Raw genomic sequence first — 456177 nt, forward strand, 5'->3', positions numbered from 1 at the left:
AGAACAGTCATGATCCACAAGAGCCACGGGTTTCGCATGTCCGGGTCCGACGTCCCCATCAACCGTCACATACGGTGACCTTCGAGCGCGAGTCGGCCGGCCGTTTCCCGATCAAGATCGGAGACCCGTCATGGGCGTTGCGGACGCATTCGCGTGACACCGAGACGTCATGCGGCCACGTGGTGCTGCCACGCATCGCCCGCATCCTGGTTCCCGACCGCGTCGACCCGGCGACCGGCCAACTGATCCCCGGCGCGCGCGCACGCCTCTGTCGTCAGGAGATCTCGTACGGGATGATCTCCGCCAGGGCGGAGGCCCCGCCCATGCCGTAGTCCACCCGCAGCCGCACGAACCTGGCCGCAGTACCCTTCAGGTCCACGTCGTTCGGCGCCGTCATGCGGGGCCACTCGACCCGTTCGACGTCCCTGAACGTCGTGCCGTCGTCACTCACCTGCACCACGCCCTTCATGACGGTGCCGTTCATGTCGTAGCGCAGCTTGGGCTGGAACCGGACCGCGGACAGGTTCCTGACCCGCCCGAGGTCGACCGTGATGAAGTGTGGCTGGGGCACGATCTCGGGATAGTCGGAGTGGTAGTCGGTCGTGAGGTCGCCGTCGACCGCCCGTGCGGGGTCGCCGGCGCCGGGCTTGAAGGTGGTCGCCGTCGCGCTGAGCTCGGCAGGCGGGACCGGGGTGCCGGCCGGGGTGGCGGGCCAGACGCCGGGGGCGTTCTCGGGCTCGTCGGTGACGATCGGCCGGTCGGGGCCCGTTCCCCTGCCGCGGATCACCACGTCGGTGATGACCGCGCTGTGGTCGGAGTAGAACGGGTATGTCTGGTCGAGGGCGCTGCCCTGGTGGCTGGGCAGGCGGCGGTCGTCCGTGCGCGAGCCGAGGACGCCGACGTCCCTGCCCCGCGTGAACACGTAGTCGATGCGGGCCGGCGCGGAGCGGTAGCCGCTCATCGGGCTCCAGGTACGGCCAGGGTAGCGCCCGGCGTCGGCGTTGGCGTGCCGGAAGGTGTCGACGAAGCCGGCATCGGCGAACATCTTGGTCAAGGGCCACGGCAGCACCAGGCCCGCGTGCCCGCGCGCGTTCTTGAACTGCTCGGTCCAATCCAGGTACGGCCAGGCGTTGAGGTCTCCGCCCATGAGGACGGGGGCGTCGTCGTCGCCGATGAAAGACGGCAGCGCCTTCTCCAGGATGGCCCGGCCCATGGCGACGCGACGGAAGCGGTCGTCGTCGAGGAGTTGCTCGTCGGTCTTCGTCCGGGGCTGTCCGTAGAGGTTCTGCACGGCCGCCTCGTGGACGTCCCAGTTGGCGGAGATCTCGTGCCAGGTCCACATGCTGAAGGCGTGGACGTGCTTGCCGTTCGGCAGGCCGAGCCGGGCTCCGCCGAGGTTGAAGGAGGTGATGTCCGCGTCGGCGTAGCGCGGATAGACCTTCTCGACCTTGAGCTTCGTGTACAGCCACAGGTTGTCGCCGTTGACGCTGTAGTCCTCCGGATGGGTGAGCCGCACGCCGGAGAACCGCTTGCCCGCCGGTCGCCCGGCGTTCAGCCCGTCGAGGATCTTATGGCCCGACCCGTATCCCTCGACCACGAACAGGACGTCGGGATCGACCTCGTTGAGGTACTCGATCATCTGCCTGAGGTTCTCACCCGTTTTCTCCTGGCCATTGATCGTGCCGCCGACGTAGAGGTTCCACGACATCAGCCGCAGCGGTGTGCCCGCGAATCCGTCCGCCAGCGAGGTCACCTGGGCCTTGACCGTGACCTTCTGCTCGGGCAGCGCGAAGGGACGGCTGCGAGCGTGCCCGTCACGGCTGCGGATGGTGTCCCGCGCCCATACCTGCTCCCCGCTTCGCACGGTGATGGCGAACTCCTGCACGTGGCGCGCGCGCGGCTTGGCGGTCGCGACCACCGTGCAGGTGCTGCCCGGGCGGTCGCCGTCGCAGTCCAGCCGGTACGCGGCAGGTCTGGGGACGGGATAGGCGATGGGATTGGGGGCGGGATCGGCGGCGGCGGGAACCGGGGCGAGCAACCCGGCCACGGCCAGGGTGGCGGCGGCCAAAGGAGGAACTGATCGGCGCATGGGCGTGTCCTTCGGAGGAGGGGTGTGCGTGCGTCCCGGAACAGCGTCAGGCGTGTCGCCGGGGCGCGGCGGGCCGGGAGATCGAGCCGTCGGGTGAGAAGAACTGCTCGTCCACGTGGTCCAGGGCCAGGCAGGCCGCGCCGAGGGCGACGCATTCCTCGCCGAGCGCGGAGGGCCGGATGTCGGGGACGCGCAGGCAGTGGGGTTCGAGGGCGCGGTGCAGGGCGGGCAGCAGGACGTCGGCGGAGCGGGAGAACCCGCCGCCCAGGACGACCAGTTCGGGGTCCAGGGTCAGGACCATGGCGGCGGTGCCGAGAGCGAGATGGTGGGCGTAGGTGTCGATGGCGGCCAGGGCGCCGGGGTCGCCGGCGCGGGCGGCCGCGAAGACGAGCCCGGCGGCTTCCTGGGGCGGGGTGCCTCGGGCGGCGGGGGAGTCCTCCAGACGGGCGGCCATGGTGCGCCAGCCGGTCATCTCCATGAGGCCGACCTCGCCGGTGGCTCCGCTGAAGCCGTGGTGCAGGCGGCCGTTGAGGATGAGTGCCGCACCGGGCCGGCGGCCGGCGTGCAGGTAGACGAGGTCTCGGACGCCAGCCGCGACGCCCAGCCGCTGTTCGGCGAGGGCGGCGAGCTTACTGTCGTTCTCGACGGTGATCGGGCAGGACAGCCGCTGCCCGAGATGGCCGATGAGATCGACCCCGGGCCAGTCGGGCAGGTCGTTGACCCGGGTGACCAGGCCCTCCCGGTTGACGACGCCGATGCTGCCGATGGCGACGCCCCACAGGTCGGGCGCGCTCAAGCCGGAGGCGACGAGCGCGGCCTCGACAGCCCGCCAAACGGCCTCCAGCCGCTCGGGCCGGGCCGTGTGCCGGTCCACGGCGACCCTGCCGCTGGAAAGGGTACGCCCGGCCAAGTCGGTGATCACCGCGAGGACTTTGTGGACCCCTATGTCGATGCCGAGCACGTGCCCGGCGTCGGCGCGGAAGCGGTAGCGCTTGGCGGGCCGGCCCATGCCGCCCATCGTCGGCTCGACCTCGGCGATCCAGCCGCGTTCCTGCAGATCGGTGACCACGTCGATGACGGAGTTGCGCGACAGCCCGGTCCGGGCGGCCAGTTCGGTCAGCGTCAGCGGATCGGTTGCCTCACGCAGGGCGCGCAGGCTGCTGAGCGAGTTCAGCTGGCGCAGCCGCTGAAGGTCTCCACCGCTGACCTGCACAGGCTCTTCCTCCCATATTGACGCTCTCTGGAATATGTCCGCCTCGGGCGGCTACTGCTAGCTGGATCATGCGGCAAAAGAGGTATTGACGGCAAGACCTAGTTCGTGACTATCTATGGACTCCACAATAAATGGGAGAGTCGGGTATTGACAGTGACCATCGCGGTCGTCGGGGCGGGAGCCCGCGGCCAGATCTACGCCAGAGCAGCCGCCGCCGATGGCCGGGGGCGGATCGTCGCCGTGGCGGAGCCCGACCGGGCCCGGCGGGACAGGCTGGCCGCCGAGCACGGCGTACCGGTACAGGCGCGCTTCGCGGGATGGGCCGAACTGGCCGCCGTGCCGAGGCTGGCCGACGCCGTGGTCATCGCCACCCAGGACCGCCTGCACGTCGAGCCGGCCGTGGCCTTCGCCGGGCTCGGCTACGCCATCCTGCTGGAGAAGCCCATGGCGCCCGTCGAGCCTGAGGCGCGCAGGATCGCCGAGGCCGTCGAGCGCGCCGGGGTGATCTTCGCCGTGGGGCACGTCCTGCGCTACACCGCCTACACCAGGGCGTTCAAGCAGCTCGTTGACAGTGGCCGGCTGGGGGCGATCTCCAGCGTCCAGCACCTGGAGCCGGTGGGCTGGTGGCACATGGCCCACTCCTTCGTCCGCGGCCACTGGCGCAACGCGAGCGAGTCCGGGCCGATGTTGCTGACCAAGTCCTGCCATGACATCGACTGGCTGCTCCATCTCGTCGGAGACCGGCCGGTCGGCGTGGCCTCCTTCGGCTCGCTGACCCACTTCCGGCCGGAGAACCGGCCGCCGGGTGCGGGCAGCCGTTGCACGAGCTGCGCGGTCGAGCCCGCCTGCCCGTACTCCGCCCGGCGCCTCTACCTGGACTGTCTCGGCGATCCGGACCGTGAGTTCTGGCCGCTTGGCGCGGTGACCTCCGACGCCACGACGGACGGTGTCATTTGCGCCCTGGAAAGCGGCCCGTACGGCCGCTGCGTGTACGACTGCGACAACGACGTGGTGGATCAGCAGGTGGTGATGCTGGAGTTCGCGGGCGGCGCGACCGCGTCGTTCACGATGACCGCCTTCACCCCGCTGGAGCACCGCAAGACCCGGGTCTTCGGCACCCATGGCTTCGCCGAGGGCGACGGCCGGGTCATCAGGGTCGTCGACTTCGTGAGCGCCGCCGAGGAGCGGATCGACACTGGGACCCGCGCCGGCGCGTCGCTGGCCGACGGCCACGGCGGCGGCGACACGGGCCTCATCGCCGCCTTCATCGACGCCGTGGCCGCGGGGGACCAGGCGCCGCTCGGAGCCGGCGCGGCCGACGCGCTGGCCGGGCACCTGGTGGTGTGGGCCGCCGAGCGCGCCCGCGAGACCCGGACGGTGCAGGCCCTGTGACGACGATCCCGGCGCCCGCCCGCCTCGACCCGGCGCAAGGGTGCTTCACCTTCACCGACGCGACTCCGCTGACCGCCGAGCCCGCACTGGCCAGGGCCGCGGCGTGGCTGCGTGAGAGTATCGTTCCGGCGACCGGCCTGCCGTTGCCCGAGGGCCCCGGCGGGGTCGAACTCCGGGTGGCCGAAGGGCTCGGGCCGGAGGAGTACCGGCTCACGACCACCGGGGAGTCGGTGCTGATCGAGGCCGCGACCCCGGCCGGCGCCTTCTACGGGGCCCAGACGCTGCGGCAACTCCTCGACCCGGCCGCGTTCCGCGCAGGTCGTACCGGGAACAGGACGTGGAGCGTCCCCGCGGTCACGATCTCCGACGCGCCCCGGTACGCCTGGCGCGGCTGTCTCATCGACGTGGCCCGCCACTTCCTGCCCAAGCACGACCTGCTGCGTTACATCGACCTGCTCGCCGCCCACAAGCTCAACGTCCTGCACCTGCACCTGACCGACGACCAGGGCTGGCGGCTGGAGATCAGGAAGTACCCGAAGCTGACCGAGGTCGGCTCGTGGCGTCGCGAGTCGCCGCTGGGCGCCAGGCGGCACCGCCGCTTCGACGGCCGCCCGCACGGCGGCCATTACAGCCAGGACGACATCAGGGAGATCGTCTCCTACGCCGCCGACCGGTTCGTCACCATCGTCCCGGAGATCGACCTGCCCGGCCACACGCAGGCCGCCATCGCCGCCTATCCGGAGCTCGGCAACCTCGGCACCCCGCTGGACGTGCGTACCGAATGGGGCATCAGCGAGAACGTGCTCAACGTCGCCGACGCGACGATCGCCTTCTTCACCGACGTCCTGGAGGAGGTGCTGGAGCTCTTTCCCGGCCGGTACGTCTGCGTCGGCGGCGACGAGGTCCCCAAGACGCAGTGGAACGAGAGCGTCCCCGCCAAGGAACGCATCCGTGAGCTCGGCCTGCGTGACGCCGACGAACTGCAGACCTGGTTCATGCGGCACTTCACCGACTTCCTGCTCGCCCGCGGGCGCAGGCCGCTCGGCTGGGACGAGCTCTTGGAAGGCGGCCTGCCGCCGGGGATCACCGTGGCCTCCTGGCGCGGGACCACGTGCACGGCGCTGGCCGCCCGGTCCGGTCACGACGTGATCGTCTCGCCGTTCGCCGAGACCTATCTGGACTTCCGCCAGGCCGTGAGCGAGCAGGAGCCGGTGCCCATCGGCAGCGTGACCTCCCTGAGCGCGGTGCACGCCTTCGACCCGATCCCCGCCGGGCTCACCGAAGCGGAGCGGAGCCGGATCCTCGGCGCCCAGGCGGCACTGTGGACCGAGCACATCGACTCGCCCCGGCTGCTCGACTACATGGCCTTCCCACGCCTGGCCGCCTTCGCCGAGGCGGTGTGGAGCGGCGAGGGCGACTTCGAGGACTTCCTCGCCCGGCTCGCCGTACACGAGAAGCGGCTCGACGCGCTGGGCGTGGAGTATCGCCCGGCCGCCGGCCCGCACCCCTGGCAGCAACGCCCCGACGCCCCCGGCCACCCCCGGACCAGGGCTGAGATCGACGGCCAGCTCGCCACCTGGACCGCGAACCTGCGGTTCTAATCACCCCCACCTGGAGAAACCCGTGCGTTTTCGCCTTCCCCTGGCCGGGCTGCTCGGCCTCGCCGTCCTCGCGGCGGGCTGCGGCTCGTCCGGCGAGCCCGCCGCCGACGGCAAGGTCACCATCAGCTACGCCATCTGGGACAAGAACGACCAGGCCGCCAGCGAGAAGATCATCGCAGCCTTCCAGCAGGCCAACCCCAAGGTCACGGTCAAGCTGGAGATCACCCCGTGGGAGCAGTACTGGACCAAGCTCCAGACCGCCGCGTCAGGCGGCGCCGCCCCCGACGTCTTCTGGATGAACAGCCTCAACGTCCGCATGTACGCCAAGGGCGGCGTCATCGCACCGATCGACGACTCGCAGGCGCAGGGCCTGCCGGAGGCGGTCGTCGAGGGATACCGCCATGACGGCAAGCTGTACGGGCTGCCGCACAACGTGAGCATCCCGGCGCTCTGGTACGACAAGAAGATCTTCGACGCGGCCGGCGTCAAGTACCCCACCGCCGACTGGACCTGGGACGACGTCAAGGCCGCCGCCAAGGAACTGACCGACCCGGCCAAGAAGCAGTTCGGCATCCTGGCCCCGATGTGGGATCAGGGCGGCTTCTACAACACGATGATCCAGGCCGGCGGCCATGTGCTCTCGCCCGACGGCAAGAAGAGCGGCTTCGACGACCCTGCCTCCATCCAGGGCCTGGAGTTCTGGACCGGCCTGATCAAGGACCAGGTCGCGCCCGTCGCGGAGGTCTACACCGACACCGACCCCATCCAGTTGTTCCAGTCCGGCAAGTACGGCATGTACTACGGCGGCGTCTGGTTCGCCTCCACCTACTGGGCCAACCCGGAGATCCGCGAGCGGATCGACGTGGCCCCGCTGCCCAAGGGCCCCGCGCGGGAGGCCGTCATCCTGCTCGGCCTGGCCAATGCGGTCTCGGCCAAGAGCGAGCACCCGCGCGAGTCGGCCGCCTTCGCCGCGTTCGTCTCCTCCGAGCAGGCGCAGAAGATCCTCAGCGACAGCGGTGGCGGCGCGCTCTCGGTCCGCCCCGGCACGCAGGACGGCTGGTTCAAGGCATTTCCCTCCTGGCAACTGAAGGAGACCTACGACGCCTCGATGCCGCACGGCGTGCCGTACCCGGCGACGCTGAACACCGCGCAGTGGCAGGACGTACAGCAGAAACTGCTCGCCGACGCCTGGGCGGGCAGGCGGCCGGTGGCCGAGGTCGCCAGGGAGATCGCCGCGCAGATGAACGAGATCCTGGCCAAGGAGTAACGGATGCACTCCAAGCGCGAGTGGGCGTGGGGTTACCTGCTCATCGCCCCGATGGCGCTGGGGCTGGCCGTCTTCTACCTGTGGCCCATCGCCCAGACTCTCTACCTCAGCTTCACCGAGTCGGGCATCTTCGGCGGCTACACCTGGGTGGGGACGGCCAACTTCACCGAACTGCTCGGCGACGAGGAGGTGCTCGGCGCGCTGGGCAACACCCTGCTCTACGCGGTGCTGGTGCTGGTGGGCGTGCCGCTGTCGATCGTCGTCGCGGCCCTGCTGAACGTGCCGGGGCTGCGCGGCCTGAGCGTCTACCGGACCCTGTACTTCCTGCCGGTCGTCACCATGCCCGCCGCGGTGGGCCTGACGTGGCGCTATCTGTTCAACGGCGACTTCGGCGCGATCAACCACCTGCTGGGCAAGATCGGGATCGACGGGCCGTACTGGGTGGGCGATCCCGATTTCGCCATCTACGCGATCGCGATCGTCGGCATCTGGAGCACGATCGGCTACAACGCCGTGCTGTTCCTGGCGGGGCTTCAGGGCATTCCGCGCCCCTACTACGAGGCGGCCTCGATCGACGGCGCGGGCCGGGTGCGGCAGTTCTTCCGCGTCACGCTGCCGCTGCTCACGCCGACCACGTTCTTCGTCATCGTGATCACGATGATCAACGCGTTGCAGGTCTTCGACCTGGTCTTCCTCATGATCGATCTGAAGAGCCCGGCGCTGAGCGGCAGCCGTACGATCGTCTACCTCTTCTACGAGAAGGGCTTCGTGCAGAACCAGCGCGGGCTCGCGGCGGCGATCGCGGTCCTGCTGCTCGGGCTGATCCTCGTGCTGACCGCGATCCAGTTCAGGCTGCAGAAGAAGTGGGTGCACTATGAATAGGCCCAGAACCTGGCCGGCCCACGTGCTGCTGGCCGCGGGCGCGCTGGTGATGCTCGCGCCCTTCGCCTGGCAGGTGGTGGTCTCGCTGCAGACCCTGCCCGACTCGCTGCGGGTGCCACCGAAGTTCACACCCTCCTGGCAGTGGTCGAACTTCGCCGACGTCTTCCAGTCCGTGCCGCTGGCCAGGCAGTTCCTCAACACCATCGTGGTCACCGCCGCCGTCACCGCCGGGCAACTGCTGCTGTGCTCGCTGGCCGCCTACGCCTTCGCCCGGCTGCGTTTCCCCGGCCGGGGCGCCATCTTCCTGCTGTTCCTGGCCGTGCTCATGGTTCCGGGCGAGCTGTTCATCATTCCGCGTTACGAGATCATGCAGGGGCTCGGCTGGCTCAACACGCTGCAGGCGCTGATCGCGCCGGGTGTCTTCGGGGCTTTCGGCACGTTCCTGCTCCGGCAGTTCTTCCTCACCCTGCCCAAGGAGCTCGACGAGGCCGCGCGCCTGGACGGTGCCAACCCGCTGCAGGTCTACTGGCACATCATGCTGCCGCTGGTCAGGCCCGGCCTGCTGGCGCTGGGGCTGCTGACCGTCATGTGGTCGTGGAGCAGCCTGCTGTGGCCGCTGGTGGTCAACACCGATCCCGAAATGATGACGCTGTCGGCCGGGCTCGCCTCGCTCCGCGGGCAGTTCCAGACCAACTTCCCGATCCTGTTCGCCGGGTCGGTCGTGGCCTCACTGCCCGTGATCGCCCTCTTCACCGTCTTGCAACGGCACCTCATCGCCGGCATCGCCTTCACCGGCTCCAAGGGCTGACCTCTCTATGCTGCTTCCTCAGATCCGCAGCAGGGCGATGCCGTAGACGACGATCCAGGAGGCCCAGCCGAGCAGGCCCGTGACCGCGATCCGGTTGGTGCCGTCCGAACGCCCACAGTCCGGCCGCCGAGCCGGGGTGATGCCGGGCCGCCGCGACCATCCCGAACCGCAGCGATTCGACCACCATGAAGGTGGCGTTCTGCATGAGGACGCGGGCGAAACCGGCCAGGGCACATCGAAAGCAGTTCCTGAGAGCTTTACCATCTGGCCGGTGAGGAGCGTGGTCACGCAGTTGGTCACCTCAAGAGATGGAAGAGGCCGCCTCCGGTCTTCGGAAGCGCCTTCTACCTGCGGCGATACTGTCGGGGTGGCGGGCGGGATTTGAATCCAGGGCCCACGGATATGAGTCAGGGACCTCGTTCCCGGCCGAGGAAGCACGACAGGAGTCGCCTGAAGTCGTGCGGGTGTTCGAGCGCCGGCACGTGCCCGCATCGGCCGAGCACGTACAGACGGACATCGGCCAGGTGTTCGAGCAGGGGCGGCACGGCTGCCGTCCCGAGCGGGGTGACGCGGTCCTCGGCGCCGTGGACGAGCAGCACGGGCGCGCGGACCCCTGCCAGCGTTCGCGCCGAGAGGGTGAGGTCGTCGGCCCAACGTGCCCTGGGTGGAGGGAACAACGACGCGAATGCGGCTGCCCCCGCTCGCATCGCAGCCGCACGGGCAGCGACGGCCGACTCGGTCACGAGCGCTTGGTCGAGGACGAGACGACTCAACATGTCTCGTGCCCCGATCGGGCCGGCGGGGGCGGCCCAGACCGCGTCGAGTTCGGCGGACAGCGGCGCCCCGGGGGCGCCCATCGTCAAGACCGCCACGACACGGGTGACCTGCTGGGGACGCGCGGCCGCGACGCCAGCGCCACGGCACCGCCCATGGAGTGGCCCACCACGGCGTAGTGCTCGACACCGAGAGCATCCATCAGGCCCGCGGCCTGCTCCGTCCACAGCCGGAGCCCACCCCTGGAGCCGGCCGGGATCGGTGTACGGCCGAACCCCGCCCAGCAGCACCGCATCGACCTGTTCGCGACCACTGCCGTCGGCCCCTTCCACCTGCCGGCACTCCAGCCGGGCGGACATCGGCCGGCGCCGCAGGCGGCCCTCGCGTAGCGCCGCCGGTAGCGACCGCCATCCAGCGCCGGCGTGGCGGACGAAGCCGCCACGCCGGCAAAGGCGCAGCAACCGGGAAGTGAGGTGCTTGTCCGCTGAGCAACCTGCCCGCTCGGAGCACTGCGAGCAGAGGCAGGGACAAGCTTCACGTCACTCTCACCGATGACCATCGAAGGGGCTTCTGCGCACTCGGGCCTTGAAGCCCGCGAAGTGCGCACATGGATGGCGATGCAGCTTGTGATGCCCGCTCTCCGCCTTGGGTCGAACATGTCCATGGGGCGCTCGCGACCCTTATGAGACTTCGCATGCGCTTGAGATCATCAGCACGAGCCAGCTCGTCATCTGGCAAGAGAGCACGTACGAGCGGCTGATCGGCTCTGCTGCGATACGCCTGGGCGTTCGCGCACAGGTCAAGCCGATGATCGGACATCGTTACCGGACGCGACCGCCACGATCCGGCCGAGATCGAACGGCTTCGTACCTTACCGCTCTCACGTCGCGATCAGCAGGCTCGCCGGCCGGGCTCGCCGTGTCGAGGTTTTGGGTGGTTGTCGGCGGCGGGTCCGGAATCGGGCTGATGCCAGCCTTGGACCATCGGGGTGACGTCGACGCGGGTCCTTCTCTCAGTTCTGCGGGAGTACGGTCGCCGCGATGACGACGTTGTTGACGATGGTTGCGGTGACGGTGCGCGCAACCGCTTCGGCGGCGGCTCCGGCTCCCCAGTTGCCGTGCTCGAGCTCCTTGGCGCGGTTGATCACGGGGGTGGTCCAGGGAATCTCGGGGTGGAACTGGGGAAGCGTCCCGCTTCCCGAGAGCAGTGCGGCGAGCGCGGCGACACGGGGCTGCGGTTCCGCGCCCTCGACGAGCACGTCGCGGACGTCTTCAAGGAGCCGGGACCGGCGCCCGCTTCCACCGTCCTGGAGGACCGTCGTGGTGAACAGGCCGAGCGCCTTGCGGCTTTCGCGGCGGATGTCGCCGCGTTCGACGAGCCTGTCCAGCAGCGGGCTGCGCAATGTCGGCCCGATCGCCGCGAGCATCGTCTGGACGCCTCGGGGCTTCTCAGAGAGGTAGTCCCATGCGGAGCGGAGGATGTCGTCCGACGGCGGGCGGCCCTCGATGGCTTGCACCCGTGTCGTCCCGCCCGAGCCGGTGTCGGTTCGGACATGATCGCCGAGGGCGAGATCTGCGAGCACCGCGCCCGCGAGGGTGTAGAAGAGCGTGTTCTCGCCCGCGATGGTCCCGGTGCCCGCCTGAAGGCCCGAGTCCGGCTGGAACAGGAGGAGCAGGAGATCCTCCGCCAGGGTCGGGACGGCGAGCCGTTCCGCCTCGCCGGGTGTCTCGGTACCGCCGCCGGCGAAGGGCTCGTCAGGTTGCTGATCCATCGGTCATTCCTTTCTGTCGTGGACCGGTTCCGTCGTCGATCGGGATGGTGCTGAGGTCACGGGGTGAGCCCGTCGTGGTGTGTTCGGGGCCGTGAGCGTGCCCCAGGACAGGTGCGTGGTCAGGGTCGACTCAGCCCCAGTAGAGACCGTGTGCTGGGAACATGGGCAAATCGCGTGGGAGGCGACGGTCAGCCGCCGCCATTCGCCCCGCGCGCGATGCGCAGTTGCTCATGCGCGAGGATGCTGGCGCGGTGCAGCACATCGAGCTGGGCGGTGTTGTACAGCTCGGTCACGGCGTCGATGAACGTCCGCCGCGTGACGTGCTCGCTCTTCGACAGATGCGCCACCGGATCGCTCAGCCAGGGGTAGTCGACGAGGTTCTGGGCGAGGATCGGCGCGAGCCTCTCGGCCAGGCGCTGCCGGGTCGCCTCGTCCGCGTCGGGAGCCAAAACGTCGATGTCGCAGCCGATGGAGCCGACGTCGGCCTCCACCATGCGCCGCAGGTCCGCCATCGCATCCTCGTCATAGAGCTGCGTGTAGATGTGGATGATCGCGCTGTCGGCCTCGGACAGGCGTGACGCGACGGACTCGAACCCCGCCGGCACGTCGGCCGGCGCGTTGTCGCGCAGAATGGCCGCGATGTCGAACCGAGCTTTCTGCAGGCGCTCGATGTGTGCCGCGAGTTCGGCGTCGAGCTGTCGCAGTGCGTCCGGGGTGCTGTCGCCGCCCGCGCCGACTTCTCCGATCTGTGCGAGGGGCACGCCGAGCTCCGCGAGCCGTCGGATGCGCAGAAGGCGCACGAGATCCCGCACCCCGTACTGTTTGTATCCGTTGTATCTGCGCTCGGGCTCGTCGAGCAGGCCGAGCCGGTGGTAGTGCCGAATGGTGTTCACCGTCGTGCCGGCGAGTTCCGCGAGTTCGCGTGTACTCCAGGCCACGTCGTGTCCTTCCCGCGCTCACAGAGCAGTCGTCATCTCACAGCGCTCCAGCGTGGCACACACGGTCACCGCGCTGGTGTCACAGAGCGCGCTATTCCGATCGGTACATAAGTCGGGGCGCACTCGCGCCGGCGGATCTCGTCACGTCCCGGGCAAGCGCGACGAGGAGCGGGACGAGCAACGCGGCGCACAGCGACGGCAGAGGCCGCGAGCCCCGTCGTGCCCGGTACGACAAGCCCGGCGACGGCAGCCGCGCGCCTGCTACGGCTGCCAGTTGCGCAGGGCCATGCCGGCGATGTCCTGGAGGTCGTCGTGACCGAGGCCGCCGGCGGCCTGGACGGCGATGCCGAACGCCACCGTCATGATGTAGCGGGCGAGCCGGCCTGCGTCGGCGTCGCGGGGAAGGTCGCCCTCGTCCACGGCGCGGCGGAAGCGCTCCTCAAGGCGTCGGCCCGCGTCGTTGCGCCTGTACTCTTCGGTACCGATCGCTACCGAGCGGCCGGTCATGCTGGGTGCTCTCTGGCGGTAGCGCAGGCGACGACGGGACCGGGCGTCCTACCAGCGGTGGTGCACCTGGGGCCGGATCAGGTCGTCGTAGACGGCGCGGACGGCCTCCAGGGTCGCGGCGTCCAGCGGGGGCAGGTCCGCGGCGGCGGCGTTCGCGGTGGTTTGGGCCGGGTTGCGGGCGCCGGGGATGACCACCGAGACGCCCTCCTGGTCGAGGATCCAGCGCAGTGCGAACTGGGCCATGCTCGCACCCGGCGGCACCAGCGGAGCCAGGAGGCGGACCGCCTCCAGGCCGGTGGCGAAGTCGACGCCCGAGAAGGTCTCGCCGACGTCGAACGCCTCCCCGTGCCGGTTGAACGCGCGGTGGTCGTCGGGGGAGAAGGTGGTGTGCTCGTCGTAGCGGCCCGACAGCAGGCCGCTGGCCAGCGGGACACGGGCGATGATGCCCACCCCGGCGGCGCGGGCGGCGGGCAGGACCCGCTCCAGCGGCTTGAGCCGGAAGGCGTTGAGGATGACCTGCACCGTCGCCACGCCCGGCCTGGCGATCGCGGTCAGCGCCTCCTCGCACGTCTCCACGCTCACGCCGTACGCGGCGATCTTCTTCTCGGCCACCAGGGTGTCGAGGGCGTCGAACACGGCGTCCGCCGAGTAGACCGGCGTCGGCGGGCAGTGCAGCTGCACCAGGTCGAGCGTGTCGACGCCGAGGTTGCGGCGGGAGCGGTCGTTCCAGGCGCGGAAGTTGGACATCACGTAGTTGGCGGGGATCTGCTCCACCCGCCGCCCCATCTTGGTGGCCACGGTCAGCCCGGGACGATCCTTGATGAAACGGCCGACGATCTGCTCGCTGCGCCCGTCTCCGTAGACGTCGGCGGTGTCGATGAACGTGACACCGCCGTCCACGGCCGCTTCGAGGGTCGCGCGGGCCTCCCCCTCGCTGACCTCGCCCCAGTCGGCGCCGAGCTGCCATGCGCCCAGGCCGACCACGCCGACCTGCCGACCGGTACGTCCCAACACGCGGTGTTCCATGGACCGTCCTCCGTTACGGGTGCCTGGGGATCCAGTGTCCCGTATGGCGGCCGCCCGGCGGGACGGGTTGCCCCCGCCCCCCCGCTACGCTGAAAGCCATGATTCGCCCCGCCACACCCGCCGACGTGCCCGTCATCGCCATGCTGATCCGCGAACTCGCCACGTACGAGAAGGCCGAGCACGAGGTGCGGGTGACCGAGGAGCAGTTGCGTACGGCGCTGTTCGGCGACGCGCCCGCCGTGTTCGCCCACATCGCCGAGCACGACGGCGAGGTGGCCGGGTTCGCCCTGTGGTTCCTGACCTTCTCGACGTGGAAGGGCGTGCACGGCATCTACATGGAGGACCTGTACGTACGCCCCGAGCACCGCGGCGGCGGCTACGGCCGGGCGCTGATGGGCGAGCTGGCCGGGATCTGCGCGGAACGCGGATACGAGCGGCTCGAATGGGCGGTGCTCGACTGGAACGAGCCGGCCATCGGCTTCTACGAGAACCTCGGCGCGGTGCGCCAGGAGGAGTGGCCGCACTACCGCCTGAGCGACGCTCCGCTGCGACGCCTGGCTGACCGGCCCTGCTGATCGGCTCCGGCGGCTCCGCCGGCCGGGGCGCGCGGTCACGCAGGTCACGGAGCGTGATGTGACCTGCGTGACCTCCGCGTCACACGCCGGCGTGGGTCTTGGTACGGGTCTCCGCCTGCTCGTACATCTCGGACTCCGGCCCTTCGAGCTCGCGGTGGGTCTCCTCGATGCGGAGCGCCACCCCCAGCGCGAAGAACGACGGCGCCCACTCGCCGATGAAGATGCCCCAGCGGTCGGCCCTGTCGATGCCCGCCGCCTCCATCTTCTTCGACATGAACCAGGCCGTGAAGGAGATGGCGATCGACGCCATCCCCGCGGTGTACATGTGGCCCGACTTGAACCCCATATGGTGAAGCTTCTTGATCATGTTTCTCCCCCCTTGCTGGAGTGCTGTTACCCGGAGGGGACCGTGATAAGCGATCATTTCCAGCTCGTTTCCGCCGTGACACATGTGCGTGGCTTGTTACCGAGGTGAATCACCCGTAACGAATGCACGGCTGCGGAGCGTCAACGTGCGTAACGCGCCCTTCCTAGCTTGGGGATCCCGGACGCCGAGCGTAGGAGAGGTCGATGGCGCGCTGGATCGCCGACTGGCACCCCGATGACCCAGCCTTCTGGGCGAGATCAGGCAGGCGGGTCGCGCGGCGCAACCTGATCTTCTCGATCGTCGCCGAGCATCTCGGCTTCACCGTGTGGACGTTGTGGAGCATCGTGGCCACGCGGATGGGGGCGTACGAGTTCTCCACCGACCAGCTGTTCTGGCTGGTGGCGCTGCCCAACCTGATCGGCTCGGTGTTGCGCGTCCCCTACACGTTCGGCCCCGCGAAGTTCGGCGGGCGCACCTTCACCGTGGTCAGCGCCCTGCTGCTGCTCATCCCCGCCGCGCTGCTCGGCGTGGCGGTCAACGACCCGGGCACGCCGTACTGGCTCTTCCTGGTGATCGCGGCCCTGGCCGGGTTCGGCGGCGGGAACTTCGCCTCCAGCATGGCCAACATCACCTACTTCTACCCCCGCGACAGGCAGGGCGTCGCGCTCGGGCTGAACGCGGCGGGGGGCAACATCGGCGTCAGCTCGGTCCAGCTCGTCATGCCGCTGGTGATCGGCTCGCTCGGGCTGGCCGCCGCCGGGTGGTTCTGGATCCCGCTCATCGTCGTGTCGGCCGCCTGCGCCTGGTTCTTCATGGACAACCTCAGCAGCGCCAGGGCCGAGCCGCGCGAGCAGCTCGCCGTCGCCGGCAGGGCCCAGACCTGGATCATGTCGTTCCTGTACATCGGCACCTTCGGCTCGTTCATCGGCTACGCCACGGCCTTCCCCCTGCTGAGCGCGAACCTGTTCGCCGGCGCCCCGTACGCCGCGGTGGCCTTCATCGGGCCGCTGATCGGCTCGCTGGTCAGGCCGGTCGGCGGCTGGCTGGCCGACCGGTTCGGCGGCGCGCCCGTCACGCTGTGGAACTTCGCCGCGATGGGCGGCGGCGTGCTGCTGGTGTGGCTGGCCGGCACGTCCGGCGACTTCTGGCTGTTCTTCCTGGCCTTCCAGACGTTGTTCCTCACCTCCGGCCTCGGCAACGGCTCCACCTACCGCATGATCCCGGCCATCTTCCAGGCCAAGGCCGTGGCCGAGCGCGGCGAGAGCGAGCAGGCCCTGCTGTACGGCAAACGCCAGGCCTCCGCCGCCATCGGCATCATCTCGGCCGTCGGAGCGCTCGGCGGGTTCCTGATCAACCGGGCGTTCGGGATGTCGTTCGCCGCGGCCGGCACCCCCGCTCCCGCGTTCCTCGCCTTCGGCGTCTTCTACGTGTCCTGCGCCGCGCTGACCTGGTGGTGCTACACGCGCAAGGTCGGCGTCTCCGTGATCGGGAGCCTCGCCCATGCCCGGGTCTGACGTGACGAGGACGCACTGCCCGTACTGCGCGTTGCAGTGCGGCATGGCAATCGGCCCAGGAACGGGCAGAGACCTTGCCATCACCCCCAGGACCGACATCCCGGCCAACGCCTCGGGAGCGCTGTGCCAGAAGGGGTGGACGGCGGGCGAACTGCTCACCAACGGCGAGCGCCTGACCGCCCCGCTCCTGTACGGCGAGCCCGTCGCATGGGAGACCGCGCTCGACTACGTGGCCGCGCGGCTGTCCGCCCTGCGTGCCGAGTACGGCCCCGACGCCGTGGCCGTGTTCGGGGGCGGCGGCCTGACCAACGAGAAGGCCTACTCGCTGGGCAAGTTCGCCAGGGTCGCGCTCGGCACCAGCCAGATCGACTACAACGGCCGCTTCTGCATGTCCTCGGCGGCGGCCGCCTCGACGAGGGCGTTCGGCATGGACCGGGGGATGCCGTTCCCGATCACCGACCTGGCCGGGGCCGACGTGGTGCTGCTGGCCGGGTTGAACGTGGCCGAGACCATGCCGCCGTTCCTGCGGCACCTGTCGGGGCCGCGGCTGATCGTCATCGACCCGCGGCGGACCAGGACCGCCAAGGAGGCCTGGCTGCACCTGCAGCCCGCGCCCGGCACCGACCTGGCGCTCGCCCTGGGGATGTCGCACCTGGCCGTCGCCGACGGTCTCGTGGACGAGACGTACGTCGCCGCGCGGACCGCGGGGTTCGAGGAGGTGCGCACGTCGCTGGCCGGCTGGTGGCCCGAGCGGGTCGAGCGGATCACCGGGGTGCCGGTCCACCAGATGCGGCAGGCGGTCAGGGCGCTGGCGGCCGCCGGCAACGCCTACGTCCTGACCGGGCGCGGCGCCGAGCAACACGCCAAGGGCACCGACACGGTGAGCGCGTTCATCAACCTGGCGCTGGCGCTGGGCCTGCCCGGCACGTACGGCTCCGGGTACGGGTGCGTGACCGGGCAGGGCAACGGGCAGGGCGGGCGGGAGCACGGGCAGAAGGCCGACCAGCTTCCCGGTTACCGCAGGATCGACGACCCGGCCGCCCGCGAGCACGTCGCCGCCGTGTGGGGGGTGCGCCCCGGCGACCTTCCCGGGCCGGGACGGCCGGCGTACGAGCTGCTGGACGCGCTCGGCACTCCGGAAGGGCCGCGGGCGCTGCTGCTGTTCGGCTCCAACCCGGTCATCTCGGCGCCCGCGGCCGAGCACGTGGCCGAGCGCATCGGCGCGCTCGACCTGCTCGTGGCCTGCGACGTCGTCATGTCCGAGACGGCGGTGCTGGCGGACGTGGTGTTCCCGGTCACGCAGTGGGCCGAGGAGAGCGGCACCATGACGAACCTCGAAGGCCGCGTGCTGCTGCGCCGCCGCGCCGTCGACCCGCCCGCGGGCGTCCGGAGCGACCTGGACGTCATCGCCGGGCTCGCCGCGCGGCTGGGCCACCGCTTCGACAGCGAGCCGGCCGCCGTGTTCGACGAGCTGCGCCGGGCCAGCGCGGGCGGGCTCGCCGACTACTCCGGCATCACCTACGAGCGCATCGCCGCCGGGACGGGCGTGTTCTGGCCGTGCCCGTCGGAGGGGCATCCGGGCACGCCGAGGCCGTTCCTCGACTCCTTCGCCACGCCGGACGGCCGGGCCAGGTTCGTGCCCGTCCAGCACCGGCCGCCGGCCGAGGAGACCGACGAGGACCATCCCGTCTACCTGACCACCGGCCGGGTGCTGGCCCAGTACCAGAGCGGCGCGCAGACGCGCAGGATCGCGCCGCTCGTCCAGGCCGCTCCCGAGCCGTTCGCCGAGCTCCATCCCGACCTGGCCGAGCAGCTCGGCATCGCGCCGGGGGATGTCGTGCGGATCAGCAGCCGCCGGGGCGAGACCAAGGCCGTGGCCAGGATCAGCGAGGCCATCAGGAGGGACACCGTGTTCATGCCCTTCCACTGGGAGGGCGCCAACCGGCTGACCAACCCGGCCCTCGATCCGGTGTCCGGGATGCCGGAGTTCAAGGTCTGCGCGGTCAGAGTGGAGAGGGACTCATGAGACTCGTCGTCGTGGGCAACGGGATGGCCGGGTCGCGGCTGGTCAGCGAGGTGCGCGCCCGGGACCCCCACATGAGGATCACCGTTTTCGGCGCGGAGTCGTGCCGGCCGTACAACCGGGTGCTGCTGTCCAACGTGCTGGCCGGCAGCTCGCGCCCGGAACAGGTACGGCTGGTGGACTCCTCCTGGTACGACGCGCACGACGTGGAGGCGGTCTTCGGCAGCACGGTCACCCGCATCGACCGGCAGGCCGGGCACGTCGTGACCGACGGCGGGCGGCGCGAGCCGTACGACGTGTTGGTCCTCGCCACCGGCAGCGACGCCATCGTGCCGCCCGTCCCCGGCGTGGAGCGGGCCATCCCGTTCCGCACGCTCGGCGACTGCGAGCGCATCATGGCCGCCGCCGGGCACGCCCGCAGGGCCGTGGTGGTCGGCGGCGGCCTGCTCGGCGTCGAGGCCGCCCGCGGCCTGGCCGGGAGGGGCCTGCCGGTCACGCTGCTGCACCTGGCCGGGCACCTCATGGAGCGCCAGCTCGACGTGGAGGCCGGTGAGGTGCTCGGCGAGACGCTGGCCGGGCTGGGCGTGGAGACCCGCACCGGGGTCAGCGCCGAGGCGGTGCGCGAGGACGGCGTCCTGCTGGCCGGCGGCGAGCTGGTCGCGGCCGACCTGGTCGTGCTGGCCTGCGGCGTGCGCCCGGTGACCGGGCCGGCCGCGCAGGCGGGCCTGCGGGTGCGGCGCGGTGTGGTGGTGGACGACGAGCTGCGCACCGACGACCCGTCGATCTTCGCCATCGGGGAGTGCGCCGAGCATGACGGCACCGTCTACGGCCTGGTCGCGCCCGCGTGGGAGCAGGCCACCGTGGCCGCGGACGTCATCACCGGCGGCAAGGCCCGCTACCGCGGCTCCCGGCTGGTCACCCGCCTCAAGGCGAGGAGCGTCGAGCTGGCCGCGATGGGCGAGACCCAGCTCGGCGAGGAGCACGCCGAGGTGGTGCGGTTCAGCCACCGGGCCCGCGGCACCTACCGCAAGCTCGTCATCCGCGACGGCCGGTTGGTCGGCGCGATCCTGCTGGGCGAGAGCGACGTCGTCGGCACGCTCACCCAGCTCTTCGATCGCGGCGGGCCGCTGCCCGGCGACCGGGCCGGACTGCTGTTCCCGGGGGCGGCGGCGACGCCGGTCGCCGACAGCCCGACGCTGATGCCGGACGCGGCCAAGGTCTGCCAGTGCAACAACGTGACGAAGGGCGAGATCAGGGCGTGCTGGGAGGCGGGAGCGCGGGACGTGGCCGCGGTGGCGGTCGCGACCCGGGCCACGACCGGATGCGGCACCTGCCGCGACGCCGTGGAGGGCATCGTCGGCTGGTTGTGCGAGCAGGAAGGGGTTTCGGTATGAACAGGATCGTCGTCGTGGGGTACGGGCCGGCCGCGCACCGGTTCGTGGAAACGCTCGCGGCCAAGGGCTTCGGCGGCCGGATCACCGTGATCGGGGAGGAGCCGCGCCCGGCCTACGACCGGGTGGCGCTGACCTCCTACCTGTCGGGCACCACCGCGGAAGATCTCACCTATCCCGTCCCCGGCGGGGTCGTGACCAGGCTGAACACCCGCGTCACCGCGATCGACCGGCAGGCCGGGCACGTCGTCACCGAGGACGGCGGCGCCGAGCCGTACGACGTGCTCGTGCTGGCCACGGGATCGGCGCCGTTCGTGCCGCCGGTGCCGGGAGCCGGGCACGCCTTCGTCTACCGCACCATCGAGGACCTCGACGCCATCAGGGTGGCCGCCAAGGACGCCGCGGAGGGCGTCGTGGTCGGCGGCGGCCTGCTCGGGCTGGAGGCCGCCGACGCGCTGCGGGCGCTCGGGCTGAAGGCGCACATCGTCGAGATGAGCCCCTGGCTGATGCCCCGGCAGGTGGACGAGGGCGGCGGCTCGGTGCTGAAGTCCCACATCGAGCAGCTCGGCCTGAGCGTGCACGCCGGCGCGGGCGTCCAGGAGATCGTCACCGACGGCGAGGGCCGGGTCACCGGGCTGCGCAAGCCCGACGGAACGCTGCTGGACGCGCAGATCGTGGTGTTCTCCGCGGGCATCAGGCCGCGCGACGAGCTGGCCAGGTCGGCCGGGCTGGCGGTGGGCGAGCGCGGCGGCATCGTGGTCGACTCCGCGATGCGCACCTCCGACCCGTCCATCTACGCCGTCGGCGAATGCGCGCTGGCCGGGGGCATGATCTACGGGCTCGTCGGGCCGTGCAACACGATGGCCGAGGTGGCGGCCGAGCAGATCATGGGGGGCCGGGCGGCGTTCGAGGGCGCCGACCTGTCGACCAGGCTCAAGCTGCTGGGCGTCGAGGTGGCGCAGTTCGGGGCGATGGACGGCGCGCTCGACGTCACCTACATGGACCCGGTGGCCGGCGTCTACAAGAAGTTGTTCATCAGCGACGACGCCCGGACGCTGCTCGGCGGCATCTGCGTGGGCGACGCCTCGCCGTACACGACGCTGCGGCCGTTCGTCGGCAAGCCGCTGCCCGCCTCGCCGTCCGACCTGCTGTTCACCGGGTCGGGGGCGGCGAACCTGGACCTGCCCGACGACGCGCAGGTGTGCTCGTGCAACAACGTGTGCGCGGGCGACGTCCGCACCGCCATTGCCGAGGGCGGCGCCGCCGACGTGGCCGGCATCAAGGCGTGCACCCGGGCCGGCACGACCTGCGGCAGCTGCGTGCCGATGCTCAAGCAGCTGCTGGAGAAGTCGGGCGTCGAGGTCAGCAGGAGCCTGTGCGAGCACTTCACGTACTCGCGGGCCGAGCTGTTCGACATCGTACGGGTGCGCAAGGTCAGCACGTTCTCCCAGCTCATCACCGAGCACGGGCAGGGCAGGGGCTGCGACATCTGCAAGCCGGCCGTGGCCTCGATCCTCGCCTCGCTGCACAACGGGCACGTCCTGGAGGGCGAGCGGGCCGCCCTGCAGGACACCAACGACGCCTTCCTCGCCAACATCCAGAAGAACGGCACGTACTCGGTCGTGCCGCGCATCCCGGGCGGTGAGATCACGCCGGACAAGCTGATCGTCATCGGCGAGGTGGCCCGGGACTTCGACCTCTACACCAAGATCACCGGCGGGCAGCGCATCGACCTGTTCGGGGCCAGGGTCGAGCAGCTGCCGGAGATCTGGCGGCGGCTGGTCGACGCCGGGTTCGAGTCGGGCCACGCGTACGGCAAGGCGCTGCGCACCGTGAAGTCGTGCGTGGGCTCGACCTGGTGCCGCTACGGCGTGCAGGACTCCGTCGGCATGGCCATCGCCCTGGAGCTGCGCTACCGCGGGCTGCGCTCCCCGCACAAGATCAAGTCGGCCGTCTCCGGCTGTGCCCGCGAATGCGCCGAGGCCAGGTCGAAGGACTTCGGCATCATCGCCACCGAGCAGGGCTGGAACCTCTATGTCGGCGGCAACGGCGGCTTCCGGCCCCGCCACGCCGACCTGCTCGCCAAGGACCTGAGCACCGACGAGCTGATCAGGACCATCGACCGTTTCCTCATGTTCTACATCCGCACCGCCGACCGGCTGCAACGCACCGCCGCCTGGATCGAGTCGCTGGACGGCGGTCTCGACTACCTCCGCGAGGTGATCATGGAAGACTCGCTCGGCCTCTGCGCCGACCTCGACGCGCAGATGGAGCACCACATCGCCACGTACGCCGACGAATGGCAGGCCACGCTCGACGACCCGGACAAGCTCAGCAGGTTCGTCAGCTTCGTCAACGCGCCCGGCGTCCCCGACCCGTCGATCGTGTTCGGCAGCGAGCGCGGCCAGATCAGGCCGGTGATGGCGCGATGAGCTGGACGCCGGTCTGCGACTTCGAAGCCCTGCTGCCGGAACGCGGCGTCTGCGCCCTGGTCGGTGACGTGCAGGTGGCCGTCTTCCGCACCTACGACGGCGCCCTGCACGCACTGGCCAACCGCGACCCGTTCAGCGGGGCGTACGTGCTCTCCCGCGGCATCGTCGGCACCAGGAAGGGTGAGCCGACCGTCGCCTCGCCGCTGCACAAGCAGGTCTTCAGCCTCGTGTCGGGACGCTGCCTGGACGAGGACGCGGTGACGGTGCCGGTCTATCCCGTACGGGTGGCCGGCGGGTGCGTGGAGGTCAGCGTTTAGGGGTCCCGGCCACGGGCAGCCACCTGCTTGAACCGCGGGAGTACGGGGGATGCGGGGGTGCCGGTGACTGCTGACGACTCCTTGTCCTGCGAGTGTTGTGCCGGGGGTGCCTGATGCGGCTGCCACCTTCGCGTGGGCTGATCACGTCGCTGCTGTTCGACCGGCTCGCCGGCTCGCCCGGGGCGCCGTTCCCTGACGCCCGCGTGACCGGCGGGCTGGACGACGACGATCTCCAGCTCGCCCTGTTCGCCTGCTACGAACTCCACTACCAGGGATTCGACGAGGTCGACGACCGATGGGAGTGGGACCCCGGGCTGCTGGGGTTCAGGGCAGGGCTGGAGCGGCGGTTCGAGGAGGCACTGAGAGCCGCCGTGCCGGGCCCCGAGCCGGTGCCGCCGCGCGAGGTGCGCCAGGCGCTGACCGCGCTGACCTCCGCTGACGGCGGGCCGTCCGTGGCCGCGTTCCTGCAGCGCGACGCGGACCTCCCGACCTTCCGCGAGTTCGTCGTGCACCGGTCGATCTACCACCTGAAGGAGGCCGACCCGCACACCTGGGGCATCCCACGGCTCAGCGGCGGGCCCAAGGCGGCCCTGGTGGAGATCCAGGCCGACGAGTACGGCGGCGGCAGGCCTGAGCGCATGCACGCCGAACTGTTCCGCGCCACCCTGCGGGGTTTCGGCCTCGACGACTCCTACGGCGCCTACCTGCACCGCGTCCCCGGCATCACGCTGGCCCTGTCCAACGTGATGTCGCTGTTCGGGCTGCACAGGAGGTGGCGCGGTGCGCTGCTCGGCCACCTGGCGGCGATCGAGATGACCTCGTCGCCGGCCAGCCGCCGCTGCTCCACGGGCCTGCGCAGGCTCGGCGCCGGCCAGGAGACCGCCCGCTTCTACGACGAGCACGTGCAGGCCGACGCCGTGCACGAGCAGATCGCGGCCCACGACATGTGCGGCGGCTTCGCGGCCGCCCACCCCGAGCTGACGGGCGACATCCTGTACGGGGCCGCGTGCGCGCTGGAGCTCGAACGGCGGTGGGCCGGGTACGTCATGGGCTGCTGGCGGCGCGGGGCGGGCTCGCTGCTCGACGAGCGGGTCCCGGCGTGAGCACCGCGCTCGACCTGGACACCGCGCTCGACCTGGACACCGCGCTCGACCTGGACACCGCGCTGGACCTCGACTACGTGCTCCCGCTGCGCTGGGACGACGACCAAGGGCTCGGCGAGCTGACCGGCTACCTGGCCCGGCTCTCCCGGCACGCGCGGGTGATCGTCGTGGACGGCAGCCGCGACGACCTCTTCGCCCGCCACGCCGCCCGGTGGCGCGGCCTGGTCCGGCACGCGCGGCCGGCGGCCGGGCTGCGCTTCGCCAACGGCAAGGTCGCGGGCGTCACGACCGGGCTGCTGCTGGCCACGGGCGACCGCGTGGTGATCGCCGACGACGACGTGCGCTACGACCTGCCCGCCCTGACCGGGGTGCACGACCTGCTGGCCCGCGCCGACCTGGTGAGACCGCAGAACTACTTCGACCCGCTGCCCTGGCACGCCCGCTGGGACACCGCCCGCACGCTGCTCAACCGCGCCTTCGGCGCCGACTACCCGGGCACCTTCGGCGTGCGGCGAGGCTTCTTCGTGCGCATGGGCGGTTACGACGGCGACGTCCTGTTCGAGAACCTGGAGCTGATCCGCACCGTGCGCGCCCACGGCGGCCGCGAGCTGCACGCGCCCGGCCTGTACGTCCGCCGCCTCCCATGCGACGCGCGCCGGTTCTGGTCGCAGCGCGTCCGGCAGGCCTACGACGACCTGGCGCAGCCGGTGCGGATGGCCGCGTTCCTGTCGATGCTGCCCGCGCTGGCGGTCCTGGCCTTCCGGCGGCCTCGTGAGCTGCCGGCGCCGACCGGGCTGACTGTGCTGGCCGCGCTGGCCGCGCTGGCCGCCCTGCCCGTGGGCCTGGCCGAGGCGGGACGGCGGCGGGCGGGCGGGCAGAGGGTGTTTCCCGCGTCTGCGGCACTGCCGGCACCCGTCTGGGTGCTGGAGCGGGCCGTGTGCAGCTGGCTGGCGCTCGGGGCGGCGCTGACCGGCGGCGTGCCGTACGCGGGCGGCCGGATCCGGCGCTCCGCCCACTCGGTGCGCGCGCTACGGCGGCGGGTCCGGCTCGCTCGTGGCACGGAAACCGCCGGCCTTGTGCGAGCCGTCGCAGAACGGCTTGACCGAGGACAGGCCGCAACGGCACAGAGCGACGGTCGCCCGGCCGGCGTCGATGGGTTCGCCGTCCTGGGTGAGCAGCTCGAAGTCGCCCCTGATGAGCAGGGGACCGTCGGCGCAGGTGGTCACGGTGACCGGGTCTCGCATGCCCGTCACCTGCCCCAGGGCTGAGCGCTCTCACCCGCGAGCACGATGCCCAGCTCGTAGGCGCGGACGACGGCCTGCGTGCGGTCCCGGGCGCCGAGTTTGTCCAGGACGTTGCCGACGTGCGTCTTGACCGTCTCCCTGGTGACGTACAGGGTGGCGGCGATCTCGGCGTTGTTCAGCCCTCTGGCCAGCAGGCGTACGACGTCGAGCTCTCTCGGGGTGAGGCCGGGCACGCGCGGCGCGTCCCGGCGCGGGGCGGCCAGCCGCCGCAGGGCGTCGGGGAACAGCACGGCGTCCCGGCCGTGGACCACCCGGATGGCGGTGACGAGGTCGGACGCGGGAGAACGCTTGAGCACGTAGCCGGCCGCCCCCGCGCGCAGGGCGGCCCAGACCAGCTGGTCGTTCTCGAAGGTCGTGACCACGATGACCCGCGTGCCGGGCGCGTTGCGGGCCAGCTCGCCGGTGGCGCGCAGGCCGTCCATGCCGGGCATGCGGATGTCCATGAGCACCACGTCGGCCGTGCGCCCGTGCTCGACGGCGGCGTGGCCGTCGGCCGCCTCGGCGACCACCTCGATGTCGTCGTGCACGGAGAGCACGGTGGCCCAGCCCGAGCGGATGAGCGGCTCGTCGTCGGCCAGCACGACCCTGATCGCGGGCCTGATCACGGGCCTGATCACGGGCCTGATCTCCTGGGGCCTGCTCACCGGGGAAGCGTCGCCGTGATCCGCCACGTGCCGTCCACCTCCTCCTGCTCGAACGTCCCGCCGGCCAGGCGCGCCCGCATCCGCATCCCCACCAGCCCGCGCCCGGCCTGCGACGGGGGGCGCCCGGCGACCTCGTTCTCCACGGTGAGGACGACGTCCGCACCGACGGCCAGGTCCAGCCTGACCGGCCCGCGCCCGTGCCTGAGCGCGTTGGTGACGGCCTCCCTGGCGATCGCGTACGCCGTCCGCGACGTCGCCTCCGGCACCCGGTCCACGGGGTCGGCCCGGCACTCGACGGCCAGCCCGTCGACGAGAGCGTCCAGGGAGTCCAGCGTGGGCGTGCGGGCCTCGCTGCCCTCGTCGAGCACGCGAAGCAGCACGTCGAGCTCCTGCTGGGCGTCGCGGGCCGCGCCCATCAGGTGGCCGAGCGACTGCTCCGCCACCAGGACCGTGTCCTGCCGCCGCAGCGCCGCCTGGGCCGCCATGGCCTGCACCAGGACGACGCTCAGCGCGTGCCCCACCGAGTCGTGCAGCTCCAGGGCCAGACTCTGGCGGCGGCCGAGCTCCTCGATCACCCGCGACGGGTCCGCCCGCAGCAGCCTGCGGGCCGCCCGCTGCTGCGCGATCCCCGCGCCCGCCATCACCACCAGCACCACGACGATCAGGAGCAGGACCTGCGCGACCTCGCCGGGGTCCGCCCGCCAGCGCGCGGGCGAGAGCGCCGCGGGGACACCAGGCGACAATGCCAGCGCGCCCGCGCTCAGCGTGGCACCCACGAACAGGTGCAGGGCCGTCAGAACGCCCAGGTAGACACGGTCCGGATGCTCGGGCACCGCCACGCCGAGCAACTCCCGCAGCGCGACGACCTCCAGCCTGCCCACCAGCGGCACGCAGGCCACCAGACCCGACGCGGGCAGGCAGAGCGCCCACAGCAGCAGCACCCGCGACAGCGAGATCTCCGTCACCACGAGCAGCGCCAGGACCGCCGCCACCGGTGTCAGCAGCGCCGCCCCCAGCAGCTGGTAGAGCACCGCCCTCCAGTGAATGGTCACAACTCCAGAAGCTAGCCGACGGGCCGCGCGGGCACCTCCCTCACGTGGGGGAGGCGGCGGCCGGCCCGGCTTCCTAGCGTGAGCTGCCATGAAACCACTCGGAGTACTGCTGTCACTGACCGTGACGGCCGTCGGCGCGCTGTGGTGGACGACTCCGGCGTCGTACCCCTTCGGTGCTCGCGACCGCGTCACGGTCTCGCTCTCGCACCTGTTCGAGCACGACGTGGGCGGCGCGATGACGGTCGCCGCCGGTCTCGCGGGACTGGTCGTCGCGCTGCTTTCCGGCCGGCCGAACCCGCTGGTCAAGGCGGGCGCGATCGTTCAGGTGCTGTTCTTCGGCGGCGTGATGTCCGACGCGGGCGTCATGTCGGTCCTGGGCTACGTGATGGGGCTGTCCCTGCCGGTGGCCCTCGCCGCGGCCGTCGTCGTGCCCGTCGTCAGGGCCTGCGCCCGCGGCAGGATCTGGGGCTACGTCGCGCTCGCCGCCCTGGTCGTGGCCGGCGCCGCCGTGGCCGCGTTCCTCGGTGGCGCCTTGTGGGCGTACGCGGGCAACGTCACGGCCGGGTTGCGCTCGTACGCGGGCCGCATAGCCTGGACGCTCGCCGACATGGCGGCGTTCGCCGCCTGGGTGTGGATCACCTTCCGCCTGTTCGGCGGAGCACTGCCCCGCTGGGCCGGGCCCGTGCAGGCGCGGCGGTGGGGCAGGGTCGCCACCGTCGGGGCGGCTCTGTGCCCGCTGCCCTACGCCCTCTACCGGTTGACCTGGCTGACGCCGTGGCCGACCGACATCTCCGGGCCGATCGACCTGCCGCTCAGGCTGCAGGGACTGATGCTCGCCTTCGCGGCCGTGACCGCAGCCGTGCTCACGCTGGGCCTGATCAGCAGGTGGGGAGAGGTGTTCCCGCGCTGGATCCCCCTGCTGCGCGGGCGTCCCGTGCCCGTGCCGCTCCCCGTCGCCCTCGGGGGAGCGGTGGCGGGCGCCTGCTGCCTGGCATCGCCGGGGCTGGCGGTCAACGCCGTCGAACGCGGGGAACTCTGGACGCTGCTGCTGTGGCCGTATCCGCTGTGGGGGGTGCTGCTCGGCGCGGCCGTGCTCGCGTACTGGCTGCGGCGCAGGCCTGGCGGCGGCTACCCGGCGGCGTCCACCGGCGCGTAGACGTGCGGGCTCCGGTGCATGACCGGGAGCACGCAACGCCGTCCTGACTCCGCGTGGTCGCAGCGCTCGGCGTCCTCGCGCTGCGGAAGGGGCCCGGGGTTCACCTCTGATAACGGCACTGAAGGGACGCTATAGGCGCCGCCCCGGGCGCTGGTCTCGAGGTGGCAACGATCGCGGCTCTGAACGGTCTCATGAGTATCAGTGGCGCGTTACGGTGAGTGAGTCGGATGTGGCGGCGGCGTCCATCAATCGATTTCTCGCCTGGTGGCGTCTGTGCTGGTCGTGAACCCGCCACCGGCCCCCGCGCGAGTGCGGCGAGCCCTGGGTGGCGGGCCACTGGCCGATACGGAGAGTGTTCGCTCGTCCAGGACGCGTCAGCGGCGCGTCCTGGACCTAGCGTGGGAGTCATGGGGGATCTGTCGAAGTTCCAGCGTCCGCGGTTCGCGCGCGCGTACGAACGGATGATCGCCGAGTCGGAGCGGTCGGGCACGGCCGAGCACCGGCAGCGGCTGCTGGCCGGGCTGGCCGGGCGGGTGGTGGAGATCGGCGCGGGCAACGGGATGAACTTCCGCCACTACCCTCCCGAGGTGCGCGAGGTGGTCGCGGTCGAGCCGGAGGACCTGCTGCGGTCGGCGGCCGAGCGGGCCGCGGGTGGGGCGCCGGTGCCCGTGCGCGTGGTGGCCGGGCACGGCGGGGCGCTGCCCGTCGAAGACGGCGGGTTCGACGCGGCCGTGGTGTCGCTGGTGTTGTGCTCGGTGCCCGACCAGGCGGCCGCGCTGGCCGAGGTGTGCAGGGTGCTCAGGCCGGGCGGGGAGTTGCGCTTCTACGAGCACGTGCGCTCGCGCGGCCCGGCGCTGGGCGTGCTGCAGGACCTCGTCACGCCGCTGTGGCGGGTGGTGGCCGGCGGGTGCCGCCCCAACCGCGACACCGCGCGGGCCATCAGGGAGAGCGGGCTGGTGATCGAGGAGCACACGCGCTTCTCGCACAAGCCGGTGCCCTCCACTCCGGCGCTGCCGCACATTCTCGGGCGCGCACGCAAGCCGGACGCGTGACGCCTGCCGCCGGAGGGTGCTAGAGGCCGCGTTCCTGCCGGTCGAGGATGGCGACGCAGACCGCGACCGCGCGCGCCGCGTCGCCGTCGGCGATCGCCTGCAGCAGGTCGGCATGGGAGCTGTCGGGGTCGAGCGCCGCCTGCTCCTGGTCTCTGACGCTGTCGCGCAGCGCGTCGCCCATGCTGCGGTAGAGGTCGCCGAGCAGTGCGTTGTGCGCGGCGTCGGCCACCCGCAGGTGGAAGTCGACGTCGGCGTCGGCGAACCTGTCGAGGTCGCCCTCCTTGCCGGCCGCGTCTCTGCGGGCCAGCGCCTCGCGCATCGCGGCGAGGTCCTGCTCGGTGCGCCGGCCGGCCGCCAGCCTGGCGGCCACGAGGTCGAGCCCGCGGCGCACGTCGATGATGTCCATGGCGGCGGCGGTGTCGAGCCGGCGGCGCAGGGCGATCTTGGACTCGTCGGTGGCGGTGACGTAGGTGCCGTCACCCTGCCGGGTGTGCAGCAGCCCCGCGTGCGCCAGCACGCGCACCGCCTCGCGTACGGACAGTCTGCTCATGCCCAGGCTCTGCGCGAGCTGGCTCTCGGACGGGATCTTGGTGCCGACCGGCCACACCCCGCTGGCGATCTCGCGGCGCAACTCGTCGATGGCGGAGTCCACGAGCGAGGTCCGAGCGACGTTTCGCATGCACCTTCTCCTCACCGGCTGTTGACCATCCACCCTAGACGTTGCGCGGGCCGGGCCTGGTGACGTGGCGTCGCGCGGGCGGGTAACGATGTGATCGCTATCAGGCGGCGGGTCCGTCCTACGGCGGGCCGCTCGATCGCGCCGCCCGGCAGGCTGCCCTCATACTCCGCTCTCGAACCCGGCCTCGAACGTGGTCCTCGGCATCCAGATCCGAAATCTTGTCAGGTTCCCAGTCATCTGCGAGATTGCAGGGTATTTGGGTCAATTATCCCGGAGGTCACGCGTGTCACAATTACGCCCGGCCCTCGTCGCCGTCGCCCTCACCCTGGCGATCGCGACCCCGGCCCAGGCGGCCGCAGCCCCTGCGATCACCGTCGAGAACGGCCGCACGCAACCGGTCTTCTCCTATGCGGACGCCGTCCGCGAGCACGTGTACGTCGAATCCACCGTCGACAGCGACCAGGACGGCGCCCTCGACAAGGTCCGGGTGGACATCATCAGGCCCAGGGAGTCCGGCCCCGGACTCAAGGTGCCGGTGATCATCGACGAGAGCCCCTACTACGACAATTCCGGCCGTGGCAACGAGGGAGAGCGCAAGGAATACGACGAAGCCGGAAACGTCGTCAAATTTCCGCTCTTCTACGACAACTACTTCGTCCCCCGCGGCTACGCCGTCCTCAACGTCGACATGCTGGGCACCACCCGGTCCGAGGGTTGCCCCGACATCGGCGGCAGAGCCGACGTGCTCGGCGGCAAGGCCGTCATCGACTGGCTGAACGGCCGCGCAAAGGCGTTCAGGGCCGACGGAACCCCGGCCGTGGCCGACTGGACGACGGGCAAGTCCGCCATGATCGGCAAGTCGTACGACGGCACCCTCGCCAACGCCGTCGCGGCCACCGGTGTGAAGGGCCTGGAGACGATCGTGCCCATCTCGGCGATCAGCTCCTGGTACAAGTACCAGCGCTCCAACGGCGTCATCTACAACTACGACTACGCCTCCTGGCTGGCCGGCTACATCGACACCGACCCCGCCGCCAAGTGCCAGGCCGTCCGCGACCGGATGGACGCCGAGGACGGCGACGACACCGGAAACCACAACCGGTTCTGGGCCGAGCGCGACTACATCGACGGCCTGCTCGGCGACGTCTCCAAGGTCAGGGCCAGCGTCTTCGTCGTCCACACGGTCAACGACCTCAACGTCAAACCCGACAACTTCTCCGCCTGGTGGAAGGCGCTGGCCGACAGGAACGTGCCGCGCAAGATCTGGGTCGGCCAGACCCAGCACGTGGACCCGTTCGACTTCGAGGGCCGCAGGACCCTGTGGGTGGAGACGCTGCACCGCTGGTTCGACCACTGGCTGCACGGCGTCCGCAACGGCATCACCCGCGAGCCCCGAGCCGACGTCGAGATCGGCCCGGCGCGGTGGATCACCCAGCGCGACTGGCCGGCGCCGTTCGCGGTCAAGGCGTCGCTGCGGCCCGCGCCCGACGGCACGCTCGGGCTCAAGCCCGCCCCCAGGAAGAGCACCGCCTCCTTCACCGACGTCGCCATGAGCGAGAACGACATGGTGGCCGGGATCGGCACGGCGAACCCGGGGCGGGTGGCGTTCACCACCGGCCCGCTCCCGCTCGACCTGCGCCTGTCCGGCACGCCCACCGCCGACCTGCGGGTCAAGCTGGACAAGCCCACCTCGAACCTGACCGCCCTGCTCGTCGACTTCGGCCAGGCGACCCGCGTCGACTGGATGCGCGGCCAGGGCATCACCACGCTCACCGAGGAGGACTGCCACGGCGAGAGCACCGACGCCGACGACGCCTGCTACCGCAAGACCGTCACGAACGTGGCCACCCGGCCGCTCGAGATCGTCGCCCGCGGCTGGATCGACGTGCAGAACCGCCACTCGCTCAGCCACGCCGAGCCGCTGCCCGCCGGCGAGTACGGCACGGTGAAATGGCTGACGCTGCCGCAGGACTACACGTTCAGGAAGGGCCACAGGATCGGCCTCGTGATCGCCGGCACCGACGCGACCTTCAGCGGGGAGACCGGCACCGGCGCCAACGTCACCGTCGACCTGGCGGGCAGCCGCGTCGTCGTGCCGTTCGTGCTCGGCACGCCGCTGACCGACGTGCCGAAGGACACCGCCAGGTTCCGCGGCCCTGAGCGGGTGGACCTGCCGGAGCCCGAGCCCGGGTTCCACTTCTTCTAGACACCCGACCGGCCTTGGGCTCCGCCGGGAGCCCAAGGCCCCCTATGTCCCAGGGCCGTGGGGCTCCGCGAGCCGTACGTCCGGCTGCGCGGCGGCCTTGGTGATCATCGCCTGCTGCCCGCCCGCGTTCATGAGCGCCCAGACCAGCCCGGCCGCCAGCAGGCCGACGCCGAAAAGCAGCGCGAGCCTGACCACGGTCCTGACCGGCGCGCCCGCATCGGGGTCGTCGTCCTCGGGCCGGTCCCGCCAGAACTCCTGGGCGCCGTCCCTGCCAGGTCCGCCGCCGGAGCCGTTCGCATGACCGTTGACGTGACTCTTCGGGGAGCCGTTCACGTGACCGTTCGCCCGGCCGTTCACGTGACCGTTCGCGCGGCCGTTCGCGCGGCCGTTCAGGGGGCCGTGCACGGCGCCGTTCAGGGGGATCCCGCCGTACCTGACGATCGTGCCGTCGCCGTGCGCCGACCCGTTGCTGTCGCCCTTGATGACGGCGCTGTAGACGAGCTTGTCGTTGCCCGCGCCGCCGCGGAAGGCCCGCGTGCGGCTCGGCGGCGTGAACGGGTGCCGCCCGCGCACGGCGGGAGCGGCGGGAGGCTCCTGGTCGGCGGCGGCCGCGCCCGCCGCCGACCAGGGCTTTCCCGAAGTCGCCGTCGTGGGGTCGGCGACTGGGACGGATGGCGTGGCGTCGGCGACCGGGGGAGGCGGCGCGGAGCCGGACTCCACCAGTGTGCGGGCCTGCACAGGAAAGCCGTCCGCCCGCCAGATAGGCCCCTCGCCGGGCAGCGGCTGCGCCGACGCCAGCCGGCTGGGAAGTGTGCCGGGCAGTGCCGCGATCGGCAGGCGGCGCAGCAGCGCCGCCGCCGTCACGGTCCTGGGCGCGGCCCGGCAGGTCGCACAGGACTGGATGTGGCGGCCGATCCTGGCCCTGGCGCGGCGGCCGGGCGCGCTGACCCAGTCCGCCACCCGTGACGTCAGATCGGGGCAACCGTCGGGGGCCCGCGCGGCGATGATCGCGGCGAACCACTCCTCCAGGCCGGCCGCGGCCTCGGTGACGGTGGCGCGCACCTCGCTCTGGCCCATCTCGAAGAGCACGGCCAGCTCGGTGTCCGACAGGCCGTGCCGTACGGACAGGTCCAGCAGCTCGCGCTGCGGCCGTTCCAGGGAGAGCAGCGCCTCGGGCAGCAGCTCGGACATGCGGCCGGGACGCGACCACGAGCCGATGCTGGCCGGCTTGGCGACCACCGCGCGGTGCGCGCGGGCCACCGCGTACAACCAGGGGCGGCGCAGGCCGGGATCGCCCACGCGGTCCGCGTACAGGTGCGCCGTCAGCGCCGCGCCCGCGACCGCCTGCTCGGCGTCGCCCGCGGCGAGCTCGGTGCGGCAGTAGTCGTAGAGACGGGCTCCGTGCTTGTCGCACAGGTCGCGAACGGCCTGGCGCGCGTCGTCAGACAGGGTTCGCCACATCCGGTGTCACACCTCCTCGGTCGGTACGCGGGAGCACGAGGTCACAGGGGCCTGCTCATGTCCTCCCGGCGGAGTTGGGGACCGTGTCCAGCAGCGAGGCCTGCGCCAGGTAGGCGCGGGTCGCCTCCGGGTCGCCGGCGATGGCCCGAAGCCCCGCCATGGCCGCCTCAAGCCTGGCGCTGTCGTGCTCCCGCACGCCCGCCGGCCGGGTCTGACCGCGGGGGACCACCCGCTGCAGCAGCACCGACCGCCGCCGCCACGCCCACGCCTCCAGCGCGGCGGGCTGGGCGAAGCCGCCGATCACCGCCGCGATCACCTGGCCGAGCTCGACGGCGTCGTGGATGCCCGCGTTCATGTTGAGCCCGCCGACCGTCGAGGTCAGGTGCGCGGAGTCGCCCACGAACAACACCCGCCCGCACCGGTACGAGGTCAGCACCCCCCGCGACAGGGCGAACCGGTCGGCGCCCGTCACGCGGATGGGCTCGCCGGCGCCCGGCAGCGCCCGCCGGATCAGCAGGCCCAGGTTGGCCTGCGACAGCGGCTCGTGCGTGTCACAGGGGATCTTGAAGATGATCCGCCAGTGGTCGGGCAGCCCGAGCAGGGTGCACGACTGTTGCACATCGCGCACGTACGTCAGCGGCGCCAGGCTCGGCAACAGCCGGTCGAGCGGCGAGTCGGTGAACACCCGCAGCGCCTGCGTCGGATACGCGGACCTGGGGAACGGCAGCCCCAGCGAGCTGCGCACCGTGCTGTGCGCGCCGTCGGCGGCGATCATGTACCGGGCCCGCGTCCAGGTGTGGCCGACGCGGACCCGGATCCCTGTTCCGCCCTCCGCCACACCGTCCACATGGGTGCCGAACCTCACGTCCACGTCCGGGTGGGCGCTGAGGGCGGAGAGCAGCAACCGGGTCAGTGAAGCCTGGTCGGCGTGGATCCTGAACGGGTGCCTGGTCAGGCCGTCCAGCCGGTTCATGCCCATCTCGGCCAGCACGATCCCGGACCGGTCGCGCCACTGCACGCGGTCGACGACGCGGCCCTCGGCGACCAGCCGGGAGGCCACGCCGAGGCCGTCGAGCAGGTCGAGCGTGGCCGGGTGGAAGGTGCACGCCCGCGGTTGCCTGCTGAGCTCGTTCTGGCCCTCCAGCACGGTGACCGGGATGCCCGCCCGGGCCAGCGACAGGGCCGCGGTCAGCCCCGCGGGGCCCGCGCCGACGACGATGACGCCGTTCATGCCATGCCTCCCACGCGCGCCCCGTTCGAGGCGGCCATGTGGCGGCGGTAGGGCACGCGGCTGAGCGTCACCGGCCGGCCGATGGCCCGCGACAGCGCCCACCAGGCCGTGCAGAGGTTGGAGGTCAGCAGGACGCGGTCGTTGCCGGTGCTGAGCGGCCCCAGCACGGGCAGCGTGGCCGTTCCCGAGCCGGTGAACAGCAGCGCGGCGTCACCGGGCAGATCCGCCAGCTCGACCTGCCTGATCAGCTCGGCCGGTGTCACGGTGTACGGCGAGTAGCCGCCCGCCGCGCGGACCTGCACCACCCGGGTGACGGTGAGCCCGGCCTTCTTCCAGAACCGCTCGGCCAGCTCCGTCAGCCACGGCTGGTACGGCGAGACCAGGACGATGTCGCTCACGATGAGGTGCTCCATCGCCTCCCGCGCCGCCAGCGTGGCGGAGGCGAACGGCACTCCCGTCCTGGCCGTCAGCTCGGCGCACTGCTCGCGGTCCCGGTCGGGGTCGAGCAGGTAGCGCGGCTCGCTGCAGGCCATGACCATCGCGCTCAGCGGCAGGCCGTCGAAGGCGTGCACCATGGCGGGCAGGGCCTCGTTGTAGCTCTCCAGCCGCTCGGCCAGGGCGGGCCCCGGGCGCCCCGCGGAAAGCGGGTGCCGGGCCGCCGGGATCGGGTGGTGTACGGGAAAGCGGGTGACGTGCATGTCGGCACGCGACCCGAGCAGGCGGGTCAGCTCGGGCTCCGCGGAGGGGTTCGCGGGCGCCACGATCACCCCGACCCTGCCGCGGCTCACTGCACCCCCCCGCGACGTGCGGGTCCGGGGGCGAGGACGGTGCGCATGGGGTTCCTCCTGCGAGGGGAAGGCGGGAAGGTCACTGGGCGCGGTGCCTCAGCGCCTGGTCGATCTCGGTGATGGCCTGGACGGACACCTGCCGGATGCGGCGCAGCCGGTGCACGCTGCGCGCCGGTTCCGCCGGCGGCGGAACGTCGTCCTGGTCCTCGCCCCAGGACGGCGGCGGCGCGCCGGGCCGTACGCCCCGGGCGTGCACTTCGTGCGGCTGCGGCCTGCGCAGTTCATCGGTGAGCATGATCGTTCCTGTCGGTCGCGGGTCGATGACCCTGTGAAGGGACATGCCGGGAAACTCGGCGGCGGTCCGGCCGCCGGCCGGCGCTCCGTACTCGCTCGGCACGCGACCGGGTGAGGAGCCGGCGGCTGATCGCCGGCCCCTCTTCCGCCGCGTGTGGAGATCGAGGTTCGGTCTCACGGCCCGAAGCCACGGCGACCCGCACCAGCGCCGTGGCGGCGAGCAGGACGGCGGCCGGTGAAACGGCCACCCGCACGGAGGCGTGCCTGGGCGCCGGCCTCAGAAACGGCCGGTCGATCAGTACCGTGGCGCCCGTCACGCCGATCTCCCCACCCCGCACCGCCTCCGTGCCGGTGGCGGCGAGCGCGGAGGCTCGCCGGCGGGGCTCGGCGACCGGGGTCGCCGCCTTCGCCGGCAGGCCTGCCGCGTTCGCGCGGCCCCGGCGCGGGGTCGTGGGCGACCCCGCGCGCGGCACCGCGAACGCGCCCGCCTGGTCCGGCGGGTGCGACGTATACCGACCCCAGGCGCAACCCCTCGATTTGACCAGCACGCCAGCCGCTACCGCGCTGGTCAACAGCACCGCGCCGACTAGGTCGGGCACGTGCCACACGATGCCGGAGGGGCGAGGAAGCGCCGGGGCCGGCGCACATGTGCCTCTGACCGGCCGCCCACCGGTCGAGGCCTGCCGGGACGCGGTCGTGACGACCATCGCCGCGTCCTGGCAGTGACGTGGCGTGCCGAGCGCTGCCGCGCCCGGCTCGCCGGAAGGGACGGCCCGCCTCATCGGGCCGTTCCCGCGCTCAGGGCCCCATCAGGGACGCTGTTGGGGACGCTGACGCCGACCATGCGCTCCGTCAGGCCCGCCGTGGAGGAGCCGGAGTCACCTGCTTCCCGTACGTGTGACCTGGCCGGCGCCGCACCGCCGGCCACCGTACGCGCGACCTTCGAGGCGAGCGCGAGATGCTCGCCGCAGCGCCGGGCCACCTTGGCCTCCAGCCCGGCCACCTGGGCCAGCCTGAGCCGCAGCGGTTCCAGCGACGAGCCGCGTTCGAGACCGTCGAGATCGGCCAGCCGGGCGGGCCAGCGCAGCGCGTCACCGCAACGGGCCTCCACCTCGCCGGGAAGCTCATCGGCCGGGAATCCCTCGTGACCGAGCCGGGTGGCGATCATGACGGCGGTGAACGCCGTCCTGTCGAAGTCGGCCAGCCGTCCCGCCAGGGCCGCCCTCAGCATCCTGGCCCGGTGGCTCAGGCAGACCGCACTCCACCCGAGCAGCAGCAGCCGATCAGGGCCCGTCTCCGTGTGCCAGCCGGCCAGCCGCAGCTCGCGGGCCATCCGGTGGTAGAAGCGCCAGCGGTGACGGGGACTGTCGAGCCAGACCTGGACACCGCCGAGCGGCAGGCTCGCGACGTGCACGCCGGAACCGGCGACGCGCGCGCAGATGCGCTGGACCACCTGCTCCTGCCTGCTGGGGGCCGGATCCTCCTGGAACCAGGAACCGCCCGAGGAATCCATGGTCACGTCCGGCCACCTCCTCGTCGAGGACTCTCTCCAGAACCGCTGGCTGTTAAGCACCACTTTCCATACGCTGCGATAGTCTGCTGAAGAAGGGGGGTGTGTCAACTGACAGTTTGCGAATATGTTGATACCTCCCCGCTGGGCAGTGCTTGCCCACATGGCAGGGGACAGGTGGGCCCGCGTCCCTTACGCTGGATGAGTTCACGGGCGGTAGGAGGTGTGCCGTGGCGAACTTCGCCGAACGGCTCGATCTCGCGCTGACCAAGCGCGGCTTCACCGGCGCGCAGGTCGCCTCCACTCTGACGGAGGCGGGCATCCCGATCACGCGGGCCTATGTCAGCCAGTTGCGCACGGGCAAGCAGACCAACCCGACGCTCCAGGTGCTCAGGGCGCTGGCCTCCTGCCTGCAGGTGAGCGTCGGCTGGCTGGTGGGCGACGACTACCTCGAGTCGGGCAGCGTGGAGGAGCTCCAGTTGCGGGCGGCCACCGTCGGCAGGTCCGTCTCGGGCCTGTCGGAGAGCTCGCTCGCCGTCCTGCACGGCGTGGTCGAGCTCGCCCGCAGGGCCGAGGGCCTGCCCGACGAGCCCGCGCCCGCCGCCGGCATCCCCGACGCGGCGGCGCCCCTGAGCGATCCGCAGCGCAGGGCGCTCGGCAGGCGGCTGCACGCACTGCGCCAGGCCGCCGGGCTCTCCGTCGAGCAGGTCGAGACCGCGCTCGGCAAGGGTGCGGCCGCGATCCCCGCCATCGAGGAGGGCCGCATCGCGCCCGCGCCCATCACGGCCGAGCGCCTGCTCACCGTCTACGACGTCACCGCCCCGCCCGTCCGCGACTACATGATGTCGCTGGCCAGGGGCGAACGCGGAACCGCCTGGTACGACGCGCACTCGGTGCCCGTCTGGCTGGCCGCCGCCTACGCGCTCGAACAGCGGGCCACGGTCATCCGCACCTACCACAACCAGTTCGTCCCGCCGCTGCTGATGGCCGACGACTACGCCAGGGCCGCGATCGCCGCGGCGGGGCCGGCGATCCTCGGGCAGCGGACGGTCGACGAGGCGCTCGCCCTCGTGCTGGCCCGCCAGGAGGCCATGGCCGGTGAGAGCGGCACCGTGTTGTGGGCGATCATCGACGAGAGCGTGCTGACCCGCTCCGTCGCCGGGCCGCACGTCCAGCTCCGCCAGTTCGACCTGCTGCTCGACCACGCCAAGCGGCCCAACGTCTCGCTGCACGTCGTGCCGATGGACGATCCGGCCTACGTGCCGCGCACCGGACCGTTCACCATCTGGCGCTTCGCCGAGGAGTTCGAGGCCGACATCGCGTGCGCCCACGGCATCGAGTCCGACGAGCTGGTCACCGAGGGCGGGGCGGTCGAGACGTACCACCAGGCCTTCACCAAGCTGTCGGTGACGACGACCACCCGCGAAGAGACCTTCGAGGTGCTCAATTCCCATCGCGAACGGCTTTCGCGTTCACTGGGAAGCGATCTCTTTCCCGCGTAAATGATCATTATGCGCGAGGCGGGGTAACCCATATATACCGAAAACTAATGGCTTTTCGTGTTGTCATCTGCTCCGTAGCGAGGATCATATGGTGTGGGTCATCGAGTGGGGTCCGAAAGGACAGCTTTTCCCGAGATAGTGGGCGAGGGGAAAGGGGCAACACTCAATGCGTCAGCGTGCCATCCGAAACCTGGCGAAGCTGGAGCCGACCCAAGCAAGGATCACCCGTATTCTCGACGCCGCAGCAGGTGGAAAGAACAACTTCGTGGCGGACCGCGACGCGGTACGCCGGTACGACCAGGCAGCCCCGATCACGACGACGGCCGCACGGGCCGTGCTCCATTATCTGTGCCGTGTGGTCCGTCATCTGGCGAGCGTGGGTGTGGACCAGTTCGTGATCGTCGGGAGTGGTGTCCCCAGCGGCCTGCCGCCCGGCAGGCAACTGCACGACATCGCCCGCGATGCCCTGGACGGCTCGGCGCCGCGTGTGGTGTACGTCGAGAACGACCCGATGGTCCTCGCCGGAGCGAGGGCGACCATCGAGCCCGTCACCGACCTCGTACGCGTTGTAGAGGGCGACGTGCGCGAGATCGACGACATCCTCGATGACAGGGTCCTGCAGACGTTCCTCGACTGGGACCGGCCCATGGCCGTGCTGCTGCTGTCGACCCACAGCCTGAACGACGACGAGTTCTTCCACTACGTGATCAAGCGGATCCGGCAGGCCGTTCCGGAACGGAGCTACCTGTCGCTGCTGCAGACCACGTTCGACGCGATCCCCCCGGAGCTGCTGCCCGCCGTACACGACCTGTTGGCGATGACGCTGCCCGGGCACGCGATTCGCACAAGGGAGGAGGTTGAGGCTCTGCTCGAAGGCCTGGTGCTGGTGGATCCGGGGCTGGTGTGGGTCCCGGAATGGCGGCCGGACGGCAACGAGAGCGCCTGTGTTGACCAACCGAGTTCGTCCGGCACCTACGGCGCCGTGGCGCGCATCCCGTGAGCCCGGCCGTGGAGACGGCTACGGCTCGGCGGCGGCCGTACAGGGCCCGGCTTCTTCGCCGGCCGGGCCCTTGGGAGGGCCGGCGCCGGACGGGCGCGCCGCGGGCACGAAGGACGCCGGCACGGGCCGCGCCGCCATGCCGGTCGAGAGGGCCGCCCCCGCTCGGGGAACGACCGTGACGCCGGTTGTGCGCGCGGCCCGGGACGACCGTGACGCCGGTTCAGTCCCACCAGAAGGACCACGCGTGCCGGCCCATGATCTGCTCGGCATAGCCCAGGAGGTCGCCCGGCCCCTGGACGACGTTGTCCGGGCAGAAAGCCCAGTGCTCCGCCGCCACGTGTAAGGCGTGCTCCGGGTCGTCCGGCGGCGCCGCCACGCTCAGGTCGAGCGTGTTGAACCCGACGCTGACCACGCGTGCCCCGAACCGGTCTTCCCAGCTGCGCACGACGGCAGCCAGCGGGACCATCCACTCGTTGTGGTGCAGCGCGCCCTGCCAGCCCATGACCGCCAGCGCGTCCGCTCCCCGGCCGGCGGCGACCAGGCCGAGCGGCATCCCCTTGGCCGCCAGCTCGCCCGCCAGCCAGTCGGCGACCGCCTCCGGCTCGGCCTTCAGCACGCCGGGCGCGGCGGGACCTGGGCAGATGGCGCCGTACGGCTCCAGCTCGGCCAGCGCGTCCTTCGGCATCTGCGCCACCCACTCCTCCCACACCTCGGTCATGAACCCCTCGGCGGCGAAGTGATCGATCTGGCGGGGATCGTCCGGCACGACCTGCCCGACCGCCCACGGTTGCGCCGATTCGTCCAGCAACACCGGCCACAGGCCGCTGTGCGCGTGCCAGGCGCGCAGCAGCGCCCAGTCCTCGCCCGCCGCCGGTTCGTCGCTCATCCAGAACGCCGGCCGCGCGGCCTCGCCCTGCCGGGTGTAGCCGGGGTCGGGCCAGACCACGTCGCCAGGCGGCAGCACGGTCGGCAGCCGTCGCCCCCCGCCGCCGTCGGCGAACAGCCTGCACAGCTCGCGTGGCAGCCGGTGATCGTCCATGCCCTACCGTTCCGATACCGAATCCTGTCTCGGAGATGGTAGTGCCGACCGTTACCCGAGCACCTTCGGCGGCGCCGGAAAAGTCATGGCTACTGGGCAGGGCGGCGCACACGGCACAATGAGGGACTGTGATCCCCTTCGCCGCTGTTCTGTCCGACCTCGACGGCGTGCTGCGCCACTTCGACCACGCCGCCCAGGCCGACATCGAAGCCCGTTACGGCCTGCCCCTGATGAAGACGGCCTTCGACCCCGAGCTGATCATGCCGCCGACGCTCGGCCACGTCACCGAGACGCAGTGGGCGGAGTCGATCGCCGTGGCGCTCGGCGGCGACGAGCGGGCCCGCCAGGCCGTCGGCGAGTTCATGAGGATCCGCTTCTGGGTGGACGAGGAGGTCAGGGCGCTGCTGTCCAGGGCGCGGCAGGAGGTGCCCCTGGTCATCGTGACCAACGCGATGGACACCCTGGAACACCACCTCGACCTGCTGGGGCTCACCGGCTTCGCCGACGACGTGGTGAGCAGCGCCAGGGTCGGCGTGGCCAAACCCGACCGGCGGATCTACGAGATCGCCGCGGAGCGCGCCGGGGCCGAGCCCGCCCGCTGCCTGTTCGTCGACGACCGGCTGCAGAACGTGGAGGCCGCCAGGGCGCTCGGCATGACCGCCGTGCACTACCGCACCTACCAGGACCTCGCGGCCGTGCTGGGCTGAGGCGCCGGCCGCCCCGCTCATGGCCGCGGCCCGCGTGACCGGCCGGTGGCGCCCCCACCCGGGCCGGGCGAGCCACGCGACCGGCCAGGCGGGGGCGGGGAAGGGAGCGCCCGGTCAGTACCCGCCGTACGGGCTCTTGGAGGACGGGGTGGAAGGCTTGCCCGACGGGCCCTTCGAGGGGCCGCTCGAGGGGGCCGACGAGGACACCTTCGTGCCCTGCGGCGCGATCACGCCGATCAGGCCGTGCTTGGCGCCGTCGATGCCGGCGGAGAACCACAGGGCCTTCTCGCCGCCGGTGGCCGCGGTGCCGGGTTCGAGGTCCCACAGGCCGGGCAGCACGATCGGCTTGCCGTTCGACAGGCGAAGGGAGCCCAGGTGACGGCCGCTCTTGTAGGCGTGTACGGTCCCGTCGCCGAAGTTGCCGACCAGCAGCGCTCCGGCGTACTGTCCCCAGCCCTTCGGCGCGGCGGTCAGCCCCCAGGGAGCATTGAGCCCGACCCTGGAGATGCGCCCGGTGAGGCGCCCGTTGCCGTCGAAGCGGCTCACGAAGCCCTTCCCCTCGCCGAACACCGGCTTGCCCGTGCTCTTGTCGCGCAGGGCGTAGGCCACCCAGACGTTGCCGTTGACGACCGCGACGTTGTAGGGCTTGTAGGTCGAGGGGATCGCCTTGTCCCTGAACTGCCAGCGTGACAGCCGGATGCGCTCGAAGTCCTCGTCGAAGGCGTGGATGCGCCCACCGGCGAAGTCGGCGGCCAGCAGGAAGGCTCCGTCGTCGGTCTCGGCCAGCTCCAGCCCCTTGTAGTCGGCGCCGCGGGTGAAGGCCGCGATGATCGCGTTGCCCGGGTCGGCCTCCGCGTTCCAGCCGGTGATGGCGCCGCTCGGGCTGGAGAAGATGAACGTGGCCGGCCTGCCCTTCACGGTGAAGCCGTCGCCGGGGTTGAACACCTGGCCCGTCGGGGCTCCGCCCGGAATGGCCACCTCGGTCTTCTCCTTCTTGCCCGTGCCGGAATAGACGGTGGCGCTGCCGGTGCCGGTGTTGGACACCCACAGAGTCTTGCCCATGGCCAGGCCCCACGGGTTGACGACCTTGGGGTCGGTGACAGGGGCTTTGCCCTTGACGTCCGACACAAGGTTGATGACGTCGAAACGCGTCCTGGTGGTGGCGTGTGCGGGAGTGGTGAGAGTCGCTCCCAGAACGACCGCAACAGCGCAGAGTGTGATGATGCGTGGCCGCATCCGTTGCCTCCTAGTTAGCGCTTGTGACGCGAGATACGCGGGGGGCGGGGAGCGGGTTCAGTCAGGTCCGGAAATGGCGGCGCGGGAGTTTTCCCGCATCACGCGGGGAGAGGAACAGCATGAACGTGTTGGGTATCGATATCGGCGGTTCGGGAATCAAGGGCGCGCCCGTCGACACGAAAGCCGGCAAGCTGACGGAGGAGCGCCTGCGCATTCCGACGCCCCAGCCCTCCAAGCCCGACGATGTGGCCGAGGCGGTCACGTCGATCACCAAGCATTTCGGCTGGAGCGGTCCCGTCGGCATCACCTTTCCCGGCGTGGTCGTGGACGGCGTCGTCCTGACGGCCGCCAACGTCGACCGTTCGTGGGAGGGGGTCGACGCGGCCGCGCTCTTCGGCGGGGCCACCGTGCTGAACGACGCCGACGCGGCGGGCATGGCGGAAATGACGTTCGGCAAGGGCAAGGGGCAGCGGGGGACCGTGCTCATCCTGACCTTCGGGACGGGCATCGGCAGCGCGCTGTTCACCGACGGGCATCTCGTCCGCAACACCGAGTTCGGGCACCTGCTGCTGCACGGCAGGGACGCCGAGCACCGGGCGGCGGCGCGGGTCAGGGAGGAGCGGGAACTCAGCTGGAAGGCGTGGGCCGGGCGGGTGGAGGAATATCTCCGGCACGTCGAGATGCTGTTCACGCCCTCGCTGATGGTGATCGGCGGGGGAGTGAGCAAGAAGGCCGACAAGTTCCTTCCGCACATCCACCTCGACACTCCCGTGGTGCCCGCCGCCCTCCGCAACGAGGCGGGCATCATCGGCGCCGCCCGCGCCGCCGCGCCCCGCTGACCGGCCTCACCTGAGGCCAACCGGCCGGCGACGTTCGGCGCCCGCACGCCGAGCCGGCTGAGGCGGGTGTCACGTCGTGGCCCCGCCCGTGAACGACCCCTTCGGGCGTACGTCCTCCTTCTCCGACCCTGAGGTCACGTGGTCACGGTCCAGGATCGTGAGGCGCGCCGGGATATTGGGATGCGCGGGCCGGCGCGGTCGGGCACCATGGGCGGTTGGCTCCGGGGACGCGGGGCTCAAATATCCTTGACAGCAGTATGGGAACGTCTTCGTTGTCCTCTCCACTCGCCGACCTCCAGTCCCGCCTGCCCGATCTCATGCCCCGCGATCAGAGGCGGTTGCGGCGCAGGCTCGACGGCATGCGCCGGGTGCGCTCGCGGGACGCCCGCGACAAGATCGTCGCGGAGATCCTCTCCGACGTGGAGCGAGCCGAGCAGCGGCTGGTACGCCGCCGCGAAGCCGTACCGAAAGTCACCTATCCGGAGAACCTGCCGGTCTCCCAGCGCAAGGACGACATCCTCGCGGCCATCCGCGACCACCAGGTCGTGATCATCGCGGGGGAGACCGGCTCCGGCAAGACCACCCAGATCCCCAAGATCTGTCTCGAGCTGGGGCGGGGCGTGCGCGGGCTGATCGGCCACACCCAGCCCCGCCGCATCGCCGCCCGCACGGTCGCCGAGCGCATCGCCGAGGAGCTCGGCACCGGCGACGGCCAGAAGCTCGGCGACGTGGTCGGCTACAAAGTCCGCTTCACCGACCAGGCCGGTGACCGCACCCTGGTCAAGCTGATGACCGACGGCATCCTGCTGGCCGAGCTGCAACACGACCGCATGCTCGACCAGTACGACACCCTCATCATCGACGAGGCCCACGAACGCAGCCTCAACATCGACTTCATCCTCGGCTACCTGAAACAGCTGCTGCCCAAGCGCCCCGACCTCAAGGTCGTCATCACCAGCGCGACGATCGACCCCGAGCGGTTCTCCCGCCACTTCGAAGACGCGCCGATCATCGAGGTCTCCGGCCGCACCTACCCGGTCGAGGTGCGCTACCGCCCGCTCGACGATGACGACGACCAGACGCAGGGCATCGTCGACGCCTGCAGAGAGCTGATCGGCGAGGGCCCCGGCGACATCCTGGTGTTCCTGTCGGGCGAGCGGGAGATCCGCGACGCCGCCGACGCCCTGGCCAAGGCGGAGTTTCGCAACACCGAGATTCTGCCGCTCTACGCCCGGCTGAGCGCCGCCGAGCAGCATCGTGTCTTCCAGCGCCACACCGGCCGCCGCGTCGTGCTGGCCACCAACGTGGCCGAGACCTCGCTCACGGTCCCCGGCATCAAATACGTCGTCGACCCCGGCTACGCCCGCATCTCCCGCTACAGCCACCGCACCAAGGTGCAGCGCCTGCCGATCGAGGCCATCTCGCAGGCCAGCGCCAACCAGCGCAAGGGCCGCTCAGGCCGCACCTCCGACGGCATCTGCATCCGCCTCTACGAGGAAGACGACTTCCTCAACCGGTCCGAGTTCACCGACCCCGAGATCCTGCGCACCAACCTCGCCTCGGTCATCCTGCAGATGACCTCGATCGGGCTGGGCGACATCGAGGCGTTCCCCTTCGTCGAGCCGCCCGACCGCCGCCAGGTGAAGGACGGCGTCAACCTGCTGCACGAGCTGGGCGCGTTCGACGCCCACGGCAAGCTCACGCCCGTCGGCCGCAAGCTGGCCGGCCTGCCCGTCGACCCCCGCCTGGGCCGCATGGTGCTGGAGGCGGAGAAGAACGGCTGCCTGCGCGAGGTCATGGTGATCGCCGCCGCCCTGTCGATCCAGGACCCGCGCGAGCGGCCCTCCGACAAGCAGCAGCAGGCCGACGAGAAGCACCGCCGCTTCGCCGATCCCGAGTCGGACTTCATGGCCTACCTCAACCTCTGGCACTACCTGCGCGACAAGCAGAAGGAGCTGTCGTCCAGCGCGTTCCGGCGGTTGTGCAAGGCGGAGTTCCTCAACTACCTGCGCGTGCGCGAGTGGCAGGACATCTACAGCCAGCTCCGCCAGGCGCTCGGCGCCCAGCCCGGCAGCCGGGCCGCCGACCCCCAGCAGGTGCACGCGTCGCTGCTCGTCGGGCTCCTGTCGCACATCGGCGTCAAGGACGTCATGGAGAAGCGCGGCCAGGACGGCCGCAGGCCGATCCAGGAATACCTCGGCGCCCGCAACGCCCGCTTCGCCATCTTCCCCGGGTCGGCACTGGCCAAGAAGCAGCCGCAGTGGCTCATGTCGGCCGAACTGGTCGAGACCTCCCGCCTGTGGGCGCGCGTCAACGCCAAGATCGAGCCGGGCTGGGTCGAGCCGCTCGCCCAGCACCTCGTCAAGCGCACCTACTCCGAGCCCCACTGGGAGAAGAGCCAGGGCGCCGTCATCGCCCTGGAGAAGGTCACTCTCTACGGTGTGCCGCTGGTCGTCGGCCGCAAGGTCAACTACGGCCGCATCGACCCCGACCTGTCGCGCGAGCTGTTCATCAGGCATGCGCTCGTCGAGGGCGACTGGGACACCCACCATCGTTTCCTGAAGGACAACCGCCGGCTGCTCGGAGAGGTCGAGGAGCTGGAGAACCGCGCCAGGCGCCGCGACATCCTGGTGGACGACGAGGCGCTGTTCGACTTCTACGACCAGCGGGTGCCCGCTGACGTCGTCTCGGCCCGCCACTTCGACTCCTGGTGGAAGAAGGCCAGGCACGAGCAGCCCGACCTGCTCACGTTCTCGCCGGAGATGCTGGTCAACGAGGGCACCGACGTCAGCACCCGCGACTATCCCGACACCTGGCGCCAGCTCGGGCAGCGCATGAAGCTGACCTATCGATTCGCGCCGGGCCCGGACGAGGACAGTGCCGACGGCGTGACCGTGCACGTGCCGCTCCAGGTGCTCAACCAGGTCAGCTCCGACGGCTTCGACTGGCAGATCCCCGGCCTGCGCGAAGAATTGATCACCGCGCTGATCAGATCGTTGCCGAAGAACCTGCGCCGCAACTTCGTGCCCGCCCCCAACTACGCCAGGCAGGTGCTGGAGGGCGTCAAGCCGGGCGGCGAGCCGCTGCTGGAGGCCGTGGAGCGCGAGCTGCTGCGCCTGACCGGCGTCCGGGTGCCGCGCGAGGCCTGGCAGCTCGACCAGGTGCCCGGCCATCTGCGCATCACCTACCGGGTGATCGACGAGCGCAGGCGCACGGTGGCCGAGGACAAAGACCTCGACGCGCTGAAGCGCCGCCTCGCGCCGCGCCTGCGCCAGACGCTCTCGCAGGCGGGCGACGACCTGGAGCAGACGGGCCTGCACACCTGGAGCTTCGGGACGTTGCCCAAGGTGTTCGAGCAGGGCCGGATGAAGGGTTATCCGGCCCTGGTCGACGCGGGCGACTCGGTCTCCATCAAGATCTTCGAGACGGAGGTGGAGCAGCGCCGCTCCCACTGGCCCGGGGTGCGCCGCCTGCTCCTGCTCAACGTCACCAACCCGGCCAAGTCGCTGCTCGGCGGCCTGTCCAACCAGGCCAAGCTGGCCCTGTCGCGCAGCCCGCACGGCGGGGCGGTGGCGTTGTTCGACGACGTGGTCGACACGGCCGTCGACAAGCTCATGCTCGACGCGGGCGGCCCGGCCTGGGACCCGGTGGCCTTCGACCGCCTCTACCAGCACGTGCGGGCCCACCTCTATGACACGTCGGCCGATGTGCTGGGGAAGGTGGAGCAGATTCTGAGCGTCTGGCACGCGGCGGGCGCCCGGCTCGACGCGCTGCAGCCGAGCGCGGCGACCGACGACGTGCGCGACCAGCTCGGCAGGCTCGTCCATCCGGGGTTCGTCACCGCCACGGGCTACCGGCGGCTGCCTGACGTCCTGCGCTATCTCCGCGCGATCGACCGCCGGCTCACGAAGCTCCCCGAGGATCCGTGGCGTGACCGGGAGTGGATGGATCGGGTGCACAAGGTCGAGGACGACTATCACGACCTGCGGCAGAAGCTCCACCCGGCCCGGCGCGGGGACCCTGACGTGGCGGAGATCGGGTGGATGATCGAGGAACTGCGGGTGAGCTTCTTCGCCCAGACGCTCGGCACCCCCACCCCGGTGTCGGAGAAACGCATCGCCAAGGCGATGGAGAAACTCATGCCATGAGCACGCGCTGGATCGCCCTCCGCCCACAGCGGAAAGCGGCCGGAGCCACGTGGTTCTCGTCGCGCTCCGCTTCCATGGAAAAATCCCCTTTGGTGCTGTCCGCGCTATGCCTCACGCCCGGACATATGCGGTGAAACAGGGGGATTGATGATCAAAACTGTGGTGTTCGACGTCGGTGAGACGCTGATCAGCGAGACGCGCATCTGGTCGCGCTGGGCCGAGCGGCTGGGCGTGAGCGCGTTCACGCTGATGGGCGCGCTCGGCGGGATGGCCGCGCTGGACCGTTCGCACAGTGACGCCTTCGAGCTCGTACGCCCCGGCTTCGACCTCGCCAAGGAGGAAGCCGAGTGGGAGCGCGACGACCCCCACGGCATGCGCAACACCTTCGACGCCGGCGACCTCTACCCCGACGTGCGCGACGCCCTGGCGGCCATCCGGGCGGCCGGATACCAGGTGATCATCGCGGGCAACCAGCCGGAGCGGGCCTACGCCGCGCTCGTCGCCATGGACCTGCCGGCCGATTCCGTGCACACCTCCGACGGGTGGGGCGTCTCCAAGCCGGAGCCCGGATTCTTCGCCAAGGTCGCAGCCGTCGCGGGCCGCGAGCCCGCCGAGATCCTCTACGTGGGCGACCGGCTCGACAACGACGTGCTGCCCGCCAGGGCGGCCGGCATGCGGACCGCGCTGCTGAAGCGGGGCCCATGGGGCTACCTGCACGCCGAGCGCCCCGAGGCCGGCGCGGCCGACGTGATCGCCGGCGACCTGCACGCCCTGCTGCCCGCGCTGGACGGTCTCGCCTTAAGGTCCGGCGGACGCGCAGCGGCACTTCCCCCGGCGCCGCCGGAGCCCTTCACGTGAGGTCCTCGTCGGGGTCGATGCGTACGGCCCGCTCCTCCGCCGAGAGGTCATCCGTGTCGCCGCCCTGGTCCACACCGAGTTCCTCGTCGTCCGTGTCGGGTTCGAGCCCCTCGTCCGGCTGGGTCAGCCGGTGCTTGGGCCGGGGCTCGTGGAGCCGGGACGGCGCCTCGCGCCGCAGCCGCTCGTCGAGTGTGTCCCGGTGCTGGGGGTCGTCCTCGGCGACCTCGTGATGGAGGCCGAGGTCGTCGGTCCACTCTTCGACCTCGATCTCCTGCTCATCGGCGTAGCCGTATCGGTCCGGAGGTTGTTCGGTCATATCGGCCCCCTACCCAGTGAGCGGTCCGGAATCCTCCTTCGCGGACCGGCCGGGAGGGCGGATCACCGGGTCACCGCCGCTCGCCGTTCAGCCGGGCGCGGGCCTCGTCGAGCTCCCGGCGCACGCCGGCGAGCTCGCGTTCGAGCTCCAGGATCCGGCGGATGGCGATGAGCGTCATGCCTTCTTCCGTCATGCGGGTGACGTGCCGGACGATGAGGATGTCGCGGCGGGAATAGCGCCGCTGCCCGCCGCTCGAACGGCTCGGGCTGATGACGTCGTGCTGGTCGAGCCGCCGCAGGAAGGCGTGCTGGACCTGCAACATCTCCGCCACCTGGCCGAGGGAGTAGAGAGGCGCGTGTTCGTCGTCAAGGGGAAGTTCTGGCATCGTGGCTCTCCTCGTGATCCGGGGAGCGGGCCGGGGAGCCCGCCCCCCGGACCGCGTGTCAGGCCTTGATGGCCCTGGTCTCGCCTCGCCGGATCTCCACCTTGCGCGGCCGGGCCCGCTCGAGCACCGGGATGCGGACGGTGAGCACGCCGTTGGCGTAGCCCGCGTCGATCCGCTCGCTGTCGAGGTGCTCGGACAGGTAGACCCGGCGGGTGAAGGCGCCCATCGGGCGCTCGCGGACGAACAGCCGCTCGTTGTCCGCGACCTCCTCCTCGCGGCGGGCGCTCACGCTCAGCACCCCGCGGTCGACCGTGACCTCGATGGAGTCGGGGTCGATGCCGGGGAGGTCGAAGCGGAGCAGCACGTCGTCGTCGCGGCGCAGCCCGTCCATGGGCATCACGGCGTTGCCGTTGTCGAGGGTCTGGCGTGCCAGGCGGCTGAACTGCCGCTCGAACTCCTGGAAGAACGGGTCAATTGAGGTCAAGAGCATTTTCTAACCTCCTCGCTGCTTCTCCTGGTGGAGCTAACCTCCAAATGCAGTTACAGGTTAGCTCCACCAACGGCTACAGGCAAGTGGTGTCCCTGGACGGTCAGGCGTTCTCCAGACGTGGCCTCAGCCCGGCGGCCTGCCTGATCGTCCGGCCTGACAGCCGGGCCGGCGCCACCGCCGCGAGCAGGGTCGCCGCCACGCAGGCCACCCCGCCGATCTCCAGGGCGACCCTGGGTCCCATGGCGTCGCTGAGCCAGCCCAGCAGCGGCCCGCCGAGCCCCCCGCCCCGGCGCTGACGATGGACAGCGCCGCGATGATCCGGCCGCGCATCGGCTCGGGGCTGTCGAGTTGTGCCCCTGCCGACACGGTGGTGTCGGGATGTGAGGCAGGACACGGGTGTGAAGCGGGTGCAGCGAGTCAGCCCTCGCAGGTGAGCACGCCGCCGACGACGGTGGCGAGGCAAGGTGGCTGGGAGAGCAGGGCCGCGTACGGATAACGTCCGCGGGCGTCGAAGACGGCGAAGTCGGCACGGGTGCCGGCGGCCAGCGACCCGATCCTGCCCCTGCCGCGGTCCATGCCCAGTGCCCTGGCGCCGCCCAGCGTGGCGGCCTCCACCAGCCGGCGGTCGAGCTCCTTCGGCCGCAGCCTCAGCTCCCGCGCGCGGCGCCTGATCGCACCGGCCGGCCCCAGCGGGCCGGTCGGTGGCGTGCCGGCCGGGCCGCGGCTGCCGAAGGCGACGGTGTTGCCCTCGTCCAGCAGGGCCAGCACGTCCTGCACCTGTGACGGCTCAGGCGGGCAGAGCGCCACGGCGGTCCTGCGCAGCCGCAGCAGCTTGCGCTCGCCCGGGTCCAGCGACCTGCCGCTCGCCACGTGGCACAGCGGGCCGAGCACACCGGTCTCATCCAGCTCCACGGGGGAGCGATGGTCCAGGCGGACCATCAGCCGCAGCCCGAACGTCCTGGCCAGCACGGCCACGTCCTCCAGCACGTGCGGGTCGCGCGCGTGGGCGGCGATCCCCACCACGCGGGGACGCTCCGCCTCGCGGATGGCGGTGATGACCGCGTCCCGGTCGTGTTCCTCCCACTCCTCCTCGCCGGCGCTGGTCACCTCGACGTACGAGATGCCGGGGAGCGCCGGACCGTCGGCCAGGTCGGAGAGCACGCCGCCCCGCGCGGTCACCCCCGGGGCGGGCGACGGCGCGGCGGAGCACGCGTCGACCAGCCCCGCCACGATCATCCCCGGCCACCGCAGCTCCTGCGCGGAGGGGTACGCAGGGAGCAGTTCCGCTCGCGGGCCGACCGCGAGCACCCGCTCGCCCCTGATCGCCACGGCGCCGTCGCGGATGGGGACGGTGCAGACGGGCACGACGAGCGGGGCGGAATGGAGGACGACGGGCCCGGGCGCGCGCCTGCCCGGAGCCGGCCCGGCACGCTTCGCAGACGGCATCAGGACTCCCGTCGAGATTTCCCCTCTAGGCATTAAACGTGAAGGCAGGATATGCCCGCAATCGGGACGAACGGGGCGAATCGCTAGGTCGGCGAAGTTGTCCTGCTTCCCGCCGTCTGATCGTTGATCTCCGACAATTACCTCTATACCGTCAATCCGTGAACGCCCTGAAGAAGCTGCTGAAGGGTTTACCCGCGGTCATCGTGATGATCCCGGTGAGCCTCATGGCGACCCCCGCTTCCGCAGCGCCCCCCACCGATCCCGAGCATCCCTGGCGGCAGGACCACTGGCCGCAGACGCAGCCCTGGCAGGTCGACGCACCCGACGACGTCCAGGCCCTGCGCACCCGCCTCCCCGGCGGCCTCAAACCCATCGACCCGCAGAACTGGAAGAACCCCGACCACATGACGTGGGCGGACTACAGGAAGCCGCCCGGCACCAACTGGGCCGACCCCTCCGCCAAGGGGTCGAAGCGCACCTTCAAGGGCGCGCTCGTGCTGCTCGACTACCCCAACCAGCCGTTCGTGGCGACCCAGCCCCAGGGCTCGACGATCTTCGGGAACCCGAGCGCCGAGGCCCACGGCATCCCCCGTGACGAAGTGGCGACCTTCTACCGGGACTTCCTCAACACCCCGAACAAGCTCAACAAGGGACACACCATCCACGAGTACTGGATGGAGGACTCGGGCGGCAGGTACGGCGTGGAACTGGCCGGGTTCGGCCCGTACACGATGTCGGGCAAGGACCACGAGTACGCCATGGAGTTCCAGGGCGGCGCCGGGTGCCCCGCGGGCGACTCGTGCGACAAGAACCTGCGCACCGAGGGCAACGCCGCCTGGATCGCCGACGTCGGGCAGGAGACGGCCGAGCAGTTCGACTTCGTCTTCTACCTGAGTGCCGGCCAGGACGAGTCGTCCACCTGGCAGGAGTTCGGGATGATGAAATTCCCGACAAAGGAGGACGTACCGGACGAGTGGGGTCCGCCGGACGCCGCGCTGCCCAACTGGGCCGACACCCGCTACGTCGACTGGACCTCGTGGCAGGCCGGCTCCACCTTCTGGCCCAACGCCCGCTTCGGCATCGACTCGGTGCAGGCCGAGAGCTCCGGCATGGCCGTCTACGCCCACGAGCTGAGCCACATCATGGGCATCGCCGACAACTACAACAACCCGTACGGCGTGCCGCCGCGCAGGGCGTACACAGGCGTGTGGGAGATGCTCAGCCGCGGCAGCTTCAACGGGCCCGGCGGCCCGCACTCCCGCTGGCTCATCCCGCCCACCGCCGGCGCGTCCATGGGCGCCCAGCACATGCTCCGCAACAAGATCAAGCTGGAGATGGTCGACGAGCGGAACGTGCTGCGCCTGTCGCGCGAGGCGCTCGACGAGTCAGGCCTGGTCACCGTCGAGATCCTGGCGCGCGCGGTCCAGCCGGGCAAGAAGGAGCTCTCGGGCGTCAACCTCTCCTTCGACACCGGCGACAAGAGCCCGGCGTGTGACCCGCGGACCGACCCGCTCTGCGACGGCGGCGGCTACCAGAACTACACGGTCGAGGTCGTGGACCGCATGGGCTCCGACTCGTTCACCCCCGACTCCGGAGTTCTGCTGGCCAAGACCAAGAACGAGGACCGGGCGCCGTTCGAGTGGGTGATCGACGCCAACCCGCAGGACATCGGCATGACCGACTACGTCATGCCCGACGGGACCAAGGTGCCCATCACGATCGGCGACTACCGCCAGCTCTCCGACGCCCTCTTCCACGCCGGCACCGACTCCGGCAGCGAGTACGAGTACGTCGACGAGGCCAACCGCCTGCACTTCTACGTCACCGACCGCAAGCGCGGCCGCGACGGCACCCTGTCGTACACGGTCGCGATCCGCTCGCTCGACGGCCCGGGGCCGCAGCGGCGCGGCGTCAAGGTGCTGCCCGCGGCCGGCGTGCCCACCGGCAAGAACCTGTCCACCTGCAAGTTCCCGCTGTTCAACACCGGCAGGGCCGTCCCGGCGCAGGGACAGCACCCCGAGGACGTCAGCGCCTACCTGAACGCCGACGTCTACCGGCTCAAGGCCGAGGTGCAGGGCAAGGGCTGGGCCGTCCAGCTGCCGAACGCCCTGGCCTCCGTCGAGTTCGGCAAGCACGAGCTCGTCACCGTGAACGCGGCGCGCGAGTCCGGCGGCGCCCGGCTGGCCAAGGTCAAGCTCACCGCCACCTCGGAGAGCGATCCCGGCAAGACGGTGACGGCCACCTGTCACGTGATCGGCCTCTAGAACAACGATGGGGTACGGCCGGCGCACGCCGTACCCCATCGGCCGGCAGCACCCGCGAGGGACCCCCGCTCGAAGTCGCACCGCCCCCGGCCCGGCTCAGGTGAGCGGGCTCCTGATCAGCTCGCCGGCCGCCTGCCTCGCCTGCAGGATGCTCTCCTCGAACATCTTGCGCACGTGCGCCGCGTGGTCGGTCAGCTCCCTGATGCGCTCGTGCGCCATCTCGTCGCGCACGGTGTCGGCGATCAGCGCCTGGTATTCGTGGGTTCTGGCGGCCAGTGCCTCCAGCCGCCGATGGGCGGAGTAGGCCTTGTCGGCCTTGCGCACCTGCTTGGCGTACTTCTCCAGGTGGCGTACGCGCCGTGACAGCGACGTCCACGCGGCGTCGAGCGCCTTGGTGTAGGGCTTGAACGCGTCCTCCATACCGGACGGCAGCTCGCGGGGGATGATCCTGCCCTGCTCGGCGTGCATGGACGACAGCCGCCGCAGCCGGTGCGCGATCTGCCAGACCTCCTCCGGCAGCGACACCTGGTTGTCGACCGTGTCGATCAGGCCCGCCGCGTGGACCCGCGAGTTGATGACGGACTCGGCGGCGTTCTGTGCCCTGCGCAGCAGCATCTGGCACGGATAGTCGAGGTCCTCCGGCAGGACGTAATGGTCGGCGTGGCTCTGGGCGACACGGAGCTTCCGCCTGGCCGACCTGTTGGAGGTGTCCTGGGCCATCCAGCGGAACAACATGATCATCCCCATGCCGGAGCCTGCCAGGAACAACAACGGTGATCTGGTCAGCAAGGAGAGCAGCAGCAGAAGGCCGGGCAGCAGGAAGATCAGGGCGGGATGGCGCGTGGTGTCCAGCTGCCGGCCGGATCGAGCCATCCGGAGAAGGTGCGGGTTCGACCGCAGCTCGCTCGAGATCGCCGGGGGCAGCATTGGATCGATCACCAGCCGTGGAGGCAGTGCACGTGGATCCATATGTTTATGTTGCGTTATGAACGGCGATTCTGCTCACCATGGTGGACATATAGGGTCGCGATAATGGACGAGATGACGAGGTGGATAGACCTGGAAGGCGCGGTCAACGCGCGTGACCTGGGCGGACTGCCCACCCACGACGGCGGGCGCACCCGCCGCGGGCGGATCTTCCGTGCCGACAACCTGCAAGGGCTCACGCCCGGCGACGTGACGCTGCTCGTGGACGAGCTGGGCCTGCGGCACGTGGTCGATCTCCGCTCGAACGCGGAGGTGTCTCTGGAGGGCCCCGGGCCGCTGACGCGGGTGCCCGAGGTGCGGCACCACCATCTGACCCTGTTCGCCGAGGGAGGCCGGCACACCGACGTCGAGGCCGACGCCATCGACGGGGAGCGGGTGCTGCCATGGGCGGAGCGCGGGCTGGACGAGGAGCTGCGGGTGACCGGCTTCTACTTCGGCTACCTGCGCGACCGGCCGGACGCCGTGGTCGACGCGCTGCGCGCGATGGCGCTCGACGACGGCGCGTCGCTGGTGCACTGCGCGGCGGGCAAGGACCGCACCGGCGTGCTGTCGGCGCTCGCCCTGGAGGTGGCGGGGGCGACCAGGGAGGCGATCGTCGAGGACTACGTGGCCACGGGGGAGCGGCTCGAGCTCATACTCAAGCGGCTGCGCGGCAGCGACACCTACCGTGGCGACCTCGACTCGCGCCCGGCCGACGACCACATGCCGCGGGCCGGGTACATCGAGCAGTTCCTCGGCGTGCTCGACGACCGTTTCGGCGGGCCGCTCGAGTGGCTGGCCGGGCACGGCTGGACCGCCGCCGACACCGAGGCCATGCGCTCCCGCCTGCGCGACTGACGGCGCCGCCCGCCGCAAGCCCAGAGGGCACGCCGATCCCTGCGCCCGTCAGCCCAGGGCACGCACGACGAGCCCCTGCGCCCGTCAGCCCAGGGGACGACGAGCCCTGGGCCGCCGGGTCAGGGGACGATAAGCCCCGGCCATCAGCCCAGGTGGACGACGATCCCCTGCGTGGCCGACAGGCGGGCCGCCTCGATGACGGCCAGTGTGTCGACCGCGCTCTCCGGATCGACGGGCGGCGCCGCGCCCTCACGCAGCGCCGCCTCCACACCTCGGTAGAAGTCGAGGTAGGCGCCCGGCTCGGTCAGCACGGTGCGGTGGTCATGCTCGGTGCCGAGCTGCCCCCAGCGTGACTCCTCGTCGTCCCCGAACCCGGGCATGCCGGGCGCGGCGCCGGCCCGCAGCCGCTCCTCCTGAACGTCCATCCCGTATTTGACGAAGGCGCCCGCCGACCCCAGCACCCGGAACCGGGGCCCGGACCTGGCGGCCATCGAGCTCATCCAGAGATGCGAGCGGGCACCTCCGGCATGCGCCAGCGCCACGAACGTGTCGTCGTCGGCGGCCACACCGGCGCGCCTGACGTCGCTCTCGCAGTAGACCCGCGTGGCCGGGCCGAGCAGCTGCAGGGCCTGGTCGACGAGGTGGCTGCCCAGGTCGTAGAGGAGGCCGCCCACCTCGTCGGACCCGCCGGCCTCCCGCCAGCCGCCCTTGGGCTCCGGCCGCCACCGCTCGAACCTCGACTCGAACCGCAGCACCTCGCCCAGCCGCCCCTCGCCGGCCAGCCGGCGCACGGTGCGGTAGTCGCCGTCCCAGCGGCGGTTGTGGAACACGGTCAGCATGAGGCCGCGCTCCTTGGCCAGGCGCACCAGCTCCCGCCCTTCCTCGGCGGTCCTGGCCAGCGGCTTGTCGACGACGACGGGCAGGCCGCGGGCGAGCGCGGCGGTGGCCGTGGACACGTGGGTCCTGTTGGGGGAGGCGACCACCACCAGGTCGCACCGCTCCCACAACGCCTCCACGTCACCTACACCGGTCGCGCCGTATTTCGCGGCCACCTCCGCCTGCCGGGCGGGGTTTCGCGTGACGACGGCCGCCAGTGCCAGGCCAGGGGTGGCGTGGATCAGCGGGGCGTGGAAGAAGGCCCCGGCGGTGCCGTAGCCGACCAGCCCGACCCGGATGTCGCTCATCGTCCCACCGTATCGCCGCGGGAGCGGGTCACTCGTCGTCGCGCTCGGCCAGGAAACGCTCGAACTGGGCGGCGAGCTCGTCACCCGTGGGCATGGGTGTCGTCTCGGCCATGAGGTTCTCCCGCTCGGTGCCCTCCGAGAACGCGTCGTACTGCTGCTCCAGCCCCTTGATGGCGGTGGACAGCTCGGCCGAGGCCTGGATCTGCTCCTCGATCTCGGTGTTCGTACGGCGGGCCGCCTCGCGCAGCGACTCCGTCGGGAACACCAGCCCCGTCCCCTTCGTCACGGCCTCCAGCGCGGTGACGGCGGCGGTCGGATATTCGGCCTGCGCCAGATAGTGCGGCACGTGCACCGCGTAGCCCAGCGCGTCGTTGCCCTGCGCGCCCAGCCGCAGCTCCAGCAGCGCGGCGACGCTGCCGGGCACCTGGACGCGCCCGAAGGCGCTCGTTTGCGCGTTGATCAGCTCGGGCCGGCTGGCATGCATCGTGACGCCCAGCGGGCGCGTGTGCGGAACCGCCATCGGGATGCCGTGCATGGTCACCAGCTTGCTCACCTTCAGCCGCGCCACCAGGTCGCCCACCGCCTTGGTGAAAAGCTCCCACTCCCTGTCGGGCTCGGGCCCGCTCATCACCAGGAACTGTGTCCCCGTCGAGTCTTTCGCCGCATGAACGGCCAGCTCGGGGTTCTCGCACTCGACCCAGCGGTCGGTGTCGAAGGTCATGATGGGCCGCCGCGACCGGTAGTCGAGCAGACGGTCGACGTCGAACGTCGCCACGACCCGGTGCTCCAGCTCGGCCAGCAGGTGGCCCAGCGCGAGACGTCCGGCACCGCCAGCGTCGACGAAACCGTCGAAGTGGTACAGCAACACCGGATCGGGCAGCTCGGGCGCGTCGTCTGCGAGCTTGTAGAGATCCTTCGGGTCGAACACGGTTGGACAGCCTTTCCCTAGGTACTCTCTCCAGAACCTACGGCGGGACAGAACGATTCCGCGCACGGCACCCTATCGAGGCAGCAAGGCATGCGCGGACGGGGATCCGGAGGTCCAGGCGTTCGCCACGAAGCTGTTCGACCTGGCCAGGGCGGACGACAGGGAGGCCCTGCGCGCGTACGTCGAGGCTGGGGCACCGGTCGACCTGCCCAACGGCAAGGTGACACTTTCCTGATGCCGACGGCTTATTACGGTCACGCCAAGGCTCTCGCGATACTCGTCAGAAGAGGTGCCGATAGCGACCGCGCCGATGATCGCGGCCAGACGCCCCTCGCGAGCGCCGTATGAGAAAAGGAATCGGCCGTGGTCAGAGCGCTCCTCGACGCGGGCACCGACCCGCGTGCTGGTCAACCCTCCGCGCTGGCCACCGCGCGGATCTGCGCGAATGAACAGGGTCTTCGCTGGTTTTTGCAAAGCAGTATGTAGCATGAAATATGCAGAAAAGGTCCGAACGTTAGTAAGTGTGGCCTTTTCAACAGTCCATCGTCATGCTGGATGGCGTGGATACTTCTGCGCATTCCTCCAGCAGGCGGCCCCTCCACATCCCCCCGTTGCCATGTCCGTTCCCCAGTGAGATCAACGTGCATGTGGCGGAGATCGGCTTGGAGAGCCATGCATGGCTGGTCGCCTCTAACATGCTCCCCAACGCCGAAACCGCCGAGCACTTCAGACGCTCTGAACTCGGCCTCCTTCCCGCGCGGACCAACCCCACGGTGCCGCGCGAGAGTCTCCGGTTGATCACCGACTGGTACTTCTGGCTCTGGGCCTTCGATGACGGGTTCTGCGAGAGCGAGCACACGGGGCACCGGGCCGCAGCCGTCGCCCGGGCGCTGCCCTCGCTCCTGGAGAGCCTCGACGAGGACCGTACCCCGGAGCCCGGCGAGCCGTTCGGCCTCGCCCTCAGAGAACTCCTGGACCGCATCTCCGCCATGGCCACTCCGGAACAGGTGGAACGGTGGCGGAGCGCGGTGAAGGAATACCTGTTCGCCCAGATCTGGGAGGCTGCGAACCGCGAAGCCGATCTGATCCCGACCCCCGCGGATTACCTCCTGATGCGCCGTACCACTGGCGCCACGTACACCTGCTTCGCGCTCATCGACATCGGCGGCGGCTACCGGATCGAGACAGAGGACTGGTACCACCCCGACGTGCGCGCGCTCTCGGACTTGGCGTGCGACCTCGTCGGCTGGGACAACGACCTGCTGTCCTATGCCAAGGAACACCGCGCCGACAAGGCGCGGCACAACCTCGTGACCGTGCTGGCCGCCCACAAGTCGCTCCTCCTTCAGGACGCGCTGCTGGAGGTCGCCCGGATGCACGACGAGGCCATCGTGGCGTTCGTCGATCGGCGGATGGCGCTGGAGAGATGGGCTCCGCCGCCAGTGCTCGACTACGTGCGCGGTCTCGAACACTGGGTCCGCGGCCACATCGAGTTCTCGTTCGGCAGCGCACGGTTCGTGAACGCCTGGCCAGACGACACCCGCTGGCCGCAGGCTGTCTGAGCCGCGGTGTCAGCCTTCCTCGAGGGCGACCAACTCGCCCAGCGCCATTGCTGCTGCCTCATCGAGGTCGAGTCGGGCGCCCTCTTCGAAGGCGTTCTTGTAGGCGAGCTCACCCATACGGCGTGAGCACTCCCTGACGCACGCGTTATGGTCAGCGGACAGGAACGGTGCGCCCAACTGCGGCAGCCCGGCCGACCGCCAGTTCTGCTGCAGCGCCCCCAGCAGGTGTGCGGCCAGCGGCAACCGGTCGAGGGCTACGAAGATCCGTGCCGATGACTCCAGAGCCAGCAGAGTGCCGAGGGTGTCGTGGAAGTGCAGCTTGATGCGCAGCCCTTCTCTCACATTGTGCAGGGCGTCTTGAGGGCGGTTGGTCGCGAGTCTGGCGCTCGCCAGCGCCCACTGCGCATGGGAGCTCACCCAGAGCTCCCCGCGTTCCTTGCAGACCTGCAGGCAGTCCTGCAGCAGGGACTCGGCCTCGTAGAACTCGCCCTGCGCGGTCAGGACGATGGACAACTCGACGATGGCGGGCAGCAAGCCCGGGTTGAGTTCCTTGTTGTCGGTGTTGAACTCGATCGCCACGCCCAGGAGCGCGCTGGCTTTCGGCATGTCGCCCTGGAGCATCGCCGCCGTGCCCTGCATCTTGGAGGCCAGGATCACCGCTCTGGAATCGCCCACCCGGATGGCCTCGGTGCTGCACGTCTCCGCGGCCGACTGCCCGCCGACGCTGTCGCCCTGGGAATTGCGCACGTACGAGAGCACCCAGAGCGCCTTGCACCGTTCTTTGCTCGGGTTGGGGTTGGCCTCGAGTGCCCGCTCCAAATAGAGGCGCCCTTCGCGGGCGAACCCGCAGCAGACCCACATGAACCACAATGACGACAGCAGGACCAGCGCCAGTGGCTCCTTGCCCGGGGTCTTGAGCGCGTATTCCAGCGCCACCCTGACGTTGTCGTGCTCCTGGCGCATGCGGACGAACCAGTAGATCTGCCGTGGCCCCGACCAGGCGTCCTCGCCGCGCTGGGCCAGGCTCAGGTAGTAGTCGAGATGCCGTCGCCGCATCTGCTCGGCCTGCCCGAGTTTGGCGAGCCACTCCTCGCCGTATTCGGCCAGGGTGTCGATCAGTTTGTAGCGGACGCCGGCGTGGTTGCTCCTGATCAGCAGGATCGACTTCTCGACCAGCCCGGTGACCAGGTCCGTGATGTCCTCCGACGGCAGCCGCTCGTCGGAGCAGACGAATCGGGCCGCGTCGAGCTCGAAGTCGCCGGCGAAGACCGACAGCCGCGCCCACAGCAGGCGCTCGGCCGGCTCGCAGAGCTCGTGGCTCCAGCCGATGGCCGCCCGCAGGGTCTGGTGGCGGGGCAGGGCCGTGCGGCTGGCCCCGGCCAGCAGGCTGAAGCGGTCGGTCAGCAGGCCGAGAATCTGCTCCACCGAGAGGGCGCGCAGCCGCACCGCGGCCAGCTCGATGGCCAGCGGGATGCCGTCGAGCCGCCGGCAGAGCTCGGCCACGGCCTCGATGTTGTCCTCGTCGAGCTGGAAGTCGGGCACGCTGGCCCCGGCCCTGACCGCGAACAGCTGCACCGACTCGTTGGTGAACAGGCTCTCGGCGGGGTCGTCGCCGGGCACCTGGAGCGGCGGCACGGGCACCACGTGCTCGTACGGCAGGTGCAGCGACTGCCGGCTGGTGGCCAGCACCTTCAGGTTGGGAGCGGCCTCCAGCAGCTCGTGCACCAGCTCGGCGCACCCCTGCACCAGATGCTCGCACGTGTCGATGATGAGCAGCATGTCGCGCTCGCCCACCCATTCCGACAGCGACTCGGACTCCGCCCGCGAGGACTGGTCGGCGATGCCGAGGGCGGAGGAGATCGCGTGCTTGACCATGCCCGCGTCCTGCAGCCTGGCAAGGTCGGCGAACCAAACGCCGTCGGGATAGTGGGCGCGCACCTGGTGCGCCAGCCGCAGCACCGTGCGCGACTTGCCGACACCGCCGATGCCCGTGACGGTCACCAGGCGCGACTCGGCGAGGTGCCGTTTGAGGTTGGCGAGCAGGCGCGTGCGGCCGATGAAGCTGGTGAGCTCCGCCGGCAGATTGCCTTCTCGCCGCCAGCCTGTCGGGGTGGCCATGGGCAGCCTCACGGGGGGTAGGCGACACCTGCTCTGGCATCGTACCGCCGTGCCTGCAGCCTGTCCTGGAGCCGGTGGACACGCTGGGTGGGGGTTTGTATGCCTAGGTAGCATGTTGGGCGTGAAAGATTTCCTACCTGAGCAGACGGCGGACGACACGGACGAGGGCTGGGGCGAGTGGCGCTCCGACGACCCCGACGCGTTCTATCTCGACAACAGGCCGCCGCACTGGGGCTAGCGTCTCTAATCAGCACATGACAGGACACACGCTGCGCGCCGCCACCCCCCGCGACTACGACGCCATCGCGGCCGTCGTCGATGACTGGTGGGGGCGGCCCGTCCTGCCGTCGTTGCCCCGGTTGTTCCTCGACCACTTCCATGGGACGAGCCTGATCGCCGAGGGCCCCGGGGACCCCGGAGACCTGGCGGGGTTCCTGATCGGCTTCGTCTCGCCGTCGCAGCCGGGCGAGGCGTACATCCACTTCGTCGGCGTCGCGCCCGGCTCCAGGGAGAGCGGGGTCGCCCGCTCGATGTACGAACGCTTCTTCGGCATCGCCCGCGACCACGGCCGGTACGTCGTCAGGGCCGTCACCGCGCCGGTCAACGAGCGCTCCATCGCCTTTCACCGCCGCATGGGCTTCGAGGCCGGCGATCCCGTCCCCGGCTACAACGGCCCGGGCACGAGCCTGGTCACCTTCGTACGCACGCTCTGACCTGAGACCGCGCCCACCGCGCGTCCGTCCAGGCCATCTCCTGTGCCTCACTTAACGTTATGTGTCATATACAGCCCGTATGCATCGCCTGATTACGGGAATGGCACACAACGGGTACGCGAGAGGAAGGGGATGGCCGTGGCCGGGCGTCTCGACCGCAGAGAGCTGGCCGGCGAGCTGATCGCCGAGTTCGCCGGGACAGCGGTGCTCATTCTGTTCGGCTGCGGCGTGGTCGCCTCGGTCGTCGCCGCGGAGGTCGGCGACCACGACAGCATCGCCTGGGCCTGGGGGCTCGGGGTGGTGCTCGGCGTCTACACTGCGGCCAGGACCTCGGGCGCGCACATCAACCCCGCGGTCACGCTGGGGTTCGCCGCCTTCCAGGGTTTCCCGTGGCGGAAGGTCCTGCCGTACATCCTGGCGCAGACCCTGGGGGCCTTCGTCGCCGCCCTGATCGTGCGCTGGAACTTCACCGAGGTCCTGGCGATGGCGGACCCCGGGCACACGCTGAAGACCCAGATCGTCTTCTCGACCCTGCCGGGCAACGGCACCCTGCCGGTGGGCATGTGGGGCGGGTTCCGCGACCAGATCATCGGCACCGCGATCCTGCTCTTCCTCGTCTTCGCGCTGATCGACACCAGGAACATGGCGCCCAACGCCAACATGGGGCCCTTCGTCATCGGCCTGATCGTCGTCGCGATCGGCATGGCGTTCGGCACCAACGCCGGATACGCGATCAACCCCGCGCGCGACTTCGGGCCGCGCCTGGCGAGCTGGCTCACGGGCTACCACGACGCGTGGCGAGATCAGTACGGCGACCTCTACTTCTGGGTGCCCATCGTCGGCCCTCTGCTCGGCGGTCTCATCGGTGCGGGGCTCTACCAGGCGCTCATCTCCAGGTTCCTGCCGAGGCCCGAGGAACGTGACATCGTCAGACCGGCGGACCCTGACAAACGCGAAGGAGAATGACATGCCCGATTTCGTCGGGGCGGTGGACCAGGGCACCACGAGCACCCGCTTCATGATCTTCGATCACGACGGTGGCGAGGTCGCCAAGTTCCAGCTCGAACACGAGCAGATCCTGCCCAGGGCGGGCTGGGTCGAGCACAACCCCATCGAGATCAGGACGCGGACCGCGGCCGTCATCCAGAGCACTCTCCAGCGCGCCGGACTGCAGCCGAGTGACCTGGCAGCGCTGGGCATCACGAACCAGCGCGAGACCACGGTCGTGTGGAACCGGCGCACCGGCCGTCCCTACCACAACGCGATCGTCTGGCAGGACACGCGCACCGACAAGATCGCCGCCGCGCTGGAGCGCGACGGCCGCGGACAGGTCATCCGCGACCGGACGGGGCTGCACCCGGACGCGTACTTCTCCGGCGGCAAGATCCAGTGGATCCTGGAGAACGTGGACGGCGTCCGGGAGGCGGTCGACCGGGGCGAGGCCGTCTTCGGCACCACCGACACCTGGACGTTGTGGAACCTGACCGGGGGCGTCGACGGCGGCGTGCACGCCACCGACGTGACCAACGCCAGCCGTACGATGCTCATGGACCTGGACACCCTCGACTGGGACGACGAGCTCCTGTCCTTCTTCGGCATCCCGCGCCAGATGTTGCCCGAGATCCGGCCGTCGTCCGATCCCGCCGCCTACGGCGTCACGACCCCGTTCGGAACGGCCGCGGGGGAGGTGCCGATCACCGCGATCCTGGGCGACCAGCAGGCCGCCACCGTCGGGCAGGTCTGCTTCTCACCGGGCGAGGCCAAGAACACCTACGGCACCGGCAACTTCCTGCTGCTCAACACCGGCACCGAACGGGTGCGCTCGCAGAGCGGGCTGCTCACCACGGTCGCCTACAAGTTCGGTGACCAGCCCGCCGTGTTCGCGCTCGAAGGCTCGATCGCCGTGACGGGCTCGGCGGTGCAGTGGCTGCGCGACCAACTGCACATCATCACCTCCGCGCCGCAGAGCGAGACCCTGGCCAGGCAGGTGGAGGACTCGGGAGGCATGTACTTCGTGCCCGCCTTCTCCGGCCTGTTCGCCCCCTACTGGCGGGCCGACGCCCGCGGCGCCATCGTCGGCATGTCGCGCTTCAACACCGACGCCCACCTCGCCCGCGCCACGCTGGAGGCCATCTGCTACCAGAGCAGGGACGTGGTGGAGGCCATGCAGCAGGACTCCGGCGTGGTCCTCGACGTGCTGCGGGTGGACGGCGGCGTCACGGCCAACGACCTGTGCATGCAGCTCCAGGCGGACATCCTCGGCGTGCCGGTCAGCCGGCCGGTCGTCGCCGAGACCACCGCACTCGGCGCGGCCTACGCCGCGGGGCTCGCGGTGGGCTTCTGGCAGGACACCGACGAGCTGCGCGCCCACTGGGCGGAGGACCGCCGCTGGGAGCCCGGCTGGAGCGAGGAGGAGCGCGAGAAGGGGTACGCGGGCTGGAGGAAGGCCGTGACCAAGGCGTTCGACTGGGCGGAGACCGGCTGACGCCCTGGCCGCCGACCGGCCGGCGCTCAGCTGACGACGTCCTTGCGGCGGAACCGGCGGAAGGCCACGGCGGTGAGGATCGCCGCGTACGTGATCGACACCGAGGCGCCCTTGATCATGCCGCTCCATTCGAGTTCGGGCGCGAGCGCGTCGAGCCAGGCGTTGTTCCAGAACGTCGGCAGGAACTCGCGCAGCACGCCCAGCGCCTCGACGGCCTGCAGGATGGTGCAGACGATCCACAGGCCGACCGCCCCGCCGACCGCCCCGAGCGGCGAGTCGGTCATGGTGGAGACGAGGAAGGCCAGGGCGGCCACGACGAGCTGGCTGACCAGCGCGTACGCGATTACGATGCCGAAACGCGGCAGCACGTCGAGCGCCGGGATGGTCTCGCCCGTGCCGGGCACCTGGATGTCGTTCCAGCCGAACGCCAGCGTGCCCGCCACCAGCGCCATCACGGGCAGGCAGACCACGGCCGCCGCCGAGTAGCCCAGCGCCACGATCAGCTTCTGCCGCAGCAGCCGGTCGCGGGGCACCGGCGCGGCCAGCAGATAGCGCAGGGAGGACCAGTTGGCCTCGCTGGCCACGGTGTCGCCGCAGAACAGCGCCACCGCGACCACCAGCAGGAAGCTGGCCGACACGGACAGCGCGAAGGCGGCGAAGTTGAGGCCGCTCTCCGTCGCCAGGTCGGAGATGCGCAGCGACTGGTCCCGGTCGCCGCCCTGCGGCCCGAACTGGAACGCGATCACAAGGATCCACGGCAGCGCCAGCAGCAGCCCGAACATCGCGATCGTGCGGCGCCGCTTGAACTGCCGGACGATCTCCACCCGCAGCGGCAGCGTACGGCGGGGCGCGTAGCCAGGCGCGGCGGTCATGCCTTGTCTCCGATGAGGTCGAGGAACACGTCTTCCAGGCGCGTGCCGTTCCCGTTGCCGGCACGGGCCGCCCGGGGAGCCGAGCTGAGCAGCAGCGACACCGGGCCGGCGGAGACCAGCTTGCCGCGGTGCATGACCACGACGTGGCTGCAGGTCTGCTCGACCTCGGCCAGCAGGTGGCTGGAGACGATCACGGTACGGCCGTCGCGCGCGTAGCGCTTGAGCACCTCGCGCATCTCCCGGATCTGGGGCGGGTCGAGCCCGTTCGTGGGCTCGTCGAGCACGAGCAGGTCGGGCAGCCCGAGCATGGCCTGCGCGATGGCGAGCCGCTGGCGCATGCCCTGGGAGTAGGTGCGTACGGCACGTTCGAGGGCCTTGCCCAGGCCGGCGATCTCCAGCGCCTCGTCGAAGTGGGCGTCGGCGACGGGCCGTCCGGTGGCGGCCCAGTAGAGCTCGATGTTGTCCCGCCCTGACAGGTGCGGCAGGAAGCCCGGCCCTTCGACGAACGACCCGAGCCTGGACAACACGGGAGCGCCGGGCGTCACCCGTTCGCCGAAGATGCGGATCTCGCCGCCGTCGGGCTGGATGAGCCCCATCATCATGCGCATGGTGGTCGTCTTGCCGGCGCCGTTCGGCCCGAGCAGGCCCAGCACCTGGCCCTGCTCGACGCGGAACGACAGGTTGTCGACGGCGAGTTCGCCGTTGCTGTAGGCCTTGGCCAGCCCGCTGATCTCCAGCGGCACGGCCGGATCGGGTGCGGGCGCCCCGGCCGCCGTCCCGTCGACGGTGAGGGGGGCGGCGGGTTCGGGGCCGGTGCCGGTGCCCGTACGGCGGCGGTCCCGGGCGCGGCCGGTCACCAGCAGCGCGGCCGCGACCACCACGGCGGCCAGCGGCATCGCCCACACCCACCACGCCACCCCGCCCGGGGCGGCGGCCAGCGTGCCGACCGTCGGGACGGTCAGCGCGGATGAGGCGAGCGAGACCTGGTACGTGGCGGGCTCGGCGGGCGTCGCGAACCCCATGTCCGTCGTCGTCAGCACCAGCCGCAGCCGGTGGCCGGCGGCGAAGGCGTGGTCGACGGCGGGCAGCGTGACCGTGGCCTCCGCGCTGGTCGCGCCCTCGGGGATGGCCACCCGGATCGGCGCCACCAGCCCGGCGGGCAGGGTGGGCGGCTGCATGCTGTCGGCCACGTCGTAGAGCTTGGCGAACAGGGTCGCCTCGGTCCCGCCCTGGCCCGACACCCTGACCGTGGCCGTCGAGCTGCCGGTGAGCTGCAGCGGGGCGGTGAGCGGCCGGGACTCGAACGCGGCGCTCTGGCCCGGCATGTCGATCGCGACGCCGGGGCTGTTCTGGCCGCCGAGCAGGCCGCCGATGCCGGGCACCGACGAGATCGAGGCGGGCGCGCCGCCGGGCGGGTTGGCGATGTTCTGGGCGGGGCCCGCCAGCTCGACGGTGCTGGTGGCGGTGCCTCCGAGGCCCGGGTAGGAGCCGGTCTCGGGGTGCAGGCGGATGCGCTGGCGGGTGCCGGGGTCGCGACCGCCGTCGCGGGTCACGGTGAACGCGCTGACCGGCGGCGCCGTCTCCCCGTCACCCTCGCCCTTCAGGTAGCGGGCGAACCAGGCCGACGACTGCTCGAACACCCAGTCGGTCTCGCCGTCGCCGCCGTCGTGCCCGCCGTCGAACCAGGCCAGGCTGACGGGCGTGCCCCCGGCGGCGATGGCCCTGGCGTTGGCGTCGGCGTGGCTGAGCGGGAACAGCGAGTCGCGCTGGCCCTGGATGAGCAGGGTCGGCGCCTTGATCCGGCCCGCCACGGTGATCGGGCTCGACTTGCGCAGCAGGTCGACGGCCTCCTGGGTGGGCCTGCCCGTCTTGGCGACCTCTTCGTAGACGGCGCAGATCTCGGGACGGAACCTGCCGCACCTGGCCTGCTCCGGCGTGAGCGGCCGGGCGGCCTCGCGCTGTCCCCGCAGGGCGAGACTGTCGAGCGAGACGCCCTGGCCGAAGAAGATGCCCGCCCACATGCGCTTGAACACGCCGTTCTCCGCCTCGGGCAGGTTGCCTGCGGCGGAGCTCTGCCCGGCGTCGCCGACCGCGGAGAGCGGGGCCGCCGTGTTGGGGAAGAGCGCGTCGGCCAGGTCCGACCAGGTGATCCGCGGGACGATGGCGTCGACACGCTGGTCATGGGCCGCCGTCATCAGCGCGATGGCGCCGCCGTACGAGCCGCCCGCGATGCCCACGCGAGGGTCGTCCGACGCGTCGAGCAGGACCTCGGGCCGCTTGGCCAGCCAGTCGATGAGCTGCTTGACGTCCTTGACCTCGTAGTCGGGCGAGTTGAGCGCGATCTCGCCCGTCGAGCGGCCGAACCCGCGCGCCGACCAGGTCAGTACGGCGTAGCCGTCCTGGGCGATGCGGATCGCCTCGTCCCTGACGCTCTGCTTGCTGCCGCCGAAACCGTGGCCGAGCAGCACGGCGGGCGCCTTCCCTCCGCCCGGTGGCGGGAAGAACGTCGTGTCGAGCTCGACCCGCTGATCGTCGGCGGGCCCGTCGACGACGGTGATGGTCTGATCCTGGCCCCGCACCTCGGCACCCGACGGCCACACCAGCCACGTCGTCACGGCGATGAGGGCGAGCGCCGCCGACGCGGCCACACGCTTCATGGCGGTGAGCCTACTGACCGCACCTGAGAGATCGCTGAGACGGGCCGCCCGTGTCTAGGCTTCGGCATCGTGGACTATTTGGAGATCAACAGGGCCAACTGGGACTCCCGCGTGCCCGTCCATGCGGGCAGCGACTTCTACGACGTCGACGGCTTCGTCGCGGGCGGAGACCCGCTGCGGCCGTTCGAGCGGGAGGAGGTCGGCGACGTGTCCGGCCGCCGCCTGGCCCACCTGCAGTGCCACATCGGCCTCGACACCCTCGCCTGGGCCCGGCTCGGGGCGGAGGTGACCGGTCTCGACTTCTCCGGCGCCGCCGTCGCCCAGGCGGAGACCATCGCCGCCGCGTGCGGCCTGCCGGCGAGGTTCGTCACGGCCGACGTGTACGACGCGGCCGAGGCGCTGGGCCGGGCCGCGTACGACATCGTCTACACCGGCGTGGGGGCGCTGGTCTGGCTGCCCGACCTGACGCGGTGGGCGCAGACGGTCGCCGCGCTGCTCAAGCCGGGCGGTTTCCTCTATCTCGCCGAGTTCCATCCCTTCCCTGACATCCTGGATGAGGCCACGGGCACCACCGTCACGCACGACTACTTCGACCGCGAGCCGCAGGTCTGGGTCGAACCGCACACCTACACCGGCGGGGAGGTGCTCGAACACCAGACGTCCGTGCAGTTCCCGCACGGCCTCGGCGAGGTCGTGAGCGCGGTGGGCGCGGCGGGGCTGCGGGTGGAGTTCCTCCACGAGCACGACTTCACCCTCTTCCAGCGCTTCGCCACGCTGGAGGTCGCCGACGGCCGCTACCGTGTCCCCGGTGGCGGCCCCAAGCTCCCCCTCATGTACTCCCTGCGCGCCTCGGCCGGCGGGTGACCGGCGCCCACTCCCGGCAGACGACCTGGAGGGGTGACCGTAAGATTCTCTTCCGTGAAGTCTCCAGCATCGATCAAGAAGGCCGCCGAGTGGGCCTTGCCCTACTGGACCAGAGGCCAGGCGGGGCGCGAGACGCCGCACGACCTGTTCAGGGTGCTCTATTTCGGATGGCTGGTGGCGTTCACGCTCAAGCTGCTCGGCTCGGCGTGGGACGTCTCGTGGCACTTCAAGTGGCTGCGTGACGACCTCGCCCCGCCCCACCTGCTCAACTCCGCGGGCACGGCCCTCGCCCTGGCCCTGACGATCATCCACGGCTACACCGGTTACGGCGTCGACAAGGCCGCGCTGCGGCTGATCCAGTGGGGCACCGGGATCTTCCTCGTCGCGGTCCCGCTCGACCTGATCAACCACCGCGTCAACGGGCTCGACATCACCTCGTGGAGCCCGTCGCACATCATGCTCTACCTTGGAACGTTCTTCATGATCGCGGGCGTGGTCCGGGGCTGGTTCATGGGCGCGCCGCCCGGCAGGGAGCGGGTGGTCGTGCTCGGCGCGTTCCTCGCGTTCTTCCTGGAGAACGTGCACTTCCCCGAGCAGCACCAGGAATATGGCATCCTGTCGATCGGCGCCTGGGACAACGGCGTCGTCTACGCGGAGCCGATCCTGCTGCAGTTCGCGGCCGACCAGATGGGGCGGCCGATCGACCGTACGATGATGACCGGTTTCGCGCTGCCCGTGCCCGACTTCCTCTACCCCGTCTACGCGGTGGTCGTCGGCGTGGCGGTGCTGGTGGTGGCCAGGATGCTGATCGGCAGGTTCGGCGCGGCCACGCTGGTGGCCGCCGCCTATGTGGGGGTCCGCACGCTGATCTGGCCGCTGCTGACGTACACCGGGTTCCCGCCGTCGGCGGTGCCGTTCTTCCTGGTGGCCGCCGGGCTGCTGGTGGACGTCGCGTTCCTGGTACGGATGCCCGCCGTACGCGCCCTGATAGGGGCCGCGGGTGCGACGGCCGGCGCGTACGTCGCGTTGACGGCCCAGAACGCGGTCATGGGCGGCGTGTACGACGTGCTCATAGGCCAGGACGGCCTGTCCGGCGCGCCCTCGCCGGCCACGTCGTCGGCCGTCTGGGCCGGGCTCGGCCTGCTGGCCGCCTGGCTGGCGGTGGAGTGGGTCGCCGGCAGGCGCCGCCCGCGACCGGCCACGGCCACCGCACCCGTGATCGCGCCCGCCACCCCGTAGCACCGACCGGCTCGCGCCCGCTCCGGTGGCCCCTGGGCGCCTCGGCGCGGGCCGTCAGATGATCGAGGCGCGGGTGATCGCCACCGCCACGCCGTAGGCCAGCCCCATCACGCCGACCTCGGCCGCCGCCCATCCCACGAGGGCGGTGGCCCGGCCCTTGCGGACGGCGGGCAGCAGGCGGAAGCGGATGTGCGCCGCCAGCGGCACCAGCAGGGCCACCAGCGTCACCTTGGCCACGACCAGGAGCCCGTAGTCGCTGGTCAGGAGCGCGTCGGGCAGCGTCACCCCGGGGGTGAGCGCCATCGTGCCGAGCCCGGTGATCAGCCCGGACAGCGCCACCATGAGGAGGCACACCGAGGCGATCCTGGAGAACTTGGGCAGCGCCATGGCCAGCAGGCCCGGGTGGGGCGCGACGAAGACGGCGGTCACCAGCAGCCCGCCCGTCCACGCCGCCGCCCCCATCACGTGGATCTCCATCGAGATCATGATCGGGTCGTGCCAGATGGAGTTGACCGCGTGCCCGGTGACCGGGATGGGCAGCAGCCCGAAGAGCGCGACGACCACGCGCAGCTCGGCCGGCACCTTCTCGCCGAACCGCACGGCCATCAGCCCGATGCCCGCCGCGGCCAGCGCGCACGCCGCGCTGAACAGCAGCCCCTGGCCCGTGCCGACGTTTCCGACATAGTCCGCGATCATCCCGAACGTCGGCACGGCGCCGGGGTTGAGCTCGGCCGCCTGGAACACGATCGTGAGCAGCGCGCAGATCGCCCACGCCCAGGCCGCGATCACCGCAAGGGGCCGGACGCGGACCATCACCGGCTCGGTGTACTCGGGCCGGTCGAACCCGAGCAGCTTGGCCACCAGGCTGAGCCCCACCAGGGCGACGGCGGACACGTCGAGCAGCGCCCGCACGACGGGCAGCCCGACCGACACCAGCGGCCCCGGCATGGGAATGCCGGGCACGGCCTCCTGCTCGGCGAACGAGCTGGCGGCCACGGCGGCGACGATGGCGCACACGGGGAACGCGCCGGTCACGAGCCGTCCGCCGACGCGTCGCCCGGAGAGAGGGGGAGCGGGGGGAGCGGTGACGGTCACGCCTTCGTCTCCTCGCCCGCGGAACCCGCCACGGGACCTGCGGCGGGTTCCGACACAGGGCCTGCGGTGCCGGGTGTGGAGTCGGTGGTGGGGGCGGGTGGGCTGGTCATGGCGGTTTCCTGAGCGGGTTTCGCGCGGCGGAGGGCCACGGCGGTGCCCAGGGCGAGGAGCAGCAGCGCCCCCACGATCCACACCACGGCCATCCCGGCCCCGCCGTTCGCCGCGGCCTCGGCGGCATCGGGGTTCGCCGCGGCCTCGGCGGCATCAGGGTCGGCCACCTGGGCGGGAGCCTTGGTGCTCCCCTGTGCCGGGGCTTGCGTGGCCCCCTCGGCCGGGGCCTCGGTGGGATCGGCGTTCGTCCCCTGGTCGGCGGTGGCGTCCGCGGTCAGGCTGAAGCTGATCTTCCCGGTGACCGGGTGCCCGTCGGCCGACAGGATGCGGTAGCCCACGACGTACGAGCCGCCCGCCGCCAGCGGCTTGACCTTGACCGACACCCGTTCCGCGGCGATCTCGGCGGCCCCGTCGGCCCAGGCCGACCCGTCGGCGCCGGTGACGCCCACCTGCGCGTATCCCTGGCGTACCGGCTGGTCGAACACCAGGGTCACCCGCGCGGGAGAGGCCGTCAGCGTGGCTCCGTCCTTGGGGTCGCTGCCGATCAGCACGTTGTGCGCCTCGGCGGGGGAGAGGGCGATCCCGGCCGCCGCGAAGGCGAGCAGCAGGACCGTGAGTAGCCGCCTCACAGGGGAAACCTTCCATCGTCGCGTCTCGAACCTGTATATGGTCCCATCCGTGACGGACCTGTTCGGCGGCGCGGCTCCCTACTACGCCAGATACCGGGCGGGTCACGGCGAGCCGGCCATCGAGCAGCTGGCGATGACGTTCGGTGACGACCGCACGGTGCTGGACCTCGGCTGCGGTCCCGGCACGGTGGCGATCCCCCTCGCGCGGCGCGTGCGGGAGGTCCTGGCCGTCGATCCCGCGTGGGAGCAGGTGACGGTGACCGAGGTCCTGGTCGCCAGGCGGCCGCCCGCCTAGGCGCGCCCTGGCTCCGCCCAGATGCCCATGAGCCGCCAGATCCGCCGGGTCAGCGGGTTGATCAGGCCGATCTCGGCGCACAGCTCCCGCGTCTTGCCGATGGAGTCGCGGATCTCCTGCTTGGCCGCGGGGTTGCGCAAATAGATCTCCGACACGACGCTGAGGGGGATCTTGAAGTGCCTGATGAGCGCCCCGGGGGGCGCCAGCATGATGCGGGCCATGACGCCGAGGATGATCGGGGAGGCGATGCCGAGCAGGAGCCGCCGGTACGCCGGCATCCGAGGCACGCGGTTGCGCAGGTAGTGGCGGGCGAACGAGATGTGCCTGGCCTCTTCCGCGATGTGGATCCGCATGATCGTCTCTTCGAGCGGATGGTGCGCCCTGTCGTCCTTGAGCACCTTGCGCTGCACGTGGTCGATCGGGTCCTCGCCGCCCAGCACGAACACGAAGAACAGCTCGGTCGAGATCAGCGGAATCAAGGGTGCCGCCTGCGCGATCGCCGACAACGGCCCGGGCATGCCACGCACGGGCAGCTTCGTCCGGTTCACGAACTCCTGGAACATCATCCCGTGATGTCCCTCTTCGATGGTCTCGTGATAGACGTACCGGAACTCGGGCGCGCCGTTCGGCAGCCGGTAGGCGTAGTTGAGCAGGCCGCGTTTGAGCAGGTTCTCGAACTGCAGGCCGATCTTCATGGCGGTGGCCACCCGCCACAGCCCGATCGCCGCCCGCGTCTCCGGGGGCCGGCCGCGGTACCACGGGTGGCCGCCCAGCTTGTCGACCGTGGGCAGCTCCCAGCGCGGGTCGGCCGGGTCCACCTGGAACTCGGGATCGTCCCAGGGGATGTCCCGATAGGGCTCCCAGTGCTTGTCGACCGACGCCTTCGAGAGGCGTTCGATGACCGCTTCGTAGGCCTTCCTGCTCGCGACCTGCTCGTCGCGTTCCCTGGCGGCGGTAGAGCTCGGTGCCCGTGTCATCGCGTGCGCTCCTCTCCTCGCCCGGTATTGTACGTAGCATCCAATAGCGCGGGAAGGTGAGGATCGCAGGTTTCGTCACAACTTCTCCGGGGCGACTCCGATCTCGCCGGCGGCCGCCGTGCGGATGAGCGCGCCGGCCCGGCGCCGCGACAGGGCCCTGGGGTGCACGTGCGTCTGGACCGCGAGCCCGTCGACCAGCGCCAGGATCCGCCACGTCGCACCTTCAGGGTCGGCGCAGGCGAACTCGCCGGACGCCACGCCGGCCTCGATGATCCCGCGAAGGAGGAGGCGGCCCTGGGCGTCGATGCGCCGCGAGATGTCCTCCAGCTGGGAGCTGCGCATCGCCTCGGACCACGCGTCGATCCACAACCTCCAGCCCTCGGTGGGGCTCGCGGGGGAGCAGAGCCGCAGGAGGGTGCGCAGCCGTTCGAGCGGCGTGCCGGTGGAGCGTTCGATGTCGTTCAGCGCGTCGAGGTGCAGGCGGGCCGCGTAGGTGAAGGCCTGCGCGAACAGCTGGTCCTTGGTCTCGAAGTGGTAGAAGAGCAGCGCCTGGCTGACGCCGGCGGCCCTGGCGATGTCGATGGTCCTCGTATGCCCGAACCCCTGCTCGGCGATCACCTCGCAGGCCGTCTTCAGAAGATCCTCGCGCCGTAATCGGCTGAAACCTGATGCCACAGCGGGTAACTCTAATTTCTCACTATGAGGGCTTTTATTGGACAAACTGGGCGCGCCGCCTGTTTCGCCATCTCGCGGTGATCATGGTACTGGTCGATCTCCGGGCGTTCGCGGCAGGGGGTCGAAAACCATTGCTACCAACCTTTACTCCTCCCTTACCGGCATCCGCAGGACGAATCGGGCACCGGCGTGGGAATCCTCGATCCTCAGCGTGCCGCCGTGCGTGCGCGCGATCTCGCGGGCGATCGGCAGGCCGAGCCCGGTCCCGCCCGCGTCACGGCTGCGGGAGGCGTCCAGCCGGGTGAAGCGCCTGAAGACCACCTCGCGGTGCTCGGGCGCGATGCCCGCGCCGTCATCGAGCACCTCCAGCACGGCCTCGCCGTCGCGGCGCACGATCACGGCGACCGTACGCTCCGCGTGCCGCTCGGCGTTGTCCAGCAGGTTGGTCAGCAGGCGGGCCAGCCTCAGCCGGTCGCCCGTCACGACCACGCCGGGTTGCACCGAGATCCGGACGTCCTTCGTGCGCGGCCTGGCGACCTCGGCGGTGACCAGCTCGCTCAGGTCGACCGGGCCGAGCCGGGCGGGGGCGCCCGCGTCGAGCTTGGCCAGTGTGAGCAGGTCGGTGACGATGTTCTGCAGCCGGTCGAGGCTGGTGAGCAGCTTGCCGCCGACCTCCTGCCAGTCGGACTCGCCGGGGGCGAGCAGGGCCTCCTCGACCTCGGTGCGCATCGCCGTGATCGGGCTGCGCAGATCGTGCGAGGCGTCGGAGGCGAACCTGCGCTGCTGCTCCATCGAGTCCTCAAGCTGCGCGAGCGTGGCGTTCGCGGTCTCCGCGAGCGCCCGGATCTCGTCGGCGTTCTCGGGCACGGGCACGCGCATCCCCCCGCCGCCGGCGGTGATCTCGGCCAGCTTGCCCGTGATGCGGTTGACGGGCGCGAGCGTCTTGGCCACCACGTGCGAGACGCCGTACCAGGTCAGTACGACCAGAGCCGCGGAGGAGAGGACGAGGAAGGCGATCGTGCCGGGCGTGGCGTACCAGGGTGGCCGGGGGCGGAAGGCGTAGACGAGCCAGTCGCCGTCCGGCAGGTACACGCGGTGGATCGCCACGATGTGGCAGCCGCCGGAGAGATAGGCCAGGTCGCAGGTGTGGACGACACGGTTGGTGGTGTCCGGCGGAGGTGCCGTGGTGGTCAGCCGCGGCACGCCCGCCAGATCGGTCGTGGCGGACACCACGCGTCCTTGCGGGTCGACGACCTGGACGCCTCGCACGTCGAGATTGCCGAGCAGTGGCAGCTCGGATTCCTTGACCAGGTGGGCCACCGTCAGGGTGGTGCCTGCCGCGTCCTGCGTGTGGATGTCGACGGTCGTGTTGTAGATCATCCACAGCAGCGCGGAGCTCGTGGTGAGGCAGAGCAGGGCCATGGCGACACTCGCGAACAGTGCCAGCCGCGCGCGAAGAGAACGGCCCAGCCGTGCGATCACACCTATCCCCCCGTAACCAGGTGATCACACCAAGTGCCTCGTACTCTAATTTACGGAGATTCCGCCTTTGATTCGAGGTGCGGACGTCCAGAGCATTGCTCTGTACGGGCTCCGCGGCCCTGGCTAGAGTAAGTGAACACTGATGCCAAGGAGTCGATGTGAACCTCGCTGACTACCGGCGTGCCGCCAGGGCGTGGCTGCAGGAGAACGCCCCCCGCGACGACGCGCAGGACGACTCTCAGGAAACGGACGCGGTCACCCGGGCCAAGGACTTCATGGCCAGGCTTCACGACGCCGGCTACTCCGGCATCACCTGGCCGCGGCGGTGGGGCGGCCAGGGGCTGACCCAGGCGGAGGAGCGCGCGTTCGCCGAGGAGGCGCGCGACTACGCCCTCCCCACCTACGTCTTCTCGATCGGCCTCGGCATGACCGGCCCGACCCTGGTCGACCGGGGCACCGACGCGCAGCGGGAGCGCTTCGTCCGGCCCTTGCTGCGCGGCGAGGAGATCTGGTGCCAGCTCTTCTCCGAGCCCGGCGCCGGCAGCGACGTGGCCAGCCTGCAGACCAGGGCGGTGCGTGACGGCGACCAGTGGATCGTCAACGGGCAGAAGGTCTGGACCTCGGTCGCCCACCACGCCGACTGGGGCCTGTTGCTGGCCCGCACCGACGTCGACGTGCCCAAGCACCGAGGGCTGACCATGTTCGTGGTCGACATGCACCACCCGGGCGTGACGGTCAGGCCGCTGAAGGACATGTCGGGCAGGGCCAACTTCAACGAGATCTTCTTCGACGACGTGACGATTCCCGACGAGCACCGCGTGGGCGAGGTCAACGACGGCTGGAGCGTGGCCGTCACGACGCTGCTGCACGAGCGGCTGTCGATCTCGGCGGGCGTCGGCATGGGCGGCCGGCGCGACCACCCCGCCTCGGTCGAGGCGCTGCGCCGGGCCGTCGACACCGGCGACCCGCTGGTCCGCGACCAGCTCGTCGAGCTGCACATCCGCACCCGCGCGCTGGCTCTGTTCAACCAGCGGCTGGCCCAGGAGACCAGGGCCGGCGTCTTCCCCGGAGCGCGGGGCAGCGCGGCCAAGCTGCTGCTCGCCGAGCTGACGATGTTCCAGGCCGACCTCGCCACGCAGCTGGTCGGCCCCGAGGCCGCGCTGGCCGGCCACCCGCTGGCGCAGGCGATCTCGATGGCCCCGGGCATGGCGCTGGGCGGCGGCACGAACGAGATCATGCGCAACATCGTCGGCGAGCGCGTGCTCGGCCTGCCGCCCGAACCCCGCGTGGACAAGACCGTGCCGTTCAAGGATCTGAAGGTGGGGACCCAGGCGTGAAGCTCGTACTCAGCGAGGAACAACAGCAGTTGCGCGAGGCCGTACGCGCCTTCCTGCGCGCCGCGTCCCCCCTGCCCAAGGTCCGCGAGGGTTACGACCCGCAGGTGTACGCCCGGCTCAACGGCGAGCTCGGCCTGTCCGGGCTGATCGTCCCCGAGGAGTACGGCGGCGCGGGCGCCGGCATGACCGAGCTGGCCGTCGTCCTGGAGGAGACGGGCGCCGCCCTGCTGCCGGGACCGTTCCTGGCCACGGCCTTCACCACCGTCGCGCTGGCCCGGGTGCCCGACAAGGAGCTGCTGACCGGCATCGCCGAGGGCCGCGTCCTGGCGGCGCTCGCCGAGCCGGCCGGCGAGGCCGTCCTGACCTACGACGGCTCGGCGGTGCGCGGCACGCTGGCGCAGGTGCTCAGCGGCATGGAGGCCGGCGTGCTGGTGGCGCCCGCGCAGGGCGGAGAGGGCGTGGTCCTCGTCGCCGTCGACCTGGCGGGGCCGGGCGTGACCAGGACCCCGCTGGAGACGCTCGACCTCACCCGCGGCCAGGCCCGTGTGGAGCTGGACGGCGCGCCGGCGCGGGTGCTGGGGCCGCGCCCGGACATCGGCGATCTGCTGTGCGTGGCGCTGGCGGCCGAGCAGCTGGGCGTGATGCGGGCCGCGCTGGACACCATCGTCGCCTACGCCAAGGTCCGCGTCGCCTTCGGCCGCTACATCGGCTCCTACCAAGGGGTCAAGCACAAGCTCGCCGACATGCACGGCAAGCTCGAACAGGCCGAGTCCATCGTCCGCTACGCCGCCTGGGCGGCCGACGAGTCGCCGGACGAGCTGCCGGAGGCCGCCGCCCTCGCCCAGGCGTACGTCGGCCGCGCCTGCTTCGAGGTGGCCCGAGACCACCTGCTGCTGCACGGCGGCATCGGCTACACCTGGGAGCACGACGCCCACCTGTTCTACAAGCGGGCCAAGGCGGACGAAGTGCTGCTGGGCCCCCCGCGCATACACCGTGCCCGCCTCGCCGCACTGCTGGAGTTGTGATGGACGTCAGCACGATGCCCGGCTTCTACACCATCGCCGCCGCCGACCCCGGCCGCCTTGCGCTGATCGACGCCGACGGCGCCCGCACGTCGTACGGCGAGCTGCTCGCCCTCGTCAACCAGATGTCCCACGGGCTGCGGGCCCGCGGCCTGCGCACCGGCGACGTGGTCGCGGGCGTGCTGCCCAACGGGATCGACCAGGTCGTCATGGTCATGGCCACCTGGCAGATCGGGCTCTACTACGTGCCGATCAACTGGCATCTGACCGCGTCCGAGGTGGCGTACATCCTGGCCGACTGCGACGCCAAGATGGTCGTCACCGGGCCCGCGCACGCCGTGCCCGGAGGGGAGATCGGCACGGCGGGGCTGGCCGAAGGGCAGCCGGCCGGCGCGCCCGCGGAGCGGACCGCCGGGGCGGTGATGTGGTACACGTCCGGCACCACCGGCGTCCCCAAGGGCGTGCAGCGGCCGCTGCCCGGCGCCGAGCCGGAGGCCATCGTGCCGTTGTACGTGTGGTTCCTTGGCGAGGTCGTCGACCTCCGGCCGGGCGCGGAGACGCATCTGGTGACCTCGCCGATGTACCACTCCGCGCCGTGCGCGCACACGCAGTTCGCGCTGCACCTCGGGCACACCCTGGTGATCGCGCCCAAGTTCGACCCCGAGGTCATCCTCGAGCTCATCGACCGGCACCGGGTCTCCAACGCGATGATGGTGCCGACCATGTTCCACCGCATGCTGCGCCTGCCCGAGGAGGTCAGGGGCCGCTATGACCTGTCGAGCCTGCGCCAGGTCATCCACACCGCCGCCGCCTGCCCCGTCGCGGTCAAGCAGCAGATCATGGACTGGTGGGGGCCGGTGCTCTACGAGTACTACGGCTCCACGGAGTCCACGATCGCCTTCTCCGTCAAACCGCACGACTGGCTCGCCAGGCCGGGCACCGTGGGCAGGCCCGCGCCCACGTTCGAAGCCAAGATCTTCGACGACAAGGGCGTGGAGCTGCCGCCGGGCGAGCCGGGCCTGGTCTACGTCAAGTCCGCCATGGGCTCCTTCGAATACCGCAAGGACCCGGCGAAGACGGCCGCCAGCATGCTGGGGGAGTGGTACGCGCCGGGCGACATCGGGTTCATGGACGACGACGGCTACCTGTTCCTGTGCGACCGGCGTACCGACCTGATCGTCTCCGGCGGGGTGAACATCTACCCCGCCGAGATCGAGGCCGCCCTGCTCGACCATCCGGCGGTGGCCGACGTGGCCGTCATCGGGGTGCCCGACGAGGAGTGGGGTCACAGCGTGGTGGCCCTGGTCCAGCCGTCCGACGGGGCCACGCCCGGCCCCGGGCTCACCGCCGAGCTGCTGGCGCACTGCGGGCCGCGCATCGCCAGGTTCAAGCATCCGAAGGTGATCGAATACCGTTCCGAGCTGCCGCGCACTCCCACGGGGAAGTTGTCGCGGTCTAAGGTGCGCGAGGCCTACCTCGCCGCGGCGGGGAACACCAGCTCCTCCGAATAGCGGCCGTCGCCCAGATAGAAGCGGGTCGACAACGTCCGGTCCGCGGTGTCGAAGACGGTGCTCCACAACGTGCGGAACGGCACGGCCGGATCCTCGGCCGGCCGGACCGCCCGCAGGCTGTCGCGCAGATCCTGCGGTGACAGGGTGACGCCCTTGCTGCGCTCGTACAACGTGCGCAGCCGCTCGTACGTGCCGAAGCTGGCCTCGGTGTCGCCGGGCAGGTTCATCGGGTCGGGGTTGCGGTGCAGCAGGTGGTTGGTGACGCAGAGCGGCCCGTCGCCGAACTCGATGATGTGCTCCCTGCCGTCCAGGCCCCGCTCCCACACGAACGCCTGCCCGTGGGCGTCGGCCACCAGGTAGTGCAGGGGCGTGCCGTGGTCGTACTGCTTGGCCAGCAGCAGCGCCTGCTTGGCCTGGTCGGCGTTCTCGCAGGTGTCGACCAGGAACCGGGGCAGCTGCACGCTGCCCACCCCGACCTGCGGCGAGACGTGCTCCGGCGGCTCGGCGCTCTCGAAGTCGGCGATCAGCAGCATGACCGCGAGCCCCGCCGAATTGATGGCGTCCATGCAGCCGTCGAGGTCCGACATGGTGATGACGGTCGAGGACAGCCCTTCGTCGGGGATCGTGGTGATCACGTAGGGGCGCGAGGCCATGGGCAGCTCGCCGGGCTCCGGCGCCGAGCCCATGACCTCGCTGGTGGTGAGGCGGAAGAAGTCGTAGTTGCGGCCCACCCGGCCGTGACCGTCGGTGGATGCCTGCGGCGGTACCCACAGGGCCGAGCAGCCGGAGCCCGCGGGGACCACGTCGAGGCCGTCGAGGGCCAGCTCGTCCTGGTCGGGGTCGAGGCCGAGGGCGGCCGCGGCGCCGTCCATGCGGGCGTTGTGCTGCGGCCAGTGCCGCTCGAACCAGATCCTGCGGGCCCGGTTGACCTCCGGCGCGGCCGGCGTGGGGGACCAGCCGAGCCTGCGGGCCTCCTCGGTGAGGGCCCTACCCATCTCGAACTGGCTGCCTGTGAGTGTGAGGTGGCGGACCAGCTGGAAGTCGCCGGCGCCGCCCGCGACCTGCGTCAAGTTCTTCATGACGGCAGCCTCGCCGCGCCTTCTGACGGCCCGCTGACCGCGACCTTACCGACCGCTGACGGCCCGCCCGTAGCGCTCGGACAACCGCAGCACCTGCTCGCCCAGCTCGGGCGGGTCGAGCACCTCGAAGTCCACCGTTGCGGTCGAGACCCCGAGCCGGGCTGACAACTCGGGGCCCGACCACTCCTTGTGGGGGCCTGGAGCAGGGACAGGCCCCTGAATTTCGCTAGCCGCCGAAGATCTTCTGCGCCTGCTGGATGACGACCAGCACGGTCAGCGTCCCGAAGAAGGCGACCGACCAGATCAGCGCCCCGAGCCGGTAGGAGCGGACCTTGATGGCGCTGGGCAGCGCCCGCCGGTTGAGCACGATCAGCAGGATGGAGTACACGAACATCATCACGGCGGCGAAGCAGGCCGAGAACACCAGCAGAATGAGCGGCTGGTCGAAGCCCAGAAGGAGGATGCCGGTGCCGATCAGCGCGATGGCCCACACGGTGGCGAAGTAGACCTTGCTCTCCGAGATGGACGACCTGCTCAGGTAGACGGTCTTGAGCGTGTCGGACGCCAGGCGCGAGGTGTAGTCGACGATCCCCATCGCCGCCGCGAACAGGGCCAGCGCCCCGATCACCCAGAACAGCACGCCGAACCAGGTGCCCACGGTCTCCTGCAGCACCTGCCCCTCGACGCGCAGGAACTCGATGCTGTTCTCCAGGCCCGACCGCCCGAAGACGGTGGAGTAGGCCAGCATCGACATGAGCGCGATCGTCACGAACGTCACCAGGCCGAACGTCCAAGCCTGCTCGAGGTTGGCGAAACGCCACCACCGCTGCCACCGCGCGAGGTTCTCCTTGGTGGGCGCGAACTGGAAGCCCGTCGACGCGGCCGCCTCCTCGTGCCCGGTGACGGGGCTGACCAGGCGGGGCACGTAGAGGCCCATGCCGAAGCCCTTGTCGCGGATCCAGTTGCTCTGGCACAGGTTCTGGCCGCCGCCCGCGCCGGCGTAGGCGATGGCGCCCATCAGGACGGCGAAGTCGAGTGGCGGCACCGGGAACTGGGCGCCGACGGTCAGGCCTTTGCCCAGCTGCAGCCAGCTGTCGGCGGTGATCGCGACCACGATCGCCACCACGATCAGGATCGCCACCAGGGCGACCTTCACGAAGATCACGCGTTCGAGCGCGATGTAGATCACCGGGGCCAGCGTCAGTGAGAAGGCGATCAGGAGCAGCATGCCGATGGCGATCCAGCGTACGGCGCCCTCGCCGGCTCCGGTCAGGTAGGTCACCATGGTCGCGGACGTGGTGACCCAGCCCGGCCAGAGGTTCGAGGCGAGCGTCATCAGCACGAAGACCAGGCCCCAGTGTTTCCACATCCGGCTGAATCCGGTCAGCGCGGTCTCGCCGGTGGCCAGGGTGTAGCGCTCGATCTCCATGTTCAGGAACCACTGCGTGATGATCCCGATGGCCGCTCCCCAGATGAAGACGAGCCCGACCTGGGAGGCGATGTACGGCCAGAGGATGAACTCCCCCGACGCCAGCCCGACTCCGGCGCCGACGAGTCCCGGGCCGATGAAACGCCAGGTCGCTCGGGGAGGCTCGGGCAGGTCGCGGACGGTGACGGGGGGTAGGACTCGCGCAGGAACGGTGGGGGTGAATTCCGCCATGCGGATCTCCTTTTCGGCGTGCTTACCCGACACATTACAGAGCGGCGAAACCCCGGTGGAATAGCCGGCGAACCGTTACCACGTACTCTCCATGATTAGTCAATGTCACGACATGCCCGCCGGCCTCCATCAGCCCGCCGAGCACCTCGCGCATGGCCGCCCGCCAGGCCCGCGCCGCCGCCGGATCCTCCCGTCGCAACCGTTCGATGTCGGGTGGTGTGCCGACCAGAACGACGTCCCCCTCGGCCTTCCTGGCGACGGGCCACCCGTCATCGCCCGCCTCCAGCAGCACGGGGAGGTTCGCGACACCGGGCACGGGGGAGGCGATGACGGATTCCCGTATGCGCCAGACGGCCAGCACGCGGTCGGAGGCGTCCCCCTCGTTGATGGCGTCGGCCATTTTTCCGTAAAAGTCAGGCAAGTACTTTTCGGGCAGCGCGCCTAGCTTGATCAGGTTGAAGCGCGCATTTCGCCGTACGAGCGGATCGAACGTCCAGGTGATCGTGTCGAGGCCGTTCTTCCTGCACCATTCCCGCTGGTGGGTCTTGAGCGCGTATCCGATGCCCCGGCCCGTCACGGCGGCGCCGGTCACGTGCGAGTGCAGCGACCGTCCGCCGCCGCGGAACCCCACGGAGGCGCCCACCAGCCGCTCTCCCTCGAACGCCCCGGCCACGTAGTTGCCGGTGTGCGCGAAGCCGATCATCAGCTCCACGGTCATGGGCACGTTACGCGGCCCGGGGTGCCAGATGCCCTCGAAGAGCGCGTAGACCTGCTCGAACTCCGGGACCTCGCGCAGCTCCCTGATCACCACGCCGGTCCTCGCTTCGCCGTGTCCGGTCACCTCCCCATTCAGCCACGACGCCCCCGCACCGCGGCAAGCGGGGGTCCGTCGCCACGCGCCGAGGCGTCGAGCTCCTGGCAGGGCCGCGGGCTAGCGGACCGCCTCGATCAGCGCCCGCAGCAGCGCGGCACGCCGGGGCATCTCGGCGACGACGACGTGCTCGTGGTCGGCGTGCGCCCCGCCGCCCACCGCGCCCAGCCCGTCGAGCGTGGGACAGCCCACTCCCGCCGTGAAGTTGCCGTCGGAGGCGCCGCCCACCGACGCCGAGCTCAGCGGGCCCACCCCGAGGTCCGCCGCCAGCTTCTGGGCCAGCGCGTAGAGCGAGGCCGACATCGTGCTTTCAAGCGGTGGCCGGTTGGGTCCGCCGAGGATCTCCAGGCGGGTGCCAGGCACGACCGGCGTGAGCGCGCGCACGGCGGCGTCGACCCGCTCCTGCTCGGCGACCTCGGCCACCCGTACGTCCACCCCGACGGAGGCCTGCGCCGGGACGGTGTTGAGTGACGTGCCGCCCGACAGCACCGTCGGCGTGACCGTGGTGGCGCCCGCGCCCAGACCGGCGACGGCCAGGATCTGGTGGGCGAGCTCGATCCCGGCGTTCGCCCCCTTCTCCGGCTCCAGCCCGGCGTGCGCCGCCCTGCCGTGCACGTGCACGGTGTAGAGTGAGGTGCCCTTACGGGCGGTCTTCAGCGCCCCGCCGTCGGCGCCGGCCTCCATGACAAAGGTGGCGGCCAGGCCGCGCGCGGTGTCCTCGATCAGCCGGGACGAGGTGAGCGAGCCGACCTCCTCGTCTCCGGTGACCAGCAGCGTGACGCCGTCGAGCGAGGCGAGCCCGGCCAGCGCGTGGAACGTCTGCACCAGCCCCGCCTTCATGTCGAACACCCCGGGCCCGCGTGCCACGCCGTCCACCACCGACCACGGGTGGGTGGCGAGCGAGCCGGTGGGCCAGACGGTGTCGTGGTGGCCCAGGAGCAGCACCTTGGGGGTGCCGAACGTCCAGCGCAGGTGTGTGACGCCGTCGATCACCAGGAACTCCGGCTCGGCGCCGAGGTGGCGGGTCCCCATGGCGGCCACGACCTCGGCGCTGCGGGCGACGGCGGCCAGGTCGCTGGAGAACGACTCGCACAGGACGAGCTCCTCGAGGTCCGCGATCATGCCAGCAGCTCCCCGAGGAATCGGTGTACGTTGCCACCGATGATCTTCATGACGTCCTTCTCCGGCAGGCCGCGGGCGAGCAGGCCCTCGGTGACCATGGGCAACCCCGACGGCCCTTCCAGGCCGGGGATGGCGGACTTGGGGTCGACGCCGCGGTAGTTGAGGCCCTCGCAGCACGGCCGCGTCAGGTCGGACATGACCTCGTGGATGAAGTCGGGGCCGAGGCCGACGTGGTCGACGCCGGCGACCGCCGCGATGTGCTCGATGTGGTCGAGGAGGCGGTCGAGCGTCATGTCCCCGGGGCGTTCCGCCAGGAAGGGCGCGAAGAAGTTGACGCAGATCACGCCGCCGGTGGCGGCCACGGCGCGGAGCTGGTCGTCGGTGAGGTTGCGGTGATGGTCGCGCAGGGCGCGGGCGGAGGAATGGGTGGCGAGCAGGGGCTTCGTGGCCAGCTCCAGCACGTGCGCGACGCCGGAGGCCCCGAGATGGGAGACGTCGAAGACCATGCCGAGCCGCTCCATCTCGCGCAGGGCGGCGACGCCGTGGGAGGTCAGCCCGCTGCCGGTGGCGTCCTCGCCGCTGCCGTCGGCCAGGGGCGTGCGGCCGAAGTGCGCGATCGAGGCCACCCGCACGCCCAGGCGGTGCATGGTCGAGATCAGCTCGATGTCGGCGTCCAGGCCGGGCATGCTCTCCAGCGCGAGCACGAGGGCGATCTTGCCGTCGTCGAGCGCCCGGTCGATCTCGGCAGCGTCACGACATATCCGTACATGCTGCTGGTTGCCCTCGGCCAGCACGTGTGCACACTCGATCATCCGCAGCGTCTGGCGCAGCGCGCCCTCAGGACGGTAGTCGTCCTCGATGAAGACCGGCAGGATCTGCAGGTTGACGCCGCCCTCGATCAGCTGCGGCAGCCACCGCTCGCGGAAGAAGGCCGCCCACTGCTCGGGCGGGCGGGCCGTGACGGCCATGAGCAGGTCATTGTGCGTGTCGGCCACGACAGCGCGCTGGTGCAGGGAAGACGTCATATTCCGGACGCTATCGTGCGATCAGGGCCGCTCCAATGTGCCAATGCCCGAACGGCGAGCTCATCGTTCGTACGTCACCATCATGCGAAGACCCGCTTCTTGACCTTCTCGTTACGTCAACTTCTACGGTGGTGAACGAGCCGGAAAGCACCGGCTCGGCGATGGGTGAGGACGGGTGGGCCGGTCATGGCATGGTCGATCGCACAGGTGGCCCGGATGTCGGGAGTGACGTCCCGGACACTGCGCCACTACGACGAGATCGGGCTGCTGCCGCCCGCACACGTCGGTGGGAACGGCTACCGCTACTACGAGGAGAGCCAGCTGCTGCGCTTGCAGCAGGTCCTGGTGCTGCGTGAGCTGGGCCTCGGCCTGCCGGAGATCAAGGAGATCGTCGAGCGGCACACCGACCCCGTCGCAGCGCTGCGTGAGCACCACCAGCGTCTGCTGACGGAGCGTGACCGGCTGAACGAGGTCGCCCGCATGGTGGAGCGCACCATCGCCGAACTGCAGCAGAACGAAGGGAAGACGACCATGTCCAAGATCAGCAGACCGGAGAACCTGTTCGAGGGATTCGACAGCGCACGCTACGAGGCCGGCGCCCGCGAGCGGTGGCAGGAGCACTGGAGCCAGAGCGGGCAGCAGGAGGTCCTGGCCGGTCGCACTCCACAGGAGCTGGAGCAGATGCAGCGGGAGGCGACCGCGGGGATGATACGGATGGCCGAGCACATGCTCGCCGGCGCCCCCGTCGACGCCCCGCAGGTCTTCGCCGAGCTCGACCTCCACTATCGGCATCTGAACGAGTCCTGGGCGCCGACCAAGGCGCAGTACCTCCATCTCGCCCGGATGCAGGCTCAGGAGGAGCAGTTCCGGACGAACTACGAGCAGGTCGCCGAAGGCCTGGCCGCGTACATGCGCGACGCCATGATCGCCTACGCGCACGCCCGGCTGAGCTGAACGTGTAAGCACGATTCCTCGGCGGCAAGAGGGCCCGCACCTGGCCGGCCAGGCGCAGGCCAGTGACGGTGCGTGGCCCTAGGGCGATCCGGCGGGCCGGTAGGCGGGGGTCGGCGCTCTGGCCGTCAGCCTGCGGTAGAGCGTTGTGGGGCCGGGCCAGTTGTTCGTGACGCGGCCTTCGGCGGTTTTGTACCAGCTCTGGCAGCCGCCGCCCCACACCATCCGCTCCATGGCCGCGTCGAGCCGCCGGCGCCACGCGGCCATCGCCTCGGGCCGCACCTCGATCGGGCCGTTCAGCGAGAGGTGCTCCAGGCAGGCCATGATGTGCTCCACCTGGCATTCGAGCATGAAGACGATGGAGTTGTGCCCGAGATTGGTGTTGGGGCCGTACAGGAGGAACATGTTCGGGAAGTTCGGTACGGAGATGCCCAGATAGGCTTCGGCGCCGTCCTTCCACTGCTCCTTCAGCGAACGCCCGCCGCGCCCGCTGATCTCCATCGGCGCGAGAAACTCGGTGCTTCTGAAGCCGGTGGCGTAGACGATGGTGTCGGCCTCGCGCAGGCCCTCGGCGGTCTCGACGCCCTTCGGTGTGATCCGGACGATCGTGTCCGTCACCACGTCGACGTTCGGCCTGGTGAGCGCCGGATAGAAGGAGCTGTCGATGATCACCCGCTTGCAGCCGGGAGGGTAGGCGGGGGTCAGCTTGGCCCGCAGCGCCGGGTCGGGCACCTGGTCGCGCAGGTGGCGCAGCGCCCGTTTCCTGAGCAGGTCGGCGCTCCAGCCCTGGGCGAGCGCGGGGTAGAGGGTGGCCTCGGCGTAGCGGTAGATCCACTCGCGGTAGGCCCGCTGCAGGCCGGGGACCAGGCGGAAGGCCAGCCGGGCAGGAGGGCCGAACGCGGCGTCCGGCTTGGGGATCACCCAGTTGGGCGTGCGCTGGAAGACGTCGAGGTGCTCGGCCTGTTCGGCCACGCGCGGGATGAGCTGGGCGGCCGACGAGCCGTTGCCGATGACCGCGACCCGCCGGCCGGTGAGCTCGTGGTCGTGGTTCCAGCGGGCGGAGTGGAAGGAGACACCCTCGAAATCCGCCATGCCGGGAAGGCCGGGCAATCGCGGGCGGTTGAGCTGGCCGACGCTGATGACGACCACGTCGAACGCCTCGGTGTGCTCGTCGCCGCCCTCCGGGCGGGCCGTGGTGACCTGCCATGTCGCGTCGTCGAAGACGGCTCGGCGGACCTCGCTGTTGAAGCGGATTTTTCGCCTGACGTCGTATTTATCGGCGCAATGTTCTAAATAGGCGAGGATTTCGGGTTGTTCGGGGTAGCGGCGGGTCCAGCTCGCGTACTTCTCGAACGAGTACGAGTACAGGTGCGAGGGGATGTCGCAGCCCGCGCCCGGATAGGTGTTGTCCCGCCAGGTGCCGCCCAGGCCGGCGGCCTTCTCGAAGATCGTGTAGGTGCGGATGCCGGCCCGTTCGAGCTGGATGGCCATGCACAGTCCGCCGAAGCCCGCCCCTATGATCGCGACGCTGGGTGCCATGCCGTCCTCCGCAGGTCAGGATTCACTTACATTACGCCCGGCCCGCGTTCCCGCAACAGCCCTTGTCACGTGCGCCGCCACCCCGCCGTTCACCGGTAGTCTGCGCAGGTGGCTGCTGTGACGTTGACGAACGTGATCGAGGTGCTCGAGGCGGCCTACCCGCCCGCCCGAGCCGAATCCTGGGACGCGGTGGGGCTGGTCAGCGGCGACCCGGCCCAGCCGGTGCGGCGGGTGCTGCTCGCGGTCGATCCCGTCGCCGCCGTGGCCGAGGAGGCCCTGGAGTGGCAGGCCGACCTGATCGTCACCCACCACCCGCTCTACCTGCGCGGCACCACCAGCGTGGCCACGACCACGCCGAAGGGCCGCCTGATCCACACCCTGATCAAGAACGACATCGCCCTCTACACCGCGCACACCAACGCCGACGTCGCCAACCCCGGCGTGTCCGACGCTCTGGCCAGAGCCGTCGGGCTCACCGGCGACCTGGTGCCGCTCCAGCCGTTCCCCGACGACCCCTGGCGCGGGCTGGGCCGCATCGGCGAGACGGCGGAGGAGACGACGCTGGAGGAGTTCGCGGCGCGGGCGGCCAAAGGGCTGCCGCGCACGTCGTGGGGGATCCGCGTGGCGGGCGATCCGTCGCGCCGCGTCACGCGCGTGGCGGTCAGCGGGGGAGCGGGCGACTCCCTCCTCGGCGCGGCGAGGGCCGCGGGCGTCGACGTGTTCCTCACGGCGGACCTACGCCACCATCCGGCCAGCGAGTTCATGGAGGCGGGCGGCCCCGCGCTCATCGACGCCGCGCACTGGGCGACCGAGTGGCCCTGGCTCGACAGCGCGGCGTCCATCCTGCACGCGAGTGGCGTTACCGTTGAAACACGTGTCTCCGCCACGGTCACCGATGCTTGGACAAGAGGATATTGATCATGAAAGCAGCCCCTGAGGCCCAGAAGCGACTGCTCGACCTGGCAGAGCTCGACTCCGTGATCGACCGGCTGGCGCACCGCCGCCGCACCCTGCCCGAGCTTGCCGAGATCGACGAGCGTTCCAAACTGTACGCCCGGCTCTCGACCCAGGTGATCGAGGCCGAGACCGAGGCGGGCGACCTGACCCGCGAGCAGACCAAGGCGGAGGCCGACGTCGACGCCGTGCGCACGCGTGCCGAGCGTGACCAGAAGCGCCTCGACTCCGGCGCCGTCTCCTCACCGCGCGACCTGGCCGGCCTCCAGTCCGAGATCGCCTCCCTGCAGAAGCGCCAGGGCGACCTCGAGGAGATCGTGCTGGAGATCATGGAGCGCAAGGAGGCCGCCGACACCAAGGTCACCGACCTGGTGAGGCAGCGTGACGAGGTCGCCGCCGAGCTGTCGGCCGCCGAGGGCCGCCGCGACACCGCGCTCGGCGAGATCGACAAGGAGGCGGCCGAGGTCCAGGGCCGCCGCGCCGCCGTCTCCGGCGAGATCCCCGCCGACCTGCTGGCCCTCTACGAGAAGCTGAAGGACCAATACTCCGTGGGCGCCGCCATGTTGCGCGGTGGCCGGTGCCAGGGATGCAAGGTGGCCCTGTCCATCGCCGAGATGAACAACATCAAGGCCGCCCCCCACGACGAGGTGCTCCGCTGCGACGAGTGCCGCCGCATCCTCGTCCGCACACCAGAGTCCGGCCTGTGACGTCCTACATCGTCGAGGCCGACGGCGGCTCGCGCGGCAACCCGGGCCCGGCGGGCTACGGCACGGTCGTCAAGGACGCCTCCGACGGCCAGGTGCTGGCGGAGGCGGCCGAAGCGATCGGCGTCGCCACCAACAACGTCGCCGAATACCGCGGGTTGATCGCCGGGCTCACGGCGGCGCTGGAGCTGGCCGGCGACGGGGCCTCGGTGGCCGTGCGCATGGACTCGAAGCTGGTCATCGAGCAGATGGCGGGCCGCTGGAAGATCAAGAACGAAGGGCTGCGCCCGCTTGCCCTGGAGGCGGGGGCGCTGGCCAGGCGGCTGCGGGTGTCGGAGTGGACCTGGATCCCCCGCGAACGCAACAAACACGCCGACCGCCTGGCCAACGAGGCCATGGACGCCGCCGCCAAGGGCCTGACCTGGAAGGCGGGCGGCACCACCCCACCGGAGCCGTCCACCGAGACACGGGAACCGGGCGACACCGCGCTGGGCACGGGAGAGCCGGGTGGCGCGGCCCAGCCGTCCGCCGGGACGCGGGAGCCAGGCGGTGCCGGCCTACCGGGCACTTGGGAGCCGTCCGCTGCGACACAGCAGGCGGACTCGCGGGCTCGGGCTTCGGCGCCGTTGGTGGCGAAGCAGACGGATCTCCTCGACGTCAGCGACATTTCCGAAATGTCCGCCCCCACTGCTTCCATCGCGACCGCCCAGCGGCTCGGCAAGAATGCCGGTTGGGTCTCGTCCACCAAGGTGGCGACCTCGCTGCTCCTCCTCCGGCACGGTGAGACCGAGATGTCCCTGGAGCGCAGGTTCTCGGGCCGCGGGGACGCCGAGCTCACACCCAACGGCCTGGCCCAGGCATCGGCGGCGGCCGATCGGCTGTCGCGCGAGCCGTACCGGCTGGACGTGATCGTCACCTCCCCGCTCAAGCGCGCCAGGCAGACCGCGGAGGTGGTCGCCCAGCGCACCGGCCGCGACGTCGAGGTGGACGAAGACCTCAGGGAAGCTGATTTCGGCGCCTGGGAGGGGCACACGTTCACCGAGGTGCAGCGCCGCTGGCCCGCCGAGCTGGCCGCCTGGCTCGCCGACCCCACGGTCGCCCCGCCCGGCGGCGAGAGCTTCGCCACGGCCGCGCTCCGCGTGCAGGCGGCGGGTGAACGCCTGATCGAGCGGTACGAAGGCAAGACCGTGCTGGCGGTCTCGCACGTCACCCCGATCAAGATGCTTCTGCGACTCGCCCTCATGGCGCCGCTGGAGTCCCTCTACCGCATGCATCTCGACCTGGCCTGCCTGTCGCTCATCGACTACTACGCGGACGGGCCCGCCGTGGTGAAGTCGTTCAACGACATCTCCCACCTGCGCTGATGAGCGCGTGCCGTGCCGGATGCCGCCAGCACCCGGCACGGCACGTCACCGCCGCTCAGGTGATGACCAGCCTCCTTCCAGCGGACGATCTTGCCGCGGGCCGGAAACGCGGGAAATTTGGTAACCTCATTCGGACGAGTCGGCCGGGCGGCCGCGTCGGGCCCCCGGGCCCGCCGAGGAAGGTCCGGGCTCCACAGGGCAGGGTGGTCGGTAACGCCGACCCGGGGTGACCCGCGGGAAAGTGCCACAGAAAGCAGACCGCCTCCCGGTCAAACGGGAGGTAAGGGTGAAAGGGTGGTGTAAGAGACCACCAGCGCCCACGGTGACGTGGGCGGCTCGGTAAACCCCACCCGGAGCAAGGTCAAGAAGGGCGCTCCTCGGAGCGTCCGCGCGCGACGTTCGAGGGCTGTCCGCCCGAGCCGCGCGGGTAGACCGCTTGAGGCCGCCGGCAACGGCGGTCCTAGATGGATGGCCGCCCCTTCGCACGAAGGACAGAACCCGGCCTACAGGCCGGCTCGTCACTTTCAGCCCACCGACCAGGGGCTGACAGCCTCGGGGCGTGGAAACGCGGTCGGCAGGCCACGAAGCGGACGCCGAGGCAGGCTTCAGGGCAGCATGCGGCGCCCGGCGAAGTCCGGGCGCCGTGCTCGGCCCAGGGCTCTACGGGTGCGAGGTCGCGGCGGCGACGGCGGCCGGGTCCCAGTAGAACGGCCGGCATTCGAGCATGCGCCCGTTCCGCACCCGTATGAGTTGCATGATCTGCGTGTCGACCTCTCGACCGGTCGCACGAGCGCGGAACCGTACGCGGTTCCGCACCACCACCGTGTCCCTGTCACCCCAGTGTTCCTGCTCCAGGAACTCCATGGACGTCCACGTCTCGCTGAAAGCGGCGAGGAACCGCTCCATCCCGTCACGACCTCGCCATGTGCCGGTTCCCGTGAAAGGCAGGCCGGGAGCCTGATGCAGGACGACCTCAGGGTCCAGGTACGCGGCGACCTCGTCGTAGTCGGCCTTGCCCAAGCCACCCGCGGCGACGTACGCGGCCTCGGCCCGGTAGAACCGCTCCATCACCGCCCAGGCGTCCTGTGTCCGCTCCGCCGCGGGAACGCCGTCAGTCTGGTTCTCGATACTCATGACTCCAGCGTCAGGGGTACCGAGGGAACGCGCTGGCTGTGACCGGACCTCTTACTCCGCGGCGGCAGCGGCACGCGTTCGGGCGGGACCGTGCGGGTGGAGGTGACCGCCGGCGGGTCCGCCACCACCGGGCCTGTCGTACGGTGCCCGGCACCAGGCGACGACGGAGGCCGGGGCCTGTGGCTGGTGGAAGGACCGTGATTCGTGACGTCACCGCTGGGCGGCGGCTCTGGCGAGGGCCTGGGTGACGAGCCTGCTCACCCGCTCGATCGCCTTGATCCCCGCCCTCATCGAGGTGTTACGCCGGGAGATGACCGCGATGAGAAAGGTGTGACCGCGATCCCGCACCCTGCCGATGCTGTTGACCGTCCACTTCCCTCCGTCCCGTCGCCTGGGCAGCCAGCCGTTCTTCAGCGCGACGCCGGCCTCACCGCGGTCGGCCGCGCTGACGCCCCAAGCCTGCTCCGGCACCACGTTCCGCATCAGACCCAGCACGTAGCGGCGGTGTTTCGCGGACAAAGGGCTGGTGGCGGACGAGAGCGCCTTGAGCAGTCGTACCTGGTCGTCGGCGCTGGTCGTGGTCGAACCCCATGCGCCACCAGGGCCGGCACGGGTGTGGCGCAGGCCGAGCTTCTTGTTGGCGGCGGCCAGCCCGGACGCCCCGCCGATGGCCGACCAGAGCGCGGACGCCGCGGCGTTGTCGCTGACCTTGATGGCCCGAGCCGCCGCGCGCCGCTCCCAGGCCGTCAGGCCACGCCCCTGGCGCTGGACCTTGAGGAGGAGCGCGATCACGATGTCCACCTTGACGATGCTGGCCGTGGCCGCCCGGAGCCCGCGGTTGTAGGAGTAGGACAGGCCGGTCGGACGATCCAGTACGGACACCGCGAGCTCGCCCGAGACGCCGTCCAGGTAACGGTCCAGCGACCTGGTGAGCGGCTTGCGGTAGGACGTCAGCGGCCGTTCCCCGTCCGGTGGTTCCCTCTCCAGGGTGTTCTCCTGGCGGTTCCCCTGCGGCGGCTCAGCAGGCGGCGACGCCACGGCTACGGAGGCGGGAGTGAGGGTGACGGGCGTGGCGCGTACGCCGCTCGCCGTGAGCACGGCCGGCAGGGCGAGCGCGGCCAGGAGAGTGAGGACGCGGCGGCGCGGTGGCGTCCCGGGCTTCGCGGGCACGGCCGTCTACGCGAGAGCCGGCGTAAACGACAAAGGGAAGGGGGACGCCTGAAGAACCATGAGAGGCAGCATTCCGGCGCGGGTGTTTCCACCGCGTTTGCGATCCGGCCATAGGTCCCTATGCCGCCACGCCTCTTGGTCAGTGCCTGCCGGCGCTCTTCACCATGACCGCGATCACCGCCGGGCGCCCGTCTGCGCAGGATTACGCGGAACGGGCCGCCCACGCGGCGAGGATGGCGGCCTCCTTCTCCGGCGCCATCCCGTGCGGGGTCATCTTTCCGTAGGTGCGCTGCTCCTCGGGGATCTCGCGCAGCCACGCCCACGTGTCCCGCACGGTCTCGGCCACGGGACGCGTACGCAGCCCGGCCGCCTCCGCCTTGGCCGTCGGCACGGTCCAGAAGTGGCTCATCTCCGGCGACGGCGGCCCGACCCACAGCGGCAGCTCCACGAACACCCCCGCCCCCTGCTCCACCAGGAATTCGCTGTCCACCCAGACGAACTCCGCGTCGGACCCCGTCACCTCCTTGCACAACCCCAGCCATTCGCCGAAGGTGGTGTTGCCCGCCGGCCCCGTCACCGTGAACAGATCGGACGCGCCGACCTCGGCCCGGTCGAGGGTGAACGCCGCCACGTCGCGAGCGTCGACCAGCTGCATCGGCGAGCCGGGGTCGCCGGGGGCGAGGACCCGCCCGCCGTGCGAGATCCGGGTCAGCCACCACGGGAGCCTGGCCACGTCCTCGTGCGGCCCCAGGATCAGACCCGGCCTGATGATCAGCACGGCGCCGTCGAAGCCCTGCTCGACCGCCCGCTCGCAGCCCGCCTTCAGCTCGCCGTACTCGCCGTCGTCTGGCCCGGCGCCGGGTTCGCACGGCCACCTCGCCGAGTCTTCGGCCGGCCCCGCGGGAAAGCCCTCGGCGGCCGAGATGGTGGACACGAACACATAGGTCCCCGCCCGTCCCGACAGCGCCCGGACCGACTCGCCCACGACCCGTGGCACGTAGCCGGACGTGTCGATGACGACGTCCCACGACCGTCCGCTCGTCAGCCGTTCGAGGTCGGCGCCCGACCCCCTGTCACCGTGCACGGCCTCGACGCCGGGCACGTCGGCCCCGCTGCGCCCTCTGTTGAACGTCGTGACCTGATGCCCACGGGCCAGCGCCGCCTCCACGACGGCGCGCCCCAGGAACTTCGAACCACCCAAGACAAGAAGTTTCATGGGTCAATCTTCGCCCGCCATCACCACCCCGCCGGACATCTTCGCGGAGAGCGCAGGACGCAGCGGCGGCACCATGTGCACCCTGGCGGAGCCGATGTCGAAGAAGAGCCCCACCAGCTCCAGCTTCCCGGCCCGCACCTGCTCGTCGACCTTCCGGTACGTGCGCAGGTTCTCCAGCTGCTGCTGCACGTTGACCCGGCACAACACGTCCAGCGCCCCGCTGTGCAGCCGGTCTCCCTCCCGTTCGATGAACGCGGCCAGGCTGTGGTTGCCGTGCCGCAGCCACCGGCGCAGCCCGGGCAGGCTGCCCGCCTGTACGCCGCCGCTCAGCAGGCCCGCCATCGCTCCGCAGCCCGAATGGCCGCACACCGTGATCGTGCGCACACCCAGCACCTGCGTGGCGTACTCGATCGCGGCCACCACCGAGTCGTCGTGTGGCTCCGTGCCCCTGCGCGGCACCAGGTTGCCGATGTTGCGCACCGTGAACAGGTCTCCGGGGCCGCTCGCCGTGATCAGCGAGGGCACGATCCTCGAGTCGGCGCACGTGATGAACAGGTGCGACGGCTGCTGCTTGCGGGCCAGCTCGGTGAAGATGGGCCGCACCAGCGGCGCCGTACGCCGGTGGTACTCGCGCGCACCCTCCGTGAGCCGGCACTCCGACGGCTCGGACGCGTCGGCCGGCGAAACGGAGGGCAGGCTGGGACGGCTCCGGTGCGCCCACGGCAGCCACCACCGGTCAGGCGCCTTGGGCGGCGACTTGACGGGGAACATCCGCACGCCGCTGGCCGCCAGCGCGTACCACTCGTCGTGCAGCTCGTCGATGTGGACCGTGCCGCCCATGCGCTCGTGGTCGAGCCGCCAGGAGTGGAGGGCCTCGAAGGCTGCGTTGTCCATGAAGTCGATGTTCAGGTCGAGGCCGACATCCGTGCCCGCGGGGATCGTCCGCAGCTCGTGCGTCAGCCTGGGGACGCCGAGGAACGTGAGCGAGCCCGAGATCGTCACGAGCAGCCGCCCCGCGCGGTCCTCGCGCTTGAGCACGGTGACCCGCGTCAGCCGGCGCAGCGCGAGCAGCGCGGCCAGCGCGAGCCCTGCCAGCACGCCCTCGGCCAGGCCGAGCAGGATCACCGCGACCATGGTCACGAGGTAGACCGGCACCTCGCCGTGGCCGTGCACCTTCTTGATGTGACCGAGGTTCACCATCTGCACGCCGATGAACACCAGCAGCGCCGCCAGCGCCTCCAGCGGGATCAGCCGGATCGACCAGCCGAACCCGAGCGCGAAGATGAGCACCCACACCCCGTGCAGGATCGTCGAGCAGCGCGTACGCGCGCCCGCCCGCACGTTGGTGGTGCTGCGCACGATCACCCCGGCGACGGGCAGGCCACCGAGCGCGCCCGTGACCATGTTGGCCACGCCCTGGCCGGTCAGCTCCTGGTCGAGGTCGGCGCGCTTGCCTCCGTGCATCTTGTCGGCCGCGACGGAGCACAGCAGCGACTCGCAGCCGGCCAGCAGCGCCACCAGCAGGACCGCCGCCACGACCAGGTGCCAGTCGCCCTGCGGCAGCACGGGGAAGGCCCACTCGCCGACGCTCTCGGACAGGTCGACGCGGGTGACGTCCCAGCCGAAGGCCCAGGCGGTGCCCGCCGCCGCGAGCAGCGCGGCCAGCGGCGCGGGGACCGCCTTGACCGGCCCCGGCAGGCGGGTCCACAACGCCAGCACCGTGATGGTGAGCAGGCCGACCGCCACCTTGTGCCCGTGCAGGTCGGCGATCTGGCCGGGCAGTTCGATGATGTTGGCCACGGCCGAGCTCTGTGACGTGCCGCCCAGCACCACGTGGAGCTGGGCGAGGGCGATGATCACGCCGACCGCCGCCAGCATCCCGTGGATGACGGCCGGCGACACCGCCAGCGCGGCCCTGGCCGCCTTGAAGATGCCGAGCACGAGCTGGACGGCGCCCGCCAGCAGGGTGATCATGCAGGTGGCCCGCCATCCGTACGTGTGCACGAGATCGAGGACCACCAGGGACAGGCCGGCGGCGGGCCCGCTCACCTGCACGGAGGAGCCGCCCAGTGTGCCTCCCACGATCCCGCCCACGACGGCGGCGATCAGCCCGGAGACCAGGGGGGCTCCGGAGGCCATCGCGATGCCCAGCGAGAGGGGCACCGCGACGAGGAAGACCACGAGCGACGCCGGCACGTCATGCCGGAGCGTGCTCAGCCGGATACGGTGCGTGTCGCGGATCATGGAGCAAACCCTATTGCTCCGTCGACCGCGCTTTAGGCGTGTCTCACGTGGGTTTTACCCATTAATGAGGGCTGCCATCACCGGTAATAGTCGTGCGGGTAGTCCTGCTCCGGGCTCTTCCTGCGGTGGCTGCCTCGGCCGTTGCCCGAGGTGGCCTGGGGCCGCGCCTGCGCGTCGCCGCCGAACGCCTGCCACGTCGTGTCGGAGGCGCCGGCGCCGCCCGCCGACGGCTCCGGCCACGCGCCTGGGCTCGTGGTGATGTCGCCCGTCTCGTACGCGAACGAGGACGGCTGCGGAGCAGGGACGGGTGTCGGCGTCGGAGCGGCGAGCACGTCGTCGTAGGCCGAGACCGTCCTGCCGGGCGCCGTCGGGGTGCCGGTGGCGGGGGAGGGGCCGGTGAGGGGGTCGGAGTCGTCGGCCACGGCCCAGCCCGCGCTCACCTCGTAGGAGGCGGGGTAGGCGGCGCGCTCGGCGGGCTGGTCGAACGCCGGCCACGAGCCCACAGCGCCGAACGAGGTCGCCGGGGAGGGGCCGTCGAGGACGTCGGGCGTGGAGGCCGGCCACGAGCCCGACGACGAGCCCGACGACGGGCCGGATGACGGGCCGGTCGCGGGCGGGTTGGTCCAGGTGGTGTCGAGCGGGTCGGCCACGCCGCTGTAGGCGGGGAACGGGTCGCTCGTCGGCGCGCCGTGGATGGGGGTGGGCTGCGCGGCCGGGAAGTTGCCGCTCGAGGTGGGGCTGACGGCGGGGAACGAGCCGCTGCCACCGGCCGGGGTCGCGGGGAACGAGCCGCTGCCCAGGGAGCCGCCGCTGTTGGTGGAGAGCGAGCCGTTGCCGCCCGCCGCGGGGAACGAGCCGCTGGTGGTGGGCGCCGGATAGGTGGTGTTGGACGACACCGGGACCGGGGGCGCGGAGGGAGCGGGGTCGGCGGGCCGGGCGGGAGGGGGCACCGGCTGGGCGCCCGGGGCGAGGATGCTCATCACGTCGCCCGGAGGCGCCGAGAAGGTCACGGTGCGCTGGTCGGCCAGCTCGGACTGCGCGGGGACGGCCGGCTTGGCCGGCTCGACCAGGTCGGCGAGGCCGGAGGAGTGAGGGGCGGAGTGGTTGGAGGCGGCCGGCTGGCGCTGCGGCAGCGGGCCCTGGACGGTGGTCGCCTCAGGGTCGACGGAGGCCGCCACGGGCCGCGGCTTGGCGGCGCGCTTGCCTGGACGCTCCGAGCGGCGCTCGGCGGGCCGGCTCGTCTGCCGCTCCGCGGGACGCTCGCCTCCGGACTCGGCGCGGCGCTCTGCCCGGCGCTCGGTGGGACGCTCGGTGGGACGCTCTGCCCTGCGCTCGGTGGGACGCTCCGCGGGACGCTCGCGTTCGACGGGGCGGGAGGCGCCCTTCCTGGCCGCCACGGTGCCACCCGCGCCGAAGCCGCCCTCCTCCGCGTCGCTGCGGATGTTGGCCCAGAACTCCTCGTCCTCGTCGTCGGAGGTCGGGTTGCCCCATTCGTCGACGCCACGCCGGCCACGCTGACCGGTGCGCACCGGTTTCGGCGCCTTCGGCTGGTCGATCGGGCTGAAGTCGGGGCTGAAGTTGTTCATCCGCGGTTCGTGCGCGGCGAACTCGTCCGTGGATCGAGCGTGGGTCGACTCCTCCTTCTCGGCCATCTCCTTCAGCCGTTCCGGAGGAAGCGAGCTCTCCCTGCGGTTCATCGAACGCATGCCCAGTGCCACGACGACGAGCACGAGGAGCACGACAGCGACCAAGCTCACTACGACCGCGATCATTGCACCACCCTCAAAGCCATGGCCTCCCTTTGGCACCGATGAGATCGCGCGGCCATCGACGCGATCTGCCCCCTTTGATCACCAGTGCCTAACGATTGGATCTGATTCTGTCGGACCACTATGAGCGTTGTCACACCCTACGTGAAGAATTGGTACATCAGTACTACACGCCGTGTTCGACCCCTCACTGAAGGTCGACCGCGGTGAGCCGCCCCCGGGCTATGGTCTGGTCCGCGATCTGCTTCAAGATCTCGGGAAGGTCGAGGGGAGGGGCTCCCTCCTGCCTTTTGACCTTGCCGTTCAGCGTGTAGACGGTGAAGCGGTAGCTGCCCGCATCGCAGGGGGGATCGTAGCCCGCCTTCCCACTCGGCAAGGGCGCCTGCCCGGCCCCTTCCGGGGGCTCTTCGGCGGCATCGGGACCCAGCTCCGTCGTGGTCGCCGGGATGTTGTAGAGCACCCAGTGCACGGTGGACGTCGATGATGTATGGCTGTCGACCACGATCGCGATCGACTTCGCCTTGGACAGCGGCTGGCTCGACCAGCGCAGCGGCGGGCTGCCCTGGGTGCCCTTGCAGGAGTAATCGCGCGGCAGCGGCTCGCCTTCGCGCAACTCCGGGCTCGAGACATTGACCTCCGCGATGTCCTCGGCCTGTGATCTGCCGATGAGGCTGCTGCAGCCCGACAGCGCGAACGCGACGGTCACCGCTGTCACACTGACAGCGATGCGGCGCACGCGTGTCGCCGTGTTACACAGCCCCATGACGGACGATGCTACGCGGGTCTCGGCGGTGTGCAGACCGTTTCCCGAGGGTCGGTGGCCGGTAAAGGATCCGAAACCGGTCAGATCACGGCATCCCGGCCGTGAGGTTGGGCACAAGGACGCCCCTCCGCTCGTGGAGGGACCCGAATCGGGCTACCCTGCGGGACCCTTGCTGGCCTGCTGGTTCACTGTGGCGGGACTTCGGGTGCGATCTCGTACGGTGATCCGACAAGACGGACATCATGCCGGTTGCCGCCCACGCGGAAAAATCAGGTGCGCCAGATCGTTGCGAACGGTAAAGAGAGCGGCGATCAGGCGACGGGGGCGCGGGCGCGAACGGCGGCCGCCACGTGCGTGAGGGCGCTCGCGCTGTGGTGCGGTCCTGCGCTCGCCGGACCTGGCTGGCACGTACGTGGCGCCGCCGACGTGGCCAGGCTCGACAGCCTGCGGCCGGCCGCCATCGAGCATGGCACCTGCCCAACAAGGCCGTCGGCAGACACGCCGGGACGGCCGGTCGACCTTTACCGCCCGCGAGCCGATCTCCATGCCTGATTCGCACCCTAAGCTGGTCTTGTGACCTCATCAGGCCCGATCCGCGATCCGGCGAATCGCGTTTCGCCCAAGGCCATCCGCCTGTGGCTGTTCGAGTCGTTGATCGCGTTCGTGTTCTTCCTGGGCGGCTCGCTCCTGGTGTCCGGGTGGCTCGACGGCAGCCAGTGGTGGTGGGTCCCCGGCTGGTACGCCGACAACTCCTGGCTGCTGCCCGCCGCCGTGGTGGTGCTGCTCCTGCCGTTCTTGGTGGCCGAGCCGTTCGTACGGTACGCCGTGCACCGCTGGGAGCTCTCAGGCGACGTCGTCTACGCCAGGTCGGGGTTCCTGACCAGGGAGTGGGTGTTCGTGCCCGTGAGCCGCATCCAGACGGTCGACAAGGGGCAAGGGTGGCTGGAGCGGATGCTCGGTCTGGCCACGCTGGAGATCCGCACCGCGTCCCATGCCGGCTCCTCGACGATCAAGGGGCTCGACTACGGCGTGGCGGCCGGGCTCGCGGAGCAACTCGCGCACCGGGCGGAGCAGCTCAGGGACGATGCCACATGACCGTGTCCGGACGCCCTGAGGAGACGCGATGACCGGCCACGGCGCACCTCACGACGGCCCCGAACCCCCTCCCGGCGGCCCGCCTCCGCCGGACCAGGCCACCGCGCCGGACGCGGAGGGCCGGCCCGCGCCCGAAGGAGGCGTCCACCCCCAACCGGCGTCCTCCCGGACCTGGGCCGAGGGCTCGCACCCAGGTGACGATCCGTCAAGAGCCTTCGGCGGCGCTCCTCCGCCCCCGGCCCGCGCGCCGCTGCGGCTGAGCCCCAAGGTGCTGCTCCTCGATCCGGTGCGGATGCTGCCCTCCCTCCTGATCCCCCTGGTCGGCGTCCTGTTCGTGGGCGGTTTCTCGGCCCGCTCGTACGGATGGGCGGCCATGGGCGTGGTCGGCACCGTGGTGTTCGCGATCATCAGGTGGGCCACCTTCACGTACGAGATCGTCGGTGACCGCCTGGAGACGAAACGTGCTTTGATCAGCCGGTCCGTCCGTACCATCCCGCTGGAGCGGATCCGCGGCGTCGACGTGTCCACTCCGCCCATGCACCGGCTGCTCGGCCTGTCCGTACTGAAGATCGACACGGGGGCGAGCGGCGGCGACGAGGAGGCCGAGCTCAACGGGGTCTCCCTGGCGGAGGCAGAACGGCTCAAAGCGGTTCTCCTGCGCCGCGCAGCCCGTCCCGTCAGCCACGAGCCCGGCGTCCAGGAGGCGGAGCAGGCCGAACAGGAGATCATCCGCGTCCCGCGCAGGTGGTTGCTGTACGGGCCGCTGTCCGGCGCGTACCTGCTCACGCCCTTCGCGCTCCTCGGCGGTGCGGTGGGGCTGGCGTTCCAGTGGGGGGACGACCTGGGGTTCGGCCGGGACGCCGCCCTGACCGTCGGGGAGTGGTTCTGGCAACGCCCCTACCTGCTGCTGGCCGTGGCCCTGCTGCTGGTGCTGGCGATGCCGTTCGTGGGCGGGCTGATGTACGCGGTCTTCAACTGGGACTTCTCCCTCAAACGGCGCGGTCGCCACCTCGTGGCCGAGCGAGGGCTGATCAACCGGCGGAGCGTGTCGCTGGAGTCGGCGCGCGTACGCGGCTACGAGATCGTCGACGGCCTCGCCGAGCGGTGGGCCCGCGTCGTACGCGCCTGGGCCATCGTGACCGGGCTCGGCGACTCGGAGACCCGCGGGCAACTCCTGCCCGACGTTCCCCGCGCCGTGGCCTTCCAGGTGGCCGGCGACGCGATCGGCCCCTTCCGCGCCCGGCTGCGCCCCCACCCGCCCGTGGCCCGCCGTCGGCGCCTCTTCCGCGCCGTCGCCCCCTGGCTCGTGGTGGTGGCGGTGAGTCTCGCAGGCATCTGGGCGACCGGCTCGATGGTGTGGCAGATCCTCCTGGTGCTGGCGTTGCTGCTGGCCGCCGCAGGAGTTCCGCTGGGGCTCGACCGGTACGCGTCGCTCGGGCACGGCTACGACGGGGCGCGCCTGTCGGTGCGTTCAGGATCGCTGCGGCGCTCCCAGGCCGTGGTCGAACGCCGTGCGGTGGTGGGCTGGCGGCTGCGCCAGACGTGGTTCCAGCGGCGTGCCGGCGTCCTCACGCTGATCGCCGGGGTCGGGGCGGGCAAGGGCGGCTACTCGGCGCTCGACGTGTCGGAGGCGCAAGGGGCCGGATTCCCCGCCGAAGTGACGCCGGAATGGCTCGTGCCCTTCCTCGAACCACCGGCCCCACCCACCCGCTGAGCACCACCCGTCCGTTGAGTGCGGCGCGCGCCTGCTGAGCGCCGCGCGTCCCCTGGGCGCCGGCCGTCGCCTGCTGAACGTCGCCTGCTGAACGTCGCCGGCCCGCGCCGGGCTTGCGGGCGCTCTACGCGGGCGACGGGCGTGCCCAGCCGTGCGTGGCCTGATCAGTCCTGGCGGCGGGCGCCGAACATGATCTCGTCCCAGCTCGGGACCGAAGCCCTGCGGCCCCTGGAGCCCTTACGCGCAGGGCGGGCGGCCGGGGTCGGGGGCGGGGACGGCACCGGCACGGCCGGCTCGTCCTTGCCCTTGCCCTTGCCCTTGTCGGTGTCCTTGCCCGCGCGGGCCGCCGGCACCGACGGCTTCGGCTTGGGGCTCGGAGCGGGCTTCGGCTTGGGCGCCGGCGGCTTCGCCTCCTCGGCGGCCTCCCCGGCGGCATCCTCGGCGGCATCCTCGGTTTCGGCCATCCTCCCCGCGGCCTCCTCGGTCCGGGCCTCGGCCGTGGTCCCGGTCTCCGGGGCGGCGGGCTGAGCGCTCGACGAACGAGCATCAGCCGACCCCGATTCCTCACCCTCCGCCTGGGCGTCGGCCTGAGCCTTTGCCTGGGTGTCGGCCTGGGTGTCGGCCTGGGTCTCCGGCTGGGTCTCCGGCTGGGTGTCGCTCTGGGGGGCGGCGGCCCTGGCACCGGTGGCTTCAGCGGCGGTGGGCTCGGTGGTGGTGGGCTCGGCGTCTCCGTTGCCCGGCGTCTCGGTCTCGGCGACCGCCGGCCCCTGGGCATCCGAGGTCGTGGCCTCGGTCGTGCCGGGCGTCTCTGCTTCTGTGGTGCGGGGCGTCTCAGCCTGTGTGGTGCCGGGTGTCTCGGCTTCCGTGGCGCCGGGTGTCTCGGTCTCCGTCACGGCCTTCGCGGCGTCGGAGGGTTTCGCGTCCGAGCCGCCGGGTGCTCCGGCCGGAGTTTCGGCAGGCTCCGCAGCGTCCGCGGCGGCAGTCGCCTTGGCCATGTCCGCCGGGATCGTCGTGTCCGTGGCGGCCGTCGGGTTGGTCGTGTCCGTGGTGGTCCGGGACGTCGTGTCCGCCCCGGATGGTGTCGTTCCGGCAGGTGAAGGAGCCGCCTCTGCGGCGACGGACGGTGCTGTGGCCGTTGCCGCCACGGTGCTCGGCTCCGGCGCGGTGGCCGGACCCGGTGCGGCGGCAGGCGTGATGGTCGGCGGGGTGGTCGGCGGGGATGCCGGTTCGGCGACCTGCTCTGGCGCAGGGGCGGGCGTGACGGCCCCGTCCTGGGCCTCCGCGGGCTGGTCGGCAACCGTCGTCTCGCTGGGCTGGGCAGGAGAGGCCGTCTCCGTCTCCTGAACCGGCGTCGCCGTCTCCGCCGGCTGAACCGCCGCTTCCTGGGTGGGCCGCGGGGCCGCTTCTGGCCGGGCACCCCGCTCCGGGGAGGCCTCGGTCTCGACGGAGGCGACCGTCTCCGCGGAGGGCCGGGCCTCCGTAACGGGCTGTGCGGACGGCTGTGTTTCCCGGGTCGGCTGGGCGGCGGGCTCGTCCTGGGAGACCGCCTGGGCCGTCGCCTCTTCGGTGACCTCCGGGTGCGGGGGCGCCGGTGGTGGCGTGGCAGAGGTGGGCGCGGCGGGTGCGTAGATGGCGTCGGTGTCACGCTCGCCCGCGCGCCCGGGACCGAAGTCGGGCAGCCACGTCGAAGACCCGCCGCGGCGGGACGAGGTGTCGCCGGGGCGGGTGTGGTCGGTCTCGCGAGCGGGAGGCTCGGGACGGAAGGACTCCCGAGACGGAGGCTCCTGGCGGTGGCCGGGGTCCCGCAACGGAGGGTGGCCGGGCTCACGCGACGGCTCCTGCCGAGGGCCCGCCTGCCCGGCCGGGTCGTGGTCGAAGGCGGACTCGCGAGAAGGCGGGGCCTGGCGGTGGCCGGGGTCGTGGGACGGATCGTGGCGATGGGTCGTCCCGCCCGGCGGATCGTGGCGGGAGGTGGAGTCGGGGGTGTCGAAGGACGGCTGCCACGCCGGGGCAGGCTCGTGCGGAGGAGCGGCCCGGTCGAAGGGCATCCCGCGCGAGGGCGCCTCGCGGGACGTGGCGTCGCGCGAGGTCATCTCACGGGACGCGGCATCGCGCGACGGCGTGTCGCGGGACGGCGGCTCCGAAGGCCGCGCGTACGCCGTCTCGGACGACCTCGGCGGCGGGTTGTAACCGACCGCGGGCTCCTCCGGCTCGCGCCGCGACACCGGGGGGAACGGCAGCGCGTCGGAGGACAGTGGCGGCACCGGCTGCAGCTTGGCCACCCGTGGCGCGAACGGCGTCACCGTGGTGTCCTCCACCACGGGAGGCTCGGGGTCGAAGTCGGCGGACGACAGGCGCAGGGCCTCGTCGTCGTGGGGGGTCACGTGGCGCTTGCGCGGGTCGAAGAGCCATTCGGCGTGACGGGTGTGACCGTTCCAGACGTAGCCGAGCTTCACCCGCCACAGGCCGTCGTCGCGTTTGGCGGAATCCCAGTCGATCTCGTCGGTGGGCACGCCGCGCCTGGTCAGGCGCTCGGCGACGAGGTCGCCGAGGGTCGGGCCCGGCGAGGACTCGCCGGGCATGCGTACGGACACCCGCTGCGCCTGCTGGGCGACGTATTCGCGCTCCTGCAGCACCGGCCCCTCGAACCAGCGGACTCGCTCCACCGGGATCCCGGCGGTCGCGGCTATCTCCTCCGCCGTCTCTCCGGCGCGGATGCGGGCCTGGATCTCCTTGGGGCGCAACGGACTCTCCACTTCGATCTCGTACTGGCCGAGACGGGAGAAGTTGCCGCGGACGGCAGCACGGAGCCGGTCGTCCACGGGAAGCGTGAAGCGCGTACCCCGCCCGGCAGTCGCCAGCACGAGATAGGTGCCGTCCTCACTCACCGCGACGAGTCGGAGCTCCTGCATGCGAGTCCTTTCGTCAGCGTCGCCATTCTTCCCCCGGACCCTTGAGTCTCTCGCGTGTGCCGGTTGCCTGCCAGCACCGTACCCGGCATGTCCGAACATCGCCTTCCTGGGATAGTCCCGAGGCGATGTGACGCCGGTCACATTCGTGGAATCCATCCCTCTAGAACCCGCCGTCGCGCATGAGGAGGTTAGAGGCCCTTGAGGGATTCTGGCGAATCTCGCCGCGCGCCGGAGCGCACTTGAGCCAAGAGGCCACAACGGATGGGTGGGCGGCCGGATGGACGTGCAGGTGCCGGGCGGCGGCGCCGGCGATGTACGGAGCGTAGGCAGAGTACGTGACTCCGCCCTTGGTGACCTGACAGGTCCGGGAATGCCCTGTTCCGACGACGAACACACCCGATCGCACCAGAGCGCGTACGGCGGCGCGGAGGGCGGGGGAGTCGGCGCCGTCGATGGACAGGTTCGCGACGGAGGGGCCGCGCGCGTGCCTGCGGATCCAGTCGAGCCCCGCCAGCGCGTCGGCCAGCGTGCCCGAGCCGCCGCAGCCGAGCACGCGTACGGAGGCGATACGGGCCCTGGGGGCGACGGCGTGGACGCGGCCCGTGGTGCGCGTGCCGTTGCCGGCGCAGTCGTGCCCGGTGCCGCCGGTGGCGTCGAAGGCCCGCCAGGTCCGGTCGCCGAACTCGGGCCGTCCGGGGTCGAGGCCGCTGTCCACGACGTACACGGTGGTGCCGGCGCCGGTGGCCGCTCCGATTGCCGGGCCGGCCGGCGGGGGCTCGGCTCTCCTGCTCGTCATGGGATGGATCTGCCGGTCGGCCTCGATCGCGCGCACCCGCGGGTCGGCCCGGAGCTCGGCCAGTTCGGCGGCGGTGAGGAAGGTGGCGAAGCCCGGCAGCGCCGCGGTGTAGTAGCGGCGTACCCGCCATCGCGCCTCGCCGACGAGGTCGCGGGCGGCGCCTCGGCCGCGGGCGGTGACGATGTAGGGGCGGACGGGTTCGGTCACGGCGGGGCGCAGGGCGGTTCCTGAGGCGGGCGTCATGGCCAGCGGGATGGCGGTCGCGGCGGCCGTGGCCACAGCCGCGGCGAGGTAAACGGAGGGCAGGCCGAGTCGTCGGGGCACGAGCTACGAGGTTGCCTGTCGCGCACGTCACAAGAACATCAGGACACGCCGTCGCGTCTATTCCCGGGAAAGTTTTTACCGAACAACAACATGAGGGGACTGATCCGGGGGATGAGCGGCGAGCAGCGGACTTTTGAGCTGACCGTCCCACAGATCATGGGGAGCGCCCTGGCCGCGGTGACCGCGGCCGTGGCCGCTTCCTATCTCGGCGTCGCAGGGACAGTGATCGGCGCCGCGGTCATGAGCGTGGCCAGCACGATCGCGGGCGCCGTCTACACGCACTATCTCGCGCGTACGTCGGACCGGGTCAAGCAGCGCGCACTGGTCGTGCGCAAAGCCGAGCCCGCAGGTGGCGGGCCCGCCGGGGAGGAGCCGGCCGGCAAGGCCGGAGATGAGGGGCCGGCACTCGTCATGCCGGCCGCCGGGCCGGAGTGGCGTCTGCCGTCGTGGACGCGGTCAGGGGCGGCGGCGACCGTGGTGTTCGCGCTGAGCATGGGCGGCATCCTGGTCTATCAGGCGGTGACCCAGCAGACCGTCCACGAGCAGGTCACCGGCAAGCACCCGAAGGGCGCCGACGAACGTCACGCGCCGGTCGGCAAGAAAGAGGAGGAGGATCGGCCCACCCGGAAGCCCGAATACGTCCGCGGCATGGTGACCCGCGATCCCGCCACGCCGGAGCCCACGCCGACGCCCACGAAGACTCCGGTTCGGCGGTCCAAGCCCACGAAGACGGTCACGGTGACGCCGTCCCACACGTCGTCCGCTCCTTCCGCCACCACGCCGCCGGCGGTGGACGACCAGCCGGGCGAGGAGATGCCGGCGGAGGAGCCGCAGCTCACCGGCCCGCCGGCACTCGAGGACCAGCCCGAGCGGCCCGCTCCCGGCGACCAGGTGGACACGCCCTCCGGCTATCCGAGCACGACGTCCAAGTAGGCGTTGCCGAACAGGCGCCGCGGGTCGAGCCGGTCGCGCAGCGCCTGGAAGTCCGCGAAGCGGGGGTAGGCCCCGGCCAGGGAGGCGGCGTCCCTGGTGTGCAGCTTGCCCCAGTGCGGCCGCCCGTCCAGCCGGGTCATGATCTCCTCGACCCCCGCGAAGTACGCCGGGTTGGGCGTCGGCCGGTAGACGTGGCAGGCGACGTACGCCGACGGGCGGCCGTACGCGGTGGACAGCCAGGCGTCGCTGGGCGGCGTGACCCGCACCTCCACCGGGAAGGTGATCTTCCAGTCCATGCGCTCGACGAGGTCCCGCGTCTCGCGCAGGGCCTGGGCCAGGCGCTCGCGGGGCACCGCGTACTCCATCTCGAGGAAGCGCACGTCGCGCCGCGCGGTGAAGATCTTGTACGACGTGTCCACCGACTCCGAGTCGCCCAGGACGGCCGCGCTGACCTCGTTGATCCGCGGGATGAGGCGGGGGACACGGGCCCCGAGCGCGCAGGCCGCGCCGAAGACGGTGTTCTCCAGGAACACGTTGTCCAGCCACCACCTGAGGGCGCCGGGCGGCCGGGCCGGGCCCTGGTCCCTGTTGCCCGTCTTGACCAGGCAGGCGTCGGTGTGCGGCAGCCAGAAGAAGTCGAGGTGCTCGTTCGCCGAGGTGAGCGCGTCGAGCGAGCCGAGGATCTCGCTGAGCGGCAGCTTGCGCCGCCGGTGGCGCAGCAGGAACGCGGGCTCCACCCGGAAGGTCACGGCGGTCAGCACCCCGAGGGCGCCCAGCCCCACCCGGGCGGCGTCGAACAGGTCGTCGCCGGGCGAGACGGTCGCGACCGAGCCGTCGGCGAGCACCAGCTCCAGCTCGGCGGCCTGGTCGGCGAGCCCGCCGCTGTCACGTCCCGTGCCGTGGGTGCCGGTCTGGATGGCGCCCGCGACGGTCTGCTCGGTGATGTCGCCCATGTTCGCCAGGGCGAGTCCGCGTTCGTCGAGCAGTTCGTTCAGCACCCGCAGCGGCGTGCCCGCCAGCACGGTGACGCGGTCGCCCGCGAATGACCTGATCCCGGACAGCGCGCCCGGGCGCAGCATGATGCCGTCGGTGAGGGCCACCCCGGTGAAGGAGTGGCCCGTGCCGACCATGCGGACCCGCCGCCCGGAGGCGGCGGCGTCACGCACCGCGCGTACGACGTCCGAGACGGACGCGGGCGTACGCACTTCCGCGGGGGTGCCCGACTGGTTGCGCGCCCAGTTCACGAAGGTCATGAGCACCCCTTCACCGTCTCGCCCGGTCAGTCGCGGGCGAGGCTCACTTGTTCTCCCAGCCCGCGGGGACGGGGAAGACATCGCCGGGCTCGAGCTTCACGTCCTGGGCCTTGAGCACCTCGGACACCGTCACGAGGTGGTAGCCCTTCTTCTGCAGCGACTTGACGATCGCCGGCATCGAGTCGACGGTCTGCTTCACCCAGTCGTGCATGAGGACGATGCTGCCCGGCTTGGCCACCTCCATCGACTTCTTCTTGATGGCGGTCGCGTTCTTGGAGCTCCAGTCCTCGTTGCCGCCGGTCCACAGGATGATCGGCATGCCGAACTCGACGGCGACGTCGGAGACCGTCAGGTCGACCATGCCGTACGGCGGCCGCAGCAGCTTGGGCTCGACGCCCGCCGCCTTCTTCACCGCCTCCTGGGTCTTCTTGATCTCGGCCCTGACGTCCCATTTCTCGACCTTGCGGAAGTCAGGGTGGGTGTAGCTGTGGTTGCCGAGCTCGTGGCCCTCGGCGACCATGCGCTTGACGTAGGACGGGCGGCTCTTCACGTATTGGCCCTCAAGGAAGAACGTCGCCTTCGCGTCGTACTTCTTGAGCGTGTCGAGCAGCTGGCCCGCGTACTTGCTCGGTCCGTCGTCGAAGGTCAGGGCGACGCACTTGACCTGCGTGCAGTCGACCTCCTTCTTGGGGGCCTGGGCCAGTGCGGGCGTCGGTGCGAGGGTGACGCAGACAACCGCGATAGCTAGCAGTGAACTGATTTGTCGGGACATAACTCGTAGCTTCCAGTGTGATGGGTGTTGCGAGGGATGTCCCGACGTTAGCGGATCAGCTCTTCGCGGGTGAAGGAGCCTCGGGAATTCTCAGCAGACCCGAACCTGCGACTCCCACGACCGCGGCCAGAGCCGCCGCCCCCAGGGCGAAGCCGTAGGCGTTGGACGCGCCGTACGCCTCGGTGAGCCGCCCGCCCGCCCACGCGCCGATCGCCACGCCGAACCCGATGGAGGTCGAGATCCACGCCATGCCCTCGGTGAGCAGCGACGGAGGCACCAGCCGTTCGGTGAGCGAGAAGCCCGTGATGAGCGTCGGCGAGATGGCGAAGCCGGCCAGGAACAGTGCGCCCGCCATGATCCCCACATGGCCGATGAACATGATCGGCAGCAGGCCCACCACCAGCAGCCCGAGCGCGCGTACGAACCGTCCGCGCAGCGAGAGTTTCCAGTGCCGTGACCCGAACCAGAGCGCCGACACCATCGACCCACCCGCGAACGCCCCGACCAGCAGTCCCGCGGCCGCCTTCAGCCCGTACTCCTCGGCGAACGCCACCGTGATCAGGTCGACCGACCCGAACACCGCGCCCAGTCCCAGGTAGACGCAGGACAGCAGGGCGATGCCGGGGATGAGGATGGGCGTGCCCGACGACGACGCGAGCCGCTGCACGGGCGGCTGGGTGCGCCGCTGCGCCGCCAGCGCCAGGCAGCCGAAGAGCATGCAGAGCAGGGCCACGGTCAGCCCGGCGAACGGGTTGACGCCCGTGGCGAGCATCGTGACGAGCACCGGACCCGTCACGAAGGTCACCTCGTCGACGACGGACTCGAACGCGAACGCGGTGTGCAGCCTGCCGGAGCCGCCGTGGATCAACGACCAGCGGGCCCGCACCATTGAGCCGATGGACAGCGAGGTGGCCCCGACCAGCAGGCCCGTGACGTAGAGGGTCCAGTGGGGCAGTCCGTACCCGGCGCACACCATGAGAGCGGTCAGCGCGAGGGCGTTGACGAGGGCGAACGGCGGGATCACCCGGTTCTGGCCGAACCTGTCGACGAGGCGGCCGGACAGAGGGGCCGCGATCGCGAACGACACGTTGGTGGTGGCGGCCACCGCGCCCGCGACGGCGTACGAGCCCGTCAGGGTCTGGACCAGCAGCACGACCCCGATGCCGAGCATCGACATCGGCATCCGCCCGACGAACCCCGCCAGCACGAACCCTGTGGTGCCAGGCCTTTCGAACAATCCCCGGTAAGGCCCGACCACGCCGTTTCCCCCTTACTTCAAGGATCTAACCATTGCGCACCGAGTGTCCGGACGGCAAGTGATATTTCCGGCGGGTGGGTTAACGTGTGCCGAGTGTCCGGTCTTCCCTCGTTCCGCGCGGTCATGCTCATGGTCATCGCCGTGCTCGTGGTCACCGTCGCGGCCGGCGGAGTCGTGGTGATCCTCGGCGACGACCTGGTCAGCACCAGCGGTTCGGCCAGTGAGCCCGTACGTAGCCCGCGCCCGCAGCAGCCCCGCCCCACATCCTCGCCCACGCCCCGCCTCGACCAGATCGTGCCCTCGGCCGAGCCGGTCAAGGACTTCGGCGAAGGCGGCCCGAGCGTCACGCCGACCCCGCCGCGCGTGCTGGCGATCACCCCGGCCGCCGTGCCCAAGCAGACGCGGTTCCGCCTCGGCGAGCTCGCGCACGTGCAGAAGGTGATCGTGGTGGACGCGGGCGCGGTCAAGGTGTCGGGCACCGGGCTGAACCTGCTCGCCGTCGACCCCTCCCACTTCCGCTCGTGGACGCCGAAGGCCGTCGCCGACCAGCCGGGCGTCTGGAGCGCGCTGACCAGGGGAGAGCTGGTGGCCGACGCCGGCACCATGCGCAAGTACGGGATGGTCCTCGGCGCCATGTACCAGGTGGACGGCGGCCCCAGGTTGCGCGTCGCCGCCTCGGCCACGCTCGGGCTCAGGGGCGTGGACGGGCTGGTGAGCGCCGATCTGGGCAGGTCGCTGGGGTTCGCGCCCGGCGTGGCCGTGCTGCTGCACGGCAAGCCGGGCAAGATCAGCGAGTCGGGCGTGCGCAGGCTGCTCGGCAAGGACGCCCAGATCGTCCTGCTGGACGCCGCCGACCGCGCCGCGAAGAAACGTGTCCCGGAGCAGCAGCAGCCGAAGAGCGTCAACGTGGGCAGGCCCGGCAGCTACCTCGAGCTCTACAAGGCCTCCGCCACCCGCTGCCCCGGCCTGTCATGGACGGTGCTGGCCGCGATCGGCCAGGTGGAGAGCGGGCACGGCCGCAACAACGGCCCGTCGAGCGCGGGCGCGCTCGGGCCCATGCAGTTCATGCCCGCCACCTGGAAGCACTACGGCGTCGACGGAGACGGCGACGGCAAGGCCGACATCTGGAGCCCGTACGACGCGGTGCCCGGCGCCGCCAACTACCTGTGCGCCAACGGGGCGGGCAAGGGCGGCGAGAAGTTGCGCAAGGCGATCTGGTTCTACAACCACTCGTGGGACTACGTGAACAAGGTCATGGGCATCGCCGAGGCCTACGCCCGCACCTACGCCTGACCCCGCGCCTGAGGCCTGCGGCGGGGCGGCGGGCAGCAGGTCAGGGGGCAGGGCCGTGGCTCCGGCTCGTCCATCAGCTCGCGCACCATCCGTACGAACCGCGGATGCGTGCCGGCCGTCGCCGCCCGCTCCATCGGCAGGCCCCGCTCGGAGGCCACCTGCCTGGCCTCCGTGTCGAGGTCGTAGACGACCTCCATGTGGTCGGAGACGAACCCGATCGGCACCAGCACCACCGACGGCGCCTCGGTCTCGCGCAGGAAGTCGCAGACGTCCGGCTCCAGCCACGGCACCTGCGGCGGGCCGCTGCGCGACTGCCACACCAGGTCCCACGGCAGGGTGCGGCCGAGCGCCTGGTTGACCAGCTCGGCGCTCCTGCGCAGCTGCGCTTCGTACAGGCCGCCGGACGGGCCGGCGGTCTCGGCCATCGAGACCGGGATGCTGTGGGCGGTGAACACCAGCCTGGCGTCGTCGTGGCCGCGGAGCCCGAGCCGCTCCAGGGCCGCGCGCGTGTGGTCGGCCATCGCGGCCACGAACCCCGGGTGCTCGCCGTAGTGGCGCATCTTGACCAGCTCGGGGCCGCCGTCGACGGAGATCCTGGCGATGTCCTCGTAATATTGGCGGCAGCTCGAATAGCCCGCGAACGCCGACGTGGCGAAGACCGCCGCCTTCTCGACCCCGTCGGCCTTCATCTGCCGCACGACGTCCTCGCCGAACGGATGCCAGTTGCGGTTGCCCCAGTAGACCGGCACGCCGGTGACCGGGCGCAGCGCCTCGACCAGGTCGCGGTTCTGCCGGTTGATCGGGCTGATGCCGCCGAAGCTCTGATAGTGCTCGGCCACCTCGAGCAGCCGCTCGCGTGGCACGCCACGCCCGCGCACCACGTTCTCCAGGAACGGCAGCACGTCGTCAGGACCTTCTGGACCGCCGAACGACAGGACCAGCAGGGCGTCGTAGTCTCCCACGAGACAACCCTATGAGGAGATGCCGCCGGTCCCCTCTTCAGCCCGCGAGGGAGCGCCGTTGCCTGGACTGAGGAGCGGCGGGAGCGCAGCGACCAGAGCGACGAGGGAAGGCAACGGATATCAGCGACCGAGCCGCCTCACGCAGTGAGGCCATAGAAACGGATATCGGCGACCGAGCCGCCTCACGCGATGAGGCCATGGACAGGTAGGTTCGATCGGGTGAGCGCTTTCAACGACATACGTGACTATGTGGCCATCCCTCGGGTTCTCTCGCTGCGGCTCTCGCCCGACGGCTCCAGGCTCATCTCCGCGGTCCAGTCCCTGAACACCGACGGCAAGTCGTACGGCACCGCGCTCTGGGCGATCCCCGTCGACGGCGAGCCGCACCGCCTGACCCGCTCCGCGAAGGGCGAGTCCGGCGCCGTCTTCACCGACGCGGGCGACGTGCTGTTCACCTCGGCCCGCCCCGACCCCACCGTCAAGGACTCCACCGACGAGGTGGCCTCGCTGTGGTTGCTGCCCCGCGCGGGTGGCGAGGCCCGCCAGGTGGCCACCCGGCCCGGCGGCATCGGCGCGGTGCGCACGGCGGGCGACGTCGTCGTGTTCGCCGCCGACGTGCTGGACGGCGAGGCGGCCACCGAGGAGGAGCGGCGCAAGGCCCGCAAGGACGCCGGGATCAGCGCCGTCCTGTTCGAGGGCTACCCGGTTCGCTACTGGGACCACGACCTCGGCCCCGGGCGCACGCGCCTGTTCGCGGCCCGGCTCGGCGACGACCGGCTGGAGGACGTACGCGACCTGACCCCCGACGCGGGCGAGGCGCTGCGCGAGTGCGGCTTCGAGCTGACCCCCGACGGCGCCACCGTGATCTCCACCTGGCGCACCTACCTGCCGAAGGGCGAGTGGCGCACCGACCTCGTGGCCATCGACGTCGCCACGGGTGAGCGGCGGGTGCTGGTCAGCGAGGACCGTCACGACTTCTCGGGCCCGCTGGCGATCTCGCCCGACGGCCGCCGGATCGCCTGCTCCCGCGAGCGGTTCACCGGCCTGGAGGTCTCGGCGCGCATCGAGTTGTGGATCGCCGACCTCGCCACCGGGCAGGGCCGCGCGTACGCGCCCGACCTGTTCCCCGCAGCCGTCGAGTGGGCGCCCGACTCCTCGGCCGTCTACCTCGCCGCCGACCACCAGGGACGCCGGCCGGTCTTCCGCGTCCCCGTGGCCGAGCCCGGTGACGTGGTCAGGCTGACCCAGGACGACGCCTCCTACGCGGGACTCGCCGCCTCCGCCGACGGCCACGCCCTCTACGCGCTGCGCAGCGGCGTCGGCATCGCGCCCGGCCCGGCCAGGATCGACGTGGTCACCGGCGAGATCGCCGACCTGCCCTCGCCCGCCCCCCGCCCCGAGGTGCCCGGCACGCTGACCGAAATCTCCGCCACCGCCGACGACGGCACCACGATCCGCGGCTGGCTCGTGCTGCCGGAGGGCGCCTCGGCCGACGCGCCGGCGCCGTTCCTGCTGTGGATCCACGGCGGCCCGGTCGCCTCGTGGAACGACTGGCAGTGGCGCTGGCAGGCGTGGATCATGGCCGCGCACGGGTACGCCGTCCTCATGCCGGACCCGTGCCTGTCCACCGGCTACGGCCAGGAGATGATCGACCGCGGCTGGGGCAACTGGGGGCCGCGCACCCAGGCCGACCTCGACGCGATCGTCGACGTGGCCCTGGCCAGGGACGACATCGACGCCGAGCGCATCGGCGCGATGGGCGGCTCGTACGGCGGCTACATGGCCAACTGGCTGGCCGGCCACAGCGACCGCTACAAGGCCATCGTCACCCACGCCTCCCTGTGGAACCTCGACCAGTTCGCCGGCACCACCGACGCCGCCATGTACTGGCAGCGCGAGTTCGGCGAGCCCGGCTCCGAGCGTTACTCGCTGCTGTCGCCGCACAACTCGCTCGACAAGATCACCACTCCGCTGCTCGTCATCCACGGCGACAAGGACTACCGCGTGCCCATCGGCGAGGGCCTGCGGCTCTGGTGGGACCTGCGGCGTACGGAGGTGGACGCGAAGTTCCTGTACTTCCCCGACGAGAACCACTGGATCCTCAAGCCGGGCAACGCCGTCGCCTGGTACGAGACGGTGCTCGCCTTCCTGTCGCAACACGTGCTGGGGCAGGAGTGGAAGCGTCCGGACTCGGTGGCCTGATGACCGGCTTCCTGCGGCTGGCCGAGGACATCGCCCGCGAGGCGGGCGACATGCTCCTCGCCAAACGGCCCACCATGTCCGGAGAGATCGAGACCAAGTCCAGCCCCACCGATGTCGTCACCATCCTGGACAAGGCGTCGGAAGAGCTCATCCGCGAGCGCGTCCTGGCCGCCAGGCCCGGCGACCGCATCCTGGGGGAGGAGGGCGGCGAGGCGCCCGGGGAGTCCGACGTGCGCTGGATCGTCGACCCGATCGACGGCACCGTCAACTTCCTGTACGGGCTGCCCGACTGGGCGGTGTCGATCGCCGTCGAGGTGAACGGCCAGGTCGTGGCCGGGGTCGTCAACGCGGCGCAGCGCGGCGAGGTCTACACCGCCGCGCTGGGCGAGGGCGCCTGGCTCGGCGGCGAGCGGCTGCGCTGCACCACCGGGGTGCCGCTCGCGCAGGCGCTGGTGGCGACCGGCTTCGGCTACTCGGTGAGCAGGCGCGCCGTCCAGGGCGAGGTGGTGGCCGCGGTGCTGCCGCGCGTGCGTGACATCAGGCGCGGCGGCTCGTGCGCGATCGACCTGTGCTCGCTGGCCGCCGGCCGCCTCGACGCGTACTACGAGCGCGGCATCAACCACTGGGACTTCGCCGCGGCCGGCCTGGTGGCGACGGAGTCGGGGGCCAGGCTCGGCGGGCTGCACGGGAGGCCGGTGAGCCCGGACTTCGCGCTGTGCGCCGCGCCCGGCCTGTTCGAGGAGCTGCACGATCTGCTCGCGCCGCTCGACCCCGAGCGGGACGCCTGAACCACCCTGAGCGGGACGCCTGAACGACCACGGCGGACGCCTGAACGTCCCCGAGGTCAGGGCGCGTGAACGGCCCTGAACGACCTCGTGCGGAGGGGTGTGACGGGCCCGGGAACGACGAAACGGCCGGAGCGAGGGGCTCCGGCCGTTTCGATCGGGTCAACGGGGCAAGGGAATGCCATGATCGTCGGCCAGCCGGCGCAGATCCTCGATCTCGGCGGTGAGCGTGTCGGCGAGGTAGTCGTCGCCGACGCTGCGGGCCTCACGGAGGCCCTTGTAAGCCTGGTCGAGGCGGTGTTCGATCGTGGTCGTGAACTCGCCCATCTCACCTACTCTCTAGGGGTTCGACTCGTGTGGGAGCGACGCACGCCCATTGCCGGTTGATGTCCGGGCGATGGGTGTCCCGCAGGCATACCCCGGGTCATCCTCCCCCGAAACATGAATTTCGCTGTGCTCTGCCTCACCCTGGCGTCACCAACCCCTTGACATGCCTTACCGTGCGCTTATCGACGCTGTGGACAGAATGTGGGACCGGAACCGGAAAGAGGTGTGCCAGGCGTGCGGGTGCTGGTGGTTGAGGACGAGCGCGTGCTCGCCGACGCGATCGCGACAGGGCTCAGGCGCGAGGCCATGGCGGTGGACGTGGCCTATGACGGCGGGGGCGCGCTGGAACGCACCTCGTACGTCGACTACGACGTGATCGTGCTCGACCGTGACCTGCCGGTCGTGCACGGCGACGAGGTGTGCCGGCGGCTGGTGGAGCAGCGGACCGCCTCGCGCATCCTCATGCTGACCGCGTCGGGCGACGTGGACGACAAGGTGGAGGGGCTCGGCCTGGGGGCCGACGACTACCTCGCCAAGCCGTTCGTGTTCGTCGAGCTGGTCGCCAGGGTGCGCGCGCTCGGCCGCCGCTCCGCGCCCGCGCTGCCGCCCGTCCTCGATCGGGCCGGGATCCGGCTCGACCCGGGCAAGCGGCTCGTGCAGCGCGACGGCAAGGAGATCGTGCTGACCAAGAAGGAGTTCGCGGTCCTCGAGGAGCTGATGCGCGCCGAGGGCGCCGTGGTCAGCCAGGAGGACCTGCTGGACAAGGCATGGGACGAGAACATCGACCCGTTCACCAACGTGGTCCGCGTGACCATGATGACCTTGAGGAAGAAGCTGGGCGAGCCTCAGGTGATCGAGACCGTCCCAGGGGTGGGGTACAAGTTGTGACTGAACGGCCAGAGCGACAGGCGGGGCCGACGCATCCCATGATCAGCCCGCATTCCGCCAGGAAGGCGACACGCGTGCAGGAAGCGCCGCCGCCCGCCGGGCCGCGGTCCTGGGACGGCCCGCCCCCGCCGGCGCAGACACCGGTGCAGCGCACGCCGATGGAGCGGATGAAGGACCTGCCGGGCAGGGTCAGCATCCGGTGGCGGCTGACGCTCACCTACGGCGCGCTCGTCTTCGTGGCCGCCGCGGTGCTGCTGATCTCGGTCTACGTGATCGTCGGCACGGCCATCGACTACGCCTGGCCCAAAATCGAATGGAACCTCTCCCCTCTCCAGAACGCCCAGCTCGACGCCGTGTGGCAGGAGTCACAGCGGCAGGCGGTGCAGGAAGCCCGCGACGCCCTGTTCGGCAGCGCCTTCCTCGCGCTGCTCGGCGTCGGTATTCTCGCGCTCATCATCGGCTATTTCGTCGCCGACCGGGCGCTGCGGCCGGTGGCGCAGATGACCGGCACGGCGCGCAAGCTCTCCGAGAGCACCCTGGCCCACCAGCGCATCGCCCTGGAGGGCCCCAACGACGAGCTGAAGGAGCTGGCCGACACCTTCGACGCCATGCTCACCAGGCTCAACATCGCCTTCGACACCCAGCGCAGATTCGTGGCCAACGCCTCCCACGAACTGCGCACCCCCCTCACGATCAATCGCACGGTCCTGGAGATCGCCCTGTCGGATCCCGAGGCGTCGGAGGATCTCAAGGCGCTCGGCCGTACCCTCCTCGAAGTCAACGCGCGTAACGAGAAGCTCATCGAAGGCCTCCTGCTGCTCGCCAGGAGCGAGCGCGAACTCGCGGTGCGCAAACCGCTGGACGTTCAGGAAGTCGCTCAGACGGCCGTGGAACAGGTCGCGCCCTTCGCCCAGGAACACGGGGTCACCGTAACGACCGAACTGGTCAGCGCGCCTACCATAGGCGACCCGGTGCTGCTGGAACGCTCCGTCAGCAACCTGCTCGAGAACGCCGTGAAGTACAACATTCCCGAAAACGGAAAAGTGTGGATCCGGACGGGAATGGCGGACGGTGCCTTGGTTGTTCAGGTGGCCAACACGGGACAGCACGTCCCGGCGTACGAGGTGAACAGCTTGTTCGAGCCGTTCAGGAGGCTCCACTCCGACCGGGTGGATTCGGCCAAGGGATCGGGTCTCGGGCTGTCCATCGTCCGTGCGGTCGTACAGGCCCACGGCGGAAATGTGACCGCCGTGCCGCGTGATGGTGGAGGACTGGTCGTGACCATTCGGCTTCCGAGACGCTGACGCGCGCGTCGCCGCGTCGTGTTCGTGCGCGTGTTGAGGAGCGGGGGGCGTCTCATTGGTGCCGCACATGTGGTTGGATGTGCCGTCGAACACGGTGGTGCATGACGCCAAGGCTGTGGGTTTCGCCATATTTGGCTAACCATTGCCCTCGGCAGCAGGCCCTGACGTGTTGGGAGGTTCGTTGTCCGTTTCCTCGGGGTACCGATGGGAAATCTCTCCGGCGGAACGGGCACAAGACGGGCCTCCCGGACGTTAGAAGACGCGCGACGAGCGCGAAGACATATGGATGAGGGGGATGGAGTAAGCACAATGGCTACCGACTACGACAGCCCGCGCAAGACAGACGACGACCTGGGGGAGGACAGCCTCCAGGAACTCCAGGCGCGGCGCACCGACAAGTCGTCCGGCAGCATCGACATCGACGAGACCGACCTGGCCGAGTCGCTGGAGCTGCCCGGTGCCGACCTGTCGAACGAAGAGCTGTCCCTGAGGGTGATCCCCCGCCAGGCGGACGAGTTCACCTGCTCGCGCTGCTTCCTGGTGCACCACCGAAGCCAGCTGGCCTCCGAGAGGAACGGCCAGCAGGTCTGCCGGGAGTGCGCCGCCTAGTCAGAGGAGGCATCGCGTGGCCGAGACCGAGAGAGAACATCATGAGGGCAACGAGATCGCCGACCCCGATCGCGAGGTCGGCGAGCTCGTAGGCAAGCTCACCGGGCCGGGTGAGCTCGAGCCGGCCGAGCGGCGCAGACTGCTCGGCCGTCTAACCCAGGCCCTGTCCTCCGGGGCGAAGCGGGCACGCGTGACCGGCGCGGGCCGTGGCCGCTGGCTGGCGGACGTCTTCCTCAACATCGCGCCCCGCATCCCGATCAGAGACCTGCACACCCTCTCCGATCACCACCACGGCCTCACCGGCGAAGAGCTCGCCGATGACCTCGTACGCACCGCCCAGAAGGCCACGATGACCGTCGGCGCCATCGGCGGGGCGCTCGCGGCGGCCGAGTTCGCAGCACCACCTCTCCTGCTCTCCGCCCCCGCCCAACTCGTCGCCGAGACCATCGTCGTCGCCGCAGTCGAGGTCAAGCTCCTGGCCGAGCTGCACGAGGTCTACGGCGTTCACGTCCAGGGCACAGGAGCACAGCGCGCGGTCGCCTTCACGGCCGCCTGGGCCAAGCAGCGAGGCATCGACCCCCTCACTCCCGCCTCCGTCTCGATCGCCCTCGGCGCCGCCACGAAGACCGCCCTGCGCAACCGCCTGCTCCGCACGCTCGGCCGTCACCTGACCACGCTGGGCCCGTTCCTCACCGGCGCGGTCGCCGGCGGCACGCTCAACCGGATGGCGACCAAGAAACTCGGCCAGGCCGTACGCGACGACCTGCGCGTCAAGCGGACGTTACCCGCGGGCGAGCAGCCCGAGCTCCGCGAGCCCCGTGAGCTCCGCGAGATCGGCCACAACAAGCACGACGAGCTAGACCCTTAACCCGGTGAACGCCATCGTGAGCAGGGCGTCGGCCACGTCGTCCGACGAGGCGCCGCGCGACGGCTGATACCAGTCGGCGATCGAGTTGACCGTCCCGAACAACAGCCGCGTCACGAGCGCCGGATCCAGGTCCGGCCTGATGCTCCCCTCCGCCGCCGCCTCCTTGACCAGGCGGCTGATGAAGGCGTCGAACTCCCGCCGCCGCTCCAGCGCCACCTGCTCCGTCCGGCTGTTGCCGCGCACCCTCAGCAGCAGCGTCACGTAGGGCAGCCGGTCGACGAGGATGCGCACGCTCTGCCGCACGACCCACTCCAGGCGCTCGATCGCGGGGCCCGAGGTGGCCCGCTCGTCGGCGACCATCTCGGACAGCCCGTCGAGCGCCCGGTCGAGTGCCCGGCCGAGCAGCTGCTCCTTTCCGGGCACGTGGTAATAGATGGCCGACTTGGTGACGCCGAGCGCTCTGGCCAGATCTTCCATGCTCGTTCCGTCGTAGCCGCGCTCGTTGAAGACGCCCACGGCGATGGAGAGCACGGACTCGGGGTCGTGCCCCCGCCGGCGCTGGCGGGTGGGGGTCGGGATGGCCATGGCGTTAATTATCGCTGGTTATCCGCTGGTCGATGACGCGTTTGCGTTTGCCGGCCGACCGCTCCAGCGTCTCCGGGTCCACCACCTCGACCTCCACGCTCACGCCCACGGTCGCCTTGACCAGGTGGCGCAGCGCCGCGCCCGCCTCCGGCCCGCCCGCGAAACCGGGGGCCTCGACCCTGACCGTCATCACGTCGAGCCGCCCGGGGCGGGTCAGGTGGAGCTGGAAGTGCGGTGACAGGCGGGTCGAGCTCGTCCGGGCCGGGGGGATCTCCTCGTCTCACGTCAGCTCCCGGCTCCGGCCGCGGAACTCCGCGACCACCTGACCGTCCGGCCTGCTCATCTGGTCGGTCACGGTCATGCGGCACACCGCGCGTCCCTCGCCCAGCGCCATCAGCTCGATGCCCAGGGCGGCGGAGGCGGTGTCGGCGTCCATCATGCGACGCGCGCTCTCCAACGCAGGTCTTCCTTGTCAACTGACCGAATGTTCGGTAAACACTTCACCGTCCGGACGATCGCTGTCAAGAGGGTGAGCACCATGTTCGAACAGCACCGCGAGACCCTGGAGAAGGCCCTTTCCGCGATCGCCGGACGCGGTTACTGGAGTGCCTACCCCGAATCGCCCAGCCCGCGCGTCTACGGCGAGGGCGCGGCCGAGCGCGGCAAGGAGGCCTTCGAGTCGTACCTCGGCAAACCCTTCCCCCTCGACCAGCCGGGCACCGGGGCCTGGGTCGGCGCGGAGCGCTCGCCGTACGGGATCGACCTCGGCGTCACCTACCCGGAGCCGGTCGCCGGCGATCTGATCGAGGCCGCGAAGGCGGCGCTGCCCGCCTGGCGCGACGCCGGGCCCGAGGCGCGTGCGCTGGCCTGCGTCGAGATCGTCGACCGGATCAACAAGCGCGGGTTCGAGCTGGCCAACGCGGTGCAGCACACCACCGGGCAGGCGTTCGTGATGGCCTTCCAGGCGGGCGGGCCGCACGCGCAGGACCGCGCGCTGGAGGCCGTCGCCTACGCCTACGCCGCCATGACCTCGTCGGCCGCCGCCGCCCGCTGGGAGAAACCGGCCAAGGGCGAGCCGCTGGTGATGGAGAAGCGCTTCACCGTCGTGCCCAGGGGCGTCGCGCTCGTGATCGGCTGCAACACGTTCCCGACGTGGAACGCCTACCCGGGGCTGTTCGCCTCGCTCGCCACCGGCAATCCGGTGATCGTCAAGCCGCATCCGCGCGCCGTGCTGCCGCTCGCGATCACGGTCCAGATCGCCCGCGAGGTGCTGGCCGAGGCCGGGTACGACCCCGCCCTCGTCACGCTGGCCGCCGAGGAGGGCAACGACCTGGCCAGGACGCTGGCGACGCACCCCGACATCCGCATCGTGGACTTCACCGGGTCGACGGAGTTCGGCGACTGGCTGGAGCGGAACGCCACGCAGGCGCTCGTGCACACCGAGAAGGCCGGGGTCAACACGGTGGTCATCGACTCCACCGACTCCTGGAAGGGCATGCTGGGCAACCTGGCGTTCTCGTTGTCGCTCTACAGCGGCCAGATGTGCACGGCGCCGCAGAACATCCTCGTCCCCTCGGGAGGCATCGAGACCGACGAGGGGCACAAGAGCTTCGACGAGGTCGCCGCAGGGCTCGCCGCCGCCGTCGGGAAGCTGCTCGGCGACGACGCCCGCGCGGTCGAGCTGACCGGCGCGCTCGTCAGCCCCGACGTGCTGGCCAGGGTGGAGGCGGCGCCGTCGCTCGGCGAGGTGGTGCTGGAATCGCGAGCGCCCGCGCATCCGGCGTTCCCCGACGCCGTGATCAGAACGCCGGTGATCGTCCGGGTCGATCCCGAGCAGCCGGACGTCTACGGGCGCGAGCACTTCGGCCCTCTCTCGTTCGTCATCCCCACGGGTTCGACGCGGGAGAGCCTCGACGTGCTGCGCCGCACGATCAAGGCCCGCGGCGCGCTCACCGCCTCCGCCTACTCCACCTCCTCCGACGTGCTCGACCAGGCCGAGCGCGCCGCCCTCGACGCCGGCGTCAACCTGTCGTGCAACCTGACCGGCGGCGTCTTCGTCAACCAGTCGGCCGCGTTCAGCGACTACCACGGCAGCGGCGCCAACCCGGCGGCCACGGCCTCGCTCACCGACCCCGGCTACGTCGCGGGCCGCTTCCATGTGGTGCAATCCAGGCGACCGGCATGATTCCCCCGCGCGAGGAGTGACATGACTGAGGTATACCTGGTCGGCGGCGTGCGCACCCCCATGGGCAGGTACGGCGGCGCGCTGGCCGACGTGCGCCCCGACGACCTGGCGGCGCTGGTCGTCGGCGAGGCGGTGCGCCGCAGCGGCGCCGGCCCCGAGGCGTTCGACGAGGTGGTCCTGGGCGCCGCCAACCAGGCGGGCGAGGACAACAGGAACGTCGCCCGCATGGCCACCCTGCTGGCCGGGCTGCCCGCGACGACGCCCGCGTACACCGTCAACCGGCTCTGCGCCAGCGGCCTGACCGCGATCGTCTCGGCCGCGCAGGCCGTGCGCGCGGGCGAGGCGGACCTCGTGGTGGCCGGTGGTGTCGAGTCCATGACCCGGGCTCCCTGGGTGATGGCCAAACCGGGCACCCCATGGGCGAAGCCGGGCGAGGTGGCCGACACCTCGCTCGGGTGGCGCTTCGCCAACCCGCGCTTCGACGCGCGCACCACGATGTCGATGGGCGAGACCGCCGAGGAGGTGGCCGCGCTCGACGGCATCACGAGGGAGGAGTCCGACGCCTGGGCGCTGCGCAGCCACACCCGGGCGGTGGCGGCGGCCAAGGAGGGCCGCTTCGCCGCCGACCTCGTCCCGGTGGGCGAGGTCACCGCCGACGAGGGCCCGCGCCCCGACACCTCGATGGAGCGCCTGGCGAAACTCAGGACGATCTTCCGCGCGGGCGGTGTCGTCACGGCGGGCTCGTCGTCCCCGCTCTCCGACGGCGCGGCGGCCGTGGTGGTCGCCGGCGAGGAGGCCGTACGCCGGCACGGACTGACGCCGCGGGCCAGGATCGTCGCCGGCGCGTCCGCGGGCGTGGAGCCACACCTGATGGGGCTGGGCCCGGTCCCGTCGACGAAGAAGGCCCTGGCCCGCGCCGGCTGGGAGTCCACCGACACCGTCGAGATCAACGAGGCGTTCGCGCCGCAACTGCTCGCCTGCGTCCGCCGGCTCGGCCTGGATCCGGAGACGGTCAACGCCGACGGCGGCGCCATCGCGCTCGGCCATCCGCTGGGCTGCTCGGGCGCCCGCCTGGTCGTCACGCTGCTCGGCCGGATGGAGCGCGAGTCCGGTCGGCGCGGGCTGGCCAGCCTCTGCGTGGGCGTGGGCCAGGGCGTCGCGATGCTGGTGGAGTCCCCATGAACGTGGCCGTGATCGGCGGCGGGCGGATGGGCGCGGGCATCGCGCAGGTCTTCCTGGCCGCGGGCGACCACGTCACCGTACGGGAGCCGCAGGCCGAGGCGGCCAGGCGGCGCATCGCCGAGGGCCTGGCCATCGCCGAGTCCAAGGGTTCGGTGGACAGGGACGAGGCGCTGGCCCGCCTCGTCATGGCCGAGGTGCCCGCGGACGCCGACCTGGTGATCGAGGCGGTGCCCGAGGACGCGGCGCTCAAGGTCCGGGTGCTGGCCGAGGCCGAGGCCAAGGCCGGGGGCGACGCCGTGCTGGCCACCAACACCAGCTCGTTGTCCATCGCCGAGCTGGCCGCCGCCCTCGACCGCCCCGAGCGCCTGATCGGCCTGCACTTCTTCAACCCCGTCCCGGTCCAGCGGCTGGTCGAGATCGTCGTCACCGGGTCCACCCCGGCCGCCGTGCTCGACCGGGCGAGGGGGCACGTCGAGCGCATCGGCAAGACCGGCGTGGTGGTCAACGACTCGCCGGGGTTCGCCACCAGCCGGCTGGGGGTGCTGCTCGGGCTGGAGGCCATCCGCATGGTGGAGGAGGGCGTCGCCTCTGCCGAGGACATCGACACGGCGATGGCGCTCGGCTACGGCCATCCGATGGGGCCGCTCAAGCTGAGCGACCTGGTGGGCCTGGACGTGCGGCTGGCCATCGCCGGCTATCTGCACGCCCGGCTCGGACCCCGCTTCGAGCCGCCCGCGCTGCTGCGGGAGAAGGTGGCCGCCGGTGAGCTGGGCCGCAAGACCGGGAAGGGCTTCTACCAGTGGTGATGTGATCACGGAGAGTCAGGAGGGTGCGCGATGGCCAAGCCGTTCGCCTCGTCGGCGGATCTCGGTGAGAAGCGGCAGTCCCTGGAGACCCTGGCCGAGGGCGTCTACGCGCTCACGGCCGAGGGCGACCCCAACGTGGGCGCCGTCGAGGGAGAGGACTTCCTGGTCTGCTTCGAGGCCCTCGCGACGCCCGTGGTGGCCCGCGCGTGGCTGGCCAGGCTGCGCGAGCACACGGACAAGCCGATCCGCTACCTGGTGCTGTCGCACTACCACGCGGTGAGGGTGCTGGGCGCCTCCGCGTTCGGCGCCGACGTGATCGTGACGCACGAGAAGACCCGCGAGCTGATCGCCGAGCGCGGCGAGCAGGACTGGGCCAGCGAGTACGCCAGGATGCCCCGCCTGTTCAAGGAGCCCGCCTCGATCCTGGGGCTGACCTGGCCGACGGCGACGTTCAGCGACAGGTTCACCATCGACCTGGGCGGCGACCGCGGCGACCTGGTGCTGCACTACTGCGGCCGCGGCCACACCGAGGGCGACCTGGTGGCGTGGCTGCCCCGGCAGCGCATCCTGTTCGCCGGCGACCTGGTCGAGTCGCAGGCGGCCCTCTACACCGGCGACGCCTTCCACCGCGACTGGGCGTCGTCCACCCTCGACCGCGTGGCGTCGTTCGGGGCCGAGACGCTGGTCGGCGGCAGGGGAGCGGTGGCGCGCGGAGCGGGGGAGGTCGAGGCGTCCGTCGGCCAGACGCGCGACTTCCTCGCCGTCATGCTGCGCGAGGTGAGCGCGGCGGGCACGCTGAAGGAGGCGTTCGAGCGTACCCACCGGGCACTGGAGCCTCGCTACGGCTCCTGGCCGATCTTCGAGCACTGCCTGCCGTTCAACGTCTCCAGGCTCTGGGACGAGCTGCACGGCGTCGAGCGCCCGCGCGTGTGGACCGCGGAGCGCGACCGCGAGGTCTGGGACGAGCTTCAGTCATGAACGCCGGAAGGTCGCGGGGACGCGAAGCGTCCCCGCAGGTGGGGAGGTCTCTTCCTTTGTCCGGGGTATGCGGGGTGTCCCCGCAGGTCGGGGTGTCCCCGCAGGTCGAGGCGGCCCCGCAGGTGATCGTCATCGGGGCGGGTCCTGTCGGGCTGAGCACCGCGCTGCTGCTGGCCCGCTGGGGTGTCCGGGTGCTGGTGCTCGACCAGCGCGCGGAGCGGGGGCGGGCCGGATCGAAGTCGATCTGCCAGCAGCGTGACGTGCTGGACATCTGGTGCGCCGCGGGCGCGGGCCAGGTGGCGAAGGAGGGCCTGGCCTGGACCACCGCCCGCACCTACTACCGCGGCCGCGAGCTGTTCTCGTGGTCGTTCGAGCGCGAGGGCCCGCTGCCGGCCTGCGTGAACATCTCCCAGACCCGCACCGAGCAGATCCTCGACGCGGCCGTGGCCGCACAGCCGCTCATCGAGGTGCGCTGGAACCACGAGGTCACCGGCATCACCCAGGACGCCCGCGGCGTCACCGTGCACTGCGGCGGCCGGCTGCTGCGCGCGCCCTACGCGGTGGCCTGCGCGGGCGCCAGGGCCCAGCGGGTACGCGAGGCGCTCGGGGTCACGTTCGACGGGGAGACGTACGACGACCAGTTCCTGATCTGCGACATCAGGGCCGACCTGCCCGGCTGGGAGAACGAGCGCCGCTTCTACTTCGACCCCGTGTGGAACCCGGGCCGGCAGGTGCTGATCCATCCGTGCCCCGGCGGGACGTTCAGGATCGACTGGCAGATCGCGCCCGACTTCATCCCGACGGACGAGGACAGGGCGCGGAACATCAGGAAGGTCGTCGGGGACCGGCCGTACGAGTTGTTGTGGCACAGCACGTACCGCTTCCACTCGCGGCTGGCCTCCCGCATGCGCGCGGGTCGCGTGCTGCTGGCGGGCGACTGCGCCCATCTGGTGGCGCCATTCGGGGCGCGCGGGCTCAACTCGGGCGTCCCAGACGCCGAGAACGCGGCCTGGAAGCTGGCTTTCGTGCTCAACGGCTGGGCGGGGGAGGAGCTGCTCGAGACCTACCACGCCGAACGGCACGCGGCCGCGCTGGAGAACCTGGAGGTGACCGCCGCCACCATGCGGTTCATCGCGCCCAGGACCGTGGAGGAGCGGATGCGCCGGCGGGCCGCGCTGGAGTGCGGGCTGGTCGCGGAGATCGACTCGGGCCGGTTCGCGGAGCCCTTCTGGTACGTGGATTCGCCGCTCACGACGCCGGATCCGGCCCGGCCGTTTCCCGGCAGGCCGCCCAAGGGTTCACGCTGCGTGCCCGCACCAGGGGTGATCCTCCCGGACGTGCCGTTGCCCGGGGGGAGGTTGCGCGAGTTCTGCCGGGACGGTTTCCTGCTCCTGCTGGGTGAAATGTGCGATTCGCGTTTGTTTGCGCAGGTCTTGGGCAAGGTCAAGAGGGCACCGCTCGCCGTACGTGGGTTCGCGGAGATGGACGGGACAGGCTCGCTCGCCGGGAAGCTCGGCGCCGGGCCGGATGAGGCATGGCTCATCAGGCCCGACTCCCACATCGCCGCGATCATCCCCCATGCGGGTCCGGAGTCGGTGGCGGTCGCTCTGAGTCGCGCTCTTGGCGACTTTCCCGACATTTGACCCCTAGAGGAGGACTGCGTGACTGGCCGTAGCTCGTTTCTGATCGTCGCGAACCGGTTGCCGGTGGACCGCACGATCGAGCCTGACGGAACGGCCTCGTGGCGCAGGAGTCCTGGCGGGCTCGTCACCGCGATCGCACCGGTGATGAAGCGCCGCCACGGAGCCTGGGCCGGCTGGCACGGGGCGCCCGACGAGAAGCTGGAGCCGTTCGAGCAGGACGGCATGAACCTCGTCCCGATCCCGCTGTCCGCCAGCGAAGTTGAGCTGTACTACGAGGGCTTCTCCAACGCCACCCTGTGGCCGCTGTACCACGACGTCGTGGCGCCGCCGGTCTACCACCGGGAGATGTGGGAGGCCTACCGCTCGGTCAACGAGCGGTTCGCCGCCGCTGCCGCCGACGCCGCCGAGCAGGGCGCGGTCGTGTGGGTGCAGGACTACCAGTTGCAACTGGTGCCCGCGATGCTCCGCAGATTGCGGCCCGACCTGCGGATCGGGTTCTTCCTGCACATCCCGTTCCCGCCGACCGAGCTGTTCTGGCGGCTGCCCTGGCGCAAGGAACTGGTCGAAGGGCTGCTCGGGGCCGATCTGGTGGGCTTCCAGCTGCCAGGTGGCGCATCCAACTTCCGCAGGTTGTGCCGGCGGCTGCTCGGGCTGCCGTACAAGGGGAACGAGATCTTCCTCGACGACCGCATCGTGACCACGCAGGCGTTCCCGATCTCCGTGGACTTCGCGCACCTCGACTCGCTCGTACGCGAGCCGCACATCGCGGCGCGGGCCAAGGAGATCAGGGTCGAGCTGGGCGACCCCGAGCACGTGCTGCTCGGCGTCGACCGCCTCGACTACACCAAGGGCATCGGCCAGCGCCTGGAAGCGTTCGGCGAGTTGCTCAAGGACGGGCGGCTGCGGCCGAACGAGGCGGTGTTCGTGCAGATCGCCACGCCGAGCAGGGAACGGGTGGAGGAGTATCGGCGCCTGCGCGACGACATCGAACTGCAGGTGGGCCGGATCAACGGCGAGCACGCGCAGCTCGGCTACCAGCCCGTGCAGTATTTCCACCAGTCGTACGACCAGGAGGAGCTGGCCGCGCTCTATCTCGCCGCCGACGTCATGGTCGTCACCCCGCTGCGTGACGGGATGAACCTGGTGGCCAAGGAGTACGTGTCCTGCCACCACGACCTGAACGGCGCGCTGGTGCTCAGCGAGTTCACCGGGGCGGCGGACGAGCTGCGCCAGGCGTACCTGGTCAACCCGTACGACGTGGAGGACGTCAAACGCCAGATGATGGCGGCGATGCGGGCCACGCCGCACGAGCTGGCCCGGCGGATGCGCACCATGCGCCGCCGGGTGGCCACCTACGACGTGGACCGCTGGGCGAACGAGTTTCTCAATGCCCTGGAGTCACCTGCTTCACAGCCTTCCACGCGTCGTAACGCTTCTTGGCGGTCCGGTTGACCACGATCTGAGCCACGGACATGCCGACGCCCATGAGGACGGCGTAGCCGATGGCCTCGCCCAGGCTGACCTCGGGTGAGTCGGTGTCGACAGGAGGCTCCTTGCCGGTCGCCTTCACCCAGACGAACCCGAGGAGCTTCCTGGCCGCCCAGGCCGTCACGAGCCCCACCAAGCCGCCGATGACCCGCCAGGCCACGTCTGGCTTGTCCTCCGCCATACCGATCTCCCTTCCCGTTGGTAACGAACACTAGTCTGTACCGCTTGCCGTGCGCCGAAGCCGTAGCATAAGGAGGCATGACTCAACAGCGACCAGGCCATGCCTCCATGCCGGAAAAGCCGACTCTCGATGGCTTGGAGCAGGTATGGGTAGCTCGTTGGGACGCTGAGGGCACCTACCGCTTCGACAGGTCCGCGCCGCGCGAGCAGGTCTACTCCATCGACACGCCGCCGCCGACCGTGTCGGGCTCGCTGCACATCGGGCACGTCTTCTCCTACACCCACGCCGACATCATGGCCCGCTACCAGCGGATGACCGGAAAATCGGTGTTCTACCCCATCGGCTGGGACGACAACGGCCTGCCCACCGAGCGCCGGGTGCAGAACGTCTACGGCGTGCGCTGCGACCCGTCGCTGCCCTACGACCCTGACTTCGTCCCGCCGGACAAGCCGGGCAAGCGCGAACTCCCCGTCTCGCGGCGCAACTTCGTGGAGCTGTGCCACGAACTGACCGCACTCGACGAGCAGGCGTTCGAGGAGGTGTGGCGGCGGGTCGGCCTGTCGGTCGACTGGTCGCTGCTCTACACCACGATCAGCGACGAGTCCCGGGCGGTCTCCCAGCGGGCGTTCCTGCGCAACCTGAGGCGCGACGAGGCCTACCTCGCCGAGGCGCCCACGCTGTGGGACGTCACCTTCCGCACCGCCGTCGCGCAGGCCGAGCTGGAAGACCGCGAATGGCCCGGCGCCTTTCACAAGATCTCCTTCTACGGCGAGCGGGGTCCGGTCTGGATCGAGACGACCAGGCCCGAGCTGATCCCGGCGTGCGTGGCGCTGGTCGCGCACCCCGACGACGAGCGTTACCAGCCGCTGTTCGGCACGTCGGTGCTGACGCCGCTGTTCGGCGTCGAGGTGCCGGTGCTCGCCCACCGCCTGGCCGAGCCCGACAAGGGCTCCGGCATCGCCATGATCTGCACGTTCGGCGACGTCACCGACGTGACCTGGTGGCGCGAGCTGCGGCTGCCGACCCGGCCGGTCATCGGCTGGGACGGCCGGCTGCTGCCGGAGCCGCCCGAGGGCGTCGAGGCCGAGCCGTACAAAGAGCTGGCGGGCAAGACCGTCCACAGCGCGCGCGAGCGCATCGTGGAGCTGCTGCGCGAGTCCGGCGACCTGGAGGGCGAGCCCCGTCCGGTGCAGCGCACGGTGAAGTTCTACGAGCGCGGCGACAAGCCGCTGGAGATCGTCACCACCCGCCAGTGGTACATCCGCAACGGCGGCCGCGACGAGGAGCTGCGCGAGCGGCTGCTGGAGCGGGGCAGCGAGCTGGCGTGGCACCCGCCGCACATGCGCGTGCGCTACGACACCTGGGTGCAGGGGCTCACCAGCGACTGGCTGATCTCCCGCCAGCGCTTCTTCGGCGTGCCCTTCCCGGTCTGGTATCCGGTCGACGAGTCCGGGCAGCCCGTCCACGACGCGCCGATCCTGCCGGCCGAGGACACCCTGCCGGTCGATCCGTCCTCCGACGTGCCGCCCGGCTACAGCGAGGCCCAGCGCGGCGCGCCCGGCGGGTTCGTGGCCGACCCCGACGTCATGGACACCTGGGCCACCTCGTCGCTGACACCGCAGATCGCCGGCCGCTGGGAGAGCGACGACGACCTGTTCAAGCGGGTCTTCCCGGCCGACCTCAGGCCGCAGGCGCACGAGATCATCCGTACCTGGCTGTTCTCGACCGTGGTCAGGTCGCACTACGAGTTCGGCGGGCTGCCGTGGAGCGACGCGGCGATCTCGGGGTGGATCCTCGACCCCGACCGCAAGAAGATGTCCAAGTCCAAGGGCAACGTCGTCGTCACCCCGCTCGACCTGCTGGAGAAGCACGGCTCCGACGCCGTGCGCTACTGGGCGGCCAACGGTCGTTACGGCGTCGACACCGCCTTCGACGCCGCGCAGCTCAAGATCGGCCGGCGGCTGGCGATCAAGATCCTCAACGCGTCGAAGTTCGTGCTCGGGCTGGCCGGCAGCGAGGGCGACGTCACCGAGCCGCTCGACCTGTCGATGCTGGCGGCCCTGTCCGACGCCGTACGCGAGGCGGGGGAGGGGCTCGGCGCCTACGACCACACCAGGGCGCTGGAGGCCGTCGAGCGCTTCTTCTGGGCGTTCTGCGACGACTACCTCGAGCTGGTCAAGGCCCGCGCCTACGAGTCCGGCCCCGCCGCGGCCTCCGCCCACGCGGCGCTGCGGCAGGCCCTCGACGTGCTGCTGCGGCTGTTCGCGCCGTTCCTCCCCTTCGTGACCGAGGAGGTGTGGTCGTGGTGGCGCGAGGGCTCGGTCCATCACGCGCCGTGGCCCCAGGCCGAACGCGGCGACGGCGACCCGGCGGTGCTGGCCGTGGCCTCAGAGGTGCTCGGGCGGGTGCGCAAGGCCAAGTCGGAGGCCAAGCTGTCGATGCGGGCCGAGGTCAGCAGGCTGACCGTCACGGGGCCTGAGACCGCACTCGTCCGGCAGGCACAGGACGACCTGTGCGCGGCGGGCAACGTCGAGGAGTTCGTCCTGGAGCACGGTGACGCGCTGCACGTCGAGGTCCATCTGGGCTGACGTCCCCGCGCCGGTCACCTCGTCCCTGCGAGGCATGCGGGAGCCGCCCGTGACCGGGAGCCCTGACACCGGACGGCCACGGTGTCAGGGCAGCTCGCGGGCGATCACGCCAAGGGCGATAACCGCGCGCATCCGCCGCCGGGACATGCCAGTCTTGAACCGTGCTTCCCGACCGCCCAACCAATCTCGTGCCGCCCGTCCTGGCCAAGATGGCCGCATGGTGCGGGTGCCTGATCCTCGTCGGCGTGGTCGTCTACTACTTCGTCCAGGTCATCGCCGGCCTCACGTTCGTGGCGCTGCCCGTGGCGATCGCGCTGCTGCTGACCGCGCTGCTGTTCCCGCTGACCAACGCCCTGCGCAATGCCGGCATGCGGCCCATCTACGCCACCTGGCTCACCATGCTGGTGGCGCTGACCGTGCTGGCCGGCACCGGCTGGCTCGTCGGGGCGCGGGCCAGCGAGGAGTTCCCCAACCTCGTCCGGCAGGTCCAGGAGACCGCCAGATCCGTGCAGGAATGGCTGATCACCGGCCCGCTGCAGCTGCAGGAGGCGCAGATCACCGGCTACGTCGACGAGATCGTCGCCATGGCCAACGCGCAGCGCACGGCCATCACCGGCACTGTGCTGTCGGCCGGCGCGGTGGCCTTCGAGGTGCTCGCGTCCATCGTGCTGCTGCTCTTCGTGACGTTCTTCCTGCTCAAAGACGGCGACCGCATCTGGGCGTGGTTCCTCAGGGCGTTCGGCGGCGTGGCCCCGCGCGTCGACCGGGCGGGGCGGGCCGCGTGGACCACGCTCTCCCACTACGTCCAGGGCACCGTGGCCGTGGCCGCCGTGCACGGCCTGATCATGGGGTTCGTGCTGGCCGGCATGGGAGTGCCGCTGTGGGCGCCGCTGGCCGTACTGATCTTCTTCGCCAGCTTCATCCCGATCGTCGGCATCTTCTTCGCGGGCACCGTCGCCACCCTCGTCACGCTGGGCGCCAAAGGCCTGATCTTCGCGCTGATCTTCCTGGGCATCCTCATCATCGAGCAGCAGCTCGAAAATCACGTGCTCCAGCCGCTGATCGTGGGCCGGGCGCTCAACTTCCACCCGCTGGCGATCATCCTGGTGCTGGCCGTCGGGGGCATCCTCGCGGGCATCGCGGGGGCCGCCGTGGCGGTGCCGGTGGCGGCGGTGATCTACCGGGCGCTCCCGGAGCTGCGGCCGAGCCCGCCCGCCCTGCCACCACGGGACCACACCTCCCCCGCCCCTGCCCAACCCGAGCCCCCCGCGCCCGGCGACATCCCCGGCCCTCGTCCGGCCGCCGGCTCGGGTGAGACCGGAGACGTCCCCCGGCCCAGGGACGGCGACGCCGACGAGCACACGGACGCCACGGAGGCGCGCTCCGAGGCCGCCGCTCAACAGGATCGCACCGCCACCAGCCCGCAGGGTGACGCTCCCGAGCAGGGCAGTGACGACGCCGGTCCACGCCCATAGGCCGCTTGACCGCCGAGGAGCTCAGGCACGCCGCCGGGTGGGTGGCGATCGGGCAAGTCGGGTCGGAGCGGCGATGCCGGGCAAGTGGGTCGGGCGGGCTGGTTGGGCGAGTGGTGATCGGGCGGCGGGATGGGGTGGGTGGTCGGCGGGCCGGGAAGATGCGCGGTTGAAGGAGCCGGTGGGTGTGGGAGGGGGAAGACGGACAGCGGGTGCGCGGACACGGAGTAACCTCGTCGCCCGTGACGCGTTCCTCCGTGACCGCCCTCCTCGCCGCGGGCGACTCGCCGCCGGGGTGCCCAGAAGGGCCGCCGGGCACCGCCCGGCGCAGGTGCCGCAACCGCTGCTGCGGCTGCCATCGGCCGAACGGCCCGCGCCTCCCCGTCCCCGTGGGCACGACACTCCACCTGCGTGCCTGGTGCAACGGCAGCGCGAGCCGGAAGGCGTACCTTGAGGCTGAGGGGCGAATCGGCGCCCCCGGCGGCTCGGCCGCCGTCCGCGTGGCAGCCCTGCGCATCGAGGTGAACATGGAACACTTCGCCAAGCACGGCGATCGGTCAGGCATCGCCGCCGAACACGACTACGAGGTGAACCCTTGACCAACGCAGGTGCGGGCCCCGAGGTCCTCATCCAGCGGCTCGACGAAGAGTTGCCGATGCCGTCCTACGCCCACCCCGGTGACGCGGGGGCCGACCTCTACGCGGTCGAGGACGTCGAGCTGATGCCCGGCGAGCGAGCCGTGGTCGGCACGGGAGTGGCGATCGCCCTTCCCGACGGCTACGCCGCGTTCGTGCACCCGAGGTCAGGGCTGGCATCCCGGCACGGTGTCACCCTGGTCAACGCGCCCGGCACGGTCGACGCCGGATACCGCGGCGAGATCAGGGTGACGCTGATCAACACCGACGCCAAGGAGCCGTTCCGCCTCCGGCGGGGCGACCGGATCGCGCAGCTCGTGGTCCAGCGGGTGGAGCGCGCGGCCTTCTACGAGGTCCAGCGCCTGCCGGGTTCGGTGCGCGGCGCCAACGGTTTCGGATCGACAGGACGCTGACCAGCGGGCCGCGCCCGCGGCCCTTCGACATGGCGGGCCGCCAGGCGGCCCGGTGAGCAAGGAGAGTGAGGAACGTGTTCCGACGTCGTCGTCGTGAGCAGCCGGAACAGGCGATCGAGCAGGAGTCTGCCGCGCCCACCCGAGAGTCCGGCCCGTGGGACGCCGACGAGCCCCACCCCGACACCGACAGGATCGACCTCGGCGGCCTGCGCCTGCCGCACAATCCCGACTTCGACGTACGGCTGGCGTCGGTCGGCGACCAGCACGTCGGCGTCGTGGCCCTGTACGAAGACAGCTCGCTGCAGTTGCAGGCCCTGGCCGCGCCACGCAGCTCGGGGTTGTGGGACGAGGTCAAGGCCAAGATCCTGGCCCAGGCCAAGCACCTGGAGGAGCAGGAGGGCCCGTTCGGCAGCGAGCTGAGCGGCGAGATGAAGGCCGACGGCAACAGCAGGCCCGCCCGCTATCTCGGCATCGACGGGCCGCGCTGGTTCCTGCTCGCGGTGATCTCCGGCAAGGCGGCCGTCGACGAGACGGTCGCGACGGCGTACATCGACTTCATCAAGGACGTCGTGGTCGTGCGGGGCGACGAGCCGATGGCGCGCGAGGAGCCGATCCCGCTGCGCCGCCCCAACGAGCCGGGAGCCGAGCAGCAGCAGGAGCAGCAGGGCTTCAACCCGTTCAGGAGAGGGCCGGAGATCAGTGAGATTCGCTGACGGCTGACATCACATAGGCTGGCTCCATCATGAGTACGGCAGAGCCCCAGAAACGCAGGGGATTGCGCGGGTTCCTGAGTCGGCTGGCATCTTCCCAGTCCGAGATCGAGGCCCAGGAGCTGCGGGAAGACGCCGATGAGGTCGGCGCCACCCCTATCGCCTCGTGTGGCGGGCGCCGGCGCTTCTGCGTGGCGGGTACGCTACGTACAGTGACACTGCGCCCGAGGGGTGGTGCTCCCGCGCTTGAGGCCGAGCTCTATGACGGGTCGGACGTGATCGACCTGGTCTGGCTCGGCCGCCGCAAGATTGCGGGCATCGAGCCCGGCCGCACGGTCAAGGCCGAGGGCCTGGTCAGCATGCAGGACGGGCGCAAGGTGATGTTCAATCCGCGTTACGAGCTGCGCCCAGGGAGTTGATCGAGTGAGTGCCGAGGCAGAAGAGGCCGCCCACGACACAGTTGAGGCGGCGGTGCGGGCCCAGCTCGCCAAGGCCTTCGGCGGCGTACGCGGCATCATCGAGGCGGCTGTCCCCACGATCGCCTTCACGGTGTCCTGGATCACCACGGAAGACCTGAAGCTGTCGTTGATCATCAGCGTCGCCCTGTCGGTCGTGCTGCTGCTGGTCAGGATCGTGCAGCGGTCCACACCGCAGTTCGTGATCAACAGCCTGATCGGCATCGCGATCGGCGCGTTCTTCGCCAGCCGCACGGGCGACGCGAAAGACTATTTCCTGCCCGGCATCCTCTGGAACGCCGCCTACATGCTCGCCATGCTGGCGTCGATCGTCACGCGCTGGCCGGTCGTCGGGTTCCTGATCGGCTCGGTCACGGGCGATCCGACGGCCTGGCACAAGGACCCGGGCATCGTGCGGCTCTGCACCCGGCTGACGTGGATGCTCCTGTTGCCGTGCGCGGTGCGGGTGGCCGTGCAGGGGCCGGTCTACCTGTTCGGAGGCGGCGATCAGGCGGTGGCGGCGCTCGGGTTCGCCAAGATCGTGATGGGCTGGCCGCTCCAGGTGGCCGCGTTCGCCGCCATGTTGTGGGTGCTCGGCCGCGGCCGCACCCCCGTCAAGCCGGTCGCGTCGGCCTGACCCGCTCGCCGGCCGACCGGGGCGCCCTGGGTCCGGCCGGCCTGTCGCCGGGGTGTGTGATCGCGCCCCGGCGCACGCTTGCCGGGAGAGTTACGCTGATCCTTGCTCAGGCGAGCCGCTGAGCGGCACGCGACGACTTCTCCCGGGAGGACGTGGTTCCATGGCGGACGCCGCGGTGGGCCCGCGTGTGCGGGCCGCGGCAGGCCCTGATCCGGCTGAGGGCTGTGCGGCATGAACCACCCCTCGATCCGGCAGGTCTCCACCGAGGTCATCTATTCCAACACCTGGATGACGCTGCGCGAGGACGAGATCGAGCGGCCCGACGGGTCGCGCGGCGTCTACGGTTATCTGGAGCGGCCCAACGCCGTGCTGGTGATCCCGCTGGAGGACGACGGTTTCCATCTCGTCGAGGAATACCGTTATCCGATGCGGCGGCGCTCGTGGAGCTTTCCGCAGGGGTTCGCGCCCGCGCCCACGCTCGAGGAGGCGGCACGTCAGGAGCTCGAGCAGGAGACCGGATTACGTCCTGCCGGCCTCACGCTGCTCGGCACCATCGACGTGGCGCACGCCATCAGCACCGAACAATCCAACGTCTACCTCGCGACGGGCCTTGAGCACGGCGACAGCGCCCGCGAGCACAGTGAGCAGGACATGCGCCAGCGCTGGGTGCCGCGGGCCGAATTCGAGCAGATGATCCGGGCGGGCGCGGTCAGGGACGCCGGTTCGCTGGCCGCCTATGCGTTGTTCCTGCTGTCGCGGGCGTGACCCTTGCCCAGGGCCGGCGGCCGATGCCTGTCCACGGGCCCGACCTTGGCTGCTCGTCCTAGTGTTCGATGCTCTCGCGGGCGGCGGCCACGGCGTGAAGGATTTCGAGCTGCCCGTCGCCGGTCGTGGCGAAGGGCGAGATGACGAGGGTCGTGGCCCCGTTCTTCGCATATTCCCGCATCCGGTCGGCTATCCGGGTGACCGGGCCCAGAAGGGAGACGCGGTCGACGAACCCGGCGGGCACGGCCGCCCGCGCCCCCTTGAGGTCGCAAGCGGCGTAGCGCTCGTGGACAGCGGCGGCCTCCTGACCGAAGCCCATCCGCCCGGCCAGCTTGCAGTAGAAGTTCCGCCTGAGATCGCCCATGCCGAGGAAGTGCGCGAAGTAGCCGCGCACCGCGTCCATGGCCTGCTCCGGGTCGTCGTTCACGGACACGGGCAGCCCGGGCAGCACTTCGAAGCCGTCGAGGTCCTTTCCGGCTCTGTTCCGGCCGGCCCGCAGATGGTCCAGGGCCTGCGTGAGCGATTCGGGGGTGCAGAAGACACCGAGCCAGCCGTCGGAGATCTCGCCCGCCAGTTCCAGGTTCCGCGGGCCGACCGCCGCCAGGTAGATGGGGATGCGCCGCCGGACCGGCTGGGTGAGCAGCGTGAAGGGCGTCGCGGTGCTTCCCTGGGGCGGCAGCTGGTAGTGCTCGCCTGCGTGGACGACCTGCTCGCGGTTCAGGGCGCGTCGCACAATGTCCACATATTCGCGGGTGCGTCCCAAAGGTCGGTCGAACGGCACGCCGTACCAGCCCTCGCTGATGTCGGGGTTGGAGACGCCCAGTCCCAGGCGGAAGCGTCCGTCGGACAGAGCGTCCAGCGTCGATGCCGTCAACGCGGTGAGCGCCGGGGTCCGGCCTGGGATCTGGAACACACCGGACGCCAGGTCGATGGTCCGCGTGCGCATCGCCACCGTGCCGAGCACGGTGGCGGCATCGGACCGGTACCCTTCGGGCGCGAGCGCGAGGTCGTAGCCGAGCCGCTCGGCCTCCTGCGCCACCCGTACCGCGCTCTGGTAGGTGAGGTTGACACCGAGCCTCATGGCCATGACTCCTTCCGGGGGCCGACTGGTCGCGGGGACGTCGCACGGCTCAGGCGGGCCTGCCCTCGACGATGCCGTGCGGCGGAGCAGTCGGGTGGATGCCGACCAACTCGAACCCGGAGACCTGCAGCAGCCGGCGCCACTCCTCAGCGGTGCGCTCGGCGCCCTTGTCGTTCACGAGCATGGCGAGGTCCATGAGCTTGCTGTAGTGCCATGCGTTCAACTCGGGCAGCACCCCGTCAATGATCAGCAGCCGCGCCTCCGGCTTGCCGCCGATCGCCTGGCGCACGCGGCGCAGGATGCCTTCGCACTCGGCGTCGCTCCAGTCGTGCATGATCGCCTTGAGGACGTACGCGTCGGCGCCGCTGGGGACGCGCTCGAAGAAGCTGCCCTCCTCACAGTGCACCCGTTCGCCCACACCCTCACGCGAGAGCAACTCGCGGGCGCCCTTGATGGCGGTGGGAATGTCGTACAGGATGCCGCGCACCGCCGGGTGGCGCCGCAGGATCGCCGAGAGCAGTTGCCCCTGCCCGCCACCGATGTCGGCGACTACGGGGAAACGGCCGAAATCGAAGGAGTCGGCGATGCGCGGAGCGCGGGCGTCGTTGAGCGCCGTCATGGACCCGTGGAACACCTCGGCGAATTCCGACGCGTCCTGCTCGAGGTACTGGAACCAGGTCTTACCGCCGCGCAGTTTCGGGCCCACGGCCTCGCCGGTGCGGACCGTGTCCATCACGTGGCCCCAGCAGTTCCACACGGTCGTCTCACCGTAGAAGTAGGCGAGGTTGCGCAGGCTCCCGGGGACGTCGCTGCGCAGGTATTGAGACTTGGGCGTGAGTTCGAAACGGCCGTCGGGCCGCTCGGCGAACACGCCTACGGAGGCCGCCGCGCGCAGGAACCGGTAGAGCGTACGCTCGTGCGCCTCGGTGGCCCCGGCCAGGTCCTCCACGGTGCGCGGTCCGTCGGCCAGCAGGTCGGCGATGCCCAGGCGGGCGACCACGTGCAGCACGCCCGTGATCCACTTGCCCGCCAGCATCAGCAGGACCTGCTCCTGGTCGGGACGGTCGTCGCTGTACGGCGGCGTGCTGAGCGCCATGGGCGAGGGCTCGTTCGTCATGTTCCCTCCATCGGGTGCCGAAGGTCTCCTCGTCGAGGACACCGGAGCTGTTGGGGGACCGGTGCCGTCGTGATGCTGACAGTCACCGCTGGAGATCTGGTGGTTACCGGATAGAGCCGTCCTCACCACCGCTGGGGAAGGAAGGCGTGCCGCGGTCCTGCGGCCAGCACGGCTCGATCGAGCTTGGAGAACGGGTTGCCACACTCGCCCTGGTGACGGCTCGGACCGGGGAGGCGGGAAATGGCTGACCAGGCGCGTTGGCGGCGTGCGTACGACGTGGTGACCAGGTGGTTGACCGAGGGACTGGTGCTGACCGGGTTCGCTTTCCTCGATCCGCCGGCTGCGGACCGGGCGCTGTTCGAAGACCAGCGAGGCTCGAGTGATCCCAGAGGCGGCGGTCCTAACCTCCCAGACACTCCCGGGAGGAGACGTCCAGAACCGGCTGGGGGTCACGGGGTGGATTCACGTTGGAGGGTCAGTGGCAAAGACGATCGATCGTCGTAGGCTCTTGTCGAGGAGCGCGGTCCTCGCGCCCGCTGCGGGACTGGCGGCGCTGCTCAGCGCCGACGTGGCGGACGCGGACATCGAAGGGCGGGCGCACTCCCTCATCGGCACCTGGCACGTGGACATCGTGTTCCCCGGGCCTAACCCGCCGGAGAAGGGGCTCTTCCTGTTCACCAACACGGGGCTGGTGATCTGCACCAACACCCGGATCAGAGATCTCGGACTGGGCAAGTGGACGGCACGCGGCTCGTCCCGCTTCGACTTCACCTTCAGGCACCACATGTTCATACCTGACGGCACCTGGGTGGGCACCCTGGACATCGCTCATTCAGGCACCGTGACACAGAACACCTTCTCGTCGTCGGGAACCGGTACGGTCTACGACACGAGCGGTAACCAGACCGAGACGATCGAGTCCCACACCAGGGCGGTGCGTTACTGATCGCCGCCCCCGGCCGATCCCGGCCCGCTAGGCCGGGATCGGCCGCACCCATGCCCGGAAGCCGGACCCTGGCTCCCGGAGCCGGCCCGGAGCCGAACCCCGGGCCGGCAGGGCGCCTAGTTGCCTCCGGCGACGTGCACCACGCTGCCCGTGACGTTGCCGTTGACCGCGGAGGCGAAGTACAGGACGAGCCCGGCTATGTCATCGGGCGTGGAGATGTGGCCGGCCGGTCTGCCCTTGTTGAGTGCGCGCTTGATCTGCTCCGGTGACTTGCCGGCCAGATCCTTCCTGAACTCCTCCGGGACCCGGGCCAGGAAGCCGCGCGTGACGGTGGGGCCCGGCGCCACGACGTTGACGAGGATCCCCTGCGGCGCGAGCTCGGTCGCCAGCGTTCTGCTCAGCCCGTGCAGAGCCATCTTGCTCGCGACGAACGCCTCGTCGCCGGCGGCCCCGCGCTGGACGATGTTGGCCGAGATGAACACGATGCGCCCCCACCCCTGCTTCTTCATCCAGGGCAGGGCCGCCTGCACGGTGTGGAAGGAGCCCTCGACGTCGGCACGCAGGAACGGCTGCCACTCCTCGACAGGGACGTCCTCGAAGGCGACCGGGTGCACTTTCGTACCCGGGATGGCCGAGGCGTTGACGATGACCACGTCCACGCCACCCCACTCGGCGGCGACGGCGTCAAAGGCGGCGTGCATGGAGCCGCGATCCGTCAGGTCGTACCGGACGGTGGTCGCTTTGCCGCCCAGGGCACGCACGTCCTCCGCCACCCGGTACGCGCCGGACTCGTTGCGGTGGTAGGTGACGGCCACACTGGCGCCTTCTGCGGCGAACGCGCGCGCGAGGTGGCCGCCGATCGAGCCGCTGCCACCCGTGATCAGGACGACTTTGCCGGCGAGGCCGAGATCCATGAACCACTCCCTGACGATCGACGGGGCGAACGAGTTAGATGTCGAGTCACGCTAAGGAGCTTCGCTCGCAGAATGCTCGAATAGCGGTCGATGACGCCGCCCCGGCCGGGCCGCGTCATCGTCCGGCCTTCGAGGGGGAGCTGTCAGGGTTCGGATGACCGGATCCCGACACGACAGGAGGCGTCGGTCCATGCGCGTGCTGTTCACAGGGTGGGCCTGGCCCTCGCACCTGTATCCCATGGTCCCTCTGGCCTGGGCCTGCCTGGCGGCGGGGCACGAGGTACGCGTGGCCGTCCCGCCGGACGTCCAGGACGTGATCCTCCGAGCGGGCCTCACCCCCGTCAGCGTCGGTCGGGCGGTGGACGTGACGGGTGTCATACGCGGCTTCGTCAAAGGGCCGAAGACCGGCAACGGACGGCCGTCACGCCCGGTGGCGCGCGACCCGTCTGCGCGGACGCCGCGTGCGCTGAGCATGTTCGTCGACCTGGCCGTGGCGATGGCCGATGACCTGGCGGCCTTCGCCCGCGACTGGAAGCCCGGCCTGGTCGTGTACGACCCCACCGCCTGGGCCGGCCCGCTGGCGGCGGCGGTGGCCGGCGTGCCGGCGGTCCGTCAGCTGTACGGGACGGACCTGCTCGTCCCGGCCAGGGACGCGATCATCAGGGCGCTGGAGCCCCTCGGTGACAAGCTCGGCGTCGGCCCGGTGGATCCCATGGGCGCGCTGACCATCGACCCCTGCCCTGTCACGCTCCAGGGCCAGGTGCCAGGAAACAGGTGGCGGATGCGCTATCTGCCCTACCAGGGTGTGCACGACCGCGTCCCCGCCGAGCCGCCGCAACGACGGGACCGCCCCGTCGTCTGCGTGACCTGGGGGACGACGATGGCCAGGCTCGGCCATGAGTATTTCCTCGCTGGGCACGTGGCCCGCGCCCTGGCCGGCCTGGACGTGGAGATCGTCCTGGCGATCGCCTCCGGGCAGCGCGCCCTGCTCGGACCGCTGCCACCTGGCGTACGGGTGGTGGAGTCGGTCCCGCTCCGCCTGCTCACGCGCGGCGCCGACCTGCTGGTGCACCACGGGGGTGCGGGCTCGATGCTCACCGGCCTGGTGAACGGGCTGCCACAGCTCGCGCTGCCGCAACTCCCCGACCACATCGGACACGCCAGGCGGCTGGCGGCCACCGGCGCGGGGGCCGCCATGGAGCCGGCTGACGGTTTCGGCATGGCGGAGATCCGCGACACGGTCGCGGGCCTGCTCGCCTCAGCCGATCACGAACGTGCGGCCAGGCGCCTCGGCGTGGAGATGGCCGCGCACCCGGCCCCGGCGACGCTGGTCGCCGAACTGGAGCAGCTGGCCGGGACCCGTGACGGTGGCAGGGCGGCGGTATGAGCGCACCGGCATCAGGAAAGGCCCCCGCGCCATCGTGCTGGACTGAAAGGAGACGCACATGCGCCGTACCTTGATCGTCGCCAGGATGGAGCCTGCCGACGCCGACTCGGTGGCGGACATCTTCGCCGACTCCGACGCCACGGAACTGCCAGGGCTGGTCGGCGTCACCCGTCGCACGCTTTTTCACTTCCACGACCTGTACTTCCATCTGGCCGAGGCGGAGACCGACGTTCCCTCGCGCGTGGACGAGGTACGGCAGCACCGCCTGTTCCGGGACGTCAGCGACCGGCTGGCTCCGTACGTACTGCCCTACGACCCCAGTTGGCGTGGCCCGCGCGACGCGATGGCCACCCCGTTCTACGAATGGGAGAAAGGACAAGGTGGTCGGCGTGTCTGACACCGGTGTCGCGCCTTCCGAGGCGAGCCCGACGACGGACGAAGGACCTCTCAGCAAGGTCGGCTTGGCCGAGACCGTGGTGAACAGGCGCCGGGGTGGCGAGATCCGCGTGCTGCTGAGCCCCAAGACCACGCGGACCAGCTCCGGTTTCATGGGGGTGCTCACGCTCCAGCCCGGCGAGTACGTCTCCGAGCACTACCACCCGTACTCGGAGGAGTTCCTCTATGTGTCCCGCGGGACGATGGTGGTGCGGATCGACGGCGATCAGGAGCTGGAACTCGCCGAGGGCGAGGGCATGGTGATCCCCAAGAACGCCCGGCACCGTGTGATGAACCGCGGCGACGGAGAGGCGTTCGCGATCTTCATGATGTGCCCGCTCGCTCCAAGGCCGGACCTGGGCCATGTCGACACCGAGCCGTACCCGGAAGAGGCCGGCGAGGTGGAGCCGTGACGGGCGGACGGCGGGTGGTCATCACCGGCATCGGCACGGCGACCCCAGGGGGCATCGGGACCAAGGCCTTCTGGGAGCTGCTCATGGCGGGGCGGACGGCGACCCGGACGATCTCGCTCTTCGACCCCACGGGTTTCCGTTCCCGGGTGGCCGCCGAGTGTGACTTCGACCCGCGCGCGGAGGGGCTGTCGCCGCAGGAGGCCCGGAGGATGGACCGCGCCGCGCAGCTCGCGGTGATCTCCGCGAGGGAGGCGTGGCAGGACAGCGGGCTGGACGGGGAGAGTGTGCCGCCCGAGCGTCTCGCGGTCAGCGTGGGCAGCGCGGTCGGCAACACGATCAGTCTCGAGCAGGAGTACGTCGTGGCCAGCGACGGAGGCAGCCGATGGCAGGTCGACCACGCGTACGCGGTCCCGCACCTGTACGACTACCTGGTCCCCAGCACCCTGGCCGTCGAGGTGGCATGGGCGTGCGGGGCGGAAGGACCCGTCTCGCTGACCTCGACCGGGTGCACGTCGGGGCTGGACGCCGTCGGACACGGTTACCACCTCATCCGGGAGCATGCCGCCGACGTCGCCGTGGTGGGCGCCACCGACGCCCCCATATCGCCGATCACCGTGGCGTGTTTCGACGCGATCAGGGCCACCACTCCCAGGAACGACGATCCCGAGCATGCGGCCCGCCCCTTCGACGCCAGCCGCAACGGCTTCGTGCTAGGGGAGGGCGCGGCGGTGATGGTGCTCGAAGACCGGGAGCTGGCGATCCGCCGCGGCGCCCACATCTACTGCGAGGTGGTGGGCTTCGCCGCCCGCAGCAACGCCTTCCACATGACCGGGCTCAAACCCGACGGCAGGGAGATGGCCGAGGCGATCAGGGCCGCGATGGACGAGGCCCGTTTCGTTCCCGAGGACATCGACTACGTCAACGCGCACGGCTCGGGCACCAAGCAGAACGACCGCCACGAGACCGCCGCGTTCAAGCGCAGCCTCGGCCCGCGTGCCCACGAGGTGCCCGTGAGCTCGATCAAGTCGATGGTCGGTCATTCGCTGGGCGCCATCGGCTCCATCGAGGTCGCCGCGTGCGCGCTGGCGATCGAGCATCAGGCCGTCCCTCCCACGGCCAACCTGCGCAACCCCGACCCGGAGTGCGATCTGGACTACGTGCCGCTGACCGCCCGGGAGCAGGTCGTGGAGGGCGTCCTGACCGTGGGCAGCGGGTTCGGCGGCTTCCAGACCGCGATGGTGCTCGCGCACCCCGGGAGGTGACCGCGTGACCACAAGGTACGTCGTCACCGGCATCGGCACGACCGCTCCCAACGGGCTCGGCACCGAGGAGTTCTGGTCCGCCACGCTCGCGGGCCGCAGCGGGATCGGCCGCATCACCCGGTTCGACCCTGAGCCGTATCCGGTGACCCTGGCCGGGCAGGTTCGCGGGTTCGCCGCGGACGAGCACCTGCCCGCGAAGATCACGGTGCAAACCGACCTCATGACCCATCTCGCGCTGGTGGCCTCCGAGATGGCTCTCGCCGACGCCGGGATCGACCCGGCGCGGCAGCCCGAGTACGAGATGGCCGTGATGACGGCCAACTCCTCGGGAGGCAACGAGTTCGGGCAGCGAGAGATCCAGGCACTGTGGAGCAACGGCCCGCGCCACGTGGGCGCGTACCAGTCCATCGCCTGGTTCTACGCCGCCTCTACCGGCCAGATCTCCATCCGGCACGGCATGCGCGGCCCCTGCGGGGTGATCGCCACGGAGCAGGCCGGCGGCCTGGACGCCCTGTCGCAGGCGCGGCGGGCGTTGCGCCAGGGGGCCGGGATGGTGCTGACCGGCGGGACCGACGCCTCGCTGAGTCCGTACGGCCTGGTCACCCAGCTTCCCACCGGGATGCTGAGCCGGTCCGCCGACCCCGCCCGCGCCTACCTGCCCTTCGACGCCGAGGCCTGTGGCTACGTGCCGGGGGAGGGCGGCGCGATCCTCGTCATGGAGGAGGAGAGGGCCGCCAGGGCACGCGGCGCCGCACGGATCTACGGCGAGATCGCAGGGTACGCGGCGACCTTCGACCCGGCGCCGGGCTCCGGCCGGCCGCCGGGACTGCTCAGGGCCGTCAAGGGGGCGCTCGCGGACGCCGGAATCACACCCGGCGACGTGGACGTGGTCTTCGCCGACGCGAAGGGCGTCCCGGAGGCGGATCTTCAGGAGGCCGGGGTGCTGGCCGAGATCTTCGGGCCCGGCGGTGTGCCGGTGACGGCGCCCAAGACCATGACGGGCCGGCTCTACGCCGGCGGTGCGGCACTCGACGTGGCCGCGGCGCTGCTGGCCGTGCACCACTCCGTCATCCCCCCGACCACCAACGTCACCCGGCCGGCGCCGGGCTGCGACATCGACCTCGTCCTGGACGTGCCCAGGGCGGCCAGGGTCAGGACCGCGCTGGTCGTGGCCCGTGGCCACGGCGGATTCAACTCCGCCGTGGTGGTCCGCGCGGCAGGCGGCTGAGGCCGCACATCACCACAGAAGGAGGAAGACGTGGACAAGACAGAACTCCGGCTGGACGAGCTGAAGCGGATCATGCGCGAATGCGGCGGACCGGCCGACCTCGACGCCGACATCCTCGACGTGTCGTTCAAGGAGCTCGGCCTGGACTCGCTGGCGGTTCTGGAGATGGGGGCCCGCGTCGAGCGCGACTACGGCATCGAGGTGCCCGACGACGCCATGGAGGAGCTCAAGACGCCCCGCCAGACGCTCGACTTCGTCAACCACCGCCTGTCGGCTGCTTAGGAGTGACGTCATGGCAGGTCACACGGACAACGAGATCGTCATCGCGGCACCCTTCGACCTGGTCTGGGAGATGACCAACGACGTGGAGTCGTGGCCGGAACTGTTCAGCGAGTACGCCTCGGCGGAGATTCTGCACCGCGAGGGGGACACGGTGCGCTTCCGGCTGACGATGCACCCCGACGAGAACGGCAAGGTCTGGAGCTGGGTCTCAGAACGCGTGATCGACCGGCAGGCCGGCACCGCCCGCGCGCAGCGGGTCGAGACCGGGCCGTTCGAGTACATGAAGATCCGGTGGGACTACACCGCCACCCAGGACGGGGTGCGGATGCGCTGGATCCAGGACTTCCACATGAAGCCCGAAGCCCCCGTCGACGACGCGGCCATGACCGATCGCATCAACCACAACACGGTCGTGCAGATGCGCCGCATCAAGGAACGAGTCGAGAGCGCCGCGCGCGCGGCGTCGACTCCGGCATGACGTGGTCGTCCAGGTATTGGTGCCGCTGGCGTTGGTCGGCAACGGTCTCGCGGCCGGCGTCATGCTCTCGACCGTCATCGGGGTCGTGCCGTGGATGCTGGTGCAGCCGTACGACAGGTACGTCGTGGCGACCCGCTTCCTGTGGTCGCGGTACGACCCGTTCATGCCGATCGTCAACGCGCTCACGTGCGTGCTGGATGTCGTGCTGATCTTCGTGGTGCCGGCGGCCGTACCCCGGACCCTGTTCGCGGCCGCGGCCGGGCTGCTGCTCGTCGTGATGACGATCTCCATCGTCAAGAACGTGCCGATCAACCGGTACGTGACCTCGCTCGACCCCGCCGCCCGCCCGCCCGACTGGGAGCGGCGGGATCCGCGGATGCGCTGGCGCGGCTGGAACCTCACCCGCACGGTCCTGGCCCTGGTGGCGTTCGGCGTGAACGCCTGGGCCGCGACCGCCCTCATCTCAATGTGAAGGGACGACCATGGAACTGCGACTCGCCGGGAAGAAGGCGATCGTCACCGGCGGCACCAGGGGCATCGGACGGGCCATCGTGCTCGGGCTGGCCCGGGCGGGCGCCGACGTCATCACGTGTTACCGGCAGGAGGGCGAGGCGGCCGAGCAACTCGCCAGGCAGCTGAAGGAACTCGGTGACGACCACCACGTGATCAAGGCGGACGTCGGCCGGCCGGAGGAGGTCGAGCGGCTCGTCGAGGAGTGCCGGTCCCGGTACGGCGCGCTCGACGTCATCGTCAACAACGCGGGCGCGATCAGCCACATCCCGTTCGCGGAGCTGACGGCCGAGGAGTGGCGGCGCGTCGTCGACACCAACCTCACGGGTGCCGCCTTCGTCGTCGGCAAGGCGCTGCCGCTGCTGGGACAGGGCGCTTCCATCGTCAACGTGGGCTCCCGGGTGGCCACCGTGGGAGTGCCGCTGCGCGCCCACTACACCGCGGCCAAGAGCGGCCTCATCGGGCTGACCCGGTCGCTGGCCAAGGAGCTCGGTCCCCAGGGGATCCGCGTCAACGTCGTCGCGCCCGGACCGGTGGACACCGGGATGGACATCCCCGCCCCGGTGCGCGAACGCTACAGGAACCTGATCGCACTCGGCCGGCTCGGCGCCTCCGAGGAGATCGCCAACGTGGTGCTCTTCCTGGCCAGCGACCTGTCGAGCTTCGTGAGCGGCGAGACGATCAACGTGGACGGGGGCATCTGACATGACCGCTGGAACCTTCCGGGTGATGTTGCGCATGCAGATCAAGCCCGGCATGGACGAAGAGTTCGAACAGACGTGGTACGGGGTCGGCGACGCGGTCACGCAGCACCCGGCCAACCGCGGCCAGTGGCTGTCCAAGAGCGCGGAAGAAGCAGGCGTCTACTACATCATCAGCGACTGGGTCGACGAGCCGCGCTTCAGGGAGTTCGAGCGCAGCGAGCGCCACCTGGAGCACCGTACGAAGCTGCATCCGTACCGGTCGGGCGGCTCGATGACCACCATGAACGTGGTCTACGACATGTCGCGCGAGACGGTACGGCGGCCATGAGCGGCCGGGTGCGCGTCCTCGTCTTCGTCACAGCGGCCGGCGCCGGGACGCAGGCCGTGGAGGACGCCTACCACCGGATCAGCCGCAGTCTGGCGGGAACGCCCGGACTGCTCGGCAACGAACTCCTCCGCTCCGAGCACGACCGCGACGGGTTCGTGGTGCTGAGCGAGTGGCGTGACCTCGACGCCTTCCGCGCCTGGGAGGAGGGGGAGTCGCACCGCTCGACCACCGCGCCGCTGCGTCCCCTGCAGGACCGCTCGCGGGGCGCGTCGTTCGGCGTCTACACGGTCCAGGCCGAGTACAGCGGCAGGAGCACGGCGTACGCCGAGGGGAGGTGAGGCGCGCATGCGGGAGCTGTTAGGCGCCGTGGCGGTGCTGGGCAGTGGCCTGACCGCGGGAGTGCTCTTCTGCGTCGCGCTCAGTGTCGTGCCGGCGCTGCGTGCCCTGCCTCCCGACCGCTACGTTCAGACCCACGAGCTGCTCGGCCGCAACTACGACCCCACGATGCCGCTGATGGTGCTGACCACGGCGCTGGTGGACGTGCTGCTCGCCATCATGACGCCGGCGGGCGGGCCGCGGTCGCTCTTCGCGGTCGCCGCCGTGATGACGGTAGGGGTGTCGCTGGTGTCGCACTTGTGCAACGTGCCCATCAACCGGCGCGTCAAGGTGCTCGACCCCGCGGCGATCCCGGCGGACTGGACGGACCCGCGCCCGGTGTGGCGCAGGTGGCACCTGCTGCGGACCGTACTCGCCGTGATGGCACTGGCCGTCAACGCGGCCGCCGTCGCGGTGGCATGACCCGGATCGCAAACGAACGGAGGAATGATGGACCTGGCGATATCCGGCAAGCGCGTCCTCGTCACGGGCGGGACACGGGGTCTGGGAAGGGCGAGCGCGCTCGCCCTCGCCCGTGGCGGCGCCAAGGTGGTGGCCTGCCACGGCAGAGCCGGCGCGGCGGCCGACGACCTGGCCCGGGAGCTCAAGGAGCTCGGCGACCACCACCACGTCGTCCGCGCGGACGTCACCAGCGAGGACGACGTGAACCGGCTGGCAGGTGCCTGCGCGGACGCGTACGGCGGGCTCGACGTTGTGATCAACAACGTCGGCGTGGCCGGCGAGGCGCCCGTGGGCGAGCTGACGGGCGAGGAGTGGGACCGCGTGATGGACGCGAACCTCACCGCCCCCTTCCTGGTCACCCAGGCGACGCTGCCGCTGCTGTCCGAGGGCGGATCCGTGATCTACGTGGGCGCCTCCGCCGCACTGCGCGGACGCCCGGCGACCGCCCACTACACGGCTTCCAAGGCCGCGCTGATCGGACTGACCAGATCCCTGGCCAAAGAGCTGGGCCCCCGCGGCATCCGGCTCAACACCGTAGCCCCTGGCGTGATCGACAAGGGGGAGGGCCTGGGCCCGCCGCCCCCGCTGCGGGAGCGGCTGGCCGGGATGACCGCCCTGGGGCGGCTGGGCACGACCGACGACGTGGTCGGCGCCGTGCTGTTCTTCGCCAGCGACCTGTCCCGGTACGTCACCGGGACCACTCTGAACGTCGATGGAGGAATCTGATGCCGTACGCAGCCATCACGTACCCGGTCAAGCCCGGCCACGAGGACGAGATCGCGGAGATCTTCGCCGCCTTCCAGCGTGTCCCCACGCCGGTGCTGGTCGACGACGAGGGCAAGGAGGCGGGCCGCCTGGTGGGCACGGCGGTGTTCATCAAGGGCGAGGTGATGATCCGGGTCATCCATTACGAGGGCGACCTGGTGCACGTGGCCAGGAACATGGCCAGGCACAAGGGCGTGCACGAGCTGGAAGCGAAACTGGCGCCCTATCTCGCCGAGACCCGTGACACCGGCACGCCCGAGGCGTTCGGCCGGTATTTCAGCAACGCGACCATGCGCTGCATCTCGCAGCTGTCCGCGGACACCCTGCCGGCCGGGGCTCGGACGCCATGAGCCTGCCACACGTCGCACTCGTCGGGAGCGGCGCGATGGGTGCGGGCATGGGACACCGGCTGCTCGAAGCCGGCCATCCTCTTTCCGTCTACAACCGCAGTCCCGCCAAGGCCGCCTCGCTCGTGGAGGCGGGCGCGCGGGCGGCCACCAGCCCGCAGGCCGCGGCGGACACGCCGATCGTGCTGCTCAGCCTGAGCGACGAGTCGGCCGTCGAGCAGGTGCTGTTCGAGGCCATGCTGCCGGAGCTGAGGAGGGGCACCGTGGTGGTGGACACCACCACCACCTCGCCGCTGTACGCCCGCATGGCGGCCACGCGGCTGTCCGCCGCGGGGATCGCCCGGGTCGAGGCGTGCGTCCTGGGCAACCCGGCGATGGCGCGCAGCGGCGGTCTGCGCATCTTCACCGCGGGCGAGCACGACGAGGTGGAGGCCGCCGGCGGGCTGCTCGGAGCCCTCGGGCAGGACATCCGCTACCTGGGGTCGGCGGGCGCGGCCGCCACGATGAAGCTGGCCTTCAACCTTCTGCTCGGCGTGCAGACGGTGGGCTTCACCGAGGCGATCTCGTACGGCGTCAGCGCCGGGCTCGACCGTGACCTGCTCATCGACGTCATCGCCAACAGTGGATTCAGCTCCCCGGTTCTGGCCTTCCGCGCCGCGTTCATGCGCGAGCGCTGCTACGAGCCCGCGGCCTTCAAGGCGCGGCTGATGGAGAAGGACCTCCGGCTGGCCGCCAACGACGCCATGGCCAGAGGGATCTACCTTCCGCTGACGGAGGGCGCGGGCGACCTCATGGCCGACGCGGTCGCCGCCGGCCTGGGCGACCAGGACGCCGCGGTGATCAGTGAGCTGCCCAAGCGCCGGCTCGGAGAGAGCCTGCCACCGAAGAACGGAGCCACACGATGACCACGCAGCCACCGCAGATCACCAGCCCCGCCGAGCTGATCCAGCTGGGCAAGACCGCCTTCTGCACGGCCAAGGTGCTGCTCAGCGCCCTTGAGCTGAGGGTGTTCGCCGTGCTCGACGAGCAGCCGCTCACCGGGCCGCAGCTCGAGGAGCGGCTCGGACTGCATCCCCGGGCCTCCAGGGACTTCTTCGACACCCTGGTGGCCCTCGGGCTGCTGGTGCGCGCGGAGGGGCGCTACTCCAACGCCCTCGCCGCGAAAGAGCACCTCGTGCCGGGTAAGGCGGCCTACGTGGGCGGCTTCCTCGAACGTTCCGATCGGGTTCTGTACCCCGCCTGGGGCGACCTGACCGGGGCCCTGCGCACCGGCAAGCCTCGCGTGACGAACGCCTTCCGCGAGATGCTCGACGACCCCGACCGGCGGATCAGCTACCTCGGCATGATGGACGCGCTCAGCACCATGCTGGCACCGCTGATCGCGCAAGCCTTCGACTGGGACACCGTGAAGTCCTATGCCGACATCGGCGGTGCCAGGGGCAACCTCGCGGGCCGGGTCGCGCAGGCGCACCCGCATCTGTCCGTGCACGTCTTCGACCTGCCTCCGATGGAGCAGCCGTTCCACGAGCACGTGGAGCGACTCGGGGTGGCCGAGCGCGCCACGTTCCACGCGGGCGACTTCTTCGCCGACCCGCTGCCGGAGGCCGACGTGCTGACCATCGGCCACGTCCTGCACAACTGGGCCCCGGCCGAGCGACGTACGTTGATCAGGAAGGCGTTCCAGGCGGTCAACCCCGGTGGCGCGTTGATCATCTACGACCGGATGCTGGCCGACGAGCCGGTCGACGCCGAGAACCTGGTGATCAGCCTGGACATGCTGCTCACGACGGACGGTGGGTCGGAGTACCTCGCAGGGGAATGCCGCGAATGGCTCCAGGAGGCGGGATTCACCGTCGAGCCGGCCCGGCCGCTGGGCGAGCACGACACGCTCATCGTGGCGAGAAAGGGGAGCTGATCCGTGGACGTCGGAGTCGGCCTGCCGACGACGGTGCGCGGAGTGGACGGCGCCACCCTCCTCGAGTGGGCACGGCGCGCCGACTCCCGTGGCCTGTCCTCGCTCGGGGTGCTCGACCGGTTGGTGGCCGGCAACCACGAACCCGTCGTCACGCTCGCGGCCGCCGCCGCCGTGACCCGGCGGATCAGGCTCGCCACGACGATCCTGATCGCCGCGTACCGCGGCGGGGCCGCGGTCCTGGCCAAGCAGCTGGCCACCGTGGACGAACTGTCGGGAGGCCGGCTGGCGGTCGGGGTGGCCGCGGGAGGGCGCGCCGACGACTTCGAGGCCGCGGGGCAGCCGTACCGACGACGGGGCAGGCGGCTTGACGCCCTGATCACGGAGCTGCGCGAGGCCTGGGCGCCGGGCTCCGGGATCGGCCCGGAGCCCGCCGCCGGCGGGCCGCCCATCTGGGTGGGCGGGCACACGGACGCGGCCCTGCGGCGGGCCGCCCGCCTGGGACAGGGCTGGATCGCCGGCGGCTCGTCGTCGGTCCCGTACGCGGAACTGGCGGCGCGCGCCCGCGCCGCCTGGTCGGCCGAGGGCAGGACGGATCGGCCGCGCATGGTGGCGCTGGCGTACTTCTCGTTCGGCGCGGACGGCGCCGAGCGGGCCGTCGCGCACATGCGCCGCCACTACGAGCAGGCGGGCCCGTACGCCGACCGCGCGGCCGCCCAGACCGTGACGACCGAGAGCGAGCTCCAGCGCACCATCAAGGAGTACGAGTCCGCAGGGTGCGACGAGCTCGTCTTCTTCCCCTGCTCCGGCGACCCGGATCAGGTGGACCTGCTGGCGGAGGCCGCCCGGACATGAAGGGGATCATCCTGGCGGGCGGGCGGGGAACCCGCCTGCACCCCATCACCCTCGCGGTGTCCAAGCAGCTGCTGCCGGTGAACGACAAGCCGCTGATCTACTATCCGCTGTCGGCCCTGATGCTGGCGGGCATCCGCGACATTCTCATCATCTCCACGCCGGTGGACCTGCCGCAGATCCAGCGGCTGCTCGGCGACGGCGCACAGCTGGGACTGAGCCTGCGCTACGCCAGACAGCAGGAGCCGCGCGGGCTGGCCGACGCGTTCATCGTCGGCGCCGACCACGTCGGTGACGATCCGGTGGCTCTGGTGCTCGGCGACAACATCTTCCACGGGCACAGGTTCGACGACATCCTGCAGGAGCAGGCCCGGGACATCGACGGGTGCGTGCTCTTCGGCTACCCGGTGACCGATCCAGAAAGGTACGGAGTCGGCGAGACCGACGCCGCGGGCAAGCTGGTCTCGATCGAGGAGAAGCCTGCCAGGCCGCGGTCCAACCGCGCGATCGTCGGCCTCTACCTCTATGACAACCAGGTGCTCGACATCGCCAAGAACCTGTCGCCGTCGGCCCGTGGCGAGCTGGAGATCACCGACGTCAACCGCGACTATCTGGAACGTGGCAAGGCCCGGCTGGTGGATCTGGGGCGTGGATGCGCGTGGCTGGACGCGGGCACCCCGGCCTCGCTGTTGCAGGCCGCGCAGTACGTCAGCGCGCTGGAGAGCAGGCAGGGCGTACGGATCGCGTGCATCGAGGAGGTCGCACTGCGGATGGGCTTCATCCGGGCCGAGGAGTGCCGCGAACTCGGCGAGAGGCTGGCGCCGTCCGACTACGGGCGGTACGTGTGCGCCGTCGCGGAGGAGTTCGCCGCCCATTCCGCGGCCCCGCGTCCATGACGCACCTGTACGTCTCGTGACAACGCCCGGAGCACCCTTTCGGTGCTCCGGGCGTTGTCACGTTGCCCGCCGGGCGATTGAAGACCCTGCGCTGGTGCTCGGGTGAAAAAATTTTCATGGAAAAAAATTTCAGTGCTCTGCGTTCGGGGCAGGGTTTCGCCCCCACGGCGGGTCAGTTGTTCCAGCGCAGATCACGGCGTACGAGCCGGCCCGGGGCGGCGGGACGGCCTGAGCCGGCGGGCGCCTCGATCGCGGTCGTCTCCCCGGCGTCCAGGCTCACCTCGGCAGGCGTGCCTCGCTCGGCCAGCTCGTTCTCCAGCTTCTTCTCCGCGTACAGGTGGGCCAGCTCGTTGATGGCGTACACGACGTCATCCCGTGCGCCGTTGTAGCCGACGATGCGGAGAAAGTGGGCCGAGACCAGCCGGGTGAGGATCGTCTCGCTCGTGTCGATGTCGCAGCCGACCGTCTCCGCGGCGCTCTTGAGGTTGAAGCGCGTGCTGCGTCGCAGGTAGAGCAGCCACAGGGCGCTGCGCTCGCGGGGATCGAGCTCCTGGTAGTTGAGGTCGAAGCTGTGGTAGATGTCGAAGTCGGTGGAGTTCAGCTCTTTGAGGCGCAACTCCGGATCGGCCAGGCGGGCGGCCAGGGTCCGCAGCGGCAGGGTCGGCGACGCGGTCAGCCGGGCGCCTGCGGCGCGCACCGCCAGCGGCAGGCCCTCGCAGAAGCGCACCACGCTCTGCGCGTCGCCCTTCTCGCGCTCGACGCGCTGCCTGCCCGCGACCGCGCCCAGCAGGCGTACGCCTTCCTCCAGAGTGAGCGGCGCCAGGTCGAGGCGCTTCCTGCAGGGGAACCCGTATAAGCCGGACCTGCTGGTGATGATCGTCGTGCAGTGCTCACTGCCGGGCAGCAGCGGCGAGATCTGCGCGGCCGAGGCGGCGTTGTCGAGGACGATCAGCACACGATGCGCCGAGCACCAGCTTCTGAACATCTTCGAGCGTTCCTCGGTGCTGCTCGGCAGCTTCTTCGTGTACATGTCGGTCGCAATCAGCCAGTTGTAGAGCACCTGGCCGGGGTCGGCGGGCTCGCCGTCGCTCCCGCGCAGTGTGCAGTAGAACTGGCCGTCGGGGAAATCCCGCTTGATCAGGTGCGCCAGGTGCACCGCGAGGGCCGTCTTGCCGACGCCCGGCATTCCCGCGATCAGCACGGTCGGCGGCGTGGTGGCCGCGGGCTCCGTCATGGTGGCGGCGGCGACCAGGTCGTTGATGCTGGACTGGCGGCCGGTGAAGTCCCAGATGTCCGGTGGCAGCTGGGCCGGCAGGAGCGTTCTCACAGCGTTCCTCGGCCTTTCGATCACGGCCGTGCTCCTGCGGCCCTGGCCGGCCGGCGGCTCCAGCTTGGCGGGGCGTGCGGTGGTCTCCTCCGACAGGAGCGACTGGTGCAGCCGTTGTGTGTCCGCGGACGGCTCGATGCCCACCTCTTCCACCAGGGTCGCCCGCAGCCGCTGGTACACCTCCAGCGCCTCCCAGCGCCGGCCTGAGCGATGCAGGGCGTTCATCAGCTGCGCGTAGAAGGCCTCATGGAGGGGATGCACCGAGATCAGGTGCTTGAGCTCGCCCACGACCTCGCGATGCCGGCCGAGCCGCAGATCGCTCTCGATGCGCAGCTCGAGCGCGCGCAGCCGGCTCTCCTCGAGGGAGGCCACGTAGGCCGACAGCAGGTTGCCCGCGGCCACATCGGCCAGTGCCAGGCCGCGCCACAGCGAGAGTGCCTCGGCCAGGCACTTGGCGGCCATCTCGGTCTCATTCCGCTTCAGCGCCGCCACACCTTCGGCGAGCAGCCGTTCGAACTGGTTCAGGTCGAGCTGGTCGTGCTCGATGGTCAGCATGTATCCCCACGACTGCGTCTGCAAAATCTCCTCGAACGAGTCGACCTCATCGTGGGAGAGGATCTTTCGCAGCTTGTAGATGTAGGTCTGCAGAGTGGAGAGCGCGCTGCTGGGTGGATTTTCTCCCCACAGTTCGTCGATGAGCTCGGTGGTCTGTACGATGTTGTTGCGCCGGAGGAGAAGAAAAGTGAGCACCTGCCGGAGTTTTGGGGCGGAAGGAGTCACCTCCCGGCTGCCGTCGAGCACTCTCAGAGTTCCCAGGACACAGAATCTCATCTTGATCCCCAAGCGTGAAGGCAATCGACCTTTCTATGGCAGGCGAGGTCAGAATGCGCGATGCTTGCGCGGCTGCATCCGACCTCGCTAGAATCTCCTAACCATCGTCGGAAAGAGTTGCTTCGATCCACTGGTTCGGTGGGTTCCGTCGGCGTTCACCAAGCAAGAAGCGCAGGTCCAGGAGCGACGTCTGCGTGCGCGGAGGCAGGCGGGAGTTTCGCGGAAAGGTGGCTCGGCCGCCGCTGGGAGCTCCTCGTCGAATTGTTGCGCGATGGGGTTTCGCCGGGCGATTCGCCTGATTTCCAGCAGGTAACACAAACGCGAACTGTCCGCGGCATTGAATCAACCCCCGTTGGTGTGCCGTCTGCTGTGACTGGTGACCGGCGGGCGCTTATTCCTTGTTGAAATCTGCGCCTTTATTTCCTTGATCGGGACACCAGAGACGATCCTCGAGTATCAAGCTTGATTATTACTAGAGAAACGCTCGAAGTCGAGACCGGAAGTGATCGTGGCAGGCGCCGACTTCCTCCCGGTCTGTCCCCCTGCGGTGTCGTGAACGAATGCGTGGCGGCAACGACCGGCCGAGCGGTCACATCAGGGCCAGTTCCTCCTCGGCCGTGGGCGCCTTCGCGGGGTCCGGCCGCTTGGCGGCGAAGCTGAGCAGGCAGGCGACGACCACCACTGCGGCGCAGGTCAGGAGGGTGAAGCGCAGGGCGCCGACGAAGGCCTGGTCGAAGACCGACTGGGCGATCTCTCGCATCTGCTGGGCGAGCTGACCGCTCGCGCCGGCGGGCAACTGCACGTCGCCGGCTCCCGCATCGATGCTGCCGCCCGCCGAGGTGACGGCGTCGACGAAGCCCTCCCTGAACTCACCGGGCAGCTGTGTCGCCTGGCGCTCCGCCTCGCCGTGCAGCTCACTGGTCAAGCGGCTCTGCAGCACCGCGCCCATCGCGGCGACGGCGATCAGGAAGCCCAGCTGGCGGATCGCGTTGAAGGCGCCCGAGGCGGCCCCCGCGAACTCCGTCCGCACGTCCTGCATGGCCATCGTGACGGTCGGGGCGAAGGCGGCCGCCTGGCTGATGCCCGCCAGGATCAGCGGCCCAAGGAGCGACCACTGGCCGGAGTCGGTCTGCGCCATGTTGCCGATGAGCGCGAGGCTGACCGGGTAGAGGGCCAGGCCGCAGATGAGCACGTACTTCCCGCCGATCTTGTCGATCAGGAACCCGACGACGGGGAACGAGAACATCATGGCCAGCGCGGTCGGCGCGAGCGTGAGGCCGGCCTGGAGCGCGCTGAGCCCGAGAACCTGCTGCAAGTAGATCGTGAGGGTCAGCGACAGCCCCATCATGCCGAAGGAGACGGCGACGATCACGAAGCTCATCAGTGAGAAGCCGCGGTCCCTGAAGATCCCCAGAGGCATCAGGGGGTCGTTCACACGCGCCTGCGTCGCCAGGAACACCACGAGCAGCACGAGGCCGGCCGCGATGACCACGGGAATGCTGAGGAAGGAGGTGATCGTGCCCCATCCGTAGCGGTCGCCCTCGAGCAGCCCGTAGGTGATCGCCCCGAGCGCGGCGCTGGCCAGGACCACTCCGGTGATGTCGAGCCGGAGGCGCTTGTCCGGGCGGACGTCGGGGATGAGGGCGAAGGCCATGGCGATGGTGATCAGCCCGAGCGGCACGTTGACGTAGAAGACCCAGCGCCAGTTGCCCTCGGCGACGAGCAGCCCGCCGAGCGTCGGGCCGGCCAGTCCGGCCACGCCTGCCGTGATGCCCCAGATGGCGCTGGGCAGGCCGCGCTTCTCGGGCGGGAAGACCCCGGTCAGGATGGTGAGGGTCTGCGGTGTGATCAACGCGGCGCCGATGCCCTGCAGGGCCCGGGCCGCGATGAGCTGCCAGGGCTCCATGGCGGCTCCGCAGAGCGCGGAGGCGACCGTGAAAAGGATCATGCCGGCGATGAAGACCTTGCGGGGTCCGACGATGTCGCCCAGGCGGCCGGCCGTGATCACGAGTACGGCGACCACGAGGATGTAGGCGCTCATCACCCACAGCACTTCGCTGATCGTGGCGTCCAGGTCTTCGAGGATGTCGGGGATCGCGATGTTGACGATCGTGGTGTCCAGGATGGTCATGAAGAACCCGATGCAGAGCGTCACCATGACGATCCATGGGTTCCCGCGGCGCTGGCTCATCCGCACACCTCCTTGGAGGGATTGGTCCCGGTGCGTCCTGCGGAGGTCGTCGCCCCGCAACAGGCTGTACTCCCAGGAAGATAGATGTATACTTTGACGATCAATAAGTCTAATCCATGGATATTTCAAATGTCAAAGGATGTCTGGAAGTCGCTCGTCGACGAGGTCCAGGTCGCCGTCATGCAGTTGCAGAACGTCTCGGACGCGGTGGACGAGGCAGCGGCGGCGCGTTTAGGTGTCAACCGGACAGACATGCGCTGCATGGGCTGCGTCTTCGCGCTCGGCCCGATGACGGCCGGCGAGCTGGCCGGCGAGCTGGCCGGCGCGGCCCGCCTGTCCCCGAGCGCGGCCACCATTGCGATCGACCGGCTGGAGCGGGCCGGCTACGCCCGGCGGGTCCGCGACGTCAACGACCGGCGCCGGGTGACCGTCGTGCCGACCCAGCAGGCCGAATACGTCGCGCAGGCCGTGTGGGGACAGCTGAGCGAGGAGGACGAGGCCGGGCTCGCCGGGCACACCGTGGAAGAACTCATCCTCATCCGAGACTTCCTGCGGGCCACGGTCAGCCGGCACGCGCGCCAGGCCGACCGCATCAGGCAGGGGGAGACGCTCGCGGAGGGCAATGGTGTGCCGCCGGTTCGTGACGCCGAGACCCCGCAGCCGTAGGCCGCCGAACTCGCCGGCGGACCGTGGTCAGACGGTGACGCTCATCCGCTCGGCCAGCGACGGGAGCAGGCGCAGCGCGTTGTCGCGCTCGATCGCGCGGTGCAACTCCGGCCCGATCAGCGGGTCGCCGGCCAGCCCGTCCGTCACGTATCGGGTGGCTTCGGCCGTCCGCATGCTGTAGTCGGTCCCGTAGAGGATGCGCGAGTGGTCGGCGGCCGCGAGCAGTGTCGGCGTCGCGTACGGAGAGGTGGGCATGGCGGTGTCGTAGTAGAAGCGCCGTACGTAGGAGCGCAGGGTCGCCGGGTCCACGCCTTCCTCGTCATGCGAGCGGGAGTCGATCCGCGCTGCCATGTACGGCAGGAAGCCGCCTCCGTGCGACAGGATGACCGACAGGTTCCTGTGCCGCTCCAGGGTGCCCCCGATCATCAGGCTCAGTGCCGCCCTGGTCGTGTCGAGCAGGAAGTCCCCCATGAAGTCGGGGATTCCTGGCGGCGTGCCGCCTGGCAGGAACTGCGGGTGCACGAAGAGCACCGCGCGCCGCCGGTCGAGTTCGGCGAAGAGCGGCTCGAACGACGGGTCGCCGAGATAGGTGCCGTTCACGTGCGTCAACAGGAGCACGCCCTCGGCTCCGAGGGTGCCGAGGGCGTAGTCGGCCTCGGCCAGTGCGGCCTCGACGTCGGTCAGCGGCAGATAGGCGAAGAAGCCGAACCGCTGCGGCTGCTCCCTGACGAGGTCGGCCAGCGACTCGTTGATGACCCTGGCGCCGGTCGCGACCTGGGCGGCGTCCTTGAAGACCTCGAACGGCGCGGGCGAGGAGGTCACCGCGGCTGCGATGTCGTTCTCCTCCATGACCTGCTCGGTGGCGGCCTGGCTCCAGCGCGCCCAGGTCGGCCACTTCGACTGGTCGGGCGGCAGGATGCCGGCCTGCACAGCCCACCGCTGCATCTTCGGTGGTACGGCGTGATTGTGGGTGTCGATACGCCATGGGCCGGTCACGCTGCCTGCCTTTCTGTGTGCGTTCACTGACGGGTCATGAGGAAGCCGGCGAAGTACGAGGACGGCGGAGGCGAGGGCAGCCGCTCGATCTTGAAGACGTCGCCGAAGAGATCGTCCTCCTCGCCCGGCACCAGCTTCGGGTTGAGCCGCAGCAGGATGCCCTTGAGGGTGAACGGCAGATCGCCGTCGTGGTGCACGCACCACAGGAAGTACAGGCTGCCGGGGCCCGACAGCCGCTTGACCGTGGCGGCCATCGCCTCCCGGGCCCGTCCCTGCAGGTCGTCGAGCGTTCCCAGGTCGATCACGAGGTCGAAGGGCCCCTCCACGCCGGGGATGTGCGCTGCGGTCAGATCGCCCTTGACGAACCGGCAGCGGTCCGCGACTCCCTCCCTGGCCGCGGCCGCCCTGGCCTCGCTCAGCGCGACGGAGGAGAAGTCCACTCCCACGACCTGGAAACCGTGCTTGGCGAGGAAGACGGCGGCCTCGCCGCGCCCGCAGCCGAGGTCCACGACCCGTGGATGCGTCTCAGGGGATATCCGGCCCGACGTCACCAGGTCCCGCAGTTCGAGTCCCAGGCGCCCGGCCCAGCGGGCCATCCCGGTCTTGTACTGGAAGCTGTACGACCATGACTTAGGCATGAGACGTCCCTTTTACCGCGATCGCATTTTCGGAATGCCGGACGGCTGACTCCGCTGTCCGGCGCCGTTTCTGGGAACGGTGCACGGCGTTATCCTGGTGACTTCCGCTAGAAATGGAATCTCTTCTCGCTGGTGCCGCGCTCGACTATCGGCAGAGCCACGTACGGGGATTGCCCGCGCTCATCGACGCTGGCATATTCACTGTTGTCGGATGGCGATCAGGTGAGAAAGGCGCGAAATGCAAATCGACCCACTCGGAATCGACGGTGCTTTCCTGATCAAGCCGGAGATTTTCCCGGACGCCAGGGGTGAGTTTCTGGAGGTTTTCAGCGAGCCGGCCTTTCGCGAGGCCGTCGGCCACCCGCTGAGGGTGGCGCAGGTGAACTGCTCGCGATCGCGGCGCGGCACGATCAGGGGCATTCACGCCTTCTCGCTGCCGCCCGGGCAGTCGCGCTACATCACCTGCCCTCATGGCGAGATCCTGGACATCGTCGTCGACATCCGGGTCGGCTCGCCCACGTTCGGCGAGTGGGAGGCGGTCCGGCTGGGCGACGGCAACAGGCACGGGTTGTACCTCGCGGAGGGGCACGCTCATGCCTTCGCGCCGCTGACTGACGAGGCCACCGTGGTCTACCTGGTTTCCAGCACGTACGCTCCCCACAAGGAGATCCTGGTCGACCCGCTCGACCCCGAGCTTGCGCTGCCATGGCCGCCGGAGTGCGGGCGGCTCCTGTCCGCCAAGGACCGCGGCGCTCCCAGCCTGCGTGAGGCGATGGAACGCGGTGTGCTGCCTCGCTACGCCGACTGCCGAGCACGCCATGAGGAGCTGTGCAGGCAAGCCGACGCGCTCGCGGGGAGGCCCGCGTGATCCCCTTGATGAGGGTGGAGATGTCGCAGGAGGCGGGCGCCGCCGTGTCCCGTGTGCTCGCCGGCGGGATGATCGGCCAGGGGCCGGTGGTCGACGAGTTCGAGCAGGCGCTGCGCGAGCGCATCGGCAACCCGTACGTCGCCACGGTCAACAGCGGCACCTCGGGCCTCCACCTCGCCCTGCGACTGGTGACCGACCCTTCGGGAACCGGCACGGGCACGGACGGAGGTGAGGTCCTCACCACGCCGCTGACCATGGTCGCGGCCAACTGGGCGATCCTCGCCAACGGCCTGCGTCCCAAGTGGGTGGACGTGGACCCCATGACGCTCAACGTGGACCTCGACGACCTGGCCAGGAAGATCACCCCGGCCACCCGGGCGATCGTCATCGTGCACTTCGCCGGCTACCCGGTCGACCTCGCCCGCCTCAGCGGCATCCTGGACGAGGCGGAGGCCGCGTACGGTTTCCGCCCGCCGGTGATCGAGGACTGCGCGCACGCGTGGGGCGCCACCTACCGCGGCACGCCGCTGGGCAACCACGGCAACGTCGCGGTCTACAGCTTCCAGTCGGTCAAGCACTTCACCACCGGCGACGGAGGGCTGATGGTGCTGCCCAGCGTGCAGCTCGCCGAGCGGGCCAGGCGGCTCAGGTGGTTCGGCATCGACCGTTCGGCGCCCGGACGCGGCCTGGTCCGCGCCGACATCCCGGAGTGGGGCTACAAGTTCCACATGAACGACATCAACGCGGCCATCGGTCTGGCGAACCTGGCGGAGACCGACGAGGTGATCCGCCGCTACCGCGACAACGCCGCCTTCTACGACCGCGAGCTGGCCACGGCCGACGGGGTGCGTGTCACCGAGCGAGCGGCCGACAGGCAGTCCTCCTTCTGGGTCTACCCGCTGCTGGTGCAGGGCAAGGACGCGTTCATCAAGCACATGACCGAGGCCGGCGTCATGGTGAGCCAGGTGCACGAGCGCAACGACCGTCACACGGCGCTGCGCCGGTACGCGTCCCTGCTGCCCGGGCTCGACCGGGCCGTCGAGCAGCTGGTGTGCCTGCCGGTCGGGAGATGGGTGTCCGACGAGGACCGCCGGCACATCGTGGACGCGATCAAGGCCGGATGGTGATCAGCCGGTGGGCCCGTGCAGCCACCAGGGATTCTGCCGGGCCCACTCGATCGTCCTGGAGATGCCCTCCCGCAGCGGGACGGCGCACTGCCAGCCGAGCATCGCGCGCGCCTTGGCCGTGTCGGGGACCCGGCGCTCGATGTCCTGGTAGGCGGCCCCGAAAGCGGCCCCTGTGTCCAGGTGGTCGTTGCGGCCGGTGAACCCCGCCGCCTCCCCGACCAGCTCGATCACCTCGCGAATGGTGGTCTCCTGGTGGGAGCCGATGTTGAGGCACTCGCCCACCGCGTCCGGGCTCGACGCGGCCCGGACGGTGCCCTCGATCGCGTCGTCGACGTAGGTGAAGCAGCGGGTCTGGCCGCCGCCGTCGTACATCTCCGGCGCCCGGCCGGTGAGGACGTGCTGGATGCTCCGGCTCACCACGTACGCCGGCCTCTGGCGCGGGCCGTACACGTTGAAGTAACGCACCACCGTGGCGCGGAGACCCTGCTCGCGGACGAGGGCGAACGTCATGTGCTCGGCCAGCGCCTTGCTCGTGGAGTAGGTCCACCGATCGGCCGACGTGACGCCCAGCACGCGGTCGGACTCCTCGGACCATGGCACCTGGGGGTTCTTGCCGTAGATCTCGCTGGTGCTGGCCACCACCACCCTGACGCCGGCCTCCAGCGCTCTGCGCAGGACGTTGCGGGTGCCGAGCACGTTGACGTCGATGACGTCGAGCGGCTGCCGGAGGTAGCGGTCCACCCCGACGACGGCCGACAGGTGGTACACCAGGTCGACGTCGGAGCTGATCACGTTCGCCAGCGACGACTCGTGGGTGATGTCGTCCTTGACGTAGCGGACGCTGTTGAGATTGTGCAGCGGGGTGTCGGGCGGCGGCGGCGACGTGTCGTAGGCGATCACCTCGTGCCCCTCTGCGGCCAGCCGTTCGACGAGATGGCTGCCGATGAACCCGCATCCTCCGGTGACCACGATCCTGGACATGCCCTCACCGTCCGATTCCGCGGTAGCCGAAGCCGAGCCGCCGCACGTGCTCGATGGTTTCCTGGGGGTAGTAGGCCCGCCCGTCGAAGATCAGGCATGGCATCGAGACCCGTTCGCGCAACGCGGCGAAGTCGAGCTGCTGGAATGGCTCGTGGCCGGCGAGCACGGCCAGGCAGTGGGCGCCGGTCACGGCCTCCTCCAGGGACGCTGACGGCTCGACGCCCGTCAGCGCGCGGAGCTCCGCCGCATCGGCGAGCGGGTCGTGGAGCGACACCGTGACGCCGGCGGCGAGCAGGCCGTCGACGACCGGTTTGACCGGCGTGCTGCGCAGATCGCCGGTGTTGTTCTTGAACGCGGCGCCGAGCACCGCGACCTTCGCGCCGTCCGGGTGCCGTCCGGCCCGCGCCAGCTCGGCGCGGATCGTCTCGTGGGTGTAGCCGGGCATCGCGTCGTTGACCGCGCGCACCGTCTCGACGGTTCTGAGGCGTACCCCGTGCTGGCGGGCCGCGTTCCAGGTGATCCACGGATCCTTGGTCAGGCAGTAGCCGCCCACCCCGACGCTGGGCAGCAGGATGTTGACGTGACCGCCGCCTTTGGGCAGCGAGTTGGCGCCCCCGATCACCTCCAGGACGTCGACCTGGAAGGCGTCGCAGAGCCGGGCCAGATCATTGGCCAGGGCGATGTTGTGGTCGATCCACCAGTTGTCGGCCAGCTTGACGATCTCGGCCACCTCCGGGGAGGTGTACTCCCACGCCGGTACGTCAAGTGCCCGCTTCCAGAACTCGGTCGCCGAGTGCGTGCTCTCCGGGTCGCAGCCGCCCACGATGATGGGCAGCGCCCGCAACTCGGACAGGGCGTTGCCCTCCGACAGCCGTTCCGGGCAGAAGACCAGGCCGAAATCGTCGCCCTGGACCAGCCCGCCGGCCTCCAGCAGCGGCCGGACGAGACCACGGGTGGTGCCAGGAGCGACGGTGCTCTTCAGCACCACCAGGTGGCCGCGGCGCAGCCGGGGCGCCAGCTCGGCGCAGACCTCCTCCAGCTGCCGCGTGACGAGTGAGCGGTCCTCGCCGATCGGGGTGCCGACCGCGATGACGATGACGTCGGCGCTCTCGATCGCGTCGTAGCCGGTGCTGAAGGTGAGCCGCGAGGTGCCCCGCAGCCCCGTGAGCGCCTCGGCCAGCCCGGGCTCGGAGATGTGGCACCGCCCCTCCTCCAGCTGGGCGATCAGCCGCGCATCGCGGTCGATGCCCGTCACGTGCAGGCCCTGTCCGGCCAGTGTCACGCCGAGGCAGCAGCCGACGTAGCCGAAACCCACGATCGCCACCGTCGGCTCGCGCGAGTCGGGAAGAAAACGCATAGGGAACTCCCTGCGGTTCGATGTACGGGGCCCGTCGCCGCGGCACGTCGTCGTGCGGACGCATGACGTGCGATCCCACCGAAGTTCCGACGGACACAGGGCGGAGTGTCGAAGGTCGCGCTCCACGGTCGCTCGAGGACTCGTGGAGCGACGGCCGCCGCCGGGCGCGGCCCCTACAGCCGTTGACCAGTGGTCGTTGAGAGGCCCGGATCAAGCTGCTGGGCGTGGGAGTGCATACGGAGACCTCCGAGGCGGCACAGTGGATCAGTTGTCCCGAGTGCCGCGAACTCGTCTATGTCAAGCGACACCAGCGCGATCTGGGCGTCTGCCCGGGCTGCGGGGCGCATTCCCGGCTGCACGCGTCGGAACGGATGGCGCACCTGCTGGACGACCGTTCGATCGTGCCCTTCGAGTCCCCCGCGACCGTCGAGGACCCGATCGGGTTCACCGATTCCCTGCCCTATCCCGACCGGCTCAGGCAGGCCCGCGAGCGTACCGGCGCGGGTGAGGCGGTCACCTGCGTCACCGCCTCGGTGATGAACCACCCGGTGATCGCCGCTGTCATGGACTTCCGGTTTCTCGGCGGCAGTCTCGGCGCGGGCGTCGGTGAGCGCATCGTCCGGGCCTGCGAGACGGCGCTGCGCACGCGCACGCCGCTGCTCCTGGTCACCGCCTCCGGCGGCGCTCGTATGCAGGAGGGCGCCTACGCCCTGATGCAGATGGCGAAGACGGCACAGGCACTGGCCGAGCTGGACGAAGCGGGGATCTTGACCGTCTCGCTCGTCACCAACCCGACCTACGGCGGCGTGGCGGCGTCCTTCGCGACCTTGACCGACGTCATTCTGGCCGAGTCGGGGGCGCGCATCGGCTTCGCCGGGCCCCGGGTGATCCAGCAGACGATCCAGCAGGAGTTGCCGGAGGGCTTCCAGAGCGCCGAGTTCATGCAGGCGCGGGGCTTCCTCGACGCCGTCGTGCCGCGGTCGGCCCTTCGGCCCGTGCTCGGGGCGCTGCTCGGCATGGTGCGCCAGGACGCGCCGCACGCCCGCGGGCCCAGGACCGCGCGGCTGGTCCGTGACCCCGGCGAGTTGCCGGAGCGCGAGCCCTGGCACGTGGTGCGCCTGGCCAGGCACGAGGGCCGCCCCACCACGCTCGACTACGTCTACCAGCTGCTCGACGACTTCCAGGAGTTGAAGGGCGACCGGCTCTCCGGCGACTGTCCCGCGATCGTAGGCGGCCTCGGCCGCCTCGACGGCCGGCCGATCGTCCTGGTCGGACACCAGAAGGGCCACGACACCACCCAGCGGGTCAGCCGCAACTTCGGCATGGCCCTGCCCGAGGGCTACCGCAAGGCGGCCCGGCTGATGCGGCTGGCGGAGAAGCTGGGCCTGCCGGTCGTCACGCTCGTGGACACGCCAGGGGCGCATCCCGGCGTCGAGGCGGAGGAGCGCGGTCAGGCCTGGGCGATCGCGGAGAACCTGCGGCTGATGTCGGGGCTCAAGGTGCCCGTCGTGTCCGTGATCACGGGCGAGGGCGGCAGCGGCGGCGCGCTGGCGCTGGCGGTCGCGGACCGGGTGCTCGCCTTCTCCAACGCGGTGTACTCGGTCATCAGCCCTGAGGGCTGCGCGGCGATCCTGTGGAAGGACAGGGGCGAGGCACCCCGCGCCGCGGCGGCACTGCGGCTCGACGCCCGCGACCTGCTCCGGCAGGGCATCGTCGACGCGGTCCTGCCTGAGCCCGCGGGCGGGGCGCACGAGGACCCGGTGGCCGCGGCCGAGACCCTGCGCGCCGCCCTGGGCGCGATGTTGTCCGAGCTGACCCGGTTGACCCCCCGCGAACTGGTGGAACGCCGCAGGCGCCGCTTCCGCCGCTACGGCATCGAGGACGCGAGGAACACATGACCGACGAGCACACCAGCATCGGCGAGCTGTGCAGGCACGCCGGCGAAATCCTCAACACGGCCCCCGGCCCGCTGAAACGTGTACGCGTGCAGGCGGGCGACATGAGCGTCGAGCTTGAATGGCCCGGCACGGTCGCGGTCCAGGCCGGCGACCCCGGCGCACCACAGGCCGACGGCGCGGCGGCGGGGACCGTGGCGGCCGAATCGCGCGACTCGCCCGACGCCATCGTGATCGAGGCGCCCCTGGTCGGCACGTTCTACCGCGCGATCTCCCCGGAGAGCAGCGCGTTCGTCGAGGTCGGAGACACGGTCGAGGCCGGACAGCAGGTGGCGATCATCGAGGCGATGAAGCTGATGAACGCCGTCCACGCCGACAGGCCAGGTCGTGTGGTCGAGGTGCTCGTGAAGAACGGCGACCCGGTGGAGTACGGCGAGTCCCTGTTCGTGCTCGAACCCCACGACCCGGACAGCGGCCACTGAACGAGAGGAACGCATGTTCTCGACGGTTCTCATCGCCAACCGCGGCGAGATCGCGCTGCGCATCGCCCGTACCTGCCGTGAGCTCGGCATCCGCACCGTCGCCGTGTGCTCCGACAGCGACCGGGACTCCATGGTGGCCCGCTTCGCCGACGAGACGGTCTGCATCGGGCCGTCGGAGGCGCGGCGCAGCTACCTCAACCCGGCCGCGCTCGTCACGGCGGCCCTGCAGGCAGGGGCCGACGCGGTGCATCCCGGCTACGGCTTCCTGTCGGAGGACCCGGACTTCGCCGAGATCTGCCAGGACGCGGGGCTGACCTTCATCGGCCCAGCCCCTTCCGTGCTGGCCAGGCTCGGCGACAAGGCGGAGGCGCGCAACATCGCCAGGGCGGCCGGGCTGCCGGTGCTGCCGGGCAGCTCCAAGCCGCTGGCGACGCTGGCGCAGGCACGCTCGCTGGCCGCCGAGATCGGCTATCCCGTGATCCTCAAGGCCGTCGCCGGCGGCGGGGGCCGGGGCATGCGCGTCGTACGGGATCCCCGCGACATGGCCCGCGAGTACGCCCAGGCCAGGGCCGGTGCCCAGACGGCGTTCGGCGACTCCCGGGTGTACCTGGAGAAATACCTGGACAACGCCCGGCACATCGAGGTGCAGATCCTCGGCGACGGCCACGGCAACGTGATCCACCTCGGCGAGCGCGACTGCTCCGTGCAGCGCCGGCGCCAGAAGCTGGTCGAAGAGACCCCGGCGCCCGGGTTGTCGCGCGAGCTGGCCGACCGCATCTGCGCCGCCACCGTACGGGCCGCCCAGGCCGTGGGGTACGCCGGCGCGGGGACGTACGAGTTCCTCGTCGACGACGAGGACGGGTTCCACGCGATGGAGGTCAACTGCCGCATCCAGGTGGAGCACCCGGTGACGGAGATGGTGACCGGCATCGACCTCGTGCGCGAGCAGTTGCAGGTGGCCGCCGGATACGGGCTGGCCCATCGGCAGGAGGACATCGTGCCCCGGGGGGTGGCCATCGAGTGCCGGGTCAACGCGGAGGACCCGCGTCGGGGCTTCCTGCCCACGCCGGGAACCGTGCGGCGGTTCGTGCCCCCGGCGGGGCCGTTCGTCCGGGTGGACACCCACGGGGAGCCTGGCATGCGGGTGACGCCGGACTACGACCCGCTGCTCGCCAAGGTCGCCGTCTGGGCTCCCGACCGGCGCCAGGCCATCGCCCGGGCGGAGCGCGCGCTGGAGGAGTTCCACGTCGAGGGCCCGGGAATGTGCACGACCCGCGATTTCCTCCGTGAGGTGCTCGGCCATCCGGTGTACCGGGCGGCCAAGCACACCACGGCGCTGATAGACGAAATGAGAGTGATCCAGCCGGGCGACGTCGCATTCGACCGTCGCGCCAACCCGGCTCCAGTTATTCGCGAGCGGTCCGTCGTTTATTGACGGGACTGTTCGGAATTTAGTAGATCGCGATGGGAGATCTACATGCAAGCCGATGGCCGGATCGTCGTCAACATTCTTCAGCAAGGCGTCTGGGACATGCCGTACGAGTCCATGCCGCTGGCCGCTGGATATCTCAAGTCCACGGCGTTGTCCGAGCCCCGGATAGCGGCTGGGGCAGATATCAGAATCTGCAACTACCGAGGTGCGGTGACGCTGCCCGTCATGGCCGCCGACCTGTTCAGGGGAGAGATGCCGGATATTCTCGCCTGCTCGGTCCTGGGCTGGAACTACCGGGCCTTCGGCACGCTCGCGGAGACCTTCAAACAGCTGAACCCCGACGGCTGGATCATCTTCGGCGGGACGCACGTGGCCAACCAGGCCGACCGCGTCTTCGGCATGTTCCCGGACGTCGACGTCATCGTCAACGGCGAGGGCGAGCTCGTCTTCCGCGACCTGCTCGGCGCCTGCCTGGACGGCCGCTCCCGGCACGACCTCCACGAGATCTCCGGGGTTTCCTTTCGCGACGTGTCCGGTGCCACGGTGACGACGGCGGAACGGGAACGGATCAGCGACCTCGACATCATCCCTTCGCCGATCCTCACCGGGGCCATCGAACTGACCGGCGACGATGGCAGGTTCCGCTACGACGTGGCACTGATGGAGACCAACCGCGGCTGCCCGTACAAGTGCTCGTTCTGTTACTGGGGCGGCGCGACCGGGCAACGCGTGCGGGCGTTCTCCAGGGAGCGGTTGCGGGAGGAACTGGAGCTCCTCGCCAAGCTCAACGTGCACACGATCGCGTTGTGCGACGCCAACTTCGGGCTGCTGCCCATCGACGAGGAGTTCGTCGACGACCTGATCGAGATCCGCGAGCGGTACGGCTATCCGAAGGCCCTGGAGAGCTCGTGGGCGAAGAACAAGTCCAGAGTCTTCTACTCCATCGTGCGGAAGATGAAGCAGGCCGGGCTGCGCAGCTCCTTCACCCTGGCCCTGCAGACGCTGAATGACACCGCTCTGCGCGAGATGAACCGGAAGAACATGAAGGTCAACGCGTGGGAGGACCTCGTCGCCTGGTTGAGCGAAGAGGGCCTCGAATGCTACGCCGAGCTGCTGTGGGGAGCACCGGGCGAGACGATCGAGTCCTTCTTCGAGGGTTACGACCGGCTGGCCCGCAAGGTCTCGCGCATCGCCGTCTATCCGCTCCTGATGTTGCCCAACACCGAGTACTCGGAGAAGAAGGCGCAATACGGCATCGTCTCCGTCCGCGGTGACACGGACGACTTCGAGTACGTTCTCAGCCACAACACGATGACGTTCGAAGAGAACGAGCGCATGCAGCGCTTCCTGTACTGGGCGCGGATCATGGCGGAGTACATGGTGCTGCGCAACATCTGGGTTCCGGCGCTGAGGCTGGCCGGCCTGACCCAGTCCCAGATCCTGCGCGACTTCGAGTCGTGGGTGGAGAAGAGCGACGACCCGCGGGCGGCGCCGCTGTTGACGGCGCAGGCGCTGGCCGCCGCCGACCAGCAGGCGTATGGTCCCGCCCTCGGCTACCTCTACGGCAGCGAGGACGCCCGCGACCTGCTGGGTCGGTGGTGGGCCGAGTCGATGAGCCCGATGCTGCCCGACGGCAGCGCCGCCCTGCTCGACGAGATCTTCAGGTACGACCTGCTCACCCTGCCGGTCTACCACAAGGAGGGCGAGCGCCGTACGGCTCCCCTGCCGCCCCTGGTCGAGGTGGAGGGCGAGCGATACCACCTGCGCAGGGGCGTCGAACTGGGCTTCCCGGTGCCGGAGATCGTCGCCGAGTTGCGCGCGGGCCGTGACCCGGATCTGTCACCGCTTCCGACGCGGGTGGATCTCTACTACAAGACGGGGTTCGAGAGCTTCGCTGAGACGACGAACCACGAGGAGATCGTCTACTTCATGGGCATGACCCTGGACCAGGTGACGGCTGTCAAGATCGCGGCCGTGGCCGCCGAGGACGCCGGACCGGACCTCCTCCCCACCGAGCCGAACCGGCTCCTGCCCATCCTGCGGGAGCACGGCGGCTGCTCGTGAGCCGCTGAACAGGGGTCGTCAGACCCGCTTCAAGACCATGAGGAGCATGCTCCTCGGATGCCGCCTGGAGCGCGACATGAGTGGAAGATCAGCTTTCGGCTACCCGCGATGGTTCACCACCATCTTCCTCACCGACATCTGGGAGCGTTTCAGCTTCTACGGGATGATGGCCATCCTCACGTTGTACGCCGCCTCCGGCAGGGACGAGGGCGGGCTCGGACTGTCCATGGGCGAGGCCTCGGCGTTGTTCGGCGCCTACATCGGCCTGGTCTTCGTGCTGTCCCTGCCTGGCGGATGGCTCGGCGACCGGGTCTTCGGCGCCTGGCGGGCGGTGTTGTGGGGCGGCGTTCTCATCGCTCTCGGTCACTACAGCATGGCCGTCCCAGGAGACGTCGGCTCCTACGCGGGCCTGGTCCTGATCGCGCTGGGCACCGGCCTGCTCAAGCCCAACATGTTCGCGCTGATCAGCGGGTTCTTCGGGACCGGCGAGAGGGCGAGGCGCGAGGCCTCCTTCTCCATCCTCTACGTCAGCATCCAGATCAGCGCGCTGATCGCGCCCCTGGTGGTCGGCTTCCTCGGGGAGACACTCGGCTGGCACTGGGGTTTCGCCGCCGCGGGCGTCGGGATGACGTTCGGTGTGGCGCAGTTCGCGATGGGCTCGCGCCACTTCGGCGAGGTCGGGCAGCACGCGCCGCATCCGGCCGGCGAGGAGGAACGCGCGAAGATGTTGCGCCGGGCGGTCACGGCCGTCGTCGTGCTCGCCGCCCTGATCACGGCGGACGTGGTCGCCGGCACCTTTGCCCCCATGCACCTCATCGGCCTGTTCGGCCTGGTCGCGCTGACCGTGCCGTTCCTCTACTTCCGGCTTCTCTCGCGCAACCCCGAGCTGGACGGCGGCGGCCGGCAGCGTCTTCGCGCGTTCTTCTGGTTGCTGCTGTCGTTCTCGCTGTTCTGGATGCTGGCGGGACAGGCGGGATCGATGCTCAACCTCTTCGCCAAGCACTCCACCGAGCGCGAGCTGTTCGGCTTCGTTCTCCCGGGAAGCTGGTTCCAGTCCGCGATCCCGTTCTTCATCCTGGTCTCCGCGCCGATGTTCGCCTGGTTGTGGGTGCGTTTCGACGCCAAGATCAGCTCCGCCATGAAGTTCGGCGCGGCCCTGATCCTGGCGGGCACCGGCTTCGTCATCATGTGCGGCGCCGCCGCGTCCGCCGAAGGCGGGAACACCGTGTCGCCCCTCTGGCTGTTGTCGGTGTTCTTCTTGATGGCCTGCGGTGAGGTCATCATCGGCCCGGTGGGGATCGCCGCCGCCGCCGAGGTCACCTCCTCGACGTTCATCGGGCGCACGATCGGTCTCGTCTGGCTCTTCAGCGCCCTGGGCGCGGGGCTGAGCAGCCAGATCGTCCACATCGCCGAGGTGGTACCCGACCAGTACTACTACCTGGGCGTCGGCGCGCTCGCGATCTGCGTCGGTTTCCTGGTGGCCGGCTTCGGACGCCGTCTGCGCTTCACCGCGGAGGGCGAGGCGAGGCAACCGGTCGCCGACAAGGCCGGATCGGCGTGAGCACGCCGGCAACCCGCAGGACCGCACTGGTGACGGGGGCCGGTCGCGGCCTCGGAAGGGCGGTCTGCGAGGCGCTCGCCGGGCTCGGGCACCAGGTGATCGTGGCCGGACGGGACGAGCGCGGCGTCCAGCGCGTCGCGGCCGCGTGCGGCGGCGACGCACTGGCGGTGGAGCTCGACGTCACCGACGGCGCGAGCGTGCGCCGCTGCTTCGAGCAGGTCAAGGCGGTGGACATCCTGGTCAACAACGCCGGCGTGCTGCTCGACGGCGGCACGTCGCCGGCGTCGGTGCCGCTCGAGCTGGTGGAGCGGCACCTCCAGGTCAACACTCTGGGCGCCTGGCGGATGAGCCAGGCGTTCCTGCCCGGCATGCTGGCGCAGGGCTGGGGCCGGATCGTCATGGTGTCGAGCGGCGCGGGCGCGTTCAGCAACGGCCTGTTCGCGGGCGCCCCCGCCTACGCGGTGTCGAAGGTCGCGCTCAACGCCGTCACGGTGCTGCTCGCCGCGGAGGCCCGGGACCGCGGCGTCCTGGTGAACGCCGTCAACCCCGGTAGGGTGCGCACCCGGATGTACCCGGACGCGGAGCAGACGCCGCAGGAGGCCGCCACGGACGTCGTCTGGGCGGCGACCCTCCCCGATGACGGGCTCACGGGCGTGTTCCTCCGGAGCCGGCGGCAGATCCCCTGGTGACATCGGGAACATGAAAGGGCGGGCGGCCGCGTGTGCCGCCCGCCCTGTGACCTGCGGACTCAGCCCACCACTTCGCCCTCCGCGAGGAACAGCACGCTGTCGGTGGGCGTCACACCGCGGAAGCGCAACCCGGCCCGCTCGAACACGGCCCTGTAGCCGCTCTCCGTGCGTTCACGCCCGCCCATGACCAGCAGCATGTGCAGGTCCATGCTCGGCGCGAACGGATGCTGCGGGGGATCGGTCAGCAGCGGGTCGGCGATGACGACCCGTGCACCCGGCGCCGCGGCCGCCGCGCAGTTGCGCAGCGCCCTGGCGACCTTCTCGTCGTCGTACATGTGCAGGGTCAGCTTGAACAGATAAAGGTCGGCCGCGTGTTCCACCTTCTCGAAGAAGTCCCCGGAGGCCAGCCGGCAGCGACTGGCCAGCTCACCGGTCCTGAGGTCGTCCATGACCACGCGCAACGTGCGCTCGTCCTCGTACAGCAGCCCTTCGACGTGCGGGTGGCGCTGGAGCAAGAGCCGGAGCAGGGCGCCCTTCCCGCCCCCCATGTCGGCGAACGTGCGCACCCCTGTGAGGTCGAGGGCGTCCACGATGCTCGGCAGCATCTGGTCGGACCAGGCGGTCACCCCGTTGTAGATCATGTCCTGGGCGTCCGGGTCGGCATCGAGATAGGCGAAGAAGTCGGTGCCGTACTCCTTGTCGAAGGCGCACTCCCCGGTCCGGATCGCCTCAGGGAGCCTGCCCCACATCGTCCAGCCCCAGTCGCCGCCGGTCATCAGCCTGTCGTGCAGCCGCTCCGGGTGGTCCGTACGCATGGCGAGCGACATCTCGGTGTGCACGTACGTGGTGGGGTCCACCTGACGGAAGATGCCGAATGCGGCCAGCGCGCGCAACATCCGGGTCAGGGCGTCCTCGTCGGCGCCGAGTCTTGCCGCGATGTCGCTCACGGACCGGGGCCCGTCGCCGACCGCGTCCGCGATCCGGAGGCGGGCCGCGGCCAGCACGATGGCTGCGACGGACATGCCGTTGGACAGTCGGAAGACCGCCTCCGCGGGAGAGACGGGCTGCTGGGTTGATTCGATCACGGGCTGGCACCTTCCTATCGGCGTGACGGGCTTCGGGACGTTCAGTCCCGGACGAAGGCTTCGAGCTCCTTGACGGTCTCGGTGGGCGAGGGCTGCCGCCTGATCTCCTCGCGCAGCCTGCCTGCGGCCTCGCGGTAGGAGGGCACGGTGACCAGCTCGGCGGCGCGCTCGGCGATCGTGTCGAGCCCGGCCTCCGGGGCCACCGCGATGCCGGCCCCGGCGGCGATGAGCGGTCGCGACTCCATGAGTTCGTCGGGCATCTGTGGCAGCACGAGTTGCGGCACGCCGTAGCTCAGCGCCGTCAGCATCGTGCTGATGCCGCTCTGGTGCAGCATCGCGTCGCACGACGGCATCAGCAGGTGCAGCGGCAGCGACTCCACCACCCGCGCGTTGCCCGGCAGTTCGCCCTCCGGCAGGTTCTTGCGGTCGGCGGCGGACAGGGTCACGACAACCTCGACGTCGAACTCGGACAGTGCCTTGACCAGCTCGGGCACCAGGAACCCGCGACCGCGGTCCGAGGCGCACAGGCCCCAGCTGACCCCCACCCGGCGCCGGGGCGACGGCTCGAGCAGCCAGTCCGGCATCGCCCCCGAGCCGTTGTACGGTACGAAACGTGTTCTGATCCGGTTCACCTGCGACGGCAGCTGCATGGCCGGTGGGCAGTTGTCGATCGTGGCCAGGCCGAGGATGTCCACGTCGCCGACGCCGAGCCGGTCCGCGAGCGGACGCAGCACGGGCGGCACGATGTTACGCGCCATGTAGATGACGTCCACACCCAGCACATGGCGGACCGCGGGAATCCCCATGGCCGCGCCGACCAGGGGCGCGACGAAGCTGGTCGGCTCGTACACGATCAGGTCGGGCCGCAACGCCCGGGTCTGCCGCAGCACGTCGTCGGCGAGTTCCCCGGCGAGCGCGGCGAACATCGGGAAAGCCCGCTGGGAGACGGCGCGCCAGCTGCCGTCCCACTCCTCCTGGGACACGCCCTCAGGGGCGATGTCCGGCCAGTCGGGCGGATCGGCCAGCACCCGCTTCATCAGCTCGTCCTGGTCGACGTCCCGGCTGGTCGGAACGGCGGTCGCCCCTGAACGCACGATCGTCTCGGCGAAGGACGGCTCGCAGCTCACGTACACCTCGTGGCCGGTGGCGCGCATCGCCCAGACGAGCGGGACGAGATGGTAGTAGTGCGAACCCCAATTCGTGGTGACGAACAAGACACGCATGGGCCACCTTCCCTCGACGACGACTGCGTGATCGCGCTCACCATCTCAGGGCCTGTTAGAAAATGGCTGGAGGCGGCGGCCGGCACCTCCAGCGCTTCTCGGCCCGCCCTCAAGCGGCTCCCACCACGATGGGGATCACGGTGATCCGTTGTTGATGGGGGAGACGATCCATGCAGCCCTTGCCGCTGAGGTTTCCGTTCGCCTGGCCGCGCGCCGCCGAGCCGCCCGTGGAGCTGGCCACGCTGCGCGAGGAGCCGGTCGTCCGGGTGACCCTGCCGAGCGGTGACGAGGCGTTCCTGGTCACGCGGTACGAGGACATCCGCCGGGTGCTCTCCGACCCCCGCGTGAGCCGTAACCGGGACCGTCCGGGGGCTCCGCGCATGACCGAGCAGAAGACGAAGGTGTTCCAGAACCCGCGGATCGATCGCGATCCGCCCGAGCACACCCGCATGCGGCGGCTGATGGCCAAGGCGTTCACCGCCACCCGTGTGGAGGCCCTGCGCCCGCATGTGCGGCAGGTCGCCGAGGAACTGGTCACGGACCTGCTCAAGCAGAGCCCGCCGGTCGACCTGCACGAGGCGTTCGCCGTGCCGCTCACCCTGCAGGTCATCTGCGGCCTGCTCGGCGTCCCGCCGGAGGACCAGGCACGTTTCCGCGGTTCGCTGGGAGAGGCCTGGCAGTACATGGGCGAACTGATCGAGGGCAAGCGCCGCGATCCCGGCGACGACCTGATCAGCGCTCTGATCGGGGTGCACGACGAGGACGACGGCAGGCTGAGCGCCCACGAACTGCACGTCTGGTGCGTGATCCTGCTGCTGGCGGGGTTCGAGACGACGGCGACGCAGCTCGGCAGCGGCACCGTCCTGCTGCTCACCCACCCGGACCAGCTGGAACGGTTGCGTGAGGACCCAGGGCTGATTCCCGACGCGGTCGAGGAGCTGCTGCGCTGTCAGATCGCCGGCCACTCGCTGTCGATGCTCCGCTACGTGACCGACGACATCGAGGTCGGCGGCGTGACGATCCCCCGGGGCTCCGGACTGATCCCGATCCTGGAGTCCGCCAACTTCGACGAGTCGGTCTTCCCGGACCCGATGCGGCTGGACATCACCAGGAAGAACAACCAGCACCTCGTCTTCAGTGCCGGGCCCCACTTCTGCATGGGGGCGGCGCTGGCCCGGCTGGAGCTGCAGGTGGCGCTGGAAGCCCTGATCCGCAAGGTGCCGACCCTGCGCCTGGCCGTGCCGCCGAGCGTGCTGCGCCACCATGACAGCCCGCTGGACCTGGGCCTGCGCGAGGTCCCCGTCGCGTGGTGAACGATTCAAGAGAGGCAGGCAGCCGTGAGCGCCAATCCCATCCCGTACCCGTTCAGCCGCCCTGGACCGCTCGCCGTCCCCAAGGAGCTGGGCACGATCCGGGAGGCGCCCGTACAGCGGGTGATCCTCCCCAGCGGCGACGAAGCTTACCTGGTCACGCGGTACGACGACGTGAGGAGCGTGCTGACGGACCCGAGGGTCAGCCGTAACCTGAACCGGCCGGACGCCCCGAGGGTGTCCAAGAACAACATGATGTTCCAGGACTCGAAGATGGATCCCGATCCACCGGAACACACCCGTGTGCGGCGGCTGGTGATGAAGGCGTTCACGGCGACGCGGGTGGAGCGGCTCCGGCCGCGGGTCCAGGAGATCACGGACGAGCTGCTCGAGGCGATGGCGGCCAAGTCCCCGCCCGTGAACGTGTCGGAGGAACTGGCGTTCCCGCTGAGCATCCGCGTCATCTGCGACCTGCTGGGCGTCCCACCGGAGGAGCAGGGCCGCTTCCGCCGGTGGACGGACCACTTCCTGTCCACCGGCAAGTACACCAGGGAGGAGATCCACGGGGCGCTGGGCGAGCTGAACGCGTACATGGGCGCGTTGATCGAGGAGAAGCGCGAACGCCCGGCCGACGACCTCGTCAGCGCGTTGATCCAGGTTCACGACGAGGACGACACCCGGCTGAGCGAGTACGAGCTGCACTGGTGGTGCCGGTTGCTCCTGCTCGTCGGGTACGAGACCACCGCCAGCCAGCTCGGACTGACCGTGGCCAAGCTGCTCGCCGAGCCCGGCCAGGTGCAGGCGCTGCGCGCCGACGAGTCGCTGCTGCCGGGCGCGGTGGAGGAGCTGTTGCGCTGGAAGCTCATGAGCGGCTCGTTGTCCATGCTGCGCTACGTGACCGAGGACATCGAGGTCGGCGGCGTGACGATCCCCAAGGGGTCCGGCGTCATTCCGGCGGTGGAGTCGGCGAACTGGGACGAGAAGGTGTTCCACCGGCCCGACGACCTCGACATCACCCGCGCGGACAACCCCCATCTCACCTTCAGCGTCGGACCGCACTTCTGCGTAGGCGCCGCGCTGGCCCGGGTGGAGCTGGAGACCGCGTTGGGAACACTGCTGCGCAGGTTTCCGACCCTGCGCCTCGCGATCCCGCCTGAGGAACTGCGTCGCACGGAGGGGACCCTCATCGAGAGCCTGGTCGAGATTCCGATCACCTGGTGAGCGACATGCACGTCACCGTTGATCCGGAGAAATGCTGCAGCAGCGGGCTGTGCGCGCTGACCGTGCCCGGGGTGTTCGGGCTGGACGAGGAGGAGTGCGTCGTCATGGTGCTCCTTCCCGAGCCGCCGGCCGCGCTGCACGAGCGGGTGCGGGTGGCCGCCCGGCGCTGCCCCACGGGCACGATCGAGGTGCGGGGCTGAGGTCCGTCACGACCAGGTGGAGGAGTCGCGCACGCGCTCGGCGTTGCGCCGTTGCTGCGCCACCTGGCCCTTGAGGAACTCGGTGAGCAGGACGAGCTGCTCGTCGGTGTAGGCGGCGAACTGGGCCTCGGCCTCCTTGACCGCCTGCCCCCATGAGTCGCGGGCCAGCGCGCGGGCCTTTTCCGTGGGACGGATGAGCACCCGCCGCCGGTCGGCCTGGTCGCGGACGCGCTCGGCGAAACCGGCCTTCTCCAGCCGGTCGACGGCGACCGTCAGGGCGCCGGGGGTGAGGCCCGCCAGCTCCGCCAGCTCGCCGGAGGCCATCGGGCCTCGCGTGATCAGATAGGCCACGCACCGGGAGTCGGTGCGGTTGAGGCCGAGCCGCTCCGAGACGGCCGCGTCGGCCATCTCGGAGGCGTTCTGCAGGTCCGTCAGAGCCAGCATGAGCTCGTCGATGAGGTGCTGGCGCATGGACAGAGCTTAGCGGAACTCGGGCTCATGCTCAGCAACCCATTCGCGGAAGGTGAGCGGCCGCCGGCCGGTGACGTTCTGGACGGTGGTGGTCACGGTCGGCGGCTTGCCCACGGTCTCGGCGAGCCGGCCGAGCAGGGCGTCCACGATCTCCGGCGGCGCGTAGGCCACCATCTTCTCGCGTACGGCGGCGGCGGGGATCTCCTCGAACGCCAGCGGCCGCCCGAGCACCGCCGAGATGTGGCCGACCTGGTCGCGATGGGTCATCGCCTCGGGGCCGGTGAGCACCAGTCTGGCGCCGTGGAGGTGGTCGTCGACCAGGGCGCGCACCGCCACGGCGGCGACGTCGCGCTCGTGGATCGGCGCCGACCAGGCGTCACCGTACGGCGCGCGGACCACGTCGCCTTCCTGGATCTGGGAGGCCCACTGCAGGGCGTTGCCCGCGAACTCGTTCGGCCGCAGGAACGTCCAGAACATCCCGGACCGCTCGAGCGCGTCCTCGAACGCGGCGTGCCGGGCCGCTATGGCGCCGGGCTGCTCGTCGGTGTCGTCCAGCACTTCGCTGGTCGAGAGCAGGACGACCGTGGTGACGCCGGCGTCCGCCAGCACCTGCGCCGTCCTGTGCGGGCGGTCGCCCATGGCGACCAGGTAGACCGTCCTGACGCCGTCGAGCGGGAGCGCCTCGGGGGTCTCGAGGTCGCCGGCGACGACTTCGACCGATGGGGGCAGCTTGGCGCCGTCGGGGTTCCTGGTGATCGCGCGGACGAACTGGCCCTCCTCGAGAAGTCCGTCGACGACGTGGCGGCCGACACTGCCGGTGGCTCCAGTGACGAGGATCATGGTTGTCTCCTTGTTGACTGAGAGTCGTGCGGCGAGTCAGCAACAGGCACAGCAATGTCCCCCCGGGTGGGGATCGGTGCGGGTACTGCTGGAAAGCCTGCGCTGTGACGCCGGATTGCCTTGACAATCAAAAACTCTAATCAATGGAAGGTTTGATTGTCAAAGCAATCTGCTGGACTTCCGCTGGAGCATCGGTGGCGTGGCCGGTCAGCGGTCGTCGTGGTCCGGGTCGAAGGCGGTGGGCTCGGCGGGAAGGGTGTAGCGCCTGCCGATGAGGTCGGCCACCCGCTGCCTGCTCTCCGTGGGCTGCGGCTCGTCCGCCCGCTCCAGCTCCGCGACCTCGTCGGCCAGGCCGGCGTCCCCGAGGCAGTCGCGGATCCACTGCGAGTAGTCGCCCCTGCGCAGGTGGTGCAGCCAGGTGTCGTCGTCCACGCCCTCGGCCAGCTCGACGAAGGTGTGCAGGTTACGCGCCCGCAACCGCAGCCGCTCGCCGGGCCCGGTGAAGTAGAAGCTCTTGTCCTTGGCCATGGTGCCCGCCGCGTACTTGCGGCGGTGCCGGGTGCGTTCGACGGTCGCGGGCGTCAGGGTGAGGTGCCGGGCCGCCTCGTCCCCGCGCTGCCACAGCGCGATGTCGCCATCGGCGACCGGGTCGAGTGAGGGCGCCTCCTGGCCGAGGGCGCCGGCGAACGCGGCGAGCGTGCTTTCGGGCTCCTTGCCCACCGCGATCGTGGTCGTCACCAGGCGCAGCGCCTCGGCGCTCACCGCCTCGGGATGCACGGTGATCATCAGCAACGATCCGAGGTCGGCGGCCTCGCCCAGCGGCACGCGCCGTACCTCGGCGGGCAGCAGGTGGTGGACCTCGTCGACGACCACCCAGTGCGGGTGGCCGAGCTTGGCGCGCACGCCGGTCAGCCGGGGCAGCAGCTCGGCGAAGTAGGCGGGGCGGTCGCGCAGTTGCAGGCCGATCAGGTTGACCACGACGCTCTGCCGCGGCTGCTCCAGCACGTGCGCGACCTCCTCCACGCCGGGCACCCGGTCCGGGTCGCCGAGCACGGTGATGCCCGGATAGTCGGCGTAGTCGCCTTCAGGGTCCACGATCACGCACTGATAGCCGTCGCCGACGAGCCGCTCCAGCAGCGCCGTCGTCACCGTGGACTTGCCGCTGCCCGAGGGGCCCGCCACCAGGAGCCCGGAGCCGTACGGCCGCAGCCGCACCTCCTCGCCGTCGCGATGGCCGAGCAGGACGTGGCGGCGCGGCACGTCCACCGCGTCCAGGTCGCCCGAGAGCATCATCCCGGCCAGCTCGGCCACCCCGTCGCCGGCCTCACCCGCCAGGCGCAGGTCGCACGAGTCCCTGAGCGCGGGCAGCGCGTCGGCGACGGCGGCGCCGCACTCGGCGGCGGTCAGGAACGCGTGGTCGTTCTCCCCGTCGCCGACCGCGACCGTGCTGTGCGCCGACAGCGACAGCCGGTCGAGGGCGGCGGCCAGGCCGCTCGCCTTGTTCACGCCCGGCGGCAGCACCATGACGGCGCCCTTGTTGTAGATCACCTGCAGCTCCAGCCCGAGGTCCCGGATGGCCGCCAGGACGCGTACGTCGTGCGGCTCGCGCGTGGCGACCACCACCTGCCCCACGCCCAGCGGGTTGACCCCTTCGCGGCGCAGCCGGTCGGCCAGCGCGGCGGGCGGAGGCGTGGCCAGGGTGTCGCGGGTGCGCTGCCCCGGGTCGTACAGCAGGCCGCCGTTCTCGGCGACGATCAGGTCGAACAGGCCGGGGTGCGGGAACACGGAGAGCAGGTCGTCAAGCTCGCGTCCGGTGGCCAGTACGAGCTTGATGCCGGCGCGGGAGAGCCGCTCCAGGGCTTCGATCGTCGTCTCGGCCACGCGGCCCCCGACGGCCAGGGTCCCGTCATAGTCACAAGCCAGCACGTTGTGGCGCATGGGTTCCCCCTACCCGCCGATCGCGGGACATCCGGCCGGGGCGCGGAAAGTCGCAGACGGTAAAGACCTCGGGAAGCAACCCTTAAGTACATGATTCGCTACGGAGGGTAAGAATCGCGGCAGAACTGCCCTCTCACCCGTACGGAGCCATCATGCTCAGAAGCGTTGCCGCCGCCCTTGCCCTGACCGCCGCGGCCCTGCTGCTCGCGGCCGTGCCCGCCATCGCCGATGACGACACCGACCCGCAGAACCTGACGTGCGGCAAGAACATCAGCAGCGAGACATACGTCGACATTCCCTACCAGTCGCCGCGTAGCCACAGATTCTGCGCCGACAAGGACGACCCCAACCGGTTCAACGAGTTCGTCTGGGAGTCCTGAAGGCGGCGCGACCCCCTCGTGCGCCGCTCGCGAGGGGGCCTTCCGTCAGTGCTGCGACAGCAGGTGGGCCAGCTCCTGCTCGACCTCCTGGTTGGCCACGAAGAGCAACTCGTCGCCCGCCTCCAGCGGATCGTCCGCCGTGGGGACGAGCACCCGCCCCTCGCGCAGGATCGCCACCAGGGCGGCGTCGACGGGCCACGGCACCGAGCCGGCCCGATGCCCCACCACAGGGGCGTCGTCGGCGAGGGTGAGCTCGACCAGGTTGGCCTGCCCCTGGCGGAACGTCATCAGGCGCACCAGGTCACCGACGCTCACCGCCTCCTCCACCAGCGCGCTCAGCAGGCGCGGGGTCGAGACGGCCACGTCGACGCCCCACGACTCGTTGAACAGCCACTCGTTGTTGGGGTGGTTGATGCGGGCGACCACGCGCGGCACGCCGTATTCGGTCTTGGCCAGCAGCGACACCACCAGGTTGACCTTGTCGTCGCCGGTGGAGGCCACCACGACGTGGCAGTTGTTGAGCCCGGCCTCGTCGAGGGAGGCGATCTCGCAGGCGTCGGCGAGCAACCACTCCGCGCGCGGCACGCTGTCGATCTTGATGGCGCCGGGGTCGACGTCGATGAGCAGCACGTCGTGGCCGTTCTCCAGGAGCTCGGCCGCGATGGAGCGGCCCACGGCACCCGCTCCGGCGATGGCGACGCGCATCAGTCTTCCTCTTCCGGTGCCGCGGCGAGCACCTTGTTGATCCGGTCCATGTCGCTCTCGGCGGCGATGACGTGCAGCACGTCGCCCTCCTGCACCACCGTGTCGGGCCCGATCGTCACGGCCTCGCCCATGCGGGCGATGAAGGCGACGCGTGCCCGTGCCCGCTCCTCGAGCTCGACGACGCGCGTGCCGATCCAGGCCGGGTTCGCGGCCGCCTCGGCCAGGACGACGGTGCCGGTGGGGTCGCGCCAGAGCGGCTCGGCGCCCTCGGGGAGGATGCGGCGCATGATCTGGTCGGCGGTCCAGCGCACGGTCGCCACCGTCGGGATGCCCAGCCGCTGGTAGACCTCGGCCCGGCGGGGGTCGTAGATGCGGGCCACCACGTTGTCGACACCGAACGTCTCACGCGCCACGCGGGCGGAGATGATGTTGGAGTTGTCGCCGCTGGAGACCGCCACGAACGCGGCCGCGGACTCGACGCCCGCCTCGGTGAGCACGTCGCGATCGAAGCCCACACCCGTCACCCGCCGCCCGCGGAACCCGGCCCGCAGCCGCCGGAACGCCTGCGGGTCGCGGTCGATGATGGCGACGGAATGACCGCCGTCTTCGAGGATGTGCGCGAGGGTCGAACCCACCCGGCCACATCCCATGATCACAATATGCATTTCCCCCCGCATGTTCGCGGTCGGCAGGTTGCTCGACACCAGTATGGCCCGATGGGGGCTGCCGCGTTCGATCCCCCTGGCACAGGACTAGCATCTCGTTACGTGTCGAAGGTGACGGATCTCGTCAAACGCGTGCTCGTGGGACGTGCCTTGCGTAGCGGGCAACTCCACGAGCAACTCCTGCGAAAACGCATCGCCCTGCCCGTCTTCGCGAGTGACGCCCTCTCGTCCGTGGCGTACGCGCCCCAGGAGATCCTCGTCATCCTCTCGCTCGCGGGCGCCTCCTTCTACGCCTACAGCCCGTGGGTGGCGCTCGCCGTCGTGGTCGTGATGCTCACGGTCGTGGCGTCGTACCGGCAGAACGTGCACGCCTACCCCAGCGGCGGCGGCGACTACGAGATCGCGACCACCAATCTCGGCGGCAACGCCGGGCTCACCGTGGCCAGCGCTCTCATGGTCGACTACGTGCTGACCGTCGCGGTGTCCGTCGCCAACGGCGTCGACTACGTCGGCGCCACGATCCCGTTCGTGGGCCAGCACAAGACCGCCGTCGCCATCGTCATCGTCGTCCTGCTGACGGTGGTCAACCTGCGCGGCATCCGCGAGTCGGGTGCCGCGTTCGCCGTCCCGACGTACGCGTTCATGGTCGCCGTCCTGGGGCTGATCGCCTGGGGCGGGTTCCGGCTGCTGATCCTGGGCGAGCAGATCGAGGCGCCCAGCGCCCACTTCACCATCAAACCCGAGCAGACCGACCTCACCGCCTTCGCCGCGGCGTTCCTGATCCTGCGCGCGTTCTCCTCCGGCTGCGCGGCCCTGACCGGCGTCGAGGCCATCAGCAACGGCGTGCCCGCGTTCAGGAAGCCCAAGAGCAAGAACGCCGCCACCACGCTGCTGATGATGGGGCTGGTGGCGATCAGCATGTTCAGCGGCATCATCGCCCTCGGCCTGGCGTCAGGGGTGAAGGTGGCCGAGCCGTCGGTGGTCGCCGAGGACCTGCTCAGGCCGGACGGCACGCCCGTGGGCCCAGAGTACTACCAGCAGCCGATCATCTCCCAGGTGGCCGACGCGGTGTTCGGGGGCGGGTCGATGCCGTTCATCGTCATCTCGGCGGTGACGGCGCTGATCCTCTTCCTGGCCGCCAACACGGCCTTCAACGGCTTCCCCGTGCTCGGCTCGATCCTGGCGCAGGACCGTTACCTGCCGCGCCAGCTGCACACCCGCGGCGACCGGCTGGCCTTCTCCAACGGCATCGTCATTCTGGCGCTCGGCGCGTGCCTGCTCCTCTGGGGGTTCGACGCGGACGTCAGCCGCCTGCTCAACCTCTACATCGTCGGGGTCTTCGTCTCGTTCACGCTGAGCCAGACCGGCATGGTCATCCACTGGACCCGTCATCTGAAGACCGAGACCGAGCCCAGGATCCGGCACCAGATGTTCCGCTCCCGCGCGATCAACTTCTTCGGGGCGATCATGACGGGGCTGGTGCTCATCGTCGTGCTGCTGACGAAGTTCCTGGTCGGGGCGTGGATCGTGGTGATCGTGATGCCGATCCTGTTCCTCATGATGAAAGGCATCAGGCGTCACTACGACAACGTGGCGGCCGAGCTGGAGATCACCGAGGACGACGAACCGGCCATACTGCCCGCGCGCAACCACGCGATCGTGCTGGTCTCCAAGATCCACAAGCCGACCATGCGCGCCCTCGCGTACGCCCGCGTCACCCGGCCGTCCACGCTGGAGGCCATCACCGTGGGCGTCGAGGGGGAGGAGGCGCGCAGGCTGCAGGAGGAGTGGGAGCGCCTGGGCATCCCGGTGCCGCTCAAGATGCTCGACTCGCCCTACCGCGAGATCACCCAGCCCGTCCTCGACTACGTCAAGACGCTGCGCAGGCGCTCACCGCGCGACGTGGTGACCGTGTTCATCCCGGAGTACGTGGTCGGCCACTGGTGGGAGCACCTGCTGCACAACCAGAGCGCGCTCCGGCTGAAGGCGCGCCTGCTGTTCAAGCCGGGGGTCATGGTGACCAGCGTGCCCTGGCAGCTGCACTCCTCCGACCGGCTCAAGGGCAGGCCCGAGCCGTTCGCGCCCGGCGCGGTGCGGCGTCCCGCGCAGCAGAGCGACGACGGGGGGCGTCTCAGTTCCCGCTGATCAGCGCGCGCAGACTGCCGGTGTCGTCCGCGCTCCAACCCGGCGGCGGGGCCACGGCGGCCCACCCGTCCACGATGTCGGAGTTGTAGCGGTGCCCGTGCCCGGGCGGCACCGACAGCGCGGCCGTCATGTCCACCAGCACCTGCCAGAACGTCACCAGCGGGAACCAGTTCATCTGCGGGTTCATGCCCGGCGCCCGCGGCTCCTCCAGCCAGGCCGGCCTGCGGTAGATCAGCTCCGGCGTCCACCACACCACCGGGTCGGAGGCGTTCTGCAGGTAGACCACGCGAGGGTGCGGCCACGGGCCGGGCGGGCGGCTCAGGTCGGCGGTGCGCTGGGCGAACCTGGCCGTCCTGCCGTCGTCGTAGACCGGCCGCCACACCGGGCTGCCGGGCTCGCGGTCCTCGGTGAGCCGCCGCCATATCGGGTCGGCGTTCGGCGGCCCGACGAACAACGCACCGTCCGTCCTGGCCACCATCTCGTCCAGGTCGCTGAACGCCCGCTCCAGCTCGTACGAGCCCAGGCTCTCCCCCGACACCACCAGCCGCGGCCGGTCATCGGGCGGCAGCAGGGCCAGCCGGGCGTGCACCGCCTCGAACAACGCCTTGCCCGCGGCCGCCGCCCTGCCCCTGTCGACCAGGAACGACACCCAGCTCGGCAGGTAGGAGTACTGCACCGCGACCATGGCGGAGCGGCCGTTGTACATGTATTCGAGCGCGTCGGCGATGTGCTCGTCCACCCAGCCGGTGCCGGTGGTGCCGAGCACGGCGATGATCGGCCGGTCGAACGCGCCGGTGCGCTCCAGCTCGCGCACGGCCAGCGCCGCCTGCGCCTCGGGGGTGGCCGCGGCTTCGAGGCCGACGTACACCCTGATGGGCTCGGCGGCCGGACGGCCGGAGAAGGCGGTCAGCAGGGCGGGGGTGACGGCGCTGCCGGCGAAACTACGGCCCTCCCTGCCCAGCGACTCCCAGCTCACCAGCGAGCCCGGGCCGCCCGACAGGGAACGCGACCCGGGCGGGCGCACGCCCGGGTTGGTGCCCTTGTTGGCGACCGACGAGACGTCGCTCACCCTGGCCACGAACCCGGAGAACAGCACGTCGTTCGCCAGCACCCCCACCAGGACGGCGATGACGAGCACCCCGATGGCGTGCCCCGCGTACGACGGCAGGAACCGGTCCAGCCAGCCGATCAGCCTGCGGCCACCCAGGCGTACCAGCCTGCACAGGAACAGGATCACGGCGAACAGGACGAGGGCCACGGCGAGGATCACCGGCGGGAACCAGGTGATCCGCGTGTCCATGCCCATGAGCGCCCGCAGGTCGCGCTGCCAGTCGTAGCTGTACCAGAGCGTGATCGCGGCCACCGCGGCGCAGCCCGCGATCAGGACCTGCCAGGCGATCCACCGTGCCCGCTCGGACGGACGGTAGCGGATCACCGAACGCGCCAGCGCGCCCAGCGCCGCGCCCGCCGCATAGCCGATGATCCCGGTGACGGCGCCCATGACCCCCTGCAGGAGCCACGTGCGGGGCAGCAACGACGGCGTCAGGGAGGCGCAGGCGAACAGCACGGCCAGCAGCGTCCCCCCGAATCCGAGCCGCCGTCGCACCACCCGCCCCTCGTCCACGATCACCTAGGGTAACGGCCCGCCCGTGGCGGACGTCGCCGCCCCCGCCCGTGACAGCCCGCCGCGCCCGCGCACATAGGGTGTCGGTGTGGAACAGGCATCTCTCGAGTTGACGGTAGGTCCGGTCGCCCACGGCGGCTGGTGCGTGGCACGGCACGAAGGGCGCGTGGTCTTCGTCCGCCACGCCCTGCCCGGCGAGCGGGTGATCGCCGACGTCACCGAGGAGACCACCCGGTTCCTGCGGGCCGACGCCGTGGAGATCCTCGAGCCGTCGCCCGATCGTGTCGTCCCGCCCTGCCCCTACGCCGGGCCCGGGCGCTGCGGCGGCTGCGACTGGCAGCACGCCACGCCCGAGGCGCAGCGGCGGCTCAAGGCGCAGGTCGTGACCGAGCAGCTGCAGCGGCTGGCGGGCATTGAGCGCGAGGTCGTGGTCGAGGAGGTGCCGGGGGCCAAGGACGGCCTCGGCTGGCGCACGCGGGTGCAGTTCGCCGCGCTGCCCTCCGGCGAGCTGGGCTTCCGCCGCCACCGCTCCCACGACATCGAGGTCGTCGACGCCTGCCTGATCGCCCACCCCGAGGTCGAGGCGGTCGCCGCCGAGGAGCACACCTGGCCTGGCGCGTCGAGCATCGAGGTCATCGCCTCGTCCGGCGGCGACCGGGCCGTGGTCGTCAAGCCCAGGCCCCGGCGCAGCGTCACGGTGCCCGACCTCGAAGCGCCCGCCTCCGTCCTGCTCGACCAGGGCAAGGGCCGCACGGTGCCGCGGCGCGGCTCAGGCGTGCTGCACGAGCAGGTGGGCGATCGCCGGTTCCGGGTGGCGGGCAGCGGCTTCTGGCAGGTGCACCCCGGAGCCGCCGAGACGCTGCTGGACGCGGTGCTGGCGTACGCCGCCCCCGAACCGGGGGAGTGGGCGCTCGACCTCTACTGCGGCGTCGGCCTGTTCGCGGCCGGCCTGGCGGAGGCCGTGGGCCCCGAGGGCGCGGTGTTCGGAGTGGAGTCGGAGGAGTCCGCGGTCCGTGACGCCCGCGCCAACCTCCGCGACCTGCCGCAGGCGCGGGTGGAGCGCGGGCGCGTCGAGGACGCACTCGACCGGTTCCAGATCGAGCGGGCCGACCTCGTCGTGGTCGACCCGCCGAGGGCGGGGCTGGGGCGCGAGGTGGTGACGCGCATCGCGTCGCTGGACGCCCTGCGGATCGTGTACGTGTCGTGCGACCCGGCCACCCTCGCCCGCGACCTGGCCTGGCTGGCGGAGCGCGGCTACACCCTGTCGGAGCTGCGGGCGTTCGACGCGTTCCCGATGACCCATCACGTGGAGTGCGTCGCGCTGCTCGTCCGGGCATAGACCAGGCGGCCCTGCGCGGACCGGGTGGTCGTGCGCGGGCGGGTGGTGCCGTGGCGGGCGGACCTCAGAGCCAGCCCATGCGCTGCGCCGTGCGGATGGCCTCCAGGCGGTTCTGCGCGTTGAGCTTGGTCATGGCGCTGGACAGATAGTTGCGTACGGTGCCCTCGGTCAGGTGCAGCTCTCCGGCGATCCTGGAGATCGTGGCCCCGTCGCCGGCCAGGCGGAGCGCGTCGCGCTCGCGCTCGGTCAGCGGGCTGTCGCCGGCGGCCATCGCCGCGGCGGCCAGCTCGGCGTCGAGGTAGCGCCCGCCCGCCTGGACCTTGCGGATGGCCATCGCCAGCTCCTCCGCGGAGGCGTCCTTGCCGAGGAAGCCGCTCACGCCCGCCGCCATGGCCCGGCGCAGGTAGCCGGGACGGCCCAGGCTGGTCAGGATGACGATCTTGCACTGGGAGCTGATCCGCTCGGCGGCGCTCAGGCCGTCCATGCCCGGCATCTCGATGTCGAGGACGGCCACGTCGGGCCGGTGCTCGGCCACCGCGGTCACGACCTCGTCGCCCCTGCCCACCTGGGCCACGACCTCGATGCCGTCCTCCAGGTCGAGCAGGGCCGCGATGGCGCCCCTGACGAGGTGCTCGTCGTCGGCGAGCAGCACACGTGTGGTCATGCGGGTGTCCTCCTCGTGCACGGCACGTGCGTGGTCATGGGGGTGTGCTCCTCGTACGCGCCACGTGCGCGGTCATGCGGGCACCGCCGCGCGCAGGAGGTAGCGGCCCTCGCGGGTCGGCTCGGCCACCAGGGTGCCGCCCGCCGCGCGCACGCGCTGGGCCAGCCCCGCCAGGCCGTTCGGCGCGTGCTCGCCCACCGGCCCGTTCACCCCGTCGTTGGACATCTCCAGCACTCCGTCCTGGATCGTGATCGTGCAGCGTTCGGCCTTGCTGTGCTTGAGCACGTTCGTCGCGCCCTCGCGCACGACCGTGGCCAGCAGCGTGCGCGTCTCGGGCGACAGCGAGGCGGTCTCCGCGCGCACGGTGCAGCGTACGTTCGCCGCCTCCAGCACCGCCCGGACGCTGGCGAGGACCTCGTCGAGATCGATCGCCCGGTAGTTCTGGACGACGTTGCGCACCTCGCGCAGCGACTGCCTGGCCAGGTCGCGCACCTCGAACATCCCGGCCGCGGCAGCCTCCTGCCCGGAACGCAGAGTCTGCTCGGCGCAGGCGGTCCTGGCCGCGATGTCGGTGAGGCTCTGCCCGAGCAGGTCGTTGAGGTCGCGGGCGAAGCGCAGCCGCTCCTCCGACACCGCCAGCCTGGACAGCGCCTCCTGCCCTTCGTGCGCCTCCTTGGTCAGGTGCCAGAGCCGCATGTTGGCCCACATCGCGCCGACGGCGATGATGGTCATCACCGTCTGTACGAGCACCAGTTGGGGAGAGAAGGCGTTGGCCAGCGTCACGTACAGGTTGATGACCACGATCGACGCGACCGACAGGGCGATGACGGTCGTTCTGCGGGCGAACGCCGTGATCAGCCCCAGCCACGCCGGGATCACCCAGATGAGCGGGAGGACAGACAGAAGGAGGACGATCACCCCGGTGACCGCGATGATCGCCGTGGGCCGTTTCCCGCCCCTGACGGCGATCCTGAACGGCCGCGTGCTCAACACGGTGAAGACCAGCAGCAACACCGCGGCGGCCGCGACCACCGGCCAGGGCAGGCCCAGCTGCCAGCGGAGGTACAGGTCGAAGAATCCGATGCCGGACAGCAGCAGGAGAAGGTCCGCGGACCAGACGATCAGCCAGCGGGCCTTGTCGAACTTCGTCGCGTTCCGTACGCGGGAGATCACCTTCACGGCGGCACCGCCGCGCGCAGCAGGAACTCGCCCGACCTGGTCGGCGCCGCGGAGAACGAGCCGCCCGCCGCGACCAGCCGCTCCGACAGCCCGCGCAGGCCGTTGCCGGGCGTGCCCGGCTGACCGTTCACGCCGTCGTTGACCATTTCGAGCACGCCCCCGTCGATGGTGATGGCGCAATGGGTGGCCCTGCTGTGCTTGAGCACGTTGGTGCCGCCCTCGCGCACCGCCCACGCCAGCAGCGTCCGCGACTCCGGCGGCAGCCCGTCGGCCCTGGCCTCGATCACGCAGCGGGCGCCCGTGGCCTCCAGCGCGACGCGTACGCCGTCGAGCTCCTCGTCCAGGTCGAGCATCTGGTAGCCGTGCACGGCCTGCTGCACCTCGGCCAGCGACTCGCCGGCCAGCTCGCGTACGGCGGCCATCTCGGCGGCCGCCCTCGCGGTGTCCTTGGTGGCCAGCTTGGCGGCCAGCTCGCTCTTCAGCGTGATCACCGCGAGGCTGTGGCCGAGCAGGTCGTGCAGGTCACGGGCGAAGCGCAGCCGCTCCTCCGCGACGGCCAGGCTGGCCTTCGCCTCCCGGCTCTTGTGCGCGTCCCTGATCATCCACCAGAGCCAGCGCCACAGCAGCATGGCTCCGATCATGACGGTGGCCGCGGCCGACTCGCTGAGCAGGACGCTCGGCCACGTCTGGCCGCTCACATGGACGACGAATGCGGTGGACAGGGCGATCGCGACCGCGGACAGGCAGGCCGTCGCCCGCAGCGGCAGGAAGAGGGCGGCGGCCGACAACCACAGAGTGACGCTCTCCCAGCGCAGGCCGGCGATGTTGCCGCTGTGCGGCATGAGCAGCAGCACGCCCGCCGCGAAGACCGCCGCGATCGCGAGTTTCGGCGTGGGCCTCGGCCGGTGGTCGAAGGCCTGCCTGAGGAGGAGGGGATAGAGCCCGAAGAAGCCGAGCAGGCACACGAGGACGGCCACCGTGCGAGGGACGGAGATCGTGCCGACCGCCATCTCCGCGACGGTGAACCCGGCGAACATCAGGGCCATCAGGACCGTCGCGGCGTCCATCCAGTAGATGAGGAGCTTTCTGGCCGTGTCGGGACGTGCCGCCATCACGCCCTCCCCATGCTGACAGAAACCTCACCGCTTCCCGGAATCCTATATTCAGGACAGCGCCCGCCAGAGAATCCGCGAGACGCCCTGCGGCGGCTCCGCTCCACGCAGCGACAGCCAGGCCAGCCGGTGGCGGGTGGCGTAGGCGGCCAGCGTGCGCGCGTCCGACGCACGCAGATCGGAGCCGCCGGCCAGCACCGGGGTCAGCGCGATGCGCTCCCACGCCTCGCCGGGATCGTCCAGGCCCTGCGCCCGCGCGACCTGGGCGCGGGCCGCCCGCACGGCCGTCGCCACCCTGCCCAGCCGGCTGCGGTGCGCCGTGCGCGGCCCGAGAGCGGCCAGCAGGTTGACGGTCCCGATGTCCGCGCCCGCCCGGCGGGTGGTCCGCAACATCGCCGCGTCGGCCGAGCTCAGCCCGCCGGGTTTCAGCGGCAGGGTGAAGCTCACGCGCAGGTCGCGCTCCTGCTGCAGGGCGTTGATGGCGCGCGCCCTGCGCAGCACGGCGGCCTTGTCGGCGCTGTCGCGGACCTCGAAGTCGATGGCGGTGGCGCCGTAGGCTCCGACGATTTCGCGGTAGGCCGTGGCGAGCGCGCCGGACCGGGTGCAGGTCGCGGCCAGCTCGCGCTCACCCTCCCCGCCGAACACGAGCACGGCGTCACCGCCCAGCGCCCTGAGCCGGCCGATCGGCTTGCCGGGAGCGGGGGAGCCCGTCCAGGTCGGGACGCAGCCGTCGCCGCCCGTGACGAGGTGGGCGAGCGCGTACCGGCGGACGCCGGTGCGGTGGTACCGGGCGGGGAGGTCGAACTCGGGCTCGCGGGCGGAGTCGACGAACGTCACGTACGTCGTCGGCGGGGGCTCCTCGGAGACCACGGGCGAGAGCGAGGGCGACGGCCGCGCGACCGGTGGGGACGCCGCCGGCGGAGGCCGGCCGTCCGCCGGGAGCAGGCGGATCGCCGTGCCGGTGCCCGCGACGAGCGCGAGCGCGCCCAGGATCGCCAGAGGACGCGGGAGCAGGCCGGGCTCCCTGGTGTGCCGCGGCATAGGCCACCCCGTGTGGTCGGTCGGCTACGTACAGCGCTGGCGGGTGCACGCTACCAACCGCGGGCGGCACGGCGCGGCCCTTTGCAGGTTCGCGTCCGTTGTGTGCGGATAATGTGGGCATGAAGCTGCGGATCTTCACTGAGCCCCAGCAGGGCGCGACATATGACGACCTGCTCTCCGTCGCACAGGCTGCCGAACGCCTGGGTTTCGACGCTTTTTTCCGGTCTGACCACTACCAGCGCATCGGCGCCGGCGACCCGGGCCCCGGCTCGACCGACGCCTGGATCACGCTTGCCGGCCTGGCCAGGGAGACCTCAAGGATCCGGCTGGGCACGCTGGTGAGCCCGGCCACCTTCCGGCTGCCGGGGCCGCTGGCGATCAGCGTGGCCCAGGTCGACCAGATGAGCGGGGGCCGGGCCGAGCTGGGCTTCGGCACCGGCTGGTACGACGGCGAGCACGCCGCGTACGGCATCCCCTTCCCGCCGACGGGCGAGCGTTTCGCGCGCTTCGAGGAGCAGCTCGAGATCATCACGGGCCTGTGGACGGCGGAGAAGGGCTACTCCTTCGAGGGCAGCTACTACCGGCTCGCCGACTCGCCCGCCCTGCCCAAGCCCGTCCAGCGGCCCAGGCCGCCGGTCATCATCGGCGGGTTCGGCGCCAAGCGCACGCCCCGGCTGGCGGCGACGTACGCGGACGAGTACAACGTGCCGTTCCGCACCCTGCCGGAGATCAAGGAGGCCTTCGACCGGGTGCGCGCGGCGTGCGAGAGCACCGGGCGCACCGTGCTGCTGTCGACGGCGCACACCACGGTCGTGGGAGCCGGCCAGGCGGAGGTCGAGCGGCGTGCGGCGGCCATCGGCGAGAACCCGGACACCCTGCGCGAGCGCGGCCTGGCCGGCACCCCCGCCGAGGTGGCAGAGAAGCTCGCCAAGCTCGCCGAGCTCGGCGCGGAGCATGTCTACCTGCAGATCCTCGACCTGGCCGACCTGGAGCACCTGGAGCTGATCGCCGCCGAGGTGCTTCCGCACGTGGCGTAATCGATTGGCGGCGCTTCGCGTGGTTACGGCACACTTGTGCGGGTGCTGTTGACGATCACGACCACCGCGAGGCCCGCCACCGATCTCGGCTTCCTCCTGCACAAGCATCCCGAGCGCGTGCAGGAGTTCGGCCAGTCGTTCGGCACGGCCACGGTGTTCTACCCCGAGGCCGGCGACGAGCGCTGCACGGCGGCGCTCGTGCTCGAGGTCGACCCGATCGCGCTGGTCAGGTCGCGCGGCAAGGGCTCGCCCGACTTCAGCCTGTCGCAGTACGTCAACGACCGCCCCTACGCCGCCTCCTCGCTGCTGGCCGTGGCGCTGGCCGACGTGTTCCGCACCGCGCGGGCCGGCCGGTGCCGGGCCAGGCCCGAGCTGCCGGGCACGCCGCTGCCGCTGGAGCTGCGGCTGCCCGCGCTGCCCTGCCGGGGCGGGCCCGGCCTGGCGCGGCGGCTGTTCGAGCCGCTCGGCTGGGAGGTGGCCGCTCAGCCGATCGTGCTCGACGACGGCTTCCCGGAGTGGGGGGAGTCCCGCTACGTCCGGCTCACCCTGAGCGGGTCCGCCCGCCTGGCCGACGCCCTCAACCACCTGTACGTCCTGCTGCCGGTGCTCGATGACGGCAAGCACTACTGGATCGCGCCCGACGAGGTCGACAAGCTCATCAGGGCGGGGGAGGGATGGCTGCACGGCCACCCGGAGCGCGGCCTGATCACCCGGCGTTACCTGGGGCGGCGCTCGAAGCTGGCCCGCACCGCGCTGGCGCGCCTGGCGGAGCTGGGCGACGAGACCGAGGAGCAACTGGAGCCCGCGGTCGAGGAGGACGCGCCCGCCGACGAGCCCGACGCGCAGGAGGTCGCGGTGCGGGACGCCGAGGCGCGCGAGGGTGCGGGCGGTGGCGCGCCCAAGGGCAGGTCGCTCAGCGTGCGGCGGCGCGAGGCCGTGCTCGCCAAGCTGGAACAGCTCGGCGCGGCCAGCGTGATCGACCTCGGGTGCGGTCAGGGCGAGCTGGTCGGCGCGCTGCTGGCCAGGCCCCGGTTCGCCAGGGTCGGCGGCATGGACGTCTCGTCGATGGCCCTCACCATCGCCGCCCGCAAGCTGCGCCTCGACCGCATGCCGGACAACAGGCGGGCCCGGCTCACCCTGTTCCAGGGCGCGCTCACCTACACGGACAAGCGGCTGTCCGGCTACGACGCCGCCGTCCTCATGGAGGTGATCGAGCACGTCGACCCGCCCCGGCTGGCCGCGCTCGAACGCGTCGTGTTCGCCCATGCCAGACCCGGGCACGTGCTCGTCACCACGCCCAACATCGAGCACAACGTCCGCTACGAGTTCCTGACCGGGCTGCGCCACCCCGACCACCGTTTCGAGTGGACCCGCGCCGAGTTCGCCGCCTGGGCCACCCGGGTGGCCGGGCAGTACGGCTACCAGGTGGCCTTCGAACCGGTCGGCGACGACGACCCCGAGGTCGGCCCGCCCACCCAGATGGGAGTGTTCACCCGTGATCAGCGTTCCTGAGCTCTCCCTCGTGGTGCTCGTCGGCGTCTCCGGCAGCGGCAAGTCCACGTTCGCGGCCCGGCACTTCGGGCCCACGCAGGTCATCTCCTCCGACTTCTGCCGGGGCCTGGTCTCGGACGACGAGAACGACCAGTCGGCCACGCCCGCGGCGTTCGACCTGCTGCACCACATCGTCGGCGTGCGCCTGGCCAGAGGGCTGCTCACCGTCGTCGACGCCACCAACGTCCAGTACGCCGCCCGCAAGAGCCTCATCGAGCTGGCCAGGAAACACGACGTGCTGGCCGACGCGATCGTGCTCGACGTGCCGGAGGAGGTGGCGATCGAGCGCAACGCCGCCCGCCCCGACCGCGACTTCGGCCCCGGCGTGGTGATCAGGCAGCGCAAGGACCTGCGCCGATCGCTCGGCAAGATCTCGCGCGACGGCTTCAGGAAGGTCCACGTGCTGCGGGGCCTCGACGAGATCGACGCCGCCACGGTCGGCTACGAGAAGGCGTGGTCGGACAAGACGGAGCTGACCGGGCCGTTCGACATCATCGGCGACGTCCACGGCTGCCGTTCGGAGCTGGAGACCCTGCTCGGGAAGCTCGGCTGGCAGCGCGGCCCGCAGGGGCTCACGCACCCGGAGGGCCGCACCGCGGTGTTCGTCGGCGACCTGGTGGACCGCGGGCCCGACACGCCGGGCGTGCTGCGCCTGGTCATGGACATGGTCGAGGCCGGCACCGCGATCTGCGTGATGGGCAACCACGAGCAGAAGCTGGTGCGCGCGCTCAACGGACGCAAGGTCAAGGTCGCGCACGGCCTGCAGGAGTCGCTCGACCAGCTCGCCGCACAGCCGCCCGGCTTCGCCGAGCGGGCCAGGACGTTCATGGACGGCCTGCTCAGCCACTACCGCCTCGACGGCGGCCGGCTGGTCGTCGCGCACGCGGGGCTGAAGGAGGCCTACCACGGCCGCGCCTCGGGCCGGGTGCGCGCGTTCGCCCTGTACGGCGACACGACCGGCGAGACCGACGAGTACGGCCTGCCGGTCCGCTACCCGTGGGCCGACGAATACCGGGGCCGGGCCACGGTCGTCTACGGCCACACGCCCACGGTCGCCCCCGAGTGGGTGAACAACACGATCTGCCTCGACAAGGGCTGCGTGTTCGGCGGCCACCTGACCGCGCTGCGCTATCCGGAGCGAGAGCTCGTCCAGGTTCCCGCCGAGAAGGTGTGGTACGAGCCGGCGAAGCCGCTCGGCGCCGCCCAGGTGCGCGATCCCGGCATGCTCGACATCAACGACGTGATCGGCACCCGGCACGTCGAGACCAGGTTCGGCGCCCGGGTCAAGATCATGGAGGAGAACGCGGCCGCCGCGCTGGAAATCATGAGCCGGTTCGCGGTCGACCCGCACTGGCTGGTCTACCTGCCGCCCACCATGGCGCCGCCGGAGACCTCCACTCTCGATGGCTACCTGGAGCACCCGCACGAGGCGTTCGAGGAGTTCGCCGCCGCCGGGGTGAGCGAGGTCGTGTGCGAGGAGAAGCACATGGGCTCGCGGGCCGTCGCCGTGCTGGCCAGGACGCCGGAGGTGGCCGCCGCCCGGTTCGGCGTGAGCGACGGCAGCGCGGGCGCGGTGTTCACGCGCACCGGGCGGCCGTTCTTCGCCGACACCGCGCCCCTGGTGGCACGGTTGCGCGAGGCCTGCGAGCCGCTCTGGGCTGAGCTGGGCTCCGACTGGGTGGTGCTCGACTGCGAGCTGCTGCCCTGGTCGGCGAAGGCGGGCGAGCTGATCAGGTCGCAGTACGCCTCCGTCGGGGCGGCCGCCCGCGCCGCGCTGCCCGAGGCGATCGCGGCCCTGGAGGCGGCGGCCGGTCGCGGACTTGAGGTCGGTGATCTGCTCGGCCGCACCCGGCGCCGCTCCGGCAACGCCGCCCTGTTCCGCGACGCGTACGCGCGGTACTGCTGGCCCGTCGACGGGCTGGAGGGGATCCGGGTGGCGCCGTTCCAGATCCTGGCCTGCGAGGGGAGGGCCACGGCGCTGGAGCCGCACGCCTGGCACCTGTCCACGCTGGGGCTGCTCGAGTCCCCGCTGATCGCGAGGACCGAGCACGTCTTCGTGACGCTCGGCTCGCCCGAGTCCAGGGCCGCGGCCACCGCCTGGTGGGAGTCGATGACGGCGGCGGGCGGCGAGGGCATGGTGGTCAAGCCGGCCGCCTACGCGCCGGGCCGCGTGCAGCCGGGGGTCAAGGTGCGGGGGCGCGAATACCTGCGGATCATCTACGGCCCCGACTACACCGAGTCGCTCGACGTGCTGCGCAGGCGCTTCCTCGGCAAGAAGCGCTCGCTGGCGCTGCGCGAGTACGCGCTGGGGCTGGAGGCGCTGTCCCGGCTGGCCGACGGCGAGCCGGGATGGCGCGTCCACGAGCCGGTCTTCGCGGTGCTGGCCCTGGAGTCGGAGCCGGTCGACCCCCGCCTGTGACGGGCATACGTGGGTGATCCGCGGGTAGTTCCCCGGCCTGGGGGAAGGACCTGCATGGCTACTCAGCACACCCATCAAGAGCACTTGAGCCACGTCGTTTTCATCACGGCGGCGGCGGCTGTCGGCGGGTTCCTGTTCGGCTACGACAGCTCCGTCATCAACGGCGCGGTCGTCGGGATCCAGAACCACTTCCGCGTGGGGCCGGTCGTGATCGGATTCGTGGTGGCGATCGCGCTGCTCGGGTCCGCCCTGGGCGCCTGGATGGGCGGCCGGATGGCCGACCGGCTGGGGCGCACCCGGTCCATGCAGGTGGCGGCGGCGCTGTTCGCGGTCAGCTCGATCGGGCAGATGTTGCCGTTCGCCGTCTGGGATCTGGGGTTCTGGCGGGTGGTCGCGGGTTTCGCCATCGGCATGGCGTCGGTGCTCGGGCCCGCCTACATCGCAGAGGTGGCCCCGCCCGCCTACCGGGGGCGGCTGGGCTCGTTCCAGCAGCTGGCCATCGTGCTCGGCATCGCCGTCTCACAGCTCGTCAACTACGTGATCGCCAGCATCGCCGGCGGCAACGTCAACAACCACCTGGGGCCGCTGCAGGCCTGGCAGTGGATGCTCGGGGCGTGCGTCGTGCCCGCCCTGCTCTACCTGCTGTTCGCCTCGGTCATCCCGGAGTCCCCGCGTTACCTGATCATGTCGGGGCGGAGCAGGAAGGCGCGCGAGGTGCTGGCCGAGGTCGAGGGCAAGGACATCGACCTCGACGCAAGGGTGGCGGAGATCCAGCACGTGCTGCGCACCGAGAAGGTGCCGGGGCTGAAGGACCTGCGCGGCCCCGCGCTCGGGTTGCTGCCGATCGTCTGGATCGGCATCGTCTTGTCGGCCTTCCAGCAACTCGTCGGCATCAACGTGATCTTCTACTACTCGTCCGTGTTGTGGCAGTCGGTCGGCATCAACCAGGCCGACTCGTTGCTGATCAGCTTCTCCAGCTCGATCATCAACATCATCGGCACGTTCATCGCCATCTCGCTGGTCGACAAGATCGGCCGGCGGCCGCTGCTCATGATCGGGTCGGCCGGGATGGCGATCTCGCTGGCCACCGCGGCGTGGGCGTTCAGCGCGGCGCGGATGGTGGAGGGGACGGTGTCCCTGCCCAACCCGCAAGGGGCGATCGCGCTCGTGGCGGCGAACGTGTTCGTGCTGTTCTTCGCGCTGTCCTGGGGTGTGGTGGTCTGGGTGCTGCTCGGCGAGATGTTCCCCAACCGCATCCGCGCCGCCGCCCTGGGCGTCGCCGCGGGGGCACAGTGGATCGCCAACTGGCTGATCACGGTGTCGTTCCCGGCGCTGTCGGAGTGGAACCTGTCGCTCACGTACGCCGCGTACTCGGTCTTCGCCGTCCTTTCCTTCCTGTTCGTCGCCAAGTGGGTCAGGGAGACCAAGGGGCGCAAGCTTGAGGAGATGGGCTGAGACGGCCGGGGTGGCCGGGGCACACGCCCACGGCCACCGTCGCCCGTGCGTTCCGTTGGGGGATCACTTCGTGACGAAGTCCTGGGTCCAGTAGATCCGGCCCTGGCCGTCCTTCTTCGCGCCGACACCGATGAGGTTGTAGCGGCAGTTCATGATGTTGGCCCGGTGGCCGGAGCTGTTCATCCAGGCCCGCACCACGGAGGCCGCGGAGGGCTGGCCCCAGGCGACGTTCTCTCCCCATGCCCGGAACCCGGTGAGGCCCGCCGCCTTGATGCGCTGCCCGAGGTCGGGTCGGCCGGGGAGTTTGTGCGCCATCTTGTTCTGCTCCGCCATGTCGGAGGAGTGGCCGACGGCGGCGGCGCGGAGCTTCCGGTCGTGCTTGAGCGGCCCGCAGCCGCCCTTGGCGCGTTCGGCGTTGGTCAGCTTGACGACCTCGTTCTCCACGGCCGTACCCACCCCGCCCGAGGAGGGGGGAGGAGTGGCGTCGTCGCCCGGGGCGCACGTCAGCTTGGCGGCCTTGGACTTGACGGTGTGGCCGCGGTAGTCGGTGGCGAACGCGTAATAGGTGCCCGGCCGGCAGTCGGTCTTCAGGGTGATGCGGCCGTTCCTGGTCGCGCCGCTCTTGACGACAGGGTCCCGTCCCTCCACGGCGCGCTTGATGCGGATGCGGAGGAGCGCGGGGCCGAAGCACCCGCGGCGGACGGCGAATGACGTGATCTTCTGTGCCTCGTCGTTGAGCCGGGGCTTGGCCACGTTCACCCGGCACGCGGCCTCGGATGCGGTGGCGGCCTGCGCCGTGCCGAGCGGCGCGCCCAGCGCCGCCACGGTCACGAGTCCGGCGAGAACCCCAAGGGGTCTACGCATAAGGGTGTGCCTCCAGTTGCGATAGATGCTGGATGGGACCGCATTCTGTCGGGAAAGCTACCGATTTGTCATCGAATCGCGATAAAAGCCGGTAAACCAAGGTGACTCGAGAGGCGACGCCGCGATCAACCTGGGGTCCCCGCTGCCTCCCGTGCCGGGTCGCCGGTTGAACCGGTTAGGCCGTACCCGCTGATGTGGTCGTTTCATGCCTCGGCGTGTGGCAGGTCCGCAGTGAGAGCGTTTCCAGGACCACGTCTCGAAAGCGTCACGGCCCTTGACGTACGCGTCACCAGGAATTTACGTTCGCGGTACTTATCCGGTTCAGCAGGCCGTCGCCGGCCTACGACTACTGAAGAAGTGATCGCTCACCGGCCAGCGGGCGGGAGTGTGCTCGCCTTCCCTGATGGGAGCGCTCCCATGCGGATGCGGGCCCGTTCGAAGCCGCTCATCGGGGTTGTCTAGCAGACGTGCGAACCTTCGCGCCTGGCGCGGAGGAAGGAGAGAAGAGATGCGTATCCGGGCTCGGATCCTCATCCCGGTCGTGGCGGCGGGCCTGCTGGCCACGGCCTGCACCGGCGGCGGATCCACGCCGAACCCGCCGGCCTCACAGGCACAGGGCCAGTCCGGCGCCGCCAGCGCCGACCCCGACCAACTGCCGCGCAACGAGACGCTGTACACCACCGGCACCCAGTGGGGTCCGCCCCTCAACTACAACCCCATCCGGGAGTGGGACTCCGCCGTGGGCACCAAGGGCCTGGTGTACGAGACGCTGTTCCACTACGACACCAACGCGGCCAAGCTCGTCCCGTGGCTGGCCGAGAGCGGCTCGTGGACCGATGACACCACCTACGAGCTCAAGCTCCGCCAGGGCGTCAAGTGGTCCGACGGCCAGCCGTTCGCCGCCAAGGACGTCGTCTACACCTTCGAGCTCGGCAAGATGGAGACGATCCCGTTCCACAACCTCTGGGACTGGCTGGAGAAGGTCGAGGCGACCGACGACCAGACCGTGAGGTTCACCTTCTCCGAGGCCAACTACCAGCAGTGGGACTACATGCTCTACAGCCGGGCGATCGTCCCCGAGCACGTGTGGAAGGACCGCTCGGAGAAGGAGGTGCTCGACGGGACCAACGACGACCCGGTCTCCACGGGCGCGTACACGTTCATGAGCAAGGACCAGGACCGCGTGGTCCTGCAGCGGCGTGACGACTGGTGGGGCAAGGCGGCCCTCGACATGGAGCCCAAGCCCCGCTACATCGTCGACATCGCCACACCGAGCAACGAGGTCGCGATGGGCATGCTGCTGCAGAAGGGCCTCGACCTCAGCAACAACTTCCTGCCCGGCGTGGCCAACCTGGTGCAGGGCAACTTCGGCCTGACCACCTACTACAAAGAGCCGCCGTACATGTTGTCGGCCAACACCGCCTGGCTGGTGCCCAACACCACGAAGAAGCCGATGGACGACCCCGCCTTCCGCAAGGCGCTGGCCTCGTCGATCGACGTCAAGAAGATCGTCGAGAGCGTGTACGGCAACCTCGTCAAGGCGGCCAGCCCGACGGGCCTGCTCCCGCAGTGGGACACGTTCGTGGACAAGAACGTGGTGTCCGCGTCCGGCTTCGCCTTCGACACGGGCAAGGCGAAGAAGCTGCTGGCCGACGCCGGCTACAAGGACGGCGACGGCGACGGGTTCGTGGAGAACAAGGACGGCTCCAAGATCAGCCTGACGCTCATCGTGCCGTCGGGCTGGACCGACTGGATGGAGTCGGCCCGGTCGATCGCGACCAGCGCCAAGGCCGCCGGCATCCAGATCACGCCCGACTTCCCCGACTTCAACGCCCTGGTGGAGAAGCGCACCGAGGGCGACTTCGACCTGCTCATCAACAACGAGCGCCAGCTGTCGAACTCGCCGTACACCTACTACGAGTACATGTTCCAGCTGCCGGTCAGGAAGCAGCAGAACACGGTCAACTTCGCCCGCTACGAGAACGAGAAGGCCTGGGACCTCGTGCAGCAGCTCGACCAGGTCAAGACCGACGACACCGCCGGCATGCAGAAGATCACCTCGCAGCTCCAGCAGATCCACTTCGACGACATGCCGATCATCCCGCTCTGGTACAACGGCCTGTGGGCGCAGCACAGCACCAGCACGTGGAAGAACTGGCCGGCCGCGGAGGGCAGCGCACCCAAGACCGGCGCCGTCATGTGGCGTAACTGGTTCGAGCTGGGCGGCTTCGAGACGCTCGCCCAGCTCCAGCCCGCCGGCTCCTGACCTCTGACCGTTCACCCCTCCGCCCCGCGCGGCTCGGGCCGCCGGGGTCGGAGGGCCCTCTCGGAGAACACGCGTGCGTCGCTACTTCAGCAGGAAACTGCTCATTTACGGATTGACCTTCTTCGTCGCCGTCACGGTCAACTGGCTGATCCCGCGCTTCATGCCGGGTGATCCGGTGGCGAGCATGGTGGCGCGGGCGAACGTCGCCCAGCCCGAGGCCGTCGAGGCGATGCGGGCCTACTACAACGACCTCTTCGGCTTCGACCAGCCGCTCTGGCAGCAGTACGTGAACTTCTGGGGCGCGATGTTCCGGGGCGACTTCGGGATCAGCATCTGGTTGTTCCCGACCCCGGTCAGCACCGTGATCAACGGGGCGGTGCCGTACACGCTGGGCCTGATCATCCCGTCGGTGCTGCTGAGCTGGGTGGTGGGCAACCGGTTCGGCGCCTACGCCGCCCGGCGCAAGCTGCTCGACAACACCGTGCTGCCCGTCGGCTACGTGCTGACGGCCATGCCGTACATGTGGCTGGCGGTGCTGCTGGCCTGGGCGCTCGGCGTGATCGCCGGCCTCTTCCCCGTCGCGGGCGGCTACAGCTTCTCGATGCGGCCCAACTGGTCGTGGACGTTCGTGCTGGACCTGCTGCACCACTGGACGCTGCCGTTCCTGTCGTTGTTCCTGGTGGCGCTGGGCGGCTGGGCGATCGGCATGCGCAACATGATCATCTATGAGCTGGAGTCCGACTACTCCAACTACCTGTCGGCGCTCGGCGCGCCCGCCCGGCTCATCCGCAGGTACGCCTTCCGCAACGCCGTCCTGCCCCAGATCACCGGCCTGGCCCTGCAGCTGGGCGTGCTCGTGGCGGGAGCGCTCGTCACCGAGATCGTCTTCGCCTACCCGGGCCTGGGCAGCCTGATCCTCAAGGCGATCCAGAACCAGGACTTCTTCCTGCTCCAGGGCACGTTCCTGTTCATCGTGCTCGGAGTGTTGATCGCCAACTTCATCATCGACATCGTCTATGTCGTGGTCGATCCGCGGACCAGGGCGGGAATGGCGGGTGCGCAGGCATGACGACACTCCAGGAGACCGAACCCCGCGAGCGGGAGGGGGTGCGGCGCGAGGCGCTGCACTTCGCCGTGCGCAACGGCAAGCTGATGGCCGGGTTCGGCGTCGTGGTCGTGCTGCTCGTGCTGGGCATGGCAGGGCCGTTGCTGGTCAGCGGCACGCCCAACGACTACGGCACCCGCCCCATGAGCCCGCCGTCGGCCGAGCACTGGCTCGGCACCACCACCTTCGGCCAGGACATCTTCCTCCAGTTCGTGCACGGCCTGCGCGCCACCTTCCTCGTGGGCGTCATCGGCGGCGGCATCGCGGCGGTCATCGGCATGCTCGTGGGATTCGTGGCCGGCTACCGGGGCGGCGTGGTCGACGAGGTGCTCAACATGCTCACCAACGTCATCCTGGTCATCCCCACGCTGGCCGTGCTGCTGATCATCAACGCCTACCTGGGCATCCGGAGCGTGGCGGTGCAGGGCCTGTTCATCGGGCTGACGCAGTGGCCGTGGGCGGCGCGGGCGATCAGGGCGCAGACGTTCTCGCTGCGTACCCGGGAGTTCGTGGATCTGGCGCGGATGAGCGGATCGGGCACCTGGCGGATCATCTCCAGGGAGATCGCGCCGAACATGAGCTCCTACCTGTTCATGACGTTCATCCTGCTGTTCGGCGGCGCGATCCTCATCGCCTCCTCGCTCGACTTCATCGGCCTCGGCCCGACCGAGGGCGTCTCGCTCGGCCTGATGTTGCAGAACGCCAACCAGTGGAGCGCGCTCCAGCTCGGCATGTGGTGGTGGTTCGTGCCGCCGGGCGCCGGCATCACGGCGATCGTGGGCGCCCTGTACGTCGCCAACGTCGGGCTCGACGAGGTCTTCAACCCGAAACTGAGGGAGACATGAGTCTGCAGGTCAGCGAGCTCCGGGTGTATTACAGGACGCTCAAGGGCGAGGTGCGCGCGCTCGACGGCATGACCTTCGAGCTCGGCGACGGCGAGATCCTCGGCCTGGTCGGCGAGTCCGGCTGCGGCAAGAGCACCCTGGGCAAGAGCCTCATCCGCATGGACGGCCGCATGCGCCACGTCGGCGGCACGGTCGTGCTCGACGGCCGGGAGCTGCCGATCGGCGACGACCGCGCGATGAACGACTTCCGCTTCCGCGAGGTCTCCCTCATCCCGCAGTACGCCATGAGCGCGCTCAACCCGACCCGCAGACTGCGCAGGATGGTCACCGAACTGCTCAGATCCAGGGGCTCGGCGGTGGACACCGCCGAGCTGGAGCGCCGGATGGACCAGGTCGGCCTGCCCCGCGAGGTGCTCGACCGCTACCCCATCGAGCTGTCGGGCGGCATGAAGCAGCGCATGGTGATGGTGATCTCCACGCTGCTCGACCCGTCGCTGCTGATCGCCGACGAGGTCACCTCGGCGCTCGACGTCTCCACGCAGAAGGCCGTCGCCCGCGCCCTGCTCGGCTTCCGCGAGAGCGGCTACGTCAAGAGCATGATCTTCGTCACGCACGACATCGCGCTCACCCACCACATCGCCGACACGATCATGGTCATGTACGCGGGCAGGCTCGCCGAGAAGGCGCCGGCCGACGTGATCGTCAAGGCGCCCCGCCACCCTTACACGAAGCTGCTGCTCGACTCCCTGCCCGAGGTCGGCGTGCGCTATGCCGACCGCCGGCTCGAGGGCATCCCCGGGAGCCCGCCCTCGCTGCTCGACCCGCCCACCGGCTGCCGCTTCCGCGCCCGCTGCCCGATCGCGGGGGACGAGTGCGCGCAGGACCCGCCGGTGGCCGAGCTCGCCCCCGACCACCACGTCGCTTGCTGGAAGGCCTGATGCTCAGACTCGACGACGTCACCAAGGAATTCAAGATCGGCGCCTTCGGCGGCAAGAGCGTCACGGCCGTGCGGGAGGTGAGCTTCGAGGTCGTCCCCGGCGAGGTCGTCTCGCTGATCGGGGAGAGCGGCAGCGGCAAGAGCACGATCGGCCGGATGATCCTCGGGCTGAACCCGGTCACCCGCGGTTCGATCACCTTCGACGGGCGGCCCGTCCGGGCGGGCAAGGAGTACTACCGCCACATCCAGGGCATCTTCCAGGACCCGTTCAGCTCGTTCAACCCGGTGTTCAAGGCCGACCGCGTCTACAGCATGATCAAGGAGGCGTACTACCCGGCCGTCCCCGGGGCCGAGTGGGCGGAGCGCGTCGAGGCGGCGCTGCGCGACGTGCGGCTCAACCCCGGCCAGGTGCTCGGCAAATACCCCCACCAGCTCAGCGGCGGCCAGTTGCAGCGCCTGCTCATCGCCCGTGCGCTGCTGCTGGACATCAAGCTGCTGGTCGCCGACGAGATCACCAGCATGCTCGACGCCTCCACGCGCATCGACGTGCTCAACCTGCTGGCCGAGCTGAAGGCCAGAGGGCTGGGCGTGCTCTACATCACCCACGACCTGTCGCTCGGCACCTACCTCGCCGAGCGCACCGTGGTGCTGCGCCGAGGGAGCGTCGTGGAGATGGGGCTGACCGGCCGCGTCTTCGGGGATCCGCTGCACCCGTACACGCGCGAGCTGCTGTCGGCCGTGCCGCGTATGAACCAGGCCTGGGACGACGCCACACCCGTGGACTCCTGCGTCTACCACGAGCGCGGGGCCGCCGGCGCCCTGATCGAAACCGAGCCGGGGCACTTCGTGGCGTGCGCCCGGCTGGATGCCTGCCCCTAGGAGACGACGCCGAGGGGCGCAGGGCGGTGCTCAGTGCTCGTTGCCTGCGCGCAGCCAGGTGATGTAGTCGGCGGCGGCGCGCTCGGGGTCGTAGGCGGGCGCGTAGCCGGTGTCCTGCCGGAGCCGGGTGATGTCGAGGTGGGTCTGCCCGCCGGTTCCGCCGGTGGGCAGGTCGATCCGGGCGTCGGGGACCACCTTCCTGATCGCGGCGATGACCTCGGCGTTGGACGTCGCGCGCCCGGACGCGACGTTGTAGGTGCGGTGGCCGAGCCGGTCGGCGAGCTGGAGGAGCGCGATGGCGCGGGCGGCGTCCTTCACGTAGCACAGGTCGATCGAGTCCTCCGCGTACGGCGGCGCGGCGAGGGTCGACAGGTCCGGTTCGGTCCCGCGGGCGGCGGCATGGACCAGCTCGGGGGCGGCGAAGAACAGCGCTCCGTGGGGGTCACGTGGTCCCCAGGTGGCCGAGATACGGTAGTTGACGACCTCGATGCCGGTGGCGCCGGCCAGATGCTCGTTGAGCAGCTCACCGATCTTCTTGAAGGTCGGGATCAGGTGAAAGGATGCCATGGGCAGGGGCATGTCCTCGCGGAGCGCGCCGGTCAGGCCGGAGTAGACGCCGATCGTGCTCGCGACGCCGACGCGCTGCACCCCCCAGTCCTGCGCGGCCTGCATGACGTTGAGCAGGCCGCCGATCGCCCTACGCGTTGCTTCGACGGGCCGGCGGGCGTCGGGGGGCCAGGGCATGGACCCGGCGAGGTGCACGATGCCGGTGACCTTGTGGCGTTCGCCGACGTCGAGCAGGGCGGGCAGGTCGGTGATGTCGGCCTGCTCCATCGCCACCTTCGCGCCGGCGAGGTAGGCCGGCGCCTCGGCCTTGCGGCGCTGGAGCAGCACGCACTCCTCACCCATGTCGAGGAGCGCCTGGACGGTGTGAGAGCCGATGAAACCGAGACCGCCGGTAACCAAGATCATGTTTGAACTCCCGTCCGAATGCTTCTGAGTCGCGCCGCACACGCGGGGGAACGCTCACGCCGCGGCGGGCTCCGCGCGAAACGGAGCGCTGTTCCGAAAGATAAGGATCAGTGTTCCGTTTGTCAACGGGCCGGGGAGCGGTGCCGGCTGTGCACGTGACCGCTCGGACGGGGACGGGGACGGGGACGGGGACGGGAAGGTGGGAGGCCGGTCAGCGGCGGTGGTGGAACCGGCGGCGCACCATGCTGACCACCACGGCCGCGACCCACACCACGAGCAGCGCCTTGAAGACGCCGAACCCGCCGAAGAACAGCCCGAGCATCATGGCCACGAACAACAGGGGCACGATCGGGTGCGGGCCGCGGTGCCGCCGCCACGGGTGGTGGTGGCCCCAGGTGTGGCGCATGTCGCGGTGCGCGCGGCGCATCTCCTGCATCTGCTGTCGATGCGCGTGCATCGCCGCCCGCCAGTCGCCCATGTCGGGCTGCGGCGCCGGCGTGCGGTAGCCGGGGCCGGGGAGGTCGGCCGTGATGCCCGCCAGGTCGCGGGCCGTCTTTGCGGCCAGCGTCCGGTCGAGGCGCTCTTCGAGCTCCTCGTGGGTCAGGCGGCCCTGGGCGAAGTGCTCGCGCAGGGCGGCCATCGTCTGCTCGCGCTCGGCGTCGCCGATGCGGAGATCGTTGTGGTCCATGTGCGGCTCCTCGCTCTCTCCGAACCGGCCATCGCGTGCGCCGGCCATCAGTGGGGTCATTCCTCGCCCGGCTCGTCGTCGGCCAGGATCTGGTACAGCTTGCGCCGGGTCTCCACTAGAGTCTTACGCGCTTCGCGGATCTGTGCGTCGCTGCCGGTCTGCAGAATCTGCATCATGGCGAAGGCCGACTGCCGAGCGATATGCCAGAGATCGGCGGTGTTGTCGTCGATGTCCGGGCGCATCTCGTCCCATGGGGCCCTGACCTCGTCGGCGTGCGTCTCGACGTACGCGCTGCCTTCCTGGGTGAGGCGGTAGGCCTTGCGGCCCTCGTGCTCCTCCGAGATCACCAGACCCTCGTCGGTGAGCTGCTGCAACGCCGGATAGACGGCGCCGGGGCTGGGCTTCCAGCCGCCCTCGCTGCGCTCGGCGATCTCCTGGATGATCTGATAGCCGTTGCGCGGCTCCTCGGAGAGCAGGGCCAGGATCGCGGCGCGTACGTCGCCCCGCTTGGCCTTGCGGCCCCTGCCGCCCCAGCCGCGGTGCCCGCCGCCCCACGGGCCGCCGGGACCGCCGGGTCCACCCCACGGGCCGCGCCCGAAGTCGAACGGGAATCCGGGTCCGCCTCTCCTGCCGCGGTGGCGGTGCTCGTGCGGGCCGCCGCGATGGTGGTGGCCGCCCATCTGCTCGAACGCGTCGCTCATGGCTCTGAACGCCTCGCGGGCCGCTCGTTTGTATTCGCGGGCGCCGGGCCAGGGCCCGCCTGCTGCCTGTGCTGAACTCATTTTTCCCCCTATATCGCGATCTGTTCTCGATGCGTCAAAGATATATCGATGAAATGACGATTCGCAAGTCACGAAAAGGTGTGATCCAGATCACGAAAAAGTTGCGGAATCCGGGAACAGGTCGGGGGAGGCGGGCGTTGTTCACATCAGACGAGGTCGTTCCGCGTCGGCAGGGCTGGGGGGTGCTGTCGCCGCGGAGACGACCTCGTCTGCGTCTGCGGGTGCTTCACGCGACGTCGCCGGCCTGCACGGCCCGGTCGCCCGGCATGCCTCGCCGCGCAAAGAACCTCTTTGCCGTACAGTCCGGATCATGATGGGGCACACGCATGCGATGACCGGGGCCATCGCCTGGCTGGGGCTGGCGCCGCCCCTTGCCGCACTGCCGCTGGTGAACGAGTCCACCCGGTTCGTGGAAACCGGGATCATGGCCACCGCGCTCAGTCCCGCCGAGTTGATCGCCGGCGCCATCATCTGTGCGGGCGCCGCGATGCTGCCCGACCTCGACCATCCTCACGCGACGATCGCGCAGACGTTCGGGCCGGTCACGTGGGCGCTCAGCAAGCTCGTTTCATGGCTCGGCGGCGGCCACCGTGGCGCCACCCACTCGCTCCTCTTCGCTGTGGCCATCGGGTTCGGGGCGCACTGGCTGGCCAGCACCTATCCGATCGGGCGCGACGTCATGGTCGTGCTGCTCATCGGCCTGGCGTTGCGCGCCATCGGCGTCGGGATCCCGGGGAACAAACTCGGGTCTATCATGATCAACATCGGCATGACCGCCGGGCTCTACGCCGTCTTCCTCTCCCTCGAGGTGGGCTACGCCTGGCTCGGGCTGGCCGTGGGGGTCGGAAGTTTCATCCACGTCGTCGGCGACTGCATGACCGAGCGCGGCTGCCCCGTGTTGTGGCCGCTGGGGGCGAAGTTCGTTCTGCCGTGGAAGATCGGCATCAAGACGGGCAGGAAGTTCGAGCAGAAGATCCTCGCGCCGATCCTGTCCGTGGCCATCGTCGGGCTGCTGTACTGGCGCCTGGTGCCCGTTTAACTTGATGTCGAGATACTTTTCCCGATATCTTGATGTCGAGACACCTGCTGGGCGGATGCGGATTAGGTTCACCTAACGTGCTTACTCGTTCGCGCGTGCGGCAGGATTTGGGGAGTGAACCCGACGCAGCGCGCGGAGTGGGGGCCCGACGAAGGAGGGACCCCGCGAAGTGAGTGAGGAGGGTGAGCGACCCATGAGCAGGAGTGAACCCGACGCAGCGAGCGGAGTGGAGACCCGGCACCACGGGAGCCGCGAAGCGCGTGAGGAGCGGGGAGCCACCCGCAAGCCTGAAAGATGTCTGATGGAGGAGGCGAACCACCGTGTCCGCGAACAGCTTCGGCAGCCGTGACACGCTACGCGTCGGCGACGCGTCATATGAGATCTTCCGGCTGGACGCCGTCGAAGGCGCCGCGCGCCTCCCGTACAGCCTGAAGATCCTGCTGGAAAACCTCCTCCGCACCGAGGACGGCGCCAACATCACCGCCGACCACATCCGGGCGCTCGGAGGATGGGATCCGAAGGCGGCGCCGAGCGTGGAGATCCAGTTCACGCCCGCGCGCGTCATCATGCAGGACTTCACGGGCGTGCCCTGCGTGGTCGACCTGGCCACGATGCGCGAGGCCGTGCGCGACCTCGGCGGCGACCCGGCCAGGATCAACCCGCTCGCGCCCGCCGAGATGGTCATCGACCACTCGGTCATCGTCGACTACTTCGGCCACCCCGACGCCTTCCAGCGCAACGTGGAGCGCGAATACGAGCGCAACCACGAGCGCTACCAGTTCCTGCGCTGGGGCCAGACCGCCTTCGACGAGTTCAAGGTGGTGCCGCCCGGCACCGGCATCGTCCACCAGGTCAACATCGAGCACCTGGCCCGCGTGGTCATGACCCGCTCCGACGGCGACATCAACAGGGCCTACCCCGACACCTGCGTCGGCACCGACTCCCACACCACGATGGAGAACGGCATCGGCGTGCTCGGCTGGGGCGTCGGCGGCATCGAGGCCGAGGCCGCGATGCTCGGCCAGCCGATCTCCATGCTCATCCCGCGCGTGGTCGGCTTCAAGCTCAACGGGAAGCTGCCCGCCGGGGCCACGGCCACCGACCTGGTCCTGACGATCACCGAGATGTTGCGCAAGCACGGCGTGGTCGGCAAGTTCGTCGAGTTCTACGGCGAGGGTGTCGCGTCCGTGCCGCTGGCCGACCGGGCCACGATCGGCAACATGAGCCCCGAGTTCGGCTCCACCTGCGCGATCTTCCCGATCGACGGCCAGACGATCGACTACCTCCGCCTGACCGGGCGCTCCGAGGAGCAGATCGCCCTCGTCGAGGCGTACGCCAAGGTCCAGGGCCTCTGGCTCGACCCGGCCGCGCCCGAGCCGGAGTTCTCCGAATACATCGAGCTCGACCTCGCCACGGTCGTGCCGTCCATCGCCGGCCCCAAGCGCCCGCAGGACCGCATCGCCCTGTCGGCCGCCAAGCAGACCTGGCGTCACGACGTCGAGAACTACGTGGAGGACGGCGTCGACGAGGCGTCCAAGGAGTCCTTCCCGGCCTCCGACTCGCCCGCCTCCAACTCCACGGCCGACGGCGGGCGGCCGCACAAGCCGGTTCCCGTCACGCTGGCCGACGGCACCTCGTTCGAGATCGACCACGGCATCGTCTCGATCGCCGCGATCACCTCGTGCACCAACACCTCCAACCCGTACGTCATGCTCGGCGCGGCGCTGCTGGCCCGCAACGCCGTGGAGAAGGGCCTGACCCGCAAGCCGTGGGTCAAGACCTCGCTGGCCCCCGGGTCGCAGGTCGTCACCGGCTACTTCGAGCGCTCCGGGCTCCAGCCGTACCTCGACAAGATCGGCTTCAACCTCGTCGGCTACGGCTGCACCACCTGCATCGGCAACTCGGGGCCGCTCCTGCCGGAGATCTCCGAGGCCGTCCAGGCCAACGACCTGGCCGTCACCGCCGTGCTGTCGGGCAACCGCAACTTCGAGGGCCGGATCAACCCCGACGTCAAGATGAACTACCTGGCCTCGCCGCCGCTGGTGGTCGCGTACGCGCTGGCCGGCACCATGGACCTCGACCTCGACACCGAGCCGCTCGGCGTCGGCAGCGACGGCGAGCCGGTCTACCTGCGCGACATCTGGCCCGCGCCGGAGGAGATCGCGGCCGTGGTCAACTCCTCGATCGGGCGCGACATGTTCGAGCGCGACTACGCCGACGTCTTCAAGGGCGACGACCACTGGCGCTCGCTGCCGATCCCGACCGGCGACACCTTCGAGTGGGACCCCGACTCGACCTACGTCCGCAAGGCCCCCTACTTCGACGGCATGCCGGAGAAGCCGGAGCCGGTGACCGACATCACCGGCGCCCGCGTGCTGGTCAAGGTCGGCGACTCGGTCACCACCGACCACATCTCGCCCGCCGGCTCGATCAAGGTGGGCACCCCGGCCGCCCAATACCTGAAGGCCAACGGGGTGGAGGTGAAGGACTTCAACTCCTACGGCTCGCGTCGTGGCAACCACGAGGTGATGATCAGGGGCACGTTCGCCAACATCCGGCTGCGCAACCAGATCGCCCCCGGCACCGAGGGCGGCTACACCCGCGACTTCACCCAGTCCGATGGCCCGGTGTCGTTCATCTACGACGCCTCGGTCAACTACGCCGCCGCGGGCACGCCGCTGGTGGTGCTGGCGGGCAAGGAGTACGGCTCCGGGTCCTCGCGCGACTGGGCGGCCAAGGGCACGGCGCTGCTGGGCGTCCGCGCGGTCATCGCCGAGTCGTACGAGCGTATCCACCGCTCCAACCTGATCGGCATGGGCGTGCTCCCGCTGCAGTTCCCGCAGGGCGCCTCGGCGGAGGCCCTCGGCCTGACGGGCGAGGAGACGTTCGACATCACAGGCGTCGAAGAGCTCAACAAGGGCGGCATCCCGCAGACGGTGCACGTCAGGGCGGGCGACGTCGAGTTCGACGCGGTGGTGCGCATCGACACGCCCGGCGAGGCCGACTACTACCGGCACGGCGGCATCATGCAGTACGTTCTGCGGTCGTTGCTCGCCAAGTGAACTTCCCGAGCTCCCGGCCGGTCAAGAGCCGACCGGGAGCGACGGAGCCCGGCTCGTCGCCGGGGTTGGGCGCGATCCTCACGCGCTCGTTTCGGGGGAACCACCCGACACACTGAGAGCCGCCCGGCGGAACACCCTCCGCCGGGCGGCTCCTCGCTCCCCGGGCGGCCCTCCGCCACGGATCACGGATCACGCTTGTCACGAGCCGGCGGCCGGTCGCTCAGGTCTGCGTCGCAGGCCCGCGACCCACCCGCCGCCATCTCACCGGTCAGGTCACCGGTCAGCTCACTGGGCGGGTCACCGGTCAGGTCGAGAGGCTTTGCGGTCAGGCGACTCTGGCGGCGGGTGCCGACCAGGTGTCGCAGGCAGCGGGGGAGACGGCGCCGTAGCCGCGTTTGAGCCAGTAGGCCCGGCTGGACCCCTTGCCGTGGGTGCGGTGGCCGTCATCGTCGTCGCCGCTCGCCCGGGTCGCGTCGAGCAGCGCCGCCCAGTCGCGTTCGGAGCGGGCCAGGGAACGCCAGACGCTGCCCAGGAAGACTCCGGACAGGCAGTCGGCCTGGAGTTCGTAGCGGCGCTTCAACCGGTCCGCGTGGGTGCGGTCGGCGCGTGCCCTTGCCTCGTAGGAGCGGCGGATGCCCAGCAGGCTCTGCAGGTGGTGACCGTACTCGTGGGCGGCCACCTTGATCGGGAAGAGGTCGGTCCTGTTCTCGATCCACCGGCCGGTCAGCGGGAAGATCACGGTGGCGCGCTCGGTGCAGTAGAAGGCGTCGGCGTACGCGGGCCAGCGCATCCCGCACACGGTGCTCGCCGGCTCCTCGAAGTAGCGGACGACGGGCTTGCGGAACGTACGCCCTGCCCGCTCAACGTACGCACCCCACGACTTGTCCAGACATTTCACGACCGTCTGGAGGTACTCCCGGGTGCGCGGAACGCCGCCGGAGACGATCGGGGTCTCGGGGCATGAGGTCGCGGCCAGCTTGCCCGCCTTCTTGGGGAACGGGCTGCGTACGGGCGCCGCCTGCGCGGGCGGGGCGGTCAGGCAGATGGACGCCAGAACCGCGGCGAGAGTCAGGACACGCGTCATCGGGAGGGATCGCACGATCGCCAGCTTATTGATCAGCAAAGTGTGGCACGATAAGAGAGCCACCCGGCGAAGCTCTTTTTCGCCGGGCGGCGAATCTCCTAGAGCATGCGTTTGAGCACGGTGACCGCTTCCTCGACGACCTCCTCGGGGGCGGTGCCGACGAAGAAGTCGAACCTGTCCGGCGAGATGGCGCGGATCTGCTCGATCATCGCCCAGCTTGTCTTGGCCAACCCGGTCCCGTCACGGCCTATCCGGACATGGGTGAGATATCCGCGCTCCCGGGTGGTCAGAGGCACGGCAAAGACGAGCCCGAGCCTCGACTGGTTGAGGTTGTCGTTGCTGACGATCAGAGAGGGACGGTCGAAACCCTGCTCGCGACCGGTCGGACTGCTGAACCTAGTGAACCAGATATCACCTTGCGTCAGTTTCATCTTTCTCCTCGGGAAATGTGAGTAGACCGTCCCATTCGGGCGCGATCCGGCGGGAGCGGGGGCGTGGACCGAGCACCTGTTCGCGTTCGGTCAGGTAGTCGGCCCAGCCTTCCGGGTCTTCGCGCTGCGTCTGCTCGACCTGCTCGTTCACGGTCTGCCAGAACTGCTTCTGCTCGTAGTCGGCGATGGCGTTGTGCAGCACCTCGGTCATGGTTCGACCCTCCTGGCGGGCGATTCGGGCTAGGCGGTCTCGGGTTGTGACGCTGACGCGTATCGTCGTCGCGGCTTTAGACTTCATGCTCATACTCCAGAGGCTACGTCTGCGTCGTGGAAAAGAATACACGAGACGGTCACCCTTGGCGCAGGAATGGCAACAGAGAGTAAAGATGGTTGACTCTCCTGCATGACTGATGCGGCATTGCTGCTCATCGTGGGTGGACTTGCGGTTTTCGCGGGCGCGATCGTGCAGGGGGGGGGTGGGTTTCGGGCTGGGGCTGGTGGCCGTTCCCGTGCTGACGATGATCGAGCCCGGCCTGATGCCGGGCGCCGTCCAGATGGTCAACCTCGCGATGCCGCTGTTCACGCTGGCCTCGGAATGGCGGCGGGTGGAGTGGCGCGGAGTGGGGTTCGCGCTGCTGGGCAGGCTGCCGGGGAGTGTCATCGGTGCACTCATCGTTGTCTACACATCCATATACGCCAGGAGCGTCTTCGTGGCGGTCATGGTGGTGATCGCCGTGCTCCTGACCGCCAGGGCGATGAGCGTGCCGCGCACCGGCGTGACGCTCGCCTCCGCCGGTTTCGTCTCCGGCATCACCGGCACTGCGACGGGCATCGGCGGGCCGCCCGTCGCGCTGGTGTACCAGAGCGCGGAGGGCCCGCAGATCAGGGCGACGCTCGCGATGTTCTTCTGTCTGAGCGCGCTGCAGTCGCTGGGGATCCTGGCATTGGTGGGCGAACTGCCCGTGCAGGCGGTGGCGGCGGGGGCGACGCTGGTCGTGCCCATGGCCCTCGGGTTCCTGGCGTCGGGGCCGCTGCGGCGCTACCTCGACGGCGGCAGGGCCCGGATGGCGGTGCTCGTGGTGGCGACCGCCTCGGCGCTGAGCCTGATCGCCCAGAACGTCGTCATCGGCCTGCCCTGACCGGCTCGCCGGACGGCCGTGGGCCGGGCGGCCAGGGTGCCGCTCGTGTGCCTGGGCGCCCCGGCCGGCGGTTACGCGTCGCTCGGGCCCGGGCGCCAGCCGGTGCGCTGGGCCCAGGCGTCGGCGCGGCGCACGATGTCCCACACGTACGGCTCCTTGGCCGCGACGTACTCCTGCCGCGCGTCGCGGAACCGGCCGGCGCACCGCCGTTTCGCCTGCGCGAACTCGGCCGCGGCGGCGGGGTGCGCACGCAGGTAGTCACGGAACAGCAGCGGCAGCTGCTGGGAGAATGTGCCGAGCTCGCGTACGTGCACGTGGGTCCTGCGATGTCCTGGCGTCTCGCGGAAGTAACGTTTGGTCAGCTCCGGATTGCCCGCCCGGTGGACCAGCCCGATCCGCTCCAGCGGGCCCTTGTACGCCTCCAGCGGTTCGAACGAGGGCACCGCGAGCTGCACGTCGAGCACGGGCTTGGCGGCCAGGCCGGGCACCGACGTCGACCCGATGTGGTCGATCCGCACCGCGACGGAGCCGAGCGCGGCGCGCATCGTCCGGCCGAGCGCGGCGAAGGCCGCGGCCCAGCCCGGGTCGTGGTCGACGATCTCGACCGGATCTCCCATGCCCTCATTGTCGCCGCACTCCACCCGGCGCGACGCCGGCTCCGCCGACGGCCGGCTCCGCCCGGCCGCGGTCTCGCGCGGCAGGGCCGAGCTCGTACGCCTCCGCCGCCCGCCCCGGTGACCGGCCGAGCGGGCGGGCCTCAGCCCTTGACGGCTTCGGCGACCCGCGAGGCGGCCAGGGCGGGCGTGAGATGCGTGGTGTCGACGACCTCGGCCTCGCGATGCAGCCACGTGCGGGCAGCCTCGGCGTAGGGCTCGAGGTGTTGGAGGCGGAAGGTGGAGGGGCCGAGAACGGTGTCTCCCTCGATGCGCTGGCGCAGGGTGTCCTGGTCGGCGTGGAGGACGAAGTGCCGTACGGGAATGGCATGGTGGGCGAGGCCTGCGCTGATCTCGCGCCAGTACTGCTCGACCAGGACGGTCATGGGGATCACCAGGGTGCCGCCGACGTAGCCGAGCACGTGGCGGGCGGTCTCGACGACGAGCGGCCGCCACGGCGGCCAGTGCTGGAAGTTGTCCGTCGCGGGCAGCCCCGGCGTGATGTCCATGAGGGTCGCGCCGACCTTCTCGGCGTCGAACACCCGCGAGCCGGGGAGCAGCGACTGTACGAGTGCGCTGGTGGTCGTCTTGCCCGCGCCGTGGGTGCCGTTGATCCATACGATCATGAGCCCACGCTAGCGCGGCGGCGCGACCACGGCCGCCCAGGTCTCACGGTGCCGTGCGGCGCCTGGCGTGGGCGCCGTGTTTCCTGATTGTTACTAGAAACAACAAACTACCGCGCCACTGGGTCTTCCAAAGCAGGCGATCCCGGAATACGTTGCCGCAAACAACATTCATCCGGGCCCCTCCGGAAGAAAGGACCCTGCACCATGCGCAAGGGGATCCTCAGTCTGACCGCCGCGGCAGCCGCGCTCGCTCTCGGTCTCACCGCCTGCGGGGGCGAAAGCGGTCAGACCACGTCGACGACGGCCTCCGCCACCGCCTCAGCGGCGCCCGCGGGCAAGATCGGCGTCATCCTGCCGGACAGCAAGTCCTCGGCCCGGTGGGAGACGGCGGACCGCAAGTACCTCGAAGAGGCGTTCAAAGCCGCCGGCGTCCAGTACGACATCCAGAACGCCCAGAACGACAAGACGGCGTTCCAGACCATCGCCGACCAGATGATCACCAACGGCGCCACCGTCTTGATGATCGTCAATCTGGACAGCGGCACCGGCAAGACGGTCATCGACAAGGCCAGGTCGCAGGGCGTGGCCACCATCGACTACGACCGGCTGACGCTCGGCGGCGGCGCCGCGTACTACGTCAGCTTCGACAACACCAAGGTGGGCCAGCTCCAGGGCGAGGGCCTGGCCAAGTGCCTGACCGACAAGAAGGCGGACAAGCCGATCGTCGCCTACCTCAACGGCTCGCCGACGGACAACAACGCCACCCTGTTCAAGGCCGGGTACGACGGGGTGCTCAAGCCCAAGTTCGACGCCGGCGAGTACGTCAAGGGACCGGAGCAGTCGGTGCCCGACTGGGACAACACCCAGGCCGGGACGATCTTCGAGCAGATGCTGACCCAGCAGCCGAAGATCGCCGGAGTGCTGGCCGCCAACGACGGCCTCGGCAACGCCGCCATCACCGTGCTGAAGAAGAACAACCTCAACGGCAAGGTGCCGGTCACCGGCCAGGACGCCACCGTCCAGGGCCTGCAGAACATCCTCGCCGGCGACCAGTGCATGACCGTCTACAAGGCCGTCAAGAAGGAGGCCGACGCCGCGGCCAAGCTCGCGGTGGCGCTGGCCAAGGGCGAGAAGCCCACGGCGAGCAGCAGCGTCAAGGACCCGGAGAGCGGCCAGGACGTGCCCGCCGAGCTCATGGAGCCGCAGGCCATCTACTTCGACAACGTCAAGGACGTGGTGGCCGACGGCTTCGTGACCAAGGAGGAGCTGTGCACGGGTGACTTCGCCGAGAAGTGCACCGAGGCAGGAATCGAATAGGAACGAGGGGTACGGCCCGCGCCACGAGCGCGGCCGTACCCTCCCTTAGGGAGCCCCATGACCCCCCTCCTTGAAGTGCGCGGGATAGACAAGAGCTTCGGCCCGGTGAAGGTCCTGCACAAGGTCGAGCTCTCGGCGTACGCCGGCGAGGTCACGGCGCTGGTGGGCGACAACGGCGCCGGCAAGTCGACGCTCGTCAAGTGCGTCGGCGGCATCTACCCGATCGACGACGGCGAGATCCACTTCGATGGCCGCCCGGTCCAGGTCCACAGCCCGCGCGACGCGGGCGAGCTGGGCATCGAGATCGTTTACCAGGACCTCGCCCTGTGCGACAACCTCGACATCGTCCAGAACATGTTCCTCGGCAGGGAGCGCAGGCGCGGCCCCCTGCTCGACGAGGACAGCATGGAGGAGCTGGCCGAGCGCACCCTCAGCAGCCTGTCCGTGCGCACGGTGAAGTCCATCAGGCAGCAGGTCTCCAGCCTGTCCGGCGGGCAGCGGCAGACCGTGGCCATCGCCAAGGCCGTGTTGTGGAACAGCAAGGTCGTCATCCTCGACGAGCCGACCGCGGCGCTGGGCGTGGCCCAGACCGCGCAGGTGCTCGAACTGGTGCGCAGGCTGGCCGACACCGGGCTGGCCGTCGTGCTCATCTCGCACAACATGAACGACGTGTTCGCCGTCTCCGACCGGATCGCGGCGCTCTACCTCGGCAGGACGGCCGCCCAGGTCAAGACCGCCGACGTGACGCACGCGCAGGTCGTCGAACTGATCACCTCCGGCCGCAGCGGCGATCTCGGCCTCAAGAACGGGGTCACGCCATGAACAAGGTCAAGGAACTACCCGGCGAGGCGATCGTCGCGGCGTCGCAGGCACCGTCGATCGGCAACAGTTTCCTCGCCTACGTCCAGCGGGTGCGCGGCGGCGACATGGGCGCGCTGCCGGCCGTGCTCGGCCTGGTGGTGCTCTGCGCGGTCTTCGCGGTCGCGCGGCCCTCGTTCGTCACCGCGATCAACTTCGCCAACCTGTTCACCCAGGGCGCCGCGATCACGCTGATCGCGATGGGGCTGGTGTTCGTGCTGCTGCTCGGTGAGATCGACCTGTCGGCCGGTTTCGCCAGCGGTGTGTGCGCGGCGGTGCTCGCCGTCACGCTGACCAGCGCGGGCCTGCCCTGGTACGTGTGCGCGGCGGCCGCCATCGTCACCGGCGTGCTCATCGGCACGGTGCTCGGCACCCTGGTCGCCAAGGTGGGCATACCGTCGTTCGTGGTGACGCTGGCGGCGTTCCTCGCCTTCCAGGGCCTGGTCCTGGTGCTGGTCGACGAGGGCACGAACATCTCCATCAGGGACAGCGTGATCGTCGCCATCGCGAACAGGAACCTGCCGCCGTGGCTGGGCTGGGCGCTCTACGCGTTCTGCGTGGCGGTCTTCGCGGGCGTGCAGCTCAGGCGGGCCAGAACCCGCGCCAAGCGCGGCCTGACCGCCGACCCGATGTCGTTGATCGCGTTCCGTGTGGGCATGCTGGCGCTGTTCGCCGGGCTCGCGGTCTTCGCGCTCAACCTGGAGCGCAGCCGCAACCCCGAGCTCGTCTCGCTCACGGGCGTGCCGATCGTGGTGCCGCTCATCCTGGTGCTGCTGGTCGTCTGGACCGTGGTGTTGCGCCGCACCGCGTTCGGCCGGCACCTGTACGCGGTCGGCGGCAACGCCGAGGCCGCGAGGAGAGCGGGCATCCCGGTCGACCGGCTCAAGATCAGTGCCTTCGTGATCTGCTCCTCGATGGCGGCGATCGGCGGGATCGTGGCCGCGTCCAGGGCCAGCTCCGTCGACCCGAACACGGGTGGCAGCTCCGTCCTGCTGTACGCCGTCGGCGCGGCCGTCATCGGCGGCACGAGCCTGTTCGGAGGCAAGGGCAGGGTGCTGGACGCCGTGATGGGCGGCGCCGTGGTGGCCGTGATCGAGAACGGCATGGGCCTGATGGGGTATGGAGCCAGTGTGAAATACCTGGTCACCGGGTCCGTCCTGCTGCTCGCCGCGGGTGTCGACGCCATGGCGCGCAAGCGGGCGGCCGCCGCTGGTTTAAGGTGATCAGCGACTCGCAGCCCCTGAAGGAACCCCAGACCATGCGTGCCGGACCCTCTCAAGAGGACATCAGACGCCACAATCTCGGCGCGCTGCTCCGGCATGTTCATCTGGGCGGGCCGATCTCGCGCGCCGAACTCACCTCGAGGATGGGGCTCAACCGGAGCACCATCATGGCTCTCACCTCCGACCTCACCGCCGCCGGGCTGGTCCGCGAGGAGCTGCCGCGCGAGACGGGCCGTGCCGGGCGGCCCTCGCTCGTGGTGCGGCCCGAGTCGGCGCGGGTCTACGTGTTCGCCTTCGACGTGGGCCCCGACCGGCTCGCGGCGGCCCGCGTCGGGTTGGGCGGGGTGATCCTCGACCGCAGGGAGGTTCCGCGCGACCGCGGCCGGTTCAAGCTGGACGAGCTGGCCGCGACGTTGTCCGGGTTCGCCCGGCAGATGCGGCGCAAGACCAGGGCCGACACCGTGTGCGTCGGCGCGGCGGCGGCCGTGTCCGGCGGCGTGCGCAAGGCCGACGGCGTGGTCACGTTCGGCCCCAACCTCATGGACGGGGAGGTGCCGTTCGGCGAGGAGCTGGGCCGCAGGCTGGGTCTGGGGTTGCCCGTCAGCGTGGGCAACGACGCCAACCTGGCCGCCCTGGCCGAGCACAGCCGCGGGGTCGGCGTGGCCGTCAAGGACCTCATCTACCTGCACGGCGACGTCGGCATCGGCGGCGGGATCATCGCGGGCGGCCACCTGCTGGGCGGCCACGACGGCTATGGCGGGGAGGTCGGCCACATGGTCGTCAACCCGGGCGGCCGCGCCTGCGGCTGCGGCTCCAGCGGCTGCCTGGAGGCGGAGGTGGGAGAGCGGGCGCTGCTGGAGTCGGCCGGCCGGTTCGGCGCGCAGCAGGGCAGGGACGCGGTCAGGGCCGTGGTGGACGCCGCCGACCGGGGCGACATCGGGGCGCAGGAGGGCCTGAAACGGGTCGGCGAATGGCTCGGGCTCGGCGTCGCGAACCTGGTGAACATCTTCAACCCGGAAATGGTGATCTTCGGCGGGATGTTGCGGGAGATCTATCTGGGCTCGGCGGCGCAGGTGCGCACGCAGCTCACGCTGCACGCGATGGCGCCGCAACGTGATCGGCTGCGGCTGCGCACGTCGGCTCTGGGCGACGCCGCCACCCTGGTGGGGGCGGCCGAGCTCGCCTTCGCCCACGTCCTGTCCGACCCGCTGGAGGTGCTGGCCCGCGCCAACGCCTGAGGACCGCCGCGGGCCGAAGGGTCAGGTGACCTGGGAGTCGCCCGCCGTCCAGGTGTCGCAGAAGCCGGTCGCCCCGCCGCGGAAGCCGCGGTCCTGCCAGAGCGCCAGGTTGCCTGGTTTGCCGTGGGTCTCGCTCTCGTCCGCTCCGCTCACCGCCTCGGTCCACGTCTTCCACTCGATGCCGGGGTCGATCGAGTCCAGCGCGGCGCTGTAGAAGACGCCCGCGTAACACTCGGCCTGCATCTCCACCCGGTGGCTCAGCAGGGTCCGCGCACGCGCCGAGGCCGGCTCGTAGAGCGCTTCGTGCGCGCCGAGCACGCCGGTGAGCTGCTGCACGTGGTGTCCCCACTCGTGGGCGATGGAGTGGGCGATGTTCATCCTGAACGGGTCACGCAGCTCGTGCCGCATGATCCGGACGGCGATCGTCCGCTGCTCGGGGCAGTACTGCGCGCCGTTACCGGTGATCTTGCCGCACACCGAGTCGGTTCCCGTCGTGATCGTGACCGTGGGCGAGGTGTAGGCCAGGCCGGCCACGGCGAAGGTGACGGCCCAGAACCGGTCGGCGCAGTCGGCCATGGCGCGGTGGAACGACCTGAGCGAGGCCACGCTGCCCGGCCGGATCGCCGGGACGTCGCACTCCAGCGGCATGACCATTTTGCTCATCTGGCCGGAGAGCCCGGCGTGCGCGGTGCGTTGCGCCGCGCGTGCGGGGCTCGGAAGGAGCAGACCCGCGACCACGCACATGGTTACCGCTAAGTGGGATACGCGCACGATGGCGGATCATAGATCATCGTACGTTACGTGACGCGGAGGCCCAGGTGTTGCACGCGCCGGGCGTGCCGCGTTCGAACCCGCGTGTCATCCAGGCCGCCTGCGTGGGCCCTCTGCCGTGGTCGTTCTGGGGCCAGCCCTTGGCGCCGTTCTTCCTGAACCACTCCACGGTGTAGGCCCAGTCGGCGTCGGAGACCAGGTCCGAGCCCCGCATCGTGCTCATGAAGGCGGCGGAGAAGCACTCCGCCTGGAGTTCGGACTTGCGCGAGAGCTGCAGCCGTCGAGCCTTGCCCGCGAGGGTCCTGGCCGTCCAGTAGTAGGTCCAGATGCCGGAGATCTGCTGGACGTGGTGGCCGTACTCGTGGGCGATCAACCGGGTGATCCCGAGCGGGAACGGGTTGCGCAGCTGGTCCTTGCTGATCATCAGGTACATGGTGCGGTCGGTGGAGCAGTAGACGCCGTCGGCGCCGGCGTTCCACACCCCGCAGGGCGTCTTGACTTTCCGAGTGATGATGCGCAGACGTGGTTTGGTGAAGGTCATCTCCGCCTTGCGGAACTGCGCGCCCCACACCCGGTTCAGGCACGCGGTCACGCGGGTCAGGAAGCGCCGGTACGCGGTGATGCTCCTGGCAGGCAGGGTGCCGGGGCGGCAGTTCACGTCGGTGAGCCGCCCGGTCCTGTAGACCGGATTCCGCGTCGCCGTCGCCCGGTCGAGGTCGGGGGCCCCTCCCTCCCGGCCCGAGGCCCGGGACGGTGGGGCGGCGAGCTGCTGGGCCCCGTTGCGTAACCCGTCCTCCGTCATGGCCACGTCCACCAGAACGAGCACCAGACCGGCCGCTGCCAGGGCAAGAGCGAGCGTGGCCGCCACAAGTGCTGCGAGTTTAGTTTTGGGGACGGAGTTCATAGGTACCGAAAGAGTAGGTCAAGATCGGACATACCGGGGTGGGTTTGACTCGATGGAGTCAGTGAGGCGTCCGCGAACTACACTCGGGGAATCGGCGGACAAGAGCAGAGGGGAGTCGGATCCGTGAGCGGGTTGCTGGGCTCGGTAAAGGGACCGCAGGACGTCAAACGGCTCGCTGTGGAGGAGTTGCCGCGGCTCGCGGGGGAGATCCGTGACCTGCTCGTCGACTCGTGCGCGAAGTACGGCGGCCACCTCGGCCCCAACCTCGGCGTGGTCGAGCTGACCATCGCCGTGCACCGGGTCTTCGACTCGCCGGACGACCCCGTCGTCTGGGACACCGGCCACCAGGCCTACGTGCACAAGCTCCTCACCGGCCGCGCGTCCGGGTTCGACGCCCTCAAGCAGGAGGGCGGCCTGTCGGGCTATCCGAGCCGGGCCGAGTCCGAGCACGACTTCGTCGAGAACTCCCACGCCTCGACCGCGCTGTCCTACGCCGACGGCCTGGCCAAGGCGTTCAAGCTGCGCGGCGAGCGCGACCGCACGGTCGTCGCGGTGATCGGCGACGGCGCCCTGACCGGCGGCATGGCCTGGGAGGCGCTCAACAACATCGCCGCCGCCAAGGACCTGCCCGTCGTCATCGTGGTCAACGACAACGGCCGCTCCTACTCGCCCACCATCGGCGGCCTTGCCTCCCACCTGTCCTCGCTGCGCGTCAACCGCCACTACGAGGACGTCCTCGAATACGTCAAAGACAAGATCGGCAACGTTCCCGTCCTCTACGACGCGCTCCACGGCTTCAAGAAGGGCGTCAAGGACGTCATCGCGCCGCAGGTGATGTTCGAGGACCTCGGCCTGAAATACGTCGGGCCCATCGACGGCCACGACGAGCAGGCCATGGAGGCCGCCCTGCGCAAGGCCCGCGGCTTCCGCGGCCCGGTCATCGTGCACGCGCTCACCCAGAAGGGCCGCGGCTACGCGCCCGCGGAAGACCACGACGAGGACCAGTTCCACTCGCCTGGCGCCTTCGACCGGCTCACCGGCGCGGAGAAGCCCAAGGGCCGCATCTGGACCAACGTGTTCAGCGAGGAGCTCGTCCGGCTCGGCAAGGAGCGCGACGACCTGGTCGCGATCACCGCGGCCATGCTCCACCCGACGGGCCTCAACGCGTTCGCCGAGGCCTACCCCGACCGCATCTACGACGTCGGCATCGCCGAGCAGCACGCGCTCACCAGCGCCGCGGGGCTCGCCCTCGGCGGCATGCACCCGGTGGTGGCCGTCTACGCCACCTTCCTCAACCGCGCGTTCGACCAGCTCCTCATGGACGTCGCCCTGCACCGGCTCCCGGTCACCGTCGTGCTCGACCGGGCGGGCGTCACGGGCGACGACGGCGCCAGCCACAACGGCATGTGGGACCTTTCCATCCTCCAGGTGGTGCCCGGGCTCAGGGTCGCGGTGCCGCGCGACGGCGACCGGCTGACCGAGCTGCTGCGCGAGGCCGTGGAGGTCTCCGACGGCCCGACCGTGCTGCGTTTCCCCAAGGGCCCGGTCGCCGAGGCGCTCGACGCGGTGGGCCGGCTGGGAGAGATGGACGTGCTGCGCGCCCCGAAGGGCGACCAGGAGGGCGAGCCCGCGGCCGAGCCCGACGTGCTGCTGGTCGGCGTGGGCCCGATGGCGCAAGTCTGCATGGACGCGGCGGTCCTGCTCGACGCCCAGGGCATCGCGACGACCGTGGTCGACCCCCGCTGGGTCAAGCCTCTCGACGAGGCGCTCGTCCCCGCGGCGAAGGAGCACAAACTGGTGGCCGTCGTCGAGGACAACGGCAGGGTCGGAGGGGTGGGCGACGCCGTGGCCCGGCTCCTGCGCGACGCCGACGTCGACGTGCCCGTCCGCACCTTCGGCATCCCGCAGGAGTTCCTCGACCACGCCAAGCGGGCCGCGATTCTCGGCCGGATCGGCCTCACCGGTCAGGACCTCGCCCGCCAGATCACCGAGGCGGTCGCCAAGCGCGCCCAGACCGCCGAGCCCGCCCGCCACTGAGCACCTCGGGGGCTGTCCTCGGCGGCGCATGACAGCCGAGGGTGTGGGAAGGATCGCTGAGCGTGGACATCTTTCGCACGAAGAGCGTCGAGCAGTCGATCCGCGACACCGAGGCCCCCGAGCACCAGTTGCGCAAGCGCCTGACCGCCACGGACCTGACGGTCTTCGGCATCGGCGTGATCGTCGGTACGGGGATCTTCGTGCTGACGGGACAGGTCGCCAAGGAACTGGCCGGCCCGGCGGTGGCGCTCTCCTTCGTCGTCGCCGCCGTCGTGTGCGCCCTGGCGGCCTTGTGCTACGCCGAGTTCGCCTCCACGATCCCGGTGGCCGGCTCGGCCTACACCTTCTCCTTCGCCACCCTGGGGGAGTTCCCCGCCTGGGTGATCGGCTGGGATCTGGTCCTGGAGCTGGCGCTGGCCGCCGCGGTGGTGTCGGTGGGCTGGTCGGGCTATTTCGCCTCGATGCTGGCGTCCGTCGGCCTCGAGCTGCCCGCCACGATCGCCGGTGACGACCCCGTGGTCAACGTTCCCGCCATCGTCATCGTCGCCGTCCTCACGACGATCCTGGCGGTCGGCATCAAGCTGTCCTCGCGGGTCAACCTCATCCTCGTGATCACGAAGGTCGCCGTGGTGCTGCTGGTCATCGTGGCCGGGCTGTTCTTCATCAAGGGGGCCAACTACACGCCGTTCATCCCCGACCCGGTGCCCACGCCGCGCGTGGAGGGGCTGAAGGCGCCGCTCATCCAGGTGCTGTTCGGCATCACGCCGGTCGCGTTCGGCGTGATCGGCATCTTCTCGGCCGCGGCGATCGTGTTCTTCGCGTTCATCGGCTTCGACATCGTGGCCACCGCCGCGGAGGAGACCGTCACGCCGCAGCGCGACATGCCGCGCGGCATCATCGGCTCGCTGGCGATCTGCACGATCCTGTACGTCGCCGTCTCCCTGGTCGTCGTCGGCATGCAGCGCTACAGCGAGCTGAGCACGTCGGCGCCCCTGTCGGACGCCTTCATCGCGGTCGGCCAGCCCTGGCTGGCCGGGATCATCAGCGTGGGCGCGCTGGCCGGCCTGACGACCGTGGTCCTCGTACTGCTGCTGGGCCAGACCCGGGTGCTCTTCGCGATGTGCCGCGACGGGCTGCTGCCGCGCCCGATGGCCAAGGTCAATCCGCAGTTCGGCACGCCGGTCCGGCTCACGATCCTCATCGGGCTGGTGACGATGGCGCTGGCCGGGTTCGTGTCGTTCGGCGAGCTGGCCGAGCTGGTGAACATCGGCACGCTCTTCGCGTTCGTCGTGGTGTCGATCGGCGTGATAGTGCTCAGGCGCACCCGGCCCGACCTGCCGCGGGCCTTCAAGGCGCCGCTGGTGCCGGTCCTGCCGATCCTGTCGGTGCTGGCCTGCGTCTACCTGATGCTCAACCTGCCGGTGCAGACGTGGCTGCGGTTCGTCATCTGGATGCTCATCGGCATCGTGCTCTACTTCGCCTACGGCTACTGGCACAGCAGGACGGCGATGCCCTGGCAGAAGCGCGGCCGCTGAGCCGGGGGGTGGGGCGCGGGCCACCCCCATGCCGGGATCAGAGCGCGGCCACGGCCCCGGTCGCGGCCTTGGCCTGGCAGCCGTTGGCGTAGACCTTCCCCCACTTCACCGTCTTGCCGTACCACCGGCCGACGACGGCGATCACGTGCGGCTGGAACTCCTTCGTGCACACCGCGTTGGGCGAGACGTTGAGCTTGGCCGGGTCGCCCCCCACCCGGCGCAGCTGGCGGCAGGCCGTGCGGGCGTCGGGGTGGGAGCCCCCGGTGGGCGCGCAGTGGAGCCAGGCGGTCTTCGTGGCTCCGCCCTTGACCGAATTGACGATCTTGAGCTGCACCTTGGGGTCGCGCGCCGCCACGGCGGGCGACGACGCGCCCGCCAGGAGGGCTCCGCAGAGCGCGATGGTGCCGGCTGCTCTCATCATGCTTACTCTCCGTTCGTAGGACGGCACCAAACGCTACGGCGGAGGAGAGCCCGGCGCGCGGAGGCCCGCCGAGCGGGCCCCCGCAAAATCACGCGTGAGCTCAGGCAGGCATCGAGGCCACGCCCGGGGCGAGGAAGGGGGGTTGTGCTATGCCGGACCTGTCCAGATACGGCGTGATGCCGCCCAGATGGAACGGCCAGCCGGCGCCGAGAATCATGCACAGGTCGATGTCCTGGGCCGCCGCGACGACGCCCTCGTCCAGCATGATCCGGATCTCCTCGGCCAGCGCCGCCAGCACCCGCTCGCGCACCTGCTCGGCGGTGGACGCCTGGGAGCCGCCCGCGAAGAACGCCACCGCCTCCTCGTCGAGCGTGAGGTCCGGCAGGTAGACGCCCGGCTTGCCGGCGGCGACCAGCTCGGCCAGGTTCGCCGAGACGCCGAACCGCTCGGGGAACGCCTCGTGCAGCGTCTCCGCCACGTGCAGGCCGACGGCCGGCCCGACCAGCTGCAGCAGCGCGAACGGCGTCATCGGCAGGCCCAGCCCGTCGAGCGCGTGCTCGGCCGTCTCCAGCGGCGTGCCCTCGTCCACGGCCGCCACGACCTCGCCCATGAAGCGGGTCAGCAGCCGGTTGACCACGAACGCCGGAGCGTCCTTGACCAGCACCGACGACTTCTTCAGCGTCCTGCCCACCGCGAACGCCGTGGCCAGCGTGGCGTCGTCCGTGGCGGCGCCCCTGACGATCTCCAGCAGCGGCATGACCGCGACCGGGTTGAAGAAGTGGAACCCCACCAGCCGCTCGGGGTGCGCGAGATCGGCGCCCATCGCGGTCAGCGACAGCGAGGAGGTGTTCGTGGCCAGCACGCATCCGGCCGAGACCACCGCCTCCACCTCGGCGAGGACCTGCTTCTTGACCGCCAGATCCTCGAAGACCGCCTCGATCACGAAGTCGGCGTCGGCGAAGGCGTCCTTGGCCGGCGAGCCGGTCACCAGCGACGTGAGCCGGTTGGCCTGGTCCCGCGAGAGGCGGCCCCTGGCCAGCAGCTTGCCGATCTCGTCGCGTACGTACGCCACGCCCTTGTCGAGCCTGGCCTGGTCGAGGTCGGTCAGCACGACCGGCACCTCGAGCCGGCGGGCGAACAGCAGCGCCATCTGCGAGGCCATCAGCCCCGCCCCGACGATGCCGACCTTGGTGACCTTGCGGGCCAGGGAGGGGTCCGGCGCGCCCGCCGGCTGCTTGGCGCGCCGCTGCACCAGGTCGAACGCGTAGAGCCCGGCCCGCAGCTCGTCGCCCGTCAGCAGGTCGGCCAGCGCCTCGTCCTCGGCGGCGAACCCCTCGTCGCGGGTGGCCGTGCGGGCCTGCGCGATCAGGTCGAGCGCCCGGTAGGGGGCGGGGGAGGCGCCGCGCAGCTTCATGTCGACCAGGAACCGCGCGTCGCCGACCGCCTTGTCCCAGCCGTCGTGCTCGGGCCGCTCCACGACCACCTCGCCGTTGATCACCCGGGCGGCCCAGCGCAGCGACTCCTCCAGGAAGTCGGCCGGCTCGAACATGGCGTCGGCGACGCCCAGCTCGTACGCCTCCTTGCCCCTGGTCAGGCGGTTCTGCGCCAGCGGGTTCTCGATGATCAGCCTGACCGCGTTCGCCGGGCCGATCAGGCGTGGCAGCAGTTGCGTGCCGCCCCAGCCGGGCACCAGGCCGAGGAAACACTCCGGCAGCGCCACCGCGGTCACGCCCGAGGAGATCGTCCGGTACGTGCAGTGCAGCGCGACCTCGAGCCCTCCGCCCATGGCAGCGCCGTTCACGAACGCGAACGACGGGATCGGCAGCTCGCCGAGCCGGCGGAACACGTGGTGGCCGAGCGCGGCGACCGCCAGCGCCTCCTCGCGGGTGGCCAGCGCCGCCGCGCCCTTCAGGTCGGCGCCGACGGCGAAGATGAAAGGCTTGCCCGTCACGCCCACCGCGGCCAGGTCGGTGCGCTCGGCGATCTCCGACAGGGCGCCGTTCAGCGCGAACAGGCCGTGCGGGCCGAACGTGTTCGGCCTGGTGTGGTCGAAGCCGTTGTCCAGGGTGATCAGCGCCATGGTGCCCGCGCCGCCGGGCAGCCGCACGTCGCGTACCAGTGCCTTGGTGACGACCTCGTCGGCGGCGCGCTCGCTCAGCAGCGCACGCCAGTTCTCCAGCTCGCTCATGCCAGGTTCTCCCAGATCACAGTGCCGCCCATGCCCAGGCCGACGCACATCGTGGTGATGCCGTAACGCACGTCAGGACGTTCGCCGAACTGCCGCGCGAGCTGCGTCATCAGCCGCACGCCCGAGGAGGCCAGCGGGTGGCCGTAGGCGATGGCGCCGCCGTAGGGGTTCACGCGGGGGTCGTCGTCGGCGATGCCGAAGTGCTCGAGGAACGCCAGCACCTGCACGGCGAACGCCTCGTTGATCTCGAACAGCCCGATGTCGGAGATGTCCAGGCCGGCCAGGCGCAGCGCCCGCTGCGTGGACGGGATCGGCCCCACGCCCATGACCTCGGGGTCCACGCCCGCGAACGCGTACGACACGAGCCGCATCTTCGGCGCCAGCCCCAGCTCGTCCGCGGCCTCCCTGGCGGCCACGACGCAGCCGGTGGCGCCGTCGTTGATGCCGGAGGAGTTGCCCGCCGTGACGTTGCCGTGCGGACGGAACGGCGTCTTGAGCGCGCTCAGGCCCTCCATGGTCGTGCCCGGCCTGGGCGCCTCGTCCTCGACCGCCAGGCCCCAGCCCTTCTCCGCCGTCCTGATCGCGGCCGGCACCAGGTCGGGCTGGATCCTGCCGTCGGCGTAGGCCTTGGCCGCCCGTTCCTGCGACAACACCGCGTACGCGTCCGCGCGCTCCTTGGTGATCGACGGATAGCGGTCGTGCAGGTTCTCCGCGGTCATGCCCATCACCAGGGCGCTCGGGTCGACCAGCTTCTCCGACAGGAAGCGCGGGTTCGGGTCGACGCCCTCGCCCATCGGGTGTCGGCCCATGTGCTCGACGCCGCCGGCGATGGCGACGTCGTACGCGCCGAACGCGATGCCGCCCGCGACCGTGGTGACCGCGGTCATCGCGCCCGCGCACATGCGGTCGATCGCGTAGCCGGGCACGGTCTTCGGCAGCCCCGCCAGCACCGCCGCCGAGCGGCCGATGGTCAGGCCCTGGTCGCCGATCTGCGTGGTCGCGGCGATGGCGACCTCGTCGACGCGCTCGGGCGGCAGGCCGGGGTTGCGCCTGATGAGCTCGCGGATGACGCGGACGACCAGGTCGTCGGCGCGGGTCTCCGCGTACAGCCCTTTCGGCCCCGACCGGCCGAAGGGTGTGCGCACGCCGTCGACGAACACGACGTCACGAGAGGAAGGCACGGATTCGCTCCTCGTTGGCTGAATGGGTTCCGTGCCTATGCTACTCGTCAGTAACTACTCCGAGGACGAGGGCGGCCGTCAGCAGCGCGTACACCGCCGCCGTCGCCGGCTCCCAGAGATGGGCGCGGGCCGCGAGCAGCGCGGCCACCGCCACGGCCGCACCCGCCCAGAGCACGCCCGTCCGGAGCGCTGCCGCGCGCCGGCGCGTGCCCTGGCCCGGATCCCACGGATCGCCGGGGGAGGCGCCCGATCGCCTGGCGCGCGCCAGCAGCCCCAGCGCGTCACGGGCCCACCACAGCAGGAACAGCACCCCCGCCCCGCAAGTCATCACCGCCAGCGCCTCGATCGCCCAGCTCAGGTCGTCGGCGACGGAGTACAGGGCGGCCTGGTCGAAGAAGGCCGGCGTGGTGCCGCCGAGGAGCAGCGTCACGGCCCAGCCCGCGGCGACGGCGAGCCGGCTGAACGGTCGTGTCCGGCCCGAGCGCGAGGCGCCGTACAGCTCGCGCTCGCGCCACCGGACCAGGCGGGCCTGCACGCCCCAGGCGTACTGGGTGGCGGTCATCGCGGGCAGCGCCGCCGCGAGGGCCACCAGGGACAACACCGCGAGCGGCACCGTCTGCTCCCTGGTCGGCGCCCGGTCGGCGAGCAACTGGGCGGTGGTCAGCACCGCGATCGAGGCGGACAGCGCGACGAAGGCGCGGTGGCGGGCGGCCCTGGCGCGGGCCCGCAGCCCGGTCACCTGCTCGGCGCCTGGAGGGGGCGCCATCTCGGTCAACAGCATGACCGTCATGATGGCGTCACCCGGCGTAGCGACGCCTGTGATTCGCGTCAATAACAGCATCCTGAGGGGACCGTCGCCTTCAGGTGATGGGTGAATCGGGAGCGGAGGAGTCACTGGATGGAGCCCTCGCTGCTGCCGTCGGCACGGTCGGGGCTCCGGGGGCGAGCCGCTGCCGCGTCAGGCCGTGACGCCGGCGTCCACGGGGATGGCGGCGCCCGTGATGGTACGCCCGCCGTCCCCGGCGAGGTGGGCGACGGTGGCGGCGATGTCGTCGGGCGAGCAGTACACGCCGAGCGCCGTGTAGCCGCGTTCCGCGTCGGCCTCCGGACTGTCCGCGGGGTTCATCTCGGTGTCGGTGGAGCCGGGCTGCACGACGTTCGCGGTGATGCCGCGCGGGCCGAGGTCTCTGGCCAGGCCCTTGACGAGCCCGGCCAGCGCGGACTTGCTCATGGCGTACGCCGTCCAGCCCGCGTACGGCACCCGCTCGGCCAGGCTGCTGCCGATGAAGACGATGCGGCCGCCGTCCGGCAGGTGCCGGGCCGCCGCCTGCGCCAGCACGAACGACGCGCGCGTGTGCACGGCCAGCACCTCGTCCACCTGGGCGAGCGTCACCTCCTCCAGCGGCCCGTACGGTGCGATGCCCGCGCTGCCCACCACCACGTCGAGCCGGCCCAGCTCGCGCACCGTCCGCTCGACCGCCTCGACCAGCTCCCGCGGGTCGGCGGCCTCGGCGCGCAGGGCGAGCCCGCGCACGCCGGCCGCCTCGACCTCCTTGAGCACGGCGGCGGCCCGGTCGCTCGCGCTTCGGTAGGTGATGGCGACGTCGAAGCCGTCGCCGGCCAGGCGGCGCGCGATGGCTGCGCCGATGCCCCTGCTGCCGCCGGTGACGAGGGCGACCTTGTGTTCCATGACTTCTCCTTCAAGTGGAATGCGTTCCGCTTGAGACAGTAAGCGGAATGGATTCCGGATGCAAGCGGTGCAAGGATGGCGATCGTGAGACGCGAGCGCAGTGACGCGGCCCGCAACCGCGCGAAGATCCTCTCCGCGGCTGAGCGCATCGTGGCCACGCACGGGGTGGAGGGCCTGTCCATGGCGGAGGTGGCGGCGGCGGCCGGAGTGGGCGTCGGCACGCTTTACCGGCGCTTCGGTGACCGGTCAGGGCTCGCGTACGCGCTCATCGACCGGCGGGAGAAGGCGTTCCAGGCGGCGTTCCTCGAGGGCCCGCCGCCGCTCGGTCCAGGGGCCGAGCCGGCCGAGCGCGTCAGGGCGTTCCTGCGGGCACTGGCAGAGCGGACGGTCGAGCAGCTCGACCTGCTGCTCATGGCCGAGACGGCGAGCCCGCTGGCCCGCTTCGGCGGCGCGTACGACGCCTACCACGGCCATCTGGTCATGCTGATCGGCCGGATGCGCCCGGAGGCCGAGGCCTACGGTCTGGCCGACGCGCTGCTGGCGCCGCTGTCCGCCGAGTTGCTCGCCCACCGGCTCAGGAGGTGCGGGGTGAGCGTCGAGCGGATCACGTCGGCGCTCGACGATCTGGTGTCCGGTCTGGCGCGCTGACGCGCTCCCTGGAGTGGTTGTCCGCCCGTGCGCGGGCTGGACGGCACAGCTCTGGGGCGCACGTTACACAGCGTGTTTTGAGGGAAACATGTGAAATTTCCGGACAAGTGGTGGTCGTGTCTGCTAGGAAAGGGCGGGTCGTATTCGTATGAGAGAGGTTCCATCGTGGCGCGCGACGAGAACGACAGGCCATACGAGGATGGGCAGGGTAGGCCGTTAAACCCGGAGATGACGGGTGATGTGCTGTCCCCGCGGTGGAGCACTGAAGACACCGACGAACAACCCGCCATCCAGGTGGTCGGCAATGAGACCTACATCCTTCCGCTGGAAAAGGGTGCCGAGCCCCAGTTGATAGAGCGGCGTGACGTCCTTGACGACCCCGGTCATCACGACGTGCTCGGCGGGACGACCTCGGCGTACGACGCCGGCGGCTCGCATGACGTGCTCGACGGGGGGAGCGGCCCGCGTGACGTGCTGGGCGGCGGCGACCCCCATGATGTGCTGGGCGGCGGGAACGACTCCCACCGTGACGTGCTGAGCGGTTCCAGCGGGCACGAGTTCGGCGGGTCCAGCGGTGGGCCCAGTGGTGGGCACGAGTTCGGCGGCCCGAGCGGTGCCCATGATTTCGGTGGGCCCAGCGGTCCGCATGATTTCGGTGGTCCGAGCGGTCCGCATGATTTCGGGGGTCCCAGCGGCCCGCACGACTTCGGCGGGCCCAGTGGCCCGCACGAGGTGCTGCACGAGCGCGGCGGCTCCCGTCACGCCGACGACGAGTCTCCCTACCTCCCGCTCGACCAGGGTTACGAGACGGACGACCGCGACGACGACAAGCCCAAGCGCGGCTTTCTCGGCTCCGGCTGGACCGACGAATCCGGCGAGAGGCGTTCCTCCCGTGGCGGTGACGATGACGCCGCCGGCGGCGGCGAAGGTGAGGTGCGGCACCGCACCCGCGTCCTGCTGGTGGCGGCCGCCGCGGTGGTGCTGGTCGGCGTCGGCGTGGGCTGGATGGTCACCGGTACGTCCTCCGACGACCCGTGCGCGGGCGGCAGGTGCGCCAGCGCCGGCGAGGTGACCGCCCCCTCCGACTCGGCTGTTCCCTCGGAGGAGGAGACGCCGGTGGAGGAGGAGACCGACACCGAGCCCTCCGACCCGGCTGCCGACGAGCCCACCGACTCGGAGCCGGCGCGGCCGGACCGCCAGCAGGGGCAGACCCGGCCCACGCGTGAGCCGGAGAGCCGCCGCCCGTCGCCCACGCGCGACATCGGCGACCCGACCACCAAGGCCAGCCCGAGGAACACCCGGTCCCCGCAGGACCAGATGCGGGACACCGACACCTCGAGCGAGACGCGCGTGAACAGGGAGCCGAGGAGCACCAGACAGGAGTCGCAGGATCAGCCTCCCGCGACGCAGCAGACGCAGCCGACGCAGCCGACGCAGGCACCGGTGCCCGAGCCCGAGCCGACCGAGGAGGAGCGGAAGGGGCTGCTCGACATCCTGTTCCCCTGGGCGTAGGGCCCGGGCGCGGGACAGACCACTCTCCGGGTGGGCCGCCGACCGCGGTCCACCCGTAGGATGCGGATCCAGGTCCTGGTCTGGCAGACTTGGAAACCGCTTTCCTGGGAGGTCTCGTGGTCACGCTTGAAGACGTCGCCAAGCAGGCGGGCGTCTCCCTGGCGACCGCCTCGCGGGTGCTCAACGGCAGCACCCGCCAGGTCGGCGCGGCCCTGCGGGCGCGGGTCGAGCAGGCCGCCGACGAGCTGGGCTACCGCGCCAACATCGCGGCCCAGACGCTGGCCCGCGGCGCGAGCAACGTCATCGGCATCGTCGTCCACGACCTGACCGACCCCTATTTCGCGGCCCTGGCCGACGGGGCCATGCGGGCGGCGGCCACTGAAGGCCTGCTCGTCATGGTGGGCACCACGCATCGCGACCCCGAGCAGGAGCTCGCCTACGTGGCGACGCTCAACGCCCAGCGCGTCAGGGCGGTCCTGCTCGTGGGCTCGCGCGTGGCCGACCCGGCCGTCACCGGGCTCCTGCGCGACGAGTTGGCCCGATACCAGGCGGGCGGCGGGCGGGCGGCCTGCGTGGGCCAGGACCTGCTCGGCGTCGACACGGTCGCGCCGGCCAACCGGCAGGGCGCGGCCGAGCTCGCCCGGGCCCTGGCCGATCTGGGGCACACGCGCTTCGCGGTGCTGGCAGGGCCGCCGCACCTGGTGACGGCGGCCGACCGCTGCGCCGGGTTCGTCGAGGCGCTGGAGGAGCTGGGGCTGCCCGCGCCGCAGGTGATCCACGGGCCGTTCGACCGCGACGGCGGCTACGCCGCGGCCTCGCAGGCAGGCGACGTGACCTGCGTGTTCGCGGTCAACGACGTGATGGCGGTCGGGGCGCTCGCGGCCTATCGAGAGCGCGGCGTCCGGGTGCCCGACGACGTCTCGGTGGCCGGGTTCGACGACATCGTCACGCTGCGTGATCATGTGCCGGCTCTGACGACCGTGCGCCTGCCGCTGAAGGACATGGGGGCCCGGGCGCTGGAGCTGGCGCTGGGTGAAGGAGATCCGGTCGTGGTCGAGCAGGTCGCGGGCGAGGTCGTGCTGCGGGAGAGCGTGCGGAGGATGACGTGAGGCTGGCGGTCAGCACGCTGGGCATGCCCGGCGAGGGGCTCGACAGGGCGATCGAGATCGCGGCCGGAGGCGGCTGCCAGGGGCTCGAGCTGCGCCTGCACCCCGAGACCGGCGTGCATGCCGGCCTGGACGCCGCGGAGCGGCGGTCGGTGCGGGAGCGGGTGGAGCGGGCGGGCCTGGAAATTTCGGCCCTTGCTGGCTATGTCGGTGTCTGTGAGCCGGGGCCGGACGAACCCGTCGTCGCGGCGCTCCTCGCCGACCTGCGGCTCGCCGCCGACCTGGGCGCCCCGGGCGTGCGGGTCTTCCCTCGTGGCGACGATCCGGCGGTCGGCGCCCGCAGGCTCAAAGCGGTCTCCGGTACGGCGGGCGCCCTCGGCTGCCGCGTTCTCGTCGAGACGCACGACGACATGGCCACCGGCGCCGCCGTGGCCGCCCTGCTCGACGAGACGGGCTGCCCCGAGACCACCGGGGCTCTGTGGGACCTGCTGCACCCCTGGCGCAACGGCGAGCCGCCGGCCGACTCGCTCGCCGCGTTCGGGCCCCACCTGGCGTACGTCCAGGTCAAGGACGCGGTCTCGGCCCGCGACACCACGCCGGTGCCCTTGTGGACCGGCTCCGTGCCGCTCGACGAGGCGGGCGGGCTGCTGCGCGGCGCGGGCTACGGCGGCTGGGTGTCGCTGGAGTGGGAGCGCACGTGGTATCCGCAGGTCGCTCCGGTCGACGAGATCCTGCCGGGCGCGGCCGACTGGGTGCGACGTTTCACCGCTTAGATAGGGGGATGTCCCCTTCTCAGAACAAAGTGCTTGTCGTCGGGATGGACGGCCTGCGCTTCGACCGGCTCCAGGCCGTGGGCGCGCCGGTGCTGGCCGAGCTGATGGCCTCCGGCGCGTACGGCACCAGCATGCTCCCCTACGGTGAGGCCGGCACGCCGCGTACGGAGTCGCCCGGCGAGGTCGTGCCCAAGGCCCCCGAGCCGGCGGCCGGCGGCCGGGTGATCAGGTCGCGTACGGACTCGGGGCCCGGCTGGTCGTCCATCGCCACCGGGGCCTGGCCCGACAAGCACGGCGTCGTAGACAACAGCTTCACCGCACCCCAATTCCAGAAATTTCCGGACTTCCTGACCCGTGCGAAGAAGGCCCGCCCCGAGCTGAACACCGCGGCCTTCTTCTCCTGGGCGGCGCTCGCCGAGCACGGCGCGTTCGGCCCGGCGGTCGACCACCGGTTCGTGCTCGACGGCTACGCGATCGGCTGGGCCGAGGCCGACGAGCAGGTCGCCGCCGCGGCCGAGCGGCACCTGTCGGAGACCGGCCCGGACGCCGTGTTCGTCTACCTCGGCGACACCGACGAGGTGGCCCACGATCTCGGCCCGCACTGTCCCGAGTACACCGCCGCCCTCCAGGCCCAGGACGCCTACCTGGGGCGCCTGCTCGACACCGTCCGCGCCCGGCCCACGTACGCGCGCGAGCGCTGGACCGTGCTCATCACCACTGACCACGGTCACGTGGACGAGGGCGGTCACGGCGGCGTCTCGGAGGAGGAGCGCAGGGTGTTCGTGATCGCCAACCGGCTGGGGGAGCGCCTTGCCCATCGTTCCCTGGCCGGGCCCCGGCTGGTCGACGTGGCCCCCACGGTGCTCGCCTCGCTCGGGGTGGCCGTCGATTCCGCGTGGAACCTGGACGGTGCGCCGCTGGGACTGTGACGTCTTTCATCAAGTGTTGAATTTCTGCCGGGAAAGCGTGACACTCATGTCAGGACGCAGAAGGGCAGGGATGAAGCTGATGAACACGGCACTGGACTTCTCCGAGATCGACGCGGGGATGCTCGCCGAGGTGGGCGGGAAGGCCGCCAACCTCGGCGAGCTGACCAGGGCGGGGCTGCCCGTACCACCCGGCTGGGTGCTGACCACGCAGGCCTACCGCCAGGTCGCCGAGGGCCTGGAGACGAGCGGCGACGGGCTCGCCGAGCGCGCCAGGCGCCACCTGCTGGGGGCCCCGGTGCCGGACGCCGTGCGCGAGACGATCGTGAAGGCGTACGCCGCGCTCGGCAACGACGTGCCGGTGGCCGTGCGCTCCTCCGCCACGGCCGAGGACCTGCCGTTCGCCAGCTTCGCCGGGCAGCAGGACACCTTCCTCAACGTGGTGGGCGCGGACGCGGTGGTCGACGCCGTACGCCGCTGCTGGGCCTCGCTCTGGACCGACCGCGCCGTCGCCTACCGCGAGTCGAACGGCATCGACCACGCCGCCGTGCGGCTCGCGGTGGTCGTCCAGACCATGGTGAACGCGCGGGTGTCGGGTGTCATGTTCACCGCCAACCCGGTGACGGGCCGGCGGCGCGAGGCCGTCATCGACGCGGCTCCCGGGCTCGGCGAGGCCGTGGTCTCCGGCGCCGTGAACCCCGACCGCTTCGTCGTTCATGGGGGCGAGATCCTCGACCGCCACGCGGGCGACAAGCGGCTGGCCGTCCGCGCGCTGCCCGGGGGCGGCACCGAACGCGTCGAGACCGCCGGCGACGCGCCGGACGGAGAGCCGGGGAAAGAGCTCTGCCTGACCGACGCCGAGGTGCTCGCGCTGGCCGAGCTGGGCACGCGCGTCGAGGATCACTACGGCGCCCCCCAGGACACCGAGTGGGCCATCGACCATGACGGCGGGCTTCTCCTCACCCAGGCGCGCCCGATCACCACGCTCTACCCGCTGCCGGACAACTCCAGGCCGGGACTGCGGGCGTACTTCTCCTTCAACGTCGCCCAGGGTGTCATGGGGCCGATCACGCCCATGGGACGGTCGGCGCTCAAGCTGGTCGCCTCGGGAGCGGCCGGGCTGTTCGGCTACGGTCCCGCAGACCCCCTCGACGGCCCTCCCGCGATGACCGAGTCGGGGCAGCGGTTGTGGATGGACGTCACCACCGCCCTACGCAGCAGGGCCGGCCGCGCCATCCTGCCGCGCATGTTGCAGCTCGGGGAGGCGCGCTCAGGACCGGTCATCGAACAGCTGGTGACGGATCCCCGGCTGTCGCTGACGCACACCTCCCGCCGCCCGGTGATCCGCGGCCTGCGCCGCTTCGCCCGCCGCATCCACGCCCCCTCGCGGGCGCTGCTCGCGCTGACCAGGCCGGGCAGGACCCTGGCGTACGCCGCCCGCGTGGGCGAGGTGATCGACCGGCGCCTGCCGCTGCCGTCGGAGGCCACCCCGGAGCAGCGCCTCGACCACGCCCAGCGCGTGCTCTCCCGCGCGTTCCCCCTCATCGTCTCGATCATGCCGATCGCGATCACGGGCTACGGCCTGTTCGCGTTGTCGTCCAGGCTCTCCGGCGTGCCGATCGGCGACATGCAGGACGTCCTGCGCAGCGTCCCGCACAACCCGACCACGGAGATGGACCTGGAACTGTGGGACCTGTCCACCCGAGTCGAGCCCGAGCCGTTCGTGACGGAGCCGGTGGAGGAACTGGTCCGCCGCTACCGTGCGGGGACGCTCCCGCCCATCGCCCAGCGAGAGATCACCAGATTTCTGGACACGTACGGCCATCGCGGCGTCGCCGAGATCGACCTCGGCGTCCCCCGCTGGTCGGAGGAGCCCGCGCACATCCTCGGCGTGATCGCCAACTACCTGCGCATGGACGGCGACACCGCCCTCGCGCCCGCCGCCCTGTTCGCCAGGGGCGCGCGGGAGGCGCGGGCGGAGATCGCCCGGGTGGCCGCCGAGGCCGGACGCAAGGGCCGGTGGCGGGCCGCCGTGGTGCGGTTCGCGCTCGGGCGCACGCGGATGTACGCGGGGCTGCGCGAGCTGCCCAAGTTCTACGTGGTCAAGATCCTCGCCGGCGTGCGGCGGAGCCTGCTGCAGGTGGGGGAGCACCTGGTCGGCCTCGGGGTGCTGGACGCGGCGCGGGACGTGTTCTTCCTCGACCTGAGAGAGGCCAGGGCCGCTCTGGGCGGCGGCGACCTGCGCGGGCTCGTGGCGGGGCGGCGGGAGGCGTACGAACGGGAGTCGCGCCGCAGGCACGTGCCCAGGGTCCTGCTGTCCGACGGAACCGAACCGGAGGCGCTCGCCACCTCTGCCGCCGCGTCCGGCGCGCTGACCGGCACGGCCGCGTCGGCGGGCACCGTCACGGGCGTGGCGAGGGTGGTGATGGACCCGATCGGCGCGCACCTGGAGCCGGGCGAGATCCTGGTCTGCCCCTCGACGGACCCCGGCTGGACACCGCTGTTCCTGACGGCGAGCGGGCTCGTCATGGAGATGGGGGGCTCGATGTCGCACGGCGCGGTGGTGGCCAGGGAGTACGGCATCCCGGCCGTCGTCGGCGTCGCCGAGGCCACCCACCGCATCACCACCGGCCAGAAGATCACCGTGAACGGCGCCGCGGGCACGGTCACCCTGCCGACCTGACGGAGGCCGTCCGCGCTCCGTCACGCGCCGGCAGGCAGCACCACGTCCTCGTAGCGGGCCTTCATCGTGGCCACCACCTCGTCGGGGTCGGCGGCCCAGATGTCGGCGTTGAAGATTTCCACCTCGACGTCGCCGGTGTATCCGGCGGCCAGGACGGCCCGCGTGATCGGCGGAAAGCCGATCACGCCGTCGCCCATCATGCCCCGCCCGAGCAGCACGTCCGCGGGCAGCGGGTGCAGGTAGTCGCACACCTGGTACGACACGATCCTGCGGCCCGCGCGGGCGATGTCCTCGAACAACCGCGGATCCCACCAGACGTGGAAGGTGTCCACCACGACGCCCACCTGCTTCTCCGGGTGAGCCAGGCTCAGGTCGAGCGCCTGACCGAGAGTGGACAGGACGGCCCGGTCGGGACAGTAGACGGGGTGGAGGGGCTCGAGAGCCAGCTTGACCCCCCGCTCCCCGGCGTAGGGGGCCAGCTCCGCCAGCGCCTCGGCCACCCGCTCCCGCGCCCCGGCCAGATCCCGCGAGAACCCGCCCGCCGCCACGCCGCCGTAACCGCCGCCGCCCGCCGCCACGCCGCGCGCGCCCGCGGGGCCGGCCGGCAGCGGCTCGCCCGGTGTCACCCCGGGCAGGCCGCCCACCACCATCACCAGGCAGGCCGCTCCCAGCTCCGCCGCCTCGTCGATGGCCCGCCGGTTGTCGTCGAGCGCGCGGGCGAAGGCACGGCGGCCCTCGTCGCCCGGCAGCCCGCCGGCCGTCATGAAGCCGCCCCGGCACAACGACGACACGCGCAGCCCGGCCGCCCGAACCAGCTTCACGCTCTCCGCGAGCCCCTGCTCGGCGACGTTCTCCCGCCACAGCCCGACAGCCTCCAGGCCGTGCCGCACGCATCCGTCCACGGCCTCGGCCACGGTCCAGCGCTGCGTCGTCCGCTGGTTGAGTGAGAGACTCACAGCCCGTTCACCGCCAGCAGCGCCTTCATGCGGCGCACGGCCAGCTCCTGGTCGGCCAGCAGCCCGGCCTGGTCGGCCAGGCGGAACACCTCCGACAGGTGGAGCAGCGAGCGGGCCGACTGGGCGCCGTTCACCATGGCGAACGCGTCCTGGTGACCGTTCAGCCAGGCCAGGAAGACGATGCCGGTCTTGTAGTGGTACGTCGGCGTCTCGAAGATCTTCCTGGACAGGGGGACGGTCGGGGCCAGGATCTCGTCGTACGACGCCAGCAGCCGGTCGCGGCCCGCGTCGTCGCCGGCGGCCTCGGCCGCGTCGAGCGCCTGCAGCGCGGCAGCCGCCGCCGGGGCGATGGCGTCGAAGATGCCGAGCAGCGCGTGCGAACCCGACCTGATCAGCGACGGGTAGTTGAAGTCGTCGCCGGTGTAGAGCCTGACCCCGTCGGGGAGCGCGGCGCGCAGCCCCACCTCGTGCTCCTCGTCCAGCAGCGACACCTTCACCCCGTCCACCATGGGCGCGTGGGCGTGGACGAGCTCCAGGAACGACTCGGTCGCCGCCGCCACGTCAGGAGCGCCCCAGTAGCCGGCCAGGTGCGGGTCGAACATCTCGCCCAGCCAGTGCAGGATCACCGGCCGGTCCACCAGGCCGAACAGCTTGCCGTACACCTGGTGGTAGTCCTTGGGGCCGGTCGCGGCCTTTGCGAGCTGGCGGGAGGCCATGATGATCACGCCGGCGCCGGCGGACTGCACGGTCTCGATCTGCTCGGCGTACGCGGCCGTGATCGTGTTGAGGTCGGCCGCCTGGGGCGCGTGGTCGGTGCCGGCGCCGCAGGACATCAGCGTCGCGGGGTCGCCGACCGTACGCGCCTCGGCCGCGCTGCGCCGGATGAGCTCCTTGGTCGCGGCCCAGTCCAGGCCCATGTTGCGCTGGGCGGTGTCCATGGCGTCCGCGACGCGCAGGCCGTACGACCACAGGTGGCGGCGGAAACGCAGGGTGGCGTCCCAGTCGACGGCCGCGGGGGAGCCGGGCGTGTTGTCGCCCAGCGGGTCGGCCACCACGTGTGCGGCGGCGTACACGATGCGGCTGCCGGCCGGGGCGTCCGGCACCGGCCAGGCCGTCCGCTCGTTCAGGGTGTACGCCCCGATGCCGGGCAGGTCGATCCTCACGGCTGCGGCACCTCGATCCTGCGGCCCTCGGCGTTGGAACGCAGCCCCAGCTCGGCGAGCTGCACGCCGCGGGCGCCCGAGGCGAAGTCGTTGGGGAAGGGCGCGTCCTCCACCACGTGCCGGACGAACGCCTCCCACTGGACCTTGAACCCGTTGTCGAACTCGGCGTTGTCCGGCACCTCCTGCCAGCCGTCGCGAAAGCGCGCCGTGGCCGGCAGGTCGGGGTTCCAGACGGGCTTGGGGGTGGCGGAGCGGTGCTGCACGCGGCAGTTGCGCAGGCCCGCCACGGCGCTGCCGTGCGTGCCGTCCACCTGGAACTCCACCAGTTCGTCCCGGTTCACCCGGACTGCCCACGAGGAGTTGATCTGCGCGATGACGCCGCCTTCAAGCTCGAAGATCCCGTACGCGGCGTCGTCCGCGGTGGCCTGGTACGTGGTGCCCTGCTCGTCCACGCGGGCGGGGATGTGCGTCACCGCCCTGGCGTAGACCGACTGGATCCTGCCGAACAGGTTCTCCATGACATAGTGCCAGTGCGGGAACATGTCGAGCACGATGCCGCCGCCGTCCTCGGCCCGGTAGTTCCACGACGGCCGCTGCGCCTCCTGCCAGTCGCCCTCGAACACCCAGTAGCCGAACTCGCCGCGCACCGACAGGATCCGGCCGAAGAAGCCGCCATCGATCAGCCGCTTCAGCTTGAGCAGGCCGGGGAGGAACAGCTTGTCCTGCACGACGCCGTTCTTGACGCCCTTGGCCGCGGCGGCCTCGGCCAGCGCGATTGCCTCCTGCGTGGACTCGGCCGTCGGCTTCTCCGCGTAGATGTGCTTGCCCGCCTCGATGGCCTTGAGCACGGATTTGACGCGGGCGCTGGTGACCTGGGCGTCGAAGTAGATGAGGTTGCCGTCGTCGGCGAGGGCCGCGTCCAGTTCTGTAGTGAAATCCGAAATGTCGTGCTTAGTTGCAATATCTGCAAGTTTGTCGGCATTACGTCCGACCAGGATGGGCTTGAGCTTGACCTTTCCGCCGTCCGAGAGCGTGACGCCGCCCTGCTCGTTGATGGCCAGAACGGAACGGACCAAATGCTGGCGATAGCCCATTCGCCCGGTGACGCCGTTCATCACGACGCCTATGGTGTGCACGCTCATGAAGATCCCTTCAGGACAAACGGTGGAAAGCGCTTTCCCGAACCGTACGGCCGTGCGGCCCAGGGCGTCAAGTGGCGCGGGCCGTCAGGAGGCCCGGACGCCGGGTGGCGGCCCCGCGCGGAGGCCGCCGTGCTCGGCGCTAGTCGCGCGGCTCCAGCCTGGCCAGCGCCTTGGCGATGGGGTGGGCGGCGAGCGACAGCTGCCACTCGCGAGCCCCGAGCTCGCGCAGCCGCGCGGTCACGCTCTCGTCGGTGATCTCGGCCGGCGGCTCCCAGGTCAGTCTGCGGACGGCGTCGGGTTGCAGCAGGTTCTCCGTCGGCATGTGGAACTCGTCGGCCAGCGCGGACACCACCGCCCGTGCCGCCGCCAGGCGCTTGGCGGCGGCCGGATCGCGGTCGGCCCAGCGGTTGGGCGGTGGCGGCCCGTCGCCGGGTGTGCTCGGCTGGGGGAGCTGGCTGTCGGGCAGCGCGCGGGCCCTGGCCACCGCGGCGAGCCAGTCGCTCATGTGCCGTCGCGCGCTTCGCCCGGTGAATGCCGAAATTTCGGTCAATGCCTTCTTGGTGCGGGGCCCTTCGAGCGCCGCGGTGACGATCGCGGCATCGGGCAGCACCCTGCCGGGCGCCAGGTCGGCCTCGCGCGCGATGCGGTCGCGCATGGTCCACAACTCGCGCACGATGGCCAGCGCGCGTACGTTGCGCACCTTGTGGATGCCCGAGGTGCGGCGCCACGGGTCGGACCGCGGCACCGGCGGCGGAGTGTTGAGCACGGCGGCGAACTCCTCGCGCGCCCACTCCAGCTTCCCGCTCTCCGCCAGCTGCTCGTGGAGCACGTCGCGGAGCTCGACCAGCACCTCCACGTCGAGCGCGGCGTAGCGCAGCCAGTCTTCCGGCAACGGCCTGGTGGACCAGTCGGCCGCCGAGTGGCCCTTCTCCAGCCGCAGCCCGAGCACGGTCTCGACCATCGTGCCGAGGCCCACCCGCTCGTAGCCGAGCAGCCGCCCGGCCAGCTCGGTGTCGAACATCTGCCGCGGCCTGAACCCCAGCTCCATGAGGCACGGCAGGTCCTGGGAGGCGGCGTGCAGCACGATCTCCGCGTCGGCCACGGCCTCGTCGAGGGCGGACAGATCGGGGCAGCCGACCGGATCGATCAGCGCGGAGCCTGCGCCGCCCCTGCGCAGCTGCACCAGGTAGGCGCGGTTGCCGTAGCGGTAGCCGGAGGCCCGCTCGGCGTCGACGGCGACAGGGCCGCCTCCCGCGGCGAACCGTGCCACGACCGTGGCCAGCCCGGGCGCGTCCGCGATGACCGGCGGGATGCCCTCGCGGGGTTCGAGCAGCGGCTCGACTGTGCGTTCTTCTGTCATTCGACCTTTTCCGTGGCTACTCCGACCCACGGCCGGAGAGGAAACGCATTCCAGCGTAGCGAGGCAGGGAAACGTGGTGCGTACCCGGGCGGATCGGCGTCGGAGTACGCATTACGTCTGGTCGTCATGTCGGCGGGGCAGCGCGGCCACGTCGGGCGGGAGCGGCGGGATCCCCGCCGCCAGGCACATGAGGTCACACCAGGCGGCGACATGGCCGGAGAGATCCTCCTGAGCGGGAGACCAGGACGCCCGCAGCTCGAGCTCGGTCGTGACCGGGTCGTCGGCCTTGTTGCCGAACCCCTCGGACACGGCTCTCGTCACCGTGCCGCCGGCGGCGGAATAGCCGGCCTGGTGCGCGTCGAGGGCCTCGGTCAGCCAGCTCCAGGCCACGGGCCCGAGCAGCGGATCGGAGGTGATCTCGGGCTCCATGTCGGCCCTGACGTAGGCGACCAGGCGGAACGGGCCCTCCCAGCCGCGCTGGCCGTCGGGGTCGTAGAGGAGGATCAGCCGGCCGACCGCGAGTTCGTCGTCGTCGCGGTAGACGGAGGCGCCGATGGCGGCGGAATAGGGGGCCAGCCGCTGCGGCGCGGGCAGGTCCTCGAGCTCGATCTCCGGCCGGACCTCGGACAACCGCAGGCTCTCCGCCGCACGGGTGAACTCGGCGGGAGGCGGTGGCTGGTCACCGAGTGTCATAGCCGAAGCGTAGGTCGAAGACGGACGGAAGGGGACCACGGGGGTGCTCATCTTTGGTGATCAAGCCGCTGCCGTAACAAGCAGGCGAACGGGCCGGGTGGACTCGGCGGAGCCGAGAAGGATCGCGTGGCCGCACTCGGTGCAGGCCCACTCGGGGCACTCGCCCTGCTCGTGACCGTCGGCGCACGGAGGCTGCTCGAACGGGCGCACACCGGCACAGGACGGGCAACACTCACTGCGGCGCTCTGGGAAACTCCACAACGCGGGCATCGCACGAGTCATCGAAGCGGGGCCTTTCTTCGGGTTGTGGCTCCGACGTTGGCACGAGCCGCTGACAATTCCCCGCAACGCGCTCGGCGTGTCCCGAAAGTGGTCGCTGAATCGATGCCGCGCGGTTGCTTGGCGAACATTTGGCTCAGTCGAGACCGGCTCTCTGGGCGGGCATGGGGTGTGTTCGACCCGTGTGGGACACCGACGCCGAGCAGACCGGTAAACCTTCATCCGGCCATCTGATCATGATTTGCTAGCTCCAATGGATGTTTTTCCCGACACGGCCGCTTCGTGTCGTCGCGGAATCCGTCACCGGACACCGTTCCGCCTCCATCGCCCGACACGGATCCGCTTCCCCACCGGACACCTGTCCGCCTCCGTCACATGACACAGATCCGCCTGCGGGCATGGCCCGCCGCAGGACGCCGTCCGCTGGCGGGACCGGTGCCCCGGCGTGGCACGCTTGTGGGGTGAACCTCGCCGACTCAGCCTTCCTGCGTGCCTGCCGCCGCCAGCCCGTCCCGCACACCCCGGTCTGGTACATGCGCCAGGCCGGGCGCTCGCTGCCGGAATACCTCAAGGTCCGCGAGGGCGTGCCCATGCTCACCGCGTGCGCGACGCCCGAGCTGATCGTCGAGATCACCATGCAGCCGGTCCGCCGCTACGGCGTGGACGCGGCCATCTTCTTCAGCGACATCGTCGTCCCCCTCAAGGCCATCGGCGTCGACCTCGACATCAAGCCGGGCGTCGGCCCGGTCGTGGCCGACCCGATCCGCGACGTCAAGGGCCTCGACGCGCTGCGCCCGCTGGAGCCCGGCGACGTGCCCTACGTCACCGAGGCCATCCAGGCGCTCACCGGAGAGCTGGGCGGCACGCCGCTGATCGGCTTCGCGGGCGCTCCGTTCACGCTCGGCTCCTACCTGATCGAGGGCGGCCCGTCGAAGAACCACGACAAGACCAAGGCCATGATGTACGGCGCGCCCGAGCTGTGGCACGCCCTCATGGAGCGCCTGTCCGCCATCGTCCTGGAACACCTGCGCATCCAGGTCGCGGCCGGCGCCTCGGCCGTGCAGCTCTTCGACTCCTGGGTGGGGGCGGTGGCGCCGGACGACTACCGCGAGTTCGTCCTGCCGCACACCCGGCGCATCCTCGAAGGCATCCAGGACGTGCCGCGCATCCACTTCGGCGTGGGCACGGGCGAGCTGCTGGGCGTGCTGGGCGAGGCGGGCGCCGACGTGGTGGGGGTCGACTGGCGGGTGCCGCTCGACGAGGCGGCCCGCCGGGTCGGCCCCGGCAAGGCGCTGCAGGGCAACCTCGACCCGGCCATCCTTCTGGCGCCGTGGGACGTGGCCGAACGCAGGGCCCGCGACGTGCTGCGGCGCGGCCGGGCGGCCGAGGGGCACGTCTTCAACCTCGGCCACGGCGTCCTGCCCTCGACCGACCCCGACCAGCTCAAGCGCCTGACCGACCTCGTCCACGAAGCCGGCGCATCGACCTGACACCGCGGAAGGGTGGCATCGCGGCGTCCCCTCCCTGGAACGCCGGGGTGCGGCACTGAGGTGCGGCGGGGTGCCGGCGCTCAGACGGTTGCGGGGGTCCGGGCCGCCCGGTTTTCCGGCCCGGGGGAGGGAGGCGCCGGGTGGGCGACCCGGGCGGGTGGGCGAGGTTGTGAGGCGGTAGCGTCGGGAGGCGTGGAAGGGAATCGGGCGCACGTGGTGGTGGTCGGCGGCGGGATCTCCGGTCTGGCCGCCGCGTGGCACCTCCGCCAGGGCGCGGGCGAGCGGGTGAAGGTGACGGTCCTCGAGGGTTCACCGCGCATCGGCGGCAAGCTGTACGCCTCGGAGGTCGCCGGGGTGAGCGTCGACGCGGGAGCGGAGGCCATGCTGGCCCGCCGGCCCGAGGGCGCCGAGCTGGCCAGGGCGGTCGGGCTCGGGGAGGAGCTGGTGTTCCCCGGCACGACGCGCTCGGCCGTCTACACCAGGGGCACGCTCCGTCACCTGCCGAAGGGCCAGGTCATGGGCGTGCCGTCCGACCTGACCGAGCTGGCGAGGTCCGGCATCGTCTCGCCCGGCGGGCTGCTGCGCGTGCCGCTCGACCAGATCCTGCCGCCGACCCTGGTGCGCACCGACGTGTCGGTGGCCGCCTACATCCGCGCCAGGATGGGGTCGGAGGTCGTGGAGCGGCTGGTCGAGCCGCTGCTCGGCGGCGTCTACGCGGGCCGTTCCGACATGTTGTCGCTGGAGGCCACGATGCCGCGCGTGGCGGCCGTGGCACGCTCTGAGCGCTCGCTGCTGTCCGCGACCCGGCAGCTCGTCGAAGACGCGCCGAAGGACGCGGGGCCCGTCTTCACCTCGCTCAAGAACGGCGTCGGCGGCCTGCCCGAGGCGGTCGCCAAGGCGTCCGGCGCCGACGTCAGGACCGGTGTGACCGCCCGCGAGCTGCACAGGACCGAGCACGGCTGGCGGCTCGTGACGGGCCCCGTGCCGAGGCCCGAGACCATCGAGGCGGACGCGGTGATCGTGGCCGTGCCGGGGCCCGCCGCGAGTCGGCTGCTCAAGGACGAGGCGCCGAAGGCGGCGACCGAGCTGGCCAGGATCGACTACGCCAGCATGGCCGTCGTCACACTCGCCTACCCGGTCGACGCCTTCCCCGAGCCGCCCGCCGTCAGCGGCTACCTGGTGCCGCCGGTGGAGGGCCGGCCGGTCAAGGCGGTCACGTTCAGCTCGGTGAAGTGGCCTCACCTGGCCAGAGACCTGGTGATCCTGCGCTGCTCGATCGGCAGGATCGGCGAGGAGCACCTGCTCCACCGCGAGGACACCGAGCTGGTGTCGCTGGCCATGGCCGAGATGGGCGAGGTGATGGGCGTGCGCGGGCTGCCCGTGGACAGCCGGGTGGCGCGCTGGGGCGGGGCGCTGCCGCAGTACAACGTGGGCCACCTCGACCGGGTGGCCAAGGTGCGTTCCGCGGTGGCCGGGCAGCCGGGGCTGGCCGTGTGCGGCGCGGCCTACGACGGCATCGGCATCCCCGCGTGCATCGGCGCCGCGCGTACGGCGGCCTCCCAGATTCTGGACCACCTGTCGCTACGAGGAGAATGAACACCATGACAGAGGGCGCCGCGCGGCTCAAGGCCCGCGATCTCAACCAGGTGATCCGTTACACGATGTGGTCGGTCTTCCAGGCGACCGGGCCGTGCCCGAGCGACCGCGACGGCCTTGCGCGGGAGGTCACCGAGCTGCTCGACCAGGCAGCCGGGAAGGACGTCGTGACCAGGGGGGTCTACGACGTGGCGGGGTTCAGGGCCGACGCCGACTACATGTTCTGGTGGCACGCGCCCACGCCCGAGGACCTCCAGGACGTCTACGCCCGGTTCCGCCGCACCGCGCTGGGCCGGCACAGCAGGCCCGTCTGGTCGGCGATGGCGCTGCACCGGCCGGCCGAGTTCAACAAGTCGCACATCCCGGCCTTCCTCGCCGAGGAGGAGCCGCGCGCCTACGTGAGCGTCTACCCGTTCGTCCGCTCCTACGAGTGGTACCTCCTCGAAGACTCCGAGCGCCGGGCGATGCTGGCCGAGCACGGCAGGATGGCGCGCGACTACCCCGACGTGCGGGCCAACACGGTGGCGTGCTTCTCGCTCAACGACTACGAGTGGATGCTGGCCTTCGAGGCCGACGAGCTGCACAGGATCGTCGACCTGATGCGGACGCTGCGTGGCGCGCAGGCCCGCCGGCACACCCGGGTCGAGATCCCCTTCTACACCGGCGCCCGCAAGCCGGTGCAGGAGCTCGTCGCCGCCCTCCCCTGACGCGCGCCGCCGTCCCGCTGCAAAAGATCAAGACCCGAGTTGGCGATCCAACTGTTTTGATCGGCCCGCCTTGTCACAATCAGGGAAATCCCTAGTTCGTCGGGCGTGCGCGGGGATGGCACGTTCCAACCGCGGGCCCCGTACGGGTCCGGGCAGGGAGGCGGGGTGGACGAGTCGGGCAGGCCCGGCCGGCGCGTGACCGGTCGTCATGCGGCGGGTCGTCATGCGGCGGGGCGCGCGCGGCGGGTTCGCGGGCGGGCGGCGGCCCGCCGGTGGGGGCTGCGCGGCCGGCGGGGCCGGCGCCGCACCCGCAGGCGCGGGCTGCTGGTGGGTGCGGTCGCGCTGGCCGGAGCCGCGGCGGTGCTCGGCATCAACGGGACCATCGGCGGCGTGCTGACCGCCGCCACCACCGCCGGGCGTCCCGCAGCGGCGGGAGCCGCGCCGGCCCTGCCCAGCAGCGGCGCCCGCCAGGACGGCTCGCCGGCGCTGCCCGGCAGGGCCGGCGCGGAGGCGAAGGCGGACGCCGGTGCGCAGGCCAGGGCGCGCGAGGTGCGCAGGCCCGCGCCGCCCGAGGCCACCGGCGTCGGGGTGGCGCCGGAGGCGGGCGCGACCGGCGCGAGCTCTGAGGCCGCGCGCGGGCTGGTGTCGGGCACGACCGACCCGGATGACCTGCTGGCGGGCGGTCCCGATCCCGGTGACGTCGCCGGTTACCGGGCCGACGGGCCGTCGCGGCACACGGACCGCGAGGCGGCGGAGTTCTTTCGTACGCGCTGGAGGGCCGGCGACAAGGCGCTGAAGCGGCTCAAGGACATCCGCACGGTCGGCGGATATCTGCGGATTTATACAGATCTTCCGGAGTCCGCCGGCAACTCCGCCACCGCACTGACGCTCTGCGAACGCGGCCTCGACTACCTGCGCGCCCGCGGGGTGGCCCGTCCCGTGGTCTTCGTGCAGGCGGAATTCGGAGAGAACGGCAACCCGGTGCTGGCCAACATCCTCGGGCCGTCCGACACCAGCTGCCGGGTCACGCACCCGGCGCCGGGCTGAGCGGGGCGCGGTCCAGCGCCGGTCTAGCGCACTCGCACCCGCGTCTTGGCGCACCGCTCGCACCGCTGCGTCACCACGCGTCCTATGGTCTCGATCGTCACCCAGCGGTGGCGAAGATGGACAAGACGCACACGATTCTCCTACCCGGTGTAGGCGATCGGCACGCACTGTCGTTATGCGATCACCCCTTGGGTTCAAGGGTAAGGGAGATCGAGTTGATGCAGTACCGATCATCGGTCGGAGTCGCATAGCCCTCGCCGTGGAACACGTGCCCCAGGTGCGAGTCGCACCGGGCGCAGCGCACCTCCGTACGGACCATCCCGAGGCTGCGGTCCTCGATGAGCTTCACCGCCTCCGAACCGGACGGTTCGAAGAAGCTCGGCCAGCCGCAGTGCGACTCGAACTTCGTGTCGGACCGGAAGAGCTCGGCGCCGCAGGCGCGGCACGAGTAGACCCCTTCGGTCTTGGTGTCGACGTACTCCCCCGTGAACGGGCGCTCGGTGCCGGCATCCCTGAGGACCTGGTACTCCTCGGGGGACAACTGGGCCCGCCACTCCGCCTCGCTCTTGACGACCTTGTCCATGTCTCCAGAGTACGACTTCCGGCAAAAAGAGATCTCCACCGGGGAAGCATCCTTTCTGGTGCGAATTCGCGTCTTTGTCGGCAAGGGGGTGTTCATCGCCTCCTGCCAAGGGGTGAGATCGTCCGCGGATCCCGCCGAGCGGCACAGCCCACGCCCGTGCTGGCGCCGCCGGGGGATCGCCACGGCCGGCCGGGTGGCGCGCCAGCGCCCGGAACGGCGGCGGACGGTCTGGCGGCCCGTCCCGTCGAGCCCTCGGTCCCGCCACCGAGGAGGCTCCGGGACGGGCCCACCCCGCCTTGTCGGAGGAGGGGAGTAGGTTTTATGGCATGGCATCGCCGTACATAGAACTCGAGGTAGGGGAGCGAACCGTCAAGGTCACCAACCCCGACAAGGTCTATTTTCCTGGGATCGGCGCCACCAAGCGGGAGCTGGTGGAATATTACGTGAGCGTCGGGGAGGGAGCGCTGCGGGCGCTCAAAGACCGGCCCACCAACCTGAAGCGCCACCCCGACGGCGTGCAGACCGACGCCATCTACCAGAAGCGCATGCCGCCCCGGCATCCCGACTGGCTCCAGCCGGTGACGGTGACGTTCCCGAGCGGGCGCACGGCGCAGTCGCTGCGGGTCACCGAGGTCGCCGCCATCGCCTACTGCGCCAACCTCGGCACCATCGACTTCCACCCGTGGCAGGTGCGCGCCACCGACACCGAACACCCCGACGAGCTGCGCATCGACCTCGACCCGCAGCCCGGGCTGGAGTTCGACGCGGCACGCGAGGCCGCGTTCCTCACCCGCGAGGTGCTGGCCGACCTGGGGATGGTCGGGTTCGTCAAGACGTCGGGCAACCGCGGCGCCCACATCGCCGTGCGCATCGAGCCGCGCTGGGACTTCATCCAGGTGCGCCACGCCGGCATCGCCCTGGCCAGGGCCGTGGAGGAGCGTGATCCCGGCCTGGTGACCATGGCGTGGTGGAAGGAGGAGCGCGGCGAGCGGGTGTTCATCGACTACAACCAGAACGCCAGAGACCGCACGGTGGCCAGCGCCTACTCCGTCAGGGCCAAGCCGCACGCGCCCGTCTCGACGCCGCTCACCTGGGACGAGCTGGCCGACGCCGACCCGCGCGACTTCGACATCCGCACGGTCCCCGCCCGCTTCGCCGAGCTGGGCGACGTGCACGCGGCCATCGACGACCGCGCCTACTCCCTCGCGCCTCTGCTCGACCTCTACGCCCAGGACGACCGCGGCGACATGCCCTACCCGCCCAACTACCCGAAGATGCCGGGCGAGCCGATGCGGGTGCAGCCGAGCCGGGCCAGGTCCGGCAAGGAGGAATAGATCACGCGCGCGGGCCGTGCGGCCGGCTCTTGGGAGAGAAACGACGGCCGGCTGCGGCTCGCGGCCGGCGTGTCGTGACGGGTCAGCGTACGAGGTGGTGCGGGACCAGCTCGCGCACCTCGCCCCTCCCCAGGTAGACGACCTTGTCGGACAGTCCGGCCTGCTCGATGTGGTGGCGGAAGTCGTCCAGCGGCGAGCTGAACACGGTGTAGTCGTCGTAGTGCACGGGCACGACGGTGTGCGGACGGAACAGGTCCACCCAGGCGGCCCCCTGCTCGCCGTCCATGGTGACCAGCATCGTGCCGAGCAGCTTCGTGCCGCCCAGGTGCACGACGGCCAGGTCGATGTCGGGGAAGCGGCGCGGGATCGCGTCGAGGCGGCGGTCGAGCAGGGTGTCGCCGCTGATGTGCATGGTCAGCTCCACCCGCTCGTCCCGGTTGCAGAACTCCAGCATCGTGCCGATCACCGGCGGCAGCAGCGCCTCGGCCGGGCCAGGTGCGTGTTTCGCCGGCAGAGCGGTGATCTTCACCAGGCCGCCGGGGCCGTGTAGCTCGTGCTGCTGCCACGGCTCCAGCCCCACGCTCGCGCGGAAGCCGCCGCGGCCCAGCCGACCGGCCGCCGCGGTCGTCGTGATGATCGGCGTCGCCTTGTCCAGGCCCTTGCGTGCCACCCGGTCCCAGTGGTCGCCGTGCATGTGGGACAGCACCACCGCGTCGAGCGGCGGCACATCCTCGATCTCGACGGCGGGGTCGGCGAGGCGGCGCGAGACCAGACCGTAGCCGAGGTAGGCGAGCTGTCCCCGGTGCAGGAAGTTGGGATCCGTCAGCAGCGTGAAGCCGTTGTAGCGGATCAGCACGGTCGCGTTGCCGATGAACTGCAGGCTGCCCTTCACGGCGGCTCACCCCTGACCTTCGTCCCCTTTACGGCCTTTTCTCCTGCCACCTCAGAAAGATCCCAAACCCTCCGTGTCCGGTCGGTTTCACTTCGATCACATAACTTGACTCCCGATCTAATAGTTCGCAAGGCTCTCTTGTGCATCGGGGGACGTCCAACCGATCTTGGAGCCTTCACATGGCAAGAGCGCGACGTCTCGTGGCCGGCGCGATGGCCGCCTTCGCGATCGCGGGCGCGAGCCTGGCAGCAGGCCTCAGCCCTGCCTCCGCCTCCGCCTCGTCCGACGATCTGCTGCCGGTCGACCTGCCCACCTGCCTCCTTCCGCTGCCGATCCTCTGCGACGAGCCCTCCGGCGATCCCGTGCCCGAGCCGGCGCCGGACGAGCACGAGTCCGAGGAGTCCTGGTCGCACGAGCCGAAACCGGCCGATTCCTGGCCGGGAACGGTGGAGTCCGGCGACCCCTGGCGTCCGGCCGCCGAACACGAGCACCGGGTTCCGGAGGGGCATCCGGAGACCGGTGGCGGCGCGCTCGCGCCGGGCGGGCCGGTGTGGCCGTTCGCCCTGGGCGGGACGGCGCTGCTGGCCGGAGCCGGGCTCGCCGGGCTCGCCATCCGGCGCCGCAGGGGTGTCGCCTAGGGTGGCCGGACCCGCGGGGGGCAGCGCGCCGGGACAGCGGACGATCGTGCTGGTCGCGACGGTCGTGTCGCTGGCCGGAGTGCTGCTGATCGGGCTCGGGCTCAGCGGCATCGTGGGCGGCCGGCCGGAGCCCGCCGCCGTACGTCACGAGTCGCCGGCACCGACCAGCGGCGTGCTCCTCAAGGACGTGCCGCTGTCCGAGGTGGCCGAGCCCATGCGGGCCGCCCGGCCCACGGCCGTCTACATCCCGTCCATCGGCGTGGCCGCCCCGCTCATGGAGCTGGGCCTGGACGCCGGCGGGGCCATCGAGAACCCGCCGTTCGACCCGCCGAACCAGGCCGGCTGGTACCGCTACGGGCCCGTCCCCGGCCAGCGCGGCGCGGCCGTGATCACCGGCCACCTGGACACCAGGACCGGCCCCGCCGTCTTCGCGAGCCTGAAGAAGGTCAAGCGCGGTGACCAGGTGCAGGTGCTGCGAGCCGACCGCTCGGTGGCCGTCTTCGTCGTCGACAAGGTCGAGCACACCCCGAAGCGCCGCTTCCCCGCGAAGAAGGTCTACGCCAGGCTCTCCTACCCGGGGTTGCGGCTGGTGACCTGTGGCGGGGCGTTCGACCGGCGGGCGCGCAGCTATGAGGACAACACGATCGTGTACGCGCACCTGGCGGCGCCGTACTATCCCGGAAGCTGATCATGGGTCGCGCGGCAGGCCGAGCGCGCGTTCGGCGATGATGTTGAGCTGCACCTCCGTCGTGCCGCCGCCGATCGTGAACGCGCGGGTGGTGAGGATCATGCGGTTCCAGTGGCGGTCCGCGGGGGCCAGCGACCAGCAGAACTCCGAGATCGCCTGCGCGTGCCGCATGCCGAGGAGCTTGCGCACGCTGGACGCGGTCCCCGGATCCCCGCCGGGCACGCGGCGGCTTGATCCGGCCCGGTCGTGGTCGGCGGCGGACAACTTGTGGAGGGTGGCGCGCAGGCCGAGAGCCGAGATGGCCTGGCCCTCCGCCCACAGCCGGCCCGCCCGCTCCCGCTGCGACTGCCGGAGCGGGGGCGACCTCGTGATGAGCTCGGCCATGTCGGTGTGCTGGGAACCCGGGCCCCACGAGTCGCCGAGCGCGACGCGTTCGTGGGAGAGCGTGTCGCGGGCCACCCGCCAGCCCGCGTCCACCTCGCCGACGACATGGTCGTCCGGTACGAACACGCACGGCCGGGGGAGGTACGGCATGATCCAGCCTTCCCGCGCGAGCCGGTCGCGCCGTTCCGCCGGGCTCGCCGCGCGCAGCGACCGGGCCTGCGCCCTGATGGTGTCCCTCACGGCGGCGGCCTCCTCTGGCAGGTCCGGCTCCATCCGGCGACGTGTCCCCGGCACCGCGAGCCCGGCCACCTCCTCGGCCCACGGCCCGGGATCTCCCGCCAGCATCCGGCCGGACAGGGCTCGGCGGTAGTAGCGGTGCGCGTCGTGCTCGAAGGTGTAGCCGATGCCGCCCAGCACCTGGATCGTGTCCGCCGTGCACCGCACCGCCGCATCCGGCCCGAGCACGGCCGCCACCCCGACCGCCAGCCTGACCTCGGCCGCAAGGGCATGCACCCCACCGTCCCGGCCCGCGTCGGCCCTGCTGGCGTCGTCGCGGTTGGTGTCACTGCGGGCCGCGCACTTCATGGTTCGGGCGTCGTCCATGGCTCTGGCCGCATCCCATACGGCGGCGCGGGCCTGCTCCAGAGCCACCAGGGCGGCGGCCACCCGGTGTTTGACTCCTTGGAACTGCCCGATGGGCCGCCCGAACTGCTCGCGCACCTTGGCGTGCTCGGCCGCCGTCGTGACCGCCCACGCGGCGACGCCGCACGCGTCGGCTCCGAGCAGCACGGCCGCGATCTCCCGTACCGGTACGCCGTCCAGCACCCACCCGGCGGCCATCCGGTCCGCGGGCATGGAACGGCCCGTAGCCCGGTCGTTCGCCGTCAGGGCGGAGGGGATCGGGCCGTCCACCGTACGGCCGGTGGGTGCGGCCCGCACGGTGACGGAACAGAGCTCCCTGTCGAGGTCCACGCCGTCCACGGGCTCGGCGACGACGCCGGCGCGGTCCAGCACCGCCCATGCGCCCCCGCCGACCGGGACGAGGAAGAGATCGGCCGTCGCCGGCCCCAGCGCGAGAAGGCCACTGCCGGCGGCCGGCCCCGCGGCCGGCACGACGGCGGCGGTCGAGGAGCCGTCGGCGAGTCCCCGGAGCAGGTCCCGTCCTTCGCCGTGACCGCCGGCGCCCGCCCAGGCGAGCGCCGCCGACACCACGACCGTCGGCAGGTAGGCGCCGGTGACGCGTTGTTCGCCCAGCGCTTCGAGGGCGACGCACGACTCCAGCAGCCCGTACCCCTGTCCGCCCGCCTCCTCGGGCAGGTGCAGGCCCAGCAGGCCCTGACCGGCCAGCGCGGCGTGGCCGGAGGACCGCCCGGCGAACCCTCGTACGGAGTCGGCGAGTGCCTGGTGTTCCTCGGTCAGCCCGATGCCCATGCGCACGAATCTAGAACGTTATTCGGCCGGCGAAAACCATTCGCGGCCGCCGGGCCACGACCGTTACCCTCGCTGCACGTCGACCACCGGATCCCCGGCGACAGGCGGGCCGCCAGCCGGGGCCGGATGGCGGCGCTGAGCGTCAGCGTCCGCCAGGACGGGGAGTGGCTGATCATCCATCACTGCCAGTCCTGCGGCGAGCTCAGCGCCAACCGCATCGCGGGCGACGACAACGCGCTGGCGCTGCTGCGCATCGCCATCCGCCCGCTGTACGACACCCGCCTGCCGGTCAGCGCCCTGCTGGCCCTCTGACGGGTCCGCGACCAGGGCCTCCGTACCTCGTCCGTACGGAGGCCCGCTTTCTGCCGGCCCGTGACGGTGGGGCCGAGGTCAGGGTGCTCCGGAGGTGGGACGGGTAGGGGCCGGGCATGGAGGTGCTGAGCAGCCGGATCCTGCTGCGGCCGAACGATCTCGACCGTAGCCGCCGTTTCTACGCCGAGACGCTCGGGCTGGCCGTCTACCGCGAGTTCGGCCCGCCCGACCATCCGGGTGTGGTCTTCTTCCTCGGCCAGGGATTCCTGGAACTGTCGGGCAGCGGCGGCGGCACGGGCGCGGGGGTGTCGCTCTGGTTGCAGGTGCGCGACGTGGCGGCCGAGGAGGAGCGGCTGCGGCGGGCGGGAGTGACCGTCCTGCGCGAGGCCCGCACCGAGCCGTGGGGGCTCATCGAGACGTGGATCGCCGATCCCGACGGCCACCGCATCGTGCTGGTGCAGGTGCCGCCCGGCCATCCCCTGCGCCGCGACCCGCGCTGACCGGCTCGGTCGCCGCAGCCGCCGCCCGGCTCAGTCGCCGAACTCCAGGTGCAGGGCCTGGGAGAAGTCGGCCACCGCCTCCTCGTGGCGGTCCAGCTCCTGCAGGATCTCGCCCCGCACCCGGTACGCCCAGATGTAGCCGGCGTCCAGCTCGATCGCCCGGTTCAGGTCCTTCAGCGCCGCCTCGTCGTCGCCCATCTCGCTCAGCACGGCACCCCGGCTGCCGTAGGCGCGGTCGTTCTCCGGGTCCAGCTCCAGCGCGCGGTTGAGATCGGCCAGCGCCTCGTCGTACCGGTCGGTCATGCGGTACGCCTCGCCCCTCCGGCTCAGCGCGCGCACGTACTCGGGGTCGGCCTCCAGGGCCTTCGTGTAGTCGTCGATGGCCTCGGCGTACAGGTTGATCCGCTGGTACAGGTCGCCGCGGGCCACCCAGGAGTAGGCCAGGTCCTCGTCCAAGGCGATGATCTTCGCGTGCTCGGCCAGGGCCTCGTCGATCCGGTCCAGGCCCACCAGGGCGTCCGCCTTCGCCTCCAGGATCCACAACGAGCCGGGGGAGAGGGTGAGCGCGTGCTCGAAGTCGGCCATGGCGTCGTCCAGGCGGTCGAGCGCGGCGTAGGTCTGGCCGCGCGAGCCCAGGGCGTACGCGCTGTCCGGCTCCAGCTTCAGCGCCTCGTCGAAGTCCTCCAGCGCGGCGTCGTACCGTTCGATGACGCGGTGGCTCTCGCCGCGCAGCCGCCAGGCGCGGGCGTTGTCCGGCACCAGCGTGATCGCCTCGGTCAGGTCCGCGATCGCTGCGTCGTGCCGCGACAGGGCGATGTACGACTCCGCGCGGCTGCGCAGCACCGACGCGCGCGACTGGGCGGCCGCCTCCGACAGCCCGGATTCTTCCTTGATCCCCTCGCTCATGGGAGGTAAATCTATCCGACTAGATCTGGATAATGGCCGCCTTCTCGCGGGTGAACTCGAGCACCGAGTCGTGGCCGTACCCGCTGTCCTTCACGCCGCCGAACGGGAGCCCCGGCGGCATCTGGCGGAAGGTGTTCACCCACACCGTGCCGCTGCGCAGATCGCGCACGAAGCGGTGCGCGCGGCCGAGGTCGCGCGTCCACACGCCGGCCGCCAGCCCGTACGGTGAGTCGTTCGCGACGGCCAGCGCCTCCTCGTCCGACCCGAACGGGATGGCCACCGCCACCGGCCCGAAGATCTCCTCCTGGCAGACGCGCAGCGCGTTGTCCGCGGTCGTGTAGAGGGTGGGCTCGACCCAGTAGCCGCCGGGCAGATGGGGCACCACGTCGGCGCCGGTGCGGCCGCCGAAGACGCGTTCGGCGCCCTCCTTCTCGGCCAGCTCGAGGTATGACGTCACGCGCTCGTACTGGCCGGCGGAGACGATCGGCCCCATCGTGGTCCGCAGGTCGAGCGGGTCGTCCAGGACGAGGCCCGCGCAGATGTGCTTGATCCGGGCGAGCATCTCGTCCCAGACCGAGTGGTGGAGAAGGATGCGCGAGCCGGCCACGCACACCTGGCCGGCGTTGCCGGTGTACACGGAGTTCACGGTCACGCCCTGGGCGGCCGCGTCCAGGTCGGCGTCGGGGAAGACGATGTTGGGCGACTTGCCGCCCAGCTCGAACGTCATCGGCTTCAGCGCGTCGGCGGAGGCGCGCGTGATCGCCTGGCCGGTGGCGGTCGATCCGGTGAGGCTGACCTTGCCGACGCCGCGGTGGCGCACCAGGGCGTCTCCGACGTCCTCGCCCAGGCCGCTGACGATGTTCAGCACGCCGGGCGGGAACACGTCCGCGAGCAGCTCGCCGAGTCGCAGCACGGACGCGCTCGCCTGCTCCGCGGGTTTGACGATCACCGTGTTGCCGGCGGCCAGCGCGTAGGCGGCCTTGGCCGAGAAGGTCGAGATGGGGGAGTTCCACGGGATGATGCAGACCACCACGCCGTAGGGTTCGCGCCGGGTCAGCCCGAGCGCGTCGGGGCCGAGCAGGACGGTGTCACCCTTGACCGCGTCGAGGCACTGCCCGGCGGCGAGCTGCCACAGGTACGCCATGCCCGGCAGATCCCGTTTGAGGGTGTCGCGCAGGATCCTGCCGTTGTCGCGGGTCTCCAGCCGGGCCAGTTCTCCGGCATGGCGGCCGAACAGCTCGGAGACCTTGCGCAGGACGTGCGCCCTGGCCGCCGCGGGCAGGCTCGACCAGGCGGGGAACGCCTGCGTGGCCGCCGCCACGGCGGCCTGCGCCTCGGCGGCGCCGCCGGCCGGGACGCGGGCCCACACCTCGCCGGTGGCCGGGTTGACCGAGTCGATCGTCCGGGTCGCGGCTACCAGCTCGCCCCCGATGAGATTCCGATAGTCAGCCACGCGCCCAAGCATATGCTTGCTTGGATAGGGAGGCCAGCGCGACGGGCTGAAGGCACGTACGCCAAAGATCACGTAAAGCGCTCGAAACTGGACGCATCAGGTCGTCTCCGTGAGGGCAGAACGCCCGCAGGGTGGTGGAGATGACAAAAACATTGCTGGGCCGGCTGATGTACGGCAAACGGTACAACCGCGTTCCCTGGGGCCAGCGGGTCTACGTCCGGCCGGGGGAGCGGCTGATCAGGGAGGTGCAGTGGAAGCGGCTGATCAGGAACGCGCCGATCATGCCGCTGGCCGACTATGAGCGCAGCAGGCCGCTGGGCGAGATCGAGGAATTCCTGGCCTGCATGATGTGCGGGGAGTCCCGCCAGCAGCCGCTCTTCGAGCCCACCGGCGGCAACGGCTGGCGCTACCACGTCGTCCGCTGCCCCTCCTGCGGCTTCCTCTACCGCAACCCGAACGTCCGCCCCGAACGTCTCGGCGACCTGTACGCCACCGGCTACAACTCGTTCCTGACCGGCAAGTACGCCGCCAACCGGCAGCGCCGCTACGACCTGACCATGAAGGCGTTCTCGCCGGTCTTCGACGAGGGCAAGGAGCGGCGGCTGCTCGACTTCGGCTCGGGGGTCGGCCTGTTCCTCGAACTGGCCGAGCAGCGCGGGTTCGAGGCCTTCGGGGTGGACCTGTCGCCCGAGTCCGTCGCCCAGGCGAACGAGCGGCTGAGCAAGGCGAAGACCTTCCACGGCGCGCCCGAGGACGTGCCGGAGATCGCCGCGGGCGGGTTCGACGTGATCACCCTCTGGTCGGTGCTCGCGCACCTGCCCAGGCCGCTGGACGACTTCACGAAGTTCCGCGGCCTGCTCGCGCCCGGCGGGGTGCTGCTCATCCTGACCGTGAACGCCCGGTCGCTGCTGCTCAAGGCGTACGGGAACGGGTGGAGCGGCTTCACCAAGAACCACCTGATGTTCTACTCCTCCGAGACCGTGCCCACGCTGCTGCGCCGCACCGGCTTCGCGGGCGTCGCCTTCGCCCCGCACTACGGCGACACGATCGAGGCGGGCACCACCGCCCTGCCGGAGGACCTGCGCCGGCGGCTGCGCCGCAACGTGGAGCTCAGCGACGGCGGCAACATGATGCGCGTGCTGGCCTTCGCCGACGAGGAGGCGATCGGCCGCTGGGGCGGCGGCCCGCTCACGGTCCACCGGTTCGCCTGAACCCCCGCCGCACGACCACCGGCTCAAGACGCGCCGCTCGGGGCGCTCAGATCACCGGCACGCCCAGGTCGGCCGCGGGCCCGCCGGCCGGCCGCCGCAGCTCGGGGTCGAGCTGCTCGATCAGCCGCCGCACCAGCGCCGCCCGGCGCACCCGCTCGCGGCCCAGCTCTTTCGGCACCACGCCGAGGTGCCCGCCCGACGGGTAGATGTTGGGTGCGTTCCGCAGCCCCATCTTGAGGTAGACCGGGGCCGCGGCGCGGACGATCTCGACCGCCTCGTAGAAGCGCACGAACCCGCCCTGGTCGTCGGGCACCTCCAGGTAGAGGTCGATCGGCAGCCGGGTGGCGGCCCTGATCTCGGCCAGGTGGGGCACGGTCAGGTCCGTGCCGACGTTGACCGTGGTCGCGCCCAGGCGCTCGTAGACCGCCGCGGTGGGCGCGTTCGTGAGCGGCATCAGCACGGACGTCTTCAGCACCAGGCCGGCCGGCAGCGTGCCGTCCTCCTTGAGCTCCCGCAGCACCTCCAGCACGCCCAGGTCGCCGACGAGCAGGCTGCGGATGCCCAGCGAGCAGGCCCGCAGGGCGTCGGCCACGCACGCCGCCACCATGGCGTTCCCGCGCGCCGCCGCGCCCACGGCCTGCGTCGCCTTGGCCTGCCCGCCCGTGTCCCAGGCGGCCCTCGGGCCGAGGAACAGGTTCACCTCCATGCCGCGCTCGGCGCCGATCCGCGCCATCCGCGCGATCTCGGCGTCGGTCAGCATCATCACGCCGCTGCCCTGCGAGGTCCTGGCGACCGGCACGCCGAGCCTGTCGGCCTCGGCGACGACCGCCTCCAGCACCTCGGGCCCCTCGACGCTGGGGATCTCGAACCGGTAGGGGGCGCCGTCGGCGAACCGGGACGCCGAGGGGACGGCGGCCTGCACCACCGGGTGCCCGAGCCTGGCCATCAGCGCGTGCAGGTCGGCAAGGCTGGTCATCGGGGTCTCCTCCCGCGTAGCTCCGCGCCGGCCGGTGCCGCCCTGGTCTGTCCGCGGGTCCATGTGACCGGCAGCTCCACGGACGGGCGGCCGGTGCGCCGTGCCGGAATCCCTGCCACCGTAGCTCACCTGCCGTGCGGGTCACCGCTATCCGGAACGTGGTCACGGCGATCTCGGCCGCCAGCCGGGCGGTCAGGACGTCGGCGCCGCAGTCGCGGATACCCTGCTCCAGGGCCTCCGACATCAGCGAGAACTTGCGCAGCTCGCGTTCATGCAGGGCGGGTTCGGCGTCGATCGCGGCCCGACGGCGTAGCAGGTAGTCGAGGCTGCGACCCTCGAAGATCTCGGCCGTGGCGGGGGCCAGGCCGTCGGTGATCAGTTCCATCGGGCCGAGCGACGGCGGGGTCTCGGCCATGAGGCGGGCCACCCGCTCGGGCACCGACTCCTCGCGGGCGAACAGCACTTCACGCTTGTCGGCGAAGTGCCGGAAGAACGTACGGGTCGTGAGCCCGGGCCGCGCCGTGATCTGCGGCACGGTGGTCCCGGTGGAGCCCTGATCGAGGAAGAGATCGAGCGCGGCCTGCTCGAGCCGTTCTCGCGCACCCGGCTGCCATCGACCCATGCGGCACATTCCAGTGATGACACGACATGTCATGACTGTGGGGGCGAACATGACGGATGAGATCTGGGTGCTCGGCGCGACCGGACGGGTCGGCCGGGAGGCGGTGGAGCGTCTGCGGCAGGCGGTCGCCGATGCGCGTACCGATGCGCCGACGCCGGATCAGAGGCAACGCTCGCGGTCCCGGGCTGGTACGGGACGTTCTGCGATCGGCTTGGGCACGAAGTCCCGTGCATAGGCCTGCCTCTTGACGTGCTTTCCTTCCGTTCCCCAGATCTCGGCCGCCCGGTAATCGGCCCACCTGATGGCCCCAGTCTTCAGGTTGACGACGTAGAACTCCTCCCAGTCGCACGGTCCAGGTGGGTAGCCGTGATCGGGCCAGGTCCGGCTCCGCTCGGCGCGGAGCAGCACGCTGTCGCGACCCAGGGGGCGGACGGCCTGAACGGTCTCCAGGTCGTACGGCAGCGCGAGATCGGCGAACGTGACCTTGGGGACGGAGCGCCGAAGATCCACCCTCTTCAGCCGGTAACGCAGCTTTCCCCCATCACCCAGCCGGACAACGCTCACTGCCTCATCGCCCAGGACCACGGGGTTGGTGCCGTCCTCGGCATCACCTGCACGGTGGGCCACGGTGGAGGGAGATTTCCAGTTCTCGCGGACCCGTAGTTCCTCGCCCCTGTCCGACATCACGATGACACGACCGCCGTCGGCGCGCGCGTCCAGAAGATCGCTGGCGAACTCTGCGCCGACACGGAGACGCCGCTTCGACGACAGATCGATCAGCTCGCGCCCGCGATCGGCGTTCCACACGAACAGCAGCTCGCCCTCCCCATGGAAGGCGAGCTCGACATCCCACGAGCTGTCACCGGGCCGGTACACCCTGGTGGATACCTGTTCGGTGGCTCCGCTGGCAAGATCTCTGACCACCAGGGCATGGTCGGAACGCCTGATATAGGCCAGATGTCGACCGTCGTCGCTGATGGCGAGAGGCGAGACCGCCTGCTCGCCGTCCTTGGGCACGAAGCCGAGCGCGTCCTCGATCCGCCAAGCCTTGCCGGAGCTGCTCCCCACCCGCCAGGAATGATGCGCGGCCGCGGGTTCCCGGATGACTTTCGGGTCGTACAACACCGCGTAGTCGATGCGCGGCGCCCTTGTGGCCGGCAAGGCGGGCAGCCCTGCCGCCGGCCGTACCGTCGGCCGCGGATCCGGATCTTTCTCAGGCCCGGTCTGTACGGCGAGCACGACGCAGAAGCCGCCGAGACAGATCACTGCCAGCCAGAGTACGAGACGCCTCATGCCGAATTCTTCATGCGAGGCCCGGGCGGCCACTTACTGATCCAACATGTTCCGGCCTGCGGCGGAATGTCGATGGCGGCACGGGCTGGAGGTCGCCGGCCGAGCCGGCCGGGGCAGCGAGAGGGCACTTCAGGGAGCGGGCGCCATGGCTTCGGGTCCATGGTCGGACAGACGTGCGGCCCGGCCGTATGGTTCCAACGATCTATACGCAGCGCTCAAGCCCGTTCGGAGCCCGCAGAAGCGCTCTTGATGGGCTTCGGGAAATCGCGGGTCGAGGGCCTGATGTGAGGTCGGTTGAGGGTGCAATTCGTAGCAGCCGGCGTTCAGATCTCGCGACGGTGCCGCTTCGGACAGGCTCTAAGATCGAGGCATGCTGCTGGCCCCTGGAGTGCATGTCGCCGTCACCGATCGGCACGGAGGGGTCAGTGCCCCGCCCTACGGTTCGCGCAATCTCGGTGGCATGGTCGGCGACGATCCGGCGGCCGTGCGGGCCAACCGCGCGGCCCTGGCGGCAGAGCTGCAGGTGCGCGCCGTGGTCTACATGCGCCAGGTCCACAGCGCCGACGTGGCCTTCGTGAGCGAGCCGTTCGGCGACGAGCCGCCCGCGCTCGACGGCGTGTTCACCACCGAGCCGGGGCTGGCGCTGGCCTCGCTCGGGGCCGACTGCCCGGCGGTGCTGGTGGCCGACCTGGCGGCGCGGATGGTCGGCGCCGCGCATTCGGGACGCCCGGGCACCGAGGCGGGCATCGCGACCGCCCTGGTGGAGGCGATGGCGGGCAAGGGCGCCGACCCGGCGCGAATGGTCGCGCTGATCGGGCCCGGCGCCTGCGGCCGCTGCTACGAGGTGCCGGCCGAGCTGCGCGAGCGGGTGGCGGGGAAGGTGCCGCAGACGTGGTCGACGACGTCGTGGCAGACACCCGCGCTCGACCTGCGCGCCGGGATCGAGGCCCAGCTGCGGGCGGCGGGGGTGGCGGACGTGCGCCATGACGCGCGCTGCACGATCGAGTCGGAGGAGCTCTATTCCCACCGCCGGGAGGCGCCCGGCGGCAGGTTCGCCGGGCTCATCTGGCTGGCCTAGCCCTTCTTCCGGGAGCCGTTGAAGATCGCGTTCACGATGATGATGCCGAGCCAGACCGGGATCAGATAGGACCCGCCGGAGTCTCCGGTCAGCACGAACACGAGGGTGAGCAGCGTGCCCAGGCTGAGCGAGACGATCGCCAGGGCCAGCCGCTGCGCGTCGCTGGGTCCCGAAGCGGCGGCCGGCTGCCGGCCCTGCGGCGACGCGGCCAGGCGATCGTCCACCCGCCGGTCGATCTCCTGGCCCATCTTGTCGAGGAACGACTCCACGACGGCGTCTTCGAAGTCAGGCCCGAGATCGCGGCGGGCGGAAACGGCTGCCTTCAGCTCATCGCCAGTAGTCATGTATCGAGATATAACGGGATAGTCGATTATCGGGCAAGGATATCGTCAAGGTTGTAACTAACTGGACGCTCAAGCTGCTCGTACGTGCACGAATCGGGCGTGCGATCGGGCCGCCACCGCCGCCACTGCGCGGTGTGCCGGAACCGGTCGCCCTCCATCTGGTCGTAGGCCACCTCGATCACCAGCTCCGGCCGCAACGGGATGAAGGACAAATCCTTCTTGGCGTTCCACCGCGACACCGCGCCGGGCACCCGCTGCCCGCCCGTCGCGGGCCCGGCGGCCGGCTGGCCGGCGTTGGCCGCCGCCTGCTCGGCCCAGTGGCCCCACGGATGCTCGCTCAGCTCCGCGATGTACGGTTTGAGCTCCTCGACCAGCTCGGCCCTGCGCGCCATGGGGAACGACGCCGCCACGCCCACGTGGTGCAGCCGGCCGTCGGCGGCGTAGAGGCCGAGCAGCAGCGAGCCCACGATCGGCCCCGACTTGTGCTCGCGGTAGCCGCAGATGACGACGTCGGCCGTGCGCTCGTGCTTGACCTTGAACATCGTGCGCTTGTCGGGGATGTAGGGCTGGTCACCCGGCTTGACGATGATGCCGTCGAGACCCGCTCCCTCGAACGTCTCGAACCACTCGTGCGCCTGCTCCTCGCTCGTCGTGACCGGGGTCAGCCGGATCGACCCGCCCTTCGCGGGGAAGAGGCCCTCCAGCCGGGCGCGGCGCTCGGAGAACGGCGCCTCCATCAGCGACTCGTCACCCAGCGCCAGCAGATCGAACGCGACGAACTGGGCCGGCGTGCGCTCCGACAACATCGTCACCCGCGACTTGGCGGGATGGATGCGCTGCTGCAACGCGTCGAAGTCGAGCTGGGAGCCCATCGGCAGGACGATCTCGCCGTCGACCACGCACCGGTCGGGCAGCTCGGCCCTGGCCGCCTCGACCAGCTCGGGAAAATAGCGGGTGAACGGCCGCTCCTTGCGGCTGCCCAGATAGACCTCGTCGCCGTCGCGGAAGATGATGCAGCGGAAGCCGTCCCACTTCGGCTCGTAGAACAGCGTGCCGTCCTGCTTCGGCATGGTCTTGACCGGCTTGGCCAGCATCGGCGGCACCGGCGGGCGCACCGGCAGGTTGGGCACCGGCTCCGGCTCCTCGGCCGCGACGGCGCCGGCGGTCGGCCCGGTGGTCGGCCCGGTGGTCGGCCCGGTGGTCGGCCCGGTGGTCGGCCCGGTGGTCGGCTCAGTGGGCTCGCTCATCAGTGCTCCCTGTGTATGTGCAGAAGAGGACGCCCTCCTCCTCCAGCACCTGGCTGAGATCGAGGGAAACCTCCGCGGGCTCGCCGTTGAGTATGCGGGCCGCGCCGCCCCCGACCAGCATCGGGCTGATCGACAGGCACAGCTCGTCGATCAGCCGGCAGGCCGAGAGCTGGGCGTTGACGCGGGGGCCGCCCTCGCACAGGACCCTGGTCAGGCCGCGCTGGTGCAGCTCGGCCATGGCCAGCGGCAGGTCGACCTCGTCGTCGCCGGCGACGACGAGGTCGCAGTGCCGGGCCGCGGCCTTGCGCCGCTCGCGGGGCGCGGCCTCGCAGGTGATCACGATCGTCCGGCTGGGCGCGTCGGTGAACAACTCGGCGTCGAGGTCGAAGCCGAGGCCGCGGGTGATGACGGCGATCGGCGGCACCTCGGGCCGGCCCTCGCGGAGCTCGGCCCACCAGTCGCGCGGCGGCACCGGGCCGTAGCCCTCGGTGCGGACGGTGGCGGCGCCCGCGACGATCACGTCGGCCAGCCCGCGCAGGGTCTGGAAGATTCGCCGGTCGCCCTTGCTCGACAACCCCCGTGAGCGGCCCTTCAGCCAGGCCGCGCCGTCGGCGCTGGCGACCATGTTGACGCGCAGCCACGGCCGGTCGCCGGGGTAGGCGTACGCCTGCGCGATGTCCGGGTTGTCCTGTATGTCGGGATAGATGCGCCGCACTCCTCTACCTTGGCACACCCCACCGACAATCGGCTCACGCAGGTTTCCGCCCTCGTCAGGCGTGCCGGCGCGGCTGGCGGAGCACCTGGAGCGAGCGTGCCGTGACCGCCACCAGGTCGCCGGCCCGCCACTCGTCGGCGAACGCGTCCTCCACCGTGTCGTGGTTGGTGTCGAGCACCGGCAGCCATCCGCCGCCGAACTCCTCGCCGGGCAGCGTGAACGACATGTTCTCGTGGTGGGCGTTGATCAGCAGCAGGAACGAGTCGTCCACGATCCGCTCGCCGCGCGGCCCGGGCTCGGTGATCGCCTCCCCGTTGAGATAGACCATCAGCGACTTGGCGTAGCTGATGTGCCAGTCGCCCGCCGTCATCTCGCGGCCGCCGGGGGTGAGCCAGACCAGGTCGCGCTTGCCGTTGTCGGGGTGGCGGCCGTGGAAGAACCTGCGGCGCTGGAAGACCGGGTGCTCGCGGCGCAGCTTGGACAGCGCCCTGACGAAGTCGAGCAGCTCGTGTTCGGTCTGCAGCATCGACCAGTCGACCCAGGCCAGCTCGTTGTCCTGGCAGTAGGCGTTGTTGTTGCCGCGCTGGGTGCGGCCGATCTCGTCGCCGTGGGACAACATCGGCACGCCCTGCGACAGGAACAGGGTGGCCAGGAAGTTGCGCCGCTGGCGGCGGCGGAGCGTGACGATCTCCGGATCCTCGACCGGACCCTCCGCCCCGCAGTTCCACGAGCGGTTGTCGTTGGTGCCGTCGCGGTTGTCCTCGCCGTTGTCGGCGTTGTGCTTGTGGTCGTACGAGACCAGGTCGGTGAGGGTGAAGCCGTCGTGGCAGGTGACGAAGTTGATCGAGGCGACCGGGCGGCGGCCGGAGGACTCGTAGAGGTCGGCGGAGCCGGTCAGCCGGGAGGCGAACTCCGGCAGCGCGGAATGTGTGCCCCTCCAGAAATCCCGCACGATGTCGCGGTATTTGCCGTTCCACTCCGTCCACAGCGGCGGGAAGTTCCCGACCTGGTAGCCCCCCGGCCCCACGTCCCACGGCTCGGCGATCAGCTTGACCTGCGAGATCACCGGATCCTGCTGGATCAGGTCGAAGAACGCGCTCAGCCGGTCGACGTCGTGCAGCTCCCTGGCCAGCGCGGAGGCCAGGTCGAAGCGGAACCCGTCGACGTGCATCTCCAGCACCCAGTAGCGCAGGGAGTCCATGATCAGCTGCAGGGCGTGCGGCGAGCGCACGTTGAGGGAGTTTCCGCAGCCGGTGTAGTCGAGGTAGTAGCGCCGGTCACCGTCGTGCAGCCGGTAGTAGGCGGCGTTGTCGATGCCCCTGAACCCCAGGGTGGGGCCCATGTGGTCGCCCTCGGCGGTGTGGTTGTAGACCACGTCGAGGATGACCTCGATGCCCGCCTCGTGCAGCGCCCGCACCATCGCCTTGAACTCCAGCACCTGCTCCCCCCGCGTGCCGCCGCCGGAGTAGCGGCCGTGCGGCGCGAGGTAGGCCATGGTGTTGTAGCCCCAGTAGTTCGTCAGCCCGCGCGCCACCAGGAAGTGCTCGGGGATGTAGTGGTGCACGGGCATCAGCTCGACCGCCGTCACCCCGATCGACAGCAGGTGCTCGATGATCGCCGGATGCCCCACGGCCGCGTACGTGCCCCGCAGGTCCGGCGGCACGCCGGGGTGCCGCATGGTGAGCCCCCGCACGTGGGCTTCGTAGATCACGGTCTGGTGGTACGGCGTGCGCGGCGGCCGGTCATTGCCCCACTCGAAGAACGGGTTGATCACGACGTTCTTCGGGAGGTAGGGGCCGCTGTCCTCGGTGTTGCGCCGGGAGGGATCGGTGAAGTAGTAGGGGAACAGCGCCTGGTTCCAGGTCAGCTCGCCGTCGATGGCCTTGGCGTAGGGGTCGAGCAGCAGCTTGGCGGGGTTGCACCGGTGGCCCTGCGACGGTTCGTACGGCCCGTGCACGCGGTAGCCGTAGCGCTGCCCCGGCTGGACGCCCGGCAGGTAGCCATGCCAGACGAACCCGTCGACCTCGGGCAGGTCGACCCGCTCCTCGGTGCCGTCGTCGTGAAAAAGGCATAGCTCGACCCTGTCGGCGACCTCTGAGAACACCGAAAAGCTGGTGCCAACGCCGTCCCAGGTGGCGCCGAGTGGATAGGGCTCGCCCGGCCAGACCTCGCGCATGTGAACTGATTGTCGCACGTTGAAGCGGCCTTGGTCTCGCACTGAGCCGATCGCCCTTCGTACCGGGCCGGCCGCGCACGCGTGGGCGCCGCCGGCCTACCCGAGGCGGAGGCTAGAGCAGCTCGGCGTTGAGCGAGATCGTGGTGCCCGCCAGGGCCTTGCTGACCGGGCAGCCGGCCTTGGCCGTCTCGGCGGCCTGCTGGAACTGCTCGGCCGTGATGCCGGGGACGTGCCCCTTCACCGTGAGCACGATGCCCGTGATGCCCTCGCCGGGCTGGAACGTCACGTCGGCGCTGGTCTGCAGCGACGCGGGGGGCGTGCCGGCGCCGGCCAGCCCGTGGGAGAGCGCCATCGAGAAGCACGACGAGTGGGCGGCCGCGATGAGCTCCTCGGGAGACGTCTTGCCGCCCGCCGCCTCGGCCCTGGACGGCCAGGAGACCTCGAAGGTGCCGGCGCCCGATGAGTCGAGCGAGACGCTGCCCGAGCCGTCGAGCAGAGCGCCCTTCCACTGGGTGGTGGCGGTGCGCGTGGTGGCCATGGTGGTGCTCCCTCCGTCGTGGACCTCCGAAGCTATCGCGCGCCGGATCGAGCCCCGAGGAGGCGCGCACCGGCACGAGGGACATTCGCTCGTCATCCAGCTCTACATTTCCCACGAATAGTGACATGCTCGGGTCGCGGCGCACATGCCGCCTTGGTCCGGATTTAACGGGAGTGTGGTGCCAGTGGAGGCACCGTACGACGACCGCGTGCTGCACCAGCGGGTGGTCGGCGGCGACGAGTCCGCTCTGGGGGAGATCTACGACCGGCTCTCCTCGCTGATCTTCGGTCTCTCCCTCCGGGTCACCAGGGATCGGGTGATCGCCGAGGACATCACGCAGGAGGTGTTCCTGGTCTTCTGGGAACGTCCGCTGGCCTACGATCCGGAGCGCGGGCCCCTGCGCGCCTGGCTGGCCACGATCGCGCACCGGCGCGCGGTCGATCACGTGCGCGCGGAGGAACGGCGCCGGGTCTCGGCGCTGGGGCCGCGGTTGTTCGAACGCGAGCCCGCCAGGCCGGAGGACACCGTGCTCGCCGCCGACGAGGCCGAGCGGGTGCGGCAGGCCGTGACGTCGTTACCCGGCAGCCTGCGGGAGGCACTCGAGCTCGCCTATTTCGGCGGCAGGACCTACCGGCAGGTCGGCGAGGAACTCGGCATGCCCGAGGGCACGGCGAAATCGCGCATCCGGCTGGCGTTACGGCGCCTGGCGGACGCGCTGGCGGAGGAAGAGGTGTGATGGACCCCGTCGAGCGTCTTTACCTGGACGCGCTGATGGCGGACCCGGCGGTGCCGGCCCACTCGTTGCGTCCCCAACTCCTGGCCGGCGCGAGGGCCCGGCGCAGACCCGCGGCGCCCACCGCCGCCTGGGCGGAGCCGTACGCGGGCCGGGTCGCCGCCATGGACGCCCTGCTGGCCGAGGCGGCCGGCGACGACTGGTCGCGCGTGATCGTCGAGGGCTGGACCCTGCAGGAGCTCGTCGCCCACCTGGCCGCCAAGGACGGCCTGCTGGCCGCCTCCGTCGGCGCTCCCGTGCTCGGACCGCCCATCGGCACGACCGACTCGCTGGCCCGTACACGAGATCTGCAGGCGTACGAGCGGTCACGCAGCCCCGAGCAGACGCGCAGGGACTGGCGCGCCCAGGCGGACGCGCTCTGCCGCCACCTGACGGGTCTGGATCCCGCGACGGCGGCCACCCTCGACGGCCTGGAGATAGGACTGGGCGACCACATCCTCGGCCGGAGCCTGGAGACGTGGATCCACACCGCCGACGCCGCGGCGACGGCCAGGGTCCGCCTGCCCGACCCGATCGCGGAGCACATCCACCCGACCGCCGACCTGTGCGCCCGCCTGCTGCCCTGGACGATGCTCCTCTCGGGAATGGACGGCGGCGCGGGACACACCCTGCACCTCTCCTTGACGGGCGACGGCGGCGGCGAGTGGCGCATCCCCCTGGGCGCGGAGGAGACGATCCCGGGCACTCCCGACGTCAGCATCACGGCGGACGTGGTGGCGTTCTGCTTCCTGCTCGGCGGAAGGGGAGACCCGGCCGCCTTCCCGGCGGAGCTGGGCGGTGACCTCGCCCTGGCCAGGGACGTCCTGACCGCCGCCCCTGCTCTGTCCGGCCCGTAGCCGGGCTCGTCGCGGCGGAGGCGGCCCGGGCCCCAGGAGATCATCCTCGTGCCATGCCCACTGGCGGGCAAACAACGGCGAAAACCTTGTTGAACGACCCCTCCTCCGGAGTCCTTTGATTTGACGCGTTGTTTGGGTTCATGGGGTTAAACGAGATTCCGTTCCTGGGTAAGTCTGCCTCTGTCCGGACACTCGATCATGATGGGTGCCGGATTTTCTGGGTCGATCTACCCATGGACGGAAAAGAATGCACGAGAATACAGAAAGTCGGCAACCGCGCGCGCCGAGAAAAAGGCGCATCATGTCGGTGGCTCTGGCCGGCGCGGCCGCCAGCGTCATGCTCCTTCCTGCGAGCCAGGGGATCGCCGGCGCGAGCGCAGGCGTTGCCGTCGTCCCGGCCGCGTTCGGGGTCGCCGCCGGAGAGAAGCCGGTGCTCGGCTGCAAGCGTCACTGCAACCGCTGGCCCAAAGGCCCCTGGTGGGGCGGTCGCCATCACCACCACCACGACGATCACTTCCACCACCGCAAGTTCCGTCACAAGCGCCACCATGACCACCGGCCGGTCCGGCCGCGCATCGTCGTGGTGACGCCCACGCCCACGGCCACGCCGGCCCCGACGCCTACGAAGACGCACTGGCCGCGCCACGACGACAACGAGGGCGCGTTCGACTTCTTCGACTGGTGGCCGGTCGACCAGTAGCGCCCGCGGTGGGCGGTATCGTCACCGCCCCCGAAGGAAAGGACGAATGCCGCGGCCGGCCAGCCGGCCGTGGCATTCGTCTATTTATCCGATGGAAGTGCCGGATAATGCGGGCGCGGAGTGAAATATGGCCAAAGGTTGTTGCGAATCTGGTCGAACTCCATCATCCTGATTAATCCTTGGCGGGCGGCTGCGGTCCAGACCTGCTGGCCGACCGGGCCCGCCGCGCACGACGAGAGGGGGCCACATGACTGACGACGTGATGGGAGACGTGACGGGCCTGGCCGGGCTGCTGTACGAGTTCGGGCTGCTCAAGCGCTACAAGAGGACCGGGTGGCTGGTCGCGGGCGTACGCGACCCCGAGAGCATCGCCGAGCACTCGTTCCGCGCCGCCGTCATCGCGGGCATGATCGCCAAACTGGAGGGCGCGAATCCGGAGCGGGCCGCGTTCATGAGCCTGTTCCATGACACGCAGGAGACCCGCATCACCGACATCCCCTACATCGGCAAGCGCTACCTCAAGGCGGCCTCCAACGAGGACGTCACCGCCGACCAGGTGCGGGGCGTGTCCGCGGAGGTGGCGGACATGGTGGGCGACGCGGTCGCCGAGTATGAGGAGAAGGCGAGCCTCGAGGCCGTCTGCGCACGCGACGCCGACAAGCTGGAGTGCCTCATCCAGGCGGTCGAATATCGGGAGCAGGGGCATCAGAACGTGCAGGGCTGGATCGACAGCTCGCTCGCCGCGATCAAGACCACGACGGGCAAACGCCTGGCGGAGGAGGCTTTGAGCACGGGGACCCTGGAATGGGTGACCCGCGTGCTCAACGGCGACTGACCGCGCTCACCCGGCCGCCGGCGGCTCGGTGACGAGGTCTCTGGCGTATTCGTCGTCGCTCTCGGCCAGCACCCGCTCCGCCCCCTGCGCCGCCCGCTCGTCGCCGCGGGTCGCGAGCCCGCGCGTGGCCTCGGCCACCGCACGCAGGTTCGTGTCGGTGAGCCGGGCCGCCAGCGCCTCCCGGATGACGGGCGTGTCGGCCGGCAGGCCCGCGAGCCCGGCCGTGGCCCAGTCGCGGATGTCCGGGTCGTCGTCCTGGGTCATCTCGATGAGCAGCGCGAGACCCTCCTGGTGGTCCGGCGGCAGCACGTCGGCCAGCGCGATCGCGTCGGTCATCGTCCGCGCGTGCCCGGGACGCCCGAGGATGTCCAGCACGTACGGCAGCGCCCTCGGATCGCCCTGATGGCCGAGCGCGGCCAGGACCGAGCGCAGCACCTGCGGGTTGCCCTCCGTGGTGACCATCTTCGCCAGCAGCGGCAGCGTCCTGTCGGCGTAGGGCTTCTCGTCCTCGGTGACGCCGAGCTGGGCGATGGCGTCCACGCCGAACTCCCGCTCCCTGGCGTCCTCGCTCACGCACAGCCGGGACAGCGCCTCGTAGGTCTCCTCGTCACCGCGCTTGGCCAGCGAGTCGGCGACGATCCACCACGTCTCGGCGTCCTCGTCGAGGTCGCGGTGCGCGACGGCCCGCGCCACGAGCCGCTCGACCGGCTCGTGGACGCCCGTCGCCCCCTCCAGCAGGGTCGCGACGGCCGCGTGGCCGCGCTGCGCCTGCACCTGTTCCGTCTGCGTGCCGTCGGGCGAGCGGCCGGTCACGGTGACCAGTTCGGTGCCGTCCTTGGTGTGCCGGCGGGTCACGGTGTGCTCCCAGCCCTCCTGCTCGATCTGGTCGAGCAGGGCGCTTTCCAGGTGCACGCCCACCCAGTCGGCCGCGATGTCGAGCGGCGTGTCGCCGTCGCCGTCGTACTTCTCGGCGTCGGCGTCCGCCCCCAGCAGCACCTGCACCACACCCAGCGCGCCGCGCCTGGCGGCCAGCGACAGCGGGGTGTCGCCGTCGTCGTTGGTCGCGTCGACCTCGGCGCCGGCCTCGATCAGCACCCTGGCGGTGGCGGCGTGCCCGTTGGCGGCGGCCCACAGCAGCGCCGTCCAGCCGCCGGCCTCCCTGCCGTCGACCTCGGCCCCGGCCGCCAGCAGCGTCGTGGCCACCTCGGTGCGGTCCCAGGCCGCGGCCGCGCACAGCGGCAGGCCCGCCTCCTCGCCCTCGCTGGGCGTGTTGGGGTCGGCGCCGCCGGCCAGCAGCTTGCCCACGGTCTCGGAATCGCCGTTCAACGCCGCGCGGTAGAGCTGTTCCTCATGCATGACAGGGACCCTAGCCTGGTCCGGCCGCGCCCCGGACCATGCCAGGGCCCCGTGTCATGGCGTGGTACGCGTCCCGGCCTCCGGAGGTTCAGACTCCAGGGCGACGTGCATGGTCAGAGGCGAGACAGTTTCCTCCCGGACAGCGCGATGCCGGACAAGACGCGATATGTTGCGAGTATGACTGATCCGGGTGAGGTCCGTGCGTCGGACGCCGAGCGTGAGGCCGTCGTCGAACAACTCCGTGTCGCCTCGGTGGAGGGCAGGCTCACGCTCGCCGAGCTGACCGACCGCACGGAGGCCGCGTACACCGCGACCACGCAAGCCGAGCTGACCCTGCTCACCCAGGACCTCCCCACCGGCGGCGCGCCCGCCCCCGCGCCGCCCGCCGCCTCAGGACGCAAGCGGCGCTGGTTCGTGGGCATCATGGGCGACTCCAAGCGGCGCGGCACCTGGCGGATCGACCAGGAGCTCGGCGCGGTCGCCGTGATGGGGGACGTCGTGCTCGACCTGCGCGAGGCGGAGGTGCGGACCAACTCGGTCGACATCATGGCCGTCTCCGTGATGGGCGACGTGAAGATCATCGTGCCCGACGGGGTGAACGTGGACCTCGACGGCGTGGCCATCATGGGCGACAAGAAGGTGGACGTCCTGGAGGGCGCCCAGGGAGCGAACGTGCCCGTCGTGCGCGTGCAGGCGTACGCCGTGATGGGCGACGTCAAGGTGGTCGGCGACTCGCGCGCGAAGCCGATCAAGCGCAAGCTGTCGGCCTGGCGGGAGCACTGGCGGATGTTGCACGGAGAGGACTGGCGCGAGCTGGGCAGGCAGCTCCGCCACGACACCCGCGAGCTGAACCGGCAGGTGCGCGAGGAAACCCGCGAGCTGAACCGGCAGGTGCGCGACATGAACCGCGACCTCCGCCGCGGTTACTGAACCCACCCCCCGGGACCGCGACCTCGAGAGCCGCCGGCCCCGCCGCCTCACCACCGCCTCAGCCGGGGCGCGACGGGGCGGTGAGCTCTCAGCCGGCGACGGGCACCGGCCGCCGCTGGGCCGCTTCGTACCGCTCCAGCAGCACGCCGGCCAGTTCGGGAGCGGGCCCGAGCACGTCGGCCACGACCTCGGCGCCGGCCTCCAGCGTGGCCTGCCGTACCTTGTCGGCGAAGTAGCCGGGAGCCAGCAGATAGGGGGCGACGGCCACCCGCGGCGCGCCGGAGCGCAGCAGCGCGGAGACCGCCTCGGCAGGCGACGGATCCGCCGCGGAGGCGTAGGCGGCCGACACCGACCACCAGCCGGAGCGCCGCCACCGCCGGGCCATCTCCGAGACCACCGCGTTGGCCCTGGCGTCGCTGGAACCGGCCGACACCAGCACCACCGCCGTGTCCGGGTCGCCCGCGGGCACGCCCGCCCCGGCCAGCCGCCGCTCCAGCGCGGCCGGCAGCAGCGGGTGCGGCCCGAGCGTGGTGCCGTAGTGCACGCGCAGGCGCGGATGGCGCGCCCTGACCTCGTTGAGCGCCGCGGGCAGATCGACCCGGCTGTGGTACGCCTCGGTGAGCAGCAGCGGCAGCACCACGGCCTCGTCGAGCCCGGCCAGCGCCTGCCCGAGCGTGGGGGCGCAGTGGTCGAGATAGGCCACGCGTACGGGCACGTCGGGGCGTTCCAGGCGCACCCGGTCGAGCAGCGCGGCCACGGTGGCGGCGGCGCGCGGGTCGCGTGACCCGTGCGCCACCGCCACCAGTGGCACGCGGCCGGGGGCCGCCCCGCCTGCCAACGGGACGGGGCCCCTGTCGGGGATCACAGGTGAATGCCGCATTCGACCTTCCCCAGGCCCGCCCAGCGACCGCTGCGCGGATCGTCACCATCCGCGACCTGCCGCGTGCAGGGGGCGCAGCCGATCGAGGGGTAGTTGTCGTAGTGCAACGGGTTGATCAGCACCCCGTTGTCGGCGATGTAGTTGTCGACGTCATCCTGCGTCCAGGCGGCGATCGGATTGACCTTGACCATCTGCCGCTTGGCGTCCCACTCGACGACCCTGGTGTTCGTCCGGCTCGGCGACTCGTCGCGGCGGATGCCGGAGATCCACGCGAGGTACGGCTCCAGCGCCCGGTTGAGCGGCTCCACCTTGCGCAGGTAGCAGCAGAGGTCGGGGTTGCGGCCGAACAGGCGCGGGCCGAGGTCGCGATCCTGCTCGTCGACCGTCCGCGACGGCTTGATGTCGATCACGTTGACGTCATAGACCTGCCGCACGGCGTCCCGCGTGCCGATCGTCTCGGCGAAGTGGTAGCCGGTGTCGATGAACAACACGTCAACGCCGGGTTTGACCCGGCTCACCAGATCGATGAGCAGCGCGTCGCTCATGGAGGAGGTCAGGCACAAACGCTCGCCGAAGGTCGCCGCCGCCCAACGGATGATCTCGCGCGCAGGGGCGCCCTCCAGAGCGGTCGCGGCGGACTCGACGATGTCCGGCAGGTCGAGCGTGCCACGTTGATCTCTGAAGACGACCTCGAGGTCGACCAGCGTCATATCCTCACTCCGATCCCGAGAAACTTCAGCTTGAAAGCACGAGCGCAGGCGCGGCAGTACCAGCTGCCGCCCGTGCCGTGCCCGGCGTCGTCGAGTTCGCCCTCGTAGGGTTCGAGGTCCTCGTCGCCGCAGTACGGGCAGTGGAAGGGAACCGCTCGTGTGGTCATTTCAGGTCGGCCTCGTCCGCGCGCTGCACCCAGTCGGCGAACGACTCGCCTTCCTTCTTCTGGTCGTCGTAGTGGGACACGACCCGCGCGACGTAGTCGGGCAGCGCCTTGGCGGTGGTCTTCAGTCCTCTGACCTTGCGGCCGAAGCCGGAGTTGACGCCCAGCGAGCCGCCCAGGTGGATCTGGAAGCCCTCGACCTGCTCGCCGTTCTCGTCGACCACGAGCTGGCCCTTCAGGCCGATGTCGGCGGTCTGGGTGCGGGCGCACGCGTTGGGGCAGCCGTTGACGTTGATGGTCAGCGGCTCGTCGAACGACGGCAGCCGGCGCTCCAGCTCGTCGATCAGGCCGGCGGCCGCCGACTTGGTCTCGACGATGGCCAGCTTGCAGAACTCGATGCCGGTGCAGGCCATCGTCTGGCGGCGGAACGTGGACGGCCTGACCCGCAGGTCGGCGGCCTCCAGCTCGGCCACGAGCGAGTCGACCTGGTCAGGTGCGACGTCGAGGACGACCATCTTCTGCTCGATCGTCGTGCGGACCCGGCCGGAGCCGTGCCGCTCGGCGATGTCGGCGATCTGATGGAGCTTGTCGCCGTCGACCCGGCCCACCTTGGGGGCGAAGCCGACGTAGAAGTCGCCGTCCTGCTGCGGGAAGACGCCGACGTGGTCGCGCCGGCTGCCGCGGGGCGGCTCGGGGGCGGGCCCGTCGGGCAGCGGCTCCTTGAGGTATTCCTGCTCCAGCACCGCACGGAACTTCTCCACGCCCCAGTCGTTGACCAGGAACTTGAGCCTCGCCCTGTGCCGCAGCCGCCGGTAGCCGTAGTCGCGGAAGATCCCGGTGACGCCCTCGTGCACGTCGCCCACCTGGTCGGGCCGGACGAACACGCCCAGCCGCTTGGCCAGCATCGGGTTGGTCGACAGGCCGCCGCCGACCCACAGGTCGTAGCCGGCCTCGCCGCGCTCGTTGACCACCCCGACGAACGCCACGTCGTTGATCTCGTGGACCGTGCAGTGGGCGGGGCAGCCGCTCAGCGCCGTCTTGAACTTGCGCGGCAGGTTGGAGTAGGCCGGGTTGCCGATGACGCGCTCCTTCAGCTCACGGATCTGCTCCGTGGCGTCCAGCACCTCGTCGGTGTCGATGCCGGCCAGCGGGCACCCGAGGATCACGCGCGGGGTGTCGCCGCAGGCCTCCGTGGTGGACAGGCCCACCGCCTCCAGGCGCTCCCAGATGTCCGGCACCGACTCGATCTCGATCCAGTGGAGCTGGATGTTCTGGCGGTCGGTCAGGTCGGCGGTGCCGCGGGCATATTCGTTGGCGATGTCGGCGATCGTGCGCAGCTGGGCCAGGTCGAGCTGCCCGCCGTCGATGCGCACGCGCATCATGAAGTAGCGGTCGTCGAGCTCCTCGGGCTCGAGGATCGCCGTCTTGCCGCCGTCGATGCCGGGCCTGCGCTGGGTGTAGAGGCCGTACCAGCGCATGCGGCCGCGCAGGTCGGCCGGGTCGATGGAGTCGAAGCCCCGCTTGGAGTAGATGTCGATGATGCGCTGGCGGACGTTGAGGCCGTCGTCGTTCTTCTTGTTCTCTTCGTTCTTGTTGAGCGGCTCGCGGTAACCGAGAGCCCACTGGCCTTCGCCGCGCGGGCGCCGGTGATGGCGACTGGCGGGAGTGCGGCTGGCAGGAGTGCTCATTGCGCGTCCTTCGGATCATGGGCGCGCGCTATGGTCCTCCCGCCTCGTCATCGAGGGCAGGGGTGCAGGAGGGGATGCGACGCGCTCAGCGGCAAAAAGAAAGATGGCGGTTAGCGGGCGTCGCAACAGATGGCACTGCGGACACGCAGCAGGTCGACGTGGCGTCGACCGACAAGCATGGGGTCCGCTGGCATACAACGAAGATACCCCGGCCGTCCGGGATGTCCAAGAAGGGGTCCAGAGTGTGGGATCGTTCAGCCCTGGCGCGGCCAGTCCAGCTCCGACTCCTTGGCCTGCTCCGCGGTCTGGTGCTGGCAGTCGCACCACGAGCCGCCGCGGCAGTCGTCGTGGCGCTTGTCCTTGCAGCTCTCGCAGATCACACCTGCATTATTCTCCTAGAAGGTTGTTCCGGTTAGGCTGGCGCGCGTGGACCTCATGGCCGAGTTGCTCGACGATCTGCGTGCCGAGACCGCGTCCTTCGAGGCGCTGCTGCGGCCCCTGCGCGACGACGACTGGGAACGCCCCACACCCGCCGAGGGATGGGCGATCCGCGACCAGGTGAGCCATCTGGCCTGGTTCGACGACGCGGCCGCCCGGGCGGTCACCGACCCCGACGGCCACCGCGCCGCGCTCGCGGGTCTTGGCGCGGTCGACGGATGGGTCGACGATCTGGTGCGGCAGGCGCGCGGGAGGACGCCCGCCGGCCTGCTCGCCTGGTTCCGTACGGCGCGGGCCCGCAGCATCGAGGCGTTCACCACGCTCGGCGCCCGCGACAGGGTGCCGTGGTACGGGCCCGACATGTCGGCGGCCTCGTTCGTCACCGCGCGGCTGATGGAGACGTGGGCCCACGGCCAGGACGTGGCAGACGCGCTCGGCGTCACCAGGCCGCCCACGGCCCGGCTCAGGCACGTGGCCTCGATCGGCTTCATGGCCAGGCCGTACAGCTTCGCCGTACGCGGCCTTCCCCTGCCCGCCGAGCCGGTGCGCGCGGAGCTCACCATGCCGGACGGCACCATGTGGACGGCGGGCCCGGGTGACGCGGAGAGCGTCGTACGCGGGCCGGTGCTCGACTTCTGCCTGGCCGTCACCCAGCGCATCCACCTGTCGGACACCGCGCTGGAGACGGCGGGGAGCCCGGCGAGGGAATGGATGGAGATCGCGCAGGCGTTCGCGGGGCCTCCGGGAAGGGGCCGCGCGCCCGTCTCGGGGTGATCTCAGGGTCGATGCCGGATGACGCGAACGGCAGGACCAGTGACATGCTGTGAGCATGCGCACAATCCTGAACGTCATCTGGCTCGTGTTCGCCGGAATCTGGCTGGCCATGGGCTACGCGCTGGCCGGGATCATCTGCTGCATCCTGATCATCACGATTCCGTTCGGCATCGCCTCGTTCAGGATCGCCGCGTACGCGCTGTGGCCGTTCGGCAGGACCGTCGTGCGCGACCCCGGCGCGGGGGTGTTCTCGTTGCTCGGCAACATCATCTGGTGCGTGGTCGCCGGGATCTGGCTGGCCATCGGCCACGTCATCACCTCGATCCCGCTGTTCATCTCCATCATCGGCATCCCGATGGGCGTGGCGAACATCAAGCTGATCCCCGTCTCCCTCCTCCCGCTGGGCGCGCGCATCGTCGACAACGACTAGCCACGGGCGGGGTGCGCGGCGTCTAATGGGGGCAACCGCCACCACGGTTTCGACCAGGCACTCTGGTAGGGCGGCGGGCTGATGGGCAGTGACCATTGGCTAGGCTGTGCCGAAGAGTAACTGCGAATACCGTTGGGTGCCATGACGTCCACCGAAGCGCCTTCCCGGCCGAAGAGGGGGCTCGCCTCCAACGCCCGGGCCAGGCTGAGCTGGGTGCTCGACACCAAGTCGTGGGCGATCGTCCGTGCTTCGACCAACGCCGGGGTCAACTACCGGGTGACCGGCCTCGCGGGTGAGGCGGCGTTCTTCGCGCTGCTGTCGCTGCCGCCTTTCGTGCTGGGCCTGATCGGCGTCATCGGCAAGCTCAGCACCTGGCTGGGGGCAGGAGTGGTCGGCCAGGTCAGGGCCTGGGTGATCGCGCAGGCGGGCCTGCTGTTCACCGACGACGCCGTCACCAAGGTCGTCAACCCGCTCATCACCGACGTGCTCAGCGACGACGCCGGCAAGGTGTCGATCATCTCGCTGGGTTTCCTGCTGTCCTTGTGGTCCGGCTCCAGGGCCCTCTACGTCTACGTCGACCTCATCTCCGTCGCCTACGGGCTGGGCGAGGAGCGCGGCATCATCCGCACCAGGCTGATGTCGTTCGGCCTCTACGTCATCGGCCTGGTCATCGGCATCATCGTCATGCCGATCCTGGTCGTCGGCCCCACGCTGCTGAGAGACACGCTGCCCGGCGAATACGGCATCCTCATCGACGTGCTCTACTGGCCGGTCGTGATCGTCGGCTCGGTGTTGTTCCTGACCGTGCTCTACCACGTGAGCGTCCCGGTGCGCACGAAGTGGTACCGCGAGCTGCCCGGCGCCATCCTGGCGTTGTTCCTGTGGATCGTCTGCGCGGCGGTGCTGAGGGCCGTGCTGGCCGCGTGGTTCTCGCCCGTCTCCGTCTACGGCTCCCTGGCCGCGCCCATCGCCCTGCTGCTGTGGTTGTACATCACCGCGCTGGCCGTGCTCATCGGCGCCATCCTGAACGCCGAGGTCGACCGGCTCTGGCCGGGCATGGGCCGTACGAACAACGCGTGATCCGCCGTCCGGCCACCCGTGACCGGGTTCAGGAACGTGCAGATCACGCAGAAGTGAGAGCCCGTCGCATCCGCTATCGTCTAGGACGAGACGCGACTGGCGCATTGGGTGGGAACGACCACCGGGGAGCGAAAGGAGCGGAGGCCGTGCGCCTGGGTCTTCGCAGATTGTCAACGATGACAGGAGAATCATGAGTTCTCTCTCTAGCGTCGACCCGCAGCTCGCCGAGCTCATCCAGGCGGAGGAGCGGCGGCAGGCCGACACCGTCAAGCTCATCGCGTCCGAAAACTACGTGTCCAAGGCCGTGCTCGAGGCCACCGGCACCGTCCTGACGAACAAATACAGCGAAGGCTACGCGGGCAAGCGCTACTACGAGGGCCAGCAGGTCATCGACCAGATCGAGACCCTTGCCATCGAGCGCGCCAAGGCGGTCTTCGGCGTCGGCCACGCCAACGTCCAGCCCTACTCCGGCTCGCCCGCCAACCTCGCCGTCTACATGGCGTTCCTGCAGCCCGGCGACACCGTGATGGGCATGGGCCTGCCGTTCGGCGGCCACCTCACCCACGGCTGGTCCGTCTCGGCCACCGGCAAGTGGTTCAACCCGGTCCGCTACGGCGTGCGCAAGGACACCGGCCGCATCGACCTCGACGAGGTGCGGCAGCTCGCCCTGGAGCACCGTCCGAAGCTCATCTTCTGCGGCGGCACCGCGATCCCGCGCACGATCGACTTCGAGGGTTTCGCCTCGATCGCCCGTGAGGTCGGCGCCGTGCTGGCCGCCGACATCGCCCACATCGCGGGCCTGGTCGCGGGCGGCGCGCACCCGTCGCCGGCGGGCCACGCCGACGTGATCTCCACGACCACGCACAAGACGCTGCGCGGCCCGCGCGGCGCCATGCTCATGGCCGACTCCGAAGAGCACGCCAAGGCGCTCAACAAGGCCGTCTTCCCCGGCCTGCAGGGCGGCCCGCACAACCACACCACGGCCGCCATCGCCGTCGCGCTGCACGAGGCCGCCCAGCCGGCCTTCCGCGACTACGCCCACCAGGTCGTCGCCAACGCCAAGACCCTGGCCGACGAGCTCGCCTCGCGCGGGTTCGACCTCGTCTCCGGCGGCACCGACAACCACCTGATCCTGCTCGACCTCACGCCCAAGGGCATCGGCGGCAAGCCGGCCGCGCAGGCGCTCGACCGCGCGGGCCTGGAGACCAACTACAACACGGTGCCGTTCGACACGCGCAAGCCGTTCGACCCGTCGGGCATCCGCATCGGCACGCCGTCGGTCACCTCGCGCGGCATGGGTGAGGCGGAGATGCGCCAGATCGGCGCCTGGATGGACGAGGTCGTCACCGCCCTCGCCAAGGGCGACGCCGACGACGTCATCACGCGCGTCCACCACGAGGTGAGCGAGCTCACCGCGCAGTTCCCCGCGCCCGGTCTCTAGAAGCGAGCTGCCCGCGCGGTTCCTCGCGACCGGTTCCTGGAGTCGCGGCGGCGCCAGGCGCGCGCGTGCCCGTCTCCGGTTCGCGAAGATCTTTTCGGTACGGCGGTGCCGGCGGCACGCCTGCCGCCGCACCTCGCTGAGGGCCTCCAGGGTGAGGCCCGCTGACCCGCACGTGGCGGGCCGCCGTAACGGCACCCCCCTGACCATGGTCGTGGTCACAGCTCGGCCAGGACACCCTCCCTGACGGTGGCGACCGGGATCACGTGGCGGTCCGGGAACGCGGTGGCGCCGCGCGCGTCCACGTAGGCGCGGCCCGGGGGAGCGGCGCCGGCCAGGCGGAAGATCGTGGCGTGGCGGATGGTGCCGTCGTCGCCGAGCCAGGGCTGGTCCATGCGCAGGATCCGGCGTGGCGTGGCCGTGACCGCCTCGATCGCCCGCTCCAGCCCCATGCCGCAGTGCAGCAGCTTGGTGAGCGTGGTGGCCAGGTCGTGCACCGGGCCGGCGATGTTGCGTACGTGGAGGTCGGTGCTGATCGTGTGCGGCGGGAATCCGGCCGCCAGCGCGCGGGTGGCCACGCCGAAGCTGAAGCTGGCCGCGCCGTGCCCCACGTCCAGCAGCACGCCGCGATCGAGGGCCCGGGCCAGGGCCGGGGCCGGGGCGCCGCCGGCGAGCCACGGGGCACCGGTCTTGCCGTGGTAGCAGTGGGTGACGACGTCTCCGGCGTCCAGGAGGTCGAGCACGTCGCCGATCAGCGGCGGGGCCTCGCCCACGTGCACCAGCAGCGGCAGCCCCGCCTCCCTGGCCACCAGGCGGCCGAGCTGGAGCGGCTGCAGGCCCATCGCGCCGACGATCGCGCCGCTGGAGCGCACCTTCACCCCGCACACGACGTCGCGGTGCCGGTCGATGGCGGCGAGCGTGGCGTCCACGTCGATGAACGCCGGGTCGGCGGTCTCGCGCAGGTGGACCAGGCCGTGGGAGCCGATGTTGAGCCAGGCGCGCACCTGCGTCCTGGCCGCCGGGATGACGTAGCGGACGAGACCGTCGACGGTGGCCTGTCCCGCGCTGCCCGCGTCGGCGAGCACGTGCACGCCCGCGTCCAGGCCGGCCCGGTCGGGCGGCACGCTGATCTGCGTCATCGCGTCGTAGACGTGGGCGTGCAGGTCCACCCAGCCGGGACCGACGCAGAGCTCGCCTCCGAGGTGCGATGCGCGTGGCGCGGACGCCTCCTCTCCCCGCCCCGCCCAGGTCAGGCGGGCACGGCCGTTCACCAGCGTCAGGCGGCCGGTCGCGCCGGCGGAGGCCGGTGCTCCGAGCACGCGCAGGGGCGTGTCGAGGGCTGCGGGGATCATGCCAGGGTCCTTGTGACGGCGGCGTTGTGGAACGTGCGGCGGATGCGGGCCATCCCGACCGACGCCCGGCTCGGGTGCACGCGGTTGGTCAGCAGCACGGCGTAGAAGTCCAGCTCGGGATCCACCCACAGGCTCGTCCCCGTGAACCCGTCGTGCCCGTACGCCGACGCGGTGAGCAGGTCACCGCCGCTGCTCAGGTGGGGTTCGTGGCCCTGCCAGGCCAGCGCCCGGCCCCCGGTCCTGGCGCCGGTCATGACGGCCAGCGTGCGCGGCGCGATGACGCCGTCGCCGCCCCTGCACAGCGCCTGGCCCAGCCTGGCCAGGTCGTCCAGGGTGCCGAACATGCCCGCGTGCCCGGCGACGCCGCCGAGCACCTCGGCGTTCTCGTCGTGCACGGTGCCCTGCACGATGCGGCCCCGCCACGGGCAGTCCTCGGTGGCCGCCGCCCGGGCCCGGTCGTGCTCGGGAAGCAGGAAACGGGTGTCGTCCACGCCCAGGGGAGTGGTGACGCGCTCGCGTACGAGCTGGTCGAGCGGGACCCCGGCGGCGCTCTCCGCGACCAGGCCGAGGATCATGAAACCCTGGGAGCTGTACTCGACGCCCGGCCGCTCGCGCAGCGGCAGGCCGACGAGCGCGTCGAGCAGGTCCTCCCGGGTGGGGCAGCGGCGGTAGAGCGGCTGCTGGCCGGGGATGCGCGAGGTGTGGGTGAGCAGCTCGAAGACGGTGATCCCGGCCTTGTCCGTGCCGGCGTAACCGGGCAGGTGGGACTCGACGGTGTCGTCCAGGGTGAGCTCGCCCGACTCCACCAGCGCCATCACCGCGAGCCCGACGATCGGCTTGGTGAGCGAGGCGAGGTCCCACAGCGTGTCGTCGCCCACCGGGGCGCCGTCCCAGCGCAGCGTGCCGAGCGTGTCTCGCCCGACCGGCCCCGCGGACGTGCCGTAGGCCCAGGCCGCGCCCGAGAACTCGCCCTTGTCGCGGGCCCTGGCCAGAATTCGGCCGGCTGTCATACGTTCCTCCCCAGCGCCGCGGAGACCCGGGCGGCGGCGGCCACCACCAGCGGGCCGAGCAGCGGCACGTCGTTCTCGTCCAGATTGAGCGTCAGTCCCGCCACGCTGACCGCGCCCACCGCCGTCCCCGCCGCGTCGTGCACCACCGCTCCGACGCAGCGCACGTTCGGCTCGTTCTCCTCGTCGTCGACCGCGTACCCGCGCTGCCGCACCGCCTCCAGCTCGGCCACGAGCAGATCGGGGTCCGTGATGGTGGCGGGCGTGTTGCTGATCAGCGGCGCGGTCGCCGCCAGCACCGCGCGCACCTCCTCCTCCGGCAGGTGGGCGAGGATCGCTTTGCCGATCGCGGTGCAGTGCAGCGGGATCTGCGTCCCGACCCGCGAGGCCATCCGGTACGGCTGCTGCGACTCGACCTTGGCCAGGTAGACGGCCGACGAGCCGCTGCGGATCGCGAAGTGCACGGTGTGCGAGGTGTTGCGCTGCAGGTTCTCCAGGATCGGCCGGACGAGGGTCGTCATGTCCCTGTCGGTGAGCGCCGCCCCGGCCAGCGCGAGGATGGCGGGCCCCGACGCGTACGTGCCGTCGCCGTGCGAGACGGCGTACCCCTGGGCGATGAAGATCTGCAGGATCCGGTGCACGGTCGTCTTGTTGATGCCGGTCCGCTGGGCGATGTCCGCCAGGCGACGGGGTTGATCGTGGCTGGCCAGGGCTCCTAAGACGACGAGCGTCTTCTCGACCGAATTCATGGTGACTGTCCCAAAAGGGTTGACGGACATAACCGAAACGGGTCATATTCAACCACGTGATACGCCATTTCACCATGTGGAACGCAAGAAAGGGAGGCGGGGGCTTATGTTCGACCGTGCGTTGCTGGCCCGCCGGGACCTGTTCAAGATCGGCGGCCTGGCCGCGGCGACTATTTCCCTCGGGGCCTGCGCCAGCACGAAGCCCTCCGGTGGCGGACAGGGAAGCGCCGGGAGCGCCCTGCGGGTCTCGCTCGCCTCCGACGCCACCACCCTCGACCCGCAGAAGCAGGGCGACCTGCCCTCCATGAACGTGCTGATCAACGTCTTCGACACGCTCACCGTCCGGGACACCGACGACAAGCTCGTCGGCGGCCTGGCCGAACGCTGGGAGTCCAAGGACGACAAGACCTGGCGCTTCCACCTGCGCAAGAACGTCACCTTCCACAACGGCGAGCCCTGCGACGCCGCCGCCGTCGCGTACAGCATCGAGCGCCTGATCAACCCCGACACCCAGTCGCCCATCGTCGAGCTGCGCCTGGTCACCGGCGCGAAGGTGATCGACCCGCACACGGTCGACCTGGTCACCAAGGAGCCGGACCCGATCCTGCCGGCCAAGCTGTCGTTGTTCGGCGGCGTGATCGTGCCGCCGAAGCACATCAAGGAGAAGGGCGAGAAGGCCTTCGCCGAGCACCCGATCGGCACCGGCCCGTTCACGTTCGAGCGGTGGCAGCGCGACAGCCAGATCACGCTCAAGGCCAACCCGGACTACTGGAACGGCAAGCCCGCCGTCGAGCAGCTCGTCTTCAAGATCATGCCGGACCCGTCGTCGTCGCTGGCCGCGCTCCAGTCGGGCGAGGTGGACATCGTGACCGGCCTGACCCCCGACGCCGCGCAGCAACTCGGCGACGCCCCCGGCTTCAAGGTCGTCACCAGGCCGGGCGTGCGCACGTTCTTCGTCTCGCTGGACACCGAAGAGGGCCCGCTGAAGGACAAGCGGGTGCGCCAGGCGCTCAACCACGCGCTCGACGTGGACACCCTCATCACGTCGGTGCTCAACGGCGCCGCGGAACGCACCCCGACGTTCATCCCCAAGCAGGCGTTCGGCTTCGACCCCGCGATCCAGCCGTACCAGCACGACATCGCCAAGGCCAAGAGCCTGCTCGCCGCGGCCGGGCACCCGGACGGGTTCGCGCTCAAGCTCTCGTCCTCCACGGCCGACAAGGACATCGCCCAGGCCATCTCGGGGCAGCTGGCCGAGGTCGGCGTCAAGGCCGAGGTGTCGCTGCTCGACCCGGCCACGTTCAAGGGCCGCCTGGTGTCGGACAACCGTAAGGCGCTCGGCGAGATGTACTTCGTCGGCAACTCCGGATGGACCATGGACGCCTCCAGCAACCTGCAGTCGTTCGTCCGGCACGACCGGCGCCAGAGCCGCTGGAACAACCCGAAGGCCGACGCGCTCATCGACAAGGAAGAGCAGTCGGTGGACCCGGAGGTGCGCCAGGAGGCGTTCACCGAGCTGCAGAAGATGCTGATCGAGGAGTCGCCGTTCCTCTACCTCTATCAGGCGAGCATCCTGTACGCGGTCAGCGACAAGGTGCAGTGGGAGAGCAACGCCAACGGCACCCTCGCGATGGCGAACGCCAAGCTCGCGACCTCATGACCGGATTCGTCCTCCGGCGGATCGGCCACACCCTGCTCGTTCTGTTCTGCGTGGCCACCGTCTCGTTCTTCATCGTCCGGCTGGCCGGCGACCCCGTGCAGCAGATGCTGCCCCCGGAGGCCACCGCCGAGCAGGAGGCCACGCTGCGGGCGAGCCTCGGCTTCGACCGGCCGCTGCCCGAGCAGTACGTCTCCTACATGACGGGCCTGCTCAGCCTCGACTTCGGCCAGTCGGTGTTCTTCCACCGCCCCGCGTTCGAGGTCATCATGGAACGGCTGCCGCTCACGGTCGACCTGGCCGTGGCCGCCCTGGCGTTCACCCTGGTCGTGTCGATCCCGGCCGGGATCGTCGCGGCCGTCAAGCGGGGCAGCGCGACCGACACCTCCGTCATGGCCTCGGTGCTGGTCGGGCAGTCCACTCCCGCGTTCTGGGTGGGCATCCTGCTCATCCTCATCTTCGCGGTCAACCTCCAGTGGCTGCCCGCCTCCGGCACCGGCTCGCCCGCCCACCTCGTGCTGCCCGCGATCACGCTCGGCCTCTACTCCGCCGCGATGATCGCCAGGCTGCTGCGCTCCTCGCTGATCGACGTGCTCGGCGAGGACTACATCCGCACCGCCAGGGCCAAGGGCCTGTCCGGGTTCATGGCCGTCACCTCGCACGGCCTGCGCAACGCGTCGCTGCCGGTCGTCACCGTCGTCGGCCTGGAGGTCGGCAGCCTGCTCGGCGGCGCGATCCTCACCGAGCAGGTGTTCTCCTGGCCGGGCATCGGGCGGCTGACCGTGGAGGCGATCACGTACCGCGACTATCCGCTGATGCAGGCCACGGTGCTGTTCCTGGCGGCCGTGTTCGTCGTCGTGAACCTGATCGTGGACCTGTCGTACGCCCTGCTGGATCCCCGGGTGAGGTTGAGCTGATGCCGACCGCAGTCCTGCGCGCGCTGCGCCGCAACCACGCCGCCAAGGTCGCCGTGGGCGTCATCGTCCTCGTCGTGTTCGTCGGCATCTTCGCGCCGCTGATCTCCCCGCACGACCCGAACCTGCAGAACCTCGAGCTGAAGCTGCGCCCTCCGTTCTGGATGAGCGGCAGCGAGCCCGGCTATCTGCTGGGCACCGACAAGCTGGGCCGCGACGTGCTCAGCCGCATCATGTACGGCACCCGCGTCTCGCTCCTCGTCGGTCTGGCGGCCACCGTGCTGTCCGGCCTGGTCGGCGCTGTGATCGGGGTGATCAGCGGCTATTACAGGGGATGGCGGGAGCAGGTGTTCATGCGCCTGGCCGACGTGCAGCTCGCGTTCCCCTCGATCCTGCTGGCGCTGGCCATCATCGCGGTGCTCGGCCCGAGCCTGTTCTTCATGATCCTCGTGCTCGGCCTGACCGGCTGGGTGTCGTACGCCCGCGTGGTCCGCGCCGAAGTGCTCTCCCTGCGCGAACGCGAGTTCGTCACCGCGGCCAGAGCCATCGGGGACACCGGGCCGCAGATCATGGTCCGCCACCTCGTCCCCAACATCGTCGCCCCTCTGGCCACCATCGGCACTCTTCAGGTGGCGGCGATGATCGTCGCGGAGGCGTCGCTCAGCTATCTGGGGCTCGGCGTGCCGCCCAGCGTGCCCACGTGGGGCAGCCTGCTCGCCGACGGCCAGCTCTATCTGCGCAGCGCCTGGTGGATCGCGGTCTTCAGCGGCGCTGCCATCATGATGACAACACTCGCGATCAACGTCACCGGCGACCTCCTCCGCGATGTCGCCGACCCGAAGGCCTACACCCGATGAACCTCGCCACGCACTACAGGTGCGACGACTGCCACGCCACCTTCCCGCTGAAGACCCCCGCCCTGCTCTGCGAGGCGTGCGGCGGCCTGCTCGAGATCGAGTACGATCTCGGCCCCGCCGAGCCGCAGGACATCCTGGACAGCGCGGCGAGCCGCCGCCACCTGGGGTTGTGGCGCTGGTCGGATCTGCTCCCGCTGCCCGAGCACGCCGAACCCCTCCACCTCGGCGAGGGCGACACCCCGCTGATGCGCACCAGGAGGCTGGGCCGCCACATCGGCCTGCCCGGCCTGCTGGTCAAGAACGACACGCTCATGCCCACCGGCAGCTTCAAGGACCGCGGGTTCTCCGTCGCCACCGGCTTCGCCAGGGCGCTGGGCGTGACGCGGGCGTTCACCTACAGCTCGGGCAACGCCGGCGCCTCGTTCGCCGCCTACGCGGCCAGGGCCGGCATCGAGGCCACGGTCCTGGTCGAGGACGTCGCCAACGAGTCCAAGATCGCGGCCATCAGCCTCAGCGGGGCCCGCGTGCTGCGCCTGCGCTACCGCTCCAGCCTGGAGATCTTCGCCGGGGTGAGCGCCCTGTCGGAGGCCGGGTTCTACTGCTTCGTCAACTTCATCAATCCGGTGCGCCACGAGGGCATGAAGACGTACGCGTACGAGATCTGCGAGGCGCTCGGCTGGCGCGCGCCCGACGTGATGGTGCACCCGGTCGGCACCGGCGGCGGGCTCTACGGCGCCTGGAAGGGCTTCCGCGAGCTGAAGCGGCTCGGGCTCATCGACCGGCTGCCGAAGATGGTGGGCGTTCAGCCGGCCGCCTCCGCGCCGCTCGTCCGCGCCTTCGCCGAGGGCAAGACGGTGGCCGGCCGCCACGGCGACGCGAACAAGACCGTCGCCCAGAGCATCGCCGGCGACGCCCCCATCCAGGGCGGCTCGCGGGTGCTGCGCGCCGTCTACGACTCCGGCGGCCGGGTCGTCGCGGTCGACGACAACGACCTGTTCGAGGCGATGCGGCTGCTCGGCGAGGAGGGCATCTCGGCCGAGCCGTCCGCCGCGGCCTCCACCGCCGCGCTGCTGCGGGCCCGCGCCCAGGGCTGGGTGTCCGAGAGCGACACCGTGGTCAGCGTGGTCACCGGGGGCGCGCTCAAGCAGCCGAGCGCCCTCGCCCAGGCCGCGCGCCCGCCCCGGGGGACGGTGCAGGCCGACCCCGCCGAGCTGCTGCGGATCTTCCGGGGAGGCATCGAGTGAGCCTTCTGGAGATCAACGACCTGCACGTGGAGTTCCGCCTGGACGCGGGCACGGTCAAACCGGTCAACGGGGTGTCGCTGTCGGTCGAGGCCGGCCGGACGCTGGCCGTGGTCGGCGAGTCGGGCAGCGGCAAGACCGCGACCGCCCTGTCGATCCTGCGCCTGCACCCCACGCCTCCCTGCCACTACACCGGCGGCGAGATCCTCGCGGGCGGCCGTGACCTGCTCAAGCTGCCCGAGCGGGAGATGCGCAGGATCCGCGGCAACGAGATCGCCATGGTGTTCCAGGACCCCATGACCAGCCTCAACCCGCTCAAGACCGTGGGCGCTCAGATCGCCGAGTCGCTCCGCCTGCACCAGGGCCTGTCCCGCTCCGAGGCCCGGACCCAGGCCGTGGCGGCGCTGCGGGAGGTTGGCATCCCCCACCCCGAGCAGCGGGCCGGGGAATATCCGCACCAGTTCTCCGGCGGCATGCGCCAGCGCGTCATGATCGCGATCGCGCTAGCCTGCCGTCCCAAGATCCTCATCGCCGACGAGCCGACGACCGCGCTCGACGTGACGGTCCAGGCCCAGATCATGGAGCTGCTCGCGGCGCTGCAGGAACGGTTCGGCATGGCCATCGTGCTCATCACGCACGACCTCGGCGTGGTGGCCCGCTCCGCGGACCAGGTCCTGGTCATGTACGGCGGCCGCCCGGTCGAACTGGCCGCCGTGGACGACGTCTTCGACGCGCCGCGCATGCCGTACACGAAGGCGTTGCTGCGCTCCATGCCCCGCTCGGACGTGCCGGGCGGCGCGCCGCTCGACCCGATCCCCGGCAGCCCGCCCAACCTGTTCGCGCCGCCCGGCGGATGCGCCTTCCACCCCCGCTGCGCGCTGGCCGTGCCCGAGTGCGCCACCCAGGTGCCGCCGCTGCTGGAGCGCGCGCCGGGGCACAGCGCCGCCTGCCTGCTCGAAGGGAGCCCGTAGATGGCCGAGCCGCTGTTGTCGCTGCGCGGCGTGCGCAAGGAGTTCAGCTCGAAGGTGGTCGCCGTGGACGACGTGTCCTTCGACGTGCACCCGGGCGAGACGCTCGGCCTGGTGGGCGAGTCCGGCTGCGGCAAGACCACGCTGACCCGGCTCATCCTGCGGCTGGTCGAGGCCAGCGGCGGCGAGATCTGGTTCGACGGCAGGGAACTCCTCGGCCTGCGCCAGAAGGAGTTGCTGGCGGTGCGCGAGGACATGCAGGTCGTGTTGCAGGACCCGTACGCCAGCCTCAACCCCCGCATGCGCGTCGGCGAGATCGTCGCCGAGCCCCTGGTCACCCACGGCCGGGTGCGCCGCCGCTCGGCCGCCGCCCGGGAGCGCGTCGCCGAGTTGCTCGACGCCGTCGGGCTGGAGGCGGGCAGCCAGGACCGTTTCCCGCACGAGTTCTCCGGCGGCCAGCGGCAGCGGATCGGCATCGCCCGCGCCCTGGCGCTGGAGCCGAAGCTGGTCATCTGCGACGAGCCGGTCAGCGCGCTCGATGTCTCCATCCAGGCCCAGATCATCAACCTGATGAAGCGGCTGCAGGCCGAGCGCGGTTTGACGTACCTGTTCGTCTCCCATGACCTTTCGATCATGCGGCAGATCGCCACCCGCGTCGCCGTCATGAACCTCGGCAGGATCGTCGAGCTGGCCGGCACGGAGACGCTGTTCACGGCGCCGCGCCACCCGTACACGCACAGCCTGCTGTCGGCCGCTCCCGTGGCCGACCCGAAGGTGGAGCGGACACGGCGGCGCATCGTGCTCAAGGGCGACCCGCCGTCGCCCGCCGATCCGCCGTCCGGGTGCAGCTTCCGCACCCGCTGCCCGGCCGCCCGCGCGGAGTGCTCGGCCACCCGCCCGCCGCTGGCGCCCCAGGAGAGCCCCGGTCACACCGCGGCCTGCCTGTTCCCGGTGTCGGACGTGGCCGCCCTGACGTGACGCGGCGCCCCGCCGCACGGGCTCGGGGTGCGGCGGGGCGCCGGGCGGGCGGGGCGGGCCGGAGTGCCCCGCCCGCTACGGCGATGGTCAGGCCTCGATGGTGAGCAGTTTCCTGCCGGTCGAGGTGACCACCTCGAAGCGGTCGACGTCCTTCAGCGGCGTGGCACTGCCGCCGTGCATGTAGAGGGGGTCGGGCGAGCCGGGAACTCCGTACCCGGCTGGAGGTACGGACCATCCGGTCATCACCCGCCGCTCTCCCTTCTTGCCGACCGAGATCAGCTCGCATTCCAGCGGCCCTTTGACCCCGGCCAGCTTGAGCGCGGCGTGGGTGCCCCAGGCCTTGGACTCCACGACCAGCCCGCCGGTCACCCCGTCGACGCCCTTGCCCTCGATGGGGGTGCCGCCGGCGAAGAACTGCTCGGCCGGGCCCATGTTCTCCGCCTCGCCCTGCGCGACCGGTGGCTCGCCCGCGCTGAGCTGCGTGCCGACGGTCAACCCGCCGGCGACCAGCGTGACGGCCGCCGCCATGCCGACGGCGAACGTCCCTTTGCGCTGCCGCCGGTGAGCCGCCTTCTTGCGCCGGAGGCGGCCGACCACGTCGCCCTGCCCGGCGAGGTCACCGGAGGAAGGCGGGCGGGGGTCCTCGGGAAGAGGGCCGATGCCGTGCAGCACGCTCGCCACGCCGGCCAGGTCGGCCAGCTCGGACCGGCAGGCGGGGCAGCCGAGCAGGTGGGCCTCGAAGGCGAAGCGGTCGTCCTCCTCCAGCAGGCCGAGGGCGTAGGCGCCGACGTCGGTGTGCTCGACGCGGGAGGTCATGCCGTCACCCCCCGCTCCTCCAGCGCGATCCGCAGCGCGCGGACGGCGTAGTAGACGCGGGACTTCACGGTGCCCACGGGGATGCCGAGCGCCCGCGCGGCGTCGTTGACCGAGCGATCCCGCAGGATCGTCTCGTTGAGGATCTCGCGATGTGCCGGCGACAGCGCCTTCAGCGCTTCTGACACGACCACCTGGTGCAGCAGTCCCTCCATCTCGTCGGGCACGGACATGCTCTCCAGCTGACCGTCGCCCGACTCCTGCGGGCGGGCGTCCCTGCGCCGCCGGTCGTCGATCACGATACGTCTGGCGACCGTGGCGAGCCAGGGCATGAGCGAGACCGCGTCGGGGTCGAGCCGCTCCGCACTGCGCCACGCACGAATCATGGTCTCCTGCACCACGTCCTCCGCCCACTGCCGATCGCCGGCCGTGAGCCTGATCACGAAGGCCAGCAGCGGCCGGTGATATTCCCGGTAGAGCGCGGACACGACCACCTCGTCGTCCGGCACCTCGTCGTCCGGCACCGCGCCGTCGCGCACCGCGTCATCCGGTCGCACCCGCCGGAGCCAGTGTCGTAAGCGCGGTCTGCCCATCGGGAGGGCCCTCTCGGCCGAGGGCGGGGGATACGTGCTGATCCGCATCATTCCCCTTTCTCGCGTCCGTCGGCAGGTGGTACGGCCGGTCGCCCTGGGACGGTTCAACAGATCGCGATACTTAATGTGATTGCGCACGTCGGGGCTGTGTGCGTAAAGTCGCAGAGGCAACCGATCGGGGAGGTGAGGACTATGCGGGTCGTTCTGAGCGACATGCCGTCCGTCCACCTCCGGGCCCTCGTCTGAGCTGCCCGGCTCCTTCTCGCATCAAAGGTTCACTGCGTTGTCATACGATCTTTCCCTGCTCGGCTGGAGCGATCAGCGCGCCGCCGAGCTGCCCGCCGGCACCGTTCCCGCCCGCGTCGCCCGCGTCGATCGCGGTGCCGCCGAGGTGATCGCGGCCGACGGCCAGCATCACGCCAAATACGCCGCTCACGTGCGCAGGGCGGCCGCCGCCGACCCGGTGGCGCTGCCGTGCGTCGGCGACTGGGTCGCGCTGTCCTGGCTCGACGAGGGCCGCTACGAGCTCGACGAGGTCCTGCCGAGGACGACCGCGTTCATCCGGGGAGGCGTCGGCCGCACCTCGGTCGGCGGCCTGTCAGGCGACGGCCAGGGCCAGGTGCTCGCGGCCAACGTCGACGTCGTCTTCGTGGCCGAGCCGTCCATGCACTCCACCGATTTCGCCGACCTGGGCCGCATCGAGCGGCTCGTCGCCCTGGCCTGGGAGTCCGGGGGCACGCCGGTCGTGCTCATCACCAAGTCCGACCTGTTCGAGCACGGTCTCGACCAGTTGCTCGCCGACGTGCGGGTGGCCGCGCCCGGCGTCGAGGTGCACGCCGTCTCCTCGTTGAGCGGCGACGGCGTGCGGCTGGCCGGCGACCATCTCGAGGGCTCCCGTACGGCCGTCATCCTCGGCCCGTCGGGCGCCGGCAAGTCCACCCTGGTCAACGCCCTGGCCGGGGAGCCCGTCATGGAGACGCAGCAGGTGCGCGCCGCCGACGGGCGCGGCCGGCACACCACCGTGCACAGAGAGCTGATCCCGCTGCCGGGCGGCGGGCTGATCATCGACACGCCGGGCATCCGCAGGATCGGCCTCTACGACATCGGCGAGGGCGTCGACCTCGTCTTCGCCGACATCGAGGCGCTCGCGGAGCGGTGCAGGTTCAGCGACTGCGGCCACTCGGGAGAGCCCGGGTGCGCGGTGCTGGCCGCCCTGGACAGCGGCGAGCTGCCGGAGCGGCGCCTGGAGAGCTGGCGCAAGCTGCAGCGGGAGGCGGCGTGGATGGCGGCCAGGACCGACGCGCGGCTCCGTAAGGAGCAGCAGAACAAGTGGAAGGTCATCACGAAGGAGATGCGCCGCTCGGGCCGCAACCGTCCCTGACCCTCCTCTCGCGCCGCCACCCGGCCGGCCTCGCGGGGCCCGTGCGGCCTCGCCTGGCCGGCTCGCGCGCCCTGGCGCCGCCGGCCCTCCGCCGGGCCGGCCGTTCGTCGCGCCGGGGCGGGCGTGGGAGGCGAGGAGACGGCGTCGGCGGGTAGGCAGAGGTCATGATGCTTTTCGCAGACCGGGCAGAGGCCGGTGCGCTGCTCGCCGAACGGCTGCGGGACGCCCACGACCCCGTGGTGCTCGCGCTGCCGCGCGGCGGGGTGGCGGTGGCCGAGCCCATCGCACGCCGGCTCGGCGCCAGGCTCGACGTGCTCGTGACCAGGAAGATCGGCTATCCGGGGCAGCCCGAGCTGGGCGTCGGCGCGGTCGCCGAGGGTGGCGAGCCCGTGTTCGACCTGGCGCTGCTGCACCGGCTCGGCCTGACCCCCGGGGCCGTCGCGGACGTGGTCGAGCAGGAGCGGCGCGAGCTGGCCCGCCGGGTGAGCGTCTACCGGGGCGACCGCCCGCTGCCCCCGCTGGAGGGACGCGAAGTGATCGTGGTGGACGACGGCCTGGCGACCGGCGGCACCGCGCGGGCCGCGCTCAGGGCGGTCGGCACGGCCAAGCCCGACAAGGTGACGCTGGCCGTGCCGGTCGGGGCGCGCGAGACCGTCACGTCCCTGCGGGAGGAGGCCGACGAGGTGGTCGTGCTGCTGACGCCGGTCGACTTCAGGGCGGTCGGCCAGTGGTACGAGCGCTTCGACCAGCTCAGTGACGACGACGTGCTCGAGCTGCTCCGCGAGGCGGGATCACGGTGAATGACGTACGCCGATGACGGGCGCGGCCGCCGGCGAGGACGGCCCGGACGAGTTCGTACGCGGCCGGGTCAGCCTGCGAGGACCGCCCAGACGAGCTTGCGCGAGCCACTGGGGGAGAGCCAGCCCCAGGTGGAGCAGAGGGCGTCCACCAGCCGCAGCCCTCGCCCGAACTCCGAGAACACGTCGGGCGCGGCGGCCACCGGCACGGTGTGGCTGTGGTCGGCCACCACGCAGGCGAGCTCCGCGCCATGAGACAGCAGGCGCAGCTGAGCCACCCCGCCGCCGTGCCGCATGGCGTTGGTCACCAGCTCCGAGACCACGAGCTGCGCGTCGAAGGCCACCTCCATCACGTCCCACGCGGTGAGCGTCTGGTCGACGAACCGCCGGGCGGTCGCCACGCACGAAGGCTCGAGGCGCTGGTGGAAGGGGAAGACGGCGTCGCACGCACCGGCATGACCGTCCACCAGGACGGACGAGAGCCATCCTGGAGGCCGGGAACCGATGGCGGCTTGCGGCCGGGCGTCGAAAGTCGTCATTCAGGCCCCCGAAGCGCGGTCTGGTGATCCAATGCCCATCTTTACGGGGAGTGCTTACCGATGCAAGACTTTTCGTAGTTTACGGATGCGAATCGCATCTGCACGTGCAGATGATCTAGGAGCGGTGCGTGAGCGCACAGAGCGCGGAGGGAAGGCTGCTCAGCCATGCCCCCGGAAGCCCGACGGTGCTGCGAATCCTGCTCGGCACCCAACTCCGCAGGCTCCGCAGGGAGAAGGGTATCTCGCGCGAGGACGCGGGGTACTCGATTCGCGCATCTCACGCCAAGATCAGCCGGCTGGAGCTCGGGCAGGTCAGCTTCAAGCAGCGCGACGTGGCCGATCTGCTCACCCTCTACGGCGTCACCGACCCCGCCGAGCGCGAGCCGCTGCTCGCCCTGGCCAAGCAGGCCAACGCCCCCGGCTGGTGGCACAAGTACGGCGACCTGCTGCCGTCGTGGTTCGAGGTCTACATCGGCCTGGAGGGCGCCGCCTCCAGCATCCGCACCTACGAGAACCAGTTCGTCCCCGGGCTGCTCCAGACCTCCGCCTACGCCAGAGCGGTCATCGAACTGGCCCACGAGAAGGCCGCGCGGTCGGAGCTCGACCGCCGGGTGGCGCTGCGCATGGCCCGGCAGAGAAGGCTGGACAGCGGCCTGACGCTCTGGGCGGTGATCGACGAGGCCGTCGTGCGGCGCACGCTGGGCGGTGCCGAGACGATGCGGGAGCAGATCGCGTTCCTCCTCGACATCACGGCCGAGCGCAACGTCACCGTGCAGATCATGCCGTTCGACCGCGGCGGGCACGCGGCGGCCGGCGGCCCCTTCAGCATCCTGCGCTTCCCCGAGCGCGAGCTGCCCGACGTGGTGTACATGGAGCAGCTCACCAGCGCCCTCTACCTGGACAAGCCCGCCGATTCCGACCACTACATGGAGGTCATGGACCGGCTCAGCATCCAGGCCGAGGAGCCCAAGGCGACCCGGCGCTTCCTGGAGCGGCTTATTTCCGGCTGAGCTGCTGATATCCCTGTGATCCACGGCATACCAGGATTTTTGGTCGTCCGGTATATGTGCCATGGCGTGCTGTCGTATTGTCGACTCGCAAGCGCGGATGCACGTGCATCCGTAAGATCGCGAGGAGCCGCCTCCATGCACGAGTTCCGCAACGGAACGCCCGCCGGCCGCCTTCCCGTCGTCTGGCGCAAGAGCAAGCAGAGCAACCCCAACGGCAACTGCGTCGAGGTCGCCGGCCTGCCCACGGGGGAGATAGCGATGCGCAACTCACGATTTCCCGACGGCCCCGCGCTCGTCTACACGCAGGCTGAGATCACCGCGTTCGTGCTCGGAGCGAAGGACGGGGAGTTCGACGACCTGATCGTCTGAGACGGGTGTTTCGTCGCCGGGCAGGCCGGGTTACGGTCTGCCCGGCGATGCGTTTCGGTCACTCGACCCTGGGCGCGGCGGAGGCGCCCTTCGAGGGGGCCGCGTTACGGGGTGGGCTGGTCCCGATCACCGGGAGAGGCCGCCGGCCGGGGCGGCGGGTGAGGGACCGCCGGATCGCCGTGCGGACCGGCGCGGGCGCGTGTCGCCGCATGGATGGAACGGTGCCGGCGCGGACAACCGGATCGCCCCAGGGGAAGATGCCGGTGCGGGCGTGGATCGCCGCCGGTTCCGGCCGGGATGTCGCCCGGCCGGGACCGTCGGGTGAAGCTGGGATGGTGCCAGGTGAGGGTGCCTGATCAGGCAGTTGTCCCGACCGGGTTCGCCAGGGCCTGGACATGGAAGGCCAGGCTCTGGCTCATCGGGACAACTGCGTGATCACGCGGGCTGGTGACGCAGCCGGGTGTGTGTCAGGCGGCGGAGATGCCGGCGCTGGCCGCGCGGCGCATACGACGGCGACGCTCGCTCGCGCGCTCGTCCTCGTTGAGACCGCCCCACGTGCCGTACTTCTCGGGCCGGGACAGCGCGTAGTCAAGGCACTCGGTGCGGACGGGGCACTGGGCGCAGATCGCCTTCGCCTTCCGCTCACGTACGTCACGCTCGGGCTGCCGCTCCCCGTCGGGGCCGAAGAAGAGCACGAGGTCCTCACCCCGGCACGCGGCATCATCCTGCCAACCCCAGCTGGGGCGCGGGCGGGCGAGCTGCCGACGTACCTGAGACATGAGAAAACCACCTTCGTGAGAGGTATTTCGGAATTGAGCCGCATTGGACGCTTATGGCGTCACTGTTCCAACGCAAGGTCGGGCCGTGATGTTCCCTGGTCAGGCGAGAGCGGGCGTGGCGTACCGCACAGGCGTGAGCCTGTCCAGCGAAACCAGCCGGTAGGTGGTGATCGTCTCGGCACAAGCCGTACCACACGGCGCGGTGAACGCCGATGGCTCGATCACAACCTGGAACCGGACGTCGCCGCAGCGCACGATGGCTTTGGTGACGTCGCCGTCCGACCTGGAGGATTCCACGGCCACCGCGCCGACGGAACACTCTCCCGTATGGGCTCGGGCGAAGTGCTCCACGGCTTGCAATGGCTCAGGGATGCCTGCGCGTCCCCGGTAGCGGTCGAGAATGATCTCGCCCGACCGGTACGCGTTAGCCGCTGCCAGTGCAGCAGCCTGAGACATGCTGCCGTAGAAAATTCCGTGTGGCAAGCACACGAGGTTGGCGGCGTAGCGATCGCCGCCAACGTGTGACGTTTCCCACACTCTGTCCGGCAAAGATTCGGCCAGAGACCGAGCGAGGGGCAATCCAATGCGGGCGCAGCACACATTGCGCTTGGCGTGCGTGCAGACCAGAAATACCGGCTCGTCTTCAAGTATGCAGGACTCCGGGACCACTCCGGCCACGAAAGCGTCCAGGTCAAGATCGTCAGGACCTGCGACGACGCCCCCGGCGAGCCATGGACGATCGCCGGCCGCGTGACCCAGTAGCACACGGATTCCCTGCTCCTGCTGGCGGGTCCGCTTCCCCGGGCGGCGGATCAGCTGGGGCCTGATACCGCGTTCGAGCGCCCGGCGGACGAGTTCGGAGATTTCTTGAGGAAGTTCGAAGTTTTCCAGGCGCGAGGGCCAGGCGCCGGTGTATTCGATGAGCAGCCAGAGCCTGGCTCCCACGGTCGCGCTCGCCAGTGTGGGCACCTCGCCCGTGTGGCACCCGATGGGATGCTCGCAGCCCGTCGCCAACGCCCGAACCCCTTCCCCGATCAGATTAGGTAAGCCTAATCTAACGGGTTGGCGCCATCAGGCGAGGGGTGTTCCGCGCAGTACGTCCCGTGTCGCGGGCAGTGCGCGCTCCCTGTCCCGCTTGACCAGGCCGATCCTGGTCCGCCGGTCCAGCAGGTCGCCCTCGTCGAGCGCGCCCTCGTGCAGGACCGACCACAGCAGCTCGCCCTTGGTGATGCCGAGCCCGACCTCCTCGGGGTGCGCCTTGACGAGCTCGTGCACGGCCTGCGCCTCGGCGCCGTACCGCTCGGCCAGCCGCATGGGCACCCCGGACGGCTGCGGGCCGGCCCCCACGAGCGGGATCTTCTTCGTACGGCTCCGGCCGCCCGGCAGCCTCCTGTCCGCAACCGCTCGATCCACCGCGTCCTCGGCCATGCGGCGATATGTCGTCAGCTTGCCCCCGACGACCGTGACGACGCCCCCGCCGGACAGGACGGCGTGCCTCCGGGACAGGTCGGCCGTCCGCCCGTCGGCCGCCAGGAGGGGCCTGAGGCCCGCGTACGCGCCCGCAACCGCCTCTCTGGTCACCGGGGCCTCAAGAATGCCGTTCAACACCTCCAGGAGCGTTCTGACGTCCTCCTCCGGCGCCTCGGGGACGTCCGGCACCGGCCCGTCCACCGGCTCGTCCGTGAGCCCGACGTAGACGCGGCCGTCGTGCTGGGGGAGCACGAGCGCGAACCGGTTGCTCTCTCCCGGGACGGGCACGTGCAGGCCCGCGATCAGCCCGGGCAGCGTGCCGGGGGAGAGAACGAGGTGGGTGCCGCGTGACGGACGCAGCCTCACCTGCGGGTCCAGCGATCCCGCCCACGCTCCCGTCGCGTTGATCACCGCTCTGGCCCGGATGGTGAACTCCTCGCCCGTCAGCTCGTCGCGTACGTACGCGCCCTCTTCCGAGAGCCGCAGCGCGCGGCAGCGGGTCAGCACGCGGGCCCCGCGCGCGGCGGCGGTCCTGGCGATCGCCACCACCAGCCGCGCGTCGTCGAGCAGCCGCCCGTCCCACGACAGCAGCGCGCCGCGCAGGCCGTCGCCGCTGAGCACGGGCGCCAGGGTGCGGGTGCGGGCCGCCGTGAGCCGCGTGGGACCGGGCAGCAGGCGGCGCGGCGTGCGGGCGGCGGCCCGCAGCGCGTCGCCCATCCGGTAGCCGGCCGCCACCATGGCCGCCTGCCGCCGCGAGACCGCGGGTGTCAGCGGCAGCACGTACGGGTGCGCCTTGACCAGGTGCGGAGCCGTCGTGCGGAGCAGGATCCCGCGCTCGGCCGCGCTCTCGTAAGCCACGTCGACCTGTCCCCTGGCGAGGTAGCGCAACCCGCCGTGGACGAGCTTCGAGCTCCACCTGGACGTGCCGAACGCCAGGTCGTGGGCGTCGATCGCGGCCACGCTCAGCCCGCGGGACGCGGCGTCGAGCGCGGCGCCCGCGCCGGTCGCGCCGAGCCCCACCACCAGCACGTCCACCCGCTCCTCGGCTGCCCGGCGCAGCTCACGGGCCCTTCTGCGGGCGTTCAGCGAACTTCCCGGGGCGGGCGCGCCCATCAGCCCGCCGTCCTTCGTGCACGCGGGGTGAGGACCGTGGCGGCGGCGCGGTCAGCGGCTCTCTCGTCGGTCAAGGTATCCCTCCAGCAACGCGGTGAGTTCGTCGTCGAGGTCGTCCACCGTCACGGGGCCGAGCATGGTCGGAGCGGACAGCAGGAACGACTGGGCCACCAGCAGCACCGCTCTGGCCTTGAGAGGATCGCCGAAGCCCCGCTCCAGCACCTCCAGCACGGCCTCGTGGGTCGCCCCACGCCGGTCGAGCAGGTAGGGGAGGAGCAGCTCGGGATCCGCCTCCACGATCTTGCGCCACAAGGGGTGCGCGCGCAGCCCCCGGACGCCCGCGACGACCGCGCGGACCGGATCTGACATGTCCAGCTCCGCGATCACCCGCACCCATTCCCTGGTCATCACGTCGGCGACCAGCGTGCGCACGTCGGGCCAGCGGCGGTAGATCGTCATCCGTGACACCCCGGCCCTGCGCGCCACGTCCGTGAGGGTCGTCCTGCGCACTCCGTAGGCCAGCACGCAGTCGCGGGCGGCGTCCAGCACCCCGTCATTGTGACGAATCGACGTCATGTGTCACAGTGTACCCATGCCTGGAGAACCCATGTCGTGGTCGGGATGGGGCGACCCCGCCCGCGCCCGGGAGTTGCCCGAGCAGATCCGCGCGCTGCTGCACGACCTGCTCGGCGTGCGCGCGCCCGCCGTCCCCGCCGTCGCGCTGGAGGAGGTGCGGGTCCCGCCGGTCGCCCTGCCGGGGCCGCTGGTCGAGGCGCTGGCCGGGGTGGCCGGCGCCGAGCACGTCCTGACCACGCACGAGGCCCGCGTGCGGCACACGCGCGGCAAGTCCACCCCCGACCTGCTGAGGATGCGCGCGGGAGACGGCTCCGACGCGCCCGACGCCGTGGTGCTGCCCGGCTCGCACGAGGAGGTGGCCGAGCTGCTGCGGCTGTGCTCGGCCGAGCGGATCGCGGTCGTGCCCTTCGGCGGCGGCACCTCGGTCGTGGGCGGGCTCGCGGCCGCCCGCGCCGGATTCGCCGGAGTCGTCGCGCTCGACCTGGCCAGGCTCGATCGGCTGCGGTCGGTGGACACGGAGTCGATGGTGGCCGAGTTCGAGCCGGGCGTGCGGGCCTCGGAGGCCGAGCGGCTGCTCGCCGCGCGCGGGCTGACGCTCGGGCACTTCCCCCAGTCCTTCGAGTACGCCACGCTCGGCGGCTTCGCGGCCGCCCGCTCCAGCGGTCAGGCCTCCGCCGGATACGGGCGCTTCGACGACATGGTGATGGGCCTCACCGTCGCCACCCCGGCGGGCACCCTGGACCTCGGCCGCGCCCCCAAGTCGGCGGCAGGGCCCGACCTGCGGCAGCTCGTCCTCGGCTCAGAAGGTGCTTTCGGCGTCATCACGTCGCTGCGCCTGCGGGTGCGCCGCGCGCCCGCGGAACGCCGCTACGAGGGGTGGCGGTTCGCGTCGTTCGCGGCCGGCTCCGCGGCCGTGCGGGCGCTGGCGCAGGAGGGGCTCATGCCGGCCGTGCTGCGGCTGTCCGACGAGACCGAGACCATGGTCGGCCTGGCCGAGCCGGACGCCATCGGATCGGGCGGCTCCGGCTGCCTGCTGATCGCGGGCCACGAGGGCGCCGCGGATGCCGATCGGCGGCCGGCCGTCTCCGCCGTGCTGGCGCGGCTGGGCGGCGAACCGCTCGGCGCGGGTCCCGGCGAGGCGTGGGAGCGCGGCCGGTTCTCGGCGCCGTACCTGCGCGACTCGCTCCTCGCGGCCGGCGCCACCGTCGAGACGCTGGAGACGGCCGGGTTCTGGGCGAACCTGCCGCGCCTCTACGACGCGGTGCGGCTCGCGCTGCTCGGGGCGCTCGGCTCGCCGCTCGTCATGTGCCACGTCTCCCACGCGTACGAGACCGGAGCCTCGCTGTACTTCACCGTCGTCACCCCGCAGGACGCCGACCCGGTCGCCCAGTGGGAGCGGGCCAAGAAGGAGGTGAACGCGGCCATCGTCGAGGCGGGCGGCACCATCACGCACCACCACGGGGTCGGCCGCGACCATCGCGACGCGTACGCGGCCGAGCTGGGTCCCGTCGGTGTGAGCGTCCTGGACGCGGTCAAGGCCCGGCTGGATCCCGCGGGCATCCTCAACCCTGGCGTGCTCGTCCCGCCGGCCGAACCGGCGTGACGTCAGTCGGGCGGGAGGAGCTGGTCCGCCTCCGCCACGAGCGCGGCGGCCTCGCTGTAGCGGTGGAGGGCCTCCAGCACGGCGGCGAGCCGGTACAGCGAGGCCACCAGCGGGGCGCCGCCCGCGGAACGGGTGAGCGCCACCGCCTCCTCGGCCAGCGGCAGCGCCTCCGCGGGCCGCCCGCGCCGGAGCAGCAGCCTCGCCCCCGTGCTCAGGCACCGGGCCAGCAGACCCGAGTATTCCTCCGGCGACTCCCCGAACAGAACCCGGCTCCTGGCGATGGCTTCGCTCAGGCTCTTGACCGCCGATCCACCCCACCGGGGCCGAGTCTGGGCATAAGCCAGTAAACCCTCAATGGCGTCCACTTCGGATGTGCCTCTGCGGGTCGCGTCGTCAGGGCCGTTACGGGTCATGGGAGCCTCCCCTCGGCGGTCCCAACCGCTTGCTTGGGGAGGTGAGGGTACACCATAGTGCACCCTCCGCGTCCCTGGCGGCACGGAGCGTTGAAGATGCGTGATCGGTAGATCACGGTAAAGATGTGGTCATGGTGGATGTCGCGGCCGAACGCGCAAAGCAGCTTTCCTCGCGGGTGTCGGAGGCGGGCGCCGGGTGGGCGTGCCCGCAGGTGGGGACGTTCGCGCAGCTCAGGCCGGACAGGCGAGGGTTCAGCTGGCTCAATCTGCGGACGTTGTGGCGCTCGCGTAACGAGGTGCTCGCGGGGTTGTTCGGCGATCCGTCCGGGCAGGTGCGGGCGCAGTGGGTGGCGGCTCAGGAAGCGCGGGGGATTGATCCGGAATTTCGCATCAAGGCACCTGTCGCGAGGAATTTTAGTTTCCTGCTGCTCGGTGATACGGGGGAGGGAGATGCTTCTCAGTACGCCGTTGTTCCGGGGATGTTAAAACTCGGGCAGGGAACGTCGTTCGCCGTCATCGCGAGCGATGTGGTCTATCCGACGGGATCGGGCAACGAGTACGGCGACAAGTTCTTCCGTCCGTACAAGGACTATGACGCCCCTTTTTACGCCATCCCCGGCAACCACGACTGGTACGACGGACTCGGTGGGTTCATGCGGGTCTTCTGCGACGCCGAGCTCAAGCCGAAGCCCGACCGCGGGATCCGCGGACTGCTGTGGCGCAGACCGGAGCCGATCGACGAGGAGCGGCTGGCCGAGGCGCGGCAGCTCAGGGGCAGGCCGTCCCAGCAGGCGACGCAGCCGGGGCCGTACTGGGCGATCGAGAGCGACGACCTGCTCATCGTGGGGGTCGACACCGGCATCAGGAACACCATCGACAAGGGGCAGACCGCGTGGCTGCGGCGGGTCTCGCTCGACCCCCGGCCCAAGATCCTCGTGACGGGCAAGCCCATCTACACCGCCAACGCCTACAAGCCGTCACCGCTGGAGGAAGGCGGCACGATCGACGACATCGTGCGCGACCCCGCACACCGGTACGTCGCGGCCATCGGCGGCGACGTGCACAACTACCAGCGCTATCCGGTCAAGGTGGGGGACCGGGTCATTCAGTACATCGTCTCAGGGGGCGGCGGCGCGTTCATGCACGCGACGCACACCATCGAGCGGGTCGACGTGGCCGGCGTGCACGAGGACGACTTCAGGTGCTACCCGCTGCGTGGCGACTCGCTGTCGTTCTACAGCCAGCTCTACGCCACCAGGCTGCGGATGAAGTGGCTCTACCTCACGCCGGCGGAGGCCGCGTGCGTCATGTCGGAGCACGTCAAGAACCGGCCGGTCAGGACCCCGGAGGGCACCGTCGCGATCACCCGCAGGATGCGGTGGGCGGCGCGGCTGCTCGGGGCCTGGCCGTGGCCGTTCAGGCTGCCCGTGGACAAGGTGTTCCACCGCTACCTGTCCGAGCTGTCCGACTGGGACACCCCGCCCTTCTTCAAGCAGCTGATGCACGTCACGGTCACGCCGGACGAGCTGACCCTGCGCTGCTTCGCCGCCACCGGGTGCCTGGGGCAGGAGCTGGATCCGCCGCTGGAGGACGAGGTGCGCATCAGCCTCGCGTGAGCCGTTCCCGGCCCGTTCCCAGCACTGTCGGAGGCGTTTGGCACTCTTGACCACGTGCATGTCGTGGTCGCGGGAGAGACGCTGCTCCCGGTCGGTGGCTCTCCTCGCCGTCCCGCCGATCTGGCGCGGGCCGTCGCCGAGCTCGAGGCGGCCGAGCGTCCGCGCTGGGTCTGGGCCGACGCCAGGGAGGACTACACGCCCCTGGTGGCGGCCGGCGTGCGGGTCGCGCGCTGCCACGACATCGCGCTCACCGAGGGGCTGCTGCTGGCGCACGAGGGCCGCCACGGCGAGGCCCGATCGGCCAGGGCCGCGCACGCCAGGCTCCACGGGCTGGCGGTGCCCGATGACGAGCCGAGCGCGCCCGGCACGCTGTTCGCGCCCGAGCCGCTCGGTGCGGAGGCGGTGGCGGAGGTGCTGGCCGGCCAGCTCGGGCGCATCGCGGCGCTGCCCGAGCCCGGAAGGTTCCGGCTGCTGGTCGCCGCGGAGTCCGCGGGGGCGCTCATCGCGGCCGAGATGGCGCACGACGGCATGCCCTGGCGTGCGGACGTGCACGACGAGCTGCTGACCGAGCTGCTCGGCCCGCGGCCCGTGCACGGCATGCGGCCGGCCAAGCTGCAGGCACTGGCTTCTGAGGTGGCGGCGGCGTTCGGCCACCCGGTCAATCCCGACTCGGTGCAGCAGCTGGTCAAGGCGTTCAAGGGCGCCGGGGTGACGCTCAAGACGACCAGGTCGTGGGAGCTGAAACGCGTCGACCACCCCGCCGTGGCGCCGCTGCTGGCCTACAAGGAGCTGGCCAGGCTGTTCAGCGCCCACGGGTGGGCGTGGGCCGGCCAGTGGGTGCGCGACGGCCGCTTCCGCCCGGAATACGTGGTGGGCGGGGTGGTCTCCGGGCGGTGGGCCACCAGTGGTGGCGGGGCGCTGCAGATCCCCAAGGTGATGCGGCGGGTGGTGGTGGCCGACGCGGGGTGGAGCCTGATCGTCGCCGACGCGGCCCAGCTGGAGCCGCGGGTGCTGGCGGCGATGGCCGGTGACGGAGGGCTGGCCAGGGCGGCGGGGGAGATCGACCTCTACGCGGCGCTGGCGCAGTCGTTCGGAGGCGAGCGGGCCAACGCCAAGATCGCGATGCTGTCCGCCATGTACGGCGGCACCAGCGGCGACGCGTCCAAGCTGCTGACGGTGATGCGGCAGCGCTTCCCCAAGGCCTACCAGTTCGTCGAGGACGCGGCGAAGGCGGGCGAGGAGGGGCGGCTCGTGCGCTCCTGGCTCGGGCGCACCTGCCCGCCTCCGTCGGCGCGGTGGAAGGAGCTGGTGTCGGGGCCCGAGGGCGGGCGGGCGGCCAGGGACCGGGGGCGGTTCACGCGTAACTTCGTGGTGCAGGGCACGGCCGCCGAATGGGCGCTGGCGCTGATGGCGGTGCTGCGGGGGCTGCTGCCCGAGCCGGCCCGGCTGGTGTTCTTCCAGCACGACGAGGTGATGGTGCACTGCCCGCTGGAGCAGGCCGACGAGGTGATGGCGGCGGTGTCCGTGGCGGCGGCCGAGGCGAGCAGGCTGCTGTTCGGGCAGACGCCGGTGCGCTTTCCCATGGAGGCCGTGGCGGTCACCTCCTACGCCGACGCCAAATAGGCGCGTCCCCTTCTCGCGGCGCTTTCCCGAGCGGGTGCCTGTTCCCGCACTGCTGATGTTCCGTACGGTGTGCTCGATCCGGCACCGGGGGTGGCGGACTATCCGGCAGAGGAGACGGCGGGGGTGCGGCGCCAGACGGTGACGAGCCAGAAGCCGGCCAGGGCGACCATGACGCCGACGACCAGGCCGAGCATGCCGTAGCCGAGCACCCCCACGATCGCCCCGGCGACGATCGTGCCCGTGGCGCCGCAGACGTTCATCAGCAGGTCCGACAGGCCCTGCACGGCCGGGCGGCGGGAGAGCGGGACGGACTCCGTGACCAGGGCTGAGCCCGACACCAGGCCGCACGACCAGCCCAGCCCGAGCAGCACCAGCGCCGCCGTCACCTGCCACACCCGGTGCCCGGCCGTGCCCGCCAGCGTGGCCGCGCACAGCAGCAGGGCCATGCCGAGCACCAGCACCGGCAGCTTGCCCGCCCTGTCGGCCAGCCAGCCGACGACCGGCGACAACACGTACATGCCGGCGATGTGCAGGCTGATCACGAGGCCGATGACGTCCAGGTTGGAGCCGTCGTGGTGGAGCTTGACCGGGGTCATCGACATGACCGACACCATCGCGGTGTGGCTGATCGCGATCATGATCAGCGCCGTGCGGGCCATCGGGGTCGTACGCAGCGCCTCCCAGGCCGTCCTGATGGTCCGGTTGCGGCCGGGGGCGGGCTTGTCCTGCGTGTCGTCCAGCAGGCCGCGCGCCAGCTTGAGCGGGTCGGGCCGGAGCAACCCGAGGATGATGACCAGGGCCAGGGCGAACGCCAGCGCGGCGAACGCGAACGGCCCCGCCTTCTCCGCCATCCCCAGCCGCATGCCGATCTCGTCGGCGGGTTCGGCCAGGTTCGGACCCGCCACGGAGCCGATGGTGGAGGCCCAGACGACCAGCGACAGGTGCCGGGCGGAGCGGCCCTTCGGCGACAGGTCGGTGGCGGAGTAGCGCGCCGCCAGGCTGCCCGCGCTGCCGCCGCCCACCAGCACCAGCCCCACCAGCAGCAGCGGCCACGAGCCCAGGCTGATGGCGGCCACGGAGATCGCGCAGCCGGCCAGCGCCGCCAGATAGGCGAGCGACAGGCCGGCACGCCGCCCGCCGCTGCCCGATGCCCTGGCCGTCGGCAGGGCCAGCAGTGCCGCACCGGCCACGGTGGCCGTGCCGGCGAAGCCGCTGATCACCGTGGATCCCGACAGCTCGTCCACGACCACCGAGCTGAGCGCCAGCCCGACCGCCACGCCCACGCCGCCCACGATCTGCGTCGCGGAGAGAACCGCCAGGGTGCGACGCTGAATGCTCGGGATCCGGTCAGAGGGCAGCGTCGCGGGCTGGATGGGGGCACTGGTCACCAGTGAAGTCTGACATAACCCCCCAACACCGCCACAAAGACGACAGCATCCCTACTTCTGCGATATTTCAGAGGATCGTGACGGCGTCGCCCACAACGATGCGCCCGGGCCCGTCGGGGATCAAATTGATCCCGAACCAGACCTTGCCGTCCCACTTGCGGTGCCTGGCCAGCGTTCTGAGGGGCTCCTTGCCCTTGGTGTACGTGGCGGTGTCGACCGTGGTCAGCACGCAGCGGTCGCAGCCCTTGGTGACCCGGAAGCCGACGTCCCCGATGCGCAACCGCTTCCACTCGTCCTCGGCGAAGGGCGCGCCGACCCCGTCGATCACCACGTTAGGCCGGAACCTCCGCATGGGCAGCGGCGCGGGCGGCTCGTCGCCGTGTTCGAGCGCCGTCTCCGCGATCCAGTCGTTGAGCTGGGCGAGCGAGGCGCTGGTGGTGAGCAGCAGGGGAAAGGCGTCCGCCAGGCTCACGCGGTCTTCCGGCCGTCCGTACGCCGGATTGACCGGGCGGCGGGTCGGGTCGTCGAGCCACTTGAGCCGGACGGGCTGCCCGGCGAGCTCCGACAACCACCGGGCCGCGTCGTCGCCGCAGTCGGTGAGTTCCACCGGGGTGCCCCACACGTCGACCGTGGACGTCGCGGCAGGCGTCGCGGCGGACACCGTGACGGACATCTGGGCGGACGCCGTGGCGGCCGGGGTGACCTTCAGCGGGGCGGCGTGCGGGCCGGTCAGTGTGAGAGCGTCGCCGTCGAGCTCGGCCACGCAGGCGAGCAGTGCCGGCTCCTCGCGCGCGGTGAGGATGTCACCGTTCGTGTCGGTGATGAGGTAGCGCCGGTCGCCTGCCAGGCCCCACGGCTGCACCTCGGCCTCACCGACGTCATGGCCCGCGGTCGACTTGATGGGATAAAAGCGAATGCTCCCCAGCTTCATACGGCAGACCGTATCTCACTGATCGGCGCGGTCTGCGGGGACGCGCTCCTACGGTGCTGGGAGGCGGCCAGCGCGACCGCGCCGAGCGCGGCCACCCCGATGGCGGCGCCGATCCAGGCGACGGACGGGTAGCCGAATCCCGCGCCGATGGACAGCCCGCCCAGCCAGGGGCCGACGGTGATGCCGACGTTGAAGGAGGAGACGTTCATCGCGGCGGTCAGCGTGGGGGCGGCCTTGGCGAGGGCGAAGGGGCGGGCGTTCAGCGCCGGGTTGGTGCCGAATCCGAACGCGCCGAGCAGGAAGACCAGCACGATGGCGAGGACGGGTACGGCCGCGGACGCGGCCAGGGCGGCGGAGGTCGCGATGAGGCCGGTGACCCCGGTGAACAGGACGAGGAACGGCCGCGCGTCGGCGGTTCTGCCACCGATCGTGATGCCGATCAGCGCGCCGACCCCGTACAGGGCCAGGACGGCGGGAACCCAGGCGGGCGCGAGGCCGGTGGTGCCCGTCAGCAGGACGCTGAGGTAGCTGAAGGAGGCCAGCAGGGCCGCCGTGGTCAGCATGATCGTGCCGTAGGCGAGCCAGAGCCGCGGGTTCAGCATGGCGCGCAGCTCGGCCCGTACGCGGGGCCGCTCCCCGGCCTCGGACCGGCCGCCGGGGATGGTGGCGAACACGCCCACCGCGGCGAGCACGGACAGCCCGGCCACCGCCCAGAACGCGGCCCGCCAGCCGAGGTGCTGGCCGATGACGGTGCCCGAGGACAAGCCGATGATGGTGGCGACCGTCAGCCCGCCCACCAGGATGCTCATCGCCTTGCCACGGGCGTTCGCGGGCACGAGGCCGATCGCGGTGCTCGCCGCCACGGCCCAGAAACCGGCGTACACGAAGGCGCCGGCCACGCGGGTGGCGAACACGACGGTGTAGTCGGACGTCAGCGCGCCCGCGACGTGCGTGAGGGCGAAGACCAGCATGAACGTCAGCAGTGCCGTACGGGGTGGCCAGCGCAGCGTGGCGACGGCCAGCACGGGAGCGCCGACCAGCATCCCGATGGCGAAGGCCGAGATCAGCAGCCCTGCTTCGGGGACTGACACGTGCAGGTCGCGGGCCATCTCCGGCAGCAGCCCGGCCAGCATGAGCTCCGATGTGCCCTGCGCGAATATCGACAGGCCCAGTATGTAGACCGCCAGGGGCATGGCGATTCCTCCACCAATTTTAGATTGATCAGTACAAAATAAGGGAACAAAAAACTCAGAACGCGTCCAGCGCGGTCCGTGCGACGGACGCGAGGGTCTCGCGGCCGGCGCCGCCGCAGGCGGCCACGCGCATGCCGCTGACCGTGGCGACGACGAAGTGCGCCAGGGCGAGCGCGTCCTTGCCCGCGTCGATCTCGCCCCGGGAGATGCCGGCCTCGATCGCCGAGCGGATCATCCGCACCCGCCTGTCGGTGTCGAGCCGCAGCAACTCGGCGATCGCCGGGTCGTGCGGGGCCATCTCGACCTGCGAGTTGACCACCAGGCAGCCGGCCGGCTCCTCGGGATCGGGCTCGACCGCCCACCCCAGCACGGTGCCGACCTTCTCCCTGGCGGGCAGGTCGGAGTCCATCAGCTCGGCGAGCCTGGCGTGGCGCCCGTCCATGTAGTGGCGCAGTGCCTTCTGGAACAGATCGTGCTTGCTCGCGAAGGTGTTGTAGATGCTGCTGCGCCCGAGGCCGGTGGCCGCGCACAGGGCCTGCGTCGAGGTGTTCTCGTAGCCCGCGCCCCAGAACGCGTGCATGGCCGCCTCGACCGCACGGTCCTCCTCGAACGTCCTCGGTCGCGCCATGTCCGGCACGCTACCAGTTTTGGAACGACCAGTGCAATATCCGAGGGTTCGCGAGGATTCTCACCGTCGCGCCGATGTCAGGTACTTCGCCGGAACGTGTCGAGGAACACCTTGCGCGTGCCGGCCTGGTCGTCCCACTTCAGCTCGGGCAGGTCGAACGTGATCGTGAACCCGGTCGTGTCGTCGATCGTGACGTATCGGGTCAGCGCGTGCATGGGGACGCCGTTGGCGGTGGTGTAGGTGTACTCCCAGTCGGTGGCCTTCCATCCCCGGTAGGACACGGCCCGCAACTGCACCTGGATGTAGCTCTCCCGGCCGCCCTCGGACTCCTCCCTGCTCAGCCGGGACAATCCGCCGTCGGCCTGCGGTGTCACCCGCTCCACCACGATCCGCATGCCGGAGTCCTCCGGCCCGTTGAACGTGGTCTTGCCGTCGGCCTTCGCCGGCTTCCAGCCCTCCGGCACGCCGGCCGCGAACCCGGCGGCGGTGTGCTCCTCGTAGCCCTCCGGCACGGGGGACGGCTCGCCGCCCGCGGCCGCAGCGCTCGTCGTGGCGGTGGGGCTCGCGGTCGCGGCGGTGACCGCGGCCTGCTCCTGCGGTGACCCGCCGGACAGGACGATCATCACGGCGCCCGCGACGACGGCCACCGCCACGATCGCGCTGATGAACGTGAGCGGCGTCGGCCGGCCGTCGCGTATCCACGCGCCGCCGCCGCCGTCGTTCTCGCTCCTGCGCCTGCTGGTGCCGGTGCGCGGGGAGGCGCCGGGCAGCGTGGCCAGGCGGCTGCGGCCGATGTCGTGCGACAGGCCGCGTGACTGCTCGCGCAGGTCGGCGGGGGAGGCCAGCGGCCACGGGGTGGCGCCGGACGTACGGCTGTCGGACGTCAGCGGCAGGATCGGCCGGGGCCGCGGCCCTGAGGGCGCGTCCAGGCCGTCGGCGGAGTCGTCCAGGGACGGGTACGACCCGAAGGGGTCCGGCCCGCCTGACGGGGACGGTCCACCATGCGAAGGCGGGCCACCATGCGAGGAAGGGCCACCCTGTGGAGGCGGGCCACCGGGCGATGGCGAGCCGTCGAGCGAGGGCGGGCCGCCTGCCACGGGGAAGCCGCCCGAGGACGAGGGGCCGCCGAGGGATGAGGGGCTGCCCAGGGAAGGGGCGCCGTCAGGCGAGAGCGGGCCGCCGAGTGAGGGCGGGCCGTTGTCCGGCCACTGCGGCCCCGATGGGCCGCCGAACGCCTCGAACCCCTGCGCCGGAGGTAACTGGTCGGTGTGGTGGCTGCCCGACGGGCTCGTCATCCCGTCATAGGGCATCGAGTAGCCGCCCGACGGGCTGGTCATCGGGTCGTACGGCACACGCACCGGCCCCGAGGGCGTCTCCACGATCCGCGACGGCATCGGCCCCGAGGGGTGTTCCAGCGGCGGCAGCAGCCCGGCCGGTGTCGGGTCGGCCTGGCTGGGCAGCGTCTCCGGCGGGCGCGGCCTGGCGGAGCCGTGCGCGCCCAGCACCGTTTCCAGCATCTCGATGACCTGGGCCGAGGTCAGCCGCTCCGCCGGGCTCTTGCGCAGCAGGCCCTCGATCACCGGCATCAGCGCCCCGGCCCGCTGCGGCCTGATCGGGTCCTGGGTGAGGACCGCGCCGAGCACCGCGATCGGGTCGGGCCCTTCGTACGGCGGGCGCCCCTCGACGGCGGCGTACAGCGTGGCCCCGAACGACCACAGGTCGGCCGCCTGCGTGATCGGCTGGCCGGACAGGCGCTCCGGCGGGATGTACGCGGGCGACCCCATGAGCAGCCCGGTCTGCGTGATCGTCACGTCGCCCTCGATGGCCGCGATGCCGAAGTCGGTCAGCACCACCCGGTCAGAGGTCAGCAGCACGTTGCCGGGCTTGATGTCGCGGTGCATGATGCCGGCGGCGTGGGCGTGCCGGATCGCGTCGAGCACCCTGATGCCGATCTCGGCCGCCTGGATCACCGGCAGCGGCCCGCTCTGGCGTACGGCCTGCTCCAGGGACCACGCGCGGACCAGCTCCATCACGATCCAGGGGCGGCCGTCCTCCTCGACGACGTCGTGCACGGTCACGATGCCGGGGTGCGTCAGCCGCGCGGCCGACCTGGCCTCGCGCAGCATGCGCCGGTGCGCCACCTGCCTGCCCGCGTGGTCGAGGCCGTACGGCAGGATCAGCTCCTTGACCGCGACGTCCCGGTCGAGCAGGACGTCGTGGGCCTGCCACACCATCCCCATGCCGCCCCTGCCGACCGGCGACATCAACCGGTAGCGCCGGCCGATCAGGCGGCCCTGGCTCTGCGGAGTGCCGCTCGGGGGGCCTCCTTCCGCGCCGGGGCCGCTGAGCAAGCGGTCGGCTGCCATGTTCCCGCCCCCATCTCGCCTCATCCGTCACGTGCGTTCTCACGCTACTTGCAGATTGCCACTGAGAAATCCGCCGGACGGCTGCCGCAAAGGGCTTTGACCAGGCGCGGCACAGGGCCGCGGCGGTTTTCTTGCTGGCCTGAGGTTCGTTACGATATCGGCGCTATAACCGCAAGGGAAGCTGACATTGCTTGACAATAGTGCTGACGTGCGGCTATTTCACTATTCAATTGGGTCACTTACTGAGCGTGCCAACGCCAGCAACGCGCCGGTGAACGCCTCGGCGGGCGGCTTGACCAGGCCCGCGCCGACCTGCCCCGTGCCGGCCACGCGTCCCGCGATGCCGGTGTTGACGACGGGCAGCAAACCCGTCCTGGCCACCAGGGCGACGTCGATGCCGACGGGAGTGCCGCGGAAACCGAGGCCCGGGATCTGGTAGGCGGGATGCTCGGCCAGCGTGATCTCGTACATCGAACGGGTGGCCCTGACGGCGTCGGAGACCTCGCCGCCGACGAAACGCACGATGGCAGGGGAGGCCGCCATCGCGAAGCCGCCCAGGCCGGAGGTCTCGGTGATGGTGGAGTCGCCGATGTCCGGGTTGGCGTCGCCGGGGCCGTACGCGCCGAGATAGAGCCCGTCGGGCACGCCGGCCGGGCCGGTGAACCAGCGCCCGCCCAGGCCCGAGACCTGCACGCCGAAGTCGGTGCCGTTGCGTGCCATCGCGACCACCAGCGACGAACCGGGCACGTCGCGGGCGGCGTCGGTGCTGACCTTGGCCGCGGCCATGCCGGCGTTGAGGAAGAAGTGGTCGTTGCCGTTGATGAAGCGCAGCACCTGCGCGGCGGCGCCGGGGGCGGCCTCGACCACGGCGGGCGCCAGCTCGCGCAGCAGCAGCGAAGTGGCGGCGCGGTTGCGGTTGTGCAGCTCGTCGCCCATCTGCAGCGCCTGAGCGATCAGCGAACGCAGGTCGATCGGCCCGCTGCGCTCCAGCGCCGCGGCCAGGGCAGGGCCGAGCACCTGGTCCATCCAGCGCAGCCGCTCCAGCACCTCCGGCCCGTACGCGCCGTAGCGGAGCACCTTGCCCAGGCCCTCGTTGAGCGAGCAGTAGGCGGTGCCGCCGTGCTCCTCGTCGCGCACCTCGAACACCCACATGGACGGGCTCACCACGCCCGCCATCGGGCCCACGGCGGCGTGCTCGTGGCACGGGCGCAGCGTGACGCCGCCCTCGGCGAGCGTGCGCCCGGCCTCGTGCTCGTCGCCCGCCAGACCCTCCAGCAACATCGCGCCGATGAGGGCGCCGCGCATCGGGCCGGACGCGCGCTCCCACGTGATGGGCGGGCCCGCGTGCAGGAACGTCCCCTCGGCCAGCACCTCCGAGGCGCGCCGTACGCCCACCAGGTGCGGGCGGGCGGAGGTCAGCCGGCTGACGGCCAGCTCGTTGGCGGCCTGCCTGCGCGGGTCGGCGAGGACCCTGGCCAGTGCCTCGGCCGTGCCGGGCAGCGGCGGCCGCCACGCCACGGGGACCGTCGGCACGGCCTGGGCCCTGAGCGCGTCGTCGAGCAGGCCGGCGCCGACGGTGACGACGCGGGGCGGTGCGGAGAGCAGGGTCACAGCAGGCTCCTGGCGTGCCGGGCGGCCTGGGCGTTGGAGGTGAACACGGCCGCGCCCGCCTCGCGGAAGGCGGTGGCCTGGCGGTGCAGATCCTGGGGGTCGCCCTCCGTGCCGATGAGCGCGATGACGACGGTGGCGGGGGCGCGGGCGACGGCGTGCGCGAGCGAGGCGGCCGGGTCGGGGTCGGCGCCGTGGCCGAGCACGACGTCCATGAGCACCACGTCGGTGTCCTCGGTGCAGGCGAGCGCCTCGACGCGGAGCGCCGGGTCGATCATGGGGTGGGCGCGTCCCCTGGTGTAGGCGTCGTCGCCGTAGTCGACGATGTCGCCGGAGCCGGCGACCATCGCGGCCTCCGCGCTGAGCGTGCCGCCGGCGTAGACGCCCCTGATCGCCTTGGCGGGCGGGCGGGCGCCCGGCCACGACGGCCACGACGGCCACTCGGGTACGGGCCTGCCGAGCGCGCGCAGCACCTGCTCGGTCGCCTCCGTGAGGTCGGGCGCGCCCTCCTGGAGCATCGCGCGTACGACCGGCGTGCGCAGCCGGCCCACCGACTCCTCCACGGCCCGGGCCACCTCCGGCGACGGCGGCTTGGAGATGAGCACGATCAGTTCGGTGGCCGGGTCGTCGTCCAGCATGCGCAGGGCCCGCAGCGCCGACAGGCCGCCCACCTCGGCCGACAGGTCCCTGCCGCCCACGCCGAGCACGTGGCTGACGCCCGTGCCCGCCCAGTCGAGCAGGGACGTCACCTGCTGCGCGCCGGTGCCCGAGGCCGCCACCACGCCCACGGGGCCGGGGCGCAGGACGTTCGCGAAGCCCAGGCCGACGCCGCCGATCATCGCCGTGCCGCAGTCGGGGCCCATCACGAGGACGTCCCTGGTCTCCGCCCGCTCCTTCAGCAGGCGTTCCTGCCACACGGGCACGCCGTCGCTGAAGATCATGACGGGCAGGCCCGCCTCGACGGCGTCCAGCGCCTCGGCGAAGGCGTGCTCCCCGGGCGTGGAGACGAGAACCAGGTCAGCCGGGGTCCGCGCGGCCGAGCGGGTGGTCAGCGGCGGCTGGTGCTCCGGCGCCGGGTCCGCCCGCTGGTAGGTGGTCAGCTGCCGGTCGGCCTCCTCGACGGCGGCCTCGGTGTCGCTCGCGCGTACGGCGATCAGCAGGTCGCCCGGGTCGGTCTCCGGGATCGTGAACCCCAGCTCGCGCAGGATGGAGACGTTGAGATCGGTGGCCATGGCGACCATCGCAGCCCTTACACCCGGCATGTCGGACAGTGCCCGGCTGACCCGCATGAGGGTCACCGAGTCGTGATAAGTCCCTCGCCGTACCAGCACCATCTCGTTCACAGCGTCAACTACGGGCTCACTCACGGGCTCACTCACTGGTCCGGTTCCTGGTCGGCCAGGGCGAGGACCGCGTTCACCCCGATGGCGACGCCCTGCGCCAGATCGGCCCCCGAGGTGTGGCCGAGCCGGTGCAGCCGGCGCAGCGCGGGGTCGAGCGCCTGCGTGCCGGCGATGCCGCGCAGCACCCCGATCACCTCGGGGCTGGCCGCGCCCCTGGCCGCGCAGTGCAGCAGCGTGGCCGAAATGGGCGTCGTCCGCGTACGGGCGTCGAAGGTGACCGTCGCGCCGAGCCAGCCGGCCAGCCAGACCGCCCGCTCCACGCCGGCCGCCGCGCCCACGTGCCGCAGCGTCACCAGCAGCCCGGCCAGAACGTCGTCGCCGCTCGGCGTGAGCCCAGGCCCCAGGCCCACCAACTGCTCGGCCGCCGTCACCGCCCCCAGCAGCCAGCCCTTGGCGCACCCGCCCGCCAGCATGTCGACCGCGGCGTTGCCGGCCAGGCCCGGCTCGGGCGGGTCGGTCATGCGGGCGGCGGCGCGCGCGAGGCTCGCCCGGTCGACCGTGCCCAGCGGCGGCGAGGGATCCCACCAGCGCCGGACGGTCAGGCTGAGCGGGCCCAGCTCGATCGAACGGTCGCCCACCGAAGCGTCGTCACCCACCGTGACCTTCGGGAGCGGGCCGGACAGCAGCACGGAGTTGGGCAGCCGGATCGCCTCGCCGGTGATGACCGCGATCACCGAAGGCTCAAGATCGGTCCTGACCTCCAGGTAGATCCCGCTGGGAAACGCGGCGAGCACGCGCGCCGGGCGGCGGGACGACTCCAGGACGGGACGTACCGCCGTGCTGGCCGCTCCCGTGACGTGGACGCGGGTACGTCTCGCGTGAGTACTGACCGTCACCAGACCTCCCAACCGACCCTGGTCCTGACCGTAGAACGGGCCGGGAACCCTCCGTACGGGTAAATTTGCCAACAGTGAGCGGGAAGGTTGGCTCTTCCTGACAGACGGTCTCCGGGGTCACAATCACATCCATGGAGCCCCCCGTGCGTCTGGCGAGCACCGGAACGATCACTCATGGCGTGTCCGTCGGAGAGGTGCTCGGCGTGTCCACCCTCGCCGACGCGAGGCTGATCGCGGGGGAGAGCGGGCTGGGCCGCATCGTGCAGCGGCTCAACGTCATGGAGGTGCCCGACATCCTGGCCTGGGTCAAGCCGCACGAGCTGCTGCTCACCACCGGCTACCCGCTGCGCAACACGCCGCAGTCGCTCGGCAGGCTGGTGGCCGACCTGGACGAGCGCGGGCTGTCCGCCCTGGCGATCAAGCTGGGCCGCTACGTCGACGAGTTGCCCGCCGAGATGGCCGAGCAGGCCGACCGGCTCGGCTTCCCGCTCATCCAGCTGCCGGACGACGTCGGCTTCGACGACATCCTCAACCAGGTGCTCACCGACATCCTCAACCGCCAGGCCGCCGTGCTCGCCCGCGCCGAGGAGGCGCACCGGGCGCTGGTGCAGGTGGTGCTGGCCGGAGGCGGGCTCAACGAGGTCACCGCCGAGGTGGCGCACCTGCTCGACGTGTCGGTGGCCGCGGTCGACGGTTCGGGCCGCGTGCTGGCCGCCGCGGGACCCGCAGGACACGTGACCGTCCTGTGCGAGTCGATCACCCACGAGGGACCCCCGGCGGCCGAGGCCGACGGGGCACGCAGGCGGTCGTTCGCCTCGGTGCCGGTGCTGGCAGGAGGGCACCACCACGGCAGGATCGTCGCCTACAGCCCGTCCGTGGCCATCCGGGACAGCGACATCGGCATTCTCGAACGCGCCGCCACCGTCGCCGCGCTCGTCGTCACCCGCCAGGAGGCGGTCAACGCCGTCGAGAGCAAATACCGGGCCGACTTCCTGCGCGACGTGCTCACCGGACGGGCCGGCACGGTCGAGCGGGTCACGGCCAGGGCCAGGGCGTTCGGATGGGACCTGTCGCGGCCCGTGACCGTGCTGGTGGCCGAGCTCGACCCCGACGGCGACGAGCGCAGCGCCCAGGACCGGCTGGTGGCCTGCTGGACGGCCGCGATCAGGCGGCACGACCCCCAGGGGGCGGTGGCGGGGTTCTCGCACGAGGTGGTGGCCGTGGTCGACGCCTCCGCCGACGTCGCCAGGATGGCCAAGGACGCCGCCTGCGCCTTCCCCGACGCGCCGCCCGCGACGTTCTCGACCGGCACGTCCCGGCCGAGCCCGGGGGCGGAGACCCTGCCCGAGGCCTACGGGCAGGCGCTGAAGGCCGCCAGGGTCGGGCGGCAGTTGCACGGGCCCGGCGCGGTGGCCCACTTCGACCAGCTCGGCGTCTACCGGCTGCTGTCGCTGGTGAACGACACCGACGAGCTGCACGCGTTCGTCCGCGAGACGCTCGGGCCGCTGGCCACCGACGACGACGCCGAGAACGCCGACCTGCGGCGAACCCTCCAGGCCCTTCTGGAGACCAACCTGAACGTGGCGGAGACAGCCAGGCGGCTGCACTTCCACTACAACACGCTGCGCTACCGGATCGGGAAACTGGAGCGGCTGCTCGGCGGCTTCACCGACGACCCGCACCTGCGGCTCAACCTCACCCTCGCCCTGCACGTGCTGCGCATGCGCGGCATCTAGGCTTGGGGCCTGTGGACTTCGAACTGCGCTCCGACTTCATCCCGCTGTGCGACCTGCTGAAATACTGCGGCATCACGGAGACGGGCGGCATGGCCAAGCAACTCGTCGCCGAGGGCATGGTGCTCGTGGACGGCGAGGTCGAGCTGCGGAAGCGGGCCAAGATCCGGTCAGGCCAGGTGGTCAGCGGCGAGGGGTTCTCGATCCGGGTCGAATAGCCGCGGGGTTTCACGTGAAGTCACCGCGAGATTACGCAATGTTGACTGACATCAAGCGCGCCGGCGAAAAAGAAACGGCCCCCCCGGCGGGGGCCGTAGCACCCGGGAGCGCAGCCCCGGGCGGGAGGTGTACCTCGCCGCGATGGAAAGCATGGGCATCCAGGTGGTCATGGGCCGGTACCAGGAACAACTGATGCGCTGTCGTGCGCACACACCTGACGGAGCCGTCTACCGCCGTCCGCCGTACTGGAACTGACGGAAGGCGCCCAACTGCGAGAGCTTTTCTCTGGTTCCCGGCGTAGATTTGGCAGATCATGCCCGTGTAGGAGTGATCCGGCGGGCCTAATGTGCCCGCAACGGAAAAGCGTGTCGCCGGCCCAGCGCAACGCCCGGTACAAGAGGGGCTCTCATGGTTTTGGGATGGACCAAGCACGGTGACGGCAAGCATCTGGCCCCGGGAGAGGTGGTCAGGCCCGACGAGCGGCTGAGCTGGCCCCGGATGGTGGGGTTCGGGGCGCAGCACGTGATCGCGATGTTCGGTGCGACGTTCGTCTTCCCCCTGGTGATGGGGCTGGACCCGAACATCGCCGTGATGATGTCAGGGGTCTCGACGATCCTGTTCCTGCTGATCGTGAAGGGCAAGGTGCCGAGCTATCTCGGCACCAGCGCGTCCTTCGTCGGCGGGGTGTTCGCCATCAGGGCGGCGGCGGGGGGCGACACCGCGGGAGCGGACGCGATCGTGACCGGCGCCATCCTGGTGGCCGGGCTCGTGCTGGCGCTGGCCGGGCTGGCCATCCACTTCCTCGGCGTGCAGATCATCCACCGGGTCTTCCCTCCCGTGGTCACGGGCGCGGTGGTGATGCTGATCGGGTTCGGGCTGGCGTTCGTGGTGGCGGACACCTACTGGCCGCAGGACCACTGGGTCGCCCTCGTCACGATGCTGATCACGTTCGTGGTGATCGTGCTGTTCAAGGGGTTCATCGGGCGGATCGGCGTGCTGGTCGGGCTCGTCGCCGGGTTCGTGCTGTCCTGGGTGCTGGACGGGGTGGCCGGGCCGATCACGTCGGTGCTGCCCGGCGCGAACCTGCGGGACGCCTCCGGGGCCGCCTGCCAGCCCGAGGGCACGTACTGCGTGGCGACGGCGTTCCCGCACGACCGGGTGAACTTCGAGCCGGTGGCGCAGGCGGAATGGATCGGGTTGCCGGAGTTCCACGGGCCCGACTTCAAGACCTCCGCCGTGCTGCTCGTGCTGCCCGCGATCATCGCGCTCATCGCCGAGAACATCGGCCACGTCAAGGCGGTCGGCGAGATGACGGGCACCGACGTCGACCCGTACGTGGGCCGCGCCGTGGCGGCCGACGGCCTCACCACCGCGCTCGCCAGCTCGGTCGGCGGCTCGCCCACCACGACGTACGCCGAGAACATCGGCGTCATGGCGGCCACCAAGGTCTACTCCACGGCCGCCTACTACATCGCCGGGGTCATCGCGATCCTGTTCGGCCTGTGCCCCAAGTTCGGCGCGCTGGTCGCGGCCACCCCCGGAGGCGTGCTCGGCGGCGTCACCGTGATCCTCTACGGCATGATCGGGCTGCTCGGCGCGAAGATCTGGATCGAGAACCGGGTGGATTTCGCCGATCCCGTGAACATGGTTCCGACCGGGGCGGGCATCATCCTGGCCATCGGACCTGTGCAGCACTTCATCGGGGGCGACTTCACCTTGGAGGGCATCGCGCTCGGCACCATCGTGGTGCTGGGCGGCTACCACTTGCTCAGGGCCATCGCCGGGCGCGGCCCCGGGCCGGCCGGGAGCGAGCCCGCGTGAAGCCGCCGCCGTTCGCGTACCACGCGCCCCGTGACGTCGGCGCTGCGCTGCGCACGCTCGCGCAGGTGCGCGGCAAGGTGCTGGCCGGCGGGCAGAGCCTGATCCCCCTGATGAACATGCGGCTGGCCGCGCCCGAGCACCTCGTCGACATCAACCGGATCGGCTCCCTGTCCACGATCGACGCGACCCCGGCGGGCGTCAGGGTGGGCGCGCTGGTCAGGCACTCCGATGCCGAGCACGCGGGCGCCCACCCGCTGCTCACACGGGCGCTGAAGCTGGTCGCCCACCCGGCGATCCGCAACCGGGGCACGGTGGTGGGCAGCCTCGTGCACGCCGACCCGGCCGCCGAGCTGCCGGCGGTGCTGGCGGTGCTGGACGGCACGGTCAGGGTGGCCCGCTGGGACGGCCGGGCCGTGGAGCGGGAGGTGCCGGCGCGGGAGTTCTTCGTCGGACCTCTGGAGTCGGCGGTCCAGCCGGGCGAGCTGGCCGTGTCGGCGTACTTCCCCGCGCTGGGCCCGGGCGCCGGCACCGCCTTCGAGGAGGTGGCCCGCAGGCACGGCGACTACGCGCTGGCCGGGGTCTGCGCGGTGGTCACGCTGGACGGCGACGCGCGCGTCACCGCCGCCAGGGTCGCCTGCGTCGGCGTCGGTCCCGCGCCCGTCGTCGTGGACGTGACGGGGGCGTGCCGGGGAGAGGACGTGACCGGGGCGTGTGGGGGAGGGGCCGGCGGCTGGGCGGAGGCGGCGCGGGCCGTACAGGCGGAGACCGAGCCGGAGAGCGACGTGCACGCCTCGGCCGCCTACCGGCGGCACCTGGTGGGCGTGCTCACCGAACGGGCGCTGCGGAACGCGGCCAGAGAAGGGGCGGCAGCCCGTGGAGCATGAGATCACGCTCGTCGTGAACGGCGCGATCCGGCGGGTGAAGGTGCCCGCCCGCCGGCTGCTGTCCGACTGCCTGCGCCACGACCTCGGCCTGACCGGCACCCACGTGGGTTGCGAGCACGGCGTCTGCGGCTGCTGCACGGTGCTGCTCGACGGCCGGCCGGTGCGCTCGTGCCTGACGTTCGCGGTCACCGTCGACGGGCAGGAGATCACCACCGTCGAGGGCCTGGCACGCGAGGGAGCGCCGTCGCCTGGACTGAGGAGCGCAGGGAGCGCAGCGACCGGAGCGACGAGGGAAGGCGGCGGATTTGAGCGACCGAGCCGCCTCCACGAAGTGGAGGCAGTGAACACAGAGCTGTCGCCGGTGCAGCGGGCGTTCGCCGAGTGCCACGGGCTGCAGTGCGGGTTCTGCACGCCGGGATTCCTGTGTACGGTCACCGCGTTCCTCAGGGACAATCCGGCGCCGTCGGACGACGAGATCGTCGAGGGCATCTCGGGCAACCTGTGCCGGTGCACCGGCTACCAGAACATCGTCAAGGCCGTCCACAGGGCCGCCGAGCTGCTGGCGGAGGAGACATGACGACGAGGTTGTTCGGTGAGCCCGTGCAGCGGCGCGAGGACCCCAGGCTGCTCACCGGGCAGGGGCGCTACCTCGACGACCTCGGCCGCGACGCGCTCGCCGCCGCCTTCGTCCGCTCGCCGCACGCCCACGCCCGCATCCGCGACGTCGACGTGAGGCCCGCACTCGACGTGCCGGGGCTCGTCGCGATCTACACGTGGGAGGACCTGCCCGAGCGGGTGGGCAGGGCGCTCCCGCTGCTGATCCCGCATCCCGCCCTCACCCACGGCCGTACCGCCTACCCCCTGGCCCGCGACGTGGTCAGGCACGTCGGCGAGCCGGTCGTCATGGTCGTGGCGAGCGACAGATACGCCGCCGAGGACGCCTGCGCGCTCATCGAGGTGGACTACGAGCCGCTCAAGCCGGTCGTCGGCCTGGAGGAGGCCGTGCAGGGGGCCGCGCTCGTGCACGAGGACGTGCCCGGCAACGTCGGCGCCCACCTCGTGCAGGAGGTCGCGGCGGCCGACGGCCGCGGCGCCGGTGAGGTGATCGAGGCCGCGCCGCACACGCTCTCCTTCCGGCTCGACATCGAGCGCAGCGCCAGCATGCCCCTGGAGGGACGCGGCGTCTACGCCCGCTGGGACGGCAGAGACCTGCGCGTCTACTCCAGCACCCAGACCTCCACGAGCGTCCGCATGGCCGTCGCCGCCACGCTCGGCCTGCCGCTGCCGCACGTCGAGGTGATCGCGCCGGACGTCGGCGGCGGCTTCGGCGTGAAGATCGTGCACCCGTGGCCGGAGGAGATCCTCGTGCCGTGGGCCGCCATGACGCTCGGGCGCGAGGTCAAGTGGGCCGAGGACCGCAGGGAGCACTTCGTCTCCTCCGCCCACGAACGCGCCCAGATCCAGCACGTGCGGGTCGGCTTCGACGACGACGGCCGCGTCCTGGGGCTGGACGTGACGATCCGGCACGACCACGGCGCCTACACGCCCTACGGGATCATCGTGCCGATCGTGACGTCCACCCAGCTGCTGGGGCCGTACAAGATCGGCGCCTATCGTGTCGCGTTCGCCTCCGTCTACACCAACACCGTGCAGGTCACCCCCTACCGGGGGGCGGGCAGGCCGCAGGCCGTGTTCTGCATGGAGCGGACCATGGACAAGATCGCCCGCCATCTGGGCAAGGACCGCACGGAGGTGCGGGCGGTCAACTTCATCCGGCCGGAGGAGTTCCCGTACGACCAGGGCATGACCTTCCAGGACGGGCGCCCGCTGATCTACGACAGCGGGAACTACCCGGAGATGCTCCGCATGATCAAGGAGCTGATCGGCTGGGACGAGCACGAGAGGCGTCCCGGGCGCGGCATCGGCATCGGCTGCTACGTCGAGGGCACCGGCGTCGGCCCTTACGAGGGCGGGCACGTGCAGGTCACCTCCGACGGCCGGGTGCACGTCTCCACCGGGCTCACCTCGCAGGGCCAGGGGCACGAGACGGTGTTCGCCCAGATCGCCGCCACCGAGCTGGGCGTGCCGATCGAGCGGGTCAGCGTGGTCACCGGCGACACCAGGAGGTTCGGCTACGCGGTCGGCACGTTCGCCTCGCGCGCGGCCGTCATGAGCGGCAACGCCATCGCGCTGGCCTGCAGGAAAGTACGCGAGAAGGCACTGCGCATCGCGGCCGACGCGCTGGAGGCCGACCCGGCGGACCTGGCGATCGACGACGGGATGGTGCACGTGGCGGGATCACCGTCGGCGTCGATCCCGCTGTCCACGGTGGCCGTGCTGGCCAACCCGCTGAGGTACGCCTTCGACGACGAGGCGGCCAAGGCGACCCAGTTCTCCGGTGCGGCCTCCCCTGACCGGCCGCCGGTCGCCGAGGGGGAGGAGCCCGGCCTGGAGGGGCGCGACTACTACTCGCCGATCAGATCCACGTTCGCGTCGGGCATGCACGCCGCCATCGTCGAGACCGACCCCGACACCGCCGAGATCAAGGTGGTGCGCTACGCCGTCGTGCACGACTGCGGGCGGCTGATCAACCCCATGATCGTCGAAGGGCAGATCCACGGCGGGGTGGCGCAGGGCATCGGCGGGGCGCTCTACGAGCGCATGGTGTACGACTCGCACGGCCAGCTGGTGAACGCCTCCTTCATGGACTTCCTCATGCCGTACGCCACCGAGATCCCGCACGTCGAGACCGCCCACCTGGAGACGCCCTCGCCGCTGAACCCCCTCGGCATCAAGGGTGCGGGCGAGGCCGGCGTGATCCCCGTCTCCGCGGTCATCGCCTCGGCCGTGGAGGACGCCGAGGGCATCGACGTCGACCGTATGCCCATCTCCCCGTCCGAGCTCTTCGAGCTCCGCTCCGCCATGGGATGATCCGGTCTCGTGCCGGATCTGCGTGCCCCCGGAGCGGGCCTGACCTCCTTCCCCGACGTCCCCGACGGCGTCCGCCTGATCGACCTGGCCTGGAACGCGATCACCGAGGTGCCCGGGTGGGTGGCCGGGCTCGGCTCGCTGGAGGAGCTCAGGCTCGACGGCAACCGCCTGCGCGCCCTGCCCGACCTGTCCGGGCTGGCCGCGCTGCGCGCGCTGCACCTGGACGGCAACGCGCTGACGGCCGTCCCGGCCTGCCCGCCGGGCCTGGAGACGCTCTCCCTGTACGGCAACCGCGTCCGCACGCTGCCCGAGCGGCTCGGCAGGCGGCTGCGGCACCTGGCGGCGGGCCGGAACGCGTTGACCGAGGTGCCGGGCTCGTTGTGGGAGCTGACCCGGCTGGAGTCGCTCAACCTGGCCGAGAACGCGCTGACCGAGGTGCCGGCGGCCGTCGGCGGGCTGGTCCGGCTGCGCATGCTCGACCTCGGGCACAACCGGCTCACCTCCATCCCGCCCGAGCTCGGCGACCTGGCGCTCACCGACTACCTCTACCTGAGCGACAACCTGTTCACCGAGGTGCCCGCGGCGATCGGGCGGCTCGACCGTCTCGCCTACCTCAACCTGACCGCCAACCGGATCACCCGCCTGCCGGAGGCGCTGGGACGGATGGCCGCGCTGGTGGAGCTGCGGCTCTACGACAACCGCCTGGAGTCGCTGCCCGAGACGGTCGGCGGGCTGACCCGGCTGCGTGAGCTGCACCTCCAGGGCAACCGGCTGACCCGGTTGCCCGCGGCCATCGCCGAACTGGAGGAGCTGCGGGTGCTCGACCTGCGCGACAACCTGCTCGGCGAGCTGCCGGACACGTTGCCGTCCGGGCTCAGGCAGCTCGACCTGCGCAACAACCGGCTGCGGGGGCTGCCGGACCGGCTGCCCCCGCTGGACAAGCTCGATCTGCGGTGGAACAAGCTCGACGGTGAGCCGGAGGTGCTGCGCCGGCTCGCCGCGCGTGGGTGCGTCGTTCTGCGCTGAACCGAGGTGCCGGGTCCTGCGTACCTCCGCACATGACGACTTTTCCACGCTTGGCCGCTTTCGCGCTGCTGGCCGGGCTGGTCGCCGGATGCTCCTCAGGGGGCTGGAGCGACTACGTCGCAGCAGGCGCGAGCGGGCAGCCCGCGGGCCCGCTGACCGTCGAGCAGCTCTCCGCGAAGGTCGGCTGCAAGCCGAAGATGCAGGTCGAAGGAGACGACCTGCGCACCGGGTTCTGCAAGACCTCCGACGGCAGGTTCTTCGTCAACACGTTCAGGACCGAGGCGCTCAAGGACGCGTGGATGGATCAGGCGCCCGAGTACAACCCCCACCTCGTCGGCCCCCGCTGGACCGTCCTGGGCCCGCTCGAGGTGCTGGAGTCGATCCAGGAGCGGCTCGACGGCGACCTGCACCTGACCGACCACCGGGTCTCGCAGACGCCCACGCCGGCCACCTGACCCCGTGGAACGCGTACCTCCGCACATGACGGCACCTCGGCGCCTCGCCGCGCTCGCGCTGCTGGCAGGGCTGGCCGCGGCCTGCTCTGTGGGCGATGGGAGCGGCGGCTACCTCGCGGCCGGCGGGCGGGCCGGGGCCGCCCCCCTCACCGTCGAGCAGCTGTCCGCCAGGGTCGGGTGCGAGCCGCGCCTGCAGGCCGGCGGCGCCGGCGTCCGCTCAGGACACTGCACGACCCCTGACGGCGAGTTCGTCGTGACGACGTTCGCCACGCGGGCGGGCAGGGACGCGTGGATGGGCGCCGCCCCCGCGGGCACCCCGCACCTCGCGGGCGACCTGTGGACCGTCACGTCCAGCCGCAAGGTGCTCGACCTGCTCGGCGAGCGGCTCGGCGGGCGGCTCGGCGGCGAACTGCACATGATGGATCCGGGGAGCGGTGAGATGCGGGTCGTCGAATAGTGCGCGACGCGACCGCCTGGACGTGGGCCGCGACCTCGGCGCTCACCCCTGAGCTGCCCGTCGTGGCGCGCGAGGCCGTCGCCGGCGAAACCCCCGCGGCCCTGGCCACGTCGACGCGCGTAAGGTCGCTCTGCCATGCGGACGATCCCCCTTGTCTGGGGCTGGATCCCGTGTGATCGTGACCGAAAGCGCTTACGAAAGCGCTTTCGCGGCGCCTCTCCTGACGGGAGTCTCCTCGATGGCAAGACTTTCCAGCGGCCTAGTGATCATCTCGATGTGCGGTCTGGCGCTGACCGCCTGTGCGAAGACCGACGAACCCGGCGCCGCCCCGTCACCCGGTCAGCGGCAGGGACCGGTCAAGATCGGCATCTCGCTCCCGCTCACCGGCGACTTCTCCGAGCCGGGCAAGGGCATCCAGGAGGGCTACCAGGTCTGGGCGGACCGGGTGAACGCCAAGGGCGGCCTGCTGGGCAGGAAGGTCGAGCTGATCTTCCGCGACGACGCCTCCGACCCCAACAGGGTCAGCTCCGACTACGAGTCCCTCATCACGCAGGACAAGGTGGACCTGGTGTTCGGGCCGTTCTCCTCGCGGCTGGTGATTCCCGCGGCGAAGGTCGCCGAGTCGTACGGCATGGTGTTCGTGGAGCCGGCGGGGGCCGCGAAGGAGGTCTTCGAGCAGGGCTTCGAGCGGCTCTTCTACGCGGCCCCCGCGATCGCCGACGACCACTACGACTACTTGGCCGACTATCTCATCAAGCTGCCGGCCGACCAGCGGCCCAGGACGGCAGCGTACGCGAGCCTGGACGACCCGTTCGCCCAGGGCACCGCGTACGGGCTGCGCGACAGGCTGGCCGAGGCGGGGATCAGGACGGTCGTGGACGAGGTCTACCCGCCGGAGACCACCGACTTCTCGCCCATCGCCGCCAAGATCGCCGCGGCGAAGCCGGACCTCGTCGTCGGGGGCACGCAGTTCGAGGACTCCGTCGGCCTGGTGCGCGCGCTGCAGGAGCTGAAGGTGCAGCCGAAGCTGGCGGCGTTCTCGACGGGGCCGACGCTGGCCGAGTTCCCCGCCGCGGTGAAGGGGGCGGCCGAGCACATCGTCTCGCCCGTCGGGTGGTCGGCCGCCTCGACGTTCACCGGCAACGAGGAGATGGTCAGGCGGTACAAGGAGATGTTCGGCGGCGAGGCCAACGAGGACGCGGCCAACGGCTACACGGTCGGCCAGATCATCGAGGCCGCCGTGACCGCGGCCAAGTGCGCCGACCCGAGCAAGGAGTGCCAGGACAAGCTGACCGGGCACATCAGGCAGGGCACGTTCGAGACCGTCGTGGGCCGGCTGTCCTTCGACGACAAGGGCCGGCCCGAGCAGGCGCACATGATCCAGCAGTACGTGGACGGCAAGATCGAGATCGTGCTGCCCGAGCAGGCGAAGACCGCCGACCTCGTCTACCCGAAGCAGGCATGGTGAGCCTGCTCCTGCAGGGGCTGGCCCTGGGCGTGCTGACGGGCGGGCTCTACGCGCTGCTCGCCTCGGGCCTGTCGCTGTACTTCGGCGTGATGCGGGTCGTCATGGTGGCCCACCCGGCGTTCCTGTTCCTGGCCGCCTACCTGACGTACACGGTGCACACGGCGCTCGGGGTGGACCCGTTCCTGGCCCTGCCGGTGACCGTGCCGGTCTTCTTCCTGCTGGGCGTGGCGGTGCAGCGGCTGCTCGTCGCCCGGCTGGCGCCGGAGAACGTGCCGATGATGTCGGTGCTGCTGACGTTCGGGCTCGCGCTGACGATCGAGGGGCTGCTCGGGACGTTCTACACGGGCTCCTACAAGTCGGTCAGCATGGAGTACGCGACCAGGTCCCTGACCATCGGCGGCGTGCACCTCCCGTACGACAAGATCATCGCCTTCGCGGTCGCCGCGCTCACCCTCGGCGTGCTCTTCGCCGTGCTGGTCAGGAGCAGGTTCGGGCAGGCGCTGCGGGCCACCATCCAGCACCGCGAGGCGGCCAGGCTGGTCGGCGTCCCGACCGAGCGGGTCGCCGGCTACGGCTTCGGCGTCGGCCTGGCCACGGCGGCCGTCGGCGGCACCGTGCTGGCCCTGATCACGCCGTTCTTCCCCGCCTCCCACTGGGTGTGGATCGGCAAGCTGATGGCGATCATCGTGGTCGGCGGGCTCGGCAGCGTGGCCGGCGCGGCGCTGGCGGCCGTCCTGCTCGGCGTCGTCGAGGGCATCGTGCTCGTCACCGTCGACGCCACCTGGGCGACGATGATGTTCTACGTCTTCCTCTTCCTGACCCTGCTCGCCCGCCCGCAGGGGTTCTTCGGAGGCCGCCTTGCGCACCGCTTCTAGAGGGCTCCCGCTGCTGGTCGCCGCCCTGGCGATCGCCTATCCCTGGCTGGTGCCCAACTACTACCTCGTGTACGCGGGCGCGCTGACCGTCATGTACGCCGCCATGGCCACCTCCTGGAACCTCCTGGGCGGTTTCACCGGCTACGTCTCGCTCGGCCACTCGGCCTTCTTCGGGCTCGGCGCGTACGGCACCGGGCTGCTCGTGACCCGGCTGGACGTGCCGTGGGCAGTGGCCCTGCCGATCTCGGCGCTGCTGGTCACCGTGTTCGCCGTGGGCGTCGGCGTCGCGGCCGTACGGGTGCGGGGCGCGTCGTTCGTGATCGTGTCGATCGCGCTCGTGTCGATGATGAACCTCGTCGTGCAGGGCTGGCGCTCGCTGACCGGCGGCTCCACCGGCCTGCAGGTGCCCTCGCCGTTCCCCGGCCTGCACCGGGGGCAGACGCACATGGTCTTCTTCTACCTGTTCCTCGTGCTGCTCGGGCTCGCGCTGCTGTCCTGGTGGTACGTCTCCCGCTCCCGCTTCGGCGCGGGCCTGCGGGCGATCAGGGAGGACGAGGACAAGGCCGAGTCGCTCGGCGTGCCGACGGCGGCGTACAAGGTGGCCGCCTTCGCCCTGTCGGCCCTGTTCGTGGCGCTGGCCGGCGGCCTGTACGCGCTGTGGTTCGGCAGCCTCGATCCGATCTTCATGTTCTCCATCCTGATCGGCTCGTACATGGTGCTGATGAGCCTGCTCGGCGGGGTCCGGCACGTGTACGGACCGCTGCTCGGCGCGCTCATCGTGGCGCCCGCCGGCGAGTATTTCCTGATCGCGCTCGGCGAGACGCAGGTCCACCTGGCCGCGACGGGCGTGCTGCTCATCCTGGTCGTGCTGTTCATGCCGGAGGGCATCCTGTCCAGGCTCACCAGGACAGGCCCGGGGCCGTCCATCCCCGAGGAGAGCGCCGGGCAGCGGCTGGAAGGGGCGGCTCGATGACCTCGCTGCACACGGAGAGCCTCACGAAGTCGTTCGGCGGCGTGCCCGCGGTGCACGGCGCCACCGTCGAGCTGCTGGAGGGTCAGGTCAACGGACTCATCGGGCCCAACGGCTCGGGCAAGACCACGTTCTTCAACCTGATCACCGGCATGATCAGGCCCGACTCGGGGCGGGTGCTCTATCGCGAGCGCGACATCACCCGCCACGCGCCGCACCGGATCGCGCACGCGGGCATCGGCCGCACCTTCCAGCTCTGCCGGGTCTTCCCGCGCCTGACCGTGCTGGAGAACATGCTGGTCGCGGTCCGCCGTACCCGCCTGCGGGAGCTGCTGGCCGGGCTGCACGACAGGGGCGAGGCCGAGCGCGCCCGCCGCTGGCTGCACCGCATGGGCATCGAGCACCTGGAGCACGCCGAGGCCCGCGACCTGTCCTACGGCCAGCAGAAGTTGCTCGAACTGGCCGCCGTGCTCATGGCCGAGCCGGACCTGGTGCTGCTCGACGAGCCCGCCGGCGGCGTCAACCCGGCGCTGATCGACCGCATCGTCACCCTCGTACGCGAGCTGAACGCCGAGGGACGCACCTTCCTCGTCGTCGAGCACAACATGGACATGGTGATGGGCATGTGCGACCACGTGATCGTCTTCGACCGCGGCGCGCCGATCGCCGCCGGCCCGCCCCCGGAGATCAGGGACGACCCACGCGTGCTGGAGGCGTATCTCGGTGTCTGAGGTGCTGCTCGCCCTGGAGAACGTCGTGGCCGGGTACGGCAGGGCGGCGCCGGTGCTGCGCGGCCTGTCGGTCACCGTGCGCGCCGGCGAGGTCGTCTGTCTCGTCGGCCCCAACGGCGCGGGCAAGTCCACCGTGCTCAAGGTCGCAAGCGGCCTGCTCGCGCCCAGGTCGGGCCGGGTGCTGCTGGCGGGGGAGGAGGTGGCGGGCCTGTCGCCGCAGCGGCTGCTCGGCCGCGGGCTGGCGCACGTGCTGCAGGGGCACAGCGTGTTCCGGGAGATGACGGTGGCGGAGAACGTGCGGCTCGGCGGCTACACCGTCCGGGACCAGGCCGTGCTGAACGCCAGGATCGAGGCGGTCAAGGAGTTGTTCCCCGTCGTGGCCGAGCGGTGGGGGAGCGTGGCCGGGCTGCTGTCGGGCGGCCAGCAGAAACAGGTCGAGTTCGCCCGCGCCCTCATGCTGGAGCCGGCCGTGGTGCTGCTCGACGAGCCGTCGATGGGGCTCGACCCGCGCAACACGCAGGTCGTGTTCGACCAGATCGACCTCATGCGCGGGGCCGGGGTGGCGGTGCTGCTGGTGGAGCAGAACGCGCGCAGGGCGCTGCAGATGGCCGACATCGGCTGCGTGCTCGACCTCGGCCAGGTGCACATCTCCGGCCCGGCGCGCGAGCTGGCGGCCGACCCGCGGCTCGGCCGCCTCTACCTCGGCGGAACGCCGTCTGACCACACGGCCGGGGATGCGGCTACGCCGCGCCCACCCGGACCCGCTTCCTGAACACCCAGTACGTCCACCCCTGGTAGACCAGCACGAACGGCAGCGTGATCAGCCCGATCCAGCTCAACATCGTCAGCGTGTAGGCACCGGAGGCGGCCTCGGCCAGCGTCAGCCCGGGCAGCGGCCGCGCGTGCAGCTCCACGAAGACGGCCAGCGTGGTCAGCACGATCGCGCCCGCCGTGGCCGCGAACGCCCAGCCCTCCCTGCGGCGCCAGACCAGCGCCGTGGCCGCGGCCAGCGCCGCCATGGCGGCCAGCGCGGGCGGCGTGCCCAGGCCCGACAGGGCGAACACGGCCACGGGGACGGCCACGGCGCTGGCGGCCATCGCCGCGACGCGGGCGCGGCGGCGTACCGGTCCGGTGGTCTTCAGCGTCAGGAAGACGGCGCCGTGCAGGACGCACACCGCCAGCGTGAACGCGCCTCCGAGCAGGGCGGCGAGCGGGCCGCCGTACAGCAGGCCGGCGAAGATCGCGCCCCAGAGGAACGCCGGGAGCGCGCTGCCCGCCACGACGCCCAGGTCGCACCAGCGCGGGGAGGCGACCTTGCCGCGCCACTCCAGGCCGACCCCGCGCACGATCAGCCCGACCAGGACGAGCACGACCGGCAGGTAGAAGGAGCTGAACACGCCCGCGTACCAGGCGGGGAACGCGGCGAACATGGCGCCGACCGCGGTGATCAGCCACACCTCGTTGCCGTCCCACACCGGGCCGATGGTCTGCAGGCTCTGGCGCCGCTCCTCGGCGTTCCCGCTCACGAGCGGCGCCAGCATCCCGACGCCGAAGTCGAAGCCCTCCAGCACGAAGTAGCCGGTCCACAGGAAGGCGATGATGACGAACCACAGATCGATCACTGTCCGCTCCCTCAGTACATCAGCGACGGTTGGAGCTGCTCGGTCGTGGCCGCGGGCCGCCGCTCCTCCTCGGCGCCCCCGCGGACGTGCCGGACGAGGAGCACGACCTCGGCGACGGCGAGCGCGCCGTACAGCAGCGTGAAGACGGTCAGCGAGGTGGCCACCTCGGCCAGGCTCACGCCGGGCGACACGCTGGCGGCCGTCAGCAGCTCGCCCGCGACCGTCCACGGCTGGCGGCCGATCTCGCTGAGCAGCCACCCGGCGGTCACCGCGGCCAGCGGCAGCGGCAGGGCCAGCAGGAACGCCCGCGCCAGCCATCTCGGCATGTCACGCCTTCCGCGGGTCAGCCAGAGGCCGAGCACCGACAGGCCCACCGTGGCCATCCCGAACACGATCATCACCCGGAACGACCAGAACACGACCGCCTGGTCCGGCCGGTAGTCCCCGGGGCCGAACTCCTGCTCGAAGCGCCGTTGCAGGTCCTCGGTGCCCTGGACGGTGGCGCTCGCGTCGTGGGTGGCCAGGAAGCTCAGGACGGCGGGGATCTCGATGCCCGGGGCGACGCTGAACGCCGCGCCGGCGGTGTCGCGCTCCAGCCCCTCGGCGGAGGCCAGCTTCATGGGCTGCTGCTCGTACATCAGCCTGGCGGACGTGTCGCCCGTGCCCGCGACGACGGCCCCCGCGATCGCCGTCATGATGAGCGCGCCCCTGGCGGCGCCGCGCCACATGCCGGAGCGCGTCCTCAGCAGCCAGTATCCGCTCACGGCCAGCACGAAGCCGCCCGCCACGACGAACGCCGCCCCGATCACGTGGGGCACCTGGGCCAGCGCCGTGGGGTTGGTCAGCACCGCCCACAGGTCGGTCATCCTGGCCTTGCCGCCGACGACCTCGTAGCCGACGGGGTGCTTCATCCAGGCGTTGGCGGCCAGGATGAAGTAGGCCGACAGGTTGGACCCGATGGCGGCCGCCCAGATGCACGCCAGGTGCACCCTCTTCGGCAGCCGGTCCCAGCCGAAGATCCACAAACCCAGGAACGTCGACTCCATGAAGAAGGCCAGCAGCGCCTCCATCGCCAGGGGCGCCCCGAAGACGTCGCCGACGAACGTGGAGTATTCACTCCAGTTCATTCCGAACTGGAACTCCTGCACGATGCCGGTGACCACGCCCATGGCGAAGTTGATGAGGAAGAGCTTGCCGAAGAACTTCGTGAGCCGCAGGTAGTGCTCCTTGCCCGTGCGGTGCCAGGCCGTCTGCAGGCCCGCCACGAAGACGCCCAGACCGATGGTCAACGGTACGAACAGGAAGTGGTACACGGTGGTCACCCCGAATTGCCACCGTGCGAGGTCAAGTGCGTCCATCGTCTGCGTCGACTCCCGTGAGCTCTACAAGCTGTAGTACATCTACTTGCAGTAGTACTACATGCTGTAGAGCAATGGGGTGCGACCTTGGTCACAGCCCTTCTCCCGTCTGGCAGGTGTTGCCCTTATCCGGCCGGACGCGGCCGCCTAAAGTTGCTCCATGAAGGTGGGTGGCAGCGCCGTGATCGGCGTTCAGAGAGATCAGGTGTGGACGGCGCTCCAGGATCCGGCGGTGCTGGTGCGCACGATTCCGGGGTGCGAACGCCTGGAGGAGTCGGGACACGACACGTACCGGATGACGGTCAACGCGGGTGTCGCCTCCATCAAGGGGGTCTACCAGGGGGAGGTGGCGCTGACCGACCCGCTCGCGCCCGAACGCTTCACGCTCAGGGCCCGCGGGCAGGGCGCGCCGGGGACGGTGGACGCCACCGTCCTGGTACGGCTGACCGAGATCGACGGCGGGACCCGCGTCGACTACGACGCCGACGCCGTGATCGGCGGAATGATCGGCGGGGTCGGGCAGCGCATGCTCGGCTCGGTGGCCAGGCGCACGGCGGGCGAGTTCTTCTCGGCCGTCGAGGAGCACCTGCTCGCACCGGCCGAGACCCCCGCCACCGCCTCAGGCACGACGACTCCGGCCTCCGGAGACCTGGCTCTGTCCGGCCCGGCCCTCGGCGACCTGGCCGCGGAGGCTCCCACCGGCCCGGCTTCCGGCGGTCCGGGTGGGCAGGGCGTCACCGCATCGGGAGCCGCCGCGGCCGTGGGCGGTGTCCGGCCGGCCGGGGCCGTCTACGAGCGGCCCGCCAAGGCACGCGCGGAGACGCGGCCATGGGTGATGCTGGCGTCGTTCGGCATGGGCGCGGGCGTGGCGGTCGGCGGCGTCGTGGTGGGCTGGCTGCTCGGCCGCGGCTCCCGGCGCCGCGACTCCTGACGGCGGGCGGAAGCAGGTGGTGAGGGGCGGGGCGGCGTGGCCGGGGCTCTCGCGGAAAAGGATCTCCGGGCGTAGCGTGGCTGTATGCGGCAGGCACACGCTGAAGACGCAAGGACCGAGGCCAGACGAGTCGTACGCAACCTGCTCGGCGAGGAGCGCCCGACGGCCCCGACCCTCATCGACGGCGTACGTCCCGTGCTCGGCGACGAGCGGACCGATCGCACGCTGGAGCTGGCGCTCGGGGCCTCGCTCACGAGACGTTCGGCCGAGCTGGCCGCCATCGCCGCGCTGCTGGTCGGCACCCGCGAGCTGGGCGCCGAGTGGTGGTCGCGGCCCAGGGGCGGCAAGCTGCCCCCTCCCGACGAGGTGGTGCGCACGGCCGTCGCGATCGAGCCGTGGACCGATCTGACCGCGCTGGAGATGCTGGCGGCCTGGATCGCCGACGACGCCGCCGACCAGCTGTGGGGCCTGCCGGTCGCCCAGGTCGATCTCAACTCCTGGCAGGCCGAAGACCGTTTCCGCCTGCCCCCGGAGGTCAGGCCAGGGCAGCGGCTCGTGGTCCACTTCGACGCGGGCGGGCGGCTCGACGCGGTCGTCACGCGCCGGGCCGACGACGACCTCGGATCCAATCTGGACTTCCACTCGCTGCGTTACTCGCGGCCCGCAGAGGCGCAGTGGAGCTGGGGCGTGGCGGCCGGGCTCGGACCGCACCGGCTGCCAGGGGAGCAGCCCGACCCGTACGCGCGCGAGGTCCCCGCGGCGGCCTCGGGTGTCCTGCGCGACTGGGCCATACGCCACGGCGCCACCCGCGAGCAGCTGGGCGAGCGGTGGGAGACCGTCGGTGACGTCGTGGCCGCCATCGAGCGGGTCGACTGGATGTGGCGCAGCGGCGAGTGGTTCGGGTGGTGGCGCGGCGCGTCGGCGCTCGTGGACGACTCGGCCTACCTGCCGTACCGGCTGGAGGAACTCGCCGCGGGCTGACGCGCCCCCGGGTGGGGCGGCGCGGCAGGCAGGCGCCGACCACCCAGCTCGCCGCGCCCGCCGACGGTTACTGCGCCGTATGAAAGGGCTCGTGCGCGGGCTCATGAACGGCGTCCACCGAGCCCTCGCCGAGCCGGCCGGAGCGGTGGTGCCTGCGGCAGAGCACCTGGTAGCGCACGCGTGAGGCGTCGGTGTCGCCGATCACGACCTGCTCGCCCGTACGCGCCATCGCCCCGCCCACGACCCTGGCGTTCAGCTGCCCGGGCCGGCCGCACCAGCACAGCACCTCGACCTGCAGCCGGCACACCTCGTCGGCCAGCTCGAACAGCCGCTGGGCGGCCGGGAACATCACCGAACGGAAGTCGGAGGCCAGCCCGAACGCGTAAACGTCGACGCCGTGCTCGTCCACCAGGTCGGCGAGCTGCTCGATCTGCTCGACCGTGTAGAAGCAGGCCTCGTCGCAGATCAGGTAGTCGATCCTGTCGTGCGCGGTCACCAGCCGGACGAGATCGAGATCGTCCTCCACCTCGATCGCCTCGAGGCCGAGCCCTATACGGCTGGTGACCTTGGGACCGCCGGAGCGGTCGTGCTTGGTCAGCACCAGGCCCCGGCGCCCTTGCCGGCCGTGGTTGTAGTTCATCTGGAGGGCGAGCGTGGACTTCCCGCAGTCCATGGGGCCGAAGTAGAACTTCAGCACGGCATCCCTGACACCAGACGGCACCGCAGACAAGGCAGACACTTCAGTCACGGGCCGCCAGCTTAGCGGCTTGGCTTGTTCCATGACCTCATGGGACATTTCTCCCCTGGAGTTACAGGAGGAAGTGTGGTCACCGACAATTCGCCGCCCAACCCGCCCTCGACCCCGCCGTCCAGCGGGCCGTCCAGCGGGCCGTCCAGCGCGTCGTCCAGCCCTCCGGCGCTCGACGCGATGATGTCTCAGGACGACATCACGGCCGCCCAGGCCGAGGCGACCCGATGGCGCTACGGATTTCTCGTCGTCGTCACCGGGATCGTCGCCGTCCTGGTCGCCTTCGGCGCCGCCGTGTTCGCCACCCGGGAGTTCGCCGTGCTGTTCGCGGGCGTGGCCGGTGTGATCGGCACCATCATCGGAGCGTATTTTGGGGTGCAGGCCGGTCAGTCCGGCAAGGCCAGGGTGGAGGCAGAGCTCTCCCGCTCCCAGGAGATGGTGGTGAGGCTGGCCGCGTACGTCGGCACAGACAACGCGCCCCGGGTCATCGACGAAGTTCTCGGCCGTCGCCGAAGCTAGAGGAGCCATGCGTAGCGTCCGTATCGGAGTGGACACCGGAGGCACCTTCACCGACGTCGTGGCGGTGGACGAGCAGACCGGTGAGATCCTCACCACCAAGACCCCTTCGACCCCCGCGAACCCGGCGGACGGGTTCGTCGCGGGCATCGAGAAGCTGGGTGAGCTCGACATCGGCTCGATCGTGCACGGCACCACGGTGGCGACGAACCAGCTGCTCGAAGATCGCATCGCCGACCTCGGGTTCATCACGACCGAGGGCTTCGAGTTCATCCTGGAGATCGCCAGGCAGAGCGTGCCCGACGGCTACGGCAACTCCTACTTCTGGGTCAAGCCGCCGAGGATCGTGCCCGTGCACCAGGTCAAGACCGTCGGCGGGCGGCTCGACCACCTGGGCGAGGAGGTGTGGCCGTTCTCCGAGGAGCAGGCCGTCGAGGTGGCCCGCTGGTTCAAAACCAGGGGCATCACCGCGATCGGGGTGTGCTTCCTGCACGCGTACGCCAACCCCGAGCACGAGCGACGCATGCGGGAGGTGTTGTGGCGCGAGCACCCGGAGGCGGTGATCTCCCTGTCGAGCGACGTGCTGCGCGAATACCGCGAGTACGAGCGCTCGGTGACCACCCTCGTGGACGCCGCCGTCAAACCGGCGATGCGCGGATACATCGCCGGCCTGTCCAACCGGCTCGGCACGCCGTTCTCCGTGATGAAGTCGAACGGCGGCATCCTGTCGGCCCGCGAGGTCGTCAACCAGCCGATCACCACGGTGTTGTCGGGGCCCGCGGCGGGCGCGCTCGGCGCGGCGCTCATCGCGTCCACGGCGGGTCACCGGTCGGTGATCACGCTGGACGGCGGCGGCACCTCCACCGACGTGGCCGTGGTGGTCGACGGTGAGCCGTCCATCACCACGGAGGGATCCGTCGGCCGCTACCCGTGCAAGATCCCGATGATCGACATCGTCACCGTCGGCGCGGGCGGCGGCTCGATCGCGTGGATCTCGCCCGAGGGCACGCTCAAGGTCGGGCCGAAGTCCGCCGGCGCCGACCCGGGCCCGCTCTGCTACGGCAAGGGCGGCACGGAGGTGACGGTCACCGACGCGCACGTGTTCCTCGGGCGCATCCCGCCGCACCTGCTGGGCGGGGAGATCCCGCTGGACGCCGGCGCCGCCCGCGCGGGCATCCAGGCGCTGGCCGGCAAGCTCGGCCTGACCCCCGAGCGCACGGCGACGGGGATCCTGGAGATCAGCGCGTTCAACCAGAGCAACGCGATCCGGCAGCTCACCGTCAAGCGCGGGCTGGACGTGCGGGACTTCCCGCTGGTGACGTTCGGCGGGTCGGGGCCGCTGCTGGCCTGCCGGCTGATCGACATCCTCGGCCTGCCGTCCGTGGTCGTCCCGCGCGACCCCGGCAACGTGTCGGCGTTCGGGCTGCTCACGGTCGACGTCAAGAACGACTACGTCCGCACGTACGTCACCCGCGACCTCGAACTCGGCAAGGCGGTCGAGATCTTCCACGACCTCGAACATCAGGCGGGCGAGGCGCTGGACCGCGAGGGCTTCGACGACCCGGTCTACGTGCGCAGCGCCGACCTGCGCTACTACGGGCAGGCGTACGAGGTGCGGGTGGCCGCCCCCGCGGGCGAGATCGACGAGGCCTGGCAGGCCGAGGTCGTCGACCGTTTCCACGCCGCCCACGAGAAGTTGTACGGCTACGCCTACCGCGACGACCCCCGCCACGGCGTCGAATGGGTCAACCTGCGCGTGTCCGGCATCGGCCCCATCAGCCGTCCGGTCATCCCCCGACTGGGCAAGCCGGGCGAGGGCGGCACCTCGGTGCGTCCCGTGCACTTCGACGAGACCCGCGACACCCCCATCCACCAGCGCTCCGCGCTCGGCCCCGGCGCCACGGTCACGGGCCCGGCGGTGATCGAGGAGTACGGCTCCACGATTCCCATCCACCCGGGCTTCACCGCGACGGTGGACGACTTCGGCAACGTGGAGATATCCGCAGTGGACGGAGGAACGGTGAACGACCGATGAACACGGCTGACCCCATTCTGGTGGAGATCGTCGAGGGAACCCTCGCGTCCGTCGAGAAGGAGGTCGAGACGGCCATCGCGCGCACGGCCCGCTCGCCGATGATCCGCGACGCGCACGACTTCCGCGCCGGCATCCACGACGTACGCATGCGCAAGCTGACCGGCCGCTCCTACAGCGCGCTGGTCCAGCCGGTCGTGCGCGACTTCCCCGTCGAGACGATGAAGCCCGGCGACGTCTACTTCCACAACGACGTCTACCTCTCGGAAGGCGGCATCGGCCACCTGCCCGACCTGTGCGTCACCGTGCCGGTGTTCCACGAGGGGGAGGTGGTGGCGTTCGTGCAGGCGTTCGGCCACCACGACGACATCGGCGGGTCCGTGCCCGGGTCCATGCCCTCGCACGCCCGGTCGGTCTACGAAGAGGGCCTGATGGTGCCGCCCATCAAGCTGTGGGACGAGGGCGTGCCCAACGAGGCCGCGCTGCGCATCATGACCCGCAACTCCCGCATGCCCGACTCCCTCGCCGGCGACCTCGACGCCGAGTGCTCGGCCTGTCTCATGGGGGCGCGGCGGCTGGCGGAGCTGTTCGACCGGTACGGCAGGCAGGCCGTCGAGGAGAGCTTCGACGCGATCATCGGCAAGACCACCGATACGTTCCGCAGGGAACTGCTCGCCAAGATCCCCGAGGGCACGTACGTGTGGGAGGACTACGCCGAGCACGACGGCGTGGACGAGCCGCGCCTGCACGCCCAGCGCATCACCCTCACCGTCGACCACTCCGACCTCGAGCACGGAGGCGACCTGGCGCCGCTGACCATCGACTTCACCGGCACGTCGCCGCAGGCCAAGGGGCCGATCAACCACGCGGGCGACTACGCCGACGGCGTGTTCCTGAAGAAGTGGCTGGCCCCGGTGTTGCGCAACCTGGCCGACACTCCGGAGCGCATGGCCGAGCTCGACGTCAACGAGGGGGTCGTCCCCCTCATCAAAATGATCTTCCCGGAGAAGGGCAGCCTGCTCACGCCGGTCTTCCCCGCGCCGACCAACGCCCGCACGTTCGTCATCCTGCGCCTGCTCGGCGTGCTGGCGGGCGTGCTCGCCAAGGCCACGGGCGGGCGCATGCCGGCCGACCAGGAGACCATCCGCTACACCGGAGTCCACGGCACCGGCGCCGACGGCGAGCCGTACCTGATGCGGGAGGTGCTGGGCGGCGGCTCCGGCGGGCGCTGGTACGCCGACGGCGAGGACACCATCCACGTGGTGCCAGACTCGCGCAACATCCCCGTGGAGTTCGCCGAGGCCCGCTGGCCGTTCCGGGTGGAACGCCTGGCGCTGGCCTGCGACTCGGGCGGGCCGGGCATGTTCAGGGGCGGTCTCGGCTACGACAAGCACATCAGGATGCTCAGAGACGCCTCGTACATGTCCATCGCCGACCGCTCGATCCTGTCCTGCTGGGGCGTCAACGGCGGCCTGGCCGGGCGGCCGTTCCGCGTGGAGATCGCGGGCAGGGAGATGGAAGGGCTGGTCGACGACCACCCGGTGCAGGCGGGGGAGCTGATCAGGATCCGCACCACCGGGGGCGGCGGATGGGGCTCACCCTACGATCGCGACCCCCGGGCGGTGGCCGCGGACGTGCGCGACGGGAAGGTGTCGATCGCCGGCGCGCTGGGCGACTACGGCGTGGTGCTCGACGGCGACCGCATCGACGAGCAGGGCACGGCCGAGCTGAGGGCCCGGCTGCGGCCGCCGGCCGGACGGTTCTTCGACCGCGGGCCGGGGTACGCGAAACTCGCCGGGCGGCCCTTCGCGGACGTCGACGAGCTCAGAAGCCCCCTCGACAGCGGCGGGTCCCATGACGGCCCGCCTGACAGCGGCGCGTCGCACGATGGCCCGCCTGAGAGCGGCGGGTCCCTTGACGGCCCGGCCGACAGCGGCGCCCCCGGCGATGGCCTGGCCGACGGTGGCTCGCCCGGCGAAGGCCCGGTCGGAGAGCCCTGACAGGTGCTCACCGACCTGACACGGGCGCCGCGAGCCCGGACAGGCGCGCGGCGGACCGCCGGGCCCCGCACGGGCGAGAGGCCCGGGACGAGTGGCGAGCCGAGGGTTCGGTCAGGGCGTGTCGAAGCTGGCGAAGTAGGTGGCCGACATGTCCTCGTCGCCGTGCCCCTGGGCCTCGGCGCGGCGCAGCTGCTCGCCCGCCGCCGCCACCACGTCGAGCCGCACGCCGGCCGCCTCTCCCGCCTGGGTGATCAGCCGGGTGTCCTTCGCCGCGTTGCTGACGGCGAAGCTGGTCGTGAAGTCGTTCTCCAGGATCGACGCCGACTTGGCCTGGAAGTAGGGGCTGTCCATCGGGCCACCGATGATCGTCCGGTCGCCGCCACGCCCACCGTGCTCATCTGCGCCCACACCTGCCCGGGCCGGAGCCCGGGGGCGGCGGCGGTCATCGCGGCGAGCACGGCGTCGCCGTCGCTGAGCATCGTGACGATCACGTCGGCCCCGTCGACGGCCTCGGCCGGCGAGCCGGCCACGACCGCGCCATGGGCCGCCAGGGGCTGGGCCTTCTCCCGCGTACGATTCCACACGTGAACCTGCATGCCGGACGTGGCGATGTTGCGCGCCTTCGGGGCGCCCATCAGCCCGGTCCCCAGGACTGCGACCTTGGTCATGGGATCATCGTACGTTCGGCCGCGACTCGGCCCCGCGCAGGGTGCGGTGTTGACGCCCGCCGGCGCCGGAGGAACTGAACCATCGTGAGAAAGGGAGGGACCCGCGTGCGGATCGTGCTCGCCGGGCTCGCCACGAGTCACCCGTACACCGACGCCCGCACCCTCGCCAGGCATGCCGAGCTGGTGGTGTGGGAGCCCGATCCCGAGCGGTTGCGGCGCTTCACCGACGAACATCCGGCCGCGAAGGTGGCGGAGAGCCTGGCAGGGGCGCTGGGCCACGAGCCCGACGGCGTGGTGCTGACCGTGCCCAACCCGCGGGTGCCCGCGGCGCTGGCCCGGGTGCTGGAGACGGGCGCGGCGTGTTTCGTGAACAAGCCGGCCGCCGCGACCAGGGGCCAGCTCGACGCGCTCGACCGGCTGCCGATCCACGAGCGGGTGATGTCGACGTCGGTGCTGCGCTTCGCGCCCGCCTTCGCCGGGCTGCGGGCCGCCCCGGAGGAGTTGCTCGCCGTGCGCGCCACCGTGCGCCACGACGTGGGCCTCTGGGCGACCGGCTACAACGCCTGGCAGGACACCCCGGGTGAGGGCGGCGGCACGATGGTGACCATGGGGATCCACGGGGTGGAGCTGCTGGTGGCCCTGCTGGGCCCGGACGTGCGGCTGGCCGGAGCCGCCCGGTCCACGCGGCATTACGGTGTGCTCCGTTCTGAGGACACCGGGGTGATGGCCCTGCGGTGGGGCGGCGGCGTGCTCGGCACGGTCGAGGTGCTCGGCGTCTCCGAGGCGGAGTCCTACGCGGTCACGCTGCACGGACGCGACTCCACCGAGACCGTGCTCATCGAGGGCGGCGACGACCCGATGAGGGGCCTCGGCTACGAAGGCACCATCGACGCGTTCCTCGCCATGGTGGGCGGCGCGCCCAGCCCGGTGCCGTGGGAGCAGACCAGGGCCGTCCTCGACGTGCTCGTCTCGGCGAGGGAGAGCGCGTAGGGAGCCGCCCCGGCGTTGACAGCACGACTCTCGCGCAGTTACGGTCTGGACCGTAAATAGCGGATGGAGGACGTTCGTGCGGACGACGGCGGAACTCGAGGAGCGGCTGGCGCGGCCCGGCGCCGGGCTCGTCGACGATCTGGGCAGGCTGCCCGGCGACATCATGATCCTGGGCGCGGGCGGCAAGCTGGGCCCGAGCCTGGTGCGGCTGGCCCTCAACGCCACCCGCGGCGACCGGCGGATCATCGCGGTGTCCCGGTTCGGCGAGCCGGGCCTGGCGGACGCCCTCAGGGCGGACGGCGCGACGGTGGTGAGCGCCGACGTGTCCGACGAGCGGGCGCTGCGCGACCTGCCGGAAGCGCCCAACGTGGTCTTCCTGGTCGGCGCCAAGTTCGGCACGCAGGGGCGCGCCCACGCCGCCTGGTTCACCAACACCTACCTGCCCGGCAGGGTCGCCGACCGGTTCAGGGAGAGCAGGATCGCCGCCCTGTCCACCGGCAACGTCTACCCGCTCGTCCCCGTGGCCGGCGGCGGCAGCACCGAGGACTCGCCGGCCGGGCCCGTCGGCGACTACGCGATGAGCTGCCTGGGCAGGGAGCGGGTGCTGACGCACTTCTCCGAGACGTACGGCACCCGCGTGGCGCTGCTCCGGCTCAACTACGCCGTTGAGCTGCGCTACGGCGTCCTGGTCGACCTGGCGCAGAAGGTCCTGGCGGGCGAGCCCGTCGACCTCACGACCGGCCAGGTGAACGTGGTCTGGCAGGGCTACGCCAACGAGGTGACGCTGCGGTCGCTGCTGCTGGCCGGCGCGCCGCCGTACGTGCTCAACGTGACCGGGCCCGAGCTGATCTCGGTACGGCAGGCCGCGCTGGCGCTCGGCGAGGCGCTCGGCAAGGAACCCGTCTTCACCGGCGAGGAAGCCCCCACGGCGCTGCTGTCGAACGCGGGCCGCTGCCACCGGCTGTTCGGCTACCCGGAGCTGACCCCCGCCGAGCTCATCGAGCACACGGCGCGCTGGGTCACGGGCGGCGGGCCGCTGCTCGGCAAGCCCACCAAGTTCGAGCGCCGTGACGGGCGTTTCTGATTCACAGCTCACCTCACCGCACCTATCACTTGGGGGGACTCACGTGCTCGGCACGGCTCCAGAGGCGCACGCGTCCGTGCGCGACCTGTTCAGGCGCGGCCTGGTGATCCCGGCGCACCCGCTCGCGCTGACCTCGGACAGGAAGCTGGACGAGCGCCGCCAGCGGGCGCTCACCCGCTACTACGTCGAGGCGGGCGCGGGCGGGCTGGCGGTGGGCGTGCACACCACGCAGTTCGCCATCCACGGCACCGGGCTGCTGGCTCCGGTGCTCGAACTGGCCGCCACGGTGGCGGGCGAGTACGCGCACGAGGTGGTGCTCGTGGCCGGCGCCACCGGGCCGACCGCGCAGGCGGTGGCGGAGGCCGAGCTGGCCAGGTCGCTCGGCTACCACATGGTGCTGCTCAGCCCGTACCGGGAGCTGGACGAGGACGGCCTGATCGAGCGGGCGCGGGCGGTGGGCGAGGTGCTGCCGGTGATCGGCTTCTACCTGCAGCCCGCGGTCGGCGGCCGCCACCTGTCCAGGGAGTTCTGGACGAGGCTGGCGCAGATCGAGGCCGTGGCCGGCATCAAGGCGGCGCCGTTCGACCGCTACCGGACCCTCGACGTGCTGCACGGCGTGGTGCGCGCGGGCCGGGCCGGCGAGGTCGCCCTCTACACCGGCAACGACGACCACATCCTGACCGACCTGATCACCCCGCACCGCGTGGTCGTGGACGGGCGCGAGGTGGACGTCGAGTTCGTCGGCGGGCTGCTCGGCCAGTGGGCGGTGTGGGTACGGCGGGCCGTGGAGCTGCTGGAGCAGGCCAGGGCCGCGCGGTCCGGCGACGACGCGGCCGTGCGCCGGCTGCTCACCCTCGACGGGCACCTGACCGACGCGAACGCCGCCATCTTCGACTCCGCGAACGCCTTCCACGGCTGCATCCCCGGCATCCACGAGGTGCTGCGCCGGCAGGGGCTGCTGGAGGGTCGCTGGTGCCTGGACCCGGCGGAGGACCTGTCGCCCGGCCAGCTCGCCGAGATCGACCGGGTGCTGGCCGCCTATCCGGAGCTGCGCGACGACGACTTCGTCGCGGAGAACCTCTCACGCTGGCTCGCCTGACCGATGCGCGGGGGCGGGGTGCCGGTGCGTCCGGCGGCGAGCGAGGGCGGAGCGCTGGAGCGTCGGACGGCAGGTGGGCGCGGGGCGCTAGAGCGTCAGGCGGTAGAGGGTCAGCGGGCGGCCGCTGGATCCGCTGGTGAGATTGCCGGTGCGCTCGGCGAGCCCGGCCAGCTCCAGGCGGTGCAGCATGCGCCGCGCCGTACGCTGCTGGACGGCCAGCCGGTCGGCGATCTCGCGTGTCGTCAGGGGTTCGTCGCCCGCGGCGGCCCGCGCCTCCAGGAGCTTCTCCAGCGTGGGCACCGACAGCCCGACCCGGCGGGCGATGACCGACAGGCTCTGCCGGCCCGCGGGCGTGGTGGTCACCGACTCCAGGACGACGTCGGCATCCGCCCGCAACGACAACACCGCGGCGACCGGGCCTATCCTGCGGGCCTTGGCCAGCGCGCGCCGCGCCAGGCTCTCCGCCTCCGCGGCGCTGCGTCCCAGGCCGAAGCCGACGCGGACCGCGTCGTTCTGGCCGGCCAGCCGGGCCAGCATGGGCAGCCCGGTGAAGCCGCCCGTGGCGTCGTGCAGGGGGCCACGGGTGGTGACCAGCAGGTGCGTGCCGCCGCGGAAGGCCGCCAGCGTGCCGCCCAGGGCCGTGGCCTCGCGCAGCAGCCCCTCCTCGTTGGCCACCTCGATGAGCCCGAGCGCGATCTGGGCGTCCTCCTGCACCTGCCCCTCGGCGGTCAGCACGAGCTGGCGCAGCGCCACGCGTACGGAGTGCACGGACGGCACCAGGCGCAGCACGTGCCGCTCGTCGCGCAGCGCTTCGTACACGGAGCTCAGGCAGGTGATCACCGTGTGCGCGGGACTCCTGCGGTGGAAGGCGATCGCCTTGTGGGAGGTCATCCCCGGCCGGTACGGGTGCGTGCGCAGCTCGCCGGTCGGCAGCCCGGCCTCGGTGAACGTGGCGTCGACGTCGGCGGCCGACAACGTGTCGATCGACAACATGGTGACGTCCTCGCCCTGGTGCTGGAGGCGTACGAGGGCGTTGAGCAGCGTCGCGCCGGAGTAGTCGACGAACGCGGCGGGACGGGTGAGGGCCTCGGCGTCGCGGGAGAGCATGTAGGGGACGATGCCGGTGAACAGCCAGCCCTCGACGGAGGTGGCGTGGGCCTCGACGATCGCGGGGGCCTGCGACTCATGGTCGTAGTCGAGGCGCAGGGTGCTCACGCCCGGCTGCTCCTCGCAGACGGCCGCGACGTCGTCGACCAGATCGTGCGGGCCGACGACTCCGATGACGATTCCCACGCACGCCTCCCTCTCGCTCATTTCGGTCAAGACCGCAATCATAACTGGTGAGGTGCCAGGTGAAGTTCCCGTCCATGGCAGAGGCAGACGGCCGTACCCTCGGCGACGAGGAGGTGGCCGCCGTCGAGCGGGTGATCCGCTCGGGCATGCTCAGCTCCGTCTGGGGGACCGAGGCGCGGGCGCTGGAACGCGAGATCGCGCAGGCGTACGGCTCCCGCCATGCGATCGCGTGCAGTTCCGGCACCGCGGCCCTCCATCTGTCGGTCGTGGCGGCCGCGCCGGACCCAGGGGACGAGATCATCACGACACCGATCACGGACTTCGGGACCGTGGCCCCCATCCTGGCGCAGAACGCCGTTCCTGTCTTCGCGGACGTGGATCCGTCCGACGGAAATCTCGATCCCGGCGCCGTGGCCCGGCTCATCGGCCCGCGGACGAGGGCGATCATGGCGGTGCACCTGTTCGGGGCGCCGGCCAGGATCCACGAGTTGCGCGCCCTCGCCGACGAGCACGGCCTGATGCTGATCGAGGACTGCGCGCAGGCCTGGCTGGCCGGGCTGCCCGGCGGCGGGCTCGCGGGGACGACGGGTCACGTGGGGTGCCTCAGCCTGCAGCAGTGGAAGCACATCACCTGCGGCGACGGCGGGGTGGCGATCACCGGCGACGACGGGCTGGCCAGGCGGATGCGGCTCTTCTCCGACAAGGGCTGGGACCGCGCGGCCGGGCGCTCGCACGCCGCCTTCGGGCTCAACTACCGCATGACCGAGCTCCAGGCCGCGGTGGCGCGCGCCCAGCTCGCCAAGCTTCCCGGCGTGGTCGCCGCGCGCCGCCGTACGGCCCTGCGGCTGATCGAGGCCCTCAAGGACCTGCCAGGGGTACGGCTGCCGCGCCCGCAGGGTCACGTGTGGTGGCTCTTCCCGGTCGTGTGCCCGGACGGCGACGCGCCCGAGCTGGCGGCGCACCTGGCGGCGTCCGGGATCCCCGCGCGCGCCGGATACCTCGCGGAGCCGCTGAACAGGGCGCCGGTGTGGCAGGCGGCCATCTACGGGACCGCCCGCTTCCCGCTCGACGGCTACACCCCGAACCCCTGCCCGCAGGCCGAGCGCATGGTGGACCGTACGCTGCTCGTCATCGACTGGAACGAGAACTACACGCCTGAGCACGTCGAGCTGATCGCCGAGGAGATCACGAAATTTCGGGCTCGGGGGTAGTCACGTTCATATCTCAGGCATTGACCAGGCCAAGTCCCGCTCACTAGGTTTCGGTCAGGACCGGTATTAAGCGAAAGGAAGCCGCCGATGAAGAAGGCAGCGGCAGTCGGCCTCGCGGCCGCCCTGAGCCTGGCGGCCGCCGGGTGCGGATCCAGCGGCGGCTCGGACAAGAGCGTCGTGACCCTGTGGATGTACCCCGTCATCGGGGACCAGGCGAAGAGCCAGGCGTTCTGGGGCAAGGTCGAGAAGGACTTCGAGGCCGCCAACCCCACGACCGACATCAAGATCGATCTGCAGCCCTGGGAGGGCCGTCAGGAGAAGGTCACCACGGCGCTCGTCTCGAAGAAGGGCTTCGACCTGGTCGTGCTCGGCCCCGACCAGATCCCGCAGTACGCCCAGCAGGGCACGATCGAGCCGGTCGACGACATCGTCGCCCCGGCCAAGGCCTCCTACCTGCCCAACTCGCTGACCGCCCTCACCGTCGACGGGAAGCTCTACGGCGTCCCCATCTACCAGACGATCACCGCGCCCATCTACAACAAGAAGCTGTTCTCCGAGGCGGGCGTGGACAAGGTGCCGGAGACGCTCGACGAGCTGAAGGAGGCCGCGCCCAAGCTGGCCGCCAAGAAGGTCGCCATCCTCGACTACCCGGGCAAGCCCGAGGTGACGCTCAACCAGAGCTTCTACCCGATCCTGTGGGCCAACGGCGGCACCGTCTTCGCCGCCGACGGCAAGAGCGTCGTCTTCAACGGCCCTGAGGGCGTGGCGAGCCTGCAGCTCCTGCTCGACCTGAAGGCCGCCGGCGGCCTGCCGCCGAACACCGCCAGCAAGGGCAACGACATCGAGGGCGGCCTGCTGGCCGCAGGCAAGACCGCCATGTACCATGCGGCCACCGCGGGCCAGGTCGACCAGCTCGGCGCCGCCATCGGCGAGGAGAACGTCGGCATCGGCCTGCCGCTCGAAGGCACGAAGCGGGTCGCGTTCGGCATCCCCGGAGGCCTGATGGTGGCCAAGCACTCCGAGAACAAGGAGGCGGCCAAGAAGTTCGCCTCCTACCTGGCCTCGCCGGAGGTCTCCGCCGCGCTGGCCAAGGAGTCGGGATTCTTCCCCGCGCGCACGGACGTGACCGTGCCCGGCCAGTCGGAGGCGTCCAAGGAGTTCGCCAAGTCCCTGCAGTACGCCTTCCCCGGTGACACCCACCCGAAGGCCCGGCAGGTGATGGGCGTGCTCGCCCCGCACATCCAGGCGGCGCTGCTCGGCAAGGAGGAGGACGCGAAGACCGCGCTCGACGCGGCCGCCGAAGAGGCGAACCAGCTGCTCGGCAGCGGCGGCTGAGAGGGAAGGAACCACCTGGTGCGTCAACGCTTGCGTGACCCGGTCACGGGCCTGCTGTTCGTGCTGCCCGTGCTCGTGCTTTTCCTGATCTTCCGGATCTTCCCGTCGCTGGGCGCGGCGGGCATGAGCCTGACGAACTGGAATATCGGCGGCGAGTGGGACATCATCGGCGCGGACAACTACGTCCGGCTGCTCGACGACGTGAACTTCTGGCTGAGCCTGCGGGTCACCCTCGTGTACTCCGCCGTCTACGTGCCGCTCACCATGATCGTGGCGCTCGGCACGGCGTTGCTGCTCAACCAGGTGGTCTTCATGCGCGGGCTGTTCCGCGGCATGCTCTTCCTGCCGTACGTGACCAGCTTCGTGCTCGCGGGCATCATCTGGCGCTGGATCTACGAGTTCAACGGCCTGATCAACGGCCTGCTCGCCAAGGCCGACCTCGGCCCCGTCGCCTTCCTGGAGGAGTCGGGGGTGGTCCTGCCCGCCCTGGCGGTCGTGGCGGTGTGGAAGGGCTTCGGCTACTCGATGCTGATCCTGCTGGCGGGCCTCAAGGCGATCCCGTCCTCCTACCTGGAGGCGGCCAGCATCGACGGGGCGAGCGCGTGGCAGCGCTTCCGCAGGATCACGCTGCCGCTGCTCAAGCCGGCGATCTTCTTCGTCATGGTGATCGAGACGATCAGCGCGTTCCAGACGTTCGACACGGTGTACGTGATGACCGGCGGCGGCCCGGCCAGGGCGACGTACACCCTCATCTACGGCATCTACGACCACGGTTTCCGGTCGTTCGACTTCGGCTACGCCGCCACCTGGGGCATGGTGCTGTTCGCGATCGTGCTGGTCGTGTCGCTGGTCCAGCGCCGCTTCCTGGACCGGGGGAACACATGACGATCACCACGACCTCCCGTCCCTCCGTACGGGCCGAGGCCCCAAGCGCGGCGCGCAGGCGGTGGTGGCGGGGCAGGTGGCCGCTGGCCGTCCTGCTCGCGCTGCTGTCGGTGCTGACCGTCAGCCCGTTCGTGGCGATGTTCATCGTGGCCCTGTCGCCGGCGGGCCGGCCGACCGTGCCCGCGGGGTGGCCGGATTCGCTCACGCTCGACAACATCACGATGGTGCTGTCGTCGTCCGGCTTCGTCACCTGGACGATCAACTCGCTGATCTACGCCCTGGTCTCCGTGGTGATCATCCTGCTCACCTCGTCGATGGCGGGCTACGCCTTCGCCAAGAAGCGCTTCCCCGGCCGCGAGGCCATGTTCTGGACGTTCCTCGCGACCATGATGGTGCCGTTCCAGGCCACGCTCATCCCGACGTTCGTGCTGGTCAACAGCTTGGAAGGGGTGGACACGTTCTGGGGGCTGATCGTGCCGACGCTGGCCAACTCGCAGGCCGTCTTCCTGATGCGGCAGTTCATCCTGGGCCTGCCGGACGAGCTGTTCGACGCCGCGAAGGTGGACGGCGCCTCCGAGTGGCGGGTGTACTGGACGATCGTGCTCCCGCTGACCAAGCCGATCCTCGCCACGCTGGGCGTGTTCGTGTTCCTGTGGCACTGGAACGACTTCCTGTGGCCCCTGGTCGTCGGGCAGAGCGACGCCACCCGCACGCTCACGGTGGGCCTGACCACGCTGCGGACCGAGGAGATGCAGCTGTCGCTGCTCATGGCCTCGGCGGCGGTGTCCGTGGTGCCGTGCCTGCTGGTGTTCTTCCTGCTGCAGCGCTACCTGGTCAACAGCATCGCGATGACGGGACTGAAATGATCGCCCTCAGCCTGGCTCCCGAGCTCCGCGAGATGTTCCTCCCGCCGCCCATCTTCACGCAGCTCGAGCGGCTGGCCCCGATCGGCCCGCTGGAGCGGGCGCGGGTGCTGGTCACCGGGTGGGACACTCCGCGCGTGGACGCGCAGACGCTGGCCCGCGCGCCGGAGCTGCGGCTCGTGGCGCACACCGGCGCGGCGGTGGGGTTCCTGGTCTCCGACGCGCTCTGGGGACGCGGCATCCGGGTGACCCAGACCGGAGCGGCGATGGCGCCCGCGGTGGGCGAGGTGGCGCTCACGTTCACGTTGTGCCTGCTGCACCAGGTGCACCGCTTCGACCACGGCCTGCGGTCCGGTTCGGGCTGGGCGGAGACCAGGCAGGCCGCCCGGCCACGGCGCGAGCTGCGCGGCAGCGTGGTCGGCGTCGTGGGCGCCTCCCGCACCGGCAGGGCGTACGCGGGCCTGGTCCGGGCGCTGGGCGCGGAGCTGCTGCTCGCCGACCCGACCGTCTCCGCCGGCGAGGCGGCCGGGCTGGGCGCCACGCTGGTGGAGCTCGACGACCTGCTGACGCGCAGTGACGTCGTGGCCCTGCACGCCCCCGCCATCCCGGCGACCCGGCGCCTGATCGGCCGCAGGGAGCTGGCGCTCATGCCCGACGGCGCGGCGCTGGTGAACACCGCCCGATCGTGGCTGGTCGACTCCGCCGCGCTCCTCGACGAACTGCGCTGCGGCAGGATCGACGCGGCACTCGACGTCTTCGACGAGGAGCCCCTCCCGGCGGACAGCCCGCTGCGCGGCCTGCCGAACGTGCTGCTCACGCCCCACCAGGCGGCGGGCACCGAGGAGGCCAGGCACCGGCAGGGAACGCTGACGGTCAGCGAGATCGCCAGGTTCCTGGCCGGTGAGCCGCTCCAGCACGAGATCACCCGCGAACAGCTGCGATGGACCGCCTAGTGCTCCAGAAGAGAGGGTCTAAGCTGTGCGAATGGCCCCTATCGACCCCCGTGCGGCCGCGCTGCGCGACCGGCTGCGCGGCACCCTGATCGCCGCCGCCGCGACGCCCATGACCGGGTCGGGCGAGGTCGACCTCGACGTGGTCTCGCGCTATTTCGCCGGTCTGGTGGCCGACGGCGCCACCGGCCTGGCCGTGCTCGCCCACACCGGCCGCGGGCCCTTCCTCGCACCCGGCGTCCGCGCCGCCGTCATCGAGCGCGCCGCCGCTCTGGACGTCCCGGTGCTGGTCGGCGTGGGCGGCGGTCCCGAGACCTGCGACCCGGCCGAGCAGGCGCGGGTGGCCGCCGGCCTGGGCGCGGACGGCGTGCTCGTGTTCCCGTCGGAGGGCGACAGGGCCGCGCTGCACGAGGAGGTGTGGCAGGCCGCCCGCCTGCCGATGGTCGCCTTCGACCTCTACACGCGACCGTGCCCGCCGGGCGTCCTGCGGGAGATCCTGCGGCACCCCGGCGTGGCCGGGCTCAAGACCGCGCTGCTGTCCGACGCCATCGGCTGCCAGCGGGCGATCGTGCTCGCCCGCGAGTCCGGCCGGCTGGCGATCACCGGGGAGGACCGCATGTTCGGGCCCTCGCTGCTGTGGGGGGCCGAGGCGGCGCTGGTGGGCATCGCGGCCGCCGCCGTCGAGGTGACGGCCGAGGTGATGCGCGCCTTCCGCGAACCCGGCCTGCGCGCGTTCGAGCAGGCATCGGGACGCCTCGACCGGCTGGCGGCCGTCACCTTCACCGACCCCATGGAGGGGTACGTCCAGCGCATGCTCTGGCTGGCCGCCGCCGAGGGCCGCATCCCCGGCACCCACGCCCACGACCCTCACGGCCCCGGCCTGACGGAGCGGGAACGCCTGGAACTGCAGGCCCGGGACTTCGGTCCGCCCCCGGCGCAGGAACGGGCCGAGGCGATCGCCTGAGCGAGGGCGCCGCCGGCCCGTACGGTGTCAGAGCCGGAAGAGGGCGGCGGCGTTGCGCCAGGCGATCCGCTCGGCCGTCTGCCCGGACAGGCCGGCCGCGGCGACCGCCCCGAAGGCCGACGACGGGTCGATCAGGGTCGCGTCCGTGCCGAACAGGAGCTGGGCCGGGTCCACACCCGCCACCACCTCCGCGATGCGGCCTGCCGGGGCGTGCGACCAGCAGGGCTCCAGATAGAGGCGGTCGCAGGCGCCCGCCGCCTCGATGGCGTGCCGGAACCCGTCCGCTCCCATGTGCCCGGCGATCACCCGCAGGCCGGGGATGTCCAGGCAGACCTCGGCCAGGTCGAGCACCGAGGTGCCCCACGTGTGCACGAGCGCCGGGCGGCCCGTCCCGGCGACCAGCGTCAGCGCCTCGCGCAGCCGCGCCGAGCCGACCGGCGAGCCCGTGTAGTCGGTGTGGATCTTGACGCCGACGAACCTGCCGCCCGGCAGGTACGCGCCCAGATCCGCCTCCGCCTCGCGCAGCCGGCGCGGGTTGACCGTGACGTAGCCGAGCAGGCGGTCCTGGGTCTCCAGGTACGCGGCCAGGGCGCGGTTGCCCGCCGGGGCGTCGTAGATCACGGCCTCGGTGGCGGAGACGATCGCCCGGTCGATGCCGTAGCGGTCCATGGTGGCCAGGGTGGAGCCGGCCACGTCCATGGTGAAGAACCACGGGCCCCAGTGGGCGTGCACGTCGATGATCACAGCGCGGGCCTCCTCGGCGTCCCGGCGAGCAGCCTCGTCGCGTTGCCGCCCGCCACCGCGGCGATCTCCGCCGGCCCCAGGCCGCTGGTGGCCAGGCGGAGGAGGGGGACGAGGGGTTCGTAGTGGGGGGTGCGCGAGCCGTACAGCAGGCGGCCGGCCCCGATCTCCGCGGCGACCGTCTCCAGCGCGTCGGGGGAGTTGAGCAGGCGGGTGGAGGTGTGGAAGCCGGGCTCGTCCGCGGCGGCCACCAGGAAGTCGCCCAGGTGGTAGAAGTGCGTGTCGAGGAAGACCACGTCGGCCCCGAGGCCGGCGAAGGGCTGCCAGAACCTGCGTACGTCGCCGCCGGTGAGCACCACCAGGCCGAGTCGCGCCGCCCCGCGGGCGACGTGCCGGACGGACGGGAAGCCCGCTTCGACCCCCTGCTCGTCGGGGAACAAGCGGACGGCCCTGGCCCCCGCCGACGCCAGCCGCTCCAGCTCGCGGGCCGCGCCGATCGGGTCGCGCAGGTCCACGGCCCCGACGGGAACGATTTCCGGGCGCGCGGCCATGGCCAGCAGTTCGTCGTTGCCCGTGCGCACGTCGAACAGCGCCGCCCGCAGGTTGGCCACGGCCGCCGCCCGGACGTGGTGCGCGGCCAGCGTCTCCAGCACGGCGCCGGGCGTGCCGGGCGGCCCGTCGCGGTCCGGGTACGCCCCGAACAGCACGTCCACGTCGAGCGTCACCTCAAGCTCGCCCACCAGCCGCCACGCGTCGAAGGGCGTGGCGGACCCAGCATTTTCGGGCCCGTCCTCAATCGACATGCCGGTTATTATGTCATTGACGACGTGCATTGCTGAAGATACGGTCAAGACCTTAATCGGGGTTCGCTCCGCCTCCGCGGTCGTCGTCGATCGCGCCGGGCGCGCACCGCCCGCCCTTGACCGCCGCTCCATCGCCCGGATAGTTTCGGTCTGTGCCGAAATATGTGATCGATGCGCACCGGCTCGTCGGTCCCGTGCCGTTCGACGACCTGCCGGCGGATCCCCGGGGCGAGATGGACCGGCTGGGCATCGACCGGGCCCTCGTCACCCACACGCTCAGCCTCTACTCCGACCCGGGAGCGGGCAACGAGGCCCTGCTCGCGCTCGACGATCCCCGGCTCGTCCCCGTGCCCGTGGTGGTGCCAGGGGAGACGGACGAGCCGCCGCCCGGCGTACGGATGGTCAGGCTCTGCCCGGAACGTCACCGGTTCGATCTCACGGGCCCGGCTACGCTGCGCTGCCTGCCCGCCCTCGGGCTGCCCGCCGCGATCGACCTCGACGAGACCTCGCCCGCCCAGCTCCGCCACCTCGCCGAGCGCCTGCCCCGCCAGCGCCTCCTCGTGCTCAACCCCGGCTACCGCAGGCTGCGCGGGCTGGGCGAGCTGATGGACGAGGCGCCGAACGTGTGGGCCGAGATCGGCACCGTCAACACCCAGGGCGGCGTCGAATGGCTGGCCGCGCGGTTCGGCGCGGGGCGGCTGGTGTTCGGCACCGGAGCGCCCGTCGCCGACGACTGCGGGCCGCGCTTCCTGCTCGACCACCTCGACCTGCCCGCCGAGGACGTCGAACGGATCGCCTCGGGGTCGCTGGAGGCGCTGCTGTGATCCTCGACGCCCACGGCCACGTGGGGACCTGGCCGGACTTCCTCATCCCGCACTCCGCCGCCGAGCACCTCGTGGCCGCGATGGACCGGATCGGCGTGACCGCGATGGGCATCAGCCACCTGCTCGCCGTCGGTCCCGACGCGGTGCGCGGCAACGCGACGGCCTTGCAGATCGCCGAGCGCTTCCCCGGCAGGTTCGGGGTCTGGCAGGTCTACAACCCGCACCACCGCACGCCGCTCCCCGCCGAGGGCGCGCGGGGCGTGTGGGGGGTCAAACTCCACCCCGACGTGCACCAGTGCCGCCTCGACGACCCCTTGTACGAGCCGGTCTGGCGCTGCGGCCTGCCGGTTCTCGCGCACGGCCAGACCGACTCGCCATGGAGCGACCCGGCCCAGTTCGCCGCCGTCGCCGCACGCCATCCGCACGTGCCGCTGCTCATGGGGCACACGGGGCTCTGGCCGTACGGGTTCGGCCGCGCGGCCCGGCTCGTGGCCGATCATCCCAACGTGTTCCTGGAGACGTGCGGCTCGAAGATGACCGGTCGCTGGATCGCCCGGCTGGCCGCTCTCGCGGGGGCGGAGCGGGTGCTGTTCGGCTCGGACGCGTGCTTCCTCGACGTGCGTACGGGCTACGGCCGTGTCGCGCTGGCCCCGCTCGCCGACGCCGACCGCGCTCTCATCCAGGGCGGCAATCTGGCCCGCCTCCTCGGTCTTCCCCTGCCTGATCTGCCCGGCTCGCCCGAGTCGCCTGGTTCGCCGGAGAAGGGACATCCAGCGTGACGCTCGCCATCCACGGAGGCGCCCCCGTCCGGACGGCCCCCTGGCCGGCCTGGCCGCCGCCCGTCGACCCCGCCCAGCGCGAGCTGGTCACGAAGGTGCTGGAGAGCGGCCTCTGGGGCGCCACACAGGGCGGCTCCGTCGTCGCGGACCTGACCGCCGCGTTCGCCCGCCGCTCCGGCGTCCGGCACGGCGTCGCCGTGGCCAACGCCACGCTGGGCCTGTTCGCGGCGCTGCGCGGCCTGGGCGTCGGCAGGGGGGACGAGGTGATCGTGCCGGCGTACACGTTCGTGGCCTCGGCCACCGCGGTGCTGCTGGCCGGAGCCACCCCCGTGATCGCCGACGTCGACCCCGTGGACCTGCACCTGTCCCCGGGCGCGGTGCGCGATGCGCTGACCGGCAGGACGGCCGCGATCATGCCCGTCCACCTGGCGGGCAGCCCCGCCGACATGGACGCGCTGAACGACCTGGCCGCCCGCCATAGCCTCGCGGTCGTCGAGGACGCCGCCCAGGCGCACGGCGCCACGTACAAGGACCGTCCGGTCGGTGGCCTGGGTGACGCCGGCGTCTACAGCTTCCAGGCGAGCAAGGCGATGACCGCGGGGGAGGGCGGCCTGATCGTCTGCCGTGACGAGGCCGTGCACGAGCGCGTCTGGTCGGTCTGCAATCTCGGGCGCGCGCTGGGCGGGCAGTGGTACGGTCACCCGTCCGTCGGCTGGAACCTGCGCCTGACCGAACTCCAGGCGGCGCTGCTGCTGCCGTGGCTGGACCGGCTCGACGAGGAGATCGACCGCAGGAACACCTTCTGCGCCGCTCTCGAGCGCGAGCTGGCCGCCGTCCCCGGGGCCGACGTGGTGCCCGCGACGGAGGGCACCACCCGCGACTCGCGCCACCTCCTCATGTTGCGCCTCGATTCCGGCGTGGACCGCGCGTTCCTGCTGAGGGCCGTGGCCGCCGAAGGCGTGCCGCTGGACGCCGGCTACCCGCCGCTCGGCACCATGTCCGCGCTGACCGGCGAGGGCGCCCGCGCCGAGCCGTGCCCCGCCGCCACCGAGGCGTCGAACACCGTGGTGTGGGTGCGCCAGTCGATGCTCATGGAGGCGCCGGCCGCCGCGGCCGACATCGCCGAGGCCCTCGCGAAGGTGCTGAGTCATGAGGGCGACGCCGGGATCGCGAATTAGTTCCTTCACCGTAATCCAGGTATTGACGACATAACAGCGCCTCTCTAGATTTCGGTCATGACCTTAATTAGACGAATGCTGACTGCCGCGATGGCGGCCGTCCTCGTGGCACTGGCAGCGGCCGCCCCCGCGGGCGCCGCGGAGCGCCGGGTGGAGGACTTGGGCGTGCCCCTGGAGGACGTGCTGCTGATCGGCGGCGTCGTGGCGCCGGGCCCCGGTGGAAAGACCGTGCTCTGGAGCGCGTCCTCCGGCAGCCCCGCCCATCTCAACGCCGTCGATCCGGTCACCGGAGCCGAGGTGGCCAGGTACGACCTGCCGGGCGGCGAAGGCTCATGGGCCGTGGAAGCCGCCGGCGACGGCAGCGTCTACGTCGGCACGTACGGTGACGGGCGGCTCTACCGCTGGACGGATCAGGGCGGTGTGCAGGACCTCGGCCGGCCCTTGCCCTCGGAGAACTTCATCTGGTCCGTGACGGCAGGTGCGGGCGCCACCGTCTACGGCGGCACCTACCCGGGCGGCCGCCTGTTCGCCTACGACCCCGGGACCGGCGTACGCGACTACGGCAGGCTCTCGCCTGCCCACAGCTACGTCCGCAGCGTCTCCTACGCCGACGGGAAGATCTACGCCGGCACCGAAGCACCCGCCGCGGTCTTCGAGATCGACGCCGCCTCCGGCGCCGTCAGGCAGCTCCCCCTTCCCGACGGCCTCGACCCGGCGGGCAAGTGGGCCTACGACGTGGACGTCGCCGCCGGCCACCTCTACGTCCGCTTCGGCAGCGCCTTCCCCGGCCCGCTGCACGTGTGGGACATCGCCGCCGGCCGCTGGAGCGACACCCTCGATCCCGCCCACGGCCTGGACGTCTCGCCGCCCGACGCCGACGGCGCGGTCTACCTCATCAAGGACGCCGAACTCGTCCGCTACGACCCGAAGACGAAGGAGACGACGGGCACGGGCATGCCGTTCACGGGCCGCGTCGCCAACACCCGCGGCATCGGCTGGGCCGAGCTGGGCCTGCCGGACTACCCGGGCAAGAGCGTCGTGGGCCTGCTCTGGCGCGGGCTGATGTTCCGCTACAACCCGCAGACCGGCGCGACGTCGTTCGTGCAGACACAGGTCAAGGGCGAGCCCATCGACGTGACCGCGCTCTCGGAAGGCCCCGACGGCCGCATGTACGCCGGCGGCTTCCTCAACGGCGGTTTCGCCGCCCTGGACCCGGACACGGGCGAGCGCGCCGAGTTCCACACGTTCTCGCAGAGCGAGGACATGGCCACGCACGACGGAAAGCTCTACGTCGGCGCCTATCCCGACGCCAGGGTCTACGCCTACGATCCGAAGCTGCCGTGGAACAGCCCCGAGTACTCGCCGAGCCCCGAGCCGGGCCCGGCGGACAACCCGGCGCGCCTGTTCGACCTGTACGCCGACAAGCAGATCAGGCCGCGGGCGCTGGCGTCGGCGGGCCGCTACCTCGCCGCGGGCACCATGCCGGACCTCGGCCACCTGGGCGGCGTGCTGGCGGTCTGGGACCCGGAGACCGGCAAGCTCAAGCACTCCCAGCGCAACGTGATCAAGGACCAGAGCATCGTCTCGCTCGCCTACCGCGACGGCGTGCTCTACGGCGGCACCTCCATCTACAGCGGCCAGTCGGCCACGCCGCCGACCCAGCCGGAGGCCAAGCTCTTCGCCTGGTCGGTGAAGGACGACCGGTTGCTGTGGGAGATCGTCCCCGCGCCGGGCAAGCCGGCCGTCCCCGCGCTGACGTTCGACGATCGGGGCACGCTGTGGGGGATCGCCGGCGGCGAGGTCTTCGCCGTCAACACGGCCGCCCGCAAGGTGGTCAAGCGGGTCACGCTGTCGGACAGCGAGAGCGCGAGCGGGCAGCTCTCCTTTAACCGGCGTGACCGCACGCTGTACGGCGCCCACGCCGGCCAGTACGTCTTCTCGCTCGACCCGCGCACCGGCCGGCACACCCAGCTGAAGCAGGGACCCGTGCACCAGCTCGCGGTGCACGGGTCGGGAGACGTCTACTTCGCCGAGGGCCCGCGTCTGTTCCGGCTCACGGGTCAGCAGACGCGGTAGGTGGAGAAGTTCTCGAAGCGCCAATAACGGTCTCGACCGTAATTTGGCCGGTGGCTCCGTGGCAAGATGGCGGGCGTGGGCCCTTCAGTGATCATCGCCGTCCGGCACGGAGAGAGCGAGGCCAACCTCGCCTACCGGCGGGCCGGTGACACGCCGCTGGTCTACGAGCGGGGCGACGACGAGGTGACGCTGACGGAGCAGGGCAGGGCGCAGGCCGCGGCCCTCGGGCGGCTGCTGGCCGCACTGCCCGCGGGCGAGGCGCCCGAGCTGGTGTGGTGCTCGCCCTATCTGCGCGCCCTCGACACGTGGCGGATCGCCCAGGCGACCTGGGGGATCCACCCGCTCCCCGTCACCGTGGACGAACGGCTCAAAGACCAGGAGGCGGGCGAGTTCGCCCGCTACAACCCCGCCGCGGTCAGGCAGCGGTTCCCCGGCGAGCAGGAGCGGCGGGAGGCGGAAGGGGCCTGGGCCTACCGCCCGCCCGGGGGCGAGTCGCTGGCCGACGTGGTGGCCCGGTTGCGTGACCTCCTCGCCGGCCTGCCGCGGCGGGCCGACGGCCGGCGGGTGCTGATCGTCGCCCACGACTCCGTGGTGCTGGGGCTGCGCCACGTCGTCGCCGGCGGCCCCGACGCGGAGCTCGCGGCCGTGCTGGAGTTCGCGCCGGTGCTCAACGCCTCCGTGTCGGTCTGGCGTACCGGCGGCGGCCGCTTCGAGCTCGTCCGCTTCAACGACGTCGGCCACCTCGGCCCCTGACGTTCCGGGGCTCGTCCGCCGCGACGACGTCGGCCACCTCGACCCGGGGCTCGTCCGCCGCGACGAGCTCGCCTGTTACGGGCCCTGACGTCACCCCGTCCGGATGATCAGGTCGGCGCGTTGCCGCGTCCGGTCCTCGGCGAACCACGCGCGCTCGGCCGCGAACCACCTCCGCCACCGCGGCTCCAGCTCGGGTCCGTCCCGCTCCAGGACGCGCGCCAGGCGCACCGCCTCGGACGCCTCCACCCAGACGGTGTACGCCAGCAGCTCCGCCACCGAGGCCCTGGCCGTGCCGACCCCCTCGATGACGAGCGCCGGCGCGACCGGCACGGTCACCTGTTCGGCGTATTCGCCCCGCACCCAGTCGTACCTGCGAAAACACCCCGGACGGCCGTGGCGCAACGGATCGATCACCTGCGACTCCAGCGCGTGGAACCAGCCGCCGGGCCCGTCGTCCCACGGCACGGGGAAGTCGTCGCTGTGGATCACCTGGGACCCCAGGTCTGCGGAGAGCCGCCGCGCGAACGTCGTCTTGCCCGCCCCAGCGGGCCCGTCCACGGCCACCAGGCGGACAGGGCCGCATGACGGGGGCAGTTTCCCGATGACCGCGGCCGGCGGATTCATCGGACCAGGGTAGAGGAGGCAGGCCCCGCGCCTGAGAGAATGTTCTTTCGCCCTTGGATCGCATGTAGGAGGTTGATCTTGCTCGGACCCCTCGGCGGCATCGTCGTACTCGATCTTTCCAGGGCCCTGGCCGGGCCGCACGCCGCGCAGATGCTGGGTGACCTGGGCGCCAGGGTGATCAAGGTCGAGCATCCGGACGGCGGTGACGAGTCCCGGGGCTGGGGACCGCCGTTCGCTGGGCCGGATCACGACGTTTCGACCTATTTCCTGGCGGCCAACCGCAACAAGCAGTCCATCACCGTCGACATGAAGTCCGTGGAGGGCAAGGAGCTCATCGAGCGCCTCGTCCGCCAGAGCGACGTCCTCGTGGAGAACTTCCGCACCGGCGTGCTCGACCGTCTCGGCTTCTCCGTCGAGCGCCTCCACGAGCTCAACCCCCGCCTCGTCATCCTGTCCATCACCGGGTTCGGCCACGACGGCCCGGAAGGCGGCCGCCCCGGCTACGACCAGATCGCCCAGGGCGAGGCCGGCCTGATGTCGCTGACCGGCCCCTCACCCGACGAGCCCTACCGCGTCGGCGCGTCGATCGCCGACCTGCTGGCCGGCATCCACGGCGCCTACGGCGTGGCCGGCGCACTCTACGAGCGCGAGCGCACCGGCAAGGGCCGGGTCGTGCGCACGTCGCTGCTGGCCGCCGTCACCGGCGTGCACGCCTACCACGGCACCGCCTGGACGGTCGGCGGCAAGGTGCCCGGCCCCGGCGGCAACCACCACGCCTCCATCGCCCCCTACGGCGCCTTCCGCTGCGCCGACGGCATGTTGCAGATCGCCGCGGCCAACGACGGCCAGTGGAAGAAGGTCGCCGCCCTGCTCGGCATCGACCCCGCCGATCCGCGATACGCCACCAACAGGGAGCGGTTCGCCCACCGCGACGAGCTGATCGCCGACATGGAGCGGGCCCTGGCAGCCCATGACCGCGCCCACTGGCTGGCCAGGCTGGCCGAGGCCGGTGTGCCCGCGGGCGCGATCAGATCGATCGACGAGGTCTACGCCTGGGAGCAGACCCGCTCGCAGGGCCTGGTCGTCGAGGTGGAGCATCCGGTGCTCGGGAAGATCGAGCTGCCGGGGCCGCCGCTGCGGTTCGACGGCCTCACCGGGGCCGAGCACAGCGCGCCGCCCGCGCTCGGCCAGGACAACGACGCCGTGCTCACCTGGCTGGAGGCGCGCGAACAATGATCCGCCACCCGCGGCACCGGACGGCGCTCTCATGCGTCACCATTGCAAGGATGCCCGACTTCTAGGGAGTGATAGTGAGCCGTCCGGACGCGCGCACACTGATCGACACGGTCCTCGACAAGGACTCGTGGACATCGTGGGACGCGCCGCCAGCCGACCCGGCGCCGCCCGGCTCCTCCTACGCCGACGAGCTGGCCGCGGCCCGCGCCAAGTCCGGCTACGACGAGGCGGTGATCACCGGCGAAGGGCGGCTCGACGGGCGCAGGGTCGCCGTGGCGGCCTGCGAGTTCTCGTTCATGGCGGGCTCGATCGGGGTGGCGGCGGCCGAGCGCTTCGTCAGCGCGGTCGAGCGGGCCACGCGCGAGGGGTTGCCGCTGCTGTCCGCGCCGGCCTCGGGCGGCACGCGGATGCAGGAGGGCGCGCTCGCGTTCGTGCAGATGGTGAAGATCACCGCCGCGATCCAGGCACACCGCGCCGCCGGCCTGCCCTACCTGGTCTACCTGCGGCATCCGACGACCGGCGGGGTCTTCGCGTCGTGGGCGTCGCTGGGGCACGTCGCGGCGGCCGAGCCGGAGGCGCTGATCGGATTCATGGGGCCGAGGGTGTTCGAGTCGCTGCACGGCTACCCCTTTCCCGAGGGCGTTCAGGTGTCGGAGAACCTGCACCGCAAGGGGCTGCTCGACGCGGTGGTGTCGGCCGGGGAAGCGCGCGACGTCGCGATCAAGGCGCTCGCCGTGCTCGCCGCCGACAGGTCCGCCGTCGTGGCCGGCGCTCCCCCCGAGGAGGATCTACGGCCCGTGGAAGCGTGGGAGGCGATCACCCGCTCGCGCCGCGACGACCGGCCCGGCGTGCGCACGCTGCTCAAACTGGCCGCCACCGACGTGACCCCGCTCAGCGGCACCGGCGAGGGCGAGAACGAACCGGGGCTGCTGCTGGCGCTGGCCAAGTTCGGCACCGCGCCGGCGGTGGTGCTCGGCCAGGACCGGCGCTTCCAGCGGGCCAACTCGCCGCTGGGCCCGGCCGGGCTCCGCGCGGCCAGGCGCGGCATGCGGCTGGCGGCAGAGCTGGACCTGCCCCTGGTGACCGTCGTCGACACGGCGGGCGCCGACCTGTCGAAGTCGGCCGAGGAGGGCGGCCTGGCCGCCGAGATCGCCCGCTGCCTGGCCGAACTGGTCATGCTCGACGCGCCCACCGTGTGCCTGCTGCTCGGCGAGGGCGCGGGCGGGGCGGCGCTGGCGCTGCTGCCCGCCGACCGGGTGCTCTGCGCGCAGCACGCCTGGCTGTCGCCGCTGCCGCCCGAGGGGGCCTCCGCCATCCTCTACCGCTCGGTCGACTTCGCCCCCGAGATCGCCCAGGCGCAGCACATCCGCGCCACCGACCTGCGGCGCGACGGCATCGTCGACCGGGTCATCCCCGAGGTGCCCGACGCCGCGTACGAGCCGCGCAACTTCTGCGAACGGGTGGGGCGGGCGCTGGAGCACGAGATCGCGCTGCTGCTGCGGGCGGCCCCCGCCGACCGGCTCGCCGCCCGCCAGGCCCGCTACCGCGGCCTCGGCATCTCCGCCGGTTAGTTCCCTACGGCACCGGGACACGCTCGACGCGGATCGAGAAGACCTCCTCGCGGGGCACCACGACCTCGTAGGCGCCGTGGTCGACCATCCAGTAGCCCAGTGCCTCCGCCTTCATCCCGCTGTGCCCGGTGTAGGCGATGTGCAGGCCGTCATCGTCCTCATCGAGCACGATGCACGGCTCGCCGCCGAATGCTCCCACCGTGCGGATCAGCACCAGCCACTCCAGCTGCGCCCTGGGCACGACCCGCCGCCAGTAGCCGGAGGACGGCTCGAACCCCTCCAGCTCCTTCTCGCTGAACAACACCACCTGGTCGCTGTCGGGGCCGAGGGCGGCGGGCAGGGTGCGCTCACCGAAACGGGCCACGAACCCGGCGGCGATCGGCACGATCTCGTCGCTCATGCGGAGGGCCGCCAGGTCAGCCCGTCGTAGTGGGCGAAGGTCCGCTCGCCCTCAGCGGTGACGCGGATGATCTCCGCCCCGGCCGGGATCGGCATCGGAACGGTGTGGAACTGCGGCACCACGTGCTCCGACGAGGTCGTGAACCCGTTGCCGGCGAACGGCGGGGCGTCGCTCCAGTCGCCGCCCATGTGCGGTCCGTACGGCACCGCGTAGGTGTCGATGTCGCGGGCGAACCAGCGCATGACGTAGATCTCGGGCACCTCGGCGAACAGCTCCGATCCATCGAACGACAGGTCGAGCCCGTGGTAGAGCGCCTCCGGCGTGGCCAACCTGACGCAATCCTGCACCCGGTAGACATAGCCGGAGATGACCGTGCGCTTGCCCGACAGATATGGCACGAGCAGACGCGGCGGGACAACCTTCTGCATCTGCGTTCCGCTCACGCTTCTATTTTACGAGCTCTTGAAACCGGAGCACCCGATGTTCAAGGCACGGCAAGGTGGCGCGGGCGGCCGCGGTCTGCTCGTGGTCGATCTCCACGACCTGCACACCCGGCGCGGTGCCGAGGTCGGCGCGCACCACGCCCAGCGGGTCGACCAGCATGCTGCGGCCCACACCGTAGCCGTCGGACGCCTCGGCCGGGTTGGGCGCCTGGCCGATGGCCGCCGTCCACATGGTGTTCTCCAGCGCCCGCGCTCTCACCAGGGTCACCCAGTGGTCCTCCTTGAGCGGACCCGAGCCCCAGGCCGCGATCACCGCGAACAGCTCGGCGCCCTGGTCGACCAGCGCCCTGGCCAGCTCGGGGAAACGGACGTCGTAGCAGGTGATCAGCCCGACCCGCACCCCGGCCAGCTCGACGACCACCGGCTCGGCGCCCGGTTGGACCAGGTCGGACTCCTTCGCCCCGAACGAGTCGAACAGATGGATCTTCCGGTACGCCGCCCGCACCGTGCCCTGGGCGTCGATGGCCACGGCCGTGTTGTGCACGCGCTGGTCGCCCGGCTCGAACACGCCGGCGATCACCGCGAGACCGTGCTCCTTGGCGGCCTCGGCCAGGCCGGACACGAACGGCCCGTCGAGGGGCTCGGCCAGGCTCGTGATGCGCCTGCCGTAGCGGGTGAGCGTGGCCTCGGGGAAGATCGCGAGGTCGGCGCCCTCGGCTCGGGCGAGCGCCTGCCGCACTCTCTCGAGGTTGGCCGGCGGGTCAGGAGAGACCGGGATCTGGCAGAGGGCGATTCTGGTCACGGCCAGACTCTAGCCGGTTGGGGACCCGCCGAAACCACGTGAGGCACCGCCAGATCCATTCGAGCGGGCCGTACCTGAACCTCGCCAGCCACCACCTGCTCAGCAGCACTTGCGCGGCCACGGTCACCACCGTCAGAGCCACCACCGACCAGCGGCTCCTGTCGGCGTCGACCAGCGGGCCCGCCAGCATGACGATCGCGGTGCCCGAGACGTAGTTGGTCAGCGCCATCCGGCCCAGCGGCTCCAGCACCGCCGCCGACCACGGCCGCAGCGCGAGCAGCAGCCCCAGCGAGTACGCCGCCGCGCCCGCCAGCGCGGCCACGCTGTAGATGCTCCAGGCGTGCGTGGACGACCAAGCGGCCGTCAGCAACGCGGTGGCCGGCACGGCGACCGCGAACGACGGCAGCAGCAGCCACCTGGGCGGACGCAACTGCCACAGCGCCATGCCGACCAGGAACAGGCCGGGGATCAGCAGCGGCCCGCCGCCGGCGATCACCCCCCACCCGGCGACCGCCAGCCCGAGCACCAGCACCGGCAGGCCGGGCGCCAGGAACGAGGCGGGCAACAGCACCACCGCGCCGTAGAAGGCGTAGTCGGTCAGCACCTCGCCCTCGTAGAAGGTGTGCTGCACGAGCCCGAAGCAGAACAGCCAGAACAGCCTGCTCAGCAGCGCCCACCGGCTGTTGCCGCGCAGGAACAGCAGGAAGCTGATGCCGAACAACATCGAGAAGATGGGGTAGAACCGGCTCTGGAACAGCGCCTCGATGGTCCAGTCGACGCCGGTCTGCTGCTTCGTGGTGTGCTGCCAGGTGTTGACCAGCATGATCCCGCCCACCGCGAAGCCACGGAGAGCGTCGAGCTCACGAATGCGCGTCACAGGAACCAGGTGAACCACCATATGAGGAATCCGGCGCCGATGACGGTCGTGGCGATCTGGGGCCACCTGCGGTCGTGGAGCAGCGCCCCGGCCGTCAGCACGGCCGACGCCACCGCGATCGACGTGTACGGGCCGGTGGTGCCGGGGACGCCGACGGCCAGGGCGGAGCCGTTCGTGCCGGCCAGGGTGTGCGTGGACTGGGCCATGAGCCCGGTGAAGGCCACGCCGGCCAGCCCGGCGAAGGCCGCGGGCGCCCGGCCTCGCAGCGCCCCGGAGACGAGCTGGACCAGCGAGGCGAGCGCGAACGCCGCGAAGGGCGCGGCCAGCCAGGGGGAGCGGGAGATCAGGTAGGGGGCCGCGGTGACGTGCAGGTCACCCGGCCGGGTGGCGGTGGTGGGGGACGCGCAGGGGGCGGTCGACGCCGTGGCCGGGTCGGCGACGAACGCGGCGATCTTCCCGCGGGCGCAGGCGCTGGTGAGGAAGACGGCGTGGGAGGCGCCGGCGAACTCCTCGAAGCGGGCGTCCGGCAGGGCCTGCGCGGCGGACCTGGCGGTCGCGGCGGGGGCGGCGGTGTCGTACCGGCCACCCAGGACGTACACGGGGGTTGAGGGGGAGGCGTTCACGGGCTCTGACCTGGACACCTGCCAAGCATCGCATACCGCTTTGTCTGCATTTATGGTGAAAAGTCGTGATTTTGGGGTGAAGGTGTTGAACGGGACCTCGTCCTGGCACTGCACCGCGTGATACAGCCCCCACACGCGCGCCGCCAGCCGCTCGCCCGCGGCGTCCACCAGCGGCCGCAGCAACTCGTCACGCCCCTCGGCGAGCCCGCCGACCAGCGCGGGCGCCACCGCGGCCACGTCCGCATCGAGCAGCGCCCCGGCCATGATCGCGGCCAGGTCGTCACCGGTCACCCGGGCCGTGAACGCCCCGCCGAGCACCGGATCCGTCGTGGGCACCCGGGCCGGCGAGGCGTTCAGCCTGGCCCGCACGGCCGCGAACCGCTCCCCGACCCCCAGCGCGGCGAGCGCGCCGCCGAGGTCGCGATCGGCGCCGTCGTAGCGGCGGGCGCCGGTATGAAGGAACGAGTCGAGCACCGCCGAACGCACGCCCCCTGGGTCGGCCGCGGCCACGCCGAGCATGACCCTGGTCGAAGAGCCGACCCCGAACAGGTGCCACGCGTCGTACCCCAGCTCCTCGCGCAGGGCGACCACGTCGGCCGCGATCTCCCGCGTGCGGTACCCCCGCAGGTCGACGCCCTCCTCCTGGAGCCGGTCGCGGCATCGTACGGCCGCCGCGGCCATGTCGGCGGCCATGTCGGCGGCTCTGTCGGTGGCTCTGTCGGCGGTCCTGTCGGCGGTCCTGTCGGCGGCCGGCCGGCGCAACTGCCCGAGCAGCGCCTGCGCGGTCTCCGGGCAGCCCAGCGACGGCTCGGAGTGCCGGCCGCCGCGCTGTTCGACCGTCACCACGTCGCGATCGGGGAACATCGCGCTCAGCACGGACATCGCGTCCATCGACGCCGACCCCGGCCCGCCGCCCATGAAGACCACCGGATCCGTTTCGCGGTCACCGGCGCCCGCCACGCGCACGGCGTACGCCACCTTGACCGTCCGCCCAGGGGCATCCCTCCGCTCGGGGACCTCCAGGAACCCGCAGGTCGTGCGCGGTGGCATGGCGACCGGGCACGGATGCCGCGCGGCCGTGCCCGAGCTGAGGGTGGGGGACACGGCGGGGGACACGGTGGGGGACACGGTGGGGGACACGGTGGGGGACACGGTGGGGTCCATGGCGGGGTTCATGGCGGGGTTCATGGCGGGGGGCGCCGTGAGGGCGAGGGCGAGCACGACCCGAGAGATCACGGCACGAGACTAATAGTGTGGGCACGTGACCGAACCACTTGTTTCCAGGATGCGCGCCTTCGGCACGACGATTTTCGCGGAGATGAGCGCGCTGGCCGTGCAGACCGGGTCGATCAATCTCGGCCAGGGCTTCCCCGACACCGACGGGCCCGCCGCGATGCTCGACCGCGCGGTCGAGGCGATCGGCTCGGGCGCCAACCAGTACCCACCGGGGCCCGGCGTGCTCGACCTGCGGCAGGCGATCTCCGAGCACCGCTATGCCCACTACGACCTCTCCTACGATCCGGCGGGCGAGATCCTCGTCACGGTGGGCGCCACCGAGGCGGTCGCGGCGAGCGTGCTGGCGCTGTGCGAGCCGGGCGACGAAGTGATCGCGTTCGAGCCCTACTACGACTCCTACGCCGCCTCGATCGCGCTGGCCCAGGCCCGGCTGGTGGCCGTGACCATGCGGCCTGAGGCCGGCCGCTTCACGTTCGACCCCGACGAGCTGCGCGCCGCCGTCACGCCGCGCACCAGGGCCATCCTGGTCAACTCGCCGCACAACCCCACCGGCACGGTGTTCACCAGGCAAGAGCTGACCGTCATCGCGGAGCTGTGCCAGGAGCGCGGGCTGATCGCCATCACGGACGAGGTCTACGAGCACCTCGCCTTCGACGGGGTCGAGCACATCCCCCTCGCCACGCTGCCCGGCATGCGGGAGCGCACGGTGATGATCTCGTCGGCGGGCAAGACGTTCTCGGTCACCGGCTGGAAGACCGGCTGGGTGTGCGCGCCGCCCGCCCTGGTCACGGCGGTGCAGACGGTCAAGCAGTTCCTGACGTTCACGGCGAGCGCCCCGTGGCAGCTGGCGGTGGCGTACGCGCTGCGGCACGAGCTGGAGTGGGTGGCCGCGCTCCGGGCCGGCCTGCAGGACAAGCGCGACCGGCTCATGGAGGGGCTGACGGCCGCGGGCTTCTCCGTGCTCAAGCCCGCCGGCACCTATTTCGTGCAGACCGACATCCGGCCGCTGGGCTTCGAGGACGGCCTGGAGCTGACCCGCCGGCTGCCTGGCCTGGCCGGCGTGGTGGCGATCCCGACCCAGGTCTTCTACGACCATCCCGAACGCGGGCGGCACTTCGTACGGTTCGCCTTCTGCAAGAAGGACGAGGTCATCGACGAGGCGGTGACCCGGCTCAAGCGCCTGTCGTCCTGACGCGCCCTCCGTAAAGGGTGTGTAAGCATGCGGTCGCTGAGGGTAATAGGGAGCTGTGGTATCGCGGTGATACCACTCCCCGGCCTACGATGAGGGGCATGGCCATGACCCTCCGCCTCAGCGACCAGCAGACCGAAGCCCTCCGCAAGCGCGCCGACGCCGAGGGGCGCAGCATGCAGCAGGTGGTGCTGGCGGCGGTGGACGAATATCTCGCCCGGCACGCGGCCGACGAGGAGGTGCGCCGCCTTGGCGCGCGCTCCAGGGAGCGTTGGCGGACCGTCCTTGATCGGCTCGGCGAATGACCCGTTACCTCTCCCTCGAGCAGGTCCTGGAGCTTGCCGAGGCCGAGCTCGGCGACGTCCTCGCTGTGCGGGATCTCGGCCTGCTCGACTCGGCCGTGCACCGGCCGAGTTCCGCCATGTTCGGGCTGGAGGCCTATCCCGACCTGTTCACCAAGGCGGGCGCCCTGTTGCAGTCGCTGGCGGTCGACCATCCGCTCGTCGACGGCAACAAGCGGCTGCCGTGGCTGGTCACGGACGTCTTTCTGCGGTTCAACGGTGTCGTGCTCGACACCGACGACGACAGCGCCTACGACCTGGTCATCGCCGTGGCCTCCGGCAAGCTCACCGAGGCCGACGAGATCGCCGACGTGCTGCGTACGTTCACCGTCCCGTCGTGACGGGCGGTCACCGGCGGTGGGTGTTGCCGCCGCTCGGCTCGTCCAGCGGGGTCAGCGCGGCCGTCGCCTCCTCGTTCTCCATCCCCGTCGCCTGCAGCAGGTCGACCACCACCGAACGCAGCTGCGCGATGATGACGTGCGCCGAGAACCCCAGCTGCGGGGGCCGTTCCCTGGCGGCCACGGCGAGCAAGGCCTGCCGCGCCAGCGTCGGCTCGCGGCCCGCCCCCAGCTCCAGCTGCAGCAGCAGGGCCGCCTCCGACACCTCCCGCATGGCCTCGGCCAGCGCGGCCGGGGGAGGGCTGACCTCTCCGAGCGAGGCCAGCGTGCGCCTGATCAGCACGCGTGCGTTGCGCAGGGCCAGGTCCACCGGCATGGCAGCGGTCTCATAGCGCGCCAGCCGGGCCCGCCGGTGCCAGTGCACGGGCGAGATCATGGCGATCTCCTTGCTGGTCTCCAGCGCCGCCTCGAACTCCTCGACCGCTCCCTGCGTGTTGCGTGCCTCCTCCAGCGCCTCGGCGGCCAGCTCCACGTCCCGCTTCTCGATCGCCGCGGCGGCCTGCTCCAGCACCGTCGACAGCGCGTCCAGCACCCCGGACAGGTGTTTGGCGGCGATCATGAACGGGCTGGCGGGCAGCAGCGCGACCGCCGCGATCCCGATGATGCCGCCGGTGAGCGCGTCGGCCATCCGGTCCAGGCCGCCCACGTCCTCGCCGGGCACCAGGGTGGCCACCAGTACGGCCGACGAGCCGGCCTGCGCGACGAAGAGCGCTCCGCTGTTGAGCAGCACCGCCACGGTCATCGCCAGCCCCACCACGAGCGCGAGCTGCCAGGCGCCCGAGCCGATCCAGGACACCAGCAGGTCGCCCACGCCGACGCCGAGGCTGACCCCGACGACCAGTTCGATCACCCGGCGCAGGCGCTGCCCGAGCCCCACGCCGATGCAGATGAGCACGGAGATCGGTGCGAAGATCGGTCGCGGGTGGCCGAGCAGCTCGATGGCGGTGAGCCAGGCGAGCGCGGCGCCGACCGCGCACTGCGCGATGGACGGCGCCATCAGGCCGAACGTGCCCAGCCGTTCCTTCACATGATCGCTGAGCCTCGTTCGCACCTCTCCACCTTGGCGGATCTTCGACACAATGTCACGTTTGCCCCGGCCAGGTGTGTTTAGTCGGGAGCCGGTTCTGCGATCAAGAACCCGCCGCTGATCCGTTCAGGAATCCGGCGGCGACCCGTTCAGGAAACCGTCCACCACCCGCAGGAACGCGCGGCGCGCGTTGACGTGGACGAGGTGCCCGGCCTCGATCGTGACCAGCTCGGCCCCGGGGACCAGCGCCGCCACGTCCTGCGCGCGCAGCGGGCTCGCCGCCCCGCCCGACACCACCAGCGTCGGCGCCGTGATCCGTGCCAGCCCCTCCCGCCAGGCCGGATCGGGGGCGACGAGTTGCCGCTCGGTGTCGTGCACCATCCGCCAGTCGAACCGCGTCGACCCGTCCTCCACCAGCGGCGCGCGGTTCTCCAGCGGGTAGGGCTGCGGCGGATCCTCCAGCACGAGCCGCTCGACCCGCTCGGGACGGCTCATGGCCAGAAGGTAGGCCACCACGCCGCCGAGCGAGTGCCCCACCACCGTGGCGCGTTCGATGCCCAGGTGGTCGAGCAGCCCGACGACGTCCTCGGCCATGGCGGGCAGCGGGTATTCGCCCGGACGGTCGCTCGCCCCGTGCCCGCGCAGGTCGAGCGCCAGAACGTGATGGCGGGCGGCGAAGTGCTGCGTGATGCCGTTCCAGTCGTTGTGGTCGGCGGTGCGCCCGTGGAGCAGCAGGAGGGCGGGGGACGAAGGTTCGCCTTCCTCCCGGTAGACGAGCTTGATCCCGTTGACGTGCGCGTCGCGAATCACAGGCGCGACCCTACCGCCGCCGCTCAGCGCACGTTGACATCGTCCGCGGCGTTCCTGGGCAGACATTGACCATGAACCCCGCTGACCGGCTCGGCTAGCGTCGCCAGGACAGGGGGCCAGAACAGGGGAAAGTACGGGAAGAAGGGGCTTCGCATGCCGGACCCGATAGAAGTGCGCAAGGTGCCCATCGAGAGCGTCACCGACGCCTCAGGGTTGTCACGGCTCATCGCCGACGGGGTGATCGAGGCCGACCGGGTGCTGGCCGTCGTCGGCAAGACCGAGGGCAACGGCGGCGTCAACGACTACACGCGCATCCTCGCCGACCGCGCCTTCCGCGAGGTGCTCGCCGAGCACGGGCATCCGGCGCCGGACAGCGTGCCGCTGGTCTGGTCGGGCGGCACCGACGGGGTGCTCAGCCCGCACGCCACCATCTTCGCCACCACGGCCGACGCGCCCCCGTCCGAGGAGCCGCGGCTGTCGGTGGGCGTGGCCATGAGCGAGGTGATCCTCCCCGAGGACATCGGCAGGCCCGCCATGGTCGAGAAGGTCGCCGCGGGCGTGCGCGAGGCCATGAAGATCGCCGGCATCGACGACCCGCGCGACGTGCACTACGTACAGACCAAGACGCCGCTGCTCACCCTCGCCACCATCACCGACGCCAAAAGCCGCGGCCAGGACACCGCCATCGAGGAGACCGGACCCTCGATGGACCTGTCCAACTCCACCACCGCCCTCGGCATCGCCGTCGCGCTCGGCGAGATCGACATGCCACGCGCCGACCAGATCCACAAGGACCTGTCGCTCTACTCGTCGGTGGCCTCGTGCTCGTCGGGCGTGGAACTGGACCGGGCGCAGATCGTCCTCGTCGGGAACGTACGGGGGATCGGCGGCCGCTACCGCATCGGCCACAGCGTCATGAAGGACGCCCTCGACGCCGACGGCATCTGGGAGGCCATCAGGGACTCCGGGCTGCCGCTGCCGGAGCGCCCGCATCCGTCCGACCTCGGCGGGCGGCTGGTGAACGTGTTCATGAAGTGCGAGGCCGACCCGTCAGGGCGGGTGCGGGGACGCCGCAACATCATGCTGGACGACTCCGACGTGCACTGGCACCGGCAGATCAAGGCGACGGTGGGCGGGGTGGCGGCCTCGGTCACGGGCGACCCCGCCGTCTTCGTCTCGGTGGCCGCCGTCCACCAGGGCCCATCCGGCGGCGGCCCGGTCGCCGCCATCTCCGACCATGGATGAGCTTTTATGAGTAGTTACGGCTTCGCCCAGGTTCAGCCACTCGCCGCAGGTTGCTGACGGCCCTCCAGGAAACGCCCGCTGACCCTTCACCGGCGTACCGCCGTTACGGAGCGCACTCTTGACCCTCGCCGTGGTCAAACCCGCGACCGGTCGCGTGACCTGACGCAGGACACCGTTAGCACGTTGGTGCGCAGCACGAGGGGTATGGCGGCGAGTTGCTCGTCGAGGGGGAGGCGCGCGATCCGCATCGGAAACCATGATGTCACCCGGGCGCGGCCGGAGGTGGACCATGACCGGCCGGATGCGCGCGCTGCGGGCCAAGCCCGGGGCCGAATCCGGGCGCGGGTAGTCTCGGGGGTTGTGCCGAGCATCCCGCAGCCTCTGAATCCTGACGACGACGGCCGTGCCGCTCCCGCCGTCGCCGCCGCTCTGGCCGCCTTCGAGGCCGGTACGGCCGGCGACGCCGAGGTGCTGGCCGCGCTGAGCGGCGCCAGGCTGCTCGTGCCCGTGGTCGCCCTGCTGACCGAGACCGAGGTCGGCGCGCACGGGCTCCGGCAGGAGAAGGAGAGCGAGATGGCCCTGCCCAAGCTCGTCGGGCAGGACGGCAGGCACGCGGTGCTCGCGTTCACAAGTTCCGGCGCGCTGGTGAGGTGGCGTCAGGACGCCCGCCCCATCCAGGCCACCGCGCTCCAGGTCTGCCGGGCCGCCGTGCAGGAGCAGGCGGCCGCGGTCGTGGTGGACGTGGCTGGTCCGGTGCAGTTCGTGATCGAGGGAGATGTGCTGGCGGCGCTCGCGGCGGTCGAGTCCGGCACCGTGGGCGACCTCAGCGGCGTCACCGTCGCCCGCGTGGAGCCCACCCGCAGGCGCCGCCGCTTCCCCTGGGGACGCAAGCCCGCCCGATAGCCACCCGGCGACCGGCCGGGCATCGGCGGTCGGAAGGGCTGAAGAAGCCGCCACGTGCGGATCGTCCTCATCGATCCTGGAGACGCGGGTCCCGCGCCTGTCCTGCGGGGCGCCGAGGGAGGTGCGCCCGTCGCGCGGCCACGCCGGCGGTCAGGAGCCCGACTCAGGCCACGCCTGGTCTTCCCTGATCGCGCGCAGGTTCCCGCCCGGCTCCGGCCGGTTGCGCTGGTTGATGGGCGGCAGCGTGAAATGGCCGCGGATCATGTCGACGAGCTTGGCCATCTTGTCGTCGGCCTCGCCGACCTTGCGCTGGTCGAGCGTGACGCCCACGACATAGCGGCCGTGGTCGACCCAGTAGTGGAACAGCGCGCCGCGCTCGACGTCCAGCACGGTCCTGATCACCGTGCCGCTCTCCAGCAGCCTGAGGTGCGCGTCGAGCCGCTGCCCGATCCAGTCGATCTGGCGGCCCAGCTTGAGATAGGTGATCCTGCGTTCCTCGGGTGTCGACTCGTGGAAGAAGTGCTGCAGGTCGGCGTCATCGAGCACGTCGGTGTAGAAGGCGCAGCCGCCAGGGCTGAAGAACGCCACGAAGTGCAGATCCTCCTGGTCGATCATGGAGATGCAGCTCCCGAGCGCCTTCTCCATCGCCGCGCTGATGTCCGGCTGCGTGCGGATCAGGATCTCCGACTCGCCGATCACCTTGCGCTTGGTCGTGGTCGGCGACGGGCCCGCCGTCGCCTCCAGATGCGGCACGTACAGGCCGCGCCGGAAGAGGACCAGCAGGTACGTCCCGGTCAGCAAGCTGAAGGCGGCGATCCCGATCATCGACAGGCCGAGCAGTTCGCCGGACAAGTGCCCGTTCCACAGAATCGGCCCGAACCCGGCCGCGAACCCCAGCACGATCCCCCCGGCCGCCGTCACGGTCATGGCCGTGACCAGCATGGTCGGCAGCCGTCCGCGCAGCCGGCCGGCGACCAGGGCGATCAGGGCCAGCCCTGTCACCACGGAGACCACGGTGATGGCGCGGGAGACGTTGTACTCCTCGCCCTCGATGTACCAGGCCAGTATTTCGAGCAGTACAGGGGCGAGCACGAAAGTCGCGATGACTACCGCGAACCTGACTAACCGATCCCTGTCCACGCGGGAAGTGTCCGTGATCGGCTCGCCGACCGCAATAGCCGAAGCCCCGAACGGACCGGCTCGCACGCCGGGCCAGGGGCGCGACGACGACCCGGCCCAGCGCCAGGGCTTGGGGCGGCGAGACGAGTCGGCTCCCGTGGCGGGGCTTGGGGGATCGGCCTGCGGGGGCGGGCCGGGCGGTTTAGGGTCTGTGCGTGGTCGCACTCATGGCGCTGCTCGGACTCCTGTGCGGACGCGCCATCCGGGCGCTGGCCGACGCCTATGACGACGGTGTCACCCCCGTTCCCCCGTGGCCGCCGGTCATCGAGGTGGTGTGCGCCGCCGTCACCGCGCTCGTCGCGTGGCGGGTGGGGCTGCCGTACGCGTGCTTCGCCGTGATCGGGGTGGCTCTGGCCGTGGTCGACTGGCGTACGAGCCTGCTGCCCGACGCGATCACGCTCCCGGCGTACCCCATCATGGCGCTGGCGCTCGTGCCGACGGGGGAGCTGCCCGCGGCGCTGGCCGGCGGGGCGGCGCTGGCGGTCGTGTACGGGCTGCTCTGGTTCGCCAGGCCGTACGCGATGGGTCTGGGGGACGTGAAGCTGGCCGGGCTCATCGGCATGACGAGCGCGGCGCTGGGCTGGCAGGCGCTGGTCGTCGCCGCCTTCGCCGGACAGTTGCTGGGCGCGCTGTACGCCGTCGCCCTCCTGGTGACGAAGCGCGGGACCCGGCACACCGAGTTCCCTTTCGGGCCGTTCATGCTGCTAGGGGCGTTCAGCGTGCTCTGTCTCGGTTGATGAACGCCGGTCCGGCCACTGGGCCGCACATGGAAGACTTGGAGTCATGTTGCGCTGGTTGACCGCCGGAGAATCCCACGGGCCCGAACTCGTCGCCGTCCTCGAAGGCCTGCCTGCCGGTGTCGAGGTGACCACGGCCGCCATCGACGAGGCCCTGCGCCGCCGCAGGCTCGGTTATGGCCGCGGCGCCCGGATGAAGTTCGAGCAGGACCAGGTGACGATCGTGGGCGGCGTGCGCCACGGGCGCACGATGGGCAGCCCCGTCGCCATCCGCATCGGCAACACCGAGTGGCCCAAGTGGGAGAAGGTCATGGCGGCCGACCCGGTCGACCCGGCCGAGCTGGAGGGCCTGGCCCGCAACGCGCCGAGGTCCCGTCCCCGCCCCGGGCACGCCGACCTGGCCGGCATGCAGAAATACGGGTTCGACGACGCCCGGCAGGTGCTCGACCGGGCCAGCGCTCGCGAGACCGCGGCCCGCGTCGCGCTCGGCGAGGTCGCCAGGCGCTTCCTCAAGCAGGCGCTCGGCGTCGACATCGTCAGCCACGTCACCTCCATCGGCGGCGCCAGGACTCCGGCCGAGACGCTGCCCGGCCCCGCAGACCAGGCCCGCATCGACGACGACCCGGTCAGGTGCGCCGACCCCGAGGGCAGCGCCGCGATGATCGCCGTGATCGACAAGGCGCACAAAGACGGCGACACGCTCGGCGGCGTCGTCGAGGTGCTGGCCTACGGCCTGCCGCCGGGCCTCGGCAGCTACACCCACTGGGACCGCAGGCTCGACTCCCGGCTGGCCGCGGCGCTCATGGGCATCCAGGCCATCAAGGGCGTCGCGGTCGGCGACGGCTTCGAGACCGCCATGCGGCCCGGCTCCCGCGCCCACGACGAGATCGAATACACCGCCGACGACGGCGTCAGGCGCATCACCAACCGCGCGGGGGGCGTCGAGGGCGGCATGACCAACGGCGAGGTCCTGCGCGTCAGCGCCGCGATGAAGCCGATCTCCACGGTGCCGAGAGCCCTGGCCACCATCGACGTCAAGACCGGTGAGGCGGCCAAGGCCCACCACGAGCGCTCCGACGTGTGCGCCGTGCCGGCCGCGGGCATCGTCGCCGAGGCGATGGTCGCGCTGGTGCTGGCCGACACGGCGCTCGAGAAGTTCGGCGGCGACTCCGTCGAGGAGGTCGCGCGCAACCTGTCCGGCTACCTCTCTTCCATGGTGATCAAATGAGCGCAAAGCCATCGGCGGGCATCGTCGTGCTGATCGGCCCTCCCGGGTCAGGCAAGACCACGATCGGGCGGCTGCTGGCCGAGCGGCTCGGTGTCGGGTTCCGCGACACCGACGCCGACGTCGAGACCGTGGCGGGCAAGCCCGTCTCCGACATCTTCGTCGAGGACGGCGAGGCCCGCTTCCGCGAGCTCGAGCACCAGGCCGTGCGCAGGGCGCTGGCCGAGCACGACGGCATCCTGTCCCTCGGCGGCGGCGCCGTGCTCAACGAGGAGACCCAGGCCCTCCTCGAGGGCCACCACGTGGTCTACCTTCAGGTGGGGCTCTCCGACGCGGTGCAGCGGGTCGGGCTCGGCTCGGCCAGGCCGCTGCTCGTGCTCAACCCGCGCAGCCGGCTGAAGAAGCTGATGGAGGAGCGGCGGCCGGTCTACGAGCGGCTGGCCGTGACGACCGTGGTCACCGACAAACGCGAGCCGGCCGAGCTGGCCGACGAGATCGCGAAAGGGGTGCCCGCATGAGCGCGACGCGCATCCACGTACGCGGCGACAACCCCTACGACGTCGTGGTCGGCACCGGCGTGCAGGCCGAGCTGGCGACGCTGCTCAAACCGGGTGTGCGCACGGTCGCGGTCATCCGCCCCGAGAGCCTGCCCGATCTCGCCGGGCCGGTCACCGCGACCCTGTCGGAGCGCGGCTACGAAGTGGCCGACCTGCCCGTGCCCGACGGCGAGCAGGCCAAGTCCGTCGACGTGGCCGCGCGCCTGTGGTCCGCGCTCGGCCGGCACGGCGTGACCCGCTCCGACGCCGTGATCGGCGTGGGCGGGGGAGCGACCACCGACCTGGCCGGGTTCGTGGCGGGCACGTGGCTGCGCGGCGTGCAGGTCGTGCTCGTGCCCACGACGCTGCTGGCCATGGTCGACGCGGCCGTCGGAGGCAAGAACGGCATCGACACCCCCGAGGGCAAAAACCTCGTCGGCACGTTCCTTGCGCCGGCCGGGGTGTTGTGCGAGCTGTCGACGCTCGACAGCATGCCCAGAGCCGACTACGTCGCCGGCCTCGCCGAGATCATCAAGGGCGGCTTCATCGCCGACCCGGACATCCTCACCCTCGTCGAGGCCGACCCCGAGGCCGCCACCACGCCCGGCGGCCCGCACACCCGCGAGCTGATCGAGCGCAAGATCCAGGTCAAGGCCGACGTCGTGGGCGCCGACCTGCGCGAGTCCGGCCTGCGCGAAGTCCTCAACTACGGCCACACGCTCGCCCACGCCATCGAGCGCGAAGAGCACTACACCATCCGCCACGGCGAGGCCGTCGCCATCGGCATGGTCTACGCCGCCGAGCTGTCACGCCTCTCCGGACGCGCCGACCTGGTCGAGCGCACCAGGTCGATCCTCACGAGCGTCGGCCTGCCCGTCTCCTACCGCGCCGGCGCCTGGCCCCGGCTGCGCGACCACATGCGCCTGGACAAGAAGAACCGCGGAGCCAAGCAGCGCTTCGTCGTGCTCGACGACCTGGCGCGACCCGGTCGCCTCGAAGATCCCGCAGAAGAGCTGCTCGAAGCCGCCTACAAGGAGATCTCCGCATGATCCTCGTGCTCAACGGCCCCAACCTGGGCCGGCTCGGCGTCCGCGAGCCCGACGTCTACGGCGCCGAGACGTTCGAGGACCTCGCCACCCTCTGCCGCGACACCGGCCGCAAGCTCGGCGAGCACGTCGAGGTGCGCCAGACCGACGACGAGGCCGAGCTGATCGGCTGGATCCACGAGGCCTGCGACGGCCGCATCCCCGTCGTGCTCAACCCGGCCGCCTTCACCCACTACTCCTACGCCCTGCGCGACGCGATCGCCCAGCGCACCGCCCCGCTCGTCGAGGTGCACATCTCCAATCCCGCGGCCAGGGAAGAGTTTCGCCATACCTCCGTCGTGGCCGGGGTGGCGACGGGCACGATCGCGGGCTTCGGGCTACAGTCATACATCCTTGCGCTGCACGCTATCGCGGAGATGAAGACGACCTCATGAGGCATTACAAGTCCTTCGTCGCTCTCGGCGACAGCTTCACCGAAGGGCTGAACGACCCCGGGCCGGACGGCCACTACCGTGGCTGGGCCGACCGGGTGGCCGAACGGCTCGCCACCGACAACCCCGGCTTCCGCTACGCCAACCTGGCCGTGCGCGGCAAGCTGATCAGCCAGATCGTCGCCGAGCAGGTGCCGCTGGCCGTCGAGATGGCGCCCGACCTGGTCAGCTTCTGCGCCGGCGGCAACGACCTGCTCAGGCCCGGCAGCGACCCCGACCTGATGGCCAAGCAGGTCGCGCGAGCCGTACGCGACCTGCGGGCCGGGGGCGCCGACGTGCTGCTGTTCACCGGGGTCGACCCGCGCGACACGCCGGTGATGCGGCGCCTGCGCGGCCGCTTCGCCATCTTCTACCTGCACCTGCGCTCCATCGCCGACCTCTACGGGTGCCGGCTCGTCGACCAGTGGTCGATGCAGGGGCTGCGTGACTGGCGGGCATGGAGCACCGACCGCCTGCACATGAACGAAGACGGTCACCGGCTGGTCGCCGCGCGCGTGCTCGACGTGCTGGGGGTGCCGTTCGACGACTGGCGCAAGGGCTGGCCGGAGCGGGCGGTGGACCCCCGGGCGCGCCGGCGCGAAGACGCCCAGTGGATGCGCGAACACCTCGTCCCCTGGGTCTCCCGCCGCCTCCGCGGCGTCTCCTCCGGCGACGGGGTCTCTCCCAAGCGTCCGGATCTTTCTCCTTTTTAGTGTCACGGCTCCGCCGGGTTCAGCCACCCGTCGCGGGTGGCTGACGGCCCTCCAGGAAACGCCCGCTGACCCTTCACCGGCGGACCGCCGTTACGGAGCGCACTCTCGGCCCTCACCGTGGTCAAACCCGTGACCGGGGATGCGCACGGCCGGGCAGCGATCACACCACCACAGGCGCGCATCCGAGTGGCTCCTGGCACGCGGTTTCGTCGATGGCCGGGCCCGCACGCATGCGCAGCCGACCCCCACCGTCCACACGACCGGCAAGTCGACCGCCCACGCGGCCGGTCTGGCGTAGGCCGGCCGCGAACCGGTCATGTGTCAACCGTCGCGTGCCTCAGAGGCTGTTTCCGCGAGGCGTTTGAGTGCCGCCCGGGGGATGGCCGGGTCGTTCGTGCGCCAGAACGGCGGAAGGGAACCCAGGAGGAAGCCGCTGTAGCGGGCCGTGGCCAGGCGCGGGTCGAGGACCGCGATCACGCCCTTGTCGTCCTGGGCGCGCAGCAGGCGGCCGGCGCCCTGGGCCAGCAGCAGGGCGGCGTGGTTGGCCGCCACCGCCATGAACCCGTTGCCGCCCTTGGCCGCCACGTGGCGCTGCCGGGCCGAGGTCAGCGGGTCGTCGGGGCGCGGGAACGGCACCCGGTCGATGATCACGAGGCGTAGCGACGGCCCGGGCACGTCGACGCCCTGCCACAGCGACAGCGTCCCGAACAGGCACGTCGGCTCGTCGTCGGCGAACTGCTTGACGAGCAGCATCGTCGAGTCGTCGCCCTGGCACAGCAGCGGCACGTCCAGCCGATCGCGCAGCGCCTCGGTGGCCGCCTTGGCCGCCCGCATCGACGAGAACAACCCCAGCGTGCGGCCCCCGGTCGCCTCGATCAGCTCGGCGATCTCGTCGAGGTAGGCCTGCGGCAGCCCGTCGCGCCCCGGCTGGGGCAGGTGTTTGGCGACGTAGAGGATGCCCGCGCGCGGGTGGTCGAACGGCGAGCCGACGTCGATGCCCTGCCAGCTTCTGCCCTCGCCCAGCCCCCACTGCGCGGCCAGCGGGTCGAACGTGCCGCCGAGTGCGAGCGTGGCCGACGTGAGCACCACCGTGCGCTCCCCGAACAGCTTGTCGCGCAGCATGCCGCTGACGCTCAGCGGCGCGACCCGCAACATCGGCGGCCGGCGGTCGGTGCCGGCGTCGAGCCAGACCACCTCCGCCCGGTCGGCCTCCGCTGCGTGCCCGTAGGCCTCCAGCATGCGCACCGCGGTGTCGTGCACCTCGTCGAGTGCCGTGAACGCGGCCTTGCGCTGCCCCGCCTTGTCGGGGTCGTCCTTGTCGGCGTTGCGCGGGCCGAGCGCGGTGATGCATCGCCAGGCCGTGTCGCGCACCAGCGCCAGCGTCAGCCCGAGCACCTCGGGCAGCTCGTCGATGCGCCCGGGCGGCGCGGCGGTCAGCAGCGCCTTGAGGTCTTCGCCGGCCTCCATCAGCTGGTCGGCGATCGGCTGCTCGATCAGCCGGCCGACCCGGCGGACCGCCAGCATCACCGAGGTGTCGGACAGCTCGCCGGTGACCACCGACGTCACCCGGTCGACGAGCTCGTGGGCCTCGTCGACGACGACGACCTCGTGCTCGGGCAGCACCGGCAGGTCGCCCATGGCGTCGATGGCGAGCAGCGCGTGGTTGGTCACGACCACGTCGACCTCGCCCGCCCGCGCCCTGGCGAGCTCGGCGAAACATTCGGCGCCGCTCGGGCAGCGGGTGGCTCCCAGGCACTCCTGCGCGCTCACCGAGAACTGCCGCCACGCCTGCTCGCTCACGCCGGGCACCAGCTCGTCGCGGTCGCCGGTCTCGGTCTCCTCGGCCCACTCCTGGATGCGCTGGACCATGCGGCCGGTGGCGCTCACCTCGCGCGGGTCGAAGAGCTGGTCCTGCTCGTCCTCCTCGGGCCAGCCCGCCGTCGCCTTGTAGCGGCACAGATAGTTACGCCGGCCCTTGAGAATGGCGAACGTCGGCTCGTGCGGCAGCTCCTTGCCCAGCGCCTCGGAGAGCCTCGGCAGGTCGCGGTCGACGAGCTGTCGCTGCAACGCGATCGTGGCCGTGGAGATCACGACCGGTTTCTCGCTGTCCATCGCGTGGCGGATCGAGGGCACGAGGTAGGCCACTGACTTGCCGGTGCCCGTGCCCGCCTGGACCGCCAGGTGCGTCTTGTCGTCGAGGGCCTGCCGCACGGCCTGGACCATGGTGATCTGGCCCTGCCGTTCGCTCCCTCCGAGAGCGTTGACCGCGATGCTGAGCAGTTCGTCCACTGACGGGAGATGGGAGTCCGGCACGGCACTAAACGCTACCCGCATTCCAGGGCCGCCGCGCCGAACGCGGCGTGATCGGCCAGACGCATCCCGGCATTCCTGAATCGGCGCGACGGCACGCATGGCACACTGGTCGATCGGGACTCCAGCTGGTGTCAGAAAGTCTCCACCGAGCGTGACCAGAGGGAATCCCGGTGTAGGTGGGAAGACCGGTCCCGTAGGGTTTTCCGGGGTTGAGTGGACGAATAAAGGCTGGTTAAAGCAATATGTCCTCCATGTCGGAAGTTGTCCCCTTGCCGTCGTTCGGCGAAGTCTTCTTCGATGCGCGAGGTCAGGAACGGTGTCTCCGCGTCACGTGGCACGAGGGCACACTGGTCCTCAGCCTCTGGCGGGGCGAGATGTGCACAGCGAGCTTCCGCATGCCCATGGAGGACGTCGGGCGGCTGCTCGACACCCTCGACGACGGCTACGCCGAGGCCACGGGCGAGCAGCCGGCGGTGCCCGCGCAGGAGCCGGGCACCGAGGTCATCCCCGGCACCGGCCAATACCACCGGCCGCCCCAGCACGCTCAGCAACCGCCGCAGCAGCCGCAGCCTGACGACCGGCCCACGGCGGCCCTGTCGCCCAACGACGTCCTCGTGGCCAGGGGCGCGCCGCCGGCCCCCCGGGACAAACTGGTGGCCTCGTACGGTGAGACCGCGGCGCCGAGGGAGCACCACGCGCCCGCCTACGGCGAGACCGCGGCCCTCAGAGAGCAGCACACCCCCGCCTACGGCGAGCGGGCCCCCTTCACCGGCCCTCAATACGTCGATCAGACCGCCCCGCAACAGGCCTACACCGGTGACCCTTTCAGCGGCCCTCAGTACGCCGCCGACCCGATGAGCGGCCCGCACTACATCCAGCAGGGCCAGGCCGAGCCCTTCACCGGCCCTCAGTACGTCGAGAACGAACCGGTCTACCAGATGCCCGGCGACCAGCGCCGTCAGGCGCCGGCCAGCACCGACCCGCTGGGCTTCCCTTCGCAGGCCGCCGACCCCTACCAGCCTGCCCAGCAGCACCGGCCCGACTACCCGTCGGACCCGTACCCGTCCGACCCTTACGGACGCCGCTCCGACACCTCCTACCGGCAGCCCCAGCCGCAACAACCGCAGCCGCAACAGACCCAGCCGAGCACGGCCGGTCTGGGCACCCCCATGCACGGCATCCCGGGGGCCGGCCGGCCTCGCCCGGCCCCGCAGCAACGTCAGGCGCCGCCCCACCAGAACCCCGTGGACCCGCTGCTGACCCTCGGCCGCCATGAACAGGGTGATCCCGAGATGACCCGCCCGTACGTCGGGGACCCGATGTTCTCCACGGGCGAGCGCCTGCGTCCCGAGCAGCCGGACTACCACGAAAGAAGCGACCGCAGGGAGTGGTGACGCGCGCCCGCCGGTCCGTCGCCGCAACGCCTCCGCCGCGCGCCCCGTCCGCCTGACGCGTCATCGCCCCCCGCACGCCGTGCGCCGCACCTCGCCCCCTGGCGCGGGGTCCGCTCACACGGGATCCGTCGGCGCGGTGACCGTTCCCGCGCGACGTGAGCGGGCCACGCTCCTCCCGCGGGTACGTTCACGGCGGGGTGATCGGGCCGAGGGGGAGGGGAGCGCCGGTGAATCCCACCATGGGCCTGGACCCGGAGCTGGCGCTGTTGGTGTTCCTGCCGCCGCTGCTCTACTCCGCCGTGCTCGACAGCTCCTACCTGCGGCTGCGTGAGGTCAGGCGGCCCGTGGGGCTGCTGTCGGTCGGGCTGGCGCTGGCGTACGACCTGTCGTGGGTGTTCGAGCGTACGCGCGACTCGCTGGTCGAGAACGCGCTGATGTTGCTGATCCCGTTCGCCGCCCAAAGAGGCGATGCTGGAGCGCTAACCCATCCGGCTGTCCACGAAGCACCAGCGCCACTGCTCGCCGGGTTCGTAGGACTGCATCACAGGATGGCTGGTGGCGTGGAAGTGGGCGGTGGCGTGTTTGGCCGGCGAGGAGTCGCAGCAGCCGATGTGACCGCACTCCAGGCAGCGCCGCAGGTGCACCCACCGGCCTCCGTCGGCCAGGCATTCCTCGCAGCCCTCCGGCGTCCTCGCCGCCGGGTCGTCGGCCTGGGAAAGGTGTTCGCACGTGGCCATAGACCCATTCTATGACCGCCGTGCGGCTCGGCCCTTGGCGGGGCGCCGGCGCCCCGCCGCAGGCGGGCTCCTCCGCGCCACTCGATGAACACGGCGGTGTCACCGAGCGTGGGGAACTCCCCGGTCTTCTCGACCTTCTTGGGCGTGGATCCCGGCTCGGTGCCGCAGAGGTAGTGCGGTCTCCGGCCAGCGGGCGCATTAAGGGAGTTGCGTTCCCGGGCTTTCCGGGTTTTCCGCATCACGCCGCCCGGGGCGGCAGAGCTCGTCGCAGCCGCCGAACCGGGCCGTGTCCATCGGGGTGAACGACGTCGGCGTCACGCGCTTCAGCGCCGCCGCCATCGTGTCCCGCCAGATGGGGCCGGGCACGCTCGCGCCCTGCACCGCACCGTGGTAGCGGCCGCCGAGCGTCACCCCGACGAGCTTGTGCCGCTGGGAGCCGCGCGGGTCGCCGACGCTCACCGCGCCCGCCAGGTCGGGCGTGAACCCGGCGAACCAAGCCGCCGCGTAGTCGTCGGTGGTGCCGGTCTTGCCTGCCGCGTCCCGGCCGATGCCGCCGACGCCGCGCATCGTGCCCTTGGTGAACACGCCCGACAACACGGACGAGGCCGCGTCCGCGACGGCGGGGTCGAGGACCTGGCGGCATTTCGGCCGGTAGCGGGTGGTCGAGCCGTCCCGGTCGGTGATGCGGGTGATCGCCATCGGCGCGCAGTGGCGGCCGCGCGCCCCGATCGCCGCGTACGCGTTCGCCACGGTCACCGGGTCCATCTCGTTGATGCCGAGTGTGAACGTCTCGTACTCCTGCAGCTTCTTCCCGTCCGCGCGGCGGATCCCCAGCGATGTGGCCATGGTGACCGTCTCGCACAGCCCGACCCGCTGCTCCAGCTCCATGAAGAACGTGTTGACGGAGTCCCACGTGCCGGTCCGCAGCGTCTTCCAGCCCGGCGAGCCCTCGTCGTTGGTGACCGTGTGCGTGGGGTCGCCGACGTTCTCGCCCGCGCAGTTCCGGAACGCCGCGTAGTCGGGCGCGCGGTAGCCGGCGCCGGCCTTGAGGCCGTCGTCCACCTTCATGCCCTGCTTCAACGCGGCGAGCAGGGTGAACGTCTTGAACGTGGAGCCCGCCTGGAACCCGGCCCCGCCGCCGTGCGCGGCGTCCGCGACCACGTTGTACGAGATCTCGTTCCTGGCGGCGCTGCGGCCGTAGCGCCTGCTGGCGGCCATCGCCCTGATCGCGCCGGTGCCCGGCTGGACCAGGGCCTCGGCGGCCACGGCGCGGTCCGAGGGCCTGACCCACGTCTTGATCGCCCGGTCGGCCGCGGCCTGCATGGCCGGGTCGATCGTGGTCCTGATGGTCAGGCCGCCGCGGTTGAGCCTGGCCAGGCGGGCCTCGGCGGTCGGGCCGAAGCCGGGGTCGCTGAGAATCTCATGCCTGACGTACAGGCAGAAATACGGATATTTGCTGGATTCGCAGCCGCCGGGGAGCTTCGTGCCCCTGTATCCCAGCCCGGTGGCCTTGGCCTTCGCCGCCCCGGCCGGGGTGATCTTGCCGAGTTCGGCCATCCGGCCCAGCACGACGTCGCGCCGCGCCCGCAGCCGCTCGCGCTGCGCCCTGCCCAGGTTGGGGTCGGTGGCGTTGGGATCCTGCACGGCCCCGGCCAGCGTCGCCGCCTGGGGCAGGGTCAGGTCGGAGGCCTTGACGCCGAAGAAACGTTTCGCCGCCGCCTCCACGCCGTAGGCGCCCGCGCCGAAATACGCGATGTTCAGATATTTCTCAAGGATCTGGTCCTTGGTGTACTTCTCCTCGACCCCCATGGCGTACCGCAGTTCGCTGAGCTTGCGCGCGTAGCTGGCCTCCACCGCCGCGTTACGCTCCTCGTCGCTGCCGGCCGAGTTGAGTAGCACCTGCTTGACGTACTGCTGGGTGATGCTCGACCCGCCCTGGCTGACCCGGCCCGCCCGCAGGTTGGCGGCCAGCGCCCGGAGCGTGCCCTCGACGTCGATCGCGCCGTGCTCGTAGAAGCGGTAGTCCTCGATCGAGACGATGGCCGTCTTCATCACGTCGGCGATCTCGTCGAAGCCGACGACCTCGCGGTATTCCTCGTAGAAGCGGGCGATCTCCTTCCCCCTGGAGTCCTGCACGATCGTGACCTCCGCCGGTGGCGGCTCGACCAGGTCGGCGGGCTCGAGGTTCACCCCGTCGGCCGCCGCCACGAACCCGAACCCCGCGCCGCCCACGGCGGGCAGCGCGATCCCCGCGACCAGCACACCCGCCGCCACCCCCACGGCGGCCAGGCGTAGGATCTGTGTCCCCCGGCGTGCCATCAGAGCCTTCCGAGCCCGCGGGCCAGGATGGTGGCGGTCTTCGCGATGGTCTTGTCGTCGGCGGCCAGGCCAGGCGTGCGGTTGGTGTAGATGGCCATGATGATGGGAGCGGCCTTCTTGTCCGGCCAGATGACGGCGATGTCGTTGCCGCCGCCGAACCCGTCGGAGTTGGTGCCGGTCTTGTCGCCGATCGTCCAGGTCTTGGGCAGGCCGGCGCGGATGCGGGCGTCTCCGGTCTTGTTCGCGATCAGCCAGGCGTTGAGCCGGGCGCGGTCCTTGGCGTTGAGCGCCTTGCCGTACGTGACGGCGCGCAGGTCGCGGGCGATGGCCGACGGGGTGGTGGTGTCGCGCCGGCTCTTGGGCGTCCAGTCGTTGAGCTCGGTCTCCCAGCGGTCGAGGCGTGAGACGCGGTCGTTCAGCGACCGGAAGTACCTGGTCAGGCCGGCCGGTCCGCCGATCTGCTTCAGGACCATGTTGCCCGCGGTGTTGTCGCTCATGGTGATGGCGGCGTCGCAGAGCGCGGCCACGGTCATGCCGTCCTTGACGTGCTTCTCCGTGACGGGGGAGTACTCCACCAGCTCGCGGGCCGTCCACCGGACGCGCTTGTTCATCAGCCCCGGCCGGGAGGTGCGGGCCTTGTGCAGCACCGCCGCGCACGCCATCGCCTTGAACGTGGACAGCAGCGGGAAGCGCTCGCTCGAGCGGTACGCGATCGTCCTGCCGGTGGCGGTGTCGACCGCGTACGCGCCGATGCGGCCCTTGAACGAGGTCTCCAGCGCCCGCAGTTCCTTCGTGGCCCGGGCCTGCCCGGACGTGACCGTCGTGGCCGAGGCCGTGCCGGTGACGAGACCGCACCCGAGGAGGGTGATCGTCAGAGCGGTCGCCGTCGCCGCCCGGAGGTGTCGCATGTCGAATCCTTTGCCGTCGTCCGTCAGAGGGCAGGAGCAAAGCAGATTCGATCAGCGGATGTCTAATAGCGATATCGCGAAGGGAACGATATCCGATCACGCATGACGCCAGGTCAGCAGCACCATTCCGCCGGCGGTGGCCAGCCCGAGCGCGTGCAGGCACAAGGTCGGGACGATGCCGAGCGCGCCGCCGAGCACCCCCGCCGCCGCCATGCCGCCCAGCGACGTGGCCGCCTGGGCGCTGCCCAGCAGGCCGATGACGCCGCCGCGGCGATCGTCGGTGGTGACGGTCTGGGCCAGGGTGGTGAAGCCCGCCATCGCGGCCGCCGCCGGCACGCCGGCCAGCACGATCAGCACGAGCGCGGGCCAGAGTGCGGGCCCGGATGCGGGCAGGGCGAGGGGGTAGGCGAACAGCGCCAGATCGACCGCCCCGAACACGATCGTCCCCCAGCCCAGTAACGCCCGCGGGGTCGCCCCGCTTGCGCGGGCCGCGACGACGAGCCCGCCGAGCAGCCCGCCGACCGCCTGCACCGACAGGAACAACCCGTACGCGTCACCGCCGCCGCCGAGGACGTCCGCGACGAAGGGCGCGGCCAGCGTGGCGAAGATCCCCTCGCCCAGCCCCGTGATCACCATGTACGCCACCAGCACGCGCACGCCCGCGTTCCCCATGGCCAGGCGGAGCCCCGAGATCCACTGCCCGCCCGCCGACATCGACCTCGCGGGCCGTCCCGGCGCCCGCACCGCCGCCTGCAGGGCCGCGGAGACGACGAAGCTGGTGACGTCGACGAGCACGACGGCGGGCAGCCCGCCCGCGCTGACGGCGACGCCACCCAGCATCGCTCCCAGCAGGCGGGCCAGCTGTCCGCTCTGCCCGTGCAGGGCGTTGGCGCGGACGAGCTGGGACTCCGCCACGACCTGCGGCAGCAGCGCCTTCTGCGCGGGGACGAGCACCGTGCTGAGGACGCCCGTCCAGAGCGCGACCGCGTACACGATCCACATCTGGGCCGGGTCGCGCACCGCTAGCAGCGGCAGCAGCCCGAGGGCGAGCAGCAGCTCGGTGACCACCAGCAGCCGCCGGCGGTCCCAGCGGTCGGCCAGCATCCCGGCCACCGATCCGAGCAGCACGTCGGGCAGCCGCGAGACCACCAGCATGATGGCGGTGGACAGCGTCGAGCCGGTGAGCTGGTAGACGTGGAAGGCCAGGCCGGTGCTGATCGCCCAGTCGCCGGTCTGCGAGACCAGGCCGGCGACGAGCAGCCGCCGGTAGTCGCGGTTGCCGCGCAGCGGTCCCGGCGCCCGGGACCCCGCCCCGGCCCGTGCCCCGGCCCGCGCCCCGGCCGCCGCCCCGGCCGGCATCCGGGAGACCGCGCCGGACGCCGCGGTGCCCGGTGTCCCGGACGGCTCCCCGGGCGGCTCCCCGGGCGGCTCCCCGGGCGGCTCCCCGGGCGGTGTCCCGGCGGGCGCCTCAGCCATCGGAGCCGGCCGGCGGCAGCGGGACGACGACCTGCGTCAGGAGCACGGGCCGGGCGCCGTCGGGCTGCGCCGCCGGGTCGCCGACGCGGGCCATCAGCGGCTCCAGCAACTCCGTGATGGCCGCGCCGATCTCGGCTACCTCGTCGGGCGTGGCGTGGAGGTGGAAGTTGCCGATCCCGCTGATCGAGCGCCACGGCTCCGGCTCCTGCTGCCGCCGCTCCCCCCAATCCGCCAGCCGCGCGAGCGCCCGCTCGGCGATGACCTGCTCCAGCAGGCTCCTGGCGGCCGAGTGCTCGAGCCCGGGCGCGCCGTCGCCCCACTCCTGGACGCGCTCGGTCACCTTCCACGGCCGCTCGCGCTCGTCGCGGGCCTCGGCCTGCTCCACGAAGCCGTATTTGGCGAGCTGCCGCAGGTGGTAGGAGGCCAGCGCCTGGCTGACGCCGGTCACGCGCCCGGCGTCGGCGGCGGTCGTGGGGCCCGCCCGCAGCAGCAGCTCGTGCAGCGCCAGCCGGACGGGATGGGCGAAGGCCCGCATGGCCGCCGGGTCGTCGAGCCGCCGCCGCGATGATTCCAAAGACATGCTTGGAATCTTCAGGCCCGGGGGGAGGTATGTCAAGGAAATCCTTGGCATCGGGGGCCCGTTGCCGGAACGGCAAGACGATGTGCGCCCGCCGCCCCTGGGCCCGCATGATGCGAAGACAAACCCGTTGGGAGGACGCATGACCGATCACCCGTCTTTCTCGCCCGCCGAGGTGCGGCACCGGCTGGTGGAGACGCCAGGAGGCCGCATCCACGTGGCCGAACAGGGCGCAGGCCCTCTGGTCCTGCTGGTCCACGGCTTCCCGGAGTCGTGGTATTCCTGGCGGCACCAGCTTCCCGCCCTCGCCGCGGCGGGCTTCCGCGCGGCGGCCATCGACGTACGCGGTTACGGCCGTTCGTCCAAGCCCGCGCAGACGCACGCGTACCGGATGCTCGACCACGTAGCCGACAACGTCGCCGTCGTGCGGGCGCTCGGCGAGCGGTCCGCGGTGGTCGCGGGCCACGACTGGGGGTCGCCGATCGCCGCCAACAGCGCCCTGCTCAGGCCGGACGTGTTCACCGCGGTGGCCCTGCTCAGCGTGCCCTATTCTCCGCGCGGGCCCGTCCGGCCGACCGACGCCTTCGCCCGCCTCGGCGGGGAGGAGGAGTTCTACGTCAGCTACTTCCAGCGGCCCGGGCGGGCGGAGGCGGAGATCGAACCCGACGTCCGCGGCTGGCTGGCGGGAATCTACGCCGCGCTCTCGGCCGGCACGATGCCCGCGACGGGCGCCTCCTCCGTCCCCGAAGGCGGCCGGCTCTCCGACCGTTTCCCCAGGGGCGGGCTGCCGTCCTGGCTCACCGAGGCCGACCTCGACGTCTACGCCGGCGAGTTCGAGCGGACCGGGCTGACCGGCGCCCTCAACCGCTACCGCAACGTCGACCGCGACTGGGAGGACCTCGCCGCGTGGGACGGCGCCGCGATCACCCAGCCCGCGTTGTTCGCCGGAGGCGAGTTCGACCCCACCACCACCTGGATGGCCGGCGCCATCAAGGCGCTCCCCGAGACGATGCCGGGCCTGACCGCCTCCCACATCCTCGACGGCTGCGGCCACTGGCTCCAGCAGGAGCGCCCCGGCGAGGTCAACCGCCTGCTCATCGGCTGGCTCCAGGGCCTGCCCACGAGGTGAACCGCCGTCTTTCCGGTGTGCGGGTCGCGGCCGGCTCGAGAGCCTCTCCCGGACGAATCGTGTGGGGGCGATCGCGGGTTTCGGTCGCGTCTACTATCCGAAAAGCAGCGGTCACGTCGCGTGGCCGTTCGTTGGGTAGGGTCGAAACATGCGCCACCTCAAGAGCCGGTTCCTGCCCCTTGCCGCTTTCGCCGTGTGCCTGTTCGCCGCCGGGTGCGGCGAGGTCAACGACACCATCGACAAGGCACAGGCGTGCCTGGAGGCGCCGAAGATCGTCACTGATCTGGGCGCGCAGATCACCAAGCTGACCGACGACCCGCAAGCCATGGACAAGGCGCTCGACGACGCCGCGACCAAGCTCAACGACGTGGCCGACAAGGCCACCAACACCACGCTCAAGGAGGCCACCGACGACCTGGCCGCGACCCTGAGCGGCATCTCCGTCACCAGCGTCAACGACGCCGTCGACGCGGCGCAGAAGGTCGGCACCGACTCGGCCGCCTACCTGGAGAAGGTCGCCAAGGCCTGCACCGGCTGACCTCCGACGGAAAGGGCAATCCCGACTTCTCTAGGGGAAAAGTAGACGAATTAGCGTTTTTGTCATGGAACCCGACCCGCGTTTCACCTTGGCCAACGAACGCACCTTCCTCACCTGGCTGAGCACGGCGCTGGCGCTCAGCGCGGGCGGGGTGGCCATGGCGGCGGTCCCTGCCGACACGTTCGTCCCCTGGATCCGCACAGCCCTGGCCATCATGCTCGTCACCCTCTCCGCCCTGGCCGCGGGCCTGGCCTACCCGCGCTGGCGCAACATCCAGCGCGCCCTGCGACGGCAGGCGCCGCTGCCCCCGCCCGCGCTCGCGGCCGTCTTCGGCTACGGCGTCGCGGCCGTCGCCGTGATCGCCCTCGTCCTCATCGTGCTGTCGATCTGAGGCCGCGGGTGGGGGAGGAGGCGAAGGCGCCCGACGAGGAGATCTGGGACCAAGGGCTGCAGAGCGAACGCACCCGGCTGGCCTGGGTGCGCACGGCGGTGGCCCTGGCGACCGGCGGGCTGGGCGCGGCCGGCCTGTCCGCCAGGCACGACCTGCCCCTCCTCGCCGTCACGGGATTCGCCCTGGCCGCGCTCTGCGGCGCCGTGCTGCTGATCAGAACCAGGGCGCGGTTCCGCCGGGTGCAGGCCGCCCTGCACGGCGGCCGGCCCCTGGACTCCCGGCTGGACGCCGTCTTCGCATGGCTCGGCACGTTGAGCCTGGTCACGGGCGCCATCGCCTTCGTGTTCACGGTCAGGTAGCCGGCACGCGGGCCAGGGTTGCGATGTTCCCCCAGGCGGGCGGAGACTCGAAAGCGAGGGGGTGACCTCATTGACCGAAGAACTCAGGACCGTGCCCTTCGAATGCCGCCGCTGCTGGTATGTCTGGGAAGAGCAGTATCTGGTCAGGCGCATCGACGACCGCCACGGCAACGAGACCGAGGTGTGGCTGCGCGACGGCCTGCCCGCGCTGCCTCCAGGCCCGGGCGTGATCTGCCCGCACTGCGGGTGCCAGCAGTCCACCAGGTTCCCGGACGGCTATCTGTCGCGTCATCCGGAGCTCGTCCCACCGGCTGAGCCCGGCGTGCCCGACGCGACACCGCTGCTCAGCCCGGTGCAGCGGCGCCGCCGTGGCCTGACCTGACTCTCGGTGAGGTGGTCGTGCCCGCGGCCCGGCCGGGTGAGGCGCCCGCTGATCGGACCCGCCTACCCGGCCGGCTGCTGATCGCGCTGGGCGTGCTGCTGGTCGCGTTCCTCGCGTACGAGCTGTACACCGGTTACGCGGCGGCGGCCCGCCCGCACGGCTAGCTCAGGCTGTCGAGCCAGGCCTGGTGCAGGCCCGCGAACCGCCCGGAGGCGGCGATGAGCCTGGCCGGCGGGCCGTCCTCGACGACCTCCCCCCGCTCCATCACCAGCACCCGGTCGGCGATCTCCACCGTCGACAACCGGTGCGCGATGATCAGCGCGGTTCTGTCCGCGAGGATCGTGCGCAGCGCACGCTGGACGAGCCGTTCGCTCGGCACGTCGAGGCTGGAGGTGGCCTCGTCGAGGATGAGCACCGCGGGATCGGCGAGGAACGCCCTGGCGAACGCGACGAGCTGCCGCTGGCCGGCCGACATGCGGCCGCCCCGCTTGCCGACCTCGGTGTCGTAGCCGTCGGGCAGGCCGGCGATGAACTCGTGCGCGCCGATCGCCTTGGCGGCCTCGCGCACCTGCCGGTCGGTCGCGTCAGGGCTGCCGAACCTGATGTTGTCGGCGACCGTGCCGCTGAACAGGAAGTTCTCCTGCGTGACCATGACCACGGCCTGGCGCAGCGTGGGCTCGTCCAGCGTGCGCAGGTCGAGGCCGTCGAGCAGCACGCGGCCCTCGGTGGGGTCGTAGAAGCGGGAGATCAGCTTGGCCAGCGTCGTCTTGCCCGCGCCCGTCGCGCCGACCAGGGCCACGCTCTGCCCGGCCGGGATCGTCAGGTCGAGGCGGGGCAGGATCGGCATCTCCTCGACGTAGGCGAACCTCACGCCCTCGAAGCGCACCTTGCCGCGCGCCCCGCCCGGCGGCAGCGCCGCGGGCTCGCGCGGCTCGGGCACGGACGGCTCCTCCTCCAGCACGCCGGACAACTTCTCCAGCGCCGCGCCCGCCGACTGCAGCGTGTTGTAGAACTGGCTGACCTCCTGCATCGGCTCGTAGAACTGGCGCAGGTAGAGCAGGAACGCCGCCAGCACGCCGACCTTGACCTCACCGTGGAGCGCCAGCCAGCCGCCGTAGAGCAGCACCCCGCCGATCGTCATGTTGCCGATGAGCTTGATGCCGGTCATGAACGTCGCGCCGAGGAGCATGCTGCGGGCGTTGGCGCCGCGGTAGTCGTCGTTGAGCTGCTGGAAGATCTCCTGGTTGCGGGGCTCCCTGCGGAAGGCCTGCACGGCGCGGATGCCGGTCATCGACTCCACGAAGTGCACGATCACCAGCGCCACCGTCTCGCGCGTGCGGCGGTAGACGATCGCCGACTGCCGGCGGAACCACTTGGTGAACAGCAGCAGGATCGGCAGCGGGACCAGCGCCACCAGGCCGAGGTGCACGTCGAGCACCAGCAGCAGCACCGCCGTGCCCACCATGGTCAGCACGGCCTTGACCAGCGCGTCGAACCCCGACTGGAGCAGCTCGGCGATGGCCTCGATGTCGGAGGTCAGCCGCGAGATGACCCGCCCGGAGGTGTACTGCTCGTGGAAGCTCAGCGACAGGCGCTGGAAGTGGTCGAACACCCTCCTGCGCAGCTCCAGAAGGATGCTCTGGCCGATCCGGCCCGACAGCCGCAGGAACGCCTGCCGCGTGACCGCCTGCGTGACGGCCGCGGCCAGGATCACCCCGACCACGGTCAGCAGCACGGAAGGGCCGGATCCCTGCCGGATCGGCGGGATGCCGGAGTCGATCCCGATCGAGACCAGGAAGGGGATCGACAGGCCGGCCGCGTTCGAGACCACGATGATCCCGACCAGCAGCGTGATCTTCTTCCGGTACGGGCGCAGCAGGTTGCCCAGCAGCCGCCGGGAGCGCGCCCGCAGCAGGACGGAGACCTTCTCCGGCAGCTCGTCCTGGTCCTCGGAGGCGACGCCGCGCCAGGACGCCGCGCCGGACGCGTTCGGCGGGGGCGGTGTGGTGGTCGCGGTCATCGCAGAGCCCCTTCCGACGCGCCGTCGAAGTCGGCGTCCTGGGCGAGCAGCTCGCGGTATTCGGGCACCTCGGCCAGCAGCTCCTGGTGCTGCCCGACGTGCGTGATCGTGCCGTTGCGCAGCAGCGCCACCTTGTCGGCCAGCAGCACGGTGGAGGCGCGGTGGGCGACGACGATGCCGGTCGCCTCGCGCAGCACGTGCCGCAGCGCCTCCTCCACGAGGGCCTCGGTCTCGACGTCGAGCGCGGACAGGGTGTCGTCGAGGACCAGGATCCGCGGCCTGCTCAGCACCGCCCTGGCCAGGGCGAGCCGCTGCCGCTGGCCGCCGGACAACGACAGGCCCTGCTCGCCGATGCGGGTGTCGAGCCCCCACGGCAGGTCGTAGACGAACATGGCCTGCGCGGTCTCGATGGCCGCCGCGAGCTCTTCCTCGGTGGCGTCGCGCCGGCCGAGCATGAGGTTCTCGCGCACGCTCATCGAGAACAGCGTCGGCTCCTCGAACGCGGTGGCCACCACCTGGCGCAGCGTCGTCAGCTTGAGGTCGCGTACGTCCTGCCCGTCGATCGTGACGCGGCCCGAGGTGGGGTCGAGCAGGCGGGGCACCAGCGCGGTCAGCGTGGTCTTGCCCGCGCCCGTCGCGCCCACGACGGCGACCGTCTCGCCGGGCTTGACCTCGAGCCACACGTCGCGCAGCACCGGCTCGTCGGCGTCGGCGAAGCGGAACCCGACCCCTTCGAAGCGGAGATGGCCGCGCGGCCGCTCGATGGTCTGGGTGCCGCCCTCGATGGCCGGGACGGTGTCCATGACCTCCATGAGGCGGTCGGCGGAGGTCATGGCCTCCTGGGCCATGGCGAGGATGTAGCCGAGGCTCGCGATCGGCCATACGAGCTGCAACATCAGCGTGGTGAAGGCCACCAGCGCGCCCAGCGTCAGCGCGCCCGAGCCGACGGCCAGCGCCCCGAGCAGCAGCACCAGGGCCAGGGTGATGTTGGGGATGATCTCCAGGAAGGAGAAGAACCGGGCCGACAGCCGCACCTTGTTCATCGAGCTGCCGTACACCTTGAGCGCGGCGTCGTCGTAGCGGTCGTAGACGTGGTGGCGGCGGCCGAACGCCTTGATCGTGCGGATGCCGAGCGCCGACTCCTCGACGAGCGTGGCGAGGTCGCCCTGCTCGTCCTGCACCTGGCGGGAGATCTTGATGTAGCGCTTCTCGAAGCGCAGCGACGTCCAGATGATCGGCACGGACGAGGCCAGCACCAGCAGCCCGAGCGGCCAGTACTTGTTGAGCAGCAGCACGGTCACCGTGATCAGCTGCAGGATGTTCATGACCAGGAAGAGCATGCCGAAGCCGAGGAACCGGCGGATCGTCGACAGGTCGGTGGTCGCCCGGGATAACAGCTGGCCCGACTGCCAGTCTCCGTGGAAGCCCATGGGCAGGCGCTGCAGGTGCTCGTAGAGGTCGTCGCGGATGCGGGTCTCCAGGCCGAGCACCGGTTTGACCTGGGCCCACCGCCTGAAGAAGATCAGCAGGGCTTCGACCACGCCGACGCCGACCGCGAGCAGGCCGAGGGGGAGCAGCCCCGCGGAGTCACCGTGGGCCACGGGGCCGTCGATGACCTGCTCGCTGATGAGCGGGAGCGCGAGGCCGGCGCCGATGCCGACGATCGCGGCCAGCCAGATGAAGACCAGTCTGGCGGCGTACGGGCGGAGGTAGGACTTCATCCGCCACAGGGAGTTGGAGGACAGCAGGGGACGGCGAGGTTTGTGCGTATCGGGAGGCATCCCATCTAGGCTAATACGTGGGATCAACAGATTTTCTGTGGCCTGGAGGTGGGGTTCACGTTCCTGACGTGGGAAAACGTGAAAGACCATGCACGCTTCGGCCGACCATCACTTTTGTTGTGGTCTGTTGGGGAATGTTCCTCGAGGCTGCTCGGCCTTGCGAGGATTCATGATCGACAGTACGGAACTGCCTCACCTGCGCCGCTGCGTCGAACTGGCCAGGCAGGCGCTGGAGGAGGGCGACGAGCCGTTCGGCTCGGTCCTCGTCTCCGGCGACGGCACCGTCCTGGCGGAGGACCACAACCGGGTGGCCTCGGGTGACCGCACCCGCCATCCGGAGTTCGAGCTGGCGCGCTGGTCGGCGGCGAACATGACGCCGCAGGAACGCGCCGCCGCGACCGTCTACACCTCCGGCGAGCACTGCCCGATGTGCGCCGCCGCCCACGCCTGGGTGGGGCTGGGCCGGATCGTGTACGTCGCGTCGTCGCAGCAGCTGGCCGGCTGGCTGAGCGAGCTGAGCGTGCCCCCGCCGCCCGTGCGCACGCTCCCCGTCAACGAGGTCGCGCCGGAGGTGACGGTGGAGGGGCCGGTGCCCGAGCTCGCCGACGAGGTCCGCGAGCTGCACCGCCGCTGCTACGCCAGGTCCTGAACGCCCTCTGGCACGGTGAGCTGCTCCCGCGGGCCATGGAGGTGCATCCGGGGCGCAGGCATGGCACCCGGTGACGTCCGGGTGCCCGTCCCGCTTCTAGTACCAATTGTGCGATCTGAAATGACCCCAGGCGCCGCAAGGCCGGCCGTACCTCCCCTTGATGTATGCCAGGCCCCACCGGATCTGCGTCTCGGGGTTGGACCGCCAGTCGTGGCCCGCGCCCCGCATCTTGCCCGCGGGCAGCGCCTGCGGGATGCCGTACGCTCCGGACGAACGATTGCGGGCCCGGTGGTTCCAGTTGCTCTCCCTGGTCCACAGGTTGTCCAGGCAGCGGAACTCCTTGAGGTTCCACGATCGCTGGACGACCTGCCCCAGGGCGATCCGCTTGTTCTTGCTGGCCGGTTTCCCGGCCGTGATCTTCGGTTGCGCCTTCGTGGTCCACACCCGGGTCTTCGGCCGCGCCTTCGTGGTCCAGAGCCGGGTATTGGGCTGCGCCGGCGTGGTCCAGAGCCGGGTATCGGGTTGCGCCGGCGTGGTCCAGATCCCGGTTCTGGGTTGCGCCGGCGTGGTCCAGGCCCGGGTCTTGGCCGGAGGCGCTGTCTCCGCCCGGGCCGGCGTGCCACCGAACGCGGTGAGCGCGGTGACGGAGATGAGAGTGCTGCTGAGCGCGCGTTTGCTGTCCAAGTCGATCCTTGCTGTCGGGCCGCGTGCGGACGGACGCCTTCTTCCTGCGCCTTGTGCCGGTCCGCGTCCGTGGCTCGGACGCGGAGAGTCCGCGTGGCCCTCCGGGATTCCGGTGCGCCGCCCGATCGTGCTGGGCGGCCCGGAAGGCGCCGCGACGTGTCCTCTAGCACGATTCCTATTACGCTCCGTAATCGCGGGTCGCGCATCGCGACACGGCGTGGACAGGTGTTTGTCGCACCGTTGCGGATATAAGGCCCGCTCGCTGGGCCGGGATTGCCCGCCCCGTCGCGCATATGGGGCGGGCTTGCCGAAAAACGCGGCCAACGCTGAGGTTTGGCTCAGGGATAAGGGTGGGATGGGGCGATCTCTCCGGGCGGGGACACGGCGTGCCGGACCTCTGCTCGATGGGAGCAAGGCGGGGTCAGGCAGCGCGAAAAGTCCCGGCTTGCGGCGTTCTGTAGGGTCAGGGCCATGAGTTTCAGCGACATTCCGCTCCGCACCCTCGACGACGCTCCCACTACGCTCGGTGACCTTGCGGCCGGCAAAGCCGCCCTGATCGTCAACGTGGCCTCCCGGTGCGGCCTCACCCCGCAGTACGCCGGCCTGGTCAGGCTCCAGCAGGAGTACGGCCCGCGCGGCTTCACGGTGATCGGCATGCCCTGCAACCAGTTCGCCGGCCAGGAGCCGGGCACGGCGGAGGAGATCCGGCACTTCTGCGCGGCGACCTATGGCGTCGACTTCCCGCTGCTGGCCAAGGCCGACGTCAACGGTCCCGGCCGCCACCCGCTCTACGCCGAGCTCACCCGGACGCCCGACGCCGACGGCGAGGCCGGTGACGTCCAGTGGAACTTCGAGAAGTTCCTGGTGGACCGGGAGGGCGAGGTCGTCGGCCGCTTCCGCCCGCGCACGGCCCCGGAGGACCCCATCCTCGTCGCGGCCGTCGAGAAGGTGGTGTAGCCGCCGGTGGCGGCCCGGCGGGACGCGTCATGGCGGAGGCGTCGCGATCGGCATCGACCCCGTGAAAGGTCAGCGCACGTGCCCTTCGAGATGGAAAGTCCGTTTGTACGTGTAGTGAGCACATTGCTGCGGTAAGTAATCGGGTGAGCTGTGGCGGGTTCCTTCACCGGCTCCGCACGCTGACCCGATGTCCCGCAGGGAGTTCGCGATGACGATCAATCCGTACGCAGGATCGCCCTCCAGCTACGTCTCCGAACCCGCCGCGGGCCCGTACTCGATCGTCGAGCTGATGCCGGGCGTCCGCAACCTGTGCGAATACGTCCGGCTGGCCGCCGGCGAACGGGTGCTGCTGCTCATGGAGCACACCGTCGACCCCGTCGTCGTGCAGGCCATCGCCGCCGGCGCGGCCTTCCGCGGGGCCGACGTCCGCATCCTGTCCGTGCCGCCGTTCAGCGCCGGCGGCTGGGACAGGGAGGCGCCGCTGCAGATCGAGACGGCCGCGTTCCACGAGGCCGACGTCGTGATCAGCGGCACCTGGTGGGGCGAGGTGCACACCGCGCCGCTCTTCTTCGACCAGATCAAGGCCCGCTCCTCCCGCTTCCTGTCGCTGCACATGACCGCCACGGCCGGCGCGCTCCTCACCGGCGGCCGGCTGCCCGCCGAGGTGTTCTACGCGCTGCTGCGCCGGGCGCTGCGGCAGTTGTCGGGGGCCGGGCGCATCCGGGTGACGTCCGGGCGGGGGACCGACGTGACGTTCTCCGGCCTGACCTTCGACCCCGACCCGGGCGCGCTGCGGCCCGGCGACTGGCGGCCCTTCCCGTACGGCGGCGCGAACTTCTGGCCCACCGACACCGAAGGCGTGATCATGATCGAGGACAGCACGGTCACCGGCGTGCCCGGTGAGCCCGTGCGCCTCACCCTCGAAGGCAACCTGGTCCGCAAGATCGAGGGCGGGGCGGAGGCGGAGAGCCTGCGGCGCTACGCCCCCGAGGGCTTCTACATGCGCCACGGCCTGATCGGGCTGAACCCGAAGGTGCGGATCGCCGGCGGGACCCAGTTCGAGCGGGAGAAGCACGCCGGGGCCTTCTACTGCGGCATCGACGGGCTGACCGGCGGCGAGGCCGTCACGACGGGCCCGGGTTTCGCGCACTGCGACTGTCAGATGGACCGGCCCACCGTCACGGTGGACGGCGAGCTCTTCATCGAGCAGGGGCGGCTGCTGCTGCTCGACGAGCCGGAGATCCAGGAGGTGGCCGCGCGGTTCGGCCCGCCGGAGGTGGTCCTCGACGACAACCCGGTCATGATCCTGCCCCGCCGCTACACGGGCCCGGCCGGGCAGTAGCCCACGCCGGCGTCCCGCCGCGCGGAGCCGGGCCGGCGTCTCGCCGGGGGCAGGAGCGCCCGCTCAGCGGCGGGGGCCGCAGCTGCCCCTGATGATGAGCTCCGTGGGCAGGACCACGCTCCTGGCCCTCCTGGTGCCCGCGCGCAGGACGAGCTCCGCCGCGCGGTAGCCCATGTCGCGCCCCGGCTGGGCGATCACCGTCAGCGGCGGCGAGCACAACTCGGCCCAGGGCACGTCGTCGTACATGACGAGCGAGACGTCTTTCGGCACTCTCAGGTCGAGCTCCCTGGCCGCCAGCACGGCCGCCTCCCCGAGCACGTTGCCGCCGGCCACCACGGCCGACAGGTCGGGGCGGCTCTGGTAGAGGCCGGAGGCGGCGGCGTACGCGGAGTCGCGGCTGCCGGTGCCGGACACGATCAGCTCCTCGTCCACCGGAGCGCCCACGGCCCCCCTGAAGGCGTGCGCGCGGCCCTCGTGGCCGGGGCCGCCGAGGAAGGCGATGCGCTTGTGGCCGAGGCCGCGAAGATAGCGGACCGCCGTACGGATGCCCGCCCGGTCGTCGGCCACCACGGCGGGGACGTCCAGCGGCCGGGCCGGGGGAGCGGGCGGCAGGCCGTCGAGGGCCATGAGGTCGCCCACGGCGGAAGGCCCGGTGTCGCCGGCGGACGCCTGGGAGGGAAGCCGGTCGGCGAAGATCACGGTCATGCCCGCGCGTATCGCCGGGGTCCAGGTTTCCGCGTCTCCTGACGGGACGGCTATCAGGCGGTCTACGCTCTGTTCGAGAAGCATGCCGATCAGATCGGCCTCCTGCTCGGGGTCGCCGCCCGTCGAGCCCAGGACGACGGGCTCGCCCGCCGAGCGGGCGCAGGCCAGCACGCCTTCGGCCAGCTGCCCGTAGAAGGTGTCGGTCAGGTCGGGGACGAGCAGGCCCATGCCGCCCGTGCGGCGCTGGCGCAGGTTGCGGCCGAGGGCGCTGGGGCGGTAGTCGAGCTGGGCCGCGGCGGCCAGGACGCGCTCCCTGGCGCCGGCGCTGGCCGAGCCGCCCGACAGCACCCGGGAGACGGTGGCGACGCCCACGCCGGCCGCCTCGGCCACATCTTTGATCGTCGCCCGCTTCTCCATGGAAACGATTCCATCATGGTTTCCGGAAATCGGGAAGTACGCCGTTTCGGCAACGGCTGGTCACACTGCAACCCTTGACACCGATGTCCGTTTCGGGTGAGATGCTTGAAAACGTATCCACGCGAGTGGGCACACGGAACCAACATCCGGGCCACAGCCCTGGAGCGCGAAGGAATGTCATGGCATCCATCGTTCTGACGAACGTCGACAAGATCTACGCCGGTGGCGTAAAGGCCGTGAACGGGCTCAACCTTGAGATCAAGGATGGCGAGTTCATGGTGCTGGTCGGTCCGTCCGGTTGCGGTAAGTCGACCGCGCTCCGGATGATCGCGGGCCTGGAGGACATCAGCGGCGGCGAGATCTCGATCGGCGAGAAGGTCGTCAACCACCTGCCGCCCAAGGACCGCGACATCGCGATGGTCTTCCAGAACTACGCGCTCTATCCGCACATGACGGTCGAGGAGAACCTCGCCTTCGGCCTCAAGCTCCGCAAGATGCCGAAGGCGGAGATCCAGAAGCGCGTCGGCGAGGCGGCCAAGATGCTCGGCCTCGAGGCCTACCTCAAGCGCAAGCCTGCCGCCCTGTCCGGTGGTCAGCGCCAGCGTGTCGCGATGGGCCGCGCCATCGTGCGTGAGCCGCAGGCCTTCCTCATGGACGAGCCGCTGTCCAACCTCGACGCCAAGCTCCGCGTCTCGATGCGCGCCTCGCTCAACACGCTGCACGAGCGCCTCGGCGTCACCACGGTGTACGTCACCCACGACCAGGTCGAGGCCATGACCCTCGGCGACCGGGTCTGCGTGCTGCGCGACGGCATCCTCCAGCAGGTCGACACCCCGCAGAACCTGTTCGACAAGCCGGTCAACCTGTTCGTGGCCGGGTTCATGGGCTCGCCCGCGATGAACTTCGTCACCGCCGAGCTCGTCCGCGGCGACGACGGCGCCGCGGTCGCCTTCGCCGACATCAAGCTGTCGATCCCCGAGTCGACCTTCACCGACAAGCCGGGCCTCGACCAGTACATCGGCAAGAAGATCATCCTCGGCATCCGCCCGTCCGACTTCGAGGACGCCACGTCGGCCGGCAACCACGCCAACGGCTGGGCCACCCTGCCGGTCAAGGTGGAGGTCACCGAGGAGCTGGGCTCCGAGATCAACGTGCTGTTCCTGATCGACGCCCCGCCGGTCGAGCACAAGGACACCGTGGCGGCCGCCGACTCCGGAGACGATGAGGAGGCGTCGCTGCCGCTCGTGGGCGACAAGTCCCTGTGGACGGCCCGCGTCAACGCCCGCAGCCACGCGCGCTCCGGCCAGAACCTCGACCTGGTGGTCGACACGCACAACCTGCACTTCTTCGACCAGGCCTCCGGCCTGGCCATCGGCCACGAGGCCAACCGCTGAGTCTCCCGCAGTCTTCTGATTCCCGGCCGTGAGCACGCTCACGGCCGCTCGGGCCCCCACCGCGACCCCCTCCCGCGGCGGGGGCCCGTCCTTTTCCTCTCCCGCTCCCTTCCCGCGCGGAAGGTCAACGGCCGATCCTGGCCGACACCATGGCCTGCAGCCTGCGGGGCACGAACCGGCCGACCGCGACGATGACCTTGTAGCGCAGGCTCGGCACCGACACACTCCTGCCCAGCGCCAGGTCGCGCATCGCGCCGCGGACCACGTCGTCGGCCTTGAGCCACAGTGGCCCGGGGATGCCCGAGGGATCCATCCCGGCGCGCTGGTGGAACTCGGTCCGCACGAAACCGGGGCACAGCGCCATGATCCGGATGCGCGGGTGGCCCACCTGGTGCGCGGCCGCCTCGCTGAAGCTGACCACCCACGCCTTGGACGCTCCGTAGGTGCCGCGGGTGAAGAACGCCGCCGCGGACGCCACGTTGACGATCGCGCCCCTGCCGCGCTTCTTCATCGCGGGCAGCGCGGCCAGCGTCAGCCGCAGCACCGCCTCGCAGTGCACCCGCAGCATGCGCATCTCGTCCTCGACGGGCGCGTCGGGGAAACTGTCGGCGTTGCCGAAGCCGGCGTTGTTGACCAGCAGGTCGACCCCCTCGCGGAGCCTGGACTCGACCCTGGCGATCCCCTCGTCGCTCGCCAGGTCGGCGGGCAGCACCTCGACGTCGACGCCGTAGCGGAGCCTGAGCTGCTCGGCATTCCGGACGAGTCGCTGCTCGTCGCGCGCGACCAGGACGAGTGAGAACGCGTCGGCGGCCAGGCGCCGGGCGAAGGCGGCGCCGATGCCGGCGGTCGCGCCCGTGATCAGTGCGGTAGGCATGGCTGAACCTTAACGTTCATGGCAGGATGACGCCGTGCGCCCCGTCCTGGCCGTGCTCCTCCTGGCCGTGCTCCTCCTGGCCGTCACCGCCTGCTCGGGCCAGGCGCCCTCGCCCGGGCCCTCCGCCGGGTCGACCGGCCCTGCGGCCACCGCGACCGCCGCCCCGTCGGCTTCCGCGCCTGCCACCGCCACGCCGGCCGAGCAGGGCCGGCTGCGGTTCGCGAAGATCGGCGAGTTCGACAAGCCCGTCGCGTTCGCCGTGCGGGAGGGTGACGACCGCCTCTACGTGGCCGAGCAGACCGGCAGGCTGCGCACCTCCGCCGGCGACACGGTGATCGACCTGTCCCGCGAGGTGAGCAGCGGCAACGAGCAGGGGCTGCTCGGCGTGGCGTTCCACCCCAGCGGGCGGTGGGTCTACCTCGACTGGACCGACGCCCAGGGCGACACCCACGTCACCGAATGGGCCTACGACGGCTCCAGGGCGACGGCCAGGCGTGACGTGCTCACCCAGGAGCAGCCGTTCGCCAACCACAACGGCGGCCAGCTGGCCTTCGGGCCCGACGGCCACCTCTACATCGCGCTCGGCGACGGCGGCGGCGCCGGCGACCCGCAGGGCAACGGCCAGAAGCTCGGCACGCTGCTCGGCAAGATCCTGCGCATCGACCCGCGCGGAGACCCGTACACGATCCCCGAGGACAACCCGTTCGCCGGCAGGAAGGGCGCCAAGGGCGAGATCTGGGCGTACGGGCTGCGCAACCCCTGGCGGTTCGCCTTCGACCGCGAGTCCGGCGACCTGTGGATCGGCGACGTCGGCCAGAACGAGTGGGAGGAGGTCGACCACCAGCCGGCGGGCTCGAAGGGCGGCGAGAACTACGGCTGGAGCCTGCGCGAGGGCAAGGAGCGCTTCCACGGCGGCGAGGGCGGCGACCTGACCGAGCCGGTGATCGTCTATCCGCTGGGCGAGGACGGAAACTGCTCGGTGATCGCCGGGCCCGTCTACCGCGGCACGAAGATCCCCTGGCTGCGGGGGCGTTTCGTGTACGGCGACTTCTGCGCCGGCTGGATCAGGGCCGCACCCGTCGACGCGCCCGATGAGGCGGCGGAGGCCGGCGAGGTCGAGCAGCTGTCGTCGTTCGGCGAGGGGCACGACGGCGAGCTCTACGCGCTCAGCCTGCAGGGCCCGCTCTACCGGATCGAGCCCGCCTGACCCGCTCGATCAACTCCTCGACCTGGCCGTTCAGCCTGGCTCCCCGGATCCACCCCGCGTAGTGGGTGACGAAGATGACCACCTCGCGCAGCTCGGGCTCGGTGAGGTCGCCGGTGCGCAGGGCCGCGTCGAGCTGGACGTCCGTCATCTCGTCGAAGCCCTGCCCGACGAGGAGCCCGAGAAGGAGCAGGCGACGATCCCTGTCCGACAGGGCCGTCCTCGACCACACCTCGGCGAACTGGCGCTCGGCCGTCATGCCGAAGGAGTCGACGATCTCCATGGCAGGATCTGTCATCGTGCACTCCAGGTGGTCGCAAGGGATCCTCACATCTTTCGCTACCTCTTGAGTTGAGCCAATGGGGGTTGCACGAACGTTGCACGCCCATGCCGCAAGGAGTATCGCCTCCGAGAGGGTGACACCCGTACTCGTACCATGTGCGCGGGTGGTCAGGCCCGGTCGTGGTCCTCGTGGTCCTCGTGGGCGCGGCGCAGGAGCGTCATGAGACTCTCCTCCTCCCGGATCCACCGCCTGTGCTTCTCCGGCAGGCGCCTGAGCTGCTCCTCCTCGGCCAGCAGCCGCTGGTAGACCTGCTCGCGCACGTCCGGGTCGTGCTCCACCTCCAGGTACTCCTGCGCGTGCCGGCGCGCGGCGGAGACCGCGTTCTGTGCCCGCCCCCGGCCGCTGACCAGCGAGGCCACCACGGTGACCAGCAGCACGCCGAGAATCACCAGCAGGGACAGCCCGGTGGTGATCTCGATCACCGGCACCGGCTCGCCGTCGTTGATGAACGGCACGTTGTTCTCGTGCAGGGCGTGCAGGATCAGCTTCACGCCGATGAAGCCGAGGATGACGGCCAGCCCGTACGACAGATAGATCAGCCGGTCGAGCAGGCCGTCGAGCAGGAAGTAGAGCTGCCGGAGCCCCATCAGGGAGAACGCGGTGGCGGTGAAGACGAGGTAGACGTCCTGGGTCAGGCCGAAGATCGCCGGGATGGAGTCGAGGGCGAACAGGATGTCGGTGCCGCCGAGGGCGACCATGACGAGCACCATGGGCGTCATCACCCGCCGGCCGTTCTCGACGGTGAACAGCTTGTCGCCGTCGTACGTGTCGGACGCCGGCAGCAGCCTGCGGGCGGTGCGGACCATGACGTTGTCCGGGGTGTGGCTGTCCCCGCCCTCGGGCTTGAGCAGGTTGCCCGCCGTCAGCAGCAGGATGAGGCCGAACACGTAGAACACCCAGGCGAACCGGTCGATCAGCGTCGCCCCGAGCCAGATGAACCCGCTCCTCGCGATCAGCGAGAACACGATGCCGAACAGCAGCACCTTCTGCTGGCCCGCCCGCGGCACCTTGAAGCCGCCCAGGATGACGAGGAAGACGAACAGGTTGTCGACCGACAGCGCCTTCTCCGTGACGTATCCGGCGAAATACTCCGCTCCCGGGTCCGGACCGCCGAAGATCCACACGGCCACGCCGAACACCAGGGCGATGCCGACGTACAGGGCCGACCAGAAGGACGCCTCGCGCAGGGTGGGGATGTGCGCCTTGCGTACGTGGAAGACGAAGTCGAAGAGCAGCAGGCCGGCGATCCCCGCGATCGTCAGCCACCACACCACGGCGGGCACGTCCACTCCTGGCTCCCTCTCTGCAGGCCGTCGCGAGGGCCGAGTCGGGGTAGGGCTCGCGACTCGGCATGAGCTACCCGATCACGGCTGCGGTAAGCCTCGGCGCCCGCGAGCGTGTTCTGGGCGGGCGTTGAACCCGCGGGGGCCTCGCGACGTCTCAGGGGTGTGCATCGACTCGCCCTCATCGTCGCCCTGTTCGCCGTTGCCCCGGCCGGATGCTCGGAGGGGACGCCGTGCACGCTGATAGGCACCCCTGTCGGCGTCTCCGTGACGGTCAAGGCGCCGGCCGCTGCGCAGGCGGACACCGCCGAGATGGAGGTGTGCTGGGACGGCGCCTGCCGGCGGGCCAGGGCCGAGCTGCGTACGGTCCAGCGGGCCGGAGAGACCTGCGACGGTGACGCCTGCTCGGTGACCCCGGTCCCGACCGCGGACAAGAGCGGTTTCGGCACTGTCGAGGGGTTGCCGAAACGGCCGGTGGAGGTACGGCTGACGCTCAAGGGAGCGGGCTCCGAGCCGGTGGCCGAGCACACCGTCACGGTCACCCCGAAGGGGCGCTTCCCCAACGGGCCCGGCTGCGGGGAGGGCGGCCCGAACGTCGTGCTCACCGTCGAGGCCGACGGCACCGTGCGGGAGAGCTGACCCGCCGTGGTGACCTGCGGCATGACCTGTGCTGATTAACACGGCGTTCACATACGGGCAAAAATCGGGAAACGGTCGTCCGTAAGACTCGGCGTGGCTGAAAGAACCCGAAAGGACCGCCGTGAGCTACAAGGCTGAGTACATCTGGATCGACGGCACCGAGCCCACGGCTCTGCTGCGCTCGAAGACGAAGATCGTGGCCGACGGGGTCGAGCCTCCGGTCTGGGGCTTCGACGGCTCCAGCACGAACCAGGCCGTGGGCCACGCGTCCGACCGCGTGCTCCGCCCGGTGTTCACCTGCCCCGACCCGATGCGCGGCGGCGACAACGTCCTCGTGTTGTGCGAGGTCGAGGAGACCGACGGCGAGCCCCACCTGAGCAACACCCGCGCCCTGCTCCGCCCGGTCGCCGAGCAGTACGCCGAGCAGGACTCCTGGTTCGGCATCGAGCAGGAGTACACGTTCTTCAAGGGCAGCCGGCCGCTCGGCTTCCCCGAGGGCGGCTTCCCCGCGCCGCAGGGGCACTACTACTGCGGTGTCGGCGCCGAGGCCGTGTTCGGCCGCGAGATCGTCGAGCTCCACCTCGACCGCTGCCTCGCCGCCGGCCTGAAGATCTCCGGCATCAACGCCGAGGTCATGCCGGGCCAGTGGGAGTTCCAGGTCGGCCCGGCCGGTCCTCTCGAGGTCGCCGACCACCTGTGGGTCGCCCGTTACCTGCTCTACCGGACGGCCGAGGAGTTCGGGGTGGAGGCCACGCTCGACGCCAAGCCCGCCCGCGGCGACTGGAACGGCGCCGGCGCGCACACCAACTTCTCCACCCGCGCCATGCGTGAGGGCTACGACGCCATCATCACCGCCTGCGAGTCGCTCGGCGAGGGTGACAAGCCGATGGAGCACGTCTCCCAGTACGGCGCCGACATCGAGTTGCGCCTGACCGGCCACCACGAGACCGCTCCATGGAACAAGTACACCTACGGCGTCTCCGACCGCGGCGCCTCCGTCCGCATCCCGTGGCAGGTCGAGGTGGACAAGAAGGGCTACATCGAGGACCGCCGCCCGAACGCCAACGTCGACCCGTACGTGGTCGCCCGCCTGCTGGTGGGCACCTGCTGCGCCGCGCTGGAGAAGGCCGGCCAGGTCTGACGACGGCACCGCGTCTTCCGGGGGCTCCTCGCCGAGGAGCCCCCGCCGGCTTTCACGGCAGGCGGAAGTCCAGGTCCGGCTCGATCTCCGCGACGTCCATCTGCGCCTTCTGCAGCCGGCCCGAATGATCCCAGTTCATGGACTGCCAGCGGGTGAACTGGTCGAGCACCCACATGCCCGACTGGCGGCTGCCGTTGCCTGACTTGCCGTTGCCGCCGAACGGCAGGTGCGCCTCGGCGCCGGACGTCGAGTTGTTGACGCTGACCATGCCGGCCGAGATGCCCTCGCGGAAACGGAAGGCGTGCTTGGCGTTCGTGGTGTAGATGGAGCTCGACAGGCCGTAACCGGGCAGGTTGGCCAGCTCGATGGCCTCGTCGAGGGTGGCGAACGAGGTCACGCCCACGATCGGGCCGAACGTCTCCTCCAGGAACAGCCGGTCGCCCGGCTGGACGCCGTCGACGATGACCGGGTGGTAGTAGAGGCCCTCGCCGCCGTCGAAGTCGCCGCGCGGGTTGTCCTCCGTGATCCGCCCGACATTTCCTGACGCGACCTTGTGGTGCGGCTGGAGCCAGGTCAGGAACTCCTCGTACCGGTCGGCGAACTTCTGGTCGAGCAGCGGGCCCGCCAGCACGTCGCCCGCCGGGTCGCCGATGTCGGCCGCGTGCAGCGCCCGCGCGAACCGCTCGACGAACTCGTCGTGCACGCTCTCGTGCACGATGACCGTGCCGAGGCTGGTGCAGCGCTGCCCCGCCGTGCCGAAGCCGGAGAACAGCGCCCCCTCCACGGCCAGGTCCAGGTCCGCGTCCGGCATGATCACCATCGGGTTCTTGCCGCCCAGCTCCAGGCAGGCCGACTGCAGGTGACGCCCCGCCAGCTCGCCGACCTTCCTGCCCACCTCGCTGGAGCCGGTGAAGCCGACCTTCTGCACGGTGCCCTCGCCGAGGGCCAGCTCCAGGCCGTCGAAGGTGTCGGCACCGCCGGCGAACACGATGTTCAGCACCCCGTCGGGCAGCCCGGAGGCCGTGAACAGCCGGAACATGGCCTCCGCGGAGGCGGCGGCGTACTCGGCGGGCTTCCAGACGACGGCGTTGCCGCAGAGCAGGGCCGGCACCAGATACCACGAGGGCACGGCGACCGGGAAGTTGCCCGCGGTGACGACCGCCGCCACGCCGATCGGGTTGCGGAACGTGAACAGGTTCTTGTCCGGCATCTCCGACGGGACCGTCTGGCCGTACAGCCTGCGCCCTTCACCGAGGAAGAAGTCGCAGGTGTCGACGATCTCCCGGACCTCGCCCAGCGCCTCGGCGTACGGCTTGCCGATCTCCTCCGTCACCAGCCGGGCCAGCCGCTCGGCGTTGGCCTCCACCAGCCGCCCGATGGAGGCGATCACCCGGCCGCGTACGGGAGCGGGCACCCTGGCCCACTCGCGCTGGGCCTCCTTGGCGGTACGGCAGGCGGCGGCGAACGTGCCCGCGTCGGCCAGCCCGACCCGGGCCACGACCTCGCCCGTGCGGGCGGGGTTCAGCGATGTGTACGTGCCGGCGACGGCGGCTTCCTTGCCACCCACCACGGAAACGATCTGACGGCTCACCGGTGCCCTCCTCATAGTTCCTCCGGACAGACAATCATCTCGCCGGAAAAAACCCAAGAAAACCGCGTCGTCAGCCGGTCAGCACGGCGTCGATCACATGCCGCGCGTTGGCGGCGATCGAGGGATTGGTGTGACGGTAGTAGGGGAGCTGGATCAGGGCCATGGACAGCGCCCGGCCGCGCCCGCGGGCCCAGGCCGCGTCGTCGGCGCCGAGCGCGTCGCGGAAAGTCCGCCGGGCGGCGGGCGGCAGCAGGTTCCAGGCCGGGATCAGGTCGCACGCGGGATCGCCCACGCCCGCGGTCGCGAAGTCGATCACGGCGGCGAGGCGGCCGTCCTCGACCAGCAGGTTGGCCGGCATCAGGTCGGAGTGCACCCACACGGGAGGGCCCGCCCACTCGGGGGCCCGCAGCGCCTGCTCCCACGCCGCCGTCGCCGCGGCGGTGTCGATCAGCCCTTCCAGCTCGCCGATCGCGGTGCGCGTCCCGGCGTCCACCGTCGACAGCGGCCCCGCCCGGTAGGCGACCGGCCCGCCCGGCACATCGATGCGCCGGAACGCGGCGACGAACCCCGCCAGATCCTTGGCCAGCGACTCGGCGTCGGAGAGGTGGGCGGGGTCGGGGTTGGCGCCGTCGAGCCAGCGGTAGACGTACCACGGCCAGGGGAAACCCTCGGCGGGCTCGCCCAGGCCGAGCACCGTGGGGACGGCGGCGGGCAGCAGCGGGGCGAGCCGCGGCAGCCAGTGGTGCTCCTTCGCCACGTCGCCGACGCCCCACGGGACGCGCGGCAGGCGTACGGCCAGGTCGTCACCGAGCCGGAAGATCGCGTTGACCGTGCCGCCCGAGGGGAACGGCTCGACCGGCAGGCCCGCCCACTGCGGGAACCGGCCGGCCACCAACCGGCGGACGAGCCCGGCGTCGATGTCGAGCTCTTCGTCATGCATCCTGCCCATGGGCACCCTTCTTTTTCTGACCGGGCCCATGTCAGCGTTCTCCGGCGCCGCTCGTCAACCGGTTTCCCGCCCGCGCGGGTGCCGCAGGACGAGCTCCGCGACCCGGCGCGGCAGCCCGTACTCGCGAGGACGGCCTCCGGGGTGGGGCGGCGGCCGGCGGTGAAGCCGAAGTCTCGCGAGAACGACGCCCGGTTCGGGCGCGGTCAGGCGGTGAAGTCGGCGAAGTCGAAGCCTGGCGAGACGATGCAGCTCACCAGCACCGGTTCGTCGCCCGCCGGCCTGGCCGACTGCCACACCCCGCCGGGCACGACGGCCTGCGGCACCTGGCCGCGTTCGACGTCAGGCCCGAGCGTGATCGTGTCGTCCCCGACGGTCAGGGTCAGCGGACCGCCACGATGCCACAGCCAGATCTCCTCCGACCTCACCGCGTGCGGGACCGACTGCTCGCCCGGCTGGAGCAGGAAGTAGATGCCGGTGGCGCTGGCCCGCGGCCCCGGGTAGCCGTCCGGCCTGAACGTCGCCGCCGACCGCCACGTCTCCCTGAACCAGCCGCCTTCGGGGTGGGGGAGCAGGTCGAGGGCCTCGGCGATGGGCGGCCGCTCGACGAACGCCACCGGGGCGCCGGTCACGTCCCTGCGCAGGAAGCGGTTGCCGTCGAGGACGAGCTGCCCGTCGAGCCTGCTGGCCAGCGCCGTGGCCTCGTCAGCCACCTGGACGGACGGGCCGCTGGGGTAGATCCGTAGCTCCACCCGGCCAAGTTTATGGGCACGCCGGAGGCATCGCGGTGCCCGATCCGTCCGGCCGGCAGGCGCTTTCGGCGATCTCCTGGACTCGGGCGAAATGTCGGTCGGGCTGGCTAGTCTGCGGCAGGTGATCGAACGGTGGAGCCGTGACCAGGTGCTCGCTCTCGCCCCCGACGCCTCCTCCCAGAAGGCGGCCCACGGGCTGGCGACGCCCGGGAAATGGTCGTTGCACGGCACGACGGGCACGATGCTGTACGGCGAGTGCAAGGGCAGCGGGGCCAAGCCCTACCTGGCCTGTGTCGATCTCACCGAGCCCGCCTACCGATGCAGCTGCCCGAGCCGCAAGTTCCCGTGCAAGCACACGCTCGGGTTGCTGCTCCTGTGGTCCGCCGACGGTGTTCCCGCCCAGGAGGTGGCGCCGCAGTGGGTGACCGAGTGGGTGAAGGCACGCACCGAGCGGGCGGCCAGCCCGGCGGCCAGGATCGAGGCCGCCCGCCGGCCGGCTGACGGAGCCGGACGACCCCCTGAGGGGGATGGACGGCACGCAGGGGACGGGGTGTCCGGGGGATCCCATGGTGGACAACCCGCTGGGGAGGAGACGTCCGGGCGGGGGCGTGGCGCGGGTGGGGAGTCCGTACGCCACGGGCGGGTCGCGTCAGGGCTGGCGGAGCTGGAGCGGTGGCTGGCCGACCAGGTGCGGCAGGGGCTGGCGGGAGCCGCGGAGCACGACTGGGAGGGTCTGGCCAAGCGGCTCGTCGACGCCCAGGCGCCCGGAGCGGCGGGCATGGTCTCCAGGCTGGCCCGGGTCCGTTCCGAGGAGGGCTGGCCGGGGCGGCTGCTGGAGGAATACGCGCTGCTCGACCTGCTGGCCGTCGCCTACCGGCGGCGGGCCGAGCTGCCCCCGGCGCTGGGGCGGACCGTGCTGATCCGCACCGGGTTCCCCGTCACCAGGGAGGAGGTGCTGGCGAGACCCGCCGTTCGGGATCACTGGGACGTTCTCGGCAGACGTGACGAGGTGCAGGATCGGCTGACGGCACGCAAGGTCTGGTTGCGCGGCAGGCGCACGGGGCGGCCCGCGCTGGTCCTCTCGTTCGCTCCGCAGGGTCAGTCGCTCGACGCGTCCCTGGTCACGGGCACCACGATCGATGCCGACCTCACCTACTACCCGGGTGCCGCCCCGCTTCGGGCCCTCGTCGCCGCCCGCCACGGCACCGTCCCACCGCCCGGACCCCCGGGCCGCTCTGAGGCCAGGCCAGGACCGCCGGCTCTGCCCGGGTCGTCCGGTCCGCCCAGGGCATCCGGTCCCTCTGGTTCCTCCAGCCCGCCGGGTGTGTCCGGTCCTTCCGGCGCTTCTGGGTTTTCCGGTTGGCGTGGTCTGTCTGGTCCGCCGGGGGTGTCGCCGGAAGAGGCGCTGGACGAGGTGGCCAGGGCGCTGGCGGGGGATCCCTGGACGGAGTCGTGGCCGCTCGTCCTCACCGGCGTGGTGCCCGAGCGGACCCGGCTGGGCGGCCTGCCGCTGCACCTCAAGGCCCATGATCCCTGGCGGCTCATCGCCGTTTCCGGCGGGCGCCCGGTCACGGTGGCCGTCGAGTGGACACCCCAGGGACTGCGGCCCCTGACCACGTGGGACGGCGACGGAAGGGCGGTGATCCTGTGACGGGCTGGGAGGAGCTGACGTCGACGGCGCTCGTGGGCACCGACCGCAGACCGTACGCCGGAGATCTGCTTGCGAGCGCCGCCGTGGAGGTGGCGCGGCGGCGGGCGGGCCGGCCGCTCGAAGAGGTCGTGGAGCAGGAGCGGGCGCCCGCCGAGGAGCGGCCGGCCGTCGGCAGGTGTGCGGCCGAGCGGCTGATGAGGATTCTGGGCGGCGAGCGGGAGCGGCTGCTGGCGGAGTGGCTGGCCGCGGCCGCCGCGACCGGCCGCAGGGTGCCCCCGTACGCGCTGCCCGAGTTGCTCGAACGCGGCCGCCGTGACCGTTCGATCAGGGTGCATCTGGGTGTTCTCGCCGGGCAGCGCGGCCGCTGGCTGGCCGGGCTCAATCCCGCCTGGGCCTACCTCCTGGAGGAGCCCACCGGCGAGACCTGGGAGCTGGGCTCCGCCGCCGATCGGCGGGCTCACCTGCGCCGCGTCAGGTCGGCCGATCCCGCGCGGGGCCGGCGGCTGCTCGAGAGCACGTGGGAGAGCGAGACGCCGGACGACCGGGCCGAGTTCGCGGAGGTGCTGGCCGACGGGCTGAGCATGGACGACGAGCCGTTCCTCGAGCAGGCGCTCGACGACCGCCGCAGGGAGGTGCGCCAGGCCGCCGCCAACCTGCTCACCCGGCTCCCCGGGTCGCGCCTGGCGCAGCGCATGGCCGAGCGGGCGCGGGCGTGCGTGACGATCGCCGGCGACGTCATCACCGTCGAAGCCCCCGGATCCTGCGACAAGGCGATGGAGCGTGACGGCGTCCGGGCCAAGCCGCCCAGGGGCATCGGAGAGCGGGCCTGGTGGTTGCAGCAGATCATCGCCCGGGCCCCGCTGGCGACCTGGGGTCACCCGCCCGCCAGGCTGCTCCAGATGACGATCCCCGACTGGGACGCCGAGGTGAAGACAGCCTGGGTGCGCGCCGCCGTGCTGCAGAAGGAGCCGGAGTGGGCGCGGGCGATGTTCGGCTGGGACCCGATCGCGGACCTTCTCGAATGCCTTCCGCCGAACGAGCAGCAGGAGCTCGCCGCTGATTTCGTGAAAAAGCATGACCTGGACAGCCAGTTGATCATGGTGCTGGGCGGTGTCTCGTCCCACTGGCGCGACGAACTGGCCACGGCCGTGCTCCGCAAGATCGTGAAGGTGGCCACCACGCAACCGTGGAACCTCGGCGAGCTGGTCAAGCTGGCGGGCGAGCACATCGACCCGGCCCTGTTCCCGCTGGCCGAGAGCTACTCGCCCGTGGAGCCCATCCAGCAGGTCGCCGCCCTGCTGCGTTTCCGTGCCGACATGTACAAGGAGCTTTCCGTGAGTGAGACAACGATGAGGGAGGGCTCATGACCGTTCTGCGCCCGCACGCGGAAGACCAGTACGCCGAGGAGCTGGCCCTGCTCGCCAAGGACGACGACCGGCCGAGGCCGCCCGGCTGGAGGTTGTCCCCGTGGGCCGTCACCACCTACATCCTGGGCGACGGCGAGCGCGTCACCCCGAAATACGTGGGCGCGCGGCGCATCGTCGAAGTGGCCGTCGCCACGCTGGCGACCGACCGCGCGCTGCTGCTGCTCGGGGTGCCCGGCACCGCGAAGACGTGGCTGTCAGAGCACCTCGCCGCGGCCGTCAGTGGCGACTCGACGCTGCTCGTGCAGGGCACCGCGGGCACCGCGGAAGAGGCCATCAGGTACGGCTGGAACTACGCGAGGCTGCTGGCCGAGGGCCCGTCGATCGAGGCGCTGACCCCGTCGCCGGTGATGCGCGCGATGGCCGAGGGCCGCGTGGCCCGCGTCGAGGAGCTCACCCGCATGCCGTCCGACGTACAGGACGCCCTCATCACCGTGCTGTCGGAGAAGACGCTGCCGATCCCCGAGCTCAACCGCGAGGTCCAGGCCGAACGCGGCTTCAACGTCATCGCCACCGCCAACGACCGTGACCGGGGCGTCAACGAGTTGTCCAGCGCGCTGCGCCGCCGCTTCAACACGGTGGTGCTGCCCGTGCCCGCCACCGCCGAGGAGGAGGTCGACATCGTCGCCCGCCGCGTCACCCAGCTCGGCGCCTCACTGGAGCTGCCGGAGACGACGACGGGACTGGCGGAGATCCGCCGGGTGGTGACGGTGTTCAGGGAGCTGCGCACGGGCGTCACCGAAGACGGCCGCACCAAGGTCAAGTCGCCCAGCGGCACCCTGTCCACGGCCGAGGCGATCTCCGTCCTCACCAGCGGCATCGCGCTGGCCGCGCACTTCGGCGACGGCGTGCTGCGCCCGTCCGACGTGGCGGCCGGGATCGTGGGCGCGGTGGTCCAGGAGCCGGTGTCGGACCGGGTGGTGTGGCGCGAATACCTGGAGACCGTCGTACGCGAGCGGTCGGACTGGCGCGACTTCTACCGCGCCTGCCGCGAGGTCTCATGAACCCCCGCCCACCCTCCGGGCCCGCCGACGCGCCGGGCACCGGGCGGGCGGACGTTTTCGTGCTGGGCGTACGCCACCACGGGCCGGGGTCGGCGCGGGCCGTGCGCGACGAGCTGGAGCGGCTGCGGCCCGACGCGATCCTCATCGAGGGCCCGCCGGAGGCCGACCCGATCGTCTCGCTCGCCCCCGGCATGGAGCCGCCCGTCGCTCTGCTCGCCCACGTGCCGGGACAACCGTCACGTGCGGCGTTCTGGCCGTTCGCGGTGTTCTCCCCGGAATGGCAGGCCATCGTGTACGGCACGTCCGCCGGCGTCCCGGTGCGCTTCTGCGATCTGCCCGCCGCGCACTCGCTGGCGGGCGACGGCGACGAGAAGGTGGCCGGCCTGCGGGCCGACCCCATCGGGACGCTGGCCGCGGCCGCCGGATACGACGATCCGGAACGCTGGTGGGAGGACGTCGTCGAGCACCGCGGCGACACGCCCTTCGCCGTGATCGCCGAGGCCATGGCCGCGGTGCGCGAGGGCCACCAGCCGGACGAGCGGGAGGCCCGGCGCGAGGCGTACATGCGCAAGACCCTCCGCGCGGCGATCAAGCAGGGCTACGGACGCATCGCGGTGATCTGCGGCGCCTGGCACGTGCCCGCGCTGGCCGAGCCCCTGCCCCCGGCCGGCGCGGACAACGCGCTGCTGCGCGGCCTGCCGAAGGTGAAGGCGGAGCTGACGTGGGTGCCGTGGACGTACGGGCGGCTGGCCTCGTGGAGCGGCTACGGCGCGGGCATCTCGTCGCCCGGCTGGTACCACCACCTGTTCGACGCGCCTGACCGGCCGGTGGAGCGATGGCTGGCCGGGGCCGCGGGGGTGCTGCGCGACGAGGGCCTGCCGGTGTCGTCCGCGCACGTCATCGAGTCCGTACGCCTCGCGCACGGTCTCGCGGCCCTGCGCGGCAGGCCGCTGGCCGGGCTCGGCGAGGTCACCGAGGCGGCCAGGGCCGTGCTGTGCGAGGGCGACGACCTGGCCGTGGAGCTGATCCAGCGGCGCATGGTCGTCGGCGACCGGCTCGGCCACGTCAGCGACGGCACGCCGATGGTGCCGATCCAGCGCGACCTGCGCGAGCAGCAGCGGCGGCTCAGGCTCAAACCGGAGGCGCTCGACCGGGAGATCGACCTCGACCTGCGCAAGCCGCTCGACCTCGACCGCAGCCACCTGCTGCACCGCCTGCGCCTGCTCGGCGTCGACTGGGGGACGCCGGGGCAGGCGCGGGGGAAGGGCACGTTCAGGGAGACCTGGGCGCTGCGGTGGCGGCCGGAGCACGACCTGGCGCTCATCGAGCACGCCGCCCTCGGCACCACCGTCGAGGCCGCCGCCACCCAGCGGGCCGCGGGCCTGGCGGCGGCGGAGCCGGTGGCGCTGGCGGATCTGACGTCGCTGGTCGAGCAGTGCCTGCTGGCCGAACTACCGGAGGCCCTGCCCGAGGTGCTGGCGGCGCTGTCGGCCAAGGCGGCCCTGGACACCGAGGTCACGCATCTCATGGCGGCGCTGCCCGCGATGGTCCGGGCCCACCGGTACGGCGACGTGCGCGGCACCCCGGCGGAGGGGCTGGCGGCGATCGTACGGTCGATGCTGGACCGGATCTGCGTCGGGTTGCCGGTGGCGGTCACGGGGCTGGACGACGAAGCGGCGGCGGGGCTGCTCAAGCACGTGGACGGCGTTCACTCGGCCGTCGCCCTCCTCGACGAGCCGCCACTTCCCACCCCCGCCGGGCCGACGTCCGCGCGCGGCGCTCAGGGTGAGGGAAGCGGGACGGGCGCGGGAGGCATGCCGCGTCCAGGAGGCGCGACGTCCGAGGAGGGTGCGGGCGAGGAGCCGGTGTCGCCGAGGGGGCAGTGGCTGGGCACGCTGCGGGGCATCAGCGACAGGCAGGATCTGCACGGGCTGATCGAGGGCCGGCTCACCCGGATCCTGCTCGACTGCGGAGGTCTCGACGACGCCGGCGACCGTATGTCCAGGGCCATGTCGCGGGGCCAGCCGCCGGCGCGGGCGGCGGCGTGGGTCGAGGGGTTCCTGGCCGGGGGAGGGCTGCTGCTGGTGCACGATCCGCGGCTGCTCGGCCTGGTGGACGGCTGGCTCACCGGGCTGTCCTCCGACCAGTTCACCGACGTGCTGCCGCTGCTGCGCCGTACGTTCGGCACGTTCGCCGCGCCGGAGCGGCGGGCGGTCGGCGGGCGGCTGCGCTCGGCCGGTCGTGAGGCGGGAGAGCGGGCGCAGGCCGTCGACGAACGCCGCGCCGCGCCCGCCGTCGCGACCGTGCTCTCCATTCTCGGCACGGCGGGCCCATGAGCGCCCCTGGGCCGGCGGACCGGTGGGCGCACGGAGGGGCCGGTCAACGTGCGGGTGATGAGAGCAGGGCGGGGACGATGGCGTGGGAAGGCGGAGCCATGAGTGCGGCGGACGAGCGGATGCGCCGGTGGCGGCTGGTGCTGGGAGGCGGCGACGCCGACGGGACGGGGTGTGCTCTGGAGGGCGCCGACGCGGGGATGGACGCGGCGCTGGCCGCCGTCTACGAGCCCGTCCGCGAGCAGGGCGGTCGCGAGGGCGGGCTGGGCGCGTCGGCCCCGAGGGTTGCCCGCTGGCTGGGTGACATCCGCACCTATTTCCCCTCGACGGTCGTCCAGGTCATGCAGAAGGACGCGATCGAGAAGCTCAACCTCACCCGGCTGCTCCTCGAACCCGAGATGCTCGAGGCGGTGGAACCCGACGTGCACCTGGTCGGCACCCTGCTCGCGCTCAACAAGGTCATGCCCGACCAGGCCCGCGAGTCGGCCAGGGCGCTGGTGCGCCGGGTGGTGGCGGAGCTCGAACGCCGGCTCGCGCAGAAGACCAGGGCCGCGGTGACGGGTGCCCTCGACCGCTCGGCCAGGACTCACCGCCCCAGGCGGGTGGCCGACATCGACTGGAACCGTACGATCAGGGCCAACCTCAGAAATTACCTGCCGGAGAGGAACACCGTCGTCCCTTCCCGCCTGGTGGGTTATGCCCGCAGGCAGCGGTCGGTCCAGCGCGAGGTGGTGTTGTGCATCGACCAGAGCGGTTCGATGGCGGCCTCGGTCGTCTATTCGAGCGTGTTCGGGGCGGTGCTGGCGTCGATGCGGTCGTTGAAGACGTCGCTGGTGGTGTTCGACACGGCGGTGGTGGATCTCACCGACCAGCTGCACGACCCCGTGGAGCTGCTGTTCGGCACGCAGCTCGGCGGCGGCACCGACATCAACAGGGCCGTCGCCTACTGCCAGGGCCTCATCGCCAGGCCGGCCAACTCGATCGTCATCCTGATCAGCGACCTGTACGAGGGCGGCGTCAGGCAGGAGCTGCTGCGCAGGGTGGCGACGATGACGCAGGCCGGGGTGCAGGTGATCGTGCTGCTCGCGCTGTCGGACGAGGGCGCGCCATTCTACGACCACGAGAACGCCGCCGCGCTGGCCGCGATGGGCGTGCCCGCGTTCGCGTGCACGCCTGACGCGTTCCCCGAATTGATGGCGGCGGCGATCGAGCGGCGCGACATCGCCCGGTGGGCGGAGCGCCACGCCGCGGTCAAGGGCTAGGGACCTCTGCCCTGGGGCGCCACCGGCTCGATCTCCCGCTCGACGGGATGGAGGGGCGCGTGCCCGTGACCGTGCCTTAGGTCCAAGGGCCTAGGGCCCGCGCCCGATGTGCTGACCTGTGGCTTCGCCATAGCTTGCCACCATGACGACAACTGTTGACGGGCCCGCGGCCGCCGCCGCCCCGGTGAGCGTGGTGTCCCCGCCCTATCGAGCGCTCAGCGTGGGGCTGGTCGCGCTGATCATGTTGACGGCCTTCGAGGCGATGGCGGTGGCCACGGCGATGCCTGTCGTGGCCCGAGACCTCGGCGGCATGCACCTGTACAACCTGGCTTTCAGCGCCACCCTGGCGGCCAGTGTGATCGCGACGGTGCTGGGCGGGCGGTGGAGCGACGTGCGCGGGCCGTTGCCGCCGATCGCCGTCGGCGTGACGAGTTTCGTGGCCGGGCTGCTGCTGGCCGGGTTCGCGCCGACCATGGAGGTGTTCGTCGCGGGCCGGTTCGTGCAGGGCCTTGGGGCGGGTTTGATCCAGGTTGCGCTTTATGTTCTGGTTGCCAGGGTCTATCCGAGCGCGATGCATCCCAAGGTGTTCGCCCTGTTCTCCGCCGCCTGGGTGGTGCCCTCGATGGTCGGCCCGGCGATCGCCGGGTTCGTGGTCGAGAACATCGACTGGCGGTGGATCTTCCTCGGCGTCTCCTTGATCGTCGTTCCGGCGGCGTTGCTGCTCTGGCGCGGCACCGCGGGACGTGAGGTGCGGGACGGCGTCGCCGGGCCCGCACCCGGCCTGGGACGCAAGCTCGTCTGGGCCATGCTGACCGCCGTCTCCGCCGCCCTCATCCAGTACGGCAGCGCGCTCAAGCTCGCCGGCCTGCCCCTGCTGCTCGTCGGAATCGTCCTGCTGGTCGTGGCGCTGCCCCGGCTGCTGCTGCCCGGCTCGCTCAGGGCCGCCCGCGGCCTGCCGACCGCGCCCGTGCTGCGCGGCCTGGCCTTCGGCGCGCTGACCGCGGCCGAGGTGCTCGTCCCGCTCATGCTGATCAGCGAGCGCGGTCTGACCCCGACCGGGGCCGGCATCGTGCTCACCATCGGCGCGCTCGGCTGGTCCGCCGGCTCGTGGATCAAGGGCCGCGGCACGATCAGCGACATGACCGCCATCCGCGGCGGCGCCGCCATGATCGCCCTGGGCATCGCCCTGGTGACGCTCGTGCTGGTCGACTCGGTGCCGATCGCGGTCGCGTACGTGGCCATGGCCACCGCCGGCCTCGGCATCGGCGCGCTGCACCCCACGGTGTCCGTCCTGGTGCTGGAGATGTCCAAGGAAGGAGAGGAGGGCCAGAACAGCGCGGCCGTCGGCGTCGGCGAGTCGGTGTTCACCGTCGTGGCCGTCGCGGTCAGCGGCGCCCTGTTCACGGCCGCCGCCGAGAACTATCTCGCCGGTCTGACCTTCACCATCGTGCTGGCGGTGCTGGCCTTCCTGCTGGCCCCGCGTTTTGCCAAGCCCGCGGCACCAGGCACTATGGAGGGAAGCGCGTCATAGAACGACGAGAAATCTCCCCCTCCACCCTCCGTTGACCGGGCACGACCCTGGGACGGCGGCCGGAGGGGCAGGGCTCTCGCCGGTGAGGGGGATACATGCCGCGAGTGCGGGAGCTCGAGGTCTTCCGGCTGGCACTGCCGTTCGGCAAGAGGTCGGAGAGCCTGCTCGTGAAGCTCACCGACCACGGCGGCATGAGCGGCTGGGGCGAGGTGACCTCCCCCCAGCCGAAGACCTGGTCGAGGCTGGAGGAGTCGCTGGCGGCCCTGCTGATCGGCGTGGACTGGGAACATCCCGACACGGTGCCGAGTGGCGACTCCGCGGTCGACATGGCCTGCTGGGACCTGTGGACCAAGATGCGGGGCGTGCCGCTCGCCGAGGCGATCGGCGGCACCCGCACCTCGCTCATGGCGACCGTGCGCATCGCGCCCGACCTGTCCGTCGAGAGCCTCGTGTCCCGGGTCAACCAGCAGGTCTGCGCCGGCTACGGGCACGTCACGCTGGACATCAGGCCCGGGTGGGACGTCGAGCCCGTACGCGCGGTGCGGCAGGCGTACCCCGCGCTGACCCTGGCCGTCGACTGCGGCAACGCCTACTCCGACCTCGGCCAGCTCGTCGCGCTCGACTCCTACGGCCTGGAGGTCATCGAGCGGCCCTTCGACGCCGGCGACGTCCAGTCGCACGCCTCGCTGCAGGACCAGGTGGCCGCCTCGGTCGCAGTCGAGGTCGGCTCGATCGCGGGTCTCGACGACTACCTGACGCTGCGTGCGGCGCGGGTCCTGCTGCTGCGGCCCGCCGCGTTCCCGTCGTTGTCGGAGGCCAGGCGGGCGCACGACCGGGCCGCCGCGGCGGGCTGGGACATCCAGTGCGCGGGCGGTCAGGGCGCGGGGCTGGCCAGGGCGGCGACGGTGGCGGTGGCGAGCCTGCCCGGGTGCACGCTGCCGTGCGACGTGACGCAGCCGCCGCGACAGAACCAGATCGTCACCCCGATCGTGGGCGCGAACGCCGGCGTGATCGCCGTGCCGTACACGCAGTCAGGTCTCGGCCACGACATCGACGAGACCCGCCTGCGCAGACTGGCGAAGGACTCCTTCCACGCGTGACCGCGACGCGGCGATAACCCCGGCGAGCACGCCATCCGGCGACCCTGAGCAGGGGTTTCCCGTCCGCCGCCGCGCTCGCGTGTAACGGCCAGGGCTTAACCTGGGTTAGGGAGGTCCGACACTGACGGCTCAGCGAGTGCTGGGCCGCTGGGGTGATCAAAGCCATGGCTGAGTCGAACATCGCGAACGACTGCCGGCTGCCGGCTGAGCTGAACAGCTTTGTGGGCCGCCGGCATGAGGCGGCCGAGGTGAAACGGCTCCTGTCCGAGTCCAGGCTGGTGACGCTCGTCGGCGTGGGAGGAGTCGGCAAGTCCCGGCTGGCCCTGCGGGTGGCGTGCGACGTGCGGCGCGCCTTCCCCGACGGTGTGTGGCTGGTCGAGCTGGCCGCGCTGGAGAGCCCCGAGCTGCTCGCCCAGACGGTCAGCGAAGCGCTGGGAATCCAGGACCGGTCCGTACGCTCCCCGATCGACGTGCTCACCGGCCACCTGCGGGACAAACACCTGCTCGTGGTCCTCGACAACTGCGAGCACCTGCTGGACGACTGCGCGGTCCTGGCGGCCACGCTGATCCGCGCGGCGCCCCGCCTGAGCGTCCTCGCGACGAGCAGGCAGGCTCTCGGCGTCATGGGCGAGCTGACGATGCCCGTGCCGCCGCTGGTGGTGCCCGGCCTGGACAACGATCGCCCGTCCACCGCGTCGCTGCGGCACTCGGACGCGGTGCGGCTGTTCGTCGACCGCGCCCACGCCGTGCTCCCCGGCTTCGAGCTCACCGACGCCAACGGCGACAGCGTGGCGCGCATCTGCCGGCGGCTGGACGGCATCCCGCTCGCGATCGAGCTGGCAGCCGTGTCGCTCAGGGCGATCTCCGTCGACCAGTTGCTGGCCCGGCTGGACGACCGCTTCCGGCTGCTCACCAAGGGCGCGCGGACCGCCATGCCCCGCCAGCGCACGTTGCGGGCGCTGATCGACTGGAGCTATGGGCTCTGCACCGAGCAGGAACAGCTGCTCTGGGCCCGGCTCTCCGTCTTCTCCGGAGGCGTCGACCTGGAGGCGGCCGAGCAGGTGTGCTCCGGCGACGGCATCGAGCCGGACGAGATGGTCGACCTGGTGAGCGGCCTCGTCGGCAAGTCGGTGCTGGCCCGCGAGGACCACGGCTCGTCGGTGCGGTACCGGCTGCTGGAGACCATCCGCCAGTACGGCCGCGACCGGTTGCGGGAATCGGGCGGCGAGCAGGAGCTGAAGCTCCGGCATCGCGACTGGTGCAGGGACCTGGTGGACCGCGCGCTGCAGGCCTGGTACGGCCCCGGCCAGCTGACCTGGTTCGCCCGCCTGCGCGCCGAGCACGGCAACATCCGCGCGGCCCTGGACTTCTGCCTGACGACGCCGGGCGAGACGCAACCCGGCCTGGACATCGCCATGGCCCTGCGCTTCTACTGGATCGCGTCGGGCTCGTTCCGGGAAGGGCGCAGCTGGCTCGACCGCCTGCTCGCCGTGGACCACGAGCCGAGCGCGGCGCGCGCCCGCGCCCTCGTCGTCGACGCCAGGCTGGCCGTCCTGCAGAGCGACTTCGCGGTGGCGGCGGCCATGCTGGACGAATGCCACAGCCTGGTCGTGCGGCTCGGCGAGGAGTCGATCCTGGCCAGGTCCGCCTATGTCGCCGGCTTCTCGGCCCTGCTCCAGCGTGACCTCGACGGCGCCCTGAGGATGCTCGGCGAGGCGGTGGAGCGCAGCCGCGACGAGGACGACCAGACGGGCGTGGTGAACGCGCTGATCTACCTCGCCACCGCGCACTCGCTCCTCGGCCATTCCGAACAGGCCGTCACGCACTTCAAGGAGTGCCTGGAGATGTGCGAGGCCCGCCGGGAGCACTGGTTCAGGTCGTACACGCTGTGGGTGTTCGGGATCGAGAAGTGGCGGCAGGGGGACACCGCGGAGGCGGTCGGGATGGAGCGCCTGGCCATCCGGCTCAAGCAGCCCTTCGACGACCGCCTGGGCATCGCCCTGTGCATCGAGGCCCTGGCGTGGATGGCGGCCGAGGACGAACCCGAGCGCGCCGCCGTCCTGTTCGGGGCGGCGCAGGAGAACTGGCGCTCGTTCGGCGGACCGCTGTTCGGCAACCTGTCCGACTACCACGACGCCTGCGAGGCGTCCACGCGGGAACGCCTCGGCGGAAGGCGCTTCGACACCGCCTTCCGCAAGGGCACCGAGCTCGGCTCCACCGCCGGGGTCGCGTACGCCATGGGTGAGGACCCGCAGCCGGGCAGGCAGGCGGCCGACTCGTCGCCGCTCACCCGCAGAGAGACGGAGATCGCCCGGCTCGTCGCCCAGGGGATGAGCAACAAGGCGATCGCCGCCTCGCTGGTGATCGCCCAGCGGACCGCGGAAGGACATGTCGAGCACATCCTGAACAAGCTCGGGTTCACCTCACGGGCCCAGATCGCCGCCTGGGTCGGCGAGCAGGACCACCGAGACCCGGGGAGTTCCTCATGAAGTCCAACGGCGGCCTGCTGACCGGCGGAGCCTCCTTCGTCGGCCGGAGACACGAGCTGGCCATGGCCAGGAAGGCGCTGATCCACGGACGGCTGCTCACGGTGACGGGGGCGGGCGGCGTGGGCAAGACCCGCCTGGCCCTCCAGATCGTCGAGCACGTCAAGGGGGCGTTCCGCGACGGTGTCGGGGTGGTCGAGCTGGGCACGCTGGAGACCGGCGAGCTGCTGGAGCCGGCCGTCGCCTCGGCGCTCGGGTTGCGCGACGCGGGCCCCGACCCGATGAACGTGCTGGTGGACCACATGTCCGGCAAGCGGATGTTGCTCGTCCTGGACAGCTGCGAGCACCTGTGCACGATCTGCGCCCGCTTCGTCACCCGGCTGCTGCGCGTCGCTCCCCGGCTGCGCATCCTCGTGACCAGCAGGCAGACGCTGGGTGTCTACGGCGAGCAGGTGCTGACCGTGCGGCCGCTGGCCGTGCCCGACCCGGGCCGGCCCCTCGGGGAGATCGCCCGCCACGACTCCGTCCGCCTGCTCGAGGACCGCATGGCGGACGTCCTGCCCGGCTTCTCCCTCGCCGCGGACAACGCGTGTCGCGTGGCCCGGCTGGCCCAGCGCCTGGAGGGGGTGCCGCTGGCGATCGAGCTGGCCGTGGCCAGGCTCCGCACGATGTCGCTCGACCAGCTGATACGCGAACTGGACAAGCCGATCGACGTGCTGGAGGCCGACACCTGTGCCACGCTGCCGCGCCACCACTCGGTGCGCGCGACCACGGAATGGAGCTTCGGGCTGTGCTCGGCGGCCGAGCAGCGGCTGTGGGCCCGGCTGTCGATGTTCCCCGCCGGGGCCGACCTGGACACCGCCGAGTCGGTGTGCTCCGGCGACGGGATCGACGCCGCCGACGTGCTCGACCTGCTGGCCGGGCTGGTGGACAAGTCGGTGCTGTGCTGCGACCGCAGGGAGAACGGGCTCAGGTACCGCATGCTGGAGAGCCTGCGCGCGTACGGCTGCGAGCGGCTGGCGCCCTCCGAGAAGAACCGGCTGCGCGAGCGCTACGTCGATCACCACCGGCGGCTGGTGGAGGACAGCCGGATCGACCGGATGGTGCCCGACCAGCTCGAACGCTACCGGCGGCTGCAGGTCGAGCTGCCCAACGTGCGGGTCGCACTCGAAGCGTGCCTGAGCACGCCGGAGCTGACGCGCGTGGGGCTGGACACCGCCTCGGCGTTGTGGTGCTACTGGCTGCTGGCCGGATCGCTCATCGAGGGGAGATACTGGCTCGAACGCGGCCTGCACCTGGTGCGGGAGCCCGGCAGGGCCCGCGCGACGGCGCTCTGGGTGGACAGCATGCTCGCCCTGCGCCAGGGCGATCTCGTGATGGCGCTGCCCAGGCTGGGGGAGTGTCTCGACCTGGCCCGCCGCCCCGGCAACGAGGCCGTCCTGCCGTACGCCATCAGGACCGCCGGCGTCGCGGCGTTCTCCAGCGGAGACCACGAGCGCGGGCTCTCGCTGCTGCAGGAGTCGCTGGCCCTGCACCGAGCGGGGGAGAACCTCGACGGCGTGATGCTCAACCTCTACTACGCCTCCGCGTACGGCTCCGTCGGCAACCCGGGACGCGCCGTCGAGTTCGGCGAGGAACTGCTCGCGCTCTGCGAGAAGCACCACACGCGCGTCTCCCGCGCGTACGCCCAGCTGGCGCTCGGTGTCGCACGCTGGAACCTGGGCGACTGCCGACGGGCCGAGGCACTGGTGACGTCGGCGGCCCTGTTCGCCGGGGACGTCAACGACCGCTGGTGCCTCACCCAGTGCCTGGAGGTGCTGGCGTGGATCGCGGGCGCCCGCGAGGAACACCGGCGGGCCGCCGAACTGATGGGCGCGGCCCACGCGCTGTGGCAGGCGATGGGGGCCTCGCCCGAACGGCTGTGGTATCACGCGGCATGGCACGAGCAGTGCACGGAGCAGGCGCGCCGCGCGCTGGGCGGGAGGGCGTTCGCGACGGCTTTCCGCCAGGGGGCGCGGCTCGGCCAGGACCGCGCCGTGACCTACGCCGTCGCGGGTTGAAGCCCAGGTGACACGTCAGGTCAGCGCGGCCTCCAGGAGCAGGGCGCCGGCTCCCAGGAGCGCGGCGTCGCGGCCGGCCCGCGCCGGCACCACCTCCAGGTCCCTGGTGGCCAGGGGGAGGCAGCGTTCCCAGACGGCCGCCCGGATCGAGGTGATCAGCGGCTCGGCCGCCGACAGGCTGCCGCCCACCGCCACCACGTCCGGGTTGAAGAAGTTCACCAGCACGGTGAGGACCTCGCCGATCCGCCGGCCGGCGTTGCGCACCAGGCTGGTCGCCTCGGGGATCGCGTCGTTGACCAGGCCCACGATGTCGCCGGTGCGGGTCACCGGGATCCCGGCCTCTGACAGGGCGGCCATCAGGGCGGCGCCGCTGGCGTAGGCCTCCAGGCAGTCGGGATGGCCGCAGGCGCAGATGACGGACGAGTCCGAGCGGACGCGGACGTGGCTGATGTCGCCGGCCGCGCCCCGGCCCCTGTGCAGGCGGCCGTTCACGACGACGCCGCAGCCGATGCCCGTGCCGGCCTTGACGACCATGAGGTTACGGTGGTCCGGCCAGCATCGTGTCTCGCCCGCGGCCATCAGGTTGGCGTCGTTCTCGACCAGGATCGGCAGGTCGTAGCGGGTGGAAAGGTGCTCGGCCACGGGGAAGTCGTTCCAGCCGGGCATGCGCGAGGGCGTCACGACCCGCAGAGTGAGCGGGTCCACGGGGCCGGGGATGCCGGTGCCGATCCCGCGCAGCGGCACCGCCGCGGGCACGTGCTCGGCCAGCAGCGCGTCGAAGGTGTCGGCGATGCGGTCGAGCGTGGCCCGGGGACCGTCGGCGATCTCGCAGGGCCGTTCCTCGATCACGAGCGGGGCGCCGCTGAGGTCGAGCAGGCCGAGGCGTACGTGGTGGGCGCCGAGATCGGCGACCGCGAGCACGCCGGCCGTGTCCGACAGGCGCAGCAGCCGGGGCCGCCGCCCGCCGCGCGACGTGCCGGAGCCCTCCTCGGCCAGCAGGCCGGCGTCGAGGAGCTCCTCGACCCGCAGCGACACGCTGGACGCGGCCAGGCCGGATAAACGCGCCAGGTCCGCGCGTGACTCGGCTTTGCCGGTGGCGACGAGTCGCAGCAGGTCACCCTGTGCCCCCTGCACGGGCAGCCGCTGGTTCATGTGAAAATACCTACCATGCGTTGACTTCAGACGACAACGTATTGACTTAGTACGAAATCTCCTACTACGGTCCGGCTTATCTTCGATATCGAAGGAAGTGAGCTGTTCATGAAGAGGTTTGTCGCCGCCGCCGTCCTCGCGGTGTTAACCCTGGCGGCCTGCGGTGAGTCGAGCAGCCCAGCCGTGCCGGGCGAGTCCCCGAGCAGCGGCCCCGACGTGCTGGCCAAAGCGCCGGTCGCGACGGCGGCCGAGATCCTGCCCGGCTCGACCATGGAGAAGATCAAGAAGCGCGGCGAGCTCCTCGTGGGCGGCTCGCTGGACGCGCCCCTGCTCTCCCAGCAGAACCCCGTCACCGGCGAGGTCGAGGGGTTCGACGCGGAGATGGGCAAGGCACTGGCCACGTACATTCTCGGCGAGCCCAAGGTGAAGATCGTCAACTCGGCGTCGGAGACCCGTGAGGCGCTGCTCGCCAACGGCACCGTGGACGTCGTCTTCCAGACGTACACGATCACCGAGGAACGCGCGAAGCAGGTCTCGTTCGCCGGCCCCTACTACACCTCCGGTCTGACGATCGCGGTGAAGAAGGGCACGACGGGCATCGCCAAGCCGGAGGACCTGAACGGCAAGAAGGTCCTGGCGGGCGCGAACACCCCGGCGATCCCCGCGATCAAGAAGCTGGCGCCGCAGGCGGAGATCATCACGTTCGGCAGCGACCCCGAGTGCGTCCAGGCGCTCAAGCAGGACCGCGGCGTCGCGTACGTGCAGGACGAGACGATCCTCATCGCCGACGCCAAGGCCGACCCGGCGATCGAGATCGTCACGAAGCCGTTCACCGAGGACCCCTACGGCATCGGGCTCAAGCACGGTGACGACACGTTCAAGAAGTTCCTCAACGACTGGCTGAAGAAGACGCAGGACACCGGGGTCTGGCAGCAGATCTGGAAGAAGTCCATCGGCACCGTCGTGACCGGCGAGGCTCCGCAGCCGCCGCGGATCGGCTCCGTGCCGGGGTCCTGATGTCCGTCCTGCTGGATCATCTGCCCGAGCTGTGGCAGGGACTGGTCGTGACGTTCCAGCTCACCGCCGGGTCCTTCGCGGGCGCGGCGGTGCTGGGCGTGCTGGTCTGCGCCCTGCGCGTCAGCCCGGTCGGGGTGCTGCGCGCCCTCGGCACGGCCTACGTCGAGGCGTTCCAGAACCTGCCGCTGCTCGTGCTGCTCGTCCTCGCGTTCTTCGGCCTGCCGGAGATCGGCATCCAGGCCGGCCTGCTGGAGACGGCCATCGTGGTCATCGCGGTGTACGAGGGCGCCTACGTCGCCGAGGCCCTGCGCTCGGGGGTGAACTCGGTGTCGAAGGGCCAGGGCGAGGCCGCCAGGGCGATCGGCCTGACGTTCGGCCAGTCGCTGCGGCACGTCATCCTGCCGCAGGCGCTGCGCACGGTCGTCCAGCCGCTCGGCAACATCTTCATCATGACGACCATGAACACCGCGCTCGCCGCGGCCGTCGGCGTCGTCGACCTGACGGCGGCGGCCAACCGGGTCAACCTCGTCGAGGCGCAGCCGATCCTGATCTTCGTGGGCGCCGGCGTGGCCTACGCCCTGATCGCCGCCGTGGCCGGGTTCGTCACCGGGCGGCTCGAACGGAGGCTGGTGATCCTCCGGTGACGACCCTCCACCTACTCCCGAGGCGGTCACCGCGATGACGAGCACCGCGCTCTTCGACGAGCCGGGGCCGAAGGCCAGAAGGCGCATCCGGATCGCGACCGTGCTCGGCACGCTCGCCGCCGTCGCGCTCGTCGCCCTGGCCGTGCGGCAGTTCGCCGCGAACGGGCAACTCGACGCCGCGCGCTGGCAGCCGTACGCCACCTGGCCCATGTGGCGCTACCTCCTCGACGGCCTGTGGTCCACCTTCCTCGCGGCCGTCGTCTCCGCGGCGCTGTCCATGGCGCTCGGCCTGCTGCTGGCGCTGGGCCGGCTCTCGCCGCGCCGGTGGGTGCGCCTGCCTGCCGCCGGATACGTCGAGGTGGTCAGGACGATCCCGGCCCTGCTGCTGGTGTACGTCGTGCTGTTCGCCCTGCCGCGCTACGGCATGGACCTGCCGCTGTTCTGGAAGCTGGTCGTGCCACTGACCGTCTCGAACGCGGCCGCCTTCGCCGAGATCTTCCGCGCCGGCATCAACGCGATCGAGCGCGGCCAGACCGAGGCGGGCCTGGCCGTCGGGCTCACCCGCTTCCAGACGATGCGGCTGATCGTGGTGCCCCAGGCCGCCCGGCGCGTGCTGCCGTCCATCGTCAGCCAGTCCGTCGGCCTGCTCAAGGACACCTCGCTGGGCTTCATCGTCAGCTACGGCGAACTGCTCTACAGCGGCAAGGTCCTGGCCGCCTACAACCACCTGGTCATCCAGACGTACCTCGTGGTCGCGCTCATCTACCTAGTGGTCAACGCCTCGCTGTCCAAGCTGGCCCGCACGCTGGAGGCCCGCCGGCCCGCCCCGCTCAGAAGGAGACCCGCACGTGCCTGAACTCGCCCTGCTCGCCGAAGTGATCCGGTCGGGGTTCGTGGAGAGCGTGCACTACGGCAGCGCCGTCGGCCTCGGCCCCTCCGGGCGTACGGAGGTGGCGTTCGGCCCGGTCGACGCGCCGGTGCTGCCGCGCTCGTCGGCCAAGCCGTTCCAGGCGCTGGCCTGCCTGACGGCGGGCGCCGCCCTGGCGGGGCCGAGGCTCGCCATCGCGGCGGGCAGCCACACGGGCGAGGACTTCCACGTACGCCTCGTCCGCGAGCTGCTCGACGACTACGGCCTCGGCGCCGGCGCGCTGGCCTGCCCGCCGTCGTGGCCCGAGGACCAGCCCACCATGCACGAGCTGATCAGGCAGGGCCAGGACGTCTCCCGCGAGCGCATGAACTGCTCGGGCAAGCACGCCGCCATGCTCGCCGCCTGCGTGGCGGTCGGCTGGGACGTGCCCGGCTACCTGGCTCCCGAGCATCCCCTGCAGCTTCACGTGCGCACCGTCACCGAGGAACTGGCGGGGGAGAAGGCCGCGCACGTCGCGATCGACGGGTGCGGGGCGCCGCTGTACGGGCTCACGCTGACCGGCCTCGCGCGCGCGGTGCGGGGGCTGGTGACCGCCGCGCCGGGGAGCGGGCCGCGCCAGGTCGCCGACGCGATGCGCGAGCACCCCGAGTACGTCGGCGGCACCGGCCACCAGAACACCGGCCTGATGCGGGCGCTGCCCGGCGCCCTGGCCAAGGGCGGCGCGGAGGGTGTGCTGGTCGTGGCGCTGGAGTCGGGGCACTCGGTGGCGGTGAAGGTCATCGACGGCAGCCCGCGCGCCACCACCGCCGTCGCGCTGGAGGTGCTGCGCCTGATGGGCTGCGACGTCGGCGGGGCGGCCGCGTTCGCGCGGGTGGACGTGCTGGGCGGCGGCGTGCCGGTGGGCCGGATCGTCACCAGGCTGCCCTGACCGCACCCGCCGGGGCGCCGGCTCAGCCGTTCGCCAGGGAGGAGCCGCAGCCGTCCGTGAGGCCCTTGGCCGGGTCGTCCGAGTCGTCGCCGGTCTTCTTCGCCGGCGGCTCGGTGGTCTCCTTCGAGGGCTTGTCCGCCTTCCCCGTCTTCGCGGCCCGTCCCGGCGACGGGGTGGCGGAGGCGGCGACGGCGGGCTTCGTGTTCTTCGAGTCGCGGATGGCCTTGTCGGCGACGTCGCGGATCTTGTCCCAGTCGGGGTAGCCGGTGTTGATGAGCGGCGGCACGAACTGCACGCTCGACACCTTCGCGTTCTTGACCTTCAGCGCGAGCGGCACCAGGTGTTTGAGCATCGGCCGCGGGATGTCGGTCCTGATCAGCTCTTTGGTGGCCAGCGCGATCTTGTTGAACCTGGTCAGCACCGTCGCCGGGTCGGCCTGGTCGAGGATGGCGCCGAGCACGCAGCGCTGCCGGCTCATCCGCGTGTAGTCGTCGCTGTACGTCCGCGAGCGGGCGTACCACATCGCGTCGGCGCCCTTGAGCTTGCGGGTGCCGGCCTTGACCAGGCCCTCGTTGTACCTGCCGAACACGACGTCCTTCTCGACGGTGATCGTGACCCCGCCGATGGCGTCGATGAGCCGGGCGAACCCCCACATGTTGACCAGGGCGTACCAGTCGACCTTGACGCCGAGGGTGTAGCCGATCGTGTCCATCAGCACCTGGGCGCCCTGGTGCTCCTTGCCGCCGAAGATCTCCGGGTGCGAGTCGGCGTACTCCCAGACGCTGTTGAGCAGGTCGCTCCGGCCGCCGCCCGGGTCGGCGGGCAGGCGGAAGCCGCCGGGGAAACGCTCGGCCATCGGCGTGCCAGGACGGAAGCGTACGTCCTCCAGGTTGCGCGGCAGGCTGAACAGCACGGTGTTGCCGGTCTCCACGTCGACGCTGGCCAGGTTCATGCTGTCGGTGCGCACGCCGACCCGGTTGTCGTCGGCGTCGCCGCCGAGGAGCAGGATGTTGACCCGGCGCCGGCCCGCCCACGGGTTCTCCGGCTCCGGCTCGGCCGCCTCCGGGGCCCCGTCGTCGGCGGGGGGCTGCTGGAAGATGCCGTCGAGCGTCTGCTGCGAGGTCCAGACGAACTGCGCGACCACGCCGAACGGCACCACGACGATGACGGCGAGCAGTCCCGCGAGCGTGCCGGTGACGATCTGCCCCGTCTGCGGCAGCCGCCCCGGCCGCAGCACGACGAACGAGTGCACGATGAGGGCGAACCACCCCACGCCCAGCACGGACGCGCCGACGATGATCGCCGTCATCCAGGAGTTCTCGGTCAGCGAGCCGAGCAGGTTGTCGGTCAGCAGGCCCAGGGCGAGCAGGCCCAGCAGCAGGGCGGCGTGGCAGGAGAGCAGCACGAGGCCGGTCTTGCGCCATCCGGCGCGCAAATGAGCGGCGCCGGGCGCCAACGCACCCAGCACCAGCCAGCCCAGGACCGCTCCGGCGTTCATCGGTTCCTTCGCCTGCCGCACGCCTTCCCCGTTTCCCCGCGATGTCCACCATAGGCGCGATCGCCGCATCTTGTGGTGGACCCGCCGGTGTGGCTCGCCGAAGACGCGGAGTTCGCTGCCCGAGGCGGGCCGCTGACGTGGCCCGTCTCAGGTCTGATCGAGGCGGCAGCCTACGCAGCGAATACGAAATGTGTCCTTATCGGAGGATGAACATCAGCAACCGAATATGATTCTACTCATGGTCTTCACCGAGATCGGATACCAGGTGGACGATCGTGTCGCCACCGTGATGCTGCGCCGACCCGAACGCCTCAACGCCTTCACCCTCACCATGCGCGCGGAGCTGATCGAGGCGTTCGACCGGGCCGACGCGGACGACGACGTACGCGCCGTGGTGGTGACCGGGGAGGGCCGCGCGTTCTGCGCGGGAGCCGACCTGAGCGGCGGCGGCGACACGTTCGGGCGCCGCGGCGAGCCCGGCGAGCAGCGGGAACGCGTGAACGGCGCGCCCCGCGACGGCGGCGGCACGGTCGCGCTCAGGATCGCCAGGTCGCTCAAGCCCGTCATCGGCGCGATCAACGGCCCGGCCGTGGGCGTCGGGGTCACGATGACGCTGCCCATGGACGTCCGTCTCGCCTCGGAGACGGCCAGGTTCGGTTTCGTGTTCGCGCGGCGCGGCATCGTCACCGAGGCCGCGTCCAGCTGGTTCCTGCCCAGGATCGTCGGCATCGCCCAGGCCATGGAGTGGGCGGCCACCGGCCGGATCTTCCACGCGTCCGAGGCGCTGGAAGGGCGGCTGGTCTCGCGGGTGTACCCGGCGGACGAGCTGCTGCCCGCGGCGTACGCGCTGGCTCGGGAGATCGCCGCGAACACCTCCGCCGTCTCCGTGGCCGCCGTTCGCAGGCTGATGTGGTCGGGCCTGTCGGCCGCCTCGCCGTGGGAGGCGCACGCGGCCGACTCCCGGCTCATGACCGAGCTCGGCGGCGCGCCCGACGCGGTCGAAGGGGTGACCGCCTTCCTGGAGAAACGGCCCGCCGAATTCCCGATGACGGTCAGCCAGGATCTCCCGCCCGGCGTGCCATCGTGGCCCGACGATCCCTATGGTGTCTAGCGTGTACGAGATCACCGTGCTGCCCCTGCCCGACGACTTCGAGGGCGCGGTCGTCGCGACGCTGCTCGCCAGAAGAGCCACCACCCCCACCCGCAGGGCCGTGCTCTACCTGCACGGGTTCACCGACTACTTCTTCCAGGACCACCTGGCCGAGCACTACGTCAGCCGCGGCATCGACTTCTACGCCCTCGACCTGCGCAAATACGGCCGCTCACTGCTGCCCCACCAGACCAGGGGCCTGATCAGGAGCGTCACCGACTACTTCCCCGAGATCGACGAGGCCGTCCGCATCATCAGGCAGGACCACGACGAGCTGACGATCAACGCCCACTCCACCGGAGGCCTGATCGCGCCCCTGTGGGCCGACCGGGTGCGGGGCCGCGGCCTGGTGCAGGGGCTCGTGCTCAACAGCCCGTTCTTCGACCTCAACGTGTCCACGCCGCTGCGCCTGGCCACCGACCTGCTCAAGACGCCCCTGTCCTACACCCGCTGGGTCCTCCCCCTGGGCGCCGGCACCGTCTACGGGCAGACGCTGCACCGCAGCCTGCAGGGCGAATGGGACTACGACCTGGAGCTCAAGCCCCTGGGCGGCTTCTCAGTGCACGCCATGTGGCTGGCCGCCATCCGCAGGGCCCAGCGGCGGCTGCACGCCGGCCTGTCGGTGGACGTGCCGGTGCTCGTGCTCACCTCGGCGACGGGGCTGCGCGTACGCGACTTCGTTCCCGAGGCGCGCGCGGCCGACATCGTGCTCGACCCCCGGCACATGGCCCGCTGGTCCACCTCGGTCGGTCCGCACGTCACGTGCGTGCGCATCGCGGACGGCCTGCACGATTTGGTGCTGTCGGCCGAGCCGGTGCGCAAGCAGGTGTTCGGCGAGCTCGACCGCTGGATGAACGCCTTCGTCTACCACGGGAACGAGAAGAGCCCGTAGTAGGCCGCCGCCACCATCAGCAGGCCGGTGCCGCCCAGCACGCCCGCGATCGCCACGTGCTGCCAGCGGCTCGGCCGCATGCCCTCGCGCAGCGCCGACACGAGCGCCGCCACCGCCGTGACCTCCTGCACCAGCATCCACACCGCCAGCACCCGCACGACCAGCCAGCCGGCCAGCACGGCGGGCCAGGCGCCCGCCTGGTTCACCGAGAACAGCACCAGCAGCGTGATGAAAGCCACCACCGACACCAGCAGGCCGAGGCTCGTCCACGCGATCCTGCTCAGCCTGCGCCGCAGCGGCGGCCAGAGGCGGGCGTTGGCCTCGGCGGTGACGCCCGCGCGGCCGCGCAGGCGCACGACCATGGCGGCGACCGGCCCCGCCACGTAGCCGACGGCGGCCAGGCAGATCGTCAGCCCCAGCATCGTGCCGCCCGCGTACCAGGGGGCGGCGGGCACGTCGCTGGCCTCGAACCGCTGGACCGGGGTGGCGCCCGCCATGTGCACCGACGGCTCGGCGGTGCCCGGCAGGCCGATGATCCAGTTGGCGAGGGTCTCCAGATAACCCTGGGTGAAGTCACCGCCGTGGACCCGCATCGCGTGGTCGCCACTCGCCATGAAGCGGATCGTGTAGTCGTCGTTGCCCGCCTTCTTCATGGCCGTGATCAGCGCCTGGGTGGACTCGACGAAGGGAATCGAGGGGTCGGTGGTGCCGTAGAACGCCAGAACCGGCTGCCTGACCTGGCTTAAGGCCGGCATCGCGTCGTAGCGCAGGAAGTCGAAGCCCACCCCGCCCATCGCCCTGGTCAGCAGGTCGCGGACGCCGATCGGGGCGTGCAGCCTGAGCAACTGCTCGTTCAGCGCCCACGCGACCTGGCGCAGCGGGGAGACGTTCGGCGAGGACACCATCACCAGGAACTTCACCGCGCTGCTCTTCGCCGCCGCGACGGGCACCACCCATCCGCCCTCGCTGACCCCCCACAGCCCGATGCGCGAAGGATCCACCTCGGGAAGGGTGCGCAGATATTCCACCATGCGCAGCGCGTCGTCGGCGAGCAGCCCGAAGTCGCGGTCGCGGAAGTTGTAGCCGATCGTGCGCTTGTCGAACGCGATCGTCACCACGCCCGCCATGGCCAGGAACTCCGCCTGCGGCGTGAACTCGGTCCGCGACCCGTTCCCCGAGCCGGACACGAACACCATCGCCGGATGCCGCCCAGGCGTCAGCGGCACCCGGAGCGTCCCCTCCAGGCGCTGCCCCTCGCCCGCGACCGAGATCTGCTCCCTGCGGACGGAGGCGGTCGCCACCACCGGCTTCAGCTCGGCGACCGGCTGGGCCGGAATCGACTGGAAAGCTGGATCGGCTTTGAGCGGCGGCGGGTCGAACGCGGGTGGCAGGACGTATCCGACCGTCGCGAGAGCCACCAGCACCAGACCGGCGGCCACGCTCAAGGTGCCACGGCCCGTGCGCATCGGCCTCCCCATGTGCGTTGGTTTGCCCGCCGATCGTCCAGCGTACTCCCGGGTCGTGAGACAGGTGATCCCGCATTTGTCAGTGAGACCTGTTAGCTTCCTGCGACATGCGCATCCTGCACACGTCCGACTGGCATCTCGGGCGATCGCTCCACCGCGAGAGCCTGCTCGCGGCGCAGGCGGCGTTCGCCGACCACCTGGTGGAGACGGTGCGGGCCGAGCGGGTCGACGTCGTGGCGATCGCCGGAGACGTCTACGACCGGGCGCTGCCGCCGGTCGACGCGGTCGCGCTGCTCGACGACGCGCTGGCCCGGCTGCGCGCCGCAGGGGCGCGGGTGGTCCTGATCAGCGGCAACCACGACTCGGCGCTGCGGCTCAGGTTCGGCTCGGCGCTGTTCGAGACGGCGGGGGTGCACGTGCGCACGCGCCCCGACCAGGCGTGGGAGCCGGTGCTGGTCGGCGACGTCGCCTTCTACGGCATCCCCTACCTGGAGCCCGAGCTGGTCCGGGCCGGCTGGGAGCTGCCCGACCGCAGCCACACCGCGGCGCTCACCCACGCGATGACCCGCGTCAGGGCCGACGCCGCCCGCCACCGCGCCTCCGTGGTCCTGTCGCACTGCTTCGTCACCGGCGGGCAGGCCAGCGACAGCGAGCGCGACATCAGCGTGGGCGGGGTGGCCCACGTGCCCCTGCCGGTCTTCGACGGGGTCGACTACGTCGCGCTCGGCCACCTGCACGGGCGACAGCGCATGTCCGAGACCGTGCGCTACTCGGGCTCGCCGCTGGCCTACTCCTTCTCGGAGGCCGGCCACGTCAAGGGCTCCTGGCTGGTCACGCTGGGCGAGGAGGCGGAGTTCGTGGCCGCCCCCGTGCCCCGCCCCGTCGGCACCCTGAAGGGCCGACTCGACGACCTTCTCACCTCCCCGCTGCACGCCCGTCTCGAAGACCACTGGCTCCACGTCACCCTGACCGACGCCGTCCGGCCCAAATCCGCCATGGAGCGGCTGCGCGCCCGATTCCCCCACACCCTCGCCCTGGCTTTCGAGCCTGAGGGCGCCACCCCCGCCGCCCGGCCCGCGCGCCTGAGCGGGCGGCCCGAGGCCGAGGTCGCCCTCGACTTCGTCCGCGAGGTGCGCGGCGAGCCTGCGGCACCTGACGAGGAATCCCTGCTAAGACAGGCCATCGAGGCATCGAGGGTGAAGGAGACGATGGCATAGATGCGGCCGCACCGGCTCACGTTCACGGCCTTCGGGTCCTTTCCCGGCACCGAGACCGTCGACTTCGACGCCCTTGCGGAGGCCGGCCTCTTCCTCGTCCACGGGCCCACGGGGGCGGGCAAGACCACGATCCTCGACGCGCTCTGCTTCGCCCTCTACGGCCAGGTCCCCGGCCAGCGCAACAACGCCCGCAGCCTGCGCTGCGACCACGCCCCGCGCACGACGGGGCCCGCGGTCACGCTCGAGGTGACGATCCGCGGCCGCTTACTCCGCATCCAGCGCTCACCCACCTGGCAGCGGCCCAAGCTGCGCGGCACCGGGTTCACAGAGGAGAAGGCCAAGGTCGTCGTCTCCGAGCGGCGGGGGTCGTCATGGCAGGGGCTGACCACCCGGCTCGACGAGGCGGGGCACCTGGTGGGCGAGCTGCTCGGCATGAACGCCGACCAGTTCTGCCAGGTGGCGATGTTGCCGCAGGGGGAGTTCGCCAAGTTTCTGCGGGCCGGTGGCGACGAACGCGCCAAACTGCTCGAACGGCTGTTCACCGTCAAGATCTTCACCCAGGCGGAGGCGTGGCTGGCCGAGCACCGCAAACGGGCCTGGCGCGAGGCCCAGGAGCTGAGGCAGCAGGTCGACTTCGCGATCAAACGCGTCGAGGAGGCCGCCGGCGACGCCCTCCTCGCCGCCCCCGCGTCCGGAGACTCCGCTTTGTCCTCGTACGAGCGGGGTGCCGTCGCAGCGCTCGGGGGAGGCACGCCGGCCTCCTCGACCCCGACGACCGGACCGACGGAAGGCCCCGGCGACGAGCCCCAGCGGCTCACGCCGGAGGCCGACCCGTTGCGCTGGGCCGGGGCTCTGCTCGACGCCGCGCGGGCGGTCGTGCGAGGCGCCACCGAGGAGCAGGCAGCAGCCGGCCAGGCGCTGCGCTCGGCCCGCCTCCGTCACGAACAGGCCGCCTCCCTGGCCGACCGCCGGCGCCGCCACGCCGAGGCGCTCACCCTCCGCCGCACCCTCGACGAGCGTGCCGACGAGAGAGCCGACCTGCAGGCCGTGCTCGACGACGCCGCCAGGGCCGACCGCGTCATCCCGCTCGTCACCGCTGCCAGGCAACGCGCAGAAGCCGTCGCCAAGGCCCGCACCCTGGCCGCCGACGCCCTCGCCCGAGCACGCCCCCTCCTGACCACCACCCCACCCGCCCCCGGCAGTCCCTCCTCCGGGCGGCCCACCGACCACACGCCAGATCCGGCACGCCAGGGGGGCAATGCCGCCGCCGAGCTGGCGGGGCTCGAAGGCGAGCGGCAGGCCGAGATCGCGCGGCTGTCGGAGCTGCTCACGGAAGAGGCCAGGCTGTCGGTGGTCAGGCGCGACCTTCTGCGCGTGGAAGGCGAGCTGGCCGCCCTGGTCGAAGCCGACGAGTCCGTCGCGGAGCGGCTGGCCGTCCTGCCCGGCCTCATCGAGCGGGCCGAGCGCGTGCTCGCCGAGGCGCGTACGGACGCCGCCAGGATCCCGGCGGCGCAGGCCGTACGCGACGCCGCCGCCCATCTGATCGAGATCGACGACGAGCTGGCCAGGCTGGCGGCCGAGCTGGTCGAGCTGTCGGAGCGCGAGGCCGAGGTGTTCGCCGCCCAGGCCGAGCTCCCTGGCCGGATCGCCGACGCGAACGCGGCCCTGGCCGACGTACGCGCGCAGGCGGCGGCCATCCCGGCGGCGGCCGCGAGCCTTGACGCCGCCAGGCTCGCGCTGGAGGCCGCGCACCGCCGGGAGAGCCTCGCCGCGGAGCTGGACGCGGCCGTCGCCTCCCATCAGGTGCTGGTCGACCAGGCCCAGACACTGCGCGAACGGTGGCTCGACCTGCGTCAGGCCCGCATCGACGGCATGGCGGCGGAGCTGGCCCGCGACCTGGCCGACGGGCAGCCGTGCGCGGTGTGCGGCTCCGACCACCATCCCGCTCCTGCCGCTCCCGCCCCGAGCGCCCCTTCGGCCGACGACGAGCACGCGGCCGAGACGGAGCACGAGGCCGCCCTCGCCGAACGCGAGGCGGCGGAACGCGCGCTCGCCTCGCTGGAGTCCCGTCACGCCGACGCGGCCGAGGCCACGGGAGGCCTTGGCGTGGCGGAGGCCGAGGAGCGGGTGTCGCGAGCGGAGGAGGAGGTCGCCGGTCTGGAGGCGACGGCGGCCCGTGAGCCTGCCCTGGCGGACGCGCTCGACCGCGTCGAGACCGAACGCGAGCAGGTCGCAGACCGGGCCATGGAGATCGCGGAGAGCCTCGCCGGGCACCGCGCTCACCTCACCCATCTCCAGTCCGAGCGCGCCCGCCTCCAGGCCCGCCTCGCCACGACCGGCGTCGCCACAGCGGGCGTCGCCGGACCGCCAGGACAAGCCGATGCCCCGCCGGCGGCCGGCGCCTTTCCGAGTTCGGGCGCCGCGCACAACGACCCCGCTGCGCCGGTGGTGGCGGGTGATGGGGGTTCCCACGGCGCGCAGGAGGTCGACGGCGCGGTCGTGCTGGCCGAGGCCGAGAAGGAGCTGCGGAGGTTGCGGGAGTCGGCCGGACGGGAGGACGAGCTGGCCAGGGAGGCGGCGCGGCTCCACCGTGAACGTCAGGACCAGGAGGAGGAGCGCCGCAGGGTCGGCGCGAGGCTGGCGGCCTGCCGTACGAGACATGAGGAGCTGAGCGGCGACGCCGGAAGGCTCGGGGCGCGGCTGGACGCGGCGCGGGGCGGCGACCCGACCCTGACCGCCCGCCTGGCCAGGCTCGGCGACGAGGCCGAGCTGCTGCGGGAGGCCCGCGAGGCCACGCAGGCGGCGGCAGCGGCCCATGACGAGCTGGCCAGGGCCCGGCAGGCGGCGGAAGAGGCGGCGGCCGAGGCCGGGTTCGCGGACGTCGCGGAAGCGGAGGCGGCGGTCAGGAGCCCGGCCGAGCGGGAGCGCAAGGCGGAGCTGCTGCGCCGCCTCGACGACGAGCACGCCGCCGTCATGAGCACCCTGGCCGACCCCGAGCTGGTCGCCGCCGCGGCCGAACCCGCGCCCGACCTGGCCGCGATCGAGGCGGAGCGCGACGTCCTGGAGGAGGCGCACACGCGGCTGTCGAGCGTTCGCGACCGGGCCGTGGCGAGGGTGGCGCGGCTGGAGGAGCTGCACGCCGAGCTGGCCGAAAGGCTCGAACGCTGGCGCCCGGCCGCCGACCGGCACCGGCTGGCCGAGCGGCTGGCGGCGCTGGCCGGTGGCACGTCCAGCGACAACCGGTGGAGCATGAGCCTGTCGTCGTTCGTGCTGGGCGAGCGGCTGCGGCAGGTCGTGGACGCCGCGAACGAACGCCTCGACCACATGTCGGGCGGGCGCTACCTGCTACGCCACGACCTGCGGAAGACGGCCGGGTCCCGCGCCCGCTCCGGCGGCGGGCTGGGGTTGCGGGTGGCCGACGGCTGGACCGGCGTCGACCGCGACCCTGCGACGCTGTCCGGGGGCGAGAGCTTCATCACCTCGCTCGCCCTGGCGCTGGGCCTGGCCGACGTCGTCACGGCGGAGGCCGGTGGCGCGGAGCTCGGCATGCTCTTCGTGGACGAGGGCTTCGGCACCCTCGACGAGGACACCCTCGACAGCGTCCTCGACATCCTCGACGGGCTGCGCGACGGCGGGCGGGCGGTGGGCATCGTCAGCCACGTCGCCGAGCTCAGGTCCCGGATCCCCGCCCGGCTCAAGGTCACCAAGACCCGCACCGGATCCACCCTGGCCTCGGTGGGCGCCGGCTGAGACCGTCCTCCTGTCCGGGCGGGGCTCACGTCCCGCCGGGCGGCGCCGGGCAGGGCTGAAGTCCCGCCCGGCCCCGGGGGTTCATGTCCCGCTGCCCACGGGGACCGGGCGGGCGACGGCGGTGAGCCGGGCGGCCACGCGGGACAGGTCGAGCCCGTTGGCCTCCTCCACCCGGGCGAGCGCCGCGGCGGGCACCGTGGCGATGCCGTTGAGCGCCCCCGCGACGGCGGCGGCCATGCAGCCGACCGTGTCGGAGTCGCCGCCCGCGGTGGCCGCCGCGACCGCGGTCTGGAACGGGTCGCCGCCGGCCGCCACCAGCAGGCCGATGGCCGCCGGGCAGGCCTCGGCCGCGGGCAGGCCGGTGCCGATGACGGAGGCGATGCGCTCGATGGCGTCGTCCAGGTCGCGGGACTGCACGGCGAGCGTGACGGCGAGGTCGATGCGCTGGGCGACGGAGGGGCCGGGGACGTGCCGGCCCTGCTCGCCGCCGAGGGCCTCGCCGAGTTCGGCGCCGCGCCGCGCCGCCCGTACGACCTGGAACAGGTCGGCGCCGTCGACGCAGGCGACGGCGGTCGCGGCGGCGATGGCCGCGGCCCCGGCGACGCCGATGTTCGTGTGGTGACTCGGTACGCAGGTCAGGTGTGCCGCGCGGACGGCGCCCTCGACGTCGCCGGGGTGCACCAGACCGGCGGGGGCGACCCGCATGGCGCCGCCGTTGCTGGCGCCCTCGCTCATGATGCGTCCCGCCTTGCCCACCTGCCAGGGGTCGTCGCCGGCCTTGAGGCGTTCGATGGCCTTGCGCGTGGTGGGGCCGGCGAAGTGGGGATAGTAGGAGGGGTTGCCGGACCAGCCGATGAGCAGGCGCGCCATGACCTCGGGGGTGACCTCCCCGTCGTGCTCGATGAACGCCTCGGCGAGCAGCAACATCTGGCTGGAGTCGTCGGTGATCTGGGCGGGTCCGCGCCCGACCGCGTACGGCGCGTCGGGCAGCGGCGCGTGGAAGCTCTCGACCCTGCGGCCGAACAGTTCCCGGATCTCCGGGATGGAGCGTTCCTCGGTGGGCGCGCCGAGGGCGTCGGCGATGCAGGCGGCGGCCAGGCTGCCGTGGATGCGGTCGAGAAGTGTGGTCATCGGATTCCTTGTAGACGGGGTGCGGCGTCGAGGGTGACGTTCCGCAGGGATGTCTCGAGGCCGGTGCCGGCGTCGAGGTAGGCGCGTGAGCCGAGGCGGCCCACGCAGAGGGAGGCGGCGGCGACGCCGGCGCGCAGGCTGCCGGCGAGGGAGTGCCCGAGGATCCAGGACCCGGTGAACGCCCCGGCCAGGGCGTCTCCGGCGCCGGTGGTGTCGACGACCTCGACCTCCGGCCCGCGCGCGTGCCAGCTTTCCTCCCGGCTGTGGCAGGCCGCGCCGTCGCGCCCGCCGGTCACGACGACGACGGACGCGCCGGCGGAGATGAGCAGCTCGGCGCAGCGCCCGGGGTCGCCGCCGGCCAGCACCTCGACCGCGCCCCGGTTGCAGAAGACGAGGTCGCTGGCGCGGGCGAGGGCGAGCGTCTTGTCCCGGCGCCCGGTGACGGCGTCGGGTTCGAGGTCCACGGCCACGGCCGCCCCGCTCGCGCGGGCCCGGGTGGCGAGGTCGAGCGCCCAGTCCAGGTCGTCGGCCAGCGGGGCGACGACCCTGGCCGTACGGAGCAGGTCGTCGGAGACCTGTCCCGTGGCCGGAATCTTGACCTCGGTCACCGCTCCGACGAGGGACTTCTCGCCGGTGTCGTCGAGCTGGACCACGCAGAACCAGGTGTGCCCGCCGGCGACGGTGACGCTCGCGGAGACGTCCACGCCGTGGGCGGCCAGCCGGTCCAGCGCCTGGCGGCCGGGCTCGTCGGAGCCGACGGCGGTGACCAGGCCGCTGCGGGCTCCGGCGAACCGCGCGGCGGCGGCCAGGTTGGCGCTCATGCCGCCGCCCTGGATGCTCAGCAGCCGCCCGATCGCCTTGCCGTCGGCGGTGGCGATGTGGGGCACCCGGACGAAGTAGTCGACGCTGGCGTCTCCGACCGCCAGCACGTCCAGCGGCCGCGGGTTCGTGGCGGTCATCCGGGAGCCCTCCGGCTGAGGAGGTTGTTCAGCAGGGCGGCGCCGACCAGGACCAGGCCGAGGATGCCGGTCTGCACGGAGTTGCCGACCTGGGCCAGCTGCAGCCCCCAGGACAGCACCACCACGACGACGAGCGCCAGCAGGACACCGCTGAGGTGCCCGCGGCCGCCGAAGATGTGGATGCCGCCGAGCACCGCGATGGTGATCGCCTGCAGCTCCATCCCGAGGCCGGCGCTGGGCCGGGCCGTGAGCAGCCACGCGTTGGTCACCACGCCGCCGAGCGCGGCCAGCGCGCCGGACAGGCAGTACAGCCGGAACCTGAGCTTGCCCACGTCGACCCCGGCCAGGGTCGCGGCCCGGTCGCTGGTGCCGATCTGGTGCAGCCGCCGGCCGAAGGCGGTGCGGTTCTGCGCCCAGATGGCCACGGCGAACGCGGGCGCCAGCACCAGGAGCACCTGTGCGGGCACGCCGAGGATCGCGGTCTGCCCGAGGGCGGCGAAGCCCTGCCGGTTGAACCCGCCGAGCTGGCCTCCGTGGGTCAGCACCTGGGCGAGCGCGCCGTACAGGAAGAGCGTGCTCAGCGTGACGATCAGCGGGGGCAGGCCCAGGTGGGCGACCATGAAGCCGTTGACGGAGCCGAGCAGCGCGCCGAAGGCGACGGTCACCAGCGCGGCCAGCCACGGGCTGAGCCCGAGGTTCTGGGCGAGCAGGCCCATGAAGATGCCCGACAGGCTGAGCGCGGACCCGACGGACAGGTCGATGCCGCCCCGGCCGCCGAGGATGACCAGCGACACGCCGAGGGCCAGCAGGCCGATGACCGCGCCGTACTGCGTCATCGCCAGGAGGTTGGCCACCTCGAGGAAGTACGGCGACAGCAGGCTCATCAGCGCGCCGAGGGCGACGACGAGCACGGCGAGGAACACCCTGCGATCGCTCACGCGGTCCCGCATCGACCGCCGGGGCAGGGCTCCCGTTGTCATTTCTTGGCTCCGATCCGCTTGTCGAGGGTGCGCCGGGTCAGCACGTCGAAGGCCACCGCGAGGGCGACGGCCGCCCCGACCAGCACGCCGTTCCACAACGGCGGCACGCCCATCAGGACCACGCCGTTCTGCAGCAGCGCGATGAAGGCCAGGCCGCCGAGGGTGCGCAGCACGCCGCCCTCACCGCCGAGGATGCTGGTGCCGCCGACGACCACGGCGGCGATCGCGGGCAGGGTGAGCTCGTTGCCGGCCGTGGCCTGGACGACGCCCACCCTGCCCACGTAGATGAGCGCCGCGACGCCGACGAGGACGCCCACGAGCACGTACGCCGCGAACGCCGTCCGGCCGACGGGTACGCCGAGCAGCCGCGCGCCCTCCGCGTCGTTGCCGATGGCGAACAGCCGCCGGCCGAACACCCGGCGCCGCAGCACGTACGCCAGCACGCCGAACACGGCCAGCACGACCAGGCCCACCAGGGGGATTCCGCCGGCGCGGGCCGGGCCGAGCGCGGGCACGACGGGGCCGGCGAAGACGTCGGTGCTGTTCCAGAGGACGAACAGCACGGTCTTGAAGATGGCGGCGGTGCCCAGCGTGGTGATGATGGGGGAGATCCGCCCGCCGACGACCAGGCCGCCGTTGATCGCGCCGAGCGCGCCGCCGAGCAGCACGGAGATCACGACGACGAGCAGTGGCGGCATGCCGGCGACGAAGAGCGTGGCGCCGACCCACGCGACCACGCCGAGCATCGGGCCGACCGACACGTCGATCCCGGCCAGCAGGACGACCAGCGTCACCCCGGCGGCCAGCAGCGCCAGGTCGGCCGAGTTGATCACCACGTTGGCGAGGTTGGCCGCGGACAGAAAGCCGGGGGCGGCCACGGTGAAGAAGATCACCTCTGCGACCAGGAGGATCGGCAGCAGCGCGTTGCGCAGCAGGACCAGCATCCGCGCGGAGGGCGCGAACGCGGAGGGGACGGTGGTCGTGGTCACCGGTTCACCCCCATCGTGGCGCGCAGCACCGCGTCCTCGGTCAGGTCGTCGCCGCTCAGCTCGGCGGCCATGCGGCCCTCGCGCATGACGTAGACGCGGTCGGAGACGGCGAGAAGCTCGGGCAGGTCGCTGGAGACGACGAGCACCGCGGTGCCGTCGCGGGCGACCTCCACCAGGCGCTGCTGGATGTCGGTCTTGGTGGCCACGTCGATGCCCCGGGTCGGCTCGTCCAGGATGAGGATCTTGGGTTCGGTGGCGAGTTGCCGGGCGAAAAGCGTCTTCTGCTGGTGGCCGCCGGACAGGCCGGTGACGGGGAAGGCCGGTGACGGGGCCTTGATGCGCAGCCGGTCGATCCACGAGGTCGCGAGCTCGCGCTCCTCGGTGCGGCGGATGACGCCGAGCCGGCCCAGCAGGTCCGGCAGCTTGACGGCCGTGATGTTGCTGAGGGTGTCCATGCCGGGGAAGATGCCGAGCGTCTTGCGGTCCTCCGGCAGGTAGGCGATGCCGCGGGCCATGGCGTCGCGCGGTCCGCGCGGCGTGTGCGGCTCGCCGTCCACCCGCATGGTTCCCGCGCTGGGGCGCAGCACGCCGAAGACGGTCAGAGCCAGCTCGGTACGCCCGGCTCCGACGAGTCCGTACAGGCCGACCACCTCGCCGCCGCGGACGGTCAGGTCGACGTCCGACACGGCTCCCGGCACGGTGAGCCCTGAGGTCTCCAGCACGACCGGGCCGGGCCGGGCGGGCGAGCGGCTGATGGCGGCGTTGACCGGTCTGCCGGACATCATCTCCAGGATCCTGTCGTGGTCGGCCTCCGAGGCGGGCAGGTCACCGGCGAGCCTGCCGTCCTTCAGGACGATGAACCGGTCGGCGACGTGCTCGAGCTCCTCGAAGCGGTGGGTGATGTACAGCACGCCCACGCCGGCCTCGGAGAGCCGCTGCACGATGAGGAACAACCTGCGGACCTCGGCGTCGGTCAGGATCGAGGTGGGCTCGTCGAGGATCAGCACCTTGGCCTCGACGTCGACCGCCCGGGCGATCAGCGCCAACTGCTGTTCGGCCAGGCTGAGCGCGTCCATGCGCCGGGTCAGCAGCTCCACGGGGACGTCGAGCCGCCGGAACAGCTCCTCGCCCCTCCCGCGCATCCGGCGCCAGTCGACCTGGCCCGCGCGGTCGCGGGGCTCGCGGCCGACGTAGAGGTTCTCCAGCACCGACAGCCGGGGGAAGAACGACGGCTCCTGGTAGACGACGCTGACGCCGCCGGCCAGCGCGGCTCCAGGGGAGGCCGGCCGGTGCGGTGCGCCGTCCAGGACCATCTCGCCGCCGTCGGGCGGATACACGCCAGCGATGATCTTGATGAGGGTGGACTTGCCGGCGCCGTTCTCGCCGAGCACCGCGAGCCGCTCGCCCGCCCCCAGCGTGAAGCCGACGTCGGTGAGGGCGGTGGTGGCTCCGAAGCTCTTGGACAGGCCGGACACCGAGAGGATGGGCCGCACGTCGCTCCTAGTAGTCATACTGGGCGATGTTCGCCTTGGTGAAGACCATCGGGGGGCCCATGACGAGCGTCGTGGTCGCCGCGGAATACTCGACGGGGTCCTTCAGGCCCGGCACGGTGTTCTTCGGGGCGAACTCCTTGCCGTCCATGAGCTGCTTCATCGCCCAGACGGTCAGCACGCCCAGGTTCGGCACGTCCCAGAGCACGGTGGAGGTCATCACGCCGGACTCGACGTACGGGCGCGCCGTCCGCGGCGACCCGAAGCCGGAGACCGCCACCTTTCCCGCCTTGCCGGCGTTCTGGACGGCCTGCGCCACTCCGGGGACCGCGGTCGACGGCACCGCGATGATCGCCTTGAGATCGGGGTAGGCGGTCATGAGGTCCTGCGCCTCCTTGAGCGCCTGCGCGGTGTCGGCGGTGTAGCGCACGCCGCCCACCAGCTCCATGGCGGAATAGGTGGACTCCTGCCGCTTGCGCGCCTCAGCCACCCAGCTGTTGAACGTCTGCGTGTCGGCCGCCCCCGACACGATGCCGTACTTGCCCGTGCCGCCCATGGCCTTGGCGATCTCGTCCATCACGGTCGCGCCGAGCGCGGCGTCGGAGGCCTGCTGCACGAACACCTGGCGTTCGCTGTCGGGCGCGTCGGCGTCGGAGGTGACCACGACGATGCCCTTCTTCCGCGCGGCCGCAATGGCCGGGTTCATCGACCGGGGGTCGAGCGGGGACACCGCGATCGCGTCGTAGCCCTGCTGGACGAGGCTGTTGAAGATGCGCAGCTGTTCGGTCGCGTCCGCGGTGGAGGGCCCCGCCTGGGTGTACGACATGCCGAGCGACTCCGCCGTCTTCTCCGCGCCCTCCTTGAAGGCGGAGAAGTAGGGTACGCCCTCCACCTGGGAGACGAAGGCCACCTTCGGCCCTTCGCCGTCACCGGTGCTGGGCGCGGCGCTCTGACCGGCCGGCCCTCCCACGGTCGAACAGGCCGCCAGGGCGACGGCCGTGAGGATGGCCACGAGCCCGGCACTGATGTTTCGCATATCGCATCCCGAGGAGACGAACGGACAGGTCTGTAGGCGCGCCCCGTAGTCGCCCGACGCGGCCACCGTAAGAATTAGTACCAATGAGTGTCAAGAGTTGTAGGTACAAATCTGGATGTTGTTGGTATATGTTGTGCATGGAGCTAGTTGACTGGTACTTCGGTCTGCGCCGGGTTCGCGAGCGAGGGGAGATGGGCCCGCATGACCAAGCGCCATGCGCACGAGATCGTGGCTGATTCGCTGCGCACGCACATCCTCGAAGGCCGCTACAAACCGGGGCAGCGCCTGCCGTCCGAAGAGGCGCTCACCGACGAGTACGGCGTCAGCCGCAACACCGTGCGGGTGGCGCTGAACCACCTCGCCGCGGCCAACCTCATCACCCGGCGCCGCGGATCCGGCAGCTACGTCAACGCCGACCTCGGCATCAGCCACTCCCTCGGCAACCTGCGCAGCTTCACCGTGCTCCTGCGCGACCTGGGCCTGCAGCCGGGCATCACCGAGGTCGAGGTGCGCCCCGACCCCAGCCCTCCCCTGGAGATCCTCGGGTTCCTCCCCTCCGAGGTCGCCTGGCTGGTCCGCAGGGTGCGGACGGGCTCGGGTTCGCCCTTCGCCCTGCTCGACTCGTGGCTTCCCGACCGCATCGGCTCGCGGATCGACCCGGAGGCCCTGACCCGCCGCCAGTCCCTGTACGCCTCACTCGCGGAAGACCTCGACATCAAGGTCGCCGAGGCCACGGAGAGCATCCACGCCGAGGCCGCCGACGAGCGCGAGGCCCGCGTCCTCGACGTCCCGGTCGGCAGCCCGATCATCGTCATCAGGCGGTGGACCTATGACCGGGCGGGCAGGCCGGTCGAATACACCCGGTCGGCCGCCCGCGGTGACCGCTACCGGTACGTGGTCAAGCTCCGCGCCTGACGGGCGGCGGCGCGCCCGTGACGTGTGCTCAGCCGAGCGAGGTGATCAGTCGCGGCAGGGCGGCGGGGTCGTGGAAGAGCGTGGCGCCCAGGCCCGCGAGGCGGCCGGCGGGGGTGAAGCCGCCGGCGTAGGCCAGGCAGCGCATGCCCGCGCTCATCGCCGCCGTCACCCCGAACGGGCTGTCCTCCACCACCACGCACCGCTCCGGCGGCACCCCCATCGTGTCCGCCGCGTGCAGGAACAGGTCGGGCGCCGGCTTGCCCCTGGCCACGTCCTCGGCGCTGAACACCCGCCCGTCGAACCATTTGGCCAGCCCTGTGAGCTCCAGGCTGCGGCGGATCGTGGTGTGCCGGCCGTTGGAGGCCACGCAGGCCGGCACCGTGAGCTGGTCCATCGCCGCCTCGACGCCCTCGATGGCCCGCAGTTCCGCCATCATCGCGGCCTTGTGCTCGGCGATGAGCTGCTCGCGCCAGCCAGGTGGCGTCTCGCCGACCTGCTCGGCCCAGTATTCGTTGGTGCAGCCCACGAAACGCTCGGCGTACTCCGCCTCGTCGATCGTCCAGCCCAGACGCCGCAGCGCGGCCGTGCCCACGCGTGTGGAGATGGGCTCGCTGTCCACGAGCACGCCGTCGCAGTCGAAGATGACCAGGTCGATGGCCAAGCCTGCTCCTTTCCCGGGGAGATCCGGCTACGAACCTATCTGATGCGACATAGCGCCAGCTGATAGCGTTCGCGTATCGCTTCACAAGACGCTAGTCCGCATGGTGAGACCCCAATGACGACAACCCCCCAGACGGCGGCCCCCAGCAGGTCAAGGGTCGCGGCGGCCAGCCTCATCGGCACCGCGATCGAGTTCTACGACTTCTACATCTACGGCACCGCCGCGGCCCTCGTGCTGAACGCCGCCTTCTTCCCCGACCTCGACCCGGTGGCGGGCACCCTGGCGTCGTTCTCGACGTTCGCCGTCGCCTTCCTCTCGCGCCCGCTCGGCTCGGCGGTGTTCGGGCACTGGGGCGACCGGATCGGCCGCAAGTCCATGCTCGTCGTGTCGCTTCTGGTGATGGGCCTGTCGACGGTGGCGATCGGGCTGCTACCCGGCTACGCGGCGATCGGCGTCATGGCGCCCGTGCTGCTGGTGTTGTTGCGGTTCACGCAGGGCATCGGCCTCGGAGGCGAGTGGGGTGGTGCGGCGCTGCTGGCCACCGAGCACGCGCCGCCCGGCAAGCGCGGGCTCTACGCGATGTTCCCGCAGCTCGGCCCGTCGGTCGGCTTCATCGTGGCCAACGGGCTGTTCCTCGTGCTCGGCGAGACGCTCAGCGACGACGCGTTCGGGAGCTGGGGGTGGCGGCTGCCGTTCGTGGCGAGCCTGCTGCTCGTGATCGTCGGTCTCTACGTACGGCTGAAGATCTCCGAGACACCCGTCTTCCAGAAGGCGATGGACCAGCGGCGCATCGCCAAGGTGCCGTTCGCCGGGCTCATGCGGCACCAGTGGCGGCGGGTGCTGCTCGGCGCCGGCGCCATGACCATCGCGTACACGCTCTTCTACACCGCCACCACCTACTGCCTGGCGTACGGGACCAGCGAGCTGGAGATCCCGAAGACCACGATGCTCGCGCTCACCATGATCGGCGTCGTGTTCATGGCGGCGGGCACCGTGGTCTCGGCGATGGTCTCCGACCGGCTGGGCCGGCGGCGCACCCTGATCGCGGGCACCGGCGTGGCCGCCGTGTGGGGGCTGGTGATGTTCCCGCTGATGGAGACCAGGTCCGTCTTTCTCGCTGGGCTGGCGCTGGCCGGGGCGCTGGCGCTGATGGGGTTGATCTTCGGGCCGATGGGGGCGTACCTGCCCGAGCTGTTCAGGACCGAATACCGCTACAGCGGCGCGTCCGTCGCCTACAGCCTCGGCGGTGTGCTCGGCGGTGCGGTGCCGCCGCTGGTCGCCACCGGCATGCAGGCCGGCGGCATGGGAACGATGGCGGTCGGCGGCTACGTGTCGGCGATGGCGCTGCTGAGCCTGCTCTGCCTGCTGGCTCTGCCCGAGACGGGCGACGAATCCCTATGAAACCAACAAATCGCGGGAGCGGGCTCGGTAACATGGGGTTCATCAACACGGCGGTCGAACAGAGCCGTGGCGCCCACGGCCGCGCTGACTTCACGGGCTGACTCCTTCAAGCCGGCCCGTGAAGTCAGCGCGGCCGGAACGCCTCAACCGCTCTCGTAACCCGGGAAGAGCAGGGCCAGCTCCCGCGGGTACGTTCCGATCAGGCGCAGCTCGTCGTCCGTGAGCGGCCTGCCCGTCATCGCGTTGCAGAGCTGCACCAGCCGGAAGGCCAGCTCCTCGTCGGGCGTCTCGATCCCCAGCCCGTCCATGACGTGCCCGAACCCGGCCTTGCCGCCGTACTCGCCGGTCAGCACCACCCGCCCGCTCCTCGCGTGCCAGTCCTCGGGGAACGGACCCAGCGTCGCCTCGTCGTACAGTTCGTAGGTGCCGTGGTCCTTCAGCGCGCCGTCGGCGTGGATGCCCGACTCGTGCGCGAACGCGTTGCGCCCCACCCCCACCTGGTTGTACGGCAGCGGCTGCCCCAGCGCGTAGCTCGCCCACAACCCGAACCTGCGGGCCCACGACAGGTCGAGCGCGTCGCCGATCTCGGCGTCGAGCCCGAAGCCGTGCTCGAAGGCCAGGATGGTGGAGAGCAGGTCGGCGTTCCCCGAGCGCTCGCCGACGCCGTTCACGCACGTGTTGATCCACGCGTCCTGCCCCGCGTCGAGATCGCCCAGAGCGCCTGAGACCGAGTTGGCCACGGCCATGCCGAGGTCGTTGTGGCAGTGGGTCTCGACCGGCATCGCGGTCGCCGCGGCCAGCTGCGCGAAGCGCTCGCGGATCCGGCCTGGCGTGTCACCGCCGATCGTGTCGCAGTAGCGCACCCGGTCGGCGCCCGCCTCCTTGGCCGCCAGGGCGAACTCCAGCAGGAAGGCGTCGTCCGTACGCGAGCCGTCCTCGGCGTTCACCCCCACGGTCAGCGCGCCCGCGGCCTTGGCCGCGCGAACCGCGGCCGACATCTCCTTGAGGATCGCCTCCCTGTCCAGGCGGCCGCGGAACTTGTGCTGGATCATGTAGTCGGACGTCGAGATGGACAGGTTGTAGTGCTCCAGCCCGAGCGGCGCCGCCTTCTCCACGTCCTGCGGCACGCCCCGGCACCAGCCGGACAGCCGCAGCTCACCGAACGCCCCGGCCCCGGCCAGCGCCACCTGCGCCCTGACGTAGGGGACCTCGTGGAAGAGGAACGGGAAACCGATCTCGGACTGCGCCACGCCGAGCCTGGCCAGATAGAAGTTGACCATGGTCTTGCCGAACTTCGACAGGCCGGTGCGTGCGGTCTGCACGCCGTCCCGGTTGGTGACATCAAGGAAATGAACGTTGGGCATGCCCTCACGTTGACACGATTGCTCAACGTGTATCAATATTGATTTTCATCAACATGCCGGAAGGGCTTCCCCGCGATGGAATGGATCGACGCGGCCACGGCCGCCGAACGGCTCGGCGTCAAACCCGCCACGCTGTACGCGTACGTGAGCAGGGGAGTGCTGCGCCGGCGGCACGGCGACGACGGGCGGCGCAGCCTCTTCTCCGCCGAGGAGGTCGAACGCCTCGCCCGCCGCGGCCGCCCCCGCAACCGGCCACCCGAGCTCGTGATCGAGTCGGCCGTCACCGCCCTCGGCGTCGACCGGCCCTACTACCGGGGGCGCGACGTGCTGGAGCTCGCCGCGACCAGCGGCTTCGAGACGGTCGCCGCATGGCTCTGGACCGCCGGCCCCGCCCCCCGGCCCGCACCCGCCGGCTCCCCCGCGGGAAGCGGCGGTCACCGTGAGGAGCCCGCGGAGCCCTCCGGAGGCGCGGTGTGGCGGTGCGAGCCGCAGGCACTGCGGGCCGCCGTCGCCGCCCAGCAAGGGCTGCCGGAGGACCTGCTGCCGCTCGATCGCCTCCAGGTGATCGCCACCGTGCTGGGCGCCTCCGACCCTCTCCGCCACCAGCTCGACCCGGCCTCCGTGAGCGACACGGGCCGCCGCCTGATCGCCGGCCTGGTCGACGCCATGCCGCAGCTCAGCGAGCCCCAGGGCGAGTCGATCGCCCAGCGCCTGTGGTCCCGCCTGTGCCCGGTGCCGCCCGCTCCCGGCCTGCTCCACGCCCTCCAAGCGGCGCTGGTGCTGCTCGCCGACCACGAACTGGCCGCCTCCACGCTGGCCGCCAGGGTCGCCGCCTCCGCGCGGGCGGACCCGTACGCCGTGGTCCTGACCGGCCTCGGCGTGCTGGGCGGCCCGTTGCACGGCGGTGCCTCGTACGGCGCGGAGCGCCTGCTCGCCGAGATCGACGAGCCACGCCAGGCCGCGCGCGCGATCACCGATCGCCTGCGCCGCGGCGAACGTGTCCCCGGCTTCGGCCACAGCATCTACACCAACGGCGACGGCCGCGGCGGCGCCCTGCTGGACCTGGTCAAGGAGGCCGCGCCGGGGCACGAGCGGATCGCCGCGGGACAGGCCGTGCTGGCCGAGATGCGCCGCAGGCGGCTGCCCGAGCGCAACATCGACTTTTCCCTCGCCATCCTGGCCGCCGTCAGCGGCATGGTGAGCGGCGCGGGCGAGGCGATCTTCGCGGTCGCCAGGGCGGCGGGCTGGCTCGCGCACGCCATGGAGGAGTACGAGCGCGGCACCCTCCTCCGCCTGCGCGCCTCCTACACCGGTCCGCCGATCACCTGACGTCGGCCGGGTAGTCATGCAGAGATCAGGACGGGTTTAATGCCTATGAACCAGATGTGCCAAAGGTGAGCAACGAGACTGGAGTGATGACGTGCGAGCGGCGCCTGAGGACGACCCGCCCACCGGAGCCGGGGAGGCCGCCGGTGGTCAGGTCAGGGCCGTCGTCGGCGAGGACGGCCTGCTGGCCAGACTGAAGCTGGACCCGAGGGCGATGCGGCTCGGGTCGCACGAACTGGCGGGCCACATCGTCGCCGCCGTGCGCGCGGCGCAGCAGGATCGGCTGGCGCGGGTCGGCGAGCCCGCCACGCCCGCGGAGGACGGCCCGGACACGGAGGAGTTCATCCGCCGGGTCAACGACATGGAAGCCCAGGCGGCCAGCGATTTCGCCCGGTTGACGTCCAGTCTGGAAGAGATGTTGCGCCGCCTGGACGATCCGCCCTCAGGAAAGATGCACCGTGATGACAGATGAAGAGATCACCTGGGACGTCGCCGGCCGCGAAGCGTCCGCCCGGCGATTCCGTACGCTGACGGACGAGCAGCAGCAGGTCCACGAGGGTTTCCGGGGGCAGGTGGCGGGCAGCACGGGCCCGTTGCCCTACCCCGACTTCGCCGGCCCCTACCAGGACTACCTGGTCGCGCTGTTCGGCGGCTCCGCGGAGGTGATCGCCGGGCTCGGCGGGACGGGACAGGGCCAGGCGCTGATGGCGGCGACGAACGCGCAGGCGGAGGCGGCGGCGATGAGTGAGGTGAGCGCCGACCATGGCCACCGGGCTTGAGGAGGCCGGCTTCGGGCTGCTGGGTGTTCCGCGCCCGCCGGACACCACCGAGCTGGAACGCCAGGCCGGCGTTCTGGAGTCCTTGGGCCGCGCGCAGGCGTCGGTCGCCGGCGACGGCGCGCGTGCGTACGGGCTCGGCGGCGCGAACAGCGGGGCCGCCACGGACGCGCTGGCCGAGCACGTGGCGGGGCAGGCCGGCGTGCTGCGGCGCAGCACCGCCCAGGCGCAGCTCGCCTCGCTCGGAGCGGGCGCCGCGCAGGTCGCGTGGAACGCGGTCAAATGGGCCGGCGGGATGCTCGTCGGGCTGGCCGGGATGGCGGGCCTGGCCGCTCTCACGCCGCAGGGACGGGCGTTGATCAGGCCGCTGCTGCGGCCGGTCGCCCAGCGCATGCAGCAGTGGCTGCTCACCGCCACCCGGTTCATCGGACGGATCTACACCAAGCTCGCCCAGCGGCTGCGGGGCACGCTCGCCAAACCGCCGGCCACCGGACAGCAGGCGGCCGCCAGGACCGCCTCCGCCGGGCAGCGGGGAACGGGGCAGCATCCCGTCACGGCGGCGCAGTCCCAGGCCACGCGCGCCAGGATCTCGGCGAACCAGGCCACCATGAGCCTGGACCGGGCGGTCGAACGGCTGAGCCAGGTCGAAAAGCACGTGCGCAACGCCAGAGACACGCTCAGGGCGGTGTACGCCCGCAACGGGACCGACGCCGCCACCAGGGCCCGGCTCGACGCCCAAGGACTGGCGAACCACCCGTATCTCGACGACATGTCCAGATGGACCCTGCAGCGGCAGGGAGAACGGCTGCAACAGATCGAGACGCAGCTCAGCAGGCACACCGCCGGTCACCTGGACGACGCCAGGCGGCGCGTGGACGAAGGGCTCAGGATCGCCAGGACCAACGGGCTGGACGCCTCCGACCTGAACGGCATGCGGCAGCAGGTGAGCGCCCTGACCTTCCAGCGCGCCGAACTGGCCGACCGTGCGTTTACCGCCCGCATGGACATCAACGGTCCCTTCGAGATCCAGGACATGTACCGGATCGTGTGACCAGCCGCATGGACGTCAAAGGTCCCTTCAGGATCCAGGACACGCGCCGGAACGTGTGACCCAGCGGGTCGTGATGCTCGCGTTCACCATGATCGGTGTCGTGTCCATGGCTGCGCTCACCGTGGTCTCTGCGATGGTCTCCTACCGGCTGGGCCAGCTCTGCACCCTGATCGCAGGCACCGAGGCCGCCATCGTGTGAGGGCTGGTGATATTGCCGCTGCCGAGTAGTGATGCGCACCCGGGGACGGGTTTAATCTGTTGACTCTGATGTGTCAAGCCTTTCAAGGCTGGAGGGATGACGTGCATGCGGTTTCCTGAGGACGACTCGCCCACCGGAGCCGGGGAGGCAGCCGCTGGTCTGGTCGGGGCGATTGTCGGGGGACGGCGTGCCGGCCAGACTGAGGCTGGATCCATGGGCGATGCGTCTCGGGTCGCACGAACTGGTGGGTCACGTCGTCGCGGCCGTGCGGGCGGGACGGGACAGGGCCAGGCGCTGATGGCGGCGACGAACGCGCAGGCGGAGGCGGCGGCGATGAGTGAGGTGAGCGCCGACCATGGCCACCGGGCTTGAGGAGGCCGGCTTCGGGCTGCTGGGTGTTCCGCGCCCGCCGGACACCACCGAGCTGGAACGCCAGGCCGGCGTTCTGGAGTCCTTGGGCCGCGCGCAGGCGTCGGTCGCCGGCGACGGCGCGCGTGCGTACGGGCTCGGCGGCGCGAACAGCGGGGCCGCCACGGACGCGCTGGCCGAGCACGTGGCGGGGCAGGCCGGCGTGCTGCGGCGCAGCACCGCCCAGGCGCAGCTCGCCTCGCTCGGAGCGGGCGCCGCGCAGGTCGCGTGGAACGCGGTCAAATGGGCCGGCGGGATGCTCGTCGGGCTGGCCGGGATGGCGGGCCTGGCCGCTCTCACGCCGCAGGGACGGGCGTTGATCAGGCCGCTGCTGCGGCCGGTCGCCCAGCGCATGCAGCAGTGGCTGCTCACCGCCACCCGGTTCATCGGACGGATCTACACCAAGCTCGCCCAGCGGCTGCGGGGCACGCCCGCCAAACCGCCGGCCACCGGACAGCAGGCGGCCGCCAGGACCGCCTCCGCCGGGCAGCGGGGAACGGGGCAGCATCCCGTCACGGCGGCGCAATCCAAGGCCACGCAGGCACAGGCCCGTGCCGGGGAGTCCATCCGACAAGCCAGATCCATCATCGACCGCGCCGAGGAAGGATTGGCACAGGCCAGAAAGCACGAGCACGACGCCAAGATGACCCTCGACATCAGGCTGAGGGGCGCGTATGGGCGCGGAGAGATCAGCGAAGACAGGAGAAAGCAACTCGCCAGGCAACCGCTGGCGGACCATCCGTATCTTGACGAATGGACCAAGCAGCGCCTCCGACAGCAGGCTGCGTCGCGGCAACGGATCGAGTCAGAGCTCGGGCTTGGCGGCAGACATCTGGATGACGCCGGCCGCCGGGTCGACGATATCGCCAGGGCGAACGGGCTGGACGCGTCCGACCTGCAGAAGCTGCGCCGCCAGGTGAGCGACTTGAAGCGCCGGTTCTCCCGACTTGGCTGACCTCGCCCACCGGATCACATCGGTTGGTCGGCACAGCGCTCACCTCGGCGGGACACTGCGGTCCACGTACGCGGCGAGCGCCCGTACGCGCTCGCCGTGCTGGTCGTGCCCGACGATCACCGGCGGCTCGTTGTACGGCATCGCGTCGGACGACCGCCGCAACTTGATGTACTGGCCGCAGGCGTCGATCGCGTACGGCTCCATGTCGTCCTGCAGCGCCCCGATCACCGTGATGCCGTACGTCTCCCCGATCCTCCTGAACAGCGCCACCGCCTCCCTGCGGTGCTCCTTGCCCAGGTTGCGCCCCAGCTCGTCGAGCACCAGGCACAGATGCCCGCCCCCGGACGAGGCGATGGCCGCCGCGCACACCAGCTTGACCGCCTTCTCGTCCATGAGCGCGGTGTTGGCCCGCCGGTTGTAGGGCACGAACCCCTGCCCCTCGCCGCGCCGCCACTTCGGCGTCACCCGCCACTGCCAGCGCTGCTCGGGATCGGCGGGCGCGGGCGGCACCGGGAACTCGAGCGTCGCGCCGTAGCCGCCGTACGAGGTGTCGAGCTTCTCGAACTCCTCGGCCACCCGCGTCAGCCGCGCCTTGATCGCGGCCGTCAGCGCGGCCCGGTGCACGGCCGTGGACTGCGCCGCCTCCTCGGCCCCCCTGGCCGCCGCCGCCAGGTCGCGCTGCCTGGAGACCAGCTGGGCCTCGATCTGCCGGCGCTGGTGGCGTTCGTACTCCTCCTGGCCTCGAAGGTAGGAGGCCAGCGACCCGCACACCGCCGCGAACGTCGCCTGCTCCCGCGCCGTGCTTCCGCCCCGCTCCTCCAGCAGGAACCGCAGCTCTTCAGGGACCTCCGCGTCGTCCTCGGGGAAGGTGTCGCGCAACGCCTGGTCGAGGTGGCGTTCGGCGATCCGCCACCACTCCTCGGTCGTACGGGGCCGCTCCTCCTCCGGCAGCGCCGCCAGCCATTCGCGCGCCGTCTCGACCGTGCCGCCCCAGTCGGCGGCCAGCGCGTCGAGCTTGAGCGACTCGCGTTCGGCGGTGACCTTCGCCGCCTGGTCACGGGCCTGTGCCCGCTCGGCCTCGTGCCGCTGCCGCCGCCCCTCCAGGCGTTCGATCTCCATGTCCCGGGTGCGGGCGCGGAAGTCCAGCGCCCCCGCCTGCCGTTCGGCCTCGCCGACCTTCGGCGCGAGCTCCTCGATGGCGGCATTGAGCTCGCCGAGCCTGGCCCGGCGCTCGCCCAGCTTCGCCTCCAGCTCGTCCAGGCGCACCCCCGCCCTGGCCCCCTCCAGACGGCGTTGCGCCTCGGCGACGGACTCCTCCCCGTCGCGCACGGCCTGCGCGGCCGTCTCCTGTACGTCCTTCGCCCGGTTGAGCCGCTGCTCGGCGGCCTTGATGCGGGCCTCCCGCCCGGTCGCCATCCCGTCGAACGCGCCGACGACGCTCACCCCTGCGGCACTCACCAGCACCGAACCCGGCAGCTCCGCCAGCGCCGCGGCGGCGGCGTCGAGCTGCGCCGCGTCCACGATCACCGCATGCTCGTTCGGCCACCCCCGCAGCTCACCCAACGGCACCAGACCCGGCAGCCCATCCGGCCGGTCGCCGTCCGGCGTCCCGTCCGGCGTCTCGGCGGGCTGTCCCACGGCCTTCCCGTAGCGCGCCTTGAGCGCGGCGCCCAGCCCTCCGGCGTCGTCCGGCGCCGCGTGCCGGGCGGACTCCTGAGCCGCCTCCTCGCCTCGTTCCTGGCCGGGCTTGTGGACGGGGCCCGCGGAGTCGCGGGCCTGTTCGGCCACGTCGAGGGCGTCGAGGAGGCCCGTCGCGCCGATTCCCGCCGCCGTCAGCGCGTTGAGCTGCGCCGCAGCCGGGCCGCCCTCGGCGTCGTCGAGCGCCGCCTGAGCGGACGACACCTCCTGGTCGGCCACCCCGAGCGCCTTGAGCGCCTCGTTCAGCCGCAGCCGCACCTCCCGCAGCTCCCGCTCGGCCGTGGGCACGTCACGCCCGTCCGCGAACCTGCGGCTCTCCTCCAGCGCCGGGATCAGCCCGCGCAACTCGTCGGCGGAGTTCTCAGCCACCGCGCGGTCGGCGTCCAGCTTCGCGGCCCGCGCCTGCATCGCCGCCAGCTCCTTGCGCGCCTGGGAGACCTGCCGGTCGAGGGTGTCCTCCCGCAGGGTCGTGATCTCCGCCTTGACCATGGCGATCGACTCGGCCGCGGCCTCCTCCGCCGCGACATGCCCCTGGAGGCCGGCGGCCAGGACGTCGTCCTTGCCCGCGGCGTCGGCCAGCTTGCGCGCCAGCCTGCCCCGCCAGCACCGCAACGCGTCCGCCAGCCGCACCCTGGCCTGGTCGCGCCGGTCGAACGTGGTCAGCAACGCCTTCGACTCCGACTCGAACTCGGCCAGCCGATCGGCGGCCTGCGCCGCGCGCACCCGCCTGGCGTGCTCGTCGCGCCGGGCCTCCCGCTCCTGCTCCAGCTCGGCGTCCAGGCCGGTGAGCGCGGCGATGGCCTCGAAGACGCGCTCGGGGGAGATCTCGTTCAGCGGCTGGGAGAGCAGGTTGGTGGCGACCTTGCTGCGCACGGACGTGGACAGGAACGACACGCACCTGACCCGGTCGCCGTAGAGCACCTTGGTCAGGTCGCGGGCCACGACGTCGCGCCGCCCGGCCGACTTCGGCAGCGACGCCCAGATCTCGTCGGCGCGGGCCACCCGCTCGGCCTCCGACGGGGACGCCGCCAGATGCACGCCTTCCCGCCACCTGATCTCCAGATGCGGCGCCTCCTGGTTGACCTTGAGCCACACGGTGAGCGCCCCGCCCGAGGTGTCGGGCACCTCGAACAGCTCCGCGCTCGCTCCGGG

421 protein-coding genes, 1 other RNA gene, 1 pseudogene and 1 riboswitch (1 of these 424 only partly in view) are annotated in these 456177 nt (G+C 71.2%); of the genes and pseudogenes, 241 read left to right on the top strand and 182 right to left on the bottom strand.

Going from position 1 to position 456177, the window contains the following annotated elements:
- Positions 1–74 precede the first annotated feature (74 nt).
- Positions 75–332 (top strand): hypothetical protein, encoded by a 258-nt coding sequence (locus ABGB01_RS08775; RefSeq protein WP_347772124.1) that lies wholly within the window; start codon positions 75–77, stop codon positions 330–332.
- Here the strand turns inward: ABGB01_RS08775 and ABGB01_RS08780 are convergent.
- Together ABGB01_RS08780 and ABGB01_RS08785 are read right to left on the bottom strand one after the other, a co-directional pair.
- A complete protein-coding gene (locus tag ABGB01_RS08780; RefSeq protein WP_347772126.1) occupies positions 275–2089 on the bottom strand; it encodes an endonuclease/exonuclease/phosphatase family protein in 1815 nt (604 codons plus the stop codon). The two genes, ABGB01_RS08775 and ABGB01_RS08780, sit on opposite strands and share 58 nt — an antisense overlap.
- Before the next feature lie 46 nt (positions 2090–2135).
- Positions 2136–3302 (bottom strand): ROK family transcriptional regulator, encoded by a 1167-nt coding sequence (locus tag ABGB01_RS08785; RefSeq protein ID WP_347772128.1) that lies wholly within the window; start codon positions 3300–3302, stop codon positions 2136–2138.
- A 153-nt stretch (positions 3303–3455) separates the two neighbouring features.
- Here ABGB01_RS08785 and ABGB01_RS08790 point away from each other — a divergent pair, with 153 nt between their 5' ends.
- The 5 genes from ABGB01_RS08790 to ABGB01_RS08810 are packed head-to-tail and all read left to right on the top strand — an operon-like array spanning position 3456 to position 9252.
- Positions 3456–4694 carry a Gfo/Idh/MocA family oxidoreductase gene (locus tag ABGB01_RS08790; protein ID WP_347772130.1) on the top strand — a complete coding sequence of 413 codons (1239 nt, stop codon included), beginning with the start codon at positions 3456–3458 and terminating at the stop codon, positions 4692–4694.
- Positions 4691–6295, top strand: coding sequence for a beta-N-acetylhexosaminidase (locus ABGB01_RS08795; protein ID WP_347772132.1), 1605 nt, complete (start codon positions 4691–4693; stop codon positions 6293–6295). The genes ABGB01_RS08790 and ABGB01_RS08795 overlap by 4 nt, the downstream gene beginning before the upstream one ends.
- Positions 6296–6317: 22 nt before the next feature.
- Positions 6318–7562: a sugar ABC transporter substrate-binding protein gene (locus ABGB01_RS08800; protein WP_347772134.1), complete on the top strand. Its 1245-nt coding sequence runs from the start codon at positions 6318–6320 to the stop codon at positions 7560–7562.
- 3 nt (positions 7563–7565) lie between these two features.
- Entirely contained in the window at positions 7566–8444 is an 879-nt protein-coding gene (locus ABGB01_RS08805) for a sugar ABC transporter permease (RefSeq protein WP_347772136.1), read from the top strand.
- Positions 8437–9252, top strand: a complete 816-nt coding sequence (locus ABGB01_RS08810; protein ID WP_347772138.1) for a carbohydrate ABC transporter permease — start codon at positions 8437–8439, stop codon at positions 9250–9252. The genes ABGB01_RS08805 and ABGB01_RS08810 overlap by 8 nt, the downstream gene beginning before the upstream one ends.
- Before the next feature lie 18 nt (positions 9253–9270).
- Here the strand turns inward: ABGB01_RS08810 and ABGB01_RS08815 are convergent, their stop codons facing one another.
- The 6 genes from ABGB01_RS08815 to ABGB01_RS08840 all read right to left on the bottom strand — a co-directional run bounded on the left by ABGB01_RS08815 (position 9271) and on the right by ABGB01_RS08840 (position 14268).
- Positions 9271–9540 (bottom strand): hypothetical protein, encoded by a 270-nt coding sequence (locus ABGB01_RS08815; RefSeq protein WP_347772140.1) that lies wholly within the window; start codon positions 9538–9540, stop codon positions 9271–9273.
- A gap of 119 nt (positions 9541–9659) precedes the next feature.
- Positions 9660–10124, bottom strand: a complete 465-nt coding sequence (locus ABGB01_RS08820; RefSeq protein ID WP_347772142.1) for a hypothetical protein — start codon at positions 10122–10124, stop codon at positions 9660–9662.
- A gap of 914 nt (positions 10125–11038) precedes the next feature.
- A complete protein-coding gene (locus ABGB01_RS08825; protein ID WP_347772144.1) occupies positions 11039–11797 on the bottom strand; it encodes a GPP34 family phosphoprotein in 759 nt (252 codons plus the stop codon).
- A gap of 188 nt (positions 11798–11985) precedes the next feature.
- The gene (locus ABGB01_RS08830; RefSeq protein ID WP_347772146.1) at positions 11986–12735 is read right to left on the bottom strand and encodes a MerR family transcriptional regulator; all 750 of its coding nucleotides are present in this window, start codon (positions 12733–12735) and stop codon (positions 11986–11988) included.
- 261 nt (positions 12736–12996) lie between these two features.
- Positions 12997–13242, bottom strand: a complete 246-nt coding sequence (locus tag ABGB01_RS08835; protein ID WP_347772148.1) for a hypothetical protein — start codon at positions 13240–13242, stop codon at positions 12997–12999.
- 48 nt (positions 13243–13290) lie between these two features.
- On the bottom strand, positions 13291–14268 hold the full coding sequence (locus tag ABGB01_RS08840; protein ID WP_347772150.1) for an aldo/keto reductase: 978 nt from the start codon (positions 14266–14268) through the stop codon (positions 13291–13293).
- 98 nt (positions 14269–14366) lie between these two features.
- On the opposite strand from ABGB01_RS08840, the gene ABGB01_RS08845 reads away from it, so the two are divergent.
- The gene (locus ABGB01_RS08845) at positions 14367–14843 is read left to right on the top strand and encodes a GNAT family N-acetyltransferase (protein ID WP_347772154.1); all 477 of its coding nucleotides are present in this window, start codon (positions 14367–14369) and stop codon (positions 14841–14843) included.
- Between the two features lie 79 nt (positions 14844–14922).
- Here ABGB01_RS08845 and ABGB01_RS08850 read toward each other — a convergent pair whose 3' ends face one another.
- Positions 14923–15210, bottom strand: a complete 288-nt coding sequence (locus ABGB01_RS08850) for a hypothetical protein (protein ID WP_347772156.1) — start codon at positions 15208–15210, stop codon at positions 14923–14925.
- 203 nt (positions 15211–15413) lie between these two features.
- Here ABGB01_RS08850 and ABGB01_RS08855 point away from each other — a divergent pair, with 203 nt between their 5' ends.
- The 7 genes from ABGB01_RS08855 (at position 15414) to ABGB01_RS08885 (ending at position 25258) form a co-directional block, all read left to right on the top strand.
- Positions 15414–16724: an MFS transporter gene (locus tag ABGB01_RS08855; protein WP_347772158.1), complete on the top strand. Its 1311-nt coding sequence runs from the start codon at positions 15414–15416 to the stop codon at positions 16722–16724.
- Positions 16711–18750, top strand: coding sequence for a molybdopterin-dependent oxidoreductase (locus ABGB01_RS08860; protein WP_347772160.1), 2040 nt, complete (start codon positions 16711–16713; stop codon positions 18748–18750). The genes ABGB01_RS08855 and ABGB01_RS08860 overlap by 14 nt, the downstream gene beginning before the upstream one ends.
- Positions 18747–20141, top strand: coding sequence for an FAD-dependent oxidoreductase (locus ABGB01_RS08865; protein WP_347772162.1), 1395 nt, complete (start codon positions 18747–18749; stop codon positions 20139–20141). Before ABGB01_RS08860 ends, ABGB01_RS08865 begins: the two co-directional genes overlap by 4 nt.
- On the top strand, positions 20138–22570 hold the full coding sequence (nirB, locus tag ABGB01_RS08870; RefSeq protein ID WP_347772164.1) for a nitrite reductase large subunit NirB: 2433 nt from the start codon (positions 20138–20140) through the stop codon (positions 22568–22570). Before ABGB01_RS08865 ends, nirB begins: the two co-directional genes overlap by 4 nt.
- Positions 22567–22887, top strand: a complete 321-nt coding sequence (gene nirD, locus ABGB01_RS08875) for a nitrite reductase small subunit NirD (RefSeq protein ID WP_347772166.1) — start codon at positions 22567–22569, stop codon at positions 22885–22887. Before nirB ends, nirD begins: the two co-directional genes overlap by 4 nt.
- Before the next feature lie 113 nt (positions 22888–23000).
- A complete protein-coding gene (locus tag ABGB01_RS08880) occupies positions 23001–23990 on the top strand; it encodes an iron-containing redox enzyme family protein (RefSeq protein ID WP_347772168.1) in 990 nt (329 codons plus the stop codon).
- Positions 23987–25258, top strand: a complete 1272-nt coding sequence (locus ABGB01_RS08885; protein WP_347772170.1) for a glycosyltransferase family 2 protein — start codon at positions 23987–23989, stop codon at positions 25256–25258. The genes ABGB01_RS08880 and ABGB01_RS08885 overlap by 4 nt, the downstream gene beginning before the upstream one ends.
- Here ABGB01_RS08885 and ABGB01_RS08890 read toward each other — a convergent pair.
- Positions 25240–25938 (bottom strand): response regulator transcription factor, encoded by a 699-nt coding sequence (locus ABGB01_RS08890; RefSeq protein ID WP_347772172.1) that lies wholly within the window; start codon positions 25936–25938, stop codon positions 25240–25242. The two genes, ABGB01_RS08885 and ABGB01_RS08890, sit on opposite strands and share 19 nt — an antisense overlap.
- Positions 25935–26990, bottom strand: a complete 1056-nt coding sequence (locus tag ABGB01_RS08895) for a histidine kinase (protein ID WP_347772174.1) — start codon at positions 26988–26990, stop codon at positions 25935–25937. Before ABGB01_RS08895 ends, ABGB01_RS08890 begins: the two co-directional genes overlap by 4 nt.
- 88 nt (positions 26991–27078) lie before the next feature.
- Here ABGB01_RS08895 and ABGB01_RS08900 point away from each other — a divergent pair, with 88 nt between their 5' ends.
- A complete protein-coding gene (locus ABGB01_RS08900; RefSeq protein ID WP_347772176.1) occupies positions 27079–28146 on the top strand; it encodes a hypothetical protein in 1068 nt (355 codons plus the stop codon).
- Positions 28147–28553: 407 nt separating this feature from the next.
- Positions 28554–29198, top strand: coding sequence for a class I SAM-dependent methyltransferase (locus ABGB01_RS08905; RefSeq protein ID WP_347772178.1), 645 nt, complete (start codon positions 28554–28556; stop codon positions 29196–29198).
- A gap of 19 nt (positions 29199–29217) precedes the next feature.
- Here ABGB01_RS08905 and ABGB01_RS08910 read toward each other — a convergent pair whose 3' ends face one another.
- The gene (locus tag ABGB01_RS08910) at positions 29218–29877 is read right to left on the bottom strand and encodes an FCD domain-containing protein (protein ID WP_347772180.1); all 660 of its coding nucleotides are present in this window, start codon (positions 29875–29877) and stop codon (positions 29218–29220) included.
- A 283-nt stretch (positions 29878–30160) separates the two neighbouring features.
- On the opposite strand from ABGB01_RS08910, the gene ABGB01_RS08915 reads away from it, so the two are divergent.
- Positions 30161–32083 (top strand): Xaa-Pro dipeptidyl-peptidase, encoded by a 1923-nt coding sequence (locus tag ABGB01_RS08915; RefSeq protein WP_347772182.1) that lies wholly within the window; start codon positions 30161–30163, stop codon positions 32081–32083.
- 42 nt (positions 32084–32125) lie between these two features.
- On the opposite strand, the gene ABGB01_RS08920 is transcribed toward ABGB01_RS08915, so the two are convergent.
- The 5 genes from ABGB01_RS08920 to ABGB01_RS08940 all read right to left on the bottom strand — a co-directional run bounded on the left by ABGB01_RS08920 (position 32126) and on the right by ABGB01_RS08940 (position 37376).
- A complete protein-coding gene (locus tag ABGB01_RS08920; RefSeq protein ID WP_347772184.1) occupies positions 32126–33544 on the bottom strand; it encodes a hypothetical protein in 1419 nt (472 codons plus the stop codon).
- A 55-nt stretch (positions 33545–33599) separates the two neighbouring features.
- Entirely contained in the window at positions 33600–34775 is a 1176-nt protein-coding gene (locus ABGB01_RS08925; protein WP_347772186.1) for an NAD(P)/FAD-dependent oxidoreductase, read from the bottom strand.
- Positions 34772–35563, bottom strand: a complete 792-nt coding sequence (locus ABGB01_RS08930) for a hypothetical protein (RefSeq protein ID WP_347772188.1) — start codon at positions 35561–35563, stop codon at positions 34772–34774. Before ABGB01_RS08930 ends, ABGB01_RS08925 begins: the two co-directional genes overlap by 4 nt.
- 79 nt (positions 35564–35642) lie before the next feature.
- Positions 35643–35858 (bottom strand): hypothetical protein, encoded by a 216-nt coding sequence (locus ABGB01_RS08935; RefSeq protein WP_347772190.1) that lies wholly within the window; start codon positions 35856–35858, stop codon positions 35643–35645.
- 777 nt (positions 35859–36635) lie between these two features.
- Complete coding sequence (locus ABGB01_RS08940) at positions 36636–37376, bottom strand: hypothetical protein (protein WP_347772192.1); 741 nt, start codon at positions 37374–37376, stop codon at positions 36636–36638.
- 221 nt (positions 37377–37597) lie between these two features.
- Here ABGB01_RS08940 and ABGB01_RS08945 point away from each other — a divergent pair, with 221 nt between their 5' ends.
- Positions 37598–38869 carry a Scr1 family TA system antitoxin-like transcriptional regulator gene (locus ABGB01_RS08945; RefSeq protein ID WP_347772194.1) on the top strand — a complete coding sequence of 424 codons (1272 nt, stop codon included), beginning with the start codon at positions 37598–37600 and terminating at the stop codon, positions 38867–38869.
- A 166-nt stretch (positions 38870–39035) separates the two neighbouring features.
- Positions 39036–39869, top strand: coding sequence for an SAM-dependent methyltransferase (locus ABGB01_RS08950; protein WP_347772196.1), 834 nt, complete (start codon positions 39036–39038; stop codon positions 39867–39869).
- Between the two features lie 220 nt (positions 39870–40089).
- Here ABGB01_RS08950 and ABGB01_RS08955 read toward each other — a convergent pair whose 3' ends face one another.
- Positions 40090–40908 carry a DUF4253 domain-containing protein gene (locus tag ABGB01_RS08955; RefSeq protein ID WP_347772198.1) on the bottom strand — a complete coding sequence of 273 codons (819 nt, stop codon included), beginning with the start codon at positions 40906–40908 and terminating at the stop codon, positions 40090–40092.
- 128 nt (positions 40909–41036) lie between these two features.
- Between ABGB01_RS08955 and ABGB01_RS08960 the strand changes: the two genes are divergently transcribed.
- Entirely contained in the window at positions 41037–41615 is a 579-nt protein-coding gene (locus tag ABGB01_RS08960) for an HAD-IA family hydrolase (protein WP_347772200.1), read from the top strand.
- A gap of 114 nt (positions 41616–41729) precedes the next feature.
- Here ABGB01_RS08960 and ABGB01_RS08965 read toward each other — a convergent pair whose 3' ends face one another.
- Positions 41730–42851 (bottom strand): TIGR03118 family protein, encoded by a 1122-nt coding sequence (locus ABGB01_RS08965; protein ID WP_347772202.1) that lies wholly within the window; start codon positions 42849–42851, stop codon positions 41730–41732.
- A gap of 119 nt (positions 42852–42970) precedes the next feature.
- Between ABGB01_RS08965 and ppgK the strand changes: the two genes are divergently transcribed.
- From ppgK to ABGB01_RS08980, 3 genes are all read left to right on the top strand, one after another.
- Positions 42971–43690 carry a polyphosphate--glucose phosphotransferase gene (gene ppgK / locus ABGB01_RS08970; protein WP_347772204.1) on the top strand — a complete coding sequence of 240 codons (720 nt, stop codon included), beginning with the start codon at positions 42971–42973 and terminating at the stop codon, positions 43688–43690.
- 257 nt (positions 43691–43947) lie between these two features.
- Positions 43948–47838 carry an ATP-dependent RNA helicase HrpA gene (gene hrpA / locus ABGB01_RS08975; RefSeq protein ID WP_347772206.1) on the top strand — a complete coding sequence of 1297 codons (3891 nt, stop codon included), beginning with the start codon at positions 43948–43950 and terminating at the stop codon, positions 47836–47838.
- A gap of 147 nt (positions 47839–47985) precedes the next feature.
- The gene (locus tag ABGB01_RS08980; protein WP_347772208.1) at positions 47986–48696 is read left to right on the top strand and encodes an HAD family hydrolase; all 711 of its coding nucleotides are present in this window, start codon (positions 47986–47988) and stop codon (positions 48694–48696) included.
- Here ABGB01_RS08980 and ABGB01_RS08985 read toward each other — a convergent pair.
- From ABGB01_RS08985 to ABGB01_RS09005, 5 genes are all read right to left on the bottom strand, one after another.
- The gene (locus ABGB01_RS08985; protein WP_347772210.1) at positions 48689–49012 is read right to left on the bottom strand and encodes a DUF5709 domain-containing protein; all 324 of its coding nucleotides are present in this window, start codon (positions 49010–49012) and stop codon (positions 48689–48691) included. The two genes, ABGB01_RS08980 and ABGB01_RS08985, sit on opposite strands and share 8 nt — an antisense overlap.
- Positions 49013–49082: 70 nt before the next feature.
- Positions 49083–49397, bottom strand: a complete 315-nt coding sequence (locus ABGB01_RS08990) for a MerR family transcriptional regulator (protein WP_347772212.1) — start codon at positions 49395–49397, stop codon at positions 49083–49085.
- A 58-nt stretch (positions 49398–49455) separates the two neighbouring features.
- Positions 49456–49887: an Hsp20/alpha crystallin family protein gene (locus tag ABGB01_RS08995; protein ID WP_347772214.1), complete on the bottom strand. Its 432-nt coding sequence runs from the start codon at positions 49885–49887 to the stop codon at positions 49456–49458.
- A 100-nt stretch (positions 49888–49987) separates the two neighbouring features.
- Positions 49988–50128, bottom strand: a complete 141-nt coding sequence (locus ABGB01_RS09000) for a hypothetical protein (RefSeq protein ID WP_347772216.1) — start codon at positions 50126–50128, stop codon at positions 49988–49990.
- A 176-nt stretch (positions 50129–50304) separates the two neighbouring features.
- Entirely contained in the window at positions 50305–51333 is a 1029-nt protein-coding gene (locus tag ABGB01_RS09005) for an amidohydrolase family protein (protein ID WP_347772218.1), read from the bottom strand.
- A 158-nt stretch (positions 51334–51491) separates the two neighbouring features.
- Between ABGB01_RS09005 and ABGB01_RS09010 the strand changes: the two genes are divergently transcribed.
- Entirely contained in the window at positions 51492–53597 is a 2106-nt protein-coding gene (locus ABGB01_RS09010) for a M6 family metalloprotease domain-containing protein (RefSeq protein WP_347772220.1), read from the top strand.
- A 96-nt stretch (positions 53598–53693) separates the two neighbouring features.
- Here ABGB01_RS09010 and ABGB01_RS09015 read toward each other — a convergent pair whose 3' ends face one another.
- Positions 53694–54470 (bottom strand): hypothetical protein, encoded by a 777-nt coding sequence (locus ABGB01_RS09015; RefSeq protein ID WP_347772222.1) that lies wholly within the window; start codon positions 54468–54470, stop codon positions 53694–53696.
- A 168-nt stretch (positions 54471–54638) separates the two neighbouring features.
- Here ABGB01_RS09015 and ABGB01_RS09020 point away from each other — a divergent pair, with 168 nt between their 5' ends.
- Positions 54639–55421: a tyrosine-protein phosphatase gene (locus ABGB01_RS09020; protein WP_347772224.1), complete on the top strand. Its 783-nt coding sequence runs from the start codon at positions 54639–54641 to the stop codon at positions 55419–55421.
- Positions 55422–55564: 143 nt separating this feature from the next.
- Here the strand turns inward: ABGB01_RS09020 and ABGB01_RS09025 are convergent, their stop codons facing one another.
- Both ABGB01_RS09025 and ABGB01_RS09030 read right to left on the bottom strand, forming a co-directional pair.
- A complete protein-coding gene (locus ABGB01_RS09025; protein WP_347772226.1) occupies positions 55565–56605 on the bottom strand; it encodes a Gfo/Idh/MocA family oxidoreductase in 1041 nt (346 codons plus the stop codon).
- A gap of 28 nt (positions 56606–56633) precedes the next feature.
- Positions 56634–57533 carry a PAC2 family protein gene (locus ABGB01_RS09030; RefSeq protein WP_347772228.1) on the bottom strand — a complete coding sequence of 300 codons (900 nt, stop codon included), beginning with the start codon at positions 57531–57533 and terminating at the stop codon, positions 56634–56636.
- 794 nt (positions 57534–58327) lie between these two features.
- Between ABGB01_RS09030 and ABGB01_RS09035 the strand changes: the two genes are divergently transcribed.
- The gene (locus ABGB01_RS09035) at positions 58328–59095 is read left to right on the top strand and encodes a terpene synthase family protein (RefSeq protein ID WP_347772230.1); all 768 of its coding nucleotides are present in this window, start codon (positions 58328–58330) and stop codon (positions 59093–59095) included.
- Between the two features lie 9 nt (positions 59096–59104).
- Here the strand turns inward: ABGB01_RS09035 and ABGB01_RS09040 are convergent, their stop codons facing one another.
- Positions 59105–61213, bottom strand: coding sequence for an ATPase (locus ABGB01_RS09040; RefSeq protein ID WP_347772232.1), 2109 nt, complete (start codon positions 61211–61213; stop codon positions 59105–59107).
- A 254-nt stretch (positions 61214–61467) separates the two neighbouring features.
- Here ABGB01_RS09040 and ABGB01_RS09045 point away from each other — a divergent pair, with 254 nt between their 5' ends.
- The 3 genes from ABGB01_RS09045 to glpK all read left to right on the top strand — a co-directional run bounded on the left by ABGB01_RS09045 (position 61468) and on the right by glpK (position 64411).
- A complete protein-coding gene (locus ABGB01_RS09045) occupies positions 61468–61926 on the top strand; it encodes an N-acetyltransferase (RefSeq protein ID WP_347772234.1) in 459 nt (152 codons plus the stop codon).
- 138 nt (positions 61927–62064) lie between these two features.
- Positions 62065–62892, top strand: coding sequence for an MIP/aquaporin family protein (locus tag ABGB01_RS09050; RefSeq protein WP_347772236.1), 828 nt, complete (start codon positions 62065–62067; stop codon positions 62890–62892).
- A gap of 1 nt (position 62893) precedes the next feature.
- Positions 62894–64411 (top strand): glycerol kinase GlpK, encoded by a 1518-nt coding sequence (glpK, locus tag ABGB01_RS09055; protein WP_347772238.1) that lies wholly within the window; start codon positions 62894–62896, stop codon positions 64409–64411.
- Positions 64412–64437: 26 nt separating this feature from the next.
- Here the strand turns inward: glpK and ABGB01_RS09060 are convergent, their stop codons facing one another.
- Positions 64438–65283, bottom strand: coding sequence for an ABC transporter permease subunit (locus tag ABGB01_RS09060; protein ID WP_347772240.1), 846 nt, complete (start codon positions 65281–65283; stop codon positions 64438–64440).
- Positions 65280–67940, bottom strand: a complete 2661-nt coding sequence (locus ABGB01_RS09065) for a CocE/NonD family hydrolase (protein WP_347772242.1) — start codon at positions 67938–67940, stop codon at positions 65280–65282. The genes ABGB01_RS09060 and ABGB01_RS09065 overlap by 4 nt, the downstream gene beginning before the upstream one ends.
- Before the next feature lie 69 nt (positions 67941–68009).
- On the opposite strand from ABGB01_RS09065, the gene ABGB01_RS09070 reads away from it, so the two are divergent.
- Together ABGB01_RS09070 and ABGB01_RS09075 are read left to right on the top strand one after the other, a co-directional pair.
- Entirely contained in the window at positions 68010–68804 is a 795-nt protein-coding gene (locus ABGB01_RS09070; RefSeq protein WP_347772244.1) for a class I SAM-dependent methyltransferase, read from the top strand.
- A gap of 54 nt (positions 68805–68858) precedes the next feature.
- A complete protein-coding gene (locus ABGB01_RS09075) occupies positions 68859–70043 on the top strand; it encodes a hypothetical protein (protein WP_347772246.1) in 1185 nt (394 codons plus the stop codon).
- Between the two features lie 54 nt (positions 70044–70097).
- Here ABGB01_RS09075 and ABGB01_RS09080 read toward each other — a convergent pair whose 3' ends face one another.
- Complete coding sequence (locus tag ABGB01_RS09080; protein ID WP_347772248.1) at positions 70098–71138, bottom strand: CopD family protein; 1041 nt, start codon at positions 71136–71138, stop codon at positions 70098–70100.
- On the bottom strand, positions 71135–71878 hold the full coding sequence (locus ABGB01_RS09085; RefSeq protein ID WP_347772250.1) for a copper resistance CopC family protein: 744 nt from the start codon (positions 71876–71878) through the stop codon (positions 71135–71137). Before ABGB01_RS09085 ends, ABGB01_RS09080 begins: the two co-directional genes overlap by 4 nt.
- A 49-nt stretch (positions 71879–71927) precedes the next feature.
- Here ABGB01_RS09085 and ABGB01_RS09090 point away from each other — a divergent pair, with 49 nt between their 5' ends.
- Positions 71928–72173 carry a class I SAM-dependent methyltransferase gene (locus tag ABGB01_RS09090; RefSeq protein ID WP_347772252.1) on the top strand — a complete coding sequence of 82 codons (246 nt, stop codon included), beginning with the start codon at positions 71928–71930 and terminating at the stop codon, positions 72171–72173.
- On the opposite strand, the gene ABGB01_RS09095 is transcribed toward ABGB01_RS09090, so the two are convergent.
- From ABGB01_RS09095 to ABGB01_RS09105, 3 genes are all read right to left on the bottom strand, one after another.
- On the bottom strand, positions 72170–73150 hold the full coding sequence (locus ABGB01_RS09095; protein ID WP_347772253.1) for a diiron oxygenase: 981 nt from the start codon (positions 73148–73150) through the stop codon (positions 72170–72172). The two genes, ABGB01_RS09090 and ABGB01_RS09095, sit on opposite strands and share 4 nt — an antisense overlap.
- 75 nt (positions 73151–73225) lie before the next feature.
- Positions 73226–73825, bottom strand: a complete 600-nt coding sequence (locus tag ABGB01_RS09100; protein WP_347772254.1) for a TetR family transcriptional regulator C-terminal domain-containing protein — start codon at positions 73823–73825, stop codon at positions 73226–73228.
- A 144-nt stretch (positions 73826–73969) separates the two neighbouring features.
- A complete protein-coding gene (locus tag ABGB01_RS09105) occupies positions 73970–75307 on the bottom strand; it encodes a HAMP domain-containing sensor histidine kinase (RefSeq protein WP_347772255.1) in 1338 nt (445 codons plus the stop codon).
- Between the two features lie 158 nt (positions 75308–75465).
- Here ABGB01_RS09105 and ABGB01_RS09110 point away from each other — a divergent pair, with 158 nt between their 5' ends.
- From ABGB01_RS09110 to ABGB01_RS09120, 3 genes are read left to right on the top strand one after another with little or no spacing between them, the layout of a single operon-like run.
- A complete protein-coding gene (locus tag ABGB01_RS09110) occupies positions 75466–76644 on the top strand; it encodes an acyl-CoA dehydrogenase family protein (RefSeq protein ID WP_347772257.1) in 1179 nt (392 codons plus the stop codon).
- Positions 76641–77669: an acyl-CoA dehydrogenase family protein gene (locus tag ABGB01_RS09115; protein WP_347772259.1), complete on the top strand. Its 1029-nt coding sequence runs from the start codon at positions 76641–76643 to the stop codon at positions 77667–77669. The genes ABGB01_RS09110 and ABGB01_RS09115 overlap by 4 nt, the downstream gene beginning before the upstream one ends.
- Positions 77669–79177, top strand: coding sequence for an AMP-binding protein (locus tag ABGB01_RS09120; RefSeq protein ID WP_347772261.1), 1509 nt, complete (start codon positions 77669–77671; stop codon positions 79175–79177). The genes ABGB01_RS09115 and ABGB01_RS09120 overlap by 1 nt, the downstream gene beginning before the upstream one ends.
- On the opposite strand, the gene ABGB01_RS09125 is transcribed toward ABGB01_RS09120, so the two are convergent.
- The 5 genes from ABGB01_RS09125 to ABGB01_RS09145 all read right to left on the bottom strand — a co-directional run bounded on the left by ABGB01_RS09125 (position 79138) and on the right by ABGB01_RS09145 (position 84934).
- Positions 79138–80256, bottom strand: coding sequence for a C45 family peptidase (locus ABGB01_RS09125; protein ID WP_347772263.1), 1119 nt, complete (start codon positions 80254–80256; stop codon positions 79138–79140). The two genes, ABGB01_RS09120 and ABGB01_RS09125, sit on opposite strands and share 40 nt — an antisense overlap.
- 226 nt (positions 80257–80482) lie before the next feature.
- Positions 80483–81916, bottom strand: a complete 1434-nt coding sequence (locus ABGB01_RS09130; protein WP_347772265.1) for an Nramp family divalent metal transporter — start codon at positions 81914–81916, stop codon at positions 80483–80485.
- A 34-nt stretch (positions 81917–81950) separates the two neighbouring features.
- The gene (locus ABGB01_RS09135) at positions 81951–82757 is read right to left on the bottom strand and encodes a GNAT family N-acetyltransferase (RefSeq protein ID WP_347772267.1); all 807 of its coding nucleotides are present in this window, start codon (positions 82755–82757) and stop codon (positions 81951–81953) included.
- Positions 82758–82847: 90 nt separating this feature from the next.
- Positions 82848–83909, bottom strand: coding sequence for a M20 family metallopeptidase (locus tag ABGB01_RS09140; protein WP_347772269.1), 1062 nt, complete (start codon positions 83907–83909; stop codon positions 82848–82850).
- On the bottom strand, positions 83906–84934 hold the full coding sequence (locus ABGB01_RS09145; protein WP_347772271.1) for a dipeptidase: 1029 nt from the start codon (positions 84932–84934) through the stop codon (positions 83906–83908). The genes ABGB01_RS09140 and ABGB01_RS09145 overlap by 4 nt, the downstream gene beginning before the upstream one ends.
- Positions 84935–85120: 186 nt before the next feature.
- On the opposite strand from ABGB01_RS09145, the gene ABGB01_RS09150 reads away from it, so the two are divergent.
- Positions 85121–85888 (top strand): MerR family transcriptional regulator, encoded by a 768-nt coding sequence (locus ABGB01_RS09150; RefSeq protein ID WP_347772273.1) that lies wholly within the window; start codon positions 85121–85123, stop codon positions 85886–85888.
- A 78-nt stretch (positions 85889–85966) separates the two neighbouring features.
- Here ABGB01_RS09150 and ABGB01_RS09155 read toward each other — a convergent pair whose 3' ends face one another.
- Positions 85967–87424, bottom strand: a complete 1458-nt coding sequence (locus tag ABGB01_RS09155) for an NAD(P)/FAD-dependent oxidoreductase (RefSeq protein ID WP_347772275.1) — start codon at positions 87422–87424, stop codon at positions 85967–85969.
- Positions 87425–87541: 117 nt separating this feature from the next.
- Here ABGB01_RS09155 and ABGB01_RS09160 point away from each other — a divergent pair, with 117 nt between their 5' ends.
- The 4 genes from ABGB01_RS09160 to rnpB all read left to right on the top strand — a co-directional run bounded on the left by ABGB01_RS09160 (position 87542) and on the right by rnpB (position 90968).
- The gene (locus tag ABGB01_RS09160) at positions 87542–88342 is read left to right on the top strand and encodes a Nif3-like dinuclear metal center hexameric protein (RefSeq protein WP_347772277.1); all 801 of its coding nucleotides are present in this window, start codon (positions 87542–87544) and stop codon (positions 88340–88342) included.
- Between the two features lie 2 nt (positions 88343–88344).
- Positions 88345–89085 (top strand): C4-type zinc ribbon domain-containing protein, encoded by a 741-nt coding sequence (locus tag ABGB01_RS09165; protein ID WP_347772279.1) that lies wholly within the window; start codon positions 88345–88347, stop codon positions 89083–89085.
- Entirely contained in the window at positions 89082–90446 is a 1365-nt protein-coding gene (locus tag ABGB01_RS09170) for a bifunctional RNase H/acid phosphatase (protein ID WP_347772281.1), read from the top strand. Before ABGB01_RS09165 ends, ABGB01_RS09170 begins: the two co-directional genes overlap by 4 nt.
- 135 nt (positions 90447–90581) lie before the next feature.
- An RNA gene (gene rnpB / locus ABGB01_RS09175) (RNase P RNA component class A) lies at positions 90582–90968 on the top strand.
- A 138-nt stretch (positions 90969–91106) separates the two neighbouring features.
- Here rnpB and ABGB01_RS09180 read toward each other — a convergent pair.
- From ABGB01_RS09180 to ABGB01_RS09205, 6 genes are all read right to left on the bottom strand, one after another.
- Positions 91107–91580 carry a nuclear transport factor 2 family protein gene (locus ABGB01_RS09180; RefSeq protein ID WP_347772283.1) on the bottom strand — a complete coding sequence of 158 codons (474 nt, stop codon included), beginning with the start codon at positions 91578–91580 and terminating at the stop codon, positions 91107–91109.
- Positions 91581–91790: 210 nt separating this feature from the next.
- On the bottom strand, positions 91791–92750 hold the full coding sequence (locus ABGB01_RS09185) for a serine hydrolase (RefSeq protein ID WP_347772285.1): 960 nt from the start codon (positions 92748–92750) through the stop codon (positions 91791–91793).
- A 202-nt stretch (positions 92751–92952) separates the two neighbouring features.
- A complete protein-coding gene (locus ABGB01_RS09190) occupies positions 92953–93966 on the bottom strand; it encodes an NAD-dependent epimerase/dehydratase family protein (RefSeq protein WP_347772287.1) in 1014 nt (337 codons plus the stop codon).
- Positions 93967–93969: 3 nt separating this feature from the next.
- The gene (locus tag ABGB01_RS09195; protein WP_347772289.1) at positions 93970–96210 is read right to left on the bottom strand and encodes a SulP family inorganic anion transporter; all 2241 of its coding nucleotides are present in this window, start codon (positions 96208–96210) and stop codon (positions 93970–93972) included.
- Positions 96211–96287: 77 nt separating this feature from the next.
- Positions 96288–97982 carry a hypothetical protein gene (locus ABGB01_RS09200; RefSeq protein ID WP_347772291.1) on the bottom strand — a complete coding sequence of 565 codons (1695 nt, stop codon included), beginning with the start codon at positions 97980–97982 and terminating at the stop codon, positions 96288–96290.
- A gap of 184 nt (positions 97983–98166) precedes the next feature.
- Entirely contained in the window at positions 98167–98685 is a 519-nt protein-coding gene (locus ABGB01_RS09205; protein ID WP_347772293.1) for a YbhB/YbcL family Raf kinase inhibitor-like protein, read from the bottom strand.
- A 630-nt stretch (positions 98686–99315) separates the two neighbouring features.
- Between ABGB01_RS09205 and ABGB01_RS09210 the strand changes: the two genes are divergently transcribed.
- Both ABGB01_RS09210 and ABGB01_RS09215 read left to right on the top strand, forming a co-directional pair.
- On the top strand, positions 99316–99837 hold the full coding sequence (locus tag ABGB01_RS09210) for a PH domain-containing protein (protein ID WP_347772295.1): 522 nt from the start codon (positions 99316–99318) through the stop codon (positions 99835–99837).
- A 28-nt stretch (positions 99838–99865) separates the two neighbouring features.
- Positions 99866–101551 carry a PH domain-containing protein gene (locus tag ABGB01_RS09215; protein ID WP_347772297.1) on the top strand — a complete coding sequence of 562 codons (1686 nt, stop codon included), beginning with the start codon at positions 99866–99868 and terminating at the stop codon, positions 101549–101551.
- A gap of 164 nt (positions 101552–101715) precedes the next feature.
- Here the strand turns inward: ABGB01_RS09215 and sepH are convergent, their stop codons facing one another.
- Both sepH and ABGB01_RS09225 read right to left on the bottom strand, forming a co-directional pair.
- Positions 101716–104463: a septation protein SepH gene (sepH, locus tag ABGB01_RS09220; RefSeq protein WP_347772299.1), complete on the bottom strand. Its 2748-nt coding sequence runs from the start codon at positions 104461–104463 to the stop codon at positions 101716–101718.
- A gap of 160 nt (positions 104464–104623) precedes the next feature.
- Positions 104624–105583: a protease inhibitor I9 family protein gene (locus ABGB01_RS09225; RefSeq protein ID WP_347772301.1), complete on the bottom strand. Its 960-nt coding sequence runs from the start codon at positions 105581–105583 to the stop codon at positions 104624–104626.
- Positions 105584–105673: 90 nt separating this feature from the next.
- On the opposite strand from ABGB01_RS09225, the gene ABGB01_RS09230 reads away from it, so the two are divergent.
- On the top strand, positions 105674–106516 hold the full coding sequence (locus tag ABGB01_RS09230) for a hypothetical protein (protein WP_347772303.1): 843 nt from the start codon (positions 105674–105676) through the stop codon (positions 106514–106516).
- Here ABGB01_RS09230 and ABGB01_RS09235 read toward each other — a convergent pair.
- From ABGB01_RS09235 to ABGB01_RS09245, 3 genes are read right to left on the bottom strand one after another with little or no spacing between them, the layout of a single operon-like run.
- Complete coding sequence (locus tag ABGB01_RS09235) at positions 106492–107769, bottom strand: D-arabinono-1,4-lactone oxidase (RefSeq protein ID WP_347772305.1); 1278 nt, start codon at positions 107767–107769, stop codon at positions 106492–106494. The two genes, ABGB01_RS09230 and ABGB01_RS09235, sit on opposite strands and share 25 nt — an antisense overlap.
- 43 nt (positions 107770–107812) lie before the next feature.
- A complete protein-coding gene (locus ABGB01_RS09240) occupies positions 107813–108541 on the bottom strand; it encodes a polysaccharide deacetylase family protein (RefSeq protein WP_347772307.1) in 729 nt (242 codons plus the stop codon).
- Between the two features lie 55 nt (positions 108542–108596).
- Complete coding sequence (locus ABGB01_RS09245) at positions 108597–109748, bottom strand: MFS transporter (protein ID WP_347772309.1); 1152 nt, start codon at positions 109746–109748, stop codon at positions 108597–108599.
- A gap of 144 nt (positions 109749–109892) precedes the next feature.
- On the opposite strand from ABGB01_RS09245, the gene ABGB01_RS09250 reads away from it, so the two are divergent.
- Entirely contained in the window at positions 109893–111092 is a 1200-nt protein-coding gene (locus ABGB01_RS09250; protein ID WP_347772311.1) for a lytic murein transglycosylase, read from the top strand.
- Here the strand turns inward: ABGB01_RS09250 and ABGB01_RS09255 are convergent.
- Positions 111083–112054 carry a ferrochelatase gene (locus ABGB01_RS09255; protein ID WP_347772313.1) on the bottom strand — a complete coding sequence of 324 codons (972 nt, stop codon included), beginning with the start codon at positions 112052–112054 and terminating at the stop codon, positions 111083–111085. The genes ABGB01_RS09250 and ABGB01_RS09255 overlap by 10 nt on opposite strands.
- A 189-nt stretch (positions 112055–112243) precedes the next feature.
- On the opposite strand from ABGB01_RS09255, the gene ABGB01_RS09260 reads away from it, so the two are divergent.
- Together ABGB01_RS09260 and ABGB01_RS09265 are read left to right on the top strand one after the other, a co-directional pair.
- Complete coding sequence (locus tag ABGB01_RS09260) at positions 112244–114256, top strand: prolyl oligopeptidase family serine peptidase (protein ID WP_347772315.1); 2013 nt, start codon at positions 112244–112246, stop codon at positions 114254–114256.
- Positions 114256–115044: an inositol monophosphatase family protein gene (locus tag ABGB01_RS09265; protein WP_347772317.1), complete on the top strand. Its 789-nt coding sequence runs from the start codon at positions 114256–114258 to the stop codon at positions 115042–115044. Before ABGB01_RS09260 ends, ABGB01_RS09265 begins: the two co-directional genes overlap by 1 nt.
- 159 nt (positions 115045–115203) lie before the next feature.
- Here ABGB01_RS09265 and ABGB01_RS09270 read toward each other — a convergent pair whose 3' ends face one another.
- Positions 115204–115368 (bottom strand): hypothetical protein, encoded by a 165-nt coding sequence (locus ABGB01_RS09270; RefSeq protein WP_165974805.1) that lies wholly within the window; start codon positions 115366–115368, stop codon positions 115204–115206.
- Positions 115369–115602: 234 nt separating this feature from the next.
- Here ABGB01_RS09270 and ABGB01_RS09275 point away from each other — a divergent pair, with 234 nt between their 5' ends.
- From ABGB01_RS09275 to ABGB01_RS09290, 4 genes are all read left to right on the top strand, one after another.
- On the top strand, positions 115603–116256 hold the full coding sequence (locus tag ABGB01_RS09275; RefSeq protein ID WP_347772320.1) for a response regulator transcription factor: 654 nt from the start codon (positions 115603–115605) through the stop codon (positions 116254–116256).
- A gap of 74 nt (positions 116257–116330) precedes the next feature.
- Positions 116331–117560, top strand: coding sequence for an ATP-binding protein (locus ABGB01_RS09280; protein ID WP_347772322.1), 1230 nt, complete (start codon positions 116331–116333; stop codon positions 117558–117560).
- A 309-nt stretch (positions 117561–117869) separates the two neighbouring features.
- A complete protein-coding gene (locus ABGB01_RS09285; protein ID WP_090929286.1) occupies positions 117870–118169 on the top strand; it encodes a DUF4193 domain-containing protein in 300 nt (99 codons plus the stop codon).
- Positions 118170–118185: 16 nt separating this feature from the next.
- Entirely contained in the window at positions 118186–119037 is an 852-nt protein-coding gene (locus ABGB01_RS09290; protein ID WP_347772325.1) for a hypothetical protein, read from the top strand.
- Here ABGB01_RS09290 and ABGB01_RS09295 read toward each other — a convergent pair.
- Genes ABGB01_RS09295 through ABGB01_RS09305 form a run of 3 tightly spaced genes read right to left on the bottom strand, consistent with a single transcriptional unit; the run spans position 119026 to position 120079 of the window.
- Positions 119026–119622 carry a TetR/AcrR family transcriptional regulator gene (locus ABGB01_RS09295; protein ID WP_347772327.1) on the bottom strand — a complete coding sequence of 199 codons (597 nt, stop codon included), beginning with the start codon at positions 119620–119622 and terminating at the stop codon, positions 119026–119028. The two genes, ABGB01_RS09290 and ABGB01_RS09295, sit on opposite strands and share 12 nt — an antisense overlap.
- A 4-nt stretch (positions 119623–119626) precedes the next feature.
- Positions 119627–119893: a hypothetical protein gene (locus ABGB01_RS09300; RefSeq protein ID WP_347772914.1), complete on the bottom strand. Its 267-nt coding sequence runs from the start codon at positions 119891–119893 to the stop codon at positions 119627–119629.
- A 9-nt stretch (positions 119894–119902) separates the two neighbouring features.
- A complete protein-coding gene (locus ABGB01_RS09305; protein WP_347772329.1) occupies positions 119903–120079 on the bottom strand; it encodes a hypothetical protein in 177 nt (58 codons plus the stop codon).
- Between the two features lie 81 nt (positions 120080–120160).
- Between ABGB01_RS09305 and paaN the strand changes: the two genes are divergently transcribed.
- The 6 genes from paaN (at position 120161) to ABGB01_RS09335 (ending at position 127868) form a co-directional block, all read left to right on the top strand.
- Positions 120161–121807 carry a phenylacetic acid degradation protein PaaN gene (paaN, locus tag ABGB01_RS09310; protein ID WP_347772331.1) on the top strand — a complete coding sequence of 549 codons (1647 nt, stop codon included), beginning with the start codon at positions 120161–120163 and terminating at the stop codon, positions 121805–121807.
- A gap of 21 nt (positions 121808–121828) precedes the next feature.
- Complete coding sequence (locus ABGB01_RS09315) at positions 121829–122989, top strand: thiolase family protein (protein WP_347772333.1); 1161 nt, start codon at positions 121829–121831, stop codon at positions 122987–122989.
- A complete protein-coding gene (locus tag ABGB01_RS09320) occupies positions 122986–123795 on the top strand; it encodes a 3-hydroxyacyl-CoA dehydrogenase family protein (RefSeq protein ID WP_347772335.1) in 810 nt (269 codons plus the stop codon). The genes ABGB01_RS09315 and ABGB01_RS09320 overlap by 4 nt, the downstream gene beginning before the upstream one ends.
- Before the next feature lie 30 nt (positions 123796–123825).
- The gene (locus ABGB01_RS09325) at positions 123826–124773 is read left to right on the top strand and encodes an MBL fold metallo-hydrolase (protein ID WP_347772336.1); all 948 of its coding nucleotides are present in this window, start codon (positions 123826–123828) and stop codon (positions 124771–124773) included.
- Between the two features lie 74 nt (positions 124774–124847).
- Positions 124848–126416, top strand: coding sequence for an FAD-dependent oxidoreductase (locus ABGB01_RS09330; protein WP_347772337.1), 1569 nt, complete (start codon positions 124848–124850; stop codon positions 126414–126416).
- Positions 126417–126434: 18 nt separating this feature from the next.
- Complete coding sequence (locus tag ABGB01_RS09335) at positions 126435–127868, top strand: trehalose-6-phosphate synthase (protein WP_347646830.1); 1434 nt, start codon at positions 126435–126437, stop codon at positions 127866–127868.
- On the opposite strand, the gene ABGB01_RS09340 is transcribed toward ABGB01_RS09335, so the two are convergent.
- Complete coding sequence (locus ABGB01_RS09340; protein ID WP_347618039.1) at positions 127801–128085, bottom strand: DUF4235 domain-containing protein; 285 nt, start codon at positions 128083–128085, stop codon at positions 127801–127803. The genes ABGB01_RS09335 and ABGB01_RS09340 overlap by 68 nt on opposite strands.
- 107 nt (positions 128086–128192) lie before the next feature.
- On the opposite strand from ABGB01_RS09340, the gene valS reads away from it, so the two are divergent.
- The 8 genes from valS (at position 128193) to ABGB01_RS09380 (ending at position 135760) form a co-directional block, all read left to right on the top strand.
- On the top strand, positions 128193–130673 hold the full coding sequence (valS, locus tag ABGB01_RS09345; RefSeq protein ID WP_347772916.1) for a valine--tRNA ligase: 2481 nt from the start codon (positions 128193–128195) through the stop codon (positions 130671–130673).
- 161 nt (positions 130674–130834) lie between these two features.
- Positions 130835–132148 carry an AI-2E family transporter gene (locus ABGB01_RS09350; protein ID WP_347772340.1) on the top strand — a complete coding sequence of 438 codons (1314 nt, stop codon included), beginning with the start codon at positions 130835–130837 and terminating at the stop codon, positions 132146–132148.
- A 239-nt stretch (positions 132149–132387) separates the two neighbouring features.
- Positions 132388–132744, top strand: coding sequence for a hypothetical protein (locus ABGB01_RS09355; protein ID WP_347772342.1), 357 nt, complete (start codon positions 132388–132390; stop codon positions 132742–132744).
- Complete coding sequence (gene dut / locus ABGB01_RS09360; RefSeq protein ID WP_347772344.1) at positions 132741–133193, top strand: dUTP diphosphatase; 453 nt, start codon at positions 132741–132743, stop codon at positions 133191–133193. Before ABGB01_RS09355 ends, dut begins: the two co-directional genes overlap by 4 nt.
- 74 nt (positions 133194–133267) lie before the next feature.
- Positions 133268–133906 (top strand): DUF3710 domain-containing protein, encoded by a 639-nt coding sequence (locus ABGB01_RS09365; RefSeq protein WP_347772346.1) that lies wholly within the window; start codon positions 133268–133270, stop codon positions 133904–133906.
- Between the two features lie 29 nt (positions 133907–133935).
- Positions 133936–134322, top strand: a complete 387-nt coding sequence (locus ABGB01_RS09370; RefSeq protein WP_347618044.1) for an OB-fold nucleic acid binding domain-containing protein — start codon at positions 133936–133938, stop codon at positions 134320–134322.
- A gap of 4 nt (positions 134323–134326) precedes the next feature.
- The gene (locus ABGB01_RS09375) at positions 134327–134995 is read left to right on the top strand and encodes a DUF3159 domain-containing protein (RefSeq protein WP_347772348.1); all 669 of its coding nucleotides are present in this window, start codon (positions 134327–134329) and stop codon (positions 134993–134995) included.
- 231 nt (positions 134996–135226) lie between these two features.
- Positions 135227–135760 carry an NUDIX hydrolase gene (locus ABGB01_RS09380; RefSeq protein ID WP_347772350.1) on the top strand — a complete coding sequence of 178 codons (534 nt, stop codon included), beginning with the start codon at positions 135227–135229 and terminating at the stop codon, positions 135758–135760.
- Between the two features lie 58 nt (positions 135761–135818).
- Here ABGB01_RS09380 and ABGB01_RS09385 read toward each other — a convergent pair whose 3' ends face one another.
- Together ABGB01_RS09385 and ABGB01_RS09390 are read right to left on the bottom strand one after the other, a co-directional pair.
- Positions 135819–136841 carry an LLM class flavin-dependent oxidoreductase gene (locus tag ABGB01_RS09385; protein ID WP_347772352.1) on the bottom strand — a complete coding sequence of 341 codons (1023 nt, stop codon included), beginning with the start codon at positions 136839–136841 and terminating at the stop codon, positions 135819–135821.
- A 49-nt stretch (positions 136842–136890) separates the two neighbouring features.
- Complete coding sequence (locus ABGB01_RS09390) at positions 136891–137958, bottom strand: methyltransferase (RefSeq protein WP_347772354.1); 1068 nt, start codon at positions 137956–137958, stop codon at positions 136891–136893.
- 508 nt (positions 137959–138466) lie between these two features.
- Between ABGB01_RS09390 and ABGB01_RS09395 the strand changes: the two genes are divergently transcribed.
- On the top strand, positions 138467–138904 hold the full coding sequence (locus tag ABGB01_RS09395) for a hypothetical protein (protein ID WP_347772356.1): 438 nt from the start codon (positions 138467–138469) through the stop codon (positions 138902–138904).
- 116 nt (positions 138905–139020) lie between these two features.
- Here the strand turns inward: ABGB01_RS09395 and ABGB01_RS09400 are convergent, their stop codons facing one another.
- A complete protein-coding gene (locus ABGB01_RS09400; protein WP_347772358.1) occupies positions 139021–139818 on the bottom strand; it encodes an SDR family oxidoreductase in 798 nt (265 codons plus the stop codon).
- A gap of 190 nt (positions 139819–140008) precedes the next feature.
- Here ABGB01_RS09400 and ABGB01_RS09405 point away from each other — a divergent pair, with 190 nt between their 5' ends.
- Genes ABGB01_RS09405 through rfbA form a run of 18 tightly spaced genes read left to right on the top strand, consistent with a single transcriptional unit; the run spans position 140009 to position 152454 of the window.
- Positions 140009–141205, top strand: coding sequence for a nucleotide disphospho-sugar-binding domain-containing protein (locus ABGB01_RS09405; RefSeq protein ID WP_347772360.1), 1197 nt, complete (start codon positions 140009–140011; stop codon positions 141203–141205).
- A 58-nt stretch (positions 141206–141263) separates the two neighbouring features.
- Positions 141264–141602, top strand: a complete 339-nt coding sequence (locus tag ABGB01_RS09410) for a TcmI family type II polyketide cyclase (protein WP_132332364.1) — start codon at positions 141264–141266, stop codon at positions 141600–141602.
- The gene (locus tag ABGB01_RS09415; RefSeq protein WP_347772362.1) at positions 141595–142053 is read left to right on the top strand and encodes a cupin domain-containing protein; all 459 of its coding nucleotides are present in this window, start codon (positions 141595–141597) and stop codon (positions 142051–142053) included. The genes ABGB01_RS09410 and ABGB01_RS09415 overlap by 8 nt, the downstream gene beginning before the upstream one ends.
- Positions 142050–143315: a beta-ketoacyl-[acyl-carrier-protein] synthase family protein gene (locus ABGB01_RS09420; protein WP_347772364.1), complete on the top strand. Its 1266-nt coding sequence runs from the start codon at positions 142050–142052 to the stop codon at positions 143313–143315. Before ABGB01_RS09415 ends, ABGB01_RS09420 begins: the two co-directional genes overlap by 4 nt.
- Positions 143316–143319: 4 nt before the next feature.
- Complete coding sequence (locus tag ABGB01_RS09425; RefSeq protein WP_347772366.1) at positions 143320–144543, top strand: ketosynthase chain-length factor; 1224 nt, start codon at positions 143320–143322, stop codon at positions 144541–144543.
- A gap of 30 nt (positions 144544–144573) precedes the next feature.
- Complete coding sequence (locus ABGB01_RS09430) at positions 144574–144825, top strand: acyl carrier protein (RefSeq protein ID WP_246063724.1); 252 nt, start codon at positions 144574–144576, stop codon at positions 144823–144825.
- Positions 144826–144835: 10 nt separating this feature from the next.
- Positions 144836–145303, top strand: coding sequence for an SRPBCC family protein (locus ABGB01_RS09435; protein WP_347772368.1), 468 nt, complete (start codon positions 144836–144838; stop codon positions 145301–145303).
- Position 145304: 1 nt separating this feature from the next.
- Positions 145305–145775 carry a DUF1772 domain-containing protein gene (locus ABGB01_RS09440; protein WP_347772370.1) on the top strand — a complete coding sequence of 157 codons (471 nt, stop codon included), beginning with the start codon at positions 145305–145307 and terminating at the stop codon, positions 145773–145775.
- 10 nt (positions 145776–145785) lie between these two features.
- Positions 145786–146517 carry an SDR family NAD(P)-dependent oxidoreductase gene (locus ABGB01_RS09445; RefSeq protein WP_347772372.1) on the top strand — a complete coding sequence of 244 codons (732 nt, stop codon included), beginning with the start codon at positions 145786–145788 and terminating at the stop codon, positions 146515–146517.
- A 1-nt stretch (position 146518) separates the two neighbouring features.
- Positions 146519–146845, top strand: a complete 327-nt coding sequence (locus ABGB01_RS09450) for an antibiotic biosynthesis monooxygenase family protein (RefSeq protein ID WP_347772374.1) — start codon at positions 146519–146521, stop codon at positions 146843–146845.
- Positions 146842–147183, top strand: coding sequence for an antibiotic biosynthesis monooxygenase (locus ABGB01_RS09455; RefSeq protein ID WP_347772376.1), 342 nt, complete (start codon positions 146842–146844; stop codon positions 147181–147183). Before ABGB01_RS09450 ends, ABGB01_RS09455 begins: the two co-directional genes overlap by 4 nt.
- A 7-nt stretch (positions 147184–147190) precedes the next feature.
- Positions 147191–147643, top strand: coding sequence for a DUF1772 domain-containing protein (locus tag ABGB01_RS09460; protein WP_347772378.1), 453 nt, complete (start codon positions 147191–147193; stop codon positions 147641–147643).
- Between the two features lie 27 nt (positions 147644–147670).
- Positions 147671–148408: an SDR family NAD(P)-dependent oxidoreductase gene (locus tag ABGB01_RS09465; RefSeq protein WP_347772380.1), complete on the top strand. Its 738-nt coding sequence runs from the start codon at positions 147671–147673 to the stop codon at positions 148406–148408.
- Positions 148408–148797, top strand: a complete 390-nt coding sequence (locus ABGB01_RS09470) for a SchA/CurD-like domain-containing protein (protein ID WP_347772382.1) — start codon at positions 148408–148410, stop codon at positions 148795–148797. Before ABGB01_RS09465 ends, ABGB01_RS09470 begins: the two co-directional genes overlap by 1 nt.
- Entirely contained in the window at positions 148794–149699 is a 906-nt protein-coding gene (locus tag ABGB01_RS09475; RefSeq protein ID WP_347772384.1) for an NAD(P)-dependent oxidoreductase, read from the top strand. Before ABGB01_RS09470 ends, ABGB01_RS09475 begins: the two co-directional genes overlap by 4 nt.
- Positions 149696–150709: a methyltransferase gene (locus ABGB01_RS09480; protein ID WP_347772386.1), complete on the top strand. Its 1014-nt coding sequence runs from the start codon at positions 149696–149698 to the stop codon at positions 150707–150709. Before ABGB01_RS09475 ends, ABGB01_RS09480 begins: the two co-directional genes overlap by 4 nt.
- Before the next feature lie 3 nt (positions 150710–150712).
- Entirely contained in the window at positions 150713–151561 is an 849-nt protein-coding gene (locus ABGB01_RS09485) for an LLM class flavin-dependent oxidoreductase (protein WP_347772388.1), read from the top strand.
- The gene (gene rfbA, locus ABGB01_RS09490) at positions 151558–152454 is read left to right on the top strand and encodes a glucose-1-phosphate thymidylyltransferase RfbA (RefSeq protein ID WP_347772390.1); all 897 of its coding nucleotides are present in this window, start codon (positions 151558–151560) and stop codon (positions 152452–152454) included. Before ABGB01_RS09485 ends, rfbA begins: the two co-directional genes overlap by 4 nt.
- 172 nt (positions 152455–152626) lie before the next feature.
- Here rfbA and ABGB01_RS09495 read toward each other — a convergent pair whose 3' ends face one another.
- Together ABGB01_RS09495 and ABGB01_RS09500 are read right to left on the bottom strand one after the other, a co-directional pair.
- Entirely contained in the window at positions 152627–154612 is a 1986-nt protein-coding gene (locus tag ABGB01_RS09495; protein WP_347772392.1) for a BTAD domain-containing putative transcriptional regulator, read from the bottom strand.
- Between the two features lie 589 nt (positions 154613–155201).
- The gene (locus tag ABGB01_RS09500; protein ID WP_347772394.1) at positions 155202–156803 is read right to left on the bottom strand and encodes a DHA2 family efflux MFS transporter permease subunit; all 1602 of its coding nucleotides are present in this window, start codon (positions 156801–156803) and stop codon (positions 155202–155204) included.
- A 129-nt stretch (positions 156804–156932) separates the two neighbouring features.
- On the opposite strand from ABGB01_RS09500, the gene ABGB01_RS09505 reads away from it, so the two are divergent.
- Positions 156933–157469 (top strand): MarR family winged helix-turn-helix transcriptional regulator, encoded by a 537-nt coding sequence (locus ABGB01_RS09505; protein WP_347772396.1) that lies wholly within the window; start codon positions 156933–156935, stop codon positions 157467–157469.
- A 27-nt stretch (positions 157470–157496) separates the two neighbouring features.
- Here ABGB01_RS09505 and ABGB01_RS09510 read toward each other — a convergent pair whose 3' ends face one another.
- Together ABGB01_RS09510 and ABGB01_RS09515 are read right to left on the bottom strand one after the other, a co-directional pair.
- The gene (locus ABGB01_RS09510; RefSeq protein WP_347772398.1) at positions 157497–158465 is read right to left on the bottom strand and encodes an amidohydrolase family protein; all 969 of its coding nucleotides are present in this window, start codon (positions 158463–158465) and stop codon (positions 157497–157499) included.
- Positions 158466–158488: 23 nt separating this feature from the next.
- Positions 158489–159103 (bottom strand): class I SAM-dependent methyltransferase, encoded by a 615-nt coding sequence (locus ABGB01_RS09515; protein WP_347772400.1) that lies wholly within the window; start codon positions 159101–159103, stop codon positions 158489–158491.
- Between the two features lie 238 nt (positions 159104–159341).
- Between ABGB01_RS09515 and ABGB01_RS09520 the strand changes: the two genes are divergently transcribed.
- Both ABGB01_RS09520 and ABGB01_RS09525 read left to right on the top strand, forming a co-directional pair.
- Positions 159342–159971 carry a dTDP-4-dehydrorhamnose 3,5-epimerase family protein gene (locus ABGB01_RS09520; protein WP_347772402.1) on the top strand — a complete coding sequence of 210 codons (630 nt, stop codon included), beginning with the start codon at positions 159342–159344 and terminating at the stop codon, positions 159969–159971.
- On the top strand, positions 159968–161098 hold the full coding sequence (locus ABGB01_RS09525; protein ID WP_347772404.1) for a DegT/DnrJ/EryC1/StrS family aminotransferase: 1131 nt from the start codon (positions 159968–159970) through the stop codon (positions 161096–161098). The genes ABGB01_RS09520 and ABGB01_RS09525 overlap by 4 nt, the downstream gene beginning before the upstream one ends.
- Here ABGB01_RS09525 and ABGB01_RS09530 read toward each other — a convergent pair whose 3' ends face one another.
- Positions 161099–162079 carry an SDR family NAD(P)-dependent oxidoreductase gene (locus ABGB01_RS09530; protein WP_347772406.1) on the bottom strand — a complete coding sequence of 327 codons (981 nt, stop codon included), beginning with the start codon at positions 162077–162079 and terminating at the stop codon, positions 161099–161101.
- A 4-nt stretch (positions 162080–162083) separates the two neighbouring features.
- Positions 162084–163436, bottom strand: a complete 1353-nt coding sequence (locus ABGB01_RS09535) for a nucleotide sugar dehydrogenase (RefSeq protein ID WP_347772408.1) — start codon at positions 163434–163436, stop codon at positions 162084–162086.
- A 224-nt stretch (positions 163437–163660) separates the two neighbouring features.
- Between ABGB01_RS09535 and ABGB01_RS09540 the strand changes: the two genes are divergently transcribed.
- The 6 genes from ABGB01_RS09540 to ABGB01_RS09565 all read left to right on the top strand — a co-directional run bounded on the left by ABGB01_RS09540 (position 163661) and on the right by ABGB01_RS09565 (position 171559).
- Positions 163661–165334, top strand: a complete 1674-nt coding sequence (locus ABGB01_RS09540; protein ID WP_347772410.1) for an acetyl-CoA carboxylase carboxyltransferase subunit alpha — start codon at positions 163661–163663, stop codon at positions 165332–165334.
- Positions 165331–165813, top strand: coding sequence for an acetyl-CoA carboxylase biotin carboxyl carrier protein (accB, locus tag ABGB01_RS09545; RefSeq protein WP_347772412.1), 483 nt, complete (start codon positions 165331–165333; stop codon positions 165811–165813). Before ABGB01_RS09540 ends, accB begins: the two co-directional genes overlap by 4 nt.
- A 13-nt stretch (positions 165814–165826) precedes the next feature.
- Positions 165827–167248, top strand: a complete 1422-nt coding sequence (locus ABGB01_RS09550; RefSeq protein WP_347772414.1) for an acetyl-CoA carboxylase biotin carboxylase subunit — start codon at positions 165827–165829, stop codon at positions 167246–167248.
- Between the two features lie 42 nt (positions 167249–167290).
- The gene (locus tag ABGB01_RS09555) at positions 167291–169309 is read left to right on the top strand and encodes a KedN5 family methylcobalamin-dependent radical SAM C-methyltransferase (protein ID WP_347772416.1); all 2019 of its coding nucleotides are present in this window, start codon (positions 167291–167293) and stop codon (positions 169307–169309) included.
- Between the two features lie 76 nt (positions 169310–169385).
- Positions 169386–170870 carry a peptide MFS transporter gene (locus tag ABGB01_RS09560; protein WP_347772418.1) on the top strand — a complete coding sequence of 495 codons (1485 nt, stop codon included), beginning with the start codon at positions 169386–169388 and terminating at the stop codon, positions 170868–170870.
- Positions 170867–171559 carry an SDR family NAD(P)-dependent oxidoreductase gene (locus tag ABGB01_RS09565; RefSeq protein WP_347772420.1) on the top strand — a complete coding sequence of 231 codons (693 nt, stop codon included), beginning with the start codon at positions 170867–170869 and terminating at the stop codon, positions 171557–171559. Before ABGB01_RS09560 ends, ABGB01_RS09565 begins: the two co-directional genes overlap by 4 nt.
- Positions 171560–171618: 59 nt before the next feature.
- Here ABGB01_RS09565 and ABGB01_RS09570 read toward each other — a convergent pair whose 3' ends face one another.
- Both ABGB01_RS09570 and ABGB01_RS09575 read right to left on the bottom strand, forming a co-directional pair.
- On the bottom strand, positions 171619–172644 hold the full coding sequence (locus ABGB01_RS09570) for a methyltransferase (RefSeq protein ID WP_347772422.1): 1026 nt from the start codon (positions 172642–172644) through the stop codon (positions 171619–171621).
- A gap of 41 nt (positions 172645–172685) precedes the next feature.
- Positions 172686–173867 carry a nucleotide disphospho-sugar-binding domain-containing protein gene (locus ABGB01_RS09575; protein ID WP_347772424.1) on the bottom strand — a complete coding sequence of 394 codons (1182 nt, stop codon included), beginning with the start codon at positions 173865–173867 and terminating at the stop codon, positions 172686–172688.
- A 170-nt stretch (positions 173868–174037) separates the two neighbouring features.
- On the opposite strand from ABGB01_RS09575, the gene ABGB01_RS09580 reads away from it, so the two are divergent.
- The 3 genes from ABGB01_RS09580 to ABGB01_RS09590 are packed head-to-tail and all read left to right on the top strand — an operon-like array spanning position 174038 to position 176598.
- Positions 174038–175180, top strand: coding sequence for a cytochrome P450 (locus ABGB01_RS09580; protein WP_347772426.1), 1143 nt, complete (start codon positions 174038–174040; stop codon positions 175178–175180).
- Between the two features lie 24 nt (positions 175181–175204).
- Entirely contained in the window at positions 175205–176398 is a 1194-nt protein-coding gene (locus ABGB01_RS09585) for a cytochrome P450 (protein WP_347772428.1), read from the top strand.
- Positions 176399–176403: 5 nt separating this feature from the next.
- Positions 176404–176598 (top strand): ferredoxin, encoded by a 195-nt coding sequence (locus tag ABGB01_RS09590; RefSeq protein WP_347772918.1) that lies wholly within the window; start codon positions 176404–176406, stop codon positions 176596–176598.
- 6 nt (positions 176599–176604) lie between these two features.
- On the opposite strand, the gene ABGB01_RS09595 is transcribed toward ABGB01_RS09590, so the two are convergent.
- The 3 genes from ABGB01_RS09595 to ABGB01_RS09605 all read right to left on the bottom strand — a co-directional run bounded on the left by ABGB01_RS09595 (position 176605) and on the right by ABGB01_RS09605 (position 179847).
- The gene (locus ABGB01_RS09595) at positions 176605–177069 is read right to left on the bottom strand and encodes a MarR family transcriptional regulator (protein WP_347772430.1); all 465 of its coding nucleotides are present in this window, start codon (positions 177067–177069) and stop codon (positions 176605–176607) included.
- 9 nt (positions 177070–177078) lie between these two features.
- Complete coding sequence (locus tag ABGB01_RS09600) at positions 177079–177909, bottom strand: NAD(P)H-binding protein (RefSeq protein ID WP_347772432.1); 831 nt, start codon at positions 177907–177909, stop codon at positions 177079–177081.
- Between the two features lie 207 nt (positions 177910–178116).
- Positions 178117–179847 carry an HAD-IIB family hydrolase gene (locus ABGB01_RS09605; RefSeq protein ID WP_347772434.1) on the bottom strand — a complete coding sequence of 577 codons (1731 nt, stop codon included), beginning with the start codon at positions 179845–179847 and terminating at the stop codon, positions 178117–178119.
- A 152-nt stretch (positions 179848–179999) separates the two neighbouring features.
- On the opposite strand from ABGB01_RS09605, the gene ABGB01_RS09610 reads away from it, so the two are divergent.
- A complete protein-coding gene (locus ABGB01_RS09610; protein WP_347772436.1) occupies positions 180000–180227 on the top strand; it encodes a hypothetical protein in 228 nt (75 codons plus the stop codon).
- 45 nt (positions 180228–180272) lie between these two features.
- Here ABGB01_RS09610 and ABGB01_RS09615 read toward each other — a convergent pair whose 3' ends face one another.
- Together ABGB01_RS09615 and ABGB01_RS09620 are read right to left on the bottom strand one after the other, a co-directional pair.
- Positions 180273–180932 carry a TrkA family potassium uptake protein gene (locus tag ABGB01_RS09615; protein ID WP_347646821.1) on the bottom strand — a complete coding sequence of 220 codons (660 nt, stop codon included), beginning with the start codon at positions 180930–180932 and terminating at the stop codon, positions 180273–180275.
- The gene (locus ABGB01_RS09620) at positions 180932–181597 is read right to left on the bottom strand and encodes a TrkA family potassium uptake protein (protein ID WP_347772438.1); all 666 of its coding nucleotides are present in this window, start codon (positions 181595–181597) and stop codon (positions 180932–180934) included. The genes ABGB01_RS09615 and ABGB01_RS09620 overlap by 1 nt, the downstream gene beginning before the upstream one ends.
- 102 nt (positions 181598–181699) lie before the next feature.
- Here ABGB01_RS09620 and ABGB01_RS09625 point away from each other — a divergent pair, with 102 nt between their 5' ends.
- Complete coding sequence (locus ABGB01_RS09625) at positions 181700–183742, top strand: APC family permease (protein ID WP_347772440.1); 2043 nt, start codon at positions 181700–181702, stop codon at positions 183740–183742.
- Here the strand turns inward: ABGB01_RS09625 and ABGB01_RS09630 are convergent.
- Positions 183729–185366, bottom strand: a complete 1638-nt coding sequence (locus ABGB01_RS09630; protein WP_347772442.1) for an alpha/beta-hydrolase family protein — start codon at positions 185364–185366, stop codon at positions 183729–183731. The two genes, ABGB01_RS09625 and ABGB01_RS09630, sit on opposite strands and share 14 nt — an antisense overlap.
- Before the next feature lie 88 nt (positions 185367–185454).
- Here ABGB01_RS09630 and ABGB01_RS09635 point away from each other — a divergent pair, with 88 nt between their 5' ends.
- Positions 185455–186705 carry a class I SAM-dependent RNA methyltransferase gene (locus tag ABGB01_RS09635; protein WP_347772444.1) on the top strand — a complete coding sequence of 417 codons (1251 nt, stop codon included), beginning with the start codon at positions 185455–185457 and terminating at the stop codon, positions 186703–186705.
- 64 nt (positions 186706–186769) lie between these two features.
- Here the strand turns inward: ABGB01_RS09635 and ABGB01_RS09640 are convergent, their stop codons facing one another.
- From ABGB01_RS09640 to ABGB01_RS09655, 4 genes are all read right to left on the bottom strand, one after another.
- Complete coding sequence (locus ABGB01_RS09640) at positions 186770–187369, bottom strand: response regulator transcription factor (protein ID WP_347772446.1); 600 nt, start codon at positions 187367–187369, stop codon at positions 186770–186772.
- Between the two features lie 72 nt (positions 187370–187441).
- The gene (locus ABGB01_RS09645; RefSeq protein ID WP_347772448.1) at positions 187442–188548 is read right to left on the bottom strand and encodes a histidine kinase; all 1107 of its coding nucleotides are present in this window, start codon (positions 188546–188548) and stop codon (positions 187442–187444) included.
- The gene (locus ABGB01_RS09650) at positions 188545–189660 is read right to left on the bottom strand and encodes a histidine kinase (RefSeq protein WP_347772450.1); all 1116 of its coding nucleotides are present in this window, start codon (positions 189658–189660) and stop codon (positions 188545–188547) included. The genes ABGB01_RS09645 and ABGB01_RS09650 overlap by 4 nt, the downstream gene beginning before the upstream one ends.
- Before the next feature lie 51 nt (positions 189661–189711).
- Positions 189712–190701, bottom strand: a complete 990-nt coding sequence (locus ABGB01_RS09655; protein WP_347772452.1) for a hypothetical protein — start codon at positions 190699–190701, stop codon at positions 189712–189714.
- Between the two features lie 119 nt (positions 190702–190820).
- Here ABGB01_RS09655 and ABGB01_RS09660 point away from each other — a divergent pair, with 119 nt between their 5' ends.
- The 4 genes from ABGB01_RS09660 to ABGB01_RS09675 are packed head-to-tail and all read left to right on the top strand — an operon-like array spanning position 190821 to position 197163.
- A complete protein-coding gene (locus ABGB01_RS09660; RefSeq protein ID WP_347772454.1) occupies positions 190821–191738 on the top strand; it encodes an LLM class F420-dependent oxidoreductase in 918 nt (305 codons plus the stop codon).
- A gap of 42 nt (positions 191739–191780) precedes the next feature.
- Positions 191781–193250, top strand: coding sequence for a 3' terminal RNA ribose 2'-O-methyltransferase Hen1 (locus ABGB01_RS09665; RefSeq protein WP_347772456.1), 1470 nt, complete (start codon positions 191781–191783; stop codon positions 193248–193250).
- Positions 193234–195708: a polynucleotide kinase-phosphatase gene (locus tag ABGB01_RS09670; RefSeq protein WP_347772458.1), complete on the top strand. Its 2475-nt coding sequence runs from the start codon at positions 193234–193236 to the stop codon at positions 195706–195708. The genes ABGB01_RS09665 and ABGB01_RS09670 overlap by 17 nt, the downstream gene beginning before the upstream one ends.
- A gap of 54 nt (positions 195709–195762) precedes the next feature.
- A complete protein-coding gene (locus tag ABGB01_RS09675) occupies positions 195763–197163 on the top strand; it encodes a sugar porter family MFS transporter (protein ID WP_347772460.1) in 1401 nt (466 codons plus the stop codon).
- A gap of 63 nt (positions 197164–197226) precedes the next feature.
- Here ABGB01_RS09675 and ABGB01_RS09680 read toward each other — a convergent pair whose 3' ends face one another.
- Positions 197227–198027 carry a CAP domain-containing protein gene (locus ABGB01_RS09680; protein ID WP_347772462.1) on the bottom strand — a complete coding sequence of 267 codons (801 nt, stop codon included), beginning with the start codon at positions 198025–198027 and terminating at the stop codon, positions 197227–197229.
- 508 nt (positions 198028–198535) lie between these two features.
- Here ABGB01_RS09680 and ABGB01_RS09685 point away from each other — a divergent pair.
- The 5 genes from ABGB01_RS09685 to ABGB01_RS09705 all read left to right on the top strand — a co-directional run bounded on the left by ABGB01_RS09685 (position 198536) and on the right by ABGB01_RS09705 (position 204059).
- Positions 198536–200293 carry an ABC transporter substrate-binding protein gene (locus ABGB01_RS09685; RefSeq protein WP_347772464.1) on the top strand — a complete coding sequence of 586 codons (1758 nt, stop codon included), beginning with the start codon at positions 198536–198538 and terminating at the stop codon, positions 200291–200293.
- Between the two features lie 73 nt (positions 200294–200366).
- Entirely contained in the window at positions 200367–201362 is a 996-nt protein-coding gene (locus ABGB01_RS09690) for an ABC transporter permease (RefSeq protein ID WP_347618065.1), read from the top strand.
- Complete coding sequence (locus tag ABGB01_RS09695) at positions 201359–202243, top strand: ABC transporter permease (protein WP_347772466.1); 885 nt, start codon at positions 201359–201361, stop codon at positions 202241–202243. The genes ABGB01_RS09690 and ABGB01_RS09695 overlap by 4 nt, the downstream gene beginning before the upstream one ends.
- Positions 202240–203181 carry an ABC transporter ATP-binding protein gene (locus ABGB01_RS09700; RefSeq protein ID WP_347772468.1) on the top strand — a complete coding sequence of 314 codons (942 nt, stop codon included), beginning with the start codon at positions 202240–202242 and terminating at the stop codon, positions 203179–203181. Before ABGB01_RS09695 ends, ABGB01_RS09700 begins: the two co-directional genes overlap by 4 nt.
- The gene (locus ABGB01_RS09705) at positions 203181–204059 is read left to right on the top strand and encodes an ATP-binding cassette domain-containing protein (protein ID WP_347772470.1); all 879 of its coding nucleotides are present in this window, start codon (positions 203181–203183) and stop codon (positions 204057–204059) included. The genes ABGB01_RS09700 and ABGB01_RS09705 overlap by 1 nt, the downstream gene beginning before the upstream one ends.
- Before the next feature lie 30 nt (positions 204060–204089).
- On the opposite strand, the gene ABGB01_RS09710 is transcribed toward ABGB01_RS09705, so the two are convergent.
- From ABGB01_RS09710 to ABGB01_RS09720, 3 genes are all read right to left on the bottom strand, one after another.
- A complete protein-coding gene (locus ABGB01_RS09710; RefSeq protein WP_347772471.1) occupies positions 204090–205031 on the bottom strand; it encodes an NAD(P)-dependent oxidoreductase in 942 nt (313 codons plus the stop codon).
- A 211-nt stretch (positions 205032–205242) separates the two neighbouring features.
- Positions 205243–205719, bottom strand: a complete 477-nt coding sequence (locus ABGB01_RS09715) for a DUF1707 domain-containing protein (protein ID WP_347772472.1) — start codon at positions 205717–205719, stop codon at positions 205243–205245.
- A 56-nt stretch (positions 205720–205775) separates the two neighbouring features.
- Positions 205776–206501, bottom strand: coding sequence for a PadR family transcriptional regulator (locus ABGB01_RS09720; protein ID WP_347772473.1), 726 nt, complete (start codon positions 206499–206501; stop codon positions 205776–205778).
- Between the two features lie 310 nt (positions 206502–206811).
- On the opposite strand from ABGB01_RS09720, the gene ABGB01_RS09725 reads away from it, so the two are divergent.
- Both ABGB01_RS09725 and acnA read left to right on the top strand, forming a co-directional pair.
- Complete coding sequence (locus tag ABGB01_RS09725) at positions 206812–207540, top strand: metal-dependent hydrolase (RefSeq protein ID WP_347772475.1); 729 nt, start codon at positions 206812–206814, stop codon at positions 207538–207540.
- Between the two features lie 320 nt (positions 207541–207860).
- Complete coding sequence (gene acnA / locus ABGB01_RS09730; RefSeq protein WP_347772477.1) at positions 207861–210602, top strand: aconitate hydratase AcnA; 2742 nt, start codon at positions 207861–207863, stop codon at positions 210600–210602.
- A 325-nt stretch (positions 210603–210927) separates the two neighbouring features.
- On the opposite strand, the gene ABGB01_RS09735 is transcribed toward acnA, so the two are convergent.
- The 3 genes from ABGB01_RS09735 to ABGB01_RS09745 form a co-directional block, all read right to left on the bottom strand.
- Positions 210928–211686 carry a neutral zinc metallopeptidase gene (locus ABGB01_RS09735; protein ID WP_347772479.1) on the bottom strand — a complete coding sequence of 253 codons (759 nt, stop codon included), beginning with the start codon at positions 211684–211686 and terminating at the stop codon, positions 210928–210930.
- A 98-nt stretch (positions 211687–211784) separates the two neighbouring features.
- Positions 211785–212117: a type II toxin-antitoxin system PemK/MazF family toxin gene (locus tag ABGB01_RS09740; protein ID WP_132631742.1), complete on the bottom strand. Its 333-nt coding sequence runs from the start codon at positions 212115–212117 to the stop codon at positions 211785–211787.
- A complete protein-coding gene (locus ABGB01_RS09745; RefSeq protein WP_347772481.1) occupies positions 212098–212328 on the bottom strand; it encodes a hypothetical protein in 231 nt (76 codons plus the stop codon). The genes ABGB01_RS09740 and ABGB01_RS09745 overlap by 20 nt, the downstream gene beginning before the upstream one ends.
- A 265-nt stretch (positions 212329–212593) precedes the next feature.
- Between ABGB01_RS09745 and ABGB01_RS09750 the strand changes: the two genes are divergently transcribed.
- Positions 212594–213256, top strand: a complete 663-nt coding sequence (locus tag ABGB01_RS09750) for a sulfite exporter TauE/SafE family protein (RefSeq protein ID WP_347772483.1) — start codon at positions 212594–212596, stop codon at positions 213254–213256.
- 71 nt (positions 213257–213327) lie between these two features.
- Here the strand turns inward: ABGB01_RS09750 and ABGB01_RS09755 are convergent, their stop codons facing one another.
- Entirely contained in the window at positions 213328–213873 is a 546-nt protein-coding gene (locus ABGB01_RS09755; RefSeq protein WP_347772485.1) for a GrpB family protein, read from the bottom strand.
- On the opposite strand from ABGB01_RS09755, the gene ABGB01_RS09760 reads away from it, so the two are divergent.
- Positions 213872–213994, top strand: coding sequence for a hypothetical protein (locus ABGB01_RS09760; RefSeq protein WP_347772487.1), 123 nt, complete (start codon positions 213872–213874; stop codon positions 213992–213994). The genes ABGB01_RS09755 and ABGB01_RS09760 overlap by 2 nt on opposite strands.
- 19 nt (positions 213995–214013) lie before the next feature.
- Here ABGB01_RS09760 and ABGB01_RS09765 read toward each other — a convergent pair whose 3' ends face one another.
- On the bottom strand, positions 214014–214535 hold the full coding sequence (locus ABGB01_RS09765) for an ATP-binding protein (RefSeq protein WP_347772489.1): 522 nt from the start codon (positions 214533–214535) through the stop codon (positions 214014–214016).
- Between the two features lie 204 nt (positions 214536–214739).
- On the opposite strand from ABGB01_RS09765, the gene ABGB01_RS09770 reads away from it, so the two are divergent.
- From ABGB01_RS09770 to ABGB01_RS09785, 4 genes are read left to right on the top strand one after another with little or no spacing between them, the layout of a single operon-like run.
- Complete coding sequence (locus tag ABGB01_RS09770) at positions 214740–215852, top strand: substrate-binding domain-containing protein (RefSeq protein WP_347618080.1); 1113 nt, start codon at positions 214740–214742, stop codon at positions 215850–215852.
- Positions 215853–215909: 57 nt separating this feature from the next.
- Positions 215910–216674 (top strand): ATP-binding cassette domain-containing protein, encoded by a 765-nt coding sequence (locus ABGB01_RS09775; RefSeq protein WP_347772491.1) that lies wholly within the window; start codon positions 215910–215912, stop codon positions 216672–216674.
- The gene (locus ABGB01_RS09780; protein ID WP_347772493.1) at positions 216671–217933 is read left to right on the top strand and encodes an ABC transporter permease; all 1263 of its coding nucleotides are present in this window, start codon (positions 216671–216673) and stop codon (positions 217931–217933) included. The genes ABGB01_RS09775 and ABGB01_RS09780 overlap by 4 nt, the downstream gene beginning before the upstream one ends.
- A 35-nt stretch (positions 217934–217968) precedes the next feature.
- The gene (locus tag ABGB01_RS09785) at positions 217969–219171 is read left to right on the top strand and encodes an ROK family transcriptional regulator (protein ID WP_347618083.1); all 1203 of its coding nucleotides are present in this window, start codon (positions 217969–217971) and stop codon (positions 219169–219171) included.
- Positions 219172–219192: 21 nt separating this feature from the next.
- On the opposite strand, the gene ABGB01_RS09790 is transcribed toward ABGB01_RS09785, so the two are convergent.
- Both ABGB01_RS09790 and ABGB01_RS09795 read right to left on the bottom strand, forming a co-directional pair.
- Positions 219193–219834, bottom strand: coding sequence for a neutral zinc metallopeptidase (locus tag ABGB01_RS09790; RefSeq protein WP_347772495.1), 642 nt, complete (start codon positions 219832–219834; stop codon positions 219193–219195).
- A 124-nt stretch (positions 219835–219958) separates the two neighbouring features.
- Positions 219959–220810 (bottom strand): neutral zinc metallopeptidase, encoded by an 852-nt coding sequence (locus ABGB01_RS09795; RefSeq protein ID WP_347772497.1) that lies wholly within the window; start codon positions 220808–220810, stop codon positions 219959–219961.
- Between the two features lie 168 nt (positions 220811–220978).
- Here ABGB01_RS09795 and dxs point away from each other — a divergent pair, with 168 nt between their 5' ends.
- Complete coding sequence (dxs, locus tag ABGB01_RS09800) at positions 220979–222883, top strand: 1-deoxy-D-xylulose-5-phosphate synthase (RefSeq protein ID WP_347772920.1); 1905 nt, start codon at positions 220979–220981, stop codon at positions 222881–222883.
- Positions 222884–222945: 62 nt separating this feature from the next.
- Positions 222946–224418 carry an amino acid permease gene (locus tag ABGB01_RS09805; protein WP_347772499.1) on the top strand — a complete coding sequence of 491 codons (1473 nt, stop codon included), beginning with the start codon at positions 222946–222948 and terminating at the stop codon, positions 224416–224418.
- 37 nt (positions 224419–224455) lie between these two features.
- Here the strand turns inward: ABGB01_RS09805 and ABGB01_RS09810 are convergent, their stop codons facing one another.
- The 5 genes from ABGB01_RS09810 to ABGB01_RS09830 all read right to left on the bottom strand — a co-directional run bounded on the left by ABGB01_RS09810 (position 224456) and on the right by ABGB01_RS09830 (position 229898).
- On the bottom strand, positions 224456–224839 hold the full coding sequence (locus ABGB01_RS09810) for an SSI family serine proteinase inhibitor (protein WP_347772501.1): 384 nt from the start codon (positions 224837–224839) through the stop codon (positions 224456–224458).
- Between the two features lie 100 nt (positions 224840–224939).
- Positions 224940–227027, bottom strand: coding sequence for a 3-hydroxyacyl-CoA dehydrogenase NAD-binding domain-containing protein (locus ABGB01_RS09815; protein WP_347772503.1), 2088 nt, complete (start codon positions 227025–227027; stop codon positions 224940–224942).
- Positions 227024–228187, bottom strand: coding sequence for a thiolase family protein (locus tag ABGB01_RS09820; RefSeq protein WP_347772922.1), 1164 nt, complete (start codon positions 228185–228187; stop codon positions 227024–227026). Before ABGB01_RS09820 ends, ABGB01_RS09815 begins: the two co-directional genes overlap by 4 nt.
- A 61-nt stretch (positions 228188–228248) precedes the next feature.
- A complete protein-coding gene (locus tag ABGB01_RS09825; protein ID WP_347772505.1) occupies positions 228249–228989 on the bottom strand; it encodes a hypothetical protein in 741 nt (246 codons plus the stop codon).
- Positions 228990–229166: 177 nt separating this feature from the next.
- Positions 229167–229898, bottom strand: coding sequence for an SDR family oxidoreductase (locus ABGB01_RS09830; RefSeq protein ID WP_347772507.1), 732 nt, complete (start codon positions 229896–229898; stop codon positions 229167–229169).
- Positions 229899–229982: 84 nt separating this feature from the next.
- Between ABGB01_RS09830 and ABGB01_RS09835 the strand changes: the two genes are divergently transcribed.
- The 6 genes from ABGB01_RS09835 to ABGB01_RS09860 all read left to right on the top strand — a co-directional run bounded on the left by ABGB01_RS09835 (position 229983) and on the right by ABGB01_RS09860 (position 237546).
- On the top strand, positions 229983–230546 hold the full coding sequence (locus tag ABGB01_RS09835) for a TetR/AcrR family transcriptional regulator (protein ID WP_347772509.1): 564 nt from the start codon (positions 229983–229985) through the stop codon (positions 230544–230546).
- A gap of 228 nt (positions 230547–230774) precedes the next feature.
- On the top strand, positions 230775–232058 hold the full coding sequence (locus ABGB01_RS09840) for a hypothetical protein (RefSeq protein ID WP_347772511.1): 1284 nt from the start codon (positions 230775–230777) through the stop codon (positions 232056–232058).
- Between the two features lie 116 nt (positions 232059–232174).
- Entirely contained in the window at positions 232175–233167 is a 993-nt protein-coding gene (locus ABGB01_RS09845; protein WP_347772513.1) for a LacI family DNA-binding transcriptional regulator, read from the top strand.
- A complete protein-coding gene (locus tag ABGB01_RS09850) occupies positions 233164–233937 on the top strand; it encodes a sugar phosphate isomerase/epimerase (RefSeq protein ID WP_347772515.1) in 774 nt (257 codons plus the stop codon). The genes ABGB01_RS09845 and ABGB01_RS09850 overlap by 4 nt, the downstream gene beginning before the upstream one ends.
- 29 nt (positions 233938–233966) lie before the next feature.
- On the top strand, positions 233967–234866 hold the full coding sequence (locus tag ABGB01_RS09855; RefSeq protein ID WP_347772517.1) for an alkaline phosphatase family protein: 900 nt from the start codon (positions 233967–233969) through the stop codon (positions 234864–234866).
- A 79-nt stretch (positions 234867–234945) separates the two neighbouring features.
- Positions 234946–237546: a PEP/pyruvate-binding domain-containing protein gene (locus tag ABGB01_RS09860; protein WP_347772519.1), complete on the top strand. Its 2601-nt coding sequence runs from the start codon at positions 234946–234948 to the stop codon at positions 237544–237546.
- A 20-nt stretch (positions 237547–237566) separates the two neighbouring features.
- Here the strand turns inward: ABGB01_RS09860 and ABGB01_RS09865 are convergent, their stop codons facing one another.
- The 5 genes from ABGB01_RS09865 to ABGB01_RS09885 form a co-directional block, all read right to left on the bottom strand.
- Positions 237567–238502 carry a sugar phosphate isomerase/epimerase family protein gene (locus tag ABGB01_RS09865; RefSeq protein WP_347772521.1) on the bottom strand — a complete coding sequence of 312 codons (936 nt, stop codon included), beginning with the start codon at positions 238500–238502 and terminating at the stop codon, positions 237567–237569.
- The gene (locus ABGB01_RS09870) at positions 238499–239665 is read right to left on the bottom strand and encodes a dihydrodipicolinate synthase family protein (protein ID WP_347772523.1); all 1167 of its coding nucleotides are present in this window, start codon (positions 239663–239665) and stop codon (positions 238499–238501) included. Before ABGB01_RS09870 ends, ABGB01_RS09865 begins: the two co-directional genes overlap by 4 nt.
- Entirely contained in the window at positions 239662–240807 is a 1146-nt protein-coding gene (locus ABGB01_RS09875) for a Gfo/Idh/MocA family oxidoreductase (protein ID WP_347772525.1), read from the bottom strand. Before ABGB01_RS09875 ends, ABGB01_RS09870 begins: the two co-directional genes overlap by 4 nt.
- A gap of 139 nt (positions 240808–240946) precedes the next feature.
- Positions 240947–242167, bottom strand: a complete 1221-nt coding sequence (locus tag ABGB01_RS09880) for an HRDC domain-containing protein (RefSeq protein WP_347772527.1) — start codon at positions 242165–242167, stop codon at positions 240947–240949.
- Positions 242168–242278: 111 nt separating this feature from the next.
- Positions 242279–242860 (bottom strand): DUF3000 domain-containing protein, encoded by a 582-nt coding sequence (locus ABGB01_RS09885; protein ID WP_132597519.1) that lies wholly within the window; start codon positions 242858–242860, stop codon positions 242279–242281.
- Between the two features lie 740 nt (positions 242861–243600).
- Here ABGB01_RS09885 and hemE point away from each other — a divergent pair.
- From hemE to ABGB01_RS09905, 4 genes are all read left to right on the top strand, one after another.
- A complete protein-coding gene (gene hemE / locus ABGB01_RS09890) occupies positions 243601–244629 on the top strand; it encodes a uroporphyrinogen decarboxylase (protein WP_347772530.1) in 1029 nt (342 codons plus the stop codon).
- A 192-nt stretch (positions 244630–244821) separates the two neighbouring features.
- Positions 244822–246225, top strand: a complete 1404-nt coding sequence (gene hemG, locus ABGB01_RS09895; protein ID WP_347772532.1) for a protoporphyrinogen oxidase — start codon at positions 244822–244824, stop codon at positions 246223–246225.
- The gene (gene hemQ / locus ABGB01_RS09900; RefSeq protein ID WP_347772534.1) at positions 246222–246932 is read left to right on the top strand and encodes a hydrogen peroxide-dependent heme synthase; all 711 of its coding nucleotides are present in this window, start codon (positions 246222–246224) and stop codon (positions 246930–246932) included. The genes hemG and hemQ overlap by 4 nt, the downstream gene beginning before the upstream one ends.
- Positions 246933–247097: 165 nt before the next feature.
- Positions 247098–247979 (top strand): hypothetical protein, encoded by an 882-nt coding sequence (locus ABGB01_RS09905; protein WP_347772536.1) that lies wholly within the window; start codon positions 247098–247100, stop codon positions 247977–247979.
- Between the two features lie 181 nt (positions 247980–248160).
- On the opposite strand, the gene msrB is transcribed toward ABGB01_RS09905, so the two are convergent.
- A complete protein-coding gene (gene msrB / locus ABGB01_RS09910; protein ID WP_347772538.1) occupies positions 248161–248562 on the bottom strand; it encodes a peptide-methionine (R)-S-oxide reductase MsrB in 402 nt (133 codons plus the stop codon).
- Between the two features lie 326 nt (positions 248563–248888).
- Between msrB and ligD the strand changes: the two genes are divergently transcribed.
- Positions 248889–249896 carry a non-homologous end-joining DNA ligase gene (gene ligD / locus ABGB01_RS09915; protein ID WP_347772540.1) on the top strand — a complete coding sequence of 336 codons (1008 nt, stop codon included), beginning with the start codon at positions 248889–248891 and terminating at the stop codon, positions 249894–249896.
- Positions 249897–249978: 82 nt separating this feature from the next.
- On the opposite strand, the gene ABGB01_RS09920 is transcribed toward ligD, so the two are convergent.
- The gene (locus ABGB01_RS09920; RefSeq protein ID WP_347772542.1) at positions 249979–250788 is read right to left on the bottom strand and encodes an MBL fold metallo-hydrolase; all 810 of its coding nucleotides are present in this window, start codon (positions 250786–250788) and stop codon (positions 249979–249981) included.
- Positions 250789–250967: 179 nt separating this feature from the next.
- Here ABGB01_RS09920 and ABGB01_RS09925 point away from each other — a divergent pair, with 179 nt between their 5' ends.
- A complete protein-coding gene (locus ABGB01_RS09925) occupies positions 250968–251426 on the top strand; it encodes a hypothetical protein (RefSeq protein WP_347772544.1) in 459 nt (152 codons plus the stop codon).
- A 1-nt stretch (position 251427) separates the two neighbouring features.
- A complete protein-coding gene (locus ABGB01_RS09930; RefSeq protein ID WP_347772546.1) occupies positions 251428–252114 on the top strand; it encodes a class F sortase in 687 nt (228 codons plus the stop codon).
- Here ABGB01_RS09930 and ABGB01_RS09935 read toward each other — a convergent pair whose 3' ends face one another.
- Entirely contained in the window at positions 252115–253929 is a 1815-nt protein-coding gene (locus ABGB01_RS09935) for an acyl-CoA dehydrogenase (protein WP_347772548.1), read from the bottom strand.
- Positions 253930–253992: 63 nt separating this feature from the next.
- Here ABGB01_RS09935 and ABGB01_RS09940 point away from each other — a divergent pair.
- Together ABGB01_RS09940 and ABGB01_RS09945 are read left to right on the top strand one after the other, a co-directional pair.
- Positions 253993–254241: pseudogene (locus ABGB01_RS09940) on the top strand (RNHCP domain-containing protein); the annotation flags it as partial.
- A 116-nt stretch (positions 254242–254357) separates the two neighbouring features.
- Positions 254358–254741, top strand: a complete 384-nt coding sequence (locus tag ABGB01_RS09945) for a VOC family protein (RefSeq protein WP_347772550.1) — start codon at positions 254358–254360, stop codon at positions 254739–254741.
- Positions 254742–254771: 30 nt separating this feature from the next.
- On the opposite strand, the gene ABGB01_RS09950 is transcribed toward ABGB01_RS09945, so the two are convergent.
- Positions 254772–255647 (bottom strand): tetratricopeptide repeat protein, encoded by an 876-nt coding sequence (locus tag ABGB01_RS09950; protein ID WP_347772552.1) that lies wholly within the window; start codon positions 255645–255647, stop codon positions 254772–254774.
- Between the two features lie 19 nt (positions 255648–255666).
- A complete protein-coding gene (locus ABGB01_RS09955) occupies positions 255667–257100 on the bottom strand; it encodes an aldehyde dehydrogenase family protein (protein ID WP_347772554.1) in 1434 nt (477 codons plus the stop codon).
- A gap of 140 nt (positions 257101–257240) precedes the next feature.
- Between ABGB01_RS09955 and ABGB01_RS09960 the strand changes: the two genes are divergently transcribed.
- A complete protein-coding gene (locus ABGB01_RS09960) occupies positions 257241–258311 on the top strand; it encodes a class I SAM-dependent methyltransferase (protein ID WP_347772556.1) in 1071 nt (356 codons plus the stop codon).
- Positions 258312–258357: 46 nt separating this feature from the next.
- Here the strand turns inward: ABGB01_RS09960 and ABGB01_RS09965 are convergent, their stop codons facing one another.
- Positions 258358–259287: a U32 family peptidase gene (locus ABGB01_RS09965; protein ID WP_347772558.1), complete on the bottom strand. Its 930-nt coding sequence runs from the start codon at positions 259285–259287 to the stop codon at positions 258358–258360.
- A 781-nt stretch (positions 259288–260068) separates the two neighbouring features.
- Positions 260069–261202, bottom strand: coding sequence for a hypothetical protein (locus ABGB01_RS09970; protein ID WP_347772560.1), 1134 nt, complete (start codon positions 261200–261202; stop codon positions 260069–260071).
- A gap of 370 nt (positions 261203–261572) precedes the next feature.
- Here ABGB01_RS09970 and pgeF point away from each other — a divergent pair, with 370 nt between their 5' ends.
- Positions 261573–262280: a peptidoglycan editing factor PgeF gene (pgeF, locus tag ABGB01_RS09975; RefSeq protein WP_347772562.1), complete on the top strand. Its 708-nt coding sequence runs from the start codon at positions 261573–261575 to the stop codon at positions 262278–262280.
- On the opposite strand, the gene ABGB01_RS09980 is transcribed toward pgeF, so the two are convergent.
- From ABGB01_RS09980 to ABGB01_RS10000, 5 genes are all read right to left on the bottom strand, one after another.
- The gene (locus tag ABGB01_RS09980; protein WP_347772564.1) at positions 262277–262624 is read right to left on the bottom strand and encodes a hypothetical protein; all 348 of its coding nucleotides are present in this window, start codon (positions 262622–262624) and stop codon (positions 262277–262279) included. The two genes, pgeF and ABGB01_RS09980, sit on opposite strands and share 4 nt — an antisense overlap.
- 26 nt (positions 262625–262650) lie before the next feature.
- Positions 262651–263871, bottom strand: a complete 1221-nt coding sequence (locus ABGB01_RS09985) for an ATP-dependent DNA ligase (protein WP_347772566.1) — start codon at positions 263869–263871, stop codon at positions 262651–262653.
- Positions 263855–264586 carry a pyrimidine reductase family protein gene (locus ABGB01_RS09990; protein ID WP_347772568.1) on the bottom strand — a complete coding sequence of 244 codons (732 nt, stop codon included), beginning with the start codon at positions 264584–264586 and terminating at the stop codon, positions 263855–263857. The genes ABGB01_RS09985 and ABGB01_RS09990 overlap by 17 nt, the downstream gene beginning before the upstream one ends.
- A 55-nt stretch (positions 264587–264641) precedes the next feature.
- A complete protein-coding gene (glgX, locus tag ABGB01_RS09995; RefSeq protein WP_347772570.1) occupies positions 264642–266762 on the bottom strand; it encodes a glycogen debranching protein GlgX in 2121 nt (706 codons plus the stop codon).
- Between the two features lie 112 nt (positions 266763–266874).
- The gene (locus tag ABGB01_RS10000; protein ID WP_347772572.1) at positions 266875–267300 is read right to left on the bottom strand and encodes an OsmC family peroxiredoxin; all 426 of its coding nucleotides are present in this window, start codon (positions 267298–267300) and stop codon (positions 266875–266877) included.
- Positions 267301–267478: 178 nt separating this feature from the next.
- Between ABGB01_RS10000 and ABGB01_RS10005 the strand changes: the two genes are divergently transcribed.
- From ABGB01_RS10005 to ABGB01_RS10020, 4 genes are all read left to right on the top strand, one after another.
- Positions 267479–268036: a sigma-70 family RNA polymerase sigma factor gene (locus tag ABGB01_RS10005; protein ID WP_347646746.1), complete on the top strand. Its 558-nt coding sequence runs from the start codon at positions 267479–267481 to the stop codon at positions 268034–268036.
- Entirely contained in the window at positions 268036–268929 is an 894-nt protein-coding gene (locus ABGB01_RS10010) for a maleylpyruvate isomerase family mycothiol-dependent enzyme (RefSeq protein ID WP_347772574.1), read from the top strand. The genes ABGB01_RS10005 and ABGB01_RS10010 overlap by 1 nt, the downstream gene beginning before the upstream one ends.
- 301 nt (positions 268930–269230) lie before the next feature.
- The gene (locus ABGB01_RS10015; RefSeq protein ID WP_347772576.1) at positions 269231–269629 is read left to right on the top strand and encodes a hypothetical protein; all 399 of its coding nucleotides are present in this window, start codon (positions 269231–269233) and stop codon (positions 269627–269629) included.
- A gap of 247 nt (positions 269630–269876) precedes the next feature.
- The gene (locus ABGB01_RS10020; RefSeq protein WP_347618137.1) at positions 269877–270464 is read left to right on the top strand and encodes an HD domain-containing protein; all 588 of its coding nucleotides are present in this window, start codon (positions 269877–269879) and stop codon (positions 270462–270464) included.
- A 6-nt stretch (positions 270465–270470) separates the two neighbouring features.
- On the opposite strand, the gene ABGB01_RS10025 is transcribed toward ABGB01_RS10020, so the two are convergent.
- A complete protein-coding gene (locus ABGB01_RS10025; protein ID WP_347772578.1) occupies positions 270471–271820 on the bottom strand; it encodes an ankyrin repeat domain-containing protein in 1350 nt (449 codons plus the stop codon).
- Positions 271821–271997: 177 nt separating this feature from the next.
- Between ABGB01_RS10025 and ABGB01_RS10030 the strand changes: the two genes are divergently transcribed.
- Positions 271998–272750 (top strand): DUF1707 domain-containing protein, encoded by a 753-nt coding sequence (locus tag ABGB01_RS10030; RefSeq protein ID WP_347772580.1) that lies wholly within the window; start codon positions 271998–272000, stop codon positions 272748–272750.
- Positions 272751–272838: 88 nt separating this feature from the next.
- On the opposite strand, the gene ABGB01_RS10035 is transcribed toward ABGB01_RS10030, so the two are convergent.
- The 5 genes from ABGB01_RS10035 to ABGB01_RS10055 all read right to left on the bottom strand — a co-directional run bounded on the left by ABGB01_RS10035 (position 272839) and on the right by ABGB01_RS10055 (position 276572).
- A complete protein-coding gene (locus ABGB01_RS10035) occupies positions 272839–273630 on the bottom strand; it encodes a sirohydrochlorin chelatase (protein WP_347772582.1) in 792 nt (263 codons plus the stop codon).
- Complete coding sequence (locus tag ABGB01_RS10040; RefSeq protein ID WP_347772584.1) at positions 273612–274340, bottom strand: phosphoadenylyl-sulfate reductase; 729 nt, start codon at positions 274338–274340, stop codon at positions 273612–273614. The genes ABGB01_RS10035 and ABGB01_RS10040 overlap by 19 nt, the downstream gene beginning before the upstream one ends.
- Positions 274337–274507: an Insertion element protein gene (locus tag ABGB01_RS10045; protein ID WP_132595212.1), complete on the bottom strand. Its 171-nt coding sequence runs from the start codon at positions 274505–274507 to the stop codon at positions 274337–274339. Before ABGB01_RS10045 ends, ABGB01_RS10040 begins: the two co-directional genes overlap by 4 nt.
- Entirely contained in the window at positions 274504–276192 is a 1689-nt protein-coding gene (locus ABGB01_RS10050; RefSeq protein WP_347772586.1) for a nitrite/sulfite reductase, read from the bottom strand. Before ABGB01_RS10050 ends, ABGB01_RS10045 begins: the two co-directional genes overlap by 4 nt.
- Positions 276193–276446: 254 nt before the next feature.
- The gene (locus tag ABGB01_RS10055) at positions 276447–276572 is read right to left on the bottom strand and encodes a hypothetical protein (RefSeq protein WP_347618143.1); all 126 of its coding nucleotides are present in this window, start codon (positions 276570–276572) and stop codon (positions 276447–276449) included.
- 55 nt (positions 276573–276627) lie between these two features.
- Here ABGB01_RS10055 and ABGB01_RS10060 point away from each other — a divergent pair, with 55 nt between their 5' ends.
- From ABGB01_RS10060 to glyA, 4 genes are all read left to right on the top strand, one after another.
- Positions 276628–277404 (top strand): TIGR03084 family metal-binding protein, encoded by a 777-nt coding sequence (locus ABGB01_RS10060; RefSeq protein WP_347772924.1) that lies wholly within the window; start codon positions 276628–276630, stop codon positions 277402–277404.
- Positions 277405–277459: 55 nt separating this feature from the next.
- On the top strand, positions 277460–277834 hold the full coding sequence (locus ABGB01_RS10065; protein ID WP_347772589.1) for a YccF domain-containing protein: 375 nt from the start codon (positions 277460–277462) through the stop codon (positions 277832–277834).
- A gap of 141 nt (positions 277835–277975) precedes the next feature.
- Entirely contained in the window at positions 277976–278914 is a 939-nt protein-coding gene (locus ABGB01_RS10070; RefSeq protein ID WP_347772591.1) for a YihY/virulence factor BrkB family protein, read from the top strand.
- 82 nt (positions 278915–278996) lie between these two features.
- Positions 278997–279079: riboswitch (ZMP/ZTP riboswitch) on the top strand.
- A 25-nt stretch (positions 279080–279104) separates the two neighbouring features.
- On the top strand, positions 279105–280355 hold the full coding sequence (gene glyA, locus ABGB01_RS10075; RefSeq protein ID WP_347772593.1) for a serine hydroxymethyltransferase: 1251 nt from the start codon (positions 279105–279107) through the stop codon (positions 280353–280355).
- A 215-nt stretch (positions 280356–280570) separates the two neighbouring features.
- Here the strand turns inward: glyA and ABGB01_RS10080 are convergent, their stop codons facing one another.
- The 3 genes from ABGB01_RS10080 to ABGB01_RS10090 are packed head-to-tail and all read right to left on the bottom strand — an operon-like array spanning position 280571 to position 283460.
- Positions 280571–281704 carry a hypothetical protein gene (locus ABGB01_RS10080; protein ID WP_347772595.1) on the bottom strand — a complete coding sequence of 378 codons (1134 nt, stop codon included), beginning with the start codon at positions 281702–281704 and terminating at the stop codon, positions 280571–280573.
- The gene (locus ABGB01_RS10085) at positions 281701–282714 is read right to left on the bottom strand and encodes a serine hydrolase domain-containing protein (protein ID WP_347772597.1); all 1014 of its coding nucleotides are present in this window, start codon (positions 282712–282714) and stop codon (positions 281701–281703) included. The genes ABGB01_RS10080 and ABGB01_RS10085 overlap by 4 nt, the downstream gene beginning before the upstream one ends.
- Positions 282711–283460, bottom strand: a complete 750-nt coding sequence (locus ABGB01_RS10090) for an IclR family transcriptional regulator (RefSeq protein ID WP_347772599.1) — start codon at positions 283458–283460, stop codon at positions 282711–282713. The genes ABGB01_RS10085 and ABGB01_RS10090 overlap by 4 nt, the downstream gene beginning before the upstream one ends.
- Positions 283461–283566: 106 nt before the next feature.
- Between ABGB01_RS10090 and ABGB01_RS10095 the strand changes: the two genes are divergently transcribed.
- The 6 genes from ABGB01_RS10095 to ABGB01_RS10120 are packed head-to-tail and all read left to right on the top strand — an operon-like array spanning position 283567 to position 290075.
- Positions 283567–285120, top strand: a complete 1554-nt coding sequence (locus ABGB01_RS10095) for an ABC transporter substrate-binding protein (protein WP_347772601.1) — start codon at positions 283567–283569, stop codon at positions 285118–285120.
- Complete coding sequence (locus tag ABGB01_RS10100) at positions 285117–286034, top strand: ABC transporter permease (RefSeq protein ID WP_347772603.1); 918 nt, start codon at positions 285117–285119, stop codon at positions 286032–286034. Before ABGB01_RS10095 ends, ABGB01_RS10100 begins: the two co-directional genes overlap by 4 nt.
- Positions 286034–286888, top strand: a complete 855-nt coding sequence (locus tag ABGB01_RS10105; RefSeq protein ID WP_347772605.1) for an ABC transporter permease — start codon at positions 286034–286036, stop codon at positions 286886–286888. Before ABGB01_RS10100 ends, ABGB01_RS10105 begins: the two co-directional genes overlap by 1 nt.
- Positions 286885–288132 (top strand): threonine synthase, encoded by a 1248-nt coding sequence (locus tag ABGB01_RS10110; RefSeq protein WP_347772607.1) that lies wholly within the window; start codon positions 286885–286887, stop codon positions 288130–288132. Before ABGB01_RS10105 ends, ABGB01_RS10110 begins: the two co-directional genes overlap by 4 nt.
- A complete protein-coding gene (locus ABGB01_RS10115) occupies positions 288129–289100 on the top strand; it encodes an ABC transporter ATP-binding protein (protein ID WP_347772609.1) in 972 nt (323 codons plus the stop codon). The genes ABGB01_RS10110 and ABGB01_RS10115 overlap by 4 nt, the downstream gene beginning before the upstream one ends.
- A complete protein-coding gene (locus ABGB01_RS10120; RefSeq protein ID WP_347772611.1) occupies positions 289101–290075 on the top strand; it encodes an oligopeptide/dipeptide ABC transporter ATP-binding protein in 975 nt (324 codons plus the stop codon). It begins immediately after the preceding gene.
- An 87-nt stretch (positions 290076–290162) separates the two neighbouring features.
- Here ABGB01_RS10120 and ABGB01_RS10125 read toward each other — a convergent pair whose 3' ends face one another.
- Together ABGB01_RS10125 and ABGB01_RS10130 are read right to left on the bottom strand one after the other, a co-directional pair.
- Positions 290163–290891: a zf-HC2 domain-containing protein gene (locus tag ABGB01_RS10125; RefSeq protein ID WP_347772613.1), complete on the bottom strand. Its 729-nt coding sequence runs from the start codon at positions 290889–290891 to the stop codon at positions 290163–290165.
- A complete protein-coding gene (locus tag ABGB01_RS10130; RefSeq protein WP_347772926.1) occupies positions 290888–291376 on the bottom strand; it encodes a sigma-70 family RNA polymerase sigma factor in 489 nt (162 codons plus the stop codon). The genes ABGB01_RS10125 and ABGB01_RS10130 overlap by 4 nt, the downstream gene beginning before the upstream one ends.
- A gap of 388 nt (positions 291377–291764) precedes the next feature.
- Between ABGB01_RS10130 and rsgA the strand changes: the two genes are divergently transcribed.
- Together rsgA and ABGB01_RS10140 are read left to right on the top strand one after the other, a co-directional pair.
- On the top strand, positions 291765–292862 hold the full coding sequence (rsgA, locus tag ABGB01_RS10135) for a ribosome small subunit-dependent GTPase A (protein WP_347772615.1): 1098 nt from the start codon (positions 291765–291767) through the stop codon (positions 292860–292862).
- 164 nt (positions 292863–293026) lie between these two features.
- On the top strand, positions 293027–293662 hold the full coding sequence (locus ABGB01_RS10140; protein ID WP_347772617.1) for a phosphoribosyltransferase: 636 nt from the start codon (positions 293027–293029) through the stop codon (positions 293660–293662).
- A gap of 68 nt (positions 293663–293730) precedes the next feature.
- Here the strand turns inward: ABGB01_RS10140 and ABGB01_RS10145 are convergent, their stop codons facing one another.
- Positions 293731–294198, bottom strand: coding sequence for an ATP-binding protein (locus tag ABGB01_RS10145; RefSeq protein ID WP_347772619.1), 468 nt, complete (start codon positions 294196–294198; stop codon positions 293731–293733).
- Between the two features lie 128 nt (positions 294199–294326).
- Between ABGB01_RS10145 and ABGB01_RS10150 the strand changes: the two genes are divergently transcribed.
- Complete coding sequence (locus ABGB01_RS10150) at positions 294327–295208, top strand: helix-turn-helix transcriptional regulator (RefSeq protein WP_347772621.1); 882 nt, start codon at positions 294327–294329, stop codon at positions 295206–295208.
- Between the two features lie 135 nt (positions 295209–295343).
- Positions 295344–295577 carry a DUF397 domain-containing protein gene (locus ABGB01_RS10155; protein ID WP_132631172.1) on the top strand — a complete coding sequence of 78 codons (234 nt, stop codon included), beginning with the start codon at positions 295344–295346 and terminating at the stop codon, positions 295575–295577.
- Between the two features lie 467 nt (positions 295578–296044).
- Here the strand turns inward: ABGB01_RS10155 and ABGB01_RS10160 are convergent, their stop codons facing one another.
- The 4 genes from ABGB01_RS10160 to ABGB01_RS10175 all read right to left on the bottom strand — a co-directional run bounded on the left by ABGB01_RS10160 (position 296045) and on the right by ABGB01_RS10175 (position 299515).
- Positions 296045–296356: a WhiB family transcriptional regulator gene (locus ABGB01_RS10160; RefSeq protein ID WP_101784355.1), complete on the bottom strand. Its 312-nt coding sequence runs from the start codon at positions 296354–296356 to the stop codon at positions 296045–296047.
- 99 nt (positions 296357–296455) lie between these two features.
- Positions 296456–297325: a sucrase ferredoxin gene (locus ABGB01_RS10165; protein WP_347772624.1), complete on the bottom strand. Its 870-nt coding sequence runs from the start codon at positions 297323–297325 to the stop codon at positions 296456–296458.
- A 102-nt stretch (positions 297326–297427) separates the two neighbouring features.
- On the bottom strand, positions 297428–298939 hold the full coding sequence (locus ABGB01_RS10170; RefSeq protein WP_347772626.1) for an FAD-dependent oxidoreductase: 1512 nt from the start codon (positions 298937–298939) through the stop codon (positions 297428–297430).
- Between the two features lie 51 nt (positions 298940–298990).
- On the bottom strand, positions 298991–299515 hold the full coding sequence (locus ABGB01_RS10175; protein ID WP_347772628.1) for a helix-turn-helix domain-containing protein: 525 nt from the start codon (positions 299513–299515) through the stop codon (positions 298991–298993).
- 31 nt (positions 299516–299546) lie between these two features.
- Here ABGB01_RS10175 and ABGB01_RS10180 point away from each other — a divergent pair, with 31 nt between their 5' ends.
- Positions 299547–301118: an FAD-binding oxidoreductase gene (locus ABGB01_RS10180; protein WP_347772927.1), complete on the top strand. Its 1572-nt coding sequence runs from the start codon at positions 299547–299549 to the stop codon at positions 301116–301118.
- Positions 301119–301120: 2 nt separating this feature from the next.
- Here ABGB01_RS10180 and ABGB01_RS10185 read toward each other — a convergent pair whose 3' ends face one another.
- Entirely contained in the window at positions 301121–301531 is a 411-nt protein-coding gene (locus ABGB01_RS10185; protein ID WP_347772630.1) for a tetratricopeptide repeat protein, read from the bottom strand.
- A gap of 131 nt (positions 301532–301662) precedes the next feature.
- Between ABGB01_RS10185 and ABGB01_RS10190 the strand changes: the two genes are divergently transcribed.
- A complete protein-coding gene (locus tag ABGB01_RS10190) occupies positions 301663–303147 on the top strand; it encodes a metallophosphoesterase (RefSeq protein WP_347772632.1) in 1485 nt (494 codons plus the stop codon).
- A 63-nt stretch (positions 303148–303210) separates the two neighbouring features.
- Positions 303211–304770, top strand: a complete 1560-nt coding sequence (locus ABGB01_RS10195; protein WP_347772929.1) for a bifunctional 3'-5' exonuclease/DNA polymerase — start codon at positions 303211–303213, stop codon at positions 304768–304770.
- A gap of 98 nt (positions 304771–304868) precedes the next feature.
- Here ABGB01_RS10195 and ABGB01_RS10200 read toward each other — a convergent pair whose 3' ends face one another.
- The 8 genes from ABGB01_RS10200 to ABGB01_RS10235 form a co-directional block, all read right to left on the bottom strand.
- Complete coding sequence (locus ABGB01_RS10200; protein WP_347772634.1) at positions 304869–306158, bottom strand: MFS transporter; 1290 nt, start codon at positions 306156–306158, stop codon at positions 304869–304871.
- A gap of 67 nt (positions 306159–306225) precedes the next feature.
- Complete coding sequence (locus ABGB01_RS10205; RefSeq protein WP_347772636.1) at positions 306226–307089, bottom strand: MOSC N-terminal beta barrel domain-containing protein; 864 nt, start codon at positions 307087–307089, stop codon at positions 306226–306228.
- Complete coding sequence (locus ABGB01_RS10210; protein ID WP_347772638.1) at positions 307086–308282, bottom strand: Cmx/CmrA family chloramphenicol efflux MFS transporter; 1197 nt, start codon at positions 308280–308282, stop codon at positions 307086–307088. The genes ABGB01_RS10205 and ABGB01_RS10210 overlap by 4 nt, the downstream gene beginning before the upstream one ends.
- Positions 308283–308337: 55 nt before the next feature.
- Positions 308338–308910, bottom strand: coding sequence for a TetR/AcrR family transcriptional regulator (locus ABGB01_RS10215; RefSeq protein ID WP_347772640.1), 573 nt, complete (start codon positions 308908–308910; stop codon positions 308338–308340).
- A 77-nt stretch (positions 308911–308987) separates the two neighbouring features.
- Positions 308988–311276 carry a protein kinase gene (locus ABGB01_RS10220; protein WP_347772642.1) on the bottom strand — a complete coding sequence of 763 codons (2289 nt, stop codon included), beginning with the start codon at positions 311274–311276 and terminating at the stop codon, positions 308988–308990.
- 222 nt (positions 311277–311498) lie between these two features.
- Positions 311499–312887, bottom strand: coding sequence for a DUF1116 domain-containing protein (locus ABGB01_RS10225; protein WP_347772644.1), 1389 nt, complete (start codon positions 312885–312887; stop codon positions 311499–311501).
- Complete coding sequence (locus ABGB01_RS10230) at positions 312884–314251, bottom strand: FdrA family protein (RefSeq protein ID WP_347772646.1); 1368 nt, start codon at positions 314249–314251, stop codon at positions 312884–312886. Before ABGB01_RS10230 ends, ABGB01_RS10225 begins: the two co-directional genes overlap by 4 nt.
- An 8-nt stretch (positions 314252–314259) precedes the next feature.
- Entirely contained in the window at positions 314260–315123 is an 864-nt protein-coding gene (locus ABGB01_RS10235) for a DUF2877 domain-containing protein (protein ID WP_347772648.1), read from the bottom strand.
- Positions 315124–315254: 131 nt separating this feature from the next.
- Here ABGB01_RS10235 and ABGB01_RS10240 point away from each other — a divergent pair, with 131 nt between their 5' ends.
- From ABGB01_RS10240 to ABGB01_RS10305, 14 genes are all read left to right on the top strand, one after another.
- Positions 315255–316859 (top strand): PucR family transcriptional regulator ligand-binding domain-containing protein, encoded by a 1605-nt coding sequence (locus ABGB01_RS10240; protein ID WP_347772650.1) that lies wholly within the window; start codon positions 315255–315257, stop codon positions 316857–316859.
- Positions 316860–316870: 11 nt separating this feature from the next.
- A complete protein-coding gene (locus ABGB01_RS10245; protein WP_220446781.1) occupies positions 316871–317074 on the top strand; it encodes an RNA-binding S4 domain-containing protein in 204 nt (67 codons plus the stop codon).
- Positions 317075–317483: 409 nt separating this feature from the next.
- Entirely contained in the window at positions 317484–318896 is a 1413-nt protein-coding gene (locus ABGB01_RS10250; RefSeq protein WP_347772652.1) for a solute carrier family 23 protein, read from the top strand.
- Positions 318893–319780, top strand: a complete 888-nt coding sequence (locus ABGB01_RS10255; protein WP_347772654.1) for an FAD binding domain-containing protein — start codon at positions 318893–318895, stop codon at positions 319778–319780. The genes ABGB01_RS10250 and ABGB01_RS10255 overlap by 4 nt, the downstream gene beginning before the upstream one ends.
- Entirely contained in the window at positions 319770–320357 is a 588-nt protein-coding gene (locus tag ABGB01_RS10260; RefSeq protein WP_347772656.1) for a (2Fe-2S)-binding protein, read from the top strand. The genes ABGB01_RS10255 and ABGB01_RS10260 overlap by 11 nt, the downstream gene beginning before the upstream one ends.
- Entirely contained in the window at positions 320354–322711 is a 2358-nt protein-coding gene (gene cutA, locus ABGB01_RS10265) for an aerobic carbon-monoxide dehydrogenase large subunit (RefSeq protein WP_347772658.1), read from the top strand. The genes ABGB01_RS10260 and cutA overlap by 4 nt, the downstream gene beginning before the upstream one ends.
- Positions 322712–322720: 9 nt before the next feature.
- Positions 322721–323737, top strand: coding sequence for a leucine-rich repeat domain-containing protein (locus ABGB01_RS10270; RefSeq protein WP_347772660.1), 1017 nt, complete (start codon positions 322721–322723; stop codon positions 323735–323737).
- Positions 323738–323787: 50 nt separating this feature from the next.
- Positions 323788–324192, top strand: a complete 405-nt coding sequence (locus ABGB01_RS10275) for a hypothetical protein (protein WP_347772662.1) — start codon at positions 323788–323790, stop codon at positions 324190–324192.
- Positions 324193–324217: 25 nt separating this feature from the next.
- Positions 324218–324649, top strand: a complete 432-nt coding sequence (locus ABGB01_RS10280; RefSeq protein WP_347772664.1) for a hypothetical protein — start codon at positions 324218–324220, stop codon at positions 324647–324649.
- A gap of 238 nt (positions 324650–324887) precedes the next feature.
- Positions 324888–326117 carry an amino acid ABC transporter substrate-binding protein gene (locus ABGB01_RS10285; RefSeq protein ID WP_347772666.1) on the top strand — a complete coding sequence of 410 codons (1230 nt, stop codon included), beginning with the start codon at positions 324888–324890 and terminating at the stop codon, positions 326115–326117.
- Entirely contained in the window at positions 326111–326992 is an 882-nt protein-coding gene (locus tag ABGB01_RS10290; protein ID WP_347772668.1) for a branched-chain amino acid ABC transporter permease, read from the top strand. The genes ABGB01_RS10285 and ABGB01_RS10290 overlap by 7 nt, the downstream gene beginning before the upstream one ends.
- On the top strand, positions 326976–327965 hold the full coding sequence (locus ABGB01_RS10295) for a branched-chain amino acid ABC transporter permease (RefSeq protein WP_347772670.1): 990 nt from the start codon (positions 326976–326978) through the stop codon (positions 327963–327965). Before ABGB01_RS10290 ends, ABGB01_RS10295 begins: the two co-directional genes overlap by 17 nt.
- Positions 327962–328693, top strand: a complete 732-nt coding sequence (locus tag ABGB01_RS10300) for an ABC transporter ATP-binding protein (protein ID WP_347772672.1) — start codon at positions 327962–327964, stop codon at positions 328691–328693. The genes ABGB01_RS10295 and ABGB01_RS10300 overlap by 4 nt, the downstream gene beginning before the upstream one ends.
- A complete protein-coding gene (locus ABGB01_RS10305) occupies positions 328686–329465 on the top strand; it encodes an ABC transporter ATP-binding protein (RefSeq protein ID WP_347772674.1) in 780 nt (259 codons plus the stop codon). The genes ABGB01_RS10300 and ABGB01_RS10305 overlap by 8 nt, the downstream gene beginning before the upstream one ends.
- Here the strand turns inward: ABGB01_RS10305 and cydB are convergent.
- Both cydB and ABGB01_RS10315 read right to left on the bottom strand, forming a co-directional pair.
- Positions 329434–330315 carry a cytochrome d ubiquinol oxidase subunit II gene (gene cydB, locus ABGB01_RS10310; RefSeq protein ID WP_347772676.1) on the bottom strand — a complete coding sequence of 294 codons (882 nt, stop codon included), beginning with the start codon at positions 330313–330315 and terminating at the stop codon, positions 329434–329436. The two genes, ABGB01_RS10305 and cydB, sit on opposite strands and share 32 nt — an antisense overlap.
- An 11-nt stretch (positions 330316–330326) precedes the next feature.
- The gene (locus ABGB01_RS10315) at positions 330327–331673 is read right to left on the bottom strand and encodes a cytochrome ubiquinol oxidase subunit I (protein WP_347772678.1); all 1347 of its coding nucleotides are present in this window, start codon (positions 331671–331673) and stop codon (positions 330327–330329) included.
- A 160-nt stretch (positions 331674–331833) separates the two neighbouring features.
- On the opposite strand from ABGB01_RS10315, the gene ABGB01_RS10320 reads away from it, so the two are divergent.
- Entirely contained in the window at positions 331834–332604 is a 771-nt protein-coding gene (locus ABGB01_RS10320) for a carbon monoxide dehydrogenase subunit G (RefSeq protein WP_347772680.1), read from the top strand.
- 84 nt (positions 332605–332688) lie between these two features.
- On the top strand, positions 332689–333585 hold the full coding sequence (locus tag ABGB01_RS10325; RefSeq protein WP_347772682.1) for a hypothetical protein: 897 nt from the start codon (positions 332689–332691) through the stop codon (positions 333583–333585).
- Between the two features lie 67 nt (positions 333586–333652).
- Here the strand turns inward: ABGB01_RS10325 and ABGB01_RS10330 are convergent, their stop codons facing one another.
- Positions 333653–334282 (bottom strand): thymidine kinase, encoded by a 630-nt coding sequence (locus ABGB01_RS10330; protein ID WP_347772684.1) that lies wholly within the window; start codon positions 334280–334282, stop codon positions 333653–333655.
- A gap of 126 nt (positions 334283–334408) precedes the next feature.
- Here ABGB01_RS10330 and ABGB01_RS10335 point away from each other — a divergent pair, with 126 nt between their 5' ends.
- Genes ABGB01_RS10335 through ABGB01_RS10345 form a run of 3 tightly spaced genes read left to right on the top strand, consistent with a single transcriptional unit; the run spans position 334409 to position 338881 of the window.
- Complete coding sequence (locus ABGB01_RS10335; protein ID WP_347772686.1) at positions 334409–334852, top strand: hypothetical protein; 444 nt, start codon at positions 334409–334411, stop codon at positions 334850–334852.
- Between the two features lie 7 nt (positions 334853–334859).
- Positions 334860–336884 (top strand): hydantoinase/oxoprolinase family protein, encoded by a 2025-nt coding sequence (locus ABGB01_RS10340; RefSeq protein WP_347772688.1) that lies wholly within the window; start codon positions 334860–334862, stop codon positions 336882–336884.
- Entirely contained in the window at positions 336881–338881 is a 2001-nt protein-coding gene (locus ABGB01_RS10345) for a hydantoinase B/oxoprolinase family protein (protein WP_347772690.1), read from the top strand. Before ABGB01_RS10340 ends, ABGB01_RS10345 begins: the two co-directional genes overlap by 4 nt.
- 111 nt (positions 338882–338992) lie before the next feature.
- Here the strand turns inward: ABGB01_RS10345 and ABGB01_RS10350 are convergent, their stop codons facing one another.
- Both ABGB01_RS10350 and ABGB01_RS10355 read right to left on the bottom strand, forming a co-directional pair.
- A complete protein-coding gene (locus ABGB01_RS10350) occupies positions 338993–339232 on the bottom strand; it encodes an NAD-binding protein (protein WP_347772692.1) in 240 nt (79 codons plus the stop codon).
- Positions 339133–339723, bottom strand: coding sequence for an NAD(P)-binding domain-containing protein (locus ABGB01_RS10355; protein WP_347772694.1), 591 nt, complete (start codon positions 339721–339723; stop codon positions 339133–339135). The genes ABGB01_RS10350 and ABGB01_RS10355 overlap by 100 nt, the downstream gene beginning before the upstream one ends.
- Here ABGB01_RS10355 and ABGB01_RS10360 point away from each other — a divergent pair.
- The 3 genes from ABGB01_RS10360 to ABGB01_RS10370 all read left to right on the top strand — a co-directional run bounded on the left by ABGB01_RS10360 (position 339655) and on the right by ABGB01_RS10370 (position 342722).
- Positions 339655–340539 carry a Gfo/Idh/MocA family oxidoreductase gene (locus tag ABGB01_RS10360; protein WP_347772696.1) on the top strand — a complete coding sequence of 295 codons (885 nt, stop codon included), beginning with the start codon at positions 339655–339657 and terminating at the stop codon, positions 340537–340539. The two genes, ABGB01_RS10355 and ABGB01_RS10360, sit on opposite strands and share 69 nt — an antisense overlap.
- 76 nt (positions 340540–340615) lie before the next feature.
- Positions 340616–341623 carry an NAD-dependent epimerase/dehydratase family protein gene (locus ABGB01_RS10365; protein WP_347772698.1) on the top strand — a complete coding sequence of 336 codons (1008 nt, stop codon included), beginning with the start codon at positions 340616–340618 and terminating at the stop codon, positions 341621–341623.
- A gap of 43 nt (positions 341624–341666) precedes the next feature.
- Positions 341667–342722: a dihydrodipicolinate synthase family protein gene (locus ABGB01_RS10370; RefSeq protein ID WP_347772699.1), complete on the top strand. Its 1056-nt coding sequence runs from the start codon at positions 341667–341669 to the stop codon at positions 342720–342722.
- Between the two features lie 87 nt (positions 342723–342809).
- On the opposite strand, the gene ABGB01_RS10375 is transcribed toward ABGB01_RS10370, so the two are convergent.
- Positions 342810–344015 carry a hypothetical protein gene (locus ABGB01_RS10375; protein WP_347772700.1) on the bottom strand — a complete coding sequence of 402 codons (1206 nt, stop codon included), beginning with the start codon at positions 344013–344015 and terminating at the stop codon, positions 342810–342812.
- Between the two features lie 74 nt (positions 344016–344089).
- Between ABGB01_RS10375 and ABGB01_RS10380 the strand changes: the two genes are divergently transcribed.
- From ABGB01_RS10380 to ABGB01_RS10405, 6 genes are all read left to right on the top strand, one after another.
- Positions 344090–345226, top strand: a complete 1137-nt coding sequence (locus ABGB01_RS10380; RefSeq protein ID WP_347772701.1) for a DegT/DnrJ/EryC1/StrS family aminotransferase — start codon at positions 344090–344092, stop codon at positions 345224–345226.
- An 87-nt stretch (positions 345227–345313) separates the two neighbouring features.
- Positions 345314–346561 (top strand): sugar ABC transporter substrate-binding protein, encoded by a 1248-nt coding sequence (locus ABGB01_RS10385; protein ID WP_347772702.1) that lies wholly within the window; start codon positions 345314–345316, stop codon positions 346559–346561.
- 18 nt (positions 346562–346579) lie between these two features.
- A complete protein-coding gene (locus ABGB01_RS10390) occupies positions 346580–347446 on the top strand; it encodes a sugar ABC transporter permease (protein ID WP_347618203.1) in 867 nt (288 codons plus the stop codon).
- Positions 347443–348312: a carbohydrate ABC transporter permease gene (locus ABGB01_RS10395; RefSeq protein ID WP_347772704.1), complete on the top strand. Its 870-nt coding sequence runs from the start codon at positions 347443–347445 to the stop codon at positions 348310–348312. Before ABGB01_RS10390 ends, ABGB01_RS10395 begins: the two co-directional genes overlap by 4 nt.
- Entirely contained in the window at positions 348309–349262 is a 954-nt protein-coding gene (locus tag ABGB01_RS10400) for a hydroxyacid dehydrogenase (RefSeq protein WP_347772706.1), read from the top strand. The genes ABGB01_RS10395 and ABGB01_RS10400 overlap by 4 nt, the downstream gene beginning before the upstream one ends.
- Before the next feature lie 31 nt (positions 349263–349293).
- Positions 349294–350223, top strand: coding sequence for a dihydrodipicolinate synthase family protein (locus tag ABGB01_RS10405; protein WP_347772708.1), 930 nt, complete (start codon positions 349294–349296; stop codon positions 350221–350223).
- Positions 350224–350250: 27 nt separating this feature from the next.
- Here ABGB01_RS10405 and ABGB01_RS10410 read toward each other — a convergent pair whose 3' ends face one another.
- Positions 350251–350967 (bottom strand): amidohydrolase family protein, encoded by a 717-nt coding sequence (locus ABGB01_RS10410; RefSeq protein WP_347772710.1) that lies wholly within the window; start codon positions 350965–350967, stop codon positions 350251–350253.
- Positions 350964–351767, bottom strand: coding sequence for a hypothetical protein (locus tag ABGB01_RS10415; protein ID WP_347772712.1), 804 nt, complete (start codon positions 351765–351767; stop codon positions 350964–350966). Before ABGB01_RS10415 ends, ABGB01_RS10410 begins: the two co-directional genes overlap by 4 nt.
- Before the next feature lie 152 nt (positions 351768–351919).
- On the opposite strand from ABGB01_RS10415, the gene ABGB01_RS10420 reads away from it, so the two are divergent.
- The 5 genes from ABGB01_RS10420 (at position 351920) to ABGB01_RS10440 (ending at position 357377) form a co-directional block, all read left to right on the top strand.
- Positions 351920–352591, top strand: coding sequence for an amidohydrolase family protein (locus ABGB01_RS10420; protein WP_347772714.1), 672 nt, complete (start codon positions 351920–351922; stop codon positions 352589–352591).
- The gene (locus ABGB01_RS10425) at positions 352588–353370 is read left to right on the top strand and encodes an amidohydrolase family protein (RefSeq protein WP_347772716.1); all 783 of its coding nucleotides are present in this window, start codon (positions 352588–352590) and stop codon (positions 353368–353370) included. The genes ABGB01_RS10420 and ABGB01_RS10425 overlap by 4 nt, the downstream gene beginning before the upstream one ends.
- Positions 353367–354548 carry a DegT/DnrJ/EryC1/StrS family aminotransferase gene (locus ABGB01_RS10430; RefSeq protein WP_347772718.1) on the top strand — a complete coding sequence of 394 codons (1182 nt, stop codon included), beginning with the start codon at positions 353367–353369 and terminating at the stop codon, positions 354546–354548. The genes ABGB01_RS10425 and ABGB01_RS10430 overlap by 4 nt, the downstream gene beginning before the upstream one ends.
- A 75-nt stretch (positions 354549–354623) precedes the next feature.
- Positions 354624–356624, top strand: a complete 2001-nt coding sequence (locus ABGB01_RS10435) for a PQQ-binding-like beta-propeller repeat protein (RefSeq protein WP_347772720.1) — start codon at positions 354624–354626, stop codon at positions 356622–356624.
- Between the two features lie 75 nt (positions 356625–356699).
- Positions 356700–357377 (top strand): histidine phosphatase family protein, encoded by a 678-nt coding sequence (locus ABGB01_RS10440; RefSeq protein WP_347772722.1) that lies wholly within the window; start codon positions 356700–356702, stop codon positions 357375–357377.
- Between the two features lie 90 nt (positions 357378–357467).
- On the opposite strand, the gene ABGB01_RS10445 is transcribed toward ABGB01_RS10440, so the two are convergent.
- Positions 357468–358001 (bottom strand): hypothetical protein, encoded by a 534-nt coding sequence (locus tag ABGB01_RS10445; protein ID WP_347772724.1) that lies wholly within the window; start codon positions 357999–358001, stop codon positions 357468–357470.
- 78 nt (positions 358002–358079) lie between these two features.
- Here ABGB01_RS10445 and ABGB01_RS10450 point away from each other — a divergent pair, with 78 nt between their 5' ends.
- Both ABGB01_RS10450 and ABGB01_RS10455 read left to right on the top strand, forming a co-directional pair.
- Positions 358080–359237 (top strand): CoA transferase, encoded by a 1158-nt coding sequence (locus ABGB01_RS10450; RefSeq protein WP_347772726.1) that lies wholly within the window; start codon positions 358080–358082, stop codon positions 359235–359237.
- A gap of 74 nt (positions 359238–359311) precedes the next feature.
- On the top strand, positions 359312–360808 hold the full coding sequence (locus ABGB01_RS10455) for a carboxyl transferase domain-containing protein (RefSeq protein ID WP_347772728.1): 1497 nt from the start codon (positions 359312–359314) through the stop codon (positions 360806–360808).
- Positions 360809–360812: 4 nt separating this feature from the next.
- Here the strand turns inward: ABGB01_RS10455 and ABGB01_RS10460 are convergent, their stop codons facing one another.
- Genes ABGB01_RS10460 through ABGB01_RS10480 form a run of 5 tightly spaced genes read right to left on the bottom strand, consistent with a single transcriptional unit; the run spans position 360813 to position 365189 of the window.
- Entirely contained in the window at positions 360813–361208 is a 396-nt protein-coding gene (locus tag ABGB01_RS10460) for a hypothetical protein (protein WP_347772730.1), read from the bottom strand.
- On the bottom strand, positions 361205–361651 hold the full coding sequence (locus ABGB01_RS10465) for a hypothetical protein (RefSeq protein WP_347644261.1): 447 nt from the start codon (positions 361649–361651) through the stop codon (positions 361205–361207). The genes ABGB01_RS10460 and ABGB01_RS10465 overlap by 4 nt, the downstream gene beginning before the upstream one ends.
- Positions 361652–361655: 4 nt before the next feature.
- Positions 361656–362453 (bottom strand): carbon-nitrogen hydrolase family protein, encoded by a 798-nt coding sequence (locus ABGB01_RS10470; RefSeq protein WP_347772732.1) that lies wholly within the window; start codon positions 362451–362453, stop codon positions 361656–361658.
- On the bottom strand, positions 362413–363330 hold the full coding sequence (locus ABGB01_RS10475; RefSeq protein ID WP_347772734.1) for a DUF418 domain-containing protein: 918 nt from the start codon (positions 363328–363330) through the stop codon (positions 362413–362415). Before ABGB01_RS10475 ends, ABGB01_RS10470 begins: the two co-directional genes overlap by 41 nt.
- On the bottom strand, positions 363327–365189 hold the full coding sequence (locus tag ABGB01_RS10480; protein ID WP_347772736.1) for an alpha/beta hydrolase: 1863 nt from the start codon (positions 365187–365189) through the stop codon (positions 363327–363329). The genes ABGB01_RS10475 and ABGB01_RS10480 overlap by 4 nt, the downstream gene beginning before the upstream one ends.
- Positions 365190–365214: 25 nt before the next feature.
- Here ABGB01_RS10480 and ABGB01_RS10485 point away from each other — a divergent pair, with 25 nt between their 5' ends.
- From ABGB01_RS10485 to ABGB01_RS10495, 3 genes are all read left to right on the top strand, one after another.
- Positions 365215–366381, top strand: a complete 1167-nt coding sequence (locus ABGB01_RS10485) for a pyridoxal phosphate-dependent aminotransferase (RefSeq protein ID WP_347772738.1) — start codon at positions 365215–365217, stop codon at positions 366379–366381.
- Positions 366382–366479: 98 nt separating this feature from the next.
- Positions 366480–366683: a ribbon-helix-helix protein, CopG family gene (locus ABGB01_RS10490; protein WP_347772740.1), complete on the top strand. Its 204-nt coding sequence runs from the start codon at positions 366480–366482 to the stop codon at positions 366681–366683.
- Positions 366680–367060, top strand: coding sequence for a type II toxin-antitoxin system death-on-curing family toxin (locus ABGB01_RS10495; RefSeq protein ID WP_347772742.1), 381 nt, complete (start codon positions 366680–366682; stop codon positions 367058–367060). The genes ABGB01_RS10490 and ABGB01_RS10495 overlap by 4 nt, the downstream gene beginning before the upstream one ends.
- A 7-nt stretch (positions 367061–367067) precedes the next feature.
- Here ABGB01_RS10495 and ABGB01_RS10500 read toward each other — a convergent pair whose 3' ends face one another.
- Complete coding sequence (locus ABGB01_RS10500) at positions 367068–368168, bottom strand: FUSC family protein (protein ID WP_347618226.1); 1101 nt, start codon at positions 368166–368168, stop codon at positions 367068–367070.
- 102 nt (positions 368169–368270) lie between these two features.
- Positions 368271–368954, bottom strand: a complete 684-nt coding sequence (locus ABGB01_RS10505; protein ID WP_347772744.1) for an alpha/beta fold hydrolase — start codon at positions 368952–368954, stop codon at positions 368271–368273.
- A gap of 153 nt (positions 368955–369107) precedes the next feature.
- On the opposite strand from ABGB01_RS10505, the gene ABGB01_RS10510 reads away from it, so the two are divergent.
- Together ABGB01_RS10510 and ABGB01_RS10515 are read left to right on the top strand one after the other, a co-directional pair.
- A complete protein-coding gene (locus ABGB01_RS10510; protein ID WP_347772746.1) occupies positions 369108–370199 on the top strand; it encodes a ring-opening amidohydrolase in 1092 nt (363 codons plus the stop codon).
- Between the two features lie 360 nt (positions 370200–370559).
- On the top strand, positions 370560–371102 hold the full coding sequence (locus ABGB01_RS10515; protein WP_347772748.1) for an SseB family protein: 543 nt from the start codon (positions 370560–370562) through the stop codon (positions 371100–371102).
- 150 nt (positions 371103–371252) lie between these two features.
- On the opposite strand, the gene ABGB01_RS10520 is transcribed toward ABGB01_RS10515, so the two are convergent.
- Positions 371253–372194 (bottom strand): hypothetical protein, encoded by a 942-nt coding sequence (locus tag ABGB01_RS10520; protein WP_347772750.1) that lies wholly within the window; start codon positions 372192–372194, stop codon positions 371253–371255.
- A gap of 242 nt (positions 372195–372436) precedes the next feature.
- Here ABGB01_RS10520 and ABGB01_RS10525 point away from each other — a divergent pair, with 242 nt between their 5' ends.
- Genes ABGB01_RS10525 through ABGB01_RS10550 form a run of 6 tightly spaced genes read left to right on the top strand, consistent with a single transcriptional unit; the run spans position 372437 to position 377008 of the window.
- Positions 372437–373018: an A24 family peptidase gene (locus ABGB01_RS10525; protein ID WP_347772752.1), complete on the top strand. Its 582-nt coding sequence runs from the start codon at positions 372437–372439 to the stop codon at positions 373016–373018.
- 46 nt (positions 373019–373064) lie between these two features.
- Positions 373065–374246, top strand: a complete 1182-nt coding sequence (aroC, locus tag ABGB01_RS10530; protein ID WP_347618232.1) for a chorismate synthase — start codon at positions 373065–373067, stop codon at positions 374244–374246.
- Positions 374243–374761 carry a shikimate kinase gene (locus ABGB01_RS10535; protein ID WP_347772754.1) on the top strand — a complete coding sequence of 173 codons (519 nt, stop codon included), beginning with the start codon at positions 374243–374245 and terminating at the stop codon, positions 374759–374761. Before aroC ends, ABGB01_RS10535 begins: the two co-directional genes overlap by 4 nt.
- Positions 374758–375828, top strand: coding sequence for a 3-dehydroquinate synthase (gene aroB, locus ABGB01_RS10540; protein ID WP_347772756.1), 1071 nt, complete (start codon positions 374758–374760; stop codon positions 375826–375828). Before ABGB01_RS10535 ends, aroB begins: the two co-directional genes overlap by 4 nt.
- Complete coding sequence (gene aroQ, locus ABGB01_RS10545) at positions 375825–376259, top strand: type II 3-dehydroquinate dehydratase (protein ID WP_347618235.1); 435 nt, start codon at positions 375825–375827, stop codon at positions 376257–376259. Before aroB ends, aroQ begins: the two co-directional genes overlap by 4 nt.
- Positions 376256–377008 (top strand): SGNH/GDSL hydrolase family protein, encoded by a 753-nt coding sequence (locus ABGB01_RS10550; RefSeq protein WP_347772758.1) that lies wholly within the window; start codon positions 376256–376258, stop codon positions 377006–377008. The genes aroQ and ABGB01_RS10550 overlap by 4 nt, the downstream gene beginning before the upstream one ends.
- A 321-nt stretch (positions 377009–377329) precedes the next feature.
- On the opposite strand, the gene ABGB01_RS10555 is transcribed toward ABGB01_RS10550, so the two are convergent.
- Positions 377330–379342 (bottom strand): ATP-dependent DNA helicase, encoded by a 2013-nt coding sequence (locus ABGB01_RS10555; RefSeq protein WP_347772760.1) that lies wholly within the window; start codon positions 379340–379342, stop codon positions 377330–377332.
- 230 nt (positions 379343–379572) lie between these two features.
- Between ABGB01_RS10555 and ABGB01_RS10560 the strand changes: the two genes are divergently transcribed.
- Complete coding sequence (locus ABGB01_RS10560; protein WP_347618238.1) at positions 379573–380715, top strand: hypothetical protein; 1143 nt, start codon at positions 379573–379575, stop codon at positions 380713–380715.
- 479 nt (positions 380716–381194) lie between these two features.
- Here ABGB01_RS10560 and ABGB01_RS10565 read toward each other — a convergent pair whose 3' ends face one another.
- From ABGB01_RS10565 to ABGB01_RS10585, 5 genes are all read right to left on the bottom strand, one after another.
- The gene (locus ABGB01_RS10565; protein ID WP_347618239.1) at positions 381195–381452 is read right to left on the bottom strand and encodes a UBP-type zinc finger domain-containing protein; all 258 of its coding nucleotides are present in this window, start codon (positions 381450–381452) and stop codon (positions 381195–381197) included.
- A 198-nt stretch (positions 381453–381650) separates the two neighbouring features.
- Positions 381651–383771: a transglycosylase domain-containing protein gene (locus ABGB01_RS10570; protein WP_347772762.1), complete on the bottom strand. Its 2121-nt coding sequence runs from the start codon at positions 383769–383771 to the stop codon at positions 381651–381653.
- On the bottom strand, positions 383771–384679 hold the full coding sequence (gene bla / locus ABGB01_RS10575; protein ID WP_347772764.1) for a class A beta-lactamase: 909 nt from the start codon (positions 384677–384679) through the stop codon (positions 383771–383773). Before bla ends, ABGB01_RS10570 begins: the two co-directional genes overlap by 1 nt.
- Before the next feature lie 96 nt (positions 384680–384775).
- Entirely contained in the window at positions 384776–386155 is a 1380-nt protein-coding gene (locus ABGB01_RS10580) for an MFS transporter (protein WP_347772766.1), read from the bottom strand.
- A complete protein-coding gene (locus tag ABGB01_RS10585) occupies positions 386148–386735 on the bottom strand; it encodes a helix-turn-helix domain-containing protein (protein WP_347772768.1) in 588 nt (195 codons plus the stop codon). Before ABGB01_RS10585 ends, ABGB01_RS10580 begins: the two co-directional genes overlap by 8 nt.
- Before the next feature lie 139 nt (positions 386736–386874).
- Here ABGB01_RS10585 and ABGB01_RS10590 point away from each other — a divergent pair, with 139 nt between their 5' ends.
- The 6 genes from ABGB01_RS10590 to ABGB01_RS10615 all read left to right on the top strand — a co-directional run bounded on the left by ABGB01_RS10590 (position 386875) and on the right by ABGB01_RS10615 (position 389695).
- Complete coding sequence (locus ABGB01_RS10590; protein ID WP_347772770.1) at positions 386875–387861, top strand: alpha/beta hydrolase; 987 nt, start codon at positions 386875–386877, stop codon at positions 387859–387861.
- A 148-nt stretch (positions 387862–388009) separates the two neighbouring features.
- Positions 388010–388399: a hypothetical protein gene (locus tag ABGB01_RS10595; protein ID WP_347772772.1), complete on the top strand. Its 390-nt coding sequence runs from the start codon at positions 388010–388012 to the stop codon at positions 388397–388399.
- Positions 388400–388463: 64 nt separating this feature from the next.
- On the top strand, positions 388464–388790 hold the full coding sequence (locus tag ABGB01_RS10600) for a DUF202 domain-containing protein (RefSeq protein WP_347772774.1): 327 nt from the start codon (positions 388464–388466) through the stop codon (positions 388788–388790).
- A gap of 8 nt (positions 388791–388798) precedes the next feature.
- Positions 388799–389149, top strand: coding sequence for a DUF202 domain-containing protein (locus ABGB01_RS10605; protein WP_347772776.1), 351 nt, complete (start codon positions 388799–388801; stop codon positions 389147–389149).
- Between the two features lie 70 nt (positions 389150–389219).
- On the top strand, positions 389220–389531 hold the full coding sequence (locus ABGB01_RS10610) for a hypothetical protein (protein WP_347772778.1): 312 nt from the start codon (positions 389220–389222) through the stop codon (positions 389529–389531).
- Positions 389532–389542: 11 nt separating this feature from the next.
- Entirely contained in the window at positions 389543–389695 is a 153-nt protein-coding gene (locus ABGB01_RS10615) for a hypothetical protein (protein ID WP_347772780.1), read from the top strand.
- Here the strand turns inward: ABGB01_RS10615 and ABGB01_RS10620 are convergent.
- On the bottom strand, positions 389692–391551 hold the full coding sequence (locus tag ABGB01_RS10620; RefSeq protein ID WP_347772782.1) for an ABC transporter ATP-binding protein: 1860 nt from the start codon (positions 391549–391551) through the stop codon (positions 389692–389694). The genes ABGB01_RS10615 and ABGB01_RS10620 overlap by 4 nt on opposite strands.
- Entirely contained in the window at positions 391548–393332 is a 1785-nt protein-coding gene (locus ABGB01_RS10625) for an ABC transporter ATP-binding protein (RefSeq protein ID WP_347772784.1), read from the bottom strand. Before ABGB01_RS10625 ends, ABGB01_RS10620 begins: the two co-directional genes overlap by 4 nt.
- A 169-nt stretch (positions 393333–393501) precedes the next feature.
- Between ABGB01_RS10625 and ABGB01_RS10630 the strand changes: the two genes are divergently transcribed.
- Positions 393502–393981: a nucleoside deaminase gene (locus tag ABGB01_RS10630; RefSeq protein ID WP_347772786.1), complete on the top strand. Its 480-nt coding sequence runs from the start codon at positions 393502–393504 to the stop codon at positions 393979–393981.
- A 96-nt stretch (positions 393982–394077) separates the two neighbouring features.
- Here the strand turns inward: ABGB01_RS10630 and ABGB01_RS10635 are convergent, their stop codons facing one another.
- The gene (locus ABGB01_RS10635) at positions 394078–394665 is read right to left on the bottom strand and encodes a hypothetical protein (protein ID WP_347772788.1); all 588 of its coding nucleotides are present in this window, start codon (positions 394663–394665) and stop codon (positions 394078–394080) included.
- Positions 394666–395136: 471 nt separating this feature from the next.
- Between ABGB01_RS10635 and ABGB01_RS10640 the strand changes: the two genes are divergently transcribed.
- The gene (locus ABGB01_RS10640) at positions 395137–395622 is read left to right on the top strand and encodes a glutathione peroxidase (protein ID WP_347772790.1); all 486 of its coding nucleotides are present in this window, start codon (positions 395137–395139) and stop codon (positions 395620–395622) included.
- A 208-nt stretch (positions 395623–395830) separates the two neighbouring features.
- Positions 395831–396964 carry a hypothetical protein gene (locus tag ABGB01_RS10645; protein ID WP_347772792.1) on the top strand — a complete coding sequence of 378 codons (1134 nt, stop codon included), beginning with the start codon at positions 395831–395833 and terminating at the stop codon, positions 396962–396964.
- 63 nt (positions 396965–397027) lie between these two features.
- Here the strand turns inward: ABGB01_RS10645 and ABGB01_RS10650 are convergent, their stop codons facing one another.
- Positions 397028–398086: a LacI family DNA-binding transcriptional regulator gene (locus ABGB01_RS10650; protein ID WP_347772794.1), complete on the bottom strand. Its 1059-nt coding sequence runs from the start codon at positions 398084–398086 to the stop codon at positions 397028–397030.
- A gap of 179 nt (positions 398087–398265) precedes the next feature.
- Between ABGB01_RS10650 and ugpC the strand changes: the two genes are divergently transcribed.
- On the top strand, positions 398266–399480 hold the full coding sequence (gene ugpC, locus ABGB01_RS10655) for a sn-glycerol-3-phosphate ABC transporter ATP-binding protein UgpC (protein ID WP_347772796.1): 1215 nt from the start codon (positions 398266–398268) through the stop codon (positions 399478–399480).
- Between the two features lie 124 nt (positions 399481–399604).
- On the opposite strand, the gene ABGB01_RS10660 is transcribed toward ugpC, so the two are convergent.
- Positions 399605–400354, bottom strand: a complete 750-nt coding sequence (locus tag ABGB01_RS10660; protein ID WP_347772798.1) for an SDR family oxidoreductase — start codon at positions 400352–400354, stop codon at positions 399605–399607.
- Positions 400355–400388: 34 nt separating this feature from the next.
- Between ABGB01_RS10660 and ABGB01_RS10665 the strand changes: the two genes are divergently transcribed.
- Positions 400389–401561: a PQQ-dependent sugar dehydrogenase gene (locus tag ABGB01_RS10665; RefSeq protein ID WP_347772800.1), complete on the top strand. Its 1173-nt coding sequence runs from the start codon at positions 400389–400391 to the stop codon at positions 401559–401561.
- Here ABGB01_RS10665 and ABGB01_RS10670 read toward each other — a convergent pair.
- Both ABGB01_RS10670 and ABGB01_RS10675 read right to left on the bottom strand, forming a co-directional pair.
- The gene (locus ABGB01_RS10670; RefSeq protein WP_347772802.1) at positions 401521–401856 is read right to left on the bottom strand and encodes a carboxymuconolactone decarboxylase family protein; all 336 of its coding nucleotides are present in this window, start codon (positions 401854–401856) and stop codon (positions 401521–401523) included. The two genes, ABGB01_RS10665 and ABGB01_RS10670, sit on opposite strands and share 41 nt — an antisense overlap.
- Positions 401857–402008: 152 nt before the next feature.
- Positions 402009–403190, bottom strand: coding sequence for a TerC/Alx family metal homeostasis membrane protein (locus tag ABGB01_RS10675; protein ID WP_347772804.1), 1182 nt, complete (start codon positions 403188–403190; stop codon positions 402009–402011).
- Positions 403191–403349: 159 nt separating this feature from the next.
- Here ABGB01_RS10675 and ABGB01_RS10680 point away from each other — a divergent pair, with 159 nt between their 5' ends.
- Positions 403350–403823 carry a hypothetical protein gene (locus ABGB01_RS10680; protein ID WP_347772806.1) on the top strand — a complete coding sequence of 158 codons (474 nt, stop codon included), beginning with the start codon at positions 403350–403352 and terminating at the stop codon, positions 403821–403823.
- 121 nt (positions 403824–403944) lie between these two features.
- On the top strand, positions 403945–404964 hold the full coding sequence (gene glnII / locus ABGB01_RS10685) for a glutamine synthetase (RefSeq protein ID WP_347772808.1): 1020 nt from the start codon (positions 403945–403947) through the stop codon (positions 404962–404964).
- Positions 404965–405016: 52 nt separating this feature from the next.
- Here glnII and ABGB01_RS10690 read toward each other — a convergent pair whose 3' ends face one another.
- From ABGB01_RS10690 to ABGB01_RS10700, 3 genes are all read right to left on the bottom strand, one after another.
- Positions 405017–406555: an aldehyde dehydrogenase family protein gene (locus ABGB01_RS10690; RefSeq protein WP_347772810.1), complete on the bottom strand. Its 1539-nt coding sequence runs from the start codon at positions 406553–406555 to the stop codon at positions 405017–405019.
- A gap of 70 nt (positions 406556–406625) precedes the next feature.
- Complete coding sequence (locus tag ABGB01_RS10695) at positions 406626–407504, bottom strand: aminoglycoside phosphotransferase family protein (RefSeq protein ID WP_347772812.1); 879 nt, start codon at positions 407502–407504, stop codon at positions 406626–406628.
- A gap of 203 nt (positions 407505–407707) precedes the next feature.
- Positions 407708–408253 (bottom strand): cupin domain-containing protein, encoded by a 546-nt coding sequence (locus tag ABGB01_RS10700; RefSeq protein ID WP_347772814.1) that lies wholly within the window; start codon positions 408251–408253, stop codon positions 407708–407710.
- 91 nt (positions 408254–408344) lie between these two features.
- Here ABGB01_RS10700 and ABGB01_RS10705 point away from each other — a divergent pair, with 91 nt between their 5' ends.
- The 9 genes from ABGB01_RS10705 (at position 408345) to ABGB01_RS10745 (ending at position 423104) form a co-directional block, all read left to right on the top strand.
- Complete coding sequence (locus ABGB01_RS10705; protein ID WP_347772816.1) at positions 408345–409904, top strand: SWIM zinc finger family protein; 1560 nt, start codon at positions 408345–408347, stop codon at positions 409902–409904.
- A complete protein-coding gene (locus ABGB01_RS10710) occupies positions 409901–411271 on the top strand; it encodes a DUF5691 domain-containing protein (protein ID WP_347772818.1) in 1371 nt (456 codons plus the stop codon). The genes ABGB01_RS10705 and ABGB01_RS10710 overlap by 4 nt, the downstream gene beginning before the upstream one ends.
- Positions 411268–412332, top strand: a complete 1065-nt coding sequence (locus ABGB01_RS10715; RefSeq protein ID WP_347772820.1) for an AAA family ATPase — start codon at positions 411268–411270, stop codon at positions 412330–412332. The genes ABGB01_RS10710 and ABGB01_RS10715 overlap by 4 nt, the downstream gene beginning before the upstream one ends.
- On the top strand, positions 412329–414668 hold the full coding sequence (locus tag ABGB01_RS10720; protein ID WP_347772822.1) for a DUF5682 family protein: 2340 nt from the start codon (positions 412329–412331) through the stop codon (positions 414666–414668). Before ABGB01_RS10715 ends, ABGB01_RS10720 begins: the two co-directional genes overlap by 4 nt.
- Positions 414669–414766: 98 nt before the next feature.
- The gene (locus tag ABGB01_RS10725) at positions 414767–415927 is read left to right on the top strand and encodes a VWA domain-containing protein (RefSeq protein ID WP_347772824.1); all 1161 of its coding nucleotides are present in this window, start codon (positions 414767–414769) and stop codon (positions 415925–415927) included.
- Positions 415928–416069: 142 nt separating this feature from the next.
- Positions 416070–417458: an MFS transporter gene (locus tag ABGB01_RS10730; protein ID WP_347772826.1), complete on the top strand. Its 1389-nt coding sequence runs from the start codon at positions 416070–416072 to the stop codon at positions 417456–417458.
- 95 nt (positions 417459–417553) lie between these two features.
- On the top strand, positions 417554–418558 hold the full coding sequence (locus tag ABGB01_RS10735; protein WP_347772828.1) for an enolase C-terminal domain-like protein: 1005 nt from the start codon (positions 417554–417556) through the stop codon (positions 418556–418558).
- Between the two features lie 164 nt (positions 418559–418722).
- Positions 418723–421047, top strand: coding sequence for a LuxR C-terminal-related transcriptional regulator (locus ABGB01_RS10740; RefSeq protein WP_347772830.1), 2325 nt, complete (start codon positions 418723–418725; stop codon positions 421045–421047).
- Positions 421044–423104 carry an NB-ARC domain-containing protein gene (locus tag ABGB01_RS10745; protein ID WP_347772832.1) on the top strand — a complete coding sequence of 687 codons (2061 nt, stop codon included), beginning with the start codon at positions 421044–421046 and terminating at the stop codon, positions 423102–423104. Before ABGB01_RS10740 ends, ABGB01_RS10745 begins: the two co-directional genes overlap by 4 nt.
- Positions 423105–423119: 15 nt before the next feature.
- Here ABGB01_RS10745 and ABGB01_RS10750 read toward each other — a convergent pair whose 3' ends face one another.
- On the bottom strand, positions 423120–424256 hold the full coding sequence (locus tag ABGB01_RS10750) for an ROK family transcriptional regulator (protein WP_347772834.1): 1137 nt from the start codon (positions 424254–424256) through the stop codon (positions 423120–423122).
- A gap of 108 nt (positions 424257–424364) precedes the next feature.
- Here ABGB01_RS10750 and ABGB01_RS10755 point away from each other — a divergent pair, with 108 nt between their 5' ends.
- Genes ABGB01_RS10755 through ABGB01_RS10770 form a run of 4 tightly spaced genes read left to right on the top strand, consistent with a single transcriptional unit; the run spans position 424365 to position 427713 of the window.
- A complete protein-coding gene (locus ABGB01_RS10755) occupies positions 424365–425273 on the top strand; it encodes a glutamate ABC transporter substrate-binding protein (protein ID WP_347772836.1) in 909 nt (302 codons plus the stop codon).
- Positions 425273–425917, top strand: a complete 645-nt coding sequence (locus ABGB01_RS10760; protein WP_347772838.1) for an amino acid ABC transporter permease — start codon at positions 425273–425275, stop codon at positions 425915–425917. Before ABGB01_RS10755 ends, ABGB01_RS10760 begins: the two co-directional genes overlap by 1 nt.
- Positions 425918–425951: 34 nt before the next feature.
- Entirely contained in the window at positions 425952–426773 is an 822-nt protein-coding gene (locus ABGB01_RS10765; RefSeq protein ID WP_347772840.1) for an amino acid ABC transporter permease, read from the top strand.
- Positions 426766–427713, top strand: a complete 948-nt coding sequence (locus ABGB01_RS10770; protein ID WP_347772842.1) for an asparaginase — start codon at positions 426766–426768, stop codon at positions 427711–427713. Before ABGB01_RS10765 ends, ABGB01_RS10770 begins: the two co-directional genes overlap by 8 nt.
- A 22-nt stretch (positions 427714–427735) precedes the next feature.
- Here ABGB01_RS10770 and ABGB01_RS10775 read toward each other — a convergent pair whose 3' ends face one another.
- Positions 427736–429211 (bottom strand): LCP family protein, encoded by a 1476-nt coding sequence (locus tag ABGB01_RS10775; RefSeq protein WP_347772844.1) that lies wholly within the window; start codon positions 429209–429211, stop codon positions 427736–427738.
- Between the two features lie 238 nt (positions 429212–429449).
- Here ABGB01_RS10775 and ABGB01_RS10780 point away from each other — a divergent pair, with 238 nt between their 5' ends.
- Positions 429450–430322: an enoyl-CoA hydratase-related protein gene (locus ABGB01_RS10780; RefSeq protein ID WP_347772846.1), complete on the top strand. Its 873-nt coding sequence runs from the start codon at positions 429450–429452 to the stop codon at positions 430320–430322.
- A 1-nt stretch (position 430323) separates the two neighbouring features.
- Complete coding sequence (locus tag ABGB01_RS10785) at positions 430324–431253, top strand: alpha/beta hydrolase (protein ID WP_347772848.1); 930 nt, start codon at positions 430324–430326, stop codon at positions 431251–431253.
- Here the strand turns inward: ABGB01_RS10785 and ABGB01_RS10790 are convergent.
- Complete coding sequence (locus ABGB01_RS10790; RefSeq protein ID WP_347772850.1) at positions 431226–432719, bottom strand: prolyl oligopeptidase family serine peptidase; 1494 nt, start codon at positions 432717–432719, stop codon at positions 431226–431228. The two genes, ABGB01_RS10785 and ABGB01_RS10790, sit on opposite strands and share 28 nt — an antisense overlap.
- Positions 432720–432826: 107 nt before the next feature.
- Here ABGB01_RS10790 and ABGB01_RS10795 point away from each other — a divergent pair, with 107 nt between their 5' ends.
- On the top strand, positions 432827–433936 hold the full coding sequence (locus tag ABGB01_RS10795) for an exonuclease SbcCD subunit D (RefSeq protein WP_347772852.1): 1110 nt from the start codon (positions 432827–432829) through the stop codon (positions 433934–433936).
- On the top strand, positions 433937–437686 hold the full coding sequence (locus ABGB01_RS10800; protein WP_347772854.1) for an SMC family ATPase: 3750 nt from the start codon (positions 433937–433939) through the stop codon (positions 437684–437686). It abuts the gene before it with no gap.
- Positions 437687–437767: 81 nt separating this feature from the next.
- Here the strand turns inward: ABGB01_RS10800 and ABGB01_RS10805 are convergent, their stop codons facing one another.
- Genes ABGB01_RS10805 through ABGB01_RS10830 form a run of 6 tightly spaced genes read right to left on the bottom strand, consistent with a single transcriptional unit; the run spans position 437768 to position 444271 of the window.
- A complete protein-coding gene (locus ABGB01_RS10805; RefSeq protein WP_347772856.1) occupies positions 437768–438817 on the bottom strand; it encodes an ADP-ribosylglycohydrolase family protein in 1050 nt (349 codons plus the stop codon).
- Positions 438814–439776, bottom strand: a complete 963-nt coding sequence (locus ABGB01_RS10810; RefSeq protein WP_347772858.1) for a carbohydrate kinase family protein — start codon at positions 439774–439776, stop codon at positions 438814–438816. Before ABGB01_RS10810 ends, ABGB01_RS10805 begins: the two co-directional genes overlap by 4 nt.
- The gene (locus ABGB01_RS10815) at positions 439773–440714 is read right to left on the bottom strand and encodes an ABC transporter permease (RefSeq protein ID WP_347772859.1); all 942 of its coding nucleotides are present in this window, start codon (positions 440712–440714) and stop codon (positions 439773–439775) included. Before ABGB01_RS10815 ends, ABGB01_RS10810 begins: the two co-directional genes overlap by 4 nt.
- Positions 440715–440752: 38 nt before the next feature.
- Positions 440753–441745: an ABC transporter permease gene (locus tag ABGB01_RS10820; RefSeq protein WP_347772860.1), complete on the bottom strand. Its 993-nt coding sequence runs from the start codon at positions 441743–441745 to the stop codon at positions 440753–440755.
- Positions 441742–443238 carry a sugar ABC transporter ATP-binding protein gene (locus ABGB01_RS10825; protein ID WP_347772862.1) on the bottom strand — a complete coding sequence of 499 codons (1497 nt, stop codon included), beginning with the start codon at positions 443236–443238 and terminating at the stop codon, positions 441742–441744. The genes ABGB01_RS10820 and ABGB01_RS10825 overlap by 4 nt, the downstream gene beginning before the upstream one ends.
- 7 nt (positions 443239–443245) lie before the next feature.
- Complete coding sequence (locus ABGB01_RS10830; protein WP_347772864.1) at positions 443246–444271, bottom strand: autoinducer 2 ABC transporter substrate-binding protein; 1026 nt, start codon at positions 444269–444271, stop codon at positions 443246–443248.
- Positions 444272–444472: 201 nt separating this feature from the next.
- Here ABGB01_RS10830 and ABGB01_RS10835 point away from each other — a divergent pair, with 201 nt between their 5' ends.
- A complete protein-coding gene (locus tag ABGB01_RS10835) occupies positions 444473–445186 on the top strand; it encodes a GntR family transcriptional regulator (protein ID WP_347618293.1) in 714 nt (237 codons plus the stop codon).
- Positions 445187–445214: 28 nt separating this feature from the next.
- Here ABGB01_RS10835 and ABGB01_RS10840 read toward each other — a convergent pair whose 3' ends face one another.
- Positions 445215–445847 carry an HAD family hydrolase gene (locus tag ABGB01_RS10840; RefSeq protein WP_347772867.1) on the bottom strand — a complete coding sequence of 211 codons (633 nt, stop codon included), beginning with the start codon at positions 445845–445847 and terminating at the stop codon, positions 445215–445217.
- Positions 445848–445961: 114 nt separating this feature from the next.
- Between ABGB01_RS10840 and ABGB01_RS10845 the strand changes: the two genes are divergently transcribed.
- A complete protein-coding gene (locus ABGB01_RS10845) occupies positions 445962–447248 on the top strand; it encodes an MFS transporter (RefSeq protein WP_347772869.1) in 1287 nt (428 codons plus the stop codon).
- 143 nt (positions 447249–447391) lie between these two features.
- Here ABGB01_RS10845 and ABGB01_RS10850 read toward each other — a convergent pair whose 3' ends face one another.
- Positions 447392–448612, bottom strand: coding sequence for a hypothetical protein (locus ABGB01_RS10850; protein ID WP_347772870.1), 1221 nt, complete (start codon positions 448610–448612; stop codon positions 447392–447394).
- A 75-nt stretch (positions 448613–448687) separates the two neighbouring features.
- Between ABGB01_RS10850 and ABGB01_RS10855 the strand changes: the two genes are divergently transcribed.
- From ABGB01_RS10855 to ABGB01_RS10880, 6 genes are all read left to right on the top strand, one after another.
- Positions 448688–449941 carry a citrate/2-methylcitrate synthase gene (locus ABGB01_RS10855; RefSeq protein WP_347772872.1) on the top strand — a complete coding sequence of 418 codons (1254 nt, stop codon included), beginning with the start codon at positions 448688–448690 and terminating at the stop codon, positions 449939–449941.
- A gap of 91 nt (positions 449942–450032) precedes the next feature.
- Positions 450033–450410: a YbaB/EbfC family nucleoid-associated protein gene (locus ABGB01_RS10860; RefSeq protein WP_347772874.1), complete on the top strand. Its 378-nt coding sequence runs from the start codon at positions 450033–450035 to the stop codon at positions 450408–450410.
- The gene (locus tag ABGB01_RS10865; RefSeq protein ID WP_347772876.1) at positions 450400–450717 is read left to right on the top strand and encodes a hypothetical protein; all 318 of its coding nucleotides are present in this window, start codon (positions 450400–450402) and stop codon (positions 450715–450717) included. Before ABGB01_RS10860 ends, ABGB01_RS10865 begins: the two co-directional genes overlap by 11 nt.
- Positions 450701–451765 carry a hypothetical protein gene (locus ABGB01_RS10870; protein WP_347772878.1) on the top strand — a complete coding sequence of 355 codons (1065 nt, stop codon included), beginning with the start codon at positions 450701–450703 and terminating at the stop codon, positions 451763–451765. Before ABGB01_RS10865 ends, ABGB01_RS10870 begins: the two co-directional genes overlap by 17 nt.
- A gap of 55 nt (positions 451766–451820) precedes the next feature.
- Positions 451821–451964, top strand: coding sequence for a hypothetical protein (locus ABGB01_RS10875; protein WP_347772880.1), 144 nt, complete (start codon positions 451821–451823; stop codon positions 451962–451964).
- A gap of 355 nt (positions 451965–452319) precedes the next feature.
- Positions 452320–453327, top strand: coding sequence for a hypothetical protein (locus ABGB01_RS10880; RefSeq protein ID WP_347772882.1), 1008 nt, complete (start codon positions 452320–452322; stop codon positions 453325–453327).
- Between the two features lie 39 nt (positions 453328–453366).
- On the opposite strand, the gene ABGB01_RS10885 is transcribed toward ABGB01_RS10880, so the two are convergent.
- A protein-coding gene (locus tag ABGB01_RS10885) for a chromosome partitioning protein ParA (protein WP_347772884.1) crosses the window boundary here: on the bottom strand, positions 453367–456177 show its 3' portion. 594 nt of this gene lie beyond the right edge of the window; the window shows 2811 of its 3405 coding nt (coding positions 595–3405); the start codon falls outside the window, past its right edge; its stop codon occupies positions 453367–453369.

The organism is Nonomuraea sp. B5E05 (assembly GCF_039880665.1).
Lineage (GTDB): Bacteria > Actinomycetota > Actinomycetes > Streptosporangiales > Streptosporangiaceae > Nonomuraea.

Bases quoted from the DNA above. Each gene is read 5' to 3' on its own strand.
- ABGB01_RS08780 (WP_347772126.1), bottom strand. From the start codon at position 2,089: ATGCGCCGATCAGTTCCTCCTTTGGCCGCCGCCACCCTGGCCGTGGCC.
- ABGB01_RS08805 (WP_347772136.1), top strand. From the start codon at position 7,566: ATGCACTCCAAGCGCGAGTGGGCGTGGGGTTACCTGCTCATCGCCCCG.
- ABGB01_RS08810 (WP_347772138.1), top strand. From the start codon at position 8,437: ATGAATAGGCCCAGAACCTGGCCGGCCCACGTGCTGCTGGCCGCGGGC.
- ABGB01_RS08825 (WP_347772144.1), bottom strand. From the start codon at position 11,797: ATGGATCAGCAACCTGACGAGCCCTTCGCCGGCGGCGGTACCGAGACA.
- ABGB01_RS08835 (WP_347772148.1), bottom strand. From the start codon at position 13,242: ATGACCGGCCGCTCGGTAGCGATCGGTACCGAAGAGTACAGGCGCAAC.
- ABGB01_RS08840 (WP_347772150.1), bottom strand. From the start codon at position 14,268: ATGGAACACCGCGTGTTGGGACGTACCGGTCGGCAGGTCGGCGTGGTC.
- ABGB01_RS08845 (WP_347772154.1), top strand. From the start codon at position 14,367: ATGATTCGCCCCGCCACACCCGCCGACGTGCCCGTCATCGCCATGCTG.
- ABGB01_RS08850 (WP_347772156.1), bottom strand. From the start codon at position 15,210: ATGATCAAGAAGCTTCACCATATGGGGTTCAAGTCGGGCCACATGTAC.
- ABGB01_RS08855 (WP_347772158.1), top strand. From the start codon at position 15,414: ATGGCGCGCTGGATCGCCGACTGGCACCCCGATGACCCAGCCTTCTGG.
- ABGB01_RS08860 (WP_347772160.1), top strand. From the start codon at position 16,711: ATGCCCGGGTCTGACGTGACGAGGACGCACTGCCCGTACTGCGCGTTG.
- ABGB01_RS08865 (WP_347772162.1), top strand. From the start codon at position 18,747: ATGAGACTCGTCGTCGTGGGCAACGGGATGGCCGGGTCGCGGCTGGTC.
- nirB (WP_347772164.1), top strand. From the start codon at position 20,138: ATGAACAGGATCGTCGTCGTGGGGTACGGGCCGGCCGCGCACCGGTTC.
- nirD (WP_347772166.1), top strand. From the start codon at position 22,567: ATGAGCTGGACGCCGGTCTGCGACTTCGAAGCCCTGCTGCCGGAACGC.
- ABGB01_RS08880 (WP_347772168.1), top strand. From the start codon at position 23,001: ATGCGGCTGCCACCTTCGCGTGGGCTGATCACGTCGCTGCTGTTCGAC.
- ABGB01_RS08900 (WP_347772176.1), top strand. From the start codon at position 27,079: ATGAAACCACTCGGAGTACTGCTGTCACTGACCGTGACGGCCGTCGGC.
- ABGB01_RS08905 (WP_347772178.1), top strand. From the start codon at position 28,554: ATGGGGGATCTGTCGAAGTTCCAGCGTCCGCGGTTCGCGCGCGCGTAC.
- ABGB01_RS08910 (WP_347772180.1), bottom strand. From the start codon at position 29,877: ATGCGAAACGTCGCTCGGACCTCGCTCGTGGACTCCGCCATCGACGAG.
- ABGB01_RS08920 (WP_347772184.1), bottom strand. From the start codon at position 33,544: ATGTGGCGAACCCTGTCTGACGACGCGCGCCAGGCCGTTCGCGACCTG.
- ABGB01_RS08925 (WP_347772186.1), bottom strand. From the start codon at position 34,775: ATGAACGGCGTCATCGTCGTCGGCGCGGGCCCCGCGGGGCTGACCGCG.
- ABGB01_RS08935 (WP_347772190.1), bottom strand. From the start codon at position 35,858: ATGCTCACCGATGAACTGCGCAGGCCGCAGCCGCACGAAGTGCACGCC.
- ABGB01_RS08950 (WP_347772196.1), top strand. From the start codon at position 39,036: ATGCGTCAGCGTGCCATCCGAAACCTGGCGAAGCTGGAGCCGACCCAA.
- ABGB01_RS08955 (WP_347772198.1), bottom strand. From the start codon at position 40,908: ATGGACGATCACCGGCTGCCACGCGAGCTGTGCAGGCTGTTCGCCGAC.
- ABGB01_RS08965 (WP_347772202.1), bottom strand. From the start codon at position 42,851: ATGCGGCCACGCATCATCACACTCTGCGCTGTTGCGGTCGTTCTGGGA.
- ppgK (WP_347772204.1), top strand. From the start codon at position 42,971: ATGAACGTGTTGGGTATCGATATCGGCGGTTCGGGAATCAAGGGCGCG.
- hrpA (WP_347772206.1), top strand. From the start codon at position 43,948: ATGGGAACGTCTTCGTTGTCCTCTCCACTCGCCGACCTCCAGTCCCGC.
- ABGB01_RS08980 (WP_347772208.1), top strand. From the start codon at position 47,986: ATGATCAAAACTGTGGTGTTCGACGTCGGTGAGACGCTGATCAGCGAG.
- ABGB01_RS08985 (WP_347772210.1), bottom strand. From the start codon at position 49,012: ATGACCGAACAACCTCCGGACCGATACGGCTACGCCGATGAGCAGGAG.
- ABGB01_RS08990 (WP_347772212.1), bottom strand. From the start codon at position 49,397: ATGCCAGAACTTCCCCTTGACGACGAACACGCGCCTCTCTACTCCCTC.
- ABGB01_RS08995 (WP_347772214.1), bottom strand. From the start codon at position 49,887: ATGCTCTTGACCTCAATTGACCCGTTCTTCCAGGAGTTCGAGCGGCAG.
- ABGB01_RS09000 (WP_347772216.1), bottom strand. From the start codon at position 50,128: ATGGGACCCAGGGTCGCCCTGGAGATCGGCGGGGTGGCCTGCGTGGCG.
- ABGB01_RS09005 (WP_347772218.1), bottom strand. From the start codon at position 51,333: ATGCCGTCTGCGAAGCGTGCCGGGCCGGCTCCGGGCAGGCGCGCGCCC.
- ABGB01_RS09015 (WP_347772222.1), bottom strand. From the start codon at position 54,470: ATGGCTCGATCCGGCCGGCAGCTGGACACCACGCGCCATCCCGCCCTG.
- ABGB01_RS09020 (WP_347772224.1), top strand. From the start codon at position 54,639: ATGACGAGGTGGATAGACCTGGAAGGCGCGGTCAACGCGCGTGACCTG.
- ABGB01_RS09025 (WP_347772226.1), bottom strand. From the start codon at position 56,605: ATGAGCGACATCCGGGTCGGGCTGGTCGGCTACGGCACCGCCGGGGCC.
- ABGB01_RS09040 (WP_347772232.1), bottom strand. From the start codon at position 61,213: ATGGCCACCCCGACAGGCTGGCGGCGAGAAGGCAATCTGCCGGCGGAG.
- ABGB01_RS09045 (WP_347772234.1), top strand. From the start codon at position 61,468: ATGACAGGACACACGCTGCGCGCCGCCACCCCCCGCGACTACGACGCC.
- glpK (WP_347772238.1), top strand. From the start codon at position 62,894: ATGCCCGATTTCGTCGGGGCGGTGGACCAGGGCACCACGAGCACCCGC.
- ABGB01_RS09060 (WP_347772240.1), bottom strand. From the start codon at position 65,283: ATGACCGCCGCGCCTGGCTACGCGCCCCGCCGTACGCTGCCGCTGCGG.
- ABGB01_RS09065 (WP_347772242.1), bottom strand. From the start codon at position 67,940: ATGAAGCGTGTGGCCGCGTCGGCGGCGCTCGCCCTCATCGCCGTGACG.
- ABGB01_RS09095 (WP_347772253.1), bottom strand. From the start codon at position 73,150: ATGACACGGGCACCGAGCTCTACCGCCGCCAGGGAACGCGACGAGCAG.
- ABGB01_RS09120 (WP_347772261.1), top strand. From the start codon at position 77,669: ATGGACGTCAGCACGATGCCCGGCTTCTACACCATCGCCGCCGCCGAC.
- ABGB01_RS09125 (WP_347772263.1), bottom strand. From the start codon at position 80,256: ATGAAGAACTTGACGCAGGTCGCGGGCGGCGCCGGCGACTTCCAGCTG.
- ABGB01_RS09130 (WP_347772265.1), bottom strand. From the start codon at position 81,916: ATGGCGGAATTCACCCCCACCGTTCCTGCGCGAGTCCTACCCCCCGTC.
- ABGB01_RS09140 (WP_347772269.1), bottom strand. From the start codon at position 83,909: ATGATCGCGGACCTCGAGGAGCTCGTCCTGTGCGAGTCGTTCTCCAGC.
- ABGB01_RS09145 (WP_347772271.1), bottom strand. From the start codon at position 84,934: ATGACGTCTTCCCTGCACCAGCGCGCTGTCGTGGCCGACACGCACAAT.
- ABGB01_RS09150 (WP_347772273.1), top strand. From the start codon at position 85,121: ATGGCATGGTCGATCGCACAGGTGGCCCGGATGTCGGGAGTGACGTCC.
- ABGB01_RS09155 (WP_347772275.1), bottom strand. From the start codon at position 87,424: ATGGCACCCAGCGTCGCGATCATAGGGGCGGGCTTCGGCGGACTGTGC.
- ABGB01_RS09165 (WP_347772279.1), top strand. From the start codon at position 88,345: ATGAAAGCAGCCCCTGAGGCCCAGAAGCGACTGCTCGACCTGGCAGAG.
- ABGB01_RS09180 (WP_347772283.1), bottom strand. From the start codon at position 91,580: ATGAGTATCGAGAACCAGACTGACGGCGTTCCCGCGGCGGAGCGGACA.
- ABGB01_RS09190 (WP_347772287.1), bottom strand. From the start codon at position 93,966: ATGAAACTTCTTGTCTTGGGTGGTTCGAAGTTCCTGGGGCGCGCCGTC.
- ABGB01_RS09195 (WP_347772289.1), bottom strand. From the start codon at position 96,210: ATGATCCGCGACACGCACCGTATCCGGCTGAGCACGCTCCGGCATGAC.
- ABGB01_RS09200 (WP_347772291.1), bottom strand. From the start codon at position 97,982: ATGATCGCGGTCGTAGTGAGCTTGGTCGCTGTCGTGCTCCTCGTGCTC.
- ABGB01_RS09215 (WP_347772297.1), top strand. From the start codon at position 99,866: ATGACCGGCCACGGCGCACCTCACGACGGCCCCGAACCCCCTCCCGGC.
- sepH (WP_347772299.1), bottom strand. From the start codon at position 104,463: ATGCAGGAGCTCCGACTCGTCGCGGTGAGTGAGGACGGCACCTATCTC.
- ABGB01_RS09230 (WP_347772303.1), top strand. From the start codon at position 105,674: ATGAGGGGACTGATCCGGGGGATGAGCGGCGAGCAGCGGACTTTTGAG.
- ABGB01_RS09235 (WP_347772305.1), bottom strand. From the start codon at position 107,769: ATGACCTTCGTGAACTGGGCGCGCAACCAGTCGGGCACCCCCGCGGAA.
- ABGB01_RS09240 (WP_347772307.1), bottom strand. From the start codon at position 108,541: ATGTCCCGACAAATCAGTTCACTGCTAGCTATCGCGGTTGTCTGCGTC.
- ABGB01_RS09260 (WP_347772315.1), top strand. From the start codon at position 112,244: ATGAGGCCATGGACAGGTAGGTTCGATCGGGTGAGCGCTTTCAACGAC.
- ABGB01_RS09265 (WP_347772317.1), top strand. From the start codon at position 114,256: ATGACCGGCTTCCTGCGGCTGGCCGAGGACATCGCCCGCGAGGCGGGC.
- ABGB01_RS09270 (WP_165974805.1), bottom strand. From the start codon at position 115,368: ATGGGCGAGTTCACGACCACGATCGAACACCGCCTCGACCAGGCTTAC.
- ABGB01_RS09285 (WP_090929286.1), top strand. From the start codon at position 117,870: ATGGCTACCGACTACGACAGCCCGCGCAAGACAGACGACGACCTGGGG.
- ABGB01_RS09295 (WP_347772327.1), bottom strand. From the start codon at position 119,622: ATGGCCATCCCGACCCCCACCCGCCAGCGCCGGCGGGGGCACGACCCC.
- paaN (WP_347772331.1), top strand. From the start codon at position 120,161: ATGTTCGAACAGCACCGCGAGACCCTGGAGAAGGCCCTTTCCGCGATC.
- ABGB01_RS09315 (WP_347772333.1), top strand. From the start codon at position 121,829: ATGACTGAGGTATACCTGGTCGGCGGCGTGCGCACCCCCATGGGCAGG.
- ABGB01_RS09320 (WP_347772335.1), top strand. From the start codon at position 122,986: ATGAACGTGGCCGTGATCGGCGGCGGGCGGATGGGCGCGGGCATCGCG.
- ABGB01_RS09325 (WP_347772336.1), top strand. From the start codon at position 123,826: ATGGCCAAGCCGTTCGCCTCGTCGGCGGATCTCGGTGAGAAGCGGCAG.
- ABGB01_RS09340 (WP_347618039.1), bottom strand. From the start codon at position 128,085: ATGGCGGAGGACAAGCCAGACGTGGCCTGGCGGGTCATCGGCGGCTTG.
- valS (WP_347772916.1), top strand. From the start codon at position 128,193: ATGCCGGAAAAGCCGACTCTCGATGGCTTGGAGCAGGTATGGGTAGCT.
- ABGB01_RS09370 (WP_347618044.1), top strand. From the start codon at position 133,936: ATGAGTACGGCAGAGCCCCAGAAACGCAGGGGATTGCGCGGGTTCCTG.
- ABGB01_RS09380 (WP_347772350.1), top strand. From the start codon at position 135,227: ATGAACCACCCCTCGATCCGGCAGGTCTCCACCGAGGTCATCTATTCC.
- ABGB01_RS09385 (WP_347772352.1), bottom strand. From the start codon at position 136,841: ATGAGGCTCGGTGTCAACCTCACCTACCAGAGCGCGGTACGGGTGGCG.
- ABGB01_RS09390 (WP_347772354.1), bottom strand. From the start codon at position 137,958: ATGACGAACGAGCCCTCGCCCATGGCGCTCAGCACGCCGCCGTACAGC.
- ABGB01_RS09400 (WP_347772358.1), bottom strand. From the start codon at position 139,818: ATGGATCTCGGCCTCGCCGGCAAAGTCGTCCTGATCACGGGTGGCAGC.
- ABGB01_RS09405 (WP_347772360.1), top strand. From the start codon at position 140,009: ATGCGCGTGCTGTTCACAGGGTGGGCCTGGCCCTCGCACCTGTATCCC.
- ABGB01_RS09410 (WP_132332364.1), top strand. From the start codon at position 141,264: ATGCGCCGTACCTTGATCGTCGCCAGGATGGAGCCTGCCGACGCCGAC.
- ABGB01_RS09435 (WP_347772368.1), top strand. From the start codon at position 144,836: ATGGCAGGTCACACGGACAACGAGATCGTCATCGCGGCACCCTTCGAC.
- ABGB01_RS09445 (WP_347772372.1), top strand. From the start codon at position 145,786: ATGGAACTGCGACTCGCCGGGAAGAAGGCGATCGTCACCGGCGGCACC.
- ABGB01_RS09450 (WP_347772374.1), top strand. From the start codon at position 146,519: ATGACCGCTGGAACCTTCCGGGTGATGTTGCGCATGCAGATCAAGCCC.
- ABGB01_RS09455 (WP_347772376.1), top strand. From the start codon at position 146,842: ATGAGCGGCCGGGTGCGCGTCCTCGTCTTCGTCACAGCGGCCGGCGCC.
- ABGB01_RS09460 (WP_347772378.1), top strand. From the start codon at position 147,191: ATGCGGGAGCTGTTAGGCGCCGTGGCGGTGCTGGGCAGTGGCCTGACC.
- ABGB01_RS09465 (WP_347772380.1), top strand. From the start codon at position 147,671: ATGGACCTGGCGATATCCGGCAAGCGCGTCCTCGTCACGGGCGGGACA.
- ABGB01_RS09470 (WP_347772382.1), top strand. From the start codon at position 148,408: ATGCCGTACGCAGCCATCACGTACCCGGTCAAGCCCGGCCACGAGGAC.
- ABGB01_RS09475 (WP_347772384.1), top strand. From the start codon at position 148,794: ATGAGCCTGCCACACGTCGCACTCGTCGGGAGCGGCGCGATGGGTGCG.
- ABGB01_RS09480 (WP_347772386.1), top strand. From the start codon at position 149,696: ATGACCACGCAGCCACCGCAGATCACCAGCCCCGCCGAGCTGATCCAG.
- rfbA (WP_347772390.1), top strand. From the start codon at position 151,558: ATGAAGGGGATCATCCTGGCGGGCGGGCGGGGAACCCGCCTGCACCCC.
- ABGB01_RS09495 (WP_347772392.1), bottom strand. From the start codon at position 154,612: ATGAGATTCTGTGTCCTGGGAACTCTGAGAGTGCTCGACGGCAGCCGG.
- ABGB01_RS09500 (WP_347772394.1), bottom strand. From the start codon at position 156,803: ATGAGCCAGCGCCGCGGGAACCCATGGATCGTCATGGTGACGCTCTGC.
- ABGB01_RS09505 (WP_347772396.1), top strand. From the start codon at position 156,933: ATGTCAAAGGATGTCTGGAAGTCGCTCGTCGACGAGGTCCAGGTCGCC.
- ABGB01_RS09515 (WP_347772400.1), bottom strand. From the start codon at position 159,103: ATGCCTAAGTCATGGTCGTACAGCTTCCAGTACAAGACCGGGATGGCC.
- ABGB01_RS09520 (WP_347772402.1), top strand. From the start codon at position 159,342: ATGCAAATCGACCCACTCGGAATCGACGGTGCTTTCCTGATCAAGCCG.
- ABGB01_RS09530 (WP_347772406.1), bottom strand. From the start codon at position 162,079: ATGTCCAGGATCGTGGTCACCGGAGGATGCGGGTTCATCGGCAGCCAT.
- ABGB01_RS09535 (WP_347772408.1), bottom strand. From the start codon at position 163,436: ATGCGTTTTCTTCCCGACTCGCGCGAGCCGACGGTGGCGATCGTGGGT.
- accB (WP_347772412.1), top strand. From the start codon at position 165,331: ATGACCGACGAGCACACCAGCATCGGCGAGCTGTGCAGGCACGCCGGC.
- ABGB01_RS09550 (WP_347772414.1), top strand. From the start codon at position 165,827: ATGTTCTCGACGGTTCTCATCGCCAACCGCGGCGAGATCGCGCTGCGC.
- ABGB01_RS09555 (WP_347772416.1), top strand. From the start codon at position 167,291: ATGCAAGCCGATGGCCGGATCGTCGTCAACATTCTTCAGCAAGGCGTC.
- ABGB01_RS09560 (WP_347772418.1), top strand. From the start codon at position 169,386: ATGAGTGGAAGATCAGCTTTCGGCTACCCGCGATGGTTCACCACCATC.
- ABGB01_RS09575 (WP_347772424.1), bottom strand. From the start codon at position 173,867: ATGCGTGTCTTGTTCGTCACCACGAATTGGGGTTCGCACTACTACCAT.
- ABGB01_RS09580 (WP_347772426.1), top strand. From the start codon at position 174,038: ATGCAGCCCTTGCCGCTGAGGTTTCCGTTCGCCTGGCCGCGCGCCGCC.
- ABGB01_RS09590 (WP_347772918.1), top strand. From the start codon at position 176,404: ATGCACGTCACCGTTGATCCGGAGAAATGCTGCAGCAGCGGGCTGTGC.
- ABGB01_RS09595 (WP_347772430.1), bottom strand. From the start codon at position 177,069: ATGCGCCAGCACCTCATCGACGAGCTCATGCTGGCTCTGACGGACCTG.
- ABGB01_RS09600 (WP_347772432.1), bottom strand. From the start codon at position 177,909: ATGATCCTCGTCACTGGAGCCACCGGCAGTGTCGGCCGCCACGTCGTC.
- ABGB01_RS09605 (WP_347772434.1), bottom strand. From the start codon at position 179,847: ATGCGCCACAACGTGCTGGCTTGTGACTATGACGGGACCCTGGCCGTC.
- ABGB01_RS09610 (WP_347772436.1), top strand. From the start codon at position 180,000: ATGCTCAGAAGCGTTGCCGCCGCCCTTGCCCTGACCGCCGCGGCCCTG.
- ABGB01_RS09615 (WP_347646821.1), bottom strand. From the start codon at position 180,932: ATGCGCGTCGCCATCGCCGGAGCGGGTGCCGTGGGCCGCTCCATCGCG.
- ABGB01_RS09620 (WP_347772438.1), bottom strand. From the start codon at position 181,597: ATGCATATTGTGATCATGGGATGTGGCCGGGTGGGTTCGACCCTCGCG.
- ABGB01_RS09640 (WP_347772446.1), bottom strand. From the start codon at position 187,369: ATGACCACACGTGTGCTGCTCGCCGACGACGAGCACCTCGTCAGGGGC.
- ABGB01_RS09650 (WP_347772450.1), bottom strand. From the start codon at position 189,660: ATGGCGGCACGTCCCGACACGGCCAGAAAGCTCCTCATCTACTGGATG.
- ABGB01_RS09655 (WP_347772452.1), bottom strand. From the start codon at position 190,701: ATGCCGCGGCACACCAGGGAGCCCGGCCTGCTCCCGCGTCCTCTGGCG.
- ABGB01_RS09660 (WP_347772454.1), top strand. From the start codon at position 190,821: ATGAAGCTGCGGATCTTCACTGAGCCCCAGCAGGGCGCGACATATGAC.
- ABGB01_RS09675 (WP_347772460.1), top strand. From the start codon at position 195,763: ATGGCTACTCAGCACACCCATCAAGAGCACTTGAGCCACGTCGTTTTC.
- ABGB01_RS09680 (WP_347772462.1), bottom strand. From the start codon at position 198,027: ATGCGTAGACCCCTTGGGGTTCTCGCCGGACTCGTGACCGTGGCGGCG.
- ABGB01_RS09685 (WP_347772464.1), top strand. From the start codon at position 198,536: ATGCGTATCCGGGCTCGGATCCTCATCCCGGTCGTGGCGGCGGGCCTG.
- ABGB01_RS09695 (WP_347772466.1), top strand. From the start codon at position 201,359: ATGACGACACTCCAGGAGACCGAACCCCGCGAGCGGGAGGGGGTGCGG.
- ABGB01_RS09700 (WP_347772468.1), top strand. From the start codon at position 202,240: ATGAGTCTGCAGGTCAGCGAGCTCCGGGTGTATTACAGGACGCTCAAG.
- ABGB01_RS09705 (WP_347772470.1), top strand. From the start codon at position 203,181: ATGCTCAGACTCGACGACGTCACCAAGGAATTCAAGATCGGCGCCTTC.
- ABGB01_RS09710 (WP_347772471.1), bottom strand. From the start codon at position 205,031: ATGATCTTGGTTACCGGCGGTCTCGGTTTCATCGGCTCTCACACCGTC.
- ABGB01_RS09715 (WP_347772472.1), bottom strand. From the start codon at position 205,719: ATGGACCACAACGATCTCCGCATCGGCGACGCCGAGCGCGAGCAGACG.
- ABGB01_RS09720 (WP_347772473.1), bottom strand. From the start codon at position 206,501: ATGAGTTCAGCACAGGCAGCAGGCGGGCCCTGGCCCGGCGCCCGCGAA.
- ABGB01_RS09725 (WP_347772475.1), top strand. From the start codon at position 206,812: ATGATGGGGCACACGCATGCGATGACCGGGGCCATCGCCTGGCTGGGG.
- ABGB01_RS09735 (WP_347772479.1), bottom strand. From the start codon at position 211,686: ATGACGCGTGTCCTGACTCTCGCCGCGGTTCTGGCGTCCATCTGCCTG.
- ABGB01_RS09740 (WP_132631742.1), bottom strand. From the start codon at position 212,117: ATGAAACTGACGCAAGGTGATATCTGGTTCACTAGGTTCAGCAGTCCG.
- ABGB01_RS09745 (WP_347772481.1), bottom strand. From the start codon at position 212,328: ATGACCGAGGTGCTGCACAACGCCATCGCCGACTACGAGCAGAAGCAG.
- ABGB01_RS09760 (WP_347772487.1), top strand. From the start codon at position 213,872: ATGCCCTCATTGTCGCCGCACTCCACCCGGCGCGACGCCGGCTCCGCC.
- ABGB01_RS09755 (WP_347772485.1), bottom strand. From the start codon at position 213,873: ATGGGAGATCCGGTCGAGATCGTCGACCACGACCCGGGCTGGGCCGCG.
- ABGB01_RS09765 (WP_347772489.1), bottom strand. From the start codon at position 214,535: ATGATCGTATGGATCAACGGCACCCACGGCGCGGGCAAGACGACCACC.
- ABGB01_RS09770 (WP_347618080.1), top strand. From the start codon at position 214,740: ATGCGCAAGGGGATCCTCAGTCTGACCGCCGCGGCAGCCGCGCTCGCT.
- ABGB01_RS09775 (WP_347772491.1), top strand. From the start codon at position 215,910: ATGACCCCCCTCCTTGAAGTGCGCGGGATAGACAAGAGCTTCGGCCCG.
- ABGB01_RS09780 (WP_347772493.1), top strand. From the start codon at position 216,671: ATGAACAAGGTCAAGGAACTACCCGGCGAGGCGATCGTCGCGGCGTCG.
- ABGB01_RS09785 (WP_347618083.1), top strand. From the start codon at position 217,969: ATGCGTGCCGGACCCTCTCAAGAGGACATCAGACGCCACAATCTCGGC.
- ABGB01_RS09790 (WP_347772495.1), bottom strand. From the start codon at position 219,834: ATGAGCAAAATGGTCATGCCGCTGGAGTGCGACGTCCCGGCGATCCGG.
- ABGB01_RS09810 (WP_347772501.1), bottom strand. From the start codon at position 224,839: ATGATGAGAGCAGCCGGCACCATCGCGCTCTGCGGAGCCCTCCTGGCG.
- ABGB01_RS09815 (WP_347772503.1), bottom strand. From the start codon at position 227,027: ATGAGCGAGCTGGAGAACTGGCGTGCGCTGCTGAGCGAGCGCGCCGCC.
- ABGB01_RS09825 (WP_347772505.1), bottom strand. From the start codon at position 228,989: ATGCTGTTGACCGAGATGGCGCCCCCTCCAGGCGCCGAGCAGGTGACC.
- ABGB01_RS09830 (WP_347772507.1), bottom strand. From the start codon at position 229,898: ATGGAACACAAGGTCGCCCTCGTCACCGGCGGCAGCAGGGGCATCGGC.
- ABGB01_RS09840 (WP_347772511.1), top strand. From the start codon at position 230,775: ATGACGGGTGATGTGCTGTCCCCGCGGTGGAGCACTGAAGACACCGAC.
- ABGB01_RS09860 (WP_347772519.1), top strand. From the start codon at position 234,946: ATGAACACGGCACTGGACTTCTCCGAGATCGACGCGGGGATGCTCGCC.
- ABGB01_RS09875 (WP_347772525.1), bottom strand. From the start codon at position 240,807: ATGAGCGTGCACACCATAGGCGTCGTGATGAACGGCGTCACCGGGCGA.
- ABGB01_RS09880 (WP_347772527.1), bottom strand. From the start codon at position 242,167: ATGACAGAAGAACGCACAGTCGAGCCGCTGCTCGAACCCCGCGAGGGC.
- ABGB01_RS09885 (WP_132597519.1), bottom strand. From the start codon at position 242,860: ATGACACTCGGTGACCAGCCACCGCCTCCCGCCGAGTTCACCCGTGCG.
- hemQ (WP_347772534.1), top strand. From the start codon at position 246,222: ATGAACACCATGACAGAGGGCGCCGCGCGGCTCAAGGCCCGCGATCTC.
- msrB (WP_347772538.1), bottom strand. From the start codon at position 248,562: ATGGACAAGGTCGTCAAGAGCGAGGCGGAGTGGCGGGCCCAGTTGTCC.
- ligD (WP_347772540.1), top strand. From the start codon at position 248,889: ATGGCATCGCCGTACATAGAACTCGAGGTAGGGGAGCGAACCGTCAAG.
- ABGB01_RS09925 (WP_347772544.1), top strand. From the start codon at position 250,968: ATGGCAAGAGCGCGACGTCTCGTGGCCGGCGCGATGGCCGCCTTCGCG.
- ABGB01_RS09935 (WP_347772548.1), bottom strand. From the start codon at position 253,929: ATGGGCATCGGGCTGACCGAGGAACACCAGGCACTCGCCGACTCCGTA.
- ABGB01_RS09945 (WP_347772550.1), top strand. From the start codon at position 254,358: ATGGAGGTGCTGAGCAGCCGGATCCTGCTGCGGCCGAACGATCTCGAC.
- ABGB01_RS09950 (WP_347772552.1), bottom strand. From the start codon at position 255,647: ATGAGCGAGGGGATCAAGGAAGAATCCGGGCTGTCGGAGGCGGCCGCC.
- ABGB01_RS09960 (WP_347772556.1), top strand. From the start codon at position 257,241: ATGACAAAAACATTGCTGGGCCGGCTGATGTACGGCAAACGGTACAAC.
- ABGB01_RS09965 (WP_347772558.1), bottom strand. From the start codon at position 259,287: ATGACCAGCCTTGCCGACCTGCACGCGCTGATGGCCAGGCTCGGGCAC.
- ABGB01_RS09970 (WP_347772560.1), bottom strand. From the start codon at position 261,202: ATGAGGCGTCTCGTACTCTGGCTGGCAGTGATCTGTCTCGGCGGCTTC.
- pgeF (WP_347772562.1), top strand. From the start codon at position 261,573: ATGCTGCTGGCCCCTGGAGTGCATGTCGCCGTCACCGATCGGCACGGA.
- ABGB01_RS09980 (WP_347772564.1), bottom strand. From the start codon at position 262,624: ATGACTACTGGCGATGAGCTGAAGGCAGCCGTTTCCGCCCGCCGCGAT.
- ABGB01_RS09985 (WP_347772566.1), bottom strand. From the start codon at position 263,871: ATGAGCGAGCCCACTGAGCCGACCACCGGGCCGACCACCGGGCCGACC.
- glgX (WP_347772570.1), bottom strand. From the start codon at position 266,762: ATGCGCGAGGTCTGGCCGGGCGAGCCCTATCCACTCGGCGCCACCTGG.
- ABGB01_RS10000 (WP_347772572.1), bottom strand. From the start codon at position 267,300: ATGGCCACCACGCGCACCGCCACCACCCAGTGGAAGGGCGCTCTGCTC.
- ABGB01_RS10010 (WP_347772574.1), top strand. From the start codon at position 268,036: ATGGACCCCGTCGAGCGTCTTTACCTGGACGCGCTGATGGCGGACCCG.
- ABGB01_RS10015 (WP_347772576.1), top strand. From the start codon at position 269,231: ATGTCGGTGGCTCTGGCCGGCGCGGCCGCCAGCGTCATGCTCCTTCCT.
- ABGB01_RS10020 (WP_347618137.1), top strand. From the start codon at position 269,877: ATGACTGACGACGTGATGGGAGACGTGACGGGCCTGGCCGGGCTGCTG.
- ABGB01_RS10025 (WP_347772578.1), bottom strand. From the start codon at position 271,820: ATGCATGAGGAACAGCTCTACCGCGCGGCGTTGAACGGCGATTCCGAG.
- ABGB01_RS10030 (WP_347772580.1), top strand. From the start codon at position 271,998: ATGACTGATCCGGGTGAGGTCCGTGCGTCGGACGCCGAGCGTGAGGCC.
- ABGB01_RS10035 (WP_347772582.1), bottom strand. From the start codon at position 273,630: ATGCGGCATTCACCTGTGATCCCCGACAGGGGCCCCGTCCCGTTGGCA.
- ABGB01_RS10040 (WP_347772584.1), bottom strand. From the start codon at position 274,340: ATGACGCTGGTCGACCTCGAGGTCGTCTTCAGAGATCAACGTGGCACG.
- ABGB01_RS10045 (WP_132595212.1), bottom strand. From the start codon at position 274,507: ATGACCACACGAGCGGTTCCCTTCCACTGCCCGTACTGCGGCGACGAG.
- ABGB01_RS10050 (WP_347772586.1), bottom strand. From the start codon at position 276,192: ATGAGCACTCCTGCCAGCCGCACTCCCGCCAGTCGCCATCACCGGCGC.
- ABGB01_RS10060 (WP_347772924.1), top strand. From the start codon at position 276,628: ATGGCCGAGTTGCTCGACGATCTGCGTGCCGAGACCGCGTCCTTCGAG.
- ABGB01_RS10065 (WP_347772589.1), top strand. From the start codon at position 277,460: ATGCGCACAATCCTGAACGTCATCTGGCTCGTGTTCGCCGGAATCTGG.
- ABGB01_RS10070 (WP_347772591.1), top strand. From the start codon at position 277,976: ATGACGTCCACCGAAGCGCCTTCCCGGCCGAAGAGGGGGCTCGCCTCC.
- glyA (WP_347772593.1), top strand. From the start codon at position 279,105: ATGAGTTCTCTCTCTAGCGTCGACCCGCAGCTCGCCGAGCTCATCCAG.
- ABGB01_RS10080 (WP_347772595.1), bottom strand. From the start codon at position 281,704: ATGATCCCCGCAGCCCTCGACACGCCCCTGCGCGTGCTCGGAGCACCG.
- ABGB01_RS10085 (WP_347772597.1), bottom strand. From the start codon at position 282,714: ATGACAGCCGGCCGAATTCTGGCCAGGGCCCGCGACAAGGGCGAGTTC.
- ABGB01_RS10090 (WP_347772599.1), bottom strand. From the start codon at position 283,460: ATGAATTCGGTCGAGAAGACGCTCGTCGTCTTAGGAGCCCTGGCCAGC.
- ABGB01_RS10095 (WP_347772601.1), top strand. From the start codon at position 283,567: ATGTTCGACCGTGCGTTGCTGGCCCGCCGGGACCTGTTCAAGATCGGC.
- ABGB01_RS10100 (WP_347772603.1), top strand. From the start codon at position 285,117: ATGACCGGATTCGTCCTCCGGCGGATCGGCCACACCCTGCTCGTTCTG.
- ABGB01_RS10105 (WP_347772605.1), top strand. From the start codon at position 286,034: ATGCCGACCGCAGTCCTGCGCGCGCTGCGCCGCAACCACGCCGCCAAG.
- ABGB01_RS10110 (WP_347772607.1), top strand. From the start codon at position 286,885: ATGAACCTCGCCACGCACTACAGGTGCGACGACTGCCACGCCACCTTC.
- ABGB01_RS10120 (WP_347772611.1), top strand. From the start codon at position 289,101: ATGGCCGAGCCGCTGTTGTCGCTGCGCGGCGTGCGCAAGGAGTTCAGC.
- ABGB01_RS10125 (WP_347772613.1), bottom strand. From the start codon at position 290,891: ATGACCTCCCGCGTCGAGCACACCGACGTCGGCGCCTACGCCCTCGGC.
- ABGB01_RS10140 (WP_347772617.1), top strand. From the start codon at position 293,027: ATGATGCTTTTCGCAGACCGGGCAGAGGCCGGTGCGCTGCTCGCCGAA.
- ABGB01_RS10145 (WP_347772619.1), bottom strand. From the start codon at position 294,198: ATGACGACTTTCGACGCCCGGCCGCAAGCCGCCATCGGTTCCCGGCCT.
- ABGB01_RS10155 (WP_132631172.1), top strand. From the start codon at position 295,344: ATGCACGAGTTCCGCAACGGAACGCCCGCCGGCCGCCTTCCCGTCGTC.
- ABGB01_RS10160 (WP_101784355.1), bottom strand. From the start codon at position 296,356: ATGTCTCAGGTACGTCGGCAGCTCGCCCGCCCGCGCCCCAGCTGGGGT.
- ABGB01_RS10170 (WP_347772626.1), bottom strand. From the start codon at position 298,939: ATGGGCGCGCCCGCCCCGGGAAGTTCGCTGAACGCCCGCAGAAGGGCC.
- ABGB01_RS10175 (WP_347772628.1), bottom strand. From the start codon at position 299,515: ATGACGTCGATTCGTCACAATGACGGGGTGCTGGACGCCGCCCGCGAC.
- ABGB01_RS10180 (WP_347772927.1), top strand. From the start codon at position 299,547: ATGTCGTGGTCGGGATGGGGCGACCCCGCCCGCGCCCGGGAGTTGCCC.
- ABGB01_RS10185 (WP_347772630.1), bottom strand. From the start codon at position 301,531: ATGACCCGTAACGGCCCTGACGACGCGACCCGCAGAGGCACATCCGAA.
- ABGB01_RS10190 (WP_347772632.1), top strand. From the start codon at position 301,663: ATGGTGGATGTCGCGGCCGAACGCGCAAAGCAGCTTTCCTCGCGGGTG.
- ABGB01_RS10205 (WP_347772636.1), bottom strand. From the start codon at position 307,089: ATGAAGCTGGGGAGCATTCGCTTTTATCCCATCAAGTCGACCGCGGGC.
- ABGB01_RS10210 (WP_347772638.1), bottom strand. From the start codon at position 308,282: ATGCCCCTGGCGGTCTACATACTGGGCCTGTCGATATTCGCGCAGGGC.
- ABGB01_RS10215 (WP_347772640.1), bottom strand. From the start codon at position 308,910: ATGGCGCGACCGAGGACGTTCGAGGAGGACCGTGCGGTCGAGGCGGCC.
- ABGB01_RS10220 (WP_347772642.1), bottom strand. From the start codon at position 311,276: ATGGCAGCCGACCGCTTGCTCAGCGGCCCCGGCGCGGAAGGAGGCCCC.
- ABGB01_RS10240 (WP_347772650.1), top strand. From the start codon at position 315,255: ATGGAGCCCCCCGTGCGTCTGGCGAGCACCGGAACGATCACTCATGGC.
- ABGB01_RS10250 (WP_347772652.1), top strand. From the start codon at position 317,484: ATGGTTTTGGGATGGACCAAGCACGGTGACGGCAAGCATCTGGCCCCG.
- cutA (WP_347772658.1), top strand. From the start codon at position 320,354: ATGACGACGAGGTTGTTCGGTGAGCCCGTGCAGCGGCGCGAGGACCCC.
- ABGB01_RS10280 (WP_347772664.1), top strand. From the start codon at position 324,218: ATGACGGCACCTCGGCGCCTCGCCGCGCTCGCGCTGCTGGCAGGGCTG.
- ABGB01_RS10285 (WP_347772666.1), top strand. From the start codon at position 324,888: ATGGCAAGACTTTCCAGCGGCCTAGTGATCATCTCGATGTGCGGTCTG.
- ABGB01_RS10290 (WP_347772668.1), top strand. From the start codon at position 326,111: ATGGTGAGCCTGCTCCTGCAGGGGCTGGCCCTGGGCGTGCTGACGGGC.
- ABGB01_RS10300 (WP_347772672.1), top strand. From the start codon at position 327,962: ATGACCTCGCTGCACACGGAGAGCCTCACGAAGTCGTTCGGCGGCGTG.
- ABGB01_RS10315 (WP_347772678.1), bottom strand. From the start codon at position 331,673: ATGGACGCACTTGACCTCGCACGGTGGCAATTCGGGGTGACCACCGTG.
- ABGB01_RS10320 (WP_347772680.1), top strand. From the start codon at position 331,834: ATGAAGGTGGGTGGCAGCGCCGTGATCGGCGTTCAGAGAGATCAGGTG.
- ABGB01_RS10325 (WP_347772682.1), top strand. From the start codon at position 332,689: ATGCGGCAGGCACACGCTGAAGACGCAAGGACCGAGGCCAGACGAGTC.
- ABGB01_RS10340 (WP_347772688.1), top strand. From the start codon at position 334,860: ATGCGTAGCGTCCGTATCGGAGTGGACACCGGAGGCACCTTCACCGAC.
- ABGB01_RS10345 (WP_347772690.1), top strand. From the start codon at position 336,881: ATGAACACGGCTGACCCCATTCTGGTGGAGATCGTCGAGGGAACCCTC.
- ABGB01_RS10350 (WP_347772692.1), bottom strand. From the start codon at position 339,232: ATGGACAGCCCCTACTTCCAGGCCAAGTCGGCGTCGATCCTGGAGAAC.
- ABGB01_RS10355 (WP_347772694.1), bottom strand. From the start codon at position 339,723: ATGCCTGGCGAGGGTGCGGGCGTCGGTGTACGGGTGACTCGTGGCGAG.
- ABGB01_RS10380 (WP_347772701.1), top strand. From the start codon at position 344,090: ATGGCAGAGGCAGACGGCCGTACCCTCGGCGACGAGGAGGTGGCCGCC.
- ABGB01_RS10385 (WP_347772702.1), top strand. From the start codon at position 345,314: ATGAAGAAGGCAGCGGCAGTCGGCCTCGCGGCCGCCCTGAGCCTGGCG.
- ABGB01_RS10395 (WP_347772704.1), top strand. From the start codon at position 347,443: ATGACGATCACCACGACCTCCCGTCCCTCCGTACGGGCCGAGGCCCCA.
- ABGB01_RS10400 (WP_347772706.1), top strand. From the start codon at position 348,309: ATGATCGCCCTCAGCCTGGCTCCCGAGCTCCGCGAGATGTTCCTCCCG.
- ABGB01_RS10405 (WP_347772708.1), top strand. From the start codon at position 349,294: ATGGCCCCTATCGACCCCCGTGCGGCCGCGCTGCGCGACCGGCTGCGC.
- ABGB01_RS10415 (WP_347772712.1), bottom strand. From the start codon at position 351,767: ATGTCGATTGAGGACGGGCCCGAAAATGCTGGGTCCGCCACGCCCTTC.
- ABGB01_RS10435 (WP_347772720.1), top strand. From the start codon at position 354,624: ATGCTGACTGCCGCGATGGCGGCCGTCCTCGTGGCACTGGCAGCGGCC.
- ABGB01_RS10445 (WP_347772724.1), bottom strand. From the start codon at position 358,001: ATGAATCCGCCGGCCGCGGTCATCGGGAAACTGCCCCCGTCATGCGGC.
- ABGB01_RS10460 (WP_347772730.1), bottom strand. From the start codon at position 361,208: ATGAGCGACGAGATCGTGCCGATCGCCGCCGGGTTCGTGGCCCGTTTC.
- ABGB01_RS10490 (WP_347772740.1), top strand. From the start codon at position 366,480: ATGGCCATGACCCTCCGCCTCAGCGACCAGCAGACCGAAGCCCTCCGC.
- ABGB01_RS10495 (WP_347772742.1), top strand. From the start codon at position 366,680: ATGACCCGTTACCTCTCCCTCGAGCAGGTCCTGGAGCTTGCCGAGGCC.
- ABGB01_RS10510 (WP_347772746.1), top strand. From the start codon at position 369,108: ATGCCGGACCCGATAGAAGTGCGCAAGGTGCCCATCGAGAGCGTCACC.
- aroC (WP_347618232.1), top strand. From the start codon at position 373,065: ATGTTGCGCTGGTTGACCGCCGGAGAATCCCACGGGCCCGAACTCGTC.
- ABGB01_RS10535 (WP_347772754.1), top strand. From the start codon at position 374,243: ATGAGCGCAAAGCCATCGGCGGGCATCGTCGTGCTGATCGGCCCTCCC.
- aroB (WP_347772756.1), top strand. From the start codon at position 374,758: ATGAGCGCGACGCGCATCCACGTACGCGGCGACAACCCCTACGACGTC.
- aroQ (WP_347618235.1), top strand. From the start codon at position 375,825: ATGATCCTCGTGCTCAACGGCCCCAACCTGGGCCGGCTCGGCGTCCGC.
- ABGB01_RS10550 (WP_347772758.1), top strand. From the start codon at position 376,256: ATGAGGCATTACAAGTCCTTCGTCGCTCTCGGCGACAGCTTCACCGAA.
- ABGB01_RS10555 (WP_347772760.1), bottom strand. From the start codon at position 379,342: ATGCGGGTAGCGTTTAGTGCCGTGCCGGACTCCCATCTCCCGTCAGTG.
- ABGB01_RS10560 (WP_347618238.1), top strand. From the start codon at position 379,573: ATGTCGGAAGTTGTCCCCTTGCCGTCGTTCGGCGAAGTCTTCTTCGAT.
- ABGB01_RS10565 (WP_347618239.1), bottom strand. From the start codon at position 381,452: ATGGCCACGTGCGAACACCTTTCCCAGGCCGACGACCCGGCGGCGAGG.
- ABGB01_RS10570 (WP_347772762.1), bottom strand. From the start codon at position 383,771: ATGGCACGCCGGGGGACACAGATCCTACGCCTGGCCGCCGTGGGGGTG.
- bla (WP_347772764.1), bottom strand. From the start codon at position 384,679: ATGCGACACCTCCGGGCGGCGACGGCGACCGCTCTGACGATCACCCTC.
- ABGB01_RS10580 (WP_347772766.1), bottom strand. From the start codon at position 386,155: ATGGCTGAGGCGCCCGCCGGGACACCGCCCGGGGAGCCGCCCGGGGAG.
- ABGB01_RS10585 (WP_347772768.1), bottom strand. From the start codon at position 386,735: ATGTCTTTGGAATCATCGCGGCGGCGGCTCGACGACCCGGCGGCCATG.
- ABGB01_RS10590 (WP_347772770.1), top strand. From the start codon at position 386,875: ATGACCGATCACCCGTCTTTCTCGCCCGCCGAGGTGCGGCACCGGCTG.
- ABGB01_RS10595 (WP_347772772.1), top strand. From the start codon at position 388,010: ATGCGCCACCTCAAGAGCCGGTTCCTGCCCCTTGCCGCTTTCGCCGTG.
- ABGB01_RS10600 (WP_347772774.1), top strand. From the start codon at position 388,464: ATGGAACCCGACCCGCGTTTCACCTTGGCCAACGAACGCACCTTCCTC.
- ABGB01_RS10620 (WP_347772782.1), bottom strand. From the start codon at position 391,551: ATGACCGCGACCACCACACCGCCCCCGCCGAACGCGTCCGGCGCGGCG.
- ABGB01_RS10625 (WP_347772784.1), bottom strand. From the start codon at position 393,332: ATGCCTCCCGATACGCACAAACCTCGCCGTCCCCTGCTGTCCTCCAAC.
- ABGB01_RS10630 (WP_347772786.1), top strand. From the start codon at position 393,502: ATGATCGACAGTACGGAACTGCCTCACCTGCGCCGCTGCGTCGAACTG.
- ABGB01_RS10640 (WP_347772790.1), top strand. From the start codon at position 395,137: ATGAGTTTCAGCGACATTCCGCTCCGCACCCTCGACGACGCTCCCACT.
- ABGB01_RS10645 (WP_347772792.1), top strand. From the start codon at position 395,831: ATGACGATCAATCCGTACGCAGGATCGCCCTCCAGCTACGTCTCCGAA.
- ABGB01_RS10650 (WP_347772794.1), bottom strand. From the start codon at position 398,086: ATGGAGAAGCGGGCGACGATCAAAGATGTGGCCGAGGCGGCCGGCGTG.
- ugpC (WP_347772796.1), top strand. From the start codon at position 398,266: ATGGCATCCATCGTTCTGACGAACGTCGACAAGATCTACGCCGGTGGC.
- ABGB01_RS10660 (WP_347772798.1), bottom strand. From the start codon at position 400,354: ATGCCTACCGCACTGATCACGGGCGCGACCGCCGGCATCGGCGCCGCC.
- ABGB01_RS10670 (WP_347772802.1), bottom strand. From the start codon at position 401,856: ATGACAGATCCTGCCATGGAGATCGTCGACTCCTTCGGCATGACGGCC.
- ABGB01_RS10695 (WP_347772812.1), bottom strand. From the start codon at position 407,504: ATGGGCAGGATGCATGACGAAGAGCTCGACATCGACGCCGGGCTCGTC.
- ABGB01_RS10705 (WP_347772816.1), top strand. From the start codon at position 408,345: ATGTCGGTCGGGCTGGCTAGTCTGCGGCAGGTGATCGAACGGTGGAGC.
- ABGB01_RS10715 (WP_347772820.1), top strand. From the start codon at position 411,268: ATGACCGTTCTGCGCCCGCACGCGGAAGACCAGTACGCCGAGGAGCTG.
- ABGB01_RS10720 (WP_347772822.1), top strand. From the start codon at position 412,329: ATGAACCCCCGCCCACCCTCCGGGCCCGCCGACGCGCCGGGCACCGGG.
- ABGB01_RS10725 (WP_347772824.1), top strand. From the start codon at position 414,767: ATGAGTGCGGCGGACGAGCGGATGCGCCGGTGGCGGCTGGTGCTGGGA.
- ABGB01_RS10730 (WP_347772826.1), top strand. From the start codon at position 416,070: ATGACGACAACTGTTGACGGGCCCGCGGCCGCCGCCGCCCCGGTGAGC.
- ABGB01_RS10735 (WP_347772828.1), top strand. From the start codon at position 417,554: ATGCCGCGAGTGCGGGAGCTCGAGGTCTTCCGGCTGGCACTGCCGTTC.
- ABGB01_RS10740 (WP_347772830.1), top strand. From the start codon at position 418,723: ATGGCTGAGTCGAACATCGCGAACGACTGCCGGCTGCCGGCTGAGCTG.
- ABGB01_RS10745 (WP_347772832.1), top strand. From the start codon at position 421,044: ATGAAGTCCAACGGCGGCCTGCTGACCGGCGGAGCCTCCTTCGTCGGC.
- ABGB01_RS10750 (WP_347772834.1), bottom strand. From the start codon at position 424,256: ATGAACCAGCGGCTGCCCGTGCAGGGGGCACAGGGTGACCTGCTGCGA.
- ABGB01_RS10755 (WP_347772836.1), top strand. From the start codon at position 424,365: ATGAAGAGGTTTGTCGCCGCCGCCGTCCTCGCGGTGTTAACCCTGGCG.
- ABGB01_RS10760 (WP_347772838.1), top strand. From the start codon at position 425,273: ATGTCCGTCCTGCTGGATCATCTGCCCGAGCTGTGGCAGGGACTGGTC.
- ABGB01_RS10765 (WP_347772840.1), top strand. From the start codon at position 425,952: ATGACGAGCACCGCGCTCTTCGACGAGCCGGGGCCGAAGGCCAGAAGG.
- ABGB01_RS10775 (WP_347772844.1), bottom strand. From the start codon at position 429,211: ATGAACGCCGGAGCGGTCCTGGGCTGGCTGGTGCTGGGTGCGTTGGCG.
- ABGB01_RS10780 (WP_347772846.1), top strand. From the start codon at position 429,450: ATGGTCTTCACCGAGATCGGATACCAGGTGGACGATCGTGTCGCCACC.
- ABGB01_RS10790 (WP_347772850.1), bottom strand. From the start codon at position 432,719: ATGCGCACGGGCCGTGGCACCTTGAGCGTGGCCGCCGGTCTGGTGCTG.
- ABGB01_RS10795 (WP_347772852.1), top strand. From the start codon at position 432,827: ATGCGCATCCTGCACACGTCCGACTGGCATCTCGGGCGATCGCTCCAC.
- ABGB01_RS10800 (WP_347772854.1), top strand. From the start codon at position 433,937: ATGCGGCCGCACCGGCTCACGTTCACGGCCTTCGGGTCCTTTCCCGGC.
- ABGB01_RS10805 (WP_347772856.1), bottom strand. From the start codon at position 438,817: ATGACCACACTTCTCGACCGCATCCACGGCAGCCTGGCCGCCGCCTGC.
- ABGB01_RS10810 (WP_347772858.1), bottom strand. From the start codon at position 439,776: ATGACCGCCACGAACCCGCGGCCGCTGGACGTGCTGGCGGTCGGAGAC.
- ABGB01_RS10830 (WP_347772864.1), bottom strand. From the start codon at position 444,271: ATGCGAAACATCAGTGCCGGGCTCGTGGCCATCCTCACGGCCGTCGCC.
- ABGB01_RS10835 (WP_347618293.1), top strand. From the start codon at position 444,473: ATGACCAAGCGCCATGCGCACGAGATCGTGGCTGATTCGCTGCGCACG.
- ABGB01_RS10845 (WP_347772869.1), top strand. From the start codon at position 445,962: ATGACGACAACCCCCCAGACGGCGGCCCCCAGCAGGTCAAGGGTCGCG.
- ABGB01_RS10850 (WP_347772870.1), bottom strand. From the start codon at position 448,612: ATGCCCAACGTTCATTTCCTTGATGTCACCAACCGGGACGGCGTGCAG.
- ABGB01_RS10855 (WP_347772872.1), top strand. From the start codon at position 448,688: ATGGAATGGATCGACGCGGCCACGGCCGCCGAACGGCTCGGCGTCAAA.
- ABGB01_RS10865 (WP_347772876.1), top strand. From the start codon at position 450,400: ATGACAGATGAAGAGATCACCTGGGACGTCGCCGGCCGCGAAGCGTCC.
- ABGB01_RS10870 (WP_347772878.1), top strand. From the start codon at position 450,701: ATGGCCACCGGGCTTGAGGAGGCCGGCTTCGGGCTGCTGGGTGTTCCG.
- ABGB01_RS10880 (WP_347772882.1), top strand. From the start codon at position 452,320: ATGGCCACCGGGCTTGAGGAGGCCGGCTTCGGGCTGCTGGGTGTTCCG.